Annotated in this window: 325 protein-coding genes, 2 tRNA genes, 2 rRNA genes, 1 other RNA gene and 1 riboswitch; of the genes, 156 read left to right on the top strand and 174 right to left on the bottom strand. The window is 39.6% G+C overall.

Annotated elements, in window-relative coordinates:
• From BUF13_RS19430 to BUF13_RS19405, 6 genes are all read right to left on the bottom strand, one after another.
• A partial coding sequence (locus BUF13_RS19430) for a Calx-beta domain-containing protein (protein ID WP_244547797.1) occupies positions 1-5,729 on the bottom strand: 5,729 nt, incomplete at its 3' end.
• A 61-nt stretch (positions 5,730-5,790) separates the two neighbouring features.
• Positions 5,791-6,333: a phage tail protein gene (locus BUF13_RS19425; RefSeq protein ID WP_073573478.1), complete on the bottom strand. Its 543-nt coding sequence runs from the start codon at positions 6,331-6,333 to the stop codon at positions 5,791-5,793.
• Positions 6,334-6,362: 29 nt separating this feature from the next.
• Positions 6,363-6,905 (bottom strand): phage tail protein, encoded by a 543-nt coding sequence (locus tag BUF13_RS19420; RefSeq protein ID WP_073573477.1) that lies wholly within the window; start codon positions 6,903-6,905, stop codon positions 6,363-6,365.
• Between the two features lie 52 nt (positions 6,906-6,957).
• Positions 6,958-7,500 carry a phage tail protein gene (locus BUF13_RS19415; protein ID WP_073573476.1) on the bottom strand — a complete coding sequence of 181 codons (543 nt, stop codon included), beginning with the start codon at positions 7,498-7,500 and terminating at the stop codon, positions 6,958-6,960.
• A gap of 68 nt (positions 7,501-7,568) precedes the next feature.
• On the bottom strand, positions 7,569-8,297 hold the full coding sequence (locus BUF13_RS19410) for a hypothetical protein (RefSeq protein ID WP_073573475.1): 729 nt from the start codon (positions 8,295-8,297) through the stop codon (positions 7,569-7,571).
• Between the two features lie 180 nt (positions 8,298-8,477).
• Entirely contained in the window at positions 8,478-9,374 is an 897-nt protein-coding gene (locus tag BUF13_RS19405; protein ID WP_073573474.1) for a methionyl-tRNA formyltransferase, read from the bottom strand.
• 85 nt (positions 9,375-9,459) lie between these two features.
• On the opposite strand from BUF13_RS19405, the gene BUF13_RS19400 reads away from it, so the two are divergent.
• The gene (locus BUF13_RS19400; protein ID WP_073573473.1) at positions 9,460-9,924 is read left to right on the top strand and encodes a hypothetical protein; all 465 of its coding nucleotides are present in this window, start codon (positions 9,460-9,462) and stop codon (positions 9,922-9,924) included.
• Here the strand turns inward: BUF13_RS19400 and BUF13_RS19395 are convergent.
• The gene (locus tag BUF13_RS19395) at positions 9,914-10,492 is read right to left on the bottom strand and encodes an aspartyl/asparaginyl beta-hydroxylase domain-containing protein (RefSeq protein ID WP_073573472.1); all 579 of its coding nucleotides are present in this window, start codon (positions 10,490-10,492) and stop codon (positions 9,914-9,916) included. The two genes, BUF13_RS19400 and BUF13_RS19395, sit on opposite strands and share 11 nt — an antisense overlap.
• Positions 10,493-10,639: 147 nt before the next feature.
• On the opposite strand from BUF13_RS19395, the gene BUF13_RS19390 reads away from it, so the two are divergent.
• On the top strand, positions 10,640-10,921 hold the full coding sequence (locus BUF13_RS19390; protein ID WP_073573471.1) for a hypothetical protein: 282 nt from the start codon (positions 10,640-10,642) through the stop codon (positions 10,919-10,921).
• Here BUF13_RS19390 and BUF13_RS19385 read toward each other — a convergent pair.
• On the bottom strand, positions 10,896-11,438 hold the full coding sequence (locus tag BUF13_RS19385; RefSeq protein ID WP_073573470.1) for a hypothetical protein: 543 nt from the start codon (positions 11,436-11,438) through the stop codon (positions 10,896-10,898). The two genes, BUF13_RS19390 and BUF13_RS19385, sit on opposite strands and share 26 nt — an antisense overlap.
• A gap of 128 nt (positions 11,439-11,566) precedes the next feature.
• Between BUF13_RS19385 and BUF13_RS19380 the strand changes: the two genes are divergently transcribed.
• From BUF13_RS19380 to BUF13_RS19345, 8 genes are all read left to right on the top strand, one after another.
• Positions 11,567-12,163, top strand: coding sequence for a hypothetical protein (locus BUF13_RS19380; RefSeq protein ID WP_134204565.1), 597 nt, complete (start codon positions 11,567-11,569; stop codon positions 12,161-12,163).
• Positions 12,164-12,191: 28 nt separating this feature from the next.
• Positions 12,192-12,623 (top strand): VOC family protein, encoded by a 432-nt coding sequence (locus tag BUF13_RS19375; RefSeq protein ID WP_083586526.1) that lies wholly within the window; start codon positions 12,192-12,194, stop codon positions 12,621-12,623.
• Between the two features lie 113 nt (positions 12,624-12,736).
• Positions 12,737-12,823, top strand: an RNA gene (gene ffs, locus BUF13_RS19370) — signal recognition particle sRNA small type.
• A 129-nt stretch (positions 12,824-12,952) separates the two neighbouring features.
• Entirely contained in the window at positions 12,953-13,612 is a 660-nt protein-coding gene (gene fsa / locus BUF13_RS19365; RefSeq protein ID WP_073573467.1) for a fructose-6-phosphate aldolase, read from the top strand.
• 51 nt (positions 13,613-13,663) lie between these two features.
• Positions 13,664-13,867: a fructose-6-phosphate aldolase gene (locus tag BUF13_RS19360; protein ID WP_073573466.1), complete on the top strand. Its 204-nt coding sequence runs from the start codon at positions 13,664-13,666 to the stop codon at positions 13,865-13,867.
• 2 nt (positions 13,868-13,869) lie between these two features.
• Entirely contained in the window at positions 13,870-14,580 is a 711-nt protein-coding gene (locus BUF13_RS19355) for a cell division ATP-binding protein FtsE (RefSeq protein ID WP_073573465.1), read from the top strand.
• 66 nt (positions 14,581-14,646) lie between these two features.
• Positions 14,647-16,038: a S41 family peptidase gene (locus BUF13_RS19350; RefSeq protein WP_073573464.1), complete on the top strand. Its 1,392-nt coding sequence runs from the start codon at positions 14,647-14,649 to the stop codon at positions 16,036-16,038.
• Positions 16,039-16,183: 145 nt separating this feature from the next.
• Positions 16,184-17,398: a S8 family peptidase gene (locus tag BUF13_RS19345; RefSeq protein WP_073573463.1), complete on the top strand. Its 1,215-nt coding sequence runs from the start codon at positions 16,184-16,186 to the stop codon at positions 17,396-17,398.
• Between the two features lie 365 nt (positions 17,399-17,763).
• On the opposite strand, the gene BUF13_RS19335 is transcribed toward BUF13_RS19345, so the two are convergent.
• The 4 genes from BUF13_RS19335 to BUF13_RS19320 form a co-directional block, all read right to left on the bottom strand.
• A complete protein-coding gene (locus BUF13_RS19335; RefSeq protein WP_073573461.1) occupies positions 17,764-18,468 on the bottom strand; it encodes a tetratricopeptide repeat protein in 705 nt (234 codons plus the stop codon).
• Between the two features lie 13 nt (positions 18,469-18,481).
• Positions 18,482-19,912, bottom strand: coding sequence for a CCA tRNA nucleotidyltransferase (locus BUF13_RS19330; protein ID WP_073573460.1), 1,431 nt, complete (start codon positions 19,910-19,912; stop codon positions 18,482-18,484).
• On the bottom strand, positions 19,909-20,400 hold the full coding sequence (locus tag BUF13_RS19325; RefSeq protein ID WP_243839768.1) for a hypothetical protein: 492 nt from the start codon (positions 20,398-20,400) through the stop codon (positions 19,909-19,911). Before BUF13_RS19325 ends, BUF13_RS19330 begins: the two co-directional genes overlap by 4 nt.
• Positions 20,401-20,489: 89 nt before the next feature.
• Positions 20,490-20,828, bottom strand: coding sequence for a DUF6249 domain-containing protein (locus BUF13_RS19320; protein ID WP_073573459.1), 339 nt, complete (start codon positions 20,826-20,828; stop codon positions 20,490-20,492).
• 111 nt (positions 20,829-20,939) lie between these two features.
• Here BUF13_RS19320 and BUF13_RS19315 point away from each other — a divergent pair, with 111 nt between their 5' ends.
• Positions 20,940-21,515, top strand: a complete 576-nt coding sequence (locus tag BUF13_RS19315) for an RNA polymerase sigma factor (RefSeq protein WP_073573458.1) — start codon at positions 20,940-20,942, stop codon at positions 21,513-21,515.
• A complete protein-coding gene (locus tag BUF13_RS19310) occupies positions 21,512-21,922 on the top strand; it encodes a hypothetical protein (RefSeq protein WP_073573457.1) in 411 nt (136 codons plus the stop codon). The genes BUF13_RS19315 and BUF13_RS19310 overlap by 4 nt, the downstream gene beginning before the upstream one ends.
• A 52-nt stretch (positions 21,923-21,974) precedes the next feature.
• Here BUF13_RS19310 and BUF13_RS19305 read toward each other — a convergent pair whose 3' ends face one another.
• Positions 21,975-22,376: a hypothetical protein gene (locus BUF13_RS19305; RefSeq protein WP_073573456.1), complete on the bottom strand. Its 402-nt coding sequence runs from the start codon at positions 22,374-22,376 to the stop codon at positions 21,975-21,977.
• 396 nt (positions 22,377-22,772) lie between these two features.
• Here BUF13_RS19305 and BUF13_RS19295 point away from each other — a divergent pair, with 396 nt between their 5' ends.
• The 7 genes from BUF13_RS19295 to lepB all read left to right on the top strand — a co-directional run bounded on the left by BUF13_RS19295 (position 22,773) and on the right by lepB (position 30,620).
• The gene (locus BUF13_RS19295; RefSeq protein ID WP_073573454.1) at positions 22,773-24,389 is read left to right on the top strand and encodes a CTP synthase; all 1,617 of its coding nucleotides are present in this window, start codon (positions 22,773-22,775) and stop codon (positions 24,387-24,389) included.
• A 38-nt stretch (positions 24,390-24,427) separates the two neighbouring features.
• A complete protein-coding gene (gene yidC, locus BUF13_RS19290) occupies positions 24,428-26,230 on the top strand; it encodes a membrane protein insertase YidC (protein WP_073573453.1) in 1,803 nt (600 codons plus the stop codon).
• Positions 26,231-26,497: 267 nt separating this feature from the next.
• Positions 26,498-27,280, top strand: coding sequence for a ParA family protein (locus BUF13_RS19285; protein WP_073573452.1), 783 nt, complete (start codon positions 26,498-26,500; stop codon positions 27,278-27,280).
• A 1-nt stretch (position 27,281) separates the two neighbouring features.
• Positions 27,282-28,199, top strand: a complete 918-nt coding sequence (locus BUF13_RS19280; RefSeq protein ID WP_073573451.1) for a ParB/RepB/Spo0J family partition protein — start codon at positions 27,282-27,284, stop codon at positions 28,197-28,199.
• Positions 28,200-28,201: 2 nt separating this feature from the next.
• Complete coding sequence (locus tag BUF13_RS19275) at positions 28,202-28,813, top strand: DUF5683 domain-containing protein (protein WP_317129071.1); 612 nt, start codon at positions 28,202-28,204, stop codon at positions 28,811-28,813.
• On the top strand, positions 28,813-29,535 hold the full coding sequence (dapB, locus tag BUF13_RS19270; RefSeq protein WP_073573450.1) for a 4-hydroxy-tetrahydrodipicolinate reductase: 723 nt from the start codon (positions 28,813-28,815) through the stop codon (positions 29,533-29,535). Before BUF13_RS19275 ends, dapB begins: the two co-directional genes overlap by 1 nt.
• 11 nt (positions 29,536-29,546) lie before the next feature.
• Positions 29,547-30,620, top strand: coding sequence for a signal peptidase I (gene lepB, locus BUF13_RS19265; RefSeq protein ID WP_073573449.1), 1,074 nt, complete (start codon positions 29,547-29,549; stop codon positions 30,618-30,620).
• Positions 30,621-30,655: 35 nt separating this feature from the next.
• On the opposite strand, the gene ung is transcribed toward lepB, so the two are convergent.
• Positions 30,656-31,318, bottom strand: coding sequence for a uracil-DNA glycosylase (gene ung / locus BUF13_RS19260; protein ID WP_073573448.1), 663 nt, complete (start codon positions 31,316-31,318; stop codon positions 30,656-30,658).
• Positions 31,319-31,378: 60 nt separating this feature from the next.
• Between ung and apaG the strand changes: the two genes are divergently transcribed.
• Both apaG and BUF13_RS19250 read left to right on the top strand, forming a co-directional pair.
• On the top strand, positions 31,379-31,765 hold the full coding sequence (apaG, locus tag BUF13_RS19255) for a Co2+/Mg2+ efflux protein ApaG (RefSeq protein WP_073573447.1): 387 nt from the start codon (positions 31,379-31,381) through the stop codon (positions 31,763-31,765).
• Between the two features lie 71 nt (positions 31,766-31,836).
• On the top strand, positions 31,837-32,547 hold the full coding sequence (locus BUF13_RS19250; RefSeq protein ID WP_243839769.1) for an O-methyltransferase: 711 nt from the start codon (positions 31,837-31,839) through the stop codon (positions 32,545-32,547).
• On the opposite strand, the gene BUF13_RS19245 is transcribed toward BUF13_RS19250, so the two are convergent.
• Positions 32,544-33,128 carry a methyltransferase domain-containing protein gene (locus tag BUF13_RS19245; RefSeq protein WP_317129072.1) on the bottom strand — a complete coding sequence of 195 codons (585 nt, stop codon included), beginning with the start codon at positions 33,126-33,128 and terminating at the stop codon, positions 32,544-32,546. The two genes, BUF13_RS19250 and BUF13_RS19245, sit on opposite strands and share 4 nt — an antisense overlap.
• A 20-nt stretch (positions 33,129-33,148) precedes the next feature.
• Here BUF13_RS19245 and BUF13_RS19240 point away from each other — a divergent pair, with 20 nt between their 5' ends.
• The 4 genes from BUF13_RS19240 to rplI all read left to right on the top strand — a co-directional run bounded on the left by BUF13_RS19240 (position 33,149) and on the right by rplI (position 35,335).
• The gene (locus tag BUF13_RS19240) at positions 33,149-34,078 is read left to right on the top strand and encodes a hypothetical protein (RefSeq protein WP_073573444.1); all 930 of its coding nucleotides are present in this window, start codon (positions 33,149-33,151) and stop codon (positions 34,076-34,078) included.
• 156 nt (positions 34,079-34,234) lie between these two features.
• Positions 34,235-34,603 carry a 30S ribosomal protein S6 gene (rpsF, locus tag BUF13_RS19235; protein ID WP_073573501.1) on the top strand — a complete coding sequence of 123 codons (369 nt, stop codon included), beginning with the start codon at positions 34,235-34,237 and terminating at the stop codon, positions 34,601-34,603.
• The gene (rpsR, locus tag BUF13_RS19230) at positions 34,603-34,854 is read left to right on the top strand and encodes a 30S ribosomal protein S18 (protein WP_026955569.1); all 252 of its coding nucleotides are present in this window, start codon (positions 34,603-34,605) and stop codon (positions 34,852-34,854) included. Before rpsF ends, rpsR begins: the two co-directional genes overlap by 1 nt.
• 37 nt (positions 34,855-34,891) lie before the next feature.
• Positions 34,892-35,335, top strand: a complete 444-nt coding sequence (gene rplI / locus BUF13_RS19225; protein WP_073573443.1) for a 50S ribosomal protein L9 — start codon at positions 34,892-34,894, stop codon at positions 35,333-35,335.
• 53 nt (positions 35,336-35,388) lie between these two features.
• Here rplI and BUF13_RS19220 read toward each other — a convergent pair whose 3' ends face one another.
• Entirely contained in the window at positions 35,389-35,625 is a 237-nt protein-coding gene (locus BUF13_RS19220; protein ID WP_243839770.1) for a hypothetical protein, read from the bottom strand.
• A gap of 332 nt (positions 35,626-35,957) precedes the next feature.
• On the opposite strand from BUF13_RS19220, the gene BUF13_RS19215 reads away from it, so the two are divergent.
• Positions 35,958-36,030 (top strand) — tRNA-Gln (locus BUF13_RS19215).
• A 66-nt stretch (positions 36,031-36,096) separates the two neighbouring features.
• On the opposite strand, the gene BUF13_RS19210 is transcribed toward BUF13_RS19215, so the two are convergent.
• The 4 genes from BUF13_RS19210 to BUF13_RS19195 all read right to left on the bottom strand — a co-directional run bounded on the left by BUF13_RS19210 (position 36,097) and on the right by BUF13_RS19195 (position 40,727).
• On the bottom strand, positions 36,097-36,495 hold the full coding sequence (locus tag BUF13_RS19210; protein WP_073573441.1) for a nuclear transport factor 2 family protein: 399 nt from the start codon (positions 36,493-36,495) through the stop codon (positions 36,097-36,099).
• A 52-nt stretch (positions 36,496-36,547) separates the two neighbouring features.
• Positions 36,548-37,171 carry a Crp/Fnr family transcriptional regulator gene (locus BUF13_RS19205; protein WP_073573440.1) on the bottom strand — a complete coding sequence of 208 codons (624 nt, stop codon included), beginning with the start codon at positions 37,169-37,171 and terminating at the stop codon, positions 36,548-36,550.
• 11 nt (positions 37,172-37,182) lie between these two features.
• Complete coding sequence (locus BUF13_RS19200; RefSeq protein WP_073573439.1) at positions 37,183-37,899, bottom strand: EcsC family protein; 717 nt, start codon at positions 37,897-37,899, stop codon at positions 37,183-37,185.
• A 107-nt stretch (positions 37,900-38,006) separates the two neighbouring features.
• A complete protein-coding gene (locus BUF13_RS19195) occupies positions 38,007-40,727 on the bottom strand; it encodes a M14 family metallopeptidase (RefSeq protein ID WP_073573438.1) in 2,721 nt (906 codons plus the stop codon).
• Between the two features lie 254 nt (positions 40,728-40,981).
• On the opposite strand from BUF13_RS19195, the gene BUF13_RS19190 reads away from it, so the two are divergent.
• The 4 genes from BUF13_RS19190 to BUF13_RS19175 all read left to right on the top strand — a co-directional run bounded on the left by BUF13_RS19190 (position 40,982) and on the right by BUF13_RS19175 (position 44,572).
• On the top strand, positions 40,982-41,908 hold the full coding sequence (locus BUF13_RS19190) for a ribose-phosphate pyrophosphokinase (RefSeq protein ID WP_073573437.1): 927 nt from the start codon (positions 40,982-40,984) through the stop codon (positions 41,906-41,908).
• Between the two features lie 25 nt (positions 41,909-41,933).
• Positions 41,934-42,509 (top strand): 50S ribosomal protein L25/general stress protein Ctc, encoded by a 576-nt coding sequence (locus BUF13_RS19185; RefSeq protein ID WP_073573436.1) that lies wholly within the window; start codon positions 41,934-41,936, stop codon positions 42,507-42,509.
• Positions 42,510-42,579: 70 nt separating this feature from the next.
• The gene (gene pth, locus BUF13_RS19180; protein WP_073573435.1) at positions 42,580-43,140 is read left to right on the top strand and encodes an aminoacyl-tRNA hydrolase; all 561 of its coding nucleotides are present in this window, start codon (positions 42,580-42,582) and stop codon (positions 43,138-43,140) included.
• A 57-nt stretch (positions 43,141-43,197) separates the two neighbouring features.
• Positions 43,198-43,303: riboswitch (SAM riboswitch) on the top strand.
• Between the two features lie 96 nt (positions 43,304-43,399).
• On the top strand, positions 43,400-44,572 hold the full coding sequence (locus BUF13_RS19175; protein WP_073573434.1) for a trans-sulfuration enzyme family protein: 1,173 nt from the start codon (positions 43,400-43,402) through the stop codon (positions 44,570-44,572).
• Positions 44,573-44,601: 29 nt separating this feature from the next.
• Here BUF13_RS19175 and BUF13_RS19170 read toward each other — a convergent pair whose 3' ends face one another.
• From BUF13_RS19170 to BUF13_RS19155, 4 genes are all read right to left on the bottom strand, one after another.
• A complete protein-coding gene (locus BUF13_RS19170) occupies positions 44,602-45,063 on the bottom strand; it encodes a CBS domain-containing protein (protein ID WP_073573433.1) in 462 nt (153 codons plus the stop codon).
• A 111-nt stretch (positions 45,064-45,174) separates the two neighbouring features.
• Positions 45,175-46,701: an FG-GAP repeat domain-containing protein gene (locus BUF13_RS19165; RefSeq protein ID WP_073573432.1), complete on the bottom strand. Its 1,527-nt coding sequence runs from the start codon at positions 46,699-46,701 to the stop codon at positions 45,175-45,177.
• Entirely contained in the window at positions 46,698-47,441 is a 744-nt protein-coding gene (locus BUF13_RS19160) for a copper homeostasis protein CutC (RefSeq protein ID WP_073573431.1), read from the bottom strand. Before BUF13_RS19160 ends, BUF13_RS19165 begins: the two co-directional genes overlap by 4 nt.
• Complete coding sequence (locus tag BUF13_RS19155; RefSeq protein ID WP_073573430.1) at positions 47,438-48,424, bottom strand: isoaspartyl peptidase/L-asparaginase family protein; 987 nt, start codon at positions 48,422-48,424, stop codon at positions 47,438-47,440. The genes BUF13_RS19160 and BUF13_RS19155 overlap by 4 nt, the downstream gene beginning before the upstream one ends.
• A gap of 84 nt (positions 48,425-48,508) precedes the next feature.
• On the opposite strand from BUF13_RS19155, the gene BUF13_RS19150 reads away from it, so the two are divergent.
• Complete coding sequence (locus BUF13_RS19150) at positions 48,509-49,270, top strand: creatininase family protein (protein WP_073573429.1); 762 nt, start codon at positions 48,509-48,511, stop codon at positions 49,268-49,270.
• Here BUF13_RS19150 and BUF13_RS19145 read toward each other — a convergent pair whose 3' ends face one another.
• The 4 genes from BUF13_RS19145 to BUF13_RS19130 form a co-directional block, all read right to left on the bottom strand.
• Positions 49,271-52,789 (bottom strand): VCBS repeat-containing protein, encoded by a 3,519-nt coding sequence (locus BUF13_RS19145; RefSeq protein ID WP_073573428.1) that lies wholly within the window; start codon positions 52,787-52,789, stop codon positions 49,271-49,273.
• A gap of 136 nt (positions 52,790-52,925) precedes the next feature.
• On the bottom strand, positions 52,926-54,659 hold the full coding sequence (locus BUF13_RS19140) for a RagB/SusD family nutrient uptake outer membrane protein (RefSeq protein ID WP_073573427.1): 1,734 nt from the start codon (positions 54,657-54,659) through the stop codon (positions 52,926-52,928).
• A 49-nt stretch (positions 54,660-54,708) separates the two neighbouring features.
• Positions 54,709-57,963: a SusC/RagA family TonB-linked outer membrane protein gene (locus BUF13_RS19135; protein WP_073573426.1), complete on the bottom strand. Its 3,255-nt coding sequence runs from the start codon at positions 57,961-57,963 to the stop codon at positions 54,709-54,711.
• A 498-nt stretch (positions 57,964-58,461) separates the two neighbouring features.
• Positions 58,462-60,057 carry a hypothetical protein gene (locus BUF13_RS19130; RefSeq protein ID WP_134204567.1) on the bottom strand — a complete coding sequence of 532 codons (1,596 nt, stop codon included), beginning with the start codon at positions 60,055-60,057 and terminating at the stop codon, positions 58,462-58,464.
• Positions 60,058-60,306: 249 nt separating this feature from the next.
• Between BUF13_RS19130 and BUF13_RS19125 the strand changes: the two genes are divergently transcribed.
• Entirely contained in the window at positions 60,307-60,525 is a 219-nt protein-coding gene (locus BUF13_RS19125; RefSeq protein ID WP_073573424.1) for a PspC domain-containing protein, read from the top strand.
• Here BUF13_RS19125 and BUF13_RS19120 read toward each other — a convergent pair.
• Together BUF13_RS19120 and BUF13_RS19115 are read right to left on the bottom strand one after the other, a co-directional pair.
• Positions 60,522-61,517, bottom strand: coding sequence for a glycosyltransferase family 2 protein (locus BUF13_RS19120; RefSeq protein ID WP_073573423.1), 996 nt, complete (start codon positions 61,515-61,517; stop codon positions 60,522-60,524). The two genes, BUF13_RS19125 and BUF13_RS19120, sit on opposite strands and share 4 nt — an antisense overlap.
• Positions 61,514-61,849: a YbaB/EbfC family nucleoid-associated protein gene (locus tag BUF13_RS19115; RefSeq protein WP_073573422.1), complete on the bottom strand. Its 336-nt coding sequence runs from the start codon at positions 61,847-61,849 to the stop codon at positions 61,514-61,516. The genes BUF13_RS19120 and BUF13_RS19115 overlap by 4 nt, the downstream gene beginning before the upstream one ends.
• A 138-nt stretch (positions 61,850-61,987) precedes the next feature.
• On the opposite strand from BUF13_RS19115, the gene BUF13_RS19110 reads away from it, so the two are divergent.
• Positions 61,988-62,269 (top strand): hypothetical protein, encoded by a 282-nt coding sequence (locus BUF13_RS19110; RefSeq protein ID WP_073573421.1) that lies wholly within the window; start codon positions 61,988-61,990, stop codon positions 62,267-62,269.
• Position 62,270: 1 nt separating this feature from the next.
• Here BUF13_RS19110 and hisS read toward each other — a convergent pair whose 3' ends face one another.
• A complete protein-coding gene (hisS, locus tag BUF13_RS19105) occupies positions 62,271-63,632 on the bottom strand; it encodes a histidine--tRNA ligase (protein WP_073573420.1) in 1,362 nt (453 codons plus the stop codon).
• 167 nt (positions 63,633-63,799) lie between these two features.
• Here hisS and BUF13_RS20710 point away from each other — a divergent pair, with 167 nt between their 5' ends.
• Positions 63,800-63,946, top strand: coding sequence for a hypothetical protein (locus BUF13_RS20710; protein ID WP_166669853.1), 147 nt, complete (start codon positions 63,800-63,802; stop codon positions 63,944-63,946).
• Positions 63,947-63,999: 53 nt separating this feature from the next.
• Here BUF13_RS20710 and BUF13_RS19100 read toward each other — a convergent pair whose 3' ends face one another.
• Positions 64,000-64,512, bottom strand: a complete 513-nt coding sequence (locus BUF13_RS19100) for a metallophosphoesterase family protein (RefSeq protein WP_073573419.1) — start codon at positions 64,510-64,512, stop codon at positions 64,000-64,002.
• A gap of 65 nt (positions 64,513-64,577) precedes the next feature.
• Here BUF13_RS19100 and BUF13_RS19095 point away from each other — a divergent pair, with 65 nt between their 5' ends.
• The 3 genes from BUF13_RS19095 (at position 64,578) to BUF13_RS19085 (ending at position 67,412) form a co-directional block, all read left to right on the top strand.
• Positions 64,578-64,979 carry a rhodanese-like domain-containing protein gene (locus BUF13_RS19095; protein ID WP_073573418.1) on the top strand — a complete coding sequence of 134 codons (402 nt, stop codon included), beginning with the start codon at positions 64,578-64,580 and terminating at the stop codon, positions 64,977-64,979.
• Entirely contained in the window at positions 64,976-66,346 is a 1,371-nt protein-coding gene (locus BUF13_RS19090) for an NAD-dependent succinate-semialdehyde dehydrogenase (protein WP_073573417.1), read from the top strand. Before BUF13_RS19095 ends, BUF13_RS19090 begins: the two co-directional genes overlap by 4 nt.
• 85 nt (positions 66,347-66,431) lie before the next feature.
• A complete protein-coding gene (locus BUF13_RS19085) occupies positions 66,432-67,412 on the top strand; it encodes a pyruvate dehydrogenase complex E1 component subunit beta (protein ID WP_073573416.1) in 981 nt (326 codons plus the stop codon).
• 162 nt (positions 67,413-67,574) lie between these two features.
• On the opposite strand, the gene BUF13_RS19080 is transcribed toward BUF13_RS19085, so the two are convergent.
• Entirely contained in the window at positions 67,575-70,082 is a 2,508-nt protein-coding gene (locus BUF13_RS19080; RefSeq protein WP_073573415.1) for a TonB-dependent receptor domain-containing protein, read from the bottom strand.
• Between the two features lie 261 nt (positions 70,083-70,343).
• On the opposite strand from BUF13_RS19080, the gene BUF13_RS19075 reads away from it, so the two are divergent.
• Both BUF13_RS19075 and BUF13_RS19070 read left to right on the top strand, forming a co-directional pair.
• Positions 70,344-71,426: a sensor histidine kinase gene (locus BUF13_RS19075; RefSeq protein ID WP_073573414.1), complete on the top strand. Its 1,083-nt coding sequence runs from the start codon at positions 70,344-70,346 to the stop codon at positions 71,424-71,426.
• Positions 71,423-72,166 (top strand): LytR/AlgR family response regulator transcription factor, encoded by a 744-nt coding sequence (locus tag BUF13_RS19070; protein ID WP_073573413.1) that lies wholly within the window; start codon positions 71,423-71,425, stop codon positions 72,164-72,166. Before BUF13_RS19075 ends, BUF13_RS19070 begins: the two co-directional genes overlap by 4 nt.
• Positions 72,167-72,182: 16 nt before the next feature.
• On the opposite strand, the gene BUF13_RS19065 is transcribed toward BUF13_RS19070, so the two are convergent.
• The 4 genes from BUF13_RS19065 to BUF13_RS19050 form a co-directional block, all read right to left on the bottom strand.
• Positions 72,183-72,659 (bottom strand): hypothetical protein, encoded by a 477-nt coding sequence (locus tag BUF13_RS19065; protein ID WP_134204569.1) that lies wholly within the window; start codon positions 72,657-72,659, stop codon positions 72,183-72,185.
• Positions 72,660-72,739: 80 nt separating this feature from the next.
• Positions 72,740-76,786: an AAA family ATPase gene (locus BUF13_RS19060; protein ID WP_166669854.1), complete on the bottom strand. Its 4,047-nt coding sequence runs from the start codon at positions 76,784-76,786 to the stop codon at positions 72,740-72,742.
• Between the two features lie 192 nt (positions 76,787-76,978).
• The gene (locus BUF13_RS19055; protein WP_073573410.1) at positions 76,979-77,821 is read right to left on the bottom strand and encodes a hypothetical protein; all 843 of its coding nucleotides are present in this window, start codon (positions 77,819-77,821) and stop codon (positions 76,979-76,981) included.
• A gap of 131 nt (positions 77,822-77,952) precedes the next feature.
• Entirely contained in the window at positions 77,953-78,588 is a 636-nt protein-coding gene (locus BUF13_RS19050; protein ID WP_073573409.1) for a response regulator, read from the bottom strand.
• Between the two features lie 474 nt (positions 78,589-79,062).
• On the opposite strand from BUF13_RS19050, the gene BUF13_RS19045 reads away from it, so the two are divergent.
• Together BUF13_RS19045 and BUF13_RS19040 are read left to right on the top strand one after the other, a co-directional pair.
• Positions 79,063-82,314, top strand: a complete 3,252-nt coding sequence (locus BUF13_RS19045; RefSeq protein WP_073573408.1) for a SusC/RagA family TonB-linked outer membrane protein — start codon at positions 79,063-79,065, stop codon at positions 82,312-82,314.
• A gap of 12 nt (positions 82,315-82,326) precedes the next feature.
• Entirely contained in the window at positions 82,327-84,033 is a 1,707-nt protein-coding gene (locus BUF13_RS19040) for a RagB/SusD family nutrient uptake outer membrane protein (protein ID WP_073573407.1), read from the top strand.
• Positions 84,034-84,181: 148 nt separating this feature from the next.
• Here the strand turns inward: BUF13_RS19040 and BUF13_RS19035 are convergent, their stop codons facing one another.
• The 3 genes from BUF13_RS19035 to ffh form a co-directional block, all read right to left on the bottom strand.
• Positions 84,182-84,559: a hypothetical protein gene (locus BUF13_RS19035; RefSeq protein WP_134204571.1), complete on the bottom strand. Its 378-nt coding sequence runs from the start codon at positions 84,557-84,559 to the stop codon at positions 84,182-84,184.
• A gap of 174 nt (positions 84,560-84,733) precedes the next feature.
• Positions 84,734-85,075 (bottom strand): hypothetical protein, encoded by a 342-nt coding sequence (locus tag BUF13_RS19030; protein ID WP_073573405.1) that lies wholly within the window; start codon positions 85,073-85,075, stop codon positions 84,734-84,736.
• 115 nt (positions 85,076-85,190) lie between these two features.
• A complete protein-coding gene (gene ffh, locus BUF13_RS19025) occupies positions 85,191-86,528 on the bottom strand; it encodes a signal recognition particle protein (protein ID WP_073573404.1) in 1,338 nt (445 codons plus the stop codon).
• Positions 86,529-86,666: 138 nt separating this feature from the next.
• On the opposite strand from ffh, the gene BUF13_RS19020 reads away from it, so the two are divergent.
• Positions 86,667-89,072: a glycosyltransferase family protein gene (locus tag BUF13_RS19020; protein ID WP_073573403.1), complete on the top strand. Its 2,406-nt coding sequence runs from the start codon at positions 86,667-86,669 to the stop codon at positions 89,070-89,072.
• A gap of 27 nt (positions 89,073-89,099) precedes the next feature.
• On the top strand, positions 89,100-89,624 hold the full coding sequence (locus BUF13_RS19015; RefSeq protein ID WP_073573402.1) for an FKBP-type peptidyl-prolyl cis-trans isomerase: 525 nt from the start codon (positions 89,100-89,102) through the stop codon (positions 89,622-89,624).
• A 166-nt stretch (positions 89,625-89,790) separates the two neighbouring features.
• Here BUF13_RS19015 and BUF13_RS19010 read toward each other — a convergent pair whose 3' ends face one another.
• The 5 genes from BUF13_RS19010 to BUF13_RS18990 form a co-directional block, all read right to left on the bottom strand.
• Positions 89,791-92,067 carry a glycoside hydrolase family 20 protein gene (locus BUF13_RS19010; protein ID WP_134204573.1) on the bottom strand — a complete coding sequence of 759 codons (2,277 nt, stop codon included), beginning with the start codon at positions 92,065-92,067 and terminating at the stop codon, positions 89,791-89,793.
• A gap of 122 nt (positions 92,068-92,189) precedes the next feature.
• The gene (locus BUF13_RS19005) at positions 92,190-92,723 is read right to left on the bottom strand and encodes a hypothetical protein (protein ID WP_073573400.1); all 534 of its coding nucleotides are present in this window, start codon (positions 92,721-92,723) and stop codon (positions 92,190-92,192) included.
• Positions 92,724-92,896: 173 nt separating this feature from the next.
• Positions 92,897-93,856 carry an ABC transporter ATP-binding protein gene (locus BUF13_RS19000; protein ID WP_073573399.1) on the bottom strand — a complete coding sequence of 320 codons (960 nt, stop codon included), beginning with the start codon at positions 93,854-93,856 and terminating at the stop codon, positions 92,897-92,899.
• Positions 93,853-94,203, bottom strand: coding sequence for an MmcQ/YjbR family DNA-binding protein (locus BUF13_RS18995; protein WP_073573398.1), 351 nt, complete (start codon positions 94,201-94,203; stop codon positions 93,853-93,855). The genes BUF13_RS19000 and BUF13_RS18995 overlap by 4 nt, the downstream gene beginning before the upstream one ends.
• Positions 94,204-94,257: 54 nt before the next feature.
• Positions 94,258-95,298, bottom strand: coding sequence for an MBL fold metallo-hydrolase (locus BUF13_RS18990; protein ID WP_073573397.1), 1,041 nt, complete (start codon positions 95,296-95,298; stop codon positions 94,258-94,260).
• Between the two features lie 204 nt (positions 95,299-95,502).
• On the opposite strand from BUF13_RS18990, the gene BUF13_RS18985 reads away from it, so the two are divergent.
• From BUF13_RS18985 to BUF13_RS18975, 3 genes are read left to right on the top strand one after another with little or no spacing between them, the layout of a single operon-like run.
• Entirely contained in the window at positions 95,503-96,639 is a 1,137-nt protein-coding gene (locus tag BUF13_RS18985; protein WP_073573396.1) for a Re/Si-specific NAD(P)(+) transhydrogenase subunit alpha, read from the top strand.
• 2 nt (positions 96,640-96,641) lie between these two features.
• Entirely contained in the window at positions 96,642-96,953 is a 312-nt protein-coding gene (locus BUF13_RS18980) for an NAD(P) transhydrogenase subunit alpha part 2 (RefSeq protein WP_073573395.1), read from the top strand.
• 4 nt (positions 96,954-96,957) lie between these two features.
• The gene (locus BUF13_RS18975; protein ID WP_073573394.1) at positions 96,958-98,367 is read left to right on the top strand and encodes an NAD(P)(+) transhydrogenase (Re/Si-specific) subunit beta; all 1,410 of its coding nucleotides are present in this window, start codon (positions 96,958-96,960) and stop codon (positions 98,365-98,367) included.
• 2 nt (positions 98,368-98,369) lie between these two features.
• Here the strand turns inward: BUF13_RS18975 and BUF13_RS18970 are convergent, their stop codons facing one another.
• The 4 genes from BUF13_RS18970 to BUF13_RS18955 form a co-directional block, all read right to left on the bottom strand.
• The gene (locus BUF13_RS18970; RefSeq protein ID WP_073573393.1) at positions 98,370-98,738 is read right to left on the bottom strand and encodes a transmembrane 220 family protein; all 369 of its coding nucleotides are present in this window, start codon (positions 98,736-98,738) and stop codon (positions 98,370-98,372) included.
• A 13-nt stretch (positions 98,739-98,751) separates the two neighbouring features.
• Entirely contained in the window at positions 98,752-99,279 is a 528-nt protein-coding gene (locus BUF13_RS18965; protein WP_073573392.1) for a gluconate 2-dehydrogenase subunit 3 family protein, read from the bottom strand.
• Positions 99,280-99,349: 70 nt separating this feature from the next.
• On the bottom strand, positions 99,350-101,674 hold the full coding sequence (locus BUF13_RS18960) for a patatin-like phospholipase family protein (RefSeq protein ID WP_243839772.1): 2,325 nt from the start codon (positions 101,672-101,674) through the stop codon (positions 99,350-99,352).
• A 27-nt stretch (positions 101,675-101,701) separates the two neighbouring features.
• Positions 101,702-103,129, bottom strand: a complete 1,428-nt coding sequence (locus BUF13_RS18955; protein ID WP_073573390.1) for an amidohydrolase — start codon at positions 103,127-103,129, stop codon at positions 101,702-101,704.
• Positions 103,130-103,386: 257 nt separating this feature from the next.
• Here BUF13_RS18955 and BUF13_RS18950 point away from each other — a divergent pair, with 257 nt between their 5' ends.
• Positions 103,387-104,376 carry a c-type cytochrome gene (locus tag BUF13_RS18950; RefSeq protein ID WP_073573389.1) on the top strand — a complete coding sequence of 330 codons (990 nt, stop codon included), beginning with the start codon at positions 103,387-103,389 and terminating at the stop codon, positions 104,374-104,376.
• Between the two features lie 146 nt (positions 104,377-104,522).
• Entirely contained in the window at positions 104,523-106,193 is a 1,671-nt protein-coding gene (locus tag BUF13_RS18945) for a bifunctional metallophosphatase/5'-nucleotidase (protein ID WP_073573500.1), read from the top strand.
• Here the strand turns inward: BUF13_RS18945 and BUF13_RS18940 are convergent.
• A complete protein-coding gene (locus BUF13_RS18940) occupies positions 106,190-106,939 on the bottom strand; it encodes a DeoR/GlpR family DNA-binding transcription regulator (protein ID WP_073573388.1) in 750 nt (249 codons plus the stop codon). The genes BUF13_RS18945 and BUF13_RS18940 overlap by 4 nt on opposite strands.
• 157 nt (positions 106,940-107,096) lie before the next feature.
• Between BUF13_RS18940 and BUF13_RS18935 the strand changes: the two genes are divergently transcribed.
• The 5 genes from BUF13_RS18935 to BUF13_RS18915 all read left to right on the top strand — a co-directional run bounded on the left by BUF13_RS18935 (position 107,097) and on the right by BUF13_RS18915 (position 112,781).
• Positions 107,097-107,774 (top strand): N-acetylmuramoyl-L-alanine amidase, encoded by a 678-nt coding sequence (locus BUF13_RS18935; protein ID WP_073573387.1) that lies wholly within the window; start codon positions 107,097-107,099, stop codon positions 107,772-107,774.
• Positions 107,775-107,777: 3 nt separating this feature from the next.
• Positions 107,778-109,424, top strand: a complete 1,647-nt coding sequence (locus BUF13_RS18930) for a glycoside hydrolase family 10-like protein (RefSeq protein ID WP_073573386.1) — start codon at positions 107,778-107,780, stop codon at positions 109,422-109,424.
• Positions 109,421-109,900 (top strand): GNAT family N-acetyltransferase, encoded by a 480-nt coding sequence (locus BUF13_RS18925; RefSeq protein WP_073573385.1) that lies wholly within the window; start codon positions 109,421-109,423, stop codon positions 109,898-109,900. The genes BUF13_RS18930 and BUF13_RS18925 overlap by 4 nt, the downstream gene beginning before the upstream one ends.
• Positions 109,897-111,162, top strand: a complete 1,266-nt coding sequence (locus BUF13_RS18920; protein ID WP_073573384.1) for an MFS transporter — start codon at positions 109,897-109,899, stop codon at positions 111,160-111,162. The genes BUF13_RS18925 and BUF13_RS18920 overlap by 4 nt, the downstream gene beginning before the upstream one ends.
• 128 nt (positions 111,163-111,290) lie before the next feature.
• Positions 111,291-112,781 (top strand): glycoside hydrolase family 3 protein, encoded by a 1,491-nt coding sequence (locus BUF13_RS18915; protein ID WP_073573383.1) that lies wholly within the window; start codon positions 111,291-111,293, stop codon positions 112,779-112,781.
• A gap of 1 nt (position 112,782) precedes the next feature.
• On the opposite strand, the gene BUF13_RS18910 is transcribed toward BUF13_RS18915, so the two are convergent.
• Positions 112,783-113,178 (bottom strand): hypothetical protein, encoded by a 396-nt coding sequence (locus tag BUF13_RS18910; RefSeq protein ID WP_073573382.1) that lies wholly within the window; start codon positions 113,176-113,178, stop codon positions 112,783-112,785.
• A 242-nt stretch (positions 113,179-113,420) separates the two neighbouring features.
• On the opposite strand from BUF13_RS18910, the gene BUF13_RS18905 reads away from it, so the two are divergent.
• The 3 genes from BUF13_RS18905 (at position 113,421) to BUF13_RS18895 (ending at position 116,613) form a co-directional block, all read left to right on the top strand.
• The gene (locus BUF13_RS18905; protein WP_073573381.1) at positions 113,421-114,227 is read left to right on the top strand and encodes an alpha/beta hydrolase; all 807 of its coding nucleotides are present in this window, start codon (positions 113,421-113,423) and stop codon (positions 114,225-114,227) included.
• A 153-nt stretch (positions 114,228-114,380) separates the two neighbouring features.
• Positions 114,381-115,958, top strand: a complete 1,578-nt coding sequence (locus BUF13_RS18900; RefSeq protein ID WP_073573380.1) for a serine hydrolase domain-containing protein — start codon at positions 114,381-114,383, stop codon at positions 115,956-115,958.
• A gap of 76 nt (positions 115,959-116,034) precedes the next feature.
• Positions 116,035-116,613 carry a Crp/Fnr family transcriptional regulator gene (locus BUF13_RS18895; RefSeq protein WP_073573499.1) on the top strand — a complete coding sequence of 193 codons (579 nt, stop codon included), beginning with the start codon at positions 116,035-116,037 and terminating at the stop codon, positions 116,611-116,613.
• Between the two features lie 40 nt (positions 116,614-116,653).
• On the opposite strand, the gene BUF13_RS18890 is transcribed toward BUF13_RS18895, so the two are convergent.
• From BUF13_RS18890 to BUF13_RS18880, 3 genes are all read right to left on the bottom strand, one after another.
• Positions 116,654-117,790, bottom strand: a complete 1,137-nt coding sequence (locus tag BUF13_RS18890; protein WP_073573379.1) for an aldose epimerase family protein — start codon at positions 117,788-117,790, stop codon at positions 116,654-116,656.
• A gap of 125 nt (positions 117,791-117,915) precedes the next feature.
• On the bottom strand, positions 117,916-119,286 hold the full coding sequence (locus BUF13_RS18885) for an amidohydrolase family protein (RefSeq protein ID WP_073573378.1): 1,371 nt from the start codon (positions 119,284-119,286) through the stop codon (positions 117,916-117,918).
• Positions 119,287-119,357: 71 nt separating this feature from the next.
• The gene (locus tag BUF13_RS18880; protein ID WP_073573377.1) at positions 119,358-119,837 is read right to left on the bottom strand and encodes a gluconokinase; all 480 of its coding nucleotides are present in this window, start codon (positions 119,835-119,837) and stop codon (positions 119,358-119,360) included.
• 53 nt (positions 119,838-119,890) lie between these two features.
• On the opposite strand from BUF13_RS18880, the gene BUF13_RS18875 reads away from it, so the two are divergent.
• The 3 genes from BUF13_RS18875 (at position 119,891) to BUF13_RS18865 (ending at position 124,874) form a co-directional block, all read left to right on the top strand.
• Positions 119,891-121,345, top strand: coding sequence for a DUF294 nucleotidyltransferase-like domain-containing protein (locus BUF13_RS18875; RefSeq protein WP_073573376.1), 1,455 nt, complete (start codon positions 119,891-119,893; stop codon positions 121,343-121,345).
• Positions 121,346-121,589: 244 nt separating this feature from the next.
• Positions 121,590-123,917: a PIG-L family deacetylase gene (locus BUF13_RS18870; RefSeq protein WP_073573375.1), complete on the top strand. Its 2,328-nt coding sequence runs from the start codon at positions 121,590-121,592 to the stop codon at positions 123,915-123,917.
• 96 nt (positions 123,918-124,013) lie between these two features.
• Complete coding sequence (locus BUF13_RS18865; RefSeq protein ID WP_073573374.1) at positions 124,014-124,874, top strand: ROK family protein; 861 nt, start codon at positions 124,014-124,016, stop codon at positions 124,872-124,874.
• A 77-nt stretch (positions 124,875-124,951) separates the two neighbouring features.
• Here BUF13_RS18865 and BUF13_RS18860 read toward each other — a convergent pair whose 3' ends face one another.
• The 3 genes from BUF13_RS18860 to BUF13_RS18850 are packed head-to-tail and all read right to left on the bottom strand — an operon-like array spanning position 124,952 to position 127,363.
• Positions 124,952-125,476, bottom strand: a complete 525-nt coding sequence (locus tag BUF13_RS18860; protein WP_073573373.1) for a YceI family protein — start codon at positions 125,474-125,476, stop codon at positions 124,952-124,954.
• 12 nt (positions 125,477-125,488) lie between these two features.
• A complete protein-coding gene (locus tag BUF13_RS18855; RefSeq protein WP_073573372.1) occupies positions 125,489-126,778 on the bottom strand; it encodes a hypothetical protein in 1,290 nt (429 codons plus the stop codon).
• Between the two features lie 9 nt (positions 126,779-126,787).
• Positions 126,788-127,363: a YceI family protein gene (locus BUF13_RS18850; protein WP_073573371.1), complete on the bottom strand. Its 576-nt coding sequence runs from the start codon at positions 127,361-127,363 to the stop codon at positions 126,788-126,790.
• A gap of 437 nt (positions 127,364-127,800) precedes the next feature.
• On the opposite strand from BUF13_RS18850, the gene BUF13_RS18845 reads away from it, so the two are divergent.
• From BUF13_RS18845 to BUF13_RS18805, 9 genes are all read left to right on the top strand, one after another.
• A complete protein-coding gene (locus tag BUF13_RS18845) occupies positions 127,801-128,751 on the top strand; it encodes a carbon-nitrogen hydrolase family protein (protein ID WP_073573370.1) in 951 nt (316 codons plus the stop codon).
• Positions 128,752-128,781: 30 nt separating this feature from the next.
• Entirely contained in the window at positions 128,782-129,825 is a 1,044-nt protein-coding gene (locus BUF13_RS18840; protein ID WP_073573369.1) for an alpha/beta hydrolase, read from the top strand.
• Between the two features lie 10 nt (positions 129,826-129,835).
• Positions 129,836-130,279 carry a GNAT family N-acetyltransferase gene (locus tag BUF13_RS18835; protein ID WP_073573368.1) on the top strand — a complete coding sequence of 148 codons (444 nt, stop codon included), beginning with the start codon at positions 129,836-129,838 and terminating at the stop codon, positions 130,277-130,279.
• 9 nt (positions 130,280-130,288) lie between these two features.
• On the top strand, positions 130,289-130,747 hold the full coding sequence (locus BUF13_RS18830) for a GyrI-like domain-containing protein (RefSeq protein WP_073573367.1): 459 nt from the start codon (positions 130,289-130,291) through the stop codon (positions 130,745-130,747).
• An 83-nt stretch (positions 130,748-130,830) separates the two neighbouring features.
• Positions 130,831-132,408 carry an amidohydrolase family protein gene (locus BUF13_RS18825; protein WP_073573366.1) on the top strand — a complete coding sequence of 526 codons (1,578 nt, stop codon included), beginning with the start codon at positions 130,831-130,833 and terminating at the stop codon, positions 132,406-132,408.
• 536 nt (positions 132,409-132,944) lie between these two features.
• Complete coding sequence (locus BUF13_RS18820) at positions 132,945-133,130, top strand: hypothetical protein (RefSeq protein WP_073573365.1); 186 nt, start codon at positions 132,945-132,947, stop codon at positions 133,128-133,130.
• Between the two features lie 55 nt (positions 133,131-133,185).
• Positions 133,186-134,058 carry a geranylgeranylglycerol-phosphate geranylgeranyltransferase gene (locus BUF13_RS18815; RefSeq protein WP_073573364.1) on the top strand — a complete coding sequence of 291 codons (873 nt, stop codon included), beginning with the start codon at positions 133,186-133,188 and terminating at the stop codon, positions 134,056-134,058.
• Positions 134,059-134,160: 102 nt separating this feature from the next.
• A complete protein-coding gene (gene proB / locus BUF13_RS18810) occupies positions 134,161-135,243 on the top strand; it encodes a glutamate 5-kinase (protein ID WP_073573363.1) in 1,083 nt (360 codons plus the stop codon).
• Positions 135,236-136,477, top strand: a complete 1,242-nt coding sequence (locus BUF13_RS18805) for a glutamate-5-semialdehyde dehydrogenase (RefSeq protein ID WP_073573362.1) — start codon at positions 135,236-135,238, stop codon at positions 136,475-136,477. Before proB ends, BUF13_RS18805 begins: the two co-directional genes overlap by 8 nt.
• Here the strand turns inward: BUF13_RS18805 and hisIE are convergent.
• The 13 genes from hisIE to BUF13_RS18740 form a co-directional block, all read right to left on the bottom strand.
• Entirely contained in the window at positions 136,474-137,085 is a 612-nt protein-coding gene (hisIE, locus tag BUF13_RS18800) for a bifunctional phosphoribosyl-AMP cyclohydrolase/phosphoribosyl-ATP diphosphatase HisIE (RefSeq protein ID WP_134204575.1), read from the bottom strand. The two genes, BUF13_RS18805 and hisIE, sit on opposite strands and share 4 nt — an antisense overlap.
• A 167-nt stretch (positions 137,086-137,252) precedes the next feature.
• A complete protein-coding gene (hisF, locus tag BUF13_RS18795; RefSeq protein ID WP_073573360.1) occupies positions 137,253-138,008 on the bottom strand; it encodes an imidazole glycerol phosphate synthase subunit HisF in 756 nt (251 codons plus the stop codon).
• A 200-nt stretch (positions 138,009-138,208) separates the two neighbouring features.
• Positions 138,209-138,925 (bottom strand): 1-(5-phosphoribosyl)-5-[(5-phosphoribosylamino)methylideneamino]imidazole-4-carboxamide isomerase, encoded by a 717-nt coding sequence (hisA, locus tag BUF13_RS18790; protein WP_073573498.1) that lies wholly within the window; start codon positions 138,923-138,925, stop codon positions 138,209-138,211.
• 97 nt (positions 138,926-139,022) lie between these two features.
• Positions 139,023-139,619: an imidazole glycerol phosphate synthase subunit HisH gene (gene hisH / locus BUF13_RS18785; protein WP_073573359.1), complete on the bottom strand. Its 597-nt coding sequence runs from the start codon at positions 139,617-139,619 to the stop codon at positions 139,023-139,025.
• A gap of 129 nt (positions 139,620-139,748) precedes the next feature.
• Complete coding sequence (locus BUF13_RS18780; protein WP_073573497.1) at positions 139,749-140,525, bottom strand: phenylalanine 4-monooxygenase; 777 nt, start codon at positions 140,523-140,525, stop codon at positions 139,749-139,751.
• 282 nt (positions 140,526-140,807) lie between these two features.
• The gene (aroF, locus tag BUF13_RS18775; RefSeq protein WP_073573358.1) at positions 140,808-141,827 is read right to left on the bottom strand and encodes a 3-deoxy-7-phosphoheptulonate synthase; all 1,020 of its coding nucleotides are present in this window, start codon (positions 141,825-141,827) and stop codon (positions 140,808-140,810) included.
• A gap of 191 nt (positions 141,828-142,018) precedes the next feature.
• Positions 142,019-142,792, bottom strand: a complete 774-nt coding sequence (trpA, locus tag BUF13_RS18770; RefSeq protein ID WP_073573357.1) for a tryptophan synthase subunit alpha — start codon at positions 142,790-142,792, stop codon at positions 142,019-142,021.
• 116 nt (positions 142,793-142,908) lie between these two features.
• Positions 142,909-144,087: a tryptophan synthase subunit beta gene (trpB, locus tag BUF13_RS18765; RefSeq protein WP_073573496.1), complete on the bottom strand. Its 1,179-nt coding sequence runs from the start codon at positions 144,085-144,087 to the stop codon at positions 142,909-142,911.
• A gap of 4 nt (positions 144,088-144,091) precedes the next feature.
• Positions 144,092-144,745 carry a phosphoribosylanthranilate isomerase gene (locus BUF13_RS18760; protein WP_073573356.1) on the bottom strand — a complete coding sequence of 218 codons (654 nt, stop codon included), beginning with the start codon at positions 144,743-144,745 and terminating at the stop codon, positions 144,092-144,094.
• Complete coding sequence (trpC, locus tag BUF13_RS18755; RefSeq protein ID WP_073573355.1) at positions 144,745-145,563, bottom strand: indole-3-glycerol phosphate synthase TrpC; 819 nt, start codon at positions 145,561-145,563, stop codon at positions 144,745-144,747. Before trpC ends, BUF13_RS18760 begins: the two co-directional genes overlap by 1 nt.
• A 9-nt stretch (positions 145,564-145,572) precedes the next feature.
• A complete protein-coding gene (gene trpD, locus BUF13_RS18750; RefSeq protein WP_073573354.1) occupies positions 145,573-146,583 on the bottom strand; it encodes an anthranilate phosphoribosyltransferase in 1,011 nt (336 codons plus the stop codon).
• Positions 146,584-146,613: 30 nt separating this feature from the next.
• A complete protein-coding gene (locus tag BUF13_RS18745) occupies positions 146,614-147,180 on the bottom strand; it encodes an anthranilate synthase component II (protein WP_073573353.1) in 567 nt (188 codons plus the stop codon).
• Positions 147,181-147,211: 31 nt separating this feature from the next.
• Complete coding sequence (locus BUF13_RS18740) at positions 147,212-148,624, bottom strand: anthranilate synthase component I family protein (protein ID WP_073573352.1); 1,413 nt, start codon at positions 148,622-148,624, stop codon at positions 147,212-147,214.
• A 247-nt stretch (positions 148,625-148,871) separates the two neighbouring features.
• Between BUF13_RS18740 and BUF13_RS18735 the strand changes: the two genes are divergently transcribed.
• A complete protein-coding gene (locus BUF13_RS18735) occupies positions 148,872-149,102 on the top strand; it encodes a hypothetical protein (RefSeq protein WP_073573351.1) in 231 nt (76 codons plus the stop codon).
• Between the two features lie 54 nt (positions 149,103-149,156).
• Here the strand turns inward: BUF13_RS18735 and BUF13_RS18730 are convergent, their stop codons facing one another.
• Complete coding sequence (locus tag BUF13_RS18730) at positions 149,157-150,794, bottom strand: M28 family metallopeptidase (protein ID WP_073573350.1); 1,638 nt, start codon at positions 150,792-150,794, stop codon at positions 149,157-149,159.
• Positions 150,795-150,872: 78 nt separating this feature from the next.
• Between BUF13_RS18730 and BUF13_RS18725 the strand changes: the two genes are divergently transcribed.
• Positions 150,873-151,514 (top strand): DinB family protein, encoded by a 642-nt coding sequence (locus BUF13_RS18725; protein ID WP_073573349.1) that lies wholly within the window; start codon positions 150,873-150,875, stop codon positions 151,512-151,514.
• A gap of 83 nt (positions 151,515-151,597) precedes the next feature.
• Positions 151,598-152,692 carry a Gfo/Idh/MocA family protein gene (locus BUF13_RS18720; protein WP_073573348.1) on the top strand — a complete coding sequence of 365 codons (1,095 nt, stop codon included), beginning with the start codon at positions 151,598-151,600 and terminating at the stop codon, positions 152,690-152,692.
• A 14-nt stretch (positions 152,693-152,706) separates the two neighbouring features.
• Here BUF13_RS18720 and BUF13_RS18715 read toward each other — a convergent pair whose 3' ends face one another.
• Entirely contained in the window at positions 152,707-153,948 is a 1,242-nt protein-coding gene (locus tag BUF13_RS18715) for a hypothetical protein (protein WP_073573347.1), read from the bottom strand.
• Between the two features lie 218 nt (positions 153,949-154,166).
• On the opposite strand from BUF13_RS18715, the gene BUF13_RS18710 reads away from it, so the two are divergent.
• The 6 genes from BUF13_RS18710 (at position 154,167) to BUF13_RS18680 (ending at position 164,172) form a co-directional block, all read left to right on the top strand.
• Entirely contained in the window at positions 154,167-154,538 is a 372-nt protein-coding gene (locus BUF13_RS18710) for a VOC family protein (protein WP_073573346.1), read from the top strand.
• Between the two features lie 25 nt (positions 154,539-154,563).
• A complete protein-coding gene (locus tag BUF13_RS18705; RefSeq protein ID WP_208327385.1) occupies positions 154,564-155,553 on the top strand; it encodes an NAD(P)-dependent alcohol dehydrogenase in 990 nt (329 codons plus the stop codon).
• Between the two features lie 366 nt (positions 155,554-155,919).
• A complete protein-coding gene (locus BUF13_RS18700; RefSeq protein WP_073573345.1) occupies positions 155,920-158,715 on the top strand; it encodes a PQQ-dependent sugar dehydrogenase in 2,796 nt (931 codons plus the stop codon).
• A gap of 148 nt (positions 158,716-158,863) precedes the next feature.
• Positions 158,864-161,353, top strand: a complete 2,490-nt coding sequence (locus BUF13_RS18690; protein ID WP_083586523.1) for a DUF1549 domain-containing protein — start codon at positions 158,864-158,866, stop codon at positions 161,351-161,353.
• A gap of 3 nt (positions 161,354-161,356) precedes the next feature.
• Entirely contained in the window at positions 161,357-162,778 is a 1,422-nt protein-coding gene (locus BUF13_RS18685) for a DUF1501 domain-containing protein (protein WP_073573343.1), read from the top strand.
• A 146-nt stretch (positions 162,779-162,924) separates the two neighbouring features.
• On the top strand, positions 162,925-164,172 hold the full coding sequence (locus tag BUF13_RS18680) for a S8 family peptidase (RefSeq protein ID WP_073573342.1): 1,248 nt from the start codon (positions 162,925-162,927) through the stop codon (positions 164,170-164,172).
• 149 nt (positions 164,173-164,321) lie between these two features.
• On the opposite strand, the gene BUF13_RS20705 is transcribed toward BUF13_RS18680, so the two are convergent.
• Positions 164,322-164,471, bottom strand: coding sequence for a hypothetical protein (locus BUF13_RS20705; RefSeq protein ID WP_166669855.1), 150 nt, complete (start codon positions 164,469-164,471; stop codon positions 164,322-164,324).
• A 22-nt stretch (positions 164,472-164,493) separates the two neighbouring features.
• On the opposite strand from BUF13_RS20705, the gene BUF13_RS18675 reads away from it, so the two are divergent.
• The 3 genes from BUF13_RS18675 to BUF13_RS18665 all read left to right on the top strand — a co-directional run bounded on the left by BUF13_RS18675 (position 164,494) and on the right by BUF13_RS18665 (position 166,877).
• Positions 164,494-165,024 (top strand): TetR/AcrR family transcriptional regulator, encoded by a 531-nt coding sequence (locus BUF13_RS18675; RefSeq protein ID WP_073573341.1) that lies wholly within the window; start codon positions 164,494-164,496, stop codon positions 165,022-165,024.
• 81 nt (positions 165,025-165,105) lie between these two features.
• Positions 165,106-165,870 carry an SDR family NAD(P)-dependent oxidoreductase gene (locus BUF13_RS18670; protein WP_073573340.1) on the top strand — a complete coding sequence of 255 codons (765 nt, stop codon included), beginning with the start codon at positions 165,106-165,108 and terminating at the stop codon, positions 165,868-165,870.
• A gap of 239 nt (positions 165,871-166,109) precedes the next feature.
• The gene (locus BUF13_RS18665) at positions 166,110-166,877 is read left to right on the top strand and encodes a CDGSH iron-sulfur domain-containing protein (protein ID WP_073573339.1); all 768 of its coding nucleotides are present in this window, start codon (positions 166,110-166,112) and stop codon (positions 166,875-166,877) included.
• Here the strand turns inward: BUF13_RS18665 and BUF13_RS18660 are convergent.
• Positions 166,870-167,625: a hypothetical protein gene (locus BUF13_RS18660; RefSeq protein WP_134204577.1), complete on the bottom strand. Its 756-nt coding sequence runs from the start codon at positions 167,623-167,625 to the stop codon at positions 166,870-166,872. The two genes, BUF13_RS18665 and BUF13_RS18660, sit on opposite strands and share 8 nt — an antisense overlap.
• A gap of 176 nt (positions 167,626-167,801) precedes the next feature.
• Positions 167,802-168,785 (bottom strand): c-type cytochrome, encoded by a 984-nt coding sequence (locus BUF13_RS18655; RefSeq protein ID WP_073573337.1) that lies wholly within the window; start codon positions 168,783-168,785, stop codon positions 167,802-167,804.
• Positions 168,786-169,210: 425 nt separating this feature from the next.
• Here BUF13_RS18655 and BUF13_RS18645 point away from each other — a divergent pair, with 425 nt between their 5' ends.
• Positions 169,211-171,628 carry a penicillin acylase family protein gene (locus BUF13_RS18645; protein WP_073573335.1) on the top strand — a complete coding sequence of 806 codons (2,418 nt, stop codon included), beginning with the start codon at positions 169,211-169,213 and terminating at the stop codon, positions 171,626-171,628.
• A gap of 6 nt (positions 171,629-171,634) precedes the next feature.
• On the opposite strand, the gene BUF13_RS18640 is transcribed toward BUF13_RS18645, so the two are convergent.
• Both BUF13_RS18640 and BUF13_RS18635 read right to left on the bottom strand, forming a co-directional pair.
• Positions 171,635-174,316 (bottom strand): TonB-dependent receptor, encoded by a 2,682-nt coding sequence (locus BUF13_RS18640; protein ID WP_083586522.1) that lies wholly within the window; start codon positions 174,314-174,316, stop codon positions 171,635-171,637.
• Between the two features lie 339 nt (positions 174,317-174,655).
• Positions 174,656-175,492, bottom strand: a complete 837-nt coding sequence (locus BUF13_RS18635) for a GLPGLI family protein (protein WP_073573333.1) — start codon at positions 175,490-175,492, stop codon at positions 174,656-174,658.
• A gap of 115 nt (positions 175,493-175,607) precedes the next feature.
• On the opposite strand from BUF13_RS18635, the gene BUF13_RS18630 reads away from it, so the two are divergent.
• From BUF13_RS18630 to BUF13_RS18615, 4 genes are all read left to right on the top strand, one after another.
• Positions 175,608-177,152: a sensor histidine kinase gene (locus tag BUF13_RS18630; RefSeq protein ID WP_073573332.1), complete on the top strand. Its 1,545-nt coding sequence runs from the start codon at positions 175,608-175,610 to the stop codon at positions 177,150-177,152.
• Positions 177,149-177,829: a response regulator transcription factor gene (locus BUF13_RS18625; RefSeq protein ID WP_073573331.1), complete on the top strand. Its 681-nt coding sequence runs from the start codon at positions 177,149-177,151 to the stop codon at positions 177,827-177,829. Before BUF13_RS18630 ends, BUF13_RS18625 begins: the two co-directional genes overlap by 4 nt.
• Before the next feature lie 464 nt (positions 177,830-178,293).
• Complete coding sequence (locus tag BUF13_RS18620) at positions 178,294-179,271, top strand: hypothetical protein (RefSeq protein ID WP_073573330.1); 978 nt, start codon at positions 178,294-178,296, stop codon at positions 179,269-179,271.
• A 513-nt stretch (positions 179,272-179,784) separates the two neighbouring features.
• Positions 179,785-180,561 (top strand): toll/interleukin-1 receptor domain-containing protein, encoded by a 777-nt coding sequence (locus BUF13_RS18615; protein WP_166669856.1) that lies wholly within the window; start codon positions 179,785-179,787, stop codon positions 180,559-180,561.
• 53 nt (positions 180,562-180,614) lie between these two features.
• Here BUF13_RS18615 and BUF13_RS18610 read toward each other — a convergent pair whose 3' ends face one another.
• On the bottom strand, positions 180,615-181,154 hold the full coding sequence (locus BUF13_RS18610; protein WP_073573328.1) for a hypothetical protein: 540 nt from the start codon (positions 181,152-181,154) through the stop codon (positions 180,615-180,617).
• A 245-nt stretch (positions 181,155-181,399) separates the two neighbouring features.
• Positions 181,400-181,597 carry a hypothetical protein gene (locus BUF13_RS18605; RefSeq protein WP_134204579.1) on the bottom strand — a complete coding sequence of 66 codons (198 nt, stop codon included), beginning with the start codon at positions 181,595-181,597 and terminating at the stop codon, positions 181,400-181,402.
• A 128-nt stretch (positions 181,598-181,725) separates the two neighbouring features.
• Here BUF13_RS18605 and BUF13_RS20700 point away from each other — a divergent pair, with 128 nt between their 5' ends.
• Positions 181,726-181,899, top strand: a complete 174-nt coding sequence (locus BUF13_RS20700) for a hypothetical protein (RefSeq protein ID WP_170865155.1) — start codon at positions 181,726-181,728, stop codon at positions 181,897-181,899.
• Positions 181,900-181,943: 44 nt separating this feature from the next.
• Here BUF13_RS20700 and BUF13_RS18595 read toward each other — a convergent pair whose 3' ends face one another.
• Positions 181,944-182,777 (bottom strand): DUF2306 domain-containing protein, encoded by an 834-nt coding sequence (locus tag BUF13_RS18595; protein WP_073573325.1) that lies wholly within the window; start codon positions 182,775-182,777, stop codon positions 181,944-181,946.
• A 436-nt stretch (positions 182,778-183,213) separates the two neighbouring features.
• Here BUF13_RS18595 and BUF13_RS18590 point away from each other — a divergent pair, with 436 nt between their 5' ends.
• The gene (locus tag BUF13_RS18590; protein WP_073573324.1) at positions 183,214-184,875 is read left to right on the top strand and encodes a serine hydrolase domain-containing protein; all 1,662 of its coding nucleotides are present in this window, start codon (positions 183,214-183,216) and stop codon (positions 184,873-184,875) included.
• A 526-nt stretch (positions 184,876-185,401) separates the two neighbouring features.
• On the opposite strand, the gene BUF13_RS18585 is transcribed toward BUF13_RS18590, so the two are convergent.
• Positions 185,402-186,871, bottom strand: coding sequence for an alkaline phosphatase D family protein (locus BUF13_RS18585; protein ID WP_073573323.1), 1,470 nt, complete (start codon positions 186,869-186,871; stop codon positions 185,402-185,404).
• A 419-nt stretch (positions 186,872-187,290) separates the two neighbouring features.
• Here BUF13_RS18585 and BUF13_RS18580 point away from each other — a divergent pair, with 419 nt between their 5' ends.
• The 4 genes from BUF13_RS18580 to BUF13_RS18565 all read left to right on the top strand — a co-directional run bounded on the left by BUF13_RS18580 (position 187,291) and on the right by BUF13_RS18565 (position 190,283).
• Complete coding sequence (locus BUF13_RS18580) at positions 187,291-188,649, top strand: D-arabinono-1,4-lactone oxidase (RefSeq protein WP_073573322.1); 1,359 nt, start codon at positions 187,291-187,293, stop codon at positions 188,647-188,649.
• Between the two features lie 521 nt (positions 188,650-189,170).
• Positions 189,171-189,623 (top strand): hypothetical protein, encoded by a 453-nt coding sequence (locus tag BUF13_RS18575; RefSeq protein ID WP_134204581.1) that lies wholly within the window; start codon positions 189,171-189,173, stop codon positions 189,621-189,623.
• A 166-nt stretch (positions 189,624-189,789) separates the two neighbouring features.
• Complete coding sequence (locus BUF13_RS18570; RefSeq protein WP_073573320.1) at positions 189,790-189,990, top strand: (4Fe-4S)-binding protein; 201 nt, start codon at positions 189,790-189,792, stop codon at positions 189,988-189,990.
• An 8-nt stretch (positions 189,991-189,998) separates the two neighbouring features.
• On the top strand, positions 189,999-190,283 hold the full coding sequence (locus BUF13_RS18565; RefSeq protein WP_073573319.1) for a GNAT family N-acetyltransferase: 285 nt from the start codon (positions 189,999-190,001) through the stop codon (positions 190,281-190,283).
• Positions 190,284-190,297: 14 nt separating this feature from the next.
• Here the strand turns inward: BUF13_RS18565 and BUF13_RS18560 are convergent, their stop codons facing one another.
• Both BUF13_RS18560 and lysM read right to left on the bottom strand, forming a co-directional pair.
• Complete coding sequence (locus BUF13_RS18560; protein ID WP_073573318.1) at positions 190,298-190,729, bottom strand: DM13 domain-containing protein; 432 nt, start codon at positions 190,727-190,729, stop codon at positions 190,298-190,300.
• Between the two features lie 96 nt (positions 190,730-190,825).
• A complete protein-coding gene (lysM, locus tag BUF13_RS18555; RefSeq protein ID WP_073573317.1) occupies positions 190,826-191,320 on the bottom strand; it encodes a peptidoglycan-binding protein LysM in 495 nt (164 codons plus the stop codon).
• A gap of 284 nt (positions 191,321-191,604) precedes the next feature.
• Between lysM and BUF13_RS18550 the strand changes: the two genes are divergently transcribed.
• Positions 191,605-192,786 (top strand): neutral zinc metallopeptidase, encoded by a 1,182-nt coding sequence (locus tag BUF13_RS18550; protein WP_073573316.1) that lies wholly within the window; start codon positions 191,605-191,607, stop codon positions 192,784-192,786.
• Positions 192,787-192,841: 55 nt separating this feature from the next.
• Here BUF13_RS18550 and BUF13_RS18545 read toward each other — a convergent pair whose 3' ends face one another.
• The 4 genes from BUF13_RS18545 to BUF13_RS18530 all read right to left on the bottom strand — a co-directional run bounded on the left by BUF13_RS18545 (position 192,842) and on the right by BUF13_RS18530 (position 198,255).
• Positions 192,842-193,756, bottom strand: coding sequence for an alkaline phosphatase family protein (locus tag BUF13_RS18545; RefSeq protein WP_073573315.1), 915 nt, complete (start codon positions 193,754-193,756; stop codon positions 192,842-192,844).
• Positions 193,757-193,872: 116 nt separating this feature from the next.
• Positions 193,873-196,332 carry a TonB-dependent receptor gene (locus BUF13_RS18540; RefSeq protein ID WP_073573314.1) on the bottom strand — a complete coding sequence of 820 codons (2,460 nt, stop codon included), beginning with the start codon at positions 196,330-196,332 and terminating at the stop codon, positions 193,873-193,875.
• Between the two features lie 161 nt (positions 196,333-196,493).
• Entirely contained in the window at positions 196,494-197,030 is a 537-nt protein-coding gene (locus BUF13_RS18535; protein ID WP_134204583.1) for a hypothetical protein, read from the bottom strand.
• A 1-nt stretch (position 197,031) separates the two neighbouring features.
• Positions 197,032-198,255, bottom strand: a complete 1,224-nt coding sequence (locus tag BUF13_RS18530) for a hypothetical protein (protein WP_134204585.1) — start codon at positions 198,253-198,255, stop codon at positions 197,032-197,034.
• Between the two features lie 233 nt (positions 198,256-198,488).
• Here BUF13_RS18530 and BUF13_RS18525 point away from each other — a divergent pair, with 233 nt between their 5' ends.
• The 4 genes from BUF13_RS18525 (at position 198,489) to BUF13_RS18510 (ending at position 202,660) form a co-directional block, all read left to right on the top strand.
• Entirely contained in the window at positions 198,489-199,760 is a 1,272-nt protein-coding gene (locus BUF13_RS18525) for a DUF4270 family protein (RefSeq protein WP_073573311.1), read from the top strand.
• 5 nt (positions 199,761-199,765) lie between these two features.
• On the top strand, positions 199,766-200,755 hold the full coding sequence (locus BUF13_RS18520; RefSeq protein WP_073573493.1) for a Kelch repeat-containing protein: 990 nt from the start codon (positions 199,766-199,768) through the stop codon (positions 200,753-200,755).
• 88 nt (positions 200,756-200,843) lie between these two features.
• Positions 200,844-201,926, top strand: coding sequence for a sensor histidine kinase (locus tag BUF13_RS18515; RefSeq protein ID WP_243839773.1), 1,083 nt, complete (start codon positions 200,844-200,846; stop codon positions 201,924-201,926).
• Entirely contained in the window at positions 201,923-202,660 is a 738-nt protein-coding gene (locus tag BUF13_RS18510) for a LytR/AlgR family response regulator transcription factor (RefSeq protein WP_073573310.1), read from the top strand. The genes BUF13_RS18515 and BUF13_RS18510 overlap by 4 nt, the downstream gene beginning before the upstream one ends.
• Positions 202,661-203,057: 397 nt before the next feature.
• Here the strand turns inward: BUF13_RS18510 and BUF13_RS18505 are convergent, their stop codons facing one another.
• The 3 genes from BUF13_RS18505 to BUF13_RS18495 all read right to left on the bottom strand — a co-directional run bounded on the left by BUF13_RS18505 (position 203,058) and on the right by BUF13_RS18495 (position 206,724).
• On the bottom strand, positions 203,058-203,927 hold the full coding sequence (locus tag BUF13_RS18505) for a sugar phosphate isomerase/epimerase family protein (RefSeq protein WP_073573309.1): 870 nt from the start codon (positions 203,925-203,927) through the stop codon (positions 203,058-203,060).
• On the bottom strand, positions 203,924-205,627 hold the full coding sequence (locus BUF13_RS18500) for a GMC oxidoreductase (protein WP_073573308.1): 1,704 nt from the start codon (positions 205,625-205,627) through the stop codon (positions 203,924-203,926). Before BUF13_RS18500 ends, BUF13_RS18505 begins: the two co-directional genes overlap by 4 nt.
• A 113-nt stretch (positions 205,628-205,740) precedes the next feature.
• A complete protein-coding gene (locus BUF13_RS18495; RefSeq protein WP_073573307.1) occupies positions 205,741-206,724 on the bottom strand; it encodes an SMP-30/gluconolactonase/LRE family protein in 984 nt (327 codons plus the stop codon).
• A 35-nt stretch (positions 206,725-206,759) separates the two neighbouring features.
• Here BUF13_RS18495 and BUF13_RS18490 point away from each other — a divergent pair, with 35 nt between their 5' ends.
• Complete coding sequence (locus BUF13_RS18490) at positions 206,760-208,199, top strand: sulfatase (RefSeq protein WP_134204587.1); 1,440 nt, start codon at positions 206,760-206,762, stop codon at positions 208,197-208,199.
• A 167-nt stretch (positions 208,200-208,366) separates the two neighbouring features.
• Here the strand turns inward: BUF13_RS18490 and BUF13_RS18485 are convergent, their stop codons facing one another.
• From BUF13_RS18485 to BUF13_RS18480, 3 genes are read right to left on the bottom strand one after another with little or no spacing between them, the layout of a single operon-like run.
• Positions 208,367-209,596, bottom strand: a complete 1,230-nt coding sequence (locus BUF13_RS18485; RefSeq protein WP_073573306.1) for a sugar isomerase — start codon at positions 209,594-209,596, stop codon at positions 208,367-208,369.
• A gap of 22 nt (positions 209,597-209,618) precedes the next feature.
• The gene (locus BUF13_RS20695) at positions 209,619-209,789 is read right to left on the bottom strand and encodes a hypothetical protein (protein WP_166669857.1); all 171 of its coding nucleotides are present in this window, start codon (positions 209,787-209,789) and stop codon (positions 209,619-209,621) included.
• Positions 209,786-211,186: a purine-cytosine permease family protein gene (locus tag BUF13_RS18480; RefSeq protein WP_073573305.1), complete on the bottom strand. Its 1,401-nt coding sequence runs from the start codon at positions 211,184-211,186 to the stop codon at positions 209,786-209,788. Before BUF13_RS18480 ends, BUF13_RS20695 begins: the two co-directional genes overlap by 4 nt.
• Before the next feature lie 142 nt (positions 211,187-211,328).
• On the opposite strand from BUF13_RS18480, the gene BUF13_RS18475 reads away from it, so the two are divergent.
• The 6 genes from BUF13_RS18475 to BUF13_RS18450 are packed head-to-tail and all read left to right on the top strand — an operon-like array spanning position 211,329 to position 218,548.
• A complete protein-coding gene (locus BUF13_RS18475; protein ID WP_073573304.1) occupies positions 211,329-213,449 on the top strand; it encodes a bifunctional aldolase/short-chain dehydrogenase in 2,121 nt (706 codons plus the stop codon).
• Positions 213,450-213,481: 32 nt separating this feature from the next.
• Positions 213,482-214,519 (top strand): GntR family transcriptional regulator, encoded by a 1,038-nt coding sequence (locus BUF13_RS18470; protein ID WP_083586520.1) that lies wholly within the window; start codon positions 213,482-213,484, stop codon positions 214,517-214,519.
• Positions 214,520-214,534: 15 nt separating this feature from the next.
• Positions 214,535-215,869 carry an FGGY-family carbohydrate kinase gene (locus tag BUF13_RS18465; protein ID WP_073573302.1) on the top strand — a complete coding sequence of 445 codons (1,335 nt, stop codon included), beginning with the start codon at positions 214,535-214,537 and terminating at the stop codon, positions 215,867-215,869.
• An 11-nt stretch (positions 215,870-215,880) separates the two neighbouring features.
• Complete coding sequence (locus tag BUF13_RS18460) at positions 215,881-216,636, top strand: (Fe-S)-binding protein (protein ID WP_073573301.1); 756 nt, start codon at positions 215,881-215,883, stop codon at positions 216,634-216,636.
• Positions 216,633-217,991, top strand: coding sequence for a lactate utilization protein B (locus BUF13_RS18455; RefSeq protein ID WP_073573300.1), 1,359 nt, complete (start codon positions 216,633-216,635; stop codon positions 217,989-217,991). Before BUF13_RS18460 ends, BUF13_RS18455 begins: the two co-directional genes overlap by 4 nt.
• On the top strand, positions 217,988-218,548 hold the full coding sequence (locus BUF13_RS18450; RefSeq protein WP_073573299.1) for a LutC/YkgG family protein: 561 nt from the start codon (positions 217,988-217,990) through the stop codon (positions 218,546-218,548). The genes BUF13_RS18455 and BUF13_RS18450 overlap by 4 nt, the downstream gene beginning before the upstream one ends.
• A 281-nt stretch (positions 218,549-218,829) precedes the next feature.
• Here the strand turns inward: BUF13_RS18450 and BUF13_RS18445 are convergent, their stop codons facing one another.
• Both BUF13_RS18445 and BUF13_RS18440 read right to left on the bottom strand, forming a co-directional pair.
• Entirely contained in the window at positions 218,830-219,210 is a 381-nt protein-coding gene (locus BUF13_RS18445) for a VOC family protein (protein ID WP_073573298.1), read from the bottom strand.
• Between the two features lie 47 nt (positions 219,211-219,257).
• Entirely contained in the window at positions 219,258-220,247 is a 990-nt protein-coding gene (locus tag BUF13_RS18440; protein WP_243839774.1) for an NHL repeat-containing protein, read from the bottom strand.
• A gap of 218 nt (positions 220,248-220,465) precedes the next feature.
• Between BUF13_RS18440 and BUF13_RS18435 the strand changes: the two genes are divergently transcribed.
• Positions 220,466-221,293, top strand: coding sequence for a sugar phosphate isomerase/epimerase family protein (locus BUF13_RS18435; RefSeq protein ID WP_073573490.1), 828 nt, complete (start codon positions 220,466-220,468; stop codon positions 221,291-221,293).
• Between the two features lie 139 nt (positions 221,294-221,432).
• Here the strand turns inward: BUF13_RS18435 and BUF13_RS18430 are convergent, their stop codons facing one another.
• The 3 genes from BUF13_RS18430 to BUF13_RS18420 are packed head-to-tail and all read right to left on the bottom strand — an operon-like array spanning position 221,433 to position 224,222.
• A complete protein-coding gene (locus BUF13_RS18430; protein WP_073573296.1) occupies positions 221,433-222,728 on the bottom strand; it encodes a TRAP transporter large permease in 1,296 nt (431 codons plus the stop codon).
• Between the two features lies 1 nt (position 222,729).
• Positions 222,730-223,218, bottom strand: coding sequence for a TRAP transporter small permease (locus BUF13_RS18425; RefSeq protein WP_073573295.1), 489 nt, complete (start codon positions 223,216-223,218; stop codon positions 222,730-222,732).
• Between the two features lie 14 nt (positions 223,219-223,232).
• Positions 223,233-224,222 carry a TRAP transporter substrate-binding protein gene (locus tag BUF13_RS18420; protein WP_073573294.1) on the bottom strand — a complete coding sequence of 330 codons (990 nt, stop codon included), beginning with the start codon at positions 224,220-224,222 and terminating at the stop codon, positions 223,233-223,235.
• Between the two features lie 224 nt (positions 224,223-224,446).
• Here BUF13_RS18420 and BUF13_RS18415 point away from each other — a divergent pair, with 224 nt between their 5' ends.
• Positions 224,447-226,093 (top strand): UxaA family hydrolase, encoded by a 1,647-nt coding sequence (locus tag BUF13_RS18415; RefSeq protein ID WP_073573293.1) that lies wholly within the window; start codon positions 224,447-224,449, stop codon positions 226,091-226,093.
• On the opposite strand, the gene BUF13_RS18410 is transcribed toward BUF13_RS18415, so the two are convergent.
• Genes BUF13_RS18410 through BUF13_RS18390 form a run of 5 tightly spaced genes read right to left on the bottom strand, consistent with a single transcriptional unit; the run spans position 226,090 to position 231,001 of the window.
• Positions 226,090-227,121: a Gfo/Idh/MocA family protein gene (locus BUF13_RS18410; protein WP_073573292.1), complete on the bottom strand. Its 1,032-nt coding sequence runs from the start codon at positions 227,119-227,121 to the stop codon at positions 226,090-226,092. The genes BUF13_RS18415 and BUF13_RS18410 overlap by 4 nt on opposite strands.
• Positions 227,118-228,131, bottom strand: coding sequence for a 3-dehydro-L-gulonate 2-dehydrogenase (gene yiaK / locus BUF13_RS18405; RefSeq protein ID WP_073573291.1), 1,014 nt, complete (start codon positions 228,129-228,131; stop codon positions 227,118-227,120). Before yiaK ends, BUF13_RS18410 begins: the two co-directional genes overlap by 4 nt.
• A 42-nt stretch (positions 228,132-228,173) precedes the next feature.
• Positions 228,174-228,557, bottom strand: coding sequence for a VOC family protein (locus BUF13_RS18400; RefSeq protein WP_073573290.1), 384 nt, complete (start codon positions 228,555-228,557; stop codon positions 228,174-228,176).
• Positions 228,558-228,567: 10 nt separating this feature from the next.
• A complete protein-coding gene (locus BUF13_RS18395) occupies positions 228,568-229,326 on the bottom strand; it encodes a rhamnogalacturonan acetylesterase (protein ID WP_073573289.1) in 759 nt (252 codons plus the stop codon).
• A gap of 1 nt (position 229,327) precedes the next feature.
• Entirely contained in the window at positions 229,328-231,001 is a 1,674-nt protein-coding gene (locus BUF13_RS18390) for a glycoside hydrolase family 28 protein (RefSeq protein WP_073573288.1), read from the bottom strand.
• 575 nt (positions 231,002-231,576) lie between these two features.
• Between BUF13_RS18390 and BUF13_RS18380 the strand changes: the two genes are divergently transcribed.
• Positions 231,577-232,971 (top strand): tagaturonate reductase, encoded by a 1,395-nt coding sequence (locus BUF13_RS18380; RefSeq protein ID WP_073573286.1) that lies wholly within the window; start codon positions 231,577-231,579, stop codon positions 232,969-232,971.
• Here BUF13_RS18380 and BUF13_RS18375 read toward each other — a convergent pair.
• The 8 genes from BUF13_RS18375 to rpsT all read right to left on the bottom strand — a co-directional run bounded on the left by BUF13_RS18375 (position 232,968) and on the right by rpsT (position 240,194).
• Complete coding sequence (locus BUF13_RS18375; protein WP_073573285.1) at positions 232,968-233,732, bottom strand: zinc-dependent peptidase; 765 nt, start codon at positions 233,730-233,732, stop codon at positions 232,968-232,970. The genes BUF13_RS18380 and BUF13_RS18375 overlap by 4 nt on opposite strands.
• Positions 233,733-233,783: 51 nt before the next feature.
• A complete protein-coding gene (rny, locus tag BUF13_RS18370; RefSeq protein WP_073573284.1) occupies positions 233,784-235,349 on the bottom strand; it encodes a ribonuclease Y in 1,566 nt (521 codons plus the stop codon).
• Between the two features lie 70 nt (positions 235,350-235,419).
• The gene (locus BUF13_RS18365; protein ID WP_073573283.1) at positions 235,420-235,704 is read right to left on the bottom strand and encodes a cell division protein ZapA; all 285 of its coding nucleotides are present in this window, start codon (positions 235,702-235,704) and stop codon (positions 235,420-235,422) included.
• Between the two features lies 1 nt (position 235,705).
• Positions 235,706-235,990, bottom strand: coding sequence for a hypothetical protein (locus BUF13_RS18360; RefSeq protein ID WP_073573282.1), 285 nt, complete (start codon positions 235,988-235,990; stop codon positions 235,706-235,708).
• A gap of 4 nt (positions 235,991-235,994) precedes the next feature.
• Positions 235,995-238,409 (bottom strand): phenylalanine--tRNA ligase subunit beta, encoded by a 2,415-nt coding sequence (pheT, locus tag BUF13_RS18355; protein ID WP_073573489.1) that lies wholly within the window; start codon positions 238,407-238,409, stop codon positions 235,995-235,997.
• Between the two features lie 115 nt (positions 238,410-238,524).
• Positions 238,525-239,142 (bottom strand): DUF1684 domain-containing protein, encoded by a 618-nt coding sequence (locus BUF13_RS18350; protein WP_073573281.1) that lies wholly within the window; start codon positions 239,140-239,142, stop codon positions 238,525-238,527.
• Positions 239,143-239,145: 3 nt separating this feature from the next.
• Positions 239,146-239,841, bottom strand: coding sequence for a RadC family protein (gene radC, locus BUF13_RS18345; RefSeq protein WP_073573280.1), 696 nt, complete (start codon positions 239,839-239,841; stop codon positions 239,146-239,148).
• Between the two features lie 98 nt (positions 239,842-239,939).
• On the bottom strand, positions 239,940-240,194 hold the full coding sequence (rpsT, locus tag BUF13_RS18340) for a 30S ribosomal protein S20 (RefSeq protein ID WP_073573488.1): 255 nt from the start codon (positions 240,192-240,194) through the stop codon (positions 239,940-239,942).
• Positions 240,195-240,404: 210 nt separating this feature from the next.
• On the opposite strand from rpsT, the gene BUF13_RS18335 reads away from it, so the two are divergent.
• Positions 240,405-241,340, top strand: a complete 936-nt coding sequence (locus BUF13_RS18335; RefSeq protein WP_073573279.1) for a zinc dependent phospholipase C family protein — start codon at positions 240,405-240,407, stop codon at positions 241,338-241,340.
• A 43-nt stretch (positions 241,341-241,383) separates the two neighbouring features.
• On the top strand, positions 241,384-241,740 hold the full coding sequence (locus tag BUF13_RS18330) for a four helix bundle protein (protein ID WP_073573278.1): 357 nt from the start codon (positions 241,384-241,386) through the stop codon (positions 241,738-241,740).
• A gap of 51 nt (positions 241,741-241,791) precedes the next feature.
• Here the strand turns inward: BUF13_RS18330 and BUF13_RS18325 are convergent, their stop codons facing one another.
• Positions 241,792-243,099, bottom strand: coding sequence for a pyridoxal phosphate-dependent aminotransferase (locus BUF13_RS18325; protein WP_073573277.1), 1,308 nt, complete (start codon positions 243,097-243,099; stop codon positions 241,792-241,794).
• A gap of 150 nt (positions 243,100-243,249) precedes the next feature.
• Here BUF13_RS18325 and BUF13_RS18320 point away from each other — a divergent pair, with 150 nt between their 5' ends.
• Positions 243,250-244,656, top strand: coding sequence for a sulfatase-like hydrolase/transferase (locus tag BUF13_RS18320; RefSeq protein ID WP_073573276.1), 1,407 nt, complete (start codon positions 243,250-243,252; stop codon positions 244,654-244,656).
• 154 nt (positions 244,657-244,810) lie between these two features.
• Here BUF13_RS18320 and BUF13_RS18315 read toward each other — a convergent pair whose 3' ends face one another.
• Entirely contained in the window at positions 244,811-246,265 is a 1,455-nt protein-coding gene (locus BUF13_RS18315) for an alpha-L-fucosidase (RefSeq protein WP_073573275.1), read from the bottom strand.
• Between the two features lie 634 nt (positions 246,266-246,899).
• Between BUF13_RS18315 and BUF13_RS18310 the strand changes: the two genes are divergently transcribed.
• The 10 genes from BUF13_RS18310 to BUF13_RS18265 all read left to right on the top strand — a co-directional run bounded on the left by BUF13_RS18310 (position 246,900) and on the right by BUF13_RS18265 (position 258,717).
• Positions 246,900-249,500 (top strand): glycosyltransferase, encoded by a 2,601-nt coding sequence (locus BUF13_RS18310; RefSeq protein ID WP_073573274.1) that lies wholly within the window; start codon positions 246,900-246,902, stop codon positions 249,498-249,500.
• A 1-nt stretch (position 249,501) separates the two neighbouring features.
• On the top strand, positions 249,502-251,298 hold the full coding sequence (locus tag BUF13_RS18305) for an ABC transporter ATP-binding protein (protein ID WP_073573273.1): 1,797 nt from the start codon (positions 249,502-249,504) through the stop codon (positions 251,296-251,298).
• 2 nt (positions 251,299-251,300) lie between these two features.
• Positions 251,301-252,269 (top strand): GNAT family protein, encoded by a 969-nt coding sequence (locus BUF13_RS18300; RefSeq protein WP_073573272.1) that lies wholly within the window; start codon positions 251,301-251,303, stop codon positions 252,267-252,269.
• 3 nt (positions 252,270-252,272) lie between these two features.
• Positions 252,273-253,208 carry a GNAT family N-acetyltransferase gene (locus BUF13_RS18295; protein WP_073573271.1) on the top strand — a complete coding sequence of 312 codons (936 nt, stop codon included), beginning with the start codon at positions 252,273-252,275 and terminating at the stop codon, positions 253,206-253,208.
• On the top strand, positions 253,201-254,382 hold the full coding sequence (locus BUF13_RS18290; RefSeq protein ID WP_073573270.1) for a glycosyltransferase: 1,182 nt from the start codon (positions 253,201-253,203) through the stop codon (positions 254,380-254,382). Before BUF13_RS18295 ends, BUF13_RS18290 begins: the two co-directional genes overlap by 8 nt.
• Positions 254,383-254,394: 12 nt before the next feature.
• Entirely contained in the window at positions 254,395-254,988 is a 594-nt protein-coding gene (locus BUF13_RS18285) for an acyltransferase (protein WP_073573269.1), read from the top strand.
• The gene (locus tag BUF13_RS18280; protein WP_073573268.1) at positions 254,985-255,629 is read left to right on the top strand and encodes an acyltransferase; all 645 of its coding nucleotides are present in this window, start codon (positions 254,985-254,987) and stop codon (positions 255,627-255,629) included. The genes BUF13_RS18285 and BUF13_RS18280 overlap by 4 nt, the downstream gene beginning before the upstream one ends.
• Positions 255,626-256,768, top strand: a complete 1,143-nt coding sequence (locus BUF13_RS18275) for a hypothetical protein (protein WP_083586518.1) — start codon at positions 255,626-255,628, stop codon at positions 256,766-256,768. The genes BUF13_RS18280 and BUF13_RS18275 overlap by 4 nt, the downstream gene beginning before the upstream one ends.
• 162 nt (positions 256,769-256,930) lie before the next feature.
• The gene (locus tag BUF13_RS18270) at positions 256,931-258,169 is read left to right on the top strand and encodes a metallophosphoesterase (RefSeq protein ID WP_073573267.1); all 1,239 of its coding nucleotides are present in this window, start codon (positions 256,931-256,933) and stop codon (positions 258,167-258,169) included.
• Positions 258,170-258,258: 89 nt separating this feature from the next.
• On the top strand, positions 258,259-258,717 hold the full coding sequence (locus BUF13_RS18265) for a hypothetical protein (protein WP_073573266.1): 459 nt from the start codon (positions 258,259-258,261) through the stop codon (positions 258,715-258,717).
• Positions 258,718-258,897: 180 nt separating this feature from the next.
• On the opposite strand, the gene ettA is transcribed toward BUF13_RS18265, so the two are convergent.
• The gene (gene ettA, locus BUF13_RS18260) at positions 258,898-260,577 is read right to left on the bottom strand and encodes an energy-dependent translational throttle protein EttA (RefSeq protein ID WP_073573265.1); all 1,680 of its coding nucleotides are present in this window, start codon (positions 260,575-260,577) and stop codon (positions 258,898-258,900) included.
• A 130-nt stretch (positions 260,578-260,707) separates the two neighbouring features.
• On the opposite strand from ettA, the gene BUF13_RS18255 reads away from it, so the two are divergent.
• Both BUF13_RS18255 and BUF13_RS18250 read left to right on the top strand, forming a co-directional pair.
• Positions 260,708-261,955 carry a DUF349 domain-containing protein gene (locus BUF13_RS18255; RefSeq protein ID WP_073573487.1) on the top strand — a complete coding sequence of 416 codons (1,248 nt, stop codon included), beginning with the start codon at positions 260,708-260,710 and terminating at the stop codon, positions 261,953-261,955.
• Positions 261,956-262,032: 77 nt separating this feature from the next.
• Positions 262,033-262,254 carry a DUF2795 domain-containing protein gene (locus BUF13_RS18250; protein WP_008202749.1) on the top strand — a complete coding sequence of 74 codons (222 nt, stop codon included), beginning with the start codon at positions 262,033-262,035 and terminating at the stop codon, positions 262,252-262,254.
• A gap of 40 nt (positions 262,255-262,294) precedes the next feature.
• Here the strand turns inward: BUF13_RS18250 and BUF13_RS18245 are convergent, their stop codons facing one another.
• The 5 genes from BUF13_RS18245 to queA form a co-directional block, all read right to left on the bottom strand.
• The gene (locus BUF13_RS18245; protein ID WP_073573264.1) at positions 262,295-263,017 is read right to left on the bottom strand and encodes a LytR/AlgR family response regulator transcription factor; all 723 of its coding nucleotides are present in this window, start codon (positions 263,015-263,017) and stop codon (positions 262,295-262,297) included.
• Positions 263,014-264,054, bottom strand: a complete 1,041-nt coding sequence (locus BUF13_RS18240) for a sensor histidine kinase (protein WP_073573263.1) — start codon at positions 264,052-264,054, stop codon at positions 263,014-263,016. Before BUF13_RS18240 ends, BUF13_RS18245 begins: the two co-directional genes overlap by 4 nt.
• Before the next feature lie 28 nt (positions 264,055-264,082).
• Positions 264,083-264,919 (bottom strand): LiaF transmembrane domain-containing protein, encoded by an 837-nt coding sequence (locus tag BUF13_RS18235; RefSeq protein ID WP_073573262.1) that lies wholly within the window; start codon positions 264,917-264,919, stop codon positions 264,083-264,085.
• Positions 264,920-265,053: 134 nt separating this feature from the next.
• A complete protein-coding gene (locus BUF13_RS18230; RefSeq protein WP_073573261.1) occupies positions 265,054-265,731 on the bottom strand; it encodes a 2-C-methyl-D-erythritol 4-phosphate cytidylyltransferase in 678 nt (225 codons plus the stop codon).
• A gap of 108 nt (positions 265,732-265,839) precedes the next feature.
• The gene (gene queA / locus BUF13_RS18225; RefSeq protein ID WP_073573260.1) at positions 265,840-266,889 is read right to left on the bottom strand and encodes a tRNA preQ1(34) S-adenosylmethionine ribosyltransferase-isomerase QueA; all 1,050 of its coding nucleotides are present in this window, start codon (positions 266,887-266,889) and stop codon (positions 265,840-265,842) included.
• A gap of 127 nt (positions 266,890-267,016) precedes the next feature.
• On the opposite strand from queA, the gene BUF13_RS18220 reads away from it, so the two are divergent.
• Positions 267,017-268,264 (top strand): ABC transporter permease, encoded by a 1,248-nt coding sequence (locus BUF13_RS18220; RefSeq protein WP_073573259.1) that lies wholly within the window; start codon positions 267,017-267,019, stop codon positions 268,262-268,264.
• 69 nt (positions 268,265-268,333) lie between these two features.
• Here the strand turns inward: BUF13_RS18220 and recA are convergent, their stop codons facing one another.
• Complete coding sequence (recA, locus tag BUF13_RS18215; RefSeq protein ID WP_073573258.1) at positions 268,334-269,362, bottom strand: recombinase RecA; 1,029 nt, start codon at positions 269,360-269,362, stop codon at positions 268,334-268,336.
• A gap of 175 nt (positions 269,363-269,537) precedes the next feature.
• Here recA and BUF13_RS18210 point away from each other — a divergent pair, with 175 nt between their 5' ends.
• From BUF13_RS18210 to tsf, 8 genes are all read left to right on the top strand, one after another.
• Complete coding sequence (locus tag BUF13_RS18210; protein ID WP_073573257.1) at positions 269,538-270,326, top strand: DUF3108 domain-containing protein; 789 nt, start codon at positions 269,538-269,540, stop codon at positions 270,324-270,326.
• Between the two features lie 149 nt (positions 270,327-270,475).
• Positions 270,476-271,168 carry a response regulator transcription factor gene (locus BUF13_RS18205; protein ID WP_073573256.1) on the top strand — a complete coding sequence of 231 codons (693 nt, stop codon included), beginning with the start codon at positions 270,476-270,478 and terminating at the stop codon, positions 271,166-271,168.
• A gap of 2 nt (positions 271,169-271,170) precedes the next feature.
• Positions 271,171-272,256, top strand: coding sequence for a sensor histidine kinase (locus BUF13_RS18200; protein WP_073573255.1), 1,086 nt, complete (start codon positions 271,171-271,173; stop codon positions 272,254-272,256).
• Between the two features lie 70 nt (positions 272,257-272,326).
• Positions 272,327-273,037 carry an RluA family pseudouridine synthase gene (locus tag BUF13_RS18195; protein WP_073573254.1) on the top strand — a complete coding sequence of 237 codons (711 nt, stop codon included), beginning with the start codon at positions 272,327-272,329 and terminating at the stop codon, positions 273,035-273,037.
• 168 nt (positions 273,038-273,205) lie between these two features.
• The gene (gene rplM / locus BUF13_RS18190) at positions 273,206-273,649 is read left to right on the top strand and encodes a 50S ribosomal protein L13 (RefSeq protein WP_073573253.1); all 444 of its coding nucleotides are present in this window, start codon (positions 273,206-273,208) and stop codon (positions 273,647-273,649) included.
• A gap of 12 nt (positions 273,650-273,661) precedes the next feature.
• Complete coding sequence (gene rpsI, locus BUF13_RS18185; RefSeq protein WP_073573252.1) at positions 273,662-274,048, top strand: 30S ribosomal protein S9; 387 nt, start codon at positions 273,662-273,664, stop codon at positions 274,046-274,048.
• A 39-nt stretch (positions 274,049-274,087) separates the two neighbouring features.
• The gene (gene rpsB, locus BUF13_RS18180; protein WP_073573251.1) at positions 274,088-274,849 is read left to right on the top strand and encodes a 30S ribosomal protein S2; all 762 of its coding nucleotides are present in this window, start codon (positions 274,088-274,090) and stop codon (positions 274,847-274,849) included.
• 179 nt (positions 274,850-275,028) lie between these two features.
• Positions 275,029-275,856: a translation elongation factor Ts gene (gene tsf, locus BUF13_RS18175; protein ID WP_073573250.1), complete on the top strand. Its 828-nt coding sequence runs from the start codon at positions 275,029-275,031 to the stop codon at positions 275,854-275,856.
• Between the two features lie 123 nt (positions 275,857-275,979).
• Here the strand turns inward: tsf and BUF13_RS18170 are convergent, their stop codons facing one another.
• The 12 genes from BUF13_RS18170 to BUF13_RS18115 all read right to left on the bottom strand — a co-directional run bounded on the left by BUF13_RS18170 (position 275,980) and on the right by BUF13_RS18115 (position 287,340).
• Positions 275,980-277,179 (bottom strand): phosphoglycerate kinase, encoded by a 1,200-nt coding sequence (locus BUF13_RS18170; protein WP_073573249.1) that lies wholly within the window; start codon positions 277,177-277,179, stop codon positions 275,980-275,982.
• Positions 277,180-277,275: 96 nt separating this feature from the next.
• The gene (locus BUF13_RS18165) at positions 277,276-278,241 is read right to left on the bottom strand and encodes an L-threonylcarbamoyladenylate synthase (protein ID WP_073573248.1); all 966 of its coding nucleotides are present in this window, start codon (positions 278,239-278,241) and stop codon (positions 277,276-277,278) included.
• Positions 278,241-278,954, bottom strand: coding sequence for a tetratricopeptide repeat protein (locus tag BUF13_RS18160; protein ID WP_073573247.1), 714 nt, complete (start codon positions 278,952-278,954; stop codon positions 278,241-278,243). Before BUF13_RS18160 ends, BUF13_RS18165 begins: the two co-directional genes overlap by 1 nt.
• A 32-nt stretch (positions 278,955-278,986) precedes the next feature.
• Entirely contained in the window at positions 278,987-279,427 is a 441-nt protein-coding gene (locus tag BUF13_RS18155) for an acyl-CoA thioesterase (RefSeq protein WP_073573246.1), read from the bottom strand.
• A gap of 5 nt (positions 279,428-279,432) precedes the next feature.
• Positions 279,433-279,984: an NUDIX hydrolase gene (locus BUF13_RS18150; protein ID WP_073573245.1), complete on the bottom strand. Its 552-nt coding sequence runs from the start codon at positions 279,982-279,984 to the stop codon at positions 279,433-279,435.
• Complete coding sequence (locus tag BUF13_RS18145; protein WP_073573244.1) at positions 279,984-280,577, bottom strand: hypothetical protein; 594 nt, start codon at positions 280,575-280,577, stop codon at positions 279,984-279,986. The genes BUF13_RS18150 and BUF13_RS18145 overlap by 1 nt, the downstream gene beginning before the upstream one ends.
• Positions 280,577-282,493 (bottom strand): RecQ family ATP-dependent DNA helicase, encoded by a 1,917-nt coding sequence (locus BUF13_RS18140; RefSeq protein WP_073573243.1) that lies wholly within the window; start codon positions 282,491-282,493, stop codon positions 280,577-280,579. Before BUF13_RS18140 ends, BUF13_RS18145 begins: the two co-directional genes overlap by 1 nt.
• The gene (locus BUF13_RS18135; RefSeq protein ID WP_073573242.1) at positions 282,494-283,270 is read right to left on the bottom strand and encodes an enoyl-CoA hydratase/isomerase family protein; all 777 of its coding nucleotides are present in this window, start codon (positions 283,268-283,270) and stop codon (positions 282,494-282,496) included. It abuts the gene before it with no gap.
• A gap of 62 nt (positions 283,271-283,332) precedes the next feature.
• On the bottom strand, positions 283,333-285,240 hold the full coding sequence (locus BUF13_RS18130; protein WP_073573241.1) for a ComEC/Rec2 family competence protein: 1,908 nt from the start codon (positions 285,238-285,240) through the stop codon (positions 283,333-283,335).
• 86 nt (positions 285,241-285,326) lie between these two features.
• A complete protein-coding gene (locus BUF13_RS18125) occupies positions 285,327-285,911 on the bottom strand; it encodes a DUF3575 domain-containing protein (RefSeq protein ID WP_073573240.1) in 585 nt (194 codons plus the stop codon).
• Positions 285,912-285,947: 36 nt separating this feature from the next.
• Positions 285,948-286,382, bottom strand: coding sequence for a GNAT family N-acetyltransferase (locus BUF13_RS18120; protein ID WP_073573239.1), 435 nt, complete (start codon positions 286,380-286,382; stop codon positions 285,948-285,950).
• Positions 286,351-287,340 (bottom strand): PhoH family protein, encoded by a 990-nt coding sequence (locus BUF13_RS18115; protein WP_073573486.1) that lies wholly within the window; start codon positions 287,338-287,340, stop codon positions 286,351-286,353. Before BUF13_RS18115 ends, BUF13_RS18120 begins: the two co-directional genes overlap by 32 nt.
• A gap of 103 nt (positions 287,341-287,443) precedes the next feature.
• Between BUF13_RS18115 and BUF13_RS18110 the strand changes: the two genes are divergently transcribed.
• The 3 genes from BUF13_RS18110 to BUF13_RS18100 all read left to right on the top strand — a co-directional run bounded on the left by BUF13_RS18110 (position 287,444) and on the right by BUF13_RS18100 (position 288,756).
• The gene (locus BUF13_RS18110; RefSeq protein WP_073573238.1) at positions 287,444-288,214 is read left to right on the top strand and encodes an SAM hydrolase/SAM-dependent halogenase family protein; all 771 of its coding nucleotides are present in this window, start codon (positions 287,444-287,446) and stop codon (positions 288,212-288,214) included.
• A 3-nt stretch (positions 288,215-288,217) separates the two neighbouring features.
• Positions 288,218-288,511 carry a putative quinol monooxygenase gene (locus BUF13_RS18105; RefSeq protein WP_073573237.1) on the top strand — a complete coding sequence of 98 codons (294 nt, stop codon included), beginning with the start codon at positions 288,218-288,220 and terminating at the stop codon, positions 288,509-288,511.
• Between the two features lie 163 nt (positions 288,512-288,674).
• Positions 288,675-288,756: transfer RNA gene (locus BUF13_RS18100), tRNA-Leu, on the top strand.
• Positions 288,757-288,849: 93 nt separating this feature from the next.
• Here the strand turns inward: BUF13_RS18100 and BUF13_RS18095 are convergent.
• Both BUF13_RS18095 and BUF13_RS18090 read right to left on the bottom strand, forming a co-directional pair.
• The gene (locus BUF13_RS18095; RefSeq protein WP_073573236.1) at positions 288,850-289,545 is read right to left on the bottom strand and encodes an ABC transporter ATP-binding protein; all 696 of its coding nucleotides are present in this window, start codon (positions 289,543-289,545) and stop codon (positions 288,850-288,852) included.
• Positions 289,542-291,029 carry a DUF5687 family protein gene (locus BUF13_RS18090; protein ID WP_073573235.1) on the bottom strand — a complete coding sequence of 496 codons (1,488 nt, stop codon included), beginning with the start codon at positions 291,027-291,029 and terminating at the stop codon, positions 289,542-289,544. The genes BUF13_RS18095 and BUF13_RS18090 overlap by 4 nt, the downstream gene beginning before the upstream one ends.
• 74 nt (positions 291,030-291,103) lie before the next feature.
• On the opposite strand from BUF13_RS18090, the gene BUF13_RS18085 reads away from it, so the two are divergent.
• Positions 291,104-291,835 (top strand): nitroreductase family protein, encoded by a 732-nt coding sequence (locus BUF13_RS18085; protein WP_073573234.1) that lies wholly within the window; start codon positions 291,104-291,106, stop codon positions 291,833-291,835.
• Between the two features lie 118 nt (positions 291,836-291,953).
• Here BUF13_RS18085 and BUF13_RS18080 read toward each other — a convergent pair whose 3' ends face one another.
• From BUF13_RS18080 to truA, 4 genes are all read right to left on the bottom strand, one after another.
• On the bottom strand, positions 291,954-292,949 hold the full coding sequence (locus BUF13_RS18080; RefSeq protein WP_073573233.1) for an adenosine kinase: 996 nt from the start codon (positions 292,947-292,949) through the stop codon (positions 291,954-291,956).
• A gap of 133 nt (positions 292,950-293,082) precedes the next feature.
• The gene (locus BUF13_RS18075; RefSeq protein WP_073573232.1) at positions 293,083-294,246 is read right to left on the bottom strand and encodes a hypothetical protein; all 1,164 of its coding nucleotides are present in this window, start codon (positions 294,244-294,246) and stop codon (positions 293,083-293,085) included.
• A 124-nt stretch (positions 294,247-294,370) separates the two neighbouring features.
• Positions 294,371-295,684, bottom strand: coding sequence for a 30S ribosomal protein S12 methylthiotransferase RimO (rimO, locus tag BUF13_RS18070; RefSeq protein WP_073573231.1), 1,314 nt, complete (start codon positions 295,682-295,684; stop codon positions 294,371-294,373).
• Between the two features lie 100 nt (positions 295,685-295,784).
• Complete coding sequence (gene truA, locus BUF13_RS18065; RefSeq protein WP_073573230.1) at positions 295,785-296,564, bottom strand: tRNA pseudouridine(38-40) synthase TruA; 780 nt, start codon at positions 296,562-296,564, stop codon at positions 295,785-295,787.
• 88 nt (positions 296,565-296,652) lie between these two features.
• Here truA and BUF13_RS18060 point away from each other — a divergent pair, with 88 nt between their 5' ends.
• Together BUF13_RS18060 and BUF13_RS18055 are read left to right on the top strand one after the other, a co-directional pair.
• Positions 296,653-297,237, top strand: a complete 585-nt coding sequence (locus tag BUF13_RS18060; protein WP_073573229.1) for a hypothetical protein — start codon at positions 296,653-296,655, stop codon at positions 297,235-297,237.
• A gap of 10 nt (positions 297,238-297,247) precedes the next feature.
• Positions 297,248-297,463: a DUF2442 domain-containing protein gene (locus BUF13_RS18055; RefSeq protein WP_073573228.1), complete on the top strand. Its 216-nt coding sequence runs from the start codon at positions 297,248-297,250 to the stop codon at positions 297,461-297,463.
• A 277-nt stretch (positions 297,464-297,740) separates the two neighbouring features.
• Here BUF13_RS18055 and leuB read toward each other — a convergent pair whose 3' ends face one another.
• Genes leuB through ilvD form a run of 9 tightly spaced genes read right to left on the bottom strand, consistent with a single transcriptional unit; the run spans position 297,741 to position 308,902 of the window.
• Positions 297,741-298,808, bottom strand: a complete 1,068-nt coding sequence (leuB, locus tag BUF13_RS18045) for a 3-isopropylmalate dehydrogenase (protein WP_073573226.1) — start codon at positions 298,806-298,808, stop codon at positions 297,741-297,743.
• Entirely contained in the window at positions 298,777-300,363 is a 1,587-nt protein-coding gene (locus tag BUF13_RS18040; protein ID WP_073573225.1) for an alpha-isopropylmalate synthase regulatory domain-containing protein, read from the bottom strand. Before BUF13_RS18040 ends, leuB begins: the two co-directional genes overlap by 32 nt.
• Before the next feature lie 26 nt (positions 300,364-300,389).
• A complete protein-coding gene (gene leuD / locus BUF13_RS18035) occupies positions 300,390-300,980 on the bottom strand; it encodes a 3-isopropylmalate dehydratase small subunit (protein ID WP_073573224.1) in 591 nt (196 codons plus the stop codon).
• 12 nt (positions 300,981-300,992) lie between these two features.
• Positions 300,993-302,399, bottom strand: coding sequence for a 3-isopropylmalate dehydratase large subunit (gene leuC, locus BUF13_RS18030; RefSeq protein WP_073573223.1), 1,407 nt, complete (start codon positions 302,397-302,399; stop codon positions 300,993-300,995).
• A 2-nt stretch (positions 302,400-302,401) separates the two neighbouring features.
• On the bottom strand, positions 302,402-303,910 hold the full coding sequence (locus BUF13_RS18025) for a 2-isopropylmalate synthase (RefSeq protein ID WP_073573222.1): 1,509 nt from the start codon (positions 303,908-303,910) through the stop codon (positions 302,402-302,404).
• A gap of 18 nt (positions 303,911-303,928) precedes the next feature.
• The gene (gene ilvC / locus BUF13_RS18020; RefSeq protein ID WP_073573221.1) at positions 303,929-304,972 is read right to left on the bottom strand and encodes a ketol-acid reductoisomerase; all 1,044 of its coding nucleotides are present in this window, start codon (positions 304,970-304,972) and stop codon (positions 303,929-303,931) included.
• A gap of 42 nt (positions 304,973-305,014) precedes the next feature.
• Positions 305,015-305,515 carry an acetolactate synthase small subunit gene (gene ilvN / locus BUF13_RS18015; RefSeq protein ID WP_073573484.1) on the bottom strand — a complete coding sequence of 167 codons (501 nt, stop codon included), beginning with the start codon at positions 305,513-305,515 and terminating at the stop codon, positions 305,015-305,017.
• A gap of 8 nt (positions 305,516-305,523) precedes the next feature.
• Complete coding sequence (gene ilvB / locus BUF13_RS18010; RefSeq protein ID WP_243839775.1) at positions 305,524-307,218, bottom strand: biosynthetic-type acetolactate synthase large subunit; 1,695 nt, start codon at positions 307,216-307,218, stop codon at positions 305,524-305,526.
• Positions 307,219-307,222: 4 nt separating this feature from the next.
• On the bottom strand, positions 307,223-308,902 hold the full coding sequence (gene ilvD, locus BUF13_RS18005; protein ID WP_073573220.1) for a dihydroxy-acid dehydratase: 1,680 nt from the start codon (positions 308,900-308,902) through the stop codon (positions 307,223-307,225).
• A gap of 527 nt (positions 308,903-309,429) precedes the next feature.
• On the opposite strand from ilvD, the gene ispE reads away from it, so the two are divergent.
• Complete coding sequence (gene ispE / locus BUF13_RS18000; protein WP_073573219.1) at positions 309,430-310,236, top strand: 4-(cytidine 5'-diphospho)-2-C-methyl-D-erythritol kinase; 807 nt, start codon at positions 309,430-309,432, stop codon at positions 310,234-310,236.
• A gap of 4 nt (positions 310,237-310,240) precedes the next feature.
• Here the strand turns inward: ispE and BUF13_RS17995 are convergent, their stop codons facing one another.
• From BUF13_RS17995 to tgt, 3 genes are read right to left on the bottom strand one after another with little or no spacing between them, the layout of a single operon-like run.
• Positions 310,241-311,158, bottom strand: a complete 918-nt coding sequence (locus BUF13_RS17995) for a DMT family transporter (RefSeq protein WP_073573218.1) — start codon at positions 311,156-311,158, stop codon at positions 310,241-310,243.
• A complete protein-coding gene (locus BUF13_RS17990) occupies positions 311,159-312,232 on the bottom strand; it encodes an LptF/LptG family permease (RefSeq protein WP_073573217.1) in 1,074 nt (357 codons plus the stop codon).
• 1 nt (position 312,233) lies between these two features.
• Complete coding sequence (gene tgt, locus BUF13_RS17985; protein WP_073573483.1) at positions 312,234-313,364, bottom strand: tRNA guanosine(34) transglycosylase Tgt; 1,131 nt, start codon at positions 313,362-313,364, stop codon at positions 312,234-312,236.
• A gap of 122 nt (positions 313,365-313,486) precedes the next feature.
• Here tgt and BUF13_RS17980 point away from each other — a divergent pair, with 122 nt between their 5' ends.
• The 10 genes from BUF13_RS17980 to BUF13_RS17935 all read left to right on the top strand — a co-directional run bounded on the left by BUF13_RS17980 (position 313,487) and on the right by BUF13_RS17935 (position 328,091).
• Entirely contained in the window at positions 313,487-314,623 is a 1,137-nt protein-coding gene (locus BUF13_RS17980; protein ID WP_073573482.1) for a glycosyltransferase, read from the top strand.
• A complete protein-coding gene (locus tag BUF13_RS17975; protein ID WP_073573216.1) occupies positions 314,614-315,225 on the top strand; it encodes a sigma-70 family RNA polymerase sigma factor in 612 nt (203 codons plus the stop codon). Before BUF13_RS17980 ends, BUF13_RS17975 begins: the two co-directional genes overlap by 10 nt.
• Positions 315,225-315,869 carry a 16S rRNA (guanine(527)-N(7))-methyltransferase RsmG gene (rsmG, locus tag BUF13_RS17970; protein ID WP_073573215.1) on the top strand — a complete coding sequence of 215 codons (645 nt, stop codon included), beginning with the start codon at positions 315,225-315,227 and terminating at the stop codon, positions 315,867-315,869. Before BUF13_RS17975 ends, rsmG begins: the two co-directional genes overlap by 1 nt.
• A gap of 645 nt (positions 315,870-316,514) precedes the next feature.
• On the top strand, positions 316,515-319,325 hold the full coding sequence (locus BUF13_RS17965) for an outer membrane beta-barrel family protein (protein ID WP_073573481.1): 2,811 nt from the start codon (positions 316,515-316,517) through the stop codon (positions 319,323-319,325).
• 28 nt (positions 319,326-319,353) lie between these two features.
• Complete coding sequence (locus tag BUF13_RS17960) at positions 319,354-320,094, top strand: GLPGLI family protein (protein WP_073573214.1); 741 nt, start codon at positions 319,354-319,356, stop codon at positions 320,092-320,094.
• A gap of 176 nt (positions 320,095-320,270) precedes the next feature.
• Positions 320,271-324,557 carry a DNA polymerase III subunit alpha gene (gene dnaE / locus BUF13_RS17955; RefSeq protein WP_073573213.1) on the top strand — a complete coding sequence of 1,429 codons (4,287 nt, stop codon included), beginning with the start codon at positions 320,271-320,273 and terminating at the stop codon, positions 324,555-324,557.
• Between the two features lie 130 nt (positions 324,558-324,687).
• The gene (trxA, locus tag BUF13_RS17950; RefSeq protein WP_073573212.1) at positions 324,688-325,008 is read left to right on the top strand and encodes a thioredoxin; all 321 of its coding nucleotides are present in this window, start codon (positions 324,688-324,690) and stop codon (positions 325,006-325,008) included.
• 65 nt (positions 325,009-325,073) lie between these two features.
• Entirely contained in the window at positions 325,074-326,111 is a 1,038-nt protein-coding gene (gene mnmH, locus BUF13_RS17945; RefSeq protein ID WP_073573211.1) for a tRNA 2-selenouridine(34) synthase MnmH, read from the top strand.
• On the top strand, positions 326,101-327,141 hold the full coding sequence (selD, locus tag BUF13_RS17940; RefSeq protein ID WP_073573210.1) for a selenide, water dikinase SelD: 1,041 nt from the start codon (positions 326,101-326,103) through the stop codon (positions 327,139-327,141). The genes mnmH and selD overlap by 11 nt, the downstream gene beginning before the upstream one ends.
• Positions 327,142-327,185: 44 nt before the next feature.
• The gene (locus BUF13_RS17935; RefSeq protein ID WP_073573209.1) at positions 327,186-328,091 is read left to right on the top strand and encodes a TolB family protein; all 906 of its coding nucleotides are present in this window, start codon (positions 327,186-327,188) and stop codon (positions 328,089-328,091) included.
• A gap of 14 nt (positions 328,092-328,105) precedes the next feature.
• Here BUF13_RS17935 and BUF13_RS17930 read toward each other — a convergent pair whose 3' ends face one another.
• Positions 328,106-328,663 carry a DUF502 domain-containing protein gene (locus BUF13_RS17930; RefSeq protein WP_073573208.1) on the bottom strand — a complete coding sequence of 186 codons (558 nt, stop codon included), beginning with the start codon at positions 328,661-328,663 and terminating at the stop codon, positions 328,106-328,108.
• Between the two features lie 185 nt (positions 328,664-328,848).
• Here BUF13_RS17930 and BUF13_RS17925 point away from each other — a divergent pair, with 185 nt between their 5' ends.
• A complete protein-coding gene (locus tag BUF13_RS17925) occupies positions 328,849-330,492 on the top strand; it encodes a hypothetical protein (protein ID WP_073573207.1) in 1,644 nt (547 codons plus the stop codon).
• 72 nt (positions 330,493-330,564) lie between these two features.
• Here BUF13_RS17925 and BUF13_RS17920 read toward each other — a convergent pair whose 3' ends face one another.
• From BUF13_RS17920 to cmk, 8 genes are all read right to left on the bottom strand, one after another.
• Positions 330,565-331,191, bottom strand: coding sequence for a 3-keto-disaccharide hydrolase (locus BUF13_RS17920; RefSeq protein WP_073573206.1), 627 nt, complete (start codon positions 331,189-331,191; stop codon positions 330,565-330,567).
• 168 nt (positions 331,192-331,359) lie between these two features.
• Positions 331,360-331,971: an NADH:ubiquinone reductase (Na(+)-transporting) subunit E gene (gene nqrE / locus BUF13_RS17915; RefSeq protein WP_073573205.1), complete on the bottom strand. Its 612-nt coding sequence runs from the start codon at positions 331,969-331,971 to the stop codon at positions 331,360-331,362.
• Positions 331,972-331,986: 15 nt separating this feature from the next.
• The gene (locus BUF13_RS17910) at positions 331,987-332,670 is read right to left on the bottom strand and encodes an NADH:ubiquinone reductase (Na(+)-transporting) subunit D (protein ID WP_073573204.1); all 684 of its coding nucleotides are present in this window, start codon (positions 332,668-332,670) and stop codon (positions 331,987-331,989) included.
• A gap of 29 nt (positions 332,671-332,699) precedes the next feature.
• Positions 332,700-333,461 carry an NADH:ubiquinone reductase (Na(+)-transporting) subunit C gene (gene nqrC / locus BUF13_RS17905; protein WP_073573203.1) on the bottom strand — a complete coding sequence of 254 codons (762 nt, stop codon included), beginning with the start codon at positions 333,459-333,461 and terminating at the stop codon, positions 332,700-332,702.
• Positions 333,448-334,647, bottom strand: coding sequence for an NADH:ubiquinone reductase (Na(+)-transporting) subunit B (locus BUF13_RS17900; protein ID WP_073573202.1), 1,200 nt, complete (start codon positions 334,645-334,647; stop codon positions 333,448-333,450). The genes nqrC and BUF13_RS17900 overlap by 14 nt, the downstream gene beginning before the upstream one ends.
• Positions 334,648-334,650: 3 nt before the next feature.
• The gene (locus BUF13_RS17895; RefSeq protein WP_073573201.1) at positions 334,651-336,003 is read right to left on the bottom strand and encodes a Na(+)-translocating NADH-quinone reductase subunit A; all 1,353 of its coding nucleotides are present in this window, start codon (positions 336,001-336,003) and stop codon (positions 334,651-334,653) included.
• Positions 336,004-336,140: 137 nt separating this feature from the next.
• Positions 336,141-337,037 (bottom strand): 4-hydroxy-3-methylbut-2-enyl diphosphate reductase, encoded by an 897-nt coding sequence (locus BUF13_RS17890; RefSeq protein ID WP_073573200.1) that lies wholly within the window; start codon positions 337,035-337,037, stop codon positions 336,141-336,143.
• Complete coding sequence (gene cmk / locus BUF13_RS17885) at positions 337,021-337,725, bottom strand: (d)CMP kinase (RefSeq protein ID WP_073573199.1); 705 nt, start codon at positions 337,723-337,725, stop codon at positions 337,021-337,023. Before cmk ends, BUF13_RS17890 begins: the two co-directional genes overlap by 17 nt.
• Positions 337,726-337,855: 130 nt before the next feature.
• Between cmk and ade the strand changes: the two genes are divergently transcribed.
• Complete coding sequence (ade, locus tag BUF13_RS17880) at positions 337,856-339,478, top strand: adenine deaminase (RefSeq protein ID WP_073573198.1); 1,623 nt, start codon at positions 337,856-337,858, stop codon at positions 339,476-339,478.
• Positions 339,479-339,527: 49 nt separating this feature from the next.
• Here the strand turns inward: ade and BUF13_RS17875 are convergent, their stop codons facing one another.
• Together BUF13_RS17875 and BUF13_RS17870 are read right to left on the bottom strand one after the other, a co-directional pair.
• A complete protein-coding gene (locus BUF13_RS17875; protein ID WP_073573197.1) occupies positions 339,528-341,108 on the bottom strand; it encodes a peptide chain release factor 3 in 1,581 nt (526 codons plus the stop codon).
• Positions 341,109-341,452: 344 nt separating this feature from the next.
• The gene (locus BUF13_RS17870) at positions 341,453-342,691 is read right to left on the bottom strand and encodes a sensor histidine kinase (RefSeq protein ID WP_073573196.1); all 1,239 of its coding nucleotides are present in this window, start codon (positions 342,689-342,691) and stop codon (positions 341,453-341,455) included.
• Positions 342,692-342,834: 143 nt separating this feature from the next.
• Between BUF13_RS17870 and BUF13_RS17865 the strand changes: the two genes are divergently transcribed.
• Positions 342,835-343,305 (top strand): Dps family protein, encoded by a 471-nt coding sequence (locus BUF13_RS17865; protein ID WP_073573195.1) that lies wholly within the window; start codon positions 342,835-342,837, stop codon positions 343,303-343,305.
• 137 nt (positions 343,306-343,442) lie between these two features.
• Here BUF13_RS17865 and BUF13_RS17860 read toward each other — a convergent pair whose 3' ends face one another.
• From BUF13_RS17860 to BUF13_RS17820, 9 genes are all read right to left on the bottom strand, one after another.
• Positions 343,443-344,747 (bottom strand): ABC transporter permease, encoded by a 1,305-nt coding sequence (locus BUF13_RS17860; protein ID WP_073573194.1) that lies wholly within the window; start codon positions 344,745-344,747, stop codon positions 343,443-343,445.
• Positions 344,740-345,633 (bottom strand): ABC transporter ATP-binding protein, encoded by an 894-nt coding sequence (locus BUF13_RS17855; RefSeq protein ID WP_073573193.1) that lies wholly within the window; start codon positions 345,631-345,633, stop codon positions 344,740-344,742. The genes BUF13_RS17860 and BUF13_RS17855 overlap by 8 nt, the downstream gene beginning before the upstream one ends.
• Before the next feature lie 11 nt (positions 345,634-345,644).
• Positions 345,645-346,532: a hypothetical protein gene (locus BUF13_RS17850; protein WP_073573192.1), complete on the bottom strand. Its 888-nt coding sequence runs from the start codon at positions 346,530-346,532 to the stop codon at positions 345,645-345,647.
• Positions 346,533-346,610: 78 nt separating this feature from the next.
• Positions 346,611-347,720: a molecular chaperone DnaJ gene (gene dnaJ / locus BUF13_RS17845; RefSeq protein WP_073573191.1), complete on the bottom strand. Its 1,110-nt coding sequence runs from the start codon at positions 347,718-347,720 to the stop codon at positions 346,611-346,613.
• 2 nt (positions 347,721-347,722) lie between these two features.
• Positions 347,723-348,274: a nucleotide exchange factor GrpE gene (locus BUF13_RS17840; protein ID WP_073573480.1), complete on the bottom strand. Its 552-nt coding sequence runs from the start codon at positions 348,272-348,274 to the stop codon at positions 347,723-347,725.
• Positions 348,275-348,351: 77 nt separating this feature from the next.
• Entirely contained in the window at positions 348,352-349,347 is a 996-nt protein-coding gene (gene obgE, locus BUF13_RS17835) for a GTPase ObgE (protein WP_073573190.1), read from the bottom strand.
• A 77-nt stretch (positions 349,348-349,424) separates the two neighbouring features.
• Positions 349,425-349,997, bottom strand: coding sequence for an adenylate kinase (locus BUF13_RS17830; protein ID WP_073573189.1), 573 nt, complete (start codon positions 349,995-349,997; stop codon positions 349,425-349,427).
• 22 nt (positions 349,998-350,019) lie between these two features.
• Positions 350,020-350,553 carry a hypoxanthine phosphoribosyltransferase gene (hpt, locus tag BUF13_RS17825; protein ID WP_083586517.1) on the bottom strand — a complete coding sequence of 178 codons (534 nt, stop codon included), beginning with the start codon at positions 350,551-350,553 and terminating at the stop codon, positions 350,020-350,022.
• Between the two features lies 1 nt (position 350,554).
• Entirely contained in the window at positions 350,555-351,463 is a 909-nt protein-coding gene (locus BUF13_RS17820; RefSeq protein WP_073573188.1) for a M20/M25/M40 family metallo-hydrolase, read from the bottom strand.
• Between the two features lie 171 nt (positions 351,464-351,634).
• Between BUF13_RS17820 and BUF13_RS17815 the strand changes: the two genes are divergently transcribed.
• From BUF13_RS17815 to BUF13_RS17800, 4 genes are all read left to right on the top strand, one after another.
• Positions 351,635-352,921 carry an OmpA family protein gene (locus tag BUF13_RS17815; protein ID WP_073573187.1) on the top strand — a complete coding sequence of 429 codons (1,287 nt, stop codon included), beginning with the start codon at positions 351,635-351,637 and terminating at the stop codon, positions 352,919-352,921.
• A 125-nt stretch (positions 352,922-353,046) separates the two neighbouring features.
• Complete coding sequence (locus BUF13_RS17810; RefSeq protein WP_073573186.1) at positions 353,047-354,339, top strand: OmpA family protein; 1,293 nt, start codon at positions 353,047-353,049, stop codon at positions 354,337-354,339.
• 67 nt (positions 354,340-354,406) lie between these two features.
• Positions 354,407-355,051: a uracil phosphoribosyltransferase gene (upp, locus tag BUF13_RS17805; protein WP_073573185.1), complete on the top strand. Its 645-nt coding sequence runs from the start codon at positions 354,407-354,409 to the stop codon at positions 355,049-355,051.
• A 3-nt stretch (positions 355,052-355,054) separates the two neighbouring features.
• Entirely contained in the window at positions 355,055-355,999 is a 945-nt protein-coding gene (locus BUF13_RS17800) for a calcium/sodium antiporter (protein WP_073573184.1), read from the top strand.
• A gap of 443 nt (positions 356,000-356,442) precedes the next feature.
• Here BUF13_RS17800 and sdaAA read toward each other — a convergent pair whose 3' ends face one another.
• Together sdaAA and BUF13_RS17785 are read right to left on the bottom strand one after the other, a co-directional pair.
• Positions 356,443-357,351, bottom strand: coding sequence for an L-serine ammonia-lyase, iron-sulfur-dependent, subunit alpha (gene sdaAA / locus BUF13_RS17790; protein WP_073573182.1), 909 nt, complete (start codon positions 357,349-357,351; stop codon positions 356,443-356,445).
• A 40-nt stretch (positions 357,352-357,391) separates the two neighbouring features.
• Positions 357,392-357,796: an OsmC family protein gene (locus BUF13_RS17785; RefSeq protein ID WP_073573181.1), complete on the bottom strand. Its 405-nt coding sequence runs from the start codon at positions 357,794-357,796 to the stop codon at positions 357,392-357,394.
• 71 nt (positions 357,797-357,867) lie between these two features.
• On the opposite strand from BUF13_RS17785, the gene BUF13_RS17780 reads away from it, so the two are divergent.
• Positions 357,868-358,596 carry a hypothetical protein gene (locus BUF13_RS17780; protein WP_073573180.1) on the top strand — a complete coding sequence of 243 codons (729 nt, stop codon included), beginning with the start codon at positions 357,868-357,870 and terminating at the stop codon, positions 358,594-358,596.
• A 55-nt stretch (positions 358,597-358,651) separates the two neighbouring features.
• Positions 358,652-359,530 (top strand): lipoyl synthase, encoded by an 879-nt coding sequence (gene lipA, locus BUF13_RS17775; protein ID WP_073573179.1) that lies wholly within the window; start codon positions 358,652-358,654, stop codon positions 359,528-359,530.
• Positions 359,531-359,732: 202 nt separating this feature from the next.
• Here the strand turns inward: lipA and rrf are convergent.
• A 5S ribosomal RNA gene (gene rrf / locus BUF13_RS17770) occupies positions 359,733-359,844 on the bottom strand.
• A 116-nt stretch (positions 359,845-359,960) separates the two neighbouring features.
• Positions 359,961-360,069, bottom strand: a 23S ribosomal RNA gene (locus BUF13_RS17765); the annotation flags it as partial.

The raw sequence follows: 360,069 nt of genomic DNA, 5'->3' as shown, positions 1-360,069 counted from the left end.
TTCAAGCCTGAATATTGGTAGGTAAATACAGGATCGCCATCTCCATAGACTTTGCTTTGGCCTGCATCGGCTGTGATATCCAAGATTGCAGGGGTGATCGCAAAATCAGCTCCCGTAAAGTTGATCGTATAGTTTGGACCGGCATCCAGTGTACCCAAGGTTATCGAATAGGTACCAACATCTTCTCCCGCTACTCTGGTCAAGGCTCCTGTTAGAATCGTCTCATCATCTCCTGCTTCAAAACCATCGGCCACAAAAGTAAATACAGGGTCTGCATCGCCATATACTTTGCTTTGGCCTGCATCGACTGTGATGTTCAACACTTTAGGCACCACCACTATTGTAACTGCAATATTTACTTGAGATGGATTACCATTTACATCTGTTACTGTATAGGTAATGTTTTTGACTCCTTCATCAGTTCTATCAAAATTAGTTTGGCTCAATTCCCTAGTTAGGATACCGCAATTATCGAATGAGCCTTCATCAACCATATTTGGAGTCAAAATAACGGTTCCAAATGCATCTACATTCAATGTAATCGTTGTCTTCGCCACAATCGTAGGACTAATTATATCCTGAACAAAAACAATAGTTTCTGCATAATCTGAATTACCAGCTTCATCGGTCGCAGTTAACCTTACTGGATTCGGCCCTATATCTGCACAATCAAAGCTGTTGACATTCAATGTTAATTGAATATCTCCTGAAGCTGAATAATCATCTGAAATTGGACTGGCTAATAAGTCTGATGGAGATATACTTGGAGTATTTCCATTGTTATCCAATTGAAGGGTCAACCCTCCAATTACAATTGGAGCTGGTGCTTTGGTATCTATCACCACGGTTAATGGTCCGGAATCACTAAAATTCCCCGAGCCGTCTTTGCTTCTAGCAGTAAAATCATGAGATACGGCTGGTACTCCAGGATTTGGACTCAGTTCAGATACGGGTGTAAATTCCCACACACCTACGTTATTCGAAGTGGTTTCGCCCAGCGATCCTTCTACGGAACTGAATATCTCAATAGTAGTATTCGGATCTGCAGTACCTTGCAGTGTTGGAGTCCTATCATTGGTGATATCATCACTGTCGCTAATTCCAGAGTCGCTGGAAGGAACCAAATCAGGAGTACTTGGAGCATTGATATCATCATTTAGGATGGTTAAAATAGCCCCATCTGAGATATCGATATCACCACCGGCAACAGTTGTTGGCACCAGATTACCCATTGAAATTAAAACCGTTTCGTCTGGCTCTGGTGTAGCATCTACAGTTGGAGTCACAGTAAAGGTTTGTGTTTCTCCTTCTGTTCCTGCAAAAGTTAAGGTTTGACTCGCAACAGCAGAATAATCACTATCGGCCACAGTTGCTGTACCATCTGTAGTGCTTACATCCACGGTCAAACCTCCATCTACCGCATTGTCCAAGGTAGCAGTTAAAGTAATCGATCCATCATCCTCTTTTCCGCTAACATCCGCAATTGTTACTGTAGCTTGATCGTCATTGGTAATTGTCAAGGTTGCTCCATCAGTAATATCTATATTACCAGAGGACACAATGATCGGAACCAGATTACTCATTGAAATACTTACCGTCTCATCTGCCTCTACCTTGATATCTCCACCTAATGTAATGTTGAAAGTCTCGGTCTCCCCTACTGTACCTGCAAAAGTTAAGGTTTGACTCGTAACAGCCGTATAATCATTATCTCCAGTCGTAGCCGTACCGTCAGCAGTGCTCACGTCCACATCAAAGCCTCCATCCACAGCATTGTCAAGCGTCAATGTTATGGTTGCAGTACCCGAATTCTCATTGACTGCCACATCTGCTATAGTTACGGTAGCTTGATCGTCATTTGTTATGGTACCTGTTCCTGTATCATCTCCAATTACTATTCCTGTCCCTGTAGGGTTTGAAAGAGTTAGAGTAAGGGTTTCATCTAGCTCCACAGCTTCATCACCTGAAACACTTAAATCAATAGTCTTACTCGTTTCTCCTACTGCAAAACTCAGTGTTCCACTAATAGCAGTATAATCAGATCCCGCTATCGCAGATCCATCGGATGTGGCATAGTCAACTGTCGCGCCTCCTGCCGGAGCTGGAGCAGTCAGAGAGACCGTAAATGTAAGTGGGATGGTTCCTGCATCACCTTCAACTACTGACACATCATTGATGGAAAATGCAATTCCTTGCTCTACATCTATGTTAATTGTACCAAATGATGCCCCTACTAGTCCATCATTCCCAGATAAGCCAATACTTCCGGCATTATCTCCAATTACCCCTGGATTGCTGGTAAACTTGATGGAAGCAGGATCACTTAAATACGTATTTAAATTTGAAAGAGTACCCGAAGTAGTCCAAGCTCCAGGAATTGGCTGGCTGATTGTGATTCCAGTTCCTGCGTTAAATGAAAGAGTTCCTCCCAAAGCCAAATATGAAATTTCCAAAATGTCATCCGGTGCTGCATCTACATCATCAAATGTGGCTGCTGAAAGGTCAATATTACTTGGTATTTCCTCATATACCGTAATATCCGTAGGAAGTCCGGTGAAAGTTGGAGGATTACTGGCAATTTTTTCAGAAGTATCGATCGCAGCAGCCCCCTCATTTCCAAATTCATCTTCTAGAGACGCTGATAAGGTTATCGTTCCATTTCCCAATCCACTTAAGTCAATCCCGGTGATTTGATCTGTTGGAGTTGCTATAGTTCCCGAACCTGTAACGGGTGCCCCCCCTCCAGAACTTGAGAAAGAATAATAATAGGTAGTTCCTATGTCAGCTCCTGAAAAAGTGAAACTTACATTGGATGAATTGGATGGAGTAATTGGGTCCTGGTCAATGGAAACAGCGTAACCAGAAGGTGGAGCTGCATCTTCATCTATAATCGTAATAGTCACTTGATCTGGAGAACCTTTCAATCCATTTGTAGGGGTCCCCATCGTCACTATGACAGTTTCATCTCCTTCTTCAATCCCATCATATTGTGAGGTGACACGAATACTATCCATGGTTTGCCCTGGAGATATAGTAATGGTAGACCCCGTAATACTATAATCCGTTCCACCACCGGTTGCAGTACCACTAAATGAAAGTGGAACTGTAACAGTAACACCTGCCACTGCATCAATTTTTGCTCTTACATAAGCTTGACCTCCACTTTCATCAGTAATTGGGTTATATATGTCCAACAACTCAAGTGAAACAGTAGCTTCAGAATCATCATCTACAATAGTGTAAGTTACCTGTTGAGTTCCATCCTCATCTGCGTTGGTCACACTGGTAATATCAATGATGACCGTTTCATTTCCTTCATAAAGTGCATCTGGAACGTTAGTTAAGGTTACTGACCCTGAAGTATTCCCCGCAGTAATGGAAATCTGACTTCCGCTCAAAGAATAATCCACTCCACTACCAGTTGCTGTACCACTAAAGCCCAAGTCCACTAAAACATCTCCAGACGTGACGCCGGATAGAGTGGCTATCACTTCTGTAGCAGTTGCCACACCTTCTGATCTAGATGTTGGGGTCACGGACAAGGTAACCGTAGGTGGCTCGTAATCAGAACAGAATTGGAGATTATCCATTGCTAAATAGACAAAGCTACCTCCTATTTCTATTTCCAATCCATCTACATAAGTACCGGAATTATCCGCCCCACCTTCTGTAGAGAAATCTATATAGAAGAATCCATTATTAGATGAAAAATTAGTAGGGAAGCCTGTTGATTTGGTGATCGTATATGCTGTGGATCCACTACTAATTCCTCGGATAGTCAAGGTGCCGTCATCAGTTGGATTAATAATAGATCCGACTTCAGAAGAAAGGAAAAATGCGATTTGACTGAACCGAACGGGCTCACTCAAATCTAAAGTATAGGTTCCAGATCCCGTATTTTCAACAAACACATCAGAGCTATTGATACCAAAGCCACTTCTTACATTAACTTCCCAATTTCCACCTAATGTCAAATCAACCCCGTTGGAGGTAAATGCTGTAATTCCATCTAGGAATGTTTCAAAGTTTTCAATATAACAGGCTCCTACCAAATGAATCTCCCCATTGACATATTCAAATGGTGGAGTATTGCCTAAGTCATCCGCAATATCAGTTCCAGCGAGAAGTTTTACCTGAATAGAACCTTCACCAGAAATACCAGTTACGTTTAAGGTATATACTGAGCCTGATCCACTGATTCCTGTAATAGCACCTGTTGCAGTACCGGTACGAACCAAATCAAAATCATCCGTAGTGACATTAAATGCATCCTCATCAAAAGTCACCTGGAAATCCACCGTAGTAGAGGTAGAAACTGGGTTACCGACCTTTAAGATACTATTAACTGCAGGTGCATCTGCATCCACATCCGGAGCGGCCTCACAGAAATTCATGTTATCGATGGCAAGTTCAATAAAGCCTCCACTGATTGTAAATACCAGTTCATCTACATTGGTATCTCTATAATTAGCGGCACCATCGGTTGCAAAGTCAAGGGTGAAAAAACCATTATTGACCGCTGTATTTGTTGGGAATCCAGTTGTTTTTGTAATGGTAAATTGATCTATTCCACCTTTTTTACCGGTGATGACCAAAGTCCCCGTTCCAGTGGGGTTATTCCCATTGCTCATATCAGAAAGGAACAAATCAATGGTCTTCATGGTAAACTCTGTACCACTGGAAAGTGAGAAAGTACCAGCTGTAAAATTATTGGTGATATATCCATTAGATGGACCTGCCCCAAACCCTAATCTTTTTTCGATTTTAAGACCAGTACCTAATGTAAAGTTCAGCCCATTACCACTAAAGGTTGTAGCTTCATCCGTTTCGGTTTCAAAAGTTTCAACAAAACACTCTCCTACATTGTGAAGCTGACCCAGTGTAAAAGCAGGAGTTCCCGTGACATCATCATCATTGGCTATATCAGTACCTGCCTTGAGATCTAACCTAATCGTACCTTCTCCATCAATTCCATTTACAGTTACATTATAAGTAGTCCCAGAACCTGAAACTGCACCAACAGTACCAACCGTTCCCACGGTGGTTAGCTCAAAATCATCAGATGTGACATTTTTGGCGTTTTTTGAAAAAGTAACTGTGTAGTCAACAGTAGTGGCGGTGGTTAAAGGGGTTCCAACAAGAGCGATGCTAGAAACAACAGGTGGATCCCCATCTACAGGGCTATAAGGAGCACCAAACGTGAAATTATCAATCAATACATAAAGGTCTACTCCCTCAATCCGAATTTCATCCACATCGTAAAAATCAGGATTTGCTACAAAATTCTTAGCGCCAGCCGACCTACTATCAAAAGTAACATTTACTGTAGATCCAACTTGGCTCCCATTTTTAAATGCTTTTACAGTCCCATCAGTTGAGGAGCACCCACACCCCTCCTGCAACCAAATACTGACAAACTGAAAAGCGGAGCCATCCACTTTCCTGATTTTCCAGCCAGTTACCCCTCCAACGGTTAAATTGGTATCATCTAATGCCCGGGTGTCATTAAAACCTCTGTCAAATGAACTGACATATGCATTATTATTTGAGCCAGAAAAAATTTGAAACCTGACCCCAGAATTATCATAGGTATTTGTCCCGTTCAACGAATTGGCCGTAGAACCCGTGATTTCATCAAAAGTAACCGTGGTTTGGGCTTGGCTAAAAATACTCGTCCACAAAAAGAGGATAGGGATGAACAAGAAAAACCGTGACGTAAAAGTCTTCATAAGTAAAGGGTATTAAAATTTTCAATAAAATCCGACTGGCATATCCTACCTAGAACTTCAATTAATTTCTGGAAGGGAAAATCCCTTGTAAACAAATAATGAAATTAACCGCCAAATAGGGATTTCTAATATCCACAGGAGTTCCAGCACCTGTATTTCCAATTGCACTACCTCCCATTGTACCATATGGGGTAGTTCCATAAGACATCACATCATAGATATCTCCTCCTCTTTCAATTTGAAATTGCGAATTTGCGTAATAACCATTCGAGGGGGATGAAGAAGTACCCGCAGCATTATTCACTGAAACTGAATGATTATGAGAAGGCATATTTTGAGTGGTCATCGTAACATCCTCACTTCCACCCCTGCCTCCTGGACGAATATCACTTAATCCGGGACCTCTACCAGGACTCACGACTCCCCTACCTCTTAAATCTGGAAGACCAAAAGTGGTTCGTCCATCTCCCCCATATATGGTCCCAATGATTGAAAATAAAGATGTGTTTTGAGAAATAGCCAATAGCTGACCACTACAAAACGCCCAAGACCTTGGAGCAAAATTCCCCCCAAACAATCTAATTTCTCCAATTGTACCTTCCATATTTTAAAAATTTGAATTGATTATTAAGATTAGTTTCTTGAAGGGTAAACCCCTTGTAAACAGATGATGTAATAAGAACCCAAATAGGGGTTTCGAATATTCATAGGGATACTACCGCCTGTATTTCCAACTGCCCCTGCTCCCATACTTGCATTGGGAGAGGCTGCAAAAGAATTTACATCGTAGACGGTCCCACCTCTTTCTACTTGAACATTATTAGATGCTGGGTAATTACCTGTCGGTTCGTTGGTAGTTCCTGCCCCACTGTCTACATTCATTGGATGAGAGTGATTGGGCATCGTGGCTTGTGTCATTGTTACATTCTCTCCTCCTGCTCTTTGCCCTAAAGCCACATTACTCAATCCAGGACCAGTACCAGGGCTAATCGGAAATCGCCCCCTCAAGTCCGGCAAGCCAAAGGTGGTTCTTCCATCTCCCCCATAAGTAGTTCCTAAAATTGAAAACAAAGCAGTGTTTTGGGCGATTGCCAACAATTGCCCTTCACAAAATGCCCAAGTACGAGGCGCAAAATTGCCCGCAAATATTCTAACCTCACCGATCATTCCTTCCATATTCTAAAAGTTTAAAGTGCTAAACATGATTCTCAAAGTCTTTATTTCCGTATTAGTTTCTTGAAGGAAAAATTCCCTGAAGTGCTATTATATAGTGCAACCCTAAAAAGGGGTTCATAATTGAAACAGGTTGGTTTCCTCCATTATTTGCGATGGCACTAGGCCCCATAGTCGCATTTGCATTTGTCCCACTTGAATTAACTGGGTGCTCTGTTCCTCCTCTCTCAATTTGGACTTGAGAATTAGCCGGAACATTCCCAACTGGCGTAGAGCTAGTCCCTGCTGCATTACTTACATTGAATGTATGACTATGAGGAGGCAGATTTTGCGCTGTAATTGTTACATCATTTCTACCAGACCTCTGACCTAAGCGAAATTCAGTCAGGCCAGCACCCTGTCCGGGGCTGATAGGAACTCTTCCTCTTAAATCAGGCAAAGCAAAAGTAGTTCTCCCATCACCGCCATAGGTTGTTCCTAAAATCGAGAAGAGGGCTTGATTTTGAGCAATTGGCATCAGTTGCCCATTGCAAAAAGCCCAGGACCTAGGTGCAAAATTGCCAGCAAACATTCTAATTTCTCCTAGTGTTGGTGTCATATATAAAAATGATTTAATTTAATGTTTAAAATTCTAAGACAAAGCACACTTAATTGCCTTTCTTCCTATTATTCACTAATAAAGCTTACTATAGAATTTTTGACGTATTCTATATTTGAACAACAAATGTCATTTTTCGTGTTGATACTCAACATGACTTGCCTCCCATCTTTATTCGGCAAAGCCAATAAATTATTTGAAGGAAAATCTGCTCTTTCAACAAAGAAAAAATCAATAGCTGAACTAAATCGAGCTAACTTTTCTAAAGCTATTTCCCCTTTTTTATTTTCAGGGATGTTTATAAGACAAAATACCTGATCACACTGTTGATTCTCTTTAAGAAAAGAAGCTTTAAGATCAAGTTTTTCTATTACCTCCAAAAATGATTCAAATTGACTTTCAAAATCCAAACCTAGAATCCCTACTTTCTTTCCCAGTCTTTGATTAATCAGATATTCTTTGACATAATCAGGTCGATCCTCAATCATAGAGTTAACCCATAGAACCTCTTCAACTTCCTGTAATGTCAAATTGAGATCTTTCTTGTATAAAGCTGCATCTAGATTCAAGCCAGATGAAAAGTCAAATTCTGTTGCGTCGGTAAGGAAGACTAAGGATCGATGAAAACCACCAACTTTCTCCAGTACCTGCTTAAACTGGGTAGAGTTTTCTCCTATATGGAAAATAAACTTTGACTTAGAATCCTTTTCTAACAATTGAGAACTCAAGCCAATATTTGGTACAGCAATGATTCCTGCTGCTAAACTTACTTTCTCTAAAAACAGCCTTCTTTTCATATTTAACTAAAAATAATCTAACACTTCTGGAAAATTTACAAAAAATTACCAGAAACCCAATTAAATTCTACCAAAGGTTCTAATTAAAAAATTAAATTCTAAAACTAATTTCTTTTTATTTTTTTGGAATCTCAAACAAAACATCCCGTCCATTAAACTATTGACAAGAAAAAGTTAGTTTCATTCAAATTTTTCATAAACTCTCACCCCTAATGCAGCTAATTTTTGACCAGAAATAATTGTCCCTTCTAATTGTAAAATATTGATTCTTAAAAAATTGTAATCTCCACAAATCACGAAAACTCCATATTGAGGATCGGAATAAACGATGGTTCCTGGTGAAAAAATGCCAGTAATATTCACATCTGCTGGACTCACCTCAAGTATCCTAATAGGACTTCCCCTGAAACTAGAAATAGCACCTCCATAAGACGGATTGGCTGCATTAATTAAAGCCTCTATTTCATTGGCTTTTTGATTTCTCCATTCAATAGTTAGATCTGTATCAGTTGGCCTTTTTAATGGTTTGTTATTGAAAGCTAAATCAACTGACTCAACTAATGTTATGTTTTTGATTAGTTCCTTAAGCTTTGTTGAAGTCGCAAATGCGGCTCTTGATCCCAACAAACCTATTGGTTCTCCTGGGAAAATTGGTAAGACTTCTTTCATCAATAAATGTCCAGCATCCCATTGATCATTAATTCGATGAAAACTGATAACTAAATTCGGTTCTTGATTTTTTAGAACCCAGAATAAAGGAGACGGACCCGCATATTTTGGAAGCTCACCAAAGTGAATATTTATAACTCCAAGTTTTATTTTAGAAAAAATCGATTCTGGAATCTTTTTAGTAAACCCAAATGAAACACCCATATCAATAGACTCTAATTCGATTTCTTGTTCTATTTCATCTAGATTGAAGCATTTAACCTTACTTTGATTTAAGAAACCTAGCAAATCCGAACTAACGACATTTTCATTTCCAGAAATCACTACTCCAAGGATTTCATGCTCTTTTAAAACTTCCAAAATAGAAGGAATACTCCAAGGGGATTCGCTAAAAAATAGAATACGCATTATTTCAAAATTTCGGGATTAGTTGAAAGATTTATAATATTACCTGAAAATAGATTTTTATTGGATTGACAACAAAACATATTAAATGACTTATACTGATCAAATCTTAAATTTTTTATCTCAAATAAATATCCAAACCGAGGAGACCAGCATAACCGAATCAACCTTTGTACCCGGTATTCTGATCGATAAAGGAGTATTGAAATATGATCCAGAAAAATTAAAATACCCTGGAGATTTACTTCATGAGGCAGGGCACATAGCCATCATGTCACCAGAAGAACGGCCTACCATAGTAGGAGATGTAGGAAAGTATCGTACTCCCGCCCAAGACGATGAAATGGGAGTAATTGGTTGGACATATGCTGCCCTTAAACATCTTGAGATTCCAATTGAAGTGGTATTTCATGAAAATGGCTACAAAGGAGAATCATATATGATAATTAATAACTTAGAAGGAGGAATGTACATTGGACTACCTCTATTAGTTTGGATGGACCTATGTGACTATGAGACTTTCCCAAATATGAAAAAATGGGTCAGGGAGTAGCAGAATTTTGGGTTAAAAATTTTCTAAGCCATTCATTCAACTCTAAATCCATCACCAAATGTACCCTTGCTTGATCACTATCATTGACTACTTGATGTGGATCTGACAACCTTAGGTACCAGCACTCACCTGCTTTCATTGCCACCTCTTTCTTATTGAGAAAAAAGTGGACACCTGAATTAGTTAAAATAGGAATATGCAGACGAACTTCATTTTCGTCCAAATCATAGTCCCGATGTTCTTTAATTTCTGATTTTGGCCCCAGCCTCATCAGTCGAATAGAAAGAGGCTTTGTGTCAAAAGAATTTAAAACTGATTTAAAATAAGGCGTTTTACTTAAGTATGAAGTTTCTACATAATCCCCACCTCCGGGAATCGACGATGCCATCAAAATAGGATGTTCTCTGCCTTTTTGAGCAGTCAATGGTAACACAGACCAATCCCCTTGGTAATTTTGCTTGACAAAATGGCCTACCCAATACTCTTTTTCCAATGTTTGTAATGAATTTTCCAATTCTCTCACATCGAACAGAAAAGGAAGCCTCACTTTTTCAGGCAATGAATCCATATTTCATAAATTTTTATAAATCGTTCTTTCACGAACAATATTGATCGAATTTTCAAGAATCATAAACCAAAAACAGTTTTAAACCCCTAAAATCCAACTTTTATTTTGGCACGCAATTAGTCGAATTTCTAAAAAAACCGATAGACTATGAGCTACATCGCTATACCTATTCCTCAAGATGGCGGTAAACAAGACATCCAAATAGATGTGACCGTCAATAACCAAAAACAATCCCTGCATTACAAAGTAGAATTGTTCTATTGGGATGAATGCCAAAATCCTCAAGGACATCGTGCTGATTGTATTTCAGAATTATTAGCCAAGCACGATCCAAGTTGGACAGTCTATTATATAGGAGCTCCGACGGACGATTTTGTCCCTATTACTTTTATTCAAAAGAAAATCAGTCCTTCCCTCCACTCCCTTTAAACTGGTCCTCTTTGTAAGCAAACAGCACATTGAATGTCGTCAATGAGCCATAGCATCTTGTGATATATTGCTGCAAATGAACACGGTCTTCATCATCCAGTTTTGAATGATTATTGATATTCTGCTCCAATACTCTGAGTTTCTCCCTTACCATTACTACTTTATGAAAAAAAGTATCCATAGGGATCTCTTTGCTTTGAAGGCCTTCGTCACCAGGATTTAAAATCACAGAACCGCCAATCCACTTCCCTCCCAACGGAACAATCGGAGCACGCTCTGAGGTTTGAATCAAAGCTTCTTTGATGGCCTTTTCGACATCCTTCTGAGTCAAAATAGGGTAATCAGGCTTCTTAGCCTCTTCAATTTCAAATCCATCATAATCCCTACCCAAAGTTTTTACCTCTTCGGTATCGTAGAAATAAATCTTATAATATTTTTCATCCACCGACAAAACCATCCCTACTCCAAATTTGGGATGACGCAACTTACTTCCAGGAGCCAAATCACTTGCTGACATATATTCTAAAAAGGTTATAATTAGGATTTCAAATTATAAATAAAATAAAATCTGACTTATATTTTTCTTGGATTCTGTAACATTCTTTTTCTAAAAACATCTCCAAGTAGGACCCAAAAACCTAAATCATGAATCTAAAAATCAAGAAACTCTTTATTCAGTCAATTTCAATTTTCTTGGGTTTCACATTTTTTGGAGCAGGCATGGCCAAGCTTTATTTTGAGCACCACTACTTTGGATGGATTGGTCCGACTTGGTTGATTGAAAGGCTGGAGGAATATCAGTTGGGTTTTTACGGTCAATTCATTGCAGTATCACAAATTTTCATTGGATACCTTTTGATTACCACCCGGTATAAACTTATCGGAAGTATCATGATGATCCCATTAATCGGAAACACTCTAATGGTCACAATCTCTATGCAATGGAAAGGAACTCCCTTTGTCTTGGCATTTCTTTTAGGATTGAATCTTCTGATTTTGTGGCATTATCGAGACTTTTTTAAACCACTTTTAAATGAATCCTTTGAAGGAAATTTCAAAAGAATCGTAAATAAAAAAACCAACCTGGGTCATCTTGTTTGGCTTTGCGGACTTGTCCTACAATATATTTCCATCGCAATTTCTTACCATCAAATTTATGTGGCGATGGGCACATCTTTTTTGGGACTCCTATTGTCGATTTTTAGCTTTAGAGTTGATAAAAACCAACTCAAAATGAAGTAAATTTCATGAATTACTAAATTTTAACATCATGAAAATTTTTCCTTATCTCAATTTTGACGGGCAAGCTGAAGAAGCCTTTATTTTCTATCAATCCATATTCGGAGGCGAGTTTGAAGGTGGCATTAATTACTTCAAAGACATCCAAGGAATGGAAATCCCCGAAGATGAACAAGGCAGAGTAATGCATGTAAGCTTACGCATCAACCCACATTATAAAATTATGGCAAGTGATAACATGCCAAGCCTTGGACATAAATTGATTGTTGGCAATAACAATTATGTCTCAATTGATGCAGACACTAAAGAGCAAGGCCAAGAGTTCTTCGAAAGACTTTCTGCAGATGGAGTCGTGGAAATGGAATATCAAAAAACCTTTTGGGGTGCATATTTTGCCAGTTTCAAAGATAGGTTCGGGGTGGCATGGATGATCAATTACGATTTGAAAGAAGGAGAATCTTAAATCTCCTTCTTTTATAAAAAATCAAGTTTCTCACACTCAGAAACATAGTGAAGTATCTGCTAAACTTTCGATCCAAATCTTGTTTTGAGTAATTTTTGCCGTACCTTTGTGGCCTAGCGGCACGACCAGCTCCTGCTGAATCCCCCAGGTCCGGAAGGAAGCAAGGGTAGGCGGTTGTAGCGGTGCGATGCCGCTTCTTTTTTTACCTTATTTTGAACTTGGCCTTTTTTTCCAGTTCCGTATCCTGATTTATCTTTTAACTTTGTCTGAAACTAGTCATCTTTCTAGATGATTAACTATTAGCAATTCAAATCAAAAAACCTTTTCAGATGAAATTCTTTATTGACACCGCCAATCTTTCCGAAATCCAGGAAGCTTACGACTTAGGTGTTCTTGATGGTGTGACTACCAACCCTTCTCTTATGGCAAAAGAAGGAATTACCGGTGATGCAAACGTAAGAGCGCATTACAAGGCAATTTGTGATATCGTGGATGACAAAGTAAGTGCTGAGGTAATCTCCACTGATTTTGAAGGTATGATTAAGGAAGGAAAAGAGCTTGCCAAAATCGATGATAAAATCGTGGTAAAAATCCCAATGATCAAGGACGGTGTTAAGGCAATCAAATACTTCCACAGCGAAGGAATCCGCACCAATTGTACTTTGATCTTCTCATCAGGACAGGCATTGTTGGCAGCTAAAGCGGGAGCTTCATACGTTTCCCCATTTATCGGTAGATTGGATGACATCTCTTTCGATGGGCTGGAACTGATCGAACAAATCGTTCATATCTATCAAAACTATGGATATGCTACAGAGGTGTTGGCTGCTTCTGTAAGACACACAATGCACTTGATCAAATGCGCTGAAATCGGAGCTGATGTGGTTACCTGTCCTTTGAAAGTAATAACTGGACTTTTGAAACATCCATTGACTGATTCAGGACTAGCACAGTTTTTGGCTGACCATGCCAAAGCAGCAGGAAAATAATTAAACGAAGGTTGGCTTTCATACAAGGCCAACCTTTTTTACCCCTTCCCTATGTATATTATCAAAGTAAAAGGAAAAGCTAAAATTCCTGACTACATCCAAATTAGAGATGAAAATTTCGTATTGGTTGCTTATTTTAGAGCAGACCGTCCTATGAAGAACATTGAAAAATTTGGACTGGAGGGAAAGGAAACAGAGCTCCAAACGTTGATAGATGGTCTTCCTTTTGGAAAATTGCAAAAACTAGAATTATAACTATGGATTTCAGCACTCAACCTGTCCTACAGGTAGACAATGCCACTATTTTTCAGGGAGTCGATCCCGTACTTTCCAATGTCAGCTTCTCTGTTGAGCAGCATGAATTTGTTTTTTTAATTGGTCAAACCGGTAGCGGTAAAAGTTCTCTTTTGAAAACCCTCTACGCTGATCTTGCCCTTAAAAGTGGCAAAGTAGATATTGCTGGATTTGATCTTACCAAAATCAAAACTTCCGAGATCCCCTTTCTAAGAAGAAAGCTGGGCATCATATTTCAGGACTTTCAGCTATTTAACGATCGAACAGTAGCAGAAAACCTAGATTTTGTCATGAAAGCAACAGGCTGGAAGGACAAAGTCAAAATCAAAGAAAGAATGGCTGAAGTTCTCATGCTTGTAGGTCTCAACAACGCTTCTTCAAAAATGCCCCATCAACTATCTGGTGGTGAGCAACAAAGAGTAGTAATCGCCCGCGCACTCTTAAATGAACCTTCAATCTTGCTTGCTGATGAACCAACCGGAAATTTGGATCCAAGTGTAGCAGATGGAATCTTTAAGTTATTCCAAGAAATCAACAAAAAAGGAACAGCAATCCTAATGGCGACTCACAACCATGAACTGCTTAGAAAATACCCTTACAGAGTTTTGAAGTGCGAGGACGGAAAGCTCCTTGATAGCCAAACGCATGACGTATCCTTTGGTTCTAGTTACTAGCAGTCACTGAATTAGCATACAACATGTTTGGATATTCACCGTTTCAATTAATCTAAATCAACCACAATGAAGCAAACCAAACATTCACAAATCGCCCTCCTCTTCCTTCTTTCGTTTGCAATTTTTTCTTGCGACAAAAAGGACGACCCAACCCCGACAGTTGATCCAACTTCAGAATCAGCTGTAAATAACTGGATCAAAGATGTCATGGACCAAGTCTACTACTGGTTAGATGACATGAACACACCGATTGCAGTAGATTCTGATCCAGAAGACTATTTCGAATCTTTATTGAATAGACCAACAGACAGATTCTCCTATATCACCCCAGACTATCAAGAGTTAATTAATTCTCTGAATGGAATTACACTAGAAGCTGGATATGAATTCACCTTATATAGAGAGAGTTCTACCAATGAAAATGTATTGGCAGAGGTCACCTACATTAAGAAAAACAGTCCAGCATCTGCAGTTGATTTAAAAAGAGGGGATCGAATCCGAAAAATCAATGACACTCAAATGACATTGGATAATTACGCTGAACTTCTGGATGAGATTTCGACAACCCATACAATCGATCATTATCGACTGAATGAGGAAACTCTTGTTTTTGAAAATTTAGGAACCTTATCATTGACTCCTGTCCAACTAGCAGAAGATCCAAATTACCTTGATTCTATTTACACTGTCAATGGTCAAAAGGTTGGATATTTGATATACAACTTCTTTGCTCCTGGACCTGGAAGTAGCAGTACACAATACGATGATGAAACAGATGCGATTTTTGCCAAATTCAAGTCTGGAGCTATCAATCATTTGGTCTTGGATTTCAGATACAATGGAGGTGGATATGTTTCTTCTGCTGTAAACTTGGCTAGCCTAATTGCACCTGCAGTGACAACTTCTGATATTTTCTACAAAACCAAATACAACAGCTTCTTGAGCCAATACTCTGACTTTCAAAACGTTCAAACGGAATTTGAATCAAAAACAGAGAATTTGGGAAATATTTTAGAAGGAAACCGTGTCTATATTCTCACTTCTTCCAGAACAGCCTCCGCGTCTGAATTAATCATCAATGGATTGAAACCTTATATGGATGTATACATTATTGGTGATGTCACATATGGTAAAAATGTAGGCTCTATCCCTTTTGAGGATGAAGAAAATAGTGATAATCCTTATGGTATTCTTCCTATTGTAACACAAAGCTTTAACAGTCTAGATCAATCAGACTACACGAATGGATTTACTCCGGATGTTGAGGCTTTGGAAAGCTCTGAGCTTTTACTCCCTTTAGGAAATGTCAATGAAATATTGCTTAGAACTGCTTTAGAACAGATAACTGGAGAATCCTCCTCTGGCAGATACCAAAAACTAGATCGAGAAGACATAGGTAGTACTCTTGATAGGAAAGTCCGAGCCGGAACCATGATAGAACAGAAGACCTTCAATTAAATCTAAGCCCCGAAATTTCGGGGCTTTTTTATTTTTTTAACCTTTGGATTTTGGTTTTATGACTTTTTACACCATATTAAAACCGTTTATTTTTTAGAAACACCATTAAACCTAGATTTTATTTTAACCAATCAACCAAAAATCAATGAAAAATCTTTGGAGAAAACCCACAATTTACGGAGCAATCGCTCTAGGAGCCATGACATTTGCATGTCAACCACAGGAGGAGAGTCCTATCTCTCAAAATGATGTAGTAGAATACGTCAAGTATAAGAATGGCGATATCATTCCAGGTAAGTATATCGTAAGACTGAACCCAACTAATATCAATTTCAGAAAGACTAAGAATTATGCAGCGAATACCGAGGCAATGAGAAAAGTTAGTTCAGACTTATTAGCTAAATACAGAATTTCTGCAGAAAATATAGAACATGTATACGGTAGTTCTATCGAAGGATTCTCAGTTTCAATGACAGAAGATCAATATGAAGAACTTTCAAAAGACCCTTCAGTAAAATACATTGAAAATGATAGATTTTTCGTACTTGCCCCACCTCCGGGTAAAGGTCCAGGAGGAGGAGGAGGAAGCTCTCCTGCTCAAGTAACACCTTGGGGAATTGAGCGAGTTGGCGGCGGAACCTATAATGGTAATGGAATAGCCTATATCATCGATTCTGGAATTGATTCCGGCCATGAAGACTTAAATGTAGATGTCTCTCTAGGATTTAATGCATTCGACAAAGGAAAAGACGGAAATTTATCTCAGGATGGGAATGGCCATGGAACTCATGTCGCAGGAACAATAGCGGCAGTAGATAATGAAATAGGAGTAATAGGAGTTGCCCCAGGGGCAACTGTCGTCCCTGTCAAAGTTTTAAATAGCCAAGGAAGTGGTTCTTACTCTGGAGTCATTGCAGGTGTCGATTTCGTGACTGGTAATGCATCTGATGGAGATGTAGCAAATATGAGTCTAGGAGGCGGATTCTCCCAAGCAGTAAATGATGCAGTAATTGCTCTAGGATCCGCAGGTATTAAAGTAGCCCTAGCTGCAGGAAATGAAAGCACCTTTGCCGGAAACCGATCTCCCGCAAGCGCAAATGGAACTAACATTTATACTGTTGCAGCTTTTGCTGAAGGAGACAATTGGGCATCTTTCTCAAACTATGGTATACCTCCAGTTGATTTTGCTGCACCTGGTGTTGCTATTCTTTCCACAGTTCCAGGTGGGTATTCAAGCTATAATGGAACATCTATGGCATCTCCACATGTTGCGGGCTTGTTACTTTTGGGTACCATTCATAGTGATGGCACAGTGAACAATGCTCCTTTTGGAGACAGCTATCCAATAGCTCATAATTAATCAACAATTCCATTTCTATAAAAAAAAGCGACCTAATCAGGTCGCTTTTTTCGTTCATTATCAAATCGTTAAGTTTTTAAATCATTATAGGCTTTCTATTCCATTTCAGGTACTTTCGCAGTTATGGAAGCCGTGGCGAGTTTTTTATTGATTTTAGGGATTTATTTCCTGGGAACAGTAGCAATTATTCAACAAGTGATTCATCCCAAAAGGGAAATGGTCCCGATTCATGGCACCAAATCCAAAACAGTCGTTACCAACTATGCTAAAATTTTAGCTTTAAGCTTTCTCTTAGCTTTAGCCACTACCACATTAGCATATTTATTATTTATATAAAAAAAACCGGCTTTCGCCGGTTTCATTGTTTATTGTGCTTTCTGCAAATTCTCTTTAGCTAATTCAAATTCTGGAGCTAATTGCACAGCTTCTTCAAATGCCGTTTTGGCTTCAGATTTCGAACCTTGATCCAAATAGATCATTCCTTTCAAGTTCAAAGCCGCTGCTTTCATTGATATTTCTTGAGTCTCAGTCTGGCTCTTAGGGAAGCCTATTTTCTCATCAACTTTTGCATTTTTGATCAGCATGTTCACTGAATTCAAAGCCTCCTCATATCGCTTCAATGAATATTGGATAAATCCAGATTTATACAAACTGAAATTATCTCCAGTTAAAAGATAAAGGCTCTCAAAATGCGGCAATGATCTATCTAAAGCTCCAACAGCTTCCAAGGAATAAGCTGCAATCTCAAGCGCGGCGATATTCTTATCATTGATTTCAAGAATATCCAAAGCTGCCAAAGCCGCAGACATCGTTTCACCAGACTCGAAATACAAAGAAGCCAAAGCTTCTTGGAATCTCAAATTCTCAGGGTTTCTCACGATCAATTGATACAACTGAACCTTTGCGGACTGAGCATCATTATATCTCATCGCCAACTGAAAAGCTGCTTGATTTTGAATGTTTAAAACATTCTTGGTTTTTGGGTCCAATCTTGGAATGGAATCATTGGTTTGAGCTTTCAATCCATAGCCAGCAAAGGCTATTACCAGCATTAATAATACTCGCTTCATTTTTTATTTAATATTAATTTTCAGAATTCTTTTGTGGTACTAAGCCTTTTTCTCTGGCTATTTCTGCCATAAGTTTTCGAGCTTCTTCGGGGTTATTTTGAATTTTGCCCTCCAATATAGCTTCTTTAATTTCTTCTTTTATCTCTCCTACAACTTTTGAAGGTTTCAAATCGAAAGTTTCCATGATTTCCTCTCCACTAATTGGAGGTTGGAAATTCCGAACTTGATCTTTCTCCTCGACTTCCTGAAGTTTTCTTTCAACTTTATCAAAATTCTCAAGATAGCGCTTTACCTTCTTGTTATTCTTAGAAGTCACATCAGCTCTACATAGCTTCATCAAGTCATCAATCGCGTCCCCTGCATCAAATAAAAGTCTTCGCAAGGCAGAATCTGTCACTTCATCTTTCACCAACGCTATTGGCCTCAAATGAAGCCTAACCAATTTCTGAACAAACTTCATACGGTCATCCATCGGTAGTTTCAGCCTTTTGAAGATGCCAGGAGTCATTCGGGCACCTTTATCTTCATGCCCGTGAAAAGTCCATCCTACTTTTTTGTTAAACCGCTTTGTCGCAGGCTTAGCAATATCATGCAAGATCGCCGCCCATCGTAACCAAAGGTCATCACTTACTTCTGCGACATTATCCAAAACTTGAAGGGTATGATAGAAATTATCCTTGTGAGATTTATCGTCTACAGAATCTACCCCCTGCAACTCAACCATCTCTGGAAAAAACTCATGAAGAAGTTTACTTGCAAAAAGTAACTTAAATCCATAAGAAGGCTTTTCACTTAAGATGATTTTATTGAGTTCGGTAATGATCCTCTCTCCCGAAATAATTTGAAGGCGCGGCGCATTTTTGCTGATTGCATAAAAGGTATCGGCATCAATATCGAAACCCAATTGACTTGCAAATCGAACGGCTCTCAACATTCTCAACGGATCATCGGAGAAAGTAACATCAGGGTCCAAAGGAGTCTTGATGTTTTTCTTGTTCAGATCTCCCATACCATCAAATGGATCAAGTAAATCCCCATAATTATTGGGATTTAGGGAAATCGCCATTGCATTTATTGTAAAATCTCTTCGCTCCATGTCCTCTTGCAGAGTCCCATCTTCAACAATAGGCTTCCGACTTTCTGTACGATAAGACTCTTTTCTTGCGCCTACAAATTCCAGTTCAGCATCCTCAAGTTTGAGCATAGCTGTTCCAAAATTTTTAAATACGGACAAAGGCACATGGTAGTCATATTGCTTCTCAACCTCTTCTGCCAATGCTATCCCACTACCAACACAAGTGAAATCAAGGTCTTTACAAGGTCTTTCAAGAATTAAATCTCTAACAAAACCTCCAACCACATAAGTCTCTAGCCCAAGATTATTTGCAGCTTTTGCAACTTTTGCAAATACCTCGTTTTGATCTAAATCCTTCTTGAAATTCATCCTTTGATGATTTTTACATCGCCCTCAGGCCCCAAGTAAAACTCCTTCACATTTGGTCCAAAAAGGGGGAAATACTTTTTGGTCTCCACATCAGGCTTTGATTTTGAATCCATCTTAACCAAAACTGGTTGAGACAATTGAAACAACAACTTATTCCATTCATTATCCCTAATCAAAGAGAAGCGCACATTTCCTTTAACTGCAAGCCCTTCTGGCACTCTTGAATTTGCTGGACTTGAATAAATAGTAGGTTTTGAGGCAAACTCCACAATATCCAATGAAACTTCTGAGAACTGTTCGGAAATAATTCTGATTTGAAACAAATCAAAAAGCAAATAAACCCAATCAGTCCCCATTTCTGGTTTCCAGTTTTCAGGCTTAAGAAAAGTAATTGTAATACCATTCCCCTCCTTGATGGAGAGCGCTCCTTGATCTCGAAATTGCTTAACGAATAATGTGTGGTCCAAAATGACTGATAATTTTTTCACAAAAATAATCAGATTATTGAGAGTGGTCAGAAAACAAAAGGCCTCTTCGATAGGAAGAGGCCTTTTGTTTCATTAATTCACAAATTTTATCATTCACTTTTGGAGAGTTTTCGATTGATAAAGAAGCTTGTCACTAGTCCCAAACCTGCAAAAATGAAAATACATGCTGGATAGGAAACATCTGAATCCATTCCTCCTTGCTCTAACAAAGCTCCCATCAATACCCCTACCCCAATACCGATTGCAAGAAATGCAAAATTTAAAACAACCTCTCCAACTCCAAATTTCTTTCCGGAATTGAATAATGTTGCATCTGCGCCTTTTTCAATCAAGGCCATTCTCTCCTTGTTTCTTGTAGTAAGATACAAGTACACAATACCGAAGATACAGGAGAAGACAATAAAAGGGATTAAAATTTCAGAAGCCATAGTCTTTTTTGGTTAGTTTTTCTTGTTGGATGTGAGCCGATTCAAAAAGGTTACATAATTCCGAAAAAAAAAATTGTAACTTTTTATCTATTGGATGCATCCAAGTGAAAAATGAAGTTCAAAGAAGATTCGGAATACATTCTTGCTATTAAAAAGGGGGATAGGAAAGCCTTTGGTTTATTGGTGCAAAAACATCAATCCTATGCCTATACCCTAGCATTAAGAATTCTTAAAAATTCCGAAGATGCAAAAGAGGTTGCTCAAGATTCGTTTATTAAAATTTTCCACAATCTCCACAATTTCCAAGAGAAGTCTGCATTTAAAACGTGGCTTTACAAAATAGTTTACCATGAATCCTTAGGGAAATTAAGAAAGAATAAAAGACAATTTGTTTCCTTGGAAGATTTCCAAGAGGATAATAGTAGAGAACCGGATTACCAATCAGGATTAGAATTATTGGAAGAAAAAGACCGGAAAAATATTATACAAATAGCCCTCAACAAATTAAGGCCAGCCGAGTCGACAATTCTTACGTTATATTACCTTGATGAGCAGTCAATAAAAGAAATTGAAGAGATCACAGATTTCACAGAATCGAATATCAAAATCTTACTCCATCGAGGAAGAAAGAATCTTATAAAAGAACTAAATAAAACTCATCATAAAGAAACTCTTAGGATGTTATGAACGAGAAATTAGATAAAAAAAACGACCCCCTCTACAAATTAATACAAGAGGCAGGACCAGAAGAAGTAGGTTCAGACTTTCTATCTTCCATCTTAGTTCAATTGGACCAAAAAACAACCATCACAAGCTACAATCCAATAATTTCCAAAAAATCATGGTTGATTTTCGGACTTATATTTATAATAATAACTGTTTTTTCTATAACACAAGTACCTACAGAATCAAATTGGTCTGACTTTTTATATATTCCGATTGATCTTAAGGTCCCGACGATCAACATTGATTTTCGACTTCCTGCTTTGCCAACCATATTTAAAACAAATATAATGGCACAATCAATTATTTCATTTATTATCCTAAGCTTTGCGTTTATAATAATAAGGAATAAGTTAATTGAGTTGAAATAAATAAAAAAAGGGGTACTGTATAGCACCCCTTTTTTATTTCACTATATAATAATTATCCTCTTAGCCAGTTGATAAATGTTTGATAACCTATTCCAATTTCACGAGCGAATGCTGCTTTAGTCTTATTTCCTGCAGCTTCTACTTTTTTCCATTCAGAAATGATCTTGCTTTTTTCACCATCAGTGAATGTACGTCTCTTTGAGGTCTTTGCGACAGAACCGCCACTTATTAAAGAAACCAATTCATTAAAGTCACTTAGAAATTTTCCATCTGTAAGAAACAAACCCGCTGCTTCCAATTTTTTAATAACGTCATCCTTTGGATTGACTGGAGTCACAGCGATACCACGAGCAGCAGCCTCATGCAAATCTATTTTTTTTCCTTCGGCTGTTTTATAAATAAAACCTTCACTCTTTTTGAGATCTGCAATAGCTTCTTTAATTAGGTCTCTCATAATTAATTAATTTAAAGTAATGTAATCAAAAGTAGGTTGCAATATATATAATTTAAAGAATAACAAAAGGGAATAGAATTAATTTTTCTAAATTCAATTAATAGATCAATCTATTTTATTAAAATTCTAATCAACTCCTTTTCATTTTTTTAATACTCTGCCTATCACATTATTTTAAATGACTCTATTTTTATAAAAAAGTCACACCCATAGGACATTTTATTTGAGAAAATTTCAACAAGAGCGATAATCATTTTTCTCAAATAATGATCAGATTCAATTTGAATCGATTTCGAAAAATTCAGGATAAACGAAAATTCTGAAAGAGGTCTCAGATAATTTTCGTAATTTTGAGCCCCATAAGAATCCATCCAAATATCATTCTTCACCATTCTTATGGCCTCATCCACAAAATACATCTTTATTACAGGAGGAGTTACTTCTTCCCTTGGAAAAGGTATCATTGCTGCATCTCTTGGCAAACTACTTCAGTCCAGAGGATTCTCTGTAACCATCCAAAAATTTGACCCCTATCTCAATATTGATCCGGGAACCCTGAACCCTTATGAACATGGCGAATGCTATGTCACCGATGATGGAGCAGAAACCGATCTTGACCTAGGACACTATGAGAGATTTCTCAACATCCCTACTTCCCAAAGCAACAATATCACTACGGGAAGAATCTACAACAATGTAATCACCAAAGAACGTAAAGGAGAGTTTCTTGGAAAAACCATCCAGGTAATCCCTCATATTACGGACGAAATCAAATCCAACTTCTATAAGTTAGGCGAGGAAGGAAAATATGATGTCGTAATCACTGAAATCGGTGGATGTGTCGGTGATATCGAATCTTTACCTTTCATCGAAGCTGTACGTCAGGCAAGATGGGACCTAGGTCCAAATAACTTCTTGGTTATTCACTTGACGTTGATTCCTTATCTAAAGGCAGCTAAAGAACTTAAAACAAAACCAACTCAACATTCTGTCAAGCAACTTCTAGAAGCTGGTATTCAACCAGATATTTTGGTTTGCCGTACAGAACATCATTTGCCTCAGGATGTCAAAAAGAAATTGGCTCTATTCTGCAACGTTCAACTTAATAGTGTAATCGAAGCAATGGATGCTGAGACGATCTATGATGTTCCTTTATTGATGAAAAAGGAAAAACTGGATGAAAGAGTCATGACCAAATTGAAGCTTTCTTCCAAGCATAATACTGAGCTGGAAAACTGGAAAGATTTCCTTGGTAAACTTAAAAATCCAACCCAAGAGGTAACCATTGGATTGATAGGTAAATATGTATCACTTCCTGATTCTTATAAGTCAATCATTGAGTCATTTGTTCACGCTGGTGCTTCCATCGAATGCCAAGTCAACTTAAAGTTGATTTCTTCTGAAGAAATCCATAATGACAATCTCAAAAATAAGTTAAGCGAGCTAGATGGAATTCTCGTGGCCCCAGGTTTTGGTGAAAGAGGTTTCGAAGGAAAAATCGAAACAGTAAAATACGCTCGTGAAAATAACATCCCTTTCTTTGGCATTTGTCTAGGAATGCAAGTAGCCGTAATTGAGTTCGCTAGAAATGTACTAAAGCTAAAAGACGCCAATAGCACAGAAATGAACCCGGAAACAGCTCATCCTGTGATCGCTTTGATGGAAGAACAAAAGAGAATCGATCAAATGGGCGGAACTATGAGACTAGGTTCTTATACTTGCGAGCTGAAACGCTCTAGTAAGGCGTATGGAGCTTATGGAAAAACCAAAATCCAAGAAAGACATCGTCATCGTTATGAGTTCAACAATGATTTCTTGAAAGAAATCGAAGAGGCTGGAATGATTGCGACTGGTAAAAATCCAGAAACAGGTTTGGTCGAAATTGTCGAAATCAAAAACCATCCTTGGTTTGTCGGCGTACAATTCCATCCTGAGTACAAGAGTACAGTATTGAACCCTCAGCCTTTGTTTGTTAAATTCATCCAAGCGGCAATTGACAAAAAATTGAAATAAAAATTAAAGACTCTGATTCATTCAGAGAAAGTTAAATTATGGATAGAAATCAAGCGACAGGCTTAATCCTATTTGCTGCGGTTATTTTGGTGTACTCCATTTTCTTCGCAAGTACCCCGGAGACCCCGCCAGTTGAGACGGAAACACCTGTACAAACTGAAACTCCAGAAAAAACTCAAGCTGCAGAATTGACCCCTGCCATGCAGGCTGTCAACGATTCAACAGTAGACGCAAATAAAATTGCGAAATACGGAGTATTAGCCACAATGACTCAGGGAACTGATGAATTGTTGACTTTAGAAAATGATAAAATCCAGGTTTTCATCTCTTCTAAAGGTGGTCAAGTAAAAAAAGTACACCTTAAGGAATATGAAACCTGGCAAAAGGAACCACTTTATCTATTTGATGAAAAATCCTCAAACATGGATTTTTCCCTTGAAACATCAAATGGGCCCGTTTACTTATCAGACTTCTATTTCTCTCATAAGATCACTTCAAGTCAAAATGAAGATGGACTAGCAGTAACTACTTTAACCCTAAAGTCGGGAACAGAAAGTGGCACCTTGACTCAAACTTTCTCTGTAACAGAGGGAAGTTATGTAGTAGAAAAAGACTTCACTATTGATCGCTTTAATGGAGTATTTACCTCTCAGTCCCTAGAATTAAACTGGGAAGATCAAGTAAAAAGAGTTGAACGAGATATAGCCGAATCTAGAAGAAAGACTGAGGTAAATTATTTCACTAGTTCTGAATCTTATGAAAATCTTGGCGTAGGAAATGATCCAGAAGCAGAGACTATTGCTGAGCCAGTAAAATGGATTGGATTTAGCCAAAGATTCTTCACAGCTGGAATCATTGCTTCTACAGACTTTCAAAACGTAACATTAAGTCAAAACACTCCTGCCGATAGTTCTTCTGTCAGAAATATGACTGCTAATTTGAAAGTACCTATCACTGATGGTTCTGCAAATGTCAAGTTTTATTTCGGTCCTGATAAATACAAAACCTTAAAGAAGGTTACTGAAGGCTTTGAGAAGAATGTAGACATGGGATACTTCTTTGTAAGCTGGGTCAACAAATACATTATTGTAAACCTTTTCCAATTCCTACAGAAGTTCTTCAATAACTACGGAGTAATCATTATCCTGATCGTTTTGATCATTAAGCTGGCTTTGTCTCCTTTGACTTATAAGTCTTACATCGGAATGGCTAAAATGCGTGTCATTAAGCCAGAAATAGATGAGTTGAAAGAGCAATACGGTGATGATCCGACTAAGATGCAGCAAGAGCAAATGAAGCTCTTCTCCAAATTAGGAGTTTCTCCTATCTCAGGCTGTCTTCCTATGGTATTGCAAATGCCTTTCTTGTTTGCAATGTTCTTCTTTTTCCCAAATGCAGTAGAACTTAGACAGGAATCTTTCTTATGGGCTTCTGATTTGTCAACTTATGATGAATTTATCAAGCTTCCATTCACGATTCCTTTCTATGGGTCACATGTCAGTTTGTTTACTTTGTTGATGACTGTGTCGCAGATTATTTACACACATTTCAACAATCAGTTGACAACAGCAACAGGTCCTATGAAAAACTTGGGATATGTGATGCCAGTAATGTTCATGTTTGTTTTGAACTCCTATCCTGCGGGCTTGAGCTTCTACTATTTTGTTTCCAACATGGTAACATTTGGTCAACAAGCAATTATCAAGCTTTTTGTAGATGACGACAAAATCCGTCAGAAAGTAGAAGAGTCCAAAGTAAAAAATGCGAATAAGAAAAAATCTAAATTCCAACAGAGATTGGAAGAGGCGATGAAGGCCGCAGATGCAAATCGTAAAAAATAAGAAAAGGCCTTCGGGCCTTTTTTTAATGGCTTATGCAAACCTTTGAATCAGACCAGTTTTGATAAACAAGAAAATTTAACATCTGACTTTATCAACAATACTAAAAAAATAAAACTTTGACATTAAAGCTTATTTGGAAGTATTTCTTAACTATTCCAGTCAATTCCTGTCCCGGTACGTTAAGAACATGTGGATAAAAAAAGGAGGCCTCAAGGTCGATAAAGAATGGAATTTGCTTAATATTGAGACTAAATTTTAAACACAACCATGGGAAAAATAATTGCGATCGCCAATCAGAAAGGAGGAGTTGGAAAAACAACAACCGCCATGAATCTGGCAGCCAGTTTAGCAGTACTGGAGCATAAAACCCTGGTTATTGATGCCGACCCACAAGCAAACACAACTTCTGGTGTTGGACATGACCCTAAATCAATCTCTACAAGCATTTATGAATGCATGGTAGACGGGATAGATGTAAGGGAAATCATCCTAAAAACTGAAATAGAAAATCTTGATTTGGTGCCTTCACATATTGACTTGGTAGGTGCTGAGGTTGAGATGATCAATATGGATAATCGAGAAGAAAAAATGAAAGAAGTCATCACTCCTTTAAAGGATGATTATGATTTCATTATTATCGATTGCTCTCCATCTTTAGGTTTGATCACCATCAATGCATTAACAGCTGCAAATTCAGTAATCATTCCAGTTCAATGTGAGTACTTTGCATTGGAGGGTTTGGGCAAATTGCTCAATACAATAAAAATTATCCAAACTCGTTTGAATCCAGACTTGGAAATAGAGGGAATCTTACTTACTATGTATGACGTGAGATTGCGATTGTCCAATCAAGTGGTAGAAGAAGTAAAAGTTCACTTTAAAAACATGGTGTTCGACACCATCATCCCTCGAAATGTTAGGCTATCTGAAGCACCAAGTTTTGGGATGCCTGCAATTGCTTTCGATGCTGATGGCAAAGGAGCTGTCGCTTATTTAAATTTGGCCAGTGAAATCGCACAGAAAAATGGCCTTCAAAAAGTAAATTCATAACATGGCTGATCAAAAACCTACCCGAAAAAAATCTGCCCTAGGAAGAGGGCTAGGCGCTTTATTGGAAGACAGCCCTGCCAAGAATAGTACAAAAACAGAAGAAATTCTTCCTGAAGTAGTTAAAACTGGAATCTTCGAAATCAAACTAGAAGAGATCCAGGTTAACCCATATCAGCCAAGGACTCATTTTGATAAAGATGCTTTAGCGGAACTTGCTGAATCCATCAAAGTTCAAGGGATCATTCAGCCTATCACCGTCAGAAAACTGGATCAGAATGAATATCAGTTGATATCTGGTGAAAGAAGATTCCAAGCTTCCAAAATTGCCGGGCTGGAGAAAATTCCTGCATACGTAAGGACTGCTAATGACCAGCAAATGCTGGAAATGGCATTGATTGAGAACATTCAGAGAGAAAACCTGAATGCACTGGAAATTGCTCATTCTTACCAGCGCCTTTTGGCAGAGTGTGATTTGAAGCAAGAACAGCTCGGGGACAGAGTCGGTAAAAACAGAACCACAGTCAACAATTACCTAAGGCTATTGAAATTACCTCCTACTATCCAAGCCGCGATCAGAGATCAACAGATCTCCATGGGGCATGCCAGAGCTTTGATCAACATTGAAGATGTAGAAAAGCAGTTGGCTATCTTCAAAAAAGCAGTTGACGAAGAACTAAGCGTAAGGAAAGTAGAAGCTTTGGTAAAAGCGTTGAACGAAGGTAAACCAGAGAAAAAATCTGAACCAAACCTGGATCCAGTTCGAAAATACGAAATGAACAAAATCCAGCAGAGACTGGCTTCTCATTTTGGAACCAAAGTCAACCTCAAGGCGAACGATAAAAATAAGGGTGAGATTAAAATCCCTTTCACTTCCGCATCAGATCTAAATAGGATTCTTGAAATCCTTGAAATCATTTAATCTTGAAACCAACAAAACAACATTTCTTAGCGAAAAGCAAAGCCCCATGGATTTCCTTGGGACTTTTGTTTTTTGGCTTATTGCTGTTTCAACCGGTTTTAGCTCAAAATGAGGCAGAGATAAAGACTGAAAAGGTTAAAAAGAAGGAAGAAAAGCCAGATTATTCTTCTCTTCCCAAGGACCCGAGGAAAGCAACACTCCTCTCAGCCATTTTGCCAGGCGCAGGGCAGGTTTATAATGGCAAAGCCTGGAAAGTACCCATCCTATACGCAGGATTCATTACAGACATTTATTTTATTGGATTCAACAATAAGCGATACCAAGTTTTCAGAGAAGCCTTATTCGCTTATGACGATGGGGACACGAATGCTTTTCCCAACTTAAATAGAGAAGCTCTGGTGAGGAACGTGGACTATTGGAGGAGTAATAGAGATCTCACTATTCTATTAATGGCCGGGATTTATGCATTAAATATTATTGATGCCAATGTTGATGCACATCTATCTGGTTTTGATATCTCAGATGACTTAGCTTTGGGCTTTGAACCAAATTTCGGTTCATTTTCTGCCCAAAATCAACAGATGGGACTAACTTTAAAATTAAAATTCAAATAATGAACATATTACTATTGGGCTATGGAAAAATGGGCCAGCTGATCGGACATATCGCTGAATCAAGAGGACATAGCCTTGCAGGAAAAATTAATATCGACAACAGATCAGAGTTGGATCAACTAGACGCATCCCAAATCGATGCTGCGATTGAATTTAGTCAACCCGAAGCTGCTGTTGAAAACATCAAATGGTGTCTTGAAAACGGAATCCCTATTTTATCTGGCACGACTGGTTGGCTAGAAAAAAAACCTGAACTAGATGCCCTTACAGTAGAAAAAAACGGAGCTTTCTTCTATGCTTCCAATTACAGCATCGGAGTCAATATCTTTTTCAAAGTCAATGAGTTTTTGGCTAAACTCATGAACGAGACAACCGGGTACACTGCAAGCATTGAAGAAATTCACCATACAGCAAAGAAAGATGCACCATCAGGCACCGCGATCACTTTGGCAGAAGGAATTATTGATAACAAAGCTGATTTTAAAGATTGGTATTTGACCGGAGAAATGGACGGAAGCAAGCAATCACTTCCAATCACCTCTAAAAGGATTGATCCGGCCCCTGGTACTCATATCATTAGATATCAATCTGAAATAGACGATATTGAAATCTCCCATACAGCCCATAGCAGACAGGGGTTTGCCCTTGGCGCAGTTTTGGTGGCGGAATGGATCCAAGGCAAAAAGGGAGTCCTTTCCATGAATGATTTCCTTTCTTTTTGAACCTTAAACTCATGAGTAAGACAAAACAAAAAAAATCAGCAGCACGGGAGTGGATTGACGCATTGGTATTTGCGGTTGTTGCGGCAAGTTTGATCCGGTGGTTGCTTTTAGAGCCCTTTACTATCCCAACGGCTTCAATGGAAAAGACCCTTCTTGTGGGCGATTTCCTTTTCGTAAGTAAAATGCATTACGGAACAAGGATTCCTAAAACTCCATTGCAGGTGCCTTTGACTCACCAAAAGGTTTGGGGAACAGAAATCCCATCTTATTCTGATGCAATCCAGCTTCCTTATTATAGACTTCCAGGTTTTTCGGATGTTGAGAGAAACGATGTGGTAGTATTCAATTATCCAGTTGAATTTCAGTATCCAAACGACCTGAAAACGAACTATATCAAAAGGGCTGTTGGTGTACCAGGTGATGTAATTGAAATCAAAGACGGGAATCTTTCAATCTCTGGTCAACCAGCTTTGAAGCCTGAGGAAATGCAATACTCTTATGACGTCTTGACCAACCGTCCTTTAAACCTTGACTTTTTCAAAGACTACGGAATTGGACAGGAGGATTATTTTGCATTCTCTGACGGATCAGGTTATTGGGTTTTTGCAACGGATGAAATCATAGCACGACTTGAAGCTTCTCCAGTGGTAACCAAAGTAGCCAAGAGAATCATGCCTCCAGGTGGTGAAGACCGAATTTTTCCTGAAGCTTATGCCTCCAAATGGAACAGAGACCAATATGGCCCACTAACCATACCTGGAAAAGGTTGGACTATAGAAATGACTCCAGATAATGTAGACCGTTACGGCTTTACAATCCTTCATTATGAAGGTCATGAACAAGTAGAAGTAAAAGGACAAGAACTTTTTATAGCTGGACAAAAAGTAGACAGTTATACTTTCCAACAAGATTATTATTTCATGATGGGAGATAATAGACATGATTCATTGGACTCTCGCTATTGGGGCTTTGTCCCAGAAGATCACATTGTAGGAAAGGCCTGGTTCTTATGGCTTTCCCTAGACAAGTACGAATCGATGTTTAGCAAAATAAGATGGAGTAGAATCTTCAACGGAATTAACTAAAACAAAAGGCTGTCAAAATTGACAGCCTTTTGTTTTTACCAGACAATTGGATCTAAACCCTTGGAAGTTAAATACTCATTTGCCTTTGAGAAATGTTTACAGCCTAAAAACCCCCGATGAGCCGAAAGAGGACTTGGATGAGGGGCTTTTAAAATCAAATGCTTATTGGAATCTATCAGATCTGCTTTCTTTTGTGCATAAGCACCCCAAAGCAAAAACACAACATCTTCTCTCTCTTGGCTAACACTTCGAATCACAGAATCAGTGAATTCTTCCCAGCCTATTTTCTGATGTGAACCGGCCTGATGCGCTCTCACTGTCAAAGTGGCATTTAGCAAAAAAACACCCTGCTTTGCCCATCTGCTCAAATCCCCATTCGGAGGCATATCTTTCCCTAGATCTGCTTTAATCTCTTTGAAAATATTCATCAAACTTGGGGGAAAGGGAACGCCAGGTTTTACAGAAAATGACAATCCATGTGCTTGGCCACCGCCATGATATGGGTCTTGTCCCAAAATCACAACTTTAACCTGATCAACAGGACAGTAATCAAAAGCATTGAAAATATCTTTACCTGGAGGAAAAACTTTTCCTTTGGAATATTCGTCCTTCACAAAGGCTACTAAATTTTGAAAATAAGGCTGGTCGAAAGTTGTACCTAAAATCTCTTTCCAACTTTCTTCAATTTTGACATCCATTTATATTATATTGATATTCAAAGAATTCGTTGTATATTTGCTAACTTTTAAGATGATATCATGGTAACAGCTATCACCAACGGGATAGAAGTAAGTGTAGAAGTAACTTATCAGGCTGAGTTCTCAAGTCCTTTACAGCACCACTACGTTTTTACCTACAAAGTAACCATCCAAAACAAAAGTACTCATACTGTTCAACTTTTAAGAAGAAAATGGGTGATATCCGATGCCGCCGAAACCACTAAAATTGTAGAGGGAGATGGAGTAGTAGGGCAACAGCCAATTTTGGAACCTGGACAAACTCACAGTTATGTTTCTGGTTGTAATTTGAAATCTGGCATGGGTAAAATGAGAGGCTCATATACCATGCAAAAGCTATTTGATGGCAAAACTTTAGAAGTTACTGTCCCAGAATTTCAGATGATTGCCAATATTTTTCATAATTAATCTTGGGTTCAAAAACTCATCCCTTCTTTTCCTATCTAAACTACTGGCTTCTCAAACAAGATCGCCATTCATTGCAAAGCCCAAAAATCTTTCAACTATTTGAGGGTCTAAAAGCATTTTCAGAGGCTAGAAAAGAGCAGGATCTTGATATAGAGGATATCCGAATTAATTTTCTTCAAGACAATCGTGAAATAGAAATATTGGATTTGGGCGCTGGATCAAAGAAAGTCCCCGGAAGGCATCGAAAAATCTCAAGCGTAACCAAGTATTCTACTTCTTCCAGAAAATTCAACCAATTATATCAATACTTTACAGGGCTCACACCAGCCGAAAATATCATTGAATTAGGAACATGCATGGGGCTTAATGCTCGATATCTAAGTAGAGTAGGCAAAGGAAATGTATATACTTTCGAAGGCTCTGAACAGCTGGTAAAAGCAGCTTTCTCGAAAGACAAACCAAGCAACATCATTCCAATCATCGGCCCCATTGAATTTACACTCCCTGATTTTTTAAAAGAAAACCCAATTGTTGATTTTGCTTTTATCGACGCCAACCATACCTATGAAGGCACTATCATTTTTTTTGAAAAATTAGTGAAACACATCCAATCCAACAGCATCATTGTAGTTGGCGATATTCATTGGTCAAAAGGCATGGAAAAAGCTTGGAAAGAAATCAAAGAACACACCCAAGTAAAGTTGACTCTAGATTTTTATGAATGCGGAATCGTATTCTTTGACTACCCAGCTGAAAAATCACATTTCATCTTAGACTATTAAGGAGCTAATTCAAAGAACAATTCGGTTCCTTTCCTGGCAGGAATTGAATTGATACAGGGCTCTAACTTTTTTATGATAAAATGCTGTGAAAAAAGCTTTTTGTATTCTTCAATTTCTCCACCAAAAGGAGGCCCTTCCCTTTGAAATTCGATCCCAAATAAAACACCTACCAGTCTTCCATTTGGAGAAATAAGTCTTTTCATTTTCTCACAATATTCCTCTCTCCTATCTGGAGAAAGCGCACAAAAGAAAGTTTGCTCCAAAACAAGATCATAAGAACCATTATGCTCAAAAAAGTCTTCATGCAAAATATTACCCTCTGGAAAATCTGGATAGCTTTCCCTAAACTTTGTTAAAGGATATTCACTGATATCTAAAATATGAGTGTTTTTATAGCCCTGAGCGAAAGCATAGGCCGCCTCATAGGCATTTCCTGCTCCTGGGATCAAGATTGAAAGATCTTTATCCCCAATTTGGTCTAAATATTGCACTATCGGAGTTGATGGATAACCAATGTCCCAGCCAGTATAGCCTTGCTCATATCTTCTGGTCCAATATTTTTCATCAAAGTCATACATCATAAAGCCCTATTGATTAAGAAATGAACTCCAATTTTGAAAAAGATTCCGAACCAAAAAAAGATCAGGGAAAGAATATCATCATTATCGTCCTTGTCCTTTTGGTGATCATCAGTGGTATCAAGCTCTATACTGACTATGTAGACAGGACTAAAAAAACTGAGGAAATCCTTTTACTTTCTACCGAAAACAATGAGCTAAATCAAAGGTTGGATTCCGTTGCCTATCAATTGAATCTAAGAATCCAAGAAATTGAAAAATTGGGCGGAGACATCGAGTCCCTTGAGCAAGTAAGAGATCAATTGATCGCTGAAAGAAACTCTGCAAAACAAAGAAGTGCATCTGAGATCGCAGCTTTGAATCAAAAAATCAATAGCTATTCTGGACTGATTGAACAAAAAGATCAAGAGATACTGGAATTGAGAGCAATGAACCAGCAACTCTATGCTGAAAATCAAGATTTGAAATCTACACAAGCTCAAATCGAAGAAGAAGTAGCGCAACTTAACCTACAAAAAGAAGATCTTCAGGAAAAAGTAAATGTAGCTTCCATGCTCAAAGCTGAAAACATTGAAATTTCAGCAATCAATTCCCGAGGCAAAGAAAGAGTGGAGACTACCAAAGACTTCCGCAACAGACAAATAGAACGCATCAAAGTAAGTTTCAACCTAGCCGACAATAAAGTAGCTGAAAAAGGCCCAAGAAATGTCTATGTGCAAATTTTAGCCCCAAGTTCACAGCCAATCTTTGACGTTGCCAAAGGCTCTGGGACATTTATGGTAGATGGAGCTGAATTATTCTATACCGTAAAGCAGGATATCATCTTCGACAACTCAGGCGAAACATTGACATTCTTCTATGAAAAAGGCTCTGATTACGTATCTGGAGATCATGAAGTAAGAATCTTTGTAGACAATTACCAGGTAGGCACACAGTCCTTTAGTGTAAAATAAGGACAGAACATATTATATTTGAAGCCTCTTCTATTCAGGAGAGGCTTTTTTTTTGTTTCTAGCCCAGTTTTAGAAACGGCAAACCATTTGGATAACAGAAGTTTTTCTCCTACTTTTGCGGTCTGTTTATTCAAATTCCTTAAACACATTAAAAAAATGTTCCAAAGAAGTTACGAGACGGTATTCATTTTAACTCCCGTTTTGTCTGATGTTCAGATGAAGGATACTGTCGACAAGTTTGTAAACTTGTTAAAAGAAGAGGGGGCAGATGTAATCAATGTGGAAAACTGGGGTCTGAAGAAAATGGCTTATGCTATTGACAAGAAGACGACAGGTTTCTATGTATTGGTGGAGTTCAAGGCTGATCCTACTATCATCAAGAAGTTTGAATTGGAATTCAGACGTGATGAGAAAGTAATGAGATTCTTGACTACTGTATTGGACAAGCACGCAATTGCTTATGCCGATAGAAGAAGAAAAGGAGAGTTTAACAAAAAAGCTGAAGCTAAGGAGGAGCAAGCCTAATGACACTATTTAATGAGCCAATCAACAGAGGCGAAATCAAGAAAAAATATTGCCGATTCAAGAAGCACGGCATCAAGTACATCGACTACAAGGATCCTAATTTCTTGTTGAAATTTGTCAACGAGCAAGGTAAAATCCTTCCAAGAAGACTTACTGGAAACTCTGCTAAGTATCAGCGTAAAGTTGCTCAGGCTGTGAAAAAAGCAAGACATTTGGCTTTGTTGCCATTCGTAACAGATGGTTTGAAATAATTCGGCCTTTTCGTCCAATCAAAAAAGATCATTACAAATGGAAATCATATTAAAAACAGACATCAAAGGTCTTGGCTATAAAAATGATTTGGTAGAAGTAAAGCCTGGATACGGCAGAAACTACTTGATCCCTCAAGGCTACGCAGTACTTGCTACTAGCTCTAACAAAAAGATTCTTGCTGAAAACATCAAGCAAGCTGCTCACAAAGCAGAAAAAATCAAAACTGAAGCAGAAAACATCGCTGCTAAACTTGCTACTTTAACTTTGGAGATCAAAGCTAAAATCGGTGAGTCAGGTAAAATCTTCGGTAAGGTTACCACTCTTCAAATTTCTGATGCTCTTGCAGCTGAAGGAGTTGAAATCGACAGAAAGAAAATCTCCATCAACACTCCTGTAGACGGAGCTGGAGAATTTGCTGCTGAAGTGGATCTTCACAGAGAAGTTAAAACTGAAGTAAAATTCGTTGTTGTAGCTGAGTAAGCTATTGCATGAATCAAAATATAAAAGCTCGCCAATTGGCGAGCTTTTTTTTATTAATTAAGGGCTATCACTTTTTCCAAATCCTCAACAAGCTTTTTAGAAACGGCTCTAGCGCTCTTTTCTCTCGCAGCTTGAAACACAGCTAATGTCTCTTGGCCTTTTTGAACCAATCCTTCTGAATTATGATCATTTTTGAAACTAAACCAGCACCAAGACAACTCAGCACCAAGAGAACCTTCAACTTTTAATTTCTCTAATTTTGCCACCGCTTCAATTACGATTTTTTCCATTTTTTCCAATTGCATATTAAATAAAGGTTAGTTTCATTCGAGATTTCGAAACAAATCAATGCAAATATTTCTTATTTATCAATACATCTCACAATAATTTAACACAATCGCAATTTTCAATCGATTTCATTGACAATATTTTTTCAATAAAGTTACATTGAAGGACAATTTCATCACCAAAACACCTTAATCCTCTTCAAAAACTTTTCTCTCTGTATTTCAATCGCTTTCATTGATTCATGAAAAACTTCCCGCTTCAATTTGGAAAAAATAAAAGGTAATTCTACCTTTGTGTCACTTTAACGGAAGCGCAAGAGTTTCTGATCAAATACTGACCTATGGTGTAACTGGCAACACGTCTGATTTTGGTTCAGAAGAGTCTAGGTTCGAGCCCTAGTAGGTCAACAAAAAGCCCTATTTCGAAAGATTTAGGGCTTTTTCTTTTTTAAACCTTCCATTTAAGGGATGTTACTATCTCCTGTTAGCAATGAAGAAATCATTGACTGCTTTTTGATCACCTGGGAAATTATAAACCTCCACTATCTTTCCACCTTTTATCTTCCATAATAGGCATGACATGACCTCAAACCTTTCTCCCTTAAAATCAGTCCAATTTTGATGGCAATCCACAACAAAGGAATCGTTTACACCTAAAACAAGATTGGCTGCTTGAAATTGATAGTATTCCATTTCTTTAAAATATCCCAATACCTCTTCAACCCCAACCTTCAAGCCACACAACGGATGTTCACCTGGTATATTCCAAGTTATTTCAGGATCCAAAACACCTTCCAAAGCCTCCATATCTTTTTGATTATAGGCAATGAAGAAGGAATGAATCAATTCTAGATTTTTATGTTGCTTTTCCATCAGGATTATGTTTAATGAACCACAATCCTAAGGTTTTGAAAACCTAAAAAAATTAAGATAGGTCAATAGGTGGCAATTCTTTTCTTTTATTTAGAACTTTACTTAGGTGTTCTTGACTTACCCCTAAAAAACTGGCGATTCTCTTTTGAGAAAGCCTGGAAACAAGATCTGGATTGCTTTGGTAAAATACCCCAACCTTTTCCTCCAAATTGGAAGACATATCTGCAAGAACTCTCTCTTGCATTTTAATGCTATTGTTTTCGCTAAGCCTGGCAATGTATCTCTCGAAAACAATTGAGTTCTCAAGCAAGTGCAAAAAATCAGACCTTGAAATCTTTAAAAGACTTGTTGGCTCCAATGAAACCAATGACTTTTCAGTAGGGAGATCGTTTTTGAAACTTTTAAAATCACCAGCCCACCAGTTTTCATGTGGAAATGACAAGGTGAATTCTTTCCCGGATTCATCCATATAGGAATGCTGTAGCAAACCTTTCACGACGAAATATTCAAATTTGCATAAGCCTCCTGAAGCTTGAAGAATAACCTTTGAATCTATATTCTCAGTAATAAAATGAGTAGAAATATATTCAAAGTCAGCCTTGGACAATTTTACAATTGAGCTGATATGAGCTTCTAATCTTTCTTGGCAATATTTTTCCGAGACAAATTCCCTCATGGAATTGAAGGTTAATTCAAAATTCTTAAACGAAATGCATTCATAGCATTTCTCCCCAATTGCTCTGTCAATTTATAATTGGCAATAGCACCAACTCCTGCTCCAATGATTGGAATCAGTTGAGCTAGTTTGGCCAAATCTATATAATCTCTATAATCCAACTGGAAAGTTTTCCAATCGAATTCATCCATACTTTTTGGCAAAGTTTCTTTGTAAACATCCCAATTCTCTAACAAACCAACCAAATCATTTCTTCTTCCTTGATTAGAAAATGAAAGCTGGAAAACATACAACAGAAACAACCTCTCCTGATAGTCTTTGGTATCAAAGCCATATAAAGCTGCTATATCAAAAAGCATCTTCATCTTGATGGTAAGGAAAGCCGGAAAATCCGCGAAGCCCATTAAGATCCCTCCTGCTCCAGTTACGGCTCCTTCAACAGACGCTGTATTCCTATACCATTTAATGCGGCTCCTAACTTTCAGTTCACGGACTTTCAAAGGCATATCTGAATCTGGCCTAGGAACAATCCATGAAGAACCTGAAATAACAGCTTTCACCATATTCTCAATCGCAGCTGTAACCACCTTATGAACTTTTTCTGGAATCCACTGATTGATTTTCCCTTGAACTCCATGGGTAAGCTTGCTTCCAATTGAAGGAGGTTTTTTCATCTGGTAGAGCCAAGAATTGAGCTCCGCATTTATATAGTGTTGGTAATTATCCATTCAATCAAATCTGTCCTCCAATTTACTCGACCTGTCTTAGTTTGGTTTCATATAAACAAAAAAATCCTGCCCGAAGGCAGGATTTAATAAACATTCTAGACTTTCAATTATTTATAAAGTCCGTTAAATAGCATTTTGAAAGTACCGTGGGATTGAGCTCTAAAGGTAATCTCAGGACCAAAGGCATATAATTTACCTTTTCCAATCTGGGCTTCAAAAGCAGTCACTCCATACTTTAAATACGATTGGCCCCAAGCCCAACCGCTTCGAAGAGGCTCTTCTTCACCAAACCAAGCTAGCGCTTTCACTCCTTTATTTGCTGCATCAGGCCCCAATCTAAACACAGGAGATCTATTAAACATGATATAAGAAGTTTCGCCCATTCCGTAATTGATTGGTTGAGAATTATCAACATTCATTTCCAAAACAGATCCAGGGATATAATACTTCTCACCACTCAAAGAAACTTCTTTTCCATTTGCCCCCATTTCAACCAATGCATCCGTAACAGGAACACCTAAGTAGAAAGCCAAATCGGTAGCAGAACCAACGGTGATCACTTCACCACCATTTTTGATAAACTCTTCAATTTGAGGAACTGATTTATCAGCTGTGAAGCTTCCCAACATATGACGGTATTGCTCATCGATTTCAGAAGCCTCAGGTTGAGGTCTTGTGAAACCACGACTACCATAAGAAGGGATACCAGAACTTATGAATAACAAGACATCATATTTATCATTCAAGTCCCCATTGTCGATTTCCTGAGGAAAAACCAATGAGTAGTCAAAATGGAATTGCTCAAGCATCCATCTTACCCATCCTGACGGCATAGAACCACCATAGTAATCATACAGGCCAATTCTAGCAGGCTTGATTTCTTTTGCACCTTTAGGCATAGAGGCAGCAACTGGATAAACACCATACTCTTGAGCTGCCTTTTCTAATACTTTCTTGCCTGCAGAACCTACATAATAAGAACCTACTGGCAATCCATTCACCTCTGAAGAAGTTCTATAAACTTTTACTTTGGCTTTCAACAAGTCATTGACTGCCATGAAAGCGTTATTTCCTCTTGCGTCAATCAAGAAACCTGAGCCTTTCACTAAATTTTTGGCAGGTGGAGTTTGGATTTCTCCATAAGGAACGGCATCAAAAGGACCATCAAAATCTTCCATGATACGATCGATTTCTGATCCCATTTGGAAAGCTAAAGTCCAACCAGCAGCATCATAAGGGCGAATCGGAGGGCCTCCCGGATACAAGAAATCATTCGGGTGATCTTGCGGCTCAAACATATCAATCACATGTGGACGGAAGGCTTGGTCAGTTTTAACCACATATGATCCCGCTGGGTAAGATTTACCATTTACCGAGAAATCAGCATTTGCTTTTTCAACACGAATACCTGATTTGATCAACGCATTCAAGAATTTAATAGCAGTTGGGAAATCTGGTTGATCGGAGGAAAGGATGTATCCATATGGATCCTTTTTGGACTGATCAGTATAAACAGAATCATAAAACTGAAGCGGAAGACCTGATCTAAATCCAAAAGCAGACATTTCTGGATCATCAGCGTCTCTCTTTTTACGAGAAGCATTGAATTCGTCCTGAACTGCCTGAGCATATTTAGGATATTTGGTCCAAGTATCTTCTTGACCTCTTTCAATTGAATTTCTACCCATTAAATAGAAATTATACAAAAGCTCATCTCCATGTCTTACCGCATGGTTCAAAATACCGTAGTTCAATGAAACAGAGTAGTCGATAGATCTTCTGAAAGGCCATGGACCTGGAGTCACTGGATATGGTGTTCCATTGTTTGGAATCAATCTATCTGGAACCAATGGAATAGAGAAAGGTGAAGGGTCGCCCACAATTTCAGTTAAGATACCAATTTGGTTATGATAATATGGAGTAGTTCTCAATCCACCATTCCACCAAGTAGAAAACACTGACCCATCCAATCTGGTATAGCCAGGCTTATCCTCTTCATACAATCTACTGATCATCGCAGCTCCAACGCCATCCAAACTTGAAATAATCAAAGGATCGAAAACGTGGTTGAAAGGATCTCTATATGGCGGGCCAGCTACTACGGTACCTGAAGGACCGCTTTGGTGATGGTTATAAATGATTTGAGGAAGCCATTCCACGTACTGTTGAAGGGAAATATTGGTCGCCTCAGACATATTATTCATGTAAAAATCTCTGTTGTTGTCATGACCAACATATTTTTGGTAAAGCACAGGAATATTCTTGTTTCTTTTTTCAACATCCTCATTGCTCATGTACCAATTAGACATGATCTCCATCCCATCAGGATTGACATGTACCAAAAGGATAATCACTTCATCAAGAATCTTTAAAGTTTCCTCATCATTTCTTGAAGCCAAAGTATAAAGTGTCTCAATCAATTGCTGAGCACCTACTACCTCACTCGCATGAAGTCCTCCATCAATCCAGATCACTGGTTTACCTTCTTTGGAAAGTCTTTTTGCTTCCTCTTTAGAGATTTCTGCTCTACCTAGTTTCTGAGAAATCTCTTTGTATTTTTCTAATTGAGCTTGGTTTTCGGGAGAGGTGATTACTAGCATCGGTTGCTCTCTTCCAAACTCAGTTTTTCCAATGCTGAAATATTGTACGCGATCAGAAGCTTCAGCGACTTTCTTGAAATAGGCTTCAGTTTCTGTAAAATTGGCAAGCATATAGGGATCGCCAATATCAAAACCAAAATGGGATTTTGGTGTAGGAACTTGCTGAGCTTGAATCGCAGAGACCCAAACAAGCATCAACAGCCCCAAAAGTGTAAATCGTTTTCTCATAAGAGTTTATTTGGTGGTTTTAGTCAATTCCTCTAAAATAAGACATAAAAAAAGAGACACTCTTGAATAAGTGCCCTTTCGCATATTTTTTACAGGATCGGAGAAAATCAATTCTAAAAGATTTAAGGAATATTTAAAAGTATCCTCAAAATATTCTTCGGATATCACTCATTCTCCCTTCCCTTGCCATTAAAAATTATTACTTTTGTCTCAGTATCCTTATCGATTCTTCCTCCAAACAAAACAATTCTTACATGTCTGAGGTAAAAATATTTGCCGGTTCCAACAGCACCGATTTAGCCGAGAAGATTGCCAAAAATTATGGCAAAAAATTAGGCGACGTCACTCTCTCAAAATTTAGTGATGGAGAAATGTCTCCTAGCTACAATGAATCTATTCGAGGGTGTACAGTTTTCATCATCCAAAGTACAAATCAGCCTAGCGATAATATTTTGGAGCTTTGCTTGATGATCGATGCTGCCAAAAGAGCAAGTGCCTACAAAGTTTGTGCTGTCATCCCATATTTTGGTTATGCTCGTCAGGACAGAAAAGATAGACCTCGTGTATCTATTGCAGCAAAACTGATCGCGAATATGATCACCTCTGCTGGAGCTGACAGAATTATGACATGTGACTTGCATGCTGGACAGATTCAAGGATTTTTTGACATACCATTGGATCATTTAAATGGATCAGCTATCTTTGTGCCCTATTTGACCCAGCTGAACCTTCCGGATATGATTTTCGCAGCACCGGATGTAGGAGGGGTAGCACGTGCTAGAGCTTATGCGAAGCACTTTGAAGTAGAAATGGTTGTCTGTGATAAGCACAGAAAAAGAGCCAACGAAATTGCTTCCATGCAATTGATCGGAGATGTTGAAGGAAAAGACGTAATTCTTGTTGATGATCTTGTAGATACTGCAGGCACTTTGTGTAAAGCAGCTCAAATCATCAAAGAGAAAGGAGCTAAATCAGTAAGAGCAATCGTCACTCACGGTGTTCTTTCTGGAAAAGCGTATGACAATATTGAAAACTCAGTATTGGAAGAATTGGTAATCACAAACACCATCCCTCTTTCCCAGAAATCCTCCAAAGTAAGAGTATTGTCAGTAGCTGACCTTTTTGCCAAAGCTATTCATGCGGTGACTGGTCATACATCTATCAGTTCTCTATTTATTTAAGAACCAATTTTAAAATACATAACATATGAAAACGCTTGAGATTATAGGGTTTAAAAGAGCAAATCTCGATAGCCAAAGCTTGAATGAGATCAGAGACAATGGCAGTGTACCATGCGTGGTTTACGGACCAGGTATCCCTGAGCAAATTCACTTCTCCAGTCCAGCAATTCTTTTCAGAGATTTGTTGTACACTCCAGAAGTTCACTTGGTAGAGCTTAACATCGAAGGTACTATCGTTAAGGCAGTATTGAAAGATGCTCAGTTCCATCCAGTAAGTGAAACTTTGATGCACGTTGACTTCATGGCTTACACTGAAGATCGTCCTATCAAATTCGAAATCCCTGTTAAAGTAACTGGAAACTCTCCAGGTATCGCTAAGGGGGGTAAATTGGAATTGAAGACTAGATCTTTGAAAGTGAAAGGACTTGCAAAAGACTTCCCTGATTTCGTAGAGGTTAACATCTCTAACTTGGATCTTGGAAAATCCTTCAAAGTTGGTGAATTGAAGCCTGAAAACTTCGAAATCCTAACTAGCCCTAATGTTTCTGTAGTTACCATCGGTATCCCAAGAGCATTGAGAGGTAAAAAAGTTGAAGAATAATTCTATCGACATCTTTTAAAATCCTGCCCAAAAGGCAGGATTTTTTATTTTGTATCCTAGAGGATTCATTATGAAATATCTAATCATTGGCTTGGGCAATATTGGCCCTGAATACGAATTAACTCGTCACAATATCGGTTTTCTCACTGTAGACAGATTAGCAGATAAATTTAATGCAGAGTGGAAAAGTGACAGACTTGCATTCAAGACTGAGTTTAAGCATAAAGGAAGAAATATTCATGTAATCAAACCGACAACTTACATGAACCTGAGCGGAAAAGCAGTAAACTACTGGATGAAAGACCTTTCAATTCCAAAAGAAAACATACTTGTAATTGTAGATGAAGTGGCCATCCCATTTGGGAAACTTCGAATGCGAGCTAAAGGTAGTGCAGCGGGACACAATGGCCTTAAAAATATCGAGGCACTAACAGGAGGACAAAACTACCCTCGATTAAGAATGGGAATCGGCGACGACTTTCCAAAGGGTAGACAAGTAGATTTTGTATTGGGAAAATTCACTGAAGGTGAGTTTGCAGAATTACCAATTATGATGGACAAAGCAATAGATATGATTCTGGGTTTTTGTACAATTGGTATTGCTCAAACCATGACTCAATTCAATGATTGAAACAAATGCTTGGAAATAAGATTTCCAGCATGTTACTTTGCATCACTTCAGGCAACTGATTTATAAAGAAGAGGCGAGAGAATAGGCTCTAAGACCCTCTGGCAACCATTCGGCGAATTACCGAAAAGGTGCCAAATCCTACCCGAATTGGGAACTATAAATTGGCTTTAATTACTCCTAATCCTTTTTTGGTTCTACCTTCCCGGGTCTGATTTTCAGATTGCGCTGATATTTATCACGTTACAAACAAGTAAGGACCATGAGCCAACATTTTGAGACCAACTCAATACGGATAGCAAAATCCAAATCCAATCAAAAGGAGCATTCCGCACCAATTTATCTTACTTCTAGTTTCACCTTTGATTCTGCTGAGGAAGCCAGAGCAACTTTTGCAGATGAAATCGAGGGCAACATCTATTCTCGCTATGCAAACCCAAACTCCACAGATTTAATTGAAAAAATCTGTGCCGCTGAAGGAACAGAGGATGGTATTGCTACGGCCTCAGGAATGGCCGCCATGTTTGCAAGTATCGCATCACTTCTACAACAAGGAGACCATGTTTTGGCAGCAAGATCCTTATTTGGATCCACTCACCAATTATTGACTCGCGTGTTTCCTAAATGGGGAATTACTTCCACCTATGGCGATATTTCAGACTTTGAAAACTGGGATAAACTCGTTCAAAGCAACACCAAAATGCTTTTCATCGAAACTCCATCCAACCCAGGATTGGAAATTATCGATTTAGAATGGGCCGGCAAATTTGCAGCTGCACATAACTTGATTTTGGTTGTTGACAATTGTTTTGCTTCTCCCTATTTACAGCAACCAGCTAAATGGGGGGCACACATAGTAACACATTCGGCCACTAAGTACATTGATGGACAAGGGCGAGTTTTGGGAGGATTGATTCTCGGTAAGAAAGAATTGATCAAAGATGTCCAGTTCTTTACGAGACATACTGGACCTGCCATTTCTCCATTCAACGCCTGGATTCTTTCCAAAAGTATGGAAACCCTAGGTGTTCGTATGGATAGACATTGCTCTAACGCCTTGACTGTAGCAGAGCATTTCGAAGGGAATTCGGAGATCATCTCTGTGAAATATCCATTTTTGAAATCACATCCACAACATCATTTAGCTGTAAAACAAATGAGTCAAGGGGGCGGAATTGTCACTTTAGATTTGAAAGGCGGCGTACAACGAGCACAGAGATTCATCGATAATCTTCAGATGGTTTCTGTGACAGCCAACTTGGGCGATAGTAGAAGTATTGTGACTCATCCTGCTTCAACTACTCATAGCAAGCTTTCTGAAGAAGAGAGAAATCGAGTTGGAATTACAGACGGACTAATTCGTCTTTCAGTAGGATTAGAACATTATGACGACATAATCCAAGATGTCGATCAAGCACTAACCAAATCTAAATAAAAAAAGGCTGTCGAACGACAGCCTTTTTTCTACCAGGTTGTATGTTTGAGTTTAGGAAAAGCACGTATCACATCAGATAAACTAATTTGCCCAACTAATCGGCCATTTTTAAGCACAGGGAATCTTCTAATCTTGTGTTCAAGAAACTTTCCAGCCACATCAAAAAGAGAAAGGTCAGGAGGGATAGTTATCACATCGGTAGACATATGTTCTTTTACTTTTGCCGGAAATTTCGGGGTATTGGTATACTTCCCTTTAATAATTTCCCTGAGGCAATCTACTTCGGAAATAATCCCGATCAGAGCCCCTGAAGAATCTACCACTGGACCACCAGAAATCTTCCGTTTGGTCAATATTTCCATCACTTGATCAATCGTATCATCTGAATGAAAAGTCACCAAATTGGTACTCATGTGGTCCTGAACTAGAATTTGATTAGTTTGAGTCTTTTTGGCTTCGACCATTCTGACTCCCTGAAAGCTTTTTACCATAGTCGAAAAGGGTTTATTGTTAAATTATAATATACTGAAAAAAATGATTTTTAAAAAACAATATTTGAATTAAATTTCTTTAAAAGAAGTATATATTGTTTTCTATATTTTTTACAGATTTTTATTTTTTAACAAAACCAAGGGAGTCCAATTTTCAGAAGGTTTCTTATATAAATCCTCAAAATCAAATACACCTATAAATACATCAGTATCTCCATCACGATCTATATCCCCTTTACTCAAAATCAAAAAATTTGAAGCCCATTTTACTTCTGAGACAAATGGCTTTAAGTTGATATTTCCTTCATTTTCAAAATAAATCAATTGCTCAGAGGGTTTTTCTTTTTTATCAGGGAAGAAAGAAATCGCCATCAAATCCTGATCTCCATCCAGATCAAAATCTTCAACTACCACCCCACTTGCTCCATACATAGGATAAAACCATGATTCTTCAAATCCCCCATTTTGATTCAAAAAAATCCTAACACCATGATACCCTTTCAACTGTTGGGATAAATCAGCATTGTCACCATTGGCAACAACCAAATCCAACAGTCCATCTTGATTGAAATCGATTATTTGAAGATCGCTCCCTCCAAAAGCTGGATGGAATCGAATAAGCGGTTTTTCCAGAAAATGCCCTTCTCCATCATTTTCCCATAAAAAAACACCCTCTTGTGCCTGAGTCATCAAACCTACTAGATCTAAATCCCCATCTTGATCCATATCAACAAGTTCAACTTTTCTTGCTCCCGGCAATGCCTTAATCACAAGCTCATCATAGCCTGATGAACTTGAAAGAAAAGCACTCAATTTCCCAATGTGATTACCAAATTGAGAAATGACATAATCTTCAACTCCATCAGAGTTTAAATCCCCATAAGAAACATGAACAGGTCTAATTAATTGATCAAAAACCTCAATGCTCTCCCAAACACCTAACTCATTTTGATAGTGTTGAAATGTCCCCAATGAATCATTTGCAGGATCCATCAGTCCCATGGATAACAATTCAAATCCGTCTTTATTAAACTTAATCTGAACTGGAGCAACAGGAGTAGAAATCGAATCAATGATTGAAAAACCCGATCCATCATCTAAGTGAAAAAGCTTCCGAAATCTATGTCCCAACCATAAATCGCCTTTCTCATCAATCGATATCATCGTGGTAAGATTTGGATAGACAAAATCAAATTCTGGGATTTCCACCTCAAAACCAGGAAGCCCTAAAGTTGGAGTCTCTTTAGCAATTTGTGGCAAAGGTTCTTTGGAAGCATTATCTATATAATATTGCTTTATTTTTAGCCAATTGTCTTCCGTGATAAAGGGAGTCTTGGAGTAAATCCCTTCTGGGACATTCATATCCTCAGGAAGCGTCCTCCCAAAATCCTCTTCCAAATACAATCCCATTCTCATCCTCATATCCGGAAGGACTGAGGATTCCCAGATATCTTTAGTCAAAAGTTTAGGTTCAGGCTTGAGATGACAGTTTGCACAGTAAAGCTCTGCCAATTGCTTTCCTTCCAACTTCAAATCCATCTGTGAGAGTCGGTATAAAGAAGGAATTGGCTGCTTCCTTTCAGAAATAGGATTGCAGCCAATTGCTATTATAAAGAAAAGGAAAGCAAGCCTTTTCATGAATTAAAAGCCTCTTTAAATTCTTGAACTACTTTTTCGTCGATCCCCAAATGAAAGTTGAAGTCATCTGGATCAGATGAAAATTGAACATCTGGATTTACAAATCGATTTGCAGCTGGAATCTTGGTTTTGCAGGAAGCATGAATTTCTTTGAAATCGGGAAATTTCTGCAAGTAAGTGACATGCTCCGGCTTGGACCCACCTCCAGGCATGATTATAATACGATCTTTTGCTGATTCCAAAAGCTCCTCTATCAGTCCCATTCCTTCAGTAACACTATTTTTAGCACCTGAAGTCAAGATCCTTGCAAATCCTAGTGAAATAATATCTTCCAAGGCCTGTTTTGGATCACGGCAGGCATCAAACGCCCGATGAAATGTACAAGGCTTTCCATTTGCTGTTCTAATTAGAGATTCGCAAGCTTCTTTGTTTACATTCCCATCTTTATCCAAAACTCCAAAAACGAATCCATCTGCTCCAAGCTCTCCCAAAACTTCAATATCCCTTTTCATTACCATCCATTCTTTCGAGGAATAGCAAAAGTCCCTGCCACGAGGTCGGATCATTACAAAAACAGGAATATCAACTTCGCTCTTCAGGTATTTGAGCATTCCTGCACTTGGAGTCTCTCCTCCTTCAGGAAAATTGGCACAAAGCTCTAATCGATCCACTCCATATGCAGCAGCATCTAAAGCAGACTGAAGATTGAATACCGGAGATTCTAAAAGGAATTCGCTCATCCTTTGAAATAGCTATTGGAGTCGATCATTGCATTTCCATGAAGTCCTCCTTTGGCAAAATTGAAACCTGGATGAACTGCAAAAGCTCCTACTTCTCCATCTTTATTGATCGCAAGGAACCCTGCTTGTAAATCTTTGATATTCTTTTCGTTTTTGGCGACCAATCTTCTTACAGTCTCTTCACATGCCTCTTGAGGAGTTCTTCCTTGGCGCATCAATTCAACGATCAAGAAACTGCCACAAATTCTAATGATAGACTCACCTAGACCAGTTGCCGTCGCAGCTCCAACTTCATCATCAACATAAAGCCCAGCTCCAATAATTGGGCTATCCCCTACTCGACCATGCATTTTGTAAGCCAATCCACTGGTTGTACAGCTCCCTGCCAATTTCCCATCAGCACCAATCCCAATCATCCCGATTGTATCATGGTTTTCTATATTAATTACTGGCTTATATTGGCTAGTTTCTTTCCACTTAAGATAAGCAGCTTTGGCTTTCGGACTTAGTTTTTCTTCTTCAATCGGGAAACCTTCGGCAATCGCCAATTGTCTTGCACCTTCACCTACGATCATCACGTGAGGCGTTTTCTCCATAACCACTCTAGCCAGACTAATTGGATGTTTCACTTGTCTTACGAAGGCAACAGAACCACAAGACCCATCCCCTTTCATAATTGAAGCATCCAACGTAGTAATCCCTTCTCTATCTGGCAATCCTTGAAGACCAACAGATAAATTACTCATATCCAACTCCGTATCCATCACACCGGCCTCAACAGCGTCAAGTATATTATTTGTTTCGGCATATTTCTTCAAAGCTGCCGCGTTTGCAGGAAGTCCATGGTTCCAAGTAGACAAAATCAATGGCTTTTCTCCAGCATTTTGTGATTTTGGACCATTTGCAAAAGTTTGACCTACCCCCGGAATAAACAGAGCAGAGCTCATCAGCGTTTGCTTGATAAATTTTCTTCTTTGAGACATTAGACTTATTTTAGATTCGAGCGTTCAAATTATCAATTTTGACCCGAATTAAGCCATTTTTCATTCAATTCCTCTAAAAATTACATGAGACCTTATATCCTGAAAGAAGCAAATTGGAAAACCCTAAAAGACCATCGATTTGATCTAGCAGTCCTACCTTGGGGAGCGACAGAGGCTCATAATTATCACATGCCATATGGTACAGATGTTTACGAGGCTGATGCCATTGGAGAGGAAGCTGGAAGAAAGGCTTGGGAAAAAGGTGCAAACGTTGTAATCCTACCCACTATCCCTTTTGGGGTCAATACGGGACAATCGGACATCTACCTGGACATGAATTTAAATCCAAGCACCCAATTCGCTATTCTGAAAGATCTACTTGAAGTATTTCATCGACAAGGATTAAAAAAACTTCTCATTCTGAACAGTCATGGGGGGAATGATTTCAAAACTGCTTTACGGGAATTGGGATTGAAGCACCAAGACATGCTTCTTTTCACCTGTAATTGGTTCCAAGCTTTGGACAAAAAGGAATACTTTGAAGAAGGTGGTGATCATGCTGACGAACTAGAAACATCCCTCATCATGCATCTTCACCCTGAATTAGTTTTGCCTCTTGAAGAGGCCGGAGATGGAGATGAAAAAAAATCAGTAATCGCTGGAGTAAGAGAAAAATGGGCCTGGGCAGAAAGAAAATGGTCTCAGGTAACTGCTGACACTGGAATCGGGAATCCAAAAAAAGCCTCCCCTGAAAAGGGAAGGCGATATTTTGAAGATGTTACTGAAAAGGTTTCTGACCTAATTCTAGACATCTGTTCTGTAAATCACGGGGAGTTGTACCGATAATTAATTTAGAAGAGATAAATCGAAGTCCTTCTGGTCCCCCTTGTAATCAATTACTTTCAGTGATTTTATTCCAAGTGGCAAAGTAATTTCTTTAGAAGACTGGGATAGGAATCCAGCGCCATGGGTAATTTCTATCCTTTGCGTTTTTCCATTTTCCAGCTCAACCAAAAGGGCAGCAACTTGCTGACCAGGTTCGATTACTTGGTTTTCTTTGGTTTTACCTCTGAACACTTTGAGTTCATCCCTATTTTGAGAGGCCACGACCAAAGGTCCTCCATTTACAGAGGCTAATTTCACTAGAGCTTTTCCATCACCTGGAACTACAAACCCACTTTCCGCTGCTTCCATAGGAGTAAACCCTCCCTTTCCATCTCCAATCAAAACCAACCCAATTAATGCATCCAGTTTTCCAATGAAAATCTCATTCCCGTAGTCATTCCCTACTAAAAGAATATCCAAAAACCCATCACCATTAACATCCTCAGTCAATAGTCCATTGACAGGTCCCAATTGAGCCAAAGAAGGCAATTCATGAACTTTAAACTTTCCTCCACCTAGGTTCTCAACATATACCGATTTATCAAAATTACCTTCCAGAATCAAAGCATCCTTTTTCTCATCTTCGGTAAAAAGAGATTGTTCAGTGCTCAAAGCATAAGTCTTATACCTTTCAAATTTCTTTCTAAACAAGGTGCTTTGGCCATATAAATCCGCCCAGAAATGACTAGGGAAAGATTGATATTCTCCATCTCTGCCCTTATACCAAGAAAAAGTAACAGGATCCACACTTCCATTCTTGTCAAAATCTTTCGCATAGATTTTAACAGGATGTTCTTGAGTCGGATGGTGGTGATTATTTGCCCCCATATTTCCAACTACAAAATCCACATCTCCATCTTGATCAAAATCACCGGAATTGATAGAGTTCCACCAGCCTAAATATGATTCTAGTCCAGTTTCCACCCGATTTAGTTTCTCTCCATCATTCTTAAATATCGTAATCGGCATTAATTCCCCAACTACCACTAAATCCACCAATCCGTCTAAATCCACATCCGACCAAATTGCATCGGTGACCATCCCCACATTTCTTAAATCTGGAGCTATTTCATCTGTTACATCTTCAAGTATTCCATTTCTGTTTTTCAACAAAAAGCTTTTCTCTGGGAATGGAAACTGGGTGACAGGAGTACGTCCACCCACAAATAGGTCCAGAAAACCATCTTGATCAAAGTCAGCGGCTCTTACAGCACTTCCGCTAGCTTTCACCAAACTGAAATTTTCATCTAAAGTGAAGTTCCCATTTCCATCATTCAAAAACATCCTGTCAGAATATTCAGCAGAATTTTGAGGAAATTCATTGCTTCCTTCGACTAAATACAGATCCAGATCGCCATCATTCTCAATATCAAAAAGTAGAATTCCCATTTCTTCAAAAGCTGGATTTTCGCCAGGGAGCAATACTTTTTTAGCAAAAGAACCATCAGAATTTTGAGTAAATAAAAGAGGTTCAAATCCAGAAGAAGAGCCCACTATCAAATCCTCTGCACCATCTCCATTGACATCTCCAACTGCCAATGAAGGCCCATATTGTGTCAACTTATGAGGCAGGATTCTCTGAATATTAAAGTCAATTTTATCTTCTTCCTCATGAACAAAAGCTAAACCTAAATCTTCTCCAACCTCTTCATAAAGCACATCCTTATTTCCTTCATCCAAAATTGCAACATTCGAAGACCCTGCCTTAGCTTCCGCATAAGGGATTTCTAAAACAGAATTAATGGTTGGGTTACTTATAGAACTTCTCTTCCCATTAGGCCAAATCACCAAGACTGATGACACTGTTGCTGATGAGCCAAGCCCAAAGTGCATCATGTCACCCAACGTCGACATATAGCCTCTTACAATTTGTTGTTCTTGAAAAAGCTCCTTGCCATTATCCAATTTCACAACAACCTTAGAGCCCAAGCCCGCCGGGTTCTCTACTGTGCCTTTTAGTTTAATTTTCAGATAGGACCCTTTATTCTCTTTTTTATCCAAATGATTTTCAAATACAAATACCGGATCATTGATATTATTGACCACATAATCTAGGTCTCCATCTAAATCCAAATCGATTAGAGCTGCACCATTTGAAAATGAAGGCTTATCCAAGCCCCATGAATTCCCAGAATCTTCGAATGTCAGATCTCCTTTATTGTGAAAAGCATAGTTTGGAATCTTAACTATCGGAATAGAGTCCAGTAATTGTCTGATTGTAGCAACAGAACCTACATCAGCTCGGTAGTTTGCAAAATCTTTATCCGTAATATCTCTAGGAAAGCCATTGGTCACTAAAAGATCTCTGTTCCCATCATTATCAACATCCCCAAATAAAGGTGCCCAGGACCAATCCGTTTGATATATTCCTGCATACATGCCGATTTCACTGAAAGGAACATCTTTACCATTATTCATATGGAGCATATTTCTCACATATTGATATTCGTAGCCCCACTGTTCATTACTCAAATACACCTGGTAGGAGTTCATCCCTATGGTAGTTTTCTTTCGATAGTTATCCTCGCCAAGCATATCCAATGTCATGATATCTGGCTTCAAATCGTTATTGAAATCAGCTATATCTGACCCCATTGAAAATTGGCTCTGATGCTTCAACCTTTTAGAAATCTCATTGGAAAAAGTACCGTCTTGATTATTGATATATAAAATATCGTTGGTGATATAATCATTGGAGACATGGATATCTGGCCAACCATCATTATTCAAATCAGCAATCAATAAACCAAGCCCAAATCCTTCAATTACAATCCCTGCTTCCTTGGTGACATTTGTAAATGTGCCATCTCCATTATTTCTATAAAAGGCATCATTATTAATAGCAGATCCATCAGTGATTTTCTCTCTATAATTGGATGGAATCACTTTGCTCTGTTCATTATTCAGAACATACAAATCCAAATCCCCATCAAGGTCATAGTCAATAAAGGCTGCTCCCATCCCATTTCCAGCATCAGCAATTCCAAATTGGGAAGCCATTTCTTTAAAAGTAATTTCACCATCAGACCCTTTTCCCTGATTCACAAAAAGAAGATTATTACGTTCCCCAGGGCCAGTTTTCATGGCTGCAACTACATAGATATCCAACCAGCCATCATTATTTATATCAATGACCGTAGATCCTGTACACCAATAATCTGAAGCGCCAATGTTCGTGGTTTCGAAAATATCTTCAAACTTAAAATCTCCTTGATTGAGGTATAATTTATTTGGCACTTGATTTCCTGTAAAAAATAAATCAGGAAGCCCATTTTGATCAAAATCACCAACAGAAACACCTCCACCATTGAAGATATATTCATCTGTCAAAATATTAAAGGAATCAGTTTCAACAATCTCGTTATTGAAAGTTATCCCCGTAGAATCAGGACTTTTTAATTCAAATAAAGTCTCTGTTTTATTACAAGCGCTTATATAAAACCCTAATAATAGAAAGATAAAGATAGATAGGTACTTCATGGGTAGATTGGGTATGATAGACAACCTTGAAAATAGTATTTCTCAAGCTAGCATAGAAATAAATTCATGCATTTAACTCGTCATAAATAAAAAAAGGAGACCAGTTGGTCTCCTTTTTAATTTTAATTGAAATGGTTTAGAAACCTGGATTTTGAATCAAAATATCAGAACCAACCAAGTCAATTTGATCTTGAGGAATTGGAAGTAATTTATGCTTATCCGTAAAGCTTGCTCCACCAAGAGCAGCAGAAAGCAATGTTCCATCCAAAGCAAAATAGTAATCCAATTCTGCCTGAACAGTATTCCATCTAACCAAATCATAGAATCTATGACCTTCCATACCCAACTCAAGCATTCTTTCCATTCTTACAGCTGTACGAGCGGCATCAGCGCTAGTCCAAACATCATCGTAAGTTGAGATCACATAGTTTGCAGCCATGGTTCCATCTTCTCTTTCAAGCTTGGAGTTCATAGCTCTTTCTCTTACACGATTCACTTTAGCTCTTGCAGATTCCAAGTTACCGGTTTCGATATCTGCTTCTGCTGACATCAAAAGAACGTCTGCAAATCTGATGATCATAAAGTTGATACCGGTATATCCGGGAGTCCAAGAAGAGTTATCCTGATAAGAACCTTGCTCCGTACGAGTATAAACATATTTCTTAGGCGAATATGGACCTCCGTTTGGCTGATTTCTAATCCAAGCAGCACCTGGATGATCTTGCCAATCCAAATATGGAAGACCTCTTCTACCAACAGTGTGATCCAATCTTGGATCCAAGTTTCCTGCATCTGGAGTAAACGCATCAGCAGTTTGGATACCCATATCATTTTTCACTCTGTTTGCTGCATCGTTATAAGTTTTATCTAACAAAGGAAGTCCATTTGCATCAGTTCTAAATGCATTTACAAAGCTGAAGGTTGGTTGGAAGAAACCACAACAGTTACCAGGTCCAGCAGGTCCGGTGTTATACGGCCAGTTCAAGTCAAATTCAGGGTTTGCATTGTTTACTGAACCAGTATTCGCAGCAGACTGATATGCCCAAACTGATTCTTGATGGTTATCATTAGCACCTCTGAACATATCCTCATAATAAGGAACCAAGTCATACTTCAAACCATTCGAAGTCACACCATTAGCAATTACATCATCGAATAGAGTTTTTGCATTAGAGTATTTAGCCTCATACAAATAAACTTTAGCCAAATAAGCCTTAGCTGCCCAAGAGTTAACTCTACCTACTTGACCTTGAGTTGCAGGAAGGTTATCAATTGCATATTGGAAATCAGCCTCAATGAAAGGATATAGATCCTGGTTGTTACTTACATCTTCCAAGCCACTACCATAGTCTACATTTTCATCCACATAAGGAGTGTCTCCATATAGTTTTTTCAACTCGAAATAGTAATGTGCTCTCAAGAATCTTGCTTGTGCAGCAATTCTTACTTGATCAGATTCAGTCACATCCTCACCAGGGTTTTGCAAAAGTCTCAACACGTTGTTACATCTTGCAATTCCTTCGTATGCACCATTCCACTTATCTCCTACATTTCCTGAAGCAGCATTTACCTCAAATCTTTGGATAGGGTTGATTGTACTGAAGTCACCCGGGTCAGTTCCTTTGTTGGCTTCACCACCTCTAATACTTCCCCAAACCCAGTTTGAAGGAGAGGCAAGTCTATTTCCTCTACCATTTACCTGAGAATATGCAGCAATCAATGAAGCCTCAATCCCTGCCAAAGAGGTCAACTGTGCTTCAGCTAATAACCCTGTCGGTGGAACCTCCAAGAAATCATCGCTACAGCTCACAGCTACCATCATCATTGCTGATGATAAGAGTGCTCCTATTTTTATTTTAAAATTGTTCATTTCTTAATCAATTATAGTTTCTATAAGTCGATTCAATTTGATGTGTTGATTAGAAGCTTACGTTCAAACCAAGCGTGTAACCTCTAGTAACTGGATAGTTACCTACGTCGATACCGAATGTAAGGTCAGCAGATCCGCCAACAGCTGGATCCAAACCTTCATAACCAGTGATTGTAAACAAGTTGTTTGCAGAAGCAAAAACTCTCAATCTTTCTAATCTCCATCTTTCCAACAAGCTCTGTGGAAGGGTATAACCCAAGGTTACGTTCTGCAATCTCAAGTAAGAACCATCTTCTACATAGTAAGAGTTAGCCACGTTAGAGGTAGAGAAGTTTGCAGTTTTTTCTACAATTGGAATAGTAGCGCCAGTATTACTTGGAGACCAAGCTCCTTTCAATCTCTCAGAGATAGCAGCACCTTCGAATGTTTGGAAGAAGTCGGTAAACCACTTAGACTGGTTCCAAACTTCGTTTCCAATAGAAGTATAGAAATATGCGGAAAGATCTAATCCTTTATATCCTACAGTGAAGTTAACACCACCTGTGAAATCTGGAATTGGGTTACCTAGGACAGTTCTATCATCAGGCGTGATTTCGCCATCACCGTTGATATCCTCATACTTGAATCTACCTGGAGCAGCACCATCTTGAGTAGCATGAGAAGCTACATCTTCAGCACTCTGGAACAATCCTTCAACTTTGTAACCAAAGAAGGTAGACAATGGCTCACCTACTTGGTTTCTGATTGGCTGGATTCCACGATAAGATGGGTTAACAGAAGTAATAACATTCAAGCCTGGCGCCAAATAAACAATTTCGTTTTTCAACGTAGATCCAGTCACAGTCAACTCATAAGTAAATGCAGATGAAAGATTACCTCTGGTAGAAACCAATAGGTCCAAACCTCTATTCAACATCTGACCGATGTTAACTGAGGGAGGAGCAGCGTTACTACCTGCAGTTTGAGGAATTGGAACTGTAAACAACAAGTCTTTAGTATCCTTTTTCCACCAGTCGAATATCACATCCAATCTTCCATTGAAGAATGTACCGTCAAAACCAATATTTTGAGTTACAGCAGTTTCCCATTTCGCGTTAGGGTTACCGATACGAGTTCTTCTAAAACCAATAGTAGCAGAAGAGTTAGTACCACCAATATCATAAGAAGATGCACCTACAGTACCACCGAATAGGGAATACTGGTTGTTCGGATCTACGTTGTTAGAGTTACCCATTTGTCCCCAACCACCACGGATTTTCAAATCGTCAATCCAGGTAGCGCTTTGCAAGAATCCTTCAGAAGAAATTCTCCAAGCCGCTGAGAATGCAGGGAATACACCGTATCTGTTATTAGCACCAAATCTAGATGCTCCATCTCTTCTTAGTACTGCACTCACCAAATACTTATCGTTGAAAGCATAATTCACACGACCAAAATATGAGTTGAAATTAACTCCTTTGAAAAGGCTGGAGTTAACTTGTCTTGAAGAAACAGGAAGGTTAGAAATGTTTACGAAATCAGGATCTGTTGAGAATGGATTCTGACCACTAGCACTCATATTTCTACCGTTACCGGTATTCAAAGCTTCTTGACCAACGATTACGTCAAATGAATGCTTACCAAATGTTCGTTTCCAAGACAACGTATTAGTAAATGTCCAGCCAAAAGTAAAGCCAGCACCTTCATTGTAACCGAATGCAGAGTTGTTTTCAGAGTTTTCATACTGCAATCTAGAATATCCCCAGTAGTAGTAATTGTTATACTGCCCACCGATGGATGTTCTGAATTTCAAATCATCCAAAATGTCATACTCAGCATACACGTTACCAAAAATATTGGCGTTGAAGTTTCTGTTATCTCTCTGGCCGTCTCTGTTCGCAATTGGGTTTCTTGGGTTGTTAAAGCCTCTAGCAGCAGTACCACCGTATCCACCAAATTCATCATAAACAGGAATGATTGAAGGCATTCTAAACGCTGCCAAGATATCATTTTCATCATCGGCAATACCTTGCCCACCATTTGCACCAGTCTGTCCTAAGACCTGACGGTAAGTAGCTTGGAAGTTTTCACCAATTCTCAATTTCTTGGTAACATCAAACTCAGAATTTGCTCTGAAGGAAATTCTTCTGAAGTTGTTAACCATCATAATACCAGCTTGATCTTGGAATCCAAGTCCAACAAAGAATCTGCTTGTTTCTGAACCTCCATTCAATCCAATAGAATGTCTATTTAGAGGTGCATTTCTTGTTAATTCTTTATACCAATCGGTACCTTCTCCAGTAGCTGCTCTTACCACTTGGTAGATTGCTCCTTTAGTTGGATCGATATTATATTTTAATCTTTCTTCTTCTAATTGAGCCGCAGAAAAAGGTCCAGCTACTCCAGCCGCTCCGCCCACGTTAATGTAATAAGGCATAACAGGTGTACTTCCTGTGCCAAATTGTGGGTGTTCGTAACTTGGATCTCTACCATCAATCATAGCTTGATTGGTCTCAGCTAACCAAGTATAGGTTGCAAAATCCTGAGGATTCATCATGTCAAGACCTTGACCAGGATTGGTCACACCAAACATACCATTGTAGTCTACTCTTAATTTTTGATTTCCTTTTCTACCTCTCTTAGTAGTATAGATAATCACACCGTTTGCAGCTCTAGCACCATAAATAGAAGCTGCAGCTGCATCTTTCAATACAGTAGTAGATTCGATATCATCAGGATTCAAGAAATCAGTAGTACCTACTGGCACACCATCAACGATGTAAAGTGGCTCATTACCACCAAATGCACCGAAACCACGAACACGGACAATAGATGTAGTACCTGGCTGACCATTCGTAATTACTGTCACACCTGATACACGACCTTGAAGTGTTTGCTCCACGTTACCAGTTGGGATTACTGTCAAATCCTTCGGATCAACTGTAGCAATCGCACCGGTAGTTTCTCGGCGGCTATCAATAGTATAACCAGTTACAACAAGCTCTGTAAGAGTTTGCTCGTCTGGGGAAAGTTTAACATCAACAACACTTCTGTTTCCTACAGCTTGCTCGATTGTAGCATAACCGATAAAGGAGAAAACAAGAACTGCTTGATCATTGGGAACATTGAGGGAGAATTTCCCATCAATATCTGTGGCGGTACCCGTGGTAGTTCCTTTAACGAGGACTGAAACCCCTGGAAGACCAACATCATACTCGTCAAGGACAGTACCGGTTACCACGCGTTGTGCCATGGCTGCCGAACTGGCAAATACTAAGAGCAAAAGCAGTGCACTTAGACTTTTGTAAACATTTTTCATAAACATAGATAGATTGGGTAACAAGAATAATCTTAATACTTGTCTGTTAATTGATTCCGCAATCGATTGCGGATTCTAGATAACTTTTAGCTATAGAATGTTGATTGGGTATTAATTTTTAAAGGTTCTATAGCAGTTATACCGTGGTACGAATACCTGCAAAAGGATTATTTCCTCGTAGGTTTGAGTGCATCGGGTGATGCCATTATAAGAGAGTGGGAGTAGCTAGGTAGGATAGGTCATTGGCGATATTTTGGGTTTTATTGTACATCTTAATCGCCAATGTTAAATATTCTAAAACAAAATTCAAACTTATCCAGCTAAATATTATTTGGTAATTTTTAACACTCACAGTAGGGAATTTGCCCTAATTAACATCATTCAATATAAAAATTTAAACAAGTCCCCAGTTCTGATGCCCTCATTTTTAAAAATCGGACAGTTTTAATACAAAAAATCAAATTTTGTTACCCAAATGTTAAAAAAATGATTTTTCAAATCTTGCTATTTTTTTCTCAAAATTTCGAAAAATTTTGGATCAGATTTTATATCATCAAAACTTGGGTCAACTAAGGATTTCTCGTATAATACCTCACTCGCATTTACGGCTTTTTCCAGCTGAATTAAAGCGACCTCATTTTGACCACTGTTGATAGCTATCAATGCTAAACCATAATAGCCATAACCAAAACCTCGATCGCGCATTACTGACTCTTCAAAAGCTAAAGAAGCACTTGCATAATCCTTGGAAAGAAATGATGCGAGCCCCTTGTTGAAAAAATCAAATGAATTTGAAAAAGGATAATCAAACCTTAAAGTCGCTAATTTATAGTCTCCTCTTATGATATCTAAAGCTCCTCTTAAGCTTTCATTTCTCATCAAAAAATCAGGATCTCTAGTCAAAACAGAAGCATCAGATAAATATTTATACGCTGTCCAGTATTCACCTTTTAATGCATATATCTGTCCTAAATTATGAAGAATGTAAGCACTCTCTTCAAGTCGGAGAGCTTGATTGAGCAACCATTCCGCTTCAGCCCACAAATTCTCCTTCAAGTCCCTGTCTAATGTTCTTTGTGCTTCTTGAATTTTGACAACAGCCAGGTTATTATAAGGAAGTGATGACCTGAACATCTCGGTCATCTTAGTATAGATCTCAGCTTTGTCATCTAAGCTGGGAGAAGTCTCAGCAGCACTAGCCCAATCTTGAAAAGTCAACTCAGAATTGGAAGAGTTTCCTTTTAACTCTTTTTCCAAGATCGACATTTTCTCAATCCCTAATCCAGAACCTGGCTTTGCCTGGATTTCAATTTTAGCCATTCTCAATTGTGGAAAAAGTTGTCTCGAAAGTTGACTAAAGCCAGCAATCTTTTCCATTTGACTTCTTTGTGACAGGTAGTCATCCCCATTCATTAAAATAGTATAATACTCATCCTTTTTGGAAGTAGAAAGACCAGCATAATCCCTAATCAATAATCGAAGGTCAAACCAATCATTCCATCTCGCCCCCACCTCAATGATAGAATCCCTCAAGAACAACTTTCTGGAGATCAATTCATCTTTGACCGTCATTGCCCTATCCATTCCCAATTTGCTGTTTTTCCCCTCAGCTTGTTCGGGCGATTGGATCCCTATAATTTTGATTGAAGTTATGGAAGGGTTTTCCATCAAAAAAGCTCTGATTTCTGAGAGCATGGCTTCATTCCTCGAACTCCCTACATAATTTGATGTTCCTGGATTGAAAAATATTTGAAACTCTTTCGTCTTAGTCAGATCCCTGTTAACGATCCCAGCAGGAATGTATAGGCCAATATTCGGAATTGGTTCATCTGGATTTACTCTACCTATTTTTGCTAAGAATGGGGTTGTAATGACTCCTTTTGCTAATTGGACCGTTTCAAAAGGCTCATCAGAAACTTTTTTTCCTTGAAATAATTGAGCTTCCAGAATTGCTCCTTCCATCCAAGGCTCGAATTCAAGTACAAAATCCTTAGAAAAAGAATAATCTCCTAAGTTCTTCTGAAGCTCAAAATCTCCCAAATCAAGTGACTTATCAGAGGTTTTTAGCAACAATTTCAATTCTGGATTTCGAGGACTCATGACCGACTCTATTGAGATCTTCCCATCAATTGAGAAGCGAACAGAGTCTCTGAAATACTCTAATTGTTGCGGTTTTATATTAATTTCCTCTAAATATCTTGCTTCTTGAGCATAGGAAATAATTGATAAACAACTAAAAATCAACAAAATGAAACTTTTTCTAGCTTTTAAAAACAATAGGGCCGACATTTTGCTTTATAATTCTTGAAATGATTTTTTAACTTTATTTGAATTAAACCAGCAACTGTCATGCAAAAACTGAAACTGTTTTTCGAAGAAAGAGCCTTCGGCGTATGTTCCAGATTAGGGGAAAAACTAAATTTCCCAATTGACAGCATCCGTTTATTCTTTATTTATTTGTCTTTCATCACATTGGGATCACCTGTGGTGATTTATGTGGTGCTCGCAATGACAATGAAAGTTCGAAAATACTTCCGCAAGATGAACAATCCTGCACTTTTTGACTAAAGCTTTTCAAAAGTCCTTTTCCTCAGGATTATAAAATCCCAATATATCCATCGAGAAGGCCCGATTCTTATAAATTCTTTCCCTTTGTAAGACCTCCCTTGGAGACTTTTCCCTTTCCAAAATTCCTTGTAAGCTCTAAATATTGCAGAGCCATACTTTCCTTGGCCCTTGACATAATATCCGATTGCAGCCAACCATTCAGTTAGGAGCTTAATGATGAATATCCACCAAAACTTCCCTGAAGTTTCAGCTTTATATATCATACTCAGGCTATTCTTAATATTCAAGAAGAGTTTCCTTGGGCTACTTCTTGCAAGCGTAGCTCCTCCAAAATGATGGACTCTTGATTGACCTGTATAGCCAATCTTATAGCCCATTTGTCTAAACCTTACACAAAGATCTATCTCTTCCATATGCGCAAAAAAATGAGCATCAAAGCCATCCGCTTGATGGAAAAGATCAGCTTTGATAGCCATACATGCGCCAGATGCCCAATCTACAAAAGCAAAATCATCATATTGGCCATGGTCTTCCTCGATTACATTCCAAATCCTTCCACGGCAATAGGGATAATAAAAATCATCCAGAAAACCTCCTCCAGCTCCTGCATAATCAAAAAGTCTTGGGTTTTGAAAAGAGAGAATCTTAGGCTGCACGGCTGCAAGGTCATCATCACTTTCCAAGGAGGAAATTAAAACCTGATCCCAATTTGGCAGCACTTCTACATCAGAATTAAGCAGGATATAATATTGATATTTACCCTTTAGTGATTCTAACCCCCAATTATATCCTCCAGCATATCCAAAATTTTCCTGAAGTTTAATTAGGGGAACTGTGGGAAATTCCCTTTCTAAAAGCGCTATTGATCCATCTTGGCTAGCATTGTCTATCACCCAAACATCCGAATTGGAATGTTCAATAACAGAGGGAAGAAACTGACTTAGCATTCCTTCCCCGTTGTAATTCAAGATGACAACAGCACAGTTTTTCATCCAAACATGCTTCCCAAGTCCATTCCGGGAATATTTGGCAACATTCCTTCAGTCGCTGACTTCATAGCTTCTTTGATTTTCACATCAATCGCCTCCATCGCAATATTAGTTGCAGCAACGATCAAGTCACTTAGCATTTCTTTGTCCTGAGGAGTCAAAAGTGACTCGTCCAAATCAATAGTTAATACTTTTCGTTCACCATTGACTGTGACCTTGACCAAACCAGCCCCGGATTCTCCTTCAGCAGTCAAATGAACAAGTTTAGACTGGGCCTCTTTAATTTTTGCCTGAGCCTCTTTGACCTTGCTCATCATGTTCATAAAATCAAACATATATCTGGAATTTTATTTTAATTTCAATTAACTTTTTAGAACATTCTTCTGAATATCGAAATCACATCAAATATTCATGCAAGAATGGAAACTTTTACAGACTTTTCTCTGTCTATATATTCTCTAAACCTATCAACCATGAAGACCAAAGAATACATCGAAAAAGAACAAATCAATTCTCTGAATTTTTCCAAACAGGAAGTTCTCCAATCATACGATGAGAAAAAATCCAGGTTGGCTGATTTGCATCGATCCCAAACCCTCGGGAATTTACTTCATTCTAAAGTTCATATCACCTTTCAATCAGCAAATGAACAAGTTTACGAAGTCTACACCACGGTTTGGGCTGTAGCTAGTGAATTCATAGTCCTGAAAGGAGGAGTGACCATCCCCATCAACTCGATTTTGAAAGTGGAATAACTTATCCCAATTTCTTGGTCAACTCTTCCAAATTAAGACTTTCTTGGTTGCCTGTTTCAAGCTCTTTCAAGGCAATCGTCTTGTCTGCTATTTCCTGATCACCACAGATCCCAACAAATGGAACTCCATTTTTGCTGGCGTAATCCAATTGCTTTTTCATTTTAGCCTGATCAGGATAGATTTCTGCAATGATTCCATTTGCTCTCAATTGAGACAAAAGGGATAAAGCATATCCGTATCCTTTATGATCAAAGTAAGTCAATAATAGCTGTGTTCCTTGGACGCTTTCCTTCGGGAAAATACTCAACTCCTCCATCACATCATACAATCGATCTACTCCGAAAGAAAACCCAACTCCAGAAACACCTTGAAGTCCAAAAACTCCAGTCAGGTTATCATATCGACCTCCACCACTTACTGATCCTATAGAGACATTATTGACTTTAACTTCAAAAATTGCCCCGGTGTAATAGGAAAGTCCTCTGGCCAAAACCATGTCCAATTCGACATGATCCAAACCCTCACCCATTTGAGAAAGAATCTCAAACGTCTCTTCCAATTCCTTTACCCCTTCCAATCCTACTTCACTGGAGGACAAAAAGGACTTTAGAAATTCCAATTTTCCAGCTTCTCCTCCATTGTATTGAACAAGCGGATTTAATTTTTGTACAGAATCGTTCTGGAATCCTCTCTGCTCAAGCTCTTCCTGAACTTTCTCCCAACCAATTTTATCGAGTTTGTCAATTGCAACGCAAAGAGGTCCCTCTTTTCCAGCTTCACCGATCACCTCGGAAATACCGGTCAGGATCTTTCTATTATTCACTTTGATCGTATAATCCTCGATTCCCAAATGCTTAAAAACTCGGCGAATCATCAGGATAATTTCAGCTTCACAAACCAGACTATCTGTCCCAACTACATCTGCATCACACTGATAAAACTCCCTATATCTCCCCTTTTGCGGTCTATCTGCTCTCCAAACAGGCTGGATCTGAAATCTCTTAAACGGAAATGTCAATTCATTTCGATTCATCACCACGAATCTTGCAAAAGGCACAGTCAAATCGTATCGAAGTCCTTTTTCTGAAACTTTGGTCAAAGTCGCCGCAGAACCATTTTCCAGATCCTCAGCACTTACTTTCTTTAAATAATCCCCACTATTCAAAATTTTGAAAAGGAGCTGATCCCCTTCATCTCCATATTTTCCAGTCAGTGTACTTAAATTCTCCATGGCTGGAGTTTCTATCTGATTGTAGCCAAACAGGCGAAAAGTGTCTTTGATAGTATCCAGAATAAAATTCCTTCTAGCCATCTGAATAGGGCCAAAATCTCTCGTTCCTTTAGGCAAACTAGGTTTCTGCATGCTTCTTTTTCTGGTGATTAAAGGCCAAATTTATCGAAAAATTACAGAAATACCCTTGATTTTAAGGAGAAGAGATAATTTATTCCTATAGATTTATAGGCAATAAAAAAATGTTTCTTTACCTTTGCACTCCGTTTCGAAACAAAAAACTTTAAACATATACAGTCATGGCAGTTACTACTCTGAAAAGAAAACTAAGAAGAAAAAGACAAAGCCAGAATACACGTGTAATCAGAATCAAGCAGTTGAGCGCTCAACCAGTGATCAAAAACGTGGATGTGGAAGAATTGAAAAAGTCTTTTGACAACAAATAATTTCCTAATTTCTGGAAACAAAAAAGCGACTCTCAAGTCGCTTTTTTTATGCCCTATTTTTTGACCACTCCTCTTTTCCCCAACTCAACGACACGTAAGTTCTGAATCTTTCCGGAATCAATTTCGAAAAGCAACATCGTTCTCATTTGATGAAAACCATGTTGACCGATTGCCCCTGGGTTCATATAAAGACAATTTAGAGTTTTGTCATATTCTACTTTGCAGATATGAGAATGTCCACAAACAAACACCTGAGCACCAGCCTCTTTAATCTTTGACTTCACTCCTTTTGCATATCCCGGAGGCTTTCCGCCGATATGAGTCATCAAGATTTTCACTCCTTTAATTTCAAAATCAAGCCATTCCGGATATAAATATTGAAGTTGGGAATCATCTATATTTCCAAAAACAGCCCGGATCTTTTTATCCTGTGGCAACAGATTCATAACTTTCAAAGAACCTATATCCCCAGCGTGCCATATTTCGTCTACATTTTGGAGATAATTGATCGTTGTGTGATCAATGTAACTGTGGGAATCAGAAATGAGTGCGATTTTGTATGCCATTGAATGTGGATTGATCTAATCTACTGTTCAATATCAGACCATCATTTTACTTCAAAAACAAAATCATGAAAAATTTGAAACATTTATTTTGGACCCTTTTAATCCTAGTCGGCGTAAGTTTTTCTGTTTCAGCTCAAACTACTGCAGACTCAGCAAAAGTGGTATCAGCCGACAAATTCGAAAAGTTAATCTCGAAAAATAAAAACACTCTCCTAGACTTAAGAACTCCACAAGAGGTCCAAGATGGACATCTAGTCGGAGCAACCAATTTAGATTTCTTAGATGAGGATTTTCTAGAAAAAATTGAACAATTAGACAAATCAAAGACTTATCTATTATACTGCCGAACTGGAAATAAGACCAGAAAAGCTGGTGCCGCCATGAAGAAGGCAGGCTTCAAAAAAGTTATCATGCTTGACGGAGGCATTACCTCCTGGAAAGCACAAGGCAAACCTATTGAGGAATGAACAAAACCAAATCGATTAACCCCTACACGGGAGAACTTTTAAAAGAATTTGACCTCCTTTCGGAAAAAGTACTGAACGAAAAACTCCAATTAAGTGATCAAGCTTATCAAGATTGGAAATCAGTCTCTTTTTCTGAAAAGGCCAAATTGATGAAAAATGCGGCAAAGGAATTAAAGGAAAACAAAGATTTTTACGCCGAAATTATTTCCCTTGAAATGGGAAAAGTGATTAAAGAATCAATCGCTGAGGTAGAAAAATGTGCGTGGGTATGTGAGTTCTATGCAGAAAATGCTGAAGCGTTTTTAAAGCCAGATTTAATCGATTTACCAGATGGGAAAAAGGCTAAAGTACTTCACCAACCCATCGGGGCGGTTTTGGCGGTTATGCCTTGGAATTTTCCATTTTGGCAAGTTTTCAGATTTGCTGCACCTACATTGATGGCAGGAAATACCGGTTTGCTCAAACATGCCTCCAACGTTCCACAATGCGCACTGGCAATCGAAGAGGTTTTTACCAAAGCTGGATTTCCCAAGGGAGTTTTTCAGACTCTTTTGATTGATTCAAAAACCACGACCCAAATCATCAATAAATCCGAGATCAAAGCGGTAACCTTAACAGGAAGTGAGAAAGCTGGAGCATCCGTTGCTTCAGAAGCCGGAAAAAACATCAAGAAATCATTGTTGGAATTGGGTGGGTCAGACCCTTTCATCGTAACAGAAGATGCCGATATTCCAACTGCAGCGAAAACTGCAGCAAAAGCGCGAATGATTAATTTTGGTCAAAGTTGTATCGCCGCTAAAAGATTTATCGTGCATGAAAATGTTTTCGAAGAGTTTTTGGAAATCTTTTCAACAGAAATAAAAAATCTGAAAGAAGGGGATTCTTTGTCTCCAGATTCTGATTTTGCCTGCATGGCTCGAGCTGACTTGGCCGAAGAATTATATGCTCAGGTTCAAAAATCCTTAGAAAAAGGAGCCAAGGCAATTTTAGGTGGTGAAAAACCTAAAAAAGATTCTGCAAAGTTTTCTCCAACAATTTTAATAGATATTCCTAAAGATTCTCCCGCCTATTCAGAGGAGCTTTTTGGGCCTGTAGCCATCGTATTCAAAGTAAAATCTGATACCGAAGCTGTACAGATTGCCAATGATTCTGAATTTGGTCTGGGCGGTTCTGTCTGGAGCAAAAACCAGGAAAAAGCGGAGAAAATAGCCACTCAGATAGAGACAGGGGCAGTATTTATCAATTCTATGGTAGCCTCAAATCCTCATTTACCTTTTGGTGGGATTAAGAAATCAGGCTATGGGAGAGAACTTAGCAGATTAGGGATTCTGGAATTTGTCAATGCAAAAACCGTTTATCTAGGCTAGGAGACGTTTGGATAATGTCGGAAGCTATTTTTGCAATTGACCGATTCCTTCCTATTTTTACGAGCCAAAATTTTGTCTTTTACTAATGAGAGAAATACAATTTCGTGAAGCCCTCAGAGAGGCCATGTCCGAAGAAATGAGACGTGATCCTAATGTCTTTCTGATGGGTGAAGAAGTAGCCGAATACAACGGTGCCTATAAAGTTTCCCAGGGAATGCTTGATGAGTTCGGACCAGAGCGAGTTTATGACACGCCAATTGCCGAATTGGGATTTGCTGGTTTGGGAGTAGGTGCTGCTATGAGTGGCTTGAGACCTATTATCGAATTCATGACATTCAACTTTTCTTTGGTAGCAATTGATCAAATCATCAATTCTGCTGCGAAAATGTATGCCATGTCGGGTGGGGCTTATTCAGTTCCTATCGTTTTCCGTGGCCCAACAGGTAATGCTGGCCAATTGGGAGCGACTCACTCTTCCAACTTTGAAAACTGGTTTGCAAATACTCCTGGATTGAAAGTAATCGTACCTTCTAATCCTTACGATGCAAAAGGACTTCTAAAAGCCGCTATCCGTGACCCAGATCCAGTGATCTTCATGGAATCTGAGGTAATGTACTCTGATAAAGGAGAAGTTCCTGAGTCTGAATACATGCTTCCTATCGGAGTAGCAGATATTAAAAGAAAAGGAAAAGACGTGACTTTGATTTCCTTTGGTAAAATGATGAAAGTAGCTCTCCAAGCTGCCGAAGAAATGGCCAAAGAAGGAATTGAGTGTGAAGTGATTGATTTGAGAACTGTTAGACCTATCGATTATGCTACATGTGTTGAGTCTGTGAAAAAGACCAATAGAGTCGTTATCGTTGAAGAAGCAAACCCTCTTGCAGCTATCTCTTCCGAATTGACTTATCACTTCCAGAGATATGCATTTGATTACCTAGATTCTCCAGTGATCAGAGTCAACTCAATGGATATTCCTTTGAGCTACGCTCCTACTTATATTGAGGCTACTATTCCAAATGTGGAAAGAACAGTAGCAGCGATCAAAAAAGTGACTTATAAAGGTTAATCAAAAAAACCTTCGAACATAAAAAAGCCCGGCCTTAACAAAGCCGGGTTTTTTGTTACCCAATCTATCTATCTGTTTACGCTTAAATAAAGCCAATCTTAATACGGAGACGAATAGAAAAGAGGCCACTGAACTGTATCATAGCCTCTCCCCATAGAACAATTACTTCTTGTTGTTATTGTTATTATTCATCATGCCTCCGCCTTCGCCGCCGCCTTCGCCACCTTCTTTCAAATCATCATTTGAAACGGATCTTCTTCTTCTCGTGCGGTCGCTCATACTCAACTTACCGATTCTATAACTAAAGTTGATTTTGAAGTTCATATTACGCATGGCGTTGGTGCTATTTTGGATCATGGTAGGAGTAATGATCTCATTATTCACCTTAAACTCTTTTGTCAGGAAGTTTTCCAATCCAAAACCAATAGAACCTCTTTTCTCTTGGAATTGCTTATTGAAATTCAAACCATACATTGCAAATCCACCATTAGACCCTTGTAGCTGTACTCTTCTACCTCTTGCAAAGGAGAACAATTGGACTTGCCAATCTTTTGGAAGAGAGTAATTACCGAACATTCTACCAGAAATCACCCAGCCATTATTTTCGGTTCCTAGTCCATTATTCAACATCGCATAGTATAGATCAAATCCACCATTCAAAGAGAACTTATTATTGATGTTGATATTCATAAACATATTGGAGCCCACAGCCTGTTCTTGGCCGATATTTTCATATGTAGTAAAAATCACATCATCTTCTAACACACTTCTAACAGCCTGGATAGAACCAGTTGTATTTCTGTAAAAACCAGTGAAGTTCAGCATGGAGTTTCCGATGTAGGTACTGTATCCCAATTCAAAGTTATCAGTCATTTCAGGATCCAAAACTGGGTTACCTTGACTCCATTGTGATGGGTTGGAAGTATTCAAGTTAGGGTTCAAAAATCTCATAGAAGGTCTCTGGATTCTTCTGTTGTATGCTGCCTTGATCATGTTTCCATTTTTCAATTTACGACTGGCATTCACACTTGGAACGAACGTTCCATAAGAAGGAATTTCAACTGTTTGCTCATCAACGAATTCAGCACTAATAGTAGTGTACTCATATCTAAGACCAGTTTTCAAAGTATAGTTTTTCAAGAAATTGAAAGTATAAGACCCATAACCAGCAGTCACATTTTGATCATATGTAAACTCATTACTCAATGTAGGGTCTTGGATTTCCACATAAGAGCCATCCTCTCCTTCAGCTTGGAAATAAGCAAAGTCAGAATATGATTTTCTCATAATGTTCTTTGCTCCATATTCCAAGATCTGATTTCCGTCTTTACCCAATGGGTTTACAAAATCCAATTGAACAGTGAAATCCTCATTTCTACTTGGGTTTTCATTTCTCAATTTGGAATCGATAGTTTGGAAATCATCATTGAAAAGGCTGTTTACAAAAGAGCTATTTCTATTATCTCTGCTATACAAAGTCAATAAGCTGATCTCTTTCCCTTTCTTCTCATAAGTCCTGGTATAGTTCACACTCAAATCCAATGAGTTACCATCACTTTTAGTATCAGTTTCTCTCAATGCAGAGCTAATTAAATCTCCGGCAGAAAATCTTTCTGTCAAGAAGTTTGTCTGATTGCCTTGCATGTTTCTCAATCCAAAGTTGACAGCACCAGTCAAAAAGTTATACTTATCGATTTCATAGTCAACACCGAAATTATATCTGCCAAACATCATTTTACTTTCGGTATCTGCTGATTGAACAACAGTGGTTTGGCTTCCATCAGTACCAGTTAACAATTGCTCGTTATTAAAACCTCCCAAAATATTATACCCGGCTCTTCCGAAACCACCCAATGAAAACCCAAATTTTCCGATTCTTGCACTACCATTCAATCCCAAGTTTGATCCTCTCAGACCAGCACCTGTATTGATGCTCAAAGTCATCCCTTGAAGGTTGTTCTTCTTAGTCACGATATTGATCACACCTGAAGTTCCTTCAGCATCAAATCTTGCAGATGGAGATGTGATCACCTCTACTTCTTTGATTTCGTCAGCAGGAATCTGTCTTAATGCATCTGTGATACTACTTGCTGCGATGGCTGATGGACGGTTGTCAATCAATACAGTAATACTGGAACTACCTCTCATGGATACATTCCCATCCAAATCCACCGAAAGCATCGGAACTCTTCTCAACACATCCGTCGCGTCACCACCGGCTGTAGTTCTGTCGTTTTCTGCCTTATAAATAGTCCTATCAACTCGCTCCTCAATCAATTCTCTTTGTCCCTGAACAGTCACTTCTTCTAAAGCTACACCCTCATCAGACATCTGAAGCTCACCCAAATTGGTGTCACCAGTTTTGGATGTAATATTGATGTCATCGACAACTAAGGTTTCGAACCCCATAAAGGTTACTTGCAGCGAATATTCTCCAGGCTCAAATCCTGTGATATAGAATTTCCCCTCGCCATCAGCTACAGCTCCAGACATACTTACATCAGAACCTTTTTTGTAAAGGGCTGCAGTAGCATAACCCACAGGTTCACCAGTTTTGGCATCTTTTGCGACACCTATAATCCTAGCAGGCTGGGATTGTGATTGCTGCGCAAATGCCTGGGTCATCCCCAAAGCAGCAAAAAGAATAATTAGATTGAGTAGTTTTTTCATGATCTTGTTTTCAAATATTGGGCTCACACCAATTGAATACCCCAAATTTGAAGGCTTTGTTTCGCATTTTTTGACCAAATAGACAGTTATAGGTATCTTATCGACCAAACCCCCATTTGAGCAGATAAAAAGGATTTTCTGCTCGACAAATGCCTTTATCCGTTCATTCGGTAGTTTCGACGTGAAAAACAGCGGATTGGCAGATTATGAAAACTGTCAATAGATTCTTTATGTTAGTTTGGCAGCAGTTAATTCATTACCATGGCTACTATCACCCCAAAAAAGAATATTTCCTTTGTAGTACACTTGCTGGGCTGGATGATGTTGTGCATCCTTCTCGTACTACTTTCTCCTCTTTCTTGGAGAATGGGTGAAGCTGAAATTCCTATCGAATTTTGGTACAAGCAAGTATTCCTTGTAGGGATATTAGTTGCCACCTTTTATAATAATGTCACCTTTTTTGTCCCTAAGTTTCTACTTAAAGGCAAGAATTACATCTATCTACTTATTGTTTTAGGAGGGGCCATTGTGTTCTATTTCGCTATTGTCTATTTCGAACAACTCATCCAATACCCAAGAAGAATGCATGAGTTTTTCAATCCAGACAGACCTTTCAAACCTGGAAGACGTTGGATTCAGGGAGATGCTTTCCAGATTTTATTATACATCGTTTCAGTTGGACTGAGTACTTCCGTGGCATTAGTTCAAAAATGGCAAAGAGATGAAGCCAACCGCCAAGAGCTAGAAAAACAAAATATCAATACCGAGCTTTCATACCTTAAGGCTCAAATCAATCCGCACTTCTTCTTCAATACTCTGAACAACATCTATTCTTTAACCAACCTGGATATCAAAAAAGCTCAGGAAGCTCTATTGAAACTTTCCAGAATGATGAGATATGTTCTATATGAAAATCAACATGAGTCAACTCTCCTAAGTAAGGAAGTGGATTTCATTCGAGATTATATTGAGCTGATGAAAATGCGTCTAACAGACAAGGTAAAGCTTGAAATCCATCTTGATGAAGCCAAGGACAATCAGGTCATCGCACCAATGTTGATTTTGCCATTTTTGGAAAATTGCTTCAAGCATGGTATCAGTTCCCAAAAGGAAAGTCATATCTATATCAAGTTAGAAATCATGGGAGACACAGTTTTCTTTGAAACAAGAAATCAAATTTTCCCAGTCAATTTGGATAGCCCTGAAGCAAGAGAAAGTGGAATCGGACTAACAAATACGCAAAGGCGCCTGAGTCTTCTCTATCCCAAAAAACATAAACTTAAATTTGGGAAAGAGGAAGGCAAAGAGGAATATTACGTAAACCTGACCATCAATCTCTCATGAAACTCCAATGTATAGCTGTAGATGACGAGCCTTTAGCTCTAGACCTTCTCTGCAAATACATCGAGCAGACTGCTTTTTTAGAGTTGAAAGGTAAATTTTCCAGCGCCATAGAGGCTTTGGGTTTTATCAATCAAAATCAGGTTCAATTGATCTTTATGGATATCCAGATGCCTGATTTATCAGGAATGGAATTGGCAAGAGTTCTAGATGGTAAAAAAGATTCTGACAAAACCCGAATAATTTTTGCCACAGCCTATCATCAGTTTGCAATCGAAGGATACAAAGTAGACGCCATTGACTATCTCCTTAAGCCTTATTCATACGAGGAGTTTTTGAATGCCGCAACTAAGGCATTTAATTATTTCGAAAAGCAAAATAGAAATTCGGAAGAAGTAAAGGTGAAAGTTGAGGAAGACCCAGAATACATTTTCCTAAAAGTAGAATATCAGCTGGTCAAGGTCCTTTTGGATGACATAGCCTATGTAGAGGCCTATAAGGATTATGTAAAGGTTCATTTGCTTTCCAAAGCTTCTCCATTGCTTTCTCTAACGAGCCTCAAAAGCATGGAAGAATTACTTCCTGCAAAGAAATTTATGCGAGTTCATCGATCTTATATCGTAGGTCTCAACCATATAGAATCTGTATCCAAAAACTTGATCACAGTAAATGGAGCACAGATTTCAGTCAGTGACAATTACAAAGATGCCTTCCTGGAATTTATGAGCAGGTGGATGACTTAAGATAAAACCTTCAATATTATTCTACCCTGGTGTAGGTTAGAACCAAACAGTTTTCAAGAGGTCCGCATCCACTTGTTAAAGTTTTGTAATCCTCGGTAATTCCAAAAATCAAGGAGTTTGGAGGATCAAATTGATAAAGAACCAACTCACTTTTTGGCTGATAATTAGAATCCGCAACCCCTTGAGCATATGCTTCATTTTTGACGATGGTCACCTTATTATTCTCTATAGTATAGGTCCCATAACCATAAGCCCTATATCCTAATATCTCATCTCCTCCAATATTTTTGGTCACTTCTTCAAAAGTAAAAGTACCGTCATTTTTAAAATCCAGTGTACCCACAAAATCAAATTGCTCAGACCCCCAGCCTAAATTACCCTGGGTAATTCTCTCGTAAATCCCGGTAATTTTGGACTCAGGACTTGGCTCTTCGTCAGCACAACTTGAAAAAAGAATGGGAATTACTAAAATCAGAAGGATGTACTTTTTCATGGTTTTCATTTTGGTAAAAAATATTGGTTTACAACTCGAAGACGCCTTCTGCAATTCATCTGATACAAATAATCTAAAGTTTAATTTGGAATATCTATCATTACCAAGCAGCCCTTACCTGGCTGGCTTTCTATTTGGAACTCACCATTGAGCATTTGCACCTTGGTTTCGATACCCAATAATCCCATCCCCCATTCCTCCTTGGATTTTTGAATTCCGACTCCATTATCTTCTATAGAAATATTGACAGAATCAAAATGCCTGATAATCTGAAGCCTTAAATACTCCGCTTTGGAATGCTTCAATACATTTTGAATCAGTTCCTGGCAAATCCTATAAACAGCCAATTCCAATTGAGCCTCCAGCCTTTCCTCCAAACCCAAAATCTGAAGTTCAGTCTGAATTGTGGTCTGCTGGGAAAGTGGCTCCAACAATGCCTGCAGTGCCAGCTCCAAACCAAATCTTTTCAACGAAACAGGCGACATATGATGTGCAATTCTTCTCACTTCATCTATCGCTTCATCGAGCTTTTTCAATGATTTAAGCCCTTCCGATTTAAAGCTATCTTTTCCCGAGGAATCAAAAATATGAGTCAAATTCAACTTCAATGTAGAAAGTTGTGATCCCAAACTATCATGAAGCTCCCCTGCAATTCTCTCCCTTTCGTATTCCTGGACTTTGATCAAATCCTTGATATGGGAGTCTTTTTGCTTTTCCAACAAAGTCATCAAAGCTTGTTTTTCCTCCATCTTCTTCTGAACCTCCTCATTAAGCCTAAGGGTGTTTTCAAAATTTCTGGCATTATCCAAAATCACTCCACCTTGCCTGGAAACTATTCTAATCCATCTCAGAATATCCTCTGAATAAGCATTCGAGTCAAATTGGCTTTCCATATAAACCACCATTGTGTGATTTTCAGAAAACCCAACTGGGAAAAACAAACTGGATTTCACCCCCTTTTTCAAAATAGAATCCAGTTCAGGATAATTCAGATGCTTTTCAAGTTGATTTAAAACCAAAGGCTTTTTCGTTCTATGGACCATTCTAAAAAGCTCAGATAAAACTCTCCAAGAATCCTCCTCTTGATTCTCTTCAAAATTCAACAAACTGTCATGGTGAAAAGCCTGCAAATCTCCGTCTGGATTCACCCATAAAATCATCGACTTGGTGGAAGCCGAAATCCTCATCAACAGTACCATCAAAGTTCTGGCGATCTGAATTGAATGAATCTCTCCAGCCAGTTCAAAGAGAATATTTTCAATATCCAGACTTTCTCTTTTTTGAGATTTCTTAGGAATGATGAAAGCGTATTGTCTTACTAATTGCTCTATCTTCCGAGTAGCACCCCATTGATGATAGTGAAACATTGCATGCTGGAGGTGTGTGCTCGCGGAGACAATATTCTTATTTTCTAGGTAAAATTTAGCAAATAGCTCATGGCAAATTGCCTTTTGATAAACATTATCCCGAGCACCTTGGATTGCATGGATGTACGCATCTTCCACCTCTTTAAAATCAATACTTTTTATTCTTCCAAGCTCGGCTTTTAAAAGCCAAAAATGTGAGGCAAAATTTGATGGAGACTTATCATTCCAAGAAGAGATCATTTGATAAAAAGAATCTAGCCAATCCATTTCATCAACCCTTTCTTTTCCCAAATTGGCCCAATTTTGAGTGATTGCCAAAGCCTTCAAAATCAGATTTGCAGGTACCAAAGGAGAACCTTCTTGAAGTTTTTGATTTTGCTCCGCGATAGAGCTACTTTCTATAGCTTGAGAATAGTAGCCGAACATGAAATAGTACCTTGCCAGAACATAGTTTCTATAAAACTTCTCCTCCTGTAAGGTCAGCCTTGCAGCCAATCCCCTTGCCTCCTGCTTTGGTAAAGAAAGAAAAGGACTCCTACCAGAAATATATCTAAACAGCTCTTTTTGGTAATGGGTGATATAATAGGTCAACTCCATCCCCACGTAGCTTTCTTTGAAATCAAATTTTAAAAGATCCTCAATTGGCTTTCCACTGAGAAAATGAAGATTAAACAAGTGGGTTTTATTGATGTAATAGGCAATCTGGTCTCCTGATTTTCGAGCTGCAGCCATACCTTCTTCTAGCAATGGATAACTCAAATGATATCCTTCTTTCCATGGGAGAATATAAAATCCAAAGACTCCAAGTACTCGAGAGCGATACTGAATATCACCAATTGAGTTGTTCAAGTTCAAGCCGTGAAGTCCCAAATCAAATCCTTCTTCAATTTGGCCAGAAATAATTTTCATCCTTCCAAAACTCACCAATCCCAAGGATCTTACATTTGGCTGATCAATAATCTGAGATCTAGAAATAATCTGAAGGGCGGCCCAAGTCATCAACAAGTCCGAAGTATGATGAAGCGCCATTCCTCCATTGTAAAGCAGTTGTAATATTTTAGACTGATTACCAATTTCAACTTTTGTAGACTTTTCAGGTAAAGCATCTGATGCGATTCCAATCTCCAATCTCCGTATTTCTTCCTCTATTTGTTCCTGCACACTTGGTAGCCTAAGCCCCAGCTCATTTAAGATCTCAGTCAATATAAAAACCGACTTCCTATATCTTCCTAAATGATTATTGACGATGATTTTAAGTTCAAAGGCAAGAAATCTCAGCTGTGAATCTCGATTTTGCTCAAGCAATTCATCCAACAAAATCTCAGCGACATCAAACTCCCCCATGTAGTACTCGACGCGAGCCCGCTCTAACCAAACATGTCCAATCAAATCTCCCTTATCGGTCCACTTTTCTCCTTTCAATAAATCTCGAGCTGTAGTTAAAAATCCTTTGGCTTGAGAAAAAGAATGTTCTTCTCTCTGAATTTTGGCGACTTGAACCATCAGTTTTATGATTCTTTCTTTTTCCTGATGGGTCTGAAGGTATCCAGCAACTTGCTGGAAATGTTGAGCCAGAATCACTAATTCTGACACATTCTTTTCTCCCCAGATTTCATTCAAAAGCTGCTCTCCTAAAGCAAGGTGAAATTTTTGAATTTCTTCTTTACCAAGATTAGACAAAACAGCTTCCCTTATTGCTTCCTCTATGAATAACTTGTCATTTTGAAGAGATAAAAAATTCTCCAAAAACAGCTTTTTCAGTGAATCTCCTAATTCATCATGATTTGAAAAAATCTTTCTAACCCTTTTGAGATCTAATTCCTTCACGCAAGCCACCATCCCTAATATTTCTTTCTGAAGGGAGGATAGACTTTCATAAATCTTATTCAGGAGATGATCCTTTTTTTCTCCTATAAGTCTCTGAGAGATTAAATCTATGTCACCATTCCACTTCCCTTTCTTTTTCTGGATCAAATCTTCCAAAATCAATGTCTCTAGTATTAATATTAGAGTAGAAGGCAGGCCTTCAGATGACTCATTTAGTAGCTGAGCCAACTCTTCATTTACTGATCCTCCTAACCTATTTTCAATCAGCTCTTTTGCATTGAAATCTTCTAGAAAGTCGAGGTGAATGGTATGAATATGTTTATGAAACCAAGCTAAGGAATTTAGGAGTTGAGAAACCTTGTTCTGATCAGATTCATCAAAATCTGCCACTGCCACCAAGCTCAAAACCGAAGAATCCAAGTTTGCTAAAAGATACTGGATCAGGTTGCTCGTTGATCCATCTATCCATTGAAAATCATCTACAAGCCAAACTAGAGGACTTTTAAAATATTTGCTCAAACACTCAAAAAACTTTCTGAAAACTAAATAAAGCTGGCTTTCAACTTTTGGGAGCTGAGATTGAAACTCATTCGAATCAGAATCTAACAACAATGAAAGTTCTGGAAGATATTCCGACAACAAGGAAAATTCAGCGCCCAGGACAGTTCTCACTTCTTTTGAAAATCGGGAGAACTCCCCACTATTCATCCGCTTGATCTTTTCGCTTAAAAAAGGCCCTAATGCTCCCTTTAAAGCCGAGTAAGGAATGTTATGAAGTTGCGAAGTCTGGTCGCTGATTAATAATTGGTAAGAATTGGATTTTAGGTATTGTTTGGTCAAAAAAGATTTTCCGATCCCATCTTTACCTGTAATTAGTATTCCTACCAATTGCTCATCTGTCGGCAAAGACAATTGCAGAAAAGCACTTTCCATCTTTCTAAAAAACTGCTTTGTTCTGACCTCCTTGAAAGATGATTTTTGATGGTAAAAAGGGGGAAAATCCATATTCTCGTTCAATCAAATAATCTGAAAATGAAAATATTGCTTTCCCAAAGCCCGACCTAGAACTTTCATATTTCAGGAGCAAAAAGCCTCCCAATGGAATCTCATTTTACAAACCTGAGATCAGGCACAATGATATTTAACCAAACCATCCAAAGGTTTGGGTCTAATCTCCATGATTTGCTCACCAAGTTCACTTGCAACTTCGAGAAGAATTTCCTGAAAATGAAAAGCTACAGATCCTGCAAAAGAAATTGGATATTCGACACCCTTTTGTCGAAAAGGATGAATATAGAATTCGAAAAACTTTGAGAAACTTGACTTAATTAGCGCCTGAACTTCTTCATCAGATTTCTCCGAATGAATGAATGGAATCAAAGAAGCTAAAAACCGATTGGGATGGGATTGCTTATAAATTCGATCTAAAATAGCCACTCGATCCAATGCGAACTTTTCAAAGAATCTAGCCGTCAATTCAGGGGAAAGTTTTTCTGACAAAAGCTGCTGAACAAAATCTCTTCCCAATACGGCTCCGCTACCATAATCTCCCAAAATAAATCCTAAAGAAGGAACCGTCCCGACGATTTTCTCCCCATCATAGACACAGGAATTTGCACCAGTCCCCAAAATGCAGGGGATTCCAGGTCGATTTTGGAACAAACTCCTTGCAGCTCCTAAAATATCACCTTGGACCAAAGCAGAACTTTCCGCCGGAAAAACCTCATCCAATACCAGGGCCAATTCATTGGCCTTTTTGGGATGCCCACATCCAGCTCCGTAAAAAATCACTTGGGAAAGTCCTTCAATTGGATTCAATACCTGTTTTCTCAATTCCCTTTTGATTTGTTCAGGAGATTTAAAATAGGGGTTGATCCCTTGAGTTTTAAACTCGAGAATGGTTAATCCAGAAGGTTTGACGATTCTCCAATCAGTTTTTGTAGAGCCACTGTCAGCCAATAGAAGCATAGTTTCTTTCTTTGTCGGGTGGATAAGAGGCCATCATAGGCACACTTGACAAAGATGAAAGAAACAAGTTCTCTTCCAATCCCAGAAAACAGTGATTTAGCACAATCACCAGAAGTTTTTAAAAAAATGAATTAGTGGATCAATCCTTTTTTGTAGGCATTATTCACCAGCTCCGCAGTATTTTTTGCTTTGAGCTTGTACAACAGATTTTTACGATGAGTTTCGACCGTGTTTTTACTAATAAATAGTTTCTCACCGATTTCAAGAGTCGTCAAACCATTTGCTATACAATCCAAAACTTGGGTTTCCCTTTCAGAAAGTTTTTCATCCACCTGGTATTTGGAGGTGTTTTTGAAAAAGCTATTCAATAATAGTTTGTTGACCTCATCACTCACATAGGAATCACCTTGATTCAAGGTTTTGATTGCCTTTAAGAGATCCCCTTTACCGGTATTTTTCAATAAATATCCGTTAGCTCCACTTTTCAGCATATCAGAAATGTAGTTTCTATCCAGATGCATTGACAATCCAAGGACCTTTAGTCTTGAATCTCTCTTACACAATTCTTTCGTCGCTTCCACCCCATCCATCTCAGGCATATTGACATCCATGATGACCAGATCGACCTCATTTTGTGAACAAAAAGAAACCGCCTCTTTTCCATTATTGGCCTCACCAATTACTCTAATACCCTGTACTCCTTGGAGCATGGCCTTCAAACCATCAATAAAAAGCTGGTGATCGTCCGCTATCAAAACATTAATCATCTCTCAACAAATCTAATAACAAGGAAAAAACTTAACGAGAATCAAACTCTGAATAATATTACACATCCTTTTCCAACTCTTATTTAATATTTCCACCAGTGGAAATTAGCACCCCAATAAACACCTACACACGCCTCCTTATTTATATTCAATTACTCTTTAAAAAATTCAATAATTTATCTTATATAATTTCGGCACACTTCAAAAAACATTCACCCAGACTCATCAGAAGATGATTTATAACTTTTCAAGGTTCTTATCTCAAGATCTCTTTTAACCTCAATTTGTATTATTTATTTAAAATATCATGAATTAGTGATTTGATAATATCACTGTTTTCAGGGATAGCCTAGCGACATTTTTTAAAAAGATTTGACGGTATCATTCTATAGTCCCTGCTATGCTCAATGTTTATAACATGAATTAGCAAAGATTTTAGAACAATTTATTTCTAACAATTTTAAAACCTCTAACATGAAAAAACTACTACTCGGTGCCTTTGCATCAGTATGTTTTCTCCTGTTTCATTTTCAAGTAAACGCTCAATCACTACAGGTCACAGGACGTGTGATGAGTGCCGAAGATGGACTAGCACTTCCAGGAGTTAGCATATTGGTAAAAGGAACTACCAAAGGTGTCACCACCAATACAGATGGCACCTTTCAAATTGGAGTTGAGAGCGGGCAAACCCTCGTTTTCAGCTTTATCGGAATGGAATCGGTGGAAAGAGTCATCACTTCAAGTACCAATCTCGACATTGTATTAAGTCCTGATGCTCAATCTTTGGAAGAATTTGTAGTAGTTGGATACGGTACTCAAAAGCGAAGCGATCTGACAGGTTCCGTATCTTCTATAGACACCAAAGTCTTGGAATCAAGACCTATTACGGATGTGGGACGTGGACTTCAAGGAACCACACCAGGCTTGACTATCACTACACCGAGTGGTCAGATCGGTCAAAATCCAACCATCAGATTAAGAGGAACAGTTGGAACTTTGAGTAATTCCGGAGGAGCTCAGCCGCTGATTTTGGTTGACAACGTGGAAATCCCAAGTCTTCAATTGGTAAACCCTGAGGATATTGAATCTATTTCAGTACTGAAAGATGCAGCATCTTCTTCCATTTATGGCTCAAGAGGTGCCTGGGGTGTAATCTTGATCACCACCAAAAAAGGTAAAAAAGGAGAAGCTCCAAGAATCAATTATTCCAACAACTTCTCTTTTGCAACACCAACTACTACTCCTACCATTGCTCCAGGAGCAGAAGGTGCTGAAATGGCATTTCAAGCTTTGCAAAGAAGAAATCCTTCTACCAATGTATTTGGGGTAGTAGGGATGTATTTCGATGAAATCGGAATACAAAAAATGAGAGATTGGGAAGCACAATACGGTGGCCAAGATTTGGGTCCTGAGATGGTGCTTGGTAGAGACTTTGAAATCCGTGACGGAAGACTTTTCTTCTACAGAACATGGGATGCTGGAGATATGTTTATGAACAAATGGACTCCTCAGCAAAAACATGATCTTTCTGTATCTGGCGGAACTGACAAAACCACCTATCGTCTAGGTGTAGGATATTTGGGTCAAAATGGTGTTTTGAAAGTCAACCCTGATGAATTCAATAGATATTCAGCAGATTTAAGCTTAAGCTCTCAGGTGACAGATTGGATGGAAATTCGTGGTGGGGTTTTGTATAGCGACACTAAATTCACCAGACCTTTCTACTTCTCCAGTGAGACATACGATCCGTGGTATTACCTTTTCAGATGGCCTAAAAACTACCCATACGGAACTTACGAAGGCAATCCTTTCAGAAGTGCAATCACCGAAGTACAGCAGGCTAAAATGAATGAGGAAACAACAGCGCTAACCAGAATTAACCTGGGCACAACTTTGACTCCTCTCAAAGGTCTTTCTATCGTAGCAAACTTTACACATGACTCTCAAAACAATCATGTGCATCAAACTGGCGGATCTGTTTCAGCTTACAACTTCTGGTCAACAGGTGCCAATTTGCAATACGCTCCATACACAAGTGCATCATACGACAGAGTTAGATATACATCTTCTTGGAATACCAGAAATGTTGGAAAACTATTCGCAACCTATGACTGGACATTGGGAGACCATAATTTGAAAGCAATGATAGGTGGTGACATCGAATCTTATGAATACTGGTACCAAAGCTCCGAAAGAAGACAATTGATGGATCAAGACAGAGGCGAGCTTGACTTGGCTTCAGGTGATCAATTTGTAGATGGTGCAAGAAACCTTTGGTCTACCGCAGGGACTTTTAGCCGAATCAATTACAACTACAAAGGCAAATACTTCTTGGAATTGAATGGTAGATACGATGGATCCTCCAGACTTTCTCCTACAGAAAGATGGGCTTTCTTCCCTTCTATGTCGGCAGGTTATGTTATCTCAGAAGAATCATTCTTTGAGCCTATTTCTCCAGTTGTTTCTTTCTTGAAATTGAGAGGTTCTTGGGGTGCTATTGGTAACCAAAATGCTTACATCAGTGATATCTACAGAATTATGTCATCCTACTCTTCTGGATGGTTGATGGGTTCTGACAACAAACTGACTTTTGGAACTCCAGGAGCGCTGCCTTCTTCTTTGACATGGGAAACAATCACCACTCTTGACTTAGGATTTGACGCAAGATTCTTCAAAGACAAATTCGGAATCGGCTTTGACTGGTACAAAAGAGTTACTTCTGATATGCACAGTGCTGGCGAAGTACTTCCTGCGAGTTATGGTACTTCTGCCACCAAGCAAAACTTGGGAGAATTGGAAACCAAAGGATGGGAATTGGCTTTGGACTACTCTCATAAATTCGAAAATGGCCTGAACTTGACAACCACTTTCGTATTGTCTGACTACAAAGAAACTGTAACTGAATTTGCTGACAACCAAAGCATCTACTCTAACCGTCCAGGTCGAGTGATCGGAGATATTTGGGGTTATGAAACCGACAGATTGTTTACAGACGATGACTTCGTCAAGGATGCAAATGGCGAGTTTGTTTTGGACAACGGAAAATATGTATTGAAAGAAGGAATCCCTTCTCAGCAACTGTATGAAAGCGGATGGTTCTACTACGGACCTGGAGATGTGAAATACAAAGACTTGAATGGTGACGGAGAAATCACTTATGGTCAAAACACAGTAGATGATCATGGAGACTTGAAAGTAATCGGTAACTCCACTCCACGCTATCAATATGGATTCCGTCTCAACATGGATTACAAAGGCATCGACTTTGGGATGTTTATTCAGGGTGTTGGGAAACGTGATTTCTGGGCTAATGGACCGATTTTCATTCCTGGATATAGACCTGGAGAGGCATGGTTCTCACATCATTTGGATTATTGGTCTCCAGAAAATCCAAATGCTTACTATCCAAGACCAACTGATGCAGGGAACTCAAACAATTCCAAAAACTTCTTACCTCAGACAAGATACCTGTTGGATCTTTCCTACATGAGAATGAAAAATATCACAGTTGGATACTCTCTTCCATACACTTGGATTTCCAAGGCTGGAATGCAGAAAGTCAGAGTTTATTTCAGTGGAGAAAACTTGTTCGAGTTTGACAATTTGAATCTTCCACTTGATCCAGAAGTAGACTACACAGCAGCAGGAAACAATGATTCCAATACTTTCGGAAGGGTTTACCCGTATAGCCGTTCCCTTTCATTTGGATTGCAAGTCACCTTTTAAATCGACTAGATCATGAAAATAAAAATAACAGCATTAGCACTTAGTCTTTTCGCTCTGACCAGCTGCGAAGACTTTCTAGAAAAACCGCCTGTAGACAGGTTGACTGATGAGACTTATTGGGCCTCTGAAGACAATGTCAGAAGCTTTTCTTGGGGTTTTTACACCTCCTACTTCAGTGGATATGGATCTAGCTTTTCCTGGGGAAAGTTCTTCTCAGGTCAAAGTTTAAATGATGACTTTTCACCAAGTAGCCCTCCTCAGTTCAGAAGAACAGTCCCTACCTCAGCTTCTAGTGGCTATTGGACATTTTCATACGTGAGAAAAGCCAATATCTTCCTAAACAGGGTTCAAACAGTACCCATGGATGAAGAAGCTATCGCTCACTGGTCTGGTGTTGCGAGATTCTTTAGAGCTTTGGAATACCATGATTTGGTGAAGCAATTTGGCGATGTCCCTTGGTTCGAGGAAGAATTAAGTGAGACCGATACCGAAACCCTTTACCGACCACGTGACCCGCGTGATTATGTAATGGATCGTGTATTGGAAGATCTTCAGTTTGCAGCAGCAAACGTGAGAGAATCTGATGGAAATGATGGCCTTTCTGTAAACAGAGCTGTGGTATTGGCTTATTTGTCCAGAATCTTCCTTTACGAAGGAACTTGGCAGAAATACCATGAAGGCAACAATGCCAAAGCACAGGAATATCTTCAGGCAGCAAAAGACGCTGCTGGTCAATTGATCCAAACAGGTTCCTATTCATTAGGTAACTACAGAGAAGTTTTCAACTCTTTAAACTTGGCAGGTAATCCTGAAGTGATCCTTTACAGACACTATGAACCAGGGATGATTACACACGCTTTGAACTCTTACAATAATAAAGAGCCTCAAACTGGTGTTTCCAAGGATGCAGTTGATTCTTATCTATCAATCGATGGGTTACCAATCTCCCTTTCCCCACTTTATCAAGGAGAAAAAGGAATCGAAAACGTAATGGCCAATCGTGACCCAAGAATCCATGAAACTTTGGTTTCAGATGAACTTAGATTGAATGGTATTGCATCCAATTATAGCACGACTGGATATGCAACTCACAAATTCCTGAATGAAGTCATCAAAGATGAGCCAGAAGGAAGTTCCAATTTGAACTACACGGATTCTCCGGTATTGAGATTTGGAGAAGTTTTGATCAACTACGCTGAAGCAGCTGCTGAATTGGCGACTGTTGGTGGAGCTGCGCTTACTCAAGGCGATTTGGACATGTCTGTAAACGTTCTTCGTGACAGACCGGGAGTAATGCTTCCTCACCTGCAAGTAATGGGTGACAATGCAGCTGTGGACGGAATGGTCTACGAAGATCCCAATAGAGACTCATCAGTACCAAGCATTATTTGGGAAATCAGAAGAGAGCGCAGAATCGAATTGATGATGGAAGGCTTCAGATTGGATGACCTGAAAAGATGGAAAAAACTAGAGTATACTGATACTGAAGCAAACATCAATATCAATAGAGGTGCTTGGATTTCCAGAGTGGATTATCCAGAACTTCAGAGCAGTGTAGTTCTTTCTGACGGAGAAGAAGGATATATCATTCCGGCATCTGCGGCAGCTTCTCAAAGACTTTTCGAAGATCCTAGAGTATATCTTGATCCGGTTCCATTGGATCAGATCACACTCTATCAACAAAACGGGGTAGAGCTCACTCAGAACCCTGGTTGGTAAATTGAGTTAATAGCTGGTTTATATTATTGTCCCTCTTTCCATTGGATTGAGGGACTTTTTTTAACCATAATTATTAAAAAACAAAAACCAGATCCTTTCAGATCGGGCTAGTTTTTAATTACAATCATAAAAGCTTTTTATGCCCTTTTCAGGTACCTTCCCTATGCGAAACTATTAGAGGGTCTTGAATCTGTAAACAATCAATGTCTTCAAATTTCAAGGTTGGCATCATGCTTTTTAAACCTTCTCTGAAATTATTTTCCAATGGTTGATTGGAGTTTTTCACAAATAAAACTGGATATATCAACAGACAGCCTTCGAACGGAGTTAGATCAATATCAATAAGACTTTTGACAAAACTTTCTTGGACATCTTGATCAATGGGTAAAATTTCATCCGCTGAATAATTCTCCACTCTTGAAATATTTATTTCTTTTTCCTCCGAAATAAAAATCAACAAAGAATACCCTAAATATTTCTTCTCAAATTCCCCCGGCCTGATCTCCAGTACAAGGTTTTGAATCACCTTATTTGTGAAATCTTGGGGGAAAACACTTTTTTCAATTTTTTGGGAATAGCAGTCCGAAGGCACCTCTAGTAGAAAAACAAACATCATTGTTATTCCAAGAAGCAACCTATATTCAATTCTAAATTTTATCTGATGAATCTTATTCAAAACATTTAGTATTCCAATTGTTTTTCAATAAGCAAAACTCACACAAACATCCAACTCGACATTACCACCTGCTTCATTTGAAATCTCATAATGGAAAGTCGGACTATACTGATCTCGATTCTTAATCAAGGTGTCCAAATCCCCAGCCGGAAAGGAGAATTCATTGAAATGAATATCATTTTCAAGCTTTCCCTTCAGTTTTATTGAAACTGAATAAATCCCACCCTCAATTTCCAAACCACTGGAAATAGAATCTTGGAAATGGCTATTCGAAGTTTGAATTGTTTTACAGTTCTCATCTGTAACTCGAAGGCAAGAAGAGATAAAAAGAAGCAAAATCGGAAAAGCAAGACTGAGGTATTTCATTGAAAAAAGTTTCTGATTGGACTCGTCATTTCCAATAAGCCAAATTCAAGCTTAAAAAACAAAACCCGATCCTTTCAGACCGGGTTTTCAGACTTCATATTTTATCTTTCAGAATTTATCTTCTTCCCATTCCAGGCATCATTTTGCCCATTGCAGCTTTGGCTCCGCCCATTTTATTCATCTGCTTCATTAGCTTACGCATATCAGCAAATTGCTTCATCAGGTTGTTCACTTCGGTGATATTTCTACCAGAACCATTTGCGATTCTCTTTCTTCTGCTTCCATCGATCACATCTGGGTTTTGACGCTCATGTGGAGTCATACTTCTGATGATCGCCTCAATTGGCTTGAATGAATCATCATCGATATCCAATCCTTTCATGGCTTTGCCCATTCCAGGGATCATTCCCATCAAATCCTTGATGTTACCCATTTTCTTTACTTGCTCAAGCTGAGAAAGAAAATCATCAAAGTTGAAACTGTTCTGACGGATTTTAGCATTGATTCTTTTTGCTTCGTCCTCATCAAAGGATTGCTGTGCTCTTTCTACCAAAGAGATCACATCCCCCATACCGAGGATTCTTTGAGCCATACGATCTGGGTGGAAAACGTCCAAGTTCTCCATCTTTTCACCAGTCGAAATAAACTTGATCGGCTTGTTGACAACATGGCGGATGGAAATAGCAGCACCACCACGGGTATCACCATCCAACTTCGTCAATACAACCCCATCGAAATTCAATCGCTCATCAAAGGTCTTTGCTGTATTCACAGCATCCTGACCAGTCATGGAATCAACGACGAACAAAGTTTCTGAAGGATTCAAGGCATTTTTTAATTCCTCGATCTCATTCATCATCTGCTCATCCACTGCCAAACGACCTGCCGTATCGACGATTACCGTCTTCTTTCCAGTCTTTTTCGCATAGGCAATGGCATTGTTTGCAATCTCAAGCGCATTCTTGTTTTCAGGCTCAGCATAAACCTCCACTCCGATTTGCTCACCCAATACTTTCAATTGGTCAATCGCAGCAGGACGGTAAATATCACATGCAACCAACAAGACCTGACGGCCTTGTTTTTTCAAGAAGCTACCCAATTTCCCTGTGAAGGTCGTTTTACCAGAACCTTGTAGACCGGAAATCAAGATCACAGCAGGATCTCCACTCAGTTTGATATCCACTTTGGAGCCTCCCATGAGTTTGGTCAACTCCTCTTGGGTGATTTTCACCAACAATTGACCTGGAGAAACAGAGATCAATACATCTCTACCCAAGGCTTCATTCTTGATGGTATCGGTGACTTCCTTAGCTACTTTATAGTTAACGTCAGCATCAATTAAGGCTCTTCTGATCTCCTTAACCGTCGTTGCAACGTTGATTTCAGTGATTTTTCCGGTTCCTTTCAGGGTTTTGAAAGCCCGGTCCAGTTTCAAACTTAAATTATCAAACATGTGGTTTATCCGCTATTTGCTGCAAAAGTAATGATTTTCATTCCCTAAGGAAAGCCTAAATCCAAGGAATCCGATCTTCGTTTGCCTTTTAATTCCTAATTTGCACACTTTCTGTATATCCTAAGAAAATCACCTTACATGCAGCTGAATTTTCAAAAACAAATCTTACCACACCTCATAGGTGTCGGCATTTTCTACCTTCTTATCGTCTTTTATTTTTCTCCCATGGTTTTTGATGGGAAAGTGCTTTTCCAGGGAGACATTCTCCAATGGGAAGGCTCTGCCACAGAAGTCTTGGATTATCGTGCCGAAACAGGCGAACAATTGCTTTGGACCAATTCCACATTCGGAGGAATGCCGGCTTATTTCGTTTCGCTTGAATTTCCCGGAGACATCACAAACACGCTCATCAAAATCCTGACATTGGGACTTCCACACCCGGTGAGTGGCCTTTTCTTCGGAATGGTGGGAATGTACATTCTACTGTTAAGCTTCAGAGTCAGACCTTTATTGGCAATCGTGGGCTCTATTGCTTTTGCATTCAATACTTTCAATTTGCTTTCACTTGAAGCCGGACATAATGCCAAAATCTGGGCTGTATGCCTGATTCCTATCATTTTGGCGGGGATTCATTTGGCTTTTGAGAAAAAAAGAATCCTTGGGACTGCCTTGTTGGCTTTGGGACTTTTGCTCCAGCTCAAGTTCAATCACCTTCAAATCACCTATTATACACTGATCATTTCGGTGATTTATGTGATTGTAAGATTGGTGTTTGATTGGAAGAAGGATGGTCTCCCAGAAATAGGAAAAACATTAGGTTTTTTGGTTTTAGGAGCCATTTTGGCCGTGGGAGGAAATATCGGAAGACTGGCTACCGCATTGGAATATAGCCCTTATTCAACCCGGGGAAAAGCTACCATAGAAACAGCTTCTGCTGGATTGGACAGAGAATATGCATTCTCCTGGTCCAATGGAAAACTGGAAACCATGACCCTTTTGGTCCCGGACTTTTATGGAGGAGGTAGCAGTACTCCTTTGCCTAAAAACTCAGCTACTGAAAAAGCACTTAGATCCAATGGAATAGATCCGGCTCAAATCAACGGTTTTGTAAAAGGCGCTCCGACTTATTGGGGTGAGCAAACCTTTACCGGTGGTCCTATATACGGAGGTGTGATTCTGGTATTCTTGGCAATTTTGGGAATATGGGCAGCACCAAAGGAAAGCCTTTACACTTTTGGAGCAGTTATCGTTTTGTTCATCGTCTTAAGCTGGGGGAAGCATTTTGGCTGGTTCAACTACCTGCTTTTCGACATCCTTCCCGGTTACAATAAATTCCGGGCAGTTTCCATGGCATTAGGTATTACCCTATTTGCCATTCCTATTTTGGGGATGATTTCTTTGGAAAGGTTGATCCAAAAAGGCGATCTAAAACCATTATACATCGCAGGAGGAATTGTAGGTGGATTGGTTCTTTTATTGGCCGTAGCATCTGGAGCATTTTTGAGATTCGAAAGCCCGAATGACGTCAATTTGCCGGACTGGTTGGCTACTGCTATGCAAACAGACAGAAAAGCCATGCTTTCAGCTTCAGCTTGGAAAAGCTTTGGCTTTCTGGCAGCTTCTTTTGTGCTGATCTACTTCCGACTTAAAAATAAGATCAGTGATATCATCTTAGGTTCCGGACTTATCGCATTGGTTGGATTGGATCTTTGGACCATCAATAGACAATACCTCCACAGTGATTCTTTCCAAGCCAATCCCGGCAGAGAGTTTTTTGCAGAAACACCGGCTGAAAAGGAAATCGGTTCGGACCCGGGTTATTTCAGAGTTCTTAGCCTAACCGAATCAATTACCAACGGAGCTAGAACTTCCTATCGCTTCCATAGCTTAGGGGGGTACAACGGTGCCAAGCTGAGAAGATATCAGGACTTGATCGAATATCAGATCCAACCTGAATTACAGGAATTCATCGGAAAGGCTCAGGAAGGCAATTTTGACTGGAATGGGATCGGCGTGATCAATATGCTCAACACTAAATATTTGCTGGCAGGTCAGGATGCGAATGCTGTTTTCCAAAACCCGGAAGCAAACGGTCCGGCTTGGATCCCATCTACCATCGTTCCTGTTACCTCCAATGAAGAAGAAATTCAGAAAGTGGGTGAAATAGACACCAAGACTCAAGCAACAGTTAATACAGAAGAATTTGGATCTATTCCCGCAGGTTCAGGCCAAATAACCTTAACTGCAACTGAAGCTGACAAAATCACTTATCAGGCGGAAATGGATCAAGGTGGTCTGGTCGTATTTTCAGAAATCTTCTACCCTGTCGGCTGGACAGCTACTATCGATGGACAAGAAGCAGAAATCATCAGAACGGATTATCTTTTGAGAGGATTGAGTGTTCCTGCGGGAAGCCATGAAATTGTCTTTACCTTTGCTCCATCCAGTTATTATTCTACCAAGACCCCAATGATCATTTTCCAATATTTAATCGTGCTATCCTTGATCGGAGGAGTCTATTTCAGCTGGAAAAAAGAAAATTAATCAAGAAGAATCAAATCCTTTATAATTATGAAAATTCAGGAAAATGCAGTTGTTGGATTGACCTATGAATTGAAAGTCAGCAAAATCGAAGACGACATCGAATCCGTGCCATTTGAGGCGGAGGTGAGAGACGAGGACGATCCTTTTTATTTCCTTTTTGGAAATAGCGGATTACCTGAAAAATTCGAAGAATTAATGGCAGGAAAATCTGTTGGAGACACCTTTTCCTTCGTTTTGAAAGTTGAGGAAGCTTATGGTGAGGCTGATGATGAGTTGTTGGTTTCACTACCTAAAAGTCAATTTTCCAAAGAAAATGGGTTCAACCCAGAAATGCTTCAAGAAGGAAACTTCCTTCCGCTGATGGATGAAGATGGCTATTCCATGCAAGCGAAAGTATTGAAGGACCTAGGTGAAAATGTATTGTTGGACTTCAACCATCCTTTGGTAGGTTTTGATTTGCATTTCGATGGAAAAGTAATCGAAGTCAGAGAAGCTACTCAAGAAGAAATGGAACATGGACATGTTCATGGCGAACATGGAGCACATGAATAAATTCTAAAAGCTGAGGTTAAAAAGCTAAAAAGCGAAGTCGAATCCTGAATGGATATTTGACTTCGCTTTTTTTATACATCTGTTCTTCGGTCATCCGTCATCTGTCTACCAACCCTTAAATCAAAGGAAATTCAGATTGTGGTGAAGAAGCAGATAATAGGTAGTTTTAATTAATCACAATCTCATCTGTGAAAATAAATCCTCTTTGAGAATTGATGGCTTTCACGTTGATATAGCGAGCTTTTTCACCACCGAGACTTCCGGCAAAATCTTTCAAAATCAATTCCTTTTTGTCTTTTGGAATGTCATTTTCAATAGAAAGAACCTGATGGAAATTCTCACCATCAGAAGATAGGGATACCTCTACGGTTCCTGGCATCAATACTCCTGGCCCACTCTGTTGCATAAAGGTTGCTGAGAAAGAATTCAACTCCTGCTCCTCACCCATATCGATTGTCACATCCATATCAGTGGTAAATCCTTGCCATTTGCCATCTCCATAACCATTTCCTCCACGAAGTCCATCCGTCATAGTTCCCGCATCTCCAGCTGGATAAGATCTATTCCAAGGCTTTTGGTAAGTCACCGGTTTTCCTATCGCTTTGTGATAATCTACCTGACGAGTCAAGTATGGTTCCAAAGCTTTTCCTTCCTCAAAAACAGCCGCAGTAACCAATGCACTTCCTTTGACAAAAAACTCACCATCATATTTCGGGGAATCCATTGTGGGTGTAGATCCATCCAAAGTATAATGAATTTCAGGGTTACTCAGTTCGCTATCCAAGGTGATCCCAATCTGCTGCATTTCCTGATCCACATTCATAAAAGGAATCAATTCTTTGGTCACATTGTAAGAATATTTCACTCCTAATGCCTCCAGTCTTTTCAACTGAGTTTGAAGCCTAACTTTGAAAGATTCCCAATCAAGAACTTCAGGACTGGACCAAGTTCTTTCAGCCAAAGCCAGCATTTTCGGGAAAATAATCGCATCCGCCAAAGCTTCTGATGGCACCGTCTCAGACCAAAGAGCAGCTTGCGTTCCCTGAATCAAATTGACTTTCTCCTCAGGATATTTCTTCCCATGAAGAGGAAGATGGTAGATCGGATACATTTTGGCATCCAATCTTGAGAAATACATTGGGTTTCCAGGAACGAGGATCATACGATTGCCATTGGCTGCTATTCTCTCAGGGACTTCCGCTACCCAGTTTCTCCAATACATCACATAGGTAGAAGAGTCAATTCCTGCATTCAAAGCATCATCCCAGACGATCACTTCTTTGCCTTTGGACTTTAGGAATTTCGTCACTCGCTCCACAAAATAAGTCTGAAGCTCTTCCACATCTTTTAAGCCTTCAGCGGCCATCAGACTTTTGCAAGCCTGTGAGTTTTCCCAAGTGGACTTTTCCACTTCATCAGCCCCGATATGGACGAATTTGGAAGGAAAAATATCCATTACCTCAGTCAATACATTCTCAACAAACATATAAACACCCTCCTTGCCTGGACAGAGCGGAGTAGAAAACAATTCACCCCAACCAGGATTATCTATACAAGCCAGTTCGGGATAGACTTGAATCGCTGCCATCATATGACCCGGCATATCGATTTCAGGAATAATTTCCACATGGCGAGATTGAGCATAAGCAACCAATTCTCTTAGCTCATCCTGGGTATAAAACCCTCCGTATTGGGTTTGACCATCCACTTCACGAAGATGCTTCTGCTCGAAATTGAACCGAGGATCTTCGACAGCTTTTTCCATACAGACCGAATCCTGTGCATTGAAAGTTCTCCAAGCACTTTTTTCGGTCAACTCTGGATAATTTTTGATTTCGATTCTCCAACCCTGATCATCCGTCAGATGAAGATGAAACTTGTTCATTTTATACAAAGCCAAAAGATCCACATAGCGATGCAAGTATTCAATGGAAAAGAAATGTCTTGAAACATCCAGATGCATTCCTCTCCAATCTAATGTGGGTTGGTCTTCGATGCTTACTGTTGGAATTGAAATTTCACCTGAGGTTTTGCTGCCTTCCAAATCTGCCGGAAGCAATTGTCTAAAAGTCTCCAAGGCATAAAACATACCTGAAGGATCACCTGCTTTCAAAATGACTTTATCAGAATTGATCTCTAACTGATAGGCTCCTGCTGCTTGGATTTGGGAGTCAAAAATAAGTTCAATTTCAGTTCCATTTCCATCTTCTGAAATCTTGGAACCCAAAGCATGCTCAAGCGTGATCTGGAGGAATTCGACTTCGTTAGAGAATTTCCCTTCATCCTTCAAAACGAGTTTGGTGGAAGAACTTAGTGAAAAACTCCCATTTTGGATCTCCATTTTAGCTGGAGCAGGGATAATGGATATCGGGGTATTTGAAACTGGGGAACTGCAGGCCGTCCAAAACAGCACAGCCAACAATATAATAGATGAGTACTTCAAGGGATTAGGGTAAAATTTGAATCACAAAGATAGAAATGCAAAAAGAATCCCTTTCAACCACTTATCAAAGGGCAAAAGCCCTAATTATTTGTTTTTTAAACTGGCATGGAAAAATCATAGTGTCAGGAATCAGTTTCCAATTTTTTAAATCTACTAGTATCTCCATTTTCGAATTTCAGGATTAACTCATTTTTTGAAATCTTTTCAATTACAACTTTGGTCTCGATACCAAAGTCTTTAAACACTAAGGTATCTCCTACTATACTAAAAGTTTGTTCAGAAAAATTAATCATTGAACCTTCATTTTTTGAATCGATTTCAATGTCTGAAAATTCGCCTTCAGATTTATTCAGTAAAAAGAATTCGCTTATCCTTACCTTAGTTGAAAATTCAACTCCAATCAATTCATCTTTTAAATATCGATGAACATAAGTACCAGAATCTGTACAACCATAAATCTCATCGATTTCATCGGGATTTGGCCCAAAATTAACCACGTTTGAAGTATATAGGGTATCGCACTTCAATTGACCATTATTGTAAAAACCCATCCATTCCCATTTCCCCTCTAAGAATTGAATTTTAGATCCAGCTCTATAGTTGCAGGATTGAATACAACACAGAAAAATCAACGCGATTGCAATTTTCCCCTGCATAATTGAAAAGCAAATATTTTGAAAGAGTTATATGTATAAGTTTACAATTTTTAAAAACTTAATTCTCAAAATTCTTGATAAAAAACAACAAAAATTAGCTCTTACCCAATTCAAACTTTACCACCTGCTTTAGGCTAAATGTTATCGACTTTGGTCTAAAAGCTATGGTCTACCTACCCCTTCAACACCATCACCTTCTCTTCATCCCATTGCAGATAAACCCGATCTCCAATTTGATATTTTCGGCTGGGGTCATCTACCTCCCAGATCTCTCCGCCATTTTTCAGCTTGATTCTTAATGAATTGTAATGCACCAAATATCTGAAATCAATCACATGCCCCAACAATCCTCCTTTGGTTCGGATTTTCACATCATTGGGTCTAAGAAAGGAATTAATCCGGTCTGGGATCAGATTGATCGGAGAAAAAAGCCTCGCTACATAGCGTGTTTTGGGGCCTTCACACAGCTCCTGAGAGTTTCCTTTTTGGATGGTTTTCCCTTTTTGCAAAATCAAAACCTGATCGGTCAAGCGAAGCGCATCATCCAAATCATGTGTTACAAAAACTACCGTGGTATCCATTGCTTTAAGCAAGTCTCCCAGCTCAGAAATCAATTGATGCTTCTGGATGGTATCTAGAGATGAAAAGGGCTCATCCAATAAAAGAACTTCTGGTTCGATAGCCAAAGCCGTGGCTATGGCCACTTTCTGTTGCTGTCCTCCTGAAAGTTGCCTAGGAAATCTGTCTCTGAAATCCAGCAACCCAAACTGTCTCAGCAAAGTCTCCACCCGACTTTTGGTATATTCTTTTTCGTAGTGAAGCAAGGGCCTTGCGATATTTTCTGCTACCGTACTGTTGGGGTACAACTGATAGTCCTGATGAATCAATTTGATTTCATCGTATCCGGCAACTAGCTTCTTTTTCGGATTGAGGATTTGATTTCCATTGAGCCAAACCTCACCCTCATCTTGGATTTCAAGCCCAGCCATAATCCGAAGCAAAGTAGACTTTCCGGAACCGCTTTCCCCAACAATAGAGATAAACTCCCCTTCCTCTAATTCAAGAGAGAATTGATGGAGAGCTGATTTGTTTTGGTAAGATTTACTGAGCTTTTTGAGGGAATAAAAAGTCATGGGCGAATTTCTGCTTGAAGCTTTTTGGGTAAGGAGGCAAAGATCAGCTCATAAGATTGATCTGCCAAATCCAATATCAGTTGATCCGGTACATTTCCCAAAACAGATACCGAATTCCATAATTTTTTATTCATATGATAGCCTGGAGTAATCCCCGGATAGCGCTCTCTCAGCTCTTCGGAGTATTCCGAATCACTTTTCAAGTTGATATACTCAAACACTTCCATGTCGGTGATCGAAAAGATCTTTCCTCCCACACGAAAGCATAAAGTCTTCTCATCAAAAGGAGTGTCTTCAGTCACTCCCGGTTTGGCCAGGCAATAATCACGGAAATATTCGAGTGTCATTTATGGAAAGAATTTGAATAGAAATCTAAACAAGTTAAAATTCTTCTTTCAATTTCAATACTTCTTCCACCACTCTGAACTACTTGGAGATGCCAAAGATTGCAACTCTCCGATTTGAGGAATGATATAATCCAACTCAAGCTCTGATGCTTTTTCTATAAATCCTTCCACAGGCTCAGTCCAATGATGCGGTGCCAAGGTAAATCCGGCCCAGTGAATCGGCATGGCCAATTTCACGCCTGCGTCGCTTGCCGCCATTACACTTTCATCAGGAAACATGTGAATTTGTCTCCATAACTCATTGTATTGTCCACATTCCATAAAGCCAAAATCAAATCCTCCAAATTTATCTCCGATCTCCTTGAAATGAGGTCCATATCCCCCATCTCCACTCACCCAAATGGTTTCCTTTTGACCTTGGAAAACCCAGCCACCCCAAAGGGATTGAGCGCGATCTCTTAAGCCTCTACCGGAAAAATGTCTGGACGGAGTAAAAGTTACTTGGATTCCGTCTAACTCTTGGCTCCCCCACCAATCCAATTCTGTGATCAGCTTTTCGTCTATTCCCCAGCGAACCAAATGTCTTTTTACACCCAATGCCACAAAGAACTTTTTGACTTTGCCTTTCAGCTTCAAAATGCTACTCAAATCCAAGTGGTCGTAATGATCATGAGTCATCACCACCAAGTCAATTTCTGGAAAGTCATCAATCAGATCCAAGGAGCCCTCGGAAAATCGCTCAGTTCGAATCGGCCCAATCGGAGAACTATCCGGCCCCAACATCGGATCGACTAAAATAGTCTTCCCATCCAATCTCATAAGCATCACCGAGTGACCATACCAAACGAATTTCATTTGATCTGACTCAGCCAAGAAATTTTCTTTTTGAAAAGGCAAAATTGGAATAGGTGATTTAGGGATTCTTTCGGATCTACCTTTTAGCTGTTGCCTGATCAATTTGGGATAATCTCTCAAACTGATATCCATGGTGGTATCCTGCAGATTTTGAAATTTTCCTTTATTCCAGTTGGGGGACTTTTCGTATTGCTCTAAAAGCTGAGGAGTGATTTTACCTCCGAATTGTTTGAATGACATCTTTTACTCTTTTGTCACTGATGGACGAATTGTGATGTGTAATAAACTACATTTTGAGAATTCAAGTTTCGATTTGGATCAAAAATATCTGCCTTACTACCTAAAAAAATAATTTTCTTTAGTCCCAGCTTGAATAAATATTTGAATCATTTCCATAAGAACTAAAAAGGCTTAAATTCAAGGAATTAGAAATAATCACCATCCATGACAATTGGTCTTTTGAAAGAATCCGGTGAAGAAAACCGGGTTGCTTTACTTCCAGAAAGTGTTAAAAATCTTATTAGTCTAAAAGTCAGTATTTGGGTTGAGTCCAAAGCTGGAGAAAAGGCTTTTGCTTCTGATGAAGATTACGAGGCAGCGGGAGCTAAAATTTGCGGGAGAGCTGAAACACTCCAAGCTGATGTGGTTTTAGGGATTCAGCAACCTCTAGACTCTGAGATTGATTCTTTAAAAGAAAGTCAAGTTTTGATTTGTCTTTTTCAACCGCTTTCCAATAAAATATTGGTGGAGTCCTTTTTGAAAAAGGGCATCACAACCTTTTCAATGGATAACGTACCAAGAACAACCCGTGCTCAGGCCATGGATATTCTTTCTTCAATGGCAACTGTGGCCGGCTACAAGGCAGTTCTATTGGCAGCTAGTCATTCACCAAGATTTTTCCCAATGTTTATGACAGCCGCAGGAAGCATCATCCCTTCCAAGGTTTTGGTTTTGGGAGCTGGTGTTGCGGGGCTTCAGGCTATCGCAACAGCTAGAAGGCTCGGCGCAGTAGTGGAAGCCTTTGATGTCCGAGCCGCCGCAGAGGAAGAAGTGAAAAGCTTGGGAGCCAAATTCGTCAAAGTCGAAGGCGCTCAGGACGACAAAGGAGCAGGCGGTTATGCAGTCGAGCAAACAGAAGAATACAAAGCAAAACAACAAGCCCTCATCCAGGAGCATGCAAAAAAATCCAATATTATCATTTGTACAGCTCAAATCCCGGGAAGAAAAGCTCCACTCTTGATCACGGAAGACACTGTTAAAAACATGGCCTCAGGCTCTGTAATCGTGGATTTAGCGGCCAGCTCTGGCGGAAATTGCCAGTTGACCGAAAACAATAAAATCTGCTTAAAAGAGGGAGTTACCATCATAGGCGATTCCAACCTACCATCTAGCATGCCTATGGATGCTAGTAAAATGTACGGCAAAAACATGGTCAACTTCCTGAAATTAATTATTAGCCCGGAAGGAGATCTAAACCTAAACTGGGACGATGATATCGTGCTGAACACTTGCGTGACTCATCAAGGTCAAATCCAAAGTTCCCGAGTAAAATCCATCCTTTACCCTTCAGAAACTGCATAACAATGGAAGAAATATTAAGCCTTTTTTACGATAACCGAGAATTCATTTTCCTGATAATCGTGTCAGTTTTTTTAGGAATTGAAGTCATATCAAATGTCCCAGCCGTATTGCATACGCCGTTGATGTCAGGTGCAAATGCTATCCATGGAGTGGTGATTATCGGTTCGATTATTATCATGCTTCAGGCTGATCCCACAAACTATTACGCATTGATTTTGGGCCTTATAGCCGTGGTTTTAGGAACACTCAACGTGGTTGGAGGATTTGTGGTGACCAACCGAATGCTGGAAATGTTTAAAAAGAAATCGAAGTAATCTTATGACAGAACTTTTAGGACTCAGCATTCTCGAGCTTTGCTATATCGTAGCTTCGATTACTTTCATTTTGGGATTAAAAATGCTTTCCAGCCCAGACAAGGCGCGAAGAGGAAATCTGATTGCTGGATACGGAATGGGCTTAGCCATATTCGCTACCATCTTTTTCAAAGAAGAACTCACTCCTGACAAATGGCTGAATTACACCTTGATTCTTTCTGGATTAATCGTAGGAACAGTCATAGGAACCCGAATGGCTCTCAAGGTAAAAATGACCGCGATGCCTCAGATGGTTTCCTTTTTCAACGGAATGGGTGGAGCATGTGCCGGAGTGATTTCTTTGGTAGAGTTTGATCATCTGAGACATAATCCAAATCCTGAAACGGGAATGTTAATCGTCATCCTTTTGGGATTGATCATAGGTTCCGTTTCTTTCTCAGGCTCCATGATTGCCTATGGGAAATTGGAAGGAAAAATCAAGGACAAAGCACTTCCAGGAGGCCAAATCATCAATATTTTACTTCTTCTGGCTCTTTTTGGATTGGCTATCTGGATGAGTTTTACTGGAAATCTAAGTCCGACTTTATTGTATGTTCTTTTGGCGATTTCACTGCTTTACGGAGTATTATTTGTAATGCCAATTGGAGGAGCAGATATGCCCGTGGTGATTTCTCTTTTGAACAGTTTCACAGGGATGGCCGCAGCATTTGGAGGTTTTCTTTATGGAAATCAAGCGATGCTGACCGGAGGTATTTTGGTGGGTTCAGCAGGTACGATTTTGACTGTGTTGATGTGTACTGCGATGAACCGTTCTTTGACCAATGTGATCATTGGATCTTTTGGAGGCGGTAGTTCATCTTCAGCAAAGTCAGGAGAGCAAGGAACTGCCAAGGAAATCTCGGTGACAGACGCAGCCATCTTACTTGCCTATGCCAACAAAGTCAGTGTAGTCCCGGGTTATGGATTAGCAGTGGCACAAGCTCAGCACACTATTCATAATTTGGAGAAAATACTTGAAGAGAAGGGCGTTGATATGAATTATGCCATTCATCCAGTGGCTGGTCGAATGCCTGGACACATGAATGTGCTTTTAGCGGAAGCTGATGTCCCATATCCAAAATTGCTGGAAATGGAAGATGCCAATGAAGATATGGGTAGTACCGATGTGGTTTTGGTGATTGGTGCAAATGACGTTGTGAATCCTGCCGCAGAAACAGATGCGGGCAGCCCAATCTATGGAATGCCCGTCATCAAAGTTTGGAATGCCAAAAACATCATTGTCCTAAAAAGATCCATGGGAAAAGGCTATGCCGGAATCGAAAACGAATTGTTCTTCCACGACAAAAACCGAATGCTTTTTGGAGATGCAAAAGACTCTTTGGAGAAATTAATAGCTGAAGTCAAAAACCTCTAAGCTTAAGCAACGTTTCGCCAGGATTTAATCAATGCTGGCACCATGCTAAGAGCTATAATCAACAAGCCGAAAGATTCACGACCTATTTCCATTTCATGAGTTTTCATCGTCAAATCGCCCTGCTCAATCTCTTGACTGATCCATCCCCCAACTGACTCAGGCCAATAGAACAATGAGCCCGCTAGACAAGCAATGACTACTAAGGTCAAAGGAAATTTGGGGAATATGCCTCGAACTGCCAAAAGACAGAAAATAATAGCCACACCATAAATGGGAACCCATAATTCCGGATCTGGATCATTGAATTGCCAGTAGGCAAACAAAGCAAAGATCAGTGCGAATACGCCGTAAAATATTTTTAGAAACTTCATACTTGAATTGTGATTAAGCAATTGTAATACAGCCCTCATACTTACCAGGAGCTACTTTATACCCATAATAATCAACCATTACCTCTTTGACAGTCGTAAAGCCGAAAATGGTTTGGGATTTCATCAAGTCAAAAAACTTTTTCTCATCCTCATTCTCTGAATTGGCCATTGCCATTAGAATCTCTTCTCTACCTTTTTGATCTGCATTTAGGAAATTGGTTTTCCCCAGCTCTTTCAATTGGGATTTGATCAAATTTTGATCTTCTACCTCATAACAATGCTCAAAAAGTTTGATGAGAAACTTATCTGTACCCGTACTTAAAGCACCAATTGGTTTTGAATCTGGAGATGGGGTAATGGCTGGAAGACCTTCAGGAATAATCGTATCGGCAATGGCCGAAATCATTTTTTCTTCTTTCCAGGAAAAAAATCCTTCATGGGTCATTTGATCCACAAAATGCCATTTCCAATCAGCAATAGCCAATCCAGCAATGCCTACTCCTGCTCCTCCAAGAATTTTGAGTGATTTCCTTCGGTCCATGGGTTGATTGTTTTGAACTACAATTTAAGCGATTTGCAATCGTAGCCCAAGATGATTTTTGTCATTTCCACTAGCGGTCCGCGTAATTGAATGAAAGGCCAATAGAAACGTAGGTTCGCAATTTTTTATCTGAGGTGTTTGTACCCATCCCCAAAGTTATCGGTCCCAAAAGGGAATGATAGGAAATATCCGCTCCAAATCCCAAATAGGTTTTCTGATTTAAAAAATCCCCGTTTTTAAGCACTTCTTTGAGTGGAATATGGTCTGAAAAACCTAGGAAATTGGCCCCAGCCCTTAGGTATAATTTTTTGATAGGAATAAATTGAAGGTCAGCTCCAACTTTCGCAAAGTTTGGGGTTTGGACTTCTCCATAATTCAAGCCCCAAAAATTCGTATCAATAAACCGGATGATTTGATAGCCCCCTACAAAAAACTCACGATAAGATTTCCCACTTTCATCATTGGTGAGTGTCAATCCAAATGCCCCTGAAGGCTTGAATTGGAATTTGGGTGAGAAGGGAAGAAACTTGCTATATCTACCTGTTAAGGTAGCATGTGGATTAGGTACTAATTCATCAACCAATGCATCTAAAAACTCTACGGCCACAGGAAGCTCCCCATTATCCAATTTAAAATAAACGGTGTCGATTCCTGATTTTACATTGATGTCAAGCCAAGACTTCAGTCTAAAATTGGCTTCCAATACTCCTTCTGCTCCTCTAGTTGGAAAATTTCTGTCATTTTGAGAATTTCTATAATACCTCGCTCGAGCTGAAAAATAAGATTCTACTCCGCTTTTGATGTTTTCAGGAATGGCCACATTGAATAATACTCTTGACCTGGCGACGTCATAAGCCAAGCCCAATAAAAATGATTGTTTCAAAGAATTGGTAGTGATGACCTGACTTTCAAAACGTGTATTTCTAATGATATTCACGTCCGACTTTTTCCCTTCCTCATAGCTAGGAAACTCCTGCCTCAAATAATTTGCTCTAAAATTAAAAGCGAAATTTTTATCCTTCCCCAAGTACTTATAATGATCAAATCGAAACTTAGGGTTTTCTGAAATATCCAATAAAAACACAGACCTGGAAGAGTTCCCAATCCAGTTTCTAATGGTCATATTTGTCAAGAGCCCCGCCGAAAAAAGGTTGTCATAATGAATGGAAGTGGAAATGGTTGTCGCGGTTTTTTCTTTTGTCCGAACCAGCATATTAAAAGTCTCCTCATTTGTTCTAGATAAACGATAATCGACTTTTCTGAAACCGTTCATTCCATACACATGACGGATTGATTCTCTTATTTCATCTCTAGTGACTTCTTGACCAGGATCTATTTCAAGCTTCGACTTGATCAAATCATCTGAAAAAAGATGATTGCCCCTTATTTCAATGGAGTCGATTTTGATAGGTTGGGAAGTGGGCTTTTCTTGAAATGCGGAAATATTTACTCCCAAACTATCTGCCGCTCTTTTGAATTCATCTAAAAATATTTCTCCCGCTTTGTCTCCCAATTTCAAGATTGCATCATAATCCCCAAAACTACCGGTACTATAGTTTTCCAAATCTGGCTTGATATATATATCTGTGAATTCTTTATTCACTACAGTTCTTCTGATACTCTCCGCCATTGCGATTTGCATCAAAATACCTCCAAAACCTCCCAGTTGATCAATATCCTCGAAGTCCTCGCTACTGACATTGACTCCTATCACAAAGTCAGCCCCCATCCTTCGCACCACATCGACAGGAAAATTATCTACAACTCCCCCATCCACTACCACTGTGTTTTCCAATTCAAAAGCAGAAAATGCTGTGGGAATTGCGATGCTGGATCGAATCGCATCATGTAAACTTCCTCCTTCAAAAACGATCGGCCTACCTGTCATGATATCAGTAGCAACGCATCGGAACGGAATCGGAAAATCATCAAATGAATCATATTGATTAGAGGGCCAAGTATAATAATGAAGAACCTCTGAAAGTACCTGACCCTCAATCAAGCCTGATGGAAGAGACAACTTTCCATTGACATAGGGTACTTCCAACAAATAGCGGTTGTAATACTCCTTTTCCTCAAAGGCAATATCCTTGAAATCCACACGATTGGAAATAGTCAAATCCCAATCAACTCCTCGGATGATTTTTTCTAATTCATCAGCATTGTAACCCAATGCATATAATCCCCCCACAACGGACCCCATGCTGGTCCCAACCACATAATCAGGACGAATTCCGGCCTTTTCCATGGCTCTGATTATCCCAACATGGGCCATCCCTTTTGCTCCACCTCCACTGAGCACTAATCCAATTTTAGCGTCTCTTGCGGGCTTTGCTTCTTGAGCATAGCTTGGTCTAAAAAAAACTAATCCCAATAAAAGTATTGGGATTAGCATGTGAGGTTTTAGGGTCATTTTTCTTGTTTATTTTCTATAATCAAGCGGCGCGGATCTATCTCCTACCAAGGCCTCGTATACAAAGCCCTCTCCTTGTCTTCTCGTCAATTCTTCCTTAGCAGCTTTAGTCACTTCCGGATTTTTGAAAATGTCTGCAGCTGTTAAAGCCAAAGTCTTTGCAGCTACCATCATTCCTTTTTGTCCAATGCTTGTACCACCTGCAGCTACTGCCTGCCAAGTATGAGCAGAAGTTCCTGGAACCCAAGTCGCTGTACCAAGTCCAGCGGTCGGAACCAACCAACTTACATCACCAACATCTGTTGAACCCGCAAAACCTTTTTCTGTTACTGCAAAGGGAGCTATTTTTTCTGAATCCTCAGGGTTTGCTTTCACTCCTGCAGGAAATGTTGCAATAATTTCTTCTGCAAATTTCTTTTCTTCGGGATCATACTTTATCCCACCAACAGCTTCAAGGTTTTTTTGCATGATTCTGGCAAGAGTCTCATTTGGCATAAGGTTGTAAACTCCATTGATGATCTCATACTCCATTTTGGTTTGAGTACCTTTTGCAGCTCCTTCTGCAGCATTCACTACTTTATCGAAAATAGCTTTAGTCACAGCTGCATCAGGATGTCTCACATAGTGATACGATTCTGCAAAAGCAGGAACCACATTTGGCGCTTCTCCTCCTCGAGTAATGACATAGTGCATTCTTGTCTCTTGAGGCACATGTTCTCTTAACAAATTCACCATATAATCCATTGCTTCAACCCCATCCAAGGCTGAAATCCCTCTATCTGGAGCTGCTGCTGCGTGAGAAGCTTCTCCATAAAATCTGAATTTGGCAGAAATATTAGCTAAAGATGAGTTTGCTCCGGCATTGTTTGCTGAACTTGGATGCCAATGCAGCATTGCATCCACATCATCCATCAGACCAGCTCTTGCCATATATACTTTTCCTCCACCACCTTCTTCTGCTGGAGTACCATATACACGTACAGTCCCTTGAATATTATTTTTCTCCATCCACTCTTTTACAGAAATCCCAGCAGCAACTGAAGCTGTACCGAATAAATGGTGGCCACAAGCATGTCCTGCTCCGCCTTCTACGACCGGCTTTCTGAAAGGAACAGCTTCCTGAGAAACTCCAGGTAGGGCATCAAATTCTGCCATAATTCCTACCACAGGCTTTCCTGATCCATATTCAGCCACAAAAGCTGTAGGAATATCGGCAACTCCTGACTTTACTGTAAATCCGGCATCCTTTAATGTTTTCTGCAATAAAGCCGAACTTTCGGTCTCTAAATACCCCAATTCAGGGTTGGACCAAATTTGTTTTGATATATCTCCATAAAAACCTGCTTTCCCTTCCAGGTCGGAAATAATCTGATCTTGTTGAGCGAATACTGAGCCCGCTATTCCAAGACCGAGGAATAAAGTGTAAAACTTTTTCATAAGGGATTCTTTAATCTAACTGGTTGATTTTACTTGATGTTGAAAATTATGCTGAAATAGAATTAGACCAAAGATATTTTCAAAAAAATAATTGAATACGCAATAATTTGAAGCATGAGAAAACAATCGAAAAACTATAGTTAAACTAAGTTTGATAAAATAGAATTATTCTAATTTTCCCATACACTTTTTTGTAGATTATTTTTTGATAATTCAGTTTTGTATGTATTTTTCTGATATATAAACCATTACGCCTTATGAAAAAACTGTTTAAGATCCTTGGATGGATTCTTGGTATTGTTCTCGTTTTTATAATCGCGGGAATAGCATTTTTAAATTTCACTTTTCCGAAAGTATCACCTGCAGAAGAACTCACAATTGAATACACTCCCGACAGAGTAGAAAGAGGCGCTTATTTGGCCAACCATGTCGCTGTGTGTATGGATTGCCATTCGCAAAGAGATTTCTCTGAATTCTCTGGACCACCAGCTCCAGGCACATTAGGTAAGGGAGGAGATAGATTTGACCATGGAATGGGATTCCCCGGAGTATTCTATGCTAAGAACATCACTCCTTTTGGCATCTCTGATTATACAGATGGGGAGCTTTACAGATTGATCACCACAGGAGTAACCAATGATGGAAGGGCAATGTTTCCATTGATGCCATACCGATATTATGGGAAAATGGACCCAGAAGATGTGTATGACATTATCGCCTATGTTAGGTCTATCCCATCTATTGAAAGTGACATTCCAGACTCAGAAGCGGACTTTCCAGTAAGCGTGATCATAAAAACGATTCCAACTGATGCAAGTCCTGAAGAAAAACCAAATCCAAGTGATCAATTGGCTTATGGAAAATATATGACAAATGTGGCAGGCTGTATTGAATGTCATACTCAAGTAGATGCCCAAGGAATGGTAATGCCAGATGTAGCATTTGCCGGTGGTAGATCTTTTCCTTTCCCAGATGGATCTTTTGTGACTTCATCAAATATTTCTCCGGACAAAGAAACCGGAATCGGAAGCTGGACTGAGGACATGTTCGTTCAGCGATTCAAACAATATGAAGACTCTGCTTATGTAAACCCTAAAGTTCCTCCGGGAGAATTCAACACTTTGATGCCATGGGTCATGTATGCAGGTATGAAAGAGCAGGATTTGAAAGCTATTTTCGCTTACCTTCAATCCTTGCCTAGTCATAGCAATCAGGTTACAAAATTCACTCCTGCCTCAGGAGAATAATTCAATTATATGAAGCTAAAAGCCTCGGCATCTGAGTGATGTCGAGGCTTTTTTGTAACAAAAGTCACGGATATTTTTTTGATTTTTATTTTATTTTTAAGGAATTAGGTAAATCAGCACCTATTCTTACAAACCCAAAATCACCCATGAAATCAAACAGAAGAAAATTTCTATCCCAATTAGGAGCGATTGGCACCGGAACAGGATTGATGACATTGAACCCATTCAGTTCGGAAGCAAAAACCCGGAAAAAGAAAAAAGAATCGTTCACAATCAGCATCTATCAAACTACGGATGTGCATTGCCAAATCCACCCTCATGATGAACTTTTTTGGGAAAATGGTCAATCAGTATTTAGAAAAACCGGAGGCTATGCTCATCTTAAATCATTGATGGAAAGTGAACGTGAGAAAGAAGAAAATAGCTTTTTGATTGATACGGGGGACATGTTTCAGGGATCAGAACTCTCTGTGAAAACCACCGGAGAGGCCATGGTTCCTATCCTCAATGAAATTGGATACGACTTATACCTTCCCGGCAATTGGGAGGTTATCTATTATAAGCAAGCAATGCAGCATTTGTTGGGCTCGCTACATGCTCCGAAAATCTGCGCCAACATGTACCATGACAAAGGAAATGGCAAAAAAGGCGAATTGATTTTTCCTCCCTATTACATCTGGACTGTCAATGGAGTCAAATTTGGATTCCTAGGATATACTGACCATCTGGTTCCAAAACGCCAACCACCCATGTTGAGTAAAGGAATCCTCTATTCTAAGCCTGAGGAGAATCTAGCACATTATGTAGATGTACTTAGAAATCAAGAAAAATGCGCTTTTGTAGCCATCATTGCTCATCTGGGACTTTCCCAACAAATCCATTTAGGAAATATTCCGGAATGTGAAGGAGTAGATTACATTTTAGGAGGTGATACACATGAGCGAGTTAGAAAGCCAATTCAAGGGAAATACGCCAAGATTGTGGAGCCAGGCGCTTTTGGTTCATTTGTCGGGAAGCTTCAATTGAAAATCGAAAATGGAAAAGTTGTTGAGGACAATTATTCTTTGCTCGAAGTTTCAGCAGAAAAATTCCCTGCCGATAAAGACGTTGCCAAGCTGATTAAAAAGAATGAAAAACCCTTCCAAAAGGAAATCTTTGATGTGGTGGGTTACAGCGCTTTACCTCTTTACAGATATTTTGTAATCGAAAATCCTATCGACACCATGGTGTTGGATGCGATATCATGGCAAGTGCCAGAAATCGACATTGTCTTATCCAATGGCTTTCGATTTTGCCCGCCAAATACAAGCCCAGATCATACAGGAAACATCCCAATCACTCATGGATACATCTATGACATGCTTCCATTTGATGCCTATATCAGAACAGGTCAAGTCACCGGATCTCAGATCAAAACTTGGCTTGAGAAGGAGCTTAACAATGTATTTGCAGAAGATGCCAGTAAGCGCTTTGGAGGATGGGTAATCAAATTCAGAGGCATGGAAGTTGAATTCTTGGCCTTCGGTGAGGAAGGTGATCGCGTTCAAAAAGTTTTGGTAAAAGGTCAGCCCCTTGATTTTGAGAAGACCTATACCATAAGTGCCTGTGAAAGAGAAGGTGATGCAGATGATATTCTTTGTAGAATAAAAGGAGTAAAAAACACCCAAAACACACCTTTTACAATGCATGAATCCATGATCAACTATTTGGCGGCTAATTCTCCAGTCCATCCGATTCCACCAAAATCAGCAGTTGCGCTGGATGCTCCTGCTACCTTGCTAACTCAGGTGAGTGGTGTTGATTATCAATTTACCTAAACAAGTCTCAAATCAAATTCTCTGAAACGATCTAAAACAGGGTCAGTAGGATGAAGCTCGGTGACCAAAGTATGAACCTCCGTCAAATCGCAGGTTTTATACTTTTGTACTGTGTGGAGTTTATCAGAAACTGAAAGAATGATCGTTTTTTTGGCAGCTCGCATCATGGCTTGCTTTACTTGGATCACCTCCCAATCAAACTCAGTCAAGCCATGATCAGCGTCCAAATAGCCAGTTCCCAGAATACATAAATCAACCCGCAATTGATTCAAGGCATTGACTACCGTGCCTCCGATTGCAAATTTTGCTTCATGCAATAACTTCCCTCCCAAAAAGATCACCTCGACTTCTGGCAACTCCAGAAGTTGCATGGCCACGTGAAGACTTGGCGTAAAAACTGTCAAAGGAAGTCTCCTTGGAATCATCTTGGCTACTTCCATATTTGTCGTCCCTCCACTCATCAATATCACCTGCCCCTCCGAAAGCAAGGATACTGTCTTTTCTGCAATTCGGATTTTCTTGGAAAGAAGATAAACGTTCCCATCATCCTTGCTGAAATTCATAAAGCCAAAGGAAGTAGCACCACCATGGACTTTCTTTAGCTTCTTCTCCTTTGCCAATTCTTTTACGTCTCTTCGAACTGTATCAATGGAAACATTCAAAGATTCAGATAAGTCAGTCAAAAGAACCCGATGATGTAAATGAACTTGATCCAAAATGTATTTCTGTCTTTCTTCCTTAAGCATGGTGAATTGTTTGGGTTTGGGAAACTAACAAAAACAGCAAAATCATGCAATTTTCAAGACCCTTAAAATAATTCTTGCAAAATATTGCTTGAAAACCTTCACATTCCAGAGATTTTCTGGGTAGTTTAGCTGACTAAAGCCGAAAGCCTTAATAACAATGAAAAACACTTTTAGAGCTACCTATCTCTTATTTTCTCTCACTTTATTGATTGCTTTTCAAGCTTGCAGTCAAAAGGCTACATTCCGAATTCTTGAAAAACCGATCACTTGGAATGACGAAAGAGAGCAGCTTTCTCTGAAATATCTCAAGGAAAGACATGGGCTTGATAAAGAAACTGCAACCATAGATCCCAAAATAGTAGTAGTTCACTGGACAGCTATCGACAATATCGAAGTGACTTTTGACGTTTTTGATTCTCCTACTTTGGGAGGACGAGCAGATTTGACCGGAGCGAGCAACCTAAATGTCAGCAGCCAATTTTTGATTGATCGTGATGGCACCATTTTCAGATTACTTCCTGACACCACCTTTGCAAGACATACAATTGGCTTGAATTATTGTGCAATTGGAATCGAAAACGTTGGAAGTGATGATTCGCCACTGACAAAAGAACAATTGAAAGCAAATGAGGAATTGATCCGATATCTGAAAAGAAAATATGCCATAGACTATGTCATAGGTCATCATGAATATCAGAAGTTTCAAGAAACCGATCTTTGGAAAGAAGCTGATCCTGATTACAGAACTGTCAAATCAGACCCAGGAGACGAATTCATGAATAAGCTTCGATCCAACCTAGAAGACTTAAACCTAAAACCAGTACCCAATAATTAATCTATGAATCGGAATTTTCGATTTCTAACTTACATACTGCTTCTCAGCAGTATTTTTTACGCCTGTAAATCTTCAGAAAAAGTAAGCCAGGGCTCCAATAATTCAAAAAACATTGAGTTGCCGAATGGAGAAACTCCTAGCACTGATTTCCCTTCCAAAGGTTTACCTTCTACTCCGGTTACTTTACAGCCTCTTTCCTACTCTATGCCTGAAATGCCAAGGGAATTTCGAGGAGTTTGGATTGCTACAGTAGCCAATATTGATTGGCCGATCTCTGGCACTGATTCTTGGGAGAAGAAAAAAGCTGATTTTATCAAGCTGCTGGACTATTACAAAGGACTCAATTTCAATGCTGTAATTGTGCAGGTTCGGGCGGCAGGAGATGCATTTTACCCTAGCAATTATTCCCCTTGGTCTAAATACTTGACAGGAAAACAAGGGCAAGGTCCTCAATCTCCTGAAAATCCTCTGACTTGGATGATCAAAGAAGCCCATGACCGTGGCTTGGAATTCCATGCTTGGCTCAATCCTTACCGTGCCACAATGGATCTAAAAACCGAGGAATTAAGTCCAAATCATGACTACAACCAACATCGAGATTGGATGCTAAAGTATGGTAGCAAATGGTACTACGACCCGGGATTGCCGGAGGTGAAGAACCATCTTTTGGCTATCATCAAAGAAGTTGTAGCCAACTATGACATTGACGCTATTCATTTTGATGATTATTTCTACCCCTACAAGGAGCCTAGGCTGAATTTCCCAGACAAAGCTTCTTACAACAAATACAAAAAATCAGGGCAATCAATCGACGATTGGAGAAGACAGAATGTCAATGATTTGATCTTTGCCCTTAACAATACGATCAAGGCAACCAAACCTTGGGTTCAGTTTGGGATTTCCCCATTCGGTGTCTGGAGAAATCAAGACAAAGATCCCAAAGGTTCTCCAACCCAAGCAGGACAAACCAATTATGATGACCTCTATGCTGATGTTCTTCTTTGGATGAAAAATGGCTGGGTGGATTATATGCTTCCGCAGCTATATTGGAGCATGGATCACCCCTTGGCTTCTTATAGAAAGCTTGCTGATTGGTGGTCAAACAATAGCTACAACACAAATGTCTATATCGGGAATGGCCCTTATAAGGTCCGGGCTGACTCTGACAAAGCTTGGGAGAATCCAAATGAAATCACCCAACAGATCAACTATACCCGAACCCTCCCCAATATTGAGGGTAATGCATTTTTCTCTGCCAAATCTCTATTTCTGAAAAATCAGGATGTTGCAAAAATCGTGAATGATCAAGTTTATGACACGCCGACTCTTCCTCCATTTTTTCAACCCAAAAGCACTTCCATAATAGAGAATCCTGTGGTTTTATCTGTAGAAACCAATTCCGATTGGACAAAAATCCAAATGGAGAAGCCATTGGATCCAGCTATCAGATATGCCATGGTTCAAGGAGCTGATCAATTAAATAATCTTTCCACAGCTGAAATCCATACCGTTTGGGTGGGAGGAACAAGGGCTCGAGGACTTGAAGTTAGTAGCCTCAACACCAATTATCTTGCAATAAGATGGATAGATCATTTCGGTAGAATTGTTCAAACACAAGTATTTCAAACACCAAAAAAATCACAGCCATGAAAGACATGTTGGTTCGCTTGATCGGTCTTCCTGACACCCGGGATTTGGAGAAAAAACTGGGAGTCAAAGAAAAAATCACCTTTAGGCGAGCTATTGCTCCTGAAAAGCACCTTGTCAGTGAATGGGTAAAAAAGGAGTTTGGAGATTATTGGCAGTCAGAAGTAGAAATCGCTTTTTCCAGACTTCCTGTATCCTGCTGGATCGCCCAAAGAGGAAATGAATTATTGGGCTTTGCTTGCTACGAATCCACTTCCAGAAACTTTTTTGGTCCAACAGGCACTTTAGAAGGCGAAAGAGGAAAAGGAATCGGCAAAGTACTATTGATCAAATCTTTGGAATCCTTGAGAGAATTAGGCTATGCTTATGCAATCATCGGTGGTGTCGGCCCCGCTGAATTTTATGAAAAAGTGGTCGGAGCCAAAGAAATCGAAGGGTCTGAAACGAGTATTTATCAGAATTTATTGAGAAAACCATGAGTCAAAACACATCCAAAAACCCATGGCTTTGGGTCCCTCCATTATATCTGACAGAATCAATCCCATACGTCATCATCATCACTGTTTCGGTGATTATGTACAAAAGCCTGGGGATATCAAATTCCGACATAGGACTTTACACCTCTTTCTTGTACCTCCCTTGGGTGATCAAGCCAATATGGAGTCCGATCTTGGAGCTTTTTGGAAATAAAAAACAATGGTACCTCAGCATGCAATTAATTCTTGCTGCGGTATTCTTGGGGGTTGGTTTGACAACGGGGTTAAATCAGTTTTTTACGGTTACCTTAGCCTTCTTTTGGATGGGGGCATTTGCTTCTGCCACCAATGACATTGCTTCAGACGGCATGTATTTGTTGGCCTTGAAACCGGATCAACAAAGTTTCTTTGTAGGCTTAAGAAGTACTTTTTACAGAGTTGGGATGATCACTGGCCAAGGGCTCATCGTCATTGTTGCCGGCAATCTCGAAACCAGTCTGGGAGATCCAACAAAGGCTTGGTCTTGGACTATGATTATTGTTGCAGGCTTGATGTTAGTTTTAACTCTAATCAACTGGATCACCACTCCAAACATCAAAGAGGAAAGAATCACGAAAGAAGAGCAGCCCAGTTTTGGAAAAGTATTCGCTACTTTCTTCAACAAAAAGAATATTGGTCTATCACTCGCATTTGTGCTTTTATATCGACTGGGAGAATCTCAGTTGGTGAAAATGGCCTCGCCATTCTTTCTGGATGAAAGAGCAGAAGGAGGCTTAGGATTGAGCGTCACTGATGTTGGTTATCTGTACGGAACTCTAGGAGTTATTTCCCTTTTGATAGGAGGGATTTTGGGTGGAGTTGTGATTTCGAGAGACGGTTTGGGAAAATGGATGATGCCAATGGCAATTGCTATTAATGCACCGAATTTAGGCTACGTTTTCCTTTCTTGGAATCAACCTGAAAGCTTCATCAATCCTGCCATTGTGGTAATCATTGAGCAGTTAGGTTATGGATTCGGTTTTGCTGCTTATATGGTCTTTCTGATTTATTTGGCAGAAGGCCTTTTCAAAACTGCCCATTATGCCTTGGCCACTGGATTTATGGCTATGGGAATGATGTTTCCAGGAATGGTTTCTGGCTATATCCAAGAATGGCTAGGATATCCAGGATTCTTCGTTTGGGTTGTGATCGCCACTATCCCAAGTTTCTTAATGGCCTATTTGGCCAAGTATCCAAAGGAATTTGGTAAAAAATCAGAAAGCTGAATTCAGAGTCCATAATTCAAAATTCAAAAACAGAATTTCTGAATATTGAATAACAAAAATGGGGAAATCACCCGATAGACACCGAAATTGTAACCATCCAAAAGCACCAATTAGAATCTTCTACCCAGATGAACAATACCCAAAAAATCGCCCAATGCTTCTCACCTGCAGCATTTATCCATGATACAGAGGAAAATTATCAGGAAATCGAAAAACTGATTTTGGAAGAAGAAATCGGTGGGTTAACCTTTTTTCATAGTCGCCATTCTGCTGCAGCTAATTTTGAAAAAAGAGCTGAATCATTGGATACGGAAGGGACATATGAAAAGCTGATCGGATTGATCAATCGCTATCAAAAGATATCCAAAACTCCACTTTTGATTAGTATCGATGGAGAATATGGATTGGCAATGCGAATAGAAAAAACTCCGCAATACCCTTTCGCTATTTCTTTGGGAGCATTGAAAAAAGATGCTGAAAAATGGGTCGAAGAAGTTGGCTATCGCATGGGTTTGGATATGAAAAACTCAGGTATCCATTTGAATCTTTCTCCATGCTCTGATGTCAATACAAATCCAGACAATCCTGTGATTGGCTATCGCTCTTTTGGAGATAATGCAGAAAACGTTGCAAAGCTTTCCTTGGCCGCATATCAGGGAATGAAAAAAGCAGGAATTGGAGCCTGTCTGAAACACTTTCCCGGTCATGGTGACACAGCCGTTGATTCTCATTTGGGCCTACCGATTTTAAATAAGACGAAAGCTCAATTAGAAGCTGAGGAATTAGTCCCTTTTCAATTCGGGATCGATCATGGAGTAGAAATGATTATGGTGGGTCACTTGGCTGTACCTGCTTTGACAGGAGGAAAGGAAGTACCGGCAAGTATCAGTCGAGAACTAATTACTGGGCTTCTGAAAGAAGAAATGGGCTTCACAGGCTTGGTTATTTCTGATGCTCTCAATATGAAAGCCGTGGCCAAGCACTTCCCAGAACCAGGAATGTTGGAATGGGAAGCATTTCAAGCTGGAAATGACATATTGTGCTTTTCGGATCATGTGAAAGAAGGGATTGAAATCATTTCAAATAAAGCTTCTGAAGAAGAGGTTGACTTGGTTTTCGAAAAGATCATGGCGCTAAAAAAGAAGTTGGGAGTCTTTGATTTTCAACCAATAGAAGTTCCTTCATTTGATTGGGAGGGGCATTCGAAGCTTCAAAAAGAACTAGCTGAAAATTACGTTTCAGTGATTTCAGGCGATATAGATTCTCAGACCTTAAAAGGATTAATTCAATCTGGTAAACTAGGATATTTTGAATATTTCACTTCCTCTCCAAGCTTATTCTCCCAAAAACTAGGCTTGCAATCTGATTCATCTGAAAAACAAATCATTGCTGTTTTTGTCCCTAGCCATAAGCCATTGAATCAATTTGGGATGGATATTGGTACGCTTGAAAAAATCAAAGAGTCAGCGAGCTCCAAACCAAGCATTTTGGTCCATTTCGGAAATCCTTTGGCTCTAAAACATCTTGGAGACTTAAAAGTTTTCGAAGCCGTAATTTGTGCCTATCAAGGATTTGAGGAGGTTCAAGAAGTTGCTGCGAATCTAATTTTCAAAACTTGATTTAAGACTGACATCCAGCAAACCGAAGGTATCTTGAAATTAAAACGCCCGTATCTTCATCATAGATTTCAAGGACTTTTTCAGTCAATTCCACCCTACCTCTGAGATTATCAGATTCACCGGGCCCACCCGTGAAAGACAATTTTCCGGACACAAAAGAATAGGTTCCTCCAAAGGGAAAAACACCACAATTATTTGGGCAGCCATCAAATGCCCCATACTTCCAAGTGCCATCAGCATTGATTGTATATCCTGCATTTTCACAAGCTGAATTCTCCCGAATCCACTGCCCTGTTATCAGTTCCAACCAATCCTTTTGAGGTTCATCATCCTCAGAATCTTTGCAAGAAAAAATCATTAAAGTCAGCAAAAGAGGCAATAAAAACAGCTTTTTCATATTTCTGATTAAAGGTAATTTATATCCAAAGAACACCCTTCGAACATTTCTATATCAGCGTTTTTGAAAAAGGTAAACAGACAGGATTTTAGTTTTTCATTTTGGGTTACATCAAAAATTGTCTTAATGGAGAATTAATACATGGCAGCACGATCCTTTTCCAAATACAGGAATTCTCCTGAAGATTTGTAGATTCAAGCTTTTCCATAGCACCGAGTCACAAAACTTAATTTCCTCAATTGATGAAAGCATTACTCCTTATCATCTTTCTATTGATTTCCCCTATTTTGATTGCTCAGGAATTGGTTTGTATAGATCAGTCCTTTAAGCATCAAATCGAATCCAAACATCTCAATGAAACGAGAGATTACTGGGTAAGCCTTCCATTAAATTACAGTGATTCATTAAGCTACCCCGTGATTTACGTCTTGGATGCCGAATGGAGATTTGAACTGATCAAAGAACTTACTTTTTATTTGGGGGCTGATGGAAAGATTGCAAAGTCCATTGTAGTTGGAATCCCTCACATAGATTGGGAAAAGAAAAGAGGACAAGATCTCACATTCAGCCAATCAAGGACCGAATACGATGGAGAAAAAGTGGATTCAACTTGGTACAATGACTCCAACTCAGGCAAAGGAATGATTTTTTATAATTACCTAAATAAAGAACTGATTCCAGATGTCAATAAAAACTATTCGACTAGCGGACACGAAACTCTGGTCGGGCATTCATATGGAGGCTACTTTGGAGGATATATTTTATCGCTAGAACATCCTTTTGAAGTGATGCAAATCTATGACCCTTCGATCTGGTATAGCAATGGAGAAGTCATCGAAAAATTAAAAAAAAGTGAGGCAAAAGAGAATGTCAAAATCCATGTGACTTACCAATCTCAACCTGAATTTCATAGAACAAAAATTGAAGAGTTCATTCAGGAATTGAAGAAAAAAGAAGGGATCACTTTGACTACGGAATTCTATAAAGATGAAACTCACAACTCTTTATTTCTGGATAGTTTTTACCAAGGAATCCGAAAAACGAATTGATTTTCACTCTTCTCATTTTTCAAAAGTGGAAATTGAGGTAAATTATAATTTGAACTTCATAGAATAAATAATACTTAGAAATACCCCTGCTCCCTTCTGTGATAAAATTTAAATTATTGACTTAAAAAGGTTTAAGACTTAGACATCCATAGCATGAAATACATTATACCTGTTATTTTTTTTGTTAGTATTCTTTTCTCTTGCAGCCCAAAACAAGAAAGTATTTCAGAAGCTGAAAGCAATCCTACTTTTTCTGATTCTTATAAAAAACCTGTTTTTAACCCGGATGATCGGAAAGAAAAAATCAAGAAGATCGCTCCTCAATTTCAGGTATTATTAGAAGAACATGCAAAAGCCAACAATATCCCAGGAGCTGCATTTGGAATAGTTGTAGACAATGAATTGGTTGCCACGGCGACCTATGGACTCATAAATCTTGAAAAAGAAATCTCTGCGGCCACCTCTTCTTCTTTCCGAATAGCATCTATGACCAAAAGCTTTACTGCTATGGCGATTATGAAACTGAGGGATGAGGGAAAACTCTCTCTTAATGACCCAGTGAGTAAATACATTCCTGAAATGTCAAACTTGGATTATTTAACGCAAGATGCTCCAATCATAGACATTGAAAACCTGTTGACAATGACAGCAGGATTCCCTGAAGATAATCCTTGGGGAGATCGCCAACTGGATGAACCCGATGAAATGTTGATTGATTTAGTTAAAGAAGGAATTTCTTTCTCTAATATACCTTCCTTTGAATATGAATATAGCAATACGGGTTATGCGCTTTTAGGCAATATTGTTTCGAAAGTGTCAGGCGTTCCCTACCAAGAATACATTACTAAAAACATCCTTCTTCCATTAGGTATGGAAAACACTTATTGGGAATTTGAAGGGATCCCGGAAGAGCAACTGGCCATTGGTTACAGATGGGAAGATGACCAGTGGAAATTGGAACCCATGCTGCACGATGGCTCTTATGGTTCAATGGGAGGCCTTATTACTTCCATCGAAGACTTTAGCAAATATGTCAGCTTACATTTATCCGCATGGCCTCCAAGAAATGGTGAGGACAATGGTCCAATTAAAAGAAGTTCTTTGAGGGAAATGCAAACCCCTCAATTTCCAAGACTCGGCGCCAATTCAAGAGACTATAATGGAGCTCCTTGCCCTACTCTATCGGGATATGGATTTGGTCTTGGAATTACGGAATACTGCGATGGGCTGAAAAGAGTTTCCCATGGAGGAGCATTACCTGGCTTTGGAAGCAATTATACTTTTTACCCAGAATATGGTGTTGGGATTATGGCATTTTGTAACCTTACTTACACCACACCTTGGCCTTTCTCAGACATCAGTAAACTGTTATTTGAAACAGCAGATTTAAGGCCAAGGAAATTACCTGCTTCCGATATTTTATTAGAACGACAGGAACAAATCACTCAGCTTATTCAGAATTGGGACTCAGAATTGGAGGGAAAAATATTGGCTGAGAATTTCTATTTAGATAAATCAAGGGAGAAGCGAATTACAGCTATACAAGAGCTTATTGATAAGGCTGGCACGATAGAAATCATAGGTGAACTTAACCCTTTGAATCAGCTACGAGGAAGCTATAAAATAACAGCCCAAAATGGACTAATAAACATATTCTTTACCCTTACGCCAGAAAAGGATCCAAAAGTGCAGCAATTGAATATTTCTTTCCAAGCCAAAGAAACCGAGTGAAACATTTCACTTTGAAAGGGGTATCTGATACCAAAAATCAGGTATGACTTTCATTTATTCGAAACAGCCTAATTCCATGGATAATAAATTTGTAAACTACTTTTCCAAAATTTCTTCTCTAACAAAAGAAGAGGCTGAAGCTATAGCTCAGACCATGAAAACCCAATCCTTCGAAAAAGGAGACTATTTATTGAGACAAGGCCAAAAATCATCCAAAACATATTTCATTCTAAGTGGCTGTATTAGAGAATACATTTTGACTGATGGAGAAGAAAAAACAACCAACTTTTTTACGGAGGAACAATGGGCTATTTCGCTTAATGGTTTTACTCCAGAAAATTCTGCTACCCATAATTGGGTTTGCGTAGAAGACACAACAGTTGTAGTAGGAGATGAAGAGCAAGCTCAGGCTATTTTTAAACGCTTCCCCAGGTTTGAAACTATTTCAAGAACCATCATGGAAGCTGCATTTTCTGAGCAAAGAGAAGCTTTGACTTCCTATTATACCGACTCACCTGAACAGCGCTACTTAAAACTTTTGAAATCAAGACCTGATTTAATCCAGCGAATTCCTCAATACCACCTTGCCAGTTATATAGGTGTAAAACCTGAATCTTTGAGCCGAATTAGAAAACGGATTTCTTCTTCAGAATAATTAATAAATCCCTCCAAATTTGAATTCGGAGGGGTTTCTTTTATTCATCGACTGAGAACTTATACTCAATCGTATGTTCATATTTTTCGCCAGGATTGAGGATTGGACTAGGAAAATTCTTATGATTAATTGCATCTGGCCAATTCTGAGATTCCAAGCAAAAGCCCCATTGCCTATCATATATTTTTCCATCAGCACCTTCAAAATTGGAGACGAAATTGGCAGTATAGAATTGCACTCCCACATTATCAGAATACATATCCATTACCCTTCCACTTTCAGGGTCTTTCACATGAACAAAGTGCTTCATCTCTGAACCTTTCTCCATTTTCATCACCATATTATGATCAAATCCTCCACCATTTGCTTCCACTTGGTCTCCTAGAATCTTTGGATCCCTGAAATCAAAAGGAGTTCCTTTCACATCTCTAATCTCACCCGTTGGGATCAAACCTTCGTCAACTGGAGTATAGGCATCTGCCCAAAATTGGAATTCATGCCCCAAAACATTTCTCTTTACTCCCGTCAAGTTGAAATACGTGTGATTGGTCAAGTTCACAATGGTCTTTTGATCTGTCTCTGCCTCAAATTGAATCCGAAGCGTATTGGATAAGGTCAACTCCATCCATAAAGTACTCTCCAAATTTCCAGGATACCCTTCCTCCCCATCCACACTCAAATAAGTCATCTTCACCCCTATCGTGCTATCATTGGAATAAGGCTCTCCAGCCCAGACTTTTTTGTTGAAACCAACATTGCCCCCATGGAGATGATTCGGTCCATTGTTTTTAGCCAATTTATATGTCTCTCCGTCCAAGGTAAATTCACCTTTTGCTATTCGATTGGCAATTCGGCCTGCTGTAGCTCCAAAGAAAGGATTGCTTTTGGTTAAAAACTCCTCTACGGTATCAAAGGTCAAAATCACATTTTCCTTTTTACCATTCTTATCTGGGGTTATTATTTTGGTGATGGTTCCACCATAGTTTGTCATTTCTACCTGCATATCTCCATTGTCCAATACATAATGGAAAACAGCTTGACCGTCCTGTTCGGCCACTTTTTCAGCTTTGATCATCAGTTCAATATCTTCAATAATAGGTTCTTGGGTCTTTTCTTGCTTGCAGGCCATTGTTAATAACAAAAGACCTGAAGCGTATAAAATCGAGGTGTATTTCATAGGATAATTTTGACAAGCTTGGAAACTTTTATTGGATGTAATCTTTACTTTCTGGAAATTCCTTTCATGAGCTAAATCCTTAAATTTTTCAGAATTCTGAATTCAGATTTTAGAATTCAACCTTCCTACTTTCTAATGTGATTGTTTTCGATTCGATCCAGTTCGGCTTGTAATTTTTCTTGGGAAAGCCATTCTCCAGCCATCATCACTCCTTTTGGATTTTGAAGAGTTTTCAGATCTTCCAAAGGATTTTTATCCACCATCACAAAATCAGCCGCCATACCTTTCTTGATCTTTCCCCACTCATTTTCTCTCCCCATGTACTGCGCAGGAACAACCGAGCCAGTTTTTAGGATCTCATAATTGGACATTCCAGCCTCAGACATCAAAGCCAATTCATGTTGGATAGAAAAACCTGGAACATTAAATACTTGTGGAGAGTCGGAAGCTAAAATCATTGGAACGCCAGCTTGGTGAAGTTCCATGAAAAGCTTTCTACGAAAAGCCAGATAAGGCGCCACATTTACCTCATCCAACATACCAGCTCTTTCTAATTGCTTTTTTGTATTCACCCACTGCTGGATCAATGGCCCAGGCAAATATTTCATCTCAGGAGCTTTTCTAAATTCATCTGCTGGGATATAGCCAAAATATCGATCAAAAAGTGTCAATGTCGGCGCGATATAAGTTCCTTGGTCCAGCGTTTCTTGAATCAATGCTGGCAGTTTTTCCATTTGAACCTGGCCAACCAATTTTAGATTGAAAGGACCGGAAGTGGTAATATCAATTTCGAGATCATCAGGCAATAAACCTTCCATGTAGCCATCCATATGCTCCACGGATTTAAATCCACTTGCTAATGCATTGTCAATTCCTACTGCCAAAGGGACATGACCGCCAAAGGGAATTCCTAGTTCTTTGGCTGTTTTGGAAATCGCCCACATCTCATCCAATTCTACTCCTGGGTGGATTTTCAAATGATCATATCCTGCTGCTTTTTGTTCTCTTACCATTTGAGCAGCTTGATCTGGACTGGTCACTGAGTTGGCATTAAAGGAAGGCCCTGAAATAAAAACCCGAGGCCCCATCAACTCTCCAGAATTCACCTTGCTTCTCAATGCAACATGGGTGGGATGTCCGAGCATACTTCTAATCCTCAAAACACCATTTGCTAAGTATAACCAAAGTGACTCTTCTTGTAATTGAGTGCTTCCATCGTTGGATACCGGAAGGTGGGCATGAAACTCCGCTAAACCTGGGTAGATATAAGCTCCACGTCCATCAACCACCAAATCTGCAGTCATTCTTGGAGTTTGAGGAGATTGAGGAATGATATCTTTGATATATCCATCAGAAACATAAATCGCATGATTTTCCAGAACCTCTTCCCCATCCATTGTCACAATATTGACATTCAGGACCAAGATATCTTGGGCAAAAACAGCTCCGGCAAAAAGCCACGCAACCAAGGAAAAGACGAGTTTTTGAAGTTTCATATCGGTTATTCAAGGTGAGACAATGAATTTCGGGCATTGAAACCTAGAAAACAATCCAATCCTGTAAAATCCTAAGGCTCTAGATGATCCAATATTTCTGCAACCATATTATCAGGGCTTTGGTCAATGGAAATTTTGACTCCGTAATCCGGTTCTTCCCAAGTTGCAAATTGTGAATCCAGCATACCGGCTTTCATAAAGTGATTTTGACGGGCAGTCATTCTATCCCAAATCAAATCTCGATCTCCGATCAAGTGGACCCAATGGATCTCTGGATCCACCGAAAGGATCTGTCTGTATTTTTCTTTTAAGGCCGAGCAACCCAATATACATCCTCCGCTTTCTTTCGAGTCGAGCATTTTTTGAGCTAAAAGCTCCAACCAAGGTTTTCTATCATTATCATCCAAAGGATGTCCGGCACTCATTTTTGCAATGTTCTCGGCAGGGTGAAAAAGGTCCCCGTCGTAAAAAGGAATCTGAAAATGCTCTGATAATGCATTCCCAATGGTGGTTTTTCCTGTACCAGAAACGCCTGTGACGATTATTAACATATATGCTCCAAAAGATGATCAATCAATCTTAAAGATTGGCTAATTTGTGAAAGATGAAAAACAACTCACCTTTTATTTCAGATCAATTTTATTCAAAATATGTCCGAGACCTCCATGTCAGACATTTGAGGATAGCCTCTCCCAGCACTTCTATTCAAACTTGTGCTACCCAAATGGCTAATGAGCAGGTTAGTTGTCTTTTTATCGGTTCAAGCCCCCAAGAAATCCAAGGCTATATCACCGACATTACTCTTAGAGATAAAGCACTCGCTTTGGGACTTCCACTTGAAACAGAAGTATCCCAAATCATGGAGAAAACCATGATCTCCATCCATTCTGAAGCTAGCTTAATAGAAGCTTTGCTATTGATGTTTCGAACAAAATCCAGATACCTCCTTGTCCAAGAAAACAATCAATACATTGGCTGGATTTCTCGAACGAAAGTCCTGACAGAGCAAAGCCAGGGACCTTTCATGTTTATCCAATCTGTAAAAGAGGCACGCCAAATCGAGGAATTGAAAGAAAAGTGGCATCACATGCCAGAGATCATCCATCTGCTACTTTCCAGAGGTATGAAAGCCGGCTATGTTAATCAAATCATCACGACTGTGGCGGATACGATTACGCAGCGTGTCATAGAACGGGTCATCAAAGAAATCGGACCTGCCCCTGCCAAATTTGTCTTTTTCGTATTGGGAAGTGAAGGTCGCGGCGAGTTGACATTAAAAACCGACCAGGACAACGCCATTATTTATGAGGACAAAGCGAATGAACATAGAGAAGCTGTAAGAGAATATTTTTTAGATTTCGCTACTCGAGTTTCTACTGCACTCAATCAAATTGGAATTGACTTTTGCTCGGGTGAATTAATGGCTATGAATCCCAAATGGACTCATTCTCTTTCTCATTGGAAAAGAAATTACGAAACGTGGATTTCGGATGCCTCTGAGGAAAACACGATGAACTATTCTACTTTCTTTGATTGCAGAGCCATCTATGGAAAAGAAAGTCTGCTTGAAGAATTGAAAGTGCACATGGGTAATCTTTTGGAAAAAGCCTCAGAGAGATTTTTCATCAATTTGGGACATAATGCTCTTCAATACGAGCCGCCTTTGACTTTTTTTAGAACCATCAGAACTGAAAAGATTGATGGCGAAAAGCAACTGAACTTGAAGCAAACCATGCGCCCGATCGTGGATCTTGCTCGAGTATTTGCCTTGAAGCATCAAATTCACGAAACCAATACTGTCCGGAGGATAGAGTTATTGAGGCAAAAAGGAGTATTCACCATGCCGGAAACTCAGGAATTGATCCATGCTTTCAATTACCTCATGTCTCTCAGATTGGAAAATCAGGCCCAGCTGATTTTGGATAAAAAAGAAAAACCCAAAAACTTTTTGACGCTGGATTCATTAACGAAAGTACAATCTGTAACTCTAATTGAGATTTTCAAGGTTATCAAGGATTTCCAAGCCAGAATTCGAATTTCCTTTACAAAGACCCTATAAATTTTAACTCAGGATGATACTTTTATAAATTTTTTATAAAAGTTGTTTTTTATTACTGAAAGTTTTTTAAATTTGTTAAATAGAATAACTTTGAAACAGATCTAAGTTTTTCAGAATTAAATTTTATTTATCTGAAATTCACAAATGATATTTTGGAGTTTTAAGTTCTAGCTCTTTCAGTTTATTTGGAATCAAATGGATTCTAAATGAAAAATTCATAAAAACCCTAAACTGTCGAAACAGTATGCTAAGTAAGTATCCACTCTCAGACGTTGAGAAAAGCTTCTTCAAGGAGTCAGGTGTTGAAAAAATCAGCACACAGATTCCTTACCTTATGGTTGACAATTTCCCGAAATTAGGATTGCTTACCGCTTGCCGATTCTTGGAATGGGCAGCAGCCAACCCAGAAGGCGTTATTTCCTTACCAACTGGTAAAACTCCAGAATTCTTTATCAAGTGGACCCAATATCTACTGGATAACTGGGACAGTAAAAAAGGGAAGGAAATCAGAGATCAATACGGTCTTGGTTCTGTCAAGAAGCCAGTATTGAAAGATTTGACTTTTGTGCAGATTGACGAATTCTACCCGATTTCTTCTTCTCAGCACAACTCATTCTACGACTACGTAAACAAATTTTATATCCAAGGTTTCGGACTTTCTAAAGAGAAAGCGATCCTCATCAACTCCGATGAGATTCCTTTAGCTCAAGGCAAATCTTATCAGGAAATCTTCCCTGATTTGAAAGTGGATCTTTCCTTGAGATACAGAGAGCCTGAAAACGAATTGGAGCAGCTTCAGCAGGAATCTATCTACTTGATCGACCAGTGGTGTGGTGACTACGAGCAAAGAATTCGTGACCTAGGTGGTATCGGCTTCTTCTTGGGAGGTATCGGACCTGATGGACACATCGCCTTCAACACCAGAGGATCTCACATCTTCTCTGTTACCAGATTGACTGAAACCAACTTTGAAACTCAGGCTGTAGCTGCCGGTGATTTGGGTGGTATCGAAGTTTCTGCTAACAGATTGGTTATTACTATCGGTTTGGACACTATCGTTTACAATCCTGAGGCAGTAGCTATCATCATTGCTGCTGGTGAAGCGAAAGCAGGTATTGTGAAAGACTCTTTGGAGACCAAATTGAGCAACGTATTCCCTGCTACTGTTCTTCAAAAATTGAAAAATGGTCGTTTCTATCTAACCAGAGGTGCTGGTGTGAAATTGACTGACTCCATGGATGCCTACTACGAAAAAGGCGAATGGACTTTTGAAAAGACTGAAAGAGCTGTGATCGAGCTTTGCAAAAAGCTAAACAAATATGGTCACAGATTGAAATTGAGCGATTTGAAAGCTGACAAATACTGTAAGTTGATCCCAGATCTTTCTGAGGAAACAGTAGGTCAGGTAATGAAAAGCATCGAAACTAAGTTGGCTAAAGGTTTGGAAAAAGAAACCGAGCAAACTTTGCTTCACACAGGTCCTCACCACGATGATATTTCTTTGGGCATCTTGCCTCATATCACCAATCAGTTGAATGAGCCAACCAATGAGGCCCACTTCTCTGTATTGACTTCAGGATTTACAGCGGTAACTAACAGCTTTGTGATTGACACATTGCAGCATACCAAGAAGCTATTGGATGAGGATAAAATCCAAATGGTGAATTTCGAAGACTTCTTCGAGGTAGGTTACAGCTTGAAGACTGATAAGGATGTCTATCACTACTTGACAAATGTTGCTTCTGAAAATGCTGATGCAAGAAAAAGAGGTCTATGTCACCGTGTAGTAAGAGCTTTGGTGATCGTTTATGACGTGAAAAACAAAACTCAGCTTAGAGAAACTATCAATGATGTCATCAGCATCTTGAGAAAGAGCTACGACGGAGAGAAAAACCCTGCTAAAATCCAAAAACTGAAAGGTATGATCCGTGAGTTTGAGGAGGAATTGGTTTGGGCTCACTTTGGAGTACAAGTGAAAAACGTTCACCACTTGAGACTTGGTTTCTACACAGGAGATATCTTCACTGAGCAGCCAGACAAGACTCGTGACGTAGAGCCTATCGTGGATCTATTCAGAAAAGTAAATCCTACTAAAATCAGCTTGACTTTGGATCCAGAAGGATCTGGACCTGATACTCACTACAAAGTATTGCAGGCAACTGCTGCTGCAGTGAAAAAGTGGAGCGAAGAGAAAGACTTGAGCGACCTTCGTATCATCGGTTATAGAAACGTTTGGTTCAAATTTGAGCCGCATGAAGCGAACGTAATCGTTCCAGTTTCTTTGGGTGACATGTCTGTAATGGAAGATTCATTTGCCAACTGCTACTTAAGCCAGGTAAATGCTTCCTTCCCTAGCTACTCCCACAATGGTAAATTCAGTACTGTAGCGAAGAGAACTTGGGTTGGTCAATTGAATGACATTCAGTTGCTTCTAGGCAAAAACTACTTCTACCTACATGATCGTGCAAAAGTAAGAGCGAGCCACGGCTTGATTTTCTTCAGAGATATGAACGTAGATGAGTTCTTGGCTACTGCTAGAGAGCTTGAAAAGTCAATTGAAGGAATGTTGTAAAAAAATGATAGATTGAAAATTGGATCAGAAAGTCATTTCGTATGACTTTCTGATTTTCATCAATCAAACCTATAATAACCATCTTAACAATAGCGAATGGAAAAGGCCATTTTGGGATTAGATATCGGAGGCACCAGCATCAAAGGTGGTGTACTGATCAACGGACATCTGGAGGATATCCGTACCATCCCTACACCGGCCAAAGAGACTCAGGAGTTTATCCTGGAGACCATCGCCATTTTTATTGAATCCTATTTACACCATGATATTTCTGGGATCGGAATCGGAATCCCAGGATTGGTAGATGTCGAAAACGGAATCGTTTTGGGCTTAGCAAACATCCCCGCATTTCAACATGTGGAATTAGCTAAATTCTTGAAAGCAAGGATCGGCAAACCAGTTTTCATCAACAATGACGCAAACTGCTTTGCTTTGGGAGTACATAAATTTGGTGTTGGGAAAAACTACAAAAATCTAGTAGGCATCACTTTGGGAACGGGCGTAGGAGGTGGAATTGTAATAAACGGACATCTGTATTCAGGCGTCAACTCCGCTGCAGGAGAATGGTGCAGCGCTCCTTATTTGGAGAGTAATTTTGAGAACTACTGTAGTGGGAAATTTTTCCACTATCAATACGATACCAAGCCAAAAACTTTGGCCAAAAAGGCATTAGCAGGAGACCCAGAAGCTCTAAAGGCTTTTGATGAGTTTGGTCACCACTTAGGTGAGTTGATGAAGCATATTCTCTATGCACTAGCCCCAGAAGCAATTGTCTTAGGCGGTTCAATTAGAAAAACCTATCCTCTATTTAAAGAGGCTATGTATAAATCTCTTTCCACGTTTGGATATCCAACCGTATTAGAGAATTTGAAGATTTTACTTTCCGAATTGGACGAAACAGCCATCCATGGAGCAGTAGCTCTGGTTGATTTCGAACAGGAAACAGTCAACAGTTAAAAGATTAAAGTTGGTTTAGTAAATGAAAAAGAGCGATCCCCCTGAAGAGATCGCTTTTTTTGTGAAGTGTTTTTTGATCAGATTCCTAAAACAAATTCCAGATCCAACCTATCATCTACTTTTATCAATCCACCAAATTTATTGGGAGGATCTAGATCCAACATATCAAAATTCAACACCAATTTACCTGAAATATTATCCTCTCCCCTCTCTAGTTCCATTTCTGGAAATTCTAAAGTTTTGCCTACCAAATTCACGGTTAGGTGACAAAATAGCCCACCTTTCATTTCATAAAGGTTTTTAACTTCGACTTGGGCGCAAGGATATTCACTTGATTTCAAAGTGGAACGAAAATCCTTATTCAAAAGAAAATTGCCACAGGAAAAGCTCGAAATTGGAATCTCAAATTCAAGAGAAGGATGATTTCCTGGCACATTTAAGTTCAAAGTATCCTTTTCCCCTACTCTTGTAAAATCACAGTTAAACCTACCCAGAGAAGTATATCCAGAAACTTTTACCTCATGGTGCGTAATGACCATGACCTTTTTTTCCTGTCTCTGAGGAGCAAACATTAATTCAAGTATGAGGAAAAGGATAATCATAATTCAAGTTGATTAGAAACCAATCACTCCTTCAATCATCAATCCATTGAATTTACCACCGTTTTTGATATCTGTAGCAGCAAAATCTTTATAATTCTGAGACACATATTCTAGCTTGGCTAGGATGTTTTTCGAGATAAACCATCCTCCACCTACTTGAACTCGATCAATAGATACATCCAATCCACTTCCAGCTAATTCACCATTCACTTGATTATATCTCCCCGCCACATAGAATTTTTCAGCAGTTCCAAATCTATAGACTAAATCAGCACCAACTTGATTCCATTTTCTATCCTCTGTTTCGCTAGAAGCTTTTCCTTTGGCTTGCTCTATATTGGCAAAGAATTCTAAGCCTTTGTATTTCACAAATGGGTTGAAAACCATTGCAGTGATATTATCTGTCAATCCAGGGTTGAATCTACCTGAGGTAAAATTGGAAGAAGTAGAAGCCAGTGTATTTTCCATGACCAAATAATATCTGGAACCTCCTCTATCACCACCATACAAGGTATTTCTTGAAGATCCTGAGGTAGTATACATGGATCCTGTCAATCTCAATCTGAAGTCTGAGCTCAGCTGTTTGTCATAACCAACTTTTCCTATCAAACTCAATTTTCTCTTGTCAGGATTGGTTACACCACCTTGGATTTCTCCACCAGTAATACCACCGACAACCAAGAATCCATTGCTATGGAAAGTCAAATCCCCACCAACTTCTGTGGTAAAGGCATCCATGATATAGTTTCCTACGAATGGATTAAAAAGAGCATTACCATTATCAGTTCTACGGAAGTGTGCATCACCATAATTGATCTCCATATGCCCCACTCTCAGGGTAAAATACTGCTCAAACCACTCCGGATTACCTAAAAATGAAAGTTTGTCAATTTGCAAATAACCACCTTTCACCCAAGACTCGGGATGGTGTCTAGAGGATAAATAAGTGATCAGGTTTAAGCGAACCCCATCCAACAATTCCACATCAATATTCAAGTTTGCGGTTGCCAGGTTTGATCCAAATCCGATATCAACTAATTCATTGACATTCACACCATCTGCATTCAAAACCGCGTCAGCAGTATTTTCATGGCTGATACTTTGGAATTGCTGAGCAAAATTACCTCCAATTCTCACCTTTACTCCTTCAAAAGGAACGGTATCCAGCTTACCTGTTTCGAAAATATTGATTCCTCTTTGATCATAAGGTCTCCAATATTGAACATCTCTTTCGAGTCCTTGAGAAAATGCCGCAGTGAAGCTTCCCGCAGCAAATGCAGCAGCGATTAAATACTTTTTCATGATTTCTAGTTAAAGGGTTGGTATAAAAGTCGTCGAGAACGACAAAGTTATCTCGTCATCAGTTTTCACTGTGCCTAGTAGCGCAGTTGGAGGGTCTATTGAAAACGTTGTCAACTTGGTATCAAAATCACCTTTGAAAGTGAAATTTTGACCACTTGTTGTGACTTGAACTGGAAAAGAAACTGTTTTAGTAACTCCCGCAATTGTCAGGTCACCGGAGGCAGTAAAATTGGCTCCGCTTTTAGAGATACTTTTCAAGGAAAATTTTATTTCCTTATTGTTTTTTGTGTCAAGTGCCTTGTATGCATTTTTGTCCAAGCCACTTGTTCCACTTTTTAGACTTTCCGCCAAAAATGAAATTTGAAGCTCCTTTGCAGAAACAAATTTTCCATTCTCAACAGTAAAGACACCTTGACCAGAAACTGTACTAGTTTCCATATGCCAATCATGTAAGGTCGACCCTCCTTCAATCTTTAAGACAGGAGAAGGCCCCATTTTGAAATTGGTTTGAGCTAGTCCGACATTCGCTATTATTCCAAAAGCTCCCACTAGCAACCAGCGATAAAAGTTCATTGTGATTTTCATTGGCTTACCGATTAATTGTAACAAATGTCACAGATAGAGTCTGTGTAATCCCTGACGAAAGTCAGCTTTTCAAATGATTGTATTCAGTAATCAAAAGGAAAAAATCAGAATATTATTCTAAACTCAAAGCTTTAAATATTAAAAATTAAAACTTTATTCTGATAAAGTTAATTTTTAAAAAATATCAAGCTACTATCTAACAACAAAACCAATTTATCAATGGTTTTATTAGAAATAATTTAAAAAAGATTATTCAAAATTGAAATTCGACTTAACAAAACCTATATCGATTGAAAATGATATCGATTTGACAATTAAATAATTATAAAACCTTTTTAAATAGTTATAACTTTTGTCTCCATTTAGAATTTCCCACCCTCTCCTTTTTGATTCATGATTCAACCAGAAATTGGTATTTTCAATTTTAATCACCCAAAATGAATCAGAACAATCTCAAAGTCGCCTTAGCTCAAATCGCTCCAATCTGGCTAAATAAATTTGAAACCCTGAAACTGGTTAAATCCAAGATTTTAGAAGCGGCGGAGCAAAAATGTGATCTAATTGTCTTTGGAGAGGGCTTCGCACCTGGCTACCCTTGGTGGCTTTCCATTACACATTCGGCTGCTTGGGACAACAAGATTCAAAAAGAAATCTTTGCTCACTATGCCAGCAATGCAATCCAAATTGAGCGCGGTGATTTATCTGAAGTTCAAAAAATCGCCAAGGAAAATAGGATTGCGATATACCTTGGAATCATTGAGAGGCCGACTGACCGTGGAGGGCATAGTCTCTATTGTACTTTGGTATACATGGACCAAACTGGCGAAATCAAATCTGTACATCGAAAGCTTCAACCTACCTATGATGAAAGACTTGTCTGGTCTCCGGGTGATGGAAACGGACTCCAAACCCATCCTCTAAAAGATTTCACCCTTGGAGGATTGAATTGCTGGGAGAATTGGATGCCTATGGCGCGAACTGCTCTTTATGGATTAGGAGAGAACGTCCATATCGCTGTTTGGCCAGGTGCGGTCAGAAACACTGAAAACATCACAAGAATGATCGCCCAAGAGAGTAGGTCTTACGTCATTTCTGTGTCCAGCTTGATGAGTAAGACGGATTTCCCAAAAGACACTCCCCATTTGGATGTGATCCTTGAGAATTGTCCAGACGTTTTGGCTGATGGTGGGAGTTGCATTGCAGGTCCAGATGGTAAATGGATCATGGAACCCCAACCTCTTTACGAGGGACTTTTAATCGAAACCTTAGACTTCCAGAGAATCTTAGAGGAAAGACAGAACTTTGACCCTGTAGGACATTACTCCAGACCTGATGTATTGAAACTAGAAGTGAATAGAAATAGACAATACAATGTGGATTATAAATAAATCCGAAAACCCCGAACCTATTAAATATCCATGAAAAAGACCCAATCTACCCTATTCCTCTTTTTACTAACCCTATTCATTGGGTTAAATACTGCCGTCTTTGCCCAAAAAGGCAAAGTAGTCACAGAAACCATTTTTTCTGAAAGCTTACAAAACTCCATGGGAGAAAATCCGTCCAGAGCTGTTTCCATTTACCTACCACCTGGCTATGAAAGCTCTACCCAGCGTTATCCTGTGATTTATTTTCTACATGGATTCATGGGTGATAATACCATGCTCAATTACATGTCAGGGCTTATGGATTATGCCATAGAAAAGAAAAAAATCCGCCCTTTTATCTTGGTAGTTCCAGATGAGAAAACGACATACGATGGAAGTTTCTATAGTAACTCCGGCTTATTCGGCAATTGGGAAGATTTTACAGCCATTGACCTAGTAGATTTTGTTGATGAAAACTTCAGAACAATTGCAGATAAAGATAGCCGAGGCATTACTGGGCATAGTATGGGAGGATATGGAGCTTTAAAAATTGCAATGCACTATCCAGATAGATTCAGTTCAGTCTATGCTTTAAGTCCTGGTGCTTTAGCAATAGTCAGAGAATATGGCCCAAATAGTGATACTTATAAAGAGCTTTCCACTCTAAAAACCATGGAGGAAGTCAACAATACCTATTTTGGGAAAGTAATTATTGCTTTTGGAAGATCTTGGTCTCCAAACCCAAACAATCCTCCATTTTATTGTGATCTACCATTTGAGTATCAAGGAGAAGAGCTGATCGTACATCCTGAAGCATTGGCAAAGTGGCAAGCCAATATGCCAGTTCACATGATAGAAGGCAATCTCGAAAATCTTCAAAAATTGAAAGCAATCAAGCTGGACTGGGGGAGAAATGCAGGCGAAAGATTTACACAGATGTGTAACATGTTCAGTCAAAGGCTAGAAAATGCTGGAATTACGCATTTTGCTGAAGAATATATTGGAACACACACCAGCGGCATTTATACAGAGGATGGTAGAATCCCCCAACAAATGCTACCATTCTTTGAAAATTATTTGAACTTCGAAAACTAATTAAAACGAAATGAATTCTTTTATTTCTGACATCTCCGCTTCAGAATATCAAGAAGTCGTAGATGTCTGGGAACCTTCAGTCAGAGCTACTCATGACTTCCTCCAAGAAGAGGATATCGCCTATTTTAAACCCTTAATTTTGGAACATTATCTCGACGCTGTTCAGTTAAAAGCTTGGAGAGACGAAAAAAATAAAATCTTGGGATTTTCTGGAGTTGCAGACGGAAATTTGGAAATGCTTTTTATCCATCCAGATTCGAGAGGAAAAGGAATCGGAAAGACCCTTTTGGAATATTCAATCACATACTTAAACGTTACCAAAGTAGATGTCAATGAGCAAAATGAACAAGCAGTTGGCTTCTATCTAAAACAAGGTTTTACCCAAATCGGAAGATCTGAAAAGGATCCAACAGGCAAACCCTATCCCATTTTACATTTACAATTAAATCCATAAACCAAATCAATGGAAACTCTTCCAACTTTTAAATTGATCGGGATAACTACCCGAACCAGTAACAACAATGGACAAGCAGCACAAGACTTAGGACTGCTTTGGCAACGGTTTTTTCAAGAAAACATCTCAGACAAAATCCCAAATAAAACTGGTGAAGAGATCTACTCAGTTTATACCGATTATGAATCTGACTACCAAGGAGAGTACACTTGTCTCATTGGAATGAAAACCAATTCTTTGAATGAAATCCCGGTTGGATTAATTGGCAGGGAGTTTTCAGAAGCTGAATACAAAAAATTTGTAGCCAAAGGAAAAATGCCAGAGGCAGTAGTTGAGACCTGGACAGAGATTTGGTCCAAAGACAAAGAACTCAACAGGAGCTATTCAGCTGATTTTGAAATTTATGGTCCAGCTAGTCAGCAAGGAGACCATTCAGAAGTGGATATTTTCATCGCTGTAAATTCATAATTGATTTTCAATCATTTATAAGAGTTTAGCTTTCTAGGTTCGTGGTTTTTTTACATTTTTAAGAATACCTAACCACCAACCAAATGAAATATTTCTACGCTTTTTGCATAGTCCTATTGACGGCTATGCAGGGGAGCTATTCCCAATCCAAATTAAATCCGGCACCTGATAGAAGACCCGATGAAGGGGAAGGTCCTTTTGAAAGACTGATTATCAGGGGAGCCATTGTCATTGACGGGTCAGGAGCACCTCCAGCAGGCCCAGCAGACATTGTAATCGAAGGCAATAAAATAGTCGAAATACGTCAAGTAGGTGTTCCGAATGTGCCTATTGAAGACTCTGGCAGACCCCAAGGCGCCACCAAAGAAATCGATGCAAATGGGGCCTATGTGATGCCGGGACTAATTAATCTACATGCCCACGTAGGTGGAGCGGCCAAATCTCCCAACGCTGAATATCCTTATAAGCTCTGGATGGCACATGGCATCACAACCATCCGGGGAGTACCTGCGGAGAATGTAGGCTGGACTCAAAGTGAGAAGAAAAGAAGCGCTGCCAATGAGATTGTAGCTCCAAGAATCATCGCATTTCACACGATGGGATCGGGTGAGGATTGGAAAGGAGGACCAGTTTATACTCCTGCAAAAGCTCAAGAATGGGTAAAATGGGCCGAGGCACAAGGAGTGGAAGGAATTAAATTCTTCAATCATGACCCTGATGTTTTAAAAGCAGCAATTGATGCTGCTCATGAGAATGGAATGGGAACAGTAGCTCATATTTCCCAACCTATGGTCGCACAAACCAACGCGTTGGACGCTGCCAGATTAGGCTTGGATGTATTGACCCACTATTATGGAATCTTTGAATCCCTTTATAAGGACGAGGACATCCAACATTGGCCGGCTGAATTCAACTATAATGACGAACAGCATCGATTCAGCCAGGTAGCTTATCAATGGAATAAAATCCATCCCCGAGGAAGTAAGCAATGGCAAGCCCTAATCGATGAATTTTTGGAGCATGACTTCATCCTTGACCCGACAATGACCGCCTATTTAGCTGGTAGAGATCTGATGCGAGAGAGAAACGCTGAATGGCACTCAGAATACACGCTTCCAACTCTTTGGGATTTTTACACACCCAATAGAGAAAATCATGGCTCTTATTTCTACAATTGGACTTCTTGGGATGAAACAGCCTGGAGAAACTTCTACAAAGTCTGGATGTCTTTCCTAAACGACTATAAAAATGCAGGAGGAAGAGTGACTGTCAGTGACGATGCTTCATTCATCTACAACCTTTGGGGCTTTGGATACATTGAGGAGATGGAATTGCTGCAGGAGGCAGGATTTCATCCTTTGGAAGTAATCCGTGGAGCCACTTTGCATGCAGCACAGGCGATTTTTGAGCCGAAAGGCAAACCAATTGAATTCGGTGTTATTCGCCCAGGGCTTTTGGCAGATTTGGTGATTGTAGATGAGAATCCAATCGAAAACCTGAAAGTCCTTTACGGAACAGGTTTTCTCAAATTGAACGATGAAACCAACCAAATGGAGCGAGTCGGAGGTGTAAAATACACAATCAAAGATGGGATTATTTACGATGCTGAAAAGCTTCGAGAAGACATCAAGAAAATGGTTTTAGATCAAAAAAATCAGTAAAAATCAGGTTTGCATCTTGTCAAATTGAGTGGAGTCGAAATTTATTTACGACTTTCTAAATGCTTCGACTCCGCTACTATTTACAAAAGGTTATTTTTTACATGCATATTACTTTTCCGTCCTTTTTCCTGTAGGTGAAAAAGGACCAAAAAACCCACCGCTGTCCATTTTTGGGTTAAAATCAATTTCCTCCCCACACGTCGGCAAACTCCTCAATTTTGCATGAAACCTCTACTAATCTTGGAGTTTGGGGTCGCAAAATTTTCGTCAAACAAGCCTCCTAATTTCAACCCTCACAATTGATTTCTTAACACCCAAAACTGGAAGGCGGGGCCAGACTAAAATTGATGTCCTGGAATCAATTTTAAGATTCCAGCATTTAAAAAACCTGAAATTTTAAACGAGATTCTAAATGTACGACTTGCTTTGAAGTGGCTGGTGACGGATTGAGGTCAACAAGCGTTAAGAAAATCGGCTAGTTCCGAACTTGTTCGGAAATCCGACGATTTTTAGCGTTTGACCCAGTCCGGCAGAAAATGTCTACAGGCATTTTCAAGCCAATTCAGGCAAAAGATCCTGATGGTCGAGGATTTGGTACTTTTGGTCTTTCAAAAGTGCCACAACCTGAAAACACCTTTCATTACTCTGGTATGTTGGAAGAAAATTGGAAACTCAGCCTGACAATTCCCATACTTAAATCCAAACTTCCAATATTTTTATAACCGATATTCTCCCCTTCCATCAAGTTAAAACGGGGAATTACTTTATTTTTGGGGCATGAGCCCATTGCAAAAGGAGCGTACAATATCAATCAGCGGACTTTTCCGAATTAGTCGCCCTATCAATTTGCTTTTGGTCGCTTTTTCTCAATTAATGACCGCTTATTTTTTGGTAAAAACCACCAACTCTGGAACGCCTGTTTTGGAAGACTTCAGGCTTTATTTGTTGGTTTTAGGTACAGTGATGATTACGGCAGCAGGCTACATGATCAATGACTATTATGATGTCAAAATCGATTATGTCAACAAACCTCATGAAGTAGTAGTTGGAAAAGGAATCAAACGGAGAGTTGTGATTGTTTTACACACAATCCTAAACTTTTCAGGGATTGCATTAGGTCTATTCGTTTCATTAAAAGTGGGCTTGGTCAATTTCTTTGCGGCCTTTTTGCTTTGGATTTATAGCAATCGTTTGAAACGCGAACCTTTTATCGGAAATCTTACAGTTGCCTTTCTGACTGGTCTTTCAGTTTACATCGTTGCCTTTTATTTCCAGAAAAATGAACTCTTGGTATTGACTTATGCCATTTTTGCCTTTTTCCTCAACCTGATTCGCGAAATCATCAAGGATATCGAAGATCGTCACGGAGACCGAAAACATGGCTGCAGGACTCTCCCTATTGTGATCGGATTTAGAAAAACCAAACAGGTGATTTTTGCAATCGCATCCCTTTTTGTGGTCTCCATCTTGGTTATCACTATCAAAATCAACAAAGCAGAACTCTTTATTTATTTCGGTTTTCTGGGTCTAGCTTTTCTTTGGTTTATGTGGAAAATCTATTTGGCTGATCGCAAAGAACAATTCACCAAACTTAGCGCTTGGGCAAAAATCTTAATGCTCGTAGGAACCTTGAGCATGGCTTTACTCTAATCAGTTCCTTCTAGTTTTTTTCTTTTCCACCTCTCCACATCCTCCAATCATTTTTTGGCAATTCCTTATCAAAACCATTACTTTCAAGCAAATTTTCAAAAAATGCAAAACGCCAAAACCATTGTAATCAAAATCGGCTCAAACGTCCTGACTCAAGCGTCTGGATTGCCCGACTTGAATCGCATGCAGCACTTGGTTCAGCAAATCATGAGATTGACAGAGGCTGGAAAAAAGGTTGTATTGGTCAGTTCTGGAGCGGTTGCATTTGGAAGACAGGCTATTTCCCTTCCCGAAAAATTAAACCCGGTTTTTAAAAAACAAATCTGGGCTTCTACCGGTCAAATTCGCCTGATCAATCAGTATCAGGGTCTTTTTGGTGAATTGAATCAGCCTATCGCACAGATTTTGGTAACCAAGGAAGATTTCCGCGACAGAAAACATTTCCTCAATATGAAAAATTGCATTGAGGCGTTACTAAGTCAAGGGATCCTTCCAGTCATCAATGAAAATGATACGGTAACTATTACTGAGCTGATGTTTACGGACAATGATGAATTGGCCAGCCTGACAGCAGCCATGATCAATGCCGACACCTTGATGCTTTTGACCAATGTGGATGGGATTTATACAGGAAATCCAGCAGAGCCAGGATCCGAATTGATTGAAAAAGTGGTAGCATCTATGCCGGAAGTGAGTTCCTATATCTCGGCCACCAAGTCATCTTTTGGACGGGGTGGAATGTTGACCAAATATGCAATGGCTAAAAAGTCGGCCGATTTAGGGATTCAGGTAATCATTGCCAATGGGAAAAACGATGGTGTTTTAGAGAGTTTTTTAAGGAAAGAATTGAGGTGCACCTGGTTTGAACCAAAGAGAGAAAAACATGCTCCCAAGAAATGGCTGGCCCATGGCACGCATTATTACAAAGGAGAAATATTTATCAACGCAGGTGCAAAATCCTCGTTGACATCATCTGTGATTAGAAGTTTATTACCTATCGGAATCACCAAAATCGAAGGCGAGTTTTCCAAAGGTGACATTTTACTGATTCGCGATGAAAATGGAGAAAAAATTGGATTGGGGAGAGCTGAATATTCTTCAAAATCAGCTGAGGAAAAAATCGGTCAAAAGAAGCAAAAAGCCCTAATCCACTACGATTACCTATATTTATTTGATCATGAGTGATTTTTCAAGTGTATTCCAAGCAGTCAAAAAAGCAAGCAGACAATTAACCGGGCTTCGAGATGAAGCTGTTCAAAAAGTCCTGTCAGATCTTGCTGATTTGATGGTTTTGCAGTCTGATTTTCTTTTGGCAGAAAACCAAAAGGATCTTGATCGTATGGACAAAGAAAATCCCATGTATGATCGCCTTCTTTTGACAGAGCAAAGAGTTAAAGGAATCGCTCAAGAGATGCGTCAGGTTAGTAATTTACCTAGTCCGCTTCAGATCAGACTCGAAGAAAAAATGCTTCCAAACGGCCTGTTTCTGGAAAAAGTAACCGTCCCTTTAGGAGTAATCGGAATAATCTATGAAGCCCGACCAAATGTGACTTTTGACGTCTTTTCTTTGGCTTTGAAATCTGGAAATGGATTGATTTTAAAAGGAGGTTCGGATGCAGATGCATCCAACCAGGCGATTATGACATTGATTCATCATATTTTGGAAAAGCATCATCTTCCAAAAGAAGCATACCTGCTTTTGCCTCCTGATCGTGCTGCTACCAAGGCTCTTTTGGAAGCAGTTGATTTTGTAGATGTCATTATCCCTCGTGGCTCTCAGGGACTGATCAATTTTGTGAGAGAAAATGCCAAAGTTCCGGTAATAGAGACAGGAGCCGGCATCGTACATACTTATGTGGATGAATCAGCGGATTTGGAAAAAGCGAAAGCTATCATTCACAACTCCAAAACCCGCCGACCAAGCGTTTGTAATTCTTTGGACTGTTTGATTATTCATCAAAGCAAGCTATCTGATCTCAATCGATTGATTCAGCCACTTTTGGAATCTGGAGTAAAAATCTATGCTGACTCCAAGGCTATTGCGTCTTTGGAACCTAATGAATTAATTTCTGAGGCAGATGACTCTCACTTCGGGACAGAATTCTTAAGTCTGCAAATGGCCATCAAAACAGTAGATAATCTGGAAGAAGCTTTGGATCATATTGCCACCTATTCTTCCAAGCATTCCGAAGCGATTGTTTCAGAAGACCAGGAACATATTGACCAATTCATCTTACAAGTGGATGCAGCTGCTGTTTACGCCAATTCCTCCACAGCATTTACAGATGGAGCTCAGTTTGGATTAGGGGCAGAAATTGGAATCTCCACCCAAAAACTTCACGCCAGAGGACCGATGGCACTCAATGAATTGACTAGCTACAAATGGGTGATAAGAGGAAATGGGCAGATAAGGAATTAAGATTTCTTTGTGTGGCGATCAATTAAAACCTCCATCACTTCATCTAATTCATATCCTTTTGCTTCCAAAAGCACCAGATAGTGATACAATAGGTCAGCTGCCTCTCCTAAGAATAACTCCTTGTTGTCATCTTTGGCCTCAATGACAATCTCTACGGCTTCCTCGCCTACTTTCTGAGCGACCTTATTGATTCCTTTTGCAAAAAGTGAAGCTGTATAAGACTGATCGGATGGATTATTTTTGCGATCCTTGATAATGGCTCTCAACTGATCGATAAACCCGGTTTTGGAGCTATTCACTTCGGCAAAACAAGTATCAGCGCCAGTATGACAAACCGGTCCAACAGGATTGGCTTTTACCAAAATTGCATCTCCATCACAATCCTCAGTCATTGAAACCAATTCCATAAAATTACCGGAGGTCTCTCCTTTCGTCCACAATCTATTTTTGCTTCTGCTAAAAAATGTCACTTTGCCTGTTTCTTGGGTTTTCACCAAGGCTTCTTCATTCATATAGCCCTGCATCAAGATCTTTCCGCTCAAAGCATCCTGAACAATTGCAGGCACTAAACCATCCATTTTATCGAAATCAATGTTCATTATTTCTATTTTTTGAAATACGCTGAAATAAAATCTGACAAGTCAGATTGAAATAGAATTACTATTTCTGCCCAATTTATTGGGTACTATTTCTAAAGTATTTCGATTGTATTCTCTTGATTTTACAAATTCGTATACCTAATTCAAAACCTTCGGGGTTTTCCAAACCTCAAAGGTTATTTTCTAATCACAATCCCCTCTTCATCCAAATAACTTTTCAACTCGGGGATCGGAACTTCTTTAAAGTGAAATATACTGGCAGCCAAGGCTGCATCAGCTTTACCAAAGGTAAAGACATCTTTGAAATGAGCCATATTTCCAGCACCTCCAGAGGCAATTACTGGAATGGATAATGCTGAGGAAATTTCAGAAGTAATTTCATTTGCAAAGCCAGCCTTGGTCCCATCATGATCCATAGAAGTCAACAGAATCTCTCCTGCTCCTCGATCAGCCACTTCTTTGGCCCAAGCTTGAGTTTGAAGCAAAGTTGGTTTTCTCCCACCATGCGTATGGACATAATCTGTACCGTCCACATCTCTCGTATCAATGGCAACAACGATGCACTGGGATCCGAATTCACGAGCCATTTCATCTATTACTCCAGGATTTTTTACTGCAGCTGAATTGATCGAAATCTTATCCGCTCCTGCGTTTAGCAAGACTTTCACATCTTCTACAGTAGAAATTCCACCTCCAACAGTAAATGGAATATTGATGGCCTTGGCTACTTTGGTTACCAGATCAGCTAAAGTCTTTCTCTTGTCAACGGTTGCTGTGATATCCAGAAAGACCAACTCATCCGCCCCTTCGTCTGAATAGGCTTTTGCCAACTCCACCGGATCTCCGGCATCTCTCAATTGGACAAAATTCACCCCTTTGACAGTTCTACCATCTTTGATATCTAAGCAGGGAATGATTCGTTTGGTTAGCATGATAGATTTCCGGGTTTTAAAATTTCATTATTCATCATTCGATATTCACAATTCAAAATTACGATTTACGGTATTGGATTTACGGGGCTTTTGTTTGAAGGATTCCTTTCTTAATAACTAGACCTTTTTAGGAGTTAAGAATTGAAAATAGCATTCGAGGTTCAATTCCACTTCGTAAATCATAATTCTAAAATCGTAAATCAATTAAACGCTGCCAATTCCTCCAAACTCACTCTCCCTTCGTAATAGGCCTTTCCAACAATGGCGCCATAGACTCCAGCTTTCTCCAAGTCTTCTAGATCCTTGACTGAAGAAACCCCTCCACTAGCAATCAATTTCAGTCCGGGAATTTCCTGCAAAATTTCTTTATACAGATCAGTTGAGGGACCTTGCAGCAGACCATCTTTTGCCACATCAGTACAGATTACATAGCTGATTCCTTTGCTGACATAATCTTTGATAAAAGGAATCAAATCCACAGAAGTTGTTTCTTCCCAACCTCCTACGGCGATTTTTCTGTTTTTGGCATCCGCTCCCAAAATGATCTTTTCAGCTCCATAATTTTCAATCCAGGACTCGAAAAGAGATCTATTTTTCACTGCAATGCTTCCACCCGTGACTTGCTTTGCTCCCAATTCAAATGCCTTTTCAATTTCGGTATTGGCTTGAATTCCTCCTCCAAAATCAACATGAAGGGAGGTTCCACTCGCAATTCTTTCCAACACATCGCCATTAGTGATCTTCTTAGCTTTCGCGCCATCCAAATCCACTAAATGCAATCGCTGAATTCCGGCTCCTTCAAACCTCTTTGCCATTTCCAATGGATCATCATGGTATTCTTTTTTACTGGAATAATCACCTTGACTCAGGCGAACACATTTTCCTCCGATAAGGTCGATTGCAGGTATAATTTGCATGGTTAGAATTAGAATTACTTGTCCGCCGTGGCGGATTGAAAGTTTGGAAAATTTGATGGTCCAATTCCCCCTTTCAAAGGGGGGCAAGGGGAATTATTTATATACTTAGAAAATTAGAAAGCAGCTTCTCCCCAACCTCACTACTTTTCTCTGGGTGAGCCTGAATAGCCCAATAATTATCCCGATTTAAAATGGCAGTAAAATCATGAATGTAATGAGTTGTCGCGATCGTAGCCTCACTCAACTCTGCATAATAGCTGTGCACATAATATACGAATGGGTTCTCAGGCAAGTCTTTGAGTAAAGGATTCGCTTTCAGGTTTTCCAATTCGTTCCACCCCACATGAGGAACTTTAAATTCCTGAGAGTTTTCCGGAATGAATTTCTTGACCTTCACTGGAAATATCCCCAAACATTCGGTGTCATTTTCCTCTGAATGCTCACAAAGCAATTGAAGCCCCAAACAAACTCCCAAAAAAGGCTGCTTGATGTCTCGAATCACTTGATCCAAGCCTCTTGCTTTGAGGTAACCCATCGCTGTACTGGCTTCTCCCTGTCCAGGAAAAATCACCCGATCGGCAGATTTGATCTCATTGGGATCATCTGTCAGAATTGGGTGAGCTCCCAGTCTTTCCAAAGCGTAGAGAACAGACTGGACATTCCCTGAATTATATTTTATGACTGCTATTTTCATATTTTGGAGACAGAAGACAGATGACAGAAGTCGGAAGTGCAATACTTCGGTCTTCCGTCTCCGGTCTCCGGTCAATAATTATTATCAATAAATAGAATTACAACTTCCACATCCAAACTTCAAAACCTCCTACTTCCCGCTTCCTACCATCTCCACAAGTACTTCCTGAATTTCAGGCAAAGACTCATACAATTGCTCGTAACTTTCAATCACGAAATACTTGTCCTGAAACTTATCTTTCCAGTATTCCTGATTAAGAATTCTGCGGACATCATACGGATAATGTGCCGGTTCATTTGAAAGGCTAAATTTAGTCTCTCCTGCCGAACTGAGTATACCTGCACCGTATATTTTTAACTCTCCATCTTCACGAATCAATCCAAATTCAATCGTAAACCAATAAATCCTGCTCAACAACTGGATTGCCCATGGATCTTCGATGTGTTTCAAGGCAATTCCTGAAAGTTTTTCCAGAAAATCCACATAAGGCTGATTAGTCAGCAAAGGCATATGGGCAAAAGCATCATGAAACATATCAGGTTCTTCCAGATAATCCAATTGGGACATTTTGCGAAGCCAAGTAGAAGATGGAAAACGCTTGTTATTCAGCAAGCCAAAGAACAAATCATCATCGATTAATCCAGGAACCACCTGAACTGCCCAACCGGTCGTTTTCTCCAAAATCTGATTCAATTCCTCAAAATTGGCAATCTCATTTGCTGTAAAACCGACTTTCTCCACACCTTCCAAATAGGCTTTGGAAGCAGCCTTAGGAAGGTTTGGCATTTGTCTTTCAAACAAGATTTTCCAAACCTTGAAATCCTCTGGAGTATACTGGTCATACTCCTGCTTCAAATCCTGAAGTCGGGGGTCGCTAAAGACCCAGTCTTTTGGTTTTTCCATCATTTGTCTCATTGTTATTATTTGGGTTTATGTAAAATCTCTTTTGTTTGTACCAACCCTCCAAGAGTTCTAAACCCTTGGAGGGCAAATGGTATCCTAGAAACGAAAAAGGCCTATTCCGAGATGGAATAGGCCTTTCTAATATTTCTTTCAAAAACATAGTATTCCCATTCCATCATTGGAGATGATAGTAGGAATGATGTACAAATGTTCTTGGTGTTGGATTCATTTTATTTTAATGATGGCTCTAATTTACACAGATAAGTCTCTTAGTACAAGCCTATTTTACAACAATTCAAAACCTTTTCTCATTGCAAAGCTTTCTCTGATCCAAGAGATCAGTCTTTCGCTTTGTGCAAAGTCCAAAGTTTGCTGTCCATCTGAATAAGCTTTCTCAGGAATTTCATGGGATTCGTAAATGATTCCATCTGCTCCAGACATCACTCCAGCTAAAGCCATTTGAGGAACATAAGCTCGGATACCAATTCCATGAGAAGGATCTACAATGACCGGCAGATGGGATTTAGCTTTCAAAATCGGAATCGCATTCAAGTCCAAGGTATTTCTGGATGCCTTTTCGTAGGTTCTGATTCCTCTTTCACAAAGAATCAATTTTTCATTTCCCCCTGAGAAAACATACTCAGCTGATTGAAGCAGCTCTTCGATGGTTCCAGAAATCCCTCTTTTAATCATTACCGCTTTGTCGACTTTCCCCAATTCATCCAACAAGTTGAAGTTTTGAGAGTTTCTAGCACCTACTTGGTACACATCCACATAAGGATACATCTCTTCGATCTGGGAAGTTTGCATCACTTCTGTCACGATCTTGATTCCAGCTTCAGAAGCGACATCATGCCATAATTTCAAACCTTCCAGTCCCAATCCACGGAATGCATATGGGCTACTTCTCGGCTTAAAAACGCCTCCACGCATCATTTTCACCCCGTTTTTCACACAGTGATCCACGACTTTACGGATTTGCTCTTCGGACTCAATCGAACACGGACCCGTGATGATAGCCATTTCTCCATCTTTGATAAAGATATTGTCTCCCAAATCAATGGAAGTAGGTTTTACTTTCCACTTTTTGGAAACCAACTTGTATTCGTCCGAAACGATATGGATATCCTGAATCCCATCTAATTGGCCGATTTGGCGGATGTCAAATTCTTTCTTTCCAATCCCGATGATATAGTCCCCCAATTGGGTTTTTACTTCGGTAGTTTTATAGCCAATTCCATTGACCTTATTGATCAGATTTTCTTTTTGCTTGTCAGAAATATCCGGTTGAAGCTGTATGATCATTTTTATTTATGATTTATGAGGCTATTTAACTTTTATATGTTTTTGACCTCTTAATTCTCAATTATCTTTTTAGAACTTATGAATTACGAAGTACGGGCTACTTAGTCACCTCAAGCGAATTTCTAAAATCTGAAATTTGAAGGTTAGACTTTATTCGACAATCTCTGTTCTCTTGCCTTCTAATCTCTTATTCAATTTATTACTGACTGAATGTAACTCTGAACATCCTCTTTCAAGTTTTCAGAATTCTTCAGCACTTTAATAAAAGCCGATCCAATGATGGCGCCGTTACTATAATTAGAAGCTGTAGTGAATGTTTCAGAATTAGAAATCCCAAAGCCAATCAAACGAGGATTTTTCAGATTCATTTCTCTTACTCTTTCGAAGTAATTGATCTGCTCCTCGGAAATCCCACTTTTAGCACCTGTAATGGAATGAGAGGAAACCATATAGATAAATCCATCGGTATTTCCATCAATCTCACGGATTCGCTTCTCTGATGTTTGCGGAGAAATCAAGAAAGTATTCACTAAACCATAGGAATCAAACAGGGCTTTATATTCATCCAAATACTCTTGCATTGGAAGATCTGGTAAGATCAAACCATCAACTCCCACTTCTTTACATTTCTTACAAAACGCCTCCATACCGTATTGCATGATCGGGTTCAAATAGCCCATCAGCACTACCGGCAAATGGACTTTCGCACGAAAACCTACTAATTGCTCGAACAGTTTATTCATGCTCATCCCATTTTGCAAAGCAATCTGGTTGGAATCCTGAATAGTCGGTCCATCCGCAACAGGATCTGAATAAGGAACTCCGATTTCAATAATATCTGCCCCTCCCGCTTCAATCGCTTCCATAATTGGAACAGTATCCTCTAAGTTTGGAAAACCTGCAGTGAAGTAAATGGAAAGAACTCGCTCCTTCTTGGTATTAAATAGTGTATGTATCCGGTTCATTGTTTTGTATTCACAATTGAAAAATTGGAAAATTTGATTTGTTGAGGAACTTCATTATTCGAAATTCAACATTCGATATTTTTAATTTCGTATTTCGTAATTCCTAATTCGAATCTTCAATATCCTCCCCACTTAATATAGGTCTCCAAATCTTTATCTCCTCTTCCAGAAAGATTGATCACGATGACATCATCTTTCTTGTATTCGATCATATTCAAGGCATACAAAGCATGCGCAGATTCAATTGCAGGGATAATTCCTTCCAACCTGCTCAGCTCAATCCCTGATTTCATCGCATCTTCATCTTCAACAGCCACAAATTCAGCTCTGCCAACCTCAAACAAATGTGCGTGAACAGGCCCGATTCCCGGATAATCCAATCCAGCCGAAATAGAATGTGGCTCGACAACCTGACCATCTTCCGTCTGCATCAAAATAGTTTTGGACCCGTGCAAAATACCTGGAGTTCCTTTGGCTGTGGTAGCCGCTGTTTTCCCTGATTCTACTCCCAAACCTCCAGCTTCTGCAGCAATCAATCTTACTTCTGGAGTATTATAGTAATGGAAAAATGCACCTGCAGCATTGGAACCTCCACCTACACAAGCGATCACCAAATCCGGATTCTCTCTTCCTTCTTTCTCTTTCAATTGCCATTTAATTTCCTCAGAAATCACAGACTGAAATCTCGCTACCATCTCTGGGTAAGGATGCGGTCCTACCACTGACCCGATGATGTAATGCGTGTCTACCGGATTGTTAATCCAAGCTCTCATTGCTTCATTTGTGGCATCTTTCAAAGTTTTGGACCCTGAAGTCGCAGGAATCACCTGAGCTCCCAATATCCTCATCCTCTCCACATTGGGACGCTGACGCTGGATGTCCAACTCTCCCATATAAACCGTACACTCCATCCCCATCAAAGCGCAAACTGTAGCTGTTGCAACTCCGTGTTGACCAGCACCTGTCTCAGCAATGATTCGCTTTTTCCCTAACTTCTTGGCAAGGATAATCTGGCCAATCGTATTGTTTACTTTGTGAGCACCTGTATGGCATAAATCTTCTCTTTTCAGATAGACTTTTGCACCATATTTCTCAGAAAGTCTGGATGCGAAATAAAGAGGAGTCGGTCTCCCCACATAATCCTTTAATAATCCCCGAAATTCAGCTTGGAATTCAGGAGATGCCATGATGGCTTCGTAGTTTTCTTTCAGCTCCTCCACATTGGGATGAAGCATTTCTGGGATAAAGGCCCCTCCAAAGCTGCCATAATATCCTCTTTCGTCTACACCTATCATTGCTTTAATTTTGTTTATGGTTGTTAGCACCTGAATTCATCAGATGATTTTTAAAATTTCTTAGTTTCTGGATGTTTTTCAATCCGGGAGACAGCTCAAACTTTGAGTTCAAATCCACTCCTTTTAAATGTGGAGACTGTGCCGCAAATTCAAGGATTTCATCTACACTTTCTTCGTCCAGCCCTCCACTTAGGAAATAGCCTTTTTCAAAAGGGTAACTTTTTAAGATTTCCCAATCAAACTTTTGACCGGATCCACCATGAGCTTTGGTAGCGGTGTCAAATAAAAAGAGGTTGATATGCGGAACGTAATCTTTGTATAAACCCCAATCCACATCCTCTTTTACAGAGATTACTTTCCAAAGTTCACAATCTGTTTGGTTGGACAATTCACGAACCATTTCAGGACTTTCCTTTCCATGAAGCTGAATCGCCTTTAAATCAAATTTTTCAACTTTGTCAAGAATTTGATCAATCTCTTCATTGACAAAAACTCCAACTTTCTTAATAGGAACTCCTTTCAATTTTTCGGCTGAAGAATCTAGCACAAACCGAGGGGATTTTTCATAAAAGATCAGTCCCATCCAATCAGGCTTTACTTCCTGAATTAGCCCCTGAACATTTTCAGGCTCTCTCATGCCACATACTTTGACCTCCATCAGACTTTGCTTAGTTCTTCCTGAGCTTGAAGTTTTTTAAATTCCTTGATGAAGGTGTAAGCTGCTTGCTCGGGTCTAGCCGATTTCATGAAATTTTCTCCAATCAAGAACCCGTCAAAACCTGCTTTTTTCAACTGAACCATGGTTTTCGGATCAGAAATTCCACTTTCCGAAATTTTTACAAATGAATCAGGAATTGCATCCACCAAAGAAAGTGAAGTTTCAATCGACACATCGAAAGTTTTCAAATTCCTATTGTTCACACCGATCAAGTCCACTCCATCGTTGATGCTTTTTTCCAACTCTTCACCATCGTGCACTTCCAAAAGCACTTCCATTCCCAGGCTTTTAGCGAAATAAGCCAAGGATTTCAATTTTGCTGGTTCCAAAGCTGCCGCAATCAACAAGATACAGTCGGCACCAATTGATTTTGCCTCGATGATCTGGTATTCATCCACCACGAAATCTTTTCTAAGAATCGGACAGAAATTAAACTTTCGTGCAATTTTCAAATCATCATTGCTGCCTCCGAAATACACCTGATCCGTCAAAACTGACAAAGCAGATGCTCCTGCTTGCATGTAGCCGATACTCACTGTTTCTACAGAAGCCCCTCCATTAATTACTCCTTTGGAAGGGGACTTTCTTTTAAACTCGGAAATAATTCCTGACTTGTCAGGGTGAGTCACATACTTTTTCATAGAGACTACTTTCCCATCGAAATAGATGCTTTTCTCCAGTAGTTTGACTGGAATCAAACTTTTTTTATCAGCGACCTCTTTGTACTTGTCTGCGATGATTTTATCTAGAATATTCATAATTGTTGATTAGGCGAATGAAACTGAGGTTTTGGGATTGACAAGACCGTAGAAGACTTCAAGTGCCTTTCCACTCATCAATACTTCTTCGGCTTTGGCTACTGCATCTGGAAAATCCAGATTTTCGTCCGCTGTCACCAAGGCTGCCGCAGAATTCGCGATCACCACAGAATTCTGTCCTTTTGTCCCCTTGCCTTTCAGAATGCTTTCAAATATTTTGGCTGTTTCCTCGATGGTTTTGCCTCCTTCAATTTCCTCGGCTTTTAGCTTTGGTAAACCAATCTGCTCAGGCTGGAATAACTTCTCACCTCTGTTGGAAACCATTTTAAAAGCACCTGTTAACGAAATCTCATCATACCCATCCAAGGAATGGACAATCGAGAATTGAGCATCGCTCTCTTGATAAAGGTACCCGTAAAGTCGTGTTAGCTCTAAGCTAAATACACCAACCATTTGCTTTGCGGGAAAACTCGGGTTCACCATTGGTCCCAACATATTGAAGAAGGTCTTCACTCCCAATTCTTTTCGAATTGGCGCAACATTTTTCATAGCGGGATGGAAAAGCGGTGCATGCAAAAAGCAAATTCCTGCCTCGTCCAAAGACCTCCTGATTTCATTGATATCATTGGTAAATTCGTATCCGAAATAGGACATCAAATTAGATGAGCCACAGATAGAAGAAACTCCCGTATTGCCATGCTTGGCTACATTCTGGCCAGCTCCCGCTACAATAAATGAAGAAAGAGTTGAGATATTAAATGTATCTTTTCCATCTCCTCCCGTACCGCAAAGATCCATCGCGTCATACTCTGCAATATTCACCGGAATACACAATTCCAGCATTGCTTCTCTAAAACCTCTCAGTTCTTCCACTGTAATTGATCGCATCATATAAACGGTCATAAATGCAGCAACTTGAGATTGATTATAGACTCCAGAGGCCAAACTTTTCAACACTTCTCTCGCTTGCTCTTGAGAAAGTGTTTTGTGCTCGATTAGGTGATTAAGTATTTCTTTCATGATTTACAGGGTCTTGTGATCTCAATCAAATCAAGATTCAATCCAATTTTGAATTATTTTAATTCCGTTTTCAGTCAGGATACTTTCCGGGTGAAACTGAACTCCTCTGACAGCAAATTGTTTGTGTCTCACTGCCATGATTTGCTGATCTGGTGTCCTTGCAATCACTTCTAATTCCGGAGACAAATCTCCTTCATTGATTACCCAAGAATGGTATCTTCCAATGGCAAATGATTCTGGAACACCTTCAAATAAAAGATCTTTTTCCACTTTCACTTGAGATGCCACTCCATGAAGGACTTCCGCCAAGTTTATCAAACTTCCTCCAAAAGCTTCTCCTATTGCTTGATGTCCTAAACAAACACCCAAAATAGACATGGTTGCAGCATAGGTTTTGATCAGCTCTGGCATAATTCCCGCTTCAGAAGGAATCCCAGGTCCCGGGGAAAGAAGGATTTTGTCGTATTTATCAACTTCCTCCACCGTGATTTTGTCATTTCTGATGACGTCCATTTGATCACCATAACCTAGTTGCCTGACTATGTAGACAAGGTTGTATGTAAAGGAATCGTAATTATCTAGAACGAGAATTCGCATCTTTTTTTCTTTTTTATATCAGTTGGAAAGTTCATATCCCTTCCGCCGCTCGAAGAGCTACTCTCAAGGCCTCTAATTTATTTGCTACTTCCTGAAGTTCTGAAGGGATGGAAGATTTGGCTACCACACCCGCTCCCGCTTGGAATCGAAGTTTATTGTTCTCAGAAACAAAGGATCTAATCAAAATTGCATGATTGAAATCGCCATTGAATCCTAAATAACCGATGGCTCCGCCATAAAACTGTCTGCTGACATTTTCCAATTCATCAATCAGCTCCATTGCTCTGTATTTCGGTGCGCCAGACAAGGTTCCTGCTGGGAATGTATCAGCCACTAGTTGAAGTGGGTTTGCACCTTCCGGAAGATGTCCGGTAACTTTTGAAACCAAGTGAATCACGTGTGAGTAGTATTGAATCTCTTTGAATACATCAACCTTGACCACATCTGAGGATCTTGATAAGTCATTTCTGGCCAGATCCACCAACATCACATGCTCTGAATTTTCTTTCGGATCATCGTAAAGCTTTCTGGCCAATGCGGCATCATCCTGATCATTCCCTGTTCTTCTAAAGGTTCCTGCTATTGGATAAATCGTGGCCGTTTTGTTTTTAACTACGATTTGAGCCTCTGGAGAACTACCAAATACTTTGAAAGAACCATAATCAAAGTAGAATAGATATGGGGATGGATTTACTGAACGAAGTGCTCTGTAAACATTGAATTCATCCCCTTTAAATTCCGTCGTGAATCTTCTGGAAAGGACTATCTGAAATACGTCACCACGGAAGCAATGCTCTCTACCCTGATTAAGGATTTTCAAAAATTCCTCATCTGTATAATTCGAAACTTCCTCTCCTACCTTCTTAAAGGAATAAGTCGGAATATTCTTATTGATCAGCAATTGTTCAATTTCATCCATGTACTCAGGATTTTCAGCACCAGCTACTCTGTGCTCGAACAAATGCAACTCATTTTTAAAATGATCCACTACAATGATATTCTGGTACATGGAGTACCACATCATCGGAACCTCCGTAGGCTCAGTTTTGGTCAGCTTGATATCCTCAAACCATCCTACCGTATCATATTGGATATAGCCAAAAAGGCCATTGGTGCTGAACTTGAACTTGTCAGGAGTTGGATCAAACTTATTTCCAAAAGCCCTCAAAGCATCCATGAGTCGATTTTTGGCAGAGACTTCATAGGAAACCTCTTTTCCATCAGGAAGCTTTTCAGTCACTTCCCCATTGTTGAATTGAAAAGTAGCCAAAGGATTAAAACAGATATAGGAATAGCTGTTTTCCTGACCATGGTAATCTGAACTTTCCAATAAAATCGGATTGGCGAAACGATCCCTAATCTGCAAATAGATACTCACCGGAGTGATCGTATCTGCCAGACGCTTTCGGTAGGTAGTCAGAATCGGATATTTTACGTGGTTCATTCGTGGTTAAATTTTGGCACAAAAAAAGGCTTACCGGGAAATCCAGTAAGCCTCTACTATCGTCATGCAATCAAATTTTAGGCATGGGCTTGCTGATCTTTCCCTGAGAAAGTTTCAGTATGCCACCACCAATATTTGTTTGCGATTGTTTTCATAAGACTTCGGCAAATTTAGGAACGGATCTGAAACGACAAAACACTCATGAAAAATTTTCCACTTATTTTTGAAAAAAAATCAAAATTCAATCATGGCTAAAGCAATAGCGCAATATTTCAAGAGGGTTTTCGAAGACTATCAAGTATTAGTAATGGTCAATCCAAGCGACTTCACAGGAATAGAATTGATTCTTCATCCCGATGGAAAGGTCGAAAAAACAGAGATGGAGTTTGATGAGGAAATCTTCGAAGATCTTGCTGAGGATGAGTTTCAAACTTGTAGCCCATTGGAATTTCAATTGCTTCTTGCAAAGTCTAAATAGAAAAAGCTCTTCAGTGAAAACTGGAGAGCTTTTTTAACTTCTAATGGGTAGTAATTACTTTTTCATATAACCATCTCGAATCGCCTTGAACTCCGAGCCTTCTTTCCAGCCAGGCCACTGATCTGAATTTGACAAGGTTTCTCCGATATTGTATAAAAGCTGAACGTCATCCACTGCTCCCTCTAAATTCCATCTGCTAGGATCATATTCATCGGAAGGTTTATGATAGTATTTAGCCACATATTCATCCTGAAGGGCCTTTCCAAACTCTTTTCCCTTTTCGAAATGGTCGATTCCTGTATCAATATACAAAGCAGGAACTCCGATTTTAGCAAAATTAAAATGATCAGAACGGAAATAATAGCCATTCACAGGACTTGGTTCTGGTGCGGAATATCTTCCCTGTTTCTCCAATTCTGCATTAAGCAAATCTTCCATTTCAGATTGCCCATAGCCTACGATTGAAACATCTTTCATTTTTCCGTAAGGATTTACTCCATCCATATTGATATTGGCTACTGTTTTGGAAGGCGCATAAATTGGATTTTGTGCATAATATGCAGAACCCCAAAGCCCTTGCTCCTCTGCAGTCACTGCCAAAAAGACCACGGTTCTTTTCGGTTTTTTGGATTCTTGAAAGCCTTTGGCCAACGCTAAAAGTGCTGCTGTACCTGAGGCATTATCCAAGGCTCCATTGTAAATACTATCACCTGTTTCATCTGGCTTTCCTATTCCTAAATGATCCCAATGAGCCGTATAAATGATGTATTCATCTGGCTTCTCAGACCCTGTTATTTTTGCCACTACATTTTTTGAAGTATTATAAACGGTTTTTACTTCCATCGCTGAGGAAGCCGTCAAATTCATAGGAATAGCTTCGAAATCAGGTTTCCTCGCTTTAGCAAGCAATTCTCTTTCGTTTAATCCTGCCATCGCAAAAAGCTTATTTGCAGTAGGCAAAGTCACCCAGCCTTCAAAAGCCAGTTTATACTCTTCCTTTCCTCGATCATCTAAATAAAGCTTGGAAGCATTCCAGTTGTTTTGAACCACATTGAATCCATATCCTGCCGGAATAGTATTGTGAACGATCAGGCATCCCAAAGCTCCTTGGCGGATCGCTTCCTCATATTTATAGGTCCAACGACCATAATAAGTCATTGTATTTCCTTTAAAAAACGAAGCATCCTCTGAACCAAATCCGGGATCATTTACCAAAACGACTACTATTTTTCCTTTGACATCAATGTTTTTGTAATCATCCCATCCATATTCAGGAGCAATGATCCCAAATCCTGCAAAAATCATTTCAACATCCGAAAAAGCCACTTCTGGATCAGTTCTCTGAGTCCAAAGCACAAAGTCTTTTAACCCTTCAATTGTCAATGATTCATTGGCTGATTTGATTTCCATCGTAGGGGAAGGACTCGTCAGAATAGACACCATAGGAACATCCTGGAAATAAGAATTCCCGTTGCCCGGCTCAAGACCAAGGCTTACCAATTCCTTTTCCAAATAATCCAAAGTACGGGTTTCACCTTCTGTAAAAGGCATTCGTCCCATATAATAATCCGAAGAAAGTGAGTCGATATGTGGTTCAATATCTGAAACCTTGAATTGATATGGTTTTTTCTCCGAGCAGGAGAAAATCAACCCTAGCAGAGAAAGCGAGAGAAAAAAGGATCTATATTTCATTTGGCTGGTTTTTGGTAAATTGAATGAGTGATATACAATTCATAACAAGATAACTTTTAGAACTTTAAATCAAGAATCATGAAGGCTCAAAAAAATTACAGAAGAGAATTTCTCAAAAAAGGAATTGCCCTAACTGCTGGAATTTCCATGATAGGTGGAATCCAAGCTTCCAAAGCAAGTTCTGGAAAAAGAAGTGAGAACTTACTAGTAATCGGGCCTAGAACAGGTTACACTCCCGAAATGGGAACTTTGGTTTCTATGATGAACTACATGAGAATGAACCTTTCTCAAACCATCAAAGACATGAGTCAAAAGGAATTGGACTTTTTGTTTGATGCAGAATCCAATACCATCGGTGCGCTTTTGATGCATCTTGGGGCAACGGAGAAATTCTACCAAATAAACACATTTGAAAACCGTCAGGAGTTCAACGAGGAAGAAGATAAAATCTGGGGAGCGGCATCTCGCTTAGGCGATGAGGGTAGAGAAAAAATCAAAGGTCATGATTTAGATTATTATATGAATATGATAGGTCAGGTCCGCGAGGAGACTTTAGAAAAATTCAAAATTCTGGATGATGAATGGCTTTTTTCCATTGATCCAATTTGGTCAGGCCCAGATGGCGATGTAAACACCTATTGGAAATGGTATCATGTATTTGAGCATGAATCCAATCATATTGGACAAATGAGATGGATCAGAGCCAGAGCTTCAAAATAAAACCTTTGATCAAGTGAAGAAATAATTGCCTAGGTTGATTTTCATTAGGCTTTTAATCATCTTCCTTGTTCAATTTTAAATTTATGAAGACCCTACTCTGTATCCTTACACTTTCCATTTTTCTTCAACTCCAGGCTCAAGGACAAGAACCACTCAAACTTGCCGTTGCGGGATTAGACCACGGACATGTTGGATGGGTTTTCAATTCGATGAATCGTGGGGATTATGAAATTGTAGGAATAGCTGAACCCAACAGAGAATTAGCAGAAAAATATGCCAAGCAACACGGTCTTTCAATGGAACTTTTCTTTGAAGACCTTGAGAAACTTCTTGATGAAAAAAAACCGGAAGCTGTCGCAGCATTTGGAAACACCTTTCAGCATTTAGCTGTGGTAGAGGCAGCTGCACCTCGAGGAGTTCACGTGATGGTTGAAAAACCTCTTGCAGTAAGTTTGGAACATGCTCAAAAAATGAAGGCTTTGGCAGAAAAGCATAACATCCATCTATTGACAAACTATGAAACGAGCTGGTACCCGACAAATCATAGAGCAAAGGAACTTTTGGACTCCGGAAAAGTCGGAAACCTCCAAAAAGTAGTTGTTCGGGATGGTCATAGAGGCCCAAAGAAAATCGGAGTCGGTCCTGAATTTTTGAGCTGGCTGATCGATCCCAAACTAAATGGTGGTGGAGCTTTGATGGATTTTGGCTGTTATGGCGCCAACCTCATGACTTGGCTAATGGACGGTGAAAGACCTATCTCAGTCACTGCCGTAACTCAGCAGCTTCAGCCTGAAAACAACCCGCAGGTTGAGGATGATGCAACTATCATCGTCAATTACCCAAATGCTCAAGTCATTATTCAGGCATCCTGGAACTGGCCGATTGGTAGAAAAGACATGGAAGTCTATGGGCTAACCGGGACTATCTTCGCTGATAATAGAAATCAACTCAGAGTACGAATGGCCGAGGGCTACGATGGCTTTGATGAGCAAACTTACCTGCTTCCAGAAATGGAACCACCCTATCCAGATCCATTTATGCTATTAAAAGCAGTGGTGAGAAATGAAATCAAATTGCCCGAATATGATCTGTATTCTTTGGAGAATAATATGACCGTGATGGAGATTCTTCAGGCAGCCAAGGAAAGCGCAGAAAAAGGGGAGACTATTTATTTTTAGTCTCCCCAGGATTCTTAATTGGAGGATTTAATTGATGAAAAATATTCATACTCGTACTTAACAGGAACTTCTATCAAGATGTTTCTTACTAATTCATCATAGCTATAGCTAGATTTAATTGCTCTCACACTCGACATATTAAGGTTTTCAGAATCATTCAAAAAAGGGACCTGGCTTTTTAGTTCTTCAGGAAAAATCAATGAGAAGTTTGACTCTTTACCTTGAACCCAAAAACTAAAAAATTTACTTCCCTCTTCACTAATTTCATTTTTATATACTGAAGCCAAAAACTGATTTGCCCAAATTGGTAATTTAGATTGAAAATTATAGAGGGAGGAATTTGAAATTGAAAAGTCTAAAGTGCTAGGAATTTCAATTTTTGAAGGAGCGGCTCCTATTTTCCTATAAAACAATTCATTTCCTTCCTTCCGAAAGTTAAATTTTACATCATAAAGTTTGAATAAATCCAAAAAACCAAGATTGTAATTACTTGCTCCTGGAGCAGCACCAAAATTAGTTGAGGTCAAAACATTTCCATAGCTAAACCTATATTCATTTTCATTCAATGCAATTACTTCATAATTGGCATTAGGAGCTATATTCGATGAAATGGAAATAATTTTATCAAATGGGTTCATTTCATAAAAATTAATAGAATAACTACCATTCACCGAAACATCTTTTAGAAATTTATGTCTGTAATTACCCTGATCATCATAGGCAACAATGAGGTAATCACTCGCTTCACTGCTATAACCTTGTATTATATTAACTTGATTTGGATTGTAATATGAAGTAAAGGATAGGACACCATCTGATGAACTTCCATAAGCTCCAACTACTTCCGAAGTGTGGGCCAAACTAATTCCAAATTCTCCTTGCCTACTTTTAAATTGAGAATTTCCGTTTGGCAATCCTAAAGTATAAGTCTCTCCTATTGGGACATCCAAATAGCTCATCCCTGTATAAACTTCATCCCCGTTTGGAGTTGGATTTTTTGTAAGAAACGTCAAATGATAAGTGTAATTCTCAAGGTTTTCGAACATTACCTCTCCATTTTTAATTATTTCTTTCATTTCTAAATAAGATCCATCTCTACTTTGTATTATTACCCAGCCTTTCCAATCACCATTGAGAAAATTCCCATTAGCTTTAATAAATATTGATCCAGGAATTTCTGGATTATTTGGCTTTTCAGTTTCAGTGCATGAGAACATTAATGTTCCGAAAAGCAGCACATAAAGTAGTTTTTTCATAGATTATTTTGAGAAAAATTCTGGCAAATGTGAATGGAAATTCACTCAAAAACTAAGCAAACAACAATATTATTTTCACCCAAAAAAAAGGCTCAAAACCATCTCAAAACAAAGACTTTAGCTTCTTACATTTTTTTATGAAAAAATTGAAAAAAACCATTATATCCCCCATCTCGTTCCATAGAAATATCCTATTTTAAAGCAAAAACTTGAGTACCATGAAACTAGGAGCATTTTCAGTCAGTCTTTCCGTCAAAAATCTTCAAGCCTCTAAGGAATTCTATGAAAAACTGGGCTTTTCAGTTTTTGCAGGAAGCATGGAAATGAATTACCTAATCATGAAAAATGAACAAACCTTGATTGGTCTTTTCCATCAGATGTTTGACAAAAACATACTCACTTTTAACCCTGGTTGGGATCAAGAAGCTCAAACCGTAAAGGATTATGATGATGTCAGAAAAATCCAGCATTCCTTAAAAAACGCAGGAATCGCTTTGGCACAGGAAGCAGATCCAAGTAGCTCAGGCCCAGGAAGCATCCTCCTTTTTGATCCTGATGGTAACACGATTTTGATCGATCAACATATCTAAACCAACAAGCCCAGTAAATCCATAAATGTCACCACTCAAATCCATGAAAGCGGCCTTCCGGGATCACTATGTTTCAACTGATCTTGTGCAAGTTCGAACCCTACCTATTCCAGAACCCAAACCCAAAGAAATCCAAGTCAAAGTTGTTGCTACCACCATTAATCGAACTGATATGGCAGTCGTAACTGGTTGGCCTTGGATTATGCGACTTTTTGTGGGACTCCCAAATCCAAAATCCCCTGTACCTGGGACCGATTTTGTCGGGGTAATCAGTGCTGTAGGATCAAACGAAAAAGGCTTCAAAATTGGAGACAAGGTCTGGGGATTTATTGACAATGGATGCGGTAGTCATGCAGAATATTTTTGTACTTCCTCCTATTCAAATCTGCGGAAAATACCCGATGGAATCGATTGGAAATCTGCCGTTGGATCCATTGAAGGAGTGCACTACGCCTACAACTTCATCAATAAAATGACTCTTCATCCCGGGAATAATGTCTTGGTCATCGGAGGAACTGGAGCAATTGGTTCTGCTGCAATTCAGATTCTAAAATCGATGGGAGTTCTCGTCACAGCTATCAGTTTGGGACATGTTGATAGAGTCAAAGAATTAGGAGCTGACAGAGTGATTGATGGTTCTCAAGGTGACTGGACCCAATTTGTGGGACAATTCGATGCAGTGTTTGATGCCGTGGGAAAAAGTAGATTCAAAATCTGTAAACCTTTATTGAAAGAAAATGGAGTTTACATTTCCTCGGAATTGGGTCCCAATTGGGAAAACCCATTTTTGGCAATAAAAAGCGGCTTTATGGGTAAAAAGAAAGTGAAGTTCCCAGTTCCAACCAACGTACGGGAAAGCCTTGAAGAAATAGGACAGTTATTGTTAAAAGGAAAATTCCATCCTTTGATTGACAAGACAGTCGCTCTGGACGAAATCAGCAAAGCCTACACTTATGTACATTCTGGAAAAAAAATCGGCAATGTAATTCTGGAAATTAGCCAGGATAAATTTTGAATTTTGACTTCAATCAGATGAGATCATGACAATTGTCAGTCCTTCTTAGGTAATATACATCGATCTTGTGTACGGTTAAATGAGATTAAAAATCTGTACAGGTTTGTAATTTTTCATGGTTTAAATAGGTGCCCCAGCTTATCACTGGGGCATTTCCTTTTTATTTCAAAACCATCAATCGGATTTTTAATTATTTTCAACAGGAAATTTAGCAAAAGAAACTTTCATCAAATTATTTCTAAACAAAACCAGCCTTTATCCTATTATTCTACCGAAAGAAAAAATTCTATTTTTTCATTCTGAGATAATAGAGACTATTGAAAATTAACTAGTTTTAGAATAACCAATTATCCTAACAATAAACCTATGAGATTCAATTTACTTCGAGGTGGAGTCCTCGGATTGCTATTGAGTGCTTTTCTTTTTAGCTGTGCTAACAAAGAGGATGAACCAATAACAAAGCCCGATGACAACCGCTTTACGGCTGTCACCCTTACAGAAGGGATGGACGAGCCTATGGAAATGACATTCCTTCCAGGAGATAAAATCCTTTTTGTCGAAAGAAAAGGCGGGGTCAAAATCTTTGACCAAAATACCAAAGAAGTCACCTTGGTCGCCACAATCCCTGTCAACACCAAATACACCAATAAAGAAGGTTTCACTCGTGAAGCTGAAGAAGGTTTGATGGGAGTAATAGCTCACCCTGACTACGAAAAAAATCATTGGATCTACATGTACTATGCGGATCCAGTGGATACCAAACATGTCTTGGCTCGATGGGAACTTCGAGGAAATGAATTGGTAGAATCATCAAAGAAGATCGTCCTAGAAATCCCTACCCAACGTGAAGAATGCTGCCATACTGGTGGCGGGATGGTATTTGACCAAGAGGGCAACTTGTTCCTAACTGTAGGAAACAACACCGTCAACCCTCGCTCAGGAACCTCAAACTTAGATGATAGACCTGGTCAAGAAAACAATGATGATCAGCGTGCACCTGGAAACACCAATGACCTAAGAGGAAAAATCCTTCGAATTCATCCAGAAGATGATGGTTCCTACACCATCCCTGAAGGCAATCTTTTCCCTCAAGGAACTGAAAAAACAAGACCTGAGATCTACACCATGGGACATAGAAATCCTTGGAGGCCTACTTTGGATAGCAAAACAGGCTACCTCTATTGGGGTGAAGTCGGACCAGATGCATCCACAGATTCTATTTGGGGACCAAAAGGCTATGATGAATTCAATCAAGCCAAAGGCCCAGGGTTCTTTGGGTGGCCTTATTTCATCGGAGACAACTTCCCTTATGTGGAACATGATTTTGACACTGATACTTACGGAAAGCCATTTGATGTCAATAAACCGGTCAATAACTCAAGAAATAATACAGGTCTCACAGAATTACCAACACCGGTTGTTCCTGCAATGATTTACTATCCATATGGAGTTTCAGAAGTATTCCCAGAATTAGGAAGCTCTGGTAGATCTGCGACAGGTGGCCCTGTCTTTAGAAAGGCTGATTTTGCAAAAGACGCACCTTTTGTTTTCCCAGCTTATTATGAAGGTAAATGGCTAATCGTCGATTTTATGAGAGGCTGGATCTATGCAGTTAGCATGGATGAAAATGGAGATATGACAGGAATGGAAAGATTTCTACCTGAATACACCTTTAGCTCGGCGATTGATATGGACTTTGGCCCTGATGGAGCACTATATATCCTAGAATATGGCTCTGCTTGGTTCAGAGGAAATGCCAATTCCAGAATTGTCAAAATTGAATTCAACAAAGGAAACAGAAAACCAAATGTCGCTGCACAAGCTGATAAAATAGCCGGAGCTGTTCCATTGACAGTCAACTTCGATTCTGAAGGAACAAACGATTTTGATGATTATGATCAGGGTAAATTGACATACAGTTGGTCGATCACTAGTGATTCAGGTTTTAATCAAACCATGCAGGGTGCTAATCCTACATTCAATTTCCAAGAGCCTGGCCATTATGTTGCTACCTTATCTGTCACTGATACCAAAGGGGAAAGTAATTTTACTGAAATAAGAATCACTGCAGGAAATGAACCTCCAAAGGTTTCAATTGATTTTGGAGATCAAAACAGAAGCTTCTGGTTTGGAGACAAGCAAATGAGCTATGACATTCAAGTATTAGATGAGGAAGACGGCAGCACAGCGAATGGCGGAATCAAACCTGAGGAAATTGCCGTGACTTTTGACTACGTTCCAGCTGGATTTGATCCGATTGAAATCGCCTCCAAGCAGAGTGGCGCAGAAACTGTCGCCATTCTTAATCTGGGCAGAAACTTGATCGAATCAAGCGATTGTAAATCTTGTCATCAATACGACACAACTTCTATAGGCCCTAGCTACACGGCCGTAGCCAATAAATATCCAAATACAGAACAAAACACAAATTACCTGATCGACAAAATCATCAATGGTGGTTCTGGGGTATGGGGTGATCATGGTATGAGTGCACACCCTTCACTTTCTAAGGCAGATGCCAAAAGAATGGTAGATTATATCCTTAGCATGGATGAAACTCAAGCGACTGTGAATTCACTTCCTCTAAAAGGACAAATCAAGCCTGAGGTACCTGCTGGAGAAAATGCCGGAGGAAGCTTCTTGTTGAGAGCATCATATTCGGACAAAGGTTCCGGTTCTATTGAGCCACTTTCAGGAGTGGACTATGTGGCATTGAAAGAACCATTTGTTGACCCTCAGACATCAGTAGATCGAAATGGCGTCCAATTACTCACTACCCCAAGTATCAATTTCATGGTTCAAGGCGACGGCTCCTATTTTGCTTTGGAAGGTATCGATTTGACAGGGGTCTCTGCGATCGATGTCCTAGCTAGCATTACATCTAGAAATGGAGCACTGGGTGGTGCTGTTGAAGTTCGCCTAGATTCACCGGAAGGACAAGTATTGGGCACATCTGAAAGCATTGGAAGAAAAGAAGGAGGAGGATTCAGACCACCTGAGGGGATGACCTTCGTGGAATGGAGAAGGCAACAAGCAAACCGCGCCAAAGTTGTAATCCAAGCAACTTCCGGACTGCATGACCTTTATTTCATCTTTAAAAATCCTAGTGCCAAATCAGGAGAAACAATCATGACCGTCACTGAAATAGAATTTATCAAGTAAACCAATGGTCTATACCGAATAGCCAAGGGATATTTCTCTTGGCTATTTTTTTGTCTTTTTCCAGAGTCTCCCTAAAGCACCACTCGTCAAATAAAACCCTTGCAGGACAGATAGTTTGGGCAAAAGCCTTATATTTTTTTCCTGAAAAATGGAAAAAACTTTGAAGGTCAAAAGCCCATATCATATATCTTCCAGAATCTGGAAAAACATCACTTTATCCCTTATACTTTTTTTAAGTGTTCTGACTCCCATTTTTGCTCAGGGAGAAACCAGCTCTAGCTCTTTTTGGCTCTGGGATTTCTTGGGGAGATTGCATCCCATGGTAGTTCATTTCCCGATTGCTTTGCTGCTCTTTGCAACATTTCTGGAATTACACACCTTAAAAAACTACTCGCAACCCATGCGCAAAGCCATCAATTTGATGGTTTATTTCGGAGCCACTTCAGTCTTTTCTTCAGTGATCTTCGGACTACTTTTGGCAGAAAATGAAGGAACCGCTGGATCAACTTTGGACATCCACAAATACATTGGAATTGCTGCAGCTGCATTAAGTATTGCTTTGATTTATTTTGTCAGGAAAGCTCAAAGCCATCCTAGCGCAATCAAAATTTACCGAAGCTTGTTAGTAATCACGGCTGTTGATGTTGGTTTCGCAGGACACTATGGTGCAAGCTTAACCCATGGAGAATCATTTCTCACAGAGACTTTACCTTTTCAAACTGATGAAGAAGCCCCAGAATCCATCACCATCAATTTGGCTTCTTTTCAAAATGAGCTATCATCAGAACAGGAAGTTCAGTTGGTGACCAACGTCAGATCCGTTTTTGCACACAACTGCTACAAATGCCATTCAGGAGCCAAAATCGAAGGAGATTTGAGATTGGATGAAAAGGAATTCATCTTTGCTGGTGGTGAAAGCGGCCCCATTTTCGAAGCAGGAAATCCAGATAATAGTGATTTGATTCGCAGAATTTCTTTATCAAAAAACCATAAAGATGTAATGCCTTCCAAAGGCAAACTCTTGACAAAAGAGGAAATTCAATTACTTACTATTTGGGTAGAAAAAGGAGCTCCATGGCCTGAGAAAGCAGATAATTTCTCCGTTTATAGAGTTGCTGAATTGGCTCCAAGAAAGCCCAACTTACCCCCTGTAAAATCAGGCCTAGAAAATCCAATCGACCGCTTGGTCAATCAGTACTTTGAGAAAAACTCTATTGAATGGACCGAGCTTGTGGATGACAGGACTTTTTTAAGAAGAGCTTATCTGGACATCGTTGGTCTTATTCCCAGCCCAAGTGATTTGGAGGAATTTGAAACCGATCCCGACCCAAACAAAAGATCCCTTTGGGTTGAGAGACTCCTGAATCAAACTGATGATTATTCTCAGCATTGGCTGACTTTCTGGAACGATGCCTTAAGGAATGATTATACCGGAACCGGCTATATCACAGGGGGAAGATTCGCCATCACCGATTGGATTTATACTTCCCTGAGATATAACAAACCTTATGATCTCTTTGTGAAAGAACTTCTGAGTCCGACAGATAAATCTAAAGGCTTTATCGAAGGAATCCGCTGGAGAGGAACAGTCAATGCATCTCAACGAACCGAGATGCAGGCGGCACAGAATGTAGGCCAAGTGATCCTAGGCCTCAACCTAAAATGCGCTTCCTGTCATGACAGCTTTATTTCCGACTGGAAACTGGAGGAGTCCTATGCTTTTGCAAACATTTTTGCAGACTCTACTTTGGAAATCAGTCGTTGTGAAAAGCCAACAGGAAAAATGGCCCAAACGAAGATTCTTTGGGAAGATTTGGGTGAAATAGACAGCTTGGCAACTAAAGCTGAAAAACTTCAGCAGCTGGCAGATCAGCTAGTTCAACCCAAAAACGGACGTCTTTCCCGAACCATTGTCAATAGAATCTGGAAACAAATGATGGGAAGAGGAATCGTAGAGCCGGTCGATGAAATGGACAATGAACCATGGAGTCAGGATTTATTGGATTGGTTGGCTTCTGATTTCACAGAAAACGGCTACGATATCAAGCGATTGATTAAGCAAATCGCTACTTCCAAAATCTATCAAAGCCAATCTATTCCGGTTCCTTCATCTGACTTCCTTTTGGCGGAAGACTACCAATTTGAAGGAATGGTCAGAAGAAGAATGACTGCAGAGCAATTCTCAGATGCTGTTTCACTTTTGGCAGCTCCTCTTTTTGACTCGATAGAGGTCAAATTCAAACCATACGAACTCATTCCTGAAGCGACGCAAAACCGAGAATTTACTAGAGCTTCTTTGGTTGCCAATAATGAATTTCTGAAGGCTTTGGGTCGACCAACTCGTGAAATTGTATCCACAAGCAGGGATTCTCAGGCAAGCTTGCTGCAGGCTTTGGAACTAAGCAATGGAGACAAGCTGAATTCAGCACTTCAAAAAGGCGCAGTGACCTGGATAGAAACTTATCCAGATTCAGAAAAATTGACACGTGAGTTATTTGCCAAGGCTGTTTTGCGGGAGCCAAACTCCAAAGAAATGGAATTAGCGATGAAAACCTTCGGTGAAAAACCAGCAGCCCCGGAAGTCCAGGATTTCCTATGGGCCTTATTTCTTTCACCCGAATTCCAGATGATCTATTAAGCTATGAATTACCTCAAAAGCAGACGGGATTTTATCAAAAAGACAAGCGCCGCAGCGATGGCTACCATGGGGATGGGAGCACCTTTGGCGGGTCTACTTTCTTCCTGTGAAAGCAAAATGAAAACCACTGCCGATTCCGTGATTTTACTTTTCATGGCTGGAGGCATGGCTCATACAGAGACTTTTGACCCTAAAAGACATACCCCATTCCGAAAAGGGATGGAAGCCAAGGAGATCCTCAGCACCTTTCCGTCAATCCCTACAAAATTAGATGGAATTCAGTTTTCAGAAGGATTGGAAAATATTGCTTCTGTCATGGACAAAGGGACCTTGATCAGATCCTATCAAGCTGCTGATTTGGGACATATTCTCCATACGCGACATCAATATCATTTCCACACTTGCTATGAACCCCCACAATCGGTGGTTGTTCCACATTTGGGAAGCTGGATAGCCAAAGAAAAAGGAGCTTTAAACCCAGTGATCCCTCCTTTTATCAATATCGGCCAGCGCTTTACTGTAGGAGAAGGCGAAGAGCTCAAAGCATTTCACACTGCCGGTTTTTTGGGTTCGGAATACGGACCATTTATGATCCCGGATCCTACTTCTGGTTTGGATTCTGTCCGTCCTCCAGTGGGGATGGATACTAAGCGTTTTGAGTCTCGAAACCAATTGTACAAGGATTTGATAGCCGCTGGTCCGATGGGAGAATTTGGTTCTGACTACCAGAAGGAATCCCTCAAGAGATCCATGGAACAGGCTTATATACTTCTCAATTCTCCCGAGGCAAAAGCATTTGATTTGAGCCAGGAGCCCAAGGAAAGTTATGACAAATACAATACTGGAAAATTTGGTTTGGGATGCCTTTTAGCGAAAAGACTGGTCAACCAGGGCGCCAGATATATCACGGTAACCACAGAGTACGAACCATTTATGGGTTGGGACACGCATGACAATGGACACACCCGCCTCAAGGACATGAAAAAACTAATCGATGCTCCGATCGCTCAATTGATCAAGGATTTGGATGAAAGTGGAAAACTGGATAGAACCATAGTCCTAGTCGCTAGTGAGTTTAGCCGCGACATGCTCACTGAAGGGCGACCTGACTTGAAAGTAAAAGATCAGGTACAAGTTCCGGACATCGTAGAGGATTTGAAAAACTTTGGAATGCACAGGCATTTCACAGATGGATGCTCCATGTTAATGTTTGGAGGAGGAATCAAGCGAGGCCATGTGTTTGGAAAAACAGCAGATGAGCGCCCTTGCAAAACCATTGAAAACCCGATTAAAATCGATGGTATCCACCAGACAATCTACCATGCTTTGGGAATAGCCTCAGATCTAAATTACGAGATTGAGCAAAGACCATTCTATACTACTCCGGATGGACATGGGAAAGTTGAGACAGGTCTACTTACCTAAATTTTTCTATGAACAATATAAATAATACAATTTTTATTACTAATAATCACAATTTTTTCGCATTATTAATAATAATTCAAGTTTAAAGGCTTAGCATTTTAAAGCCTGTTTTTTTTATTTAATCATTTTTAATTCAAACAGTAAGCATGAAAACATCAAACACTTCAAAAAATTGGCATGCAATTATTTTAGTTTTTGCATTAGCATCCTGTGATTTACAAATTGAGCAAGAAACTCTTCCGCAAGAGGATCTTATTTCAATAATAAATGAGCCTACATTTATCCCAGATAAATACATTGTTGTTCTGAAGGATGAGACCCTTCATTTTAGAAAAACAGACAAGTATGAGGCTGTCCAGGCAGGTATGAGAATAATTTCAAATGATCTTGCCGCGAGACATGGCATTCCTTCTAATAAAGTGGATAAAGTTTATGGAAATGTCATTTCAGGCTTTTCAGTAGAAATGACATCAGAGCAAGCAAGAATTATGGCCGAAGACCCAACAGTAGCCTTTATTGAACCAGATGGATATGCATATGGATCTGATGTCGTACAGACTAATGCAACTTGGGGACTGGACAGAATTAATCAAACTGAACTCCCTCTAGATCAAGAATACACCTATAACTCACCCGGATCTGATATTACAGCCTTTATTTTAGACTCAGGAATTCGCTATGATCATGAAGAATTTGAAGGAAGAGCCGTACCCGGTTTTGATTTTTATGGAGGTAATGCCTCAGATGTTTATGGACACGGGACCCATGTTGCCGGTACCGTAGGAGGAAAAATTTATGGTATGGCCAAAAAAGTAAAACTAGTTTCGGTGAAAGTATTAGGAGACGATAATAGAGGTAGTTGGTCAAACATCATTGGAGGAATTGACTGGGCATCTGCAAATAAAACCGGACCTTCTGTAATCAATATGTCTATTCAAGGCACCTCCTTTGGTAGCGCGGTATCCAATGCGGTAAAAGCAGCATTTAACAATGGTATAGTGGTAGTTGTGGCTGCCGGAAATTGGAATGATAACGCCTGTTTTCAAGCACTTGCATCTGTTCCAGAAGCCATATCTGTTGGAGCCTCAACCATGACGGATAGTAGAGCATTCTTTTCGAACTTTGGAGATTGTATTGATATTTTTGCTCCGGGTGTAGAAATCACATCCGCTTCTGTAAATGGTCCAGATGAATATATTGATTTTCAAGGCACTAGCATGGCAGCCCCCCATGTAGCAGGAGCGGCCGTTCTATATTTAAGTAAAAACCCAGAAGCAACACCTCAAGAAGTAACAGATTATTTGATGGAAAACTCAACTAAAGGAATTATAAGCAATTCCTTGTCAGCAAATAACAATCTTCTCTATACCGGAAAAAAAATAAAGATCAAATAATCAATAGTCTTATAGGACAAAAGGCATAATGGATTCTTTATGCCTTTTGTTTTTCTTATGCTTAGGTTTCAATCCCCCCTTAAATCAGATATTTGTAACTTCCTAAAACCATGCTTCAATCTAAAATATCATGGTAAATCCACCCTTATTTAATTGGCTGAGATTCCTATACTTGAGTCCTCCATAGAGCCACTATGTTTGGATCCGATCGACCCTATTTTTGATTTAGATTCATAGATTGCTAATTTGAGCAAAGACCATTTTACACCACTCCAGATGGACATGGGAAAGTGGCTCATGGGCTTTTAGGTTAAAATTCAGATGAAGGAAATAGAAAAAATTTGGATTGAAATTGGGTATAAGGCCTTTGCAATGGATGGTCCCAATGGGATTAAAATCGAACGGATTTCTAAAGAAGTAGGAAAAAACAAATCTTCTTTCTATCACCTATTCGCTGATCTTGAAATATTCACAAGTCAATTGTTATCATATCATATCGAGCAGTCAAAAATCGTAACCGGAAAGGAAGCAAAATGCACTGGTCTTGACGATTTAATTGAAGTTTTGGTAGAACATAAAATAGACCTTTTATTCAATAGGCAATTGCGAATAAATAGAGAAAACAGTGAGTTTAAAAATTGCTTTCAAACTGTAAATGAAATGACCATTTCTGCAATCATTCCTTTATGGAATAAATTGCTCAGCATAGAAGAGAATTTACCTTTAAACGAATTGGTTTTAAAAATTTCATTAGAAAATTTTTTTCTTCAAATAACTGATGAAACCATCAATAAAGAATGGCTTCAGGAATATTTTAAAGGGTTAAAAAATTTAGTATCGAAGGTCTACTAACCAAGAACTTCCATTAGACGGAGGCGTCTAAATTTCTTCACAATTATGAGTTTAATTTGACTAAAATTAAAATTAACAATTATGGAAGGATTAAAAAACAAAGTTTTTGTGTTCGCCGGAGCCGGAGGAATTGCAGATGGCGTTGCACAATTTCTAGGTGCAGGAGGTGCCAAAATCGTAGTCGGAGATATTGTTTTATCAAATGCTCAGAGGTGTATTGAGGTCATTAAAAAATCTGGAGGAGACGGGATCGCAACTAGTCTGGATATTTCGAATGAAGAACAGGTGAAAAAATTGATTTCTTTGGGTATTTCTACCTACGGAAAAATAAATGGTTTATTCAATGTCGCAGCAAACATAAATCCAGAGGAAGTAGCAAAAGACACCAACCCGATGGACATAGACTTGGATGATTGGCAAAAAAATATCGACATCAATTTAACTGGCTATTTATTGACTTCTAAGTATGCACTACCACACATATTAGATGCAGGAGGGGGATCTATTGTCAATACCATATCAGATGCTGTGTATGCAGGAATGCCTGACAAATTAACTTATTCAGTTACAAAAGCAGGAATTGGAGCATTAACAAGAAATATTGCTAGCAGATTTGGCAAACAGGGCGTTCGATGTAATGCTGTTTCTCCAGGTTTGGTTTTGACAGAAACCGGTTTAAAAAACTCCGGTCATTTGGTAGATATGGTCTTGCAAATGATGCCCGCTCCTAGAGTTGGTAAGCCCGAAGATATGGGCGCGATGGTGGCTTTTCTCCTTTCGGACATTTCTGAATGGATTACTGGCCAAACCATATGTGTAGATGGAGGAGCTGTGATGAGAACCTGAATACTTATGAAATATTCTACAAAAAGCGGTTTGGGTTCCCACTCAAACTGCTTTTTCATTTTCGAGAAGTATCTCCAAAATGGGAAAGTATTACCTGTTGATCTCCAACTCTAATTGCAGAAAACATTTGTATTATTTACCTATTTCCTCCCCATGGTAATTTGAAATTGATCTCATTCATTTTTTAAGTAAATTATAGTTCAATCAATTTTCATTCTGATTTTAATTTTTCAAATACTATGGAGTCTCAAAATCTTCGCATTCAAACAGGAACCAAACAAGCAAAAGAAGGAATCTACGCAGAGATCATTCTCAATGGCCCCATCAAGGTATATGGAGGAACTCCCGTTGTTCAGCAGTTTATAATGCCGGATGAAAAAGGGACTTCAGTAGCCTATCAGGAAGGTGAAACTTATGAAGTCAAGAATATCGTATCTCTTTGCCGATGCGGTCTATCCAAAAACAAGCCTTTCTGCGATGCTTCGCATAAAACAATTGACCCTGAGGAAATTGATCTAACAGAAACGGCCACTTTTCAACCTGAATTAAAAACAGCGGAGTTTATCGAAGGTCCGGAAAGAACTTTGAGTGACGATGAAAAATTCTGTGCTTATGCAAGATTTTGCGATGCAGGCCAACGGATTTGGAATCAGGTTCAGCTAGAAGGGGAGGAAAATAAAAAGCTAACACTAGAAATGGCTCATCATTGCCCAGGAGGTCGATTGATTGTCTGGGATAATGAAACTCAACAACCTATCGAATCAGTGGAAGCCCCATCCATTAGCCTAATTGAAGATCTCATCATAAGATGTAGTGGCCCAATTGTCCTGAGAGGTGGAATTCCAGTCAAAAGCAGCAATGGAGAGTTTTACGAAGTCAGAAATCGACAGGCATTGTGCCGATGTGGTCAATCGGGAAATAAACCTTTTTGTGATGGAACCCATGCTTCTATGAAGTTTCATGACGGTCTTCCCAATCGACCAAAAGAGGATGGCGAAATCAGTTAACTTTATTACTTGGTATAGAAAATGCCAATCCAAATGACGAAAAAGTATCATTTACAAACCTTTTATCTTCACTGAAGGAGGATAAAACCAATTGTATTTGCACTTTGACATTTTTAATTCCCCCTCTCAAAGTAAACCCGGGTTCTAAAATCAGGAAATCACCTTGTTGATCGAAAAAAGTTTGAACTTCACTTGAAAGACTAGGATCAAAGATTTCATACTCCTTTTTGGTAAAAGTGTTGTAAGCTATTCTAGGAGAGAATGCGAACTCAAAATTCTTCAAGGAAACACCAACGGCTGGTTGTAAATAAGGTTTGAAATGCCCGACATCAATATGATCTCGACTCACACCTCCCAGCTTGTTTTTTATACTGGAAAACCCTAAGCCTCCAGTTATTTCATACACCCATTTTTTATTTTCACTGGTACTATAAAAGCCTCCACCGATTTCAAAATAATTACCGGTTCCTCGCCAATCATCCGGGTCAGAAATCTCCTGATTTCCCAATGCATAAAAACTTGAATTAATCTGCCAATGATCGCTTATAGCATAGGCAAATTGAAACCCTCCGCCACTAGCAGATTCTTCTCCATCTGATCCAGAAATGCCTCCTTGTAGGAATACATCACCTTTCTCTTTCAAGAGAGGAACATTCTGTCCAACATTAGAATACATCACAGGGGAGCAAGCCTGCAGCAAAGCTGAAACGAACATAAAAAGAGCAGAGTATTGGAGGAGGCTTTTCATGAGATTTTGGGTTTGATGATACTTAAAGTTCAACTCTTCAGCTGTTATTTCCTCACTCAATTTTCCAATCTCAAAAAATAGATTTATGAAAAAACGCAAGTCCAATTCATTATCTAAATTAGACTTGCAAAAAATACTAAAACCTTTCGCCAATGAGCTACAAAACAGGTTAAACCCTACTTTTCATAATATTCCTCTACGGTATAAACAGTCTTTTCAACCTTATTAGAAACTGGATCCAAAGAGTGCAAATACCTATAAATGGCTCTTAAATCATCATCATCCATCCATGAAAAGTTCGCCCAAGGCATCGGTGATCCTTCCACCAATCTTCCATTTTTGATTCTTTCTATAAAGGCTTCCTCCGTCCAATTGGCGATTCTCCCAGTTTCTGGATCCGGGGTCAGATTCGGAGTGACATACACATAGCCTGTCCCCTCATCCATTGCCAATCCGCCAGAGAATTTAGGACCTGTAAACTCCCCGCTTGTCAAACTTCTAGGTGAGTGACACCCCACACAATTGGCAACCGAATTGGCTAAATACTTTCCATACTCAACAGTAGGACCTATCTCCACACGAGCAGGAGGCGTTCCTGTTGCACTTTCAGGTTTAAGCATCCCCAAGGCGATGACCATTTTACCCAAAAAGGAATATTCAGTGGATTTAATTTCATTTTTGACAGGCTTTTGTGACCTCAAGAATGAAATCAAAGCTGTCATATCTTCATCACTCATATTTTGAAATGGCATAAAAGGAAATATAATCCTCCCATCAGCCCCAATCGAATGCCTCATTACCCTGGCAATTTCTCCATCAGTCAACTTCCCTATTCCCGTTTCCATATCCGGCGTCAGGTTTCTGGGTCTAAAAATACCGGGACCAATATGCATTTCTGTCCCGCCTGTCAATAACACATCCATTCCCGCTTCCATATTTTCAAATTGATCCGGGGCGATATGGCAGGTATTGCAATGGGCGGGCCCAAAGGCCAAATATTTTCCTCTTGCCACGACTGCTGAGTCAGATGTGGATTTTATATTCGGATAATCAGCTTCAAATTTCTTCTCCCAAGTCATATAGACGAAGAGAACAAATACAACAGTAAGAACTACAATACTTCCTGCGATCCAGGCGAAAATTTTGAAAAGAGTTTTCATAGCGCATAGTTTTGGTGATAACAAATAGAATCATCTATTGAGGCACTAAAATCGTTGGTCAATCTCGCTGAAGGCTACCTAATCTGTCTCAGCACGGTAAATAATAGCCTAAAAAACAAGGAAGTGTAAGGGGTAATAAACGCTAATCAAAGATCCACTTCTTTTCAAAAAATTAAACTGAAATAGAATAATCAAACCTCTTATTGTACCAAGAGGCTTAGAAAATTTAAGAAAATTTCTTCGAATTATACAATTTTTCATGGCTAATTTTTCCACATCCAAAATTAGAAAATCACACGATCTAAATTTTTCTTTAAGGATTTCTGAGTAAGTCATCAAAACCGTTTAGCCTCTTTCCAATTATGCAAGCGGTATTGCCTAATTGCCTTAAAATTAAAATATTACAATAACCACCCAATCTTCACATGAAACTCACATCTACTCTTTCTATCCTCCTTTTCATCACTTTCTTTTTTCAGTCATGCTCTAAGAAAGACTCAATTAACTTTGATCAACTCACCGATGAGGTCGAAGTGATTAGAGACAATAATGGCATCAACCATATTTTCGCTCAAAATGAACAGGACCTATTCTTTATGCAAGGATATTTGGCTGCAAAAGACCGTCTTTTCCAGTTTGAAATATGGAGAAGACAAGCAACCGGAACTCTGGCTGAAATCTTGGGAGAAAGGGAATTGGAACGGGATAAGGGTGTGAGACTTTTTAAGTTTCGTGGAGATAAAGAAGCCGAGCTAAGACACTATCACCCGCGAGGTGTAGAGATTGTGGATGCTTTTGTTGCAGGAATCAATGCCTATATCGAAGAGGCCAATTCAGATATCTCTTCCCTCCCTATTGAATTTCAAATGCTGGGAATCCAGCCCCAGCCTTGGACTTGGGAAGTGGTGATTTCCCGTCATCAAGGACTTTTGGAAAACGTAAAAGACGAACTGGATTATAGCCAAATAGTCAGCAAAATCGGTGCAGAAGCAACCAAAAATCTGTTTTATTTTCATCCCAACGAGCCTATTCTGGATTTGGATCCTGGGATTCCCGAAGCTTTACTTTTCAAGGATATTTTAAAACCCTACTATGCTTTCCGTACAGGTGTGGTTTTCGAACCGGAAGATTTATTGCCAGAATATCGTGGAGAAAAAGAAAATACCGACTTGGCACTCGCCCATTTGAAGCAGGAGATCGAAACTACTTTGGAAGCTGATGCTTTTGCGCAAGGCTCCAACAATTGGGTCTTGAGTGGAAAGAAAACAGAAAGTGGATCACCTTTTATGGCCAATGATCCACACCGCCTTCAGGCGGCTCCTTCCCTTCGTTATTGGGTTCATTTGAATGCCCCCGGCTGGAATGTGGTCGGAGGTGGGGAACCTGTTATCCCCGGCGTTTCTATTGGTCACAATGAATTTGGAGCTTGGGGCTTGACCATTTTCTCAACCGACAATGAGGACATGAGGATTTATGACATCAATCCAGACAACCCCCACCAATACCAATTCAAGGGAGAATGGCTGGAAATGAGCTCCATCCAAGACACTATCCAAGTGAAAGGGCAAGAACCAGAAATCGCTACCTATTACTACACAGTTCATGGTCCCGTCACATTTATTGATGAGGAGCTCAACAAGGCCGTGGCTGTCCAATGTGCCTGGTTGGAACCGGGATCAGCTCCCTATCTAGCAAGTCTCAAAATGGATCAATCCCAAAGCTGGGAAGAGTTTCGGGATGCTTGTACCTATAATTTCATTCCTGCGGAAAACATGGTTTGGGCAGATCGAGATGGCAATATTGGTTGGCAAGCCACTGGAATCGCACCAATCCGAAATGGTTTTTCAGGGCTTGTGGCCACTATGGGAAACGGGAATTACGAATGGGAAGGCTATCTGCCGATTGAGGACAGGCCTCATTTATACAATCCAGAATCAGGTTTTATTTCCACAGCAAATCAAAATGTAACACCAGCAGATTATGCTTTTCCTCAGGCCTTGGGATTTGAATGGGCAGATGATTTCCGCGGAGAAAGAATCAAGGAAGTTCTTTCTCAGGATCGAAAATTCACCTTGGAAGAAATGGGTGCTTTGCAAAATGATTACCTCGCTATTCCTGCTAGAAAACTGACCCACTTTTTAGAAAACATTGCTTTTGAAGATGATTTGACTGACTCACTTCGACAAAGCCTACTTTCTTGGGATTTTATATTGAACCCAGAATCTATAGAGGCTGGTGTTTACGTGATGTGGGAAAGGACTTTACGAGAAAATGCACTAAAAATCTCTACCCCCGAAGACTTATGGGACTTAGTTGGTGCAATCCCCATGACTAGAGTGATTCTTTGGGCCCAAAATCCATCCGACCTTTTTTCACAGTCTCCAGAAGCTTCACGAGATCAATGGCTTCAAACTTCTTTTGAAGAGGCGATCCAGGAGCTGACAAAGAAATTAGGCCCAGATCCATCCAAATGGCAATATGGTCAAGAGGATTACAAACATGCCTTGATCAAGCATCCTTTGGGATCTGTTGTCAATGAAGAATGGCAAGCCAAACTCAATGCTGGCCCGCTACCCCGAGGTGGCTATAGCTTTACTCCGGGTGCCAATGCCTATGGCGACAACAATACCTCAGGAGCCTCTTTCAGGATTCTGGTGGACACTAAGGATTGGGAAAAAACCCAAGGAATCAACACCCCAGGTCAATCCGGAAATCCCGAAAGTCCATTTTATAAAAACCTATTCCCAATCTGGGCCAAAGATGAATATGTGACGGTTCCCTATTCTCCAGAATCTGTGAAAAAAGATGCTTTTGAATCCAAGATTTATTCGCCTAAGAAATAAGCCGAATCAAAGATCATATTTGACTGTCAGCAAGCCATATCTCGGCTGAACCCAGTAGGAATAGGTACTGATCAAGTTATCCGAAAAGCTATCTCTTCGGATGGCCTGTGTATCCAAAATATTCCAAACCGACGCCCTAAACTCCCAAGGACTTGACTTACCCTGGTAACTCAAAAAGGCATTCAAAAACTCAAAATCACTTTGGGTATTTGCCCCTTTGTTCAAGTAGGCATTGTAGGTATAATCTGCATTCAGTTTCAAGCCTTTGATGATATCTAGATCGATTTCCAGCTTGGGACTATGAGTTACGAAGGTATTTTCCACCATTCTTCCCTGATAGTTATTGGCATCGAAAGTATATCCCAGATCAATCTCCAGAATCTTGAAAACCGTTGTGGTAAACTTGAAATTATAGCTCTGCGAAAAGGACTGATTTTGATTTGCCTCTTCATCCAAAAGGGTATGCGTTTTATAGGAATTCCACCGGCCTCCTGCTTGAAGCTTGAACGTGTTGAATCGCTTGTCAAAAGTCAGATCCCCATTCAGGGTTTCATTGATCGGATCGATATTCTGAATAGTCAACAATCGATTGACACCAGCAAAATCCGTCACAGTGACCAAATCCTCCTTTTTCCTCACCCAATTGACATTTCCGAAAAGATTAAAAGCTGAGAAGAAATCAAAGTGATTGTAGCCCAAGGAATGATTGGAGAAAAGGCCATTGTCCAGCATTCTATTTCCAGTAAAAATGGAATTGTAATCCTGAATCACCCAGCCTGTCGCCAACTTTTGCACATCCATAAAACTTGCCGTCTGGTTAAATCGATAAGTCAAATCCCGGTTGGTTTTGATGGCCCATTTGGCATAAAGCGAAGGCAAAAGCAAGATTTTATCCTGTTCTCTGGAAATATCATCCTGCATATCTTTCCAGGCATATCGATGCAAGTTCAAGGACGGACTGAAAATCACCGTATTCCACTTGGTCTTGTAAGTCATTCCCAAGTAGGTATCCTTTATCCCAAAATCAGCATCGTTGGTAAACTCATCCAAGCCGATAGATTGGCTTTCCTCTACCAAATCCACTCTACCCAATAATTGCTGGTTGGTGGAACTGAAGCCCAAAGTCCAGTTCAAATGATTGGTAGCATTGAGGATATGATAGTAGTTGAAAGCTCCCTCGAATAGATTGCTTCGGATCTCCTGATTTTGAAGAAAACGATAAGTCTCCGCATCCTCTACAGCCAACATTCCCATAAAAGGCCGCTGATTGGTAGTCAAATCATACAATGGATCTTGGAATTTATTTTCCCAATTCACTTCCATGGAAAAAACCTGCTTTTCATTCGGCGCATGGTACCATTCCCCCTTTTGCTGGAATGAATAAGGCCTCCTAGTCTGGCGGGTAGCGATTTGCTGATTGAAAGATCCAAAGTCCGAATTCAAACCAGTTCGGGTTTCTATATCGGCTATTTTCCCAAAGAAACTGTACTTAGCATAGGTCTCTTCCCGAGGTGTAAAAGTCAAGGAATACTTCATCAATCCAGAAGCATTTTCAACTCGGTTTACGGATTCCAAAGTCTCCTGATTATTCTCATCGCTTCGCAAATAGGTTCTCTGAGAATTGCTTCCCAAAAGATTATTTGATGTAGAAGCGATGAAAAAGCCGGCATGTCTCCACTTTCTGGACGGGGTAAAATTCACATTTAAAGCTCCCAATTTGGTTTCCAGATCACGGGCATTATTTCTTTGAGCCATAGGAATCCCCATATCATCTCCGCTGAGCTCAACTCTGGAGCCATTACGGGAAGCCAAGCCTGCCAATCCTCCACTGAAGCGGAAATAATCCTGGAGAGTAAAAGCCAATTCGCCCACATTATTGGCATCGGCTATCAAATTCAGATTCAATTTGGGAGCATAATAAAAAGCATTTGCATGTCCCAAATAGCGCTCTTTCGGTCCTCCGCCTGCTGTCACATCTCCAAAAACCAGATTTTTCTTCCCGTCCTTCAATTCAATATTTAGAGCCAGACTTTCATTATTATCCAAACCCCTAATCGGAGAAACCTCATTGAAGTTTTTCAACACCTGAACTCGATCCACGGCATTGGCTGGTAAATTTTTGGTAGCCAATTTGGTGTCTCCATCAAAGAAATTCTTCCCATCCACCATGACCTTGTCCACCTTTTTACCCTGAACTTTCACCTCACCATTATCATCCACCTCAAAGCCAGGAAGCTTCTCCAACACGTCCTTCAGCTTCCGTTCATTTCCCGAGGTAAAAGCATCCGTTTTGTAAGTCAGCGTATCCCCTTTCATGGTAATCGGCAACTCCGTTACCACCTCCACCTGATCCAGAGTTGTTTCATCCACTGTCAAAACCACCTGAATTGGCTCATCTGGATTCCAGTCGGAAATCTCTCTTTCAAACTGCTGAAAACCCACAAAGGAAACCCGCAACAAATAGGAAGAACCAGTTGCCAGATTGATGCGAAAGCGTCCTTCTGCATTGGAAACGGCAAATCCTCCGATCTTTTGAGTGGACTGATTGATGGCTACCACATTGGCATAGGGAACGGGATTATTGAGGGAATCCAGCACCTGTCCAACCAAGGCCTTGCTTTGCCCAAAGGCTGGAAATACCATCCAGGTGAGGTAGAGTATAATAGCGGCTCGTTTTAAAAAAGACATGTTGGTGAAGTATAAAATTGGAAAGGTTGAAATCTAGGCCTATCTGCTTTGGCTATCTTAATATATCTGGCCGAATGGCTATCTTTTTGAGATATGGCTTCGCCGAGATACACTTCGTGAGATATGCCTTCGGCGAAATATTGGACTGTCTGAGTCAGCTATCTTGATTTATCTGCCCGAAGGGCTATCTTTTTTAAGATAAGGCTGCGCCGAGATACACTTCGTGAGATATACCTTCGGCGAAATAGAACTTGGTACATAGTACCTTGGACTTGGTACAAAAAGAACTACTTACTGTTTACAAAACTTGTAATTCGATTCATTCCCAGTTCCAAATCCCTAGTTGCCAATTCTGATCGTAAACTGATTCCCTTCACCCGGCTTGCCGGAATAGCGCTTCATCATATCCTGCATTTGCTCTTCCTGAACCGCCATAAATTCGGCTCTGCTCATTTCTTTTCCTTTCTTAGGAATTTCTATTTCCACAGGCTCATCCGATGGATTCAGTACAATTTTTTGACAGATAATCGTAGAACCTTCATTCTGCACTTCCAAGATTAATCCCGGCAATCCCCAATACTGATTTGGACCATGACTTACTGGGATCTGTGGTGTAAACCAAGCAACAATACTGACGGTATCTTTAACCGTTTCCATTTCTTCCATTCCGGTAGAAAAGCGCTTAGCATCAATTATTCTCATGTATTTGGCTTCTTGACTGGCATAATTACCGATTTGCTTGGTCTTTCCAGTCAATTCCCAATCCATGGTTGTTAGGCTATCCTTTACCAGAAATTCCTTTCCCATTAAGTCTTCCTCTTCGAGATAGGATTGAGACTCCACGTTTTTATACAGCAATCTATCCTGTCCTCCTTCCATGATTTTGATCTGCATGCCACCACTGCTGGCGGTTGCTGGGCCACCACCTAGACTGGGCGCTTGCTTCCAATTAGATTCGGTTTGGGTGAAATCCAGAATAAACTCCTTTTCCATTTGCTTTTTCAGCTGAGCCTGGATTTCCGCCATCTGCTCAGGAGCCATTTTGGTAGAGTCCATCGCTATTTTGATATTGGATGAGGTTTTGTAATAGGCTCTTCCGGTCAATCCTTGAGCAAAAGAGAGTTGAATAAATGATAGGCAAATTGCGCCGACGAGTAAAAGAATCTTAGCTTTCATAAGGCAGGTTTTGTTTGATACAAACCAATTAAAATTTGGATTCACTTAGCGTTAAGCAGTGTTAACGAGTGTTAACCTAGGATTTGAATCATGAATAAGCTCCTAATTTAGTGTCGTGAAAAAGCTGCAATTCAAGCGAATAGGTATTCTAATAGGCATCGTCCTTCTGTTCACCATCGGTGTGCAGACTTGGCGTATCTATACCCAATTTCAGATTATCCGGGATCAGGTCAACAATGACATCCAGCTGAGTCTGGACAATGCTGTGGAGAACTATTTTGCGGAATTGGCGAAAACAGACATCGTCACCTTGACCGATGATAGTTTCTTTAGTAGAAAAAAAGGTGACTCCTTACGGGTGACTACTCATTTGAAAAGGTATTCCACAGATTCTCTGGAAAATCTGGAGGACTTGGATGATTTTTTCGGTCGAGTTGGAAATAGTAAAATCCTTAAAAACCTCGATGATCTGGAGGAAGGAAACATCCGGTCTTTTTCTTGGAATTCTACTTCTCAAGACTCAACCCACACGCTGATCCTAATCGACTCAGCAAATAATATTGCCCGGGACACCAGCAATAACCTGAAGATCTTTATGGGTCGAAAAAATGCAGATTCTCTTAGCAATCTGGAGTTTTTGACCAATAGAATCATTATTTCCATTACTCGGGATTCTTTGGAATTTGATCAGATCAACGCCCTTTTATTTGCAGAGCTTCAGCGTCAAAACATAGATATCAATTACCGTTTGGTACATCTCGCAAAAGGCGAAGAACAGGAAGCTTCAAGTGATCAACTGCGAGAACTTCCTTATCATGTGACTTCAAGATCTACCTTTTTACCACAAGGTCAGACACTGGAGTTGTATTTTGAAAACACTGCCAAAACCATCCTAAAACGAGGAGCGGTGGAGATTTCCACGTCTTTGCTCTTCTTTTTAGCCATTGCTGGAGCATTTTACTATCTCTACCAAACTATCAAAAACCAAAAGGAAATCGCCGATATCAAACAGGATTTGATTTCCAATATCACCCATGAGTTCAAGACGCCAATTGCCACCACGCTTTCGGCCATCGAGGGAATCGAGCAGTTTAATCCAGAGAATGATGTAGAGAAAACCAAGCGCTACCTGGGCATCTCCAAATCCCAGATGCTAAAGCTCAATCAGATGGTTGAAAAGATGCTGGAGACGGCCACCTTGGATTCAGATCAATTGGTTTTGAAAAAGGAGGCGATCGAACCGGAACCACTTTTGCGCCAGATGGTCACGAAATTCCAGACTTTGGCACCTGAGAAAAAGATAGAACTGATCCTTCCTGCTACCTGCGAGCCTATTGTTGCGGATGCTTTTCACTTTGAAAATGTCCTTTCCAACCTGATCGACAATGCTATTAAATATGGCGGAGATGAAATCCGGATCTGTCTGGATCAAAACGGTTTCCACAAAATCCGCATTCGGGATAATGGAGGAAATATCAGTCCAGAGCAGAAAAACAGGGTTTTTGAGCAGTTTTATCGCATTCCAAAAGGGGATTTGCATGATGTCAAAGGCTTTGGAATCGGACTCTATTACGTAAGCAAAATCCTCGAAAAACACGGAGGAAAAATCGATCTGGAAGTAAGCAAAGGTTCCACCATCTTTACCACTTATTGGCCATGAGCAAAATCAAAGTACTACTCGCAGAAGACGAAGTCGCATTGGGGATGATCATTCAGGAAAGCCTGGAAAGCCGGGATTTTCAGGTCAAACTCTGTGGAGATGGACAGCAGGCTTGGGAGGCATACCAAAGCAATAAACCCGATGTGCTGGTTTTGGATGTGATGATGCCCAAGAAAGATGGATTTAGCCTGGCCACAGAAATCCGCAAGATTGATCCCTATACTCCGATTATTTTCTTGACTTCCAAAAGCCAAACCGAAGATGTAGTCAAAGGCTTTGGATTGGGTGCAAATGATTATGTGCGCAAGCCTTTCAGCATGGAAGAGCTGATCGTTCGCATCAAAGCCCAACTGGATAGACTTCGCATCCGACAAAATCAAAGTGACTGGATTGAGGTGGGGAATTATGAATTCCATCCAACCAAGCAACTACTCAAAATCGAGCAGGAAGAAATCCCATTGACCGCCCGAGAGGCTCAATTGCTTCAGCTCTTGGTGGAAAATGCCAATGAGATCACTGACCGAACTTTGATCCTAACACAGATTTGGGGTTCGGATGATTTTTTCAACGCCAGAAGCATGGATGTTTTTATTACCAAGCTCCGCAAAAAGCTTCATTTGGACTCTAATATTCAGATTTTGAATGTTCGAGGCTTTGGGTATAAGTTGGTTTGTTGATTTTCTTCTTCACCACAGAGGACGCGGAGGGTTTTGTAAGAGGTGAACTGTAAGTGGTAACTAGTGCTTTTGTACAATGTCTTAAGTACAATGTACCAAGTATCTCGCCGAAGGCTAAACGAAAACAATTCCCCCTTCGAAGGGGGTGAGGGGGATGTTTTAATAAATAGATAGCTACCGCAGATAGTCCAATATCTCGCCGGAGGCATATTTCCATTTTATTTCGCCGAAGGTGTATTTCCATTGTATTTCGCGAAGCGTATTTCTCTGATGAGACTACATCGCTCCTCTAGTTTCGATCGCTTGAAGAATACTCATGTCATTGCGATCCGCCGAGGCGGAGAAGCAATCTCCTCCACTTGAATTGAAATTTCCAAAAAACACCATTTTACACTATCTTAAATAAGATTTTTTGATTCGATTACCCTTTATCATTGTCATTATTTAATCTCAATCCAGACCCAATGACTTTTATAAGAGTATTAATTCTTTCCTTTTTCTTTACTGCTTCTAGCATTCTTTTCGGACAAGAAACTCAATCCTACGAAAGTAAAATCGCTGATTTGGGCGATATCAAAATGCAATACATGGACTTCAGAGGGGAAGGAATCACCTTTATTTGGGTTCAGGATTTCCACAACTACTTCGAAGGGGAATACCTCCCCTACCTCGAGCCGGTCTTGCCATTTTTGGAAAAGATCAGCGAGGAAGCTCATGTATTGGCTCCTATTCGCAGGGGATATGGAAAAAGCACGGATACTTCCTGGGGCTATGATGTAGCTACTCAAGCAAGCGACCTGATTCATTGGATGGATCAATTGAATATTGAAAAAGCTGTGTTCTTTGGCAGGATCGCTGCAGCTCAGGATATGACATGGATTGCAGAAAACTATCCAGAAAGAGTTTTGGGACTGATTTATGATGGAAATCCGATCTTGATTGCCAGTTGCTACGATCCCGAGCTATTGAAATTTGCAGAAACATGGACCTCGTTGGGACTGGATTTCGACAAGGAAAAGCAGAAAAAAATCATCCTCTCCAGATTGCCTTGGAAACCAGAATTCCTATCTAAAACAAACGAGACCTTAGAAATCCCAACATTGCGATTTTTAGATCCCAAAAACAACTGGCCCAATCCCAATAAAGGAGTAATCGAATCTGGTTATATCTATCAATATCTCGAACTGGATATCCCTGGAAGAGAAGAAGAGTTTGCCTATCTCAGAGAACTTGTTGCTGACTCCACCCGCATGGAACAGCTCTATCAAACCATCCTTGCCTGTGATCAATCAGAAGCCATTAATCAGGGAATGGAAAGAACCTTCGGCAAAAACCTACAAACAGTCAACATCACAGAAGTAGATATCCTAGCCGATGGCCGCCCTAAATATTTCGAGTACCAATTGGGATATATCTTGCCTTTTCTAAGGGGATTGAAGTAGAGGTTTTTTCACCACACCCCGATAATTATCGCGGGGGACGCAGGTTTTGTGAGTGGTAAACTGTTAGCAGTAAGTGGTATTAGTTATTTGATTATTCAGTTATTAGTTATTGGTACGTCATTGCGATCCGCTGAGGCGGAGAAGCAATCTATTCCAAATTATCCACCACAGAGGACGCAGAGAATAGTGAGTGGTAAACAGTAAGTGGTAAGTAGTGCTTTTGTACAATGTCCTAAGTAAAATGTATCAAGTATCTCTCCGAAAGCTAAACTTTTTAAAATCTCTAATAATTCAAAATCAATAGAGGCACTTCCCGTGCGCTGGAAGCGGCGTTTTCTCAACCCGGCGACGCTTCGCGCCGATTCACTACATTTTTTCAAGCTTTCACCTTGTCGGGATTTCGAAAACATACTGGTTTATCTACTTTTTCACCCAAAATCAATCCCCTTGCTCCGCTTTACTTGATTTGGTGTGAAAATGTTTTTTAGTATTTTCAGTAAAATTTTTAAAAACATGAATCTATTTATTAGTTGGTCTGGCGAAAGATCAGGATTAGTTGCAAAAGCTCTCCACCAATGGATAAAATGTGTTATTCAAAGTATTGAACCTTTCTTTTCGCCAAATGATATAGAAGGGGGCACAATTTGGATGGATAAACTTTATAATAAATTGGGATCAAGTAGTGCTGGCATTATTTGTTTAACACCTGAAAACCAACATGCTCCTTGGATACAATTTGAAGCTGGCGCTCTTGCCAAAGGCCTTTCTGACAATAGGGTTTTTATTTTATTAATAGGGTTAGAGTCAAGTGACGTGTCGGGCCCTCTATCTTCATTTAATCATACTTCATGTACAAAAGAAGGGATAGAAAAGCTGATGAAAAACCTTAACGATTTGACAGGTGAGAAAAAACTAAGCAGCGAAATTTTCTCGAGAGTTTTTAGTTTAAATTTTCCTGAAATAAATGGAATTTTTGAATCGGCAATAAAATTGAAATCCAAGGATTCAATTACTCCTGAGAGGGATGCCAAAGATATTCAAAACGAAATGCTCAAATTATTACGTGGTTTAACTAATCGTGTGTCCGATATTGAAGAACGTACCAGGCCTAAACAACTTGAACATAGGCAGGCAATTTATGGGGACAATATTGAAAAGATAGTACCATTAGACTTAACTAAAAATAATTATTATGGTTCTAAAAAACTTAATTCCCTCCTAAAGAAAATGGAGGAAATTGAACGTGAAAAAGACCTAGGAGAATCTTCAAGTAATGGAGGAGGAATCTAATTAATCAATTCCTTTTCTAAACTTTCCTTTAATTTGAAAAATATTGAAAACCTTTATTGGTGAATAATTCCTTGATCATTTGGCCTGGAACTCTTGCTTGTTTCAGAAAATTCTTCCAAATCCCAAATAGATGGAAAAAATCTCAAATTAGAAATATCGTCCTTTTTAAAAAGCTCTGCCTTTTCGGAATTAATATTATATAAAAAAATAAATTCCGTTGTTTCTCCAACAAAGAACAAGCTATCTGTATCAGTTGAAATAATCGAATCATGGTATAAGAATTCAACCCTATAATTCGTGATTTTCTCACTAACTCTATGAGACTCTATTTTCCCTAGAAGAAATGACATCACCAAAATAATTATAGAGACTAAAAAAAAAATTGAGGCCATATGCTCTTTACTATAGAAAGTATCTGGTTGGATAGTTAGAAACGCTATAGTTGTCTGCATTATGAAAATAAACCAGAAATTCTGATTATAATAAAGATTTAGATTGACAGCAATTGATGTAATAATAATATTTAAAACTATTACAATTATAAAAAATAATAACCAACCCCATTTATTTCCATCAAACCCAAATCCATTCATAATTGAAACTAATGACTTTTCATTTATAAAAAATCTAAATATCAAATAGAATAAAAGGACAGTGAGCAAAATTTCAATTCCATTATATATTCAATCATATATATCGGTATAATATTTAATATTGATTCCAAACGACTTATAATATGACACTGAGTACACATATCCGATAGCATAAACTAATGGTATTAAAAATGGCAATATCTTTTTTTGACTTTCAAATAATTCGTCGATAAAATCAATTTTCTTCACCTCCCCCATCTCTCCTCCTGCACCCTTTTATAACCTGCTTTAACCAACACTTCACGCATCTTTTCAACTGTCATTTTTCCATCAGCATAGCGTTTCCGGTATGTTCTTACTGTCCCTTCATGCATCTCCAGCTGGTGATGGACCCCGCGAGTATTGATTATCTCCTCAAAGAGTTCGCTTAGTTTCTTTTCCATCCCCCAATTTATCCAAACCGTTTCATATTTCAAACGGTTTATTTGTCCTATATACCGCATTTCTAGCCTTTCATATTGCTTCAAATTACTTCTGAAGCATGATTCTACTTTCCAAAGCCCTTGACACTATGAAGAACAGGGATCATCGTGGCCAGGTGGTTCCTTTCTCACTCATATTCTGCCCAGCAGATGAAGGCAAAGGCACCGGTGGTGAAATCATTCATCTCGAAAAGGCTGTGCTCGGAAGATTGCTTAAAACAGCCCCACTGAGTGTAGTTTTCAACTACACCCTAATATCATGATCTCTTCCTCTTGGGGTAGCACCCATTCCTCTACATCACCATCTTTACCTCCCCAAAATCACATCTAGAATAGCCGGACCCCAGTATTCTTTTGTAAAGAAATAGGTTGCAACTAGTAGGAACAGATTGGCTGAAGCAAGGAAAACAATAGCGAAGGATTTGGCTAGGCCGGATTTTAAGACTTTATACGTTCCTATAAAAATCTCTGCTACCAGTAAGTTGGGCAGGTAAAAAAAGAAGTCCATAAAATAATCAAAGGCTCCGGTGAAATTGGAATTGTGTCCCAGTCGATCTGTCACCATAAACCAAAAGCCATAATCCATTCTATAGAGCCAAGAACCTATGGCCAAGGCAAAGAGTCGGATGGCCCAAGCCCGATGTTTTTCCATCTTCCCTGATCTGGCAAAATAGATGGTAGCCACAGCAGCTACAAAAGTCAATACCCCATAGCCTATAAATCCGATATCCATGATCAGGCCGCCGATGGTTCCCTTGGCAAAAATAAAGGTCAGACCACCCAAAGCTGCTGCGATCGAAGCCACCACATAGATCCGCCCTATAATGCGATGAAGTAAAGGATATTTAATCCGAACTGATCTCACCAATTGAATACAGCCCAGGATCAAAATAATCCCGCCTGCCGCAAAGTGAAGTCCAATTCCAAGTGTAGCTGACCTAGTTCGTTCATCATAAATATCCGGGAGCACTTCATTCCATTGGCTGGTATTCCCTTGGATCAAGGCAATAAAGTAAAAGGCCAAAATATAGCCTCCGAACAAAATGGCACTTCCCCAAACTATGATGACAAGCAAACGGGCAGCAAAGTGTAGTATTTTATCCAAGCTATTTCTGCGAACCGGAACTGATATTTCTTCCATAGAATATTTAAAAAGACAATTAGCTAAACCCCTATTTATCTTTAGGATTAGCTATTAACACATAAAATTTCAACTCAAAAGAATTCTGAAAGCCACAAAAATTCAATCAAAATTTTAAAAATAAGTAGCGTAGCTCCAGAATCCTAGGAACTTAAGCCTCCTATAGAACTTCTGGTTCATACTCCCGACTTGGACCTAGGATGTTGCAGTCTCAGACTGCATTATTGACAGCACAAGTCAGGAGACTCGCGCTACTTTATAAATGATTTAGCAATCTCATATCTCGCCGAAGGCGTATTTCCATTTTATTTCACCAAGTGTATTTCTTCGAAGATTCTACCTCGGTCCACTCACTTGACGAAGTGATATTTCCATTTCTTTTCGAGAAGCCTATTCCTTAAATTCAGATTCCCAACCTTGAATAGAAAACCATCCCATGAAAAAATATAATCCTCTCTTTGTTTTAGCGGTTCTGCTACTCTTTTCTCTGGAGTCTTTGGCACAATCAGATGCGGCTTGGAACCAGAAAATAGACAGTCTTTTTACCGAATGGAATACTCCAAATCATCCGGGAGGAGCCATCGCAGTGATGAAAGATGGGAAAACGATTTTTTCTCAGGCCTATGGCTTGGCTTCTTTGGAATATCTGGTTCCTAATTCCACGGGAACCATCTTCAATACAGGTTCCGTTTCCAAGCAGTTTACCGCCATGGGGATCGTTCGACTGGAGGAGGAAGGGAAGCTTTCCTTTGATGATGATATCCGAAAATACATTCCGGAATTGCCGGACTTTGGTGAGAAAATCACCATCCGACACATGCTTCACCATACCAGTGGATTGAGAAGCTTGCATACGCTTTTTGGCTTGGCTGGCTGGAGAGATGATGACTCCCGCAGCAATGCTGACCTGAACAGAATTATTCTGAATCAGGAAGACCTTAACTTCTCTCCGGGTTCAGAATACCTCTACTGCAATACCGGATATATGCTGATGGTGAATATCATTGAAAATGTCACCGGGGAAGTTTTTAAGGAATGGATGCAGGAGAATATTTTCTCTGAGCTGAATATGTCTCAGACCTATGTGGAAGACCTCTATAGCCGGGTTGTTCCCAATAATGCGACTTCCTATTATGGATCGGATCATTTCGAAAGAGCGGTAGAATATTGGGGTTATGTCGGTTCGGGGAATATGCATTCCACGACTGCCGATCTTTTGACTTGGTTATCCAATTTCAGCCATCCTAAGAAGGGTTGGGAAAGCTCTTTTCTAAAGATGCAGACGGTTGACTTATTGACTGATGGATCAGAGAATGATTATGCATTTGGTGTGATCGTGGATGAGCATTTAGGGAAAAAGAGAATCCAGCATGGAGGTTCGATTGGTGGGTTCCGAGCTTACGTTGCCACCTATCCTGAGGACGAGCTAAGCATCGTGGCCCTAACCAACTTCTCCGCAGGAAATCCAGGAGGGCATTCCAATCAGATTGCAGAGATCATTTTGGGTAAAAGCGATGTGGAACCAACTCCAAAGCCTACTTTCAAAAGCATTTCTTTGAGCAATGAAACACTAGCTAAATTTGAAGGAACCTATTGGGACAACAAGGCCAAATCCATGCAGAAAGTCCAGTTAAAAAATGACACTTTGAGATATTCTGGAACGGGTAGAGAAAGAGCGCTCGTTCCTATCAGTTCCAATACTTTTAAACTCCTGGATGTACCTGCAGATGTGGAAGTGAAATTTGAGACTGCTACTAAGAAAGATCAATTATTGGTTTCCGTTGATGGAGGAGCTCCAAGTACTTTTAAGGAGGTAGCAAACCCAGAATTCAAGGAAGAGGATTTAAAGGATTACGTGGGAGAATATTACAGTAGCGAGGTAGAAACCACATACACCATTTCCGTCAAGGATGGCAAAATCGAACTTTATCAAGTAAGGCATGGCTTTATCCCTGCGAAAGTCTTATTCAAGGACGTCCTTACCGCCGATTATCCTACGAATGTGATTCAGTTTGTCAGAGACTCCAAAGGCAAGATTACCGGCATTTTGATCACCAATGGAAGAGTACGAAATGCTTGGTTTAAGAAGGTTTTGTAGGATTCAGTCTTTTGGGTTATTTCACCACGGAGGGCACGGAGTTTTGTGAGGGGTTAATGGTAGAGATTTGAGATTAAGAGAATAGAGAATTTAGTTTCACGCCATAGAATGTCGTTCCGAAGTAAAACATGATCAACTAGACTACCACTCTTTCCTCACTAGACGAAAATCCGCGTCATTGCGAGGAGGCCAAGGGCCGACGAAGCAATCTAAAATCTCGCCGAAGGCATATCTCACTGACCGAAGTGAGGAGTATTTCGGCCTAGCCATATCTTAATAAGATAGCCCTTCGGGCAGATAAATTAAGATAGCTACCGCAGATAGCTCACCAACCCTAGGATGTTGCAGTCTCAGACTGCATTATTGATAGCACAAGTCATGAGACTTGCGCAAATTGAAAACATCAATTGATTGGGGTTTAGATAAATCTGTGAAAATCTGTGTCTTTTTCTGTGCACATCTGTGGGATAATTCTGTGTTGAAAATTGATTTTATACAAGAAAGACATTTAGAATCTATGAATAAACTATCCCAACGCCTTTTCAAAAACCTGCTGATGAACCACCGCCCCCTTCACATCTCGATGAGCCAAAGTAATCTGAGCTTGACCGGAAACTCGCTCAACTTTCACACTCAAAAAGCCTCCTTTCAATCTTAAAAACTGATGTTCGGGGCGATAATCATCCGCATCCCAACCTTGGGAATGATAATCACTGATCGGCCCAGAACAGAACTCCATCAAGCCAGTTTCCAAATCATTGGACACATACTGCCAATGCCTATCGCCATTAACTACAAAGAGATTGGGGATTGCTGAAAGGTATTTTCTTAGCTCCTTACCTTCTTGCTGATAGACAGAATTTGCATGATTGTCTTTCTTATTTTCCCTGTCTGGACCGACGATGGGTGTTGCTGTAACCAAGATCTTAAAGCTGGCATCTGAGGCCTCCACGGATTCTTTAAACCAATCCATTTGCTCTTTCCCCCAAATGCTTTTTTCCGGTCCATCGGGCTCTGGATTGGGAGTTCGGAACTCACGTCCTTCCACCATCCAAACCTGCAGATCCTTTCCCCATCTGATCGTTCGATAAGGCTTTTGATCCAATGGTACATTCTGGTACCAAAGCTTTAATCCATCAGCAAAAGTCAAGTCTCCATAAGCCTCCGAGGCAGGATGTGCATCATCTTTAAGCAAATCATGATCATCCTTCATCATATAGAGAGGCGTTTGCCGAAATAGGTCCTTCAAGCTTGGCCATGCATCCATCGCATGCCATTTATGCCGGGCTTGCTCAAGATTCTTTGCCAAAGGCCCAGGCTTATCATAGTAGATATAATCCCCCGTTTGGATAAAGAAATCCGGCTTCATCGCTCGCATGCTATCATAAGACTGAAAGCCTCTTTTCTCATCATCAAAAGACCAGAAATACTGACATGTGGAAGTCGTAAAGAGAACAGGAACAATCTGATCAGGACTGGGAGCAGTTGTAAAAGTCCCCTCCACTTCCTGAATTTCATTGCTTCCCAACTCTTCCTTAGCTCTGAGAAAAACCTGAAAAGAGGTTGCTGATGGCAGATTATCAAATGTGGCTTTTATAGTAAAGTCATTCTCTGGCATTGCTTCCAACCAATCAGAAGTCCAATCTTTTCCTCTACCTCTTATCAGTACTTGCACAAAGCCATGTCCTACCTCCACTCCACCATCCATATGGTTGACAGGCATAGTTTCATCGAAATCTATCGGATGTCGAAAAACCGTTTCCTTACGCTGATGCGTGATTGGATTGGGTTCCGCCTGCTTACATACCCGAGTCCAAACCAAAACCGAGTGATCCGTTACTTCCATCAGTTTGAATCCAGTAGTAAAGAATACAGAAGGTTCTTTTTTGGTAATTCCCAGTTTTTTGGCAAAAGCTGAAAATGGGGTTTGAGAAAAAATGGAGAAGGAAAAGATTCCCCATCCTATGTTTTTAAAAAAGCTCCTTCGGGTTTGCATGTTGGTTGAATTGAGATCCTAACTCCCTGAAGATAAAGAAGAATCCTGAAATGGTTCATATCTCCTGTATGGACCAAAAATAAGGCAGTCTCAGACTTCATAGAATCAAGCACAAGTCAGGAGTCTTGCTCTACCAGAGAAATTTGTTTCATTAGGCTTAGATAAATCCACCACCTATTATTTACTGGCTTCCTACGTATTTCTTACCACTCCTACTCGTAAGAAAGTCGTAGAAAACACGTAGGAAAGTCGTAGGAACAAGCCTCTTTCTAACCTTTTTCAACTACCTTTTTCATCGAATTTCAACCTTTAAACTACCAGAAGTCCTTCCTCTTTAGTACTTTATAAGGTGATATTCTAAAGCATATCCGCTCGAATGGAAATTTTGAAAGAATCTCTTTACCCAAACAATCGAACCCATGAACCGAAAAGCCTTCCTTAAAACCTCCTCCATTGCATTTACGGGACTGATGATAGCTCCCCAGTTTTCTTGTACCCAAGAGAAAAAAGAAACAGGCCTACTCAGCCAAAACAACCGTACCAATTGGGCCAAAAATTATACTTACAAAGCCAAAGAACTTTTTGAACCCAAAAATCCAGAGGAAGTCAGTTCGCTGATCAAGGATCTGGAAGGATCCAAAGCTTTAGGCTCCAAGCATTGCTTCAATGATATCGCGGATGATCCGGTGGCTCAGATTTCTACCCACCATCTGAATAAAGTCATCGCCATAGATCCGGAGAAGATGACCATCACCGTTGAGGCCGGTGCCAGATACGGAGACTTTTCGAAGGAACTATATGAAAAGGGTTTTGCCCTGCATAATCTAGCCTCACTACCTCATATCACTGTGGCTGGTGCCTGTGCCACCGCAACCCACGGTTCAGGTGTAAAAAACGGGAATCTGGCTACAGGAGTAATGGCTTTGGAACTGATCAAACCAGATGGAGAGATCGTTTCGATGGATCGATCTCATCCTGATTTCAATGCCGTGGTAGTTGGCTTAGGAGCTTTTGGAATAATCACCAAAATGACCTTGGCTATCCAACCAGCCTTTGATGTGCAGCAAGATGTGTTTTTGGATCTTCCTCTGGAATCTGTAAGAAATAATTTTAATGAGATCATGTCCAGTGGCTATAGTGTCAGTCTCTTTACCAACTGGATGAATGATAATGTAAGTGAGGTCTGGGTAAAAAGAAGAACTGACGAGGAGGTAAAAGACCTAGGTTCTGAATTCTATGGTGCCAAAGCTGCAGAAATCAACGTCCATCCGATTCTTGAATTGGATGCCCAAAACTGCACCGAGCAATTGGGAGTTCCGGGGCCATGGTATGATCGTTTGCCTCATTTCAAAATGGGCTTTCTCCCAAGCGCTGGTGAGGAGCTTCAGGCTGAGTTTTTTGTTCCAAGAGAAAAAGCCGTTGATGCCATTATGGAAATCGAAAAGCTGAAGGATGAGATTTATCCTCTTTTGATGATTACAGAAATTCGGACCATTTGTGGGGATGAATTTTGGATGAGTCCATGTTATCAGCAGGATTCGGTAGCCATACATTTTACTTGGAAGCAAATGACTCCGGAAGTGATGGCTGTTTTGCCTAAAATTGAGGCAGCTATTGCACCCTTCAATGGAGTGCCACATTGGGGAAAATTATTTACGATATCTCGGGAAAAACTAATGGAGCGCTATCCTAAATTCAATGACTTTGTGGCTTTAGCAAAGCAATATGATCCTCAGGGGAAATTTATCAATGACTATTTGAAGTGGAATATTTATTGAGGATTATGCCAAGACGAATAAACTTAGTTTCCTTAAATCGAACCTAATTCCAACTTGAAAGAACTCTTTGATATTGCTTTAAATAAAATAAGCGTCATTTAAGTTTAAAGCCCAAAACTCCAATCATAGCGCTGAAAATCAAGCCACTACAAAACTAAAAACTCAGAATAACGCTAGAAATAATCGATTAATTTTTTAATTTAATTCCAAGTGGATCTTGAAGAAATGGTAATAGATGATTTCAAGGTCAATTTTTCAAATAAAGAGATTCCCTTGATATGAAGAATAGGTTTCGGTTTGAGAATAGTGTTTTCTTTTTTATAGGCTTAATCATTTTGGTGTTTTTAGGTTTTTGGGAGACCTATTTTTCAAACTTATTTACGCCATCGGAACAGTTAAATATTTACTTCCACGTTCATGCTGTCATCGCATTACTCTGGATCATTATGCTGATTATACAGGTTTTCCTCATTAGGAGAGGAATGCTTGAGTTACACCGAAAAATTGGAAAGTCATCTTTTTTGCTAATAGCTTTAATCTTTATTTCTGTTTTACTCTTGGTTCATCATCGGCATTCAATAGATGAGGAAAATTTGGGTTTGAGACTCCTGGTCCCTTTTAAGGATTTGATCATCCTCGGAACCATGTTTTCAATTGGGATGTGGAATCGAAAAATAACGGGAATCCATGCAAGGGCAATGATAGCAACGGGTATTGTATTTATTGAACCTTCATTATTACGAGCTATCAGAAACTATCTTGATCCGGGAAAACCCTTCATTACAACTGCCCTGATTGTCTATTCTATACTTTTGATTTTAACTATTCTGACATGGCAACATAAAAAAGGAAGATGGGTATTCCCTCTAGAACTTTTAATGTACCTAACAGTGCACTTAATCATGCTTTTTAGACCTCAAATAGATTTATTGGAAGGTTTTGCCAAATGGTTTATGTCTTTGCCAATTACTTAAAATTCAAGACCAAACAAACCGAAAGATCATATTAAACCTGTTCAACTCTGAAAAGGCAAGCCTGATTCATTTTTCTGGAAAACCAATATTTAAAAAGCTATCTTATCATATATCAATGCCTAGCTAGGTTGAGCTAGATAAATTTGAGAACCTAAACAACTTTATCATGAAAGAATATTCGAATGGGGAAGTCACCATTTTGTGGCAACCAGAAAAATGCATCCATTCCGGTGTTTGTGTCAAAACTCTTCCCAAAGTATACAACCCAAAAGACAAACCTTGGGTAAAGCCAGAGAATGCATCCAGTGAAGAATTGATCAACCAAGTTTCAAAATGTCCATCTGGTGCATTGAGTATTAAAAAATAGGAGTACGAATGATTAAGATTGAACAGGAGGAAAATGGCAGAAAAGGCCGATTTGTTCTCTATGAAGATGGAAAGTTTGCCGGTGAAATGACCTATACCTGGGCAGGAACCAACAAATTTATCATCGACCACACGGGCATTGAAGATGGGTTTGGAGGTAAAGGTTATGGAAAAATGCTCGTGATGAAAGCAGTTGATTTAGCTAGGGAAAAAGATGTCAAAATCCTACCACTATGTCCTTTTGCCAAAGCTGAGTTTGACAAAAATGAAAGTATTGCTGATGTTAGGTTTTGAGATTTTAAAGATACTTACTTCTCGATCTTAGCATGTCCGAAGTTGACTGAAAACTCCACACACCAAATCAAAACATACTGGTATTTTTCCAAATCAATTTCTTCTGGCATATCATAGGAAAAATCACCCTGAAGGCCTTTTAACTTCCCTAAGGTCACAAACTCGGAGGCTTTGGTATCAGTAGCTAAATAGACTTCCAAAAGAGGTCCATTGTCTGTTTTGAAATCGGTAAACTTTAGAACACTAGTTTTGGGATCGGCACTTGCTTTTCCAGAAGTAGGATGTGCAGCATCCATAAAATCACCCATATAAATCATCGTCATATCGCCTCCCTGACCAACTGGATCATCGGGTACCTGAGGTTGTGGATCAGGATCTGAGCTATCCATGCAGGCAACACAAAACGCTAAGCAAAAAATGGGGAGTAAGTATCTTATCTTCTTCATCTTCTAACAGGGCTATTTACCATAATTTACAAATTCCAGAGAGGAATTAAAAAAAGCCACATCTTTCGAAGTGGCTACCATCAATATTTCATTTGATTATCCCAAAGGAGGAATTCTCAACACTTGACCTGGATAGATCAAATCTGGACTTTTCAGCATAGGCTTGTTGGCCTCAAAGATCACAGGATATTTCATCGCATCACCATATACTGTTTTGGCAATTTTACTTAGGGTATCTCCACTCACTACCGTATGATATGTAGCTTCAGGCTCAGGATTTTCTACTGTCATCTGATCATCTACAGTTGCGATTCCTTGAGAGTTTCCGACGACTAACACTACTTTTTCTTTAGTGGCCTGATCAAAAGCTGCACCTGACACAGTGGCTTTATCATCATCGATTTGGATATTCAATCCTACAACCTGCAAATCTAAATCTGAAATAGTTTGCTCTAAAACTTTAGCAGCTGCTTCCTCTCTTTTCAATTTTGCTTCTGCTGCAGCTTTAGCCGCATCGGCAGCTTTCTCCGCTGTTGTTTTTCCACCAAAAATCTTGGCTCCGGCGTCTTTAATAAATGAAATCAATCCCATAATCGTAATCTATTAATTGGTACTAGTATTTATTGAACTGGTATAAGATACAGCTTTAAAAAAACAACTAAGTAAATTCAACATTAAATAATTAATAAAATCCCCTATTCCATAGTTCATTTTACATTTTTCCCTCATTTACAAATAATTAAGATACGACTGGATTATTTCCACCAAATATTCTTATTTTAGAAATGTCACTTTTTCGATCATTGCAATAATGATTGAGCAATCTATATAGACCTTTTTATTCAGTTATTCTTTTTATCTAAACAAAAAATCAAATGAAAAATTTTAAAAACTTCCTTAAGCCTTCATGGGGGCTAACTTTTATAGCGGTATTGTTTTTTACAGCCTGTGAAATGGACCAAACTCAAATTTTGGATCAAAACGATTCACAACATTCCAGACTTGATAATAATCAACTTCCAGAAGGATATGAATCGAGAATTAATCCTCAATTAAGATCATCCGATCCAAACGGACGGCTAATGGAAATAGAACAGCAAACGGACACCTATTACAGAGAACTCGTTCAGCGTGCTATGGCTGTAGAACCCACCGAGTGTAGCTCAACTGAATTTGACGCATGGATCAATGAGGAATTAGCTGACTGGGCTTTTAATGAAATCTTCTGGGCCTCTATCACAGGAATGTTGGATTTCCCTACCTATGATGCTTTACTATTTTCAAATACCTCAGAAGGTGAATATTTCGGGAAAGATGGGGAATACACCCAAAAGATGACCAAGACTTTTAAAGATTTGAAAAGATTTTGGACAATCGACTCTGAAGATATTGTATTAGCAGCAATGCATGGAAACATGCTTCAAGATCGAGATCGTCTCATTCGTATCGATCAAATTTTATACTTAGATGATCTACCTACCGCAGAATATTGGGCGGATTTGATTTTAGAATTATTGGAAGAAATCCCTCAATACCGAAATGGAGAACATCCAATTTTCACTTTGAATGCATTTGCTCAGAGTGCATTTTTCTTCCCTCCTGTGGGAGAAGTCCCAAGCAAAATCATCATGGGTGATGGCATTTTGGAAGGTTATGAAACATTGGGCTTTGGAGATGTAGCTCCACAAGCAATCTTGGCTCATGAATTTGGACACCATATTCAGTTTCAATTAGATCTTTTTGAAGAATTTAGAAGTCCAGAGGCTACGAGGAGAACGGAATTGATGGCTGATGCTTATTCTGCATATTACCTATCACATTCTAAAGGTGCTACAATGCAATGGAAAAGAGTTCAGCAGTTTCTTGAAGTATTCTTTGCAATTGGAGATTGTGGATTTGAAAGCTATGGCCACCACGGTACACCAATTCAAAGAATGGCTGCGGCCGAATGGGGTTATGAACTGGCTGATCAAGCTCAAAAGCAGGGACACATTATGGACCCTCTTGAATTTGCAACACTTTTTGATGCAGCATTACCAGAATTGGTTGCTCCTTAAAAATAAAAACATAAAAATTAAAATGGGCTGAATTTCTTCTAATTCAGCCCATTATTTATTCTACAAATACTCCCGAAGGAATCTTTCCTATCCAGGATTCATAAGGAGATTCAATTCCAAAAATCTTGGAAATCACAACGGCTGTATTGGTATTGGAATTTGGAGTAGTAAGCTTTTTACCTTTTTGGATCTTGGGACCACGAATCATCCAAGGCACTTCCATTTCAGTCACTGATGTTCCTCCATGTCCATTTCCTACTCCACCATGATCCGTGAATAACAAAATATGTGAGTCTTCGAATAGACCTTCTGCTTTCAGTTGATCCGCAAACTTTCCGATTTCTACATCTGCTTCCTCAATGGCTTTGATATATTCATCGGATAGCCACTGAAAACTATGTCCTGCATGATCCACATGGACTGTATACATAAATACAAGGCTTGGATCACTTTGATTGGCTTTCAAAAACTCAAAAGCAGCCTGATAGTTCTCTGCATAACCATCATTTTCAGCAAACTTTACTTCATCCAGATATTTCTGATTAATCGGTTTAATCAAGTTCGCCCAATTGTAATAATATGCTGTCTTGGCATCAGTTTTTTGATCTTTAAGAACTTTGAAAATAGAAGGAAAGTATCCCTCCTCGTCCATTTCCTGAGGATCTAGGGGATGATCATTCATTTCCCAACCATTATTGAAAACTCCATGTTGCTCTGGCCCTGCCCCCGTCAAATGACTGGTCCAGTTGGGCATCGTCACGGAAGGCACCACAGTTCTCGTGTTCAATGAAATCACTCCATCCGCAAATAGACTATCGATATTCGGATGTTTAGCCTGAAGGTATCCCTCAGTCCCAAAACCATCAATCCCAATCAGGATAACTCGCTCATTGGCTGGTTCACTTTTCTGACAACTTGTAAAAAGAATTACGAGGCCGAAAGCTAAAAGAGGGAAGGATAGATTTTTCATGGAAGGAGTGTTGTTTTTTTTCTTATTAGGAAAATAATTTTCACTAAGATAAAAAAATCAAGACTCAAACTTGCGCTCTTTCTATTATCCTTTTGTTACAAAAGTTTGAATTCCAATTAAAACTCTTTGACACCGAACTCACTATTCACAAACTTTGATCTGTTTTTACGTCCATTGAGCGTGTAGGAAAGATTCAAAATCAACATGTCCACTTCTTGGATGTAATTAGTTGTGGTATAAAACTCACCTTCCCTCCAAGTAGTAATTCTTTGTTCATTGGTTTTCAACAATCCCATATCGATGTTTTGCCAAACGAAATTGGCGGTCAATCTTCCATCAAGCCAAGATTTTTTCACCGTCAACGAAGGCGTATAAAATCTACTATCTACTCCTTGAGCTGTCACTCGATCCGAAAGATAATTCAGACTAGCCTGTGCTGACCATTTTGGAGAAATTGTAAAAGTAGAATTGATATTGATGGAATGAACCCATGTTTCAGTTTCCACAGGTCTATTGTCAAAGCTTCCCTGAATCGAATAATGATACCAGTTCAACCCGGCAAATAGCTTCAACCATCTCGTCGGATATAGCTCGGTTCCAACATCTATTCCTGTTGATCTGCCAGTTCCGACATTGGAGTAAATCCGATTCAGGATTGTGTCATTGTAAACTGTATTCACTCGGTTGACCAGGTTTTTAACTCTGGAATGATAGACATTTGCATAGAAGGAATTGTCCTTCCAGGTTTTGATCACACCGACCTCGACCTGATTGATAAATTCCGGCGCCAATCTAGGATCACCCTGCTCCAAAGTCTCGCTATGTTCACGCTCCGGAAAAGGATTCATTTTGAAAGTGGTGGTTCGCTCCACACGTTGACTAAAATTGGCTTTCAACTGCAATTCCTCCTTGAGTTGATAAGCCAGGCTAGCGCTAAGAAAAGGTCTGATAAAATCATATATGTAAAGGGTGTCCAAAGTCCCTGCTTTATCTTTTAGACTAAGGTCGCGGTCCATGGATTCAACTCTCAGCCCCAATCCATAGGTCCATTTTTGCTTTTCTCCATCTAATTGGACATAACCAGAATGGATAGTTCTGATCAGTTCCACATCGCTGGAAAACTCCGGAACCAATTCCCAAACTCCAGTTTCATTGTTTTTCCTTTCATAAAGAAAATCTCCAGTGTGGTCAAGACTTCGAAATTGATAGCCAGTTTGCAACTGGCCAATCGGCAAGGGCTTGAATTGGTAATCTACATTGATCCGAGTACCATGAAGCGGATTATCATTGGTATTGTATTCGTCTTGTAAGACTTCTTCTATTTCTGGGTATCCCAAATTCCTATTGGTTGTAGGGCCTCCCAGCAAAGAGTACTCATACAAAAAGGAGGTCATCAACTTTGATCCATTTTCCATAGAAAATGTATAATCCAGACTCCCCAATGCAAAATCACCGCGTCGGTTTTGATCATTGGCATTGAAGTATTGGAAGGTATCCAATCTGGCTCCGTTTACTTCTCGATGATTGTCAAAATAGAGGATGTCGGCAGTACGCATTTTATCTCGCACTCCTCCAAAAAAACCCAAACTCAAATTGTGCTTTTCATTTGGAGTATAGCCAATCGTAAATCGACCAGAGTAATTCTTTTCATCGATACTTCGCTCTCCAGCTGAAGGGAAATAGGTCGTAGTATCCTCATCAATGGTATACACATTCCCGACTCTCCTGCCTGACACATCATTTCGCTGATAACTTGCGCCTAAAGAAAGATCCCACTTCCCAGAAACCCAGTTAAGATTGAAGTCACCTCCATAGCGCTGCGCTTTATCCTTGTTTCCATAATTTTGAAAAGGCGGAGCTCCCAGTTTTCCGTTGAATTGCAGATAGAGGCCATCAGTCGCACCTCTTTTGGTAGTAATATTGATCAATCCAGCTTTGCCTTCGGAATCATATTTGGCGGATGGAGAGGAAATCCATTCCACTTTTTCAATACTATTTGCAGGAAGCTGAGCCAGCAACATCATCGGGTCGGTTTGAACAGGTTTTCCATTCAGCATAACCACAAAACCTGAACTTCCGCGAATGGAAAGTGCACCATCGGCATTAATGCTTACTCCAGGCAAATTCTTCAAAACATCCGTAGCTGAACCACCTTGAGCTGCTTCAAAGTTGTCTGCGGAATAACTTTGTTTCTCTGGTCTGAATTCGGAAGTGATCTTTTTCCCCTCAACCTGAACTCCTTCTAACTCTTGCTGATCCGATACAATCCTCAACAAGCCTAAGTCCAAATTTTGCCCTTTCGACAAAGAGATATTATTGATCGTTTTGGTATAATAGCCAACAAAACTTAGTTGTAGGTAAAAGTTTCCTGGTTTGATAGAATTTAGTACAAAATCGCCTTCCACATCCGTGATTGTGCCGTCAATTAATGCACTATCCTTAGCAGAATAAAGTGCTACAGAAGAAAACTCCATCGGGTAATCAGAACCTTCTTCAAGTACTTTGCCCTTTATTGATTGGGCAAAAGAATTGGAAAAAACTAGGCAAACTATAAAAAATGAAAAAAGGGCCTTCATGCTATGAGAATAAGTTTTGCCAAAAATCTAGCTTATTTGGACTATAACAAAACCGCTCTTAAAAAAGAAGGGGGCGGACCTTTCGGTCCTGATAAAGCGTTAAATAAATCAATTACCCCCTGTCTTCACCATGAATATTTTAATAGGTTTGAGTTTGTTTTTTATAGGACCATACTTTTTGCAGTTGGCCCGGCCATAGGCATTGGTGTTCTACCTGACTTATTTTTCTTTTTTCTTTCGAAATAATGCTTCCATTGCTTGAATTGCTTTTCACTGAGTGAGAGTTGCAAGCGGGAATTTAGCTGAGTTTCTACCTCTTGAAATTCTTTCTCCAAAGGACTAAGAGTGATTTTCAAGAGATTTATTTGTTCCAAAACCGCCTCAAAATCCATATCATCCTCTATTTCATCTAATTTTTTATCAAACTCCCTCAAAGAGGTATTGATCAAACTTTGGTGTTTGGATTCCACTTGAGTAATGCCCTGGTCATAAGATTTCAAAGAGAACTCAAGTACTTTCACCAAGGGTTCATCTGTATCAACGTCCAGCTTTTTTATTAACTCCCGCTCATCCAATCGGACTATTTGAAGCAGCTCCTCAACCCTTTCATTTCCAAGTTCTTTCACTTGTCCAAAAGCAGGAAAAACCCATCCCAAAAGCCCAACAATCAATAAATATGGTAGTGGTTTAGCATTCATTTTAATCATAATTGTATCGCTGGAACCAGCGGTCCGCAAAGGTGAAATTCAAGGTGATTGTATGTAGGCTTTCTTGGGAAATTGTGTTCTTGTTACCGGTTGTTTTGTATTTGTATCCGATTGAAACTCTACTTGATACATTCAAAGGAACTCCCACGGCTGCTCCCACACTATAAATCGGGATTTTCAAGCCTTCCACTGAAAGAGAACCTGTTTGATAGCTTGCTCCAAAGGAATAATTCCATCTTTTGAAAAAATCAGTACTGAAATAATCGGGCATATGCTCTGCTCCAAAACTAAACACCTGATTGTCCACAGACTGAGTAACTTTAGGAGCTTTCAATGCATAGAGATAATCTGCCGCCCAAACCCAAGATTTGGTATGAAAAGCTAGCCCCCCTCTAAGACTCGGTCCTAGTTCATAGGACTCTGTACTTTCCTCCGCCTCATACAGCAGCTCATCATCTATATAGGTGTAAATATTTCCATTTAGCTTCCCTTTGACTTTGGAATTGATATTCCCAGTTGCTCCAAAAATCAAAGCAGAATTTTCATTTCTGAAAAACATATACTGAAAACCCAGATCAGCCCCCACCCCCGTCAAGGAGGTTTGCTTCTTGGAGACAAAGCCATCTTCGTGAACGTTGAGGAAAGTCGCTTCTTCGGTATTATTTCCAAAGAGAAAATACGGCCTTACCCCCACAGAAAACTTGGGGCTGATCTGGGTTGAGAAATTCATATATGCTTTGTTGAGGTTGCCCCATCCTCTAAATACCCTATCATATTCCTCAGAAAGCCCTTCGAAGTAAACTCTATCTGAAAAACTGTAATCCTTGGTATATATGGGAGTTAAACCGATGGAAACAGACAAGAATTGAGATGGTCTAAACCAAAAGCTGAAGTAATTCAGATTAGAGAAGTTATTTGCTATGCTTCCACTAGAAGTCTTTACCTGCTGATAATTATAACTAGCATCCACATCCACCATAAAGGTGTTTCCTGTCTGTATGCTCGTTTGGGAAGCAGGGTTGACTGAATTAAGGAAATAGGGTGATCTTACAGCGGCTCCTGTACCTCCGATTCGTCCTGCCATTCCAAAATTATCATAGGAAGGCAGCCCCAATCCATAGGTGGAATAAAGGGATCCATGACCTCTCTGCCCAAATGAAGAGGTAGTCACCATGCCTAATAGTAAGAATAGCAAAACGGGAAATGCTTTGTTCATTTCTGATTTTTTGCGGCAATCTAGGGCAGGGATAATCCACTGAACTTCAAACTGGACCAATGGGCTTTTTTTCAAGACACAAGAGGCTTTTCTCCCTACTTAGCCTTTAAAACACTTTTTTTGAAAGCAGTCCTTTTGATCGATAAAATCAGGGGGTTCCTCTAGAAAAAGAGGGGAAACATCTAGAAGTCAGGAAGGCAAAAAACTCCTCACCTAGTTTTGAAATCAAAAAAATGAAGTCGAGAATCTCGCTTTTACTTTTGACACTTCTACTGAGCTCTTGCTTTGAAAATGACTATTTGGAGGATCTTCCTATTACGGAAATCGAAATTCCATTTACCATAAAAAAGGTAGAAATGACTGACATCGAATTTTCCACTTATATGGCAGATTCAATTATCACCAGCAATAAGACAAGCTTTCTTCTTGGCAATTATCCTGATCCTATCCGAGGACATGTGATAGCAGAACCCTACTTCCAATTGGAACTGACTACTCTAAACCAAAGCTTTGAAGACTACCATGTCTTGGACTCCTTGGTCTTGAGTCTTCAACTTGAGGATACGCACTATGATACTGCATTTCGATTTCCACTTTCGGTTTATGCCGTGACTGAAGAGATTACGCCCAAGGATGACAAGGACAACATTTACAACTTTGAAACCTTTGCGAGAGGTCGTGGCCCCTTGGTGACGGTTGAAAAACAGCTATACCCGACTGACGACTCACTTAGCATCACTTTGCCTTATGAGTTTGCCAATAATCTTTGGCTCCAAGCCAAAGGCAGTAGCTCCATTTTCAATACCACAGACGATTTCAGAGAAGCATTGCAAGGTCTATCTCTTTCCGCTGATGGAACGAGCCCATTGATGTCATTTTCCAAAGAAAGTAAGCTGATTTTCTTTTATCACAATGACGAAGACATGGAACCAGGAGTCATGGATTACCAAATTTCCATAGGTGATTTCTCAAATTGCTTTACTCACATGGAGGTAGATCATACCAGCACTCCTTTTTCAAATTTGATATCATACGATGTATTAGATGCTAGTGAAAGTCAGGATTTAGCTTTTTCTGATGAACTAAGTGGCACTTCTGTGAGGGTTTTGATCAATGGTCTCAATGAAATCGGGGATGTCCCCTACGAGTATTATATCTCAGAAGCGAATCTATATATCCCGATTAAAAAAGGAACCTACAACAGCACTTTCAATACGCTTGCCCAAAAGATTGATGTCTATATCCAGTCAGAAAACAAAAAGACCAAGAGCTATTTGACGACCACAACTCTGAACAGTTTTGATGAAATCTTTCAGGAAGCGACTTATTACACCATTCCAGTCACTGATTTTATAGAGGAGCAAGTAGTCGGAAGTGAAACTGAAAGAACATTACTTCTAGACATCTATCCAGAAGAATCATTTACCACAAGCTATATGGTCGTCGGAGAAAACTCAGACCGATATAAAACCAGACTTGAAATCACAATTATCCCTTTAAACTAATGAACATGAAAAAAGTAAACCAACACCTTAAGATTTGGCACTTACTACTTCTATTGCTACCGCTATGGTCCTGCGAAACTACAGACGAGGAAGATTCTGAAGGAAACTGGGTCAGAAGATCCTATTTCGAAGGAAGTAACAGATCCGATGCCAGCTCATTCGTCATTGGCACCAGAAAATACGTAGTGGGTGGATACACTGGTGACGATTATGTCACAGACCTTTGGGAATATGACTCTGACAATGACTATTGGATCAAAAGAGCAGATTTCCCAGGAGTAGCGCGAAGCAATGCTGTCGCATTTAGTGTCGGATCGAAGGCCTATTATGGAACTGGATATGATGGAAGAAACAGACTTCAGGATTTCTGGGAATATGATCCATCGACAGATTCCTGGACTCAGGTTGCGGATTTCTTGGGCACAGCCAGACACTCTGCGATTGGATTTGCTTTGACCAATTACGGCTACATCGGAACCGGATTTGACGGAAGCGAACAAAAGGATTTTTACCAATATGATCCAAGCACAGACACTTGGTCTACCATCGTCAGTATGGGAGGAGCAAAAAGATCGGGTGCATTCGTCTTTGTAATCAATGACGTTGCCTATATCGGTGGCGGATTGAATAATGGATCCTATGAATTTGACCTTTGGGCTTTGGATGGAAGCTCCCTTGCTTGGACTCAAAAGACGGATTTGGATGACGATGATGACTACACATTAGCAAGAACATCAACAGCAGCATTCACCATCGGAAGCTATGGATATCTAGCTACCGGATCGAATGGATCTCTAATCGGAAATGTATGGGAATATCATCCTAGCACTGATGAGTGGGAGGAAAAAACTGCATTTGAAGGAACTTTGAGATCAGGAGCATCAAGTTTTTCTGATGGAGAGAGAGCTTTTGTTCTCTTGGGTAAAAGCTCCTCTGTAAGATTTGATGACATCTGGGAATTCTATCCTTTTGAAACCTATGATGAGGAAGACTAAATCTTCAGTGAATTAAAAAATCTTAAATGTAAGACGCTGATTGAGAGGCATTGCTTTCAATTGGCGTCTTTTGCAGGAAATATTAGAAATGAAAGATAAGAAGGTTCTCAAAACGATTATTCACTTGGCAATCATAGGGATCTTGCTGTCCTCTTCTTATCCATTTTTTGCAAGACCTGAAATGAGCAACAATCAGATCATCAAGATGCTGCTCTACAACGTGAATCTGATAGGAATGTATTGGCTCAACTCAGCCATTTTGATTCCAAAATTCATCCATACAGGCAAATACAAAAAGTACATTTTCAGCACTTTGGGGTTGCTTGTATTTTCCATGGTTTTGCTTTCCATCATTAATTATTTCTTTCCTGATGGACCTCCTCCATTTCGTCCCAACATGGAGAACATGCCAAGACCTGAGCATGAAAGACCGGAACTCCCTTGGTATAAAACTCTTTTTCCTAGATTCTTCTTTCTTCCTTTTGTCTTCCAATTCCTTGTTATGCTTGGATTTGGGACGACTTTCGAGTTGATTTCCCTATTCGACAGAGAGAGAAAGAGAAATGATGAAATGGAAAAACAAAAGGCGATTGGAGAATTGAATTTTCTCAAAAATCAGCTAAACCCTCATTTCTTACTGAATGCTCTTAACAATATCTACAGCTTAGCCAGAAAGAAATCCGACGATACAACTCGGGCAGTTTTACTGCTTTCAGACTTACTGCGATATGTACTCTATGAAACCGGAAAAACACGGATTCCCATCAGTCAAGAAATTGAGTTTATCAAAAATTATATCCAGCTGGAAAAGCTGAAGTTTTCGGAAGACAACTCCCCAAACATCAATCTTTCCATATCAGTCAAAAACCTTGATTACCCAATCGAGCCTCTACTTTTGATGACATTGATCGAGAACTCTTTTAAACATGGGGTCAGCTATGTGACACCTTCGTTTATCCTGATTTCTTTAGAAGAAAACGAAAAAGAGATCCGATTCTCTGTGGTCAACAGCATTACCAAAAAAGGTCAAGACCAAGCCAAAACCACTCAAAAAGGACTTGGTATCAAGACTTTGGAAAAACAATTAGACCTAATCTATCCTGGCAAACACAGTTTTCATCAAACGATCGAAAACAACCTTTTCAAAACCTTCTTAACGATCAAGAAATGAAATACCGCTGTATAGTGATAGATGATGAAGCCTTGGCCATTGATATCTTGGAAGATTTCATCGAAAAATTTCCTAACCTGGAATTGATAGGGAAATTTAGCTCTCCTTTGAAAGCAACTCCACTTTTGATGAGCCAAGAAGTCGATCTGATTTTTTTGGACATCAATATGCCGGATATCAGTGGGACAGCATTTTATGAAAATCTACCAGTAAAACCCTTGGTCATTTTCACGACTGCATATAGTGATTTTGCGGTGAAAGGTTTTGAAATGAATGCGGTTGACTACCTTTTGAAACCCATCAGTTTTGAGCGCTTTTTCAAAGCAATCAATAAACTTGGGAACAAATCTAATTCATTAACAATCGGAAATCCAGCTGCAACTTTACCAGTGACAAGTGAAGGGAATGATTACATTTTCGTCAAAGCTGAGTACTCTTCTATCAAAATCAAACTTTCAGATATTGTGATGCTGGAAGGTTACAAAGACTATGTCAAGATCCACCTTCTCAACGAACCCAAACCAATTCTTACCCTGAATAGTGTCAAACACTATGAGACAACATTATTCTCAAAAGGTTTTGTAAGAATCCACAAGCGATACATAGTTTCTATCGATAAAATCGAAAACATCAGTAGAAACAGAGTGAAAGTAAAAAGCAAAGATGAGTTTATTTTGATTGGAGAAAGCTTTAGAGATTTCTTTATGGAATTGGTCGTAAATCACCACTTGTAAGACCATTTCCCTATCCATAAAAAGGGATTTGCCTCATAAAACCTAAAATGAGCCTTTAAATCAAAAAATCACTCCTCATGTAAAAAGAAAAACCTACCCTATATAGCCCCGTTAGGCTAGGTAGGCTTTTGAAGCGAATTCGGTTAATTACACTTCAAAATCAGAGGTTGCAAATGGTGTCTAGCGAAACCCATTTGCGCCTCTGTTTTTTTTAACCTGGATTATGTAATAGGTTTCGTCATGAAGGCATTAATTGCAAGAAAATCAGTCTGTTTGGAAGTTGAGGCATAGCACCGCTATGTTAATCCCGAAAGTTATCGGGATGAAAACAGCAATGAAATGGCTGATTTTGAAGTAATTAATGATTGAAATAGAATTACTAATGCATATTTCAGGTTTAATACTTCAATGATTTCAAATAGGCAATACTTTTTGGCAAAGCCTCTATCTCGTGATCTCCTTCATCTTCGATAAACATGTGCTTGATCCCAATTTTATTAGCAGCTTTTAGGATAGCAGGAAAATCAAGTTCTCCCTGACCCAATGGAACGTCATTCTCAGGACCAGTAAGACCAGTCATATCTTTTGGAGCTCCTTTTCTGAAATCCTTCAAGTGCAACGAAACCCAACGGTCTCCATATTTTTCTAAAAGGCCTGCTGGATCACCTCCCCCAAAATGAGTCCACATTACATCCATTTGTAGAGAGACATATTTTGGATCAGTATTCTCCACCATGTAGTCAAACAAGGTTCCATCTTCATAAGGTTGGAATTCATATCCGTGCACGTGGTATTTGAATATGATTCCATTTTCTTTCAAGACTTTCCCTCCTTCATTGAAAGCTTTGATCGCTCGATCGGCATTTTCTTTGGAAAAAGCACCTCGATTATGGGGAATCCATGCACACATCACATATTTCGCACCTAGTGCTTTTGCTCGATCTGCCACCGCTTGTGGATCTGATTCTAATTGCTCAAAACCAGTTCCTGTGGATGGAATACTGATTCCCCGATTATTGAGCATTTTTTTGAATTCCTCTGGACTCACTCCTTTAGGAGCTCCGCCTTCAAATTCTTTAAAACCCATTTTCTGAATGATATCTAGCGTGGGCTCTACTCCATTTTCCCAATGGTTTCGGAATGTGTAAGAAGCTATACCCAAGGGTACTTGAAACAAAGGATCACCTTTCTTTTGTGCCTGATTTTCTTTTGGAAATAGAAAGAGAAAACTCAACAAAAGGATCAAACTGAAATATTGCTTGTTCATAGATTCATTTTTTTCAATTCATCGACTGCATAATTTGCCGCTCGAGCAGTCAAGGTCATAAACATTAAAGTAGGATTTTGGGTACTGGTACTTGTCATGCAGGCTCCATCTGAAACAAAAACATTAGGACAGGCATGCAATTGATTATACTTATTGAGCAAGGAAGTCTTGCGATCATGTCCCATTCTAACTCCTCCCATCTCATGAATATCTGATCCTGGAGGATTGCCGGAATCTCTTACCGAAATGTTTTTAAAGCCCATTTTCTCAAACATCTCTTGCTGCTGCTCCATGAAATCCTTTGTCATTTTATCATCGTTCTCTTTCCACTCCACAGACATGACAATCTTCGGAATTCCATATTTATCTGTTTCGGTTTCACTTAACCGCATATGATTATCTTCCTCTAGGACCATCTCTCCTTGCATCCAAGCAGACATAGTCCAGACTCCATATTCCTTATTCAGCAAATTATCTCTTAACTGATGTCCGATCATACTTGTATCAGAGCCTAACCTACGACTTCCAGACATTCCTATCGCATAGCCTCTCAGGAAATCAGTATCTTGTTTGAAAACATTTCTAAATCTTGGAACATAAGCATGTCCAGGATGCTGGCCTACCGGTGCTTTGTCGAAAAAGCCCTCATAGGTAGCAGATCCACCACCACGATAGTTATGGCTTCCTAGATACTTACCCAAAAGACCATTGTCATTTCCTAAACCGGCAGGAAATCGATTAGATTTTGAGTTTAATAAAATCGCATTGGAATTAATCGTTGAGGCATTGACGAAGATTATTTTGGAATAAAACTCCATCGCTTCTTTGGTATGTCTATCAATGATTCGGACTCCAATTGCTTTTCCCTTTTCTTCATCATAAATAATGGACTCCACCACAGAATCTGGTCTAATGGTCAGATTCCCTGTTTTCTCTGCCCAAGGGATTGTTGCAGCATTGGAGGAAAAATACCCTCCATAAATACAGCCTCTGCGACACATTTTCTGATTTTGACATTGATTACGTCCCTGCTGCTTATGGATTTCCTGAGGGTCGGTGAGGTGAGCCATCCTCCCTTGGATCAAATGGCGGTTTCCATAAAGTGTCTTCAATTGGTCGGAGTAATACTTTTCAATACAACTCAATTCAAAGCCAGGCTGAACCACCTGATCCGGAAGTTCTGCCAAACCATCTTGACTTCCACAAAATCCGGCAAAAGTCTCAACATGACGAAACCAAGGCTCTAAATCTTTATATCGAATTGGCCAATCCACTGCAAAACCATCTCGAGCGGGCCCTTCAAAATCGTAATCGGACCATCTTTGAGTTCCGCGAGCCCATAATAGTGATTTTCCACCGACATGATATCCTCTAAACCAACGAAATGGTTTTTCTTCGATATAAGGTTGTTCATCCTCTGCCAAAGCCCAATGCATGGTCTCCTCCGTTTGCCATCTTCCCGCACTTAAGCCCGATCTTTTGTCAATGGGAACTGTACCTCTAAATTCAAATTCCCAAGGTGCTTTGCTGGCTGTCGGATAGTCCTCAATATGACGAACCATTCGCCCTCTTTCCAGGACGAGGGTCTTGAGGCCTTTTTCACAGAGTTCTTTTGCAGCCCATCCACCACTTGCGCCTGATCCGATTACTATCGCATCATAAGTGGTTTCTTTTTTGGCTTTCAAATTTAGATTTGACATGGTCAGATTGGGTATTAAGTTTCGTTGGAGAAAAAATCATATTTGACTGATTTCTACCAGTTAATACCATATAAATGGTAGAAAATCGCTTTGAAATAGATTGAATTTATCCGCTACTTGAGAAATATCCTCATCAAGAAAGAATCTGCAGTCATATACAAAAACCTCTCTTCAGGATCAAAAGTACAGTTGGCAGTTGCTTCTCCGGTTAGGATTGTTCCTAAGTGTTTTCCATCAGGACTGATTACCAAAACTCCTCCAGGACCTGTAGCAAACAAAGTTCCTGAAGAATGAACCGTCAATCCATCAGGCAATCCTTTTTTCTCTTCGGATTGAAGATGGGTAACATCCAGGATCATTTTACCTCCAATCACATCCCCATTTCCATCCAGATCAAAGGAATAGTATCTGGCTTTTTCAGGATCTGATTGTCCTATGTAAAGTGTTTTTTGATCAGGACTCAGCCCAATTCCATTGGGACGGGAAAGACTATCAATCAGCAAAATCAACTCTCCGTCAGGATCAACTCTGTAAACACCCTGAAAATCCAACTCTTTTTCATCCCAAGGATCCATGCCATAGGGTGGATCTGTGAAAAACAATTGTCCTTTGGAATTATAAATCAAGTCATTAGGGCTATTCAATTTCTTACTTTCATAGGACTGAGCAATAGGTTCAAACTCAGGTTTAGGATCATTCAATGAAGAAATCATTTTGGCAACCTGTCTTTCACCATGCTGACACAAAACCAATTCGCCCGATTCATTTAAAATCAACCCATTTGCCCCAGGTTCATTTTTATCAGTTCTCTCACCCAAATACCCAGAAGGCTCCAAAAATAGACTGACTCCATTGAGCTCCGACCATTGCCATATTTTGTTTTTGGGAACATCTGTGAAAATCAAAGCCTCCTGGTCGGGAAGCCAAAGAGGCCCCTCAGCCCAATCAAATCCCGCTGCCAAGACCTCCGCTTGAGAGTTTTCAGAAAAAAATGATTCCATCTCAGGGTCTAAAATTTCAAGAGATTCATCTGACTCATTTGGGGAGGCACAGGATAGAAGTATGAGAAAAAAAAGGGATTTTGGGTTAAGTTTCATAGATCAGTAGCTTCTTTTACCCAATTTAACTCAAAGTGAATAAGACCACCATCCTTTCGAATAGAAATTTGATTCTTAGACTTTTAGTCTTTTTCCTCTTCTCAACCATCACCTCCTCTTTTGCTCAAAATCCTGAACAACCCAATATTATTTTCATTTTGACGGATGATCTAGGCTATACTGATTTACCAGCTTATGGGAATCCTTTTCAAGAAGCCCCAAACCTTGACTTTTTGGCTGAAAATGGACTAAAATTCACTGATGCCTATTCATCAAGTCCTGTTTGCTCCCCTTCCCGCGCAGGGATATTGACAGGAATTCATTCTACTCGATATCACCTCACCAATTTTATTGCAGGAAATAGAAAAGCTGACAGCTTATCCATCGACCCTGCAAATTGGAACCCATTTCTAGAAGGAAAGCAGGTGACTTTAGCTGAACTATTTAAAGAAAAAGGCTACCAAACCGCCATGATTGGAAAGTGGCATCTTGGAAACGAGGAAGATCAAACTCCATGGGCTCAAGGCTTTGATTTTTCAAGAATGATCGGAAAAAATGGCTTGGATTATTACAATTATGGGGTTTTCGAAGACAGCTATCAGAATATATTCTTGGACTCAGGAAAGCATTATCTAACTGACAAGCTTACTGCTTATGCTTTAGATTTTTTGGATAAAAAAGAAAGTCAAAAGCCCTTTTTCCTCTACCTGAGTTATTCTGCGCCTCATGTATTTGTCGTTCCACGAGGAGATAAAGTAAGTAAGTACCTTAGGAAATACGAGAAGTTTGACGGAAAGTATAATCCCTATTATGCAGCAATGATTGAGTCTGTTGATGATGGAATCGGGTTAATTTTGGAAGAACTTAAATCACAAGGACTTGACAAGAATACTTTGATCATTTTCACCTCAGATAATGGAGGAGTTGGACTTCCAGAACTTGGACCAACCCCAACGAATTTAGATCCTTTAAAGAAATGGAAAGGTCATCCCTATGAGGGCGGAATCAGAGTTCCATTGATTACCTATTGGCCTGAAAAAATCAAACCGGGAGTCACCTCATACGCAACAAGCAATTTGGATTTGGCTCCTACATTTGCAAAAATCGCGGGTCTGAATCCTCAAAAAGCCTGGGATGGGCAAAGTCTGAGTTCAATCCTATTTGACAACAGAGATCAAGAGAGAGAAAGTGATCTATTCTGGCATTACCCCCACTTTTCCAATCAATTGGGAATGCCCGCAGCGGCGATTCGGTCTGGAGATTGGAAATTGGTATTGCACTATGAAAATCAAAAAACGGAACTTTACAATTTAAAAAATGACCTTTCCGAAGAGCTTGATTTGAGCAAAGAAAACCCAACCAAAGTAAGGGAACTCTACGGTAAACTTTATAAATGGCTAGAAGAAACAAAGGCCAACCTACCGATTTCCAAATCGACAGGTCAGCCCATTATTTTAACCCGGATTATGCAATAGGTTTCGTCATGAAGGCATTAATCGCAAGAAAATCAGGCTGTTTGGAAACTGAGGCATAGCACCCCTATGGTGCAGTTGAAAACAGCAATGTAATGTCTGATTTTGAAGCAATTAATGGATGGAATAGAATTGCTATTGCATATTTCGGGTTTAAAATCCAGTTTGGATTAAAGCCCAGTTGCTTGAGAGTTTTTCCCTCTCTGAGAAATTAGCTTTTCCCTGATCTTTTCGGTTCTATAATAATCCAGAGGCGATTCAACTCCGCCGGATTGAAGTCTTGCTTCCTTAACCAAAGGTCTTACATCAGTCAAGAATGCATCTTGAAGGATTTCCTGAGCACCAACTGTGTCACCACTCATCTGACATTGGGTTAATTTCTCCCGATCTACCAGCAATGCTTTCGCATAGGCAATCGCAATGGCTTCCAAGGCTTGGATCAAATCTTCCAAAGGATCCTTGGTGTTATGACTTGCATCAATCATCCAAGAAATGCTTTCCCAAGCCTGTGCTCCATCCTCTGCACCACCAATCAATTCGCAAAAAATCAAGAATAATTGATAGGGCTTAATGCTTCCTGTACTCAAATCATCGTCACCATATTTGCTGTCATTGAAGTGGAAGCCAGCCAACATATCCTGATGCATCAATGTCGCCACGATCTGTTCAATATTGGTATTTGGAAGATGGTGTCCCAAATCCACCAAGACTTTGGCCTGATCTCCCAATTGCTTGCAAAGGAATGAGGAAGTCCCCCAATCAGGGATTACGGTATGATAAAAGTTTGGCTCATAAGGCTTGTACTCCAAAAGCAGTTTCCAATCTGACGGTAAATCCTTATAAATTGCCTGAAGAGATTCGTAAGTCCATTGAAGTGCTTTTCTAATACTTGCCTGACCTGGGAAATTACTTCCGTCAGCCAACCAAACTGTCAGACCTTTGCTTCCCAAGCTTTTTCCAATTTCAATTACTTGCTTATTATGATCTACTGCTTGTTGGCGTATAGTTGAATCAGAATTACTCAGAGAGCCCATTTTATAGGTCAAATCCTGCCCATAATCTTGGAATGTATTGGAATTCATTGCATCAAAGCTAATTTCCAAACTTTGAGCTTTTTGTTTTATTGCCTCCACATCTTCAGGAATATCCCATGGGATATGAAGTGAAACAGCATCAGTCTTTTTGGTCAACTTGGCAAGCAAACCAATATCTTCTAGCTTTTCTTCCAAATTTCTGGGCTCTCCTCCAATGGAAAATCTACCGAAACGAGTTCCTCCAGCACCTAAGGCCCAGCTAGGAACTGCTATTTGAAAAGCTGAAATTTTTGAAAGTATATCTGAAACAGATTTTCCTTTATTTTCCAGAATACTGGAAAGCAATTGAAATTCACTTGAAGGCATATGAAGGTGTTTTAATCTATTATTAGGCTTTTGAATTTACCCAAAATGGAGCAGAAACAAACCACATGAACATTCCTACTCCCATGTAAATTTTGGCAGAATCCAATTCCACACTTCCCAAATAAAACATGATTGGAGGAACAATTGTCAAGGCTAAACCAGCGAAAGAAACGATTTTAGTCAGGATTTTCATGCGATCAGCTGTTTCTTAAGTGGATACTGAATTCGGGAAAGCACAACAAATATGGCAACTGCTACAAACCATCCTGGTAGACCTAAAAAGAAGATATCTACCCCGTAGGAGAAGTTCAGGAATAGACAGAAGGCCAAGGTCAAGATCCAAGACAAAAATGCAGGCATACTAAAATTGGCATGAGAGTTCAATGCTTGTTCATCCTGAAATCCGAATTTTTTGGAGAAATAAAAATCCGCAAAAATCACGGCTCCCATAGGCATCAACAGCAACCCATAAAGCGCGACAAAATCCAATAATCTCATCACTAAAGCCGGGAAGCAAGCTGCCAAACTTGTGATTCCACCTACAATGGCTGTGATTTTCCAAGAAGGAACTTTAGGAAAAATCCCTTGTAGGGCAAGACCTGCCCGATAAATTGTCGGATTGGCAGTTGTCCATCCAGCAACGACCACACAGACAGCCCCAGCCAAGCCTAAAGTCTGATAGGCAATGGCTCCTGGCGCAAATTCCTGAGATGCAGCATTAGCTTGAAGAAAAACCGCATATAGAATCCCTGATGCCAACCAAGCTAGAAAATGGCCTAAATACACTCCTGCAAAGGTCAAGAAACCATATTTCCAAGATTTTGCAAATCTCAGAATGGTCAAATCTGACATTCCAATATGCATGGCCATATTACAAAACCATGCAAAGAATATAATATGCCAAATAGTAAACTTGGACATACCAGTCATCGGGACACCCGTCCAGATTACCTCATTCGCTGTTGCGATTAGGCTATCAAATGAGCTCACTCCCAATTGGGCTAAGCCGACAATTCCAGCTGCTGCAAATATCAAAATCATCCACGGAGACATGATATTTGCAAATTTGGATACTTGGGAATAGCCTTGGATTGCCACCAAAGTGATGATGGCTCCCATTAGCAAAACCGTTATCACCCAGCCGGATGTCCTTGGCATCCAGTCTGTCAAAGTCGGCATTTCCAAATTGAAAGGAATTCCAACAGCGGTGGCCGAGACGGCTATCATGGAGCCTGCCAAAAAGCAAAACATTAGGGCATTGACAAGGTTATACCAATTGACGACGCCTTTGCCTGCGATCCTTTCCAACTGATAATATAAAGTAAAGCGTTTCTTGACAGCAATAGGAGCTGTGATCAGTCCCCAACTTAAAACTGCTAAAAGGTTTCCTATTAAAAGTCCGACAAATAAGTCTCCGGCTGAAACGCCATGTGCTACAAAGAGAGGCCCGATGACAAACTCGGTTCCTGCTGCATGCTCCCCAGCATACATTCCCAAGAAACCCTTGCTACCCTTTAGTCTGTCATCGGGAACTGAAACTCGTTCAAACTCCTCCCTAGCTACTATCTTCTTAAATAATGTATTCTTCATTGAGTGATTTGCAAACAAGTTGTTAACAAACTCCTAATCAACTATCCTGTACTGTCTCAATAAAAAGCCGTATTTTCAAGACACCACAGGACACACTTTGGGCATATTTCTTACAAATTCGTATAAGCTAAAATACCAAAATATGACGATGAAAACCCAGAACTTTAAACATGTCTCTTACCTCTGGGACGAAAAAGTTGCAAATGAATTAGAAGGAAAAGAAGTAGATCTTTTGATCTATAGATCCAACATTCTAGGTTCAGATTTACGCATTACAAACTATGGAGGAGGAAATACCTCTTGCAAAACCTATGAAAAAGACCCTTTGACAGGTGAAGAGGTAGAAATCATGTGGGTGAAAGGTTCCGGCGGAGACATAGGAACACTTACTAAGGCAGGATTGGCCGGACTTTATGTAGACAAGCTTCGCTCGCTGGAGTCTGTATATAGAGGTCTGGAATTCGAAGATGAAATGGTAGAACTTTTCAACCATTGTATCTATGATTTGAAATCCAAGGCTCCATCTATTGATACGCCTTTGCACTCATTCTTACCATTCAAGCATATCGATCATCTACACCCTGATGCGGCTATAGCAATCGCAGCATCTAAGGATGGCGAAAAGATCACCAAAGATCTGTGGAATGGTAGCATTGCTTGGGTTCCATGGCAAAAGCCAGGATTCGATTTGGGACTTCAGCTTCGAGACGCGCTGAATGCAAACCCTGGAATCCGAGGTATTATGCTAGGAGGACATGGCTTGTTCACTTGGGGTGACACTGCCTATGATTGCTATATGAATAGCTTGGATGTAATTGAGACGGCATCCAGATATTTGGAAGATCATTATGGAAAAACTCGCCCAGTTTTCGGTGGAGAGAAAGTTCAATCTTTGGCACCTGATCAAAGAAAAAGTCAAGCAGCTATTCTTGCTCCGATCCTAAGAGGTTTGGCTTCTTCTGAAAAATTGATGGTTGGAACATTCAATGACTCTGACACTGTCCTACAATTCATCAATAGCCATGATCTTAATAAATTAGCTCCAATGGGTACAAGTTGCCCAGATCACTTTTTGAGAACGAAAATTTCTCCTTTGGTATTGGATTTAGCTCCAGATGCTGATTTATCTGATAGTGTAGCCATCAAACAATCTTTCGAAAAAGCTTTTGAAGATTATCGTGCGATGTATGCTTCCTATTATGAAAACCACAAGCATCCAAACAGTCCGGCTATGAGAGACCCGAATCCGGTAATCATCCTTTGGCCAGGTGTTGGTTTGTTCAGCTACGCAAAAGACAAGCAAACTAGCCGTGTTGCTAGCGAATTCTATATCAATGCGATCAATGTGATGCGCGGAGCTGAAGCAGTTTCAGAATATGTTTCTCTTCCTCTTCAGGAGGCTTTCAATATTGAATACTGGTTACTAGAAGAAGCGAAGCTTCAGAGAATGCCAAAAGAAAAGCCCCTTTCCAGAAAGATTGCTTTGGTAACAGGAAGTGCTGGAGGAATCGGAAAAGGTATCGCAGAAAAATTCGTTCAAGAAGGAGCATGCGTGGTATTGACAGACATCGATGCAGGTAGGCTCGACTCAGCACTAAACGAGTTCACTGGTAAGTATGGAAAAGATATCGTACACGGAGTTCTTTTGGATGTAACTGACACCGACAGCCTTGCAAAAGCTATTCAATCTACTTGTCTGAAATATGGCGGAGTGGACATCATTGTCAACAATGCTGGAATCAGCATTTCCAGAAAATTCGAAGAGCACAGCGACCAGGATTGGGACAGACTTCACAATATTCTGGTAATGGGTCAATACCATGTATCAAAAGCTGGAGTGGATTTGATGAGAAAACAGGGCACTGGAGGCGATGTAGTGAACATTGTAAGTAAAAACGCTTTGGTAGCCGGCCCAAAAAATGTAGCTTATGGTACAACCAAAGCTGCTCAGCTGCACATGTCAAGATTGATGGCAGCTGAATTAGCAGAAGATAAGATTAAAGTCAATGTAGTCAATCCGGACGCAGTGATTGAAAGCTCCAACATCTGGGAAGGTGGATGGGCTGAAAATCGCGCCAAAGCTTATGGTATTGATGTCAAAGACTTGCCACAATATTACGCCAACAGAACACTTCTAAAAGAAAGTGTCAAGGTAGAGGACATTGCCAATGCGGCATTTGCCTTTGTCGGAGGTCTGTTGTCCAAATCAACCGGAAACATGCTGAATGTAGACGGCGGATTGGCAGCAGCATTTCCGAGATAAAAGTATGAGTACCCAAAAACCCAGAATAACCAATGCTTTTAGACAAATCTGAAATGATACATGTAGATTCCCGTACTCCAAAATATCTACAGGTAGTCAACCTGATTTTGGAGGATATAGAAAAGGGAGAGCTGATGGTCGGGGATAGAATCCCTTCAATTAATGAAACGAGTTTTGATCTTTTATTGTCAAGAGACACCGTAGAAAAAGCCTATAACGAATTGAGAGACAGAGGAATAATCACTTCCGTTCGGGGTAAGGGCTTCTATGTGGCCTCTACCAATATGGCCTCAAAATCAAAAGTGCTTTTGCTCTTCAATAAATTGAGTTCCTACAAAAAGCTCATCTACTATTCTATTGTCGAAAGCCTGGGCGATCAAGCAACTGTTGATTTACAGATTCATCACTATAATAAGCGGCTATTCGAGGACTTCTTAGAAAGATATATAGGCAAGTACAATTATTATGTACTTGCCCCTCACTTCTTTGATCAAGAGGGACATCCAGACGCTGCTTATGAATTGATCAAGAGAATCCCAAAGGATAAACTATTGATCATTGACCGGGCTGTAAAGGGTCATGAGAATGAATTCCCTGGAATTTATCAGGATTTTAGCAAGGATATTTTCGAGGCCTTGGAGTCTGGAATTTCTCATTTGAAAAAGTACGAACGATTGATTTTGGTTTTCCCGAAAGGGGGAATGTATCCAGAGGAAATCATCGACGGCTTCAAAAAATTCTGTTTCTTCCATGATTTCAAGAATTTGGTTATCGATGGAATGGATGATGAAGAGCCATTGGAAAATGGAGAATGCTACATTGTTCTTTCAGAATCGGATTTGGTTAGTGTGGTAAAAAAATCCAGAGAGCAATCCCTGTGTCTTGGTAAGAATATCGGTTTGATTTCTTACAATGACACTCCATTGAAAGAAATATTGGCAGAAGGAATCACTACTGTTTCTACTGATTTTGTCCATATGGGCAAATCAATCGCTGAGCAAATCCTAGGTTCCGAAGATAGAATTCCAATCAAAAATCCATTTAGGCTAACCATCCGAAAATCTCTATAGAATTAAGTTTTTACCATGCCCAAAATCCCGGTTACTGCTGTTTTTGACATTGGCAAGACCAACAAGAAATTCTTTCTTTTTGACGAATCATTAAATGAAGTTTGGAACACCTACACTCGTCTGGATTCAATTCCAGATGAGGATGGTTTCCCTGCCGAACCGGTTCTCCCGATGAGGGATTGGATGATCGAAACCTTCAAAAAGGCTCTGGAATCCGAGCAATATGAAATCAAAAAATTAAACTTCTCTGGACATGGAGCCTCCTTTGTCCATGTAGATGAAACTGGAGAGCCAGTCACTCCACTTTACGATTACCTAAAGCCTTACCCTGAGGATTTATTAAAAAAATTCTACGCTCAAAATGGTGGCAAGATGGATTTCTGTAAGCAGACTTCCTCCCCTCCATTGGCGATGCTCAACTCTGGACTCCAGATATATTTCATCAAGCATTCCAAACCTGAGCTTTATAAAAAGATCAAATACAGCCTTCATTTACCCCAATATCTGAGCATGATTTTCACGGGCCAAATGGTCTCTGATTATACCAGCATTGGATGTCATACGGGATTGTGGGATTTTGAGAAAATGGATTACCATGACTGGGTGAAAAATGAAGAAATAGACAAGCTACTTCCTCCTATTTTACCTGGAAACTCTCTTTTACAAACCAAGGAAGAGTTTGGCAGTATTCCTTGTGGAATTGGAGTTCATGATTCTTCTGGTGCACTTCTTCCCTACCTCAGTCAAGAAAGTAACGAATTCGCTCTGTTGTCAACAGGCACATGGGCGATCAGCATCAATCCTTTCAACAAATCTAAGTTGACCAAAAAACAATTGAAGCAGGATTGCCTTCAGTTTTTGAGCATTCAAGGTCAACCCATCAAGATCTCCAGACTCTTTATTGGAGAAGAGCACAAGTATCAGATTGATGAAATGTACAGCTTCTGGGAACTTCCCCAGGGCACCTACAAAAAATTAAAGTTTGACAATAGCCTATATGAAAAAGCTAAGAATGAGTCAAAAAAGCGAATACATTTTCACTACCTGAAGCCGGAGGATTACGATATTCCACAAGCGGCTTGCTCCGACTGGGCAAGTTTTGAGAATTTTGAGTCTGCGTATTATACTTTCATCCACGAATTGACCGATCTTCAGGTAGCTTCACTCAGCCTCGTTTTGGAAGATTCGAATGTCAAAAAGCTCTACGTGGATGGAGGATTTAATGCAAATGACATTTTCCTATCCATGCTTCGAATTAAACTACCTGCCCTCGAAATTATCCCAAGTGATTTTCCAAATGGATCCGCATTAGGAGCTGCTATGCTAGTGAATTCGAGTTTTGGAAACTAAATTCGAACCCCATGTCAAATCAAACACCCCATGTTGGCCTTTTTATTCCCTGCTACGTGGATCAATTTTATCCAAACGTAGGGATTGCCAGCTTAGAATTACTTGAAAAATTAGGCTGCAAAGTCAGCTATCCTCAAAACCAAACCTGCTGTGGCCAGCCGCTCGCAAACTCTGGCTATGAGAGAGATACCATTGGAAGCAGTGAGCATTTCATCAAGACTTTCGGAGAATTCGATTATGTAGTCGCTCCTTCGGGAAGTTGCATCATGCACGTGAAAGAACATTTCCCGCCAGAATTCCTTGATCAAAATGCTTACAAAGAGCTTCAGGGAAAAGTATATGAATTGACAGAATTTATTACGGACGTTTTAAAAGCTGAAATCAAGGGAAAATTCCCACACCGAATCGGATATCATTCTTCCTGCCATGGATTAAGAGGACTTCGATTAGGAGCATCTACCGAGTTAAATGTCTCTCCATTTAATAAAGCCAAACAGTTACTTCAAGGACTGGATGGATTAGACTGGGTAGAATTGACCCGAAAAGATGAGTGTTGTGGTTTTGGAGGAACTTTCGCTGTAAGTGAGGAAGCTCTTTCTGTTCAAATGGGAAAAGACCGATTGGCAGATCACCTGGAAAAAGATGTTGAGATTCTTACTGGTGGAGACATGTCCTGCATTATGCACCTGCAGGGGATATCCTCGAGGAATAAGCAGCCGCTTAAATTCATGCATATTGCCGAAATCTTAAACCAAGCTATTCAATGAGTCACCCATCGAAAGCAGCGGAATTTTTGAAGGATCAGGCCAAAAGTCATTGGCATGATGAGACCCTTTGGTTTGTCCGAGATAAACGAGATAAAATTTCAAAGTCGATCCCTGAGTGGGAAAACTTGAGAACAATAGCTTCTGGACTGAAAGACTATGTCCTCAATAATCTGGACACACTTCTATTGGACTTTGAGGCAAATGCCAAAAAGAATGGGATCCATGTTCACTGGGCTGTCAATGCCGAAGAGCATAACCAGATTGTCCATTCAATTTTGGAAAAGCATGATTGCAAAGCAATCGTCAAGAGTAAATCGATCCTAACCGAAGAATGCCATCTCAATCCTTATTTGGAGAAAAGAGGAGTGGAAGTGGTTGATACTGACTTAGGAGAGCGGATCGTTCAATTCCTTCAGCAACCCCCAAGTCATATTGTCCTTCCGGCAATTCACTTGAAGAAAGGGGACATCTCGGAGATTTTCCATGAGAAGCTCAAGACTGAAAAAGGAAATGAAGATCCAACCTATTTGACCCATGCAGCTAGACTTCATCTTAGAGAGAAATTCTTAAAGGCGAAAGTAGCTATCACCGGAGTAAACTTTGGAGTCGCTGAAACTGGTGAGTTTGTAGTCTGTACGAATGAAGGAAATGCAGATATGGGAGTACATCTAGCAGATGTACATATTGCCTGCATGGGAATTGAAAAGATCATTCCTCGAAGAAAAGACTTGGGAGTATTCCTTCGTCTTTTGGCTAGATCTGCTACCGGTCAACCTATCACCAATTACAACTCGCATTTTAGAAGTCCTGAACCAGGAAAAGAAATACACATTGTTCTTTTGGACAATGGAAGAACCCGCCAATTAGCAAGGGAAAAATTTAAAAACTCCCTTAAATGCATTCGCTGTGGTGCATGCATGAATACTTGCCCCATCTATAGAAGAAGTGGCGGATACAGTTATGGCAGTACTGTTCCAGGACCTATTGGATCAATTTTGTCGCCAGGTATTGATGTCAAAAAGTACAGCACCCTACCTTTCGCATCTACTCTTTGCGGCAGCTGCTCCGATGTTTGCCCTGTTAAAATCAACATTCATGAGCAGCTATATGAATGGCGTCAAGAAATCACCAAAGCCAATCCAGACATGGCAAAAGGAATGAGTATGAAGATGGCTAGTGGAATTTTCACCAGTCCATTGGCATACAAAATCTCTGGGAGCTTGATGAGAAAATCCTTGAAAGCGTTACCAAAGTCAATCATTTACAACCCATTGAACGTTTGGGGCAAAGAGCGAGATCTACCAAATCCTCCGAAAGAATCTTTTAAAGAATGGTATAAAAAGAACAGACCATGAGCAGTAAAGATCAGATCATTCAAGCGATTCAAAAAGTAAAATCCGATAACAAAACTCTTCCAGAAATTCCAGAATTCAGAGTTCCAGAGGACTTACTTGCCACATTTATTTTATCCATTGAAGGCAATAAAGGTCAGGTGATTTCCAAAGAAGATTTTCAATCTTGGATGGAAGAAAAAGGTTACTCCAAGATTCTTTCTAATTCAGAAAGACTTGAAGTTTCTTCCTCTCAAATTCTTCCTTCTGATCCTCATGAATTGGCGGAACTGGAGCTGGCTATCTTGGATGGACAATGGGCGGCAGCAGAAAATGGAGCCATTTGGCTGGATGACACTCAGTTAAAATTAAGAGCTATTCCTTTTATCACAGAGCATTTGGTCATAACCGTACCTGAATCGAATATCCTCGGAAATATGCATCAAGCATATGAAAAAATAGGAGCGCAACATTCAGGCTTTGGAGTTTTCATCGCAGGTCCATCGAAAACAGCAGATATTGAGCAATCCTTGGTAATCGGTGCTCATGGGGCAAAAAGTCTAACCGTAGTGATTATCTAGCTCATTTTCCTTTCTAGGTAAAAGACATTTAGGTTATCTCCTTGGGTTTCAAATCCCAATTTCATTTCCAGTTTATCAGCAATTTTCTTACAAATGGGCAGGATCATACCTGCCCATTTTTCTATATTGGTGCTGTATGAAGTTCTGACCTTAAACTAAAAAAGCATTAATGCACTTGATAGAAGAACAAAAATCCGAGTGGTTTTCTCCTGTAGCAAATCCAGCGAGATCAGAGACTCCTCTTTAAATATTCTATTCATTTGCCTTAAATATTTCCTTTTTTAAGCTCTGGAATGAATAGCTACTCGATTCCCTTCCGAATCAAAAAACACACCCATATACCCAATATCTTCAGCAATCAAGCGCTTAGGTATTTGCACATTCCCTCCCGCACCTTCAACTCTTCCCAGCTCAACTTCACAATTTTCTGAAGAGAAATAAATCAAACATCCAGCATGCTCACTGGTGCTGTAGAATTGCTCATGATATACAAGACTACCACCAGCTCCTTTCGAATTTTCATCCATAGGAAACCAGGCCATTTGAAAATCTCCCATCACCTGCTTATTCAATTGACAGGCAAAAACTTTCTCATAAAATCCAATGGCTCGATCCATATCTTTGACTGGAATCTCAAACCATCCAACTGTTACTGAACTCATAATATTTTGGGTTAGGAGGTGAAACAACACTCAACTTACCCAAATCCTTAGACTCGGGTAAGCTTAATTGGATATGTCTTACCTGCATTCCATTGGCAGACATAAATATTTTCATCTTGATCAATGCATACATCGTGGCAGTGTTTGAACACCGGCTCACTCTGTACCATTAATTGCAATTCGCCATTTTTATATTCTGGGGCAGTCCCTCCTGGGTTGGAAACCACTTTGTTGTTTTTATCCAAAATCGTCACAAAACCTGAGTCAGGCATTTGCTCCAAATACTTCAATCTTGACCAGCAAACTCCTGCGTATAGATTTTCACCATGAATCACAGGTCGGCAAACAAATGCTCCTGGCAAAAACATGGTTTCGATATATTCCCCATCCATAGAAAATCTTTTGAAGGAATTATGTCCACGAGACGTACAAATCAAGGTGGGAGCTGCACCTCCACGCTGATCTACAGTGATACCATGAGCAGTTTTGAATTGTGCATCACCATGGCCATCACCTCCGAATTTGCGGATGAAATTGCCATCAGAATCATAATGAAGAAAATACTGAGATCCATAACCATCAGCTATATATAAATCTCCATTTGGTGCGACCGTTGTCTCTGTTGGAGTCCATCTCATGTCCTCTGAGTAAATCCCTACTTCTTTCGGATTTTTGATTTCAGTAATGATTTTTCCATCCAATGTGGTCTTCAGTACTCTTCCTCCATTGTCTACCACCCATAGGTATTCTGCATCACCTTCATCTACGAGAGTCAAGCCATGTCCAGACTTCAATCCCAAAGTCCAGGTATCCAAAAGCTTTCCTGATTGGTCATAGATAATCACATTATTCTTCGCTTCATCAGTCAACATGATCATCCTACCTTTTCGATCCATTACCATTTCATGGCAATTGACTACAGGAACTTTGGTAGGATCCAGATTACCCCATTTCATATCGACTTTATATTTAAAGTCACCATGACCTAGGATTTGATCTTGTTTTTCGAAAAGGCTGAAATCGGGTTTAATGCTCATAGCTAATCCAATCAAGGAGGAATTTTGAATAAATTTTCTTCTGGAGTTCATAAATATTTTAAGGGTAATCGAATTTTCAGAATAATTCTCAATATGAAAAATAGGAAGAAAAGGAAGAAAAGTTATCGTTTTAGCGGTTTATCTTGTTGCTGAGCGCTTCATTTTAACATTGCATTTAAAAATTCACTAGATTGATTCTTCCCAAAATCAACCTAATCATGAATCTAAAAAAACTCTTTTTTTCACTTCTATTTTGCTTACCACTAAGCTTATCAGCCCAGCAAGTGGCGCTTCAACTTTATTCCTTGAGAAATGAAATGCCAAATGACCCTTCCAAATACCTTCAAAAGGTTTCTTCATGGGGAATTCATGCTTTGGAAGGAGGAGGTGGATACGGACTATCTGATGCGGAATACCAAGATCTGCTCCGCAAAAACAACTTAAGCATTGTCGGTGTTGGCGCTGATTACAATCAATTGACAAAAACACTCCAGCCTATCATTGAAGAAGCAAAAAAATATGGTGCCAAATACGTCACTTGCTACTGGATACCACATGCTGACGGCCCAATTACTCTGGATGAAATCAAGATTTCCACTGCTCTTTTCAACCAAGTCGGAAAGGAATTAAAGGAACATAATCTAACATTTCTTTATCATCCTCATGGATATGAGTTTGGACCAAATGGAAAAGGTGTAGTGATGGATTACATGCTCGAAAATGCGGAAGACTTTGCGTTCAACATGGATGTTTTCTGGGTAAAAATGGGAGGTGGCGATCCCTTGAAAATCATGAAAAAGTATAAAGGCAAGTTTCCAATGCTCCATCTCAAAGACAGATTGATCGGAACTCCTGGATCTAAAAACGGTCAAGGAGATGTAGAAACGAATGTAGTCCTTGGAACAGGTGATGTAGAAATTGCGAAGATTATCAAAGAGGCGAAAAAGCAAAAAACAGCCTATTTGGTAATTGAAGATGAAAGTAGCCGCTCGGTTGAGCAGATACCACTATCTGTTGCATTTATTGAAAAGGAATTGAAGAAGTAAAGAATTAAAAAAGAGGTTGTCTCATATTTCATTTTTGTCACATTGAGCGAAGTCGAAATGTTGATTATTTCGACTCATTTGGACTTCGACTCCGCTCAGGTAGACAAATTTTATATTTTTGGGACAGCCTCTTGATTTATTAAACCCCAAATACTCGAGGCAACCAAAGCGATATTTCTGGGAATGCCATAATCAAGATCAGGGCAACGATCATCGCAAAGAAGAAAGGCAAAAGCGGTTTGATGACTTTTTGAATACTCGTTTGAGCGACTCCAACTCCAATAAACAGAATGGATCCCACAGGAGGTGTACACAAGCCAATACAAAGATTTAGTACCATCATGATCCCGAAGTGTACTGGATCAACACCCAAAGCCGTCACGACTGGTAGAAAGATAGGCGTAAAGATCAAAACTGCAGGAGTCATATCCATAAACACCCCTACAAACAAAAGAATCAAGTTAATCATGATCAGGATTACAAAAATATTATCACTCAAGGATAACAATGAATTAGAAATACTTTGAGGAATTTCTTCCGCTGACATCACCCAAGACATCGCCATAGAAGTAGCAATCAAAAGCATGACGACCGCTGTAGTTTCAGCAGACTTCAACAAAACAGCTGGCAAGTCTTTCACTTTTAATTCTCTGTATATTAATGAAAGCCCCAAAGCATACAAAACAGCTATCGCGGATGCCTCTGTTGCTGTGAATACTCCTGCTATAATCCCTCCAATTACGACGATCAAAAGGAACAAACTAGGAATTGCTTTCCAGAACGTGGACAAAACTTGCTTAATTGTCGAGGCTTCTCCTGAAGGAAGCTTTTTGATCTTAACCATTACTGCGGCTGTGATCATTAACATAACTCCAACCAACAAGCCCGGTAAATAACCTGCCACAAACAACGCAGCAACAGAAACTCCTCCTGAGGCTAAAGAATAAACGATCAACACATTGGAAGGTGGAATGATCAATCCAGTTGTGGAAGAGGTGATGTTAACTGCGGCTCCCAGTTCTTTTGGATAACCTTCTTTCTCCATTCTTTTACCTAAGATTCCTCCCATTGATGAGGCTGCTGCTACAGCAGATCCAGCAATTGCTCCCATCAGCATGGCTGCAATCACATTTACATGCAATAAACCACCTGGAAGTCTGCCTGTAATTGCTTTTGCAAAGTCAATCAATCGATTGGCTATCCCTCCCCGGTTCATGAGCTCTCCTGCGAGTATAAAAAAGGGAATTGCAAGCAAGGAAAAACTATCTAATCCCGTCCCCATACGCTGTGCGATGGTTGTCATCGCAGGTAAAGTCGAAACTGTAACCAACAAAGTCAAAAGGCTGGAAAGACCTAAACTCCAAGCAACAGGAACACCTATTCCCAAAAAGAACAAAAAGGATATTACTAGAACTAAAATACTTAAGGTCTCCATTTCAACTGTTTTTTAGCTCTTGGTTCAACATAACAATTCTACTGATTTGGTAATAAATCACGAGCAATCCACTGAAAGGAATCACTACATAAACGTAGGCCAATGGAATCTGCAAAGCAGCGGAGTTTTGACCCAAAATAAAGGTGATATAAACCAAGTTGACACCACCAATCACCATTGCTGCCAAGGCAAAAAGCATCACAAAAACATGAATTAGCATTTGAGTTTTGATGCGATTGGTAGGATTCATTTTAGTCAAAACAATGTCAATAGCCAAGTGCTCATCTTTTCCGGCCACATAAGCAGCTCCGAGCATCCCTACCCATATCAACATGTATCTAGCCAGCTCATCTGTAAAGGAGCTAGGGTCATTCAAAATATATCTTGAGCCAACTTGCCAAGATACATTGATGACCATCAATGCCATCAAGAGGATCAAAAACACCTCTATCCAGCGATCAATTGTATTTTTTATACTGGGAGAAAACATTCCTTTGGGATTTATTATTGTACTTCTCTGATTGCCTGGACAATTTCATAGATTTCAGGCTGCTCAACTTTAAGTTGATCATATACCCCTTCTACAGCTTTTCGGAAAGGCTCTTTGTCAGGATGCGTGATGGTTACACCTGCTTTTTCCAATTCTCTCAAAGATTCAGCTGTGGATTCAGCCCAAAGTTTCTTCTCATGAGCTGCAGACTCATACGCTGCTTCTTGCACCCATTCTTGCTCCTGTGGGCTCAAGAGATTCCATACCTTCGTGCTAATAATTACCACATCAGGAATAGCTGTATGTTCATCTAGGCTATAAAATTTACAAACTTCGTAGTGCTTGGAATTGTAAAAACTCGGTGCATTATTTTCAGCAGCATCCACAATTCCTTGCTGCAAAGCAGTGTAAAGCTCACCATAGGAAACTGGAGTCGGAGAACCTCCCATGGCCTTCACCATATTGGAAGCTGTCTGACTTTCCATTACTCGAACTTTCAAACCTGCCAAATCAGCGGGAGTCTCCACTGGCTTATCCTTGGTATAAAAGCTTCGCTTTCCTGCGTCATAATAGCACAAGCCTCTCAACCAATATTCCTCACCATCCAAAAGAAGCTGTCTTCCAATATCGCCGTTGAGAATTTTTTCTTGATGCTCATCATCTCTAAAAAGATATGGCATCCCAAATACTTGCATAGTAGGTGCAAAACCTTCTAAAGCAGAAGCAGAAACTTTGGTCATTCCCAAACTACCTATTTGAAGTAGTTCCAGAAGTTCTCTTTCAGTTCCTAATTGCTGATTTGGATAAACTTTGACGATGATCTGACCTCCTGATTTCTCCTCAATTCTTTCTGCCAAAAACAGCATGGCAGCATGAACGGGATGAGAGGTTACTTGGGCATGGCCCATTTTTATAATCTTTTTAGTCTGAGGCCCTTGACAGGCTCCAAGCAACACTAAAAGGAAATAAAATAGAAGGTTACGGATTTGGGGTTTATGAAGCATAAAAGTTTTACTACTCTACAACAAGTATAACTTTTTCTGAGCGGAAAAACCCGAAGATTTACGGAAACGATTGTTTTTCCTAAATAATAGTCCAAATTCCCTATTTGTGGGTAAAAACAACTGTAGGGAACATCTTTTGATATATTTTTCAAAAATTTCAAAAAAATAAAAGACCTTTAGGGGCTGAACTAAAACCTCAACCAACCTATTTTGCCAAATATTATATGAGCAAGGAAAGTTTGCAAATACACCCAAATGACAACGTGCTGGTCGCTCTCAGAGATTTGGATGCTGGAAGCACTTTGACTTTTGGAGAGTCCCAAATAACATTAAAAGATCACATTGCTGCAAAACATAAACTTTCACTTCAGGATCTTGAGCCAGGAGATGAAATTATTATGTATGGCATCACTGTAGGCAAGGCTTTGGAAAACATTGAAGCCGGGAGTGCCTTGACAATTGATAACATAGCCCATAAAACCACTGCCTTCGGAGAGAAGTCTGCAGATCTGGATTGGATCAAGCCAGATATCAGCCGATTCAAGGACAAGACTTTTATGGGATACCATAGAAATGACGGAAGAGTCGGTACTCGAAACTATTGGGTAGTTATTCCTTTGGTTTTTTGTGAAAACAGAAATGTCGGCGTCATCAAAGAAGCATTTTTGGAAGAGTTGGGTTTTGCAAAGACCAACCCTTACAAAAACTTGGTAAGGGAAATGGCTGACCTTTATAAAAATGGCAACCAATCTGCTATTGAAAACCTTGCCTCTGGCCCTTCTGATTCCTCTGCTTCTTCTAAAATTTTCGACAATATTGACGGCATTAAATTCCTTACCCACCAATTAGGTTGTGGTGGAACTCGTCAAGATTCTGAAGCTCTTTGTGCTTTGTTGGCAGGATATATCGCCAATCCGAATGTGGCAGGTGCAACAATACTAAGCTTGGGCTGCCAAAATGCTGAAGCTGAAACCCTTTTCGAAAAACTGAATCAATTCAGCCCGAATCATGGAAAGCCAACCCTTCTTTTTGTTCAGCAAAATGAAGGAACAGAAGCTCAAATGTTAACCAAGGCGATCAAAAGCACATTCTTGGAGCTTACCAAAGTCAATGAACAAAAGAGAAAGCCTGCTTCTTTGAACCATTTGGTAATGGGGCTCGAATGCGGTGGATCAGATGGATTCTCTGGAATTTCTGCAAACCCAGCAGTAGGATACGCTTCAGACTTGTTAGTGACACTTGGAGGAAGCACTGTTCTATCTGAATTCCCTGAGCTATGCGGAGTAGAACAAGAATTGATCAACAGATGTGTTGATGATGAAAAGGCGGAAAAATTCGCGCATTTGATGGAATCCTATAATTCTAGAGCAGAAGCTGTTGGATCTGGATTTGACATGAATCCATCCCCTGGAAATATCAAAGATGGCTTGATCACAGATGCGATCAAATCCGCAGGAGCAGCCAAAAAAGGTGGGACATCACCAGTTCAAGATGTTTTGGATTATGGAGAATTCGTAAAGAATCCTGGACTTACTTTGCTATGTACTCCTGGAAATGATGTAGAATCCACAACAGCTATGGCAGGCGCCGGATGTAACGTGATCTTGTTTACTACTGGATTGGGAACTCCAACTGGAAACCCGGTAAGTCCTGTTATAAAAATCTCAAGCAACACGAAATTGGCTACAAAAATGCCAGACATCATCGATATCGATTCAGGAGGAATTATCTCTGGCGAAAAATCGATTCAAGATGTCGGTGAAGAAATATTGGAATACGTCATTCAAGTCGCTAGTGGAGAAACACTTACGAAAGCCCAGCAATTAGAGCAAGACGACTTTATTCCTTGGAAAAGAGGAGTTTCCCTTTAATCAATAAAAGGAAACTCAATCGTTTTATTTTGGCGAGAAGATAGGTAGATCCCTCGGATCAACTCTACCGATTTTCTCGCCATTTTTGCGTCTACATTATTTGGCTTACCTGAATCAAGAGCCTCCAAAAACTCTTTCCATTGAGTTTGATGCAATTGATAGCCAATAGCCATAGGGTCAGCCGCTCCAGAGCCCTCCGCCTCATTTTTTATTTCCAAAGGCTTCTCTCCTTTTATATTCCAGGCAATCAATTTTCCCCCTTCCAAAATCGCGCTTCCTTTACTTCCAAAAACTTCTAACCTCTCTGGATAACCTGGATAAAGTGCAGTTGCAGCAGTGATACTTCCCAATGCTCCAGATTTGAATTCCACCATTGCCATGGCCAAATCTTCAGCTTCTATGTCGTGGAATGAAGTTTTCACTTTGGCATTGACAGACTTGACATCTCCGGTAATATTCAACATCAAATCTAAGGTATGGATCGCCTGATTGATCAAAGCACCACCACCATCTCCTTCAATGGTGCCCTTATACTGGCTAGTTGCGTAATATTCTTCGGATCTATACCAATTGATATGGGAGTTGACCAACAAAAGCTTTCCAAAAGTACCATTTCGGACTCCTTCCACTATTTTTTGGTAATCCTCTGAAAATCGGTTTTGGAAAATCACCTCCAACCGGACATTATTTTCCTCGGCGATTTTTGTCAATTCATCTGATCGGGACAAAGTTACTTCGATCGGCTTTTCTATGACCAAATGCTTTCCAGCTTTGGCTGCGGCAATGGAAGGGATCAAGTGATGTCCACTCGGAGAGCAAATGCAAACTATATCCATTCCCGGAGTAGAAAGGAATTGATCCATGTCGGTATCCACTTTCATTTGAAACTTTTCCTCAGCACGCTTTGCAGATTCTGGATTGGGATTAAAAAGTGCCAAAACCTCCGCATTACTCAAGCCATTTACTGCCTCAATTTGCTTTCCCGTAATTGCTCCTGTGCCGACTATTCCTACTCCGTATTTTTTCATGATTCTTTAAATTTTAAAATTTCATTCCAGACTTCCTGATCTACAGGGATTCCAGATTTTAAATTCATTTGTCTATTTCGAAGGACATTTTCCCCCGGATAAAAAACTTCTTTTCCATCAAAAACTTGGGAGCTTTTCAGATCCTGAATGATTGACTCAGCCTTGGTTTCAGCCCATTCTTCTAGCTCCAGTTTCTTTGGATCCAAAGCTAAAAACACTTGAGACAAGCCTTTTTCAACCCCAGATTTATCAACCTCATGGGTACTATCACCCCCTGAAAGAATCGAAGCTAATAAATCTAATACCAAAGACAATCCTGCTCCCTTCCACATTCCCGCAGGCAAAGCCATGTCATTCTCAATGATCACATTGGGATCTTTGGTCAAATTACCATCTGTATCAAAACCTGCTTCGTAAGGAGTTTTCGTACCTGCTCGAGCAAAATTAGAAAGCTTTCCATATGCAAATTGAGACATGGCCATATCCAATACAATTGGGCCTTTCTTTCTTGGAATGGCCACGATCAAAGGATTATTCCCGAGCTTCGGTTCGCTTCCTCCCCAAGCAGGCATATTGGCCTTTGTATTAGTAAAACAAATTCCAATTTTCCCTGACTCTACAGCCTGCCAGCCAAAATTTCCTCCACGCATCCAATGATTGGTTTGCTTCAAAGCCACGCAGCCTATTCCAAAATTCTTAGAGATTTCAATGGCTCGTGACATTGCGAAGCTCGCATTTAAATTACCCGGTCCCAGCTGTCCATCCCACCTTTCAAAAATACCAATACTGCTTTCCAAATCGGGTTCCTTGGAGGGATCTACATAGCCATTTTGGATGTATTTCAGAAAAACCGGAAACCTATTGACTCCATGGGAACGAACACCATCCAAGTCCGTCTTAGCAAATAAATGAGCACTTTGATCTGCTCTTTCCTCAGAAAACCCAAACTGGATTAGGACTTCTTTTAGAGTCTGTTGCAATTCATCATATGAGATCAAAAAATCACCCATAATTCTAATCTTAAGGAATTTAGAATGAAGCTCAAAAGAAATTTAGATCATCGGAACAGCTCTTTTACAAAGCTGCAGGCAGATTCCCCAAGGGTCTCTTAGCATCACCAAATGTGATCCATCTGGCAAAATATTATCAGAAAACTCAGTAGCACCAGCTTCTATCAATCGCTTTTTGTCGGCTGTCGGATCTTCTGAAACTAAGGCTAAATGCACTGCCAAGGGATGTAAGCCCACAAAATCCAAAGTTTCACCTTTTGGATTGCTGTATATCTCCAACATCACTGTACCACTATCATCCGCCAAAAACGTCATGTAAGGAGGTTCAGTCATTTTCTTCTTCACAGTCAATCCCAAATGCTCCTCATACCATAAAGATGTAGCCTGGCTATCAGGGACATTGATAGCAAAATGTTCAAATTTCATTTGTCTTGTTTTAGTCTTTTAAATATTTCACCAATTCCGGCAATTCCCTTCTCAGCTCCTCAACAGCCAAGTCACTGACCTTAAATGCACCTGTTGGAGAAAGATGGGTATTATCTTCTTTTCCATCAGGAAAAACTGAATAATCACCTGGTTTGTAATGCAAAAACAGTTCTTTGGATTTCTCCTGACCAAATTGTTCAATCAGAGCTATGGTCTTTTTATGAAGTTCAAAAAGTGGAACAGATTCATCTGAGGCAACCTCTCGTACCACCACTGAATATTTTCCATGGGTATCTGTCAAAAATCCATTTTCATCAAAACTTCTCCTTGAGATCGGTGTAGCCAACACGGGCTTTCCCCCTTTCTCTCTCACTTCTTTGATAAATCGAGTTAGGTTTTGGCGAAAAGTGGAATCCGCATAGGCGTCTTTATCCTCTTTATTGATTTTCTCATCATTGTGCCCAAATTCGATAATCACATAGTCTCCAGACTTCATTCTATCCATAACTACATCCCATCTACCCTCAGACCTGAAACTAGCTGCACTCCTTCCATTTTTTGCATGGTTTTCAAATCGAATCCCTTCTTTGAAATAAAGTGGAAAAACCTGTCCCCATCCTTTCTCGGGATTGCTACCTGCATAAGGTTTATCAGCCATAGTAGAATCACCCACCATGAAAACAGTGATCTCCTCCTGAGGCTCATCACTTTCGAATATGGTAACAACAAAAAGGGAAAATAAAGAAATCAGGATTACAATTAACTTCATATCAATTCATTTTTACTGCATTCGCAGGAAGTCCGGTTCCTTTTAAAATCTGGTCTGGTTTAGAAAAATCTGCCTTATTCAATTCCACCCGATTGGAATTACCCAAAATCCATACTGCAGGCTTTCCGTTTTCTTCGAATTCGAAACCGCTAACGGTTACTCCCTGGCTATTGTAAATGGTCAGAGGCACCTCATTGGTCCCTAAAACCTTTACATTGATGAGTTCTAGTCCTGAAGCATCAATTGCTGTAATCCCATTTTTAGCATCCAAAACAGCGTTTTCCAATCGCACATTTTCCAATTTCATTTCAGGTAGCCCCATGAAAAATGCTGCAGTTTCTGAATCGGTGACTTGGATGTTTTTCATACTGATATTTCTGAAAACCGGAGTTTCTTCAGTCACTGGAATTAAATTTTCCTGCCTTTTTTCATCTTCTTCACTTTGGTCTCCTTCTATGATCGGACTATTTCCTGTGTAGAACATATTGAACCCGATTGCTTCAGTCGGAATGCCAATCATATCAATATTGGAAATCCAAATATTCTCTACAATGCCACCTCGTCCCCGGGTACTTTTGAATCTCAATCCTATATCCGTACCCATGAACGTACAATTGGATATATGAATATTCTTCACTCCGCTGGACATTTCACTCCCCACAGTCACTCCCCCATGTCCGTGATAAACCACGTTATTTTTGATAATGACATTTTCAGTGGGTATTGCCCGATCCCGACCGTCTTTATCCTTACCTGATTTGATACAGATGGCATCATCTCCTACATCAAATGTATTATTATAGATCAATGCATTTTTACAGGATTCCAAATCCAAACCATCTCCATTTTGGGAATACCAAGGGTTTCTGACATTCAGATTTCTGATGATCACATCTTCACTCATCAATGGGTGAATGTTCCATGCCGGTGAATTCTGGAAAGTAGGGCCATCCAACAGCACACGCTTACTTTCACGGATACTGACCATCACTGGCCTAAGGAAATCTTTCATCTTCTCAAGTTCTTTTCGGTCCTTGATATCAGGTACATTAAAGCTACTACTGGCATGATATCCATCCAAAAATGACTGGGAAGGGTACCAGTTTGAACCTTCAACGATCCCGCCTGATTTCACCAAATTGTTCCATTGGTTTTCTGTCACTTTATCTCTCTTCACCGCCCTCCAAGCATCTCCACTTCCGTCTATAGTGCCTTTTCCTGTTATTGCGATGTTCTCCACCTGATAGGCATTGATGGGGGAAAGACAGCGTACAGTGTTTAGGCCTTCGAAACTTGTATCTACTAATGGATAATCCTCTTTATCCCTACTAAAAATAATCAAAGCTCCATCTTCCAAATGAAGATTAATATTACTCAAAAGTGTGATTGGACCAGTTAGCCAAATTCCTCTGGGGACAATCACCTTTCCACCTCCATTTTTAGAAACTTCCTCTATGGCAAGTTTAAAAGCATCAGAGTTTTTGGTCAGACCATCTCCGACTGCCCCAAACTCCACAATGCTTCTTTTGAAATCAGGAAAACTGGTTTCTTTGACTTTGGGCATCTCAAACTCCACTCCCTTATATATATCTTCCAGGTTTTGCTGGGCCTTGACTAGAGGCTGAAAGAGAAGTATAAATAAGATTAGTATGGGGCTGGTTAATTTTAATTTCATCACTTTGGGTTGTTATTGGTTGTTAATTGGATGGACTCTAATCTTGATGTATCAGCCAAATTTAAACCTATCTAATTCGGCGATTCCATTTTCATTGCAATTGGCAGTTTTGGTAGCAAAGCTCCCAAATTTAGCTTCAATCCCTATTCTGTTTAAGTTAAAGGCTTTATTTTAACATTGTGCAAACCATTCCAAAAACAGAATAAAAAATCCAATTAAAAATTGAATTCAATTCCTTCTGGAAGGGAATATAATTTAGACTCAACAACCAAATTAACAGAACTCTAAACATAGGCTGACCGGGAGTTTATTCAATTTGACCTTATTTTTAGATAAATACTCAACAATTAGGCTCTCACGTCTCACTTATGAAAGAATCAATCGTCCAGAAATTTCGGGTTTGAATTGTTTTCCAAAAACCAATAACAACCTATTGATTTGAAACATCTTATTTATTTCTTTTCCATAATTCCGGACTCCCATGGTTTATTCTAATTTGCAGGACAGTCCTCAAATTAGCATCCACTATATTTCCAAAATTATCCTTCCCCCAATCCTAATAATTATCAAAATTCATGAAAACGCTTTCAAAATCAGAAGTAGATTTCACTTTTAGACCTGTCAAAATCCTCCAATATGGTAACGGTAATTTTTTGCGTGCCTTTGCAGATTGGATGGTCCAAAAACTGATCGATCAAAACCTATTTGATGGAGGAATTCATACTGTTCAAATTCATTCTCCCAAAGCGGATCCAAAAATGATTGAGCAGGACTGCTTGTTTCATGTGTTGGAGAAAGGGTTGAAAAATGGAAAAGTATTTGAAGACACTACCTTGATTTCCTGTGTTCAATCATACTCTTCTATTTATGAATCCTATGAAGATTATTTGATTTTGGGAGAAAATCCGGACTTAAGATTTATCCTTTCCAACACCACCGAATCTGGAATTCAATTCGATTCCGATGACGATGAACCCAAAGAAATACCGACTACTTTCCCAGGGAAATTAACTGCATTGCTTTACCGGAGATTTCAGTTTTTCGATGGAGATATTTCAAAAGGACTACACTTTTTACCCTGCGAGTTGATCGAGAAAAATGGGAGAAAACTCAAAGAATGTATCCTTCAATATGTAGATCTATGGAAGCTTCCTGAAGGCTTTGCAAAGTGGATTGAAGAAGGCTCTTATTTCTATGACACCTTAGTTGATAGAATTGTCCCCGGCTTCCCTAAAGATGGAAGTGATATTGAATTTGAAGACAAACTTCAGGTGATGGCTGAGCCTTTTCATTTTTGGGCGATCGAGGGACCTGAGAAGATTCAGGAAGAACTTCCTTTCCCGAAAGCCGGACTGGATGTTTCTTTCGTAGCTGATTTGACACCTTACAGAACTAGAAAAGTCAGAATCCTCAATGGAGCACATACTTGTCTGGTACCTTATGCATATTTGCAGGGCCTGAGAACCGTCCGCGAGTCTGTGGAGCACTCTGAGATCGGAACTTGGCTCAAAGAGCTCATAGCAACCGAAATCGTCCCAATTTTGGATATGGACAAAGGAGAACTTGAGACTTTTGCGAATGCAGTCTTGGAACGGTTTGCCAATCCATTTATCCGGCATGAATTGAAGTCCATTGCTTTAAATAGCATTTCAAAGTTCAAAGTCCGAGTACTTCCTTCTATTCTCGATTTCTTCAATCAAAATGGAGCTTGGCCAGAGAAAATGATTACTGCTTTTGCTGCCACGATCTTATTTTATAAAGGAGATGTAAATGGCGAGACAATGCCTTTGAATGATTCATCGGAGGTGATTACTTTTTTCGAAGTGGCTTGGAGCAATCCTGACAAGAGTAAAATGATTCAGGCGATTCTACAAAATTCAAGTCTTTGGGATCAAGATTTAAGTTTGCTGCCAGGACTTCAGGAAGCGTTGGTAACATCACTTGAAAAACTGGAGGAGAAGATAGCTTAGGCTGATTTTAAGGTAATAGGATCTTGACGAAGGAGCTGAACCAACAAATGGTATAGCTCCTTTTTCCTTAATTTGAATTCCTCCGGTCTTTCAAAGAAATTCTCCAAGGCTACTGCAAAAAACTCATCTTCATCTACTGAACCTCTTTCTCTAAAAAAGTCATCGGTTCCTATTCGGATTTGCTCTTTTTCTAATTCAGAATGTTTTAGAAAATCTCTCCAAATCCCAGGGTGAAGGAAATTGCTTTCCTGATTGTAATGAATTTGATTTTCAAGTTTCAAAGCGTGGGCCACTTCATGCACTCCCAGATTTACACCATCTTGGTTGTCAACAAAGCCATCCACGAAACATGACCATGAAAGTACAATCATCCCAAATCTTGGATTGACCTCACCACGATGATATTGTTTGGAAATGGTCGAGTAATAGGTATCTGGATAGATCAAGATCTTTTTGAAATGACTTAAAAAGACCTTCCAAAACCCGAAAGTCACCTGGACGATAGAAGCTCCTATCATTAATTTCATTTCCATTGAAACCTCCTTCATTCCTCCCCTTGGGATAAACTTCTTTTGGGAAACAATCATTTCCAATTTCTTCCGAAACTCTCTTTGATGTTGTGGTTTGAGCGTGGAATAATATGGAAAATGCTTTTCCAAAAGCTGTATATCGGATGGCTTCAACCGATAATGAAAAAGCAGGAAATAGAGACCTTCGAAGGCCTCACCGATTAATTGAAGATAACTGGCTTCTAAAAACATAAAAAAAGCAGCTGGTTTTCCAGCTGCTCTAAAATAGTAGTTTTTCTTATTTTATCTGGCATAATTCACTGCTCTCATCTCACGAATCACAGTGATTTTAATCTGACCAGGATATTGCATTTCTTTTTCGATCTTCTGCGAGATATCAAATGAAAGCTTTCCTGCAGTTTGATCGTCTACATTTTCTGCATCTACCAAAACTCGTAGCTCCCTACCTGCCTGCATTGCAAAGCATTTGTTTACTCCATCAAACCCAAGTGCTAGCTCTTCCAACTCTTTCAATCGCTTGATATAGCTATCCATGATCTCACGTCTAGCACCAGGTCTAGAACCGGAAATCGCATCAGACGCCTGAACAATTGGCGAAATCATGGAAGTCATCTCAATCTCATCGTGGTGAGCTCCAATCGCATTGCAAACTTCAGGATGCTCTTTGTAACGCTTGGCCAATTCCATACCCAAGATTGCGTGAGGCAATTCTTGTTCTTCTGGCCATACTTTACCGATATCATGAAGCAAGCCTGCTCTCTTCGCCAACTTGGCATTCAAGCCCATTTCGGCTGCCATGGTAGAGGAAAGTTTTGCGACCTCTCTGGAGTGTTGCAACAGGTTTTGACCATAAGAAGATCTAAATCTCATTCGGCCGACCATTTTGATCAATTCTGGATGCAAACCATGCACTCCCAAATCGATACAGGTTCTTTCACCAATTTCAACGATCTCTTCTTCGATGTTCTTCTCAGTTTTCGCTACTACTTCTTCGATTCTTGCAGGATGGATTCTACCATCCTGAACCAATCTATGAAGTGACAATCTTGCGATCTCTCTTCTCACTGGATCAAAACCAGAAATGATGATTGCTTCTGGAGTATCATCCACTACAATCTCAACACCGGTAGCAGATTCCAAAGCACGGATGTTTCTACCTTCACGTCCGATGATTTTCCCTTTGATATCATCGCTATCGATATTGAATACTGACACGCAGTTTTCAACAGCATGCTCAGTAGCTGTTCTCTGGATGGTATCCAAGACAATCTTTTTAGCCTGCTTAGTTGCTGAAAGTTTTGCCTCGTCCAAAATGTCTTTGATTTGAGAAGACGCCTTGGTCTGAGCTTCTTCTGTAAGCATAGTGATTAATTGCTCTCTTGCCTCTTCCCTGGTCAATCCAGCAACTTTTTCCAAATCAGCGATTCTCTGATTTGTCACTTTGTCCAACTCTTCTTTTTTGACTTGAACTGCATGAAGCTGAGCATTTAGATTCTCTTTTTTGGAATCCAATTCAGCTTCTTTTCTTTTCACATGCTCTAGCTCTTTAGCTACCTGCTGCTCACGCTGCTTAACCTTATTCTCATTGGTAATGATGATGTTCTTTTTACGGGACATATCATCATCAAATTCGGACTTTAGCTTCAGATACTTTTCTTTCGCCTCAAGGATTTTATCCTTTTTCATGGACTCTGCGGAAATCTCTGCCTCTCTCAACATTGATTTGACTTTGTCGCGAGTCTCTTCTTCTAATTGCTTGTGTTTATTTTTAATAAAAACGCCCGCAAGCGCAGCTCCTGCACCAAGGCCAACAAGGCCCGCCAGGATAATATATAGTACGTCTCCCATAGGTTGTTTTGGATATAAATGAACCTGTAGGAATCCTGAAAAATTCGGGAAATCAGTGGGATTTTTTCAACTATACAACTTTGGACAAAATGGAATTTATATTGGCTATACTACTGCGAATATGTTCACTATCCTCGGCTGTCACTTCATTGGTTTCTAGGGATTCCACCATGCAATCAAAAGCCACCATGGCTAATAAGTCCTGGTTGTCATCCAAACCAAATTCAGTTTTATATTTCCTCAATTTCTCATTGATCAGTTTGCCAGCATGGCGGATTTTTGATTCATCCTCCACTTTGACTCTCATAGGATATTCTCTATCCCCTATTTTGACTCGTATGGCAAGTGTCTCCATATCACTCGGATAAGTAGGTGATCAAATGATCTATTTCTTGTATATAATTATTGATTAATTCACTCATTTCGGCCGAATCCCCTGGATTCACCGGTCGGTTGTCCACAATGTTACTAATTTTAATCTGTTTTTTAAAATGGTCGATTTCCTGCTCTTTCTTCTCCAAATCCGCTGTCATATCCGCCATCTTTTGCTTCAATAGGCTATTTTCTTCAGAAAGCACCTGAAGCTTTTGCCCAGCCTGATAAGCTAGTTTTTCAAGTTTTTGCAGTTCCTCGTGAATCATATTCTTAAGTTCGAATAACAGCGCCTACCTCATTTTGGAAGGCCTGAATCAATTTACTCATTGTTTTATCAATTACCTTATCGGTCAGAGTATTTTCCTGATCCTGTAGGTAAAAACTCAACGCATAAGCTTTCTTACCCGCTTCGATTTTTTCTCCTTGGTAGACGTCGAAAACACCAACTCTTTGAAGCAATCTTCCGCCAGCTTTTAATGCTACGGATTTCACAGAATCGTAGTTGACAGATTTATCAATTACCAAAGACAAATCTCTTCTTACCTCTGGGAATTTGGAGATCTCCTGATACTTTTTCAATCCTGAAGCTTTTTTGCAGATCAAGTCCCAATCCAACTCAGCGAACCAAACTTCTTGACGTACTTCTGCCAACTTCAACATTTTGTCATCTACCAAACCGATTATTCCAAGTTCTTTCTGGCCAAGCATCAACTTCAATCCATAAGCAAATGGCTGAGTTTCGATCATGGAAACATCTCCAATTTGAATCCCCAACTTCTCCAGCATTCTTTCTACAGTGGAATACAAATCCGAGAAACCAAAAGCTCTAGCTGGCTCTAACCAACTCTCAGAAGAACGATTACCGCTATGGAAAATTGCCAATCTCTTGCCTTCTTGGTATCCAGTTTCTGCTTTTTGATACACTGTACCAAATTCAAATGCTTTGATATCAGTTTGTCTTCGGTTGATATTTCTTGCCAAAACTTCAAGTCCGCTGAAGAGCAAAGTCTGTCTCATGACACCTAGATCTTCACTCAATTTATTGTATATCTCTACATTCAATTGTGGATCCAAATATCCAGACTTTTCAGAATAGGATGGCTTGGTCAAGCTATTGGTAATCATCTCATAATACCCCTGTCCAGACAAAATCTCTGAAAGACGATATTGTAATTTGTTCAGATCCTTAACCGGATGATCCGCTAAGAAATCAGTACTCAAATTATTAGAAAGTAATACTTGATGGAAGCCATGAATTCTCAAAACTTCTTCAATGATATCAGCTTCTCTCGTCACATCTACTCTGTATGGCTTTACAATTGCCTTGAACCCAACTTCAGTTTCATCAACAACTTGGATATCTAAAGACTCCAAAATAGTCTTCACCTCAATTGGATCAATCTTCTTTCCGATGAGACGGTTGATGTGACCATATTCTACATCGATCTCAAAATCCGCTACAGGATTAGGGTACAAATCGATGATTTCAGAGCTCACTTTTCCTCCTGCAATCTCTTGCAACAATTTCACTGCTTGCTTCAAAGCAAAAACAGGCATATTTGGATCTGTTCCTCTTTCAAAACGGAAAGATGCATCTGTTTTCAGACCATGGAACTGAGCTCCTTTACGGATCACATCCGGAGAGAAATAAGCAGACTCCATGAAAATTGAGGTGGTTTCGTCAGAAACTCCAGAACCGATTCCTCCAAAAATCCCCGCAATACACATTCCTCCATTTGGATCACAGATCATCAATTCTTCGCCGGAAAGCTTTCGCTCTTTTTCGTCCAAAGTGATGAATTTAGTGTCTTTAGGAAGCTTTTTAACGATGACTTTCCCTTCAGAAATCTTATCTGCGTCAAAAGCGTGAAGTGGTTGTCCCAAATCATGCAAGATGAAATTGGTGATGTCCACAACGTTGTTAATCGGCTCTAAATCCAAGGCTTTCAAGAAATCCTGCAACCATTGCGGAGAAGGGGCAACCTTCAAGTCAGAAACAACGATTCCAGCATATCTCGGACAGTCATCAGCATTTTCTACCTCAACAGAAATCTTCGGTCCTTCAGCTTCAATTTTGATTTCAGGATCAGCATCTATCGCCAAATCTTTTCCTAAAAGAGCTTTCAAATCTCTGGAAACTCCCAAATGGGAAGCTGCATCGGCACGGTTTGGAGTCAAACCGATTTCCAAAACCTGATCATGGGTTACTGGAATCAATTCAGATGCAGGAGTACCATTTGGTAAATCAGTACCCAATACCATAATCCCTGCATGGGAAGTACCAATCCCCAATTCATCCTCAGCACAAATCATTCCTTGTGAAACTTGCCCTCTGATTTTTGCTTTCTTGATGGTGAAAGGCTCTCCTTCGGTAGGATAAAGCGTAGCTCCAACTGTAGCTACCAAAACCTTCTGACCTTGGGCTACATTTGGCGCTCCACATACAATTTGAGAAGGCTCATCAGCTCCAATATCAACTGTGGTCAAGCTTAGTTTGTCTGCATCGGGATGCTTCACACAGGTCAGTACTTCACCGATCACAATCCCTTCAAGTCCACCCGGTATTGAAATAAATTCATCAATCCCTTCTACTTCCAAACCAGATTGTGTCAGCAATGCACCAACTTCTTCAGGACTTTCGGTTAAAGGGATATATTTTTTTAATCGATTGATTGAAATTTTCATGGAATAATTGGGTTTGGCCAGAAAAAGCTCCAGCCGCATAAACAAAAAGGGTTCGAAAACCCCATTTTACCTTGAAATGCTCACAAATTTAACAGATTTGGAACAGCCAAAAAGGCTAATCTTTGTAATTTTTCTCTCCAGCCTCAATAGAAATGTTCAATAAATTCTCTTTGGGAGGCAAAGGACAGGCATAATCTGGATTATAAGCACAATACGGATTGTAGGCCAAGTTGAAATCAATGGTGATTGAGGTCTTTCCGTCTTGCCTTACATTGATGTAGCGACCTCCTCCATAAGTATCTCGCCCGCTGGTTTCGTCAGCAAATGCCAAGAAAAAATTCCGCATATCTTTTTCATCCACAGACTGAAGCAGCAACAGTCGATTTGTCTTTCCATTCAACTCAAATTCAGCATAGGAATGCTCAATGTATTTTTCCACTGAACCATCTGTCATAGGAACTTCACGCATCCGTTTTTCTTCATTGGAAATCAACCTCGCCTTCACTTTATAAAGCGGGTCAATAGGATAAAAATCCAACTCCTTGAAATTCTGCTTTTGTTCGTCAGAAAGGGGTGAATCGATATTGTATCGGATAAATTTGTATTGTCTTTCTCTCTCTGCTTCAATTTTTTCCAAATAAACTTCAGGATCCTCAGCGCTAGTAAGCATATAGCCTACTGCAGCAAGAACAACAACTGAAACAAAAATGATTAGGATAGTATTGGTCTTCATAATTTATAGCTCACCTTCATCGGCGAAGCTAAAATAGCCAGTATCTGTAAAAATCACATGATCTAGCACCGGCAAATCCAAAGCACGACCGATTTCGACCAACCGTTTGGTCAATCTTTTATCTTGCTCCGAGGGAGTTAAAGAGCCACTGGGATGATTATGAACTAGAATCATAGATTGTGCCAAGTGCTCCAAACCCACTTTAAAAACTACTTTTGGATCAACCACTGTTCCTGCCGTACCTCCTTGAGACACAAGATGCTTTTTGATCACCTGATTGGATCGTGAAAGAAGGACAAGGTAAAAAAGCTCTACTTGTTCATCCAGCATTTCAGGTTTCATTAGATTATAGATATCAACAGAACTTGTGATTTTCACTTTTTTCTGAGGCTCAGAATCCTTTCGTCTTCTACCCAACTCCAAAGCACTTACAATTGAAATCGCTTTTGCTTCTCCAATTCCTTTGAACTTCTTCAAATCCTGAATACTTAAACGAGCCAATAATGCCAAGTTATGCTCAACGGACCCCAAAATACTTCGCGAAAGATCAACAGCACTTAAAGAAGCTGTTCCTGAACCAATCAGAATAGCAATCAATTCGGCATCAGAAAGGGCTGATTTGCCTTTTAAAAGTAATTTTTCCCTAGGTCGGTCTTCTTCAGCAAGCTGACTGATTTTTAAAGAGGAATAAGTCTCCATAGCTTTCAATTAAAAAATTAATCAACTAAAAATATCTAAAAATTAAACATAAAAAAACCCCGCACAGCGAGGTTTTCAATGAAATTTCGTCTCAAGGATTAACCAATAGCGTTAACGAACTTAGCCAATCTTGATTTTTTGTTATTAGCGTTGTTCTTGTGAATCACATTCTTCTTCGCCAATTTATCCAACATAGAAGATACTTTCTTGTACAACTCCATTGCTTCTACTTTATCAGTAGCAGCCTTAAGTTTCTTGATGAAAGTTCTTGTGGTCTTGGCCTGATATCTGTTTCTCAAACGCTTCGCTTCGTTAGCACGAATTCTCTTAAGAGCTGATTTGTGATTTGCCATATCTTGATTTAAATAAAGTTCTTTACGTTCCCCTATACCGAATTGGAGTGCAAAGTTATTGTAAATTATTAATACTGCAAAAGGAAATGTGAACATTCCTTAGCAAGACGAGAAATTTTAAGATGCAAAAAGCCATCAAAACCCTCATTATTTGGCAAATATAGCTGTTTTTGATACTTTTTACCTTTCTAAATTCTGATTATTTTAAGAATGAAGTTTTTTATCATACTTGCTTTTTACTCTTTCATTTTGAAACCGACCCCTATTTTCTGGGGATTTTATGCTCATTCTTTGATCAACAGGATGGCTGTATATTCTTTACCTCCCGAATTAATTAGTTTTTACAAGCCTCATATCCAATTCATTACAGAAAAGGCAGTCAATCCTGACAGAAGAAGATATGCAGTCGAAGGAGAAGCTGAAAAACATTATATCGATTTGGACCATTATGGAGATTCTGCTCAACATATACTTCCTATTTATTGGAATGAAGCAGTCGAATTAATTGGAGAAGACAGCATAAGGCTCAATGGGATCGGCCCTTGGTCAGCCTATTTTACTTTCCTGAACTTGACCAAAGCGATGGAAGAAAAAAATGAATCCGCAATTCTTCGGCTCTCTGCTGACTTAGGTCATTATATCGGGGACTTGAATGTCCCGCTTCATACCACGATGAACTATAATGGTCAATTGACAGGTCAGGAAGGAATCCATGGTTTTTGGGAAAGTAGAATCCCAGAATTACAGGCTACTGATTATAGTCTTTGGGTTGGAAAAGCGGAATATATCAAAAACCCACAGCTTGCCATTTGGGATGCAGTTCTCGAAGCTCATAGCTTGGTGGATTCTGTATTGTTGATTGAAAAAGAATTGACTCAAGAATTTCCTGAGGATCAAAAGTTCAGTTTTGAAGAAAGGAATAAACTTACGGTGAGAGTTTACTCCCAGGATTTTTCGAATACCTACTCAGAAAGACTTGATGGCATGGTGGAAAAACAAATGAAGAAAAGCATCAAAATGATAGCTGACTTTTGGTATACCGCTTGGATCAACGCCGGACAACCCAACCTATCAAACTTAGATCATGTAATAATTGAAGAAGAAATAATAGTCCCTGATTCAAGGATTAAAGTGAGAGAGCATTAAAAGTCAGAATTCTAAATTATGAAAGCTAAAAAAGGACGCCGACATGGACAAAGACCTTAAGCAAAGAACAAAAGCATTCGCTTTGGAAATCATTAAGCTTGTAACCGAACTCCCAAAAACAACGGCTGGGTTTGAATTAGGAAAACAAATAGTTAGATCTGGAACATCCATTGGAGCAAATTACAGATCTGCACAGCGAGGTCGGTCTCGAGCAGAGTTTATTTCAAAGCTTTCAATAGTTCAAGAGGAAGCAGATGAAACAGTTTTCTGGCTTGAATTAATCTTTGAATCAGGAATTATAACTGAAGAAAGAATTAAACCACTACATAAAGAAGCTTGCGAGTTAACTGCAATTTTCACCACTATGATAATCAATGCCAAGAGGAACTCTCAAAGTTAATCGGTCTAAGTTTTAGATTTTTCACTTAAGAATTTAGATTTTCTCAAACTTCTATTTGCCCTTCAAATACTCCTTAATCGCTTTCCCTAATCGCGTAAACGTATCCTTAAACACCTCTTCTTTTTCTTCCAACAAAGTCACACGGAACCCCCTCAAATCTGAGCAGAAAGAGGAAATTGGAACCACACAAATTCTTTCGGATGCCAATAGGTAATAGACAAATCTTTTATCCAAAGGCATTGTAGGATCAGAAACCCAGCCTTCCACCAAAGTTTTGAGTCTTGGATCTTCCACTTCTAACTTTTGATCAGGATTCAACACTCCTTCATCAAAAACGATGGTATTATAAAAAGCTCCTTGAGTCGGGTTGAATTTTATCCCAGGAATATCGCCTAGTATCTCGGCCATCCATTCACTTCTTCTTCCGATATCATTATTCGCCTTAACACGGTATTCATGATACGCAGGATGACTCATTATAATAGGTATAGCCAATTGAGGCAAGATGGTGGAACAAACCTCAATCATCTTGGCATTTTCCAGAGTCTGACAAAGCTTAGAAAACTCTTTTGATGATTCCCGATTATAAAACTCCATCCAACCACATCTCGCACCCGGCCAAGGGAATTCTTTAGATATCCCTTTCAATGAAATAGCTGGTCTATCTCCCAAAACCTCAGCTAAGGGAACGGCTTTGATTCCATTATAGGTGATATTCTGGTAGATTTCATCCACTACCAAAAGAAGATTGAACTCCTCGGCGATTTTCACAAAGCCTTCCAAAACCTCTCTAGGATAAACCATCCCCGTCGGATTATCCGGATTGATGATTAAAATCCCCACGATTGATGGATTGTATTTGACTTTCATGTACAAATCATCCATATCAGGAAGCCATTGATTATCTGGATCGAGCTTATAGGTAATCGGAGCCGTATTTGCGTGAGCAGCTTCTGCAGAGCTATGGGTAGAATATGCCGGTGAGGGACCAATGATCCTCGCTGTTGGCACCAAGAACTGGTACAATTTTGCAATAGCATCACCCAATCCATTGAAAAAGAGAATGTCCTCTGCTGTAATTTGAGTACCTCCCAATCCATTGTTCAAATCGGCAAGAAATTGTCTAGTTTCCAACACACCTTTGGAGTCCGCATATCCATAGGTTTTATCCTGTTTCAACAGATCAGAAATGATTTCTTTCATCCAATCTGGAACATGGTTGTTCTTTTGGATCGGATCACCAATATTTTCCCAAGTCATGGAATACCCCAATGACTCGATTTGGCGGGCTTTTTTTACGATGCCTCGAATTTCGTAGGACAATTCCTCTGCACCGGGTCTAAGAAGCAGCTGTCGCATAGGTTACTAGGTTTGAAAAATTAAGGTACAAAGAAAGGAAAAAGAGAAGTAAAAAAATGAGGAATCAGACTTTTCTCCTAAGAACTTTCTCAAAATGAATAGTATCTTCAAAGCCACATTTTATAAAACCTCATTATTTCAGTTTACAACATGATCCGTTCAGGTTTCACATTCTCAATTGTTCTTTTCTCCCTAATATTTCATAATTCTTGGAGCCACAATCTGCCAGACACCACTAAATACAACCTCGTTCTTATAGTTGCAGATGATCTGGGATATGGAGATCTGGGTTTTACAGGAAGTACTCAAATCAAAACCCCAAACATCGACCAACTTGCAGCCTCTGGTGTGACTTTTACACAAGGATATGTCTCTTCAGCAGTTTGCAGTCCTTCGAGAGCCGGATTGATCACAGGGGTAAACCAAGTGGAATTTGGACACGACAACAATTTAGCAGAGAACCAACCTGGCTTTGATCCTGAGTATTTGGGAATGCCACTATCTCAAAAAACCTTGGCTGATTTACTAAAACCATATGGTTACGTCAATGGATTGATTGGCAAATGGCATTTGGGAAAGGAACCACAGTTCCATCCACTGAAAAGAGGCTTTGATGAGTTTTGGGGATATACAGGAGGAGGCCATGATTATTTTGAAGCCTTACCTGAAGGCAAAGGTTACAAAGAACCTATAGAATCAAATTTCAAAACTCCGGCCCCTCTTACTTACATTACCGATGATGTGGGTAATGAATGTGTCGATTTTATCACTAGACATAAAAGTGAACCCTTCTTTCTTTTTGCTTCTTTCAACGCACCACACACTCCTATGCAAGCTTTGGAGGAAGACTTGGCTTTGTATCAAAATATCCTGGATGAAAAACGACGAACCTATGCAGCCATGGTTCATCGCTTGGATATCAATGTGGGAAAAATCATACATTCATTGGAAGAAAACGGGATCAAAGAAAACACCTTAGTGGTATTCATTAGTGACAACGGCGGGCCAGCAGACAGCAATGCGTCCATCAATGCTCCCTATAGAGGTCAAAAAGGAATTTTGTTGGAAGGAGGAATTCACGTTCCATTTATCTTAAATCTTCCTGCCAAATACCCTGAAGGTCAAATCTCCAATCAAACTGTCAGTTCTTTGGATATTGCTCCGACATTTTTAGCATTGGCAAGTCAGGGAAAATCTGAGTTAAAGGGATTTTCAGGAGTGGATTTAAACCCTTCTTTAACAGGCTCAACTTCAATTGAACTTGAAAGAGAAATCAAATGGAAATTCACCATAAGCCGGGCAATCAGACATGGAGACTGGAAGCTGGTAAGTATACCTGACAGATTGCCTATGCTTTATAATTTGAAAGAAGATCCTTCCGAGCTTAATAACTTGGCATTGGAAAAATCAGATATCACTCAAAGCTTATTAAAGAAATTAGGTGACTGGGAAGTAAGTTTACCTCACCCAGTTTTCTTGGAAGGAGCCCAATGGCGAAAAAGACAATTGAGTTTATACGATGAAACTTATCAATTGACTCAGCCTGAAAAAGAATAGGCTTTTTCAAACTTCTTTATTTTAGTCAGTCTGAGTCATTAATATTCTTTGAACAATCAAAATGGATATGACAGGCTATCTATGTTTGGGACTTTTGAAAGACCAAAAGTCCCACAAAGTCGTGTTAGACACTTATTTTTCCATCCGGCTTAAATCAAGTCTTTGCTTTTTGAAAACCCCCATTTTTATCCTCGTCAGTTGAAGAAGACTCTACTACAATCACGTATGGTGAAGTCCATTTTTGATCCATGATAACCGGAATAAAATATTCGTTTTTTTGAATCAATTCTGGGGTAAGAATCATTCCCGGATTTTCCAATGGATAAACTTTGTCCAAAATAACTTTATCTGCAGTCTTCACTCTCAATTTCCCATCTAGTGGCTGATTGAATACCACCATATAGATTTTTCCATCCTCACGGCTTTGGGTGTAATATCCCCAATCCTGCTTTTGCCAATTGAGATACCCGCAGGAATAAATTGCTTTCTGATTTACCTTCATCCAATCACCGATTTCCTTAGCCAATTTGGCTTCCTCAGAGCGAATATTCCCCTGTCCATCCGGACCAAAATTCAACACGAAATTCCCATCCAAGGAAACTGACTTGACCAACATTTCGATCAATTCATAACTGCTTTTCACATGTCCTCTCCAGTCCGAATGATAGCCCCATTGGTTTTCTGGAACTGTCATGACAGCATCCCAATCATTGCCTTTCGTATCCTCATAAGTATTGGGAAGCTTTCTCTCCCAGCCTTGCTCATAGTCCCCCATCAAATCTCCATTGCTATCAAAATGTCGATTCCCATAATCATCAGGGCGGAAGCGACTACCGATAATCAAACCCGGAATCATGGCTCTCATCTCTTTTTCTAACTCATCAGCAAAAACCGCCTGCTCTTTCCATGCCTCATCCCAAGTCCCGTCAAACCACAGCCCTTTGGCGCTTGGATAGAGCTCCAATAATTCAATCAATTGATTTCGTGTAAAAGCCTTAAAATCCTCATAGGCGGTTCTATCTTCTTCTGTCTCTAGAGATACTCGATAACCGGGCTGGCTCCAATCCATCACAGAAAAATAGAGATACACGTCAATTCCTTCGGCGTCATATGCCTCCACCAAAGGGCCAATGATATCATTTCCATACGGAGAATTAGTCACATCATAATCCGTGTATTTACTTGGCCACAGACTAAAACCATCATGGTGCTTAGTGGTAATGATCATGTATTTGGCACCCATTTCTTTGGCTTGCTTTGCCCAAGCTTTGGGTTCATAGTTTTTGGGATCAAAGGATTTGTATAGTTGATCATAGGCATCCTTTGGCATTTTGTCCCAAGATCGAATCCACTCAGCCGCGCCCGAATAGTATTCTCCATCCCAATGCCCTCCTGTCAGAGCATAAACTCCCCAATGGATAAACTGCCCCAATCCATAGTTTCTCCATGTCTCCATCATCTGATCTGTTCGTTTCCCTATTCGATGAGCCCCGTACTCCAATGTAAGGGAAGTTCTAGGAGTATTTTTGGGAGTTTGGGCAAAAAGCGAAAAGGAAAATGCTGCAAATGAAACTGTCAGAAAAACAGTTTTAGATAAGTACTTAATCATAATCTAGGGTTTAATAATCACCGCAAGAAAAATAGCCATTTGTAAAAAAACATATTTGAAATGTAAAACTTCAGGAAAAGAAACGGATTCGATTTCGGGAAAATCAAAAGGATCTAAAAAACTTTAAACCATTTAGAATCTCTAAAAGGTTCAAAAGCTTCTTTCTTCACCAAAATGCATCTCAACCAATCACAACACCAAATAATTTGTACTATTCTCACTATATATTGTATTTGAGACTAAAAGCACTTATTTTAAAAATTGAAATAAAAACCATGTTTCATTTAATTTTTTTCTTTATTTTCCTAAAAAAATTACATTTTCAATAATTACGCATTACCCTTTAAAAAAAGTCAAAAAACCCCCTAATCTTAAAAATCAATACCTCCATGTTTTAAAGAAGAATAAAATTGATTATCAAAAGAATAATTTTTATAAATTAAATTAATTGAATAAAATTTTAACCTTTACAAAGTTAAAAATTAATTATTCAATACAACCTTAAACTATTGGAAGAGTCTTTCGATAGCGGCTGTTTTAAGATTTATAAAATTTCATTTGAATTGAAATCGAATAGGGACTTTTTGTATCGACTGAAAAAAATTTCATAGAACAGTACCTTAACTTTAAGTTTATGATTGAAGTCAAAGAGCTAATTGACAGACCATCAATCGATGGAAAATTTTTCAACTTGAAAGAAAGTAGAATTTACATCAAGGGTGTTACTTATGGCACTTTTGAACCAAATGAGTCAGGAGACCTTTTCCCACCTCTTGAAATTGTTGAAAAAGATTTTTTGCTAATGTCTAAAAATGGCATCAACACAGTAAGAACTTATACCGTTCCTCCACTTAAAATTCTTGACATTGCCTTAAAACACAATCTAAAAATGATGATTGGAATGCCTTGGGAACAGCATTTAACATTTTTAGACACAAAAGAACAAGAGAACGATATTGTCAATAGAGTAAGACAAAACATCATAGACTGCAATCACCATCCAGCCATTTTTGCCTACGCAATTGGAAATGAAATCCCTTCAAACATAGTTAGGTGGTATGGAGACAAGAGGATTTCGGCTTTTCTAAAAAAGCTCTACAAAACAGTAAAAAAGACGGATCCAAATTCACTAGTAACCTATGTAAATTATCCAACTACAGAATATCTTGACCTTTCTTTTTTAGATTTTTATTGCTTCAATGTCTTCCTTGAAAATGAAGAAAAGCTTACTAGGTATTTAGCGAAGCTACATAATTTGGCAGAAGACAAGCCTCTTCTACTTTCTGAAATTGGTCTTGATAGCATGAGAAATGGCTTGGAAAGACAGGCTGTAACTCTTGACTGGCAAATCCGGAAAATATTTGAAAAGGGATGTGCTGGCTGCTTTGTTTTTTCCTGGACTGACGATTGGTGGAGAGGAGGACTCCCTATAGATGATTGGGACTTCGGATTAGTCGACAGGGAAAGAATACCCAAGCCTGCTCTTGAATCTGTAAAAACCGCATTTGAAGAAATGCCATATAAGGGTAGTGCAGATTTCCCTCTCATTTCAATTGTGGTTTGTTCATATAATGGCTCCAGAACGATCCGAGATACACTAGAAGGATTAAAAAAGTTAGAATATCCAAACTATGAGGTAATTGTAGTAAATGATGGATCTAAAGACAATACCGCAGAGATAGCCTCTGAATTCGATGTTCATTTAATTAGTACCGAAAACCGTGGATTGAGCAATGCAAGAAACACCGGAATGTATGCTTCTAATGGGGAAATCATAGCTTATATTGATGACGATGCCTATCCTGACCCAAAATGGCTTACATATTTGGCTTCCACTTACCTAGATAGCAATTTTGCTGGGGTTGGAGGTCATAATTTACCACCAAAAAAAGCTGAGTTAACCTCTCAATGCGTTGCTAATTCTCCAGGCGGACCCTGTCATGTTCTTTTGGATGATGAAGTTGCGGAACATATCCCTGGTTGCAACATGTCCTTTAAAAAGTCTGTATTAATGGAAATTGGAGGATTTGATGAAGTTTTTAGAGCTGCAGGTGATGACGTAGATATTTGCTGGAGAATCCAAGAAAAAGGATATGAGATAGGCTTCCATCATTCGGCTTTTGTTTGGCATCATAGACGTAGCTCATTGAGAATGTATTGGAAGCAGCAGGAAGGCTATGGAAAAGCAGAAGCCTTGCTAGAGAAAAAATGGCCGGAGAAATATAATAGCTTGGGCCATTTAAGTTGGAGAGGACATATTTATGGCAGCGGATTGACAAAGTCTTTTTACCCTAGAAAAAGGAAAATATTTTACGGGAGTCAAGGCTCCGCTTTATTTCAATCAGTTTACAATGATTCTTATAACTCCTGGAATAGTATCTCTTTAATGCCCGAATACTTTTTTATTATCGGTTTTTTTGGGATCGTCTCAATTTTTGGGTTTGAACTTCCATTATTTGGAATTGCATTCCCTGTCTTCCTTTTTATGCTCGGAATAGTCTTTTTCCAATCCGCATTATCTGCGGCAAAAGCAATAAGGAAAAACAAATCCATCCCAAGCAATCAAAAGTTAAAAGGATTCGCCATCACCACTTATATGCATTTCATTCAGCCTTTGGCTAGATTGAAAGGCAGAATTAAATATGGTCTAAATCCATCAAGAGGTAGTCTGGCCAATCTAAAATATCTTAATAGCTTTTCAATTTTCCCGCAGATGGTTTCTGTATGGTCCGAAAAATGGCAAGAGCTTTCTGAAATGCAATTCAATCTAAAAAAGGAGTTGTTGAAAAAGAAATTAAAAGTAAAAAATGGTGGAGACTATGACAGATGGGATTTGGAATATAAAATAGGACCTTTCATTTCAGCTAGAGCCTTGTTTACAGTCGAAGAACATGGAATGGGAAAACAGTTTTTCAAAATCAAACAGCGACTATCACTCTCTATTCTCCCTGAGCTACTTTTGGTTGGACTAGCAATAGTTTCGTTTTTAGCATTCAAAAATCAGGCTTACATCAGTTTTAGTTTTTTTGGTACAATGTCAATCTTACTATTGTTGAAAATCTTAGCTGATTCATGTTATCTTTTAAGAACTTTCAGAATGTCCGTTGAATCAATTGACTCTAAATTAAGCGACGAACTAGATAACAATAAAGTTTTGAGTAATGAAGTACTTAACATTGAAAGTCCTCGCTTACAAAAACTTATGCTTGAATCTAGAGATGGAAATATGATTTAAAATGAAGAATATTAATATTTTAAAGAGACTATTGACTTCTCTTCTCCCTTATAAGTGGAGGCTAACTTTATTAATATTCATTTCAATTTTCGGAGTGGTTTTCACTGTGGCTAAACCACTTCCGGTAAAAATAATTATTGACAATGTTCTTTTAAAGCAAGAGTTCCCACAATTTATAAGCGACTTTTTCCATATTAATAACAGTGGGCAATCTGAAAATGACTTACTCATTTTTAGTTTAGCCCTCATGGTAATTATAGTTTTAGGCGAAATATTCTTAGGCTATATCTCATTCCTATTAGTTACAAAAATCGGTATAGGCTTAGTATACGACCTCTCACTTGAGCTATACAAAAAGTTCCAGTCTCTTTCCATGAGGTTTTATTCAAAAAATAAAGCAGGCGACCTATTACAAAGGTTTAATGGCGACATTTTCGTCATGTACCTGCTAGTTGGACAAATTGTACTCCCGCTCATTTCCTCTGTCTTAGTTTTAGCAGGGATGTTTTTTGTGATGATGCTAATTGACACCACATTAGCCATTATTACTATATCGGTGATTCCTTTGCTTGTTTTGGCCCTTTTTGTTGTAAACAAACCTATGAACGATTCCACATTAGAACAATATTCGAAGCAAGGAGAACTCTCAGGTTTTGTTCAGCAAGCCCTTGTCTCAATGAGAGTTATTCAAACTTTTGTAAGAGAAAAATTCATGCTAGGTAAACTGGACTTTCTAGCATTGGGATTTAAGAAAGCCTATTTTAAAGCAGTCACTATAGGGGAGACGTACAACCAAACTGTTAAATTGATAACAGGCTTGGCTTCGGTCGTATTGGTAGGGCTAGGAGCTTATAAAGGACTCGAGGGTGACTTATCTCCTGGAGATTTGTATGTTTTTCTAGGTTATATTACCGCCATATATGGACCAGTCACTTCACTCTCCACAGCCGCCGGAGCATCCGTTTCGCTAGCTGCCAGAGCAAGTAGAATTTATGATATACTTGACTCTAAAGAGGAGGTCTTTGAAAAAGACAACTCTATCGATTTGAATGAAAAATCCTGCTTGATCGAATTTTCTGATATACAATTTGGATATAACCGCTTCCAAGAAGATGAACATTGTGTTTTAAAACAGATTAATTTCAAGGCAAAACCTGGCAAAGTAACAGCCATAATCGGAACAACTGGAGCTGGCAAAACCTCTCTAATATCTTTATTAGGAAGGTTCTATGAACCATGGGAAGGACAGATTAAAATCAACGGTACTCCCATTAGTAATTTTAGCTTGGTGTCCTTGCGAAGCAATATTTCTATGGTTTTACAGGACCCAATCCTATTTCCTGTGAGTATCGCTGAAAACATAAGGTTTGGGAATCCAAATGCTACCAGAGAACAAATCGAAATGGCAGCAACCTTAAGTGAAGCTCATGACTTTATTACAAAATTGCCAAAAGGCTATGACACAATTGTTAGCGAAGCAGGATTATCGCTTTCAGGCGGTGAAAAACAAAGACTCTCTCTTGCTAGAACTTTTGTAATGGACACACCAATCATAGTTTTAGATGAACCTACCTCTTCTGTTGATGCAATTACGGAAGGAAGGATTTTCAGGAGACTTAAAGACTATTGCAAGGACAAAACTGTTATCGTCATTTCCCATAGACTTTCAACTATAAAAAATGCAGATCAAATTCTGGTTTTGAAAAATGGGTCGATTTCAGAACTAGGCTCTCACGAACAATTGATCCAACAAAAAGGACTCTATTTCAACCTTTACACCCAACAAACTATCAACTAGAAATGGGCGAAAAACAATTTATTTTTAGAGAATATGAAGACTCTGATTTAAATGGAGTTCTAGATTTATGGGAGCACTCTTCCGGATGGGGAAGACCAAGTGAAAATGAGTTTAAAAAATGGCTCTCTACTCCTTTTGGTGAGGTAATCATTTATTTGGCCCTAGATAATTCTGAAAGAATTATAGCGCAAATATTCTACACACCTACTTATATTTATTTAAAGGGGAAAGAAAAGCTTGCAGCAAAAGTATCTGCCCCTATAATACAGAATGATTACAGATCTTCAGTATATCCAGAAAGTCTATCCTTGATGGTAGAACTATTTTTGAATGGTGCGAAATATGCGAAAAAGAAAGGCTTTGAATGGCTTTATGTATTCCCTGCCTACGGTTGGGTTAAACCTTTAAAATCCTTGCATAGGATAGATTTGTTTCCTTGGGAGCTTCAAATATTCTCCTGCCTTAAAATTTTAGATAAAGAAGTTGATCTGGGGAATTATTATTTGAATGAGGTAAATGAATTTTCTGAAGATTTTAATTCTGTTTGGAAAGGCTTCAAATCAAACTACCCCAACCTTTCCTATGTGAATAGATCGATAGAATGGTTGAAATATAAATGGGGCGATGAACTTAAAATCGGAATTTATGACATCAAGAAAAATCTGGCAGGATACTTTATAATTAAAAAAAGTTCAGGTTTAATTCTGGATTTTTTGATGACGGATTTTTCAGAAGCTCCTACACTTTTGATAAAATTGAAAAAGTTTCATCTAAAATGGATGATAGAAAATAGCTCCTATAGTGGGCAGGACTTAAAAATTATCGCCAATGATTTTTTGACTCCAATTTTAGAGAAGGTGAAAACTGAAAAAATCTCTTACAATTTTGCATTTGGCATCTCCTCCACTACTTCGACTGAGGCGATTGAATCGATCAAAGGGCAATCATGGTTTATTTTTCCAAACGATTAGTTTATGGCTATAAGAGAATGTACCCCTAGTGATTTCCCTAAGCTTGTCGAATTCTGGAACTCTAATGCAGGTTGGGATGAAATAGATTTAGATACTTGGAAAAATAGATTCATTTCATCTCCAGATGGGAACTCCTTTGTAGTAATAGCTGAAAAAGAAGGAGAAATTCAAGCACAATTAATATTCATATCATTAAGAGTCTCTTATCGAAAGGAATATTTTTCAGGATGTCGACCATTTGCTGCTGTAATTGGTAAAAAGAACCGTGGACTATTAGCCTATAAGTTCATTCTCCAACTTTTCAATTTTGGAATTCAACTTATGAGGAAGAAAAGCTTTGATTTTCTTATCATGATTCCAGACCCAAGATGGAAAAGCTTAGCTCATCTTGTTGACACACAAGTGTTTAAATTCCCCTTATATAAACTTGAAGTCTCAGATGATTCCAATTTTAATGAAACTGGAAATCAAATACGATTTATTGATTTTGACCATCGTCAAATAGACACACTTTGGGAAGAAATTTCAGGCCAAGAAATTTTTATGATTAATCGAAGTAAGGAGTTCTTAAAGTGGAAAAATAGCCATAGGGATTACAAAATAATAGGTGTTTTCCAAGGTGATCTCCTGATTGGTTTGTGCACCTTCCTGGAAAAGGAACGAGAAAGTCAAATTCTTATTTGTGATTTGATGTATCGTCATGAATTTACAGAACAAGTAATACAAGGCATTACTGATTTCATAGGGAATATGTATAAGAATGATTCCCGATTTAAGAAGATAGTTTGTTTAATGACTGAATCAATGAAGTCTGCATTCAGCAATTCAGGCTATGCATATGGCGACTATGATTTTTATTTTTGGGTTAAAATTTTGAACCCAAAAATAAAAAAAGAATCAATCGAGATTTCCAACTGGTATTTATCCGCCAATGACTAAGTATAAAGGAACCGTAATTATTGGAGGCTTTATTGGGTTACTACCTGCGGGAGGTGTTGTCTGGGATTATATCCAATATGTCCTGGGGTTTCAATCAATGGGATATAATGTTTTTTACATTGAAGACACCAAAGTATACCCCGTCTTCGGAGATACATGGGATGACAGTAGCACAACTATCCAAAGACTTCACGAAATCATGAAATCTTTCGGTCTAGAAAATCGATACATCTATTTAGATGAATTAACCCAACAAATCTTTGGTAAATCAAGAAAGGAGTATCTGGAGATTTGCAAATCAGCAGATATATTCATCAATATTTCCTGTGCAAATGTCATGAGGGAAGAATACTTACGAATTCCTATTCGGATTCTGCTGGATACAGACCCTATGTTTACTCAGATTCAAATAAACTCAGATCAAACCTTTTCTCCAGAAGAAGGGAAATTGGCTGAATTAGCAAAATGGCACACGCACCATTTCACATTTGGAGAAAACATTTTTCATGACGATTGCTTAATCCCCAAAGGAGATTATTCTTGGAAAATCACAAGACAGCCTATTTGCCTAGATTATTGGAATAATAAAAAAGCTCCAGCCCCTAAGCTTGTCTTCACAACTCTCATGAATTGGAAAGCCGGAAAAAAATTCCAATACGGAAATCAGTCTTGGGGTCAAAAAGACCTCACTTTTCCTATCATTCAAAATTTACCAGAATTGGAATCTGGCATTTCTTTTAAAATAGCTATAGGGCAAACCATAAATGATGAAAATGAAGATAGTTTTGAAAAGCTATTGAAATATGGATGGGAAATAGTTTCTACTCTGGAGGCTTCCGGTGACCACAAGAAGTATCAAAATTTTATTTATTCTTCAAGTGCTGAAATCTCAGTAGCTAAAGAAACATATGTAAAAGCAAAAACAGGATGGTTTTCATGCCGATCAGCATGTTATTTAGCCGCTGGACGACCTGTTGTAGCTCAAGACACTGGTTGGTCTAAGAACTATCCAACAGGTCTTGGCCTGTTTTCTTTTTCAGACAAAAACGAAGCTTTGGAGGCTATAAGAAAAATCTCTGGAGATTGGGATAATCACTCCAAGAATGCAAGAGAAATAGCTAGCTCTTACTTTGATCATAAAAAAGTTTTAGGGAATTTGATTGACTCACTCTAATCTTCTGAATACATGACCAACCCAGATTCTAAGTTTCATACTATTATTCCAGGAGCTGTTTTTTCTGGAGATTGGTTTCAAGGAAGTGTGCCACAAAACATCAAAGTAGGCAAAAATACGAGAATAGATTCGAGCCACAGCTTTCAACACTACCACTCTCAATTAAAACTTGGGCTTATTATTGGGGATAATGTTACATTTTGGAGGACCTCTTTGGCTGCTGGAGAAAATGGCATTATCGAAATTGGGGATTACTGCTATTTGGCTAATGCATCCCTAGTCTGTTCGGGTAGAATAAAAATAGGCTCAAGAGTATTTATTGCCGGTGGTGTCACTATTGCGGATTCAGACTTCCATCCTTTGGATCCATTAGAAAGAATGAAAGACATAATCGCTATTTCGCCTTTAGGGGACAGGAGTTCCAGACCTGCATTTAAAGTGGAGCAAGTAATTATAGAAGATGATGTTTGGATTGGACTAAATGCTACAATCCTCAAAGGTGTTAGGATCGGAAAAGGTGCTTATATCTACCCAGGATCAATGGTATTAGAGGATGTCCTTCCAGGGCAAAAAGTCATGGGAAATCCAGCAAAACCAATCTCATGAGACGAAATATCATCAAAGGAATCGAGAAATCGACTGAAGGGAAATTTATTATTCCCAACGACTGGTATGATGGAGAAATCCCTTCCAATGTAATCATCGATGATGCTGTATTCATCGACACTGCCTTTTGCTTTGAAATGTTCAACAGTAAAATTCCTCAAGCCTTGAAAGTTGGCAAAGGAACTGGGCTCTATGATTCAGCACAAATTGTAACTTCCGAAAATGGGGAAATTGAAATTGGAGAATTTTGCGTTCTTAATGGATCAAACATTATATGTACAGAAAAAATATCTCTGGGCAATTATGTTATGGCTTCTTGGGGCTCTGTTATTACTGACAACTTTCTCGGTGAAGACCTAACAATTGAGCAGAGGGCCTTTTTATTGGAAAATGGTTCTTCATCAGATCTGCATCAAATGCCTTTTTCAAAATCTTCACCCGTGACTATAGAAGACAATGTTTGGATTGGATTTGATTCGATAATCTTACCAGGCACCCACATAGGACGTGGATCTATTATTGGTAGCAAATCCATTGTTTCAGGGAACATTCCAGAATATTCAGTGGTAGTGGGAAACCCTGCTAAAATCATCAAAACGCTCCCCCCTACCGACCTAAATCCACATTCCATAAAAAAATGAAAATAATCCTTCTGGGATATATTGTAAGGGGGCCAGTTGGTGGTTTGGTTTGGCACCATTTCCAATATGCCTTAGGCCTAAAACTTTTAGGGAATGATGTTCTCTTTTTAGAACAAAGCGGGAATTATCCTTCCTGCTACAATCCAGTTAGCCATGAATTTTCAACAGACCCCTCATTTGGCCTAGAATTCATTAATTCTATTTTTTCTAAACACGGATTAAAACATCAATGGGCCTATTTTGATGAGCATTCAAATCAATGGCATGGGAAAACAAAACAAGAAGTCATTACTTTCTCAAAAGATGCAGACATCCTTTTAAACCTTTCCGGGATTAATCAATTGGATGATATTTTTCTAAATATCCCAATCAAAGCTTTTATAGACACCGACCCATTATTTACGCAAATTCGTCTCCTGAAAAACCCCGCGATGAATCAAAATGCAAAGGAGCATAATGCTTTTTTTTCATTTGGAGAAAACATCGGAAACGAAGACTGTATCATCCCATCTCACCAATACAATTGGGCTCCTACTCGCCAACCAGTAATCCCAGGTCTTTGGATTCAAAGCAAAGAAATCACTTCAAAGGCAAACTGGACAACCGTGATGCAATGGGAGAGCTATGAAAACGTGGAATGGAATGGAAAGGTATTCGGAATGAAATCTGACTCTTTCCAAGGTTTTCTAAACACTCCAAAAATTTTCAAGGAACAATTTGAATTGGCTTTAGGAGGAAGTACAGCACCTACTGAGAAACTTAAGACTTACGGTTGGAATATAATAAACCCCACTGAAGTTACATTAACCCCAGAGTCCTATCAAATGTACATTTCCCAATCTAAAGGGGAATGGAGCGTAGCCAAAGAGGGTTATGTTTCAAGCAATAGCGGTTGGTTCAGTGAAAGAAGCGCCGCTTATCTAATGAGTGGTAAACCTGTTGTTGTTCAAGAAACCGGATTTTCAAAATTTATTAAATCCGGGAAAGGTTTATTCTCATTTAAAAGTCCTTTGGAGCTGGAATCTATTTTTAATGAAATCAACCTTGACTATAATTCCCAAAGTAAACATGCTAGAGAAATAGCTATGGAATATTTTCATTTCGAAAAAGTCTTAAAACATTTACTTGAAAAAATATAACCTTTCGTAACTGTTCCCCTTAACCAAAGGGAAAATTATCAAGGAGCTAAACTTAGATTGAGACAAGGCGTTAAAAATTAATCTCAATGTATATTTCAAATTTGGATCCTCTCAATAAATCCAAAAATAAACGCCCTTTTAGATCAATTAAAACAGAACATAGTGATTCGTACTCTCATATTTATTGTATTCCTAGCCTTAATCGACTGGTATTCTTACCAGGCATTTAAAACCCTTTTCCCAGAGCAAACCCTAGTAAAAATTGCCTTTTGGGCATTTTCCATATTTGTTTATCTCTATGTAGCTTATGGCTTTATGACCTACGATCGAGGTCAAGTCAGCCTTCATTTTGGAAGGATGGTTTCATTGATGGTTTTATCGCTGGTTCCCAAGCTGATTGTACTTGTATTTATGTTTGGTGAAGATATCACTCGATTTTTCGCAGGAGCCTACCAATCTGTAAGTGGAAGCCGAGAAGGTGATTTCCTTCCTGACCGTAGAAAGTTCGTCAGTCAAACAGCTTTGATTCTTTCAGCTATTCCCTTTGTTGGAATTCTTCATGGAGTTTTGATTGGAAAATACCGCTACCGAGTAGTCAAACACACCTTGGAGTTCGATGATTTACCGGAAGAGTTTGACGGATTTACAATCACACAGATTTCAGACATCCACTCTGGAAGTTTTGATGACAAAAAGAAATTGGAATACGGTGTCGACCTGATCAACCAGCAGGAATCCGATGTGATACTTTTTACAGGAGACTTGGTAAACAATCATGCCGGAGAAATGGAGCCTTGGGTCGATACATTCAAAAAGCTAAAGGCTCCGATGGGCAAGTATTCTATTTTGGGCAACCACGATTACGGTGATTATATGTCTTGGCCGAATCAAGAGGCTAAAAAAGCCAATCTGAATCGCCTGGCTGATATTCAAAAAGAATTGGGATTTCAACTCCTTCGTAATGAAAACATCAAGCTTCAAAAACCTGCCCTGAGCGGAATCGAAGGGGAGGTGGCAAGTATAGACTTAATTGGGGTTGAGAACTGGGGAAAAGGTTTTGCTCAATATGGAGACTTGGGGAAAGCAACCGAAAACCTGAGTGACAAAGGCTTTAAAATCTTGATGAGTCATGACCCATCGCACTTTGATGAGGAGGTGAAAAAATTCGCTCAATTCATTCATTTGACTCTAAGTGGACATACCCATGGAATGCAGTTTGGAATCGAAATCCCCGGATTTATAAAATGGAGCCCCGCCTCCCTTCGCTATCCCAAATGGGCCGGATTATACGAGGAACTAGGTCGATATCTCCATGTCAATCGAGGTTTTGGATTTTTGGCTTTTCCGGGAAGAGTTGGTATTTGGCCAGAGATTACGGTACTGGAATTGAAGAAGAAGTAAACAGTACAAATCCACCTGCTCATAGGTAGATTTGTACTGAAAAACCGTATTTATGAATAAGTTGTGCCTCATGCTGAACAACCGACAAAATGACTAACCTTAATAAACATACGGAACTCGAAAAATATCGTGATTTGAATCTTTCGACTTTGGACTACCTATCCGAAACCATACAAATCGCGACAAACGATTTCAATTCTTCTCAACATTTTCAAAAGTTAAAAATCGAGGTAAATGAGAGCTTTACAAAAGGTCGTCTATCCAAATTAAAACAGTGGTTTCGAAACCTGACTGAAGTGCTTCGAGAGACAGAAGATTTGAAATTTAATGATTTCATAAAAGAACGAACGGGACACGAAGTCAACCTCCACGAAAGATTTGAAAAACGAATTTCTAAGATCCTCGGCCAAGGAAGGATTAAGTCTGAAAATGACTACCGGGATGTAGTGACCAAAGTAGATTACCTAAGCCAAAAGGAATCGGCAGATCAAACATTAATTGACCAATTAAATTTTCTGCTTATCAGCTTTGAAAAGAAGAAAAAATAAAAAAGGCACGAAGTAAGCGAGGCAACAGTGAAAAACTAAACAATAAAACTATTAACTAACTTTTGACATGGCTAACAGGAAAGTGCTTCTTAAGCCCGCCTACTCATAGTCAAACCGTTAAAACTTTTAAAAAAACCCTCCGATTCATTCTGATCCAGAGGGCTTTAGCTTTCTAAATTCTTACTTCAAATTTTTATATCTGATTCTAGAAGGTGCCTGATCACCCAGACGCTTCTTCTTATTCTCTTCGTAATCGGAGAAGTTTCCTTCAAACCAATACACTTGAGAATCTCCTTCAAATGCTAAAATATGGGTGCAGATTCTATCCAAGAACCAACGGTCGTGGGAGATAATCACTGCACAGCCACCAAAGTTTTCCAAGGCTTCTTCCAAAGCTCGAAGTGTATTTACATCCAAGTCGTTGGTAGGTTCATCCAAAAGCAACAGGTTTCCACCTTCCTTCAATGTCAAAGCCAAATGAACTCGGTTCCTTTCACCACCTGAAAGCACTCCTACTTTTTTCTCCTGATCAGATCCAGCAAAGTTGAACTTGGAAACATAAGCTCTAGAATTCACTTCCTTATTACCCAATTTCATCAATTCATTGCCTTCCGAAATTGTCTGGTAAACGGTCTTATTTGCATCCAAAGTATCATGCTCTTGATCTACATAGGCCAGCTTTACTGTCTCACCCACTTCGAAATTCCCAGAATCCGGTTTTTCCTGACCGGTGATCAATTTGAAGAGGGTAGTTTTACCGGCACCATTAGGGCCAATAATTCCCACAATACCACCTTGAGGAAGGGCAAAGCTTAAATTTTCGAACAATAATTTATCTCCATAAGCTTTGGAAACATTGTTGGCTTCGATCACCTTGGCACCCAATCTTGGTCCCGGTGGAATAAACAATTCCAACTTAGCTTCTTTCTCTTTGGATTCTTCTCCGATCAATTTGTCATAAGCGTTCAAACGTGCCTTTCCTTTGGATTGACGCGCTTTTGGAGACATTCTGATCCACTCTAATTCTCGCTCCAAGGTCTTTTGACGCTTGGACTCGGTTTTCTCCTCCTGCTTCAAACGTTGCTGCTTTTGGTCCAACCAAGAAGAGTAATTCCCTTTCCAAGGAATACCCTCTCCACGGTCTAATTCCAAAATCCAACCTGCTACATTATCCAAGAAATATCTATCGTGAGTTACTGCGATGACAGTTCCTTTATAATGTTGTAAGTGCTGCTCCAACCAATGTACAGATTCCGCATCCAAGTGGTTAGTAGGTTCATCCAGAAGCAGGACATCAGGTTCCTGAAGCAATAAGCGACAAAGTGCCACTCTCCTTTTCTCACCTCCGGAAAGATTCCCAACGATAGCATCACTTGGAGGGAGTCTCAAAGCATCCATGGCTTTGTCCAGCATCACGTCCAGCTCCCAAGCATTGGCGGCATCCAGTTTTTCCTGAACTTCCCCCTGACGCTCGATTAGCTTGTTCATGGCATCCATATCATCCATCAATGCAGGATCCATAAACTTTTCGTTGATTTCTTCGAATTCTTTCAGCAAATTAACCGTGTCAGCAACTGCTTCTTCGACGACCTCTTTGACAGTTTTATTTGGATCCAATTGAGGCTCTTGCTCTAGCATTCCTACGGTATATCCCGGAGAGAAGACTACTTCACCTAAGTAATCTTTGTCCATTCCGGCGATGATTCTCAGCAAAGAAGACTTACCGGAACCGTTAAGACCTAGGACACCGATTTTGGCTCCATAAAAAAATGAGAGGTAGATATCTTTAAGAACTTTTTTCTGTGGCGGGTAGACTTTGGAAACACCAGCCATGGAAAAGATGATTTTTTCTGCGCTCATGCGTTGAATTTTTCTTGAAAATTTGCGTTAAAGAGCAAAGATGCAAAAAAAGCCCTTTCTTAGGATAAGTGCTTTTGAATTAATTAATTTGCGGAAAATTGAAAACGACCACCTAACCTACTGTAGAACAATGGAGCATCCGTATGGATACATTAAAGACGATAAAGTTTATTTGAAGGGATTTCTTGGAACAGCAGATAGGGAGATCGGTGAAGTAAAAGAGGACGAAGCCTCTACCCTAGCTTATTTTGAAAGTCGCTTTGAGCAACTGAAAGAAAAAGTAGAAAAGCTCAAGACCGATATCCAGGAGAACCAAAACAAAGGCTCTTTTCTAATGAAATTGATTCACCTTCGTGATTCACTCTATGAATCAGACGCTTTGGGTGACTTTATCCCTTTGATCGACGAACTGAATCAACAAGAAGAATTCCTCAACGAGATCATTCAGGCTAACCGGACCAAAAATTTGGAGGTTAAGCAGGCTTTGATCCTAGAGGCTGAATCCAAAAAAGACGACACGGACTGGAGAGAAACCACTGAATTTTATAAAGAGCTAAAATTGAGATGGATCAAGACTGGACCGGTTGAAAAGGAAATTCAGGAAGAAATCGAAGCACAATTCAATGATTCTGTGCAGCATTTCTTCGAAAATAGAAGACATTTCTATGAAGGTCTGGCACTTCAGGCTGAAGAAAACATCAAAGTATACGAAGCTTTGGTAGTTCAAGCACGAGAAGCACATGACCTTCCCGACGCTAAAATGGCTTTTGAAATCAGTAAAAAAATTCAAAAGGAGTGGAAATCTGCCGGGAAAGTTCCTGCTGAAAAAAGACAACCACTTTGGGATGAGTTTTCCAGACTGAACAATAGAATCTTCTCAAGATATAAGAGAACCCTTAATCCAGGCCCTCAAATGCATCCGCGCGAGGTCATGAAAAAAGTAGAGACTTTGACTGACGAAATCAAAAGATTAGCTGGCCAACCTACTACTCCTTCTTTGATCAATCGTGCAAAGGAAATCCAGCAAGAGTGGAGAAAACTTCCTCCTCGCAAACCAAAAGATGCGAATTTATTAGCCAGGTCATTCCAGTTCTTCTCAGATATTGTATTTGAGAAAGCATTCTTGGAGAAACTGGTTCATGGAAAATATGCTGATTTTGATGAAAAACCAGAAGCCGAACAGATTCAGATCAAAACAGCTTTGTTGAAGGATTTGCTTCACAGGGATCAAACTGAATATGATACCGCTCAAGGAAATTCTGATAATTTTCAGACTAGAAGTAGCGACTTTGAAATCATGATGAAGAAAAAACTATTCGGTCTGAAAAGAAAAGTTGACGTAAAAAATTATATTTTGAAGCAACTTTCTTTTAAATAAATCAGTACACGATTACATATTTAAAAAAAAAGATAATTTTGCAACCTTAAAATCCGGAACACCTTAAAATAAACACTATGTACTGGACACTTGAACTAGCATCCTACCTTGAGGACGCTCCCTGGCCAGCAACCAAGGATGAGCTTATTGATTACGGAATCCGATCTGGAGCGCCACTAGAAGTAGTGGAAAACCTTCAGGAATTGGAGGATGACGGAGAGCCCTATGAAACGATTGAAGAGATCTGGCCGGATTATCCGACGAAAGACGACTTCTTCTTCAACGAGGACGAATATTAAATACAAAGCACTGCCCCGATCTCAATCGGGGCTTTCTTTTTTATAAACCCAGCACTTGTCTGAGTCTTGCATATCCTGTCTTACTCACCGGAAGCTTTTCTCCATTTTTCAAAAAGACCAAATAGCTATCTCTTTCATACGGCTCAATCCTCGTGATCTGATTCAAATTCAACATATAAGAGCGATGAATCCTTGCAAACTGATCTGGTGACAAAGATTCCTCCAAAGACTTCAAGGTCATCTTTTTTAAAAACTGACCGGAATCTGTATGAATTGCGATATAATCATCCTGAGCTTCAAAATACATCACCTCAGAAACAGGAATAATTTTAATTTCATTCTTTACGCGGACCACTAGGCGATTACTCTTCTCAGCCATATCTTGAATCCCAGAAGTATCGATCTCTTTCTCTTGAGTGCTTAAAAACCTCTCAATGGCCTGTCTAAACCTATCCTGAGAAAAGGGCTTCAGTAAATAATCTACAGCCTGCGCATCAAAAGCTTTTAAAGCATACTGATCAAAGGCCGTCGTAAAAATAACAGCAGGCGGCTCATCTAACAATTCCAGCAATTCTAATCCCGTAATTTTGGGCATTTGCACATCCAAGAACAATAAATCCGGTTGGTGCTTTTGAATCGACTTCATCGCTTGAAAACCGTCCTCACATTGATCTACAATTTCAAACTGGGGAAACTCGGCTAAAAACTCCCTTACAATTCCAGCGGCCAAAGGCTCGTCGTCTATAATTATGGTTCGAATCATTTCAATTGTGGAATTTTAAGTTGCACCAAAAATTTATTACCATGAATATCTTTCTTCAATAAATCCATCCTTCCAAATATCAAATACAACCGTCGTTCCACAGAACTCAATCCAAATCCAGTTCCTTTCACCGCCGGAGCTTCTGGATCAAAGGGGTTTTCAATAATTATTATTAAATAATTCTGCTCTTTCCTTGCTTCTAGATAAATTTCTACCGGACCAGTAATCCCATAAAGCCCATGTTTGATCGCATTTTCCAACAATGGCTGAATCAATAACTGAGGAATAAGCATTCCCAAAACTTCTTCCTCCACATTAAAATTCACCTGAAGTCGATGACCAAATCTTACTTTTTCAATCTCTAGATACATTTGAAGGTATTTTATCTCCTCCTCTAGCTTAACCCAGGATTGTAAATCTTTTCTAATTGTACCTCTTAGAAAGTCTGAAAGCTGCAAAACCATTTCTCTTGCCTTTTGCGGCTGAGACACAACCAATGCATTGATAGAATTCAAACTATTAAATAAGAAATGTGGCTGCAATTGTTGACGGATCTGATATAGCTCTGACTCCTTGGAGAGCTCTACCATATGGAGCTCTCTCTTTTGAAGCTCTTCTTGTTGCTCCAACTTGGACACTACTATTGCTAGTAAAGTCACCATTATTTCTACAATCGCTAGGATCAACCAACGAAGCAAAAAATGATTCCGGAGGAGATCCTTATAAGCCAGATCCTCTGAGAAAATCCATTGCAAGAAATATCTATGAAACAAGGCTCCAACCAAACTTAAAACAAGTGGAAGGATGAGTAGTAGCCAAGTATTTGCCCCTTTGGGAATATAGGAACTGAAAATCCGATCTAGAATAAATATGCTCCCAATGAAAATCAAAGAATAGATAGCACCGTCACCCAAAGCCACCATCCATTCAATCCCGTAAAAATGAAGAATGACAGATGTAGCAAGGAGCCAGATAATTCCGGCTCCCTGAATGATGAAATTCGCTTTATTTGGGGTAGAAAAGGCCTTAGAAAACAAAACGTTTGCTTTTAGCTAGGGAAGGTCGTTAAAATGATTTGATTTCCAAACCGCCGAATAGGATGGTTCCTTTCAATACTAAAACCTTATCCGGATCAACTTCCGCCTGGCGATAAATTCGCTTATCCTCAATTCCTGCCGCGATATTGGTCACTTCAGTTCTGACATCCCAATGAGGTGGCACCACCAATTTCATTCCTCCAAAGATCACATCGACCTGAACAGTCACAACGCCATTCAAATCTGCCTGACTCAAGTCCAAATCAACGCCTCCCATGAAAGCAGTCAACTTTCCACCCTGAAAATTCTTTGATAGTATTCTTTTGCTCACTCCACTTAGGATCGCATCAATATTTACACTGTCAGAGTAAGAGATTCCAGAAACTCCTCCCATTCCCGTAGAACTTTTAGAGTAATTCGTTTCGGACTCGACTTTGGCATCCTCCACATTTTCCGAGGAAAATTTAGACTCTGTACTAGATTGGTATGTTTTCTTCCTCATTTGCTCCTGCACATTGTCAATCACGCGTTTCTCCTTTTGCTTTTGGGTCACTAGATAAATCCCCAATAAAATCAAGCCTACAGGGAATACATAGCGTTCTATCCCTAAGTCAAACCCAAATTCTCGTTCGACCAGGAAATAAAGCCCAAAACCCAACATCATAGCCCCGAAGAAAGACTGAAACTGATGTTTGATCAAAACGACGATACCTACCCCTACCAAAATCATTGGCCAGGACAATACCCAATCAGGGAAATAAAAACCTAGCTTTCTTAACAAAATAAGAACACCAACACCTATAATAATGAACCCGAAGACGATACCACCGTCGTTACTGGATCTTGGATTAGAAAATTTTCCCATTGCTTTGTCGATTAATGATACCCAAATGTATCATCGAGCTCCTGAAGCTCGAATCTATAATCGACTAAAGGCTCAAAAAGTCGGTAAAGCCACCGAAAAAGTCGGTGAAAATTCATCAAAAAATTTGACCGCCCTTACTTTTTCAAGCTTAATAGAAACTCCGCGTAATCCATATCTTCAGGAGTAGTGATTTTGATATTCTCTGGATTTCCAGGAATCAAACTGACTTGCCAGCCTTGATGTTCATAAACAGTCGCATCATCTGTGAACTGAGGAATCTCGGTTACCCGAAAAGCCTTGCGGATCTTCTCTAGTTGAAAAGTCTGTGGAGTCTGAACTAATCGAAAATATTGTCTCTCTTGATAAAATGACTTTCCATCATCAGTCAGTTTTCGAATGGAGTCTTTCAAAGAAATCACTGCAATTCCACTCCCTGATCTTTCTGCTTCCTCAAAACTTGACTCAATCACTGAAGGCTTTACAAAAGGCCTTACTCCATCGTGAATAGCAACCAATCCCTCTTGAAAAGTGATTGCATTCAATCCATTTTTTACGGATTGAAATCTGGAATTCCCGCCAGCCACAACTTGATGAAGAATTTTGAATCCAAAAGTCTCAACCAATTCATTCCAATAGTCAAAATCGAGTTCTGGAATCACCAAAATCAATTCCGTTTCCGGATCCACTTTATAGAACACTTCCAAGGTGTGCATCAGGATCGGTTTTCCTCCTATGGGTAGATACTGTTTGGAAATTGGCCCTCCCATTCGAGTTCCCTTTCCCCCTGCCACTAAAACTGCAGCTTTTCTCATGGATTGAATTTTTGACAAAAGTATCCCTTCGGGACTACTGTCTGATTAAGCATGAATTATCAAAAAGTGAAAATACAAAAAAAGCTCCCTTTTGGGAGCTTCTAAATATTAAAGGATCAACATCGCATCCCCGTAGGAGAAGAATCGATATTTCTCTTTGATTGCTTCCTTATAAGCTTTCATGATCAAATCATATCCTCCAAAAGCTGCTGCTGTCATCAACAAAGTTGATTCTGGCAAGTGGAAGTTGGTGATCAAAGCATTTGCAATTTTGAACTCGTAAGGAGGAATGATGAATTTATCAGTCCATCCGCTGGAAGCCTTTAATCTTCCATTTGCAGTCACTGATGATTCAATGGTTTTCAAAGATGTGGTACCTACTGCTACCACTCTCTTTTTGTTATCCAAAGCCTCGTTCACCAAGTCAACAGTTCCATCTGGAATATCATAATTCTCAGAGTCCATTTTATGCTTAGTCAAATCTTCTACGTCAACTTGACGGAAAGTACCTAAACCAACATGCAAAGTAATTGGAGTTACCTCTACGCCTTGAAGCTCTAGTCTCTTCAACAAATGAGGAGTGAAGTGCAAACCAGCAGTTGGAGCAGCAACAGCACCTACATTCTTAGCAAAAACAGTCTGATATCTATCTCTGTCTTCCGGCTCGATCTTACGCTCGATGATTTCTTTCAAAAGAGGAGTTTCTCCCAAACTGTCAATTGTCTTATGGAACTCTTCTTCAGTTCCGTCAAACAAGAAACGGATAGTTCTACCTCTAGAAGTGGTGTTATCAATAACTTCAGCTACTAAATCAGAATCACCGAAATACAACTTATTTCCTACTCTGATTTTTCTCGCTGGATCTACTAATACATCCCAAAGTCTCAATTCAGGGTTCAATTCACGAAGAAGGAATACTTCGATTTCTGCACCTGTTTTTTCCTTGTTCCCGTACAGTCTCGCTGGGAAAACCTTGGTATCGTTGGTTACAAAAACATCACCCTCACCGAAGTAATCAATAATGTCTTTGAATGATCTATGTTCGATCTCACCGGTTTTCCTGTGAACCACCATTAGGCGGGATTCATCACGATTTTCAGTCGGATATAATGCAACAAGTTTCTTTGGTACGTCAAATTTGAAATCAGATAATTTCATAGAGAAGCTTTAGATGTCTGAGCTTGATTTGTTTGATTTAGAATTACTCTAAAAAATGCAAAGATAATAACATAATGTCCAAAAACCTCTATCTTGATGAATTGTTTTAACCAACTATTATAAAAGCATGTTGTTTTTGCAACTTACTTGGGAAAGTTTTCGATTCGCAGCTAATGCTCTGAGCTCCAATCTCACTAGGACGATATTGTCCCTTCTGGGTGTAACGGTGGGGATTTTTGCCATTATTGCTGTTTTCACACTCGTAGATTCCCTAGAAAATAATATTAAATCCTCTTTTTCTTTTTTGGGAACAAATGTGATGCGGGTAGACCGTTTTCCATTTGCATCAGGACCTCAGGATTATCCTTGGTGGAAATATTTCAGAAGGCCACCTGGAACAATGGCGGAATATAAATTCATGCAGGAAAGATTAAAATCTGCAGAAGCAGTTACCATCTCTGCCTCTGCAACAGCAACCGCTCAAGCTGGGAGTAATGCATTCCAAGGAATGCAATTAACAGGCGTAGCTTACACTTACCAAGATGTGTACGAAGTTGCGCTAGAAGAGGGAAGATATTTCTCCGAGATGGAAATCAATTCTTCCAGAAACCTGGCAATCATTGGTAAAACAATTGCAAATACCTTATATCCAAACCAACCCATCATTGGTAAAGAAATCAAAATCAAAGGAATGAAATATGTGGTGATCGGAGTGTTTGAGGAAGAAGGAGAAGGATTATTCGATCTACCATCCAAAGATGAAGCTTGCTTGATCCCTTATGGAGCATTTACCAAAATGTTCTATACCGGAAGAAATGGAATTGAGCCTACTATTGCTGCCAAAGGAAAAGAAGATGACATTGGCTTAGTCGCTTTGGAAAATGAAATGATGGGAATCATGCGTGCAAAACGTGGCTTGAAACCTACCGAAGAAGACAATTTCTCTTTGAACAAAACCGAATTTATCCAAAATGCCATCGGGTCCATTTTTGATGTGATCTCAGCTGCAGGTTGGGTGATCGGTGGATTCTCAATTCTGGTTGGGGGATTTGGTATCGCTAATATCATGTTTGTTTCGGTTCGAGAAAGAACCAACATCATTGGAATACAGAAATCTTTGGGGGCCAGAAACTATTTCATCCTATTCCAATTCTTGTTCGAAGCGGTATTCTTGAGCTTAATTGGAGGAGGTACTGGAATCCTACTAGTTTATTTCCTGAGTTTTATGCAGCTCGGAACTTTGGAACTAGTGCTTTCCTTTAAAAATATCATGTTGGGATTAGGTGTATCCTCAATCATTGGAGTAGTATCCGGGATTATTCCAGCGACATTGGCAGCTAGACTTGATCCAGTTGAAGCCATCAGAACGGCTTAATTAAGCCTTCAAAAAATAAAAAAGGGTTACTCAATGAGTAGCCCTTTCCATTTTATAACCTTATCAATTTTAATCTTCAATCTCAACAGAAGGATCTGCAGCCATTAAACCAGAAGCAGCCTTGATTTTCAGTTCCAATTCCTCCATTAATTCTGGATTATCCAAAATCAAATTTTTAACAGAATCTCGTCCTTGACCAAGTTTCTCACCATTGTAAGAGAACCAAGATCCAGCCTTCTTAATAATGTCAAACTCAACTCCCAAGTCAATGATTTCACCGACTTTGGAAATCCCCTGACCATACATGATATCAAACTCAACCACTTTGAATGGAGGCGCCACTTTATTTTTCACCACCTTCACGCGAGTTCTATTTCCTAGAATATTATCAGCACTTTCTTTGATTTGACCGATTCTACGGATATCTAAACGAACGGAAGCATAGAATTTCAAAGCATTACCACCAGTAGTAGTCTCAGGATTCCCGAACATTACACCGATTTTCTCACGAAGCTGGTTGATGAAAATACAAGCACAACCAGTTTTGTTGATTGCTCCGGTCAATTTTCTCAAAGCCTGAGACATCAATCTTGCTTGAAGTCCCATTTTGCTTTCACCCATTTCGCCTTCCAATTCACCTTTCGGTACCAAAGCCGCCACGGAGTCAATGACGATAATATCAATCGCACCAGAACGGATTAAATGCTCAGCAATTTCTAATGCTTGTTCACCATTGTCTGGCTGGGAGATCAAAAGGTTCTCAGTATCGATACCTAATTTTTCAGCATACACCTTATCAAATGCATGCTCAGCATCGATAAAAGCAGCCAAGCCACCAGCCTTTTGAGCCTCGGCGATACAATGCATAGTCAATGTCGTTTTACCGGATGATTCAGGTCCGTAAATCTCAATCACTCTTCCTCTAGGTATCCCTCCTACTCCCAATGCCATATCCAAGCCCAAAGAACCTGTAGAAATTGCAGGAACATCCTGAACTTTATTATCGCTCAGTTTCATTACCGTACCTTTCCCGTAAGTTTTTTCCAGCTTATCAATTGTTAATTGGAGAGCCTTCAGTTTTTCTGCGTTATTACTCATATTTATAAAATTATTAGAATCAGATATTGAAGTTAAAGATTGCAAAGCCCTTAATCAAGACTTTAGATTTATTGATTTCGAGAGGCAAATTCGTATTTTTAGCCACTATTCGGCACGCTTTTTCGTACATATCAGTAAAATACCCAGATTTTGTCAGGTATTGTCAAAAAAACTTATGAATAGCCCAAAATTACTCACCCTAATTCTATTTTTCTTCCTCACAGGAACTGTTTTCGGACAGACTCCTCAGGCTGAACCCTTTACTTTTGGGGAGGAGTTAAATTTCGAGGTGAGTTATGGTTGGTTCAACCTGGCAGATGCCAAAATGCAGGTGGCAAAAAGACCGCACAAAGAAAATGATAAATCACACTATCAAATAGACGTTTTCGGCAAAACAAAGGGCGCAGCAACCATTTTCGGGAAAGTCAATGACAATTGGGGCACTATACTGGACATGGATACCAAGTACCCCATTCAATCCTATCGCCATATCGAAGAGGGAAACTATCGTAAGCATGAAAAGGTGCACTTCGATCAAAAAAACTACGTTGCTTTGATGCAACTTTTTGATAAGGAAAATAGAAATCTGAAGGAAGAAAAGGAGTTCGAGCTTCCAGGTCAAGTTCAAGATATAGTAAGTGGATTTTATTACTTGAGAACTCTTGATCTAAAGGATATGAAGAAGGGGGATCAAATAATTATCCGTGGATTCTTCGATAAAGAAATATATAACATAAAGTTAATCTACGAGGGCTCTGAAAAGCTGGATACAGAAATCGGCGAGAAAGACACTTACATTTTTTCACCCCAAATTCCAAAAAACAAACTCTTCAGGGGTGAATACCCAGTGAAAGTCTGGGTCACAAAGGATCAGAACAAAATCCCGGTTAAAATTAAGGCCAACTTATTCTTGGGCTCTTTGAATTTAGATCTGAAGTCAGCAAAAGGACTTAGATACAATTAAGAAACATAGGATAATAATTTCTTAACACTAGCGGCCAAAAAGTTTACTTTTCCATACAATCTACATTAAATCGCCCCTATAGCATCCATTATATTTGGCTGCTATCTTCAAATATTCCTTAATTTTACTCAACTATTAAGACAAACTCCATGGGCGACAAACAGAAAATCAAGGTCTTGGTCGTAGATGACGAGCCGGACATTGTTGAGATTCTCAAGTACAACCTCCAAAAAGAAGGATATGAAGTAGCGACAGCTGAGGATGGTATCAAAGCAGTAAAAACTGCTACTAAATTCCAGCCAGATGTCATTCTTTTAGACATCATGATGCCAAATCAAGATGGCGTCGAGACCTGTCTTCAGATCCGTCAGATTCCAGAACTTAAAAACACCTTTATTATATTCTTGACTGCAAGGATGGAAGAATATTCTGAGGTGGCTGCATTTGATGTCGGAGCGGACGACTATATCACCAAACCTATCAAACCAAGAGCTTTGATGAGTAGAATTGCCGCCCTGTTCAGACGAGAGTCTAAAAAAGAACAAGAGCAATCTCAAATCAAGATTCGTGATTTGGTTATCGACCGAGGCAGCTATACAATCGAGCAATCCGGAAAAACGATCACCTTGCCGAAGAAGGAATTTGAATTATTGTATTTCCTAGCCAAAAACCCTAATATGGTATTCAGTAGAGATGAGCTTCTTCAGAATATTTGGGGATCTGATGTATTTGTATTGGCTAGAACAGTCGATGTGCACATCAGAAAAGTGCGGGAAAAAATCGGAGATGACTACATCACTACAGTAAAAGGTGTAGGATATAAATTCGATTTGGGCTCCTAAAAATGCTTGCAACCTCAAGAGGTATTTCATTAGTATTGGCACTTGCCATATCAGCTTTGGTGGCTGCATTCCTTTCTTTGATGGATGACGCCACCACTTTGCTTATATTGGTTGCAGGTGCTTTATCTTTTTCCGCCTCCTATTTATTAATCAACATTACACTAGAGTTTCTGGTTTTTAGAGAAATCGGAAACATCTACTCTTTATTGGAAAAGATCCAGAAAAAGGACCTTTCCGAAATTGCCAGCAAAACTTCCAAGTCTTCCATCTCTCCTTTGAGGAAGATTAATTCTGTCATTAACTCATACGCATTAGCAAGACAGAAAGAAATCGACACACTTCAGAAAAACGCCGAATTTAGAAGGGAGTTTATTGCAGATATTTCTCACGAGTTGAAAACTCCGATTTTCGCTACCCAAGGCTATATCCATACACTTCTAGACGGAGCAATGGATGACAAGCAGGTAAGAATGAAATTTCTGAAGCGGGCTGCGAAAAGTCTGGACTCTCTTGATATCTTGGTTCAGGACCTTTTAACCTTAAACCAAATGGAGAGCGGGGTGATCAAATTTCACTTTTCGGACTTCGATCTAAAAGAAATCATCGAAGAAGTGATCGATGAATTGGAACATAAAGCTTCCAAAAGAAAGGTCAAGATCAATTTCAAATACGATCCTGAGAAGAGCTTTATCACTCATGCAGATAGACAGAAGATTTACCGGGTTTGCCAAAACCTCATCTTCAATGCTGTTAAATACAATCATGACGAAGGAGAGGTCAAGATCAATCTAAAGGCTCAGAAAAACCATATTCAGGTAGAAATCAAAGACGATGGACAGGGTATACCTCCGGAGGATTTGAAAAGGATTTTTGAAAGATTCTACCGCGTAGAAAAAAGCCGAAACAAAAAAGAAGGTGGAACCGGCCTGGGACTGGCAATTGTCAAACATATTCTGGAAGGTCATAAAAGCAAGATCTCTGTAAGCTCCACTGTAGGAAAAGGTTCTATTTTCAGCTTTTCATTGCCTTTGTCAAAGTCAGCAAATCAGGAAGAAATCACCAAAACAGACTCTTCGAACTTGAAATAAATCAAGTTCATTTTTTTACTCCTTAAATTTCTCCTAATTTTGCAGCCTCTTTGAAGAGGCAGGAGAATCCATGAAGAAAATAGATTTTCAGAAACTTATACTGTTTGAAAACGAGGATTACCTGGTGATCAACAAGCCGCCTTACCTTTCGAGCTTAGACGATAGGCATGAGGCGCAGAACATTTTGGACCTTGCCAAGGATCACACAGCAGATGCCCAGCTGTGTCACCGATTGGACAAGGAAACATCCGGATGTCTGGTGATCGCTAAGAATCCAGAGGCCTACAGGCACATGGCCATCCAGTTTGAAAACCGGAAAGTCAGCAAAATCTACCATGCGGTTGTCGACGGGATCAAGGAATACGATCATTTGATGGTAGACCGGAATCTACTCGCTTCAGCAAAAGGAGTCGCCAAAGTCAGCAAAGATGGCAAGCCTGCTCAGACGATCTTCCATACAGTGAAGACTTACAGAGCACATTCTTTGATCGAGTGCAAGCCGATTACAGGCAGATTGCATCAGATAAGAGTTCACTTAGCCTATTTGCAGTCTCCCATTTGTGGAGACGAACTATATGGTGGCAAACCTTTATACCTTTCTTCGCTCAAGCGCCGCTTCAACCTTAAGAAGGACACGGAGGAGTTACCGATTATGCAACGCGTTTCATTGCATGCATTTACGATTGGGTTTGAGGGACTAGACGGAAAAGAAATTACTGTCAACGCTCCTTATCCAAAAGATTTTCAGGTTTTGGTACAGCAGTTAGAAAAAACTAACTGATAATCAGACCCGAAAAGCAGCAATAAATTCGGTGTTTTCAGGCTAAACCTATGAAAATTAGGTAGTAGCCTTGGAAATATTTTGCATAGAAAATAAAATACTTCTATCTTTGTGTCCCTTTTTGGGGGTCGAATATATTTAACAAGCTAAAAATTAAACAGTTACACAGTGGATACTTTAAGCTATAAGACCGTATCGGCTAACAACTCGACAGTAGATAAGCAATGGGTGATTGTGGATGCCCAAGCTGCAGTGTTGGGTAGAATAGCCAGTGAGGTAGCGAAAATCTTAAGGGGAAAAAATAAGCCTAGCTTTACCCCTCACGTAGATTGTGGTGACAACGTCATCGTAATCAACGCAGACAAAGTCAGATTGACTGGTGACAAGTGGGACTCAAAAGTATATGTACGTCACACTGGTTATCCTGGTGGTCAGCGAATCACTACTCCTAAATTGTTGAAAGAGAAATCTTCAGCGATTCTAGTAGAGAAAGCTGTCAGAGGCATGCTGCCTAAAAACAGATTAGGAAGAAAATTGTACGGTAACCTGTACGTGTATGAAGGATCTGAGCATCCTCATGAAGCACAGCAGCCAAAAACCATCACTCTTTAATCGACTTAATTCATGGAAATGATCAACAAAATCGGTAGAAGAAAGACCTCTGTAGCCAGAATTTACATGGCTCCAGGAAAAGGAAACATTACCGTAAACAAACAAGCACTAGAAGTTTACTTCCCATTTGATCTTCATCAGATCGTCGTGAAGCAGCCTCTTACTCTAGTTGGAGAAGACGGAAACTACGACATCCAGATCAATGTAGATGGTGGTGGTATCAAAGGACAAGCTGAGGCAGCTCGTATGGCTATCTCTAGAGCTTTGTGCGAATTCAACGAAGAGCACAGAAGTCCATTGAAGAAAGAAGGTTTCTTGACTCGTGACCCTAGAATGGTAGAACGTAAGAAGCCAGGACGTAGAAAAGCAAGAAGAAGATTCCAGTTCTCCAAGCGTTAATTGGCTATTTTCTCTCAACAATAGAAAACAAACAGATTCATGTCAAAAATCGAATACAAAGACTTACTGGATGCTGGTGTTCACTTCGGACACTTAACGAGAAAGTGGGATCCCAGAATGGCTCCATATATTTTCATGGAGAAGAACGGAATCCATATTATCGACCTAAACAAAACGCTTGCCTGCCTCGACGAAGCATCCGCTGCAGTTAAGCAAATCGTACGCTCCGGCAAAAAAGTAATGTTCGTTGCTACAAAAAAACAGGCTAAAGACCTAGTAGCAGCTGAAGCTCAACGTCTAAACATGCCTTACGTAACCGAAAGATGGTTGGGTGGTATGTTGACTAACTTTGCAACAATCCGCAAATCCTTGAAGAAAATGTCTGGCCTTGATAAGATGATGAAGGAAGACTCTTTCAAGAACATGGCAAAGAAAGAGCGTTTGATGATCTCTCGTCAGAAAGACAAAATGGAAACTGTATTGGGCGGTATCGCTGACCTAAGCAGACTTCCTGCTGCTCTTTTTGTAGTAGACATCAAAAGAGAACACATTGCGATTGCCGAAGCACAAAAGCTTGGTATCCCTGTTTTCGCATTGGTAGATACAAACTCCAACCCTAACGAGGTGGATTTCCCAGTACCTGCTAATGACGATGCATTCAAATCAGTAAACTTGCTAGTTAAAGCTTTCGGTGCAGCTATCGAAGAAGGTCTTTCTGAGCGTAAGAAAGACAAAGAAGATGCTAAACTTTCTGAAGAGGAAGAAGCAAAAAGAGCTGTAGATACTGAGGACAAAAAGTAAGGTCCAATTGATTTGATATAATTTTAAAAAATTGAACATCTGGCTCAGGTCGATGTTCAATTTTTTGTTTTTGCCTGATATTTGATTTTTCAACAGCAGCAAAAACACCACTAGGCAGCTTTGCTTAGTATTACTCCTAAGAAAAATATAATCGTTTAATCTATAAACAGATCCTAACAATGGCAATTACTGCACAAGAAGTAAACAAACTGAGACAAATGACCGGTGCCGGTATGATGGACTGCAAAAAAGCTTTGACTGAAGCCGAAGGCGATTTCGACAAAGCTGTAGACATCCTCAGAAAAAAAGGTCAAAAAGTATCCGCTTCCAGAGCTGACAGAGAGACTAAAGAAGGTGTTGTAGTAACTACTGTATCCGAAAATGGTGCTAAAGGAACTATCCTTTCTTTGACTTGTGAAACTGACTTCGTAGCTAAAAACGAAGAGTTTGGAGCTTTCGCAACGACTCTTTTGAACTTGGCAGTTGAGAAAGGTGCTACTTCTGTTGAAGAAATTATGGCACTTCCTTTCGAAAACATCACTGTAGCTGAGAAAATCGTAGAAATGACCGGTAAAATCGGTGAGAAAATCGAAATCTCTCATTACGAAGTAATTTCTGCTGAAGCTGTTGTTCCTTACATCCACTCTAATGGTAAATTAGGTGTATTGGTAGGCTTGACTAACATCGGTGGTGATGTAGAAGAAGCTGGAAAAGACGTAGCAATGCAAATCGCTGCTATGAATCCAGTTGCTTTGGACAAAGACGGTGTTGATGCTACTACTGTACAGAGAGAAATTGAAGTAGGTAAAGAGCAAGCTAGAGCTGAAGGCAAGCCAGAAGCGATGTTGGAAAAAATTGCAATGGGTAAATTGAACAAATTCTACAAAGAGAATACGTTGTTGAGCCAGCAATTTGTAAAAGACAGCAGCAAAACTATCGCTCAATACTTGGACGGTGTTAGCAAAGGAATGACTGTTTCTGCATTCAAAAGAATCTCTATCGGATAATCATACCGATCGAATCTATATCAAAACCCTTCTGGAGAAATCTGGAAGGGTTTTCTTTTGTATTACCAAAAATAAAAAGGTCACCGTTTCCAGTGACCTTCATTTATTATATTTTATAAGTCCTTAAGGCTCCAAAGCAGCTACACCTGGAAGAACTTTCCCTTCCATATGCTCTAGCAATGCTCCACCACCTGTAGAAACGAATGAAACTTGCTCTCCAAAGCCGAATTTGTTTACTGCAGCAGCAGAGTCACCTCCACCGATCAAAGAGTAAGCGCCACCTTTTGTAGCTTCAGCTACAGCCTCAGCAACGGCCTTCGTTCCTTTATCGAATGAGTCCATTTCAAAAACTCCCATTGGACCATTCCAAAGGATAGTTTTGGACTTTAAAATCGTCTCAGCAAAAAGCTCTCTGGTCTTTGGTCCGATATCCAAGCCCATCCAGCCATCAGGAATTTCACCCTTATTGGCCAAACCTTGCTCCGCATCATTTGCAAAAGCTTTAGAAATCACTGTATCCAAAGGCAAAATCAGATTTACACCTTTTGCCTTAGCCTTTTCCATCAATTCTAGTACGAAATCCAACTTATCAGCTTCCAACAAAGAATCACCGATTGTTCCGCCTTGGGCTTTTGCAAAAGTATAAGACATACCTCCACCGATAATCAGGTTATCCACCTTGTCCAAAAGGCGTTCGATGATCAAAATTTTATCAGAAATCTTAGCACCTCCCATGATAGCAGTGTATGGTCTAGCTGGATCACCCAATACCTTGTCCGCATTTCTCAATTCGGAAAGCATCAAATAACCACAAACTTTCTCAGTGAAAAACTGTGCAATTACAGCTGTAGAGGCATGGGCTCTGTGAGCAGTACCAAATGCATCATTTACATAGATATCACCCAGAGAAGCCAATTTCTTGGCAAATTCTGCATCTCCTTTTTCTTCTTCTTTGTAGAATCTTAGATTTTCCAAAAGCAAAACTTGACCTGACTCTAGTCCAAGTGCCAATTCTTTCGCTTCAGAACCAATACAGTCTTGAGCAAACTTTACTGGACGGCCCAAAGCTTTCTCCAATGCTACTACGATATGCTTCAAAGAGAATTTATCTTCAGGACCATTCTTTGGTCTTCCCAAGTGGGACATCAAAATCACAGAACCACCATCAGCCAAAATTTTGTTAATGGTAGGCAAAGCAGCCTGAATTCTCGTATCGTCAGTTACATGAAAGTGCTCATCCAAAGGAACATTGAAATCGACACGGATTAATGCTTTCTTCCCTTTGAAACTGAGGTTATCTACATTTTTGATTCTAGGATTCATAAAATAGGATAGGATTGTTATTCAAAATAGGCCTGAATTTATCAAAGTTTTAAGCAAAAAGCGACAATCTGAAATGATCTATTTGCAAAGATCAACTTAAGCCTTGACAGAAGCTCTCTGCAAACGGTCATTCATGGCTTTTCCCAAACCCTCGTTTGGCATCCATTCTGCCAAAATAACATCAAGGTTTAAGTCATCTAAAGAACGCATTGCTGCAAATAATTTGGCTGCTGCTTCTTTTAGATCTCCTATCGCACTTAATTGAATTTGATCCAACTCTGGAACTTCTCTAAAAATTTGACTCAATGTCAAAACTCCTACTTTTTGTCCTTTTTCTAAAAATTGAGGCAATAAGGAAGCAACATCTCCAACGATAAAGGGTTTTCGAGGCGCATAATGGCTCTCAAGGAGACCAGGAGCACTTGGATTACTGCTGCTATGGGTTTTTACCTTGACAGTCCCTATAACAGCCTCAATCTCTCGGATATCCAAACCACCTAAGCGGTAAACAATAACTTCCCTTTCCTCAATACCGACTATGGTACTTTCTAAGCCAACTTGACAAGGGCCACCATCTAAAATATAAGGAATTTGGTCTCCCAGCTGCTTATTGACATGCTCTGCGCTTGTTGGGCTGATATAACCAAAAGGATTTGCACTAGGTGCCGCTAGCGGAAAATCCAGTGTTTTTAGCAGTTCCAAAGTCAAAGGATGTGAAGGAATCCTTACCGCCACACGATCCAAGCCTGAGGTTACGATATCAGGGATAATAGACTTTCTAGGCAATAGTAGAGTCAAAGGACCTGGCCAAAACTTTTCAGCTAATAGAGTCAAAGACTCTGGAATTTCCTCTACCCACTGATTGATCTTGTCAACCGAATCAGTATGAATAATCAGAGGATCAAAAGAAGGTCGGTTTTTTGCCTCAAAAATGGAAGCTGCGGCGTCTGGATTCAGCGCATTGGCTGCCAAACCATAGACAGTTTCTGTAGGTATGGCTACCAATTCCCCTTTTTCCAAAAGGCTTTTTGCTTTGGCAATATCTTGACCTATTTCAGCCATTATTCGCAGAAATCCTCAATCCAGGATTTAGCCTCTGTATAACCTAAAGAAAGTGCCATTTTCAAATCAGCACATCCAGCTTCCTTTTCTTGCTCACCCAAAGCACTCATACGAGTTACTCCCAACAAATAATAAGCTGCGGCATTTCTACCATCCAAATTCACAGCGTTTGTCAAGGATTCCATTGCTCCCAAAGGATCATTGTTCCCAACCTGGGCTTTTCCTTTATTGAAATAAACTAGCGCTTGATTAGGGTTTACTTGAAGAGCCGCATCAAAATCCAAAATAGCATCTTCGTATTCTTCCATTCCGAGAAGAGCTAGTCCACGATTGTAATAGATATCTGTTTGTGCAGGATCTAGGCCATTGGCCATATTGTAATCAGAAACCGCTTCTTTGAAATTGCCCAGTTCTAAATTAGCATTTGCTCGGTTGAACCAAGGCTTGTAAACTGATGAATCGGCTTCTACAGCAAGTGTGAAAACGGGGATTGCTTCTTGATATTTTTCCTGTTGGAAAAGTGCGACACCTTTTGCATTCAAAGCGGTTGCATTGCCTGGATTTTGTTCCAAAGCTCTATCAAAATATCCGATAGCTTCGTTCCAAGCTTGAGAATCCATCTTCTCAATTCCAGCTTTCATCAACTCCTCTTCACTTGGGCTACAAGAAAACAAAACCAGGGCTGCAAGAGCCAAACTCAATAAATTTCTCACGTGTCTGCTAATTTTGGGGCAAAGATAGGGAATCAAGCCTGTTTTTCAGGCTGATTTAGCAATTTCGCCTTGTAAAGTTCTGGAACTGGAGTTGGCTTCATAGTTTTCATATCCACAGATACCATGGTACAGATGCATTTTGCAAAAACCAGATCATTTTCAGATTCTGAATTTCCCACTAGGTATTGCTCCAAAACAAAAGAGGTATTCCCCACTCTGGTACATTTCACCAATGCCTTGACTTGATCTTCCAAATGAATAGGTCGGAAATAATCCATTTCCACTCGAGCTACCACAGCACCAATCTTCATAATATCCCATTGGCATCTTTTGTGTAAAAATTCAGCTCTGGAGTGTTCGAAATAATTGAAATAGATCCCATTATTGACATGTAGATACCCGTCGATATCAGAAAAACGAATCTGAATTGGAGTAGAGAAATCAAAGGAATCTAAGGAAACGGAATGATTCATTAGAATTAAAGCAGGATTTCGGATTTGGAGGTTTTTTCCAACATTCTCAAAATAGAAGGATTGTAGCCAATCATATCTACGACTGAGTCAAAAGTGAACCAAGCCAGCGAAATACTTTCATTACTCATCACCAATTGATCTTTCAACTCTGCCTCGATCATAAATCTCACATCGTAATGAAAATGTTCTGGAACATGGGGTCGTTCCGGGATAATATGCTTATCCAAATCGAAAATACTGGACTCAACCAATCTTAGATTACTCAAACCACTTTCTTCCTGAGCCTCCTTCAAAGCCACAGCAATCAAATCCTCATCTCCATCAGCATGACCGCCCAATTGAAGCCATCTCCCCAATTTTTTGTGCAAAGTCAAAAGAGTATGGGTTCGTGCCGGATTGACTATCCATGAGGATGCAGTAAAATGTCCTGCAAGTCTCTCCCTTTTGTAAGCCAAAGGATCCTCTGTCAAGTTGATGAAATCTTGGATGAAACCCGCTTCTTCCTCATAAGGAGTGCGGTATTTCTGTAGCTGGGCTTTTAGTGTAAGTCTGTCCATCAGGCTATGTTGAATAAGCGATCAAGCAATTGATCGAATGGTTTCGCATTTTGGAACAGTCTATCGGAATAAACTGTCGCCAAGAATTTTAGATAGCTGGGTTGATTGTCAATCGTAATCTTTTCAAGACTGATATTCCCGTACAACTGAGATATCAACTCATTTTCGGTGGGTTTTTGAAGAGGTGGTTTGAAGTAGAATTTCTCTGTAACCTTAACCTGCTGGTTAATTTCTTCCAGTTTTCTATCCAAACTGATCTGCTTGTATCCCAAATCTATAACACGTTGGGAAAAAGCCAAGAAAAGATTGGAAAAAGATTTTGAATCTAAGGGTTCATCATAGGTGATTGCAAAGCCATTTGCATAGCGGGATTCAAAATTATGCACCTGAGGTTTTCCGGCAATTCCGGCCTTTTTCAGGTGGATATTTTTGAAAATCAAAGCCATCAAATCTTTGGCCTCTTCAGTCTCCTCCCAGATTTTCAATTCCCTCCAGTCTTGATCTTTTATGGTGAAATTCTCCTTATGATTCACGGGGGCAGACTCACTGCCTTTGAAAATCTTTCCAAACAAATCCTCAAGAAAACCTCCCATTATCTTTTCAATTTTAAATACCCTAATGGGTCGCTAGATACTATTTCTTGGTCAAGCAAATTCCTAAGAACTTCTAAAAACCTATCAGATTTCCCAAGCCTGAGTTGATCCAAGAGTTTATCCTCAGTTAACCCCTCCATGGATTCCAAAGTTTCCAAAATTCTATTTTTCAGTACTTCATCTGCATGTTCTGGGTCCTTATTTTTCTTTTCATTCACGCACCAATCGCAAATTCCGCATTGTTCATCGGTCTTTTCTCCAAAATACTCCTGAATAAATTGTGTTCGACAAATGACATATTGATGTGCATAGGCAACCATACTTTTCGCCTTATCCATCGTCAAATTTCTCCGTTCTTCGATTCTTTTGAAGTTCAATGGCAATTTGCCTGCATCATACCTTGGAGTCAAAAAAGTAATCTGGGGCTTATCTTTCCTTTTTTCATAATCCACAATTTCCATCTGAGCTAACCTTTCCAGACTTTTGACAAGCTTGTACTCTGGCATCTCTAGGGCTTTCGCCAGCTTAAACTCATTGATTTTCAGATATTCCGAGAACAAATTCCCTCCATAAGTCCGAAGTAAAATTTTGATAATCGGATCCAAGGCAGCCTGTGCAATCTGCACTTCATACAATTGCTGGGAGGAAACTAGGAAATGAAGTTTTGAGGGACTGTAATAGCTTTCACTCAAACCAATAAAACCTTCCTCTTCCAAAACTTTCAGAGCGAAGAATGTTTCCAAAACACCCAAATCGTATGTTTTGGCAAATTCTCCCCATTCAAAGTCAAAACTGCTTAGCATATTACTTCCTACAGCAATTCGGAAATAGTTGGCGAGGCACTGATATACTTTTCTGACAAAATCTATCGGAGGATAAACCAAAGCAGCCCTTCCCAATAAATTCTCAAAATCAGCCTCATTGCTCAAAATCACCGCAAAAGCTTTCTTGCCATCCCTGCCCGCTCGGCCAGCTTCCTGATAATAATTCTCTAAGTTTTCCGGCAAGTCCGAATGGATAACAACTCTTACATCAGGCTTATCTATTCCCATCCCAAAAGCATTGGTACTGACCATCACTCTCAGTTGATTTTTCATCCAGGCATCCTGAAGGTTATTCCTGTCACCCATGCTCAATCCGGCATGATAGGCTCCTGCTTGGATTCCCAATTGGTTCAAAGCTTTTGCAATTTGATGAGTTGCTTGTCTATTCCTCACATACCAAATGGCTGTCCCAGAAATCCTCTGCAAAATCTCTCTCCCCTTTTCCAGCTTATTTTCAACTAATCTGACACTATAGCTCAAATTTTCTCTTGCAAAACTCTGACGAAAAACGATCCTGCTTTTCATCTCCAATCGCGTCAAAACTTCTTCTTCAACTTGAGGAGTTGCGGATGCTGTCAAGGCTACGAGATTTACTTTCGGATGATATTTTCTGATTTCAGCAATTTCTAAATAGGGAGGTCGGAAATCGTGTCCCCACTGTGAAATACAATGCGCCTCATCCACTGCTATCAGATTTAAGTTCATTTGCTTATACCGCTCCAAAAATAGATCGGACTTGAGTCTTTCAGGCGAAACAAAAAGGAACTTGTAATCACCATGGACACAGTTGTCCAAAGTAGTGTCGATTTCCCTATAACTCATTCCGGAAAATACGGCTGCAGCCAAAATACCCTTTTTGCGAAGCTGATCTACCTGATCCTTCATCAAGGCAATAAGAGGACTTACAACCAAACAAATCCCTTCTCTGGTCAAGCCTGGAACCTGATAGCAAAGAGACTTACCTCCACCAGTAGGCATGAGTGCAAGTGTGTCATTTCCTTCTAGAACAGATTCAATCACTTGCTTTTGGACGGGACGAAAATCATCCCAGCCAAATACTTCTTTCAATATGGAATAAGCCCTAGCCTCCACTTACCAATTAGGGCTTTTCTTCTCTAAAAATGAGGATATCCCTTTAATACAATCTTCGTGAGACCGGGCTTTTGCATTCACTTCAGCTGCTAAAACCAAGTTTTCCTCACGCTCCTTTTTCCCAATCATTCGAAGTAAACGCTTCGTTTCAGTCATGGAGTTCCCAGAATTTTGAGAAGCCAATTTCAATGCAAAGTCTTCAACAGATTTATCCAAGAAATCAGAAGGAACCACTGATGTGATCAATCCCAACTCAGCCGCTTTGGAAGCAGTAATCATTTCACCAGAAAGCAATAATTCCTGTGTTGTCGAAGCTCCAATTTGCTCCTGCAGGAATACGGAAACCAAGGCTGGAATAAAGCCAATTCTTACCTCAGTATAGCCAAAAAGTGCTTCAGGGACCGAAAAGGCGAAGTCACAAACCGTCACCAAACCACATCCACCTGCCAAGGCATGGCCTTGAATCTGAGCGATGACTACTTTGGGGAAGTTATAAATCAGATTAAACAGCTTCAAAAGCCTTTTACTATCCTCTAAGTTTTCTTCATAAGAAAAGGTCTGCAATGACTTCAAATAAGCAAGATCTGCACCAGCACAAAAAGCTTTCCCCGAAGCTTTGAGCAAAATGATTTTTACTGAGTCATCCTTTTCCATTTCTTCAAATGCCAGTGTTAGCTCCTCAACTAAATCAGGTCCAAGGGCGTTCCTTTTTTCCGGACGGTTGAGGGTAATCGTACCAATTCGATTCGAAATTTCAGAAATTACTAGCTGACTCATGGATTAGGGGTTGCTTCCAAGAATTAAGTTAATTGGAGATTCAGGGATTGCCAAAAAGCTGACTAAAAAAGAATTTTTAATGCAGAATTTGAATCAGTCAGATCTTTGGGACCTGCATCCTCCCACTTCCCATTTTCAAAAATCTGGACTCGACCTCCAGTTGACACCTGAAGGACAGAATCCTGGTTCAGGATCCAACCAATCTCTGGGAAGATCAACTGATTAAACTCTTTTGCCAAAGCAATCAAGGTATCCGGTTGAGTTCCCCAGCTATTATTAATCCTATTGGGGTTTATCTTATAATCTATGTCTCCCGGTCTGATTCCTTGATTCCATGATTTCAATCTTGTCCCATCCCAGAAATCTACAGCATAACCATTTTGGCTTTTGTAGATTATAGCTTGAGGCTTTTCACCTTTAATAGATCTATAAACTCCAAGCATGAACCAACCCGATAAAATGAAAGCTCCCAAATAGACCAAATTCTTTTTTGGAAAGTATTCCCAAGCCGCCCAAATCAATAAAATTCCCCAAACCAAAATCATTGTTTCCGGTTCAATTGACAAATCTTCAGCTTTTCCAAATGGCAAATTCTGAACAATTGACAAAAGCCATAACTCTATTTTTATTAAGCCATTGACTAACCAACCTAGGACAAAGTCGACTCCCGGAATCCATCCTAAAATCAGAAATGGAATCCCTACTTGCATAATCACAAATGTCAAAGGGATCACAAAAATATTGGCCAATAAGAACCAGGGAGGGAATGAATGAAAATAAAAAACGGTCAGTGGGAATGTAGTCAACTGAGCAGATATGGAAACCGAGACTATCTGCCAAAAATAGTCCAACCCCTTGTTGGGAGGCAACCACCATCTCAAAATCAGAGGATACAAAAGGACAATGCCGGAGACAGCCAAATAGGAAAGTTGAAACCCTACTTCACAGATAACCGAAGGATCAATAACGATCATCAGCATGGCAGAAAAGGCCAAAATATTGAAAACAGAAGGTTTCCTCTCCCGCATTTGACCAAAAGTAATGAGAGAGAACATGACTGACGCTCTTACTACCGATGGAGAAAAGCCTGTCAATGCAGCGTATCCCCAGATGCAACAAACCACTCCGAGCAGATAGATTCTTAAACCTTTTCCTTTTAGTGAAAATGGCTTCGCAAGGAAAAACAATAAGGTCACCAAAATCCCTACATGAAGACCGGAAACCGCTAAAATATGCATTACACCGGTGTCCCTAAAAACAGCTTTCGTATCCCTTCCCAAAAAATCCTTTTGCCCAAGTAAAAGGGCTATTGCCACATCCTGTACTTCGGGATCAGGAACGTGTCTTCTGATCTGGTTAATCAAGCTGATCCTAAATCTTTGAAACCAGGTACCATTACTTCCTTGCCCTGCCTTCAACAAAACAATTCCTTCTTCATTAAGGAATTGAGTAAAGTTTATCCCACTTTTTTGAAGGTAGGATTTATAATCAAATTCATATGGATTTTGAGGACTTTCTACTTCTGTTGGCAGATGGTCCACGCAAACAATTTGCCCGCTTTTCAATCCTTCTTTAACTTGATGATAGACAATCACTTTCTCTTTTCTAGGTACCCATTGGGAATTTTTCAATTCAAAAAACACATCCAAAATATTCTGCTTAGAATTTGGCTTCGGCACATCATCCTGAGAGACTTTGGCTATAAAAGAATTTGAAATCGGAATGATCTCCTCGTTCCCATTGAAATGAAGCCCCCCACAAAACACACCAAAAAGCAACAATTGTAAATAGGCCAGAAAGGCGGCGAAACCCAGAGTTTTCTTCCTCAAAACCCAGAATAAATAAATCAGCCAAATACTTCCTAAAAGGAAAAGTGCAGCATACTGTGGGATATAAATGACTTTTTCTATCCAAATCCCCATCAAGAAAAAGAAGAGATACCTTAAAAATGGAAAATCAGAAAACCTCATAAAAATCAATTAAACTTTAAGTTATAAAAATTAAGACAAAAAAAATAGCCCCAAATTGGGGCTATAAATTATTTGAGAAAGATTTATTAGAACCTATATCCTAGGCTAAAACCACCATTCACTTCAATTCTGCTGAATCTATCAGCCACTTCATTGCTGAACCCTCTAGTAACACTTGCATAAGGTCCAAAAGCAAAGTGATCTGAAATCTCCCACTTATATCCCCCCCCTGCTCCAAACATGAATGCATTCATATTTGTGGTTTCCACTGCTCCGTCTATTTCCTCTTCGAAATCTCCAAATCTTAGTTTCACAAGAGGGTAAATGTAAAATCTACCTTTTGGTCCCGCTGTAGTTTTTCCATCTCCGAAATAAAAATTCATCGAAGCCTGAACAGAGTTAGTCTTATATTTCTTCCCGTTATTTTCATTGTTGAACCCAAATCTATCATTGATCAATAACTGGATATCCAAAGAATGATCATCGGATAGATAGCGCTCATATCCAAATTCAATAGACCCTAAAGCAATAGCATTTAGAAAATTGAGTTTTACCTCATTGCTGAAACTTCCTACATAGGAATTTCCGCTACTGCTAGAAATCACCTCCTGAGCCATGCTTGAAAATGTGGCTGCTCCGATAAACAAAAGAGTGAATAATAGTTTTTTCATAATTTAAAATTCTAGTTGGTCAAAAATACTCAAAACTTAGGCCAGTTCCATTCGATAGTGCTGGATATTACATTCATCAAATTGATCTCCTACTTTTTGGAAACCAAATTTTTCATACAAAGGTACAGCCAGAATTTGAGCATTTAAATATTTCATTTTACCCTGTGCTTCTGGATGCACCATGATATCTCTCAGAACAGCGGTTAATAAAGCCTGCCCCACTCCTTTTCCCCTAGCTTCCGAAAGAACAGCAAACCTTTCCAGTTTTATCCCTTCAGTTGTGAATCTCCATCGAGCAGCCCCAACAGGTTTTCCATTAGAAGAAGCCAGAAAATGAAAAGATTCGTCTTCAAACTGATCATATTCTTTATCAGCAGGAACATTTTGTTCATCAACAAATACTTTAGACCGGATTTTAAAAACAATCTCTTTGGCAGTTTTACCTAGGGCCTTTTCTACTAGTAGACTCATACTTCTGTTGATCTTTTTCCTCCTGGTTCTTTTCGTAAGCCTCTATAATAGCCTTCACCAATTTATGTCGGATTACATCTTTCCCGCTCAAATTAACAATTCCAATCCCTTTGACATCTTTCAAAATTCGAAGTGCCTCAGAGAGACCAGATTTTTGTCTCACAGGCAAATCGACTTGAGTTTGATCTCCTGTGATAATCACTTTGGAATTTGGTCCCATACGTGTCAAAAACATCTTTATCTGCTCGGAAGTGGTATTCTGAGCCTCATCTAGCAAAACAAAAGCATCATGTAATGTCCTACCTCGCATATATGCCAAAGGAGCAATTTCAATCACTCTAGTCTCCTGATAATATTTCAACTTTTCAGGTGGAACCATATCTTGAAGTGCATCATAAATCGGCCTCAAATATGGATCGAGTTTTTCCTGCAAATCTCCTGGCAAAAAGCCTAGGTTCTCTCCAGCCTCGACAGCAGGTCTCGTGATGATGATTCGCTTTACTTCCCGATTTTTCAAAGCACGAACAGCCAAGGCAACGGCGATATAGGTTTTACCTGTACCCGCAGGTCCGAGCGCAAAAACCAAATCGTTTTTCATGGCCGCCTCTACCAACTTCCTCTGGTTCGGAGATTTTGGCTTGATGACCAATCCTTTGTTACCAAAGACGATTACTTGATCCCGATTAGCTTCTTCAAAAGGAACTCCCTCTACATCCAGGTAATCTTTAACATTTTCAGGTGTAAGATGCCCAAATCGATCCATATGCTCCAACAGTAAATTGAGCACATTGTTTACTCGAAGGATTTCCGGCGCACTACCTTGAATCCGGATTTCATTTCCCCTGGAAATTATTTTTGATTGTGGAAATGCCTGAGCCAATTGACGTATATTTTCATTAGCTGTTCCAAGGAACTCCGCCAAAGGCACATTTTCCAGTGTGATTACTTTTTCTACCAAACTTTTTCTTTGATTAAATCTGCTTGAATGGGTAAGGATAAAATTTATATTTTTGTCCAAAGCCCTCAAAACAAAAGTACATAATTTTAATTGACTTGCTTCTATGGCATTGGTGACATTCCTCTCAGATTTTGGGGATAAAGATTACTACGTACCTGCGGTGAAAGCCAAAATGTTGGCCATCAATCCGCAATTGAACATCATCGACATTTCTCATAACATTGAGACATTCGATCTAGCTCACGCTGCTTTTATTCTGAGGGCAACTTTTAGGGATTTCCCTAAAGGAACCGTGCATTTGGTCGCCATGAATACGACCGGAAACATGACTCAAGGCTACATTGGTGTAAAACTCGAGGAACATGTTTTCATCGGACCAAACAATGGGATTCTAAGCCTTTTGGCTGATCAAGACCCAGGAATACTGGTTCAGTTTGCGGACATCCATTTGAAGGACACTTCTTTTCCTGCAAAAGATATATTGGCACCAATCGCTGCAAAAGTAGCTTCAGGAGCCGCTATCCATGATTTCGGAGGTCCATTGACAAATTTCAGAAAATTAATGCCACGAAATCCGAAGGCAACCCGTGAGCAAATCATCGGTCATGTCATGAGGGTGGATCGATATGGAAATCTAATCACCAATATTCGCAAAGAAGTTTTCGATCAATTGAACCCAGGAAGATTTTCAATTGAATTTGGCAGAGAAAGTCTTGATCGGTTAAACTCAGGTTGTGATCAAGTAGAACCCGGAGATTGCTTTGCTTATTTCAATAGCCTTGGCCTACTTGAGATTGGAATCAACCATGGACATGGAGGCAATTTGCTTGGATTGAAATTCGAAAGTGTGGTTTACATCAACTTCAACCCTTAAGCGATGCTGATTCGAATCGTTCGTATGACTTTTAAGGAAGACAAGGTTGAAGCCTTTTTGAAAAACTTCGATTTGAATAAGGAAAAAATCAGAAATTTCCCTGGATGTCATCATTTAGAGCTTTGGCAAGATGAAAATCAAAAAAATATTTTCATGACTTACTCTTATTGGGAATCCGAAAATTCACTGGATCAATATCGTGATTCTGAGCTTTTTAAATCGGTCTGGAGCTATACCAAAACCCTGTTTTCGGAAAGGCCTCAAGCATTTTCTTCAAAAAAAATTGAGGAAGTTTAGCCGGAGTATTGGACAATAAAAAAAATGTTTTCATATTTGCATCCCGTTCGGGAAGGAACGGATCAGGTAATCAAAAAAACCTGCTTGAAATGCCCAGGTGGCGGTTCCGATAGCTATCGGAATGGTAGACGAAAGTCTTAAACACCTCGGTTAAAATACACCTGCCCAGGTGGCGGAATTGGTAGACGCGTTGGTCTCAAACACCAATGCCTTCGGGCGTGCCGGTTCGACTCCGGCCCTGGGTACAAAGGCTCACAGAAATGTGAGCCTTTTTTCGTTTATACCCCAACAAAAAAGCCTCTCAAAAATTGAAGAGGCTTAATACTTATTTTATTTTTTCACCCCGTAAAATACGCCTCCAACTCAGTCATCATCGCTGCTTTGTCATGCATATCTCGGATTACTTTTCCTTTTTCCAATAAGACAATTCTATCGCAAATCTCAGTCACATGGTTTAGGTCATGAGAGGAAATCAAAAAGGTGATTCTGGACTCCTCTTTTTCCTTTAGGATCAATTTCTTCAATCGAATCTGTGAACTTGGATCCAGATTTTCGAAAGGCTCATCCAGCAGGACAACTTCCGGCTTACCCATCAATGCCGCTGCAATACCGACCTTCTTCAGATTTCCCTTGGAAAGGTCCCTGATGTATTTCTTTTTTCCTCTGACTTCGTCATTAAACAACTCAGTGAATTTGGATAAATGAGCCTCCAAATCTGCTTCAGTCATCCCGTATATTTTTCGTAGAGTCTGAAAATATTCATCTGGTGTCAGATACGCTAATAGCATATGCTCATCCAAATAAGCACCTGTTATTTTCTTCCATTCTTCACCTTTGGTCACTTCCATGCCATCAATCGATACGGACCCACCAGTTGGCCTCACCAAATCCAAAATCATTCTGAAAAGTGTGGTTTTACCAGCGCCATTGTTTCCAACTAAACCAAAGCATTCCGTTGCAGGAATATCTAAGGATTCCACATCCAATACAACTGCTTCTTTATATTGTTTTTTAAGGCTATTTATCTTGATCATAATTCTTGTCTAAAAGAGGAAGAAATCTCGTATTTGTTACTGTAAACTCGGTTGATGTTAATTCGGCTTAGGACTTTAAAACTCAAAATCCCAATAATCCCACACACGAATAAGGCTATCAAACCTGCATAGTCGCTAACCAAAAGTGAGAACGGTAGATAAACCAAATAAGGCAAACCCATCATTGGCAAAATCATCAGCCATTGTGCTGCTCCTACGCCTTCGTAATTGAACATCGCTCCTTTGTTCAAATCCATTGGTTTTGGTTTCCAAAGGGCTAGGTAAATAATCGCATGAACCAAAACTCCGATATTGAAAATGAAGGTGGCGAAATGAATTATCAAGAACTCCCATCCAAAGTAGACGTAGGGTACTGAAGCCAAGAAACTCAAACAGGAGATGAAAATAAAGAGTAAATATTTCCCTTTCACCAACTCTTCAACCCCTCCTTTTTTCATTAGATAGTAGTCAAAATTCTGAGAGTTCCAGCTTAGGAATAATTGCCCATACTGTATCATAAAGATTCCGGTAATAAACACCCCTACAAATATGAATATTGGAGAAATTCCATCTTCGGATTGGTACGCTGGGTTCGTATAGAAAATCAAACCATACAACAAAAAGAAAATGGAGAGCATGATATAGGTCCTGCTCTTTTTATGTCTGATAATCAACTTCCACTCGACATTGGCCATTTCTCCAGCATTTCCAAACCTTGAGAAAAATCCAATCGATTGATCGGTGAACCTGACATTTTCCTCCTCAGACAAATCTTCGAGATAGGCATTGGACAAATAATAAGAAAAGCAGAGATAGTAACTCCCAACCAACCCAATAGCCAGGACGATCAATGGAATCAAGCTAGTCATGGCAAAATCAAAGACAGGCTTCATGATTTCACCCAAATTATACCAGCCCATATAACTGGCCCCTGATCCCAAAACAAGTACTGCCACAACGATCACCAAACCTATTGTAGAATCTTCAAACTTTTGCTTAAACCACAGCATAAACCAATGAAGAATCCAGCTGGTAAAAATGATCGAGCCAATCCAACCTAATAAGCCTAGGCTTCCATATTCAGGAAGAACTACTTGTAATCCAGAAGGAAGGAAAAGCAACAAAGCAATAATACTCATCGGTGAGAAAAAGGACCGGATGAGCAGCATATGCATGATTTTCCTTTTCCCAATTGGCAAATGCAGCAAACTCTCCAAGTCCACCACAGGAAGCTGTTGGATAAAGTAGCGATACATAAACTCAAAGAGGAAGAAGTATATCAGGTAGCTATTGAGAACAGATAAGGTATCCTCTGAGCCGGTAAGTTCCTGAATGATTCTAGGGAGAAATACTCCTGCTAAAACCACATAGGAAAGCAAGAGCAAGATGACTAATCCTAAAACAATATTCGTAATTAAGCTTTTTGCAAAGGAGGTAGATCGAATACTTTTTAGAAATTGCAGTCGAATTAATTCGAAAAACATATAGTTGGCATTAAAAACTCATAAACAGTCTCAGGCTAAATAAAGCAAGAATTCGCCTTACTAAAAAGTTACCTATGCATAAATCTGCACAAGAAACCGCATTTTTTGATGTTGTTGAAGCTAGAAGATCGGTACGGATATTCGATCAAGAGGAAGCTTTTGATTATGCCATTGTCGAAAAGGCGATCCAAGCAGCAATCCTATCACCTAATAGCTCAAATCTTCAGTTATATCAATTTATCCGCGTTCCCGAAACATCTAAACTCAAAGACCAACTAGCTCAGCTCTGCATGCGGCAAAAAGCGGCTACAACCGCCCGAGAACTAGTGGTAGTGATCACAAGAAGAGATCTTTGGAAATCCAGAGCCGAGGCAAATTATGAATTCATCCTCAACTCCAGACAAAATCAATCAGAGAAGAAAGTAAAGCAAGTAGGGAATTACTACAAAAATCTGATCCCGAAACTTTTCGGAAAATACCCGGGATGGACTTTAATCAAAAAAACCATCGCCTGGTGGGTTGGTCTTCGCAGACCCATGGTGAGGGAAGTAAGTGAAACGGATGTCAGAATTTCCGTACACAAAAGTGCGGCTTTAGCATCAATGACATTTATGCTTTCCATGAAAGCTTCAGGCTACGACACCTGCCCGATGGAAGGATTCGATTCAAAACGTGTGAAGAAGCTTTTAAAGCTACATGTTGCTTCAGAGATCTGTATGATTATTGGCTGTGGTAAAGGAACTCCCGAAGGGATTTATGGACCGCGTTTCCGAGTTCCTTTTGAAGAGTTGGTTGTAGAGAAATAATACTAAAAATCAACAGAACGCTAAAAATCCGTCATCGTGAGTAAAGCAAAGAGATCTTATAGATTCCTTCACTCCGTTCGCAATGACGGATCCCCTTCAGAAAATTCTTTTATTGAAATTAAGGATTCAATCTAGCTAAGACCTCTTTGGCTTCGTGCCATTGCAATCTTGGCCCGAATTGGCTTACAATTTTTGATGAAGCCATGGAAGCAAGTTTCCCACTGGAAGCATAGGAATGCCCATTGGTAATCCCAAATAAGAAAGCTCCGGCAAACATATCTCCTGCTCCATTGGAATCGATAGCAGTCGTCGGATAAGGCTCTATATCGATAAATGTATCTCCATCAAAGATCATCGCTCCATTCTTCCCTTGAGTGATCACAAAATGCTTCGCAATTTTTTTCATTTCTTCACGCGCATCCATGACATTATCTGTTCCTGTATAAAGCATAGCTTCTTCCTCATTGGAGAAAAGTAAATCCACACTAGCTCCGATCACATCATCAAAGTTCTCTTTGAAATACTTCACCATGGCTGGATCAGAGAAAGTCAAGGCCACTTTGGTTCCAGCCTCTTCCGCAACTTTCTTGGCGTGAACCATCGCTTCTTTTCCATTAGGAGAAGTCACTAAATATCCTTCAATGAAAAGGTATTTGGAGTCCTTGATCGCAGAGTCATGTATGTCTTTTGTAGAAAAATTCTGAGTAATCCCTAAGAAGGTATTCATAGTTCTTTCAGAATCATCAGTTACCATTACGAGGCACTTTCCAGTTACACCTGACTCCAAAGTAGATTCGGTCAATGCGATATCTACACCAGAATCGATTAGATCCTTCAGATAAAAATGTCCCAATTCATCATCAGCAACTCGGAAATTATAGAAGGACTTACCTCCAAACTGACTTACGGCAACAATGGAATTGGCAGCTGAACCTCCAGCCTGCTTTTTAGCCTCCTTGGTATTGATTACTTGCATCAGGGAGTTTTGGCGATCTTCATCTACCAAAGTCATGAGACCTTTTTCGACTCCATTGTCAGCAAAAAACTTATCGGTCACCTGAAACTCCATATCTACCAAGGCATTCCCAATGCCCGTTACGTCGTATTTTTTCATTTTATATTCTGTATTGGAAAATTTTAAAATTGAAATATTGGAAAATTGAACTTAGAAGTTGGAAAGTTGAAAGGTGGCAAGGTTCGAAAGTTTGCTTTTATTTCACCATTCGTCAATCGTAATTCATAAATCGTCAATCGAAAATTCTATGTCTTTCAAATGGCTTGTTTCGATCAAATAAATAGCGATAAGTATGATGAGTCTTGTAGATTTCAGCCAAAAGCTGTTCACAAACACGCATCATCTTAGGATTGAAATCACCAATCCAGTTCATCTCAATGGTTTTGTATGGGAATGAAGGCTTACCACTCATTTTATCATAAGAGATAATCATGGCACTTTCTACACCTTTTCCCTGATGATCAGGCACTACACCAAATACCAAACCTAACATCTTATTGGGTGGAGAGAATGTCTTGTACCACAAGAATTTCAATTTCCCGATCAAATCCATTTTACCATTGACATGCTTGAAAATCTGGTTGATCTCAGGGATCTGGATAAAGAAACCTACTGGATCTTCCTTGTGAAATGCGAAATAAATCAATCGCTCATCGATGATAGGCTTCATTTTCCCAAACATCATTTTCGCCTCTTTCAAAGACAATGATTTCCCCATGTGTCTAGCCCAAGCCTTATTATAGACTGTCATGAAATATTCGGGAGCCTTTTCTGCCAATTCTTTTCCTTTGATATATCTGAAAGAATAATCCGGGTCAGCCAAGATCTGATTGGCCCTTTTGATCATCTTTTCGTCAAAACCTACATTTTGGACTGGCCTCATGTATGTAAACTGCTTGAAGTAGATTTGAAAACCGTAGTCTTCAAAAAACTTCTGGTAGTACCCAAAGTTCCAAGGCATATTATAATTCGGCTCAGAAAAGCCATCAACCAGCAATCCCCACCATTTATCTCTCTCTCCAAAGTTGATCGGACCATCCATGGCCTCCATCCCTTCTGACTCCAGCCATTCTTTGGCTACATCAAACAACATAAAAGCTGCCTTCTGATCATTGATGCACTCAAAGAATCCAAGACCTCCGGTCGGTTGCTTTTCTTTCATTTTGGGATTGATAAAAGCAGCCACTCTCCCTATGGTTTCTCCTTTGTCATTTTGAAGCAACCATCGCTTGGCTTTGGCACCGTTTCTAAAAAGTTTATTGGTTTCAGGGTGAAAAAGCCCTTCAATATCTGCATCCAAAGGTCTGATCCAATTCTTTTCATTTTTGTAAAGACGGACAGCCATCTGGATAAATTCCTTTTCCTGAGCAGGACTGCTAACTTCTACTAAGTTCATTGGGGAGATTTTAGTCGGCTAAAATACGGCTTCCAAAGCAAAGGGCAAAAATGAAAGCTGTTTGGGTATTTGATCAAAATTAAAAAAGCTACTTCCGGAGAAGTAGCTTATATTTTTCAAGGCTTTACTCTACTACAGAGCCATACAAATCAAACTCGGTTGCCTCGGTAATTTTTACATTTACAAAATCACCCACTCGGCAATAATCTTTGGAAGCATCAATCAAAACTTCATTATCTACTTCCACAGAATCGTATTCTGTTCGGCCTACGAAGTGACCACCTTCTTTTTTATCTATTAAAACCTTGAAAATCTTTCCAACTTTATCCTGATTCAAATCATAAGAAATTTGCTCCTGAATCTCCATCAAGTTATTGGCACGCTCTTGCTTCACTTCCTGAGGAATGGAATCTTCCATGGTGAAAGCATGCGTATTCTCCTCATGAGAGTAGGTAAACACACCCAATCGCTCAAATTTCATTCTCTCCACGAAGTCTACCATTTCTTGGTATTCCTTTTCTCCTTCTCCCGGATGCCCAGCAATTAGGGTAGTTCGAATAGCGATATCTGGAAGAATGTCTCGGATGCTGTGAATCAAATCTTCTTGCTTCTGACGGGTTGTTCCACGACGCATCGCTTTCAACACATCTGTTGAACCATGCTGCAATGGGATATCCAGGTAGTTGCAGATATTATCACGCTCTTTCATTACCTCAATCACATCCATTGGGAAACCGGTTGGGTAGGCATAATGTAAACGGATCCAATCGATGCCATTCACATCAGAAAGTCTACGCATCAATTCAGCAAGATTTCTCTTTTTATAAATATCCAAACCATAATAGGTTGAATCCTGAGCAATTAACAAAAGCTCTTTGGTGCCATTTGCAGCTTTATGCTCTGCTTCTTTCACCAACTCCTCGATAGGTCTGGAAATATGTCCGCCTCTCATCAAAGGAATAGCGCAGAAAGAACAAGGGCGATCACAACCTTCGGAAATCTTCATGTAAGCATAATGGGAAGAGTGAGTCAATAATCTTTCACCTACCAATTCATGCTTGTAATCTGCCTTGAATTTCTTCAAAATAGCAGGTAAATCACGTGTCCCAAAGAAAGCATCTACCTGAGGAATTTCTTTTTCCAAATCGTCTTTATAGCGCTGAGAAAGACAGCCTGTCACATAGACTTTATCAACCAAACCCTGCTCTTTCGCATCAACATATTGCAAAATCGTATCGATGGATTCCTGCTTGGCATTATCGATAAACCCACAAGTATTGATGATAATGATATTGTTGTCATCAGTATTGGATTCATGACTTGCATTGATTCCATTCCCCTTCAACTGTGTCAAAAGCACTTCGGAATCCACCAAGTTTTTGGAGCATCCCATGGTAATGATATTGACCTTATCTTTTTTTAATGTTCTCGCTTTCACTGCTATTTGTCGATTTGAGAGTGCAAAGGTAGGGAAAATAGAGTTGGAAAGTGAAAAAGTTGAAAGGTTGAAAAGTTCACTTCATAAAACGCCTAGAGATTTATTTAAGCTGAGTTTCCCAAAGGAATAAACCATAAGCAGGAGCGGCTGGTATTTTCTCCCAATCTGAATCCGGGTTCGAAAGTCTATTCTGAATTTCCTCCAAGCTCCATTCTCCAGCCCCAACATACCAAATAGCTCTCATCATTTTCCGAACTTGATGATGCAAAAACCCATCTCCTTCGACTTCAAAGCAATAGATTTTATCCTGAAAAAAATCTATACCCAATCCTTTTTCTAGGCGGATGTCAGAAAAATTTATTGTTCGGGTAAAATTTGATTTTGTATCCGATGGTGTACAAAAAGCCTTAAAATCATAGCTTCCTTCGAATGCCTTTGCTGCCAGATTCATTTGATCCAATCTCAAATCCTTGAAAACGGGAACTACAAATGAGGAAGAAAAAGCATGATCAGCATTTCGAGCAAAGAAATATCGATAGGTTTTCTTCTGAATTTCCTGAATCAAATTAAAAGATCTATCCACTTGTTTTACCTCGTGGATCAAAATCTCTCCCCCTAAATTCTCATTTAATACAGGAATCAGTTCCTGCCAATCAACCTCAAATTTTAAGAAAATCTGGAAATATCCCTGCTTACAACTAACCCCAGAATCCGTTCTACTCCCCCCCATGATCGTAAAGTCATTATGCCCCAATACATAGCGAAACACACGTTCGATTTTCCCTTGAATAGTCGGTTGACCCTTTTGGATCGCCCACCCTTTATATCTGGCACCGAAATAGGAAATGGTGAATAGGTAAGTAATAGGTCTTAGCTGCAAATCTTCTTAGGTTAAAAACTCCACTATATTCAATTCTTGGAGAGTTGATATGGTATGACTAACTTGATCTAAACCCAAAAATACTCTTATGAAAGCAATTATAAGCACCCTTTTAATATTTGCAGGAATTTCTGCATATGCACAAACAGCTCCTTCCAAAGATATTCAGATAGTAATGGCACTGCTGGCTGCCCCTGAGGATCAACGGGAAAATGCCACAGTTTATGGATACGATACTGATGGAGACATTATCCTTCTTAGACAAGGAAGTAACCAAACGGTTTGCCTGGGTGATGATCCAAATAGAGAAGGTCTTAGTGTTGCGAGTTATCATATTTCCGCTCAGCCATTTATGACTAGAGGATGGGAACTCAAAAAAGAAGGGAATACTTTTCAGGAAATCTTTGATATCAGAGAAGCAGAATCAAAAGACGGGAAGCTCCAATTGCCTGATCAAGGAAGTGTTTTAAATGCTCTGACTGCTGATGAAGCTGATGTGAATTGGGCTACTGGAGAGGCAAATAACACCTATACACGATCAGTGATTTATATTCCTTGGGCTACCGCTGAAAGCACAGGACTCCCTTTAAGCCCTGCAGGACCAGGACTGCCATGGATTATGAATCCAGGAACACACCGTGCACATATCATGATCAATCCGGCGAGGGATTGAATTTGGGATTATGGAAACTGAAGTAACTTTCTTTGAAGACCGGATGATAATCTCAAGAAACGGGGTGAAAGTGATTCTGGATGTAAGGGAAGTTTCCACTAGGCTTTTTGAAGCTTCAGAGGAAGAACGTATTTTATACAAAATTTCTCCATCCGGCTATGGAATCCACTGGCCTATGATCGATGAGGATATTTCCGTCAAAGAATTAGTCAAAGACCATGAATGATTTAAACCCAAGTAAAAGTTGGGCAGCTAGACCTCACCACGTTGAGGGTGTCCCAATGATTGTTTATATTTTTTTCATCTTGATTTGTTTGCTTTTTAGCTTCTATATTTTCTACCGAATTAAAAAAGACCGAAAGCCATCTCCTCCAAACGCAAAGATGAATGCAATAGATCAAGCCATAAAATCGTCAAAAAAACCACCCCGTTTCTGAGGTGGTTTTTCTTTTGAAATTCGAGATTGCAAATCTCGAATAGCTGAAGTTTTGTAAGGATAAGTTTTAACCCAAAATCTTCGCAGCCAACCAATCGCCGACTTCTGAAGTTTTGTAGGCTTTTCCGCCTTCTGCGATATCTTCTGTCACCACTCCCTCGGCAAGTGAAAGATTCACCACGTCAGAAATAGCTTTCGCTTCTTCTTTCATATCAAAAGCGTACTCAAACATCATCGCAGCGGAAAGAACGGTTGCCAATGGGTTGGCTATGTCTTTACCAGCAGCTTGAGGATAAGAACCGTGAATTGGCTCAAACAATTTAACATTGGAACCCAAAGAAGCAGATGGCATCAAGCCCATAGAACCTGAAATCACAGAAGCCTCATCGGTCAAGATATCACCAAAAAGGTTTTCAGTGATCAATACGTCGTATGCTTTTGGCCATTGGATCAACCTCATTGCAACAGCATCTACAAATTCGTATTCTACTTTCACATCTGGATATTCAGCTGCCAATTCTTGAACAGTCTCTCTCCACAATCTGGAAGTAGCCATTACGTTAGCTTTATCCACACAGGTCAAAACTTTTCTTCTCTTTTGTGCAGCTTCAAAGCCCATTCTTGCCAAGCGGACGATTTCTTCTTTGCTATACACATTGGTATCGAAAGCTTTGGTTCCTTGCTCGTTTCTGCCTCTTGGCTCTCCGAAATAAACACCACCAGTCAATTCTCTGAAGAAAACGAAATCAACACCTTCCACTCTTTCCAATTTTAACGGAGACTTATGCACCAAAGAAGGGAATGTAAAAGTAGGTCTTACGTTAGCAAACAAGCCCAATTTCTGACGCATTCTTAACAATCCTTGCTCTGGACGAACCTTAGCCTTAGGATCATTGTCATATTTTGGATCTCCAATAGCACCGAAAAGTACCGCATCTGCAGCAGCACAAATTTCATGAGTAGCATCTGGATAAGGATCTCCAGTTGCATCGATTGCCGCAGCACCGACTACTCCTTCTTTGAAACTGATTTCATGACCGAATTTCTGTCCAACGGCTTTAACTACTTTGACTGCTTGAGCAATCACTTCAGGACCGATGCCGTCACCCGGCAACAGCGCGATATTCATTTCCATAGTAAGTGGATTCTTCTTTATCTGGATTATAATTAATTGATTCGATGATGTTTAGCATTTTTTCGGTAGCCATCATCGCAGCCACCGTTTGATCGGCATCCAAGCCTTTCGTTTTAAATATTTTGCCATACTCCCAGGTAATCACCGTCTCCACAAATGCATCGGTTTTACCTCCCGGAGGAATAGAAACATGGTAATCTGTCAACCTTGGAAGTTCTTTTCCTAAGGTTTTATAAATCTTTTTCAAGGCTTTCATGAATGAATCATACTGACCGTCTCCGGTTGCGATTTCATCATAAAATTTCCCGAAAATTTTCATCCTCAATTGAACTGTTGGCTTTAAACCCTTGGAATGGGTCATGTGATAACCTTCAATGCTGATATGCTTGGAGATAGAATTGTTTTGCAACACATCAGAAATTATGTATGGCAAATCTTCGGTGGTTACCCTCTCCTTTTTATCGCCCAATTCAATGATACGCTGAGTCACTCTAGCTAATTCATCTTTCTCCAATGAAATACCGAGTTCCTCCAAATTCTTTAAAATATTCGCCTTTCCGGAAGTTTTCCCCAAGGCATATTTTCTCTGACGACCAAATCTTTCCGGCATCAGATCATTGAAATACAGGTTCTTTTTATTGTCTCCGTCTGCGTGGATTCCAGCAGTTTGGGTAAATACATTTTCACCAACTACAGGTTTGTTCGCAGGGATATGTTGCCCTGAAAATTGCTCTACTAATTTAGAAACACGGAAGATCTTTTGCTCCTGCACCCCAATCTCCAGATCAGTAAAATCTTTGATCACGGCGATCACAGACTCTAAAGGCGCATTCCCAGCTCTTTCACCCAAACCATTGATGGTCGTATGAAGACCAGATGCTCCATGAAGCAAAGCCTCCATGACATTGGCCACAGAAAGATCGTAATCGTTGTGTGCGTGGAAATCGAAATGAGCTGTCGGGAATTTTTCTCTGATTAAATCAAAATAATCCCTCACTTCATCCGGAGAAAGTAAACCCAAGGTATCAGGAAGCATGATCCTGACAACTGGCTGCTTGGTCAAAAACTCAATCAAGTCCATGGTGTACTCTTTCGAGTTTCTCATACCATTGGACCAATCTTCCAAATAGACATTAACTGCTACACCATTTTCTCTGGCATAGTTGATAGACTTTTCAATATCTGCAAAATGCTGTTCTGGAGTTTTTTTCAACTGGTGCACCAAATGATTCAAAGAACCCTTGGTAAGCAAATTCATCACTTTGGCTCCGGCAGAAAGTATCCAATCTACAGAAGCAGGCGTATCTACAAAGCCCAATACCTCCACACGATCCAAATACCCCTTTTGGGCAGCCCATTGGGTAATTTTCTGAACACCTTCCAATTCACCGTCAGAAACTCTTGCAGAAGCAACTTCAATCCGATCAATTTTCAATTCATCGAGCAGGAGCTTTGCTATCTGGAGTTTTTCTGATGGCAGAAAGGAAACACCTGAGGTCTGTTCACCATCCCTCAGGGTTGTATCCATTATTTCTATTTTGCGATTAGCCGTCATTCTAATTCGAATTGGGTTGGGATCGCTTAACGATCAGCAGCAAATGCGTCGATTTCGGTTGACATGTTCAACAAATAGTCGATATCATCAAAACCGTTTTGCATGTTACTTTTTTTGTACTCGTTGATATCGAAAGATTCAAATTCACCAGTTGACAAAAGAGTAATCTTTTGCTCAGGTAAATTGACTTCGATCTCAGTGCTTGGTTCTGCTTCGATAGCAGCCAAAAGCTTGTCAGCAAATTCAGGAGAAACTGTCACTGGAAGTACTCCAATGTTCAAGCAGTTATTCTTGAAGATATCTGCAAAGAAACTGGAAACCACACATCTGAATCCATAATCATAGATTGCCCAAACAGCGTGCTCACGGCTGGAGCCAGAGCCGAAGTTTTTACCTGCAACCAAGATTTTTCCACTATAAGTAGGGTCGTTGAGAACAAAGTCCTTTTTAGGATTTCCTTCTACGTCATATCTCCAGTCACGGAACAAGTTATCACCAAATCCGGCTCTTTCTGTTGCTTTCAAGAAACGAGCAGGGATAATTTGATCAGTATCCACATTCTCTGTAGGCAATGGAACTGCTGTGCTGGTCAATACTGTAAATTTATCGTAAGCCATTTTTTCTACTTTTTAATTTTCAAAAACCTCTCTTGGATCAGTGATTTTACCTGTAACAGCTACTGCTGCTACGGTCAGAGGAGATGCCAACATGGTTCTCGCTCCTGGTCCTTGACGACCTTCGAAGTTTCTGTTAGAGGTGGAAACAGCATATTTTCCAGAAGGAATCTTGTCATCATTCATGGCAAGACAAGCTGAACAACCAGGCTGACGCAATTCAAACCCAGCTTCTTCCAAGATTTTCACCAAACCTTCTTCATGAGCTTGTTTTTCAACTTCTCTAGAACCTGGAACGATCCAGGCAGTAATATTATCTGCTTTTTTATGTCCTTTTACAAACTCAGCAACTGCGCGGATATCCTCGATACGACCATTGGTACAAGACCCTACGAACACATAGTCTACTTGCTTACCTTTCACAGGCTCACCTGGCTCGAAGCCCATGTAGTTCAAAGATTTCAAATAAGAAGTCTTATTAGATCCTTCCATACCTTCAGTTGAAGGAATGTTACCTACCACTTTGATTCCCATTCCTGGATTGGTTCCATAGGTAATCATCGGCTCAATATCAGCAGCATCGAAGTTATATTCTTTGTCGAAAGTAGCTCCTTCGTCTGTTTTCAAAGTTTTCCAATAAGCTACAGCTTTGTCCCACTCTTCACCTTGAGGTGCATATTGCTTTCCTTCCAAGTAGTTGAATGTAGTTTCATCCGGAGCGATTAGACCACCACGTGCCCCCATTTCGATGGACATGTTACAAATGGTCATTCTCGCTTCCATAGAAAGATTTTGGATCGCAGATCCAGCATATTCTACAAAATAGCCAGTAGCACCTGCAGCAGAGATTTTGGAAATGATATACAAGATGATATCCTTAGATGTCACTCCTTTTCCAAGCTCTCCGTCAACGGAAATTCTCATTTTCTTAGGTTTGGACTGCATAATACACTGCGTAGCCAAAACCATCTCCACCTCAGAAGTACCAATACCAAAAGCTATCGCTCCGAAGGCACCGTGAGTAGAAGTGTGAGAGTCACCACAAACGATAGTCATTCCCGGTTGGGTAACACCCAGCTCAGGTCCGATCACGTGAACAATTCCATGATGGGCAGTACCCAAGTCATGCAATTCAATCCCATACTTTTTACAGTTTTCACGAAGCTTTTCAACTTGCATGCGGGATAGTTTGTCCTTGATAGTTTGGTCCTGATCTACCGTAGGTACGTTATGATCAGGTGTAGCTATGGTACGATGAGGATATTTCACACCGATACCTCTAGTCTCCAAGTTAAGGAATGCTACAGGAGAGGTTACTTCATGGATAAAATGCTTATCGATGAAGAAAACATCTGGGCCAGCTGGTACTGATTTGACCACGTGGGAGTCCCAGATTTTATCAAATAAAGTTGTCTTTTCCATAATTAGGCAGTCGCGTATTCTTTGACTGGTATTTTGTTCAATGCATCTACAAATGCTTGGGCTGAAGCCAAAACGATATCTTGGTTGGATGCAAATCCATAGTAAGGCTTGTCGGATTTTATCAATCTCATGTGAACTTTTGCCACATCGTCAGAACCATGGGTAATCGCTTGGATCAGGAATTCTTCCAAATCAACTTGAGGCTTCACGATTTGCTCGATAGACTTCAAAACCGCATCCACAGGACCTACTCCAGTAGAAGAAGCTGAATAGGAATCATTTCCGATTTTCAAGGATACTTCGGCATTAATCTCACCATTGGAAGAGTAAGAAATATTTTCCAATTCAATAAAATTGGATTCATCCATATACTTACCTACCAATTCAAGCAAATCTTTTCTACCGATATCTCTTTTTGAATCAGCCAAAACCAAGAATGCTTCATAAACTTGTCTCAACTCTTCGCCTTCTAGCTCAACGCCCAAAGCATCCAAATGGTGCTTCAAAGCAGCTCTACCAGAACGAGCAGTCAATACAATTGAAGATTCTTCAACACCCACTTCTTTCGGGTCGATGATCTCGTAGTTTTCTCTATGCTTCAAAACTCCGTCTTGGTGGATACCGGAAGAGTGAGCAAAAGCATTTCTACCTACGATCGCCTTGTTTGGCTGAACAGGCATATTCATCAACTTAGAAACTAAGCGACTGGTTTTGTAGATTTTAGGGGTAACGATATCTGTATGAACAGGGATGGATTGATGACATTTGATCGCCATCACCACTTCCTCCATAGAAGTGTTCCCTGCTCTTTCACCGATACCATTGATAGTAACCTCAACTTGACGAGCACCGTGTTGCACACCTGCAACGGTATTGGCTGTAGCCATACCCAAATCATTATGACAATGAGTTGCGATGATAGCCTTGTCAATGTTAGGCACATTATTTTTCAAATTGGCGATGATCGCTCCGTATTGCTCAGGAAGGCAATATCCTGTAGTATCAGGAATATTCACGACTGTCGCACCGGCTTTGATCACTTCCTCAATGATTTTGCAAAGGAAATCAGGCTCTGAACGACCTGCATCCTCAGCGTAAAACTCCACATCATCTACAAAGTTTCTAGCAAACTTAACCGCTGCCACTCCCCGACGAATAATCTCGTCAGGGGTGGAGCGTAATTTGTATTGAATGTGATAAGGTGAAACACCAATCCCAGTATGAATACGCCCTTTTTTGGCGTATTGGAGAGCTGCGGCTGCGACTTCAATATCCTTTTCTACAGCTCTAGAAAGGGCACAAATGATTGGATTAGAAACGGCCTTCGAAATCTCCTGAACAGAGTTGAAATCACCTGGGCTGGAAATAGGGAATCCAGCTTCAATAATATCTACTCCCAGTTCTTCTAAAGCTTTCGCCACCACAATTTTTTCTCGGGTGTTCAACTGACATCCCGGCACTTGCTCCCCGTCTCTCAGGGTAGTATCAAATATCCACAGCTTGTCACTCATAATCTTCAGGTTTGGGTTTTAGTTATTTTCTGGTCTCAACTGACGGACGACAGCACCTGCCTGCCACATTTCAGACTCTCTCAATTCTTTCAATTCTTCTTCCAACTTCTCTCTGTAGTCAGTTTTAGAGTTGGAGTCGATAGACTTCTGAGCTTCTTTACCAGTTTTTACAGAATCATACAATTCTTCGAAAACAGGCTTGGTTGCATCTCTGAAAGGTTTCCACCAATCCAAAGCACCACGCTGAGCTGTAGTAGAACAGTTGGCGTACATCCAATCCATTCCGTTCTCAGCTACCAATGGCATCAAAGACTGAGTCAATTCTTCAACAGTTTCGTTGAAAGCCTCAGAAGGAGTGTGACCATTTGCTCTCAATACTTCATACTGAGCAGCAAAGATTCCTTGGATAGCTCCCATCAAAGTACCTCTTTCACCAGTCAAATCAGAAGTTACCTCACGGTAGAAATCAGTTTCGAACAAGTATCCAGAACCAACACCGATACCCAAAGCAACAACTCTGTCTTTAGCGTTTCCAGTTGCATCTTGATAGATTGCATAAGAAGAGTTCAATCCTCTACCTTCAACAAACATTCTTCTCAAAGATGTTCCAGAACCTTTAGGAGCAACCAAGATCACATCCACATCAGCAGGAGGAACAATACCGGTTTTCTCTTTGTAAGTCACACCGAAACCATGAGAGAAGTACAATGCTTTTCCAGGAGTCAAGTGTTTTTTAACAGTTGGCCAAAGTGCAATTTGACCAGCATCAGATAGCAAAAACTGAAGGATGGTCCCTTTTTCGCAAGCTTCCTCCAATTCAAACAGGGTCTCCCCAGGAACCCAACCGTCAGCGACAGCCTTATCCCAGGTTTTGGAGCCTTTTCTTTGGCCCACGATCACGTTGAAGCCATTGTCCTTCAAGTTCAAAGCTTGACCTGGACCTTGTACACCATAGCCTAGCACAGCGATTACTTCATTTTTCAATACTTCACGTGCTTTTTCCAGAGGAAACTCTTCTCTGGTTACTACGTTCTCTTCAACGTTGCCAAATTTTAATTTCATAATAAGATAGGTATTAATTATTTGAGTTTGATTTTCAACTATTTACTTCACAAAAGAGTCAATGGTCAGCATTCTTTTTGCTACAGCAACTCTTCCGGATCGGGCGAATTCCAAAAGGTCATAACCTTTAAGAATTTCCAGCAATTCTTGTGTTTGTTCTTTGTGTCCAGTTAATTCCAATACAACAAATTCCGGTTCTGCAGCAATGATTTTTGCGTTGTGCTGGCGAATGACTTTTTCCAAGCCTCCGTCCAATTTTGCTACAGGGATTTTGTACAAGGCTATCTCTTGATAGACTACCGCTTCATCTTCATGATAAAATGCTTTAATCACGTCGATGATTTTTTCGATCTGATTGACGAGCTGAATGACGGTTTCCTCAGAGGCTGTCACCTCAATGGTGATTCTGTGGATTCCTTCCAGTCTACTTTCAGAGGCTGTCAGTGCATCGATATTTATCCCCCTTCTGGTGAAAATAATGGTGATGCGATTGAGTATACCGATAAAGTTTTCGGTAATGACAAAGATGGTATAACGCTTCATAGGCTCTTTTAGCTTAATCTGACTTCCTCCACAGAACAACCTGTGGCTATCATAGGAAATACATTATCTTCTTTTTCCACGACTACCTCCAAGAAATACGGTCCATCGTGAATCAACATATCTTCTATCGCCTCATTCAAATCTCCTCTTTCTGTAACTTTTTGAGCGGCAATCCCATAGGCTTCTGCAATTTTCACGAAGTCAGGATTATCCAATTCGGTAAATGAATAGCGCTTGTCAAAGAACAATTGCTGCCATTGTCTTACCATTCCCAGATAATTGTTATTCAATAGAACAATTTTCACAGGGGCTTTGGTCTGCATAATTGCGCCCAATTCCTGTATTGTCATTTGAATACCTCCATCACCTACTACACAGACTACTTGTCTAGAGTAATCATGCAATTGAGCTCCAAGGGCAGCTGGTAAAGCAAAGCCCATAGTACCCAATCCACCAGAGGTCACCTGAGTTCTACTCTTTTTATAATTGAAGTATCTCCAAGCGATCATCTGATGCTGACCAACGTCTGTCACCAATACAGCATCATCAGCTTTGTACTGATTTACTTTATTGATCACTTCACCCATAGTCAAGCCCGTTTTGGTTGGAGTAACATCATGCTGTACAACAGCTTCTTTCTCCATCTGCTCCAACTCTCTGAATCTTGCAATCCACTCTGGATGCTGTTTTTTGTCAACTGCTTCGGTCAACATTGCCAAGCTTTCTTTGCAATCTCCCAAAACAGCCACTTCAGTTTTTACATTTTTATTGATCTCAGCAGGATCCAATTCCAAGTGAATAACTTTAGCCTGCTTAGCATATCTTTTCAGATCTCCAGTTACCCGGTCGTCAAACCTCATCCCAACAGCGATCAATACATCGCACTTATTGGTCAACAAATTTGGAGCATAGTTTCCATGCATACCAAGCTTTCCTACAAAGTTTGGATGATCCTGAGACAATGCCCCAGACCCCAATAAAGTTGAAGCAGCCGGAATACCTGACTTGTCCAAGAAAAACTTCAATTCAGCTTCCGCTTTTCCCAAAACTACACCCTGACCATACAATACATAGGGTCTTTCCGCATTATTAATCAATTCAGCAGCCTGCTTGATTGCAGTTTTTTCAACCGGAATATGCGTCTTGTAGGATCTAAAGCCTAAACAAGGAGTGTAATTCATCTCACCAAAGTCTACCTGTGCATCCTTGGTAATATCAATCAAAACAGGACCTGGACGACCAGATCTTGCGATGTAAAATCCTTTTGCAATCGCTGGAGCAATATCTTCTACTCTACGAACCTGGATATTCCATTTGGTCCCTGGCATGGAAATACCAACGACATCAGTTTCTTGAAACGCATCCGTTCCCAATAAATGAGATGCCACTTGCCCAGTGATACAGACGAGTGGAGTACTGTCTATTTGAGCATCTGCCATACCTGTGATCAGGTTTGTAGCACCAGGGCCGGAAGTTGCCAAGCAGACGCCGACTTTTCCGGAGACTCGTGCATAGCCTTGCGCCGCGTGGATTGCTCCTTGCTCGTGACGTGTCAGCACATGCTTAATTTGTTCATGATAGTCATACAATGCATCGTAAACAGGCATAATGGCCCCGCCAGGGTAGCCAAATATGATTTCTGCCTGCTCAGCAATCAGAGATTGGACAACGATGTCCGCTCCTCTAATCATTGTTCCCTTCATAGGCTTAGAATTTATCAGTCACACAACCTTCAGAGGCTGTAGAAACTAGTTTGTTGTATTTTTTCAAAGTTCCTTGAAGCCCTTCAGTGGCTTTAGGAGACCAAGATTTTTTTCTTTCAGCAAATTCCTCATCACTTACCTCCACGGATAGAGTCAATCCATCAGCATCAATAGTAATGATGTCTCCATCTTTGATCAATCCGATAGGACCTCCAGAAAACGCTTCAGGAGTCACGTGACCTACCACGAAGCCGTGCGTTCCACCAGAGAATCTACCATCCGTAATCAAAGCCACATCAGATCCCAATCCAGCTCCAATAATCATGGAAGTTGGTTTCAACATCTCAGGCATTCCAGGACCACCTTTTGGCCCGATATTTCTGATCACTATCACTTCTCCTTTTTGGATTTGATGATCTCTGATTGCATCATTGGCTTCCTGCTCAGAATCAAATACGTGAGCCGGACCAGTGAATGAGCTTCCTTCTTTCCCTGTTATTTTGGCCACAGCACCTTCTGGAGCTAGATTACCAGATAGGATACAAAGGTGTCCAGTCGCTTTGATCGGAGTTTCCAAAGGATGAATCACATTGACCATAGAAACTGTTACAGGCTCAATATCTTTTAGATTTTCTTCAAGGGTTTTTCCTGTTACAGTCAGGCAATCTCCATGAAGGTATCCATTATTTAGCATGTATTTCATGAATGCAGGTACACCACCTTGCTCATGAAGATCTTCCATCATGAATTTTCCAGATGGCTTGAAATCACCTATCATTGGCACTCTTGCATTGATGGCTTTGAAGTCTTCAATGGTGAAATCAATTCCTGCAGTTCTTGCAATTGCAATTAAGTGCATCACAGCATTGGTACTGCCTCCTAGAGCAATCGCAACAACAACAGCATTTTCAATACTCTTGCGAGTAATGATATCGCTAGGCTTGATATCCTTTTCCAAAAGGATTCTCATGTACTTATTCACCTCGCGGCATTCTCTCAACTTCTCTGGAGAATTTGCTGGATAGGAAGAAGAATATGGAAGAGACATTCCCATAGCCTCAATCGCTGATGACATAGTATTGGCAGTATACATACCTCCGCAAGCACCTTGACCAGGACAAGCGTTACGAATCACTCCATCATAATCTTCATCTGAAATCGCCCCATTAACACGCTTACCAAAAGCCTCGAAAGCAGAAACAATATTCAATTTCTCTCCTTTATAATGTCCTGAAGCAATTGTACCACCATAAACCATGATTGCGGGCCTATCAGTACGGATCATTCCCATCACAGCTCCAGGCATGTTTTTGTCACATCCTGCTACAGCGATAGTTCCATCAAAAGAGTGCCCTAAAATAAAGGACTCAATAGAATCTGCGATGATTTCTCTGGAGACCAGAGAATAACGCATTCCCAAAGTTCCCATAGAGGTACCATCAGAAACTCCAATGGTATTAAAAATTAAACCGGTCAGATCATATTCCTGAGAGGATTGTTTGATCAGACCGGCAAAGTCGTTCAGGTGCATATTGCAGGGATTGCTTTCATAGCCGCAGCTAGCTACCCCCACAAAGGGTTGTTTCATTTTCTTATCGGACAAACCAGTCGCATACAACATGGCCATGCCTGCTGGATGTTCAGGATTATCAGATATTTCCCAACTGTACTTTTTCAGGGTCATAATTATTAGGGTATAAAAAAAGTGCCTCATTGGGCTGAGGCACTTATGTTTTTTATTTGATTTTAGATAATAGTCTAGTGCCTCACATTAACATCCAATGAGAATAATAAAGCTTAGCAAAACGACCACTCTGTTCATATTTTTTTTGAATTGAATACAGTTCCTCTTAGAACTATGGTTCAAACTTACTCCCGAAAAATCAGACTTACAATATTTAATTCGCCTTTTTATTACAGAAGCAAAATATAAAGTATTGTAAAATAATTTTTTTCGAAATATTATACTTTAAAAAATCCAGATTTCTCTTATTTTTTAGATCAAGATTTTATTTTTTCACTATTTTCAAAATTAAATATTGATTTGCATAAAATTCAATATTTCTCAGAAAAGATTTTCTTTTTTTTAAGGAAAAAATCATTAGCAACATCTTCATTAAAATAGAGTTCATTTTTTTGAAGATTCTTTAATTAATTTTTCAAACTTTTTGAATTCGAATTTCCCTCTAATTTTGTCACAAAGCTTTTCTGATGATATCATTCCCTAACGCAAAAATCAATTTAGGACTTCACATCACTTCCAAAAGGAAAGATGGCTACCATGAAATAGAAACATGCATGGTTCCAATACCACTTTATGATGCACTGGAGATCATTATAGATAAAAAAGGCGGCTGGGAAAGCACTGGTACTCCGATCCCTGGAAACTCTAAGGATAATTTGATACTAAAAGCTCAGCAATTACTGCGAAAGGATTTTCAAGGACTACCCAACCTCAAAATTCATCTACATAAAAACATCCCTATGGGAGCAGGTTTGGGAGGAGGCTCTGCTGACGGAGCTTTTGCATTAAAACTCATGAGTAATCTGTACGATCTCCATCTAGAAGATTTTTTCTTGGAAGAATATGCTGCGCTACTGGGAAGCGACTGTCCCTTCTTTATCGAAAACACTCCCAAAATAGCTAAAGGAAGAGGCGAGATCTTGAAACCAATTGACATTTCATTGAAAGGGACTTATTTGGTTTTGATAAACCCGGGTATCCATATCGGGACCAAAGAAGCATATGCGGGTGTGACACCTGGAGTCCCGAAGGTCAAACTAGAAGAAGTTTTAGCCGACAAATCCAGGTGGAAAGCGGAATTAGTAAATGATTTCGAGGCTAGTATCTTTCAAAATCATCAAGAGCTCGCCGAAATCAAATCACAACTCTATAATGCTGGAGCCTATTATGCCGCCATGTCAGGATCTGGATCCACCATGTTTGGATTGTTTGATGAAAAACCTGAAAGTCTTGAGGTAAATCCAAAATTTTTCAATTTCACCTACCAACTTTAACTGATTACCCTAAAGTCCTAACCGGCTTTTTCCTCCTCCTATTCCAATAATTCAATACTGGGTAAATCAATACGGATATAAGAATAATCAGTGTACCATAATAAAACTCAGGAGTCATTTTTTCACTTTCTCCAAAAATCAAAACAGCCAGAACTATCCCATAAACAGGCTCTAAGTTCACAGTCAAATTGATAGAAAAAACGCTCAATCTTTTCATCAACTCTACAGAAACAGAAAAAGCATAAACGGTACAAATCCCTCCCAAAAGGAATAACCAAAACCAGTCTAGACCATGCCAAGCCCATTGAATTGGCACCCCATCATTGAATCCAAAAGAATAAACTGGTAAAAAAAGTAAAGAAAAGATGCAGGCTCCTGCCATTTCATAGAAAGTGATTTGATAGGGACTATGTCGCTGAGTCAGACGACCATTGATTACGGAAAAAACAGCTGCTAAAAAGGCAGAAACCAAAGCCATCGACAAACCCAACCAGTAGCCTGATTCAAACTTAAAAATGACCAATAAGCCAGAAATCACAATCAGTCCTAAAAGCACCTCATACCATTTGATCTTAGTCCTATTAATAAAGGGCTCCACAAATGCTGTCCAAAGGGATGTTGTAGCCATTCCTGCCAGACAAACTGAGGCTGTAGAAACCTTAGCCGAACCAAAAAACAGAATCCAGTGAAGGGCTATCAAACAGCCTGTCCCAATCACTTTCCACATTTCATGAAAAGGAATCAAAACCGGCTTTTTTCGAAACCACATTAATATCAGCACTCCAACTGAAGCAATCAGCGTCCTATAAAACACCAATTCTAGAGCTGGAAGTGTAATCAGTAAACCTAAAATAGCGGTAAAACCCCAGATCAATACGATCAGGTGAAGCATCAAATAATCTTTGATAGAGCCGCCTTGCATTTACCTTGGAACTGTTTTGTACAACAACAATCCCATCAAAGCAAAAACAATATTTGGCATCCAAACAGCCAAAATCGGATATTCGGCTCCATTCTCAGCAAATGTTCTCGATAGCAAAAACAACAGGATATATAAAAAAGCGAGTAAAAAGCCCATTGCAATTTGGAATCCAGAACCCCCACGAGTCTTCCTCGATGACATGATCACTCCAATAAATGTCAGGATTAGTGCAGCAAATGGCGACATAAAACGAACATAGCGCTCAATTTTATAATACTCCACATTGTCAGCACCTCGATCTTCCAATACCCGAATCTGCCTACTTAACTGAGGAAGCTTCAGTGTTTCATGGTGATTTTCAGGAACTCCAAAATCGTCTGGAACAATTGATAATACAGTGTCTCTGTCATCTCCCACAGTCCAAATCTCCTTGCGATCCTTTAACTCTCTCAACCTCCAATTACGCAAAGTCCAAGTATGTTTTGCTGTATCCCATTCAATCCTATCTGCAGAAAGTTTTGCTAGTAGCTTCCCATCCTCGATAGTTTCTAGCGTGAAATTATATCCTTGATTGCTGGTTTTGTAAAACCTGCTAAAATAGGCATAGCTATTTTCACCCACCTTCATGTGAATATTCTGATCGGTAGTTGTTTTACCCTTTTCTAAGTAAACTAATTTGAAAACGGTCATGCTTTCAGTAGCTGCAGGAAGAATCCATCCATTTAGGTAAAAGCTAGCAGCCCCAATTAAAGCTGCCCCCATCAGAAATGGTCTTAACAACCTAACAAAACTAACCCCACTACTTAAAATAGCCACGATCTCTGTTCGTCCAGCCATTTTAGAAGTAATGAAAATCACGGAAATGAAAACCGTAATTGGAGTAAGGAGATTGTTCAAGTACAAACCATAATTCCACATGTACCGAAGTATCTCATTCGTCGGTACCTGATTAGAAATATACTTGTCATTTTTCTCGGTGAAATCTAAAACCAACACCACCATGATCAACATAAGAACTACAAAAAAGTAGGTCTTCAAGAAGTCCTTGATGATGAGTTTATCGATTAATTTCATATTAGAGTCTAGTACTCACTTTTTTAACCATGTGATCCTTCCAAACGGCAAAATCTCCCGCTAGGATATGCTCTCGAGCCTGTCCGACAAGCCAAAGATAAAAGGCCAAATTATGAATACTTGCTATTTGAGCCGCCAAAATCTCCTTAGAAATTGTTAAATGACGCAAATAAGCTTTGGAATAGAATGTACTCGCATAGTTTCCAATTGCTGGATCTATAGGAGTAAAATCATCCTTCCATTTTTCATTCCTAATATTGATGATACCTTCTGAGGTGAAAAGCATTCCATTTCTGGCGTTTCTTGTTGGCATTACGCAGTCAAACATATCTACGCCTAAAGCGATGCATTCCAAAATATTCGCTGGCGTCCCAACCCCCATTAAATAGCGAGGTTTATCATTCGGAAGGATATCAGTAACCAACTCCGTCATCTCATACATCATCTCAGCAGGCTCACCTACAGAAAGTCCACCGATTGCATTTCCTTCTCTTCCTCGAGAAGCAATAAATTCAGCACTTTTTTGACGTAAATCCTTGTAAACCGAACCCTGCACAATTGGAAAAAGTGTTTGGCTATAACCGTATTTCCCTTCAGTGGAATCAAAACGATCAATACATCTATCCAACCAGCGATGGGTCATCTCCATCGAATTTCTTGCATAACCATATTCGCATGGATAAGGAGTACACTCATCAAAAGCCATAATGATATCAGCACCTATGGTCCGCTGGATATCCATTACATTCTCAGGGGTAAAATGATGCTTCGAACCATCGATATGAGATTTGAACATCACCCCATCTTCCTTGATTTTTCTGGTTCCAGAAAGAGAAAAAACCTGATACCCTCCACTGTCAGTCAAAATCGGTCCATCCCAACCATTGAATTTATGAAGACCTCCAGCCTTTTCCAGAACATCCAATCCAGGACGGAGATACAGGTGATAGGTATTCCCCAAAATGATCTGGGCTTTGATATCTTCCTTCAATTCTCGCTGATGAACTGCCTTGACACTGGCAGCAGTGCCTACAGGCATAAATATCGGTGTTTGGATGGTTCCATGATCCGTTTCCAGTTGTCCCGCACGGGCTTTGGATTGAGGATCAGCATGCTGTAAAGTAAACTTCATCTTTTTTGATTTCTGACCTGTGGAGATAATCCACGTTTTGATGGGTTTAGCCTGCAAAAATATCCACTTATTCTTAAATGAATGCTCAAATTGCTTTTATATTTGCCCAGCAAAATCGACCTATGGGCCTTTTTTTACTTTGGTTTCTCTTTGGATTTGGAATAATCATTCAGGTAGTCTACCTACTGGTGATTTTTGGGCGCACTGCCTTTTTCAAAACCCCAAAAACTAAGCCCAATTCGGGCGAAGAAGAGCCTGTAACCGTAATGGTGGCAGCTCACAATGAGTTTAAAAACCTCAAGACTCTGATTCCCAAACTTTTCGAGCAGGATTATTCGAAATACGATGTCATGATCATCAATGACAGAAGTACAGATCGAACCAAGCGCCTGATCGAGGAAATGATGGCAATCTATCCACGTCTTCGCTCTGTCACTATCAAATATACCCCGGATCATGTCACTGCCAAGAAATATGCATTGACTTTGGGTATCAAAGTGGCCAAAAACGACGTCATTTTATTGACAGATGCGGATTGTATTCCTGCATCCGATCAGTGGATCAGAAAAATGACTCAGCCGATAAGGGAAAAGAACAAAACGTTTTCAATAGGGTATTCCGGTTACGAGCAAGCTAAAGGATTCCTAAACAAATGGATTCAGTTTGAAACCCTTCAGACTGCACTTTATTATGTATCCTTTGGTTTATGGAAATCTCCATTTATGGGAGTTGGTAGAAATCTATGCTATCGCCGAAGCTTCTTTATGGAAGTCAAGGCATTTAAAGATCTTTGGCATATTGAAGGGGGCGATGATGATCTATTTGTCAACAAATACGCTACTGGGAAAAACTCCTCGCTAGTATTGGATCCAGAGGCCAACACTTGGTCAAAACCCAAAGAGAACTGGAAAGAATATAGAATCCAGAAAAAAAGACATCTTCACGCCGGAAAATATTATCGTGGAGAAGACAAGAGAAAAATCGGTTTTTACACTATTTCTCACGCATTATTCTGGATTGGAAGCCTAGGATTACTTATTTATTTCGGAATTGAGCGAAACTGGGAACATTTTCTTTTAGTTTTCGGTATTATTCTAGTGAGGTCACTACTCTTGCTGGGGATTTTCTCTTCGGCAAGTAAAAAAATCAATGGTTCAAAAATTCCTGCAAATATCCTAATCAATGACTTTTTGTATTTAGGTTATTTTTGGATTTTGGGATCAGTTTCCCATCAGGCAAAAAACATTCAATGGAAGTAAACGAGCGCGGATTTTCAAATAAGGCACTGGAAGATTTTGATCTAATCGACAAAGCGGTAGATGAAAAAGATCAGCAGGCCTACGCTACCCTTATGAAGCGGTACAAAAAGGCCGTTTATTTCATGATCTTGAAAATGATCAGAGATGCCGATGATGCGGAAGATTTGACCATGGAGGCTTTTGCAAAAGCTTTCAAAAACCTCCATCGTTTTAAAAAGGATTATACTTTTTCTACCTGGCTTTTCCGAATTGCCACAAATAACACCATTGATTTCATCAGGAAGAAGAAACTCAAAACCATGAGTTTGAACAATACCCTTTCCGATGATAGTGGAAATTCCGTAAACATTGACGTGGAAGATGATGACAATAATCCTCAGGACGAATTCATCAAGTCCCAAAGAATTGAAATGGTTCGTATTTTTGTGGACAAACTTCCTGCGAAATATAGAAAGCTGGTTCAATTGCGGTATTTCGATGAACTTTCATACGAAGAAATCGCGCAAGAACTAGACAAACCACTTGGAACTGTCAAAGCCCAGCTTCATAGATCTAGGGAATTACTTTACGAAATCGCCGCAGGCAAAGAAAAACACATCTGATGAATTCAGGAACACAGCTGATCCTATTCTATTTCCCTGATTTGACTGAAAGGCAAATCGAACAATTGGATCGACTTCAAGACTTATATACCGAGTGGAACTCCAAGATCAATGTGATCAGCCGCAAGGATATGGAACAGTTTTATATCCGCCATGTATTGCATTCATTGGGTATTGCTAAAGTGATGAGTTTTCAACCGGGCACTAAAGTTTTGGATATCGGAACTGGCGGTGGATTTCCCGGAATTCCATTAGCTATTCTTTTTTCAGACACCCATTTTCATTTAGTTGATTCTATTGGCAAAAAGATTTCTGTTGTCAAGGACATTGCGAAGCAACTGAAGCTTTCCAATGTGGAAGCCCAGCAAGCAAGAGCTGAATCTTTGGTGAGAAAATATGACTTTGTAGTGAGCCGTGCTGTGACCAGAATGGCAAATTTTTACCCTTGGGTCAAAGGAAAAATCAAGAAAGAAGATTTCAATGAATACCCAAATGGTATCCTTTACCTCAAAGGTGGGGATGTAGATGAGGAGATGGAGGAAACAAGAAAATCCTATGTCACCTACCATTTGGAAGACTATTTCAAGGAAGATTTTTTTGAAACCAAAAAAGTCGTTTACATGCCTTGGGAGGACAAAAGGTGATTTTTTAATTAAAAGATCATTCCTAAAAACTAGCAAATGAAGAGGGGATTAACTCTCCCTTCATTTGCTTATTTCTTTTTTAACCCTTGACAATTAGTACAGTCTGATTTTTGAAGAGTAATAAACTCATTGTAATTCCTTTTTCAGAAAAAAGGCAAAATGAATTACCTAAGCCACATTTCGCTGCTAGAAAAGCGACCTTTTTTAATTGATTTTTCACTAGGAATACCAAATCCTAAAACTTTCTCTAACATTATTTAACAAAGTAGTTACGCTACTTCAAAAAAATAATCGTTAATATCATCGCATTAAAATACTTATCAGAATAACTGTTTGGTGAATATTCATTTCAATCGAAAGGTAAAATTGATTGATAGGATTTTTGAAATCATCAAGCATTGCGCAAAGCAAAAAAGATGGAGGTTAATGACTTCTATTTTTTGGAAATCACGCTTCAGGGCCGAGTGAATGAACAAAGGATTCTTTTAGTTGAAAACATAAGCATACCATTTTTCAACTTTTTCAGTTTCATCCACTATCATTTTTGAGTACATCATTTTCCAAAAAGATTAGCTGATAATGATTTTGGAAGGGAATCTAGTTTTTGAGACCGCTTTTATAATTAATAATATAACCTTGAATAAAATGAAATTTTTCCTTTCATTCTTTCTTTTGCTAGCCATCACATTTGCTACGCAAGCCCAATCTAAACTAACTATTAGGGGAACGGTAAAAGATACTACCGACACCCCACTCGACTACACATCTGTTCTACTTCTTAGTCCACAGGATTCTGCCTTGGTAGCTTATACTTTGACTAATAAGGCAGGAGAATATCAATTCAAGAATGTAGATCGTCAGCCATTGCTAATCAAAGCAACTTATATGGGATACATCCCTTTCCAAAAGGAACTGAATCTACCAGAATCTGACGAATTAGAATTAGAAGAAATTGTTCTAATCCCTATACTCCAAGAGCTATATGAGGTGGTGGTGAAAGCTGCCAAAGCACCATTGATGATGCGTGGAGACACATTGGAGTATGACGCAAGTAAATTCAAAGTGCCACCTGGAGCGACTCTTGAAGAACTTCTCCGAAAACTCCCCGGGATGCAAATAGACGCGGATGGAAATATCATTGCTCAAGGGCAACAAGTCCAGAAAGTAACGGTTGACGGCAGACGGTTTTTTGGAGGGAATACAAAGATGGCTACCCAAAATTTGAATGCTGAATCCATTAGTAAGCTCCAACTATATGACGATAAGTCAGAACAGGCCAAACTCACGGGAGTAGATGACGGAGTGAAAGAAAAAACGTTGAACGTTGAGCTAAAAGAAGAAGCTAAAAAGGGAGGGTTCGGAAAGATCTCAGCAGCTGGAGGGACAGACGATAGATGGTCTTCCAATGCATCCTTTAATAAGTTTGACAAAACAAACCAATTTTCAATCATAGGCTACGGGAATAATGTCAACCAAACCGGTTTGAGTTGGGATGACCTTCAGGAGTTTAGGGGGAGCAGTGCATTCCAATTTGGAGATACCGGAGATTTCGGGTTTAATGGAGGTGGAATGTCATTCATTTCATTTGGAGGAGATCGTGAAGAATCCTTCGAAATCCCTTTCAACAACCTAAGTTCAGGCTTTTCGAACAACCAGGCTTTTGGAGTGAATTATAATTATCTGAAAGACAAAAAGGACTTTAGTAGTAATTATTTCTATAGCCGAAGTGACCAAATCATTGAAAGTTTCAATTCCAGAACCACATTCCTTGAAGACGAAACTTCCTTTACCTCCACCGACAAAAGCAAGCAAAACAACGTAGCTGGGCATCACCGGGTAAATCTACGTTTTCAAAATGAGCTTGACAGTACCAATACCATTACCCTCACGGGAAAAGGAAGGCTAAGCTCTCTGACTACCTCATTAGCAAGTTTGCAAGAGCTGATACGAAGTAGTACCGAACAAAGCCAAATGGAACGTGATAACCAAAACGATAGATGGTCTGGCGCCTTCCAAGCCACTGCAATCTTTAGGCATAAATTCAAGAAAAATGGAAGAAACTTCGCTGCTAGCATCAGCAACACCTATAGCAAAGCAGACCAAGATGGCATCCAAAAATCTGTCGTAGACCTTGTTAATTCTACAGACCCAAACACCTATTTCAGAAATTTGGATCAGGTAAATGAAGCATTGAATAGTTCTAACCAATTCAAGACAAGTTTGCTTTTTGTTGAGCCTATCAAAAAGACCCTTTTTTGGGAATCATTCTATAATTTCAGCCTTTCAAATAGCGAAACTGATCGCAAAGTATACGATGTTGAGGCAAGCGATACTCCAGAGCTGAACCCTGATCTCAGCCGGTTTTTTGACAACACAATTACTTACAACCGATTGGGTTCCAGTATTAGGTATGCCAACAAAGGCTCCAACCTAAGTGTGGGTCTGGCAGCATCCAACTACAATTTGAACGGTCAGTTTTCAGTATTAAAAGACAGTGAGACTCTGGGAACAGTAGACAAAAACTACCTCAATCTAACTCCAAATCTGTCATTCTGGAAAACCATGAAGGGCAATAAGCGTCTCAACGCAGGATATTCCATGGGAGTAACTCCGCCAAGCATTTCTGATCTACAGCCTTTCAAGGACATTTCTAATCCTTTGTATATCCGAGAAGGAAATCCCGATCTAAAGCCTGAAGTTGCTCATTCCTTAAATGCAGGGTACAATATGTATGACCCAGCTACATTTATTAATTTCCAATTTTCTTTGAATTCAACTTTCTACGAAAGCCAGGTGGTTCAAAACCAAACCATAGACCCAGAAACTTTTGTCACTACTTATAAGGCGGGAAATGTTTCTGGAGGACAGCGCTATTATTCATACATTGGTTTTGGGTTCCCTATCGTGAAAACCAAATTCAATGCATTCATTAATGCAAATCCATCCTATACTAAAAGCCTGACCCTAATCAATTCCTTGGAAACGGAAACAAATACCTTTAGCCATAATTTTAGGGTAAGCCTGGACCTGACTCCTTTGGAATGGTTTAACCTATATGCTGGTACCTCTTTCCGTCTGAGTAAAACCAAATACGAACAGAATCCTTCTCAGAACCAGGACATTATTAACTGGAATGCTTATACGAACATGAACATTAAGCTTCCAAAGAATTTCTACCTGGACGTGAAATTCAATTATAACAGATATGAAAATGAAAGCTTTGGATTTGATCAGGAAGTACCCATTATGAATGCCTTTATCTATAAACTTCTCGGTGAGGCTAAAAAATGGGAAGTTAGGCTTTCTGCCTATGATATCTTTAAGCAAAATCAAACAATCAGTCAGTACGCCGGTCAAAACTTCGTTTCCACCGGAAGGATTGAAACTTTATCGAGATATTTCCTACTTGGAGTGACTTACAATATGCGAGGAATAGAAATCAAAAAAAGAAGATAACACAAACTAGCCGTCAACTTTTATATCAATGAAATTAATTCTTAAGACAATTGCGCTGATACTGATTACCACGGGATTACAAGCCCAAAATATAGTGGGAGAGGTAGAATATCGATACAAAATTTTCTATGACAAAATCTATTCAAGTCTCCCCCATCTTACCCAGCAGGAAAGGGACAGGATTCTACTTACTTGGGGGAACGAAGAAGGCTATAGCACACGGATGAAACTCCAGTTTTGGCCAGAAAAAAGTCTCTACACCTATGGAGCCCCTTATGTAGTGCAAAGCTATTCTTGGCAGGTAGAAGATTATATCATTGAAAACAATCTTCAAGACCAAACTTATCTGAAATTCATGGATCAAATGGGCAAAACATATGTGGTTCGTGACAGCCTGAATCCTCCAAAATGGAGGGTAATGAATGAAATACGCGATATCCTTGGACATATGTGTATGAAAGCAGTGAGTGAAGACAGTATCAAAGGACAAAAGATCACTGCTTGGTTTGCATCTGACATCCCCGTTCCAGTCGGTCCTGAAGAGCTATATGGACTGCCCGGTTTAATATTAGCCTATGACATCAATGACGGTATGCTTATCGTTGAGGCTGAAAAAATTGAATTTGGAGAACCTGAGGAAATCATCTCTTTCCCGAAAAAATTGAAAGGAAGAGAGGTAACAGGCAGTGAATATCAGGAATTGGTTAAGGACTTTATCCAGACTTCCGTTGAAAGCAAGCGAGCTTGGATGTGGGGTTTAAGGTATTGAAAACTTAGCATCCAGTTGGAAGCTGCATAGAAAAACTGAATTAGGAGAGAAATTACTAATTCATCACAGGATGATTTTATTGAAAGTAATTTCTCTTTTCTTTGACAATTACCTTCGTTGGAGTTGGCAGCTTTGGGACTTTACCCCTAATTTGAAGTCCCATTTCTGGAAGCTGTATGTATATAATATTTGATACCGAAACCACCGGATTACCTAGAAATTACAATGCCCCCATGTCAGACTTGGACAACTGGCCTCGCCTTGTCCAACTCGCATGGCAACTGCATGATTCTAAAGGAAATCTGATTTCCAACAATAATTACATTGTCAAACCCGAGGGCTTCACCATCCCTTACAATGCCGAAAAAGTTCACGGGATCTCTACCAAACGAGCTTTGGCAGAAGGTCATGACCTGAAAGAGGTTTTAGCAATTTTTGAAAAAGATGTCGCTAAAGCCAAATACTTGGTTGGACACAATGTCGAGTTTGACGTTAATGTGGTTGGTTCTGAATTTATCCGAACTGAGCTCGGAATGCCGCTGACAGCTGATCAGCTGGATACAAAAGATATTTCTACAGACTTCTGTGCCATCCCTGGTGGAAAAGGCGGAAAATTCAAATGGCCTACCCTTACAGAATTACACCATAAGCTTTTTGGAGTTGGGTTTGACGATGCTCACGATGCAGCCTATGATGTAGATGCAACGGCTCGTTGTTTCTTTGGTTTGATCACTCAAAATGTTCTAAAACCTGAAGAAGGAATTGCTGTCTCAGAAGTCATTTATGAGGCTCCCAAACTAGCTGAAGCGAACTTTGCGCAAGCAAAGGATACTCAAAAGACCGCTGCTAAGGATGTACTAAAGCAAGCAGGTAAGGCTGATATTTCGGACTTGGTGGATGTTCCATTTACTCATCTGCATGTCCATACTCAATATTCAGTCTTACAGGCCACTTCCGAAATTCCAGCTTTGGTTGCAAAGGCAAAATCTTTGAATATGCCTGCGATTGCCATGACTGATCATGGAAACATGATGGGAGCTTTCCATTTCGTGAAAGCTGCAATGGGAGCGGAGATCAAGCCCATTGTCGGATGTGAATTCAATCTTTGTCGGGATAGAAAAAACAAATCCCAGAAGGACGACGGATACCAAACAGTCCTTATCGCTAAAAATAAAACTGGCTACCACAACCTTGCAAAACTGGCCTCCTATGCCAATATCGAAGGGTTTTACTATGTCCCAAGAATTGACAAGGAAGTTTTGGTTCAATACAAAGGTGACCTAATTGCTACCACTGGCGGACTTTGGGGAGAAATTCCTTTTCTGATTCTAAATGTTGGTGAAACCCAAGCTGAAGAAGCATTTCTGTGGTGGAAAGAGCAATTCGGAGACGACTTTTATGTAGAACTGAATCGCCATGGGATTCCTGAAGAGGAAAAAGTCAATGAAGTTTTATTGGAGTTTGCCAAGAAATATGACGTAAAGTATTTCGCAGCAAACAACTCCTATTACAATGACAAGGCGGATGCCAAGGCTCACGATATTTTGATCTGTGTAAAAGATGGTGAGTTGGTAGAAAAGCCTAAAAAATATATCGGTAAAAGAGGGAGAGAATTTCGTTACGGTTTCCCAAATGACGAATTCTATGTCAAGTCACCGGATGAGATGAAAAAGCTTTTCGCGGATCTTCCTGAGGCAATCGAATGCACACAGGAGATCGTGGAAAAAATTGAAGCTTACAAACTTGCAAGGGAAGTTCTTCTTCCAAAGTTTGACATCCCTGATGAATTCAAAGATCCTCAAGATGATGTAGATGGAGGGAAAAGAGGCGAAAATGCATTCTTAAGGCACCTCACTTATGAAGGTGCGGCTCTACGCTACAAAGAAATAACTCCCGATATTAAGGAACGCCTAGATTTCGAATTGGCAACAATTGAAAACACCGGATATCCAGGATACTTTTTGATTGTACAGGATTTCACCCGAGCAGCAAGAGACATGGGAGTTTCAGTTGGGCCAGGAAGGGGTTCGGCAGCTGGGTCTGCTGTTGCTTATTGTATTGGAATTACCAATGTCGATCCAATAGAGTATGATCTCCTTTTTGAGAGATTCCTAAATCCAGACAGGGTTTCCTTACCCGATATTGATATTGACTTTGATGATGAAGGTCGAGGAAGGGTTATCGATTATGTGATCAAAAAATACGGCTCCAATCAGGTAGCTCAGATTATTACTTACGGCACGATGGCTGCCAAATCAGCCATCCGGGATACTGCCAGAGTATTGAATTTACCTTTACCTGAAGCTGGTAGATTGGCAAGTTTGGTTCCTGACATCAAGTTGAAAGCATTGTTTTCTTTAGCCTCAAATAAGGCGGCTCTTTCTGATAAATTAAAAGGACAGGGTGAATTGATTCAAAAAGCAGAAGAGCTTATTCGAATTGCGCAAGGTCAAGACGAATCTGCCAAAACTGTCAACCAGGCCACTGTCCTCGAAGGATCGGTTCGAAATACCGGGATCCACGCCTGTGGGGTAATTATCACGCCAGATGACATCACCAACTTTGTTCCGGTAGCTTTGGCAAAGGATTCAGACATGGTTTGTACCCAGTTTGACAACTCAGTGGTAGAATCTGCCGGCTTGTTGAAGATGGACTTCTTGGGTCTAAAAACCCTAACCCTGATCAAGGACGCATGCAAAATCGTTAAGGAAAGGCACGGAATTCAGCTCGACCCGGACAGTTTTCCGATTGACGACGAAGAAACATATGAGCTATTCCAGCGTGGTGAGACAGTCGGAATTTTTCAGTATGAAAGTGCTGGAATGCAAAAATACATGCGAGAGCTGAAGCCTACTGTTTTTGCGGATTTGATTGCCATGAACGCACTATATCGTCCAGGACCTTTGGCTTACATTCCTTCTTTTATTAAAAGAAAGCATGGAGCAGAAGAGATCACTTACGATCTCGATGACATGAAAGAGTATCTGGAAGAAACCTATGGAATTACGGTTTACCAGGAACAGGTAATGCTACTTTCCCAAAAGCTGGCAGGTTTTACCAAAGGTGAGGCCGACGTTTTGCGTAAGGCAATGGGTAAAAAGCAAAAAGACGTTTTGGATAAAATGAAGCCCAAATTCGTCGATCAGGCTGTAGCCAAAGGTCATGATGCCAAAAAACTTGAAAAAATCTGGACTGACTGGGAGGCATTTGCATCCTACGCTTTCAACAAATCCCACTCAACCTGTTATGCCTGGGTGGCTTATCAAACCGCCTATCTAAAAGCGCATTATCCTGCAGAATATCTTGCTTCAGTATTGAGCAACAACATGAATGATATCACGCAGGTGACTTTCTTCATGGAAGAATGTAAAAGAATGGGAATCCCTGTTTTGGGACCAGATGTCAATGAATCTAAAAATGGTTTTACTGTAAATGCTGCAGGAGAAATTCGTTTCGGTATGGCGGCAATCAAGGGGGCAGGTTCCGCAGCGGTGGATGAAATCATCAAGGAACGAGAAAAAAATGGGCCTTTCAAAAACATTTTTGAATTTGCGAAGCGAGTAAATTCCAGAGCTTTAAACAAAAAAACAATGGAAGCTCTTGCCATGGCAGGAGGCTTTGATTGTTTCCCAGAGCATCATCGAAGACAATATCTCGAAGCTCCTGAAAACGACATTACTTTGATTGAAAAGGCAGTAAAATATGCACATAAAGTTCAACAGGAAGAAGAGAGTTCTCAGGTAAGTTTGTTTGGTGGAGGAAGTGGAAGCATGGACATCCCTATGCCTTCTGTGGCTCCTATGGAGAAATTCTCCCAACTTCAACAACTCAATATCGAAAAAGAAGTAGTGGGTCTTTATATCTCAGGCCACCCATTAGATCAATACAAATTGGAGATTGAGAACTTCACAAATGCTTCCCTTCCTGATTTGAATGACTTGGAGTCCCTCAAAGGGAAAAATGAGATTCGACTGGCAGGTTCTGTTTCTTCTTTTGCCCATAGGACAACCAAAAATGGAAAGCCATTTGGAACCTTGAGTATGGAGGATTACCAAGGAGGTTTTACATTCTTCCTTTTTGGGGACGATTACATCAAGTATAAAGAATATTTCATGACGGGCTGGTTTCTCTATATCAAGGGGAAAATCGGTCAGAAAAAATGGAATGAGCATGAAATGGAATTCAAAATTGACAGTATTTCCCTACTATCTGAGGTAAGATCCAAAATGGTCAAAGGGCTACGTGTCAATATTGATCTAGATGATCTGACTTTGGATTTGATGGAAAAATTGGAAGCTATTACAGAAAAGTATAAGGGTGAGGCCAAGCTTTATTTTGATGTAGTAGATAGAAAAGAAAACATCAGTCTGGAGCTATTTTCAAAGAGATTCTCGATTGATCCAAGTGCGGAAATGATCCAGGAATTGAAAGAAATCCCAGAAGTGGTTTATAAAGTTATCTAAATCAAGCTGATCAAAGTGACTACAACTATGGGTCATAGACAAAATTTATCTTCTCTTCGGAACTTATTGCCAGATGATTCACTTTCTCTCATATATTTGAAACCTGAAAAAAATCTAAATACTATATAAAATGGCAAAAGCAATCGAAATCACTGACGCAAACTTTGAAGAAGTAATCAAATCTGATCAACCAATCTTGGTGGATTTTTGGGCTGAATGGTGTGGACCTTGTAAAATGATCGGACCAGTAGTAGAAGAATTGGCTGGTGATTACGAAGGAAAAGCAGTTATCGGCAAAGTTGATGTCGACTCTAATCCTGGAGTGGCTCAAGCTTTCGGTATCCGTTCTATCCCTACCCTTTTGTTCTTCAAAGGAGGTCAAATCGTAGACAAACAAGTTGGCGCTGTTCCTAAAGCTGTTCTTTCTCAGAAATTGGACGCTCAACTGTAATTAATACACATTGACAAATCAAAGCCGCAAGGATATCCTTGCGGCTTTTTTTATATTCGTTCTCTATGAATGAAACCCTCATTTCACTTTCTGAATTTTTCGAACTTCGACATTCCCTTCCAATTCTCGATGCAAGATCCGAAGGGGAATTTTCTCAAAGCCATATTCAAAACGCATTCAATATTCCTATTCTGAATAATCAGGAAAGAGTGGTAGTAGGAACGCTTTATAAAAATGAAGGAAGTGAAAAGGCCACTTTGAAAGGATTTGAGTTGGTTGGACCAAGATTTCATCAAATTCAAAAAGAGGCCATTGAGCTTTTCCCTGAAAGGGAAATCATTCTTTATTGTTGGAGAGGTGGAATGAGGAGCCAAATCCTATCTTGGCTTCTTTCTATGGTCGGTTTTAAGATATTCAGAATAAAAGGAGGCTATAAAACCTATCGAACGTTTACCTATCAAGAAGTTAGGAAACAAAGGAAAATCTTAGTTTTAGGAGGAAAAACGGGTGTTGGAAAAACTGTTCTCCTAGAACAACTTAGAAGAAAAGGTGAGCAAATTATAGACTTGGAAGGCTTAGCAAATCACAAAGGATCTTCTTTTGGTTCTATTGGACAAAAGCCTCAGCCAACTGTTGAGCAGTTTGAAAACATGCTAGGAGAACAATTGCTTCAAATGCATTCTGAAAAGGTCTTATGGCTTGAAAATGAAAGTAGAAAAATCGGCAGGATCATTTTACCCGATTTGTTGAACGATCAAATGAAATCCGCACCTCTTATTGACATTCAAAAAACAAAATCTGAGCGGATTCAGCATATTTCTGAGGAGTACGGTTCTCTTCCAAAGGCCGATTTAATTGCAGCGATTAAGCGATTAAGCAAGAAGCTTGGAGGACTTAGAACTCAGCAAGCCATCTCTGATGTAGAGGATGAAAACACAGCCAATTGGGTTGAAAATGTCATGATTTATTATGACAAGGCTTATGATTTTGACTTAGATAAACACGAGACTCAACAGGTTAACGAAATTGATTTGAGTGAAAAAAGTTGGGAAGAGCAAGCAGAACTTTTGATCACTTTGAAAAATAAAATATATGGAAGCTAAGGAAATCAAATTAACAGAATGGAGTGAAGGCTCAGGTTGTGGCTGCAAAATCGCTCCAGCTATTTTGGATCAAATTCTATCCTCCAGCAATTCATTTTCACAAAATGACCCCAATTTATTGGTTGGTAACTCTGGAAAAGATGATGCTGCAGTTTACCAAGTTTCCGAAGACATTGCCATGATCAATTCAGTAGATTTTTTTACACCAATCGTTGACGACCCCTTTGATTTTGGAAGAATCTCTGCTGCCAATGCTATTTCCGATATCTATGCGATGGGGGGAAAGCCCCTATTCGCAAATGCCATTTTAAGCTGGCCCGTTGAGAAAATCTCTCCAGAATTGGCTGCTAAAGTAATGGAAGGAGCCAAGTCAATTTGTCAAGAAGCTGGAATTGAACTCGCAGGTGGACATAGCATCGCGGCGAAAGATCCAATTTTTGGTTTATCTGTTAATGGTGTTGTTCACCCTCGAAAAATCAAAACCAATCAAGATGCTAAATCTGGGGATTTGATTTATCTGACCAAACCACTTGGTGTTGGAGTTTTAGCTACGGCTTTGAAGCGAGGAAAAATCAATGAAGAGGACTATTCAAAATTGATTGACACGGCCTGTCAATTGAACTCCATTGGAGCCATACTTGGAAACCATGAAGAAGTAAAAGCCATGACCGATGTAACTGGTTTTGGCATATTGGGACATTTGATAGAAATGGCAGAGGGAGCGAACCTTTCTGCTGAAATAGAAATCTCCAAGCTACCCTTGATTGATGGGATTCAAGAATATATCAACCAGTTTATTTTCCCAGACAATACCTATAGAAACTGGAATGCCTTTTCTCCAAAAACTGAAGGAGTCAAAGGAATGGACCTAGTCAAACTTTGCGATCCACAAACTAGTGGGGGCTTATTGATAGCCGTTTCTCCAGAAGATCAAAAATGGTTTGAAGACACTTTGAAAAGGGAAAACCACAAATTCTGGAAAATCGGATCATTTACTAATCTTCTAGAAAAAACAGTGTATATCCAATAATTTACCTGAGGCTTAGTAAATTAAGGAGAAACAATCTCCCAAAAATGAAACCTAAAATCCTCAGCTTTCTATTCTTAATAATCCCTGTTTTTTCTAGCCATTCCCAACAAGTCCCAGAGGGAATTTCCAGTGAGCTAGTCATTTTGAATGTCAATACTCTTGAAGAAAAAGTAATCCTGAAGGAAAAAAGACATTTTGAAGCTCCCAATTGGAGTCGAGATGGAAAATTCCTACAAATAAATTCCGATGGCAAATTGGAAAAAATCGATTTGGAGGGGAATAAGCTTGGTACTATTTCCCCTGATTACATGAATCGGATCAACAATGATCACGGACTCAGCTTTGACGGGAAGACAATTGTTTTTAGTAGAAATGATGAAGGACTGAGCTCAAGAATCTATACCATATCAAGTAATGGTGGTCCCAGTAAATTGATTACTCCAAATTATCCAAGCTATTGGCATGGGATCAGCCCCGACGGAAAAACATTGGTCTACTGTGCAATGCGTGATGATGCTTGGGATGTATATGCTATTTCCTCAGAAGGAGGCGATGAAGTAAGGCTAACAGATACTGAAGGATTAGACGATGGCCCAGAATATTCTTATGATGGAAAATGGATTTATTTCAATTCACATCGAACTGGAAGAATGCAAGCATACCGAATGAAACCCGATGGAAGTCAACAAGAACAATTAACTTTTGATGAACTGGACAATTGGTTCCCTCATCCATCTCCAGACAATCATAGCGCAGTGATCATCTCTTACCTTGAAGACCAAAGAGGCGCTCATCCATTCGGAAAAGATGTCAAGCTTCGCTTATTAGATGTAGAATCCAAAAAGCTAAAAGATTTGACTCCGGTTTTTTATGGAGGCCAAGGCACCATCAATGTACATTCATGGTCTCCAGATGGGGTATGGATTGCATTTGTGAGGTACCTCAAATAGGGATGACATATGACTTATCCTTCCAAAGATGAAACACCACCACTTACCATAAACTTCATCACATCAGCACTCTTCACTCCTTCAAGGCGTTTTACTTTATCTTTAGGAACCAAAAACACGTTACCAGACACATTGTAACTATGGGGAAAATATACGGCAACCAATTCCTCATTTCCGATAACTGACATATCATCTTGGGTGATAAAACCCAGCCTAGAAAGAGTATCAGAAACTTGAACAATGACAGGTGAGCTGAACTTTTTCTTTTCCCCTACAAAGGCTCCCATCAAATCTTTAATAGAAGTGTACAGCAAGTTCACCAAAGGAATCCGGACCAAGCCTCTTTCAAACCAATCGAAAAACCGACGGGTAAAGAACAGACTCGCCAGATATCCAATAAAAGTGATCAGACCAAGAACCATGAGAATTCCGATCCCTGGAATAGGAACAGGAATCAAATTATCCAAAAAGACGAAAATCGCATAGATCACATAAATAGTGACTGCTAAAGGAGTCAAAAACAATAAGCCTCGAAGGAAATAGGATAAGATCCTTTTGTATGTAAATGCCATGTCTCCCCTTTCTCAAAAAAAATGCCTAATCATTTTGGACAATAAACACTTTACAAGCTTTCGACTCTAAATTGACTAGCCGTTCGGAATAAAGTTGAGGTATTCTTTTAGAAAAACTTATATTTTTAATTATCAGCCAATTTTAATTCCTGTCAATCAACACTTAAATCCAAAATTCACATTCCATGAAAATTCACTTTTTGAGTCTATTTTTTCTTCTACTGGTTTCATTAAAAGTCTATCCCCAATCAGAAATTGAAATCATATATTCTCAAGGCCAAACCACCATTCAAGAAGCTGAAAATGGAATTTTAAAGATTCTCGTTTCGGATTCAGATTTAGCGAAATTCAAAAAACAAGGTTTCATCAGCTACAGTGATTTTGGTGCTATTGGAGATGGAAAAGCTGATGATCAAAATAGCATCGTTGCGACACATGCTTTTGCAAATGAAAATGGATTAAGTATCAAAGCAAACGAAGGCGCAAACTACTATATCGGAGGTAATGATCGAAAAGCGATCATACAAACAGACACAGATTTTGGAAAGGCTTCTTTTATCATCGATGATAGAAATGTAAAAAACAGAACTACCCCCATTTTCGAAGTAAAAACTTCATTGGACCCTATCAAATTGGAAGGTGTCACTTCCCTTAAAAAGGGTCAAAAGAAATTGGACTTAGACTTGGATCAGGCCTACCTGGTCACTGGCACAGATACTACCATCCGACGCTACATCCGATTTGGTCTAAACCAAAACAATGGCTATCCACAAACAGACAATTTCAGAATTGAAAAGAGTGGAAAAATTGATCCAAAAAGTCCTATCATCTGGGACTTTGAGCAGATCACTGAAATCACTGCACTTCCTATTGATGAAAAAACTGTTAAGATAACAGGCGGCCATTTTACCACAATAGCTAACCAGGAGGAATCCAAGTACAACTACTACAGTAGAAATCTTCTAATTAGACGCTCAAATGTCATTGTTGATGGCATAAAGCATTCTGTCACTGGAGAAGGCGAGCATGGGGCTCCTTATGGAGGATTTATCACTATTCAAGATTGCGCAGACGTCAAAGTGATGAATAGCATCTTTACTGGTCATAAAACCTATAGCACGATAGGAAGAGCAGGCAAACCCGTAAGCATGGGCTCTTATGATCTTTCTGTAAACCGGGCATTGAATGTGTCTTTTATCAATTGTAGTCAAACAAACGACATCAATGACAGAACCTACTGGGGAATCTTCGGCTCTAACTACAGTAAAAACCTACTCTACGACAACTGTAAACTTTCCAGATTTGATGCTCATATGGGTGTGGCAAATGCGACTATCCGAAATTCCGAATTGGGCCACATGGGGATCAACGCTATAGGTACAGGAACTTTGTTGGTAGAAAACTCCACTATCAATAGCGGAAGGTTAATCAATCTCAGATCAGACTACGGAAGCACTTGGGAGGGAGAATTCATCATCAAGGATTGTGTCTTCAATCCAAATGCTGGCAATGCAAGACAAGCAGATTTAATTAGCGGATACAATTCTGGTCAACATGATTTCGGATATGTATGCTATATGCCTGAAACGATAAAAATCATAAATCTCTCCATTGAAGACTCCAATCATTCTGAGGAATATGATGGTCCCATCCTTTTTGCCAATTTTAATCCTGAAAGGAAGGATAGTTTTTACCAGGAGGAATTCCCATATGTAATCACCAAGAAAGTAATCCTAAAGAACATCAAAATAGCAAGTGGGAATGCTTTGAAGATCAGTAAAAATCCGGTCATGTTTCAAAAAGTAGAAATTGAAGGGCTTAAAAAGTAAATCCAAACCACTGGAAATAAAAAATGCCTGATCAAAATTGGTCAGGCATTTTTCATGTTACTAAAAGGGATATTAATCTTTGTATTTCACTTTGATGCTTTTGAAATAGATCACTGAATTTGGATCATGTGCCTGAAGGGCAATAGTGCCATGACTCAACTTTTTGGTACCCAAATCGCCTTCTTCTCTATCCTTGGATTCATCAAATTTATTGATTGTTTTTCCATTGACTTTCACAGTCACTTTATCTCCTTTGACGATGATATGCTCTGTATACCATTCTCCATCTTCGACATAGACATCTTTCACATCTTTGAACGAATAAACACTACCAGTCTTTCTCCAGTCACCATGACTTTGGTTTACCTGAATTTCATAACCGATATTAGGCCATCCATCTGCCTGATATTGTGTGTGGATGAAAATCCCAGAGTTTGCCTGTGGCATTGTTTTCAAAGTAACGATCACTTCAAAGTCTTTGAAATCATGGTTTCCAACTGGACCATCATAGAAAAGGTGCGCTCTTTTTCCAGCTACTTTAATGACTCCATCTTCAATTTGAAATGATTCGGGACTATCTGTAGTTAATTTCCAACCATCTAGGTCCTTACCGTTAAAAAGCTCAATCCATTCGCCGGATTGGGCATAAGAAAAAGTAGCTACCAGGGTCAAGAGTAGTAATGAAAATATTTTTTTCATGTTGTAGTAATTAGGTTTGAACTCGAAATTTAGGTTTTTCTTAAGAACAATTTTAACCGTTAAAAAAACAATTAAAACTGATTTTCGAACAAAACTGAAAGGGCAAAAGCCCTATAACAAAAAAGGCTCTGAATTTCTCCAGAGCCTTTTTTAGATCTTTATTTTCTCTTAAAGGTCGATACCCATAAAAGACATAAATGCAATACCCATCAAACCGGTCAAAAGCATGGTAATACCCAAACCTTTCAAGCCATTAGGAACTGCAGAATATTTCAATTTTTCACGGATCGCAGCCAAAGCTACAATCGCAAGACAGAATCCAGTTCCTGAACCGAAGCCATATACTGCAGATTCAGCAATGGTATAGTCTCTTTGAGCCATGAATAGGGAACCACCCAAAATCGCACAGTTTACAGCGATCAAAGGCAAGAAGATACCCAATGCACCATACAAAGCTGGAGCAAATTTTTCCACAACCATTTCTACCAACTGAACCATCGCAGCGATGATTGCGATAAACATGATAAATCTCAAGAAAGTCAAATCGATAGATGCCAAATCAGCACTTACCCAAGTCAAAGCACCTTCTTTCAATACATATTCATTCAATAGCCAGTTCACTGGTACAGTTACTGTCAATACGAAGATTACAGCTGCACCAAGTCCGATTGCTGTACTTACTTTTTTGGAAACTGCCAAGAAAGAACACATTCCCAAGAAGTAAGCGAAAATCATGTTGTCGATAAAGATCGACCGAATACCTAAGTTAAATAATTCCATTTCTTCTATAGGATTTTAGTGTTCTACATAACCAGTTTTGGTACGCTGTACCCAGATGATCAAACCTAGGATCACGAAAGCACCTACAGGAGATACCATCAATCCGTTGGTTGCCAACTTGAAGTCAGGACCAAATAGACCAGAGATCGTGTCGTAAATTGGAAGTCCGAATACAGATCCAGAACCTAGCAATTCTCTAAAGAAAGCTACTGTCAAGATGATCCAAGAATATCCCAAAGCAGATCCAAACCCATCCAATACTGAATCATAAGGCTTGTTACCCAAAGCAAAAGCTTCCAAACGACCCATTACGATACAGTTGGTGATAATCAAACCGATAAATACAGAAAGTTCTTTGTACATGTCATAGGCAAAAGCTCTCAATACCTCTGATACCAAGGTTACCAAGGTTGCTACTACTGCCAACTGTACAATGATACGAACTCGGCTAGGGATGGTATTTCTCATCAAAGAGATTACCAAGTTGGACATTACAACAACAAAAATTACAGAGATTGCCATTACCAAAGTAGGCTTCATCTGCGTTGTTACCGCCAAGGCAGAACAAATCCCCAATACCTGAATGGTAATCGGGTTATCATCTACCAAAGGGTCTGTTACTAATTTTTTGCGGCGCTTGGAAAGAAGCTCTTCAGCTGGCTTCTTCTCAATCGCTTTTTCTACTGTTTCAGCACTCATATGATTATAATTCTGTGAGTTGTTTAAAATTAAAGAGCGGCTACAGCCCCAGACTTCTTGGATTCGATATATGCCTCGTAGTGACCAAGGTAATCCTTCAACATTGAATTGACACCTTTACCAGTAATTGTTGCTCCAGACATACCGTCAATTTGATGAGGTTGAGAAGAATAATCTTTTCCTTCACCCTTCTGCATTTCTACAGCAACTAGATCTCCAGATTCGTCAAAAATTGTCTTTCCAACATATCTAGCTTGCACACCTGGCTCGGTAATTCTAGCTCCCAAACCTGGAGTTTCACCTGCGTGAGCCAAAGTAATACCACCTACAGTATTCATATCAGTATCCAAAGCGATAAAGCCCCAAATAGCATCCCAAAGACCTGCCCCATAAAGTGGGAAAATATAAGATTCCACTTGATCAGCATTTCCTTCTGCATGATAAATAAATACTGGATACAATCTCTGATCAGCTGGCTTCTTGTAGTTTTTAGCGATATCAACAGTTTCAGCTGTTACCGCTACACCACCTTGCTCAGACACTTCTTTTCCATTGATATCAACTACAATAGAAGAAATTCTATTGGTATAATAATCATTTACCTCTTGAGGAGACATTGCGCTGATTTCCTCACCGGAAATCACAGCTCCCAAGATTTGTTTTTTCTTATCCAAGGCTTCTGCCTCACGCTGCAACGGTCCCAATACTTGAGAAGTACCAGAAAGAAGCAAGCCAAGAACTACGGTCAAGATGACCGAAAATGTGATAATATAAGCGTTAGACTGTTGCACGTTGTAACCTCCTTGTTTTATTGGCTTTTACTACATAATAATCGATCAAAGGAGCAAACACGTTCATCAATAGAACGGCAAGCATAATTCCTTCTGGGTATGCTGGGTTCGTTACACGAATCACCACGGTCATAAAACCGATCAAGATTCCGTAAATCCATTTACCTGTTTCAGTTTGAGCGGCAGAAACCGGGTCAGTTGCCATAAATACAACACCGAAAGCCAAACCTCCCATTACCAAATGGTAGTGAGCAGGCATTGCCATGTATTCGTTTACAGCAAGTGCATTCATCAAAAGACCCATTGCATAAGCTCCACCAAAACCACCAACGATGATTTTCCAGCTAGCTACACCAGTATAGATTAAGATTACAGCTCCGATCAATGCCATCAAAGTTGATGTCTCACCAATTGAACCAGGAATCCATCCCATAAACATATTCATAAAGCTGAAATCCGCTCCCATAGCCGCATTGTGTGACGCAAGAGCTTCAACAACCGGTGTTCCTTCAGTACTTGCTCCATAAGCAACTCCCAATGCAGTAGCACCAGAGAAGCCATCTACAGCAGCTTTATCACCTAGGTAAGTCCAAACTTGATCACCAGAAATCTGAGCTGGATAAGCGAAATACAAGAATGCACGAGCGGTCATCGCTACGTTCAAAATATTCATTCCTGTTCCACCAAACACTTCTTTACCAATCACTACTGCGAAAATGGTAGCCAAAGCAATTTGCCAAAGAGGAATATGCGGAGGCATCACCAACGCGATCAACATCCCTGATACTAAGAAACCTTCAGAAACTGGGTGATTTCTAACCACACAGAAAATGAATTCAGTCACCAAACCAACACCATAAGAGACGATAAGGATAGGTAGTACGGAAATCAATCCGAACAACACTTTATCACCGAATCCAGCGGTTTCACCAACAGCTAGGAAGTGCTGCTCCCCAACATTTAGAATTCCGAAGATCAAAGCTGGAATCATTGCAATCACCACAGTGATCATGACACGCTTTAGATCAGTTGCATCTTTAATTTGAGCACCTTTAGCCTTGGTTACCAAGTCGGGTGCAAAAGCAATCGTTCTATGTCCCTCATAAAGGGTATAGAACTTTTCCCATTTGCCTCCCTTTTCAAAGTTTGGCTTAATACTATCGAAGAGATTTTGTAATGCCTTCATATCTTAGCTATACATTAATAATTCAATCCCAGATCTCACCAACTCCTGCAGCTCATTCTTAGAGGGATCCACAAATTCACAAAGAGCAACGTCTTCTTCGACGATCTCATACAATCCAAGCTCTTCCATCTCGTCAAAGTCCTCAGCAATGATTGCTTTGAACAAATAAGTAGGAAGAATGTCCATTGGAAGAACTTTTTCGAAAACTCCGGATACTACGAAAGGTCTTTCTTCACCGTGAGTATTAGTATCTACTTTGAATTCTCCTTTGTTCATAAAAGAGAACATACCGATTGCTTTATGGAAGCTCAATTTGGATGTAGTAGGCTTGATCCAACCCAAGAACTCTTCATAATCACCCTCAGGGATTACAGTTACTTGATTATGGTAGAATCCCATGTAACCTTCTAGAGAGATTTTCTCGCCGGTAAGTACGTTACCCGAGATCACTCTGACATGTCCGCTATTCAAGTTACCTTTTACAAAAGAGGAAACAGAAGCACCTGTAACAGTCTTCACATATCCTGTTTTGGTCAATTCTGAACCTGTAACAGCAATTACTTTAGAAGCATCAAAAACTCCGTTCAAAACCAATTTACCAATTTGAACTACTCCTACTGGAGAAATAGTCCATGCAAGTTCTCCTTTGTTGATCGGATCCAAATGATGAATCTGAACACCTACGTTACCCGCTGGATGTGGTCCTGAGAATTTATTGATTTCAACGCCTTTAGCATTCGCAAAAATTGCCGGTACATTTTTGGAGCCATCCACATTCAAGTGTACTTTTCCATCGGTCAATTTCGCCAATGCGTCCAAACCAGCTTGGAAATACTGTTCTTCACCTTGAAGGGTAAATCCGTAATCTGGAGCAAGAGGATTAGAGTCAAAAGCAGAAATGAAAATAGCCTTAGGAGTATCATCAGGGTTTGCCACGATACCATAAGGTCTCTGAATCAAGTTTGGCCAAACCCCGCTTTCAGCAAGCTTTGCCTTCAAAGTATCACGATCTACTTTACCTAGGTCGATTTTACCCAAGTCTTCGAAGGTGGTTTCTTTGTCTGCCAAAATTTTGATTTCGAGTAATTTTCTCTTTTCTCCTCTTTTGACTTCGACAATCTCGCCTGAAACCGGAGCCACATACTTGACTTGGTCCATCGCTTTGTCGAACAGGATTGGAGTACCAGCCTTTACGGTATCTCCTTCATTGACAAGAACTTTCGGTCTTTGAATACCAAGAAAGTCAGTCGGCTTAATGGCGAAGGTTTGAGCAGAGGCAAAATCAGCAAGCTCTAAAGCCGCCTTTCCTGCAAGGTTAATGTCAAAACCTTTCTTAAGCTTCACTAATTTAGACATATCTGTTTTTGAACTATGAGCTTTTGAAAAACGCCCCAAATCTAATAAATAACCTCTTTATTTATAGACTATCTGGAAGTTTATGTTTGATTTTCTCCGGAATGGCTTTCCCCACTTCCGAATGGTGATTTTTGTATTTAAGCCGGAAGAGCATTTTCTTCCATAGATTCTAAGTGATTTTTAACCTGCTCCATCAGCCACATTGGCGTAGAAGTCGCTCCACAAATACCAACTTTATCATCCGAATTAAACCATTGAGGATCCAGTTCAGTCTCATTTTCAATGAAATAGCTTCTTGGATTTTCCGAAAGACAAACTTGATAAAGGGCTTTCCCATTGGAGCTCTTTTTCCCAGAGACAAAAACAATCACATCATTTTCTTTTGAAAATTTCTGTAACTGAGGCTCGCGATTTGATACTTGGCGACAGATAGAATCATTGGCATTAAAATCGACAGTTTCCACTTTTCCCTTCTCAGCTTGAATTCTTTCTTCAATTTTCCGAGATAATTCGTAAAAACCTTTGGTGCTTTTAGTTGTCTGACTGAACAAAGTTACAGGTCGGGAATAGTCGATTTTCTCCAAATCGGAATCTTCCATCACTACAATTGCCTTCTCCAAAGTCTGGCCAGTCAAGCCAATCACTTCAGCATGACCTTTCTTGCCATAAATGACAATTTGCCCTTGCTCACGCTCCATCTTATCAAAAGCAGTTTTGACACGGTGCTGTAGTTTCAAAACAACTGGACAAGAAGCATCAATCAATTCGATATTGTTTTCTATGGCTGTGCGGTAAGTTTCTGGCGGTTCACCATGAGCACGGATCAAAACTTTGCAATCGCTCAATTCTGAAAGTTGCTCTCGGTCAATGACCACTAGTCCTTTCTCTGACAAGCGCTTTACTTCCATGTCATTATGGACGATATCACCCAGACAATACAACTTGTCTGCCTGCTCCATTTCGTCCTCTGCCATTTTGATGGCAAACTCTACTCCAAAGCAATAACCGGAGTTTTTATCAATGGTTACTTGCATAATCTTTCGTATGATTAATCTTCTGCTGGGCCAAATCCACGATTTGCGCTACCTGCTCTGCGAAATTCAAATTACTGGTATCGATCTCAACTGCGTCCTCCACCTTAATCAATGGCCCTTCTTCGCGAGTCGAGTCGATTTGATCTCTTTCTGCTAGATTTTTCTGGATTTCTTCCAAATCCACCAAATCACCTTTTGCTAATAATTCTTGCTGTCTTCTGTAAGCTCTTGTTTCCAAGTCGGCCGTCATAAACACCTTCAGTTCTGCATCTGGAAAGATTACCGATCCAACATCACGGCCATCCATGACCACTCCTTTGGATTTCCCCAATTTCTTTTGCTGGGCAACCAAAACTTTTCGGATCTCTTTTTCCTTGGCCAGATTACTTACATTTTCCGAAACCCGCATGGTCCTGATCTCCTTTTCTACATTGAGACCGTTGAGATAGGTTTCTTGTTCTCCTGAATCAGGATTAGGGTGGAATTCAATTTCCAGATCTTTTAAACCTTTCTCCACATCATGAGGATTGGAGGGTGAAAGATATGAATTCAAAAAATGTAAGGTTGCTGCTCGATACATGGCACCAGAATCAATGTAGGTGTATCCCAAATCCTTGGCTACAGCTTTGGCAGTTGAGCTTTTACCACATCCTGAATATCCATCTATGGCGATGACAATTTTACCCATCAAAAATCCTAAGGTTTATGCTTTTTTATTCCGTGGCAAATATAGTAGTTTTAATCCAATTGAATTTTGAAGGGGCGATTATCTCCAAGATTTCTTTCTTAGCCTCAGTTCATTTTTAACACTGATTTTCATGATTATCCGCGCTCATTTTGTCGATATCCTTGGTAGAAAAACCTATCCAGCTGAACTAGCTTTCGAAAATGGAAAGATTCTTCAAATCACTCCAATCGAAACATCAGATTCGCTACCTTTTATTTTACCTGGATTTATTGATGCACATGTCCATGTGGAATCCTCCATGCTCGTCCCATCTGAATTTGCAAGATTAGCGGTGTGTCATGGGACAGTTGCTACCATCTCAGATCCTCACGAAATCGCCAATGTCTGCGGAGTAGAAGGAGTCGATTACATGATCGAAAATGGAAAGCAAGTCCCATTCAAATTTTACTTCGGTGCTCCCTCCTGCGTCCCCGCCACTCCATTCGAAACAGCCGGAGCGGAAATAGATGCGCAGGATATAGAGAATCTGATGTCCCGACCTGAAATCCATTATCTGGCTGAAATGATGAATTGGCCTGGAACAGTCAATCGTGATCCACTGGTCATGGAGAAAATCAAAATTGCACAGAAATATGGCAAACCTGTAGACGGACATGCCCCGGGGCTAAAAGGTGAGCTTGCAGAAAAGTATGTCAGTGCAGGTCCTAGCACAGATCATGAATGCTTCACTTATGAAGAAGCCTTGTGCAAAGTCAAACTGGGAATGAAAATCGCCATTCGTGAAGGTTCAGCTGCAAAAAACTTTGAGGCATTAATTGACCTGATTGATGACTATCCAGAAATGATCATGTTCTGCTCTGATGACAAGCATCCTGATAATCTGGCAATATCCCACATCAACGAATTGGCCGCTCGGGCTGTCGCAAAAGGAAAAGATATTTTTGATGTTCTGAGAGCAACCTGCCTAACTCCAATTTCACACTATTCATTGAAAGTTGGTCAGCTAAGAACTGATGACCCTGCTGACTTTATTTTGGTCAAAGATCTAAAGGATTTTCAGGTACTGGCAACTTATATCGATGGAGAAAAGGTAGCTAAAAATGGAAAGACACTGATTCGCCCTATCAAAAATGAGGTCATCAATAATTTTGACACCAATCCAAAAAGACCGGAAGATTTCAAACTCAAAGCCAAAGGAAATCAAGTTCGTGTAATCGAAGCATTAGATGGACAATTAATCACTCCCGAAACCTCAGGTGAAATATTGGAAAAAGACGGTTTCGCAGAATCCAATGTAGAAAAAGACGTTTTGAAAATCACCGTTGTCAACCGCTACCAGAATGCGGATCCAGCAGTCGCCTTTATCAAAAACTTTGGACTAAAAACTGGTGCAATCGCTTCTTCGGTCGGACACGACTCTCATAATATCATTGCAGTAGGAGTGGATGATGAATCCATTTGCAAAGCGGTAAATCTAATCATCGAAGCCAAAGGTGGGGTTTCCGCAGTATCAGGAAATCAGGAAGAAATTTTACCGCTTCCTGTCGGAGGAATCATGTCTGCTTCGGATGGCTATGAAGTGGCTACCGCATATACCCGAATAGACAAAATGGCAAAAGAGATGGGCTCTCAACTCAATTCTCCTTTTATGACTTTGAGCTTCATGGCCTTATTGGTAATACCAGACCTCAAACTAAGTGATAAAGGTTTATTTGATGGACAGAAGTTTGAGTTTACTGAAGTTTTTAAATGAGAGATGAATTACCAAAAAGTAAAAACCCTTGGAGGGTAAAAGGCTTAAATTAAAACTCCGAAGTAAAGTGGAATTCTATATCTGGATAATTGTCCTGAACCATCTGAAGCCAGGCTTTGGATTCTGCCATAAAGACTAACTTCCCGTCCTTGTCATGAGCGATATGGCGATTTTTGGAGCGAACAAATTCATCCAATTGTTTTTTGTCCTTGCTGCTGATCCAACAAGCTTTATAAAGGTTCATTGGATGAAATTCTACAGTCGCATTGTATTCATTTTTCAATCGGAACTGAATCACCTCAAACTGCAATTGACCTACGGTTCCGACTACCTTTCTGGATCCCATATCGAAAGTAAATAGCTGAGCTACCCCTTCCTCCATCAACTGCTTGAGACCTTTTTCCAATTGCTTGGTTTTCATCGCGTCTTTGTTGACTACCTCTCGGAAAATCTCTGGAGAGAAGCTAGGAATCCCCGTGAATACCATTTCTTCTCCATCGGTCAAGGTATCTCCAATTTTCAGGTTCCCGGTATCATACAAACCGATGATATCACCCGGGTAGGCGGTATCAATGATTTCCTTATCCTGGGCCATAAATTGAGTTACATTGGAAAAACGTAAAGGCTTTGGGCCGAAAACATGCTTGTACGGCTTATTTCTCTGAAACTCACCTGAACAAATTCTCAAGAAGGCAATTCGGTTTCTGTGATTCGGGTCCATGTTGGCGTGAATCTTAAACACAAAGCCAGAAAACTTGTTTTCGCCTGGCAAAACTTCTCTTGTATCAGTATTTCGGCTTTTTGGAGCTGGAGCAATTTTGATAAAAGTATCCAGCATTTCATTGACACCGAAATTATTCACGGCTGATCCAAAGAATACAGGAGCAACTTTTCCTTCCAAATACTCCTTGGTATCGAAATCGGGATAAACACCTTCGATTAATTCGACATCTTCTCTCAATTGATCAGCGGCACTTTGCCCAATCAATTTATCCAATTCAGCATCTTCCAGATTTTCAAATGTGGTTCTGTCATCGGAAAGTTTTCTCTGAGACGGAGTGAAAAGATTCAGCTTCTGGTCATATAAATTATAAACACCCTTGAAGCTTTTCCCCATTCCAATCGGCCAGGAAAGCGGACGACACTGAATATTCAGCTTAGATTCCACTTCATCCAACAAATCATATGGATCGCGTCCTTCACGGTCCAATTTGTTGATAAAGCAGATCACTGGAGTATTTCTCATCCGACATACTTCCATCAACTTTTCAGTCTGAATCTCGACCCCTTTCACGCAGTCAATCACCATGATTACCGAATCGACCGCAGTCAAAGTACGGTAAGTATCTTCAGCAAAGTCCTGGTGACCTGGAGTATCCAGCAAGTTGATTTTGATGTCTTTGTACTCAAACCCCATTACGGAAGTAGCAACAGAGATACCTCTTTGCTTCTCAATATCCATCCAGTCAGATTTAGTAGCTGTATCGATTTTATTCGACTTTACGGCACCTGCAGTATTGATCGCTCCCCCAAAAAGAAGCAATTTTTCCGTCAGGGTTGTTTTACCTGCATCCGGGTGGGCAATGATTGCAAAAGTTCTACGCTTTTTGATTTCTTCCGTCAGACTCATGGGATGTGATTTTCAGCCGACAAAGGTAAGGAAAAATAAAGTGGGAAGGTTATAAAGTTGAAAAGTGTAAAAGTTAGAAGACTTCTCCTCAGGCTTCAACCTCCTTTGGTAGATGCTTTTATCGAAAAATTGAAAGATTGAAAAATTACGCTTGAAGACTCTAAACTCACCTTTAAATCAAGGGTCGATGTCAGAAAAAGGAAAATGGCAATTAAGCACCTCGTCTTTCGTATTTCGTCATTCAAATTTCAATGGATAACAAATAGTGAAAATTAGTCCAAAAATTCTTGGCTCACTGATTTTGTGATTTTTATCCTGTATTTCCAAATTAGTATTCCGTATTTCTATTTGTATTCTAGGATTCCTTCTGTCACGAATTGTTCTGCACCTTCCCTCGTACTATGAAGTATTATTCTAAAAGTAGTCCCAACACCAACTTCAGAGCTTTTTACAAAAATCTTTCCTCCGTGATAGCTTTCAATAATTCGTTTTGCCAAAGTAAGTCCCAAGCCCCATCCTCTTTGTTTGGTTGAAAAGCCTGGATTAAAAACTCGTCGATACATCTTTTTCTCCATCCCTTTCCCGGTATCCGTAATATCTACAATCACAAATTTGTCACTATCCTGAAGCAATTCTAATGTGATTTTACCCTTGCCCTTCATGGCATCGACTGCATTCTTACAGATATTTTCCACCACCCATTCAAAAAGAGGCTTATTCATCATGGCATCGAGATCCTGAGAATCAGCTTTGATATTCAATTCCACTTTGGTAGAAATCCTTGGCCTTAGATAGCTAATAGTCTCCTCAATAACCTGATACAAGTTTTCAGCTTGGATTACAGGCTTGCTCCCGATGCTACTGAATCGCTCTGTCACCATCCGCAACTTCACTACATCCTTATCCATTTCCGTAATGATCTCCTTATTCTCTTCCCAAACAGGTGAATTTCGCAAGTAATCAATCCAAGCCATCAAAGAGGCGATCGGAGTACCTAATTGATGAGCAGTTTCCTTCGTAAGTCCAGCCCATACTCGATTTTGCTCAGCAATTTTACTTTGGTTAAAAAGCGCGTATGCCAAGGCTCCAAAAATCAATATCACCGCCAACTGGATGTAAGGGTAATACTTCAAGTTCAATAGGAGCTCCGAATTCCGATAGTAAACATGAATATCTGCCTCTTCCAACAGAATTGGCTCATACTCCTCCTTCATTTCGATCAACTCAACTTCCAAGGTTTTCGCTGAGTCCTGAGCAGTTGCATTCTTTTTAAAAGTGATATTCCTATACTCAAATGGATTTCCATTGGGGTCCACCATGATAATAGGAATAGAATAATTCTGCTGGATAATCTCTTGATTGATAAAGGTAAGGTTCTCGGCTGTCGAAGCGGCATACTCCAGCGCACTGGAAAGCAGTTCAATTTGTCTCCTCTCCCTTTCTCTCAACTCCTCCACCAAACTATTGGTATACCAGATTGACCCAGCACCTATTAAAAGAGAAACCACAACCAAAAGCCACTTAACCTGTTTTCGGTTTTGGTAAAAATCAATAGAAGTAAGATCCTGGAATCGGTTTTTCATGAATTGCGGTGTTGCCCTTAAGGCTATTAACTGACCAAAGTCATAGATAGTATATCTTGGTGATAGATAATATCAGTTAGCTTTTCAGGCCTGTTTGCCGTAAATTTATGGTATTAAAAATAAGACAAAAACAAATAAGTAATATGAAAACGAACGACATCGGATTAGAAGTAAAAGACAGCATTGTTTTAGTAGAAAAATTGAATGGATTGCTAGCAAACTATCAGGTTTACTATCAAAACCTTAGAAACTTCCATTGGAATGTATCAGGGCCTAACTTCTTTGAACTCCATGCGAAGTTCGAAGAACTTTACAATGAAGCAAATGCAGCAATTGATGAATTAGCTGAAAGAATTTTGACCTTGGGAGCTAGACCTTATTCTTCTTACCAAGAATACATTGAGACTGCGACAATCAAAGAAGCTAAAGAAGTAACCGAACCTGTGAAAATGGTCGAAATTGTTAGAGATAACATGACCACTCTTTTGGAATTGGAAAGAAATACTCTTGATACTGCCGGAGATTCTAATGACGAAGGTACAGCCTCATTAATGAGTGATTATATCACCGCTAAAGAAAAGGTTGTTTGGATGCTTTCTGCTTACTTGAGATAATGTCCTAATAGAAAAAAATCTAAAAGTCCCGACCAGTACTGGTCGGGACTTTTTGGTTATCAAGCATTGACTATTAAATCTCGAATTTTGATTCTAGTTTCTTGGTTCTTGTTTCTAAAATCTAGATTCTTCAGGGATTAATTATTTGTTTTAATCCACTTCCATAAGGTCTTGTAAGAAGGTTTGGTTCCATGCATTAGAATCCCAATTCTATAGATTTTTCCAGCTAACCAAGTGGTGCCCAAGAATCCCAGAATCAATAAAACCATAGAAAGAGCTAATTCCCAAAACGGCACTCCAAAACTTACTCTTCCCATCATAGCAATTGGAGAAGTCAATGGAACGATTGACAACCAAAATGAAGCAGTACTATTTGGATCTTGAAGCACAAAGACAAACAATCCCATGTAGGACACGATCAAAGGAATAGTAACCGGCAGCATAAATTGCTGTGCATCTGAAGGCGCATCCACTGCAGAGCCAATTCCTGCGAAAAGAGCTCCGTAAAGTAGATACCCACCTAAGAAATAGAATACAAAACAAAGAACCAGGGTTACAAAGTCAATTCCATTGATCACCTGGAGGATTTCTGAAACGCCACTATCTGGAATTTGCTCCATTCCAACTTGGGCCATCTCCATCGCCTGCTGTTGAGGCATTTTCATTCCAAGATAACCCGTCACTATGGTGGTCAATCCGCCAATCAAAACAATCCAAATCAATAGTTGTGTCAAACCCACTCCAGCAATCCCCACGATTTTACCCATCATCAACTGAAAAGGCTTCAGGGATGAAACCAATATTTCCACAATTCGGCTGGATTTCTCTTCGATGACTCCTTGCATGATTTGATTGCCGTAAATGAAGATAAACATGTAAATCAAGATCCCTGCAACAAATCCAATGGCATAATTGACAGTGGCATTGGAGACTTTCTCCTCCCCTTGTTCATTTACTGTAATGGACTTGATATCTACATTTGTCCTGATATCTGATATCAATTGAGGGTCTATTCCCGATTCATACAATCTTTGATCTTCTATTTTCTTTTTCAGACTGGATTCCAAATAAGACATCAGGTTCATATTTGGATTTTCTTCCCCGAAAAATGTGATCCCCTTGGGATCCTCCAAATCAAAATTGGGAATATGAAGAAAACCGTAGCGGTCTCCATTTTTCACTAGTTCTTTAGCCTCTTCATCACTTCTGTCGGAGAATGAAAAAGCATATTGATCGGAACTCTCCAAGAAAAAAAGTTTGTTTTCGTCGACAACTTCAATGATTCTCAAGGATTGATTATCCTTTTCCTCTACGGCTATCCAAACGAAAATTGCCATGATCGCTGGGAAGATCAATGGAGTCAATAACGTAGCCAAAAGGAAAGATTTCTTCTTAACTCTAGCCAAATACTCGCGCTGCATCACCAACCAAATCTTATTCATCGTGTGTTGATTTTACTTGGTGAATAAAAATTTCCTCCATACTTGGAATTACTTCTTGGAATCTACTGATCTGTCCATAGTTCATCAATTCTTCCAAAAGTTCGTTTGGACGTTTCCCACTTAGTGGCAAAGTAAAATGATAAGCACCTTCATCTTCTTTTGCCGTCCATTCAGCAGGAATTTCCTTGACCGGATTTTCGACAGTCACATGAAAAACTTCTGGGCGAAAGCTGTTTTTTACCTGACGAATTGTGCCATCCAAGATTTTATGAGACTTATTAATCATAGCCACCTGATCACAAAGCAATTCCACGGATTCCATTCTGTGAGTACTTAGGATTACTGTAGTTCCTTGTTTTTTAAGTTCTAAAATCTGGTCTTTTATGATTTCCGCATTTACAGGGTCAAAACCAGAAAAAGGTTCATCTAATATTAGAAGAGGTGGATTGTGAATGATCGTTGAAATAAACTGGACTTTTTGAGCCATTCCCTTGGAAAGATCTTCAATCTTCTTTTCTCTCCAGGTACTCATCTCCATTTTATCTAACCAGTTTTTAATTCGAGTTTTGGCATCGTGTTGGGAAAGACCTTTGAGTCTGGCGAAATAGATCATTTGATCCCAGACTTTCATTTTTTTATAAAGGCCTCTTTCTTCCGGCAAATAACCAATCTGGCTGATATGATAGGGAGCCAATGGTTTTCCATCAATTAGAACCTGACCTGAGTCAGCATCTATGATTTGATTGATAATTCGAATGAGAGTTGATTTTCCAGCGCCATTAGGACCCAAAAGTCCAAAAATCACTCCCTTACTCACCTTTAGATCGACATCGGTCAATGCCCGATTGGATCCATAGGATTTATTGAGTTTTTGGGTTTCAAGCATGTAATAAAAGGTTATTCTACTTTAAGAGAACCAACCCCAACATCAATGATCATTTCCAAAAGTTTGGGGTCATCTTCTTTGTAACCTCGTGTCACATAGGTCTCCTTGTCCAAAGAACGTAAATATTTCGGGATTGAAACCCTACACATCGCAGTGGTTTTCATTTTTATCTTGACTGGATAATTGTCAGAAGGCAGTTTCAACTTTAGAGTTCCTGCTCCTACAGCAGCAATTACCTGAGAAGAGTTTGACATACCTTCTGAAAAATTCAGGTAAATATTCCCATAATTCACCTCAAAGATCATTTTTTGAGCATTGGTGAAATTGGCAGACTCTACATCTACGGTACCCATATTTAAGGTTACCAATAGTGTGTCCATCTGAACTTGGTTCGGATCCTCGCTACCATAAAAAATATGTACATCAGCACTTGCACTCCGAACCTTCAACTGGCTAATTGGCAATTGAGACAAATCGAAGTCAGCTTGTCCTACACCTAAATTAAAATTAAGATGATATAAATAATTGGAGGCTAAGCCGACATCCCAACTATGACCGAAACCATCTTTTCCACTGGAAAAAAACTTGGAAGTAATGCTTTTACCCAAATTATCAGACTCTACATTTTTATGGGAAAGATTTGCCCAAAGAACATTTCCTTTTACTTCATGTGAAAATGAAGGTAAAATATTGGTTTGTTCTAGGTGCCCATGGATATACACAGGCTCCATGGACCGGACTCTTTTGAGGTGAGTAGCACTTTTATAACTCGAAAAATCGAGGACCACCAAATCAAAGCCCTCTTTTTCAGGGGCTCTATATTCTTTCACCAACTGTGCCTGACTAACACCTATCCCACAAAACAAACCCAGGAAAAGCAGACATAATTTTCTCAGCATACGGATAGGTTACGACTCGACATAGAAAAGGTTTTAAAAATATAAAAAAAGCCAGAATTGCTTCTGGCTTTTTCATTTCTAAAAGAATTCTTTCATCTTATCGAAAAAGGATTTGTCTCCATTTCCCGGGTCCGGCTTGAAATTTTCTGAGCTTCTAAGATTTTCCAAAGCTTGCTTTTCTTCCTTGGACAATTGGGTTGGAGTCCAAACATTGACCATGATTAATTGATCCCCTTTTGAATATCCATTAATATCTTTGATCCCTTTTCCTTTCAATCTTAATACTTTTCCTGACTGAGTTCCAGGATCGATTTTAATCTTGACCTTTCCGTCAATAGTAGGTACTTCAATAGAAGCACCTAGAGCTGCATCTACGAAAGAAACATAAAGATCAAAAACCACATTGTTTCCATCTCTTTGTAGTACCTCGTCTTCAATCTCCTCAATTACTATCAACAAATCACCAGGAATTCCTCCTGGGATTTCATTTCCTTTTCCAGACATGCTTAGCTGCATACCTTCGGCAACTCCTCCTGGAATATTGATAGGAATAATTTCCTCTTTTACGATCAAGCCTTTAGCATCTGCTTCAGCAGGTTTTTTATCAACTATTTGGCCGCTTCCACCACAGACCCCACAGGTACTGGCAGAAACCATTTGGCCAAGCATGGTATTCACCACCTTTTTGATCTGACCGCTTCCATTACAAGTTGAGCAAGACTTGAAAGTTACCCCTGGAGCAATGATATGTCTTTTTACTTTAATCTTCTTTTCTACACCATTGGCTATTTCCTGAAGATTAAGCTTCAACTTAACTCGAAGGTTGGTTCCTTTTTTAGTACGACGACCTCCACCTCCTCCGCCACCGAAGAAAGAAGAGAATCCACCACCACCAAAAATATCGCCGAACTGGGAGAATATGTCATCCATATTCATTCCTGCTCCGCCAAAGCCACCATTTCCGCCAAGGCCTTGATGCCCAAACTGGTCATATCGCTGACGTTTCTCTTGGTTACTCAAAACCTCATACGCCTCTGCAGCTTCTTTGAACTTATCTTCCGCTTCTGGATTGTCTGGATTTTTATCTGGATGGTACTGGATCGCTAGTTTTCTGTAAGCTTTCTTGATTTCGTCAGCAGACGCAGATTTGCTAACACCCAGTATTTCGTAGTAGTCTCTTTTTGCCATAATTATGCTCCTGTCACAACTTTGGCAAAGCGAACAACCTTATCTCCTAAGGTGTAACCTTTCTCTACCACATCAATTACTTTTCCTTTCATTTCTTCAGTTGGTGCCGGGATCTGTGTGATCGCCTCTTGCGTATCCGCATCAAATGGCTGCCCGATCAAATCTTGCATCGGTGTCAATCCCTTATTCTCAAGTACTTTCATGAACTTATGGAAAATCAACAAGTTACCTTCTCTGATTTTCTGAGCGTTTTCCTCATTTTCATTTGCTTTGATAGCTCTTTCAAAATCATCAACAACAGGGATCAAATCACTTAGTACCCCTTCTGATGCTGTTTTGATTAGATCCAAACGCTCCTTGGCATTTCTTTTTCTGAAATTTTCAAAATCAGAATACAGCCTTAAATATTTATCCTTCATTTCAGCAACATCCGCTTCCAACTTAGCCATTGGATTTTGCTCTGTAGCATTTTCTCCTGCATTGATATCTTGATCTACAGTTTGATCTGCTACTTCCTGTAGGTTTTCGTTCACTTCTTCTTCCTTATTTTTCATATTAATATTTTCAATAGCTGGCTTTCCCTTTCTCAACAATATTGTTGCCAGTGATCAGAAACTGACAAACTGACACCTCACCCTTCCTGAATAGCCTGCCAAATCATATCTTTTAATTTATCAAGGTTCTTTTGGGCTACGGATGAAATAAAAATTGACGGGATTCCTTTTGGCAATTCATGAGTCATCTCTGCCATTAATTCATCATCAAGCATATCTGATTTTGAAATTGCCAGTAACCTCTTTTTATCCAAAAGTTCAGGATTATATTTTTCCAATTCCCCCAACAAAATCTTGTATTGTTCCGCAATGCTTTCAGCATCCGCAGGAATTAAAAATAACAAGATGGAATTTCGCTCAATATGTCTCAAGAAACGGATACCAAGACCTTTCCCCTCTGCTGCTCCTTCTATAATTCCCGGGATATCCGCCATAACGAATGACTTATCATCACGATAGCCAACTACTCCCAGATTTGGAACCAATGTAGTAAAAGGATAATCTCCGATTTCCGGTTTTGCAGCTGAAATTGAAGACAAAAGAGTAGATTTTCCCGCGTTAGGGAATCCTACGAGACCGACATCCGCCAATAACTTCAATTCGAGAATGATCCATTCTTCGATTCCCTCTTCTCCAGGCTGAGCAAAATGAGGAGCTTGATTGGTAGCAGATTTAAAGTGATGATTTCCCAATCCTCCTCTTCCACCTTTGGTTAAAATCACCTCTTGACCATCCTCGGTGATTTCAAATCTTTTTTCTCCTGTTTCAGCATCCTTAGCCACAGTTCCTAGAGGAACATCAAGAATAATATCTTTCCCGTCAGCACCAGTCCTTCTTCCTCCTTCGCCACCTTTACCAGCTTCAGCAATCACATGCTTTTTATACTTCAAGTGAAGTAATGTCCAATGCTGGGCATTTCCTCTTAATATGATATGTCCACCTCGACCGCCGTCACCTCCGTCTGGACCACCTTTAGGAACATGCTTTTCTCTTCTAAAATGAAGAGAACCTGCACCTCCAGCACCTGATCGAGAACAGAACTTTACATAATCTATGAAATTGGAATCTGCCATGGGATATTTTTTAATAAAAAAGGCTAAGCATATAGCCTAGCCAAATTGAGTTTGCAAAATTAGCAAATTATGTCAAATCAGTAGCTATCAATCACCTTGCTGATTGAATCAAAGATGAAGTCAATTTCTCCTACTCCATTGATTTTTTGAAATTTACCCTGCTTTTCGTAATAACCAGCTACTGGTAATGTTTCATCTAGATAGACTTTGATCCTTGTATTGATTTTTTCATCATCCTGATCGTCAACTCTTCCAGAAGTTTTTCCTCTTTCCTTAATTCTTTCTCTAAGGATGTCTTCTTCAACATCTAAAGCTATCATCCCTGAAATTTCCATCCCATGCTTTTCCAACATGGCATCCAGTGCCTCAGCTTGAGCTGTAGTTCTAGGAAAACCATCAAAAATAAACCCTACCGCATCTTTAGTAGACTCAATTTTCTCTTCAACCATCCCGATTACAACCTCATCAGGAACCAATCGGCCTTCATTCATATACTTCTTTGCTAGGTTCCCGAGTTCAGTCCCTTCACCCAGATGTTTTCTAAACAAATCACCAGTAGACAAATGTGTCAAACCATATTTCTGAATCAATTTTTCACTTTGAGTGCCTTTTCCAGCACCTGGAGGGCCAAATAGTACTATATTATGCATCCTGAATTTTTTAATTTATAGATTACTTTAATTGGTAGATCTCTGGAAGTTCCCTTCCCAAACCGTCGTAATCAAGTCCATATCCTACGACAAATTTATTGGGAATTTCAAAACCCACATAATGAAGTTGATAATTAAAGCGAAATGCTTCGGGTTTATAGAGTAATGTCGCAATAGAAATCGACTTGGGTTTTTCATTTTCAAGACGATGAAGCAAATAATTCATACTAACGCCAGTATCTACTATATCCTCAACAATTAAGATATTTTTATCCTGAAGGTCCTTTGGCAAACCAATTACCTCCTTGACTATACCTGTACTCTCAGTACCAGAATAAGAAGATATCTTTAAAAATGTTGTTTGGACCGACACTCCTTTGATTTCACGACAAAGATCTGCCATAACTATAAAGGAGCCATTTAGGACACCCAAAACCAAAAGGTCCTGTCCTTTAAAGTCAATTGAAATTTGTTGCCCAATCGTTTTTAATCTATCCTTAATCTCAGATTCTTTTAAATAGATTTCAAAAGTTTTGTCCTTAAGTGTAACCAACATATTAAAGATGTTTCATTAGATATTGATGCATTTGAATCATCGAGTCCAAATCGGATAAAGCTACTTTTTCATTGGGAGTATGGACATTTTCTTCAGCTGCACCTACAAAGACCCAATCAATAGCATAAGGGGAAAACTGAACCTCCCTTCCATCACTACCTCCATAAGCTTCAACTTCAAGTTGAAATGGAATTCCGCTTTCTTTTGCCAAACCTACAACTTTGTCGATGAATTTTTTTCTAGGAATAAATTTGTCCCGAATTGAAATAACAACCCCCTCATTGGGAAAAACACCATCTGTCACCCAAGTAATATCAGAGATCAAGGCGTTTTTTATTGGATGTTTTTGTTGAATAAAAGACAACAAATAAGGCATACTACCTCCTCCATGCTCTTCATATGTAGAAAAAACTACCCAACCATGTTCCAAATTTTCACACACTTTAAGCGCAGAATAAACTCCAAGTCTATTGTCTAGGTATGCAGCTTGGATAAATTCGTCATCTATTCTTATATCTTGAGCAAATGCAAGCCTAGTTCCTCTTTCAATCGCTCTCCCAAAGTCATGTCTTAGATTATCCTCATCTCCCAAAATCCTGCAGGAAATTTGACCGAGACTATCTTGACCTTCCAATAAAGTGCCTTCTTGAATTTCCGGACCACCCACTGCAACCAACTGATTTTCATACCTTGACATAAAACCAATAGTATCGATATGTGCAAACACAGCTGTAGTTGGTGAGCCAAACTTCAACAATATACAGTCATGAAATTCATCACCAGCAAAAATTTCTGGTTGAAAACTCCAATTTTTTTTCTGTTTGTATATATATTGAAGGATAAATTTTGTTGTAAGCCCTTCATCACCGGAAACCCCGAACTGAACTAATAAATCACGTAATAATTTCATTTTGGCATCAATTATGTGAATATTTTATCGTTTATTGAAAAAAAGTCGACGATTGTTTTAAATGAAAAATTGGCATTTAAATATTTCGTCTAGATTTGCAGTAAATTAAAAGTTTATAAATTTGTAGTCACATCAATCAAACACTTAAAATTTGAACAAAAATTTTTTGTTATGAAAAAACTAATACTCTCAACACTTATGGCAGGGGCTTTGGCAATCGGAGCCAATGCTCAGGACTTCGACAAATGGTCCCTAGAAGTCAATGGTGGCTTTAACAAACCAATGGCCCCATTAAATGGATCGTTCCTATCACCTTCTCTTAATTTGGGACATGTGGACTTCGGAGTTCGCTATATGTTCAATGAGAAGTTTGGTTTGAAATTGGATTATGGATTTGGCTCAATGCACGAAGCAAGAGGAGCAGATTCTGAAAGCCTTGAATTCGACACAAAGTATAGCAGACTTGACCTTCAAGGTGTGGCTAACATGGGTCGTGTTTTCAACTTTGAATCTTTCACTAGATCATTTGGTCTATTGGTTCATGGTGGTGCAGGTATCGGAACTGTTAAGCCTCAAATGAATGCTATCAGTGGATTCGATGATCAAGTTTATACCTTTATTTTCGGTTTCACTCCTCAATTTAAAATCTCTAATAGTGTAGCTATCGTTGGTGATATCTCTACTATTTTGAACGGTCGCCAGACTGTAACTTGGGATGGTTCTGAAATGTTAAATCCAGATCTTACTAATGGTTTCTATGGTACTAATGGTACTTGGTGGACTGGTACTCTAGGTTTGCAATTCTACCTAGGTTCTAAGGAGGAGCATGCTGACTGGTATATCGCTGCTGACAAATATGCTACTAAAGAAGAATTGGCATCTCAAATCAACGGAATCAAAGATATGTTGAAGGATTCTGACGGTGACGGTGTTCCTGATTACCTAGACAAAGAACCTAACACCCCAGCTGGTGCTAGAGTTAACTCTGCAGGTATGACTCTAGATTCTGATGGTGATGGTACTCCTGATCATATGGATAATTGTCCATTCCTTCCAGGTCCTGCTTCTACAAATGGATGTCCAGTTGAAGAAGTTGTTGAGCAACTTGATTTCTTCAAGAAAGCTATCAATGACGGTTACGTAAACGTATACTACGCATTCGATTCTGCTAAGCCACTTGGATATTCTTCTAGCGCTGCATCTTATGTTGCAAACTTCATGAAGAAAAACCCTGGTGTTAGTGTAGAAATCAAAGGATATGCTGACGAATTAGGTCCAGAAGATTACAACATGAAATTATCTGAAAGAAGAGCTAAAGCAGTTTACGATCTATTGATCGCTTCAGGAATTGATGCTTCTAGACTTTCTTACAAAGGATATGGTGAAGATACTAGCGTTGACAAGTCTTCTGCAGATGCAAGACAAATGGCAAGAAGAGCTAGCTTCGAAGTAAAATAATACACGTTAAAATACGTTTTAAAACCTGGTCGATCTGGCCAGGTTTTTTTTTGCCCTATTGAAAAAAAATGAATTGCATTTATCTACATTTGCTCCATCATCCTAAAATAATCAATTCACTTTCAATGAGAAAACTATTTATCCTACTATCCCTAATCGGGATTTCGCAGGCTTCTTTTGCCCAAAAGGATTTTAACCAATGGTCTATAGAAGCAAATGCTGGATTTAATAAGGCCATGGCCCCACTATCTCCAGATTACTATTCCCCATCTCTGAACATTGGACATGTAGACTTAGGATTAAGATATATGATCAATGAATATTTTGGTTTCAAAGGAGATCTGGGTCTAGGAACATTTTCAGAAACAAAAAATAAAAGTCCTAAATTCACAACTCACTATGTCCGAATGGATCTCCAAGGAGTAGTCAACTTTGGAAAAATGCTAAGCTTCGATTCCTTTTCAAAAAGATTAGGTTTCTTGGGGCATTTAGGAGCAGGATTTGGCCGAATGAGTTTTGAAGATGCAATAATTAAAAATGGCCCTGATTACCATTACAACATTATATCTGGACTAACGGGGCAATTTAGACTTTCTGAAAAAATTTCACTCTCAGGTGATATTTCTATGATCACAAATGGAAGACAGACTTACACATTTGATGGTAACTATTACAATGCAGACATTCAACCTTCTGACCCAACGCAAAACCCAATGGTTCATGCGATGGGAAATTGGTGGACTGGAACATTAGGGCTAAGCTTCTACCTTGGCTCTAAAGACCAGCATGCAGATTGGTATCTAGCCTCAGAAAAGTATGCAACTAAAGAGGAGTTATCCAGCCAAATTAACGGCATAAAAGATATGTTGAAAGATTCCGATGGGGATGGGGTTCCAGATTATTTGGATAAAGAACCAAACACACCTAATGGAGCACGTGTTAATTCCACTGGAATAACTCTAGATTCAGATGGAGATGGCATAGCTGATCACCTAGATTCATGCCCTTTCTTACCAGGCCCAGCTAATACGAATGGATGTCCGGTCGAAGAAATCATTGAACAAGTTGACTATCTCAGAAAAGCCATTAATGATAACTATCTGAACATATACTTTGCATTTGATTCTTCAAAACCTCTAGATTACTCCATTTCTTCAATCCAATTTGTTTCCAATTTCCTTATAAAGAATCCAGGAGTACAACTCGAGGTAAAGGGATACGCAGATGAATTAGGACCAGAAGATTATAACATGAAATTATCTGAGAGAAGAGCAAAAGCTGTTTATGATCTTTTGATAGCCTCAGGAATTGATGTATCTAGGCTATCATATAAAGGGTTTGGAGAAGATACAAGTGTAGATAAAACTTCAGAGGGTGCGCGTCAAATGTCAAGAAGAACAAGCTTTGAGGTGAAATAACCCACAATCAAATTTTAAAAGATCAAACCCGACGATAATTCGTCGGGTTTTCTATTAAATTTGTTTCATGTTCATACTTTCTGATCAGCCGTCTATTGCAAATCAATTCATTGCAGAAATGAGAGATCCTGTGATCCAAAAAGATCGCATGAGATTTAGAATGAATTTGACAAGACTTGGCGAAATCATGGCCTATGAAGTCTCCAAATCTTTTCCCTTCGATTCAAAGGAAATAAAAACCACCTTAGGTACTGCAAAAAGTTTGATCCCTAGTGAACAGCCAGTTCTTATTTCAGTTTTAAGGGCTTCCCTACCTTTCTATCAAGGGTTTCTCAATTTTTTTGATCAAGCTGAAAATGGTTTTATAGGTGCTTTTCGTCAAGAAAAAGAAGGGGAAGATTTAACAATAAATCTAGGGTACTCTGCTACTCCTTCTCTGCAAGGTAAAACTATAATCATTGCAGACCCGATGCTAGCATCAGGGAAATCGATCCTATCTACAATAGACAAACTGAAAGAGCATGGCATACCTAAATTCATACATATCGTTGCGGCATTTGCGGCCCCCGAAGGGATCCAGCATATTGAATCAAATCTTAAATCACCTTTTAAAATCTGGACTGGAGTCCTTGACGAAAAGCTAAATGACCTGTACTATATCGTTCCAGGCCTTGGAGATGCGGGGGATTTAGCTTTCGGTACTAAACTATAATTTATGACAGCTTATTTATTACTGGCTCTAGGGCTTGTAATTTTATTATTTGGAGGAAAGATCTTGGTCGACGGAGCATCTGCCATCGCTCTAAAACTAGGGATGAGTAGTGGGTTGATTGGTCTTACCATTGTAGCCTTTGGCACCTCTGCTCCTGAGCTATTGGTAAGTGTCAGTGCTGCACTTAAAGGGAATAGCGATATTTCAATTGGAAACGTAATCGGTTCTAATATTGCCAATATTGGTCTTGTATTGGGTTTTAGTGGAGTCTTTTACCCTATTATGATCAAACGAACGCATTTGCGTTTTGATTACTTGATTACAATTCTAGTCTCACTTCTCTTTTTTGGATTAAGCTACAATGGAAATATTCAAGTATGGGAAGGCTTACTACTTTTTGGACTCTTTATCGTATTCAACCTTTATCTTTTCAAAAGTGTAAAAGGAGGCGTGAATGAGGATCCAGGCCATGAAGCTGAAGAGGAAATAGAACATGTTAAAGGCTATGGTTGGATTGCTTCTTTAGGTTTATTTGTAGGAGGAATTGTCGGTCTTTATTTTGGATCAAATCTCCTTGTTGAAAATGCCGTTTTAATCTCAAGAGAATTTGGAGTTTCAGAAAGGATTATAGGTGTAACTATCATCGCTATAGGAACCAGTTTGCCTGAGCTGATTACTTCAATTATGGCTGCTTTGGCTAAAGAAACAGATATGGCTTTGGGAAATATACTTGGAAGCAATATCATGAACATCCTATCAATCATTGGTTTAACTGCAATCATACAGCCTATTAATGTTTCCCCAGAATTTATTCAAAGTGATTTCATTTGGATGATAGGGTTTACCTTAATTTTATTCCCGCTGATGAAAACTAAAATGCAGATTTCTAGGTTGGAAGGAGTGATTTTATTACTTGGCTATTTTGCGTACTTGTTTTTCCTATTATGAGCGATTCTCTAATCACCTTTTTAGGAATTTATTTTCTAACATATTTCAAATTCATTGCTGGTCCTTTATTAGGTTCTGCAGCAGGTTATACAGTATATGAAACTATTTTAGTGACTGTTGCGGGCACCATGTCGAGTGTGTTTGTTTTTACCCTTTTGGGCAAAAAGTTTAAAGATTTTCTAAAACTTCGGTTTTCTAAAAAAAAACCAATATTCTCAAAAAAGAATAGAACCGTTGTAAAGCTCTGGAAAAAATATGGGGAAATCGGAATTGCACTGATTACCCCATTAGTACTTACCCCTATAGGAGGGACTTTAATATTGGTATCTTTTGGTACGAAAAAGAGAAGAATCTATTTCCATATGCTTTGGTCATCTACCCTTTGGGCTACTTTTTTTAGCCTTACTATTGACCAAATTCTTTCTATTCCTTTATTTCAGAATTTACTCGGGTGATTTCTCATCTGGTAAAATCTCAATATCCTGGATCAATACCCTTTTAGAAATTTCTTGCCCAGTGAGAGTTGCTGCTAATCCTCCCATTGCTGTTTCTTTGTATTTGCTTTCCATAGAAGCCCCAATCTCACCCATTGCTTCTACGCATTCATCTACTGGGATCACTGCATTCACACTAGCCAAAGCAATTTGAGCGGAACTAAAAGCTATACTTGCGGCACTAGCATTTCGAACTACACAAGGCACCTCTACCAATCCAGCGACAGGATCGCAAACTAATCCTAGCATACATTGGATAGTTATTGCGACTGCATTGAAAACTTGATCTATATCTCCTCCTAAGCAATAAACTATGGCACCTGAAGCCATTGCGGCAGCAGAACCAGTTTCTGCTTGACAACCACCAACAGCTCCAGCCAAACTTGCTTTTTGTTCAATAATCAATGCTATACCCGCACCTACTAATAAGCCTTTGACAATTTGTTCATCAGATAACCCATGAATTTCTTGAAGAGTCACCATCGTCCCAGGAAGAATCCCTGAGGCTCCAGCCGTAGGAGCAGCGACAACTCTACCCATACAACTATTCACCTCTTTGGCTGCTAAAGCTCTGGAAATTAACTTTTGAAATTCTGGAGACAACACGGTTAAATTATGGTTGAAAACTTTTTTAGCACCGTTATCAATCATTCCACTATGAGACTTCATATCCTGCTCCAATCCAGTCGTCACAGCATCCTTCATCACAGAGTAGGCCTTCAATAGTCCGTTGAGGATATCTTCTTCATTTGCCCCCTTCTGTTCACATTCATATTCAATGACAGATTTATCCAGAGAGACATTTTTTTTATCGCAATAGGACTTCCAATCTCTAAAGTTTTCAAATAAGTAACACATGTATATTTGGGTTTAAAGATTTATGATGTTACTATATCAATCAAAAATTGAAATTAATAGTTTGCTTAACCGAAGGATCCAAACTTAAAGCCACCGGACATGTTCTAGCTGCATTTTTCAATTTCTGAATCATAGCTGGATCTGAAACAGGATCCTCCCAATGAAAATCAATTACAATCTCTCCAATTTTCCGAGGATTAGAGTCCATTATTTTGGTCACTTCCCAATCAAGACCGTCTAAGGAAACATTATTTCTTTCAGCTACAATTCCCATAATAGTCACCATACAAGAACCAAGTGCCGAGGCTACTAAATCTGTTGGAGAAAAAGCCTCTCCCTTTCCATTATTATCTACAGGTGCATCAGATATAATAGTCTTACCTGATTGAATATGAGATGATGTGGTTCTTAAATTTCCTAAATACGAACTTTTTATCGTGGGCATAAACTCTTACTTTTAATTTTCAGTTAAATACTTGTATTCAAAAATAGGTCAATATTTTCGACTCAAAGCCAATGAACAGTTTTAAAATTTTCTTTTTAGCTTGTTTTGCGATGATCGCATCAACGGCTTATGCCCAGAGGGAGGATGCAGGTAATTACGAATATGACAAGGAGTTTCTCTTTGGTTTAAACAAGAATACAAATGGCGGATTAATTGGAGGATTTGTATTCAAAGTAGGAACTCGTATAACCGATGATCAATTTTCATTTTTTGCAGTTGAGTTATCCAATGTAAAAAACCCAAAAGAAGTAAGATATAACACTGTTTTGGGGAACAGTTACATATTTGGAAAATCAAATTACCTCTATGCTATAAGACCTCAATATGGCCGCGAAGTGATTCTCTTCAAGAAGGCCCCAAACCAAGGAGTTCAAGTTTCCGCTCTAGCAGCAGTAGGTCCTTCAATTGGATTAATAGCTCCATATTATATTGAATATGCAATCAATCGCTTGGAATCCGTAAGAGAGCAATATGATCCGGAAGTCCATGGTGTCAGGTATAATATCTTGGGAACAGGCAGACTATTTGAAGGTATTGGCCAATCGCAACTAGCCATCGGTGCCAATTTGAAAGCGGCCATTAATTTTGAATTTGGGGTATTCAAAAGTAATGTCACTGGTCTGGAACTAGGATATATGATCGAGGGTTATTCCAAAGAAATCCCCCTAATTCCAACTGCCGAAAACAAGCAGCTCTTTCAATCCGCTTATTTTACATTCTATTATGGATTCAGGAAGTAAGGAAGATTGGGTTTTGATTCATTAAACCTTAATTTTGCCTTCAAATTACATCGATATGATTGAATTGCCGGTAATATCAGAAGAAGCTACTCGAAGAAAGAAACCAGATTGGTTGAGAGTAAAGCTTCCTGTCGGAAAAGAATATGCTAAAGTCAGAAAACTAGTAGATCAACATAAACTCCATACTATTTGTGAAAGTGGAAACTGCCCAAATATGGGTGAATGTTGGGGTGCTGGTACAGCGACTTTCATGATACTTGGAAATGTATGTACTAGATCATGCTCTTTTTGTGCTGTAGCAACAGGACGTCCACCAGAATATGATGAAGACGAACCAAGAAGAGTAGCTGAAGCTATCCAATTGATGGGAGTAAAGCATGCTGTTCTTACCTCAGTTAACAGAGATGAGCTAAAGGATAAAGGTGCTGAAATCTGGTACCAAACAGTAGTTAAAACTAAGGAGCTTTCACCTTCTACTACGATCGAAACCCTAATTCCTGATGTGAAATCAAATTGGGATGCATTGTATAGAATGATTAGCGGTGGGCAGGAAGTAGTATCCCATAATATGGAAACTGTTGGTTCACTCTATAGAAGAGTAAGGCCGCAGGCCAAATATGACCGTTCTTTAGAACAAATCAAATTGACTAAAGAATATGGAAAAAGAACCAAGACTGGTATTATGCTAGGTCTAGGGGAAACAAAAGAAGAAGTCTATAAAGCTATGGATGATCTAGCTGCTAACGGTTGTGATATTCTTACACTTGGGCAATACCTTCAACCGACCAAAATGCACATAGAGGTTGCAGAATTTATCCATCCGGATCTATTTGATCATTACAGAGAAGAAGGCCTTAAGAGAGGCTTAAAATACGTTGAATCTGGTCCGTTAGTAAGATCTTCTTACCATGCAGAAAGACATGTAAACGTTTAATAGTACAAACGTTATATGAATTATAAGCTCAGAGAAATCTGAGCTTTTTTTATGCTATAGTAAAAAAATAGGATTTACCCAGTCCACCAAAACCATTTAGATCTTTTAAATAAGGGAAAATAGGACATTGAAACGGTCATGCAAAAGCATCAAAAAACCTTAAAAACACAAAAGCCTCAGCTGTTTAGCTGAGGCTTAAATAATGTGGCGGCGACCTACTCTCCCGGGTGTAACCCCAGTACCATCGGCGCAGCAGGGCTTAACTTCTCTGTTCGGGATGGGAAGAGGTGGGACCCCTGCGCTAGGCCGCCTAAATCTTGATACCTGTTCGGTATGTAATATTTTATTGTTCTTGGTACCCTGTACATCGTACCTGGTACTATCCCGATTCCTATCAGGATAACATATATCGTAGAAACTGTAACACAGCGTAAGTAAGCTTTCGGGCAATTAGTACTGCTCAGCTATGACATTACTGCCTTTACACCTGCAGCCTATCAACCTCATCGTCTCTGAGGGCCCTATATGGAAGTCTCATC

The organism is Algoriphagus zhangzhouensis (genome assembly GCF_900148515.1).
GTDB lineage: Bacteria > Bacteroidota > Bacteroidia > Cytophagales > Cyclobacteriaceae > Algoriphagus > Algoriphagus zhangzhouensis.
This window is presented reverse-complemented; position numbering and strand designations above follow the sequence as displayed.

What these genes read in the sequence shown, in the direction of transcription:
- BUF13_RS19425 (WP_073573478.1), bottom strand. Translation starts at nt 6,333, where the DNA reads ATGGAAGGTACAATTGGAGAAATTAGATTGTTTGGGGGGAATTTTGCT.
- BUF13_RS19420 (WP_073573477.1), bottom strand. Translation starts at nt 6,905, where the DNA reads ATGGAAGGAATGATCGGTGAGGTTAGAATATTTGCGGGCAATTTTGCG.
- BUF13_RS19415 (WP_073573476.1), bottom strand. Translation starts at nt 7,500, where the DNA reads ATGACACCAACACTAGGAGAAATTAGAATGTTTGCTGGCAATTTTGCA.
- BUF13_RS19410 (WP_073573475.1), bottom strand. Translation starts at nt 8,297, where the DNA reads ATGAAAAGAAGGCTGTTTTTAGAGAAAGTAAGTTTAGCAGCAGGAATC.
- BUF13_RS19405 (WP_073573474.1), bottom strand. Translation starts at nt 9,374, where the DNA reads ATGCGTATTCTATTTTTTAGCGAATCCCCTTGGAGTATTCCTTCTATT.
- BUF13_RS19400 (WP_073573473.1), top strand. Translation starts at nt 9,460, where the DNA reads ATGACTTATACTGATCAAATCTTAAATTTTTTATCTCAAATAAATATC.
- BUF13_RS19395 (WP_073573472.1), bottom strand. Translation starts at nt 10,492, where the DNA reads ATGGATTCATTGCCTGAAAAAGTGAGGCTTCCTTTTCTGTTCGATGTG.
- BUF13_RS19390 (WP_073573471.1), top strand. Translation starts at nt 10,640, where the DNA reads ATGAGCTACATCGCTATACCTATTCCTCAAGATGGCGGTAAACAAGAC.
- BUF13_RS19385 (WP_073573470.1), bottom strand. Translation starts at nt 11,438, where the DNA reads ATGTCAGCAAGTGATTTGGCTCCTGGAAGTAAGTTGCGTCATCCCAAA.
- BUF13_RS19380 (WP_134204565.1), top strand. Translation starts at nt 11,567, where the DNA reads ATGAATCTAAAAATCAAGAAACTCTTTATTCAGTCAATTTCAATTTTC.
- BUF13_RS19375 (WP_083586526.1), top strand. Translation starts at nt 12,192, where the DNA reads ATGAAAATTTTTCCTTATCTCAATTTTGACGGGCAAGCTGAAGAAGCC.
- fsa (WP_073573467.1), top strand. Translation starts at nt 12,953, where the DNA reads ATGAAATTCTTTATTGACACCGCCAATCTTTCCGAAATCCAGGAAGCT.
- BUF13_RS19360 (WP_073573466.1), top strand. Translation starts at nt 13,664, where the DNA reads ATGTATATTATCAAAGTAAAAGGAAAAGCTAAAATTCCTGACTACATC.
- BUF13_RS19355 (WP_073573465.1), top strand. Translation starts at nt 13,870, where the DNA reads ATGGATTTCAGCACTCAACCTGTCCTACAGGTAGACAATGCCACTATT.
- BUF13_RS19350 (WP_073573464.1), top strand. Translation starts at nt 14,647, where the DNA reads ATGAAGCAAACCAAACATTCACAAATCGCCCTCCTCTTCCTTCTTTCG.
- BUF13_RS19345 (WP_073573463.1), top strand. Translation starts at nt 16,184, where the DNA reads ATGAAAAATCTTTGGAGAAAACCCACAATTTACGGAGCAATCGCTCTA.
- BUF13_RS19335 (WP_073573461.1), bottom strand. Translation starts at nt 18,468, where the DNA reads ATGAAGCGAGTATTATTAATGCTGGTAATAGCCTTTGCTGGCTATGGA.
- BUF13_RS19330 (WP_073573460.1), bottom strand. Translation starts at nt 19,912, where the DNA reads ATGAATTTCAAGAAGGATTTAGATCAAAACGAGGTATTTGCAAAAGTT.
- BUF13_RS19320 (WP_073573459.1), bottom strand. Translation starts at nt 20,828, where the DNA reads ATGGCTTCTGAAATTTTAATCCCTTTTATTGTCTTCTCCTGTATCTTC.
- BUF13_RS19315 (WP_073573458.1), top strand. Translation starts at nt 20,940, where the DNA reads ATGAAGTTCAAAGAAGATTCGGAATACATTCTTGCTATTAAAAAGGGG.
- BUF13_RS19310 (WP_073573457.1), top strand. Translation starts at nt 21,512, where the DNA reads ATGAACGAGAAATTAGATAAAAAAAACGACCCCCTCTACAAATTAATA.
- BUF13_RS19305 (WP_073573456.1), bottom strand. Translation starts at nt 22,376, where the DNA reads ATGAGAGACCTAATTAAAGAAGCTATTGCAGATCTCAAAAAGAGTGAA.
- BUF13_RS19295 (WP_073573454.1), top strand. Translation starts at nt 22,773, where the DNA reads ATGGCCTCATCCACAAAATACATCTTTATTACAGGAGGAGTTACTTCT.
- yidC (WP_073573453.1), top strand. Translation starts at nt 24,428, where the DNA reads ATGGATAGAAATCAAGCGACAGGCTTAATCCTATTTGCTGCGGTTATT.
- BUF13_RS19285 (WP_073573452.1), top strand. Translation starts at nt 26,498, where the DNA reads ATGGGAAAAATAATTGCGATCGCCAATCAGAAAGGAGGAGTTGGAAAA.
- BUF13_RS19280 (WP_073573451.1), top strand. Translation starts at nt 27,282, where the DNA reads ATGGCTGATCAAAAACCTACCCGAAAAAAATCTGCCCTAGGAAGAGGG.
- dapB (WP_073573450.1), top strand. Translation starts at nt 28,813, where the DNA reads ATGAACATATTACTATTGGGCTATGGAAAAATGGGCCAGCTGATCGGA.
- lepB (WP_073573449.1), top strand. Translation starts at nt 29,547, where the DNA reads ATGAGTAAGACAAAACAAAAAAAATCAGCAGCACGGGAGTGGATTGAC.
- ung (WP_073573448.1), bottom strand. Translation starts at nt 31,318, where the DNA reads ATGGATGTCAAAATTGAAGAAAGTTGGAAAGAGATTTTAGGTACAACT.
- apaG (WP_073573447.1), top strand. Translation starts at nt 31,379, where the DNA reads ATGGTAACAGCTATCACCAACGGGATAGAAGTAAGTGTAGAAGTAACT.
- BUF13_RS19245 (WP_317129072.1), bottom strand. Translation starts at nt 33,128, where the DNA reads ATGATGTATGACTTTGATGAAAAATATTGGACCAGAAGATATGAGCAA.
- BUF13_RS19240 (WP_073573444.1), top strand. Translation starts at nt 33,149, where the DNA reads ATGAACTCCAATTTTGAAAAAGATTCCGAACCAAAAAAAGATCAGGGA.
- rpsF (WP_073573501.1), top strand. Translation starts at nt 34,235, where the DNA reads ATGTTCCAAAGAAGTTACGAGACGGTATTCATTTTAACTCCCGTTTTG.
- rpsR (WP_026955569.1), top strand. Translation starts at nt 34,603, where the DNA reads ATGACACTATTTAATGAGCCAATCAACAGAGGCGAAATCAAGAAAAAA.
- rplI (WP_073573443.1), top strand. Translation starts at nt 34,892, where the DNA reads ATGGAAATCATATTAAAAACAGACATCAAAGGTCTTGGCTATAAAAAT.
- BUF13_RS19220 (WP_243839770.1), bottom strand. Translation starts at nt 35,625, where the DNA reads ATGGAAAAAATCGTAATTGAAGCGGTGGCAAAATTAGAGAAATTAAAA.
- BUF13_RS19210 (WP_073573441.1), bottom strand. Translation starts at nt 36,495, where the DNA reads ATGGAAAAGCAACATAAAAATCTAGAATTGATTCATTCCTTCTTCATT.
- BUF13_RS19205 (WP_073573440.1), bottom strand. Translation starts at nt 37,171, where the DNA reads ATGAGGGAATTTGTCTCGGAAAAATATTGCCAAGAAAGATTAGAAGCT.
- BUF13_RS19200 (WP_073573439.1), bottom strand. Translation starts at nt 37,899, where the DNA reads ATGGATAATTACCAACACTATATAAATGCGGAGCTCAATTCTTGGCTC.
- BUF13_RS19195 (WP_073573438.1), bottom strand. Translation starts at nt 40,727, where the DNA reads ATGAGAAAACGATTTACACTTTTGGGGCTGTTGATGCTTGTTTGGGTC.
- BUF13_RS19190 (WP_073573437.1), top strand. Translation starts at nt 40,982, where the DNA reads ATGTCTGAGGTAAAAATATTTGCCGGTTCCAACAGCACCGATTTAGCC.
- BUF13_RS19185 (WP_073573436.1), top strand. Translation starts at nt 41,934, where the DNA reads ATGAAAACGCTTGAGATTATAGGGTTTAAAAGAGCAAATCTCGATAGC.
- pth (WP_073573435.1), top strand. Translation starts at nt 42,580, where the DNA reads ATGAAATATCTAATCATTGGCTTGGGCAATATTGGCCCTGAATACGAA.
- BUF13_RS19175 (WP_073573434.1), top strand. Translation starts at nt 43,400, where the DNA reads ATGAGCCAACATTTTGAGACCAACTCAATACGGATAGCAAAATCCAAA.
- BUF13_RS19170 (WP_073573433.1), bottom strand. Translation starts at nt 45,063, where the DNA reads ATGGTAAAAAGCTTTCAGGGAGTCAGAATGGTCGAAGCCAAAAAGACT.
- BUF13_RS19165 (WP_073573432.1), bottom strand. Translation starts at nt 46,701, where the DNA reads ATGAAAAGGCTTGCTTTCCTTTTCTTTATAATAGCAATTGGCTGCAAT.
- BUF13_RS19160 (WP_073573431.1), bottom strand. Translation starts at nt 47,441, where the DNA reads ATGAGCGAATTCCTTTTAGAATCTCCGGTATTCAATCTTCAGTCTGCT.
- BUF13_RS19155 (WP_073573430.1), bottom strand. Translation starts at nt 48,424, where the DNA reads ATGTCTCAAAGAAGAAAATTTATCAAGCAAACGCTGATGAGCTCTGCT.
- BUF13_RS19150 (WP_073573429.1), top strand. Translation starts at nt 48,509, where the DNA reads ATGAGACCTTATATCCTGAAAGAAGCAAATTGGAAAACCCTAAAAGAC.
- BUF13_RS19145 (WP_073573428.1), bottom strand. Translation starts at nt 52,789, where the DNA reads ATGAAGTACCTATCTATCTTTATCTTTCTATTATTAGGGTTTTATATA.
- BUF13_RS19140 (WP_073573427.1), bottom strand. Translation starts at nt 54,659, where the DNA reads ATGAACAATTTTAAAATAAAAATAGGAGCACTCTTATCATCAGCAATG.
- BUF13_RS19135 (WP_073573426.1), bottom strand. Translation starts at nt 57,963, where the DNA reads ATGTTTATGAAAAATGTTTACAAAAGTCTAAGTGCACTGCTTTTGCTC.
- BUF13_RS19130 (WP_134204567.1), bottom strand. Translation starts at nt 60,057, where the DNA reads ATGAGTCCTCGAAATCCAGAATTGAAATTGTTGCTAAAAACCTCTGAT.
- BUF13_RS19125 (WP_073573424.1), top strand. Translation starts at nt 60,307, where the DNA reads ATGCAAAAACTGAAACTGTTTTTCGAAGAAAGAGCCTTCGGCGTATGT.
- BUF13_RS19120 (WP_073573423.1), bottom strand. Translation starts at nt 61,517, where the DNA reads ATGAAAAACTGTGCTGTTGTCATCTTGAATTACAACGGGGAAGGAATG.
- BUF13_RS19115 (WP_073573422.1), bottom strand. Translation starts at nt 61,849, where the DNA reads ATGTTTGATTTTATGAACATGATGAGCAAGGTCAAAGAGGCTCAGGCA.
- BUF13_RS19110 (WP_073573421.1), top strand. Translation starts at nt 61,988, where the DNA reads ATGAAGACCAAAGAATACATCGAAAAAGAACAAATCAATTCTCTGAAT.
- hisS (WP_073573420.1), bottom strand. Translation starts at nt 63,632, where the DNA reads ATGCAGAAACCTAGTTTGCCTAAAGGAACGAGAGATTTTGGCCCTATT.
- BUF13_RS20710 (WP_166669853.1), top strand. Translation starts at nt 63,800, where the DNA reads ATGGCAGTTACTACTCTGAAAAGAAAACTAAGAAGAAAAAGACAAAGC.
- BUF13_RS19100 (WP_073573419.1), bottom strand. Translation starts at nt 64,512, where the DNA reads ATGGCATACAAAATCGCACTCATTTCTGATTCCCACAGTTACATTGAT.
- BUF13_RS19095 (WP_073573418.1), top strand. Translation starts at nt 64,578, where the DNA reads ATGAAAAATTTGAAACATTTATTTTGGACCCTTTTAATCCTAGTCGGC.
- BUF13_RS19090 (WP_073573417.1), top strand. Translation starts at nt 64,976, where the DNA reads ATGAACAAAACCAAATCGATTAACCCCTACACGGGAGAACTTTTAAAA.
- BUF13_RS19085 (WP_073573416.1), top strand. Translation starts at nt 66,432, where the DNA reads ATGAGAGAAATACAATTTCGTGAAGCCCTCAGAGAGGCCATGTCCGAA.
- BUF13_RS19080 (WP_073573415.1), bottom strand. Translation starts at nt 70,082, where the DNA reads ATGAAAAAACTACTCAATCTAATTATTCTTTTTGCTGCTTTGGGGATG.
- BUF13_RS19075 (WP_073573414.1), top strand. Translation starts at nt 70,344, where the DNA reads ATGGCTACTATCACCCCAAAAAAGAATATTTCCTTTGTAGTACACTTG.
- BUF13_RS19070 (WP_073573413.1), top strand. Translation starts at nt 71,423, where the DNA reads ATGAAACTCCAATGTATAGCTGTAGATGACGAGCCTTTAGCTCTAGAC.
- BUF13_RS19065 (WP_134204569.1), bottom strand. Translation starts at nt 72,659, where the DNA reads ATGAAAAAGTACATCCTTCTGATTTTAGTAATTCCCATTCTTTTTTCA.
- BUF13_RS19060 (WP_166669854.1), bottom strand. Translation starts at nt 76,786, where the DNA reads ATGGAAAGTGCTTTTCTGCAATTGTCTTTGCCGACAGATGAGCAATTG.
- BUF13_RS19055 (WP_073573410.1), bottom strand. Translation starts at nt 77,821, where the DNA reads ATGCTTCTATTGGCTGACAGTGGCTCTACAAAAACTGATTGGAGAATC.
- BUF13_RS19050 (WP_073573409.1), bottom strand. Translation starts at nt 78,588, where the DNA reads ATGATTAATGTTTTGATAGCGGACGATCACCAGCTTTTTATTGATGGT.
- BUF13_RS19045 (WP_073573408.1), top strand. Translation starts at nt 79,063, where the DNA reads ATGAAAAAACTACTACTCGGTGCCTTTGCATCAGTATGTTTTCTCCTG.
- BUF13_RS19040 (WP_073573407.1), top strand. Translation starts at nt 82,327, where the DNA reads ATGAAAATAAAAATAACAGCATTAGCACTTAGTCTTTTCGCTCTGACC.
- BUF13_RS19030 (WP_073573405.1), bottom strand. Translation starts at nt 85,075, where the DNA reads ATGAAATACCTCAGTCTTGCTTTTCCGATTTTGCTTCTTTTTATCTCT.
- ffh (WP_073573404.1), bottom strand. Translation starts at nt 86,528, where the DNA reads ATGTTTGATAATTTAAGTTTGAAACTGGACCGGGCTTTCAAAACCCTG.
- BUF13_RS19020 (WP_073573403.1), top strand. Translation starts at nt 86,667, where the DNA reads ATGCAGCTGAATTTTCAAAAACAAATCTTACCACACCTCATAGGTGTC.
- BUF13_RS19015 (WP_073573402.1), top strand. Translation starts at nt 89,100, where the DNA reads ATGAAAATTCAGGAAAATGCAGTTGTTGGATTGACCTATGAATTGAAA.
- BUF13_RS19005 (WP_073573400.1), bottom strand. Translation starts at nt 92,723, where the DNA reads ATGCAGGGGAAAATTGCAATCGCGTTGATTTTTCTGTGTTGTATTCAA.
- BUF13_RS19000 (WP_073573399.1), bottom strand. Translation starts at nt 93,856, where the DNA reads ATGACTTTTTATTCCCTCAAAAAGCTCAGTAAATCTTACCAAAACAAA.
- BUF13_RS18995 (WP_073573398.1), bottom strand. Translation starts at nt 94,203, where the DNA reads ATGACACTCGAATATTTCCGTGATTATTGCCTGGCCAAACCGGGAGTG.
- BUF13_RS18990 (WP_073573397.1), bottom strand. Translation starts at nt 95,298, where the DNA reads ATGTCATTCAAACAATTCGGAGGTAAAATCACTCCTCAGCTTTTAGAG.
- BUF13_RS18985 (WP_073573396.1), top strand. Translation starts at nt 95,503, where the DNA reads ATGACAATTGGTCTTTTGAAAGAATCCGGTGAAGAAAACCGGGTTGCT.
- BUF13_RS18980 (WP_073573395.1), top strand. Translation starts at nt 96,642, where the DNA reads ATGGAAGAAATATTAAGCCTTTTTTACGATAACCGAGAATTCATTTTC.
- BUF13_RS18975 (WP_073573394.1), top strand. Translation starts at nt 96,958, where the DNA reads ATGACAGAACTTTTAGGACTCAGCATTCTCGAGCTTTGCTATATCGTA.
- BUF13_RS18970 (WP_073573393.1), bottom strand. Translation starts at nt 98,738, where the DNA reads ATGAAGTTTCTAAAAATATTTTACGGCGTATTCGCACTGATCTTTGCT.
- BUF13_RS18965 (WP_073573392.1), bottom strand. Translation starts at nt 99,279, where the DNA reads ATGGACCGAAGGAAATCACTCAAAATTCTTGGAGGAGCAGGAGTAGGC.
- BUF13_RS18960 (WP_243839772.1), bottom strand. Translation starts at nt 101,674, where the DNA reads ATGCTAATCCCAATACTTTTATTGGGATTAGTTTTTTTTAGACCAAGC.
- BUF13_RS18955 (WP_073573390.1), bottom strand. Translation starts at nt 103,129, where the DNA reads ATGAAAAAGTTTTACACTTTATTCCTCGGTCTTGGAATAGCGGGCTCA.
- BUF13_RS18950 (WP_073573389.1), top strand. Translation starts at nt 103,387, where the DNA reads ATGAAAAAACTGTTTAAGATCCTTGGATGGATTCTTGGTATTGTTCTC.
- BUF13_RS18945 (WP_073573500.1), top strand. Translation starts at nt 104,523, where the DNA reads ATGAAATCAAACAGAAGAAAATTTCTATCCCAATTAGGAGCGATTGGC.
- BUF13_RS18940 (WP_073573388.1), bottom strand. Translation starts at nt 106,939, where the DNA reads ATGCTTAAGGAAGAAAGACAGAAATACATTTTGGATCAAGTTCATTTA.
- BUF13_RS18935 (WP_073573387.1), top strand. Translation starts at nt 107,097, where the DNA reads ATGAAAAACACTTTTAGAGCTACCTATCTCTTATTTTCTCTCACTTTA.
- BUF13_RS18930 (WP_073573386.1), top strand. Translation starts at nt 107,778, where the DNA reads ATGAATCGGAATTTTCGATTTCTAACTTACATACTGCTTCTCAGCAGT.
- BUF13_RS18925 (WP_073573385.1), top strand. Translation starts at nt 109,421, where the DNA reads ATGAAAGACATGTTGGTTCGCTTGATCGGTCTTCCTGACACCCGGGAT.
- BUF13_RS18920 (WP_073573384.1), top strand. Translation starts at nt 109,897, where the DNA reads ATGAGTCAAAACACATCCAAAAACCCATGGCTTTGGGTCCCTCCATTA.
- BUF13_RS18915 (WP_073573383.1), top strand. Translation starts at nt 111,291, where the DNA reads ATGAACAATACCCAAAAAATCGCCCAATGCTTCTCACCTGCAGCATTT.
- BUF13_RS18910 (WP_073573382.1), bottom strand. Translation starts at nt 113,178, where the DNA reads ATGAAAAAGCTGTTTTTATTGCCTCTTTTGCTGACTTTAATGATTTTT.
- BUF13_RS18905 (WP_073573381.1), top strand. Translation starts at nt 113,421, where the DNA reads ATGAAAGCATTACTCCTTATCATCTTTCTATTGATTTCCCCTATTTTG.
- BUF13_RS18900 (WP_073573380.1), top strand. Translation starts at nt 114,381, where the DNA reads ATGAAATACATTATACCTGTTATTTTTTTTGTTAGTATTCTTTTCTCT.
- BUF13_RS18895 (WP_073573499.1), top strand. Translation starts at nt 116,035, where the DNA reads ATGGATAATAAATTTGTAAACTACTTTTCCAAAATTTCTTCTCTAACA.
- BUF13_RS18890 (WP_073573379.1), bottom strand. Translation starts at nt 117,790, where the DNA reads ATGAAATACACCTCGATTTTATACGCTTCAGGTCTTTTGTTATTAACA.
- BUF13_RS18885 (WP_073573378.1), bottom strand. Translation starts at nt 119,286, where the DNA reads ATGAAACTTCAAAAACTCGTCTTTTCCTTGGTTGCGTGGCTTTTTGCC.
- BUF13_RS18880 (WP_073573377.1), bottom strand. Translation starts at nt 119,837, where the DNA reads ATGTTAATAATCGTCACAGGCGTTTCTGGTACAGGAAAAACCACCATT.
- BUF13_RS18875 (WP_073573376.1), top strand. Translation starts at nt 119,891, where the DNA reads ATGAAAAACAACTCACCTTTTATTTCAGATCAATTTTATTCAAAATAT.
- BUF13_RS18870 (WP_073573375.1), top strand. Translation starts at nt 121,590, where the DNA reads ATGCTAAGTAAGTATCCACTCTCAGACGTTGAGAAAAGCTTCTTCAAG.
- BUF13_RS18865 (WP_073573374.1), top strand. Translation starts at nt 124,014, where the DNA reads ATGGAAAAGGCCATTTTGGGATTAGATATCGGAGGCACCAGCATCAAA.
- BUF13_RS18860 (WP_073573373.1), bottom strand. Translation starts at nt 125,476, where the DNA reads ATGATTATCCTTTTCCTCATACTTGAATTAATGTTTGCTCCTCAGAGA.
- BUF13_RS18855 (WP_073573372.1), bottom strand. Translation starts at nt 126,778, where the DNA reads ATGAAAAAGTATTTAATCGCTGCTGCATTTGCTGCGGGAAGCTTCACT.
- BUF13_RS18850 (WP_073573371.1), bottom strand. Translation starts at nt 127,363, where the DNA reads ATGAAAATCACAATGAACTTTTATCGCTGGTTGCTAGTGGGAGCTTTT.
- BUF13_RS18845 (WP_073573370.1), top strand. Translation starts at nt 127,801, where the DNA reads ATGAATCAGAACAATCTCAAAGTCGCCTTAGCTCAAATCGCTCCAATC.
- BUF13_RS18840 (WP_073573369.1), top strand. Translation starts at nt 128,782, where the DNA reads ATGAAAAAGACCCAATCTACCCTATTCCTCTTTTTACTAACCCTATTC.
- BUF13_RS18835 (WP_073573368.1), top strand. Translation starts at nt 129,836, where the DNA reads ATGAATTCTTTTATTTCTGACATCTCCGCTTCAGAATATCAAGAAGTC.
- BUF13_RS18830 (WP_073573367.1), top strand. Translation starts at nt 130,289, where the DNA reads ATGGAAACTCTTCCAACTTTTAAATTGATCGGGATAACTACCCGAACC.
- BUF13_RS18825 (WP_073573366.1), top strand. Translation starts at nt 130,831, where the DNA reads ATGAAATATTTCTACGCTTTTTGCATAGTCCTATTGACGGCTATGCAG.
- BUF13_RS18820 (WP_073573365.1), top strand. Translation starts at nt 132,945, where the DNA reads ATGTCTACAGGCATTTTCAAGCCAATTCAGGCAAAAGATCCTGATGGT.
- BUF13_RS18815 (WP_073573364.1), top strand. Translation starts at nt 133,186, where the DNA reads ATGAGCCCATTGCAAAAGGAGCGTACAATATCAATCAGCGGACTTTTC.
- proB (WP_073573363.1), top strand. Translation starts at nt 134,161, where the DNA reads ATGCAAAACGCCAAAACCATTGTAATCAAAATCGGCTCAAACGTCCTG.
- BUF13_RS18805 (WP_073573362.1), top strand. Translation starts at nt 135,236, where the DNA reads ATGAGTGATTTTTCAAGTGTATTCCAAGCAGTCAAAAAAGCAAGCAGA.
- hisF (WP_073573360.1), bottom strand. Translation starts at nt 138,008, where the DNA reads ATGCTAACCAAACGAATCATTCCCTGCTTAGATATCAAAGATGGTAGA.
- hisA (WP_073573498.1), bottom strand. Translation starts at nt 138,925, where the DNA reads ATGCAAATTATACCTGCAATCGACCTTATCGGAGGAAAATGTGTTCGC.
- hisH (WP_073573359.1), bottom strand. Translation starts at nt 139,619, where the DNA reads ATGAAAATAGCAGTCATAAAATATAATTCAGGGAATGTCCAGTCTGTT.
- BUF13_RS18780 (WP_073573497.1), bottom strand. Translation starts at nt 140,525, where the DNA reads ATGATGGAAAAACCAAAAGACTGGGTCTTTAGCGACCCCCGACTTCAG.
- aroF (WP_073573358.1), bottom strand. Translation starts at nt 141,827, where the DNA reads ATGATCATACAGCTTCAACCGGATATTTCTGACAAGCAAAAAGAAAAT.
- trpA (WP_073573357.1), bottom strand. Translation starts at nt 142,792, where the DNA reads ATGAACCGGATACATACACTATTTAATACCAAGAAGGAGCGAGTTCTT.
- trpB (WP_073573496.1), bottom strand. Translation starts at nt 144,087, where the DNA reads ATGATAGGTGTAGACGAAAGAGGATATTATGGCAGCTTTGGAGGGGCC.
- BUF13_RS18760 (WP_073573356.1), bottom strand. Translation starts at nt 144,745, where the DNA reads ATGGAGGTCAAAGTATGTGGCATGAGAGAGCCTGAAAATGTTCAGGGG.
- trpC (WP_073573355.1), bottom strand. Translation starts at nt 145,563, where the DNA reads ATGAATATTCTAGATAAAATCATCGCAGACAAGTACAAAGAGGTCGCT.
- trpD (WP_073573354.1), bottom strand. Translation starts at nt 146,583, where the DNA reads ATGAAAGAAATACTTAATCACCTAATCGAGCACAAAACACTTTCTCAA.
- BUF13_RS18745 (WP_073573353.1), bottom strand. Translation starts at nt 147,180, where the DNA reads ATGCGAATTCTCGTTCTAGATAATTACGATTCCTTTACATACAACCTT.
- BUF13_RS18740 (WP_073573352.1), bottom strand. Translation starts at nt 148,624, where the DNA reads ATGAACCACGTAAAATATCCGATTCTGACTACCTACCGAAAGCGTCTG.
- BUF13_RS18735 (WP_073573351.1), top strand. Translation starts at nt 148,872, where the DNA reads ATGGCTAAAGCAATAGCGCAATATTTCAAGAGGGTTTTCGAAGACTAT.
- BUF13_RS18730 (WP_073573350.1), bottom strand. Translation starts at nt 150,794, where the DNA reads ATGAAATATAGATCCTTTTTTCTCTCGCTTTCTCTGCTAGGGTTGATT.
- BUF13_RS18725 (WP_073573349.1), top strand. Translation starts at nt 150,873, where the DNA reads ATGAAGGCTCAAAAAAATTACAGAAGAGAATTTCTCAAAAAAGGAATT.
- BUF13_RS18720 (WP_073573348.1), top strand. Translation starts at nt 151,598, where the DNA reads ATGAAGACCCTACTCTGTATCCTTACACTTTCCATTTTTCTTCAACTC.
- BUF13_RS18715 (WP_073573347.1), bottom strand. Translation starts at nt 153,948, where the DNA reads ATGAAAAAACTACTTTATGTGCTGCTTTTCGGAACATTAATGTTCTCA.
- BUF13_RS18710 (WP_073573346.1), top strand. Translation starts at nt 154,167, where the DNA reads ATGAAACTAGGAGCATTTTCAGTCAGTCTTTCCGTCAAAAATCTTCAA.
- BUF13_RS18705 (WP_208327385.1), top strand. Translation starts at nt 154,564, where the DNA reads ATGTCACCACTCAAATCCATGAAAGCGGCCTTCCGGGATCACTATGTT.
- BUF13_RS18700 (WP_073573345.1), top strand. Translation starts at nt 155,920, where the DNA reads ATGAGATTCAATTTACTTCGAGGTGGAGTCCTCGGATTGCTATTGAGT.
- BUF13_RS18690 (WP_083586523.1), top strand. Translation starts at nt 158,864, where the DNA reads ATGGAAAAAACTTTGAAGGTCAAAAGCCCATATCATATATCTTCCAGA.
- BUF13_RS18685 (WP_073573343.1), top strand. Translation starts at nt 161,357, where the DNA reads ATGAATTACCTCAAAAGCAGACGGGATTTTATCAAAAAGACAAGCGCC.
- BUF13_RS18680 (WP_073573342.1), top strand. Translation starts at nt 162,925, where the DNA reads ATGAAAACATCAAACACTTCAAAAAATTGGCATGCAATTATTTTAGTT.
- BUF13_RS20705 (WP_166669855.1), bottom strand. Translation starts at nt 164,471, where the DNA reads ATGAGCCACTTTCCCATGTCCATCTGGAGTGGTGTAAAATGGTCTTTG.
- BUF13_RS18675 (WP_073573341.1), top strand. Translation starts at nt 164,494, where the DNA reads ATGAAGGAAATAGAAAAAATTTGGATTGAAATTGGGTATAAGGCCTTT.
- BUF13_RS18670 (WP_073573340.1), top strand. Translation starts at nt 165,106, where the DNA reads ATGGAAGGATTAAAAAACAAAGTTTTTGTGTTCGCCGGAGCCGGAGGA.
- BUF13_RS18665 (WP_073573339.1), top strand. Translation starts at nt 166,110, where the DNA reads ATGGAGTCTCAAAATCTTCGCATTCAAACAGGAACCAAACAAGCAAAA.
- BUF13_RS18660 (WP_134204577.1), bottom strand. Translation starts at nt 167,625, where the DNA reads ATGAAAAGCCTCCTCCAATACTCTGCTCTTTTTATGTTCGTTTCAGCT.
- BUF13_RS18655 (WP_073573337.1), bottom strand. Translation starts at nt 168,785, where the DNA reads ATGAAAACTCTTTTCAAAATTTTCGCCTGGATCGCAGGAAGTATTGTA.
- BUF13_RS18645 (WP_073573335.1), top strand. Translation starts at nt 169,211, where the DNA reads ATGAAACTCACATCTACTCTTTCTATCCTCCTTTTCATCACTTTCTTT.
- BUF13_RS18640 (WP_083586522.1), bottom strand. Translation starts at nt 174,316, where the DNA reads ATGTCTTTTTTAAAACGAGCCGCTATTATACTCTACCTCACCTGGATG.
- BUF13_RS18635 (WP_073573333.1), bottom strand. Translation starts at nt 175,492, where the DNA reads ATGAAAGCTAAGATTCTTTTACTCGTCGGCGCAATTTGCCTATCATTT.
- BUF13_RS18625 (WP_073573331.1), top strand. Translation starts at nt 177,149, where the DNA reads ATGAGCAAAATCAAAGTACTACTCGCAGAAGACGAAGTCGCATTGGGG.
- BUF13_RS18620 (WP_073573330.1), top strand. Translation starts at nt 178,294, where the DNA reads ATGACTTTTATAAGAGTATTAATTCTTTCCTTTTTCTTTACTGCTTCT.
- BUF13_RS18615 (WP_166669856.1), top strand. Translation starts at nt 179,785, where the DNA reads ATGAATCTATTTATTAGTTGGTCTGGCGAAAGATCAGGATTAGTTGCA.
- BUF13_RS18610 (WP_073573328.1), bottom strand. Translation starts at nt 181,154, where the DNA reads ATGAATGGATTTGGGTTTGATGGAAATAAATGGGGTTGGTTATTATTT.
- BUF13_RS18605 (WP_134204579.1), bottom strand. Translation starts at nt 181,597, where the DNA reads ATGGAAAAGAAACTAAGCGAACTCTTTGAGGAGATAATCAATACTCGC.
- BUF13_RS20700 (WP_170865155.1), top strand. Translation starts at nt 181,726, where the DNA reads ATGAAGAACAGGGATCATCGTGGCCAGGTGGTTCCTTTCTCACTCATA.
- BUF13_RS18595 (WP_073573325.1), bottom strand. Translation starts at nt 182,777, where the DNA reads ATGGAAGAAATATCAGTTCCGGTTCGCAGAAATAGCTTGGATAAAATA.
- BUF13_RS18590 (WP_073573324.1), top strand. Translation starts at nt 183,214, where the DNA reads ATGAAAAAATATAATCCTCTCTTTGTTTTAGCGGTTCTGCTACTCTTT.
- BUF13_RS18585 (WP_073573323.1), bottom strand. Translation starts at nt 186,871, where the DNA reads ATGCAAACCCGAAGGAGCTTTTTTAAAAACATAGGATGGGGAATCTTT.
- BUF13_RS18580 (WP_073573322.1), top strand. Translation starts at nt 187,291, where the DNA reads ATGAACCGAAAAGCCTTCCTTAAAACCTCCTCCATTGCATTTACGGGA.
- BUF13_RS18570 (WP_073573320.1), top strand. Translation starts at nt 189,790, where the DNA reads ATGAAAGAATATTCGAATGGGGAAGTCACCATTTTGTGGCAACCAGAA.
- BUF13_RS18565 (WP_073573319.1), top strand. Translation starts at nt 189,999, where the DNA reads ATGATTAAGATTGAACAGGAGGAAAATGGCAGAAAAGGCCGATTTGTT.
- BUF13_RS18560 (WP_073573318.1), bottom strand. Translation starts at nt 190,729, where the DNA reads ATGAAGAAGATAAGATACTTACTCCCCATTTTTTGCTTAGCGTTTTGT.
- lysM (WP_073573317.1), bottom strand. Translation starts at nt 191,320, where the DNA reads ATGGGATTGATTTCATTTATTAAAGACGCCGGAGCCAAGATTTTTGGT.
- BUF13_RS18550 (WP_073573316.1), top strand. Translation starts at nt 191,605, where the DNA reads ATGAAAAATTTTAAAAACTTCCTTAAGCCTTCATGGGGGCTAACTTTT.
- BUF13_RS18545 (WP_073573315.1), bottom strand. Translation starts at nt 193,756, where the DNA reads ATGAAAAATCTATCCTTCCCTCTTTTAGCTTTCGGCCTCGTAATTCTT.
- BUF13_RS18540 (WP_073573314.1), bottom strand. Translation starts at nt 196,332, where the DNA reads ATGAAGGCCCTTTTTTCATTTTTTATAGTTTGCCTAGTTTTTTCCAAT.
- BUF13_RS18535 (WP_134204583.1), bottom strand. Translation starts at nt 197,030, where the DNA reads ATGAATGCTAAACCACTACCATATTTATTGATTGTTGGGCTTTTGGGA.
- BUF13_RS18530 (WP_134204585.1), bottom strand. Translation starts at nt 198,255, where the DNA reads ATGAACAAAGCATTTCCCGTTTTGCTATTCTTACTATTAGGCATGGTG.
- BUF13_RS18525 (WP_073573311.1), top strand. Translation starts at nt 198,489, where the DNA reads ATGAAGTCGAGAATCTCGCTTTTACTTTTGACACTTCTACTGAGCTCT.
- BUF13_RS18520 (WP_073573493.1), top strand. Translation starts at nt 199,766, where the DNA reads ATGAAAAAAGTAAACCAACACCTTAAGATTTGGCACTTACTACTTCTA.
- BUF13_RS18515 (WP_243839773.1), top strand. Translation starts at nt 200,844, where the DNA reads ATGAAAGATAAGAAGGTTCTCAAAACGATTATTCACTTGGCAATCATA.
- BUF13_RS18510 (WP_073573310.1), top strand. Translation starts at nt 201,923, where the DNA reads ATGAAATACCGCTGTATAGTGATAGATGATGAAGCCTTGGCCATTGAT.
- BUF13_RS18505 (WP_073573309.1), bottom strand. Translation starts at nt 203,927, where the DNA reads ATGAACAAGCAATATTTCAGTTTGATCCTTTTGTTGAGTTTTCTCTTT.
- BUF13_RS18500 (WP_073573308.1), bottom strand. Translation starts at nt 205,627, where the DNA reads ATGTCAAATCTAAATTTGAAAGCCAAAAAAGAAACCACTTATGATGCG.
- BUF13_RS18495 (WP_073573307.1), bottom strand. Translation starts at nt 206,724, where the DNA reads ATGAAACTTAACCCAAAATCCCTTTTTTTTCTCATACTTCTATCCTGT.
- BUF13_RS18485 (WP_073573306.1), bottom strand. Translation starts at nt 209,596, where the DNA reads ATGCCTTCAAGTGAATTTCAATTGCTTTCCAGTATTCTGGAAAATAAA.
- BUF13_RS20695 (WP_166669857.1), bottom strand. Translation starts at nt 209,789, where the DNA reads ATGAAAATCCTGACTAAAATCGTTTCTTTCGCTGGTTTAGCCTTGACA.
- BUF13_RS18480 (WP_073573305.1), bottom strand. Translation starts at nt 211,186, where the DNA reads ATGAAGAATACATTATTTAAGAAGATAGTAGCTAGGGAGGAGTTTGAA.
- BUF13_RS18475 (WP_073573304.1), top strand. Translation starts at nt 211,329, where the DNA reads ATGACGATGAAAACCCAGAACTTTAAACATGTCTCTTACCTCTGGGAC.
- BUF13_RS18470 (WP_083586520.1), top strand. Translation starts at nt 213,482, where the DNA reads ATGCTTTTAGACAAATCTGAAATGATACATGTAGATTCCCGTACTCCA.
- BUF13_RS18465 (WP_073573302.1), top strand. Translation starts at nt 214,535, where the DNA reads ATGCCCAAAATCCCGGTTACTGCTGTTTTTGACATTGGCAAGACCAAC.
- BUF13_RS18460 (WP_073573301.1), top strand. Translation starts at nt 215,881, where the DNA reads ATGTCAAATCAAACACCCCATGTTGGCCTTTTTATTCCCTGCTACGTG.
- BUF13_RS18455 (WP_073573300.1), top strand. Translation starts at nt 216,633, where the DNA reads ATGAGTCACCCATCGAAAGCAGCGGAATTTTTGAAGGATCAGGCCAAA.
- BUF13_RS18450 (WP_073573299.1), top strand. Translation starts at nt 217,988, where the DNA reads ATGAGCAGTAAAGATCAGATCATTCAAGCGATTCAAAAAGTAAAATCC.
- BUF13_RS18445 (WP_073573298.1), bottom strand. Translation starts at nt 219,210, where the DNA reads ATGAGTTCAGTAACAGTTGGATGGTTTGAGATTCCAGTCAAAGATATG.
- BUF13_RS18440 (WP_243839774.1), bottom strand. Translation starts at nt 220,247, where the DNA reads ATGAGCATTAAACCCGATTTCAGCCTTTTCGAAAAACAAGATCAAATC.
- BUF13_RS18435 (WP_073573490.1), top strand. Translation starts at nt 220,466, where the DNA reads ATGAATCTAAAAAAACTCTTTTTTTCACTTCTATTTTGCTTACCACTA.
- BUF13_RS18430 (WP_073573296.1), bottom strand. Translation starts at nt 222,728, where the DNA reads ATGGAGACCTTAAGTATTTTAGTTCTAGTAATATCCTTTTTGTTCTTT.
- BUF13_RS18425 (WP_073573295.1), bottom strand. Translation starts at nt 223,218, where the DNA reads ATGTTTTCTCCCAGTATAAAAAATACAATTGATCGCTGGATAGAGGTG.
- BUF13_RS18420 (WP_073573294.1), bottom strand. Translation starts at nt 224,222, where the DNA reads ATGCTTCATAAACCCCAAATCCGTAACCTTCTATTTTATTTCCTTTTA.
- BUF13_RS18415 (WP_073573293.1), top strand. Translation starts at nt 224,447, where the DNA reads ATGAGCAAGGAAAGTTTGCAAATACACCCAAATGACAACGTGCTGGTC.
- BUF13_RS18410 (WP_073573292.1), bottom strand. Translation starts at nt 227,121, where the DNA reads ATGAAAAAATACGGAGTAGGAATAGTCGGCACAGGAGCAATTACGGGA.
- yiaK (WP_073573291.1), bottom strand. Translation starts at nt 228,131, where the DNA reads ATGGGTGATTTTTTGATCTCATATGATGAATTGCAACAGACTCTAAAA.
- BUF13_RS18400 (WP_073573290.1), bottom strand. Translation starts at nt 228,557, where the DNA reads ATGAAATTTGAACATTTTGCTATCAATGTCCCTGATAGCCAGGCTACA.
- BUF13_RS18395 (WP_073573289.1), bottom strand. Translation starts at nt 229,326, where the DNA reads ATGAAGTTAATTGTAATCCTGATTTCTTTATTTTCCCTTTTTGTTGTT.
- BUF13_RS18390 (WP_073573288.1), bottom strand. Translation starts at nt 231,001, where the DNA reads ATGAAATTAAAATTAACCAGCCCCATACTAATCTTATTTATACTTCTC.
- BUF13_RS18380 (WP_073573286.1), top strand. Translation starts at nt 231,577, where the DNA reads ATGAAAACGCTTTCAAAATCAGAAGTAGATTTCACTTTTAGACCTGTC.
- BUF13_RS18375 (WP_073573285.1), bottom strand. Translation starts at nt 233,732, where the DNA reads ATGTTTTTAGAAGCCAGTTATCTTCAATTAATCGGTGAGGCCTTCGAA.
- rny (WP_073573284.1), bottom strand. Translation starts at nt 235,349, where the DNA reads ATGGGAGACGTACTATATATTATCCTGGCGGGCCTTGTTGGCCTTGGT.
- BUF13_RS18365 (WP_073573283.1), bottom strand. Translation starts at nt 235,704, where the DNA reads ATGGAGACACTTGCCATACGAGTCAAAATAGGGGATAGAGAATATCCT.
- BUF13_RS18360 (WP_073573282.1), bottom strand. Translation starts at nt 235,990, where the DNA reads ATGATTCACGAGGAACTGCAAAAACTTGAAAAACTAGCTTATCAGGCT.
- pheT (WP_073573489.1), bottom strand. Translation starts at nt 238,409, where the DNA reads ATGAAAATTTCAATCAATCGATTAAAAAAATATATCCCTTTAACCGAA.
- BUF13_RS18350 (WP_073573281.1), bottom strand. Translation starts at nt 239,142, where the DNA reads ATGAAGACCAATACTATCCTAATCATTTTTGTTTCAGTTGTTGTTCTT.
- radC (WP_073573280.1), bottom strand. Translation starts at nt 239,841, where the DNA reads ATGGAGACTTATTCCTCTTTAAAAATCAGTCAGCTTGCTGAAGAAGAC.
- rpsT (WP_073573488.1), bottom strand. Translation starts at nt 240,194, where the DNA reads ATGGCAAATCACAAATCAGCTCTTAAGAGAATTCGTGCTAACGAAGCG.
- BUF13_RS18335 (WP_073573279.1), top strand. Translation starts at nt 240,405, where the DNA reads ATGAAGTTTTTTATCATACTTGCTTTTTACTCTTTCATTTTGAAACCG.
- BUF13_RS18330 (WP_073573278.1), top strand. Translation starts at nt 241,384, where the DNA reads ATGGACAAAGACCTTAAGCAAAGAACAAAAGCATTCGCTTTGGAAATC.
- BUF13_RS18325 (WP_073573277.1), bottom strand. Translation starts at nt 243,099, where the DNA reads ATGCGACAGCTGCTTCTTAGACCCGGTGCAGAGGAATTGTCCTACGAA.
- BUF13_RS18320 (WP_073573276.1), top strand. Translation starts at nt 243,250, where the DNA reads ATGATCCGTTCAGGTTTCACATTCTCAATTGTTCTTTTCTCCCTAATA.
- BUF13_RS18315 (WP_073573275.1), bottom strand. Translation starts at nt 246,265, where the DNA reads ATGATTAAGTACTTATCTAAAACTGTTTTTCTGACAGTTTCATTTGCA.
- BUF13_RS18310 (WP_073573274.1), top strand. Translation starts at nt 246,900, where the DNA reads ATGATTGAAGTCAAAGAGCTAATTGACAGACCATCAATCGATGGAAAA.
- BUF13_RS18305 (WP_073573273.1), top strand. Translation starts at nt 249,502, where the DNA reads ATGAAGAATATTAATATTTTAAAGAGACTATTGACTTCTCTTCTCCCT.
- BUF13_RS18300 (WP_073573272.1), top strand. Translation starts at nt 251,301, where the DNA reads ATGGGCGAAAAACAATTTATTTTTAGAGAATATGAAGACTCTGATTTA.
- BUF13_RS18295 (WP_073573271.1), top strand. Translation starts at nt 252,273, where the DNA reads ATGGCTATAAGAGAATGTACCCCTAGTGATTTCCCTAAGCTTGTCGAA.
- BUF13_RS18290 (WP_073573270.1), top strand. Translation starts at nt 253,201, where the DNA reads ATGACTAAGTATAAAGGAACCGTAATTATTGGAGGCTTTATTGGGTTA.
- BUF13_RS18285 (WP_073573269.1), top strand. Translation starts at nt 254,395, where the DNA reads ATGACCAACCCAGATTCTAAGTTTCATACTATTATTCCAGGAGCTGTT.
- BUF13_RS18280 (WP_073573268.1), top strand. Translation starts at nt 254,985, where the DNA reads ATGAGACGAAATATCATCAAAGGAATCGAGAAATCGACTGAAGGGAAA.
- BUF13_RS18275 (WP_083586518.1), top strand. Translation starts at nt 255,626, where the DNA reads ATGAAAATAATCCTTCTGGGATATATTGTAAGGGGGCCAGTTGGTGGT.
- BUF13_RS18265 (WP_073573266.1), top strand. Translation starts at nt 258,259, where the DNA reads ATGACTAACCTTAATAAACATACGGAACTCGAAAAATATCGTGATTTG.
- ettA (WP_073573265.1), bottom strand. Translation starts at nt 260,577, where the DNA reads ATGAGCGCAGAAAAAATCATCTTTTCCATGGCTGGTGTTTCCAAAGTC.
- BUF13_RS18255 (WP_073573487.1), top strand. Translation starts at nt 260,708, where the DNA reads ATGGAGCATCCGTATGGATACATTAAAGACGATAAAGTTTATTTGAAG.
- BUF13_RS18250 (WP_008202749.1), top strand. Translation starts at nt 262,033, where the DNA reads ATGTACTGGACACTTGAACTAGCATCCTACCTTGAGGACGCTCCCTGG.
- BUF13_RS18245 (WP_073573264.1), bottom strand. Translation starts at nt 263,017, where the DNA reads ATGATTCGAACCATAATTATAGACGACGAGCCTTTGGCCGCTGGAATT.
- BUF13_RS18235 (WP_073573262.1), bottom strand. Translation starts at nt 264,919, where the DNA reads ATGGGAAAATTTTCTAATCCAAGATCCAGTAACGACGGTGGTATCGTC.
- BUF13_RS18230 (WP_073573261.1), bottom strand. Translation starts at nt 265,731, where the DNA reads ATGAGAAAAGCTGCAGTTTTAGTGGCAGGGGGAAAGGGAACTCGAATG.
- queA (WP_073573260.1), bottom strand. Translation starts at nt 266,889, where the DNA reads ATGAAATTATCTGATTTCAAATTTGACGTACCAAAGAAACTTGTTGCA.
- BUF13_RS18220 (WP_073573259.1), top strand. Translation starts at nt 267,017, where the DNA reads ATGTTGTTTTTGCAACTTACTTGGGAAAGTTTTCGATTCGCAGCTAAT.
- recA (WP_073573258.1), bottom strand. Translation starts at nt 269,362, where the DNA reads ATGAGTAATAACGCAGAAAAACTGAAGGCTCTCCAATTAACAATTGAT.
- BUF13_RS18210 (WP_073573257.1), top strand. Translation starts at nt 269,538, where the DNA reads ATGAATAGCCCAAAATTACTCACCCTAATTCTATTTTTCTTCCTCACA.
- BUF13_RS18205 (WP_073573256.1), top strand. Translation starts at nt 270,476, where the DNA reads ATGGGCGACAAACAGAAAATCAAGGTCTTGGTCGTAGATGACGAGCCG.
- BUF13_RS18200 (WP_073573255.1), top strand. Translation starts at nt 271,171, where the DNA reads ATGCTTGCAACCTCAAGAGGTATTTCATTAGTATTGGCACTTGCCATA.
- BUF13_RS18195 (WP_073573254.1), top strand. Translation starts at nt 272,327, where the DNA reads ATGAAGAAAATAGATTTTCAGAAACTTATACTGTTTGAAAACGAGGAT.
- rpsI (WP_073573252.1), top strand. Translation starts at nt 273,662, where the DNA reads ATGGAAATGATCAACAAAATCGGTAGAAGAAAGACCTCTGTAGCCAGA.
- rpsB (WP_073573251.1), top strand. Translation starts at nt 274,088, where the DNA reads ATGTCAAAAATCGAATACAAAGACTTACTGGATGCTGGTGTTCACTTC.
- tsf (WP_073573250.1), top strand. Translation starts at nt 275,029, where the DNA reads ATGGCAATTACTGCACAAGAAGTAAACAAACTGAGACAAATGACCGGT.
- BUF13_RS18170 (WP_073573249.1), bottom strand. Translation starts at nt 277,179, where the DNA reads ATGAATCCTAGAATCAAAAATGTAGATAACCTCAGTTTCAAAGGGAAG.
- BUF13_RS18165 (WP_073573248.1), bottom strand. Translation starts at nt 278,241, where the DNA reads ATGGCTGAAATAGGTCAAGATATTGCCAAAGCAAAAAGCCTTTTGGAA.
- BUF13_RS18155 (WP_073573246.1), bottom strand. Translation starts at nt 279,427, where the DNA reads ATGAATCATTCCGTTTCCTTAGATTCCTTTGATTTCTCTACTCCAATT.
- BUF13_RS18150 (WP_073573245.1), bottom strand. Translation starts at nt 279,984, where the DNA reads ATGGACAGACTTACACTAAAAGCCCAGCTACAGAAATACCGCACTCCT.
- BUF13_RS18145 (WP_073573244.1), bottom strand. Translation starts at nt 280,577, where the DNA reads ATGGGAGGTTTTCTTGAGGATTTGTTTGGAAAGATTTTCAAAGGCAGT.
- BUF13_RS18135 (WP_073573242.1), bottom strand. Translation starts at nt 283,270, where the DNA reads ATGAGTCAGCTAGTAATTTCTGAAATTTCGAATCGAATTGGTACGATT.
- BUF13_RS18130 (WP_073573241.1), bottom strand. Translation starts at nt 285,240, where the DNA reads ATGAGGTTTTCTGATTTTCCATTTTTAAGGTATCTCTTCTTTTTCTTG.
- BUF13_RS18125 (WP_073573240.1), bottom strand. Translation starts at nt 285,911, where the DNA reads ATGAAAAAACTATTATTCACTCTTTTGTTTATCGGAGCAGCCACATTT.
- BUF13_RS18120 (WP_073573239.1), bottom strand. Translation starts at nt 286,382, where the DNA reads ATGAGTCTACTAGTAGAAAAGGCCCTAGGTAAAACTGCCAAAGAGATT.
- BUF13_RS18110 (WP_073573238.1), top strand. Translation starts at nt 287,444, where the DNA reads ATGGCATTGGTGACATTCCTCTCAGATTTTGGGGATAAAGATTACTAC.
- BUF13_RS18105 (WP_073573237.1), top strand. Translation starts at nt 288,218, where the DNA reads ATGCTGATTCGAATCGTTCGTATGACTTTTAAGGAAGACAAGGTTGAA.
- BUF13_RS18095 (WP_073573236.1), bottom strand. Translation starts at nt 289,545, where the DNA reads ATGATCAAGATAAATAGCCTTAAAAAACAATATAAAGAAGCAGTTGTA.
- BUF13_RS18090 (WP_073573235.1), bottom strand. Translation starts at nt 291,029, where the DNA reads ATGTTTTTCGAATTAATTCGACTGCAATTTCTAAAAAGTATTCGATCT.
- BUF13_RS18085 (WP_073573234.1), top strand. Translation starts at nt 291,104, where the DNA reads ATGCATAAATCTGCACAAGAAACCGCATTTTTTGATGTTGTTGAAGCT.
- BUF13_RS18080 (WP_073573233.1), bottom strand. Translation starts at nt 292,949, where the DNA reads ATGAAAAAATACGACGTAACGGGCATTGGGAATGCCTTGGTAGATATG.
- BUF13_RS18075 (WP_073573232.1), bottom strand. Translation starts at nt 294,246, where the DNA reads ATGAACTTAGTAGAAGTTAGCAGTCCTGCTCAGGAAAAGGAATTTATC.
- BUF13_RS18060 (WP_073573229.1), top strand. Translation starts at nt 296,653, where the DNA reads ATGAAAGCAATTATAAGCACCCTTTTAATATTTGCAGGAATTTCTGCA.
- BUF13_RS18055 (WP_073573228.1), top strand. Translation starts at nt 297,248, where the DNA reads ATGGAAACTGAAGTAACTTTCTTTGAAGACCGGATGATAATCTCAAGA.
- leuB (WP_073573226.1), bottom strand. Translation starts at nt 298,808, where the DNA reads ATGGAAATGAATATCGCGCTGTTGCCGGGTGACGGCATCGGTCCTGAA.
- BUF13_RS18040 (WP_073573225.1), bottom strand. Translation starts at nt 300,363, where the DNA reads ATGACGGCTAATCGCAAAATAGAAATAATGGATACAACCCTGAGGGAT.
- leuD (WP_073573224.1), bottom strand. Translation starts at nt 300,980, where the DNA reads ATGGCTTACGATAAATTTACAGTATTGACCAGCACAGCAGTTCCATTG.
- leuC (WP_073573223.1), bottom strand. Translation starts at nt 302,399, where the DNA reads ATGGAAAAGACAACTTTATTTGATAAAATCTGGGACTCCCACGTGGTC.
- BUF13_RS18025 (WP_073573222.1), bottom strand. Translation starts at nt 303,910, where the DNA reads ATGAGTGACAAGCTGTGGATATTTGATACTACCCTGAGAGACGGGGAG.
- ilvC (WP_073573221.1), bottom strand. Translation starts at nt 304,972, where the DNA reads ATGAAATTAAAATTTGGCAACGTTGAAGAGAACGTAGTAACCAGAGAA.
- ilvN (WP_073573484.1), bottom strand. Translation starts at nt 305,515, where the DNA reads ATGAAGCGTTATACCATCTTTGTCATTACCGAAAACTTTATCGGTATA.
- ilvB (WP_243839775.1), bottom strand. Translation starts at nt 307,218, where the DNA reads ATGAAGGGAACAATGATTAGAGGAGCGGACATCGTTGTCCAATCTCTG.
- ilvD (WP_073573220.1), bottom strand. Translation starts at nt 308,902, where the DNA reads ATGACCCTGAAAAAGTACAGTTGGGAAATATCTGATAATCCTGAACAT.
- ispE (WP_073573219.1), top strand. Translation starts at nt 309,430, where the DNA reads ATGATATCATTCCCTAACGCAAAAATCAATTTAGGACTTCACATCACT.
- BUF13_RS17995 (WP_073573218.1), bottom strand. Translation starts at nt 311,158, where the DNA reads ATGCAAGGCGGCTCTATCAAAGATTATTTGATGCTTCACCTGATCGTA.
- BUF13_RS17990 (WP_073573217.1), bottom strand. Translation starts at nt 312,232, where the DNA reads ATGAAATTAATCGATAAACTCATCATCAAGGACTTCTTGAAGACCTAC.
- tgt (WP_073573483.1), bottom strand. Translation starts at nt 313,364, where the DNA reads ATGAAGTTTACTTTACAGCATGCTGATCCTCAATCCAAAGCCCGTGCG.
- BUF13_RS17980 (WP_073573482.1), top strand. Translation starts at nt 313,487, where the DNA reads ATGGGCCTTTTTTTACTTTGGTTTCTCTTTGGATTTGGAATAATCATT.
- BUF13_RS17975 (WP_073573216.1), top strand. Translation starts at nt 314,614, where the DNA reads ATGGAAGTAAACGAGCGCGGATTTTCAAATAAGGCACTGGAAGATTTT.
- rsmG (WP_073573215.1), top strand. Translation starts at nt 315,225, where the DNA reads ATGAATTCAGGAACACAGCTGATCCTATTCTATTTCCCTGATTTGACT.
- BUF13_RS17965 (WP_073573481.1), top strand. Translation starts at nt 316,515, where the DNA reads ATGAAATTTTTCCTTTCATTCTTTCTTTTGCTAGCCATCACATTTGCT.
- BUF13_RS17960 (WP_073573214.1), top strand. Translation starts at nt 319,354, where the DNA reads ATGAAATTAATTCTTAAGACAATTGCGCTGATACTGATTACCACGGGA.
- dnaE (WP_073573213.1), top strand. Translation starts at nt 320,271, where the DNA reads ATGTATATAATATTTGATACCGAAACCACCGGATTACCTAGAAATTAC.
- trxA (WP_073573212.1), top strand. Translation starts at nt 324,688, where the DNA reads ATGGCAAAAGCAATCGAAATCACTGACGCAAACTTTGAAGAAGTAATC.
- mnmH (WP_073573211.1), top strand. Translation starts at nt 325,074, where the DNA reads ATGAATGAAACCCTCATTTCACTTTCTGAATTTTTCGAACTTCGACAT.
- selD (WP_073573210.1), top strand. Translation starts at nt 326,101, where the DNA reads ATGGAAGCTAAGGAAATCAAATTAACAGAATGGAGTGAAGGCTCAGGT.
- BUF13_RS17935 (WP_073573209.1), top strand. Translation starts at nt 327,186, where the DNA reads ATGAAACCTAAAATCCTCAGCTTTCTATTCTTAATAATCCCTGTTTTT.
- BUF13_RS17930 (WP_073573208.1), bottom strand. Translation starts at nt 328,663, where the DNA reads ATGGCATTTACATACAAAAGGATCTTATCCTATTTCCTTCGAGGCTTA.
- BUF13_RS17925 (WP_073573207.1), top strand. Translation starts at nt 328,849, where the DNA reads ATGAAAATTCACTTTTTGAGTCTATTTTTTCTTCTACTGGTTTCATTA.
- BUF13_RS17920 (WP_073573206.1), bottom strand. Translation starts at nt 331,191, where the DNA reads ATGAAAAAAATATTTTCATTACTACTCTTGACCCTGGTAGCTACTTTT.
- nqrE (WP_073573205.1), bottom strand. Translation starts at nt 331,971, where the DNA reads ATGGAATTATTTAACTTAGGTATTCGGTCGATCTTTATCGACAACATG.
- BUF13_RS17910 (WP_073573204.1), bottom strand. Translation starts at nt 332,670, where the DNA reads ATGAGTGCTGAAACAGTAGAAAAAGCGATTGAGAAGAAGCCAGCTGAA.
- BUF13_RS17900 (WP_073573202.1), bottom strand. Translation starts at nt 334,647, where the DNA reads ATGAAGGCATTACAAAATCTCTTCGATAGTATTAAGCCAAACTTTGAA.
- BUF13_RS17895 (WP_073573201.1), bottom strand. Translation starts at nt 336,003, where the DNA reads ATGTCTAAATTAGTGAAGCTTAAGAAAGGTTTTGACATTAACCTTGCA.
- BUF13_RS17890 (WP_073573200.1), bottom strand. Translation starts at nt 337,037, where the DNA reads ATGCAAGTAACCATTGATAAAAACTCCGGTTATTGCTTTGGAGTAGAG.
- cmk (WP_073573199.1), bottom strand. Translation starts at nt 337,725, where the DNA reads ATGGGTAAAATTGTCATCGCCATAGATGGATATTCAGGATGTGGTAAA.
- ade (WP_073573198.1), top strand. Translation starts at nt 337,856, where the DNA reads ATGATTATCCGCGCTCATTTTGTCGATATCCTTGGTAGAAAAACCTAT.
- BUF13_RS17875 (WP_073573197.1), bottom strand. Translation starts at nt 341,108, where the DNA reads ATGAGTCTGACGGAAGAAATCAAAAAGCGTAGAACTTTTGCAATCATT.
- BUF13_RS17870 (WP_073573196.1), bottom strand. Translation starts at nt 342,691, where the DNA reads ATGAAAAACCGATTCCAGGATCTTACTTCTATTGATTTTTACCAAAAC.
- BUF13_RS17865 (WP_073573195.1), top strand. Translation starts at nt 342,835, where the DNA reads ATGAAAACGAACGACATCGGATTAGAAGTAAAAGACAGCATTGTTTTA.
- BUF13_RS17860 (WP_073573194.1), bottom strand. Translation starts at nt 344,747, where the DNA reads ATGAATAAGATTTGGTTGGTGATGCAGCGCGAGTATTTGGCTAGAGTT.
- BUF13_RS17855 (WP_073573193.1), bottom strand. Translation starts at nt 345,633, where the DNA reads ATGCTTGAAACCCAAAAACTCAATAAATCCTATGGATCCAATCGGGCA.
- BUF13_RS17850 (WP_073573192.1), bottom strand. Translation starts at nt 346,532, where the DNA reads ATGCTGAGAAAATTATGTCTGCTTTTCCTGGGTTTGTTTTGTGGGATA.
- dnaJ (WP_073573191.1), bottom strand. Translation starts at nt 347,720, where the DNA reads ATGGCAAAAAGAGACTACTACGAAATACTGGGTGTTAGCAAATCTGCG.
- BUF13_RS17840 (WP_073573480.1), bottom strand. Translation starts at nt 348,274, where the DNA reads ATGAAAAATAAGGAAGAAGAAGTGAACGAAAACCTACAGGAAGTAGCA.
- obgE (WP_073573190.1), bottom strand. Translation starts at nt 349,347, where the DNA reads ATGGCAGATTCCAATTTCATAGATTATGTAAAGTTCTGTTCTCGATCA.
- BUF13_RS17830 (WP_073573189.1), bottom strand. Translation starts at nt 349,997, where the DNA reads ATGCATAATATAGTACTATTTGGCCCTCCAGGTGCTGGAAAAGGCACT.
- hpt (WP_083586517.1), bottom strand. Translation starts at nt 350,553, where the DNA reads ATGTTGGTTACACTTAAGGACAAAACTTTTGAAATCTATTTAAAAGAA.
- BUF13_RS17820 (WP_073573188.1), bottom strand. Translation starts at nt 351,463, where the DNA reads ATGAAATTATTACGTGATTTATTAGTTCAGTTCGGGGTTTCCGGTGAT.
- BUF13_RS17815 (WP_073573187.1), top strand. Translation starts at nt 351,635, where the DNA reads ATGAAAAAACTAATACTCTCAACACTTATGGCAGGGGCTTTGGCAATC.
- BUF13_RS17810 (WP_073573186.1), top strand. Translation starts at nt 353,047, where the DNA reads ATGAGAAAACTATTTATCCTACTATCCCTAATCGGGATTTCGCAGGCT.
- upp (WP_073573185.1), top strand. Translation starts at nt 354,407, where the DNA reads ATGTTCATACTTTCTGATCAGCCGTCTATTGCAAATCAATTCATTGCA.
- BUF13_RS17800 (WP_073573184.1), top strand. Translation starts at nt 355,055, where the DNA reads ATGACAGCTTATTTATTACTGGCTCTAGGGCTTGTAATTTTATTATTT.
- sdaAA (WP_073573182.1), bottom strand. Translation starts at nt 357,351, where the DNA reads ATGTGTTACTTATTTGAAAACTTTAGAGATTGGAAGTCCTATTGCGAT.
- BUF13_RS17785 (WP_073573181.1), bottom strand. Translation starts at nt 357,796, where the DNA reads ATGCCCACGATAAAAAGTTCGTATTTAGGAAATTTAAGAACCACATCA.
- BUF13_RS17780 (WP_073573180.1), top strand. Translation starts at nt 357,868, where the DNA reads ATGAACAGTTTTAAAATTTTCTTTTTAGCTTGTTTTGCGATGATCGCA.
- lipA (WP_073573179.1), top strand. Translation starts at nt 358,652, where the DNA reads ATGATTGAATTGCCGGTAATATCAGAAGAAGCTACTCGAAGAAAGAAA.